The organism is Pseudomonas sp. DG56-2, assembly GCF_004803755.1.
GTDB classification, from domain to species: Bacteria; Pseudomonadota; Gammaproteobacteria; order Pseudomonadales; family Pseudomonadaceae; genus Aquipseudomonas; species Aquipseudomonas auratipiscis.
Genome location: NZ_CP032311.1, coordinates 3234194 through 3688401, shown reverse-complemented (window position 1 = coordinate 3688401; position 454208 = coordinate 3234194). Strand labels below are relative to the sequence as shown.

Sequence of the window (454208 nt, the reverse complement as noted above, 5' to 3'; positions counted from 1 at the left end):
GCATGGAGTTCGTTGCGCCCCTGGCCGAGGAGGTCAAGAATCCGGGTAAAACCATTCCGCTGGCAATGATTTTTGGCTGCGCCAGTATCTGGCTTGTTGATCTGCTTTTCGGCTTGAGCATCACGCGCTACTTGTCCCTGGAAGAGCTGGCCGCGTCGACCATTCCACATGTCGATGGCGCCGCGGCGATGCTCGGGCAACCGGGTCTGATTCTGATGGGCAGCATCTCGATTCTGGCTGCGGTTACCACCTGTGACACTTATCTGATCGCGGTGCCGCGCATGCTCTATGGCTTGTCGCGTGAAGGCATGCTGCCGAAGATTTTCTCCTGGCTGCACCCCACCGCCAGAACACCATGGTTCAGTATCTTCTTCGTGGTGGCGTTGATCCTTATCGTGCTGGTCTACGCCATGGCCAATCATGCCGATATTGCCTTGATCACCATGATGATCAGCGTGGCCTGCACCACCTGGTTGATGTCGTACCTGATTGCCCAGGTGAACGTAGTGATTCTGCGTTTCAAGTATCCCAACGCCAACCGTCCGTTCCGGACGCCGCTTTATCCGTTGCCGCAATTGATTGGTATCGCTGCGTGCTTGTACATGATCGGGACATTGGTCGCAGACGCCCAAGTACTGGGTATCGCGGTGGTGTGCTCGGCGTTGATCCTGGCGTTTGGCGTTATCTACCTGAAGAAGACCGGTCAGGACCTGTTCCAACCCGTGCCACTGGATGACGTGTTGCGACGCATTGTCCATCGTTCCGAATCTATCGATGAGTCCAACAATGGCAGCGAAGCGGTATTGCTTGCCCAGTTGAAACGCCAATAACCGTAGGTCGGAGTGAGCATGGATCTTTATTCAGTCATCGACCGGCGCGCCGAGCAAACGCTGCGCGATACGGTTTCACGTTTTGACCAATACATGGGGCACGACGTCGTCACCGATGCGCGCACAGTGTCGGGAGTCGATCATCGCCTGGCAGCGGACGAGCTGGTGCTGGAGCATCGCTTGTCGAGCAAGGTGATTGGCAGAATCTACACCTGCCGCTGGCGCTGGAAAGTCGCCGCGGACCTCGGGGCCACGGCAATGACTATCCGTCTGAATTATCGAGGCTGGAAGCCTTCAAGCCGAACCGCGAAGTTTGTCGGGCCCGCCATCAGCGCTGCCTTGCGAGACCCGCTCAACGCCAGTGACGTAGTACTTCCCCTGTGTACTGCGATGGAGCTGGGCGGCTTGAGTATTCATTACCACCCAGCGGACAAGGCCTGTGAAGTGGTGCTGACACCCAACTATGGAGACTTCGTCTGGATGCTTATTCCACCGGTGAAGTACGCACGCCAACCCACCGCTGCGGAAGTGGACAGCACGGTGCTGCTCATTCAGCAAATCTCATTGATTCTTCAAGCCAATCGTCCTGTAGCACTCGCCAGCTGATGGTCGAAACGGATCACTGACTCACGCCTGGATAACAACCTGGGCGTGTTGCTCAGAGCTAGGCAAAAACCGTTGTTTCATGAGGATGTAGCCATGTTGGACTCGAACAATAAAACCATGACCGCCGCCATTCTCCGCGAACTTGGCGGGCCACTGAAACTTGAACAGGTGCCGATCCCAAAACCGGGCATAGGGGAAATTCTCATCAAGGTAGTTGCCTGCGGTGTCTGCCACAGTGACGTGCATGCCTGCGACGGCGACTGGCCGAGCCCGCCGAATCTGCCACTGATTCCCGGTCACGAAGTCACCGGGCATATTGCCGAACTGGGGGAAGGCGTGACCGGCTATGCGCTAGGCGACACCGTTGGTGTGCCTTGGATGTACAGCGCCTGTGGCGCCTGCGAGTACTGCCGCGCCGGCATGGAGACCATCTGCAAGCAAGGCGAGGCCACCGGTTACAGCAAGCCCGGCGGCTACGCCGAGTACATGATCGCACCGGCTGCATTTGTCGCAAAAGTACCGGCCGGCGCTGATCTATATGGCTTGGCGCCAATTCTCTGCGCAGGGGTTACCACCTACCGCGGCCTGAAACGATCGGGGGCACGGCCGGGGCAATGGATGGCGGTCATCGGCATTGGTGGGTTGGGTCATGTGGCGGTGCAATATGCCAAGGCCATGGGCCTGAGGGTGGTTGCGGTCGACGTCAGTGATGAAAAGCTGGAGCTGGCCCATCGCTTGGGTGCCGAGCGGGTTTACAACGTGATGAATGACCCGGAAAGTGCCATTCACGCAGAGCTGGGTGGGGTGCACGGTGTGCTGGTGACGGCGACCTCCAACAAGGCATTCGAACTTGCAGTGAAACTGTTGCGTCCTGGTGGCACGGCAATCTATATCGGTCAGCCGGGTGGCGCCGCCGACGAGGTGCGCAGCTCCATCGACCGTATCGTCAACTGGGAACTGTCCATTCGTGGCTCCAACGTCGGTACCCGGCAAGACCTGCACGAGGCCGTGGAGTTTGCTGCCAATGGCCTGGTTGCAGTCCAGGCCAGCCTGACCACCCTGGATGAGATCAACGAGATTTTCGACCAGATTCGTAAAGGCACGGTAGTGGGTCGCAAGGTGCTGAAGATTTCTTGATCCCGAGGCGGTTGGCGCGCAAGCGTCAACCGTATTGCTCGCTTGGAGTGCAAACATGAATGCCGATACTCAGCTGTATATCAATGGCCAATGGGTGGGCCCGGTCGAGGGCGGGGCGTTCGATACCATCGACCCCAGTAGTGAGACGCTGATTGCCAGCGTTGCTGCGGCCACCGCCGCGGACGTTGATCTGGCGGTGCGGGCTGCCCGTCACGCCTTCGACGAGGGGCCGTGGCCGCAGATGAGCGGCGCGGCGCGGGCCGAAGTGCTGCGACGCATCGCCCAGGGCATCCGTGATCGACAGCAGGAACTGGCGGTACTGGAAGTGCGCGATAACGGCAAGCCGCTGCCCGAGGCGCTGTGGGACATAGGTGATACCGCAGGCTGTTTCGATTATTACGCTGACCTTGCCGAAGGTCTGGACAGCGAACGTGAACAGGCGGTCGCCCTGGCCGACGAGCGCTTCAGTTCGCTGGCGCGTAAAGAACCGGTCGGCGTCGCGGGGGCGATTATCCCGTGGAACTTCCCCATGCTCATGGCCGCCTGGAAAGTCGCTCCGGCCCTGGCTGCGGGGTGCTGCATGGTCCTCAAACCGTCCGAACTGACGCCTCTCACCGCGCTGGAGTTGGCACGTATTGCCCACGACGCAGGGCTACCTGCAGGGGTGTTGAACGTGCTTCCAGGCCTGGGCCAGGATGCCGGCGCCGCGCTGGCGCAGCACCCTGGGATCGACAAACTGGCTTTCACCGGCAGCGTGCCCACGGGCAGCCGGATCATGCAGGCGGCCGCGCACGACATCAAAAACATCAGCTTGGAGTTGGGCGGAAAGTCGCCCTTCATCATCTTCGATGACAGTGATCTGGAGGCCGCGGTCGAATGGATCATGTTCGGTATTTTCTGGAACCAGGGCCAGGTCTGCTCCGCGACGTCTCGCGTGCTTGTCCAGCGCAATCTGTATGCGCCATTGCTTGAGCGGCTAAAGCAGGAAGCGGAGAAAGTCAGCATCGGCAATGGCCTGGAGGAGGGTGTACTGCTCGGGCCGCTGGTGAGCAAAGGTCAGTACGACAAAGTGCTGGCGGCGATCGCTCGGGGTCAGGAGGAGGGCGCTCGACGGGTGTACGGGGGCGCGCGACCGGCCGGATTCGACAAGGGGTTCTACTTGCAGCCGACTATCTTTGCCGATGTCGCGCAAGACAGTTGGATCTGGCAGGAAGAGATCTTCGGTCCGGTGGTGTGTATCCGTGCATTCGATGATGAAAACGAAGCGCTGCGGTGTGCCAACAATTCGCGCTTTGGTCTGGCTGCCGCGGTGATGTCTGCAGACCTTGAACGTGCCGAGCGCGTGGCCCGCAAGCTGCGTGCCGGTATTGTCTGGATCAACTGCTCACAGCCAACTTTCACCGAAGCGCCGTGGGGTGGCTACAAACAGAGTGGTATCGGCCGCGAGCTGGGGGAATGGGGCTTGAACAACTACCTGGAAGTTAAACAGATCACTCGCTACGACAGTGAACAGAAGTGGGGCTGGTACCTCAAATAGGGCGCATGCCCGCTGCACCGGTGGCGCTTTTGAAGATAACATCAGGGCGCCACCTGCTGTCTCGTTGGCCGAACCTCATAGAGGCATCACACCATGCAAATGCACCTGACTGATTGGACGCGCAGTGTCGTCGAGGTAATGAGCCAACCTGCCGGTGGTCGGCAGTTACAGGCCCTTGCCGCCTGGTTGAGGCGTTTGAGCATTGCGGATCATTTCGTGCTGTTCATCTATGAGGGAAGTTATCGGCCGCTGTCGTTGTTCGACACGTTCACCGACGAGCAGCGGTGCATCTTCATTGATGAGTACCAGACGGGACCCTACCTACTGGATCCTTTCTACCTGGCCTCGCAACCGTCCCAGCCTGAAGGCGTGTACAGCATGCGTCAGCTGGCGCCGGATCAGTTCTACAACAGTGAATACTTTCGTACCTACTACCACCATCTTGGTTTATGTGAAGAAGTCGGCTTTTTCATCAACCTTGGCCCCGACACCCATGCTGTCCTGTCGTTGATGCGCCGGCGCGGGCGCACCCGGTTCTATGATGATGAGATCCGCCAACTGGAGAGTGCCGTTCCGGTTGTCAGTGCCGCGGTGCGGGCCGCATGGGAGGCAAGCAGGCAAGTTGCAGTCCGGCCCTTGGATGATCACGATCACCTGGTCCAGGAAGCCTTTGCCAACTTTGGCCGTGGCTTGCTCACCGAGCGCGAGTGCGAAGTGGTCAGGTTGCTGTTGCAGGGGCACTCCAGCCAGTCCATCGCGCAAAAGCTGCGGATCAGCCCGGCGACGGTCAAGGTTCATCGAAAGAACCTGTATGAGAAGTTGCGAATCGGCAGTCAGTCCGAGTTGTTGGCGCTGTTTGTCCAGGCGATCAAGGGTAAGCCTGCAATGGCAGTTGCAACAGATTGATGCGCCCTCAGGCCACCTTTGCGAAACGCACCTTCAACGCATTACAGCGCTGAGCTGCGAAGCTGAAACGCTAAACCAGGGTGTTCTGGTTCTGTTACCCGCATCCCCAGACACCTTGGCTACGCAAGGTCGTTTCTAGGCCTATTCACCGCCGATGGTTCTGGCATTCGTCAGGTATTTTTGAACTATCGCGTAATACGCAGCATCGACGACTTCAGCTTGCGCAGCATGAACATTATCGGCCGCAGCAGTTGCGTGCGGTCAAGCACCGACAGTTCATGCAGGTCTGTACGCGAGGGCCTTTGATAGCCGAGGTTCCAGGTGAAGTAGTAGGCCCGGACATCCTTACGCTGGTGGATCAAGGTATTGAGCGCCGCGTCGTAGTGCATGGGGCCGCCGTCTGGGTGGCCGGCTGGGCGCTCAAGAATCTGCAGGAGAAAGTCGCGCAGCTGTGGCAGGAACGCCCCGTTCACCGCATAGAAGTGCGACAAGTGGATCGGCCGGTCGACCACGCTCCAGGCTGGCAGGTCAGCGTTACCTTCAAACGGGTGGCCAAAGTAGGCGATGTCCCATGCCATGCCTTCCAGCGAGGCGATGGCCTGTTTTCCGTACTGACCAATGTGTTTGGAGAACTGTATGTCGTCTTCAAGGATGAGGATGTTGTTCAGCTTCAGGCGAATTGCATCTTCTATGATCCCCAGGTGGCTCATAAAGCAGCCTCTGGCACCAATGCTGGGGAAGCCATCTTCTTCGCTGGGCTTAACCGCCTCAAAAAAGCCGGCTTTCTTGTGATCGATGTGAAAGCCGTTGCGGCTGAACTCTTCCACTGTTTCTACGCGGCGGTCCTTTCTGGATGGAATATTGATGATTCTGGTCTGATCAAAGTAGTCAATCACGTTCATCCATCAGGTCCTCAGTGGAATTCAGTTCACCGCGTACTAGGGTGGCGGCAACAGGTCCAGGGTTTGCTCAAGTTCATTCAAGTCGATTTTGAAGCCATTGCCATCAGGTGTGCCCACTACGAAGGCAAAATGTTGCTTGTCGCGGTCGGTCAGGTATTTATAGAAGCAGACAAAACGATCAGGGGGCTGGAGCGTCAGCATAGTCGCGCCGGGCTCCATTATGTGAACGGCATGGACCAATTGGCTGCCCTCGACGCCAGCGATAACGCGTGCGCCGGCACAGGCTGCGATAATTGTCGCAACGTCGTTTTTCAACGGATCGATGATGCGAAAGCCCCGATTTACCCTCAGGTGTTCGGCTACCTCAAGCTCATTGCGCAACAAGCGCAGATCACCGGCTTCGCCACGGAGGATGAAAATTCCCGGATGAGGCTTGTAGTTCACGCGGGCGAGGAGTTTTTCCCCAAGCGCTCGGTGGCGCAGGTACTGGTTGCTGTTGTGGCTCGCATCGTCGAACAGCACCAGTTCGCGGATAAACGCGTTGTGCAGGCGAAGCGGGCGCATGCCTAGCAGGTCCTCATAAGGCGGGGCCTGGAGGAACAACGGAAAGCGGGCAGAGGGCGCGGTGGTGATTGGCGTACCCTCGTTGCAGGCCAATGCGTAGGTGAGGCAGTCCTCGGCCAGCCAGGTGCCAAACCAGCGGGCGCCGTAGGGCGAACAATAGGCCGCGGCGCGCTCGATCTCCTTTTCCACCACGATGGCTGGCAGCCGGCTGGAGTGATCGGACAGTCGGTGGCTGGCAGTGCCTTTGTACAGTGTGCCGTCGATCAACAGTACATCTTTGATCAGGTAGCCGCGGGTAGGCGATTGCTCCACGCTGCCCAGTCCTTCCATGGTCCGGCGCGGGTGCTCATAGGGAAAAAAACGCGCGGCCTCCCATCCGCTTACCCGTTCCAACTGGTTGGGCAAGAAAAACGCCGCGGGTGCAGGGGTAACCTCGGCAGGCGCTATTTCCCAGGTCTTGACCGCAAGCTGTTTCAGGCTTTGCGATGGCTTGCGCCACAGTCGCTCCCTGGCCAGTTGCCGATAGGCGGCAAGGCTCCAGATCTTGTGGTCCGACCCTGCCGTTTGTACATCCGAGATATCGCTTTCCATGAACAGCCTGCCCGCAATGGAGGTCTATCTTCTACGTTCAGTTAGACGGGATTTTTTCGACAATAGGCGGAGACTGGAAGTGGGCGTAACGGTCACGTAGGTTTTCCAGCAACACTTCGCCAGGATTTTTTGCGCAGTAGAGGTATATCTTGAATAAGCCGCCAAACACCATTTCGCGATAGCGATTGACAACTTCCTCGTCACTCGGCCCATTAGGCAGGCCCAGATGAAGTGTCAATTTATTATCTTCGACGGCAAACAACGGGAACTCCCAAAGGAACTTGGCGATGCCGGTCTTTGGTAAACGGACGAACATATAAGCCTGATTGCCCAATGTGTCTACATCACCACCGCGGCGGCGTTTCCATTTCAATAGACCGTCATCCGGGCGGGCCAGACACTGGCCGATATCGTAATAGTCAAAGCCCTGTTCGATGGCCCATTCCAGTGCCATGAACGTGGTAATTGAATTGACCTCGCGCAGTTGCTTCGGGTCGTTGAAAACCGACTCGGGGTAACCAAAGCGCAGGGTGCTCCAGTAGCGCTTGCCGTCCCTGGTTATCACGCAACCAAAGTGGCAAGCGACCACCTCATCACCTTTGAGGATCAGGTCAAGGCGGCCGACCGTCTTGGCGATGCGGGCCAGGTCGTTTGAGTCGAACTGCTTGGCGAGCACGCCGTGGCGCGCCTGGGCGTAGGGCTGAAGCATTTCGCGATCGGCTTTGGCGATCTCTTCGTCGGTAGACACTTGCTGCATGCGGTACAGCGGGCGGCACTTGCGGATGTTGCGCCGCAGTTCGCCGTCGTATCTGGCAATGATCTCTTCCAAAGGACGGCCCAAGGGAATCACGGCGCTCAAGTAGTGGGGCACATACAGCGCACCCGCGCTGGGCATTTCGCTGACGACGACAACATGGGGTGTGGCGCTGGGTTGCTCAGTACCGGCGTCTGCATTGGCTTCCAACTGTGGCTTGCCGCCGATGAGCAGTTTGGCCATGTCCCGGCGGGTTTTCCTGCCCACATAAAGAATCTCATAGTCACTGCTGGTCGGCAGGCGAAATCGGGCGACCTCCCAACTCCACAGGCATGCCCGCCCGAGAATATCTCGTGCCCAGGCCATGTTGGTTCTTATTTTGAAACGCACCGATGGAGTGATGAGCTTGCGCAACACGACTGCCAGCTGTTCTCTCATTTTTCTTTGATATCCTTTGAAGTTTCTAATAGTGACTTCTAAAAAAATCAAAAATGATGTTAATTGAATTCTTATAACTTTTTAGTTGTGGCGGTAATACTTGTAACTAAATGTTATTGAATATTTATGGTCAGTAAAGATGCGCTCTCGACGATTGTCAAGCACAGTCGAGAAGCAGTATTAGGCCTGTTAAATGACGTCAAATATTCGCTGCCCTGAAGCAGTGGTGACTATCGCGCGAGCGCGTGGAGGGAGGGCAGCTTAAGGTTGCTGCGGGGCAAAAACAGGTCGGCTTGGCTGATTCTCGCTTTGTTTGTTGGTGCTCGATGCCCGATCATGCAAGACGCTATCGACCCTGGCAAAAATTGCGTCCATCAGTTCGTAGCGGCGGCGGTACATGGCGCGCTTCTTGGCCGCGATGTCCTCAAGGGGCGTTCTTGACGGGTCAGTGGGCATGCTGAAAAAGTCTTCACGCTCGCACGATATTGCCCCGTGCTCTTGCCATATAACGTCGTAGTTGGCGAGTAGCTCCTGGGACTTTTCAACACCGAAGTACGGGTGGCGATGGTGGCGATAGCGGTCGGCGATGGCATAGATTTGAGTAACCCCAAGGCCACGCGCAATATGCTTGAGCACCTCGATCAACAGACTTCTGGGGCGCAGCCCTTCGAAGTCTTTGGTCAAATCCCGGTAAATGGCCAACGAGCGTTCGCTGTCCACACCCTTATGAATACCCTGCACAGCGCCGATGAACATACACGTGCCGTTGTCGGTGCGGGACAGGGTAAACGCCAACGAGGCCACTCGCAGTTCGTCCTGGAACAAGTTCAGCACCAGTTCTCCTTCACGCATGAACCAGAACGCCCGGTCAAGCACTAGGGAACAGCCGCGGGAGTATTGCGTCAGGTCAGCCAACTGCAGCGAGTCCTCGCGTCCCAACAGCATCAGGGGCTGGCAACGCTGGCTGACCACCTCATAGTGCGAGGCGAGCACGTCGAAGCGCGTGGACGGGCGCCACGATTTACTGATGTAAGGCCAGTGGATGATACCGATGCAGTCTACCCCCATGCGTTGGAGTCCATCGCGGCCAACGGTGCCGATCAAGCGCTGCAGATACCCGTGAAGGCCGGGCCAACCGCGGGCAATCAGCAGGGCCAGGCGCAACTTGTTGCGCATCGCCCGCAAGGAATAACCGGGATGCAGCACCCAGATGCTTTTCGCTACTGATCTGTAGATCATGCTGTCTCCACCTGTACTCGATTGCGGTGCACGTTGTTCGCCATCGTCAGGCTCAGGTAAACAGCCAAGTGGCGAGCTCTCCACACAGGGCACCGAGCACCATGGCTGGGAGCACGATGAGCTCGCGCTTGGTATCCCAAAGGCCAAGCTGGCGGTTCACATAGTAAATAAGGAACAGCGTTGTATAGGTATGTAGCGCTACACCCCAGATCGCATAGTGCACCCCGCCGATGGAAAGAAGCACAGGCAGCAGGACAAACAGCGATACCACCCGGATAACGTTGTCTATAGCCATGTACTTGGTCAGTCCCAGGGCCATCCACACCTGCTGCGCCAGGGCGAAGCGCAGGGTAAAGAACGATAGCGAAAGAATGGCCATCATCTGCCCGGCGCCCGCATAGCGATCGTCGTACAGCCAACCAATGAGCAACGGGCTGGCCGTCAGCAAGGCGCCGCAAGTGAACAGGGTGACCAGATCGAAGAGCAGCTTGGAGCGATAGTAAATACTGCGCACCCGCTCTTTGTCGCCGGTCCTGGCCGCCTCACTGAAGGCCGGTAGCGCAACCGCTCCGGCAAGGCGCTGCAGGACCAGTTGAATGGCCCCCAGAAGCGTTACGGCGATGGAGTAAATGCCCAACTCGTTGACCGTCATGCTGCCACCGAACCAGATCCGGTCGCCTTGCATGGCCAGCACGCCAACCGCCGATGACAACAAAATCCAGCGGCCGTAGTCGAGCATTTCGCGCAGGGCAGTACGGTCCCACTGCAGACGGTTGCGTGGTCCCTGGAAAATTATGTGACTGAGCACAGTGAACACCAGCGTGCCTACCAGGCCTGCTGCCACCAGCGACCAGATGGAGCGGGTTAGATAGCCTGCCACTAACATCACGGCCAGGCTGACGATTTGCGAGATCAGCTCGGCGAGTACCACTTTTTTCTGCTGGAACGTGCGGATGGCGACGTCGACCTTGGTCGACTGAAAGCCGTAGAAAACCGCGGAAAGTCCACTCAAGGCCAGCACCAGCGGCAGCTCCGGTGATGCGTAGGTAGAGTGTGCCGGCCATAGTTCGACTTGCTGTGCGTAATGCGCCGCAAAGGCCAGCAAAAGCATCACCAGGAACAGCACGAAACCGCGGATGATCTGCACCGTCCACACAGTGTTGAGAAACACCGGATCATCGCCGCGTTGACTCTGGATGATGTTCTGCCGCAGGCCCGCGTCAGAGAGCAGTTGCAGAATGACAGTCACGGTAGTTGCGATAGCCATGATGCCGAACATTTCCGGCACCAGCAGTCGGGTGATAACCAGGTTGCCGCCCAAGCGTATGACCTGGGACGCGAATATCGCACCGATATTTAATACGCTTGCCCATAGGGCCCGCTTGCGTAGGCTCAACGGTGTCGACAAATCAATCGAAGGCATAACGACGTCCCTGACCCGGTGGCTCGCCGATTACTATAGTCTCAATTTGCCATGCTGCTAGACGCTGTAGCCGTTTCCCTGAAACAATTTCAAGTCAGGTTACGGGGGACCTGCGCAAGCAGTTTGCATAGCCTAGACTGATCATCTGCCATCCTTCTAAGATGGCAGCCAAAGGCACCGCTTGGCGCATTCGATGCTGCCAATCTGCGGCATCATTGTGCTTCTCATACAGGGTCCAGGTTCGGCTGAGCCGATCTCACTCGATATTTTCGATGCGTCGAGAACCAGAGGTTAGCTATGCGGCTTTCACATTTTATTCTGAACAATCTCGAGCCGATCCTGCAGGAGTGGGAAAATTTTGCCAGGACCGTCGATGCACCTGCGCAAGCCCTCGATTCTCAGGGTTTGAGAAATCATGCGGAGTATGTGCTCAAGGCTGTAGCCAGAGACATGGACACGCCGCAGACCGTGCAGGAGGGTATCGACAAGTCTCAAGGTCTTGGGCCTGTGAGCGAAGCCGAAACCGCGGCTCAGACTCACGCGGTATTGCGCCTGATTGATGGCTATTCGCTGGACCAGATGGTCTCTGAGTATCGTGCCTTGAGATCCAGCGTACTCAGGCTATGGCTGGCGAAAGAGTTTGCAGGGGACGAGCATCATGTGCGCGATATCATTCGTTTCAATGAATCGATCGATCAGGCACTCGGCGAGTCGATTGCAGCGTTTGGACATGCAGCCGATACAACGCGCAAGATGTTCCTTGGCGTCCTCGGGCACGACCTGCGAACGCCACTGGCTGCGGTCATGATGGGCGCCGATTTGTTGCGCCAGGATCAGGATTTGAGCGGGCGTCCGCAAAAGCTCGCTGTACAGATTGCTGCCAGCGTTCGCCGTGCCAATCAGATCGTGAACGACTTGCTCGACCTGGCGCGTTGCAACCTGGGCTCGGGAATACCGATCAAGCCTCAAACCACTGATCTGGAAGCTGTCTGCAAGTCGGTGGTGGAGGAAGTCTCAGCCTGTCATCCGCAGGCCAAGATTGTTTTCGGTGATTCAAGCCCGGTCCCTGGAGCGTTCGATCCGCTGCGCATGGGACAAGTCATCACCAACCTGGTCAACAACGCTGTACAGCATGGTGAGAGTGGACGAGAAATTCAGATCACATTGGGGAAAAATGCCGAGCATGCCTGTGTTACCGTGCTGAATTTCGGTGAGCCTATCCCGCCCAGTGCACTCCCGTTTCTTTTCAACCCGCAGGGGCGTTTTTCACGGTTTGCCGCCAGTGAAGAGGGCGCGTCGGCAGGCCTGGGTCTGGGCCTGTTCATTGCCGCCGAAATTGTCAAAAGCCACGGTGGGAATATAGAAGTCGAGTCAACGCTTGAGCAGGGCACACGCTTTCGCGTTACCTTGCCTTTGGGGCTGGTTCCGTAGTGGCTGGGTAAATCTATGAACCTCTGCCGCCGTCGTTACCTCTACAGAAGTATGATCAGTGGAGGAACTCGTGATGGACAGCAACAGTTGCAGCAATTTGGCTTCTTGGTATCGACTGCTCGAAGTACCCGGGATCGAGATGAATTGCGTTGAACAGTACGAAGAACTGATGAAGATGGCGGACAAGCTCCAACGCCAGGGTGTGATAACCACTGAAGAAAGAAACGCTTTGATTCTCCAGGCGACAGCGCATTACGCCAGTGTTGTCGAGAGGCCGGGCGAGCAGTGTTCTCCATCGCTGTAAACCGTTAGTTGGTGAAGATCAAAAGGAGTTGAGATGGGTTTTTCAGCGGAAGAAACGCAACTGTTGTTGAGTGTCAAGGGCGTAGGCCCGACCGTGGTCAAACGCCTTGAACAACTGGGGTTCAAGACGTTATCCGAACTGGCCCAGGCAGATGCCTTGGCTATCGTTACCCAGGCCTCGGCGCTTGTTGGTTCTACCTGTTGGAAGAACAGCCCGCAGGCACGTGCCGCTATCCAGGCTGCGCTCGCCAAGGCCCGGGAATACCAGAGCTAGACAGGCGAACTCAGGGCACTCAGTGAACATGGCCGGTTTGTTCATCCGCCGGCCGGACGTCTACTTGTACCTCCACCTTGCCTGCCTTTTCGAACTCCAGCGTCAGCGGGAACTGTTCGCCGGCTTTTAGTGGTTGCTCCATCCCGGACAACATCACATGGTTGGCGCCAGGCTTGAAGATTGTCTGTGAGTGGGCGGGAATCTCCATGGTGGTCATGTGCTGCATGTTCATCATGCCATCGCTGGTCGCTTGAGCGTGCAGGCTGGTCTTTTGTGCGCGGGGACTGCTGACGCTGATCAGGCGGTCGGATTCACTACCCAGATTGTCGATGCTGAAATATGCCGAACCGCCTGGCAGGTCCACCGGCAACTCCTGCGACCAAGGGCTTTTGATCAGCAGTTCACCGACCTGATAATCATGCGCGACACTTAAGGTGCTGCTTGCAAGCAGGGCGGCAAAAACCAAGAGACGAGCGACCATGGCAGAACTCCTTGCTTAGTTGGCTGTTTGCGAAGTTTTGACGAGCGTCCGCGCTTGCATACGCTTGCTCTCTTCATCCAGGTACGTCAGCACCGCGGTGATTTCGACATCGCCCAGACGCAGGTTTGGCATCGCCAGGCGGTTGTACTGCTCGAACAGTTGCATCGCCAGCGGGTCCTTTTCTGCCAGCATCAGATTTGGCTCTTTCAGCCAGCGAGTGAGCCAGGCCGGGTCACGTTGCTGGGTTACGCCGAGAAGATCCGGGCCGATGCTGCGCATACCCGCGTGCTCGGTATCGCCGAGGGTGTGGCACGAAGAGCAGCGCGTGCGGTAGATCTGTTCACCGATGCTGGGTGGGCGCACGTTGGGGGCGTCAGCAGCTTCGTTGGTATCGGTACTGGCCAGCTTCCAGTTGTGCAGGCTTTTTCCCAGGCGGTCGGCGAGTACGTAGGGGTTCTCCATCGGCGAGGCCTTCATCCAGCGCCCGGTACTTTGATTGCCGATAATCAGGCTGAGGTTGTGGTCTTTGGTTTGGCCGTCATCGACCCCCTTGATGAACAGACCGAGCTTTTGTCGCAACAAGGTGATTTCCTCCTTGTTGCCGGTGAGAAACTGCCAGCCGGGACCGATCTTGAATTTCTCCGTGTACTGTTTGAGTACTTCTGGGGTATCGGTTTCGGGATCGATGCTGATCGAGTAGAAAAACACATCGCGACCGACCCGGTCGCCGAGCAGTTTTTGCACCTGGCGCAAGCGTGCGGTTTCCAACGGGCATGAGTCGGTGCAGGTGGTGAAGATGAAGTTGATCGCCACAACCTTGTCCTTGATCAGGTCATCAAAAAAGCGCACTGGCTGGCCATCCTGAGTAATCAGGGCGGTGTTGGGAAAATAGGCCTGCCCCCACTGCTGAGCGGAGGTGTTCTCGCTGACGCCTGCTTGCGCCACGCTGCAAGCTGACAGCAGCAGATGGCCGAGGGCTAACCAGGTTCTCCAGCCCATGACAGTTGCCTCCCGATAGGTCTGTGGCTATTGCCGTGAATGCCAGCCCCCCGATCAGATTGCACTGAGCGGGAGGCCGGAGGGGTCAGCGTATGCTCAACGGTGCGGTAACCGCTTTGCCATTGGCAGGTTTGATCGTCACCGTGGCCGGCTGTGAAGGCACTGTGCCGACGGTGTTCGCCGACAGCCGCCACATACCACCGGACAGCACCGTGGCAGTTCCCAGGTTCAACGTGCCGCTGGTGGTCGAGGTTGTAACCGCCAAGGTATCGCCGACTTTCAGCGCACTGGTTCCCGCCAGCTCCCAGGCGTAGCGGTTGTTGCTGCGCACGGTGACAGTGGCGTTGCTGACCCTTACGTTCTGATCGACTTCGACAACCGCGGGGGCCACCGAAACCCGTACGTTGGCCGCCAACTGCGAGACCGCGCCGCGAGCATCCTTGACCTTGTATTCAAAGAGCGCGGTATAGGCTTCACTCACCGTCTCAGGCGGTACAAAGGTCACCCGTGTGCCGTCGGTACTGACAGTGCCCTGGCCGGAGTCGGGCTGTCCCAGGCTGACCACTGTGAGCGGCATGTCGCCGTCAGGGTCGCTGTCGTTGCTCAGTACATTGAGCGTGACCGCGACACCGGCTTTGGTCGTGCCGCTGTCATCCCGGGCGATTGGTAGTTGATTGTCTTCGTCATCGTCGTCATCGTCGTCACCCGGTCCTTGTTCTTCCTCGTCACGGAACGAGGGCAGGGCTGCAGAGCTAATGTAGGTCACACCGTCCCAGGTGGGCATGGGCGAGGGCATCAGTTCGAGCTGACCAGGGTTCTCGAGGTCGAAGCGCAGCAACATGGAGTTGTCTTCGTGCTGGGTGTTGTGGCAATGCTCCATGAATGTGCCGGCGAACTCGCGGAAGCGAATCGCCATTTCCAACTCGCCGGAGCTGTCAACCTCCGGGCCTACCCGATACACGTCCTTGCGGGCCCATTTTTCCCATTCCGGCGGTGCCTTGCCGTCGCGGTTGAGAATGACCCCTTCTTCGAAGTGCACATGCACCGGGTGGCTCCAGCCGTTGCCGCCATTCTTGATTTTCCAGACTTCCAGGGTGCCATCTCCTGCATAGCCTGCGTCTGTCGGCCCGTTGGCCAATTGAGGCGCGGCGGTAATTCGCCGCGGGTCCATGGAGTAGCCAAAGCCACCATCGGTCTTGATCGTCCAGGGGGCGGTGTCGGTACCGTCGGAGCGTCCAAATTCAAAGCTGCGATGGCGTGCCTGCTTGAGCCTGGCTTGCATGTTCTGATCGTCGCGATCGATGGTCAGCGGGATCATTTTCTTGCCCGCGGCCTTGCCAGGCTTGGCCGGCTCGTAGGCTACCGGGTCCAGGCTCTGGTCCACACCGCTGTAGGGTTTGACGTTGAACTGCAGGAATTTGCCGACGACAGGGTCGCCGTCACGCCACCTGGGGCCCTTGCTGGTTTGATCGATGACGGCCTTGTACTTTTCCGAGAGCACGTCAGCCAGGGACACGGCATCTTTGCTTGGGCCTTTGCCGGTGTCATGTTCCATGAGGTTGACGAAGAAAATCTTGTCGCCAGGTTGAATACCATGTTTGGCGAAGTTGATGATGATGTCGTAGCGCTCGGCAATCGCCATGGTTGGCATGATGCCGTTGTCGTCCTTGAGGTCGCCATTGCCGTTCAGGTCCAGGCTACCGTCGAACGGGATGGCGTGTTCCATGATGTTGCCGTCATTGGCGATCATGTGGAACGGTACCCGACTATAGGAAACCCCGGAGCCTTGCGGGCCACGAAACTCGCCGCCATTGCCACGCACTTCACGCACCACGGCGATCTTCATGTAGCGCGAAACCGAGCCATTGAGGATGCGCAGGCGATAGCTGCGGGCACGTACGTCGAAGTAGGGCTTGTACAGCCAGTTGACCATCATCTGGTCGCCGATGAAGCCGTCGATGTTGAACGGGTTGAACCACAGTTGGCCGCTCTGATCCCAGGCCTTGTCGGCGAAGGTCAGGTTGACGTCGTAGTCGCGGTTACCCCAGGCCAGCGCCGAGCCGCTGGGCAGACGCAAGTTGACCCCATCCTCCAGGGCTTCGTTGCCGCGATCGAGGGCGCTGTAGTAATTCATCATCGCTGCATTGCCCTTGTAGACGTTGTGGGCGGTGAAATCGAGCATGTGATCGTGGAACCAGTGGGTACTCATGGTCTCGCGCCAGTCCCCGCGTACCTTGATGCTGCCGTTCTCACAGGTCTTGATGCCAGGGTTGCGGTCGTTGACCCACAGCGTTTCGCCCTGGGCGCAAGGGAAGGCGGCCCTTGGGTCCTGGGCGCTGGTGTTGATGGTGTCGTAGCCTGCCAGTTGTACCGGCCAACGGTAGTCGTAGTACTGGCCTGGGAAAAAGAACGCATTGGTGTAACCGTCGCTTTCGGCGGGGTTATGGCCGTTGTGTTCATGGGTGCTGAGGGTATGCAGGCCAAAGCCGCCATTGGCTGCCGGGTCGATCGGCAAGGCATTGTAATGACGCATCAGAATCGGTTGCCCATAACGGGCCATCAGCAATTTGGGGGGCAAGGTGCCGTCGAAGGTCCACAGTGCGTTGTGGTTCTGAATGGGCATGTTCGGGTGAAAACGAATGCTGATGCCTTTGGCCGTACCCTCGGTGGCCGGTACGCCGGCGGTATTGTGATAAAGACCGCCGGGACCGAATTCGCCCTTGGCGTAGCCGTGCATCTGGCGGTTGTCACGCAGACCCTGGTTTACCCGTGCCCCGGCTTGCGCGGTCTTGATCGCGGCCTGGGGGTAGAACTCGTTCCAACGCTGATGCGACCAACCTTTTCCTGGTGGACGTCCCTCGGCCGGCGAGCCAACCGGATGGCGGTTGAGGAATGCTTCGATTTGCGCTTTCCAGGGATTGCGGTCCAGCACATTGGAATACTGGGTCGGAAACGGCGAGAGTCCCGGTTGACGTAAAAACGCTTCGAGTGCAGCGCCTGCGGGGCCACTGCGGGCGACACTGTTGGGGTCTTGCTCCGGCGCTGGTCCGGTCGTGGGAATGGGGAAGGGGATGTTCCCGGCTTCGGCAGTGGGGTCCAGCTTTTCCGGGCCGAACTCTTCGTACAAGAGCATCTGCTGGGTAAAGGGTTGCGCGCCAAACAAAGGGCTGGCCAAACCGTTGGTTGGGTAATTGAACGATGTCTGCTTCAACGGTGGCATCACGTTTTCACTGCGTGGCGTCGTTCTGTCGCCGTAGACGCCATTGGGCAGGGCGAGCGAGCCATGGTTACCTTCGGGAAGTAACTTCAGTGCTTCCAGTGCCTGCAGCGCAGCCTGAGGGTCGGTGGGGTGATAGGTGTAGGCCGAAGGGTCGGTAGGCGATGGCGGGCTGGTATCGTCCATCGGCGCGGCATTGGTATTGGTGATGGCGATCAGCAGTGTGGACGCAATGCCTGAGTATCGGAACAGGTGAAGAGTTGCCCGGCGCTGCGTAGTGGAGTTGTACATAGCGTTTGCCTCGTGCCTATCCGTTCGGTTTCTTCGGCTTTGCCCAAATAAATATCAAATTGCCACTTTGTGATGGCATGGGGCAAAAACCGCACCAAGTCCGGTATTCGAGGACGCTTGAATAAAAAACTCCCAGTTGTTCAAAGACTTGAAGGGAAAGTAGGACGGGGTAAAGCGAGGCGCCGCTGGGGAAAGTGGGGGGAGTTCCCCATATTTGGTTATGGGTGAAATGCTCCCCCGCTTGGCGAACCAATCAGTCCAGGTCTGCTGCTTGATGCCGCTCCGGTACTTGGCTCGCTTCATCGCCCCAGGTCCGATTGACCCGCCGACCACGTTGAACCGCAGGACGTTTGGCGATTTCCTCGGCCCAGCGTTGCACGTGGGTGTATTCCTGGACATCGAGGAATTCTGCCGCCGAATACAGGTTGCCCAGTGCTAGTTGGCCGTACCACGACCAGACCGCGATGTCAGCGATGGTGTAGTGGTCACCCGCCAAGTATGGGCTTTCAGCCAGGCGACGGTTGAGTACGTCGAGTTGGCGTTTGGCTTCCATGGTGAAGCGATTGATCGGGTACTCGAATTTCTCCGGCGCATAGGCATAGAAATGCCCGAAGCCACCGCCCAGATAGGGCGCGGCACCCATTTGCCAGAACAGCCAATTCAGGGTTTCTGTGCGTGCGCCTGGTTCGGTGGGCAGGAAGTGGCCAAACTTTTCCGCCAGGTACAGCAGGATCGAGCCGGACTCGAATACCCGAATGGCAGGCTCCACGCTACGGTCCAGCAGCGCCGGAATTTTCGAGTTGGGATTGATCTCGACAAATCCGCTGGAGAACTGATCGCCGTCGTTGATGCGAATGAGCCAGGCGTCGTATTCGGCACGGGTTTCTCCGAGCGCCAGCAGTTCTTCGAGCAGGATCGTGACCTTTATGCCATTGGGTGTCGCCAACGAGTAGAGCTGTAATGGGTGCTTGCCAACCGGGAGGGCCTTGTCGTGGGTTGGCCCAGCGGTTGGCCTGTTGATATTGGCGAACTCGCCTCCCGACGGTGCGTCATGCTTCCAGACCTTGGGCGGGGTGTAGGTGGCTTTGCTCATAGGGTCAATTTCCTGGTTAGCTCAAGAAGTTGTGGGTAGATTGGCGCGCAAATAACGGAAGGGAAACAACACATGTTCAAAATGAATGCGCTGGTGCCAGAGTTGATCGTTTCCGATCTCGCACACAGCCTACGCTTTTACTGCGAGGTGCTGGGCTTCAAAATTGAATACCAGCGCGAAGAAGACAAGTTTGCCGTCCTTTCCTTTGGTGCCAGCCAGATCATGCTTGAGCAGGATTGGCACAGCGAGTCGCCGTGGCGTGTTGGACCACTGGAGCGACCTTATGGTCGCGGCATGAACCTGTCCATCGAATGCCCCGACGCCTCGGCATTGGCGGATGCTTTGCTGGAGGCGGGGTATGAACTGCGCCAAGCGGTTGAAGAACGTTGGTACCGGCAGAATGATCAACACCGCGGACAGCGAAACTTTCTCGTCCTCGATCCCGACGGTTACCTCTTGCGCTTCGCCCAGGACCTGGGCGCTAAGTGAATTGCGTAAAAAGACGTCATCTAACCCAGTAGTAGCGGACATGCCCCGCAATCTGTCGCAAATGCGGGCCGATTGCAGAGCGAGCCCGCAGCAGGTGTGCACAATCACATGAACCAGCGGTACTCCCGGGCGCTGATGTCATGCAAGAAGGCCAGATGGTCCTGGCGCTTGTTTTCACAGTAGACCATCACAAATTCGCTGCCCAGGCTCTGGTTGACCACAGGGTGCTGGCGCATGGCGCTGACAGCCGTAAGCATGTCCTTGGGGAACTCGATGCCGCTGGCGCGATCTTCGTTGAGGGGGGCGATAGGCTCTTGGCCTGCATCCAGTCCATGCTCCATGCCGCTGAGAATAGCCGCCAGCACCAGGTACGGGTTGGCGTCGGCACCGGCCAGGCGGTGTTCGATACGCAAGTTGCGCGGGTCGGACTCGGGGATGCGAATGCACGCATCTCGATCTTCGTATCCCCAACTGGCACGGCTGGCAGCGTTGACCATGGCGCCGTAGCGGCGCATGGCGTTGTGGTTGGCGGCAAAGATCGGCATGCAGTTTGGCAGCAGTTCCAGGCAGCCCGCCACCGCATGGCGCAATGGGCGCTGGTCATCAGCGGCGAGCAGGTTGTTGCCGTCCCGGTCATACAAGCTGACGTGCACGTGCATGCCGCTGCCCGGTGCTTCCAGATAAGGCTTGCTCATGAAGCTGGCGCGCATGCCATGCTTGAGCGCCACCCCACGCGTGCTACGGCAGAACAGCGCCGCCCAGTCAGCAGCGCGCAGGCCGTCATCGCAGTGGCCGAAGTTGATTTCAAACTGGCCGGGGCCAAGCTCGGCAGTGATCACGTTGGCATCCACGCCTTGCTCGTTGGCCGCTTCAACCATGTCGCGCAATACGTCGGAATAACGCGACAGACGCTCGATGTGCATGTTCGGTTGATCGTCCGGGTCATCACTGAACGGATCGCGGGGAAATTGTGGCAAGCCGTCCTTGAGATTGCGGTCGAACAGGTAGAACTCCAGCTCGAAGGCCACCACCGGACGAATGCCGCGACGCTCCAGTCGCTGCAATACCTGGGCAAGCACTTCCCGTGGTTCGAATTCGATGGGGGCGTTGGTGCCGTCCGAGCTGATCAACATTTGCCCCAATGGCTGATTCTCCCAGCGTACCGGTTTGAGCGTGCCCGGGATCAGGCGCCGAGGGGCGTCCGGGTCGCCATCGTTGAAACAATAATCGCCGATGGGAAACAGGCCGCCCTGGGTACCCAGCAGCACGCAGTTCTGCGGCAGTTTCAAAGGGCTGCCCGCGGCGACTTTTTCAAGCATGTCGATCGGGTAGCGTTTGCCATAGAAATGCCCGGGAATGTCCAGGCTGATCAAATCGACATAGCGCACTTGCGGGAATCGAGTGCGAAACTCACGAACTTCAGTGAGCAGATCGGGAAAGCTTTTTGTTGTTGTCATCGATTGCGGTCCTGCAGCGTGGTTCAACGGAATACCCAGAGCACCCGTGTTGGCTGCTCGGTGAGGTTGGCGTAGCGAAACTGGCTGTGTGGCGGTAGCTGAAAACTATCGTTGGGGCCCAGGGTCACGGGGTCTTCGCTGTCATCGAGCCACAGGCTCAATTGCCCTTCGAGCACAAAGCCGCCTTGTTCGGAGCTGTCGTTCAAGTGGCCTTCACCGCTGGTGGCGCCCGGTGCCAGATGGCTTTCGAGCATGGAGAAACTACCGGTGAGTTTGGGCGAGACCAGCACGTCGGTGATGCCGCCGGCGTAGTAGAGCGTGCGCCGCTCTCCCGGACGCGTCACCCAGTCCACTTCCCGGGGTTTGCTCAGGTTGTAGAAGTAGGTGGTGGGCACATCCAGGGTTTCACTGATAGCGGTCAGATCGGCCACGGTGGGGCGCGAGAGGCCCCGCTCGACCTGGGACAGGAAGCCCACCGAACGATCAATGCGCTGGGCAAGTTCGCCCAGGGTCAGGTTGCGGTGTTTGCGCAGATCACGGATCAGGATCGCCAGTCCTTCGATTTCGTCCTGCATGTCCATGTAGCTGTCCTCTTAAAGGTTGTCGCGCAGGCGGTACCATGCCTTCGCCGCGGCTTCCAGCGGGGCGGCGAGCCTATCGCCGCCAGGGAAGTGACCGTTGTCGATGCCCTGGTACAGCGCAAGCAATTGGTTGTCGCCGAGAATGGCGTCGCTGACGGCGCGGGCACCGGCCAGGGTGGGCAGTACGCCATGCCCGGAAAAACCTTGCAGCCAATAACGTTGGCCGGTTCGGCCAATGTCCGGGGTACGGCGCAGGCTGCAGTCAAGGTGTCCGCCCCAGGCGTAGTCGATGGCCACTCCACGCAACTGCGGGAAGGCCCGTTCAAGTACCGGCCGAGTGGCAGCTGCAACATCCTTGGGAATGCCGCCCAGGTACGTACAGCCACCGCCAAACAGCAAGCGGTGATCCGGAGTCAGGCGGAAGTAATCAGGCACGAACTGGTTGTCGATCACACAACTGTTACGTGGCAGCAATGAGTGCGCCAAGGCCGGATCCAAAGGTGCAGTGGCCACCTGATAAGAGCCTACCGGCAGCAAGCGTCGTGATAACTGGCGGTCGAGTTTGTCGATGTAGGCATTGCAAGCCAGCACCAGCACGTCGCTGCGCACTTCGCCGTGTTCGGTTCGGGCGACGAAGCCGTTGGATGTCTCGCGGTAGTCAAGCACGCGGGTTTGTTCAAACAGACGTCCGCCTGCTGCTTCAAAAGCGGCCGCCAGGCCTTGGGCCAGTTTCAGTGGATTGAGGTGAGCGCCTTGCGGATCGTAGAGCGCAGCTTGGTAGCGGGGGCTGTCGATCCACTCGGGCAAAGCATCGCGCTCGATTACCTGCAGCTCGTCGTAGCCCCATTTTTCTGCTGCCTCGCGTTGAGCTTCACGGAGCATCTCGACCCGCCGTGGCAGTACCGCCGTCCACAGGCTGCCGGGTCGGTAATCGACGTCGAAGCCGTGGCGTTCCGGCAATTCACGCATTTCGCTGGCTGCCCAGCACATGCTCTGCCAAAGGTACCGGGCGCGGTCTACACCCAGGGCCTTTTCCAGCGGTTGCATGTCGCACGACCAGCCCAGCAGGGCTTGCCCGCCGTTGCGTCCAGAGGCGGCCCAAGCAACCCGGCTAGCTTCCAGCAGCGTCACCCGCTGGCCGGCCAGGGCCAGGCGCAGGGCGGTGTGCAAGCCACTGAAGCCTGCACCAATGATCAGTACCCCGGTATCCAGCCCCTCTTGCAGGGTAGGGCGCAAAGGAATGGTCCCAGGGTAGGTCTGAGCGTAGTAGCTGGCGACATGCTGGGCGGATTGCTTGAACATGGCGAGTCTCGTGAATTTTTATTGGTATATTTTCATGAAAAACTACCAGATAAATTTCACGAGTCCAAGCCCCCGCTGAATTAACGCGGGTGAATGCAGGGCCTATTGCAATTGCAGACGGCCGCTCCGGGCTTTGATCCAGCGCTGGCGCAACAGGTCATAAACCCAGTTGTAGGCCATGGTGTAGGGCAGCATGAACGCGAAAAAGCCAATCTCCAGCATAAAGGCCTGTACCAGCGACAGGTTGAGCATCAGCGCGGCGATGGGAACCCCGATCACGACAAAGCCGATTTCGAAGCCGCTGGCGTGCAGGGCCCGCACTTTGAGGCTGCGACTAACCCGCTCAACAGGCCAGAGGCGGTCAAACACGCTGTTGTAGAGCATGTTCCAGAGCATTGCGACGGTGGACAGCACCACCGCCAAGGTACCGACTTCAAGCATCGAACGATTGAGCAGCCAGGCACCGACAGGGGCGCAGATCAGCACGGCAATGACCTCGAAGCCCACGGCGTGGACGATGCGCTCGACGATGGTTTTGTTGGAAGCAAGCATGACAGCACCTGAACAGTTGGTTTCGATGGGAGGATTGTCATCGCTTTTTTGCCTATGTTAAAAATAGGTTCCATCGATAAAAGCGATACACCTATGCGCTACTCTCCCGAAGCACTGCAAGCCTTTGTCGAAGCCGTGGCACTGGGTTCCTTTTCGGCGGCGGCGCGCAAATTGCGCAAAAGCCAGTCGACCGTCAGCGCGGCAATTGCCAATTTGGAGGCCGACCTGGGCGTCAGCCTGTTCGACCGCCAGGCACGTCACCCGGTGCTGACCGAGGCCGGTCGCAAGGTGTTGGGGCATGTCCAGGAAATTCTCGCCGCCAGTGAGCGGCTCGATGAGCTGAGTATCCGCCTGGCTGACAACGTTGAGCCGCGACTGACCATTGTTCTTTCGGACATGTATCAGCTCACGCCGGACAATCAAGTGATGCATCACTTCGAGCAGCGTTACCAGGATATCGAGCTTGAGTGCATGATCGCCGAGGCAGGCGATGTCCTGAGCCTGCTGCAGAGCGGCCGGGCTCATGTAGGTTTGCTTGCGGCGCAAGTGAGCTACCCGCCCGACATCGGCACGCGCAGGTTGCCCAAACAAGCACAGATGGGCATTTTCGTTGCCAGCGGACACCCCTTGGCGACCTTGCAGCAACCGACCCAGGCGCACTTGGCCAGCCATCGCCAGTTGTACCTCAACACCTACACCGACAGCGAAAACAAACCACAAGGTCGGGTCTGGTCGGCGCCGGACTACCTGTTGCTGCTGGAAATGACCGAGCAAGGCTTTGGCTGGGCCGAGCTGCCACATGGGTTAGTGCAGCAGTATGGCCATGGCCAGCTGGTCGAACTGGTGTTGGGCGGATGGCCACGGCCGATCGCTGTGGATGCGGCGTGGTCGCGGCTCACTCCGCCGGGGCCGGCGGGGTTGTGGCTACTGGACTGGCTGGCTCGCGAGCACTGACAGGGCGCCGGTACACGCGCACGCGATTACGGCCTGCATCCTTGGCCGCATACAGCGCATTGTCGGCCATTGATAGCAGGCGTGATAGCTCATCCTCACCGGCCTTGCTGGTAACGATGCCGATGCTCACACTCAGCAGCCCGGGCGCTGGCAGTGGTAAGGCATGGAAGCTGCTGCAGATGCGTTGCGCCACTTGCTGTGCTTGATCCTCGTCGGCATTGCCGAGCAGGCAGGCAAACTCCTCTCCGCCGATGCGAGCGAACACATCTTCTTGGCGAATATTTTGATTGGCTACCTGGCTGAAGTCGATCAATGCGCGGTCGCCGGACTGATGACCATAGGCATCGTTGAGCCGTTTGAAGTGATCCAGGTCGCACAGTAACAAGGCCACCGATTCGCCACGTCGTGCACACCCCGCCAGCAACTGCTCGCCACGTGACATGAATGCGCGGCGATTGCCGATACCGGTCAACGAGTCGGTATAGGCGGCCGCCTTGAACTTCAGTTCGGCACGCTCGCGCACCATGGCCAAGGTTACATAGGCGATAGCAATGGCGTAGAGCATCGATTCGAACAGCAGAATGGCGAAAAAGAGCGTGCCACGGCCTTCACTGGCGAGCGCGTGCTCAATGGAAATACCATGATCGGCGAAGCTGCGTAAGGCGTAGAAGCCTGTGTGTGCCAGGGTCAGCAGCAACGCAGGCAGGTAGGCCACTTCCAGACGCTTGCGGTTGCGCCACAGCTCGAATGCCGACAGTGCGCCATAGATCGCCGTGATCGACGAGTACAGACCCACGCGCAGACCAAGGTCGCGGTAGAAGTCCGGCATCAGCCCCCAACAGGACCAGAGCAGGGCGCCGGCAAAAATACCCGGCAAGTGCGGCGGTCTACCGCCAAATACGCGCATCGCGGTCCAATTCAGCGCGGCGCCCAGTAGCAGGATGTTGTTGCCCAGCACCAGCGAAGCAAATTCGGGTGCCTGGCCGCGCAGGCTGACCAGCGTTGCGCCGATCGCGGCGCATATCAACATGCTTCCCAGGTAGCCGAGTGTTTGCTCACGCGTGCCCCGGGACCAGGCGTGCAAGGTCAGCACACCCATCAGGCCGAAAATAAACACGGCCACCATCAACAGGGTCGGGATGCTCAGCAGCACCGGTTAGTTTCTCCGTATTAAGCCTTGCGGCCCACCGGCCAATGCCGGTTTTCAGCGGCATGCTAGCGGAGCAGATGGTACTTTGCCAGCAGGCCGCTGCCGTCAGGCATCGGCTTGGGCTATGCTGCCTGCCGATCCTCCATCAACGAGTTGCCGATGCGTCGACTGCCTTCGCTGACCGCCCTGCGTACATTCGAGTGCGCTGCCCGCCACGGCCATTTTGGCCGGGCCGCCGCCGAACTGTGTGTGACCGACAGTGCGGTGAGCCACCAGATCCGCCAACTGGAAGAGCAACTGGGGTGCGCGTTGTTCGTGCGCGAAGGCCGTCAGGTTCGCTTGACCAGTGAGGCAGGACGGCTGTTGCAGCATCTGCAGCAAGCCTTCGAGTTGATCGGCAAGGCCTGCGATGAATTGCGCGACCCGGCTTCGCAAGCGGTGCTGCGCTTGGCTGTGACCGCGGAGCTGGCGCAGAAGTGGCTGGTGGCACGCCTGGCGGACTTCAGCAGCCGTTATCCGCATATCACCCTGCACCTGCACGAGCAACCCATTGATGCCGGTGCCCCGGCGGCCGACATCGACATCGCTATCACCTATGGCACTAGCCCGATGGATGCCAGCACCCATTTTGTCCGGCCCTTGCCGTTGTTGCAGTTCTTCCCGGTGTGTAGCCCAGGGTTGTTCAACCTCGGTGGGCTCAAGCGCCCGCGTGACCTGGTGCGCCAGTGCCTGTTGCATGACGACCAGGATGGCAAGACCTGGACCGCCTGGCTCGCCACCCATGCCGATGACGCGCAACCTGGCCGCCAACTGTATTTTCCTCACGCAGCGCTGGCCCTGGAGGCGGCGGCGCTGGGGCAGGGCGTGGCCATGGGCGACAACCTCACGTGCCAGGCCGACCTGGTCAGCGGGCGCCTGGTACGTCCGTTCGGCGCCAGTGTGGCGGCGATGGGTCAATATGCCCTGGTGTGCGAGCGCTTGCGTCTGGAGCGCGGTGCGGTGGCCGATTTCATAGAATGGTTCACCACTCAGATCAGCGAACCCTGAATTCAATTCATCAATCGCTGAGTTTTCATCGTTGGAAGCCTCGGACCGGGCGGCGTAGCGTGCAGCTATCCCCACCCAACGCAGAGGTTGTCCATGGCTCGTTCGCTTACCACCACTCCCAAGGCTGATGGTTTCCGCCTGCCCGGCGAATTCGAGAAAAAGGCCGGCTGCTGGCTGGGCTGGCCAGAACGTCCGGATGTCTGGCGTAACGGCGCCAAGCCTGCACAGAAGGTCTGGGTCGAGATCGTTACCGCCATTGCCTCGAGTGAGCCGGTTACCGTTTGTGCGTCGGCCGCCCAGTATGCCAATGCCCGCCGCCTGCTGCCCGCTCATGTGCGGGTGGTGGAGATGACCTGTAACGACACCTGGTTTCGTGACAGTGGTGCGTGCTTTGTGGTCAACGATGCCAGCGGCGAGGTGCGCGGTGTCGACTTTGAGTTCAATGCCTATGGAGGGCTCGATGGAGGCCTTTACTACCCCTGGGACAAGGATGACCAGATTGCGCAGAAGATCCTCGAAATCGAGAACCTCGACCGCTATCGGGCGCCGCTGATTGCCGAGCTTGGCGGTATTCAAAGTGATGGTCAGGGCAGCATCCTGACCACCGAACAGTGCCTGCTCAACCGCAACCGCAACGCGCATTTGGGGAAGGACGAAGTGACTCGGCGCCTGCAGGAGTATCTGGGTGCTGAGCAGGTGATCTGGTTGCCGCGGGGCTGCAAGTTCGACGAGACCGATGGCCACGTCGATGATCTCGCCTGCTTCGTACGCCCTGGTGAAGTAGTGCTGCAATGGACTGACAACCGTGATGACCCGCAGTGGGAAATCTACCAGGAAGCCTATGACATCCTGCGCAGCACACGCGACAGCCGCGGCCGCGAGCTCACGGTGCACAAGCTGCCACAGCCCGCTGTGCTGGAGTGGACCGCCGAAGAAGCCGCCGGCCTTGATCAGGTCGATGGCACTCATCTGCGCCAGGCTGGGACGAAAATCTGCGCCTCGTACATCAACTACTATGCGGGCAACTCGGCGATCGTCCTGCCGCTGTTTGGTGACCGCAACGACACCGTTGCCCAGGCTACCCTGGCAGAACTGTTCCCCGGTCATCGCATTATTGGTATCGACAATTCCCGCGAAATTTTGCTGGGTGGGGGCAATGTCGCCTGCATCACCATGCCGCAATATGCGGGAGGAAAAATCTCATGAACCTGCGCGCCTGTGGCTTGGCCCTGGCGCTGGCGTGCGCTACGACGCAGGCGCTGGCCGCCAACGCTGAGCAGCCGACGGTAAACCTGTATATCTGGGGCGAATACCTTGCCCCAGACACCTTGGCCAACTTTGAGAAGCGCACCGGCATCCGCGTTGTCGCCGATCACTTCGACTCACTGGAAACCGCGGAAACCAAGTTGTTGACGGGTCGCAGTGGCTACGATCTGGTACTTACAGCCGGCCAGCACCTGTCACGGGCGATCAGCAGTGGCGCACTGCAACCTTTGGACAAGGCGCGGCTACCGCATTTGGCCGGAATAGGCACTGAATTCCGCCAGCACATGGCGGTATTCGATCCGGATAATCGCTATGCCGGCACCTATGCCTGGGGCACCACAGGTGTCGGTTATCAGCAGCAGGCGATTGCCGCCCGGTTGCCCACAGCGCCGGTCGATAGCTGGGCGATGCTGTTCGACCCCGAGGTAGTTTCGAAGTTTGCCAGTTGCGGCGTGAGCCTGCTCAACGATCCCAACGAAGTGTTCGCTGCCGCCATGCGTTACCTTGGCCTGGACATCAACCAGCAGCGCACCGAAGACCTGCGCCAGGCTGAAGCGTTGCTGCAGAAGGTGCGGCCGTACATTCGCTATTTTGACAACGACCGCAACATCAACGACCTGGCCAATGGCGAGACGTGTCTTGCGATGTCCTGGAATGGCAACGTGGCCATCGCACGCAATCAGGCGCAGCAGGCGGGCAAAGCCATCGATATTGCTTTCAGCATTCCGCGTGAAGGTACGTTGATCTGGCTGGATGCGCTGGTAATACCCAAGGATGCGCCGCATCCAGAGGCGGCGCTGGCGTTGATGGACTACTTGATGCGCCCGGAAGTGATCGCCCCGATCACCAACAGCATCCAGTACGCCAATGCCATTACTGCAGCCGACGCGTTGGTGGATCCGGCAATTCGCAATGATGCGGGCACTTATCCACCAACAGCGGTGCGGGCGCGGCTATACAGCAAGAATGACAATAGCAAAGCATTCAACCGAGAACTGACGCGTGCCTTCAGCCGGCTCAAGTCCGGGACCTGAGCCTTGAAACTGTGCGGGCTGGCAGCTTCAGGGTTGCAGCTCGCCACGCCGGACCATGCGCCGCTCGCCAGGGACGGCGGCGACTGCGGCGGCGGCATTGGGGGCCTTGAGCACGAGGAAGGTCGCTTCATTGCCCACCTCCAATCCATAGCCGCTTTTTTCCATCACCGCGGCGCCTGCCGTGGTAGCCATGGCCAAGGCAACGTTCAAGTCCTCGTCGCTGTAAAAGCCCGAGCGGTAGCCGATCAGCATGGCGCGCTGGAGCATGTCGGCATTGCCGTAGGGCCACCAAGCGTCGCGAATGTTGTCGTTACCGGCAAACACGTTCACCCCGGCAGCGCGCAGGCGCAGGATCGGTGGAAAGGCGTGATCGCCGGGGGCATTGGTCAGGATCGATACCTGGGCCTGGGCCAGGGTCGCGGCAATCCGCGCAAGTTCATCATCAGGCACTTGGCCCAGGGCATAGGCATGGCTGACAGTGACGCGTCCCTGCAAGCCGCCAGCGCAGGTGCGGGCAGCAATTCGCTGCAGTTGCTCGACGCCTTGCAGGCCGGGTTCGTGCAAGTGAATGTCAACCTTCACGCCATGACGCTCGGCGATCCCGAAGACCACATCCAACTGACCCTCGGCATCACCATCGAGGGTAGTAGGGTCGATGCCACCGATCACATTGGCACCGTCACAGATAGCCGCTTCGAGTACATCGGCGGTGCCTGGGCAAGACATCACACCAGCCTGGGGGAAAGCCACCAGCTCGATGTCGACGATGCCTCGCCACTTTTCCCGTGCCTGCATCACTGCATGCAGATTAGTCAAACCGGTAGTGGCATCGACATCGACATGACTACGCATTGCCACGGTGCCAAACGAAACCGCCTGGGCGATCAACGCATCTGCTCGTTCCACGATCGAGGGCGCGAGGGCCAGTTCGCGTTTTTCCACGGCCAGACGTTCGCGCAGGCTGCCGACAGCCTGGTGCGGATGCCAGCGGTCGCCGACGAAGCTTTTGTCCAGGTGGATATGGCCGTCAACAAAGCCCGGCAGCAGCAGTTGCCCACCCAGGTCGATGCACTCAACGCCTGGGATGGCAGCCACGTCGCTGCCGAAGTGGGCGATACGGCCATCGGCAACGGCCAGGGACAAGTGGCTGCCATCGGCAGCGACGGCATTGACGAACACACGATCAATCATTTCACGACCTCTTGAAGGAGGCTGCGTACCCTATAAAAAGCCAAAGGTATCGGCCAATTAAATATCGGGATCGATAGCAGTGGATTCGTGAATGCGTTGTTCAGCCACCGATCAAATGTTTAAGCGGATGGTAGTCGGCCTTGAGGTTGTGGGTGGCCTTGAGAATGGCCTCCTCAATACCGCTCAGGTGGGTGCACACCAGCTCGATCGCCGCCGACTGATCGCCAACTTCCAGGTACTCGATCAGGCGCAGGTGTTCATTGCCGCGACACGCTTCATGGCGTTCGTCGTCGAGGGTAGAGGCATACAGTGAACCGCGCTCGATCAGCTTGCGGAACCAGTCGAGGAGCACCGGATTGTCCAGCACCTCGGCAAGTCGCAGGTGGAACTCACCCAGCAGGTTGACGTAGCGAGCGTGGTCGCCAGCATCGGCAGCGGCTTCTTCTGCGGCCACATGTATGCGTAAGGGCTGCAGCAAGCTCTTATCGGCACGTCGGCAAAGCTCGGTGACAATACCGATCTCTATTAGCCGGCGGGTTTCGAACACCGAGCGGATGTCTTCGTCGCTGGGCAGCGACACCCAGGCACCTTTGTTCAGCTCGGTGGACACCAGCCCATCGCCTTCCAGTTGCTTGAGCGCTGCGCGTACCGACGTGCGACTGACCTTGAACAGTTCGGCAAGCGAGGACTCGCCCAGTTTCATGCCAGGGCGCAGCGTGCGCTTTCTGATTGCCTCGTGGACCCCCAGGTAGACGCGCTCTACGGTCGATGCGGGGAGTTTTTCCGTCATTACCAGCTCCGAAATTCCTTGATGGCTCCAGCATGCCGCAAATGAGCGATGACCAAAAGTTTGGATATAAAAATTCATCCGCGACCCAGCCCTCCATGGAACCCAACTAGGAGCGGGCTGCTCACGCGATAATGTGCACATAAGTATCATTCGATTGGATACACGTTACCGGCTATCGTTACCCAAAGCCCCATTTTCACCACAATCTCCGCTGACCAAACGGTCAACTAAATCACCTTGAAGAGGCGCTCGATCAAAAATTAAATCAGTTATAAAACAGCAGATTAGGTCGAAAAGGCAGCGTACCTTCAGCGCTGATTGCTATTCATTTGGCACACAAATTGTTCCTCGAAAATCGTAATACAAATATTGTATGCAATCTTTGTATGCAGCGCAGACCAGGCGCTGACAGCGGTCCCAACTCTCAAGTCCAACAATAATTTGCTGCAGCACCATAGGCGCTGCAGCAGGAGCCCGGGGAACATGCAATTGGATACTTCCAAACCTCTGGATACCGCGTACCTGTCACCTGACCCTGCTGTAACCGCGCAGGTCTCGGGGCACAGCAGTCTGAGCCCGAAACTGCACAACGCCGATCTTGCGCCAACCAAGGCTGCCGGCCGACGCTGGGGTGGCTACAGCATTTTCGCCTTGTGGACCAACGATGTGCACAACATCGCCAACTACTCCTTTGCCATGGGCCTGTTCGCGCTCGGTCTGTCCGGTTGGCAGATTCTCGCTGCCTTGGCGGTAGGTGCGGCGCTGGTGTACTTCTTCATGAACCTGTCCGGCTATATGGGGCAGAAGACCGGCGTGCCGTTTCCGGTCATCAGCCGCATGAGCTTCGGGATTTACGGCGCACAATTGCCGGCGATCATCCGTGCGGTGATTGCCATCGCCTGGTTCGGCATTCAGACATACCTGGCTTCAGTGGTTCTGAGGGTGTTGCTGGTGGCGGTCTGGCCGCAATTGGCAAGCTTCGATCACAACGCCATCCTTGGCCTTTCAACCCTGGGCTGGGCCAGTTTTGTCGCGATCTGGTTTGTGCAGTTGGTGATCCTCACCTTCGGCATGGAGATGGTGCGCAAATACGAGTCCTTTGCCGGCCCGGTAATTCTCTCGACCGTCCTGGTGCTGGCAGTGTGGATGTACCTGCGCGTGGATGGCAATTTGGCCTGGTCGGTGGGCGAGCCGCTGACTGGTGCGAAAATGTGGACGCAGATCTTTGCCGGCGGCGCCTTGTGGTTGGCCATCTATGGCACGCTGATTCTCAACTTCTGCGACTTTGCACGCTCCTCGCCATGCCGCAAAACCATTCGCGTGGGCAACTTCTGGGGCCTGCCGGTGAACATTCTGGTGTTTGCGGTCATCAGCTTCGTGTTGTCCGGAGCGCAGTTCAGCATCGACGGCACCGTCATCGATAGCCCCACGCAGATCATTGCGGCCATCCCCGACAAGACCTTCCTGGTGCTCGGTTGCCTGGCGTTTCTCATCGTCACCGTGGCGGTGAACATCATGGCCAACTTTGTCGCCCCGGCCTTTGTGCTTTCGAGCCTGGCACCCAGCCGCTTGAACTTTCGCAGCGCCGGTCTGATCAGTGCCACCTTGGCGGTGCTGATCCTGCCCTGGAACCTCTACAACAGCCCGCTGGTGATCGTGTACTTCCTTTCCGGCCTGGGTGCGCTGCTAGGCCCGCTGTACGGAATCATCATGGTCGACTACTGGCTGATCCGCAAAGCCCAGGTGCATGTCCCGGATCTCTACAGTGAAGCGGTAACCGGCACCTACCACTACACCCGCGGAATCAACTACAAGGCCATCGCGGCCCTGGTGCCCTCGGCAATTGCAGCGGTGCTGCTGGCCCTGGTTCCGGCATTCAGCGATCTGACGCCGTTCTCCTGGCTGTTCGGCGCGGCAATTGCCGGTGGCGTGTACTACCTGATCTCCGATCGCAAACAACATTACGTGGACTGTTCCGGCGAGCACTTCGCCGTCGACAGCGCCCAGCACTAAGCGTGTAGAACAAGGAAACGACTCATGAGAATACTGGTAGTCAACGTCAACACCACGGTGTCGATCACTGAGGCCATTGCCCGCCAGGCACGCAGCGTGGCCTCGCCAGGCACCGAGATTGTCGGCCTGACCCCACGCTTTGGCGCCGAGTCGGTGGAAGGCAATTTCGAGAGTTACCTGGCGGCTATTGCCGTCATGGAGCGGGTGCTCAGCTATGACCAGCCTTATGATGCGGTGATCCAGGCCGGCTACGGGGAGCATGGCCGAGAAGGTTTGCAAGAGCTGCTCAATGTACCGGTGGTGGACATTACCGAAGCGGCCGCCAGCGTGGCCATGCTGCTGGGGCACCGCTACTCGGTGGTCACCACCCTGGATCGCACCGTGCCGCTGATTGAAGACCGTTTGAAACTGGCCGGGCTGGACAGTCGCTGCGCCTCGGTTCGGGCCAGTGGGCTTGCGGTGCTGGAGCTGGAGGAAGATCCCGAGCGGGCCATCGAGGCTGTGGTGGGGCAGGCGGAGGCTGCGGTGCAGTTCGACAAGGCTGAAGTGATCTGCCTGGGTTGCGGCGGCATGGTCGGCCTTGATGAGCGCATTCAGGCGCGCACGGGGGTGCCGGTAGTTGATGGCGTCACGGCTGCAGTGGCGCTGGCTGAGTCGCTGGTACGCCTGAAGCTGAGCACTTCCAAGGTCCGCACCTATGCACCACCGCGGCCAAAACAGATTCTTGGCTGGCCACGGGCCTTGCTCGGCTGATCGTTAAACACCCTATGCCAATACCCCTTGCACAGGGGTATTGGCATTTCTATCAGCGCCGCAACTTGGCGCAGTGATCCTGCGCCGGCTGCGCTGCGGTGTACCACACATAGTCGGCGCTTTCGGCTGTTACCGTCTTGCCGACCTCGGCCAGGATCAACACCTGGTTTCCTTCGCCGGCACCCAGATCGCTCAAGTGCAGAGGCACACCAAGATCCTTGCGCACGTGGAAGGCACCGGCCAGCAGTAGCGCAGGGGTGGGTGCGGCCAACAGGCTCTCGGCCATGCGCCGGTCGCGCTGTTGTTGCACGGCAAGCATCGCCGGCATCTGTGTTTCGGGCAGCAAGCCGCAATGCGACTCGCGAATATCATCGAGCAACGTCGCTTGCACATTCGCGCGTGTTGACGCGCTGCCTGCCAGCACTGGGCGTTGTTTGTAGATCTGCATGATCTGGGCACGGTCCAGGTTGGCCGAGAGCAGCGGGTAGGGTTGGCGCAGGGCGTAGGTGACGAGTGCGCCGTAGACGCTCCAGTCCCAGTTGGCCTGCCAGGCAAGTGCCTGGAACGCATCGCTCGGCGGTTGACCGGCACGGGTCGAGGCTTGCGCGGCATTGACCTTGTCCTGCTGGTTGGGGTTAAGCATTTCCAGCAACAGGCTGCCTTGTGGACGTTGCTTGGCCAGTTCGCGCAGCAACCACAATTGCAGGGCATGGTGATCAGGGTTGTCGTGTTGCTCTCCAACCAGCACCCGTGGCGCCGCGGCCAGGCGCTCAACCAGTTGTTGCGGGGTCAGGCTGCGACCCGTGGCCAGCTCGCGGATAACCCCCAGTTCGGCGTGGTCACGTCCCTGTGGCGCAATAGGTGCCGGAGGTGGCGCTGTGTATGGGGACTGGCAGGCCGCCAGCAGGCTGACAAGACAAAGCAATAGCAGGCGCATCGGGATTCCTTGCGAGGTAATGAGGTTTCAGCGCGCGATGATCAAAGGATGGCCGCGTTCCGGGTGCTGATGAATCAGGACTTGCAGCCCATAGACCGCCGCCAGTGCATCTGCCGTAAGGACTTCGGCCGGAGGGCCGTAGGCGTGGGGCTGGCCGTCCTGCAGCAACAGCAGCTGATCGCAGTAGCGAGCAGCCAGGTTGAGATCGTGAAGAATCACCATTACCGCGGCACCACGCTCGGCGAAATCGCGCACCGCTTGCAAAATGGTGTGCTGATGCAGCGGGTCGAGCATCGAGGTCGGTTCGTCGAGCAGCAGCGTCTGTCCCTCGCCACCTGGCCAGAGCTGAGCCAATACGCGCGCCAGATGAACGCGCTGACGCTCGCCACCGGAGAGTGCAAGGTAGCTGCGCTCGGCCAGGTGCAGGGCATCGGCGGCACGCAGTGCTTGCGAGACGATTTCGCCATCACGCACCCGGCCGCTGGCATGCGGCAGGCGACCCATGCCAACCACCTCGTTGACGGTGAAGGCGAAGTTCAGGCTCGAACTTTGCGGCAGCACGGCCAGGCGTTTGGCTCGCTCCTGGCCCGGCCAGTCGGCCAGCTTGCGCTGATCCAGGCTGACGTGGCCGTCGCTGATCGGCAACTCGCCACACAGGGCTGCGAGCAAAGTGCTCTTGCCGGCGCCGTTGGGCCCAAGGACCCCCAGCACTTCACCGGGATGCAATTGCACAGCAATGTTGGCCAACACCGTGCGATGCCCGCGGCGTACCAGCAGGTTGTCTGCTTCAAGCATCAGGTACGCCCTCGTACGAGTAGGAAGAGGAAGAACGGCGCGCCAATCAGCGCGGTAACAATGCCAATCGGCAGTTCAGCGGGTGCCAGCAGCAGGCGGGCGATCAGGTCGGCCAATAGCAACAGGCCGGCGCCTGCCAATAGCGAGGCCGGCAGCAGCACCCGATGATCCGGACCCACCAGCAGGCGCATCAGGTGCGGAACCACCAGGCCGATAAAACCGATCAAGCCCGCCGCGGCCACAGCCGCGCCAACACCCAGGGCAGTACATAGCACCAGTTCCAGTTTGATCCGCTCGACATCGAAGCCCAGGTGACGGGCTTCAGATTCGCCCAGCAGCAGCGCATTGAGTGCTGCCGCTCGGCGCGGCAGCCAGAGGGCCACACCCACCGCGACAATCAGCAACGGCCACAAGCGCTGATAGCTGGCACCGTTTAGGCTGCCCAGGTTCCAGAAGGTCAGGGTGCGCAGGGTGGCGTCATCGGCCAGGTAGGTGAACAGCCCGACACCGGCGCCGGCCATGGCCGTCATTGCCACACCTGCCAGCAACATGGTGGCAACGTTGGTCTGGCCGTTGCTGCGACCGAAGCGATACACCACGAAGGTAACGATCAGGCCGCCGACGAAGGCGCACACCGAGAGGATGTAAGGCTCGATGGCCGCCGGCAGTCCGCCGACCATGCTGCCACCGACAATCGCAATGGCCGCTCCCAGCGCCGCACCGCCAGACACCCCAACCAGTCCGGGGTCGGCCAAGGGGTTGCGAAACAACCCCTGCATGGCCACCCCGGACAATGCCAGCACCGCACCTACGGCAATGCCGAGCAACGTGCGCGGCATGCGGATCTGCCCGAGGATCAAATCCGCCTGTTGCGTGGTATCGCCTTCCAGCGTAAGGCCAAGCAGACGCAGCCCGGCCTTGAGTGTTTCGCCCAGCGGCAGGCTGACCGGCCCGAGGGCCAGCGACAGCCAGATCACTACCAGCAACGACAAACCCAGGGCAAACAACATCGGACGCGGCCGGACAATGGCCGTCATTGGCTAGCCTCGGCACTTAGCGCCTTGTCATTGGGGTAGAAAGCTGCGGTCAACGTCTTCAGCGCATCCGGCACGCGCGGGCCCAGGCCGCCGACCAACAAGGTCGGGTCAAGCACCAGTACCCGACCGTCACGACCGGCCTGGGTGGTTGCCAGTGTCGGGTTCTGCTCAAGCAACGCGTCACGTGCGGCATCACCTTGCAGGCGGCTGCCGGCCAGAATAATCACCTGCGGGTCGAGCGCCAGCATGGCTTCGCTGGACACTGGCTTGTAGCCAATGTGTTCGCCCAGGCTTTTACCTCCCGCCTGCTCGATCATCCAGGCTGCCAGCGTGTCCTTGCCGGCCACTTGCAGGTTGCCGCCGGAATGGCTGAGCAGCATCAGCACGCGTGGGGCAGGGTTTTGCTGTTGTGCGTGCTTGACTACTGCTGCCTGTTGTTGCAGGCGTTGCTGGTAGTCAGTGAACAAATTTTGCGCCTGAGGCTGCGCTCCGAGCAGTTGGCCCAGCGTCGTCAGGTTGTGTTGCAGGGCGGGCAACTCGGCTTTGGCCGACAACAGTTCAATGCGCACACCGGCTGCCTTGAGCTGTTCCAGAACCGGTGGCGGCCCCATTTCGCTACTGCCGACGAGGATGTCCGGGCGCAGGGCCAGAATACCTTCGGCTGCAAGCTGACGCTGATAGCCGACGCCGGGCAGTGTGTGCAGCGAGCGCGGGTATTGGCTGGTGCTGTCGACCCCCACCAGCTTGCTTTCGCCGCCCAAGGAAACCACCCATTCACTAAAGGCACCACCGGCGCTGACCCAGCGCTGGGGCAAGGCTTCACTGGCGCTGACAAGCTGGCTGAAGAGCACGCCAGCGCAGGCCAGGAGGATTTTCTTACGCATCAAAGTTATTCCTCAGGCGGTCATTGGAGTCGCAAGTTCTGCCAGAGTACGCCAGTCGTCACGCTCAGGCACACCCGGTTTACGCACACCAAACAGTTGGATAACCAGTTCACCATCGGCATCGAAGCCTTCGTAGCTGGTGACGATGCCGTCCACGCTTGGCTTGCGTACACGCCACAGTTCGGTCACACCGCTGGTTTTCAGATGCAGGTTGAAAGCCGGGTCGAGGACATTGAACCAGGTGTCCATCCAGCGCAGGTTAGTGACGGGGCCTGAGTGAATCTGGATACAGTGTTTGTTGCCGACGAAAACCATGATCGGCACTTCGCGCTTACCCGCTTCTTCGATGAGCTGGGTCAGTTCGACGGGGGCCAGACGTTCGGCCCATTGCGGTCCGGCCAGGCGCAAAGCCTGGGTACGCACCACGTCATTGCGCTTGAGCAAGCCGAAGAAATCATGCGTGTCCTGAAGTTTCGACCACTCGCTGCGCAGGGTTTCGGCGTCAACCTCGGCATCCGCACGTGCGGCCTTGACGGCAGGCAGGGGTTGCAGGTCCAGCTCCGAGCTTTGCTCGTCGGCGCGATATCGCTCCACCAGCGGTGCCCAGGCGGATACTTCACTGGTGTCGGTGAGAAACACCTTGTGCACGGCGGTGCCTTGGCGGTCGAAGACCTGGATGCTGCGTTGCGGTCCGCGGGCGGTGGCTTCGTCGACCGCGAACACGCTGGCCCAGCCGCTGAGGAACAGGCGCAGGTCGATATCCGGCGACAGCACCATGCCCATCTGGCCGCTGCCCATGATGGTTACTTCGTGATAAACACCCTTGCGCTCGTGTACGCAGTGTTCATTGCGGGTCAGCGCCATGATGTAACCCAGTTCGCCCAGTGCAGGCAGCAAGGTCTTCCATTCCGGGCGCAGGCGTACGGTATCGACGCCCAGGCGGCTGGCGGTCAGTTCAGCCTCGCTGACGCCAAGCTTGTTCGCTGCATCTCGGGCACGCAGGCCCGATTGCTCGGTGCGCAACTGTTGCCATTGCTGATACAGCTCAGGGCCGGCAGCCAAGGCGAGAGTAGGGGCGGTCATGGTTAACTCCTCAGGGTCATCGATTCGCCGTCAGGGCGAATTCTATTGGTATTTCGACGCGGCTGGGCACGGTCCGGCCATCAACAACTTCTGGGCGGAAGCGCCATTTGGTTACGGCTTCAAGTGCTGCCTGATCAAGGCTTTCAATGCCTGATGAACGTACCAGGGTGAGCTTGAGCTGGTTGCCGCGCTCATCGAGGCTCACCTCGACGCGCACAATCCCTTGCTGGTTGCGGCGTCGTGCTTGCGACGGGTAGCGCGGGGGCGGTGGCGGGCTGACAAAACTGGGACGCAGGCTGACAACCGGAGCCAGCGGCGCTGGGCTCGCCACCGTGCTGGCAGGTGCAGGGGCACTCTTGCCTATGGCAGTTGGACGCGATGGCGGCGGCGCAGGTGCGCTCTCTGAACGGGCCGGGCGTGGCTCGCCAAGGGGGTTGGAGCGTGCTGGTGGCACCGATTTGACAATTGCAGGCTGTGAATGGGGCGTCACCGCCTTGGGCGGAGTGGCTTTTGCCGCAGGCTTCACTGCGGTCTCCGCTAGCGGAGACGTTGCGACTGGCTGCGATGCAGGGCGTACAGGCTCTGTTGCCAGGGGCGGGGCCGCCTGGGCGAGGCTCACCAGTTGAATTGTGATGGGTACTTGCCAGGCCAGTGCCTGGGGTTTAACCCGAAACGCATGCAGCAGCCAACCTACGCCCGCGTGCAGCGCAATGGACAACATCAGGTAGCTGGCAAGGCGCTTCATGCACGATCGTTCTTATAAGATTGAATGCACATGGTAATAATTTGCATTTACAAGTCAAGCTGGTTATCTTCGCGCCGCTGCCAAAACAACCACTCGGTGAGTAGCCATGCACAGAATGTGGTCATCGCCGGGCTCATAACAAAACATATGCCAGTCAGCTGCAGCGGCTCGTGCAGGGCGCCTTGAGGCCGCCAGCGCGTGATCGTGGCTGACGTTCAGGAGTCCAGTCAGATGTCGATCCGCCCGCCATTTCCCCAGCGTTCCTGGCTTGCCTTGCTGCTGCTATCGCCATCGCTGGCCCTGGCTGCCGAGCCGGTTACTCAATTCGATACAGTCAGCGTGACCGCCACGCGCACCGAGCAAACATTGCTGCAGGTGCCCAGTACGGTGTCGGTGCACGACGAGCGTGAAATCGATCAGCACAACGACAAGAACCTCAAGGATCTAGTGCGCTACGAGCCGGGCGTTTCGGTGAGTGGTACCGGTAGTCGCTTCGGTCTGTCGGGGGCCAATATCCGCGGTATCGATGGCAACCGTGTGCTCACCCAGGTCGATGGTGTTCGGGTACCGCAAAGCAACTTCTTCAGTCCGTTCCAGGATGTGCGCAGTAATTACGTCGACCTCGACACCATCAAGCAGGTAGAAATCATTCGTGGGCCGGCGTCTTCGTTGTACGGCAGCGACGCCATTGGCGGTGCGGTCAGCTTCCTGACCAAGGATGCCGCTGATTATCTGGAAGCGGGTGATGACACCTACGCCCGCTTCAAGACCGGCTACGACGGCAGTGATGACAGCTGGCAGCGCAGCGCCACCTTCGCCGGGCGTACCGGTCCGGTAGACGGCTTGCTGCATCTGGGGCGCCGTGACGGTCAGTCCACCGACACCTGGGGCGGCAACGGCGGTGTTGGTAGCTCGCGTGAAGAAGCCAACCCGCTTGATTACACCACCGAAAACCTGTTGGCAAAACTGGGCTGGGACTATGCCGATGGCGATCGCCTGCAGTTCACTTACGAGCGTTATCAGGACGACGCTAACAGCAACCTGCTCAGCGACATCACCTCACGGGCGACTTTTACCAGCCCGGCTATTCTCGGTTCGCAATCGAAGGACAGCATCGATCGTGACCGCTACAGCCTTGAGCACACCCTGAGCCTGAACAGCTTGCTGGCAGACCAGTTGAAATGGCAGCTCAACTATCAGGAAAGCTTCAACAAGCAGCAAACCCTGCAGCAACGCCAAACTGCTACCGGGGTTGATCGGGTACGTTCGCGTGACTCGCAATACCAAGAGCGCCTGTGGAGCCTGAACACCCAGGCAGACAAACAGTTCGCGATGGGTGATACCCGTCACCACATGATTTACGGGGCCGAGCTCAAACGTATCGAGGCCAGCAACCTGCGCAAAGGCAGCGAGGTGCGCCTCGACACCGGCGCTACGGTACCGGCCACCGAGAACTTCCCGGTCAGCGACTTCCCGGATCCGACCAGTGAGTCCTTGGGCCTGTTCGTGCAGGACAGCATCAAGATGGGACGCTGGACCTTGTTGCCAGGCCTGCGTTACGACTACTACCGCCAGACCCCACACGTTACCGACGAATTCCTCAACGGGCTGCCGGCCGAAACCGATCCATCGCGCATTACTGATGATCATATTTCGCCAAAGTTTGCGGTCACCTATCAACTGACCGAGCATGAAAGCGTCTACGGTCAGTACGCCGCCGGCTTCCGCGCGCCAAGCCCGGTGAACATGTACGGTGAGTTCAGTAACCCGCAGTTCGGTTATCAGCAGATCGGCAATCCGGACCTCAAGCCGGAAACCAGCGACAGCTATGAATTTGGCCTGCGTGGGCGTTACGACCTGGGCAGCTTCGGTGTGGCGCTGTTCTACAACAAGTACAAAGACTTCATCGCCACCGACACCGTACCGGATCCCAATGGCACCGGTCTGTTGACCTTCCAGCCACGTAACCTGGGCAAGGTCACCATTCGCGGTGCCGAAGCCAAAGGGGATATCAAGCTCGATGCATTCATGCCCGCGGGTACGCGTGCTCTGGGTTCGATTGCCTATGCCCGTGGCAAGGATGAGGAAAGCGGTCAGGCGCTCAACAGTGTCGACCCGCTCAAGGCTGTCATTGGTCTGGGCTACGATGCCCCGAGCGGTATCTACGGTGGCCAGTTGACGTGGACCCTGGTCAAGGCCAAAGACCGCGTTGACCACACTGGCGATGCCGAACTGCTGATCGATCGCCAGTTCGAAACCCCAGGCTACGGCGTACTTGACCTCAATGCCTGGTGGCAAGTGACTGAACAGGTGTCGATCAACGGCGGCCTGTTCAACGTGACCGACAAGCAGTACTGGAACTGGGGTGACGTTCAGGGCCGTGACGAAGACGCCACCAGCCTCGGCCGTTTGACCCAGCCGGGGCGTTATGCAGCAGTCAACGTGATCTGGGAAATCTGACGGCGTTAATCGTCATCATCGTCATCATCCCGGTCGCGGCGGCGGTCGTTGTCGTAGTATCGATAACGGTCGTCGTCGCGATAGCGCTTGTTGTACTTGCGATGGTCGCGATCATCGCGGTCGCCATCCCAGTCGCGAGAATAGCGGTGGTCGCGGTCGTGGCGATGATCGTCGCGGTCGTAATCGTGGTAGTAGCAGCCAGAGCTGGCCAGTACGGTGGTAATAACGGCAAATCGGGTAAAAAATTTCAGCACTGTGGTTCCTTGATCCGCACAGCGGTAGAGAGGGTACAGGCTCAGACCATCATTTCGGTTTTTAGTTTGCGCGCAAAAAAAAGGCTCACACAAGGTGAGCCAAACGTCGTTCTGAAGGGAAGAGCCTTGAAGATAAGGCCGCGCAATTAAGCCAGGGTTAACGCCTCCACCGATCAGTAAACCGGAACCCTCAGCAAATGCTGCCCTCACAGCAATAGGCCTTCCAACAACGGAGCGGCCACGAAGGAGGCATTACATGAGTAACAACACCCGCACCGGCCCTCACTCCTCCGAGCATGCATCCAACCCGCCTGATCTGGGCTTTGACCCTGATTCGCCGGATCTTGCAGATCCGCAAGTCGATCCGATTGGCCCGGCAAAAGCGCCGCACAAACCCAAGCATGACCCCGAGGCGCGTGAAAACGAGTACAGCCCCAACTTCAAGTCGGAGCCCGAAGACAAGCCCAATCGTGATGCCGACATTGATACCGATGGCGGTTAGTCGTTGATTCGCGGCAATTCGATACGCGCCATCAGGCCACCACCCGGTTGATTGCTCAGGGTCAGTTCGCCACCTTGTTCACGAACCGCAGTGCGTGCCGAGGGCAGTCCCAGCCCTACACCGCCGGTGTTGCGGTTGCGTGAGCTTTCAAGACGAAAGAACGGTACGAACACCCGTTCCAGCGCTTCCTGGGGAATTCCCGGGCCACGGTCACTGATATCGATGAACAGGCTGTGGGCGCTGCTGCTCAAGCGGATGGAAGGGGGGTGCGCATACTTGATCGCGTTTTCCAGGAGGTTGGTCACTGCACGTTTCAAGCCCAGCGGCCGGCCAACGTAAACCAGGTTGGTCGGGCCCTGGAAGTCGATGCCAATCTGTTGGTCGCGGTAATCGTCTACCAGCGTTTGCAGCAGTTCGGCCAGGTCGAAAGGCGTGGTGGTTTCCAGGTGGGTTTCGTCGCGAAAAAAGCCCAGCGCGGCATTGATCATGCTCTGCATTTCATCCACATCCCGAAACAGCTTGCGTTGCTGCTCGGCGTCTTCGATGAACTCGCCGCGCAGGCGCATGCGTGTCAGCGGGGCGCGCAGGTCATGGGAGATGGCGGCGAGCATTTGCGTGCGCTCGGCAATGAAATGCTGGATCTGTGCCTGCATGGTGTTGAAGGCGGTGATGGCCTGGCGCAATTCATGCGGACCTTCCAGGCGGATCGGCGGCGCCCGCAGGTCACTGCCAAAACGCTGCGCGGCGCGAGCGAAACGTTGCAGGGGCCCCGCCAGCTGGCGCGTGGCGACCCAGGCCACCAGCAGCGCAGCAATCAGCGCGAGGATACCGATGATGGTAAAGCGCATGCCTGAACTGAGGCCCCAGCTACGGTGGGGCGGGGTGAATGCCAGCCAACTGCCGTCAGCCAATTGCATCACCAGCTTGTAGTGGGCGTCGGGATCGTTGTCGGGCCAGTCGCCGGGTTGAAAACCTTCAACCCGGCGGGGAGGGTTGGCCAGTAATTTTTGCAGTTCCGGCACGGTTGCCAGGTCGATCAGCTCACCGTTACCCGGCAGCGCCAGGGCCGCACGCTGTCGGCTCCACTGCACCTGTAGCAGCGGATTGCTGGCGGTGCTGGCAAGCCGTTCGCGTTGCTCGGCGGGTGCGGCGTCGAGCACACGACTGGTCACGGCAATCTGTTCGATCAGCCCGGTCTGGCTCAGTGGCGGTCGTGCCCAGACCCCGGCCAGTTGCACGAACAGAATGTTCAGCGCCACCGAGATCAACATCGCGGCAATGATGGTCAAGGCGATGCGGCGGCTGATGCCGTCATGGTGCAGGCCCAGGCGGGTCATGAGCGGCTGACCTTGGCATCGAACAGATAGCCGCCATTACGTACAGTGCGAATCAATGCCGGGCGTTTGCTGTCAGGTTCAATCTTGCGTCGCAAACGGCTGACCTGCACGTCGATGCTGCGATCATAGGCCTCATGCCCCTGGCCGCGGGCCAGGTCGATCAACTGCTCGCGGGTGAGAATGCGCTGTGGGTGTTCAAGAAAGACCAGAAGCAAATCGAACTCACCGGCCGACAGCGGCACCATTACGCCTTGTGGTGTGCGCAATTCCCGGCGGGTGACATCCAATTGCCAGTCGTCGAAGCGGATCAGTGGGCGGGTTTCTTCGCTCTGGGCGCGTAGCTGTTCGCCAGCGCGACGTTGCACCGCGCGTAACCGAGCCAATAGCTCGCGTGCGTCGAATGGCTTGCCCACATAGTCGTCGGCGCCTAGTTCCAGGCCGACAATGCGGTCGCTCAGCTCATCCATGGCAGTGAGCATGATGATTGGAATGCCGGTGCTGGTGCGCAACTTCTGGCACAGGTTCAGGCCGCTTTCGCCAGGCAGCATCAGATCGAGAATGATGGTATCCGGGCGCTGCTTTTCGATCGCCGACCACATTGCCGTGCCGTTTGCGGCCAGGTCGACTTCGTAGCCATGCATGACAAAAAACTTCTTCAGCAGGGCACAAATTTCCACGTCGTCATCGACGATCAGCAGTCTGCTCACGGTAAGGTCCAGTGGGGCGTAAAAAGTGCCTATCTAAAACCATTCTGCGGTGTTGGTCATATATTTCAAACCTGCAATAAAGCTGCGGCCGCGACACAAAGCGGACATCAGCCAGCAAAGGCCCTGGGCGATTCTGACGGCAGTCTAAAACAAGGGTAATTTCCATGCCGGCACAACCTCCAATCGACGGCCTTGACTGCAGCCAATCCCTGACCCTCGACCTGCGCACCCAGGACCTGTGGCGCAATGCCTTGCTCAGCTACCAGGACTCGCGCCTTGGCCTTGGCAGTGACGGTACGCACATGATTCTGAGCCACTACTTCGAGCGTTACAGCCCAGCCAACAGCCAGTGGATGGAGTACAGCTACAAGGTGTCTCTAACCGAATTGGTGCACTGGATCATGGCCAACGGTCAACTGCACGTCGACCGCTCGGGCACGGCGCCCAAGGCCGTTCGTCATCAGGCCGGGAGCCCTCGCCATGCGTAATCATCTGTTTGCACCGGTGTTGTGCCTGTCGCTACTGGTGGTTGGGTGCAGCCAGACCCGTGTATCGCCCAAGGAGTATTCCGGCTTTCTGCGCAATTACGATCAGTTGAGCGAACACAAGACGGCATCCGGCGACTCGGTGCTGCGTTGGGTAAGCCCGAGATTGCAGATGGAGCGCTACACCGAGGTCTATATCGCGCCAAGCCAGTTCTACCCACAACCCAAGGCCAGCGAGCGGATACCCGATTCGACCTTGAAAGCGATAACCACCTATTACGATGCGGCGCTCAAGCGTGAGCTGGGCAAGGTGCTTAACCTGGTCGAACTGCCTGGACCCAACACCCTGATTGTGCGGCCGGCAATTACCTCGGTGGGCGCGCATACCCAGTCATTGCACTTCTATGAGTACCTGCCTGTCACCTTGGTCGCAGCGGGGGTCAGCAGCGCCATTGGCGTTCGCGACCTGGACAGCGTAATCGCCACCGAAGCGGCCTTCCTCGATGGCGGCAGCCGTGCTGTGGTCGCCGAGGTGGTGCGCAAGGGCACCGGCTTGCCGCTGGAAAACGACGATCAGGTCATGACCGCCGAAAACCTCAAACAGGTGCTTGATGGCTGGGCCCAGGATTGGCGCAATGCTGCTGTTACCTTGAAACAGCAAAACGCCGCTGCTTTTACAGGGCAAAAATCCACGGCACCATAAATACGCTGACCACCATCACTAGCAAAGTGAAGGGCACGCCGACTTTGACGAAGTCGGCGAATCGATACTGTCCAGGGCCCAGGACCAACGTGTTTACCGGTGACGAGACCGGCGTCATGAATGCAGCCGATGCCGCCAGGGCCACGATCATCGCGAAGGGGTAGGGCGAGGCGCCCAGCTGTTCAGCAGTACTGATAGCTACCGGGGCCATCAGTACTGCTGTTGCCGTATTTGAAATGAACAAGCCGATGATTGCAGTAATGGCGAACAGGCAGGCAAGGATCATGTAAGGCCCGGCCTCACCCAGCACGCGCACCAGCACCTCCACTGCAATGGCAATACCGCCGGTTTTCTGCAAGGCCAAGGCAAAGGGCAGCATACCGACGATCAATATCAGGCTCTGCCAGTGAATCGCACGGTAAGCGCTGTTCATGTCGATGCAGCGGCCGGCGCCCATCAGCAGGCAAGCAATCAGGGCCGCAATGACGTTAGGCACCACCCCGCTGATCATCAGGCCGACCATCACTGCCAGGCTAATCAGCGCATAAGGTGCCTGGTTCAGTGCCGGGGCGACGTTATCGACTTCGGCCGGCAAGCTCAATACCAGGAAGTCCCGAGGTTGTGCCTGCAGTTGGCGCACGGACTTCCACGGGCCGATCACCAACAGGGTGTCGCCAAGCTTGAGCTTTTCTTCCACCAGTTGTTCTTCAATCGCTGTCTGGCCGCGCCGCAAACCCACCACGTTGAGGTCCCAGCGGCTACGAAAATTCAGCTCCAGCACGCTTTTGCCAATCAGTTGCGAGCCGGGCACCACAGCCACTTCGGCCATGCCCACCGCGTGGGATTGATCGATGAAGTAGGCCGCCTTGAAGTGCAGCGGTTCCAGTTTCATGGTCTGGCACAGGCTGCGCAGATCGTCACGCGGGGCGAACAGGTCGAGCAACAACACATCGTCCTCATGCACGGTGGTGCTGGAATCGGGACTGATCACGCGGGTGGTGAATTTGTGCTGGCGCTCGATGCCGACAACGTTGGCGCCATGCACGGTGCGCAATTTCAATTCGCTCAAGCTGTGGCCGATCAGGGGCGAGTCCGGACGCACCCGCAGACGCCGCTCGCGGCCAGCCAGCTTGTAATCGATGATCAGGTCGAGCAGGGTACGCCGGGTTTGAGGGCTGCCGTCCTTGCGCACTTCACCGCTGAGCCAATGACGGGTCAGCAGCATATAGCCAATGCCCAGCACGAGGATCACCAGGCCAAATGGGGTAAAACTGAAAAAGCTGAAGCCAGTCTCACCATGGCGTACCAGTTCACTGTGCACCACGACGTTGGGCGGGGTGGCGACGAGGCTGAGCATGCCACTGATCAAACCGGCAAAACTCAGCGGCATCATCAGGCGGCTCGGCGATACCTTCATCCGCGCGGCAATGCTCAAAACCACTGGAATGAAAATGGCCACGACGCCAGTGGAACTCATCACCGAACCCAGCCCCGCCACACACACCATCAACAGCACCAGCAGACGCACTTCGCTGTTACCGGCACGATCGGCCATCCACTCGCCAATCCGGTAGGCAATGCCCGTGCGCACCAAGCCTTCACCGATAACGAACAGCGCTGCAATCAACACCACGTTGGGGTCACTGAACCCTGCCAGGGCTTCTTGAACACTGAGAATACCGGTCAGTGGAAGCGCCACGATCACCAGCAGGGCGACCACATCCATGCGTGGCCGATTGGCGATGAACAAGACCACGCTGGTAAACAGCAGGCCAAGCACCCAGAGCAATTCGTGATTCATGCAAACTTCCTGATCCGTGATGGCAAGAGTCTGGCAGAAAGTGCATGACCGTTCATTGATTTGCGTAGGATCGGTCTCTATGGCTGAGGCTGTATTAGCCCGGCACCCTGGTTGCGTACATTGCCTACCGCTTTATCGACTCGGTACCAGGCGAAAGCCTCGGCGGGCTCACCCAGGTTGACCAGCATCTGCTCTGCCTGCGCTTTGTCACACGCAGGGTTCAACCAATCCCTGGCCAACTCTGGCGCGAACACCACCGGGCGGCGGTCATGGATATCGACCATGCCGCCCACACTGTCGGCGGTCACAATGACAAAGCCATCATCCTCGGCCATGCGCCATTGGCCAATGCCAGCGCAGAACGCCGGCAGGCCATCACGGCGGTGGATGTAATAGGGCTGCTTTTTTGCCTGGCCTTCATCGACCCATTCGAACCAGCCATCGACCGGGACCAACAGCCGCTGCCCCCAGATCGCCCGAAAGAAGGGGGAGTGCGCCACTTTCTCGACCCGCGCATTGATCGGTGGCGCCCGATCATGAGCCCAATGCGGGCGCCAACCCCAACGTAGCCAGCGAACTTGCTTGGGTGTGATGACGGCGACGTTGCTACTCGGCGCGACGTTGAAGTGTGCTAATGGCTGCTCGCCTACTTCATTGACCAGGGCACCGGGCATGCTCAGTGCGTCGACGAAGTCGTGGATGCCATGGTACTGGCTGAGTCTTCCACACATGCGCGTTGCCCCTCCTGTATGGAGCTGATGGCAGTCGAGCGTTTACGGGCGGGCAGAATCCGTAGGAATTCACCCATATAGCGAAGGGTTATTGGCGATAACCTCGGGCTTCTTCAACTATAGCCCCCGTCATGTCGAGCTTTATCTGCAAGGAAGCATACAGATGGCAAAGCATATTCTTATCGTCGGGGGTGGGGTTGGCGGCACCATGCTAGCCAACCAGTTGGTCAGCAAACTGTATCCGGAGATACTTCGCGATCAGGTGCGTATCACGCTGCTGTCCAATTGTCCCGATCATTTCTATAAGCCGGCCTTCATGTACGTGGCCTTCGACTTGTTCTTCCAGGAAGAGTTGAAACGCCCGGAGCGGTCGTTGCTGCGTCCGGAAATCGACTTTCAGGTGCAGGACGCCACGCGTTTCGATTTTGCCGCTCAGGCCGTGCACACCCGTAGCGGCAAACGCTTTGGGTATGACTTTCTGGTGATTGCTACTGGCTGTATCCCGGCCCCTGAGCGTATCGAAGGGCTTGCACAGGGTGGTGATCATTTCTATCAATACCAACCGGCGCGTCAGCTTGCCAAGCGCCTGGCGAGTATCGAGAAAGGACGAATCTTCGTGACAGTGTCCTTTCCGCAAACACCCAACGTGCCGCATCAGTGCGGTATCGCGCCCATTGAAACCACGCTTATGCTCGATGACTATTTGCGTCGCCGGGGTGTACGCGACAACATCGAGATCATCTACACATACCCAACCACCGCACAGCTCCTGCGCAATTGCCTGTTTTTGCAGCGTCCGACCGGAGAGATCCTGCCCGGCATTTTTGCCCAGAAGAACATCAAGTTTCAGCGTGGTTTTACCTTGGCCAAGGTCGATCCGGATCAACGCATCGCCTATTCCGAAGAGGGGGATGCACAGCCGTACGACATCCTCATGGCCACGCCGCCGATCCGCGCGGTGGATGCGGTGCTCGAAAGCGGTGTGTCCCAGGCGGCCAACAATGAAGGCTGGCTGCCGACCAACCACGAGACCTTGCAGGTTTATGGCCTGCACGGGGTGTATGTGATTGGCGATACCGTCGATCTGCCGGTCAGCAAGGCGGGAGGTGCTTGTCACAATCAGGCGCCGGTGATTGCCAACAACATCGCCGGCGAGATTCGTCTGGGTACCACCGTGGCGGTGTATGACGGCAAGGTCCAGGCTGCCGCGCAGATGGGCCTGAACGCGGGCATGCCCCTGACCTACGATTATCGCCATGATGTGTTGCCTACGCCGCCGACCAAGCTCGGCGGCCTGCTGCGCAATGGACTCAACCGTGGCCTGTATTGGGCAGCGGCACGGGGCATGCTATGACCAAGGAGCCGACTCCCATGGAAGTAACCGAGACACTCGCCTTGCAGGCCGAAAATCCAGGGCTCGAGGCGTTGCTGAACAAACTCCAGCCCTTGCTCGATGGCGGTCGCCTGGACAACCTGGTCGACCTGGCGTCGCTGCTGTCCGACCTTGTCGATTTGCTCGATGCGCCGCTGGTAGAAAAGCTCTCGGTGCAATACGAAGAAGCTACGGCGCTGACCTGGAACCTTGGCAATGCCATTCGCCAGGCCAAAGCCCAAACCCGCGAACAACCGACACCGCCCAGCCTCTATGGCTTGCTGTCGATTCTGCGCGATCCGGATACCCGCCAGGGATGTGCCTTGGTGCTGAGAGTATTGAACGCCCTCGGCAAACAGCATTGATCCGCCGCCGGCTTCTGCCGCGCGAGCGTTGATCCGCAGGCAATGCTAAAGTCGGTCTTTTTTCCGACGAGGGTGTGTCATGCGGGTAGTAATGGTGATGGTTGCTGCAGCACTGTTGGCCGGTTGTGCCTCATCGGCCATGGAAGCAGCGCGCACCCAGGCGCCGACCAAAAGCTTTGCCTCGAGCAAGCCTGCCGATCGCGTTGCCGAGTGCATCCAGTTCGGCTGGCAGGACGAAGCGGTGTTCGACGTCGATGCCAGTGGCTACCTGGAGCCGGGCAAACAGGGCGGTTTCACGGTGTACACCCGTGAGGCTGAGTCGTTCGCGGATATCCAGCCGCAAGGCGCCCACACTGCTGTCAGTTACTACGCGAAAAACAACGACAGCGTTGCCCTGCGGCGGATGGCGGCATTGGCCACCTGCCTGTAACCGGTCAGCGGGGCATATAGCCTAGCTGCCAGCGCCGGGGGATTTTCAGCGAAATGAACCCGAGCACGGCAGCGAGCAGAGCGCTGAACAGCAGAGCGCTCAGATCGAAGGCCTGTTCCAGCAGCACGCCAATGATTGCGCCGACGAACATTCCGCTCCAGGGAATCAGTTGCACACGCCAACCTTGCCGGCGCTCTCCCATCAATGCCCGCCCCAGGCCACGGCCAAACCGCGATAGCGCTCCCGTCACGTAGGTGAGGCCGATCGGCAGGCCATTCACTTCCTCGACCACTGCATTGATCATGCCCATGGCGGTGACCGCTGCGATCAGCGCCGGCAGTTGCCAGTCCAGCGGAATCAGGCCGGCCACGGCCAACAGCGCGGCAATGATCAACAGCAGCGGCAACGGGCGGCGGCCACTGATCCGGGCGATTACCACACCCAGGGCGTTGCCCAGAACAAAGGCCAACAGTACCGCGCCGATGCGCAGCACCAGCCCCACTTCACCTTCGCCCAACGAGACGGCCAGGCGCGTGGTGTTGCCGCTCATGAACGAAACAAAATCACCCGTGGCCATGAAGCCGATTGCATCGGTCATGCCGGCCAGGACCGATAGCGCAGCGACAAAATACAAACCGACTTTGCCGCGTAACTTGGCCACTCGTACAGACCGCGCCGAAGCGTAAGTAGAACCTGGCAGCATCCATCAAGCTCCCAATCTAAGTGGAGTAACTCACGACTGAAGATTCAGGCGCGCTGCGCCAATCGCGCCTCGAGCCCGGCAATATGTGCCTGGAGCCGTTCGCGCTCGTGGCGCTCGGCACTGATGTCTTCGAACACGCTGATCAAATGTTCTGGTTCACCATCGTCGCGGCGCTGCAGCGAGGTGCGAGCGCGCACCCAGATGTACTCGCCGCTTTTGTGACGCACGCGTTTTTCCACTTCATAGCGTTCGCTTTCGCCGGTCAGCATGCCCTGTAACAATTGCAGGTTGAGCGCCAGGTCGTCGGGGTGGGTGATCTGCTGGAAGGTCATGGCATACAGCTCTTCGGCGCGGTAGCCGAGTAGCTCGCACAGGCTGTTGTTGACCCGCTGCCAACGCCCATCCGGATCGATATAGGCGAGGGCGCCCCAGGCAAGTTCGAAGATTGCTCGAAAGCGCTCTTCGCTTCTGCGCAAAGCCTGTTCGGCAACTTGGCGTTCGGTATTGTCCATACTGATACCGACCATCTTCACTGAGCGTCCGGCGCTGTCGCGGACCACGGTGGCGCGCGAGGAAATCCAGCGCAGTTCGCCATCGGGGCGGGTAATGCGGAAATCACACTCGCAACCGCTGCCGTCGGCCACTGCCTGGGCGTACATGGCTTGCATGTGCGTGACATCGTCGGGAGGGAGATGCACCCAGAAGTCTTCGTTGCGATGGACCGGCCAGCCATAGACCTGCTCGACGTTTGGCGAGTAGGTCACCTCGTCGCTGATCAGGTTCCATTCCCAGGTGACAATGCGCGCACCTTCCTGGGCCAGCTTCATGCGCGTTTCACTTTCCATGATCTCGGCGGTGTAGCGACGGCGCAGGTCGGTCATCGGCAGTTCGACAACCTGTGGTTGCTGGATGTTCTGCAGGGCTTCTTCGCCGTAGCGTAACCAGATCCAGTTGACCTTGAGGAAGTCGGCCAGCTTGCGCAGATTGTCGTAGTCGATTTCGCCGCCGCGGGTCCATTTGTGCACCGCAGTACGCGATATACCCAGGGCCGTGCCCACGGCTTGCAGGGTCAACTTGTGATGCTCGAGCAGTTCCTTGAGGCGGAAGGCGAAACTGTTTTCCAACATGGGCAGGGTGTCCTGATCTGGGGCCACGAGCCTGCCAGTATACGCAAACCGTCAACTTTGGGTTGACGGCCTCGCTTCCAGCTACACAGCGAAACTGCCCAGCCCTTCCTTGGCGCTACAAACTTGCCGCTTCACAGATCCAGCACCAGGCGCGCCGAGCGTGCGCGCGACACACACAGCATCATGCTTTGCTGCGCCGCTTTTTCAGCGTCGCTCAAGTACTGGTCGAAGTGTTCGGCTTCGCCTTCCAGAATTGCTGTCTCGCAGGTGCCACACACACCTTCTCGGCACAGGCATTCAACTTTGGCAGCTTTGGACTTTTCGATGGCTTGAAGAATGGTCATGCCTTCTTCCACCTGCAGTTCGATACCCGATTGAGCCAGCACTACAGTGAAGGCGGCGCCGGTCACCGGGGCGGCGGCGAACTGTTCCCAGTGCACGCGTTGTTCGGCTATTCCGGCCTTGGCGGCGGTAGCGATGACCGCATCGATCAGCGGTTTGGGGCCGCACACGTACAGGTGCGCCTGCTCATCCAGACCGGCGCACAAAGCAGCCAGGTCGAGCTTGCGATCAAGGCTGTCGATGTAGAAATGGGTATTGCCTGCGTGTGGGCCGCTGGCCAGTTGCGCCTGGAACGCGCCATGCTCCGGGGCGCGGAAGGCATAGTGCAATTCGTAGTTGGCGGCACCGCCTTCGAGCTCGTGCAACTGTGCCAGGAATGGCGTGATGCCAATGCCGCCGGCGATCAGTACATGACGGCCAGCACTGTGGTCCAGGGCGAAGAGGTTGTTCGGCGAAGAGATGGTCAGGCGACTACCAACTTCTACCTGCTGATGCATGAACGCCGAACCACCCTTGGACTGCTCTTCAAGGCGCACGCCGATCTGGTAGCTGCGGGTGTCACGCGGGTCACTCATCAGCGAGTAGGCATTGCTGAATTGGCTGCCGTCGGCACCTTGCATCTGCACGATGACATGGCTGCCACCGGTGAAAGCAGGCATCGGCGCACCATCTTCGCGGGCCAGGGTGAAGCGCTTGATCAGCGGCGTGGCCTGTTCTACTTCGGTTACCTGCACGCTGAACATTTCATATTTGTTGGCCATGTTTCACCTCGACTGCAAGGGCGTGCGGCAGGCCCTGCCGCACCCCGGAACCAGGCGCTCGCTCAGACGGCGAGGCACAGGTATTTGATTTCCAGATAGTCCTCGATGCCGTACTTGGAGCCCTCACGGCCGAGGCCCGATTGTTTGATGCCACCAAACGGCGCGACCTCGTTGGAGATCAGCCCGGTGTTGACCCCGACCATGCCGTACTCCAGCTGCTCGGCAACCTTGAAGACACGGGCGATATCACGGCTGTAGAAGTAGGCCGCGAGGCCGTACTGGGTCGCGTTGGCAAGGGCGACAACTTCTTCGTCAGTGCTGAAACGCACCAGTGCTGCCACAGGGCCGAAGATCTCCTCGTCGAGCAGTTCCATGCCTGGGCCGACATTGGCCAGCACGGTAGGCTCGAAGAAGTTGCCGCCCAGGGCATGAGCCTGGCCGCCAAGTACCAGTTCGGCACCCTTGGCGACGGCGTCGTCGATCAAGCTACGGACTTTAACGACGGCCTTGTCATTGATCAGCGGGCCAATCTGCGTACCCTCGGCGCTGCCATGACCCACACCCAGTTCACGCACGCGCGCGATGAAGCGTTGGCTGAACTGTGCATAGACGCTGTCGTGGATATAGAAGCGGTTGACGCAGACGCACGTTTGCCCGGCGTTGCGGTATTTGGCAATCAGCGCACCTTCAACGGCGGCGTCGATATCGGCATCGGCGAAGACAATGAACGGCGCGTTGCCGCCCAGTTCCAGGCTGACTTTCTTGATGGTTTCAGCGCACTGGCCCATAAGCAGACGGCCTACGGGGGTTGAACCGGTGAAGCTCAGTTTGCGCACTGATGGATGGCCGGTGAACTGCGCGCCAATGGCCGGCGCATCACCGGTTACTACGCTGAAAACGCCAGCCGGCACACCGGCACGTTCGGCCAACTCGACCAGGGCGAGCGCGCAGAACGGGGTTTCGTTGGCTGGCTTGACGACCATGGTGCAGCCAGCGGCCAGGGCCGGGGCGACCTTGCGGGTAATCATTGCGGCGGGGAAATTCCACGGCGTGATTGCAGTGCACACGCCAATGCCTTGCTTGATCACCAGCAGGCGCTTGTCGTTGGCAGGGCTGGGAATCACATCACCGTAAACGCGCTTGCCCTCTTCAGCGAACCACTCGACGAAGGAGGCGGCATAGCGGATCTCACCGAGGGCTTCATGCAGGGGCTTGCCCTGTTCGAAGGTCATCAGGCGAGCCAGGTCTTGCTCGTGTTCAAGCAGCAGCTCGAACCAGCGGCGCAGAATTTGCGCGCGCTCTTTGGCGGTACGTGCACGCCAATCGCCCAGCGCTGCTTCGGCGGCTTCGATGGCGCGCATGGCTTCGGCACCGCCCATCAGCGGTACGCTGCCAAGCAGCTCGCCGTTGGCCGGATCGGTTACCTGCAGGCTGCGCCCGTCATCGGCGTCGCACCAGCGTCCGGCGATGTAGGCTTGCTGGCGGAACAGCTTATTGTCATTGAGTTTCACGCAAGGCACTCCGAAGTCCGCCGCAGGCTGTAGCGCCTGCGGCGGTTGTTATCAATCGTTGAGGTGGGCGACGGCGATCAGGTTGTGGAAGTGGGCAATGCCGTGTTCGCTCATGCCGCTGCGCTCGCGGTCCGCCATGATTCGGCCTTGGCCACGGTAGCCGCGGGACTTCAGACCCTTTTGCACGCTTTCCACCAGGCGCAGGTCTTCTGGACGGAACACTTCGCGGTACCAGTCGATCAGCTTCTGCTGCTCTTCGGTGATGTCTTTGTTGAGGAAGTAAATGTCGTAGTGCTGCAGGGTGGTTTCTGCATCGACCGGGAACTCATAGATCACAGTCATGAAATTCGCTCCTGGCGGCACGTTGAACATGGTGCACGGCCAGGCCCAGAAGCCTGCGAAGGACGGGTCTTTCACACTTTCATCGAACGTGAACGATTGCTCCGACGGTTTTGCCAGACCGTACTGCAGGGTCCAGTTGCCATGCAGGTTGTGGCTGTACTGACCAACGTCCACCGAGTCGGCGAAGCCTGGGTGGGCAGGGGCGCAGTGGTAGCACTCGAGATAGTTGTCGACGATCGACTTCCAGTTGGCCGGCGTGTCGCTGACAAAGCGCGCGGCCAGGTGCAGATCATCGATCACGGCGCACGCTTCACGCATGCGCTTTTGCAGGCCTGGCAGTTGCTCTTCGACCGAGCCTGCTTCCATGTCCATATTGATGAAGATGAAGCCTGCGTACTCTTCGACGCGCAGTTGCACCAGGGTGGAGTTTTCTTTATCGAAGTTCACCACGTTGTCGCAGTTGCGGGCGTGGGCGAGTTCGCCGTCGAGCTTGAAGGTCCAGGCGTGGTAAGGGCAGGTGATGACGTTCTTGGCCTTGCCGCTACCGCTGAGCAGTTGGTGGCCGCGGTGTGGGCAGACGTTGTAGAACGCCCGCAGTACGCTGTCGCGCCCACGCACGACAATGATGCTCTCGCCGATCACTTCACGGGTGATGTAGGCATTGTTCTCGGCCACTTCACTGCGATGGCCAATGCAGATCCAGTTGCGGGCGAAGATGCTTTCTTTCTCGTGTTCGAACACCCCAGCCTGGGTGTAGAAGCTGGCGGGAATAGTGAAAGCCTCTTCGGCGTTGGCGCAGAAATCGGCGGGCAGGCGTTTGAAGTCATTCATTGTGGGGTCTCTCACAAGCTCGGTTTTTTAGTTATTGGTTAACGCGTATCTATCAGTTAACAAGTAAGGCAAAAAAATTTGGCTACTGCCTGCAGGAACGGGGCAGCCCGCTCCTGCAGGGGGCGCTTAGTGCACGGCTGCAGTGCTGCGCGGGGCCAGGTGTTGCGGTTCTTCACCGGCCAGGCGCGCCGCTTCTTCCTCGATGCGGTAGGCCGGAACCTGACCGTAGTCTTCGATCATCCACTTGAAGAAGCCGTAGATCTTCACCAGCAGGATCACCATGAACGGGATCGCGGTCAGCACCACGGCGGTTTTCATGGTTGACAGCGATGCCTTGGCAAACAGCATGGCCAACGGCACCAGGGTCAGCACTACACACCAGAACAAACGATGGGTTGGCGTCGGGTCGTCGCCTTCACGCAGGTTGCGGGTACTGGTTGCAGCTACGGCGTAGGCGGCAGCGTCCATGTGTGAGGCACAGAAAATCGCCATGATGAACAAGTACACGCCAAGGAACACCTGACCCCACGGCAAGGCAAGCAGCAGGTGTGTTACCGCTGATTCCCCGCCTTGTTCACTGAGCATTTTCGGCACATCCACTGCACCGGTAATGAACTGGTGCATGCTGTAGCTTTCCAGGGCGCCGAAGAAGAACCAGCAACCGAAGCTACCGCCAAGCAGCAAAGCCAGTACCACTTCCTTTATCTGCCGGCCACGTGATACGCGGGTCACGAACATTGCCACGCCTGGGGCGTAAGACACCCACCAGAGCCAATAAAACACCGTCCAGTTGCGGGTAAAGGCACCATCGCCGGCCGGGTCGGTGAACAGGCTCATGTGCACGTAGTTCTGGATCATCAAGCCAATCGAGTTGGCGGTGTTGTTGATGGTGAACTGGGTAGGGCCGATCAGCAGCACGACGGCGGCAAATACCAGCGCACCGATGCAGACAATCTTGCTCAAGCGCTGCAGGCCACCATCGATACCGATGTAGGAACTGAGCGAGAACATGATCGCGACAGCACCGATCACCATCAACTGCACAGTGAAGGTATCCGGGGTGCCGGTGAGGTCATGCAAGCCACGGGTCAAGGTCGAGGCGGTCAACGCCAGCGACACCGTCAATGCGCCCATCATGGTCAGCAGGAAGATCAGATCGACACTGCGGCCAACAGGGCCGGTAGCCTTGAAGCCGGTGACTGCCTCAACGATGGAGGCCAGGTTCAAGCCGCTCTTTTTGCGCACATGGAAGTGGTAGGCCATGGCCAGCGATGCCAGGGCGTAGATCGACCAGGCGCTCACACCCCAGTGGAAGAACGAGTAGCTGATGCTGTACTCGAGCGCTTTCGGGCTGGCAGCGGCGATGTTCAGGCCAGGGGTTTGATAGTAGTAGGCCCATTCCATCACACCCCAGTAGAGGGTCGACGAACCCATACCGGCGCAGATAAACATGAACACCCAAGTAGCGGTTGCATACTCGGGTTTGCCACTGCCCAGACGGATATTGCCGTACTTGCTGAAAGCCAGGTACAGCACGGCCAATGAGCTACCGAACACCAGTACCTGGACGCTGGTACCAAAGGTGCGGGTGGACAGTTCGAACAACTGGTTGGCAGCGCTTTCAGCTTCGCTAGGGAAAGCTGCAAGGCCTATTACAGTGAGCAGCACGGCTATCAGACTCACTGTAATCAGGAACACATCAATCTTTTTATTCTTGTGCGACATCATCGTCTCCTGGACGTTGGCGTACTTATCTATACCCGGCAGGCATTTCCGGGGTGTTGCGGTCTCGCTCCTTCCTTGGCTGTTAACCAAAAGTTGACATGAATCTTTTGGTTAACAGATTTTGCATTTAATCCACGCCGCTAGCAAGAGGGTGAGGGCCGGTTTGTCAGACAATTCTGATGGTCGGCCCTGCTTTCTCAGGCTTCGATCAGTGCTGTGATGGCCTGGCCGACTTCCTGGGTCGATTTCTGCCCACCCATGTCTCGCGTGGTGTCACCGGTAGCAATGACCTGTTCGATGGCCTTGAGAATGTCATCGTGGGCTGCGCGATAGCGGGCGTCGGCACCGTCGTTACCGAGGAACTCGAGCATCAGTGCACCGGACCAGATCATTGCGATCGGGTTGGCGATGTTCTGGCCGAAAATGTCCGGCGCCGAGCCGTGCACGGGTTCGAACAGGGATGGGAATTTGCGCTCTGGGTTGAGGTTGGCCGATGGCGCGATTCCAATGGTGCCAGCGCAGGCTGGACCGAGGTCGGAAAGGATGTCGCCGAACAGGTTCGAGGCTACAACGACGTCGAAGCGATCCGGTTGCAACACGAAACGGGCGCAGAGGATATCAATGTGCTGCTTGTCCCAGCTGATTTCCGGATAATTGGCAGCCATGGCGGCGGTGCGCTCATCCCAGTACGGCATGCTCACGGCCATGCCGTTGGACTTGGTCGCCGAGGTGACATGCTTGCGTTCGCGGGTCTGGGCCACATCGAAGGCGTACTTGAGGATGCGATCAACGCCGCGGCGAGTGAACACCGATTCTTGCAGGACAAATTCGTTTTCGGTGCCTTCGAACATGCGCCCGCCCAGGGACGAGTATTCGCCTTCGGTGTTTTCGCGGATAACCACGAAGTCGATATCACCTGGCTCGCGGCCGGCCAGGGGGCAAGGTACGCCCGGGAACAGGCGCACCGGGCGAATGTTTACGTACTGGTCGAAGTCGCGACGGAACTTGAGCAGCGAGCCCCACAAAGAGATGTGATCCGGAACCTTGTCTGGCCAACCCACTGCGCCGAAGTACAGAGCATCGAAATCCTTGAGCTGCTCGAACCAGTCGTCCGGCATCATTTTGCCGTGAGCCAGGTAGTAATCGCAGCTGGCCCACTCGAAGAATTCAAAGCTGATGTCCAGGCCGTGCTTGCGCGCAGCAGCCTCGACCACGCGGATACCTTCGGGGAGAACTTCGATGCCGATGCCGTCACCAGGGATTGCGGCGATTCTGAAAGTCTTGATCATGGGGCGCACTCGTTGTCTAGGGAACAGGTGCCGACCATGCTATAAGGGCTTGATTCAGAGATAATCTCGCCATTCATTGATTCTTAGAACACGAAACGTGAATAATTTTCCTAGCCTCGACGATCTCAATATCTTTCTTCAGGTGGCCAAGCGCGCCAGCTTCGCCGCGGTGGCTGATGAGCTGGGCATGTCGGCGGCCTTTGTCAGCAAGCGCATTCGCGTGCTCGAGCAAACCCTTGAAGTACGCTTGCTGCATCGCACCACTCGCCGGGTGACCATTAGCGAGGAGGGCGAGCGGGTTTACCAATGGGCGCAACAGATTTTCGATGCGGTGCAGCGCATGGGTGACGACATCAGCGCCCAGCACCGCGAGCCGGCAGGACAGTTGCGCATTGCCAGCAGCCTGGGTCTGGGGCGGCGCTTCGTGGCCCCGGCCTTGTCGGAATTGGCCGAGCGGTATCCGCGCCTGGACATAAGGCTGGATGTTCACGACCGCTTGGTGGATTTGATCGAGGAGGGCGTGGACCTGGATATCCGGGTTGGCAACATCATTGCCCCCAACCTGATCGCCAAACCCCTGGCCCGGAACCGCCGGGTGCTGTGTGCCTCACCCGCCTACCTGGCGCGCCGTGGCACGCCCAAAGTGCTGGCCGAGCTGGGCAGCCATGACTGCCTGGTGATCAAGGAACGCGACCACCCCTTTGGTATCTGGCAGTTAGAAGGACCCAATGGTGAGGAGAGCGTCCGGGTGACTGGCAGCTTGTCGAGCAACCATGGCGAAGTAGCTCATCAGTGGTGCCTGGATGGTCGCGGGATATTGCTGCGCTCGTGGTGGGATGTACACGACAGCCTGGAAAACGGGCGACTGGTCCAGGTGCTGGGCGACTATCACCAACCGGCGGATATCTGGGCGGTCTATACCTCGCCGCTGGCAAGCTCGGCAAAGGTGCGCGTGGCGGTGGAGTTCTTCCGACACTACTTTGCCGAGCGCTACAGCCTGCCTGCGCTAGGATGAAGGCGTGGTAAGAGCAGGCCTTGCATAACGCGCGGTCTAAACCAGAAGATCCCGTTCAAACGCAGCGCAGTCCTGGCATTCAACTGCCGACAAGAGCAGCCGGTGTTGCCATTTTTTATGTGCGCGCCACATCAGGCCACGTGCTTCGCCTTGTTCGATGCTGCCTTGCTTGACCACATCCCAGGTTCGATACAGATACCGGGCAAGTTCGGTGATTTCCTTCTGCGGCCAGCAGCAGCCATGCTTTTTCAGCAGTTCCACCATGTTGGCGATGTGGATCGCTTCATGTTCCTGCTCCAGGCCATGCAATGCGGGTATCACATCCATTGCCTGCCAGAGTGCGCTGTAACCCGAGTACTGCTGCTCGATGCCATCGATCATGTCATCCAGGGCGTCCCAGATTTGTACCAGGCTCAGTTCGCTTTCATACAGTGCCTTTTCCCGACTGCGGATTTCCGTCAGCCATTGCTCGGCCAGGCGATAGACGATTGCTTCCTTGTTGGGGAAAAAACGGTAGAGCGATTTGATGTCGATGCCGGAGCGTTCGGCAATGGCATTGGTGTTGAGCTGGGTGATGCCGCCCTCCTTGAGCAGCGCCAACGTTGCTTGTTCGACCTTTTCGATGATCGCCAAGGTCCGCTGTTGCCGCGGCTCGCGGCGCATTCTCAAGTCTTGCGAAGTCATCCAGCCCCCAGCCTTATCGTTCATTGGCCCGCATTTCACATTGACTCGGTCGATGGAGTCAAATCTCGACAATTGACGCTGTTGCGCAACGCTGGTAGAAGAACAAATTACAGTATTTACTGTAATTTAACGGAGAAGGTATGCGCTCAAAACAAAAACAACACCTATCGCTTTCCTCCATCGCCCTGATCGCAGGGGTTGTTGGCTGCGGACAAGCGTTGGCTGCAACCGTCGACAGCGGTAAGAACACGGTGTACCTCAATGGCGAGATCTACACCCAGAATCGCCAGCACCAAAAAGTCGAAGCCATCGCCGTGGCCGATGACAAATTTGTTTATACCGGTAACCGAGAGGGGGCAGAAAGCTTCATCAAGCAAGGCTTTCAGGTCGTCGACCTGGGCGGGAAAATGGTGCTGCCGGGGCTGCATGACAACCATATCCATGTGCTGGGTACGGTCGCGCTGGATGTCTGCGATCTGCAAGGCAAGGCGGTGAATCTCGATCAATTGGCCAGCAAGGTGAAGGAGTGCCTGCCTCGCTACGCGAGTGAGCCGGGTGCCTGGCTTAAGATCGACCAGTGGGTTCCCTATGAAGGCAACGAACCGACGGCCCAATACAAGACCATTCTTGCAGCCCTCGATGCAGTTGCCGAGGGTCATCCGATCATCTTGTCCGGGGTCGACGGCCATGCCACTGCCTATAACTCCAAAGCCTTGAGCATGGCTGAAGACGAGCAGGGCAACAGCGTCGGTTTCAACCCCAAGACGCTGGGCAAGGGCGGTGTGTTCGCCGAGTTGGCGCCTTATGTCAGCCTCGACACCGGGGTGGTACGTGATGCGGCGAAAGAAAAGATCCCGGTGGGCAACTTCGACATGTTCGCGCAAAAACCGGGCGATCCGCGCGGTGAAAAAATCTATGGCGATATCCTTCCGGACGTCGCCAAGGTCATGGCGCAAAGTGGTATCACCAGCATCCAGGATGCGTGTAGCAACGATTTCATCCGTGAACAGTTGGTGAAGATGCAAACGCAGAACCTGCTGAACATGCGGGTCACGGCTGCCACCTGTTTCATTGACGATGACTACAAGGGCAAGGTCGATATTGCCGGTCACTTGAAAAAAGCCCAGGAAGTACGCGCCGCGTTCGCTGACAACCCGCTGATCAAGGCCGATGCGGTGAAGATATTTGCCGATGGTGTGCTTGAAGGCGACTCGTTCAGTAATCCGCCGTTTTCACCCAACGCCGGGATGTTGCATACCTACCAAACCCCCCATCTAAAACTCAATGAGGACACTGGCGCGATCACTGTCAGCGCCGACAGCGAAGATTCCAAGAATAACGGTATCGTCAATTACCGCGATGAGGACTTCAAGAACTACGCCAGTGCACTCGATGCCGATGGTTTCGCCATCCATGTACATAGCATTGGCGACCGTGCCACGCGGGTGGCTCTTGATGCGCTTGAGGCTGCGCGGCAACGCAATGGCAACAGCCATATCCCGCATACCCTTGCCCACTTGCAGGTGATCCATCCGGACGATCAACGCCGCCTCGGCGAACTGGGCGTCTTTTTGACCTATACCTACGCCTGGATCAATCAGCAGCCAGAGTATGACGTGCTGATCACCCCATTTCTGGAGAAGAGTAAAAAGGGCCAGGACATCAACGACCTGCTCTACAACAAAAACAACTACACCTGGAATGCCACCTACCCGGTGCAAAGCTCCTACAAGGCCGGGGCGGTTCTGGTCGCGGGCAGTGATGCGCCAGTCGACTCGCGCGACCCGCGTCCATTCATGAATATCGCTGCCGGTATCACCCGCGCCATTCCTGGTGAGCCCGCCTACAACGCGGAGCAGTCGGCCACGTTGGAGCAGATGCTGGACGCTTACACCATCAACGGCGCTCGAGCGGTTCGCCAAGACAAAATTATCGGCTCGATTGAACCGGGTAAGTCAGCCGATTTCATTGTGTTAGATCGCAACCTGTTCAGTTTGGTCGAGCAGGGCAAACCCGAACAAATCGCCGATACCAAAGTTGTGCAGACCGTATTCCGTGGACAGACGATCTACACCAACTGACGCGTATCGAGCAGTCGTTGTCTGAAAGGGGTCATTTACGGCCCCTTTTTCTTTGACAGCGCAGCCATCGGCGAAACGCGCAACCTCCCCATTTTTCGAGAGACGGGCAGGGTAGTGCGCAGGGGATGTGAAAAATTCGTCAACAAACAGGCCGCCAAGGCTTTTTATTTGCGACACATTCTGACAAGCTAATGATAACGATTATCAAAAGTAATCGTATTTGCTGTTTCCGAGCCGGGCAACAGCCGTTTCAATCCGCAGTCTGACCTACCCGTTACGCCTGCCTCTGAGACACCCGCGCACCCCAATCGCTGAATTACACACCTGCAAATGTAAGGAGAAGTCTGCGTGCACCCTTTTTGGCCCCGCGCCCTCGCTGTTGCTGTCTCACTGGCAAGCGCCGCCCCCTTCGCTGTTGCCCAGGAACCGATCGCGGTTGCTTCGACTGACGACAAACCTGCCGCCCAGGCCGGTGATGGCGAAACGATGATCCTTGATGCCTTGAGCATCAACTCCACTGGCTTGGGTCAGACCACCGAAGGTACAGGCTCGTATACCACTGGCGCCATGCAGACCGCTACCAAGCTGCCCCTGACCATGCGTGAAACCCCGCAGGCGGTGACGGTGATTACCCGCCAGCGCATGGACGATCAGGCCATGACCAGTGTCAATGACGTGGTCAAGGCGACCCCCGGCCTGTTCCTCAGCCAGTCCAGCGGTCCGGGGCGGCAAACCTATAGCGCTCGCGGTTTCGACATCGATAACATCATGTACGACGGCCTGCCGACGTCCTATTCGGGGTGGGGGGTAGGTGTACAGCCGAACCTGGCGATGTTTGATCGGGTCGAGATTATTCGTGGGGCAACCGGCTTGATCACCGGTAGCGGTAACCCTTCGGCGGCGATCAACATGGTGCGCAAACGCCCGACTGCCGATCAGCAAGTGACCTTGACCGGGGCTACCGGCAGTTGGGATGACAACCGAGGTGAAATCGATGCCTCCAGCCCGCTGAACGAAAGCGGCACCCTGCGCGGTCGAGTTGTAGGCTCGTACCGCGATGCCGACACCTTCCGCGACAAGGAGAACAGTGATCACGGCGTGTTCTATGCCGTGGGCGAGGCAGACCTGAGTGAAGACACCACCGCAACCTTGGGCTTTTCCCGTCAGCATGACCGGACCAACTTTTTCTGGGGCGGCCTGCCAATCGGCACCAACGGTCATCATTTGGATCTGCCACGCTCCACGTATCCAGGCACCGATTGGGAAGACAAGACCCAAGACATCAATACCGTGTTTGGCGAAGTCAAACATCGCTTTGCCAACGATTGGGAACTGCACCTGGCGGCTTCCCAAGCGACGCAGAAAGCACTGTTCTCCGGCACCTATCTGTCACGCTACAGCGGCCCGCTGGCAACCACCGCCTGGCAAGCGCGCTACGATGAAGTCAAAACGGCCTATGACGTATTTGCCAGTGGCCCGGTTGAAGCATTCGGCCGCAGCCATGAAGTGGTCATCGGCACCAGCAGCCGTCAGTCCGACGTGACCACGCACAACTACAGCCCCTATGTGTTCAGCCTGCCAATCGGTGCGCCGAAGCCGAACTTTGTGCGCACCAACGACGATCATGAAGTCACCACGCAGAAGGGGGTTTACCTGACCACCCGACTGAGCCTGGCCGACCCGCTCACCTTGATTCTCGGTGGTCGCCTGGACTGGTATGACTATGACAACAGGCCAGAGGTCGTTGACCCGCAAGCCGGCGATGGCGACTACAAAGTCACCCGTAACGTTACGCGTTATGGCGGTCTGATCTACGACATCAACGACACCTACTCGGTGTATGCCAGCTACACAGATATTTTCACGCCGCAAACCGAGAAAGACCTGTCGCGCAGCGTGCTCAAGCCGATCGTCGGCGAAAACTACGAAATTGGCATCAAGGGCGAATACTTCGAGGGCGCCCTCAACGCCAGTCTGGCGGTATTCCAGGTCGATCAGTTGAACCGCGCTGTACAAGTGGATAATCCGGTCGGTTGCCCGAAGCTCGACTGCTACCAGGCCGCTGGCAAGGTGCGCAGCCAAGGGTTTGATCTGGAGTTGCAAGGTGCGTTGACCGAGCAATGGCAGGTGGGTGCCGGTTACACCTATACCCGTGCCCATTACATCAAGGACCAGGATCCGTCCAAAGAGAACCAGGCCGTTCTCCCGGAACAGCCCGAGCACCTGTTCAAAGTGTCGACTCTCTACCGTTTCAAGGGACCATTGGAAAAGCTGCGTATCGGCGGCAATGTCTACTGGCAAAGCCGTATGTATAACGATGTGGATGTCACCGGGGGAAGCTATCGGGTCGAACAAGGCAGTTACGCAGTTACCGACCTGATGGCCGGCTATGAGGTGAACAAACATCTAGACCTGCAGCTCAACGCCAACAATGTCTTCGATCGCGTCTACTACTCAGCGATTGGTTCCGACGTGACCTGGGGCTCCACCGATACCTACGGTAATCCGCGTAACTACATGCTGACTGCCAAGTACAAATTCTAAGTCGCTAAACCTGTAACCCCCAGCACCTGATAATCGCAGAAGAAAAACGGCGAGCGTGAAAGGACTCACCTTGCTCACCGTCGAGTGCAATGCTGCTTCAGCCCTTGAGTGCGGCTTCAATCCCCGCAATATCTATCTTGCCCATTTCCATCATCGCCTCGAAGGCGCGCTTGGCCGCTGCCCGATCGATATGGGTGATTGCCTGGGTCAGAATTCGCGGTGTGATCTGCCATGAAATACCCCACTTGTCCCTGCACCAACCACAGACACTTTCCTCGCCGCCATTGCTGACAATCGCATTCCAGAAACGATCGGTTTCGGCCTGGTCGTCGGTCGCTACTTGGAAGGAGAACGCTTCGCTGTGTTTGAATGTGGGGCCTCCATTCAGGCCCAGGCAGGGAATGCCCATTACCGTGAACTCTACGGTCAACACATCACCGGTCTTACCCGAAGGGTAATCGCCTGGGGCGTGGTTCACGGCGACCACGGCGCTGTCGGGGAAGGTCTGGGCGTAGAATTGCGCAGCGTCCAACGCCGTGCCGTCGAACCACAGGCATATTGTATTTTTACGGGTCATCGTCGGTCTCCGAAAACCGGGACTGGGACAATCAGTGTAGCCCTATGCGTTGGCCGGGCTTCCTTGCCCGGTTTGCGATCAATCGCTGCAACCCCTGCTCGGGGCTGATTGCGTCTCGAGGTGTTGGAGGTGTCGAGGTTTTCTCGGCTGCCGTGGCAACTTTGCCTGGCGCGGTTTCAAGCGGGAAACACCAAACAGCACCAGGGCCAGGCCGATAATCTGGTAGATCGAAACCTCTTCGCTCAGCACTGCCCAGGACGCAAACACCGTCAACACCGGCCCCAGGTTTCCGACGGCAGCAGTATGCGTAGCGCCCATGCGCTGGATCGCCAGCGCCACCCAATAGATAGGCAACACGGTGGAGACCAGGGCCATCAAGGCGGCATACACCCACACCGAACCCGGCAATTGCCAGAGCACGCTGAAATCGGCAACCAACAGGTAATGCACCAGAACCATCACCGCCGAAGCGCCGCCAGCCAATCCGGCCAGGCGCATGGAGCTCATGCGCTTGAGCATGATGCCGGTGCCCGAGTAATACAGCGCATAGGTCACCGCACTCGCAAACACCCACGCCGCGCCTAGCATCACCTGACCACCCAGGCCGGCAACGCTGACGTCATGCACGAAGGCGATGCCCAGGCCCAAATAGCACAAACCCATCGCCGCCAGCGTGCGCAGGGTAGGGCGCTCTCGCAGGGCAATGGCTTGAAAGATCAATACCAGGGTCGGGTAAATGAACAGAATCAGCCGCTCGAGGCCGGCGCTGATGTACTGCAGACCATAGAAGTCGAACAAGCTCGCCAGGTAATAGCCGAACAGCCCCAAGAGCATCACCCGCACACCATCACCGAGACCCAGCGGTGCATTGCTTGGGCCGCGGCTGGCCCATACCAGCCAGGCAAACAGTGGCAGAGACAGCCCCATGCGCATGGCCAACAGGGTGATTGCATCCACCTGGCTGTCGGCGTAGGACAGCTTGACGAAAATAGCCTTGAGGCTGAAACCCAATGCCGACAACACCGCAAACAGGCTGCCGTTCTGGACACAACGCTGGAACAACCCACGCAAACGATTCATTGGCGACCTGATAAAGAAAGGTTCATTGGGGTTATTCTAAAGTGAACGCCGGTGGCGCAGAATCGCATTTCTACGAACGTGGCCTTCGCCAAAAGAGAAACCTTGTGCACTTTGATCTTGCTGATTTGCGCCTGCTCACGGCCATTTCCACTTCCGGCAGCTTGAGCAAGGCCGCCGCCAGCATCCCGGTTGCCGTCTCAGCCGCCAGCACGCGACTGCGCCTGCTGGAAGCGCGCTGTGGCGTCATCCTGTTCACCCGCAAGGCCGACGGCATGCAGCTCACCCCGGCCGGCCGCCTGGTGCTGGAAGCGGCCGGCAGCGTGCTGGCCGAAGCGCAAAAGCTGCAAGACACACTCAAGGAACTTGCCGGACAGCGCCGTATCACTTTGCGGCTGGCCGCAACCACCGTGACCACCAGCAGTCTGTTACCTGCGGTGCTGGGAAAGTTTCTTGCCGACTATCCCGAGGTTGACTTGCAGTTGAGCGAATTCAGAAGCGCGGACGTGATGCGTGCGGTGCTTTCTGGTGAATGCGAGATAGGTGTGTTTGATGGCAGTGTCATCAGCGATGGGGTGATGTCATTGCCCTTTTGCAATGAACGCTTGGTGATGCTGGTGCCTCATGAGCACCCTCTGGCCGAGCGCGAGCAGACCCGCTTGCGCGACGCCCTGGGCTATCCCTTCATCGGCATGCCGGCCGAGCGGGCCATGCAGCGCTTTGTCGAAGAGCGGGCCATCAAGGAAGCCATGCCCCTGCATATTCGCGTGCGTGCGCCGAGCTTCGAAGCCATCGCCCAATTGGTTGCCCAACGGGCTGGTATTGCCATGCTGCCGCAGGCCATTGCGCTGCGCATGGAGCAGGAGCTGCCGGTACGCATGGTATTACTCGAAGAGGGGTGGGCCACCCTTGAACTGCGCTTGTGCATTCGGGGATGGGCGTCGCTCAGCAGTCACGGTCGTCAGTTAGTCAACTTTTTGTCTGGGCGTAGTGATTGAGTGCAAAGGTCGGTGCGGTCAGGGCTAGGTGCTGGCGCTTCTTTTACTAGGAATGCAAAGAATGCCGTACCGCTTGTCGGTGTCCGTCTGGCTGTGTCGAAACAGTGCGCTGTGAATCGACTACTGCATAGATCGAACGGATCGCTTCGATCCCTGTACAGGAGAACACGCTATGTCTTATGTCGATGGTTTTGTGATCGCCGTACCTACTGCCAATCGGGAGCAATTCAAGCAGCATGCCGAGGAAGCGGCGGTGGTGTTCAAGGAGTGCGGCGCCCAGCGCGTTATTGAGTGCTGGGGGGATGATGTACCTGACGGCAAACTGACTTCGTTTCCGATGGCGGTCAAATGCAAACCAGATGAAACCGTGGTGTTTTCCTGGATTCTATGGCCGTCTCGACAGGTGCGTGATGCCGGGATGAAGAAAATGATGGAAGACCCGCGCCTGCAGCCGGACAAGAATCCGATGCCGTTTGATGGGCAGCGGATGATCTTTGGTGGCTTCAACATTTTGGTGGATGTGTAGCAATGCCGGTGCAAGGCACTGACGGTGGGGAACAGCAGAATGAGGGTAAACAGCTACAGCAACCAGAACATTCCAGTACGGACTCTAGTGCCTAAATTGGCCTGAGTTCGACTACAGAACGGTGATTGTTTCAGCGCCCCTCATGCTGACGCCGGTAAGCGCCCGGCTGTACACCCATGGCCTTGCCAAAGGCGCGGGTAAAAGCCGCAATAGATTGATAGCCCACGCTAGCGCATACCTGTTCGACGGTGTTGTGAGCCTTGAGCAATTGGCAGGCATGGCGCATGCGCAGCGCCAGCAACACTTGTCCAGGCGATTGCCCGGCCAGTTCGCTGAAACGCTTGAAGAAGGCCGAGCGCGACAGGCCGGTGCAGGCTGCCATGCTTTCCAGCGGCCAGGGCTGCTCCGGGTGTGCGATCAGTTGCTCTACCAGCGCAGCGAACTGCGGGTGGCGCGCCAGGGTTACCAGACCGGCCATTGGCAGATCAGCTTGGACTTGCTGGCGCAGCACATAGAGAAACAGCAAATGACTCAGGCGTTCGAGTAAGGCCGAGGAGGGCGCGGGCTGGCGCTGGCATTCAGCGAGGATCAGCTCGAACAGAGCGGTTGCGGCGCTCAACGCCGGGTCCCCGGCACGCAGGATAATCCAGTCGGGCAGGCCGTCGATGATCAGCGACGAGAGCCCAGGCTGAAAGTGAAAGAATCCGCACACCAATCCCACGCCGTCGTTGGCCCCGCTGTCCAGCGGCAGCATGGCCATGCGCGGTTGCTGCAGTGCCAGTTCGCAGTCGCCAGTGCCAGAAAGCCGGTATTCAAGGTCGCGCAGCAGGAACACGGCATCACCGGCCTCAAGGGCCAAGGCCTGGGGCTGACTGGCGATATGCAGCCAGCAATGTCCCTGCACCACAAGGTGAAAGCTGGCCCGTGCCAAGCCATGGGTGCTGGCGTGCCAGCCACCGCAGTAGCGCCCGACATGGAACAGGCTGGCGTCTAGCTCAAGGCTTTCTAATAACCAATCGACAACAGGGCTGGATGAAATCATCTAATGGAAAGACTCAGGAGCAAGTAATAGCGACTCTAGAATATGGAAGGTATTTCTTATAACCAACAGACTTGTGCGACACCCTAGTATGCAGGAGACCACACCATGTCGCGCGTTACTCTACACACGCTGCAAAGCGCCCCTGAAGCTGCTCGCCCTTTTCTAGAAAATGCCCAGAAAAATTCCGGCTTCATTCCCAACCTGCTGGGCGTATTGGCCAATGCCCCGGCCGCGCTGGAAACCTACGTTACCGTTTCTGCCCTCAACGGCAAGGCTGAACTGAATCTGGCCGAGCGCGAAGTGGTGCAACTGGTGGCGGCCACCAATCACGGTTGCGACTTCTGCGTGGCCGGCCATACGGCTGTCGCCCTGAACAAGGCCAAACTGCCGCAAGAGGTGGTCGACGCCCTGCGCGCCCGTGGCGAACTGCCGCAGGAAAAACTCGAAGCCCTGGCCGCGTTCACCCGTGAAGTTATCGCTACCCGCGGCAATGTGAGTGATGCCGCGTACAGCGCTTTTCGCGACGCTGGTTATGGTGAAGGCCACGCTCTGGAGGTGATTCTCGGCGTGAGCCTCGCCACCCTGTGCAACTTTGCTAATGTGTTTGCCCAGACGCCGCTCAATGATGAGCTGAGCAAGTACCGCTGGCAGCCTTCGGCATAACGATCCCTGGGCGCCGGCGCAGGCTGGCGCTTTTTTTAAAGGAGTAAACGACATGCTCGATCCTGCATTGGTCACGTGGCTGGATGCACAGGCCGAAGCCCTCGATCTGGGGCACTGCGATCCGCAGGAAGTGCTGGGGCAACTGGCGGCAGCACAGGTGTTGCGTGTTGGCATTGATCCAGCCCAGGGCGGCAGCGCTGGCTCGGTGGCCGACGCGGTGGAAGCCGTCGCCAATGTGGCTAGCCATTCACTGGCTGCAGCCTTTGTGTTCTGGGGTCAGCGCGCCTTCATCGAATACCTGTTGCACAGTCCCAACAGCACCTTGCGCGAGCGTCTGCTGCCAGGCCTGCTCAGCGGCGAACTGGCGGGCGCTACCGGACTGTCCAACGCCATGAAGTATCTATCCGGTATTGAAGCATTACAGGTCAGGGGGCTTGCCGATGAGCAGGGCTGGACCCTTGAGGGTCGCTTGCATTGGGTGACCAACCTGCGCAAAGGTGGCTTTGTAGTGGCTGCGGCGATTGAACAAGAGGGCGCTTCCCCCTTCGTATTGGCCATCCCCGACACCGCAGCCGGGCTTTCGCGCTCGGATGACCTGCAATTGATGGGGCTGCAATCGAGCAATACCGCGGCCTTGAACTTCGAACAGGTAGCCATCAGCAGCGACTGGCTGTTGCATGAGAATGCCAGGCAGTTTCTACCGGCGGTTCGTCCTTCGTTCCTGGGCCTGCAATGTGGCATGGCCGTCGGCTTGGCACGGCGGTCGTTACGTGAAGTTGAGGCGCATCTGCAGGGCACGCGTTCGCTTCTCGGCGAGACCTTGAGTGTGCTGCAGGAGCGCCTGGAAAACACCGTTGCCGAGTTGAAAAATGGCTTGCTCGATGGGCGCTTCCAGGATCAGCCAGCGGCATTGTTCAAGGTGCGCATCACCCTGGCTGAAACAGCCGCTGATGCCGTACAGCTTGAGTTGCAGGCCAGCGGTGGCAAGGCTTACTTGAGTGCGTATGGTGCAGGTTTCGCGCGGCGTTGGCGTGAGTCGGCATTCGTGCCGATCGTTACCCCAAGCCTTGTGCAGCTGCGTGCCGAACTGCAGCGCCAGGCGTCGGCGGTATGACCCAAGTATTGCTCGAAGCCCGCGCAATCAGCCTTGGTTATCCGCGTGAGCAAGGCTGGCAAAGTGTGCTGGAGGACTTCGACCTGCAACTGGCACCGGGTGAGGTGATCACCCTTCTCGGCCCCAGTGGTGTCGGCAAGTCGAGCCTGCTGCGGGTGCTGGCTGGGCTGCAGCAGGCGCGCAGTGGCAGTGTCAGCCTGTTGGGTGAACCGCTGCACGGGCCGCACCCACGGTTGGCCGTAGCCTTTCAGGACCCCAGCCTGTTGCCTTGGCTGAGCCTGGAAAAGAATGTCGCCTTCGGCCTGGATTTCGCCCGGCAACCGAAGGTTACTGCCAGCGAGCGGCGCACGCGGATCGACCAGGCCATTGAAGCAGTGGGTTTGCAGCATGCCCGCGAACAGTATCCGGCGCAGCTTTCCGGTGGCATGGCCCAGCGCACCGCGCTGGCCCGTTGCCTGGCGCGACAACCGCAAGTACTGCTGCTCGATGAACCTTTCGGTGCCCTCGATGAAGTGACGCGCGCCGACATGCAACAACTGCTGCTGCAACTGATCGCCCAGCACAATACTGCGGCGATCCTGATTACCCACGATATCGACGAAGCCTTGCTGCTGTCCGATCGCGTGCTGCTACTGGGCAACCACCCGGCGCGCACCCTCGGCCAATGGCACATCGACCTGCCGCAACCTCGCGAGCAGCGGGTCGAGGAACTGGGCGCGTTGCGTATCGACATCCTCAAAACCCTTCGGCGGGCCAGCCGCACACCTGAACCTACTCCTGAACCTTTGCCGCTGCCGTCGGAGACTGCCCATGTGCCTGGACGACTTCACCCACACTCGTCGTGACTTCATCAAACTCAGCGCCTTGCTGACTGCTGGCGGTGCCATGCCGCTGCTGAGCAGCCTGCAGGCACGGGCGGCCAGCGATCCGGATGCGCCAGTGCGTATCGGCTACTTGCCCATCACCGATGCCACCCCTTTGCTGGTGGCGCACAACAACGGCCTGTTCGAGGCCGAGGGCATCAAGGCCGAGCGGCCGGTGCTGTTGCGCAGTTGGGCACAGGTGATCGAGGCGTTCATTTCTGGTCAGGTCAACGTGATTCACCTGCTGTCGCCGATGACCGTATGGGCGCGCTATGGCAGTAAGGTGCCGGCCAAGGTGGTGGCCTGGAACCATGTCGGTGGCTCGGGTCTGACCGTGGCCCCGAATATTACCGAGGTCAAGCAACTCGGCGGGCAAACCGTAGCGATTCCGTTCTGGTATTCGATTCACAACGTTGTGGTGCAGCAGCTGTTCCGTGATCACGGCCTGACCCCGGTGTCGAAACCGACCAGCGCCGAGCTTGCGGCCAACGAGGTGAACCTGGTGGTGCTGCCGCCGTCGGATATGCCGCCGGCATTGGCCAGCAAGCGTATTGCCGGCTACATCGTCGCCGAGCCCTTCAACGCCCTGGCCGAAGACCTCAAGGTGGGTCGGGTGCAGCGCTTTACCGGTGACATCTGGCGCAATCACGCCTGTTGCGTTGTGTTCATGCACGAGCATGACCTCAACAACCGCCCGGAGTGGTCGCAGAAGGTCGTCAACGCCATTGTCAAAGCCCAGCTGTGGACGCGGGATCATCGCGCCGAAGCAGCGGCGCTGTTGTCCAAGGCGGGTCCCAACCGCTATACCCCACACACGCCGCAGGTGCTCAGCCAGGTGTTGGCACCGTCTGCCGAAGCGCGGGCCCGCTATATCGCCAGTGGTGCAATTGAACATGCGCAGTGGGACGAAAAACGCATCGACTTCCAGCCCTATCCCTTCCCCAGTTATACCGAGGAATTGGTGCGGCGCTTGCAGAACACTTTGATTGAAGGTGACAAGGGCTTTCTCGCCGGTCTTGATCCGCAGCAGACTGCCCGCGACCTGGTGGATGACCGCTTCGTGCGCAACAGCATCGAGGCGGTCGGTGGACTGAAGGCTTTCGGTTTACCGGACAGCTTCGAGCGTAACGAGGAGTTCGCAATCTGATGGGTAAGCATCTATTGCATGGTGCGCTGGGTGCGGGCGGTTTGCTCGGGTTATTGCTGCTGTGGTGGTTGGGTGTGCACCTGTTTGGCGAAGTCGATGGCCTGTCGGCGCGGTTCTCGCCCCAGACTACACTCGCCAGCCTGGTCGAGCTGCTGGGGCAGGGCGAGGTCTACGAGCATGTGTGGGTCAGCCTCAAGCGTATTCTGGTGGGCTTGGCGTTGGCGTTGCTGATCGGTGTGCCGCTGGGTTTGTTGGTGGGCAGTTATCGCCACCTTGAGTCGGCCACTACGCCCGCGTTCCAGTTCCTGCGCATGATCTCGCCGCTGTCGTGGATGCCTGTGGTGGTGATGTTGATGGGGGTGGGCGATCAGCCGATCTACTTCCTCCTGGCCTTTGCTGCGTTATGGCCGATTCTGCTCAATACTGCCGCCGGTGTGCGCCAACTCGATCCGCGCTGGCTGCAACTGAGCCGTAGCCTCAGTGCCACCCGCTGGGAGACGTTGTGTAAGGTGATTATCCCGGGCGTTATTGGCCATGTGCTTACCGGGGTGCGCCTGGCGATCGGTATTCTGTGGATCGTGCTGGTGCCATGCGAAATGCTCGGGGTGAGTGCCGGCCTGGGCTACTTCATTCTCGATACCCGGGATCGCCTGGCGTACTCGGAGTTGATGGCCATGGTGCTGCTTATCGGGGTGCTGGGGTTCATGCTTGATGCCTTGGCCCGCGGCTTGCACCGGCGCTGGGTCCATGCCTGAGCGGTAGGCAATGTGTGATGGGTAGCGGGGCAAGTTCACCTTGGGCGCATCGGTTCGGCGCGTCAGAGGCGGGCTTGCCCCGCGTTTGGTTCGATTATTCGATTTCCAATGGCTGCTTTAGTTGTTATGTTATTACATAATTCATAAGGAGCTCCCATGAACTACTTCCCAGGAAGGCTGCCGCTCGGCCTGTCTGCCTCGTTGCTCGCGCTGCCAGCTGCTGCGGCCGAGCCTGTTTTGCTCGACATCTTGACGGTGAGTGAGCGTCAATTCCAAGAGTCCGCCAATGGTCCCGTACAGGGCTATCGCGCCAACCGCTCGAGTACGGCAACCAGAACCGATACCGATATTCGCGACACTCCCCAAAGTATTGCCGTGGTACCGAGCCAGGTGCTTGAAGACCTCAACACCACCCGCATCGACCGCGCACTGGATTTTGCCGGTGGGGTGAGCCGACAAAACAACTTTGGTGGGCTGACCTTCCTCAATTACAGCGTGCGTGGCTTTACCACCAGCGAGCTGTACAAGAACGGCTTTGCGGTTAACCGTGGCAGCTACAGCGCCCCGGACACCTCCAATATCGAACGCATCGAAGTGCTCAAGGGGCCGGCGGCCAGTTTGTACGGCCGTGGCGACCCGGGTGGCCTGGTGAACATTGTCACCAAGCGCCCCCAGGCCGATGCGTTCACTCACTTCAAGGCCAGCGCCGGAAGTTGGGACCGATACCGCAGCAGCCTGGATGTGAATACGCCATTGAGCGACGACGGCCGCGTGTTATCGCGGGTTAATCTGGCGGTGGAGGACAACGGCAGTTTTCGTGATTACGTTGGCAGTGAACGACGCATCGTCAGCCCGTCGCTGAGCTGGCAGTTGAGCCCGGACACGCTGCTGTCGATCGACAGTGAATTTTCGCGCACCGAGTCGGTGTTCGACCGTGGTGTTCCGGCAGTCAACAACGCGCTTGGCGCTGTCAGTCGCTCGGCCTTCTTTGGCGAGCCCAACGATGGGCGCATCCGCAACGACAACCAGACATTGGACCTGACGTTGGAGCACTACCTCAACGACAGTTGGAAGTTGCGTCTGGCCAATCATTACACGCAGGGTCGACTCAAGGGCAACAGTTCCGAGCCTCAGCGGCTGGTGGGTACTACGCTGAGCCGCTTCTATCGAGAGCGTGATTTTGAATGGAATGACTCCATCACCCAGGCGGAACTGCATGGCCAGTTCGATTTTGCCGGGTGGCAGCACCAGAGCCTGATTGGCCTTGAGTACGAAAACTACCGCAACAGCCAGAAGTATCCGCAGAGCGCCACGTCACTGGCGTATGGGCTGGACATCTATAACCCGGTGTATGGCAAACCCAAGCCACCTCTGACCCGAGCCAATGACTTCTTCGAGAGCACCCAGAGCTACGCGCTCAACCTGCAAGATCAGATCACCTTCACCGACCGCTTGCGCGGCCTAGTTGGAGTGCGTCTGGAACACATCGAACAGACGGCGCAAAACCGTAGCAGTCGCGTGAGCAATACCCAGGAAAAAGACGTCGCCACGCCGCGCGTAGGGTTGCTATATCAACTCACGCCTGAGGTCGGTGTGTTTGCCAATGCCTCGACTTCGTTCAAGCCCAACGGTATTGGCACCCAGGGGCAGGTGTACAAACCGGAGAAGGGACTGGGTTATGAAACCGGGCTCAAACTGGACTTGTTCGACAGCCGCTTGGGCGCAACCCTGGCACTGTTCCAGATCGATAAGGAAAACGTCATCACCACCGACGCCTTTGGCGACAGCATCGCTGCCGGCAAGGCGCGCAGCCAGGGCGTTGACGTACAGTTCAGTGGACAGCTCAGTGATGCCGTGCGACTGATCGGTGCTTACGCCTACATCGATGCCGAGGTCACCAAAGGCGATGCCAACTTGCCGAAGGGTAGCGACCTGCTGGGCATCCCCCGGCACAGCGGTAGCCTGATGGCGGTGTATGCGTTTCAGGACGGCCTGTTGCAGGGCTCCGATGTGGGTGCTGCGGCCAACTACGTAGGAGACCGTTCCGGTCAGGCAGGTAGCAGCTTTCGCTTGCCAAGCTACAGCACTCTCGATCTGCTGGCACATTACAAGGTCAACGAAAGCGCTACCGTGGGCCTGAACCTGAACAATGTGTTCGACCGCAAATACTACGAGCGTGGATACAACGCAGTCTGGAACTTGCCTGGAGAACCGCGCAATTTGATGGTCAGCTTGAGCCTGGCGCTTTGAGGGGGCTATAGTCGGGCGCTTGAACATTTTGCCAAAGGAAGGCCGGCCATGAGCGACTCGATGGACCTGAATCGCCGCAGTTGGGATGAACGAGCGTCTTTGCACGCAGCCTCTGAAGAGTATGAAGTCGGCAAGTTCATTGCCGACCCTCGGCACCTGTCGCAAGTGGTACGTTTCGACCTGCCGCGCCTTGGCGATATCAGCGGTTTGCGCGCCGTACATCTGCAGTGTCATATCGGTACCGATACCTTGTCGCTGGCGCGCTTGGGGGCGCAGATGAGTGGGCTGGATTTTTCCGCGCAATCGCTGGCACAGGCTCGTGCCCTGGCCCAGCGTTGCGACCAGCCAATCGAATACGTCGAGTCGGATGTCTACGCGGCCGATACGGTGTTGACCCCGGGTGCTTTCGACCTGGTCTACACCGGCATCGGCGCCTTGATCTGGTTACCCAGCATCGAGCGTTGGGCACAAACGGTCGCGACGTTGCTCAAGCCGGGAGGGCGCTTGTTCTTGCGTGAAGGTCATCCAATGCTGCTGGCGGTCAATGAGGATTACCAGGATCGATTGGTGATCGAGTACCCCTATTTCGAGCGACAAGCGCCGATGGTCTGGGACAGCGACCAGACCTATGTCGAAACCGACACAGCGCTTAGCGAAACGGTCACCCATGAGTGGAGTCATGGCCTGGGTGAAGTGGTTACTGCCTTGTTGCGTCAAGGCATGCAGATCACCGCGCTGGTGGAACACGACAGTATTCCCTGGGAGGCCTTGCCGGGACAGATGAGTAAGAACTCGGCCGGAGAGTGGTCGCTGGATAAAGACCCCTGGCGTCTGCCCCTGAGCTATACCCTGCAGGCGGTAAAGGCGGGCTGATCAGCGCACGGCTTTACTGCGCTTTTGCCCGCGGTTTGCGTGGCGCTTTCGCCGCAGTTTTACCTGTTGCGGTGCTGCGTTTGCGCTTTTTCTTCCAGGGTGTTTTCGGCACCGCCGGGCCACTGATGGTCAGGCTCAATCCAGCGCAACGCTCCACTTGCTTGCTCATCCAGGCGGACTGTTTGGCGACAAACTCTTCCAGGCTCATCTCTCCGCTCTGGACCATGTCCAGCGCTTGTTCCCAGATGGCCGTGGTACCAGGGTCGGCAATCGCCCGGGGTACCGCGTCGATCAGACTGAACGCAGCGGGTGTAGCACTCAGCGCCTTGCCCTGTTTGACCAGGTAACCACGGTCAAGCAGGCCCTGAATAATGCCTGCGCGGGTGGCTTCGGTACCGATGCCGGTGGTGTCCTTGAGCTTTTGCTTGAGGCGTGGGTCATCCACCAGCTTGGCCACGTTTTTCATGGCCTTGATCAAGTCGCCTTCGGTGAAGGGTTTCGGCGGTTGGGTCCACAAGTCCTTGAGGTTGACCTCGGCTACTGCGCAATCCTGACCTTGATGCAAGGCGGGCAACACCTGGGCAACCGGGGCTTCGCGACCTTTGGCCGGGGTCAAGGCTTCAGGCAGGGCGCGGCGCCAGCCCGGTTCGACAATCTGCTTGCCCACTGCGCGCAAAGCCTGGCCTGCGCAATCAAAGTCGGCCTGGGTGCGGTCGTACTCGTGATTAGGCAGGAACTGCGCCAGGTAGCGGGCGCGAATCAAGGTGTAGACCGCCTTGTACTTGGGTGGCAAGCGCGAAGGATCGCTCGCTGCTGCGGTGGGAATAATGCCGTGGTGGGCGCTGACCTTGGCATCGTTCCAGGCCCTTGAGCGGCGTTGGGCCTGCAGGTGCTGTTGCAGCGGCGCCAGGCTGGAGTCGGCGCGCAGCAAGGCACCGAGGATGCTCGAAGCTTCGGCGTGCTGGCTCAATGGCAGATAGCCGCAATCACTGCGCGGGTAGGTGATCAGCTTGTGGGTTTCGTAAAGCGCCTGGGCAATGTCGAGGGTTTCCTGGGCGCCGAGACCGAGTTTTTTTGAGCACAGCTCCTGCAAGGTGCCGAGGTCGAAGGGCAGGGGAGCCGCTTCGCGCACGCGTTCGGTAGCAACTTTGATCACCCGCGCACAGTCGGCATTGCTGAGCGCGGAGGCAGCCTGCTGCGCCAGTGACTGGTTCAGGCAGCGGCCCTGGTCATCACAGGTGTCTTCGCTGGCGCGCCATTGTGCAGTGAAGCGCGTTCCGGCACTGTCGAGCACCACATCAATGGCCCAGAATGCTACCGGCACGAAGTCGGCGATGCTGCGGTCACGGTCCACTACAAGACGTAATGTTGGCGTTTGCACCCGACCTACGGGCAGAACACCCTGGTAGCCAGATCGACGGCCGAGCAGAGTGAACAAACGGCTCATGTTCATACCGATCAGCCAGTCCGCGCGTGAGCGGCCCAATGCCGAATGGTAAAGGCTGAATGTCTCGTTACCTGGCTTGAGAGCAGCCAAGGCCTTGCGGATCGATGCATCATCGAGTGCCGACAGCCACAGGCGGCGAATCGGCCCACGGTAGCGGCAATGCTCAACCAGCTCCCGGGCAATCATTTCTCCCTCGCGGTCGGCATCGGTAGCGATCACCAGTTCTCGGGCCTCTCCCAGCAGGCGTTTGACAGCTTTGAACTGACTGGCGGTTCTGGGTTTTACCAGCATCTTCCACTGGCTTGGAATGATTGGCAGATCAGCCAGTACCCAACGTTTGTAGCGAGCGTCGTAGCTGTCGGGCGGGGCGGTTTCCAGCAGGTGGCCGATGCACCAGGTGACGGTGACATCAGTGCCAACCCAGCAGCCATCGCCGCGGCGGTTGGCGCCGAGAACCTTGGCAATGTCCTTGGCCTGGGAGGGCTTTTCGCAAAGAAACAGACGCATACCGGCGTTGAAGTCATTCTATGGCTGGAGTGAGGCATAGAATGCGCAGGATTGACTGGGCTGGCAAGCTTTATCTGTATGTATATACAGTCAAGTGTTTCTGCAAAAGATGTTCACCCACAGCGGTCGGTCTTGCGCGCCAGAACCGACCAGCTATGCCAGTGTTTGCGTTTACCAAGCAGGGTTTGTCCTGGTTGATTGTGCTCGTATACATCGAGCACCTCGAAGCCACGCATTAGTTGCTCGACCTGCTCATATTCATGAACGCTCAAATCATTAGGCTGTAGTTGCGCCCAACTGTCTTCGGGCCCCATGAAATGACCACAGAACACGCCATTGGGCCGCAAGGCGTGGACTATTTTCTGCCAGACCGCGGGGAAAACCTGAGGAGGGCAGAAGAACAGGCTGGAGCAAGCGGTGATCAGATCGGCTTGCGGGTAATCGAAGGCGTCGAAGCTGCTTTGGTGCACCTTTAGTCGAGGATGCGCATTGAGGTCCTGCAGGTGGGCCAGTGCATTGGCATCTTGATCGAAGGCATGAACAACGAAGCCTTGCTCAAGCAGGTAACGGCTATCTCGACCTGCACCGCAACCAACGTCAATTGCCCTGCTTCCGGCAGCCCAGTAGCACTGTTCAACAGTCTGCCTTAGGTGTGCATATACAGGGATTTTTTGAGCGGCGAGGTGGTAGTTGGCTTGGCTTGAGATTTCGTCGTTCATCGTTGATGGGGTTCCGGGTCATGCGCAGGCTGTTTGGCGAGAATGAAACTGCTTAATGCCTGCATAAGGCCTTTGGCCAATGGTAGTTGCGGGTTGCTATAGGCGGCAAAATTGGCCTGCCGATCATCAACAGGCACATCCTTGAGCACATGGTTAGCGTGCTCAAGGATCACCAGGTGAGCATCTTGCTTCGCTGCCTTGAGCAAATTTGCGTCGGTTTGCGTTATCTGCAAATCCTGGCCACCCTGCACAATCAGGACCGGTTGGGGGGTGCGGGCAATGAGTTGTGCCGGGTTGCGAGCCAGCTCACTGATAAGCAAGCTTTGCACCTCTCGGCGCATGATTGGCTGCAGCGCCGGTACTATGTGTTGGTCTTCCACTGGCTCGCCGGCTTTCAGACGGCGCAGTATTGAAGACGCAGGCGCGACGAGCGAGGTGTATTCAGGGTGTCTTTGCAGTTGCTCGACCATTACTTGATCGAGGCTGCGCCCCGCAGTGGCGACGAGGACCACGCCGTGGATAGTTGGGTTGTCCTGTGCCGCCAGCAGGGCGATCAAGCCACCTTGGCTATGGCCCAATATCCAGATCGGGGTGCCAGGCAAGCGCTGGCGCAACAGGTCTGCCCAGGCTCGCACGTCGCTGGCGTAATCTTCAATAATGATTTGGCTAATATCGACAATCGCTCCGGCGCTGGCACGCACCGCGCGCTTGTCGAAACGCAAACTGGCAATTCCCTGTGTAGCCAAGCCTTGAGCCAGCATCTTGTAGGTCCAGGGGGTGAGGCCAGTTTCACGACTGTTGCCGTTGCGATCGGTGGGGCCGGAGCCCGCAACAATGATCACTACCGCAGCATTGCGCTCGCTGGAGAGCAAGCTGCCCGCAAGCGGCCCTTGAGGGCCTGAAATCTGGATCGCTGTTTCTTTCATTGATGCAGCAGCGGTGAGAGGCAGCGAGAGAGCCAGCACGGCTGCGAGTTCCTTAATCCGTTGCATCTCCACCGCGACTCCTGTCAGGTGCTAGTAGCAATTCTCATTATTGATTGTGTGAGCGCACAGGACTGTAGAGGTAAAGGAAGAGAGGTGCAAGACGGTTGCCGTCACCCAGCCTTGCGCAGGGTCAGGTTGATCCGCAGGTTGCCCAACTGGGGATGTGCGCCGGCTTTGAGCGGCAATACCCCATGAAAGCGCAGCCGATCATCACCACCCCAGACCAGTACATCGCCGTGGCGTAGACCAATACGCTGAGTGGGTTCACTACGGCTATGCCCACCCAAGAGGAACACTGCGGGCAACCCCAGCGACACCGACACGATGGGTTGAGTGAAGTCGCGCTCGTCGCGGTCTTGATGCAGGCTCAAGCGATTGCCGGGGCGATAGCAGTTGACCAGACAGGCATCAGGCTGGAAGTCGCTGAACCCGGCCACCAGCGCTGCACGACTGGCCAACTCTACCAGTACACCGGGCAATTCCGGCCACGGACGATTGCTCAGCGGATCGACCGGGCTATAGCGGTAACCCTGGCGGTCACTGACCCATCCCAACGCGCCACAGTTCGTTAGCCCAACCGCCATTTTCAGGCCACCTGGTGTCAGCATGTGGCGAAACGGAGCCTGAGCGACCACGTGACGCAACAGAGGGAGCATCACCTCAACCTGGGGCAAGGCAAACCCGGGCAAAACAACAGCCTGCGCGGCAACCCACTGGGGCGGCAGCGGGCTTTCGGGGTCGAAAAGATCCAGTTCGGTTTGCATGGTCGACGACAGTTGATCAGGCAGGCAGAGGGGGAGGCACTATCATAAGACCCTTTTGCAGTGGTGCGTGACCTTGGTTTCAGGGGCATGGGCCGTGTATCCAGGCTCGTCGTACCGTGTTGAGGAAAAAAATAAACTTTTTGAATTCAAGGGCTTGCCAGCTCAAACGAATGAGTACATAATTGCGTCCATCGAAAACGAGGCAGCTGAAAAGCTCAGCGTTTTCAAGGGGATAGCAGTTGTAATCAGTTATTTCCTTAAAGAGTTGTATATGTTTGAGATCGCTTACTCAAGGGTTTCGGGCATTTGAGGCCGAGTAGCAAAGTGGTTATGCTCCGGATTGCAAATCCGTCTACGCCGGTTCGATTCCGACCTCGGCCTCCATTATTGAAAGCCCCGCAGATTAACGTCTGCGGGGTTTTTCTTTGAGCGTTCGAAAAGCTTGGAGTTCCGAAACTTTCAGGTAGGAGTTCCGAAACTTTCCTATTTCGAAGGCTTGGCAATAGCGCCGATACGACGGTAAACCCGTTCGGTAATGCCTTCTTTCGAATGGCCCAGCAGCAGGCTAGCATCGGCCAAGTCGGTGATCTCGGAAGCCGCTTTAGGCCTGATATCCCTGAACTGGAACTGAGCGATTCGGTTCGCAAGTTCTGGCTTCTTCTCGCTGATTGCCTTCACTCGAGCAGCCTCTCGCGCATCCTGCCAACGGTTGCGCAACATTTCCCAGGACAACTTCTTTCCATTGCTATTCAAGATGAAGAACGGCGACAGGTGATCGCTGGTTCTCCGTCTGATGCGCTCGAGCAGCGTACCCAGACTGTTGTTCACGCCATCCACTTCCATCACGATCCTCAGTCGTTTGCCTGTCTTGCCTTGATTGACTCGCAAGTAGACCCCCTCCACATCGTCCTTCCGCATGGAGAGCACATCCGCTGGCCGCTGGCCGGTGAGGTATGCCAAGTCCATCGCATCCTTTAACTCCTCTGATGCTTCCTCATAAACCGCCTGCCATACGGCCTCGTTGGCGTAATAGTCTCGAGGCTTTTCTTTGTTCTTGCGAACCCCCAGGCACGGATTCACTTTCGTGGTGAGCCCCCACTCCCTTGCTGTATTGAAAACGTGTGAAAGTAGAGCGATTTCTCTGTTTGCCCTGGTCTTAGCTGATCGTGTATCGCGATACTGGGCGACCATCGACGGGGTGATTGCATCAATCGGGGCTGGGTCGAATGCGGTGCGCAACTGCTTAAGCTCGTAAATGTTGTCCTTCTGGGTCCGAGGTGCTTTCTTCGGAATGATGAGTTTCTCGTACTGATCGAAGATCCCTTTCATCGTTGTCAGCTCGGCGGGTGTGGCCTTTGCTTCAAGCTCAGCCCACTTCAGCTTCGCTTTCACCAGGTCGGTACCGAGCGGAATCTCCTTTCCCAGAGAGTTACGGTAGTAGTATCCGACCCATATGTTTCCGTTCTTCCTTATGCGCTTGCGTCGATAAACGCCAGGCGGCAAATCGCGGTTCTCGGTACTTCTTGGTCGCATTTCACTTCACTCGCGAAAAATCAGGTCTCCATGCCGGAGTCGGCAGGGGCGGGGGTGTCACGGGCACTACTTCAAGAGCTACGCCCAGCTTCATGCGGGCGTACTGTCGACCAACGAGCGGCCGACCACCGCGGCTCTCAACAAAGTGCCATTGCCGCTCTTGAAGCCAGCGGCGCTGGTAGCCTCTGGCCTTGTAGCCGGTCAGCTCGGCCAGTTCTTTCTCCGAGAGAATTTCGGTTTCCATGGGATAGGCTCCACGCCGCGCATGGCGGCAGAGGTGGGGAGGGGTTAATCGACCTGGTAGTAGACGTAGCAGTCGACGCCCTGGGTCCTGAGGGATTCGTGCATAGCACGGACGCCTGCGCTGTGCCGGTTGCCAATCCCTGGCCACGGGGTATCAAGGTGAATGCTTTGCTGGTGCCATCCACTCTTTTTCTGCACGTACCCAGGCAGACCGGGCAGAGATTTAGCGCGCATACCCGGGATGGGAATCACGACACGGTCACAGTTGGCGCTTCCGCCATCGTCCTTGCAGGCTACCGCCGCAGCCTTACCCGCTTCGATGGCGATGTTCACTTTCCCGGGCAGGCTGGCCAGCTCTTCTTTCGTCATGGCAATAGCTCTCCATGCCCGCCCACCGGCAGGCTTGAGTTGTTGTAGGGGGAGGGAAAATCAGGATTTTCCTACAGACGCTGATCAAGGCGCCTGTCATGATGTTCTTGCTCGCACAGTCAGTTGTCCTGGGTCCAAGACCGACGTAAGCCTGGCTGGACGAGCACTCGTCTCGACGCGATCACCTTTCATCAGTCCAGCGGGGCGCCAGCACGGGCGTAGGTCTGACTAGATGCGTAGACTTGGCGCTAGTTGTGGACGTGCAGCCGGATGCAGGAGATGCAGTAGTGATGCCCACATCGTTCAGGATGAGGCAGGTGCACAGCAGCTAGAATTTGTTTCTCGTCTTGTTACAGTTTGAGATGGGAAAGTTTTTTATGACTCACGCTGTGATGATAAATTCGTCGCGCTATCGAGTCGTGTAGGAATGCGTTATGGAATCGCAAGTATTTGAAAATAAACGAATCGACGTGAACGAATTCACGGGCCGAATCGTAAGTGGTGTGTCTTTCTTGGATTGTGATTTTTCCAGAACGGACCTGACGGAAACGCAATTCATTGACTGCAGCTTCTATGACCGAGATCGCCAGATCGGTTGCAACTTTCGCAGCGCCAAATTGAAAGGCGCCTCTTTCAAGCGTTGCGACCTGTCAGTCTGCGTTTTCAATTTTGCCAGCGCTTTAGGGTTGGAAATCAGCGAATGCAAGGCGCAGGGGGCTGATTTCAGTAGTGCCAGCTTCATGAACGTTATCTCCAACAAGTCCTGGTTCTGCAGCGCCTACATCAATAAGAGTAATTTGGCCTATGCCAACTTCTCCAAGGTGAATCTCGAAAAGTGTGAACTGTGGGACAACCGCTGGACGGGTGCCAATGTAACTGGTGCCAATTTTTCCGGTTCGGACCTTTCTGGTGGTGAGTTCACCGCAATTGACTGGCGATCTGCAGATTTTACCGGCTGCGACTTGACGGACTCGGAACTCGGCGACTTGGATATCAGGACAGTCAATGTGGAGGGCGTGAAGGTCAGCCGTGATCAGATGAGCGATCTTGCTGCTCGATTGGGAATTAATGTGCTGGGCTAGCCCGACGTTTCAGCTCGGTGCGGGTAAGGCTGTGGATCGGTGTTTCTGCCTATCAGCCTGTTTTCCATGCTTTCCGAGCCACAGCAAAACGCTGGCACTGCAGGGGTCGAGAACCGTAGCCGGTGCATTCATGGCCTCGGCCCGTTCCAGATCATCCAGACCATGTAGAGCGGGGCGGCGATGGGTAGAAGGATCATGGCATCTGCTCTCCGCGCTGGGCGGCAACGCTGACGATGGCGCTGCGCGCAGCCTTTCGGCGATCACCCTGGGCGAAATCGCTGCGCACCCAGATCATCGTGTCGTCAGCCCAGACGGCCTCATCCTCGCCAGAGCCTTCAATGCTGATCTGCATGCCCAAGCCAATCGCCAGCTTGAATGCATCGCCGTCGTTGATGTAGGGGTTCCAATGAGCCCTGGTGCCGGACTGGCCCTTGATGCGCAGTGGCCACTTCGGATTGCTACAGGTGCACGGCTCTACCTCAATGCCGGCGGCCTTTGCTGCTAGCTGAAGTTCTTCGAGTTCAGTCACAGCTCATACCTCTCATCAATCCAGCGCCCAGGCGCCAGTGCGGGTGTAGGTTCAGATTCGGTTTCGTGCGGGGAGAGCTGGCGCTCGTTGCTGGCCAGGTCAGGCGCGTGCAGCATCCAATCAGGCAAGCACGAAAGGCCCGCGCGGGAGTCGTATGGAATCCAGCAGGTAGCTCCTCGCGCATCGTTGTGGTGGGCAGATACGTCATGGAAAGGGTGTTCCCGCTTTTGCTGAGAAGCCTGCTCCGGCGTCATCGGCTCGCAGCCAACCAAGGCGGCCAGCAGCAGGAGGCAGAGGGCGAGGCGGGTCATTTGCGCAGGCCCTCGTCTGGATCAAGGCCGAACCGCCTGCACAGTGCATGTGCGACCCCTGACCCGCAGAGGAATACATCGGTCATCAGTGCCCAGCGCGGCCTCTTCTGCCTTCCTGTGCCGCTCACCCCGCGAACTGCCCGGGCGAGCAGATCGTCTTCGGTGAACTCGCACCCGGACAACGTGATGACGCGGCTCTGGGTATTGAGCCGTTCAATCTCTGCCTGCAGTTCGGCGACCTGGCCGTGCTCGCGATCATCGCTTTGATCATCAATCAGCTTGAGCCCGACGATCTCGCTATCACGCCAGTTGCCCAGATCGTGGTCGAAGCGTTCGCAGCAGAAGCCTTCGTCGCCGTCACGGACGGGGATCGTGTAGCTATCGAATGGGCCGCCATAGGTCGGCACCATGCCGTCATCGGGATGCTCAATCCACATGAAGAACTGGCGCCCGGTGACGGGGCATTTATCCGGGCACCAGCGTGCCGCCCGATTTCCTTCTGGCATTACGATTCCTTGGCCGCCATATCGCGGCTATACAAAAATTATACGAAGGGGGTTTTGTATCGGTTCGGTATAGGTTTTGAGGCCGATTGTCAGCTCAGCCCCCAGAACAGGAGCGCGAAGTGGCAAACGCCGCCAACTTTAGTACGCTAATAAGCTCAATCCATTGTGAGCAGGAGGCGTAACCATGAGAAACAGAGGAGAGAAGTTCTGGGCATGGGCCGACCCCACTCTTCACCACAGATATCATGATGAAGTGCTCGTAGACGGTACTAAGATCAACGTAGAAGTCCGCCTTTCCCGAACCGGCGAGACACAGCTTTTTATCGGTGTTTACGCGCAAAGCGGAGCACTGATTATGGAGGAGGCCTACTACACGCGACCCCACGAATCGATGAGTCGCGCAATGGCCTGGGGAGTAGGTCGGGCGAGAATGTTCGCTAATGACGCATCACCAAACCAATCTATCCAAATTGCGTAATCAGTAGGGGTCGAAGCTCATATGCTTCGGCCTCTGCACGCATATTCAGTCGAATGGAGAGGGGTGCGGCAGCTGGAGTGCAAATGTACTCTTTGGTCATTCTGGGAGGATGCTGCTCGGAGGCGGGAACTCCACAAGTGTGGTGCTGCCTTCCTCGGGGTATTCGTCAGTCATGATGTGCAGCCCGTGGACTTGGCTGCCGTCATCGTCCGTCACATTGCCGACCCACAACCGACCATCCGTGTACTTACCAAACTGACCGCCTTCTTCTTCGGCGGAATCACCGCAGTGGAAGTTGATTACACCGATAACCTCCTTGCTCAGTAGCATTTCCTTCGGGACCAGGGCGAAGCCTTCGGGTATCGCGGCCTGCTGCCCATCCCTGAACGCCTTTGCACCCTGGTCAGCCATATCACCAGCGCTGAAGCCGTCGGAGGTTGGTGGGTGGAGGTAGACCTCGCCACTGCCTTTGTCATCGGTGACCTTGCCGTGAGCCACCAGCAGCACCTGGCCCGGGAACTCCAGCGCCGCGATGCCGCCCTCCAGCAACCATTCCAGGCGCAGGCCTTCATCATCTTCGCGAGTCACGGCCACTGCCTCGACTATGATCGGCTCGCTCTGGTGCTGGGCGACTGGCGCATCAAGAAGACCCTGCCAGAACTCAGCGTGAGGTGAGGGGTAGGGATGGGCTTGGTACTGCAGCAGTTTCACCAGGCGTTCAACTTCATCGCGCGGCACGCTGACCATCTGTTCGGTGTTGCTGGATCGGTTTTCTGTGGGCATGGGGCGTATCCAGTATCTGAAAGATTCTGTTGATGGTTGTTTGGAATTGCTTGGACTACTTTTGTCCGTACTCAATGCCGAACTAGGGAAGGAGATAGCGATGGATAGTGAGCCAACCAATGAAGAAGTTTCAGTTCAAGTCGGGATTGATGAGGTTCAAGTCGAGCGGTATCGAAAGGAGGCCTTGCGGCTGGGTGATGGCTCTTGGCTAGTTCACTTCGACTACAACATGCCGAAAGAGCTACGCCAGCGGTTCACTGGGAGTTTTACGGTAGTGATAAGAAGCGAAGCATCAAAGGCCGCCGAGCTGCGGCAGGGTTAAGTTTTTTGAGGCAACTCTCGGATCATGCGGTAGAGGATATTTCGGGGTGGTAGTCGCCCCATCCCACCTTGAGCGCCTTGGTCTTCTTGTTGATGATCGGGCGCCCCTCGGTGTCGGTGATCTCACATTTGGCCCTGATGCGCAGGTCGCGGCTCCGGCCTGTCTTCCGCGCAAGGCCAATGAACTGCTGGGCGTACTGCGGCGCGTCGAACATCTGACTCAGTTGCTTCACTTTCTCGCCAGCCATGATCTTGGCGGCGCAATCGGCAACGGCTTGCTCCCATTCAGCCGGCGTTAGCTCTAGGGGGGGCAGCCAACTTTCCCGCTTGGTTTCGTTGTCTTGGTGATCTTCCTGGCCTCAGCCAGTGCTACGTCGGCGGTCATACCGAAGACTGCGAATGTGCTCATGGTTATCTCCTCACACGGCAATGCCAATCTGCAGAGGATCCTGTCCGCCCGTTGCGAGGCCTGGGTTCAGCTCAACGCGCTGCCCTGCGAGCAAGCCCGCAATTTGTGCATTCATATCCAGCTCGACCTCGCGCACCTTTCGGGCCTTGCTAATCTCCCAGCCTGCCAGGTACTGCTCGATCAGGGCTTTGTCTTTCGCTTCGACCGCCACCAAATCACACCCACTGGAGTGGTGGACAAGAGCGGGATCTTCTTCGCCGCGCGGTACCAGATCGTGAATCTTCTCGTGCACAGCGGAAACCCACGCGAGCGCGAAGTGATCACCTGCCGTCGCCGGCGAGTAGGAGCTACGCTGCTTGCCGGCCCGAACCTGCGAAACATACTCACGTCGGGCCAGGGTCAGCTTTGTCAGCAAAGTCTCGTAGGCGTAGAGCGCGATCTGTGGTGCCGGGGTGACGCCGACGAACATTGCTCTATTCACCACGCGAGCGGACGAATTACACCAGTGCTTGCGGGAAAGCGACTTCACGCCGAAGGCCTGAGCGACAATTGAACTTAGGTGGCGATCCCAGGTAGGTCGGCGGCTCGCACGAACCTTGTCCGACTCGACTTCGCCTACATCGCTCAAGCGCACATCCATTTCGGTCAGGCGGTATTCGCGCATGAGCGACTGAGCCTGACGCATTGCTGTGGCCGCCTCGTTCTCGTTCGAGCTTTTGGAGAGAGCAAGGCAGCGCTTTATTTTGCGGATGACCCGCTCGAGCTTGCTATCGTCGCGCTGTTTATCGGGCATGGTGGTCCTTACGTGCAGGCGCCACCCTCGCCGGGGTGGCATGATTTGTTGAAGTGGGGGGCTATGCTGAGCTGACACCTGATGAGGGATTTCAGATGGCAAAGTGCAAGAAGTGCAATGAAGAGTTGAAGTTCGATCTGGACGACACAAAGGACCAGATTGAGGTGGTGTGCGCAAAGTGCGGGGCTAGACACCAGGTCAGGTGGGTAGCTTCATCGCCCTTGATTCCTGGGCCGCGGTTTGATGTGGTTCTTCTGGATGGATGATTTCAGCCAGCGTCATGCTGTTTGAGCTGAAGTAGTGATTGGGCTTCCTGATGAGCGTGAGGCTTAAGCTTGCAACGCTCCGTTGAACACGTCGAATAACTCGTACACCACCCAGCCGCCCTCGCTTTCATCGCCTTTGTTGTCGATCACATAGGCACCGGCTTTGAAGTAGAACGGGTACTTGCTCCACTTCGTGTTCACTGGTGCGCTGGCACTGAGTTCGTCCAGCGTGGCGGTCAACTGGCCGAGTTCGTCGACCTGCACGCAGTACTCGAACACCTGGCCAAGCGGGATCTGCTTCTTCAGTAGCGAGCGAGTGGCGCCGAGCGGCACATCGCGGAAATCGATGCGCACATATCCATTCCACCAGATCACCATCAAGAAGGGGTTCAGGGCGTTGATTGCATGGATCTGCCCGATGATGACCTTGCCGCTGGAGGGAGCGGTTTGAACTCGAACGCGACCTGCCATTGAGTGCCTGGCGCTTCCCGGTAGCCAGTTGAACGACACGGCGGTGCCCGGCAGCGTTTGCCGGCCCTCGGTGCGCGGGTTCTTCGAGCTACCGCTGGTGCCGCCCTGGACTGAACACCAATAGTTGGTGTGTTCGTTCTGGTCGACCCAGACGAGGTCCTGCGGTAGTTCATCGGGATAAAGATAGACCGTGCCGTGCGCAGTGATGTTGCCGAAAGCTTGCATGGTGTTCTCCGTTTTCTTGGGATGTGCTGCACGTATGCGCTGCCCACCATGGCTGGATGCGGCAGTTAGTCATTTATTGATCTTCGAATTCCCTGTCGTGCCACACTGGAAGTACCAGCAGACAGCCGGAATTACCAAAGATGTTCGTCAACGATCTGATGTGGGAGCCATTGAGCGAGCCGGAGCGCAAGCTGCTCACTTTGCTGCTTAGCCAGGCCAGGCAAAGTGTCTATTCTCGAACCCCAGCAGCCCGGCGGTGGAGATATCGTGCTCAGGTCATTGAGCTTTTACTCGATAACCCAAAAGAGAGAGGTGAGGATCTCCCGCTGGCGGACCTTGTCACCTTCATCGGTTTCGAGTTGATAAACGCTGATGAAAGGCGGTTCGGCTACAGTGGGCGTATTACTGGAAAGAGAAAAATGCAGGCTTTTCAAGGATTACCCGGAGTTGCCGCACACGCCTTTTTGCTCTTTCTGGAAAATGTTGCCACATGCCCGCGTCGCAGCCCCTTCGACGGAAGCGTCGTACGCCCTAGTGGTTCTCTGTGACTGCATGCCTAATTGAGGTGGAACGGGAATTGCTCAATCACCAGACTAGCCGCGAAGTGGGGACTTGGTTATGGTGCGGGAGGAGGTCTATTTCACGGTCATTGTGGTCGTGATCGTTGCGACCGTGGATCTTATTGCTATTTATCTGTACCTGCGCACCAAGCCTTGATGCCTGGTCAGCCATTGGCTTTACCCATTAACCACCCACCTTGGGGTGTAGTGGCAATGTGATTGCTAATAGGCTATTACGAATAAAAAGGCGGCTGACTTGAGACGGAAATGACCGATCTGGGCATCTACACCACGAGCTATCGTGAACACTACCTAATCGCTAACTTCATCCGGCACCCACAAGGGATAATGGTCGAGCTGAAGGTGGGGCCGTTGCCTTGGATGTACTTCGATGAGACGCCATACCCCACTTATGAGAAGGCAAAGTCAGCAGCAGTAGCTGAGGGGCGCCGACTTATCGATCAGTTTTCGGCACCTCGCATCCAGGGTCCTGCTAGGACATCAACAAGCTATTGCGACTGAATTCACGCGCCACGGTCGGCTTTCCCGTGATTCCGTGGCGCAGTGCTTCACTCACTTCGCGTCGAATGTGCCCAGCGACAGCGCCGCAGCTTTACTTACCTTCTCCTCAAGCACTGCCTTGAACTCCTGAGCGATCGCCTCGTGCTGAGCGTCTTCGCCGATCCAGCGCAGCTTCAGCACCGGTTGCGAGCCTCCGGTAATGACGGAGACACGCAGGCGGATCACTTGTTCGCCCAGGCCTTCGAATGGAATGACCTTGAAGTCCAGCCAGGCTGGCAGGGTCTCTTTGCTGCTGGCCTCGATCTGGTCCATGGTGCTGCGACTGGCGCGGGTCTCACCAACTGCGTGATCGCTCTCCGACGAGGCCTTCACGGTGATGGTGCGCACCGCGGCGATGGCCTTGGCAATTGTCATGACAGCGCCATTCTCATCGGTGGCAGCCAGGTGTTGGTTCCAGTCTTCGATCCAGTCGCTCATCGCCTTCTGCACCAGGCTTTGCCCGCACACCGCCTGCACTGCGGCGAAAGCGGCCGAGGCCTTCAGGCGCAGCACTGCGCGATCATCAGCGTGGCCCGGGTCCTCCGGGGTGCCGATGTTGAACAGCACGATGCAACTCATGTTGTCCTGATCGATGAAGCCGCGTGCAGCGGGAGCCGAACGCTCAACGACGTAAGCGGTGTAATCCGCCAGCGAGTGGGTGGAGTAGGTGCCACGGAAGCGGTTGCGGCCTTCTTGGTAGCGCTCCAGGTCAACGACATTGAAGTTCTGCGGGAGGATAGTTACCGGGCCCAGTGCGGGCAGCTCGCGACCGACGGCGGCGATGGTGTTTTCTTGAATCAGTTCGAGAGCTTCTTTGCTAAGAGACATGCGATTTTCCTCGCTGGGATGAGTGATCAGGTGCGCGGGTGGACCGGTGCTTCTTCGCTGGTGAAGAGCTGGTCGTGCTTTTCTTGGAAGAGGGTGATCTTGCCACCGGTCCCGACATGCATCGGGGTGTCGAGGCTGGTGTTCTCGCTGCGGGTGCCGCGCTTGGTTGGCACCTTGAAGTCAAGCTTGTGCTTGATCTTTACCTGGCTGGACTCGCCGATACGGCTGAAGTCCAGCGTGATGACCACTTTTCCGGCCTTGTCGAAATCAACGACGCCGGCAGCGACCTCGGAAAGGGCGTGGCCGATCTGGCTGGCGAAAGCGCCGCCGTTCAGCTCCTCAAGGAACTCGGCCGTGTTGGTTGGGGTTGGCATGGCTTCTTCTCCAGGGTTTTGATGCCGCTGGGCGGCAGGTTGATCCATTGCTGGCGCCGGCCATGCCGGGCGCGGTTGTTGATTCGCCTCATGCCGCGACCTTTTCCTGTCGCCAGGCGCCGACGGCTTCGAACACTGCGGCGGCCTGTGCCTCCTCCAGCGTCAGTTCCGCGGGAACTGCGATCCACCCGGAGGCCACGACATGCTGCGGATTGCACTTGGCGCGCAGGTCCGTGTAGGTGGCCTCGATCACATCGGTGAGGTGCGAGGCCAGGTAGTTGCCCTGAGGGGCGACCTCGACCGACTTGCAGTACTGTTCGCCGCCGAGACCGACGCACATGACGCTGAGGTAGATGGTCCACCTGTGGGGGATATCGCACACCGCATCGACGATCTGGCGGCTGCGGATCTGCTTGCAGCTCTTCCAGTTGACCAGGCACTGCTGGCCGCTGGGATCGATGTTCACCACGGCTACATGGTTGGTGGCGAGCAGCGCCCGGCATGACCGCTCGAGCCGGGCGCGCAGGTTGTGAGGCTTGCGCTTGCTCATTGCCGCCCGACCAGCTTGCGTGTTGCAGCCGCCTCCAACGCTTGGGCGAAGTTCACCGCTGCTCGATAACTGAAGCAAAACCCTTTGGTCTTGCCCGTTGCCAGTTCGACGATGTGGTAGGCCTTGGCCTTAGTGACGACCTGGTAGCGAATCTGTTGGGCCGGTGCCGGGCGTCCGATCTTGGCGTAGAAGTCGGCGGTGACCAGGACGGATCGTTCGCGCAGGGCGGCCAAGCCGTCCACGCGCTGCTGCATGGCTGGATGCATGTAGAGCTCCTTGAGGTAGGTGTCAGGCGTGCAGGTCGAAGGATTCGGCCTTGCGGATGATTCGAACCTGGGCAATACGCCGCTCAGGTACGCGGCGATCGCGGCGCATTGGGTCGGCATCGCCACTGACGGCGTGCATCGCCATCAGCCCGACGAGCACGAAGCACATCGGGCTGATGATCTGGCGCTTCATGGCTTCGGCCACCAAGGCAGCACGACGATGAACACCAAGCTTGAACATCGCTGCCTCCAGCCGCTTCTTCACGGTGCTGGGTGCAATGTTGATGAGTCGGGCAATCTCTTTCCCGGTCATGCCTTGGGCTGTTGCCAGAACACATTCCAGTTCTCGCGGAGCAAGGCCACACCCAAGATGGCCCTTCCATGTGCCGCTGGTAATCGTTTCCATGAGGTGTCCTCGGTGGGCTGCATTGGTCGTAACGCTCGCAAGCCATGAATCCCAGGCCAGGGGAGGGCGAACGTCACGACCGATGCAGCCTGGTGATGGGGAACCAGGTGATCGGGCAGTTTTCGTCAGGCTGACGTGGCGCTGGTTGTCTGATGGCCAGCGGCCAGCTCACCATTGCGCAGGTGACGCGCTTCCCGGGTATGCTGAGAGTTCCACCAATCAGCAAGGAAGGACTTATGCAGATTTCGGCAGTATGTGCGGCGTGTGGGAGCAAGATGCTCGTGATCCCGGATGACACCGACGTAGATCAGATGGTCCGTTGCAGTGAATGCAATGCGGATGTAGGGGATAAGGCGGCAGTTACCGCCAAGCTGAAGGAGGCAGCCAAGAAAGAGGCCGATAAGTTGGTCCAGGACATGAAGAAGCGCCTCGAGAAAGCCTTCAAGCGTCGCTGATATCCGACGCGGCGCCTTCAGCATCTCGCTCAAGGCGCCCTTTGACGCGCTGATAAACAGCGTCGGCGAGATCATCAGCCAGCTTTTCGAATTCTTCGTCTCCCGCCTTTGGTAGCCGCACTTCGACTTGTAGCGTTGACGTGGTCATGTTTCTACTCCTTGGTGATTTCCCGTCTGGCCCTGTTGCCAAGGCCAGCCAGTGAAATCGTCAGGCGGCGTCCGCTGTCTGCTTTTCATCCTGAATCCGCTGATAGATCTCTTCCCGGTGGACGGCTACCTGCTCCGGGGCATTAACCCCGATCCGTACCTGGCTGCCCTTGACGCCCAGCACGGTCACGCTGATGTCGTCACTGATGCGGATGGTTTCGCCTACGCGGCGGGTGAGTATCAACATGGTCCTTCTCCTTGGTTGTCATCCCGCTGCCCACTCAGTGAATGGGCAGAAGTGATGCTCTATTGCTCGGTGCGCAATTCGCGCTGCGGCGTCCAGCCGGTTGGCATCTTCACCATGCAGCCAACGCCAATCGCGTAGCGGGTAGTGCGATCTGTCTGGTAGCCGTACCAGGCGCAAGAGCCGCGGCTGATCAGGCCCGAAGCGATCATCAGGAAAGCCAAGAAGGCGAGCATGATCAGCAGAACGCCTTGTAACGGGTTGGCGCGCAGGTAAGCCTTCACAGATAGTCCTTGAGGCGCACATTCAGCTTCGCCGCGGCGCGCTCCAGCACCTCGATTTCCGCGGGCTCGATCTCGCCATCCGATTCGGCGATGGTCAGCATGAAGTTGATCACCGTCTCGGCGTCGCGCGGGGTGTGGGCCACGTCAGCCAGTTCGCGCTCGGCGTTCATGCGGATGATGCGTGGGCCACCTTCGTTGAAGTCAGCTTTTGCCTTGTCGATCAGGTTGCCGAGTTCGGCACCGAAGCCCTGCAGCTTGGGTTCGTTGCGCAGCAGGCGGTCGATCTTGTCCAGTTCAGCCGGCTCGATCTCGCCGTCAGCAGCTGCCACATAGAAGCAGCCATAAACGATGGCCTGGAGCAGGTCGCGGTTTTCCAGTTTGCCCAGCGCAGCGCGAGCCTCGCGGCCTTTACCGAACAGCTTTTTCAATCCGAACATGGTGAATCCTCGTCATGGGGTAGTGATGCAGGGGGCCGCATTCGCGGTGTGTGCTCGTCCGCATCCCAAAGCACCCGTCTCCAGGTGCTTCAGTGATGCTTTCCGTAAAGATCCCGGCCTCGCTACTGGCGACAGGCCGGGGTATTGCGTCAGCGTTGCTGGCCAGCTACCCGCCGCTGATTGCAGGGCTGGCCGTTCGTCTTCGGTGTGGGCTTCGAGCTTCCTCCTCATGGCGGCAATCAGCATCTGTTCGCCATGGATCACAGGTCCTTACAACATGCACGCTACAGCTCTGAATGCCCGAGTGATTGGGGCAGGGTGCATGAGGTCCGGCGCCCCTCAATGCCGAAGCTCAGGGCGCTAATTCAAATATTCGTGGTGTTACCGCTCCCGCTTACCGAGGTCGATACGGCCAATCCTAGGGAGCCGCATGGCTATGTGGATTCGCTAACGCCTTTCCCGGCAGAAGCTTGAATCGATTGAGTTGTGTAAAGAGCGGTGGTGCTTTCGTTGCTGGCCGGTGGTGACGCAGCGACGAATAAATATTGCCTCCGGATATACCTAAAGTCAACGCCGCAGGCGATATATTTTCTTTGGGCATAAAAAAGCCCGCACAAGGCGGGCAAAGAGGGATCGTTAAAATCAGTCTTCCTTTGGCACAACCCACGAGACCAGGACGCCACCATCGTCGCGATGGGCCAGGGTCACGTTGTCGGCCTCGTCGATATCCATCAGGAGTTGATCCCAGTCTTCTAGCAACTCATCCGAGGCCTTGTAGATAACAGCGCGCTTGGAGGTTTGGGCTGCGGTTGCATTAATCGTCCGCTGAATCCGCATGGCGAGGAGCTCGTACGACGTGGGTTCGGGTTTTTCCTGGGGCTTGGCTTTGGCCATGAGCACTACTCCTTAGCTGTTTATCCATACAGTATTTTACTGATGGATAAATCGCAATACTGGATAGAGTACATTTGTGCTCTTTTCGAGGTGCGAGTCTCGTCTATCGCAGTTTTGTCTGAGCCGGCTGAACCACCTGAGTACATGAAACCTCTACCGTAAAACAGTGCGGAGACGATCATGAACGATGACGACACAGAGAAGGCTCTGGAGACCTGGCATGAGTTGTATGCTTTGCCAGGCATACGGATGAGCGCAGCTGAGAAGTACGACGAGCTTGTGGCCTTGGCAGACAAGTACCAGCATCAGGGCCTTATCGACGTGGAAGAAAAGAACTTATTGATCCTAAAGGCCACTGAGTACTATGCCCGTGCGGTTGACGGTTTGGGGCAGGGTACATAGCCAGCCACTCGGACAAAGAAAAGCCCGCTGAGAGCGGCGGGCTTTGCCTGGAAGCAAGCCTCAATCGTTCATCAACCTCGCCACACCACGGGTGATGAACTCCAGGTTGTCGTCCAGCTTCGCCAGCGACTGCCGGATCTTGATTGAGCCATCGGCGGGCCCATGAATCTGCTCGATCCACTTGGACAGCTCTTCGACAGCCTCGGCGATGGCGAGCTGATTTTCGTTGAGCTTGTAGATCAGGGAAGGAATGAGGTCGTTGGTAGGCATGGCGTGGCCCTCCTGTGTCCAGGAAAGCGTAGCAGGCAAAGAAAAAGCCCGCACGGGCGGGCTTCTTCGCGGATATTACCGTCTTTCAATTTCATCACGACGATCTTTGAGTCGCCTGCTTACATCCGCTGCGGTTGCCATGAACTTCTTTACAAACGGGTCGTCCGCTTTTAATTGCTTTCTATCTGATTGCTGGAAGTCGGCACCCGTGGTCTCGATCTTAAGCCTCATGACATCCGTTCCCACCCCATGCCATAAGAAGCTCTCGTAGCGTGAAGCAGAAACGGAAAGCTCTTTGATGTGATGGACTAGCATCAGGCTATCCCTAGAGCTGCTTTCTTCGGGCTGGAGCCAGTACGCCATGGCCAAAGATCTTATTTCAGCGACACTTGATTCAAGGGCTTCAATCCGGGCAAGCCGATAATTTACCCTCTCTTTAGAGGCGCTTCGCCACTCGTTTACAAACTGCCAAGCCAAACTGATCCCCGCGAGAATGAACGCACCCCACGTCGGCCAATCTCCGGGCTCTACGCCCCCTGATTCAGGAGTTGGCATGGTCGATATAAATCCATATCTCATCGACGAGAGAGGGTTCGTCGTCTGATTTGAACTTCAGTTTTTTTCGCAATACGGATGGCTCTAGATGATGCTTCCGCACCAACCCACCAAAAGCCTCCTCTAAGAATGAGGAACCATAGCCCATCGCTCCATCAAGATCGATTTCGACTATGTCATGGCGACCCAAGTATGGCGCAAGCCAGTCATCCCTAAAGACCTCTCCGGAAAAACTCCCATCCTTCCGGTAGCGACCGGCTGGGTATTCGCTGAATTGTTTGGTTACGCAGATGGAGCCCACGTTCATTTCTCCATACCTACTTTTTGAGTGGAATTGACCACTGAATCACGGTGCCCATTATAGAGCGTTTGTACATGAAGGCGCGTGGCAGCCCACCACCTCCTCTGAAATCTTTTCTGATGCATCCTGCGTTGCTATGGATCGTTAACAATCCGCCGAGTTCCTCCGCAGCCATGGCTATATTCTTTAGCCCCTTGCCGCGATGCTCAAGCTCGGTTCGAGTCCTTCCTACCTCAAAGGCCCTACGGATCATTCTCACATCCTTTTTGGCTTTGGATAAGGCTAATGTAACGATGTCACCTGCCTCCTCTGCCCAGCTTTTCGGCAGGCTTCTAGGAATTCCTATGCCAAGGTCACAGAAATTGACATGAAGCCAGTCATCCAGAACCTCGGCGAATAGCCACCATCTTCTAGCATCTGCCTCATCATTCCGCCCGCTCATGCGGTCTCCACGCGACTCTATATAAGCATGGTGGACTGAGTTGTCCATTGCCTCTTCCACGCCCACAACGACTTTTCTATAGTTTTTTGGAATTTGAGCTTTGATCCCTTTCAGAATAGGGTCTGCTTGAATCGGAGAAACGTCGATTCCGCTTGCGTACTTCCAGTGAAAGACGTCTCTGTCCTCCTCTGTGATTTCAAGGCGATGATCCTTGCCGAGCAGCTTCAGCAGACCGACTTGCTGGAAGACTTTTTCTACTTTCTCATCCTTCGGGTATGTGCATGAGATGGTAGATGTTCCTAGGGAGCGTACGAGTCTGTCTATCTCCGCAACTAGGAGAAGCGTACCGCAGCTATGAACCCTTTCAGTATTCTTGAAGTCGAGCTGTACTCGCCCGCCTTGGCTAGCGATTTTCCTCAGGTTCCGTATGAGCCCGACAAGCTCATGATGCGACTCAGAATCGAGCAACTGGATGTGCTTTGGAGCGACCAGAGATACCGGCTTGCTAGACGACGATAAAGGCCCCCTCTTGAGGCGCTTGGGGGCTCTGCCTCTTAAGCGATGAAGCTCTCTATGTCTCCGGGTTCGCCCGAGCCTTAGCCGTTGTTCGAAGCTTGTCCTTTTCATCGATTAACTTGCCCTTCTTATTTGATATATGCCAAGCCCTCCAAGCTCGGTCACTAATAGTCTGTTCTTAAGCCCTGGAGGTCACGGTGTAGCTCTTGGTTGGGCTTGGTAATTCTCGTTACGCTATTTTCCCTGCCGGCACTTTAGTGCAACCCCGTTGATCTCGGAGTCGCCGTCGATATCATTTACTGATTCGACACCCAGGCTATCTCCACCTAGCTTCGCCGTTTCATTCAAAGCGATATTCAAGGCATCGTCAGCAGATGAACCTTGAACAGCAAACTCATGAATTATGGTGCAGCCGGATGCTTGAGGGGCAGTGACAAGCCCAACCTTCGCGCCTTCGCTTGTCAGTTGCGTTGTGCAGCCAGCGAGGAGGGCGGCGAGAAGTAGTGCGCATGCTGCCGGAGTCCGGTTGGGCTTGGTTAGGGGCATGACTAAGGTAATTCGCCTGTTTGAACCAAATGTAGAAACTGGTCAGAGTCAATGATGAACGCGCCAGCTTCTTGAGCCTTTGCAACCTTGGATGGACCGGCATTATCCCCGTAGCAGAGGAATGTTAATGATTTGCTTGGCGTCTTGACGACATTCATTCCTCGCCCTTCGGCAAGCTGCTCCAGCTCCGACCTGTAAGTAGAAGGAAAGCCCGTGAACAGGATTTTATTGAGATCGTTCGCTGCTTTGTTGGGATTGGACAAAGCAGCAGTTGCAGCTAGCTCTGAAGGTTTGAGCTTCGGGGCTGGAGGGGCCGCGCCATTCAGCAGCAGTTCTTCACCCTGCATAAATTCGATTATCCGATCCTTACGGAAGGTTTTGGGAAACGTGTCCCCTTGAGATCTGCCTTGAATGTAGCTGGAGTTCTCGGACCACTGGATCAGCTCTCGCTCCGTGACGTCGCCTTTCGCATCTCGATAGCTGAATTTAACGACTGCCATTCTCACCCCTCCCTATGATCCAGCGGCCGATTCCCCACCGCCTAAAAGCGGCCAAGCACCTTGCTTGGAGCCAGAATGTTGCCTACGTAATGGATTTTGTCGATGTCCGCCCAAGCAATCACTCGGCGCTCGCCGTAGGCCGAGTTAACTGAAGCAAGGTTCACGCCTTCTTCGTTCTCGAAAAGCAGCTCTTTGACCATACTCTGGCCGTCGGTTGTGGTGACCATGACGTACTCGCCCGGCACCAATCGGTGGTTCGGCTCGCAAACAGCGATCCAACCGCTGCGAATCGCAGGAGCCATTGAGTCACCCTTTAGGCGAAGGGCATATGCATCTTCATCTCGTGACCAGGTCTCAACCCATCCCTCGGCGATATCAAGGCCAACCCAGTAGCCATCGTTTCCAAGCTGGGCTGTGCCCACAATTTCGATCCTTCGAGTGGGGGAGATGATTGGCGGGCCTTGCTCGACGTTTGTATCCAAGCTGGAGCGCGCTAACTGCGCAATTTCTTCGGCCAGTCGAGGACTAAAAGTCTCCACTGGCTGAGATATCAGTCCGGCAATAACGCTTGCGACCTTAACGTTCAGGGCGTTGTAACCGTTGAGGTAAGCGCTCACAGAGCCTTGGTTGATCCCAAGCGCCTCGGCGATTTTTCCTTGCGTAAGGCTATCTCGGCGGGACTTCCCTTCATTGAAGGAGTCCACAGCCGCTTTCAGGGTGAGGCACTCGGCCATTTCCCAGTCTTCGAGTTCGCGTTTGCGTTTATTCATGCCTCCGATTATTCCTCACGGCAATATTTTATCAATCGCCTCCGGTGTTGATAAACAAATCGCCGGAGGCGATACTTGTTTAATACCAACGGAGGAGACCTGTGATATGGGTCGCAAACACCTTAAAGATTTTGCCGCCGAGCACGGGCAAACCAAGGCGGCCACCTTGCTGGGAATGGCGCAGGGCTCGCTAAACAAGGCGCTTCGACTGGGTCGCGACGTGTACGTCACAGAGCATGCCGACGGGACCTATACCGCCGAAGAAATTCGGCCGTTCCCGTCACAGCATCGCCCGGCCCCGAATCAAATTATCCACCCACTGGCAAGCCGCCAGTAGTGAGCCGAAGTAGCTGTGAATTTAACCAGTAGGAATGAGCAAATGGACCTCTTGAAACCCAACACTGCGTTGCTCATACAAGGCCGGAAGTCGGCATGTTCAACTGAAATCTTCATTCAAGCCGAAAGCACCCTGCCAGCTTTTTGCGTGGAATTTTGGGGGCCGGCAGGGGTGATAGGGGTGCTGCTCTTGGAGCGTCAAGAGCAAGCGGACGAAGTCAGGCTAGGGCGTTCTGTATCCACGTTTGCAGCAGTGGACCTGCTTTCGAGCCATGGTCCAGACCTGCCTCCACTAGTTTCGTTGTCAGCTGTTTTATGGCGTCGCCAGGAGCTTCTCGGAGAGCTTTCAGGAGACTGCTCTTTTGCTCCTCAGGAAGGCTCGCGGACTGGACCTTGGCCTCTATTAGCTGACGGAGGGTGTCCTCATGAAGCTTGACCGTCAACGTGCCGAGGATTGCGCCCACACCGCCATCATCCTCAAGGAAGTCGATGCCTTTGGCCGTGATGGTCGCATGGTGAATCTTCTTTGTTCCATTCACGTAGTCGCTGGCCGCTATGTCTATCAGACCCAGCTCGCGAAGGTAATAAAGATTTCCGAGGGTTTGGCTTGGGTCATCGATCTTTGTAACCGAGCTCGACTCCCGCGGGTACACCTCCCGCAGGTGCTCAAGAATTTTTTTCTGAAGAGCTCTGTCGATTTTCATATGTCGGGTCTCCGTGACCAACGTTTCGAGTGGAATCAAAACGGTATCACGGATGCACCTGGCATCAATTACCTGCACGCCTGAATCGCAGGCACAAAAAAGCCGGTGGCTAGACCGGCTTCTTCAAAACACTCAACGAGGTGGATTATGCATCCCGCACTCGATACAGACAACACCCATCCTCCCGCGTCAGTTTTTGCCGAAGCTGCATACCTGACGCGTCAGGTCATGTCGTTGAGAGGTGCTGTGTGAGCACTATCGTCATGACTGCCTGCTGGCCGCTCCAGGGCATGAGCCCTGCGCAAAAGTCCGTGCTGATTTCACTATCGGACAATGCCAACGACGACGGAGTTTGCTGGCCGTCGGTAGCGCGCATCGCTGAGCGCACCTGTCTTTCTGAACGAGCTGTCCGCAATGCATTGCGTTGGCTGGAGGAGGTGAAAATCCTTACTGCGCACATGCGTGCAGGCCGCTCAACTTGGTACACCGTAAGCCCTTACAGCTACGACCCCGGCAGCAAATGCCCCCCGGCACCAGATGCCGACCCACCCCGGCAGGAAATGCCGCCCACCCCGGCACCAGATGCCGGACACCCCGGCACCTCCTGCCCCCAGAACCGTAAGGGAACCATCAAGGAACCGTCAGGATCATCCGCGAGCACCCCCGACGATTCGAAAACGGCACCAATCGACAAGATCGTGGATCTGTTCAACGAGCTATTGCCGGAGCTGCCTCGCGTTGTCCTGATCAACAAGGATCGCAAGTTGAAAGTTCAGGCTCGATGGGCAGAGAGCCCTGTTCACCAGGATCTCGACTTCTGGCGGGATTTCTTCTCCATGGTTCAGGCCAGCGACTGGCTGATGGGTCGGGTAGGGGGACGCGATAACAAGCCTTTCCGGTGCAACTTCGACTGGCTCGTCGCACCGACCAACTTCGTCAAAGTGGTAGAGGGAAATTACCATGCGTGATCCGTACAGCATCGAGGCCGAGCACGGCCTTCTGGGTGCGATGATGATTCGCCCTGAGCTGATCGACACCCTGAGCGACGACCTCTCGCCTGAGTCGTTCTACTTCGTCGAGAACGCCGAAGTGTTCCGCGGGATCATGGCCGTCCGAGCCACCGGCAAGGCGGTGGACTTCCTGACAGTTGGCGAGCAGATCGGCAACTTGCCGAATGGTGACCGGGCCTTGGCGTACTGCGCCGAGATCGTAGACAACACGCCGAGCGTGGCCAGCGCCAAGACCTATGCCAGCATCGTCCGGGAAAGGGCGATCGAGCGGGCGCTTTACAGCCTCGGTGAGCAGGCCATGGAAATTGCCCAGGGCACGGAGGATGTCCAGGCCAAGATCGCAGCTGTCCAGGCTGCTGCCATGTCGATTGACTGCGGCGCCGGTGATGACGACATCGTCAAGGCGGGCGACGTTATGGCTGACCAGGTCGACGTCTGGCAGGAGCGCCACGACCGGCAAGCTCGAGGCGAAACTCTGATCGGCATCTCCACTGGCTTGAAAGACCTCGACGAAAAGCTGGGCGGCCTGCAGCCTGATCACCTGTACGTGGTGGCGGGAAGGCCGGCCATGGGCAAGACAACTCTGGCAATGGGGTTTGTCGGCGAAGCCTCGATCCGCCAGAACAAGTCGTCTCTGGTTGTCAGCCTGGAGATGAACAAGGGGCAACTCATTGATCGTCTGGTGGCATCCGAAGGGCGAATCCCTCTGACGCTGATCAAGAATGGCACCGCCTGCCAAGATCACGGCGCCGAGCTTGCAGCCGCCGCTGGCGTCATCCGACACGCGCCGCTATTCATTGCCGACAAGGCTGGGTCTTCGATTGGTCGCATCCGGTCCCTAGCGCGGCGTCACAAGATGCGTTACGGCCTGGACCTGCTGATGATCGACTACTTGCAACTGGTCGAGGGGGATGGCGGTAACCGAACTGAGGAGGTGAGCAGCATCAGTCGCGGTTGCAAGTTGCTGGCTGGTGAGCTGGGCATTCCTGTTGTGCTGCTGAGCCAGCTCTCTCGGAAGTGCGAAGAGCGCCCAAACAAGCGCCCAGTACCGTCCGATTTGCGCGAATCCGGCGCCATCGAGCAAGACGCCGATGTGATCCTGTTCGTGTACCGCGATGAGGTCTATCACGAAAACACCGAAGCTAAGGGTATTGCCGAGATCATCATCGGCAAGGGTCGTGACGTGGAAACCGGCACCGTGCGCACTGCATTTCTGGGGCAGTACAACCGGTTCGAGAACCTGGCCGCAGGGTGGGCCCCGGCACCAAAGGCGCAGCCTGAGAAGGTCACCAGCCTGGCCAGCCGCTACGCCGGCAAGGATCGCTTCTGATGGCTGATCCCAAGCTGCTGCCTCCCGACCTCACCGAATACCGCTGGGCCCTGTATGCCTGCGGGCACCTGCTGGATCTCACCAGTCAGCCCCATCCACCGGTTGGCCTGTATCGCGACGAACAGTCGGCGAACCTGCATGGCCTGCGCATGTGGCCAACCACCTTCACCGTTGTAGACCTGGCCGGAGAAGACCGCCCATGAAGCAATCCAAGTTGACCAAAGCCGCGCGCGGCCGGGAATGCCAGGTGCGCATCCCGGGCGCGTGCAATGGCAACCCTGAAACCACCGTTCTGGCCCACTACCGGATGTCCGGCACCTGCGGCGTCGGTATGAAGCCGAATGATCTGCAGGGCGCTTGGGCGTGCAGTGCCTGCCATGACGCCTGTGATGGCCGCAGCCAGTTGATCAATCGCGCCGAGGCCCGCCAGCACCACGCCGAGGGTGTGATGCGTACCCAGGCCAAGCTGATCAGTGAGGGGGTGATCGCCGCATGAAGACTGCGAAGCCAGCCCTGTTCGGGGCAAAGAAGCCCCGGGCCAAACCTATCGACCGCGAAGGGCAGGAGCAGGCATCGCTGATGCGTGAGTTGGCGCTGCGCTTTCCCGTAGCTGCCAAGTTGATCTACCACGTCCCGAATGGCGGGCACCGAGTGAAGGCGGTGGCCGCCAAGCTCAAGGCTCAGGGCGTGAAGGCGGGCATCCCTGACCTGGTGCTGCCGATGGCGCGCGGCGGGTACTTTGGTCTGTACATCGAATTCAAGGCCAAGCCGCCGTTCGACGCACCGGTGTCGCCCAGCCAAGACGCTTGCCTTCAGGCGCTGCTGGGGCAGGGCTACCTGGCCATCGTGTGCCGCGGCTCCATCGACGCAGTTGAGGCCATCCGCGCCTACCTGATGCTGCCACAGACCAAGGTGGCCGCATGAGTGCGACTCGGGAAGTGAAATTGAGCGAGGTCGAAGTGCGCCGGCAGGCTGCCGACGTATCGGTGCGCGACCTGCGCGACCCGCGCCATCCCGGGCTGTACCTGCGCTTCTGGAGCACCCGCGATCGCGGAACCTGGCATCTGGTGCGCGGCAAGCACTGGGTACCGATTGCTCGCTGGCCGGAGCTGAGCGTGGCAGCGGTGTTGGCTGAACTGCCTGCGCTGCGTCAGCGCCTGATGCGTAGCCCAGCAACCGCACCGGTGGCCTCGGGCATGGTCACAGTGGGTCAGTTGCTCGATTGGTACATCGACCGAATGACCCGCGATCGCTCGCTGTCCGCCAAGCGCAAGGCCGGTGCTCGCTCCGCTGTCACCCAGCACCTGAAGCCACGCTTGGATGACCTGGCCTTGGCCAAGGTGAATGCCGACTCGCTGGACAAGCGCCTGATGTGGCCATGCCAGGCCGAGGTGTCGCTGTCCTACCTGCGGCAGATGTTTGCGCTGCTGCTGACCGGCTTCCGCCAGGCGCTGCAGTTGGGCCTGATTGACAGCAACCCAATGGCCGGGATGCGCTTCAGCGACTTCACCAAGGCCAAGATTCTGCCGAAGGCGGCGCGTTTGCGTGACGTGCAATTGCCCGAGCTGATGCAGCAGTTGGCCGAGGCTTTCAAGACGAACCCAGGTGACGCCATGCTGGCCCTGATGATGCTGGCCCACGGCACCCGGATCGGTGAGACCCGCATGGCACGCTGGAGCGAGATCTCGCTGTCCGCTGCCGAGTGGTTCATCCCCGCGGCCAACACCAAGACCCGTACCGAGCACCGCCTGCCACTGACCGACCAGCTCAAGGCGCTGCTGGTCCGGTATCGGGCAATCCAACACGCCCAAGGGTACGCGGGCGCCTACCTGTTCCCGAACCGTCGCGGCTTCTCGTTGAGTGAGAGCCAGGCCAGTGCCGTGTTCACCCGGCTGGGGCAGGGCGAGTGGACCAGTCACGACCTGCGCAAGGTGTCCCGCAGCACATGGACTGATCTCGGCATCGACGGTCACATCGGCGAGATGCTGCTGAACCACACGCTCGGCAAGATTGCCAGCACCTACATCCACACCCAGGCCATGCAGCAGCGCAAGTTGGCCCTGGAGAAGTGGCATGGCTGGCTGGATCAGATCGGTTTCAAGGCCATTCACCGCCTTACAGAGGCCTTATTTGAAATTCCGCAGAATTCGCCACAGCGCGTAGCTGGCAAGGCGTTGAGCGACCTTAGCGCATTTGTAATTAGCGAGGATTCGAACTGAAGAACAGCGACCAAATCCGCGCCCAGTTCGAGGAGCGCTATCCAGTCCCGAGCGGTATGCGCTGGGAGCCAGAGGTTGGCCCGGCGGGCGATTACATTCTGGACTGTTCCGGCTGTTGCTCCGGTGATCGGGCTGCCCAATACGTTGTTCGCTGGGAAGCTTGGCGGGTCTCTCGCGAAACTCTGCGCATCACTAATCCGTTTTCTGTCCAGATGGGCGACCCGGATGGGGATTGGGCGCGAGAGGTGGCCGAAAAGTCGCTGCGGGCCCAGGGGCTGAAGGTGGTCGATTGATGAAGAGGCACGGCCCGGCCTTCAAGAAGGAATTGATCGAGCTGGCTCAGTGCCCGACCTGCAGGGGGAAAGCGGTCACCAAGAGCATGTTTTATGAGCTGGCCTGTGTCGCCTGCAATGCCTCTGGCTGGGTAGCAGCAGTGACCGGTGAGGCTCTGCCATTGGAAGAGCTGGTCACGCAACTGGGTCTTCGCTTGCAGGCTGCGCAGCGACACATCAACGAATTGAAGCACCCTCGGGCCACTGGGCCGGAGGCGCTGTATCAGGAAGGCAACCGGCTGGGCGCCGGCGGCATTAATTACACCGGGGATTGAGGCACACATGAAAAAACGAACCTATGTCGATAAGGCCTTGGGTGACACTGCATACATGCTGGAACAGTGGGGGTGGTGGCGCATGGATGGCATGGGCGTGCCTCGGTACGTCTGCCCGCTCTATGCGCTCATGAGGGAGCATGCCCCTGCGGAAGGAGGGCTCAAGCAGTACGTGATCACGGACGACCTCGCTCTGGCGGTGGACGGCGCCGTAGCAAGGCTGAACAAACGCAACCAGCAGATGGGAGGTTTCGTCTGGCTGTACTTCGGTGCCAAGTGGCCGGCGCTGCGGATCGCCCGCGAGCACAATATGGGTGAAGCCAAAGCCCGCGAGCTGATCAACACTGGCGTGGCTTGGATCGATTGCGCTCTTGAGCAATTGCGCGAAGCTGCATAAAAAGCTTTCCGCGCGGATAAACACCTGCTTTCATAGCAGCGTGTCCAGCTTGCAACGTCACGTGGTATCTGAAAGCCCCGGCGCAACCCATAGGCAAGGAAGCTTCATAATGAGATTGCACCTGTTACTCGCTACCGTTCTATCTATGGTGTTAGTTGGCTGCGAGACAGCGGCGACACCTTGTGATGCGCCAAGTGTTCGGCCAGGCATCATTCATTCGCTGGGAGAGGGCAGTGCAGCCCGCGATCTCTACACCGACATGAAACTGGTGAAACCAGCGCAAGTTCAGGTGGATGAAGCTACCAAGGTCTCTGATTGTTCTGCACGTCTAGTCATCCCAACGGAAGCGGGGCCGTTTGACTACAACCTTCGTTATCGTGTGGGGCCCTCCAAGAGCGGCGATTCTGTGTTCATGTACATAGTTGCGGATGACGAGTTGCTCAGTTTCGTGGACAGACTTGATCGTTACGCTGAGACGCTTGGCCGGTAGGACTTTCAGCAAATAGATAGCCCCAGCCCGTTCTGGGGCTTTTTTGCTTCTTCGGATGACGCGCCCGTGCAGCCCGGCTTAGTCGGTCGTGGCGTTGATCAATGCCGTGCACTCCCTGATCGGGTACGCGATGAGTTTCTGGGGGGCGCGCCCAAGTGTCGGGTTTTTTGGTGTCCGTTCATCCACTCGAATGCACGCAGCGACCCCTTTAGCTTCAAACCAATACGGCCCAGATAAGCTGGACCTCGATTGGTGAGGTGCGTATGTCTACCGATTCGAGTTTTGAAGACCAAGCGCAAGGCTCTGTTCCTTCCAGGCCCGAGCCAGGAACGGATGAGCCTACGCTGGATCCAGATGATCCTAAAAAGTACGATCCGTTGAAAAGTCCCGATAAGGAGCGCCCAGTAGACTGGGATGATCCATCTAAGCGGGTCACGCCTGAGGCAGATGAGCAAACACCGCTCTCTGACGACAGGCGTTGATGAGAAGAACCCGGCCACCGCGCCGGGTTTTTGTTGACGACCGTTCGTCCAATGCCAGGCACTCACCGCTTCCTTGGTACCTCTCAATTTTAAGCGTGGATATCCCGCGCACTAGAGCGGAGAGCCAGCATGGAAATTGACGAGAATGCACCTGGCAACAGGTCACAGCAGGGTGTAACCCGCACGACGGACAATGAAGCCGGTCAAGATCCTCGGCGTAGAGAGTCTGAGATTCCTCTGCCGCCGGATGATGCGACACCTGTCGAAGAAGAGCTTTCTGACGTGGAGGCCAATAATTCAGTGTCAAGCGAGCATCCGGAATCAGGCACTAGTCGTCGAGCCAATGGTCCTGAGGCCGATTCGCCCGCGGGTAATCAGGGGGATAACGCCAACGAACCCCGCCGCGGGCCTGCAAGCGACCCTGAATCGGGCGCCTGATCCTTTCACATATTCTGAATGCCCGCCCAGTGCGGGCTTTTTCGTTTTCGGCTCCACCATTCCCATCGCGCCTAGCTGGGAGTGCTGTGTGAGCCGGACCTATCACCAGCCCCGAGAGGGCACTGAGATGCCCAAAATGCCAGATAAGAACCCTGACCTGTGGATTACCTTCATGACAGCTTTGCGTGAGTACGGCCTTGTTATGGGGCTGACCTTTGTTCTGTCATACATCCGCATTCGTCTGTACAGCGAGCGCAAGAGCATGATCGCCACGATTCTGGAGGCGGCGTTCGGTGCTTTGCTGATCATGCTGATTGGCTTGGGCATCAACGCAATGGGGCTCAACGTTGCCTGGACGTTGTTCTCTGCAGCTTTCATCGGGCTGTTGGGAGTGGACCAGATCCGGGCTTTGGCGCAGAAGTGGGCTAGTCGCAAGGTTGAAGGTTGATGGCCAGGCTCAAGACGCTTGGCTCTCGGGTGAAGGAAGGCTCGGGCTCCCGCCTTAAGACCATCACCCCAGGAAGCTGGCGAAGCGACAAAACTAGCACTCAGCGGGGCTACGGCTACAAGTGGCAGAAGGCGCGTGAGCGCTACCTGCTCGACAACCCGTTGTGCGTGTACTGCGCGCGGGGCGGGCTGACTGCCGCGGCCAGCGTGGTTGACCACATCATCCCGCACCGTGGTGATCAGGATCTGTTCTGGAATCAGACCAATTGGCAGCCACTCTGCAGGTCCTGCCACGACTCGGTGAAGCAGGCCGAGGAAGCTGCAGGCCTGGCAGGCTGAAGGTCGGCTGAGGCGCTGAGAATGAGTCGTTGGCGGCAGTGACGTGCCACACAGGGTAGGGGGTGTTAAAGCTTAGAGTTCCTGCCTAGCTAGACCGCCCTCGACCTCACGCACACATTTTTTCCCAATTTACGGAAAAGTTAACCATGGCTTTAACCGACAAAAAGCGCCGGTTTGCTGACGCTTTGCAGTCGGGCGCCTCGAAAAGAGACGCAGCTATTTCAGCTGGCTATTCCGAGAAAACCGCGTCGCAGGCGGGCTCGAAGCTTGCGAAGGACCCCGACGTCACTGCCTACCTCGCTCGCAAGTCCAGGGTAAAGACCGCTTCCTCGACCGAGGTTAAAGCTGCAGGGAAAGTTAACTCGCCGGCTCCAGCGGAGACGCCTGACGATGCGTTGGTTTTCGCCGAGTTCGACGATCCTCGCGACTTCCTGGTTGCAGTGATGAACGAGCAGTCTGCCGAACCGAAGCTACGAGTGGATGCCGCCAAGGCGCTCATGCCCTACGTGCACGGCAAGATGGCAGATCAGGGTAAGAAGGAAGCCCGCCAGGATGCTGCCAAGGAGGTGGGCAAGGGGCGATACGCGCAAGGCAAGCCGCCACTCTCTGTCGTCAAGGGGTAACTCATGCAATGGACTACCGCCTGCCCAGACTGGTGGCGGCGGCTGGCTGCGGGCGAGTCGATCATTCCAGAGCCGCTATTTCCTGATGAGGCAGAAGCTAGCCTTGAGGTTTTCAAGGGCCTGAAGATTGTCGATGCCCCTGGCAGCCCGACAATCGAAGCCTCCTGCGCCCCCTGGGTGTTGGCCTTCGCCGGAGCTGTGTTCGGCAGCTACAACAGCGAGACCGGCGAGCGGTTGATTCGGGAGGTGATGCTCTGTATCCCGAAAAAAAACAGTAAATCCACCATCGCTGCGGGGATCATGCTAACGGCGCTGATCCGCAACTGGCGCCTGTCAGCTGAATTCATCATCTTGGCGCCGACCAAGGAGATTGCGGACAACTCATTCGTACCGGCCAAAGACATGGTCAACAACGATGAAGAGCTGAAAGCACTTCTACATGTTCAGCCGCACCTACGGCTGATCACCCATCGTGAGACGGGAGCCACGCTAAAAGTAGTGGCTGCTGACAGCGACGTGGTAGGCGGCAAGAAAGCGGTCGGTGTGTTGATCGACGAAGCCTGGCTCTTTGGTAAGAACCCGAAAGCGGCAGACATGATCCGGGAAGCTACTGGTGGTCTGCTGTCCAGGCCGGAAGGCTTCATCATCTGGCTGACAACTCAGTCAAACGAACCGCCGGCCGGCGTGTTCAGGTCGAAGCTTTCCTATGCCCGTGGCGTGCGGGATGGCCGTATCGAGGACAACCGGTTCTTACCGATCATCTATGAATTCTCGCAAGAGATGATCAAGAGCGGTGAGGCACGGAAACCCGAGAATTTCCACCTGGTTAACCCGAACATGGGTTATTCGGTTGACCGACCGACGCTAGAACGCCTTTTCATGCAGGCGGAGCTCGACGGTGAAGCAGATCTACGTGGCTTCCTGGCCAAGCATCTCAACATTGAAATCGGCCTGGCCCTGATGTCCGACAACTGGGTCGGCGCTGAATTCTGGGAACCCCAGTCGCTTGCTGGTCTGACGCTCGATGCACTGCTCTCTCGGTGCGAAGTGGTCGATATCGGCGGGGACGGCGGTGGCCTCGATGACTTGCTCGGGTTGGCTGTTCTCGGTCGTGAGATTGGAACTCGTAGGTGGTTGCACTGGGCTCACGCTTGGGCGCACCCATCGGTCCTTGAGCGGCGCAAGTCCGAAGCTCCTCGCTTGCGAGATCTTGAGGCGACGGGAGATCTGACGATCGTCAAACGCATCGGTGAAGACGTCGAACAACTTGCGGCCATTGTTGCTCGCGTCAATGCAACTGGTTTGTTGGATAAGGTCGGCCTCGATCCAGCTGGTATTGGCGCTGTTCTCGACGCCCTGGCAGATGCAGGTGTAGAGGAAGACAAGATCGTAGGTATTTCCCAAGGCTGGAAGCTGACCGGCGCAATCAAGACGACCGAACGTAAGCTCGCCGAAGGCGCATTGCTGCACTGCGGCCAGCCGCTCATGGCTTGGGCCTGCGGTAACGCGAAAGGTGTCCCGTCTGCCAACGCTTTTTTGATTACGAAGCAGGCATCAGGGACAGCAAAGATTGACCCGCTCATGGCCACATTCAACGCCGTTTCGCTGCTCAGTCTGAACCCGGAAGGGCGAGGCGGAATGGACAACTTCATGGCTGGCATCCGAGACCCATTGATCGCATGAACGCATTCCATTACTTCATCCTCGTTTCGCTCGCGGCCTTCTGTATGGCTTGTGCTGGCGTCTGGATGCTAGCCGGCACTGGCTGGGCCTTGTTGGCGGGGGCGCTGAGTTTGTTCTGCATCGCAGCCTTTATTCGCCGAGGATTGAGCAGTGATTAAATCGTTATCTCAGGCGTTGGGCGCTGCAGCGGCCAAGCCTTCGGCCAACCTGAATGGATGGCTCGGGAAATCCATTCGATTATCGGATGGCGGATTCTGGAGCAACTTCCTCGGGGCTCAGTCCAGCAGTGGGAAGTCGGTCAGCGTCGACAACGCCATGCGACTCTCCACAGTTTGGGCGTGTGTTCGGATCATCTCGACATCGGTTGCTGGTTTGCCGTTGAGCATCTACCGGCGTATGCCAGATGGCAGCCGCGAAAGTGCAAGGGACTTCGCGCTATACGACGTGGTGCATACAAGCCCCAACGAGGACATGGCAGCCTTCCACTTCTGGCAAGCTGTCGTCGCCTCGATGCTACTTTGGGGCAATGCTTACTGCGAGATACACCGTGCCGCGGGGCGGGTGATTGCCCTGGACTTTCTGATGCCCTCGCGAATCGAGCTGGAACTCGATGACGATGGCCGACTCAGGTACTTCTTCAAGCCGCGAAAGGGGGCTCGTCGAGAGATCCTGCGCGAGAATATGTTGCACATTCCGGCATTCACCCTGGATGGCAGGGTAGGTCTGTCAGCGATCCGTTACGGCGCGGACGTGTTTGGCTCGGCCATGTCGGCTGACGATGCCGCGAACAACACGTTTAAAAACGGGATGATGCCCACCGTCGCGTTCTCGGTGGACAAGACCCTAAATCCAGCGCAGCGCGTCGAGTTTCGTGATTACGTGAAGACGATCTCCGGCGCGCTCAACGCCGGTCGCAGCCCAGTGCTTGAGGCCGGCGTGAAGCCGGAAATGATCGGTATCAATCCAGCCGACGCCCAGTTGCTGGAGTCGAGAGGACACAGCATTGAGGAGATCTGCCGCTGGTTCGGCGTGCCGCCTTGGATGGTGATGAAGACCGACAAGGGCAGCAACTGGGGTACTGGCCTGGAGCAGCAGCAGATTGCCTTCCTGACCTATTGCATCATGTCCTACACGGCCCCGATTGAGCAGTGTGTGAACAAGCGCTGTATGACTGCCGTGGATCGAATCAATTTCTACGCCGAGTTCTCTCTGGAGGCATTCCTGCGAGCAGACAGCACAGGTCGTGCTGCATACCTCAGCACCATGGCTCAGAACGGCTTCATCACGCGCAATGAAGGGCGTCGCAAGGACAACATGCCCAGCAAGCCAGGCGGAGACATCCTGACTGTGCAATCGAACCTGGTGCCGCTCGACCAGCTTGGAAATCAAAGTGATGGGCAGGCGGCACGTGCAGCCCTGATGAACTGGCTCAAAGAGTCAGAAAGCAACTCTCGGGAGTAATCCATGAAACACAAAATCCAATCTCGCGGCCTACGCAGCGAGATGAGCCCACGCGCGCTCGATAAATGGAATCCCGCGATCCAGGCGGCCGTCGAGAACACCTCGGACACCATCACCGTATACGGCGTCATCGGTGAGGACTGGTATGGCGAGGGCGTAACGCTGAAGCGAATCGATGCAGCACTGCGAGCCATCGGCGAGCGTGACGTCACCGTCTATATCAACTCGCCGGGCGGCGACATGTTCGAAGGCATCGCCATCTACAACCGCCTCCAGGAGCACAGTCACGAAGTCACCACTAAGGTGCTCGGCATGGCGGCCAGCGCTGCTTCGATTGTCTTCCTCGCGGGCACTAAGCGAGAGGTAGCCAGCAGCGCCTTCCTGATGATCCACAACTGCTGGACCTGGCTCGCCGGTAATCGCAACTACCTTCGAAGCATCGCCGACGACATGGAGGAGTTCGATGCCGCGATGGCCGATCTCTATGCCGAGACAGGCGGGCAGCCAGCGGAGGATATGGCCGAACTGATGGACGACGAAACTTACATCCGCGGCAAGCGTGCCGTGGAGCTTGGCCTGGCTACCGGACTGTTGTCGTCCACTGAGATCACCGAGCGGGAAACTGAAGAAGCCGCCCAGAACAATGCGCTCAAGGCCATGGATGTAGCCCTGGCGAAGGCTGGCATGCCTCGCTCCGAGCGCCGTGAACTGTTCGCCAGTTTTAAGTCCGGCATGCCTCGCGCTACCGGCGGGGGTACGCATATCGCTGCCCCGACCGACAAGCCCAGCGCTGTCGCGCCAGACCTCTCCGCCTCTCTGAGCGCGGCAACCAACCTCCTCAATTCTTTGAAAGGAAACTGACCATGGACTTTGAATCCCAAGTCAAGGAACTCAACGCCAGCCTCAAGGGTATTGGTGACCAAATTAAAAGCCAGGCCGAGGCGGTCGAAAAACAGATCAAGGCCTCGGGTGAGATGAACACCGAAACCCGCGCCAAGGTGGATGAACTGCTGACCAAGCAGGGCGAAATCAGCGCACGCCTGGGCGAGGCGGAGCAGAAGCTCGTCAATGCAAACCGGGATCGTAGTCACCAGGAGGAGCCGCAGAAATCGGTTGGTGCTCTCGTGATCGAGAGCGAAGAAATGCAAGAAATGAACTCATCCTTCCGTGGCTCGCGTCGCGTCTCAGTACCGCGGGCTGCCATCACCACCGCTACTGGCGGTGACCTGGTGCAGACTCAGCGCTTGCCGGGGATCATTGCTCCGCCGCAACGCCGGCTGACCATCCGCGACCTGGTCGCGCCGGGTTCCACCGAATCGAACTCGATCGAGTATATCCGCGAGACCGGTTTCACCAACAGTGCGCGTCCCGTCGCGGAAAACACCGCCAAGCCGTACTCCGATCTCACTTTCGCTCTGGCAACGGCCAACGTCCGCACCATCGCCCACCTCTTCAAAGCAAGCCGCCAGATGCTCGATGACGCGAAGGCGTTGCAGAGCTACATCGACGGTCGCGCGCGTTACGGTCTGACCATGGCGGAAGAAGCGCAGTTGCTTTACGGCAGCGGCACTGGTGCAAACCTGCAGGGCCTCATGACCGTGGCTCAGCTATACGCGGCACCGGCCGGTGTTGCCGTTGTCGGCGAGCAGCGCATTGACCGGCTCCGTCTCGCGTTGCTGCAGGCCGAACTGGCCGAGTTCCCATCCGACGGCATCGTGCTCAACCCGATCGACTGGGCGGCCATCGAGCTGACCAAGGACGGGGAGGGCCGTTACATCATCGGCCAGCCTCAGGACGGCACCAACGCGAAACTTTGGAATCGCCCAGTGGTTTCTACCCAGGCCATGACACAGAACGACTTCCTGGTCGGCGCCTTCAAACTCGGCGCTCAGATCTTCGATCGCATGGAGATCGAAGTGCTGATCTCGACCGAGAACGACAAGGACTTCGAAAACAACATGGCAACGATCCGCGCTGAAGAGCGTCTGGCCTTTGCCATCTATCGCGATGAGGCGTTCGTCACTGGTCCGCTGATCACTCCTTAATCTCTTTGGCAAAGGGCGTCAGGAATGACGCCCGACTGGAGTACTTCCATGGCACGTAAACAGGAAACACCAGTATCCACAGCAAAGGTGAAAGATCATGTATCGCCTACTGAGCCCACTACTGTTCAGCCCGAGGGTGGCAGCCTGTCTCCTTCGCCTGACCCTGCGGCTTTGCCGAATTCTGGCGGGGACGGACCCCCGGCAACTGATCCAGGCCTGGCGGATAGCACCGGACAGGGCCTCCCAGTAGGCCAGGCAAGCTCGAGCTTCGAAACGGATGCGGCTGCGACCAACCAGGCTGCCGACACCAATGCCCCAGTTATTGGCGCCGACGACAGCGAAGGTGCCGGCCAGGTCGGATTGGTGGCAACTGATGGCGGCAAAGGCTCCGATCAACTTGTGGGCGGAGAGGATCTTGTGGTCAATCCCAACCCTGTAGTTGTTCAAATTTACCCGATGCGATCCTACATGGACGAGGGCGAGCTGCGTCGCCGCGGCGGTCCTGCTTATTCAGTGCCGCGCCGGCATGCCGAAGAGCTGGTGCAGCGGAAGCTGGCAGCCCTCGAGCCGCTGAAGGAGTAAGGCATGCCGGTTATCAGCTTGACCATCGCTCGGCATCACCTTCGCGATCCTGATGATGATGACGAGTATCTGGAGCTTTTGGTTGAAGCTGCGGAGGGGCAGGCAATGGATTACCTGAATCGTCGGTTCTATGTCGATGAGCAGTCAATGGCAGAGGCTGTCGCGGCAGGAGAGGCGGGTGATTCACCAATGCTAATCAATCCTTCCATTAAAGCGGCCTGCTTGCTGAACCTTGGTCATCTCTACGCGAACCGTGAGGATGTCGTAACCGGCACCATCGCAACTGAGATGCCCATGGGTTCACGCGCGCTTCTTACGCCGCATCGTGTGGGGTGGGGAATATGAGAGCAGGCCCCCTTCGACACCGTTGCCAGGTGACCTATCCGAAGCAGGTGCGTAACAGTTCGGGCGGCGCTGATGAGACGTGGCTGGCTGCTAGTCCTCCGGAGTTGTGGGCCGAAATCAGGCTGCCAAGTGGTCGTGTCTCGCCAGTTGCTGAGCAATTGGAAGCTGTTGTAACAGCTGAAATTCTCACCAGACCGCGTGAAGACGTTTGTGTCGGCTGGCGGCTAACTAGGCGTGGCGCGACCTACAAAGTCGAAGCCGTATTAACAGACAACTACGGGACGATGATGAGGCTGCTTTGCTCGTCTGTGCCAAACCCATGAGGAAAACAACATGAAAATTCGTGCACTGGGTGTGCTCTCCGGCGCTGTTGGCGACCGCGAGAAAGGTGAAGCCTTCGAGGTTTCGGCTGAGGTCGGCAAGGGGTTGATTGCTCGCGGCTACGCCGAAGAGGTGACTGAGAAGGTCGATAAGCCAGTCAAGGTCGAATCGACCAAGGAGTAATCATGGCCGTTCGCCGCTCCAGGATGTCCGGCGATTTCAAGCTTCGGCGCCTGATGCGCAATATCCACAAAAACGTGGACAACGAGCTCAAGCCAGCAATGCAGAAGGCCGCCGACCGGATCCTGCAAACGATGAAGAGCCTGGTGCCTAAGGATACGGGCGAAGCGGCTGCAGCGCTGACCGCGTTCGTCTCGTCCAGCGGCCTGAATGCCGAGGTGGGCCTGCGCGGCAAGCTGAATAACCAGCGCTACTTCTACCTGCGTTTCATCGAGTACGGGACAAAAGGCTATTCCGGCAAGGTTTACCATCGGGCCGATGCTGATGCCGTATCGGGCAGCCACACAACTAATCGGGACCGCTCCCAGCTAAAGGGCAAGAATCGGCTGGGGCGTCGGGACACGAAGAACAAGAGCGACGGCGCGAACTTTTTCGGCAAGTATCCGGACATTCCGGCCCGGCCAGCACATCCCTGGCTCAGGCCAGCGATGCAGGTCAACCGAGAGTTCGTCCTGGCAGAGATCGAAGCGGCGGTCACTCGTACGCTTCGTAAAGCGAGCCAGGGGGTGGGAAATGCCTGATCCATCGGTAGCGCTGCAGGAAGCGCTGTTTACGCGGCTCGCGACTGAAGTCAGTTGTCCCATTTTTGATGGCGCGCCGATGAATACGCCGAAGCCGTATGTCTCCATTGATCGCGAAGTCTCGGCGAACATTCGTCCGATCGCAGGCCGCAAGCGTGAGCAGCGTCTGATCTACCTCTCGGTATGGTCCGACGCCATTGGTCAGGCCGAGGTCAAACGCATCAATGGCGAGATCATCAATGCCCTGGACGAACGCAGGCTACCGCTTTCGACCGGTCGCGCTGTTTCAGTTCGTGTCGAGCAGGCCGACGCCCAGCGCGATGCCGACGGCGTGACCTATCAAGGCTCAATCACGGTTCGCGTGATCACCACTCACTAAATCCACCATCGGCCGCGCTGCGGCTTTTATCCAATGTGCCTTTGGAGGCATCTCCATGTCTGAAGACAACCTCAATACAGCTGCCGGCTGCCGTATCGCGCTCGGCGGCAAGACCGGTGCCGATACAGAAACCGAGTACAAGGCGGACACCTACGTCGACATTGGCGAGGTCGAAGACCTTGGCGAATTCGGCGATACCTTCAGCAGCGTCACCTTCACCTCGCTGCGTAATGGTCGAGTGCGCAAGTATAAGGGTACGGCGGATGCTGGCGACCTAACTCTGGCTGTTGGCCTGGACAACGGCGACCTTGGACAGAAGGCGCTTAAGGTGGCGCACAAGGACCGTGGCAAAGGCGATTACAGCATCAAAATCACCCTGAACGACGGCGATCCCGACGCCTCGCCAGTGGTCGCACCGACGACGTTCTACTTCCGCGGCAAGGTGATGAACAACACCGTAGCCCCAGGCAGTGCCGACAACGTGGTTCGTCGTAACGTCACCATCGCCATCAACTCTGACATTCTCGAGCTGCTCCCGGCGCCCGTCACCCCATAATGCCCGGGGCTTCGGCCCCGGCTTCACAGGAAGCGTTCCATGAACAAGACCTTACATGGCACCGTCACCGTAAAAGTGGGTGAGGAGTCATTCGACCTGGTGCCTACCCTGAAAGCAGTGCGAGCTATCGAGTCCCGCTTTGGTGGGCTGCGCGGTGCGTCGCAGGTGATCACCGCCCTGAGCGTGGACGGTGTTGCGATCATCATCGCCGCTGGTGCGGACCTGGAAGGCAAGACAGCCGAAGCCATCCCTGAGAAGGTCTGGCAGGCTGGCGTGCTCGAAGTGTCGACCCAGGTGAACGCCTATCTGGTGGCATTGTACAACCCTCGGGGCGCCGACAAGGGAAACGCGGAAGCCGGGAAGGCGTAAGCGTCGTCGAGGACGGCAGCTACGTTGACCGGCTGTTCGCGATTGCCACGGGCTGGCTGGGATGGTTGCCTGAATCAGCCTGGCGCACACCGCTTCCTGAGTTGTTCCTTGCTCTGGATGCCAAGATTGAGTGGGCGCAGATGACCAATCCTTTCGGCAACGGAAAGGCTGCAGGTCCAAAGGAAAAGCCAAAGGCCTCGACCGTGGCTGACAAGCTGCGGCAGGCGCTTACTGGAAGAAGGGCGTCGTAACCTCTGGTATCCTGACGCGATCTGAATGGAGGCAGGTTATGCAGAAGCTCATTCTTCTAGCTTTGATAGTGATTATTGTCCTTCTCGCGCCCTGGACGCTCGGGTTGTTTGCCGCTGCGTTTTCAGTTTGGGCTTTGATAGCCATCATAGCTGGAGCGTGTTTTGTTATCGGCATGCTATGGCTGAATTACAGCAGCGACCCAGATCGCGAGCAGAAGCGGTTGGAGAAGCGCATTCAACGCATCACCCAAGAAGCGAACAGGGCGAACGCTCGAAAGGACTAGTGCTACCGAAGTGTTACCGAAACCCGGATTACTCCGGGTTTTTTATTGTCCGGAGAAAAGCATGGCCGATACCGATATTCAGGGGATGCTCGTCAGGATCGAAGCAACTACGGCTCAGCTTCGGTCGGAGATTGCGCGAGCCGACTCCTCGGTGGCCCAGGGTGCAATCAAAATTGATCGCAGCTTGGCGCGGATTGATGAGGGGTTTGATCGTGTTGGCGAGAGCGCGCTCACCGCGGGCGGGCTTATCAAGAATGCGATGGGCCTGGCTGCCGGCGCAATTTCGGTCAAATCGGTTATTGATGCCGCTGACTCCTACTCGCAGATGTCTGACCGGATCGAGCTTGCGACCAGCAGCTTCGGCGAATACAACCTGGTGCAAGAGCGCCTGCTCGAGACAGCCAAGCGCACCTATCGTCCTCTGAGCGAAGCGCAAGAGCTTTACATCGGGACCGCTGACAGCCTGAGGTCCATGGGCAAGAGCACCAGCCAGGCGCTGGATGTAATGGATAGCTTCAGCTTTTTGCTGGTGACGAACTCGGCGAGTGCTGACAAGGCTTCGTCAGCAATCGATGCGTACTCCAAGGCTTTGCAGACCGGCAAGGTAGATGGGGATAGCTGGAAGTCGATCCTGGCTGCAATGCCGACGATGGTTGACACCCTGGCGAAGGCCACTGGCAGGAGCGCGGAAGAGATCCGCTCCCTTGGCATCGAGGGCAAGCTCAGCCTGGACTTGCTTACTGAGGGCTTGGAAAAGTCAGCTAAGGCCAACGGTGAACTCGCTGATAGCATGGGAGTCGCCGTCCGAGATGCGCTCCAGAATTTGAGCAACGCGTTTTCGGTTTACATTGGCCAGGCCAATGAGGCTACCGACTTCACTGGAAAGCTAGCCAGCGGCATTGCGCTGCTTGGCGACAACTTCTTCTACTTTGCTGATATAGCGGTTGCGGCGGCTACAGCTGCGATCGCCAAATACGGCATTGCATCTGTCGGTTCTGCCTATGCCGCGATTAAAGATGCATCTGCAAGGAAGGCGCAGGCTGCAGCTGTTCTGATAGCCGCCCAAGCTGAGCAACGCAAGGCGCAGACGACAGTCTTCTTGGCCGAAAAGGAAGCGGTGGCGGCCAGAGGCACCGCAGTTCAAACGCAGCTATCGCTGCAACTGGCCCAGGCGAGGATGGTGGAGGCTCGGGCCACCGCCGCTGTAGGGGTTGCGCAAGAAGCAGTGAAAGGGGCGAGTTTCAGCCTTCTGGGGATGCTCGGCGGCCCGGCTGGAGTCATTGCGCTTGCAGTGGGTGCTGCCACCGCATTCCTGACTTTGCGGGATAACACAGGGTATCTCGAAGAAAAGTTAGGTGATCTATCCGGGCCAATTGACAAGCTTATTGAGAAGTTCAACGAGCTTGATCGGGCCTCGCAGTCAACTGCGCTTCGTGGGCTCCGGTCAGATCTTGAGGATGCAAAGAGTGACCTTTCTGCTGTGTCAGGGGCGCTCGCATTTGAGTTCCAGAGCAACCTAACTAATGCTGGTCTCGCCGGTGCGTCAGGCTTCATGGCTGGTATCGCGCCTTTGCCTACTGAATTTCAGTCGGCGATGGACATCGTCAAGAAGGCATCTGCCGACCAGGCAGCCGGCATGGTTGTCGACTGGAAGTCTGTCGCTGATCAAGTTCGCGTGATTCCGGGCGTGACTGCGGAGATGGCGGACGCCCTGAATGACAGCGGTGGTGCTGCCGCCACTAAGGCAAAGGTGGTTCAACATCTGACCGAGGTGATTGCCCAGCTCACTGGCGAGACTGATTCCAATACCCGGTCAGAACGAGAGAATGCAGCAGCACGGGCGGTCGCGGCGCAAGACGGTCAGAAGTACCTGGACCAGCTGCTCAAACAGCTCGCGACAGCACAAGACAAAACCAGCCTCGATGCGGCGAACCGGTTCATCGCAGAGAACACGCTACTCACCGAGGGACAAATAGTCGCCATCCGTTCTGCTGCGGCAGCTCGCGATGCGCAGAAGAAAGCTGATGATGCTGCAGCCAAGGCTGGGCGTAAGAACTTGTCCGAAGGCGAGTCTGCAACCAAGAAGCAGCTCAAGGACTTCGAGTCTACCGAGGAAGGCTACAAGCGCCAGATTGAGCTGATCAATACCACCGGCGACAAGCAGAAGGACGCCACCGAAGTGGCCAAGCTCTCCTTCGAGTTACAGGAGGGCAAGCTTGGCAATCTGTCCAAGGCTCAACAGAAGCGACTTCTTGAAATGGCGGCCGAGCTGGATGGCCTGAACAAGATCAAGAAGGCCAACGAGGATGCCCTGAAGCTCAGCGCATTCAAGGCAGCTCAGGCTACCGGCACGCAGAATACCGTCAACGGCTTTTCCCAGGAGCTGGCCGGCATCGGCATGGGCGACAAAGCCCGTGATCGTATGCGGGCTGATCTGGCGATGCGGCAGAAGTATGTCGAAGATTTGAATGCGCTCACTGAGCAGCGAAACGCCGGCCAGATTGACCCGGAGCTGTACCGGAGCGAAACCCAGGTACTCACGGAGGAGTACAACAAGCGCCTGCTCGCCCAGCAGTTCTATTACGAGCAGGTCGACGAGGCCCAGTCGAACTGGGTGAATGGCGCCCGGGATGCCTGGCAGAACTTTGCCGACGATGCCCTGAATTACTCGGCTCAGGCTGCGGACTTTGTCAGTGGCTCACTGGGATCGGCCACCAGCCAACTTGGCGGTGCCTTCACCGACATCATCACTGAGTCGAAAGACGCAGGGGATGCCGTGGCTGACGCGGCGGCAGGGATGGCCAAGTCAATGGCTGGCGCTCTCATGGATATGGCGGCGCAGTGGCTGGTCTACGGCGCTGTGCAGGCCATTGTGGGCAAGAGCACTCAGTCGGTAGCTAGCTTGGGTATGGTGGCTAACGCGCAAGCGATGTCGTTTCAGGCGCAGTTGGCTGCCTATGCGTCGACTGCTGCCATCCCTCTAACTGGTCCAGCACTGGCTCCTGGTGCTGCTGCGGCAGCTGCGGCTGCCACGGCACCGATGGTCGCCGGGGTCTCGACTGCTTCTGCTATGGCTGGCGCTGGCTTTATGGATGGCGGCTACACCGGGCATGGCCGCCGCGATGAAGTGGCGGGTCCGGTGCACCGCGGCGAGTACGTATTTGATGCCGAAGCCACGGCTCGCATTGGTGTTGGGCGTCTTGAAGCGCTGAGTGATGGCCGTATCGGCATGACGGGCGGTTCAGGAGTGGCGGCCAGTGCTGGCGCTGCCCCTGCCGGTGGTCCTCCGCAGATCAACATCGACGCCCCGATCTACGTTCAGGCCCAGCCAGGCATGAGTGACGAAGCTGCACGTCGGCAGGGCGAGGTTATGGGTGAAGGGCTGCGGCAGACAATTCGCGAAGTGGTCAATGAAGAGTTCAGCCAGGGCGGCTCTATGTGGAGACGGTAATGACGGAAATCTTCAGTTTCGACGTGGAGGCCGAGGTCGATGGTGATATTCGTCAGCGCACCTGGGAAAACGATTTTGGCGATGGGTATGTTCAGTCAGGCGGCACCGGCATCAATACGAAGTCGCAGTCGTGGAGCGCATCCCACACAGGGTTGCTGGAGGTGGGCGAGGAGGCCCTGGCCATTCGCGATTTTCTCGACCGGCACGAAGGCTATAAGTCCTTCTTCTGGACTCCCCCTGGCGGCGTGCAAGGGCGGTACCGGGTCAAGGGTTACAAGCTCAGGACCAGAGGTAGCCCCAAGCTGGTAACGATCAGTTGGACCTTCGATCAGCGATTCACCCCTTACTGACCCCGCCGAGTGCGGGGTTTCTTCGTTCTGAGGCCTCATGAACTTCAACACCGACATCCAAAAGCTTGAGCCGGGCAATCAGATCCGACTGTTCGAGGTGCACGCTACGCGCCTGGGCGGCAACCTTATGCGCTTTCACGGCCACGCTCAGGAAGGCGACATCATTTGGCAGGGCAACCTGTACTCGCCGCAACAGCTCACCGCCAAGGGTTTCGATATCCGCGGTGATGGTCGTCCGGCCAGCCCGACGCTGCAGCTGGCCAACGAGATCGATGGCGTGCGCGGCGCAGTCACCGCATTGTGCTTGCACCTGAAGGACCTGGCTGGAGCCAAGGTGAAGGTTATTGAGACCTTTCGCCACTTCCTGGACGGGGCCAACTTCCCCGAGGGCAATCCCAATGCCTCCAATCAGGCCAAGGAAAATCTCTGGTACATCGAGCAGAAGACCGATGAAGACCGCGAGCAGGTGACGTTCCAGCTCTCCAGCCCGCTGGACCTGGGTGGCCAGATGCTGCCCAGTCAGCAGATCACCAAGTTGTGTCGCTGGGCCTGCCGAGGGCAGTACCGGCAGGAGGCCTGCGCTTACACCGGCTCAGCCATGTTCACCAAGAAGGACGAGCCCACCGACAATCCGGCGCTCGATCGCTGCGGCGGTCGCTGGAAAAGCTGCAAAGCACGGGGCAATACCCGGCGCTTCGGCGGCTCCATGGGCGCCAGTCTCATTGCCAGTTCGAGGTAGCCCGTGCGTATCAACCAAAAACTACAGGCCGCGATCCGCGAGCATGCTGAACGAGAGCACCCAGATGAAGCCTGCGGCGTACTGATCAAGACCGACCAGGGGCGCGAATATGTGCCTTGCCGAAACCTTGCCAGGACGCCCCGCGACCACTTCACGTTGCACCATGAAGACCTGGCTGATGCCGAAGACCGAGGAGAGCTGTTGGCGATCATCCACAGCCACCCGGACGCAGCACCAATCCCGAGCATGGCCGACCGAGTCAGTTGCGAGTTGCACGAAGTGCCTTGGGGCATCGTGGGCTGGCCAGGCGGTGACATGGAGTGGTTCAAGCCATCGGGCTACCAGGCGCCTCTGCTGGGTCGGGAGTTTGCCCACGGGCTGCTCGATTGCTGGGGTGCCTGCCGCGACTGGTACGCCCGCGAGGCCGGCCTGCAACTGCCCAACTTCGAGCGCCAGGACCTGTGGTGGGAAGACCCCGACGGGGCAAGCCTGTACGAGGACAACTTCACCGGTGCTGGTTTCTATCAGGTCGACACGCCCAAGCGCGGCGACATGCTGGTGTTTATGGTCCCGTCCCCAGGCAGGCCGTGCTACCACCCGAACCATGCTGCTATCTACCTGGGTGACGAGCCAGCGCTTACTAGCGAAGAAGCCCCGGCACTGGGTGGCGGCGGCCCGTTCATTTATCACCACATGGCAGGCCGCTCTTCCTCTCGTGATATTTACGGTTGGTCGATGGCCAACCGCTGTCGGCTGGTGCTCCGGCACAAGGACTATCGACCATGAAGCGGACCATCAAGCTCTACGGCGTGCTGCGCAAACACTTCGGGCGGGAATACATCCTTGATGTGCACAGCGTCAGGGACGCAATCGGCGCGCTATGCGAAATGGTCCCAGGCTTCGAGAAGTTCATTGCGACCGGCGATGAGCGGGGGCTGGTGTTCACCGTGTTCTCCGGCACGCGCAACTTGGACAACCAGGAGCTCGACCTGGTGGGCGACGACAGCGGTGTCATACGCATCGCACCGATCATCCAGGGTAGCAAGCAGGCCGGGCTGTTCCAGACCGTGCTCGGCGCGGTGTTGATCGTGGCTGGTGTGTTTGGCGGGTTTTCCGCGCCTGTGGGTATGGCGCTGATCGCCGGCGGCGCAGGAATGGGCCTTGGAGGCGTGGTGCAGATGCTTTCTCCGACAGCCAAGACTGGCAGCCTCGATCGCAATGAAGACGGCAACAATCCAAGCTACGGCTTCGGATCCGCCGTAACCACCATTGCTCAGGGTAACCCTTACCCGGTGCTCTACGGCGAGCGTGAGATCGGCGGCGCCGTCGAATCGGGCGGCATCTATACGCAAGACCGGCTGTGACAGCTGGCGATTCCTGACCCGCTTCGGCGGGTTTTTCGTTTCTGGAGGGGCGCATGGGCGCAGCAGTGAAGCGCAAACCGCGGCGAGCAACTGGCCGCAAGCGACGCCAGGTTGTCGGCAGCAAGGGCGGGGCAAAGAAGCAGAAGCAGCCCAGCATTGCGTCGAACAGCGTGCCGTCAATTGCAACCGCGCGGATGGTCTACCTGTGGAGCTGGGGGCCTATTGTTGGCCCGGTGAATGGTCTGCGCTCGATCAAGCTCGACGGTACGCCGGTCATGGCGGAAGACGGCACCCTGAACTACCCGGGGGTGAAGTGGCAATTCCGCTCTGGCGAGCTGAACCAGGAGCGCCTGCAGGGCGTCAGCGAATCCAGCAACGAGATTGATGTCGAGCAGGAACTGAAGAGCACCTCTCCTTGGATCTACTCAGTTGCTCGCGACATGGCCGACGCTGTGCGTGTGCGATTCAGTTGGCCCCAGCTTCAATCCCAGGACAGTGGCGGCAATATCAACGGCGTTCGCATTCAGTACGCGGTGGATGTCTCTACCGATGGAGGGCCTTATCTGCAGGTGCTGGCGTCTGAGGTCAATCGCAAGAACATCACCAAGTATGAACGCTCGCACCGCATTGAGTTGCCAGCCGGCAGCCGTTGGACCATCCGTGCGCGGCGCCTGACGCCAGAGGCCAACAGCTCGCTGGTGTCGGATGCCATGGTGGTAGAAGCCATCGCCGAGGTTGTCGACAGCGATCAGGAATATCCGCTGACGGCGGTTGGCTGCCTGGAGTACGACGCTCAGCAGTTTGGCGGCGATATCGCCAAGGTGGCCGTTTTGATGCGTGGGCGCATCGTGCGGGTGCCGATGAACTATGACCCCGATACTCGGACCTATGCCACTGGCGGGCCAGGCACTAGCAACGGTGTTTGGGACGGCACCTTTAAAGAGGCCTACACCAACAACCCGGCTTGGATCTTCTACGACTTGGCGCTGCATCCTTATTACGGCCTTGGCGAGCGCATCGATGCCAGCATGATCAACCGCTGGGCTCTGTACCGCATCGCGCAATACTGCGACCAACTGGTACCGGACGGGAAGGGCGGTCAAGAACCACGCTTCACCTGTAACCTCTACCTGCAGAAGCAGGCTGAAGGCTGGGCGGTGCTGCAGGACCTGGCGGCAATCTTCCATGGCCTGGCCTATTGGGACGGCAGTCAGATCGTCGTCAACGCTGACATGCCACAGGACTCAGCCTACACCTACAGCGCCGCGCAGATCCTCGGCGACGGCGCTATCAAGTATTCCGGAAGCAAGTGGCGTGACCGGCACAGCCTGGCCATGGTGTCCTTTGACGATCCTTATCAGGGCTTCGAGACCGACAAAGAACCCGTCTTCGATGAAGAGGCCATGGCCGACTATGGTGTGCGGGAAGTTTCGGTCGAGGCCGTAGGCTGCACATCTCGCGGCCAAGCCCAGCGTGCCGGTCAGTGGGCGCTTTTGACCGAGCAACTGCAATTGCGTGGCGCGACCATGCGCGTGGGCCTGGACGGTTACATCCCGAAGCCGGGCAAGGTGATCTCGATCGCCGATTCGATGTTGGCGGGCCGGGCCAATGGTGGGCGGATTGCCGCAGTAGCTGGCCGGGTCATCACTCTGGATCGCGATATAGATGTGCCGACCGGTGCGCGCCTGCAGGTCAACCTGCCCAGCGGCAAGGCTGAGGCGCGGCAGGTCCGCTCAATCTCCGGCCGGCAGGTCACGGTTATGGCCGATTACAGCGAACTGCCAGAGGCCGAGTGCGGTTGGGCGCTGGATTATGACGACCTGAAGCTGATGCAGTTCTACGTCCGTAACGTTACTCGGCCGGAGTGGCACCAGTTCCAGTTGGAGCTGATCCAGCATGAACCGACCAAATTCGATGCTATTGATTACGGTACCGTCATTGATGACCGCCCGATTAGCGTGTTGCCACCAGGCGTGCAGGACGCCCCGGCGCGGGTACTGATCACAAGCCACAACTCCATCGACCAAGGTATCGCGGTCACCACCATGACCATCGGTTGGGATGCCGCACCTGGTGCCGTGGCCTATGACGTGGAGTGGCGCTGGGGGGCTCGGGATTGGATCAAGCTGCCCCGTACCGGCGAGCTGACGGCGGATGTGCCGCGCGTGTATGCAGGCCAGTACCTGGCCAGGGTGCGCGCTGTCAGTGCAATGGGTGTTTCGTCGATGCCCACGAGCTCGGTTCTGACCGATGTGGCGGGCAAGACCACGCCACCACCTGCCGTTACCCATTTGGTCACTGCGCCATTGGTCTACGGAACCGGCCTGGCATGGGGCTTCCCAGTTGGCGCCGAGGACACTCAACGGACGGAGATCTGGTACAGCGCAACCACCTCGCGGGATGACGCAATCAAGCTGGGCGATTTTGCCTACCCACAGGCAGAGCATCAGCTGCACGGCCTGAGAGCTGGTGTTAGCTTTTTCTACTGGGCGCGTCTGATCGATCGCACCGGCAACGTGGGTCCTTGGTACCCCGATGGCATCGGTGTGCATGGCCAGTCCAGCGCCGACCAGGGCGAGTATGAGGAGTACTTCAAGGACAAGATCGGCAACGGAGCGCTGTACCCGGAGCTGCGCAAGGAGATCGAGAAAATCTCTGGCGATGGCCCCGGCTCTGTGACTGATCGCCTCGAGCAGGCCAAGGATGAGCTGTACGAGCGGATCGATCAGGTGACCGATGCCTTGGCCTACGACCCAACCAAGGCCTATGCCGCAGCCGACATCGTCCGTGATGGTCAGCACCTGTATCAGGCCAAGGGTGCAGTCCCTGTTGGTGCTGCGCCACCCGATGCGACCTATTGGGCAGACATCGGCACCATCCTGCAGACCGCCAATGCCTTGGCTTCACAAGTGCAGAAAAACACCACCGACATCACGAATCTGGATGGCAAGGTCACGGCTTCAGCCAGTCGGCTGGAGGCTTTGCAAGCTGGCTGGCGGGAGGATGACGGGGAGGGTGATCTGCTTGGTGCGATAGAGGCGTGTGATGCGCAGGCAAAGTTTGCCCAACAAGTTCGCGCCCAAGCGGCCGAAAACTCAGCGATGGCCGAGCGGCTCACCAGCTTGGACGCTCAGGTTGGTGCCAGCAGGGCTGGACTAAGCACGCTTGAACGGGTGGTGGTCACCAACGAGCAGGCAACGGTCAGTCGCCTGGATCAGCTCAAGGCCAATGTCGAAGGCAACACGGCTGCCATCGGAAACGAAGAGCAGGCTCGAGTCACTAGTGATGAGGTGCTTGGGCAACGAATTGGAGTCAACGAGTCCACCCTCGGTGAGCACTCCGCCCGGATCACCGATGTCGAGGAGACCCAGGTCAACACCGAGCAATCATTAGCCACCCTTCGGACAACGCTCGACTCGGTTTACACGACCGGGCGTGACGACACGGGTGAAGGCGATCTACTCAGTGCAATCGAAGCGTGCAACGCGCAAGCCAGGTTTGCATCGGAAACTCGAACCCAGGCAGATGCCACCCAAGCGCAGGCCCGGCGATCGGACACACTGGAAGCCTCGATCGGCCGAACGGGCAAGGACGTGCAGCAAGTGAGCGCGTCCGTTCAGCAGGTAAGCGAGGCCGTGGTCGGTGTCGACGGCAAAGTTAAGGCGATGACAAGCATCAAAGCGCAGACCATTGTTGGCGGCAGGAAGGTCATGGCAGGTCTGGCTCTTGGCAGTGACGGAGAGACTTCGGAGATCCTGGCGTTCGCTCAGCGCTTCGCCATCGTTGACGAGGTATCCGGCCAATTGATTTTCCCGCTCGTTGTCCAGGGCGGTCAGATATTTCTTAATACCGCAATCATCAGCAAGGCGTTTATTCAGGAAATCATCATGGGCATGGTCATTCGTTCAGAGGCGCTGGACTCGAAAGGGCGGCCACTGCTTGAGATCAACTTCAAAGCGGGTACGTTTTCCCTTCGTGGCCAGGACTCTGCGGGCTCGACGCTGCTCAACAACGGTGGTCTTTATGTTTACGACGGTAATGATGTTGAGCGTACCGCTGTGGGGAGGTTGCCCTGATGGCAGTGCAATATGGGCTGCGCACCAAGGATGAGGCGAGTGTCGTCACGCTTGATACCACCACCGTCTCAATTCGATCGATCAAGACAGTGACGGTGAAGGGGAATGGCGCTTGGGATCAATACTTCAATATTCCGGAGATTACTGCAGGCTCATTCGTGGTGATGGCAACGGCAGCGACCGGGCAGTACGCGAGCACACCGGATGCATGGTGGACGCCTGGTCAGTTGCACTTGCGGCGGGCGGGCACCGGTACTTGGCAAGTGCTGATCATGTCTTACGGCGGCAACCCGCCCGCTGGCGTGCAATACGGTGTCAGGACGCGCAACAACGATCTGGTGACGCAAATCGACAACCAGAACCGGGTGCTAACCGTGTCCAGCAGCGGCTCGTTCTTCCTGGGGCGCCGTGCCCCGGGCGACTATGTGAAGAGCCAGAACATCACTTTTCCAGCTAAGGTCACGTCGCAGGAAAAGCCACTCATCTTTTTGAATTCCGCCGATTACATGATGGTTTCCGGCTTCTATGTGATTGGTAGTCCGGGCAACTGGACGGGGTTTCACCTGGACTATTGGTCGGGACACAACAATGTCGCCGCCTTCACCGTGAAGTGGATGTGCGGCGACTTCAGTCGACTGATCAGTGCCTCGGGGTACGGCGCCAGAGTCAAGGACGAGGTGGGCCGAGTCATATTCAGCACGACAGAGAACATCATCTTGCTGAATGGCCCGCCAACCTCTAACGGTTTCACGGTCAGGGGTACGCCACTTGAGTTTGTGGGATGGTTCTATAGCAGCTTTCAAATGAACTGGACGGGCAGCAAGGATGACTATGTGCTGGCCAATTCCTTAATGAACGATGTCGGGTACCCCAGCGGGCCAACTCCTTACTACGAATCACCTGCTGGGTTCCTATCGGGCAGGCGCGATGTGCTGCAAGCCTTTTCAGGCGCAGATGGACAATCACAACCCTCTGGTGTGAACGGCCGGACAGTGTTCGCTGGCCGCCCGATGCGTCCGCTTTAATCAACTACGGAGATATTTATGCCTTGGTACAGAGCTGGCCAGGTAGCGATCACGGCTGGGCAAAATACGGTGACTGGTACCGGTACCGCCTTTTCAGCAAACGCCCGCGTGGGCGATGCGTTTCAAGGGCCTGACGGCCGTTGGTACGAAGTCACCAATATTGCGAGCACTACGGTGCTTAGCATTTTTCCTGCCTATCAGGGCGCTACGGTGGCGGGTGGTTCCTATGCTCTCGCGCCGATGCAGGGCTACGTCAAGGAGTCTGCAGATCGTCTTCGCCAGATCGTTAGCGATTGGGGAGGTACGTTGGCGTTGTTTGGGGGCGCCATTGATGCAGTAACCCTCCGTGCCAACATCGGTGCACTGGGGAAGGGCGACTTCGGTTTGGGGGGGAACATCGCGCCTGATACTGCAGTGCCAGCCTGGCTAGGAAACCGATTCACCGGATGGGCTCACGCCAACCCCAGTGGCCCCATCGCTAGCCAGCTTAGCGTTGGCTTAGATATGGGATACAGCATTGCTCGGCGGTTCCAGTTTGCCCTAGCTGGGAATGGTGATCTGTACACAAGGGTCGACGTAACCAAAGAGCCAACAGATCGTGCTGATTGGCGGCGCTATTTCTCGGATGCAAACGTTGTTGGCACTGTCTCCCAGCTGGGCGGTATTCCCAAGGGCGCACTCATCGAGCGTGGCAGCAATGCAAATGGCGAATACGTTCGGTTTGCAGATGGAACTCAAATAGCGTGGACCTTTCGGACGGATAACGCCACGTTGAATGCCGCGTTTGCTACCGGTTTTATGACAGAGCAATTGTCGTGGAATTTCCCCATTGGTTTTTCGGGTGGGGCGCCGGCTGTTAGCGTAACTGGGAGGCGGCAGTCTGGCATGTCATGGCCATTTAATAACGGCAATGCAGGAGCTAATAACTTCTCTTATTACCATTGGTGGACGGCTGCCATATCTACCGTTACACCTTTTCATGTACACCTAATTGCTATCGGAAGGTGGTACTAATGATCATCAAGCTTTCTCCTGTTCGGTCCGATGCCGAACTCACTGTCACTAAAGCTGGTGACGCTCTCACTATCAATGGGGTGGTGCTGGACTTCTCCCGCCTCGAGGACGGTTCGACGCTGCCGGCGGAGGCGATCGGTACGGAATGGATTATCCAGGTCGTGGAGCGCATCAACGGTAAGCTTAATTTTATGCTTACGCTTCCTCACGCAGCGGACGCGCCTGACTTTGCCCGGTTCCCCCTCGACATTCACAGCCCCGCTGATGGACCAGTGCCACTTCCTGGAGTCGAATTAGCCGCAGACCAACAGCCAGCTGTGAACGGCATCATCGACTGGTCGCAGGTCGTCACCCGAGAAATGAAAGCTCAGGTCGCTGCCGAACAACATCTTGTTCAGATCGTTGCCGAGACCTCCGTACTTCGCGCTGTCGCCGATTCCGCCATTGATCCGCTGCAGGATGCTGTTGACCTCGAGGAGGCAACGGAAGCTGAAGCCGCCAAGCTCAAGGCTTGGAAGAAATACCGTATCGCGTTGATCCGCGTGCCGGACCAGCCAGGCTATCCCGATACCATCGTCTGGCCAGCGTCTCCGGCCTGACATCTACCGCACCCAAAGCACCCGCCATCGAGCGGGTTTATTTTTGCCTGGAGAAAAGTAAATGCGTACATCGCAACGAGGCCTGAGCCTCATCAAGTCCTTCGAAGGCCTGCGCCTGCTGGCTTACCGCGACGCCGTCGGCATTTGGACCATCGGCTATGGCGCCACTCGAGGAGTGAAGGCCGGCATGTCAATCACCCAAAAGCAGGCCGAGCGGATGCTACTCAACGACGTGCAGCGCTTCGAGCCGGAAGTCGAGCGCCTGGTGAAGGTGCCTGTGACTGGTAATCAGTGGGATGCCTTAGTCAGTTTCACCTACAACCTCGGCGCGGCCAACCTCGAATCGTCGACGCTGCTGCGCAAGCTCAACGTCGGTGACTATGCGGGAGCTGCCGAGCAGTTTCCGCGCTGGAACAAGGCGGGGGGCAATGTGCTGCCGGGTCTTGTCCGGCGCCGGGAAGCTGAGCGCGTGCTGTTCTTGGAGGCGGCGTGATCAGCGCCCGAACCATTGGCGCCGCGGCAGGCTTGGTACTGGTGCTCGCTGCCTTCCGGGGCACCTACCAGCACGGCCGCTCGACTATGGATGCGGAATGGCAGGCTAAAAACGCAGAGCTGGCTAACGCATTTCAGCTTGAGCGAGAGGCTGCTGCCGTAGCAGCAATCGATTGGCAGTCTGCCGAGCAGGTTCGCCGTCGCGCGCTGGAGGAACGGCTACAGGCCAAAGACAAAACCCACTTCAAGGAACTGCACGATGCCCAACAAGCTCAGGCTCGCTTGCGCGATCGCCTCGCTACTTCTGATCTCCGGCTGTCAGTCCTACTCGCCACCCCAAGTGGTGACCGTGGCGTGCCAGCCACCACCAGCGCCGGCGGCTTGGTTCATGGAGCCGCGCGAGGCGAACTTGACCCAGCGGCTGCTCAGCGAATTGTCGCCATCACCGATGACGGCGATCAAGGACTGATTGCCTTGAAGGCCTGCCAGTCCTATGTAACAGAAGTGCTCGTTACAAAGTAAAAGGGCGACCAGCTCGGGTGCGTCAACATCCGTGCTGGCCACCGAACCGCAGACTATCCCTGCAAGTCCAGCCTAGGCCCCGCTCTGTGCACAAAGCCGAGCGAGCCTAGCACCTGTTTATCCATACAGTAAAGGCTTGCAAAATGACCAACCCAATCGTTCCATGGATGGGCGGCAAACGGCGCCTTGCCGATCGTCTCATCCCGCTATTTCCTCCCCATGAGTGTTATGTAGAAGTCTTTGCAGGGGGCGCTGCTCTTTTCTTCATGCGGCCGCAGCCAGCGCCAGTTGAGGTGCTCAATGACCTGAACGGTGATCTTGTGACGTTGTATCGCGTGGTACAGAACCATCTGGAAGAATTCGTGCGCCAGTTCAAGTGGGCGCTCAGCTCCCGCCAAATATTCGAGTGGCAGAAAATGACCCGCCCGGAAACGCTAACCGACATTCAGCGCGCTGCCAGGTTCTTCTATCTGCAGCAACATGCTTTCGGCGGCAAGATTTCTGGACAGACATTTGGTACCGCCACGACAGGTCCGGCTATCAATCTGCTGCGAATCGAGGAGAATCTTTCAGCCGCCTGGCAGCGGCTGGCCGGGACGTATGTCGAGAACCTTTCCTGGTTGGAGTGTGCAGAGCGTTACGACCGAGTGCACACATTCCATTATATGGACCCGCCGTACTGGAAGACCGCCGGGTACGGTGTTGATTTTTCCTTCGAGAACTATGAACGCATGGCTGAGTTTATGCGCCGCTGCAAAGGCAAGGTTATGGTCAGCATCAATGATCACCCGGACATTCGCCGTGTGTTTGAAGGGTTCCACTTCGAAACGCTGGACATACGTTACACAACGACTAACCAGCGGCAAGGCAAGGCCGAGCTCACGGGTGAGTTGGTGATTTTGAACTGGACCCCCGATGCGCTGGGGGGGCTGTTCTGAAATAAGCCCTGAGGTTTTTTGTAGAAGGCTGGGGAAGGTTGCGAGCGTACAGAAGCGGCCGCTTACGGCCAAAAGCGGTCAGTCATGACCGGCTGCTTTCGACCTAAAGCCCACCTCCAGGCTTATCCTAAGAGCAAAGGGCAAGCTTCCCCCGTTAAAATTGCAGGCCTTATGTTGTTGGCTGTCTCGGAAAACTAACTCGAAACGTCGTGCCATGCTCAGGGCTTGATATGACATCAATGCTGCCGGCGTGGCTGGCTGTGATTTCTTTGGCTATGAACAACCCAAGCCCTAGGCCTTGCCGCTGCTTACCATCAGCACAGCTTGCGCGCGTCAAACGTGCTTCAGGATCAAATAGGTAGTTTATCTGCTCGGCAGAGATAGGATTACCCCAGTTGTGTACCTCAATTACCGCCAAGTTCTCAGCGCAGCTAAGACTTATTCGAATCGGGCGCTCAACATCCCCGTGTCGTATGGCATTTACCGTGAGATTGGATATCACCTGGCTCATGCGTAGCGGGTCGATGCTCGCGTGCAGGGCATTCGTACGTTCAAAAACAACATTAATCTGAGGTTGCGAAACGCGGACTTCATTTATTACCGTGGCGCACAAGGAGGTAAGATCCGTATCTTGACGTTGCACCGGGATGCCCAAACCAAGGTTGCATCTGGCGAGATCAAGCAGTTCATTCACTAACTGATTGGCGCGCTCGGCACTGTCGCCAATTTGTACCGCCAGGGCCTGTTCTCGGGTCCTCCATTGTTTAGTCTTGGTAAGCATATCCGCTCCCATTTTTATGGCCGTGAGAGGTGAGCGAAGGTCGTGACCCAGTGCACCCAGCACCATTTTACGTGTGCTATCTACGGCTCTTCGATAGGACGCAATGGACTCGACCAATGTCTGATCCAGAACTTCGTTGAAACGGATGATTTCTCGTACTTGATCCGCTTGATCCGCTTGATCCGCTTGATCGAGTGATGTTTCCTGTGACAGCCAAAGCCTGAGTACGCTGGATCTGAGGGCTCTGTACTCATACACCATCTGATCGAGGGTAAAAACATTCAGAACGCGAAGTACGGCATAAGTCTCATTAGCGCTTTCGCCCACTAGAGTTGGGCCTAACCCCCTCCGTTTGTCGACCTCTTGCTGCAAGCTTTGCGGCGTTTCCATATCGCGAGCCACGGTTTTCAGGATGAAGGCGACATGATTTCTCAAGCCAGTGTCGCTAAGCGCTTCGCGAGGTATCTGAACGGTCCGAGCGAAATCCTCCCAAGTCTGAAGAATGCTGCCCATATGCTGAATGATGAACGTCGACAATCGCATGCAGGCTATCCTCCGCCTTAATTGCGTATTTTCTTCAATGAGGCTGACTAAGCGTAGCTCTCGGACATCAGGTTGGCGACTACCAATACAAATGTCCGCCACGCGACTGACTTGCTACTAGGCAAGCGTCCGCTATGGGTCTATTGCAGCCGTTCACGACAGACCGTTTTCGACCCATTCCGGTATAGGCTCAGATCGAGCGCTGGTTCACGCGGGCAGATAATTGCTCAGCGCTTTCCTTGCGCTCCGAATAGCGATCCACCAGGAATTCCTGACGGTCACGCAGCAGTAAGGTGAACTTCACCAGTTCCTCCATGACATCCACCACACGATCATAGTACGGCGAAGCCTTCATGCGCCCACCGTCGTCAAACTCCAGGTAGGCTTTGGGCACCGAAGACTGGTTCGGTATGGTGAACATTCGCATCCAGCGGCCAAGGACGCGTAACTGGTTGACCACGTTGAACGACTGCGAGCCGCCACACACCTGCATGACCGCCAGGGTCTTGCCTTGGGTGGGGCGAAGGGCCCCCAGTGTGAGGGGGATCCAGTCGATCTGCGCCTTGAATACCGCAGTCATCGCACCATGACGCTCTGGTGAGCACCAAACCTGGCCCTCCGACCACTGCACCAGATCACGCAGTTCCTGCACCTTGGGATGCTCGACAGGTGCATCGTCAGGCAGTGGCAGGCCCGATGGATTGAACGCCCGCGTCTCCGCACCGAAGTGCTCCAGCAGGCGGGCGGCTTCTTCCACCAGCAAGCGACTGAAGGAGCGTTCGCGGGTTGATCCGTACAGCAGCAGAATGCGCGGTTTGTGCTCGCTGGAACGGGTTGCCGCTGGCGGCGCATCGAACAGCGCGAGGTCGAGATTAGGCAGTTGCTCGGACATGTTTACTCCTGCTCAAAGCGTACCGATGCGATCCAGCTCATGCTTGAGCTGCTCGCGTTCGAGGTGGTCGAAAGACAGTGCGAAAAAGGCCTGGCAGCGTGCTTCGATGCGGTCCAGCGTAGCGTGGAATGCAGCGTCGACCGACGCTTCGTCACCCACGACATCGGACGGATCCTCCAGCCCCCAGTGCGACTTCAGTGCAGGGCCGAAATACACCGGGCAAGCTTCACCGGCAGCCTTGTCGCAAACGGTGATGACGATATCAGGAGGGCAACCCTCGAACGCGTCATTGCCCTTGCTATTCAGCCCACCAGTCGAGATGCCGGCATGCTGCAAGGTGGTCAGGCTGCGAGGCAACACTTGGCCTTTGGGAAAACTGCCAGAACTGACGGCTTCAAATCCGTGAGGCGCCAGATGATTGAACATGGCCTCGGAAAGGATGCTGCGGCAGCTGTTGGCCGTGCACATGAACAGAACTCGCATGGGGGCTCCCCCGCTTCGTGGCGGATGTCAGAGGCTCAGGCGCAATGCCAGGGCCGAAAGGGTGATCAACAGAACCGGCAGCGTCAGCAGGATGCCGACCTTGAAGTAGTAACCCCAGGTGATTCGCATGCCTTTGCGCTCCAGCACGTGCAGCCAGAGCAGCGTGGCGAGGCTGCCGATGGGGGTGATTTTCGGGCCGAGGTCGCAACCGATGACGTTGGCGTAGATCATCGCCTCGCGCACCAACCCTTGCGCCTCGCTGGCCTGAATCGACAAGGCGCCGACCAGCACGCTGGGCATGTTGTTCATGACCGAGGACAGCAGTGCTGCGATTAAACCGGTGCCGATGGCGGCACTCCAGATCCCTTGCTGCGCTAGGCGATCGAGCAAGTGGGTGAGCATATCGGTGAGGCCGGCGTTCTTCAGCCCGTAGACCACCAGGTACATGCCGAGAGAGAAAATCACCACCTGCCAAGGTGCCTCGCGCAGCACACGACGAGTCGAAATGCGGTGCCCGCGAGCGGCGACGGCAAAGAGGATCGCCGCACAGGCTGCAGCTACCGCACTGATTGGTATACCTAATGGCTCAAGGGCGAATAGGCCGATCACCAGCACCAGCAGCACCCAGCCACCGACGTTGAAGGTAGCGCGGTCATGAATTGCCTCGCTTGGCATCTTCAGGGCTGCGACCGTGTACTGCCTCGGGATATCACGGCGGAAGAACAGGAAAAGCACCAGCAAGGTAGCAGCCACGCTGACGAGATTCACCGGCACCATCACCGAGGCGTATTCGCTGAAGCCCAGCTTGAAGTAGTCGGCCGAGACAATGTTCACCAGGTTGGAGACGACCAGCGGCAGGCTCGCCGTGTCGGCAATGAAGCCGGCGGCCATGACGAAGGCCAGCGTTGTGGCGGGTGAAAAATGTAGCGCAAGCAGCATCGACATGACGATGGGCGTTAGAATCAGGGCCGCACCATCGTTGGCGAACAGCGCCGACACAGCAGCGCCGAGTAGCACGCAGAAGGCGAACAGGCGGTAGCCGCTGCCGTCTGCCCAACGCGCCACGTGCAGCGCGGCCCACTCGAAGAAACCGGCCTCGTCCAGCAGTAGGCTGATAATGATGACCGCGATGAAGGTGGCGGTGGCGTTCCAGACAATGGCCCACACGGTCGGGATGTCGTGCAGCGAAACGGCACCCATCGCAAGGGCGATGAGGGCACCGAGCGCGGCACTCCAGCCAACGCCAAGCCCCTTCGGTTGCCAGATGACCAGGATGAGAGTGGAAACGAAAACTGCAATGGCGACCAGCATGAAGATCTCGCTAGATGTTGATCAGCAGCAGGCAGCGTCACGGACGGGGCGGCCGTCCATGCTCTTCAGCCGAAGTGAATTATCTGCCAACCACTGTGAGTTTGCCTGCAGGGTAACTTGCAACATTTGATGCACCCAGGCTGGCAGCTCAGGGTTTAGACGGTAATACACCCACTGCCCCTGGCGGCGATCTAACAGCATGCCATTGCTACGCAGCTGTGCGAGGTGGCGGCTTATCTTGGGTTGGCTGTCGTTCAGCGCGCACATCAGTTCGCAGACACATAGTTCACCGAGTCTGGCGATTAGCAGGGTGGCGCGAGCACGGGTCTCATCGGATAGGCTTTTGAACACATCAGGCGGGGTAATCATGAGCGCGCCAATACATATGGAAAATCGAATATACGTATTTCCATATGTGTTATGCAAGCATATTCTGGGCTTATCGTCCGTCATGGGTCGAAAGCAGCCGGTCATCTGACCGCTTTTGGCCGTTTACTGACTTTCAGGGTTACCCGCGACGGACCGCTGGTCAGGTCACTCAAACGTTTCCAGCCCGCAACGCCCTAACTTGAGGCTATGGATCACTGAGGGCACGGATGATGGAATTTGATATGACGGCGTTTAGAGAGAGGATGGCTGCCGGTGAGCCGCTGGTGAAGCAAGCAATGGACGCTCTATGCCAGTATCACGTGGCCCGTGAAGCAATGGCCAGCCAAGAGGAGCTCAAGCGCCTACTGGTCCAAGCTGAGTATCTGTTTCAAGCCGTGAGTGATTTCCAGAATGGAGTGCTTGGCGCAGATGGGGCTACCTGTCACTGAATCGGCTGACCGGCCTGACAACATCCGCCGCTGATCGGTAATTGCCATGGCATGCCTAAGCCCATAGTATACTGTGTTTTTATACAGTGGTGGGCGGCATGCTGTTTCTTATCGTGCGCCGGCGCAATCTCGGCGTTGCCATCCCGACAGACCAACTGCGCAAGCTGCAGCCATTGTCCGGAGACATCCACATCACGGAGTGTCGCGACGATAGCCCTGGGCGCTCGACGATCAGCGCCTGGGTTTTCAAGTCGGGCCCGGGCAAGGATGAAATTCCAAGGCTTCTCGACGTGAAAATCACCGGAATGGCGCAAGGCGGAATGAACCTCTCAGGGATAGAGGAGGTTGATGGCGCCTACTATGCGCAGTCCTGGTGGTGCAGGCCGGAATGAATACTTTCTTCCCTTCGGCCTGGCTGGCAGAACTCGACGACCGATTCTCCCTGATCACCGATCCCGATGGGCGCGCCGAAGTGCTTAGCGAGATGGCCTATGCCGCCAGGCGCCGGCACGAAGTCGACGACAGCGTGCTCTGCGAAATGCTCGAGCTTGTCGATGCCGCCAAACTATGGGCGCTAACTGAGCACGAGGAGGCATCGGCATTTGGCCTTTTTGACAATAAAGAGCGGTATTAGCCTGGAGCGCCTGGGGCTCGAAGGGCTAAACAGTAGATGTGTAGTGCCGCCAAATCTAGACGTAACTCCCTTGTTTTAATTGTTGTGCCTAGATATATGAGCATTATTGAGATTGATTTAATTTTGATAGGGGTCGGCAGAACACCGTAGAGGTAGCGTGTACAGAACGTGAATCACACCAGTTAACAGCGTGTACTTCTGTACGTCTTATGAGAGCCTTTCGATGGTAAGTTCGGTCAGCAGGGCGCTGAAGGAGGGGTGAAAATCAGTTCCAAAACTCAATCAGGGCACCCTTGTAGAATGCGGCTTTCAGGGCTATGGGAAGTTGAAAGTATTGGAACTGAAAAACGGCTCAAGCCCGCAGCGGGCGGGCATCTCTCTATCGGATTGCAAATCCGTCTACGCCGGTTCGATTCCGACCTCGGCCTCCATTATTGAAAGCCCCGCAGATTAACGTCTGCGGGGTTTTTTCATGCCTGCGGATTGTTACGGCCATCTGGGTTTGGGACAAATTTGGGACACCAAAGGAAATTGCGTGTCCCACATGTCCCCGGCAAATTCCGCAGCATGGCCACTTATGAACAGCGTCCAGGCGGCGCATGGCGGGCAAAGATCCGCCGCAAAGAATACCCTCAACTTTCCGGTACCTTCGACACCAAGGCAGAGGCCCAGCGATAGGCGGCCGAGATCGGGGGTGATATGTCGCGGGCAAGATTCGTCGATATGCGCGAGGCGGAAAGCACGACCTTGACCGAAGCGTTGGATACACAACGACCAACCAGCGGCAAGGCAAGGCAGAGCTCACTGGTGAGTTGATGATTCTGAACTGGACCCCCGATGCACTAGGGGGTGTTCTGAAATAAGCCTTGAGATTTTTCAAGCGGGTTGGGGAAGGTTGCGAGCGTCTAGGAGCAGGGTCGAGATGGGTCGAAAGTAGCTCGATAGAAGCGTCCTGCTACGACCTATAGCGAATGGTCAATTGCTTACTCCAAACCATGGGGACAGGCGGGCGCTAATGCGCCAACTCTGCGTTGGTCTGAACAATTACCGTAGACCCTTTCGCGGCTGCACGGTCTGCTCCACCTGCTCCTCAAACCAATTCAACACTGCTTGGCACGCGGGATGAGCAACACCGCTGTCCCGTAGCCACAGGGCATACACACCGCCGGTCTTCAGTGCTTCGCCGAAGGGCACCACTAGATCACCGCGCACGACAGCGTCGTGGGCCAACATGCGGTCGGTCATGGCGATGCCCAGGCCACGGGCAGCGGCGTCCAGCGCCAGATCGTCGAGGTTGAAAAGCAGGTGCTGGTAGCTGTGCGCCGGCAAGTTCTTCTGCGCCTTGAGCCACAAGTTCCATTCGCCGCGTGAAGTGGAACCATGGATCAGTGAGTGCCCGCCCAGTGCCTCGGCCGAGCAGGGTGGGGCGCGTCCGTCGTTTAGCTGCGCAGCGCACACCGGGATTAAGTATTCGTCGAACAGGGGCGTCAGTCGACGATCGTCTAGGCCGCCAGGCAAGTACAAGACATAGGCATCGCAATCGCCGCCTTCATCCACCAGTTCCCCGCTGACGGTCTCGATGGACAGGGTCAGTCCGGGGTTCACCGCATAGAACGAACTCAGCCGCGGCAATAGCCAGCGTACCGCAAGGGATACAAATATCCGGATGCGGAAAGGACGGTCTAAGGGCGCTGGAGCCAGGCGCTGTTCCAGCGTGCGCAGGGACTTGAGCAGGTCCCGCGCCACCTCGTATACCTCGCGACCGTGCTCGGTCAGCGCTACCTTGCGGCTGGTGCGGTCGAACAGCACTGTCTGGTAGTGCTCCTCCAACTGCTGTATCTGTCGGCTGATCGCGCTCTGAGTCAAGTGCAGCTGGCGGGCGGCTTCAGTGAAGTTGCGGGTGTCCGCCACCTGGACCAGCGCCTGCAGCGCTTGCAGCGAGGGCGTGCGAAGGTTTCTATCCATGCAAATTCCGAATAGATGGATGATTTATTAGCGTTAGAAAGCTCGGCATTATGCCCGTAGATTAAAGGAATGCAGCGGGCTACCGAGTACCTTGTCAATCACGCCTGCGCATCGATTGTGAAGGAGTGACTGACAATGAACAACCACTGTGGCTGGATCGCTCTGGCTGGAGAGTCGCCGGTAAAGCCGCGCCTTGAAGGCACGCAACAGGTCGACTGGCTGATCATCGGCGGTGGCATCACCGGCCTCTCGGCGGCCCATACCCTGGCGCGGCGATTTCCGTCGCAACGGGTGGTGCTGCTGGACCGCCAGCGCGTCGCCCAAGGCGCGTCGGCGCGCAATTCCGGGTTTGTGGTCAGCCACGAGTTGCCTGGCGCTGGCGAACTGATCGGCACGGCCGGCTTCGCCGGATATCAGGTTGCGTCGCGCATTGGCGTCGCGGCTGGGGAGGAAGTGCGTCGACGCATCGCCGAGCTGAAGCTGGACTGCGAACTCAGTGACAACGGCTACCACTTCGCGGTGCACGAACCGGCGCACCTGCAGCAAGTCGAGAAGGCGCTGGAAACCCTGGCGTCTGTGGGCGCCCAGGTGCAGTTCTTCGAAGGCGCGCCTCTGCAGCAGCGCCTGGGCACGTCGTTTTATGCCCGCGCCATCCACTGCGCGGGTGGCAACGGGCTGATGCAGCCGGCCCGCTACGTCAAAGGTTTGGCCGACAGCCTGCCGGAACAGGTGGAAATCTTCGAGCACAGCGCCGTCACCGACCTGCGCCGTCGCCCCGACAAAGGCTGGACCGCGAAAACCGAAACTGGCGAAGTGCAGGCCCGGCAGGTGCTGCTGTGTGTGGGCGCATTCCTGCCAAGGGTTGGCCTCAAGCGCAGCGGCACCTTCCCACTAGAACTGAGCGCCAGCATCACCCGTCCGCTTACCGAAGGGCATTGGCAGCAGTTGTTCGACGCGCAGGGTTGGGGCGTGCTGTCCACCTTGCCTGGTGGCTGCACCTTGCGCCTGCTGCCGGAGCGCCGGCTGTTGATCCGCAACACCGTGGAATATCGCCACCGCGACATCGATGCCGCTGGCCTGGCCGTGCGCCAGCGCGAACACCTACTGGGCCTGCAGAAGCGCTTCCCGGGCATCACGGAGCAAGATCTCGAATACACCTGGACTGGACACCTCAGCGGCACCCGTTCCGGCGAGCCGTATTTCGCTCGGGTCGAGGACGGGCTGCATGCCGTGGCGGGGTGCAATGGCTCCGGTGTCGCCCGCGGCACCTTGTGGGGGCGCTTGCTGGTGGATATGGCCATTGGAGCTGACTCGCCCCTACTGGGTGATGTGCTGGGCCAGGCTCGCCCGGGCTACCTGCCGCCACGGCCTTTTTTCGACCTAGGTGCCAGCGTACGCATGGCCTGGGAAGTGCGCCGCGCCCAGGGCGAACGCTGATTTTCCAATTACGTTACAAACAAGAACAAGAGAGCGAATCCATGATCAAGCACACTTGCGTGGCCCTGTTGTCCTCAGCGCTGCTGGCTACAGCAACGCACGCCGAAGAACGGGTCAATATCGCCAACTGGAGCGGCTATATTGCCGATGACACCCTGGCCGAGTTCAGCCGGCGCACTGGCATCCAGACCACCTACGACCTGATCGACAGCAACGAGACCACAGAAGCCAAGCTGATGACCGGCAACAGCGGTTACGACCTGGTGAGCCCCTCGAACCACTTCCTGCCGCGCCTGATCAAGGCGGGGGCCATTGAGGAGCTGGACCGTAGCCAACTGCCCAACTGGCATAACCTTGATCCGAAGCTGATGAAGATCCTGGAGGCCAGCGACCCGGGCAACCGATACGCGATTCCGTACATGTGGGTGACCACCGGCATTGGCTACAACGTGGAGAAGATCAAGGCGATCTTCGGCAGCACCGAGGTGACCCAATCTTGGGACCTGCTGCTCAAGCCAGAAAACATCCAGAAGCTCAGCCGGTGTGGCGTGGCGTTCCTCGACAACCCAACGCAGATCGTTTCCATCACCCTTAAGGCATTGGGCCTGGATCCGCATAGCGAGAACCCTGAAGACCTGAAGAAGGCTGAGGCGACGTTGCTGGCGGTGCGGCCTTACATCAGTTACTTCCACCAATCTAAGTACGTGAGCGACCTGGCCAACGGCAATATCTGCGTGGCCATCGGTTTCAGTGGCGACGTGTTGCAGGCCATGGGCAGTGCCAAACAGGCCGGGAACGGAGTGGATGTGGGCTACAGCATTCCCCATGAAGGTTCGACCGTGGCGGTGGACATGGTAGTGATGCCGAAGGGGGCTCCGCATCGGCAGAATGGGTATGCATACTTGAACTACCTGTTGGAGCCTCAGGTGATCGCTAATATCAGCAATGCAGTGAATTACCCGAATGGAAACGCGGCGTCGCTGGAATACATCAAGCCTGAGTTGCGGGGCAATCCAGCGATCTACCCACCGGAATCGATCCTTGATTCGCTATTCCCGATAAAGACTTTGTCGCCGGCCGGTATGCGCTTGAATACCCGATTGTGGACCAGAGTGACGAGTGGAAAGTGATATCACGGCCATCCGCCGCGAGTGAATGCGGCTCTTTTGAAAAAGAGGCCACATCCCACCTCGTCTACTTCTGACATGAGTCAGCAAGATCGACCTGAAGTTTAAGGACAAGCCTGATGTGGACAGGGTCGACAACCTTATCATCAATGGCGCACTGAGCCGCTTGGGTACAGAGTCGCTGGAGCTGGGGATGGCGGTGCCACAAACCGCTGTTCAGCATTGCCCACGAACTCAATGCGCAATGGAAGCTATTGGGCAGTCTCGGCTGGCAGGACTGGAGCGAGTTCGGCAACATCGGCGTTGGAGTGAATGTCGATGCCCTAGGCGTCAGTCGTACTGCCGATCGCGAATATAAAGACACCGGGCATGCCTCTGTCGGTACGCAGTACCAGATCAATCCGCGCCTGCGCTTGAACTTAGGCCTGGGTTACGACAGTTCTGCGGTGGACGACAAACACCGCACGGTCGACAACCCCATGGGCGAAGCCTGGCGGTTGGCTACCGGGGTCAACTATCAAGTTGACCAGGGCCTTGACGTGCACGCCGAGTACACACGGTCTGGTTTGGCGACATGGACGTGGAGCAAACCAAGGCGCGCTCAGGCACCACGTTGTCTGGCACTTATCGCAATGCCGCCCTGCACATTCTCGGTGCCGCTGCCACGTGGCAGTTCTAATGCTGACGTTCCGTGCTCCGTGACGATTCAGCGCAGAAGGCCTCATGCGTTTTTGTCTACGCCTAAGTCAGAGGGGGGATACGGTGATCACGGAGGAAGCTGAGAAACCTCCAGGCGCGACAGTTCCGTTACTTTTCAATGTTGAAGTGATAGAAAGTGGGCTGAACTGGCCGCCCGAAACTTGCACATTTATTCCCGTAAACGCATCTTTGCCGTTTATGGTTAACTTCGAATATAAACTTCCGTCCTTTCTTAGCATCACGCCATTATAATTCGATCTTGATGTTGAAACGGTCACGGTTGTCACACCCTGACAATGCAAATAGAGTTGGGTTGACGCCTTCGCTCCGTCCAATGCGTTGTCTGCTAGACTTTTATGGTCGATGGTAGTATTTCCTGTAATCTTGCAGTCAACCGTCGCGGTGGCAACTGAAATGCATGGGCCGAAATAGCCAATGCCGCCTGCGATGTTGACGCCGGTACGGGCAGAACCAAATCCGACGCAAAGGTCATTGCTGGCGGATTCACTAGGAACTAGAATAGATCCGCTAAAGGGTATACTGAAACCTTGACCTTGGAGGTCTGAAAGAAGTTGGCCCAAATTAGACGAGCCTCGGCGGATGGGGAAACGCCATTCGTAATCCTTTCCTACAGAAAGCATCGATCCAGGTAGCCTCAAACCTAAGAAAATGTGACAAGTAGTCAATTGTAGATCGCTCGATACGCAAGGGCTATAGCCAGTGTCGCCAGTTGTCCAATTTCTTACTTCGAAATAATAACGTACCCCGCCTGATTCATATTTGCTATTTGTTGTGGTGATACTGTAGGCCCGTGCTAGGGGCGCTGCTCCAATCAACAGCAGCGATGCTACGATGGTGCCTAGCGCAGATACGAAAGATTTGTTCATTGAGAGTACTCGTAACTTAAAGCGAAGGTGTGAGGCGCGTCAAAATCAGCTAACCCCATCGCGTGCTCAGCAAGAGTTTCCGGCTGCACTTGCAGGTAAGCATTGAAGCTGAGCAGGTTGTCACCGCTATTCAGAACGCTCATGCGGTGGGTTTTTGTTTAAAGGTAGGGCGGTGCCGCTCGTTGTTTTCAGGGCTACAAACATGCCCTGTACTGTGGCGCTTTAGAGCACCAGAAGCCCCGATGGACCGTTGCTTTCCCACCTGGCTGGGGGTAAGTTAAAACTAGTGTATGGGCGAGTGCAGCAAATCACCCTAGGAAATCTCCTAAGGCTCGTAAGAAGTTTCCTATAAACGCCTTTCAACAGCCGGTTATCGTGCTTGAACTCTGTCGGGCCTCTTTTCGCAAGCAGTGTGATCATGCCCTCTGCTTAACAGCCATCAATCTTGTTGAAGGCATTGCAGGTAATTGGTTGGAGCCTACCGCACCAAGCTAGGGCGCACCCTACATGAATCTATTCGAAACTCAATGCCATGGTTAATGATGTATCAAGGTCACTTAGCCCGATGGAGCGATGAGCTATCGCCTGGGACCGCTTTGTAAGGCGCGCTTGTGACCTCTGGGAAAATTCCTACAGATCGTTCGGAAGGATCCTAGATATTGGTGCGGACAGGGCGACTACCATTCCTGATCATCCTTGCAGGTCTAATATTTTGAAAGATAAATTCTTCCATAAGGTTCTAGTGTTTATTGTGCTCGGGTTTATGTCGAATGTCACTTGTGCTATCTCGATTGTGTCGACTGGGAGCCAATACGAAGTTGGGGGGAGGCGATTTTTTTTTACGGTTACTGCTTGGGAAGGTGGTGATAAGATATGTAACGATTTAACATTTAGTACATGTGGCGTTAGTATAGTGGGGGCGCAATATAAGGGTTCGGGAAATTGGGAAGATGTAGTGTACAGTTCTGATTACAACTGGCAGCATCTCAAGCCAAATGCTTCGATGGCAGAGGTCCGTAAGCAGTTGGAAGCAAGGGGCGGTTTTTCAATTCCACTTCAAGGGAGCCTATTTGTTCCGAAAGATAGGAAGATCTCCAAAAGTTTCTGTATTACTTTTGCCGAGTCAAAATATCAACCGGGAGGTATATCTTTTGTAGTGCCTACGGGGCCATGCGCTCCTGTAATATTGCCAGCGTTGGTTTGCGATATACAGGGGAATCCAATAATAAATCATGGTGATATAAGTGATGCCAAGGTTGAAGGGAATGAAGCATGGACTCATATGTATATAACCTGCACTGGTCCTTCTAGTGTGAATGTCGCTATCGGTGGTAATGACAAAGCAGTGGTGAAACTTAGAGGTGATGAGGGATTGTACTCAAAAATAACAATTAATAACCAAGATGGCGCAGAAGGAGTTAATATTCCAGCGTCAGAAAATCCTGCAAAGCCGATCCTCGTCAAGTCGACGCTGTTTACCACAGCAGGGAGTGCTCGGCCTGGTGCTTTTTCCGGATTTTCTGTGCTCACGGTCTCTCCGCCCTAATCCGTTTCGGTGCAATTATTTACCAAGCTGCACGGCAGCCATTTTGCCAAACTTTCGCAGCCTACGGCAGTGGTATTAAGTTTCCTAATTGCGTTGCCAACTATTTGACAAGGTAGCAATTTTAGAAGTTAATCCCGTTTCGGCGGCTACACTTTATCTGTCTACGCCGGTTCGATTCCGACTTCGTCCTTTGTGATTGAAAGTCCCGCAGACTAACCTCTCCGGGGTTTTTAGTTTTGTGCGGATAGATATGTAGCGATTGATCAAGTTCGTAAGACGGACGTACGGCCATGTTGCATTCGCGATGCCGGTCCCGCACTTCCTTCAGGGCCACCTTGTCTTTTGGTCACGTTCATTTGCGCCGAGGCGAGTGCGCTTGCTTGTAGGTTGTCTGGAGGGCATTCCTTTACCGCGTGATCGGCCAACCCCACGAAAGCACATGGGTTCATTGCTATCAATATTGCGATATTTTCGGGTGGGTTTTCTTCCCAGAAGTGGAATACGGTTCCGGCCACTTGGCGACCTGTGTACTCACACTGCAGGATGTTATTTTCAAGCTGGGTGATTTGGTGGTCGAATCCTCTTTTCATTGGGTTTTCACCGAAGTAGGTACGTGGGATTACCACATGGCTTTCGAGTAACTTGCGCAACCCTCCATTGCGCCCAGACTCCCACTCATCCCATTCCGCCTGGTCTCTTAGGCGTCGGTACATTTCGTACTCTTACAGGCTGGAGCCATCTTGGAGGGCGGCCGCAGCCTGTATCGGATTGGGCGTCATTCCCAGACCGCCGCCGGTCTTGAATCTCAACGCGTTTACCCAGTTGTTGAAGGCCGCCCTGGCGCTTGGAGGAATGCCGCCATCGGGTGGGCGACCATTGTTTGCGAGGGCATTGAGGTTGGCCATTAAGCTCGCTGAGCCGTCATTGCCAGCCACTCGCGGCCAGGCAATCAGCATATCTTTCTGAAAGAGTATCTCTCCAAATTTGTCTCCAGCGGCCTCGCGATTGCCAGTGGAAGCATCAAAGTACGCACCTCGAGCTTCTTCGATCTGTAGCTCGAACTGCGCTATCTGCTGACCCAGCTCGGCATATTGCTCGACGGCCTTGTGCACGTTGAAGGGTATGTAATCTTCGGCCGCAGGTTTCCCGATCCAGATAACGTCTTGCCCATTGGCATTTGCAGACATCAACACAGCAGAGAGGGTCAAATAACAAGAGCGCTTGTGCCAGGTTGTGATCCCTAACCATCCATCTTTGAATACGCCGGATACGTAAGCGCATCTACAAAACCCGTGACCTGGCCAGCGCCGGGTTAAAAAGAACTGCTTATGGGTAATTACTCGTAACTGAGGGCGAAGGTCAGGGCCGCTGCGAATTCACCCTCGCCGAGCGTGCGACTGGCTAATACCTCAGGTTCGCCTTGCAGATAAGCATTGAAATTGAGCGTGGTGTTTCCACTGGTCAACTCGCCCATCGAGTGGGTCTGGTTTAACGGCAGGGCAGTGCCAGTCGTCGTCTCCAGCCCGACCATCAGGCCCTTCACCGTGGCGCTTTGCAGCACCAAAAAGCCCGGTGGTTCGCTGCTTTCATCACCGCTGAAAGTGATTTTTACGCTGTGATTGCCGACGTCAAGATCGCAATTTTTCAGACGCAGCTTGATGGGGAGACCTTTGGTTCTGCCGTTAAGGTAAAGTTCCTTATTCACCACGTTGTTAAAGTCCAGTTTGATTAAGTTGTCCTCCTCGGCCAGTACGCAAGGCTCGTTCACCAACGTGCCGGAGAAGTACAGGTTGTCTTCTGCCGCATATACTGGCGGCCACCACAAGCTGGCGGCTAACCAACCGATCAGGGTCACGGCCCACTTGCCCATAGGTCCTCCTAATAGAGTTCGGCCATCAGTAGCGCCGAAGCGGTGAAGTGGGTGCTAGGCAACGCCGCACCAGTGAGCTTTACCGGCACGGCTTCCAGCACAGGGGGTGTAGATGCGTTGACATCGATCTCGCGAGGTTGATTGGGAATCAGCGGGGTCCCGCCGAGTAGCACCTTAATGCCGAGGTCATTCTCCGAGGTTTTTAGTGCAGCAGGATCGAAATGTGCGTAGTCACCTTTGAGGGTTAAGCGCATGTGCCAGTTGACGCCAGTACCGGACGCCCCCGGGCATTCGATTTGGTATGGAATCGATTGGCGGTAGCGATCGCCGTCAATGCGATTGACAGCGATATTGCTCTGGAACCGCACATCAATTCGCCCGTTCTTGTCGCTGACGGTGCAACCGGGCGGGGCTTGCAGGTTACCAGTGAACTGTATGTTGTCCGCTTCAACGCATGACAGGGGCAGAGCGGTCATGGACAGTATTGTCAATGTGCGGTGCAGGATGTTCATCGATAGTCCACCACCAACGTCGCGCTGGCCTTGAACACGCCGGCTTCGACTTCCCTGTTTTCTCGTTTGACTAGCACCGCTTGCAGCACCGGTTTTTTGTTGGCGTCGAAGTCAGCCCAGGTATTGAGCACAAACCGGTAGCCGTTCATTTTAAGGGCGATGGCAAGGCTGTCGTAGCCCGGCACCATCAGTAGCGCGGGGTCGAAACTTCGATTACCGCGAACCTGCATCCGTAGTTCGTTGGTCACCGAGCGGGTACAGTCGAGTGTGTACTCCAGGGTGATGGTTTTGTAGTTACCATCGATGCGGGCAGTCTGCACATCGCCAAACGGTGCGCTGATCGGTGCATTTTTATTGATGACGCAAGGAATCGCTGCATAGATAACACCTTTGATCGTTAGGATCTGCTGCTCTGCAGCAGGTGCCAAGGATGCATAGCCAAGCAGCAGTCCCAGCAATGCGAGACGTGCGACAGTCATTACAGCGGGCTTAGTCATACGCCAGGTTCACATTTAGGCTGGCCCGGAAGGCGCCTGGGCGCAGAAACGCCGCGGTGCGCTCAGGTCGGATGTAATAGGTCAGCTGGCTGGCGCCGGGTGAGACGAACCATGCGGGGGCGACCCGGCCTAATCGTACGTCGTTGCCCTGAACATCGAGCAGACGTAGGCCGAAACCCTCGGCGCCGACTACTTTAATCAGTTCAGGTGTGTCGGGGTCGGATACCGCGTTGAAGATGAGTTCAACCACCGGCTCGATCGAGCTCCAAACCAGGGTGCCATGCTGGCTATCACGTCGACCGCCGTCGCTACGCACACAGCCTTGCAGCTTCAAGTGCAGGGCCATGGGTGTTCCCTGGTCGCCCAAGCGCAGCAGGCGAGTAGTGCTCAGGTCGCCGAGTGCCAAGGTTTGGTAGGCGGAGCTGGGATCCAGGTAGCAGGCGCTTTCAAGCAAAGTGCCGGTGACCTGGAATTCGGCCGAATGCGTAGGGTTGTCAGCGGCGTAAGTCGAGACACTGGCGCTACAGAGCAAGGTTACAAGGCAGCTACGGGATCCAGGGATCATGTTTTGCCCTCACTGGAATAGGTCATCGGATGTCAGCGGTTGCCAACGGGGCTGGCGGTGCAGCTATTTGCCGCACAACTGAACTGCAGTTGCGGGCGTCCGCCGTAGTCGTTGACGTAAGTCAGCACCGGCTTCTCGCCCAACGCCTTACTACTCATGCCCAGATCGAGCTGGCCGTTCGGGCCGACCATCAAAGGTTTGAACTGGCTTGAGCTGGCGGCCTTGAGGTCTGGCGCGGCATCGATCAGCGTGATGTAGTAGGGCGTTGGGTTGTTCACCAAATAGCGGTCGTTCTGCCGAGTTAGGGTCAGTTTTTCCTGCCAGGGGGCTTCGTTGACGCCGGCTCGGGGGGCGATCGCCGCGGGTCGATAAAACAGCTTCACTCGCGTTTGCAGGGCAATTTGCAAGGTATTAGGTTTATCACTGCGTGGTGGAATTTCGCGCAGGTTGAAGTAGAACAGCGATTCGCGGTCCTGTGGCAGTTGGCCCAGTTCCGGAAGGCCCTGGATTTTTACCTGGCTGCTGGCCCCGGCTTCCAAGCGCTGGATCGGCGGTACAACCACCAGCGGACTGGTGATTTTCTCGGATTGCTCGTTCTCGACCCAGGCCTGGGCGAGATAGGGCAACTGGTTGTTCTGGTTGCTCACGCTGAGGCTGACCGATTTTTCGCCACCAGTAAAAATAACGCGGGTGCGATCCAGCGATACGGCGGCCAGGCTGGGTTGCGCCGCGCAGGAGCCGAACAGGGCCAGCAAGGTCAGTGTGTTGCGGTTGAAGCGAGTTTTCATACAGGTACCTGTTGCAATAAATTAAGCGGCGGAGTTGTCTGCGGCGCTGACGGGCTGGCATAGCAGCTCCAGTTGTCGTTCAGGTGAGAGCACCTGATCTGGCAAGGTGAAATGGCAGCGTGCGCGGCCATCCCATTGCAGCGACATGGTTTCGCCCGGTTTCATACCGCTCAGGTACGTCGATCCATCTTCGCCGACAATGCCCGTTTCCTGGCCGCGGCTGTTCTGTGCGGTGGCGCCAAACGGCGGCGCGCTGCGGTTGGCCATGCGAATGATGACCATGGCCTTGTGGCCGGCAATCACATCGAAACGGCGATAGCCAATCGCACCTTCGGTTAGCGTTGCTTGGGTGATTGACTGGGTCGCTTCAACATCGTCAGCCAGGCTGTCCAGCACGATGCTCGCCTGGTTGCGGTAGTAGCTGTTGACGTCCGCTACCACTGCCTTACCGAAGCGGTTGGTTCGAGTTATCCCGCCGTTGCCGCGCACCGGAACATCGGCTACGCCCTGGGTATCGACCAGCAGCCGGGTACCGCCCATGACGCTGCTGCGGTGCAACGCTGCGCCTTGGGCCGTGAAGGTGGCGCCCCCTTGAAGGGATAGCCCGGCTGAGGTGTACTCACCAGCCTGGTAGCTTGCACTCGCCACTACCTGAGCCTGATCTCCGTCATGGGAGAGAAAGCCGCTGGCGGTTTCACCGCTTGAGGACGTGCCGGCGCTGAGCATGTAGTGGTTACGCTCATCGATACTGTCGTAATAACTCAGGCTATGAGTGGTATCACCGCTGCTAGTCGACGAGCTGAAGCTTAACGAGCCGGTGCTGTCCCAAGGAATGCTGACCGACAGGTAGGCACCATCATCGGAAGTGCCGTTTGCCTTATTTTGGTAAGCGGTCAGCGACAGGCTGAGATTTTTCAAACCACCGACATCGAAGTAGCGCGACAACGACAGGCTGTAGCGATCACTCGCCTGACTGCTCCAGTATGTCTGGTGGTTGTAGTTCAAATAGACGCTGAGCGCAGAGTCGCGAAATTGCTTGCTTAACGCTACGGTGTACAGCTCTTTGCTCTGGTTCAATGGTTGGTCGCCACGTCGGGCTTCAATGAACTCGTTCATGCTCATATAGCTCTCCTCGGAGAAACGGTAGCCGGCGAACGTGACCTGGCTGTCGTACTCGTCGAAGCGCTTGGAGTAACTGGCGCGGTAAGATTTACCGCTCAGTGTGGCGTGATCCGGTAGGGTGGCCCGCGACTGGGTGACGTCGAACGACAATGCACCGAATGCCATGAGATCGCGGCCCGCGCCCACTGCCAGGGAGCCGTAATCTTTGGCGCCCAAGCCTCCGCCATACAATGACCAGCCATTACTCACCCCCCAGGAAAATTCACCTGTGGCAAAGGCTGGTCCATCCAGTTGATGCTCCCAATCAGACGGTTTTCCAGCAGCAAGCTTGTAGCGCACTGTGCCTGGACGGGTCAGATAGGGGATGCTGGCAGTATCCATCTGGAACTGCTGCACGCTGCCGTCTTGCTCTTCCACGCGTACGTCAAGCTGACCGGAGACCGCATCGTTGAGGTCCTGGATACGGAAGGCGCCAGGCGGTACCTGGGTGTCGTAAAGCACTCGGCCCTGTTGGCGAATTACTACTCGCGCATTGGTGCGGGCTACGCCAGTGACTTCAGGGGCATAGCCCCTGAGGTTAGGGGGTAGCATATTGTCGTTACTGCTCAAGTTACCGCCGGTGTAGCGGAAACTGCCAAACAGGTTGGAGTCCAGGTAGTCCTCACCGACTATCAGGCTCGAGCGCAACGAAGGGACAGCACGCAGCGCATAAAAGCGGCTCCAGGCAAATTGCTGCTGGGATGGCTGGTTGGAATCGTGTTGCATCTGGCTCTGCCAATCACCGCGCAAGCGCCACGCGCCCAGGTTGATACCGGCCGTACCATTGCCACTGAGGCTGTCACTGCGACCTCGACCTTGTTTACGCTCGGTGGTCTGAGCGTTGAAGTTGTAGTCGAACAGTCCCCCGGCAATACCTTCGTCCCAGCGTGAAGGCGGATCCCAGTTGGGCGCGGTGTACTCCAGTTGATCCTGGGGGATGCTCAGGTATAGGCCCCCACTGCCCAGGTTGCCCCGTGCCTGCATTCCGGGAACACTACTCAGATCTAGACAGGCGCCGTCGTGCCACCAGGCCAGAGATGCCGTGACTTGTTCTTTCAAGCCCAGTTCATGGACTAATTCCGGTGAAAGACACGCGACACTGCTTTTCGGATCATCCTCGGCCGAGAAGTAATCGATCGGGAACTCCGACAGCGTATCGCGATTGATGTGGACCATTAGATTGTATTGGCCAGGCATGATGAAGTTTGCCAATGCAAACACCCCAAGATCAAGGTTGTCGCGATCCTTGAGGTCGAGTACGTCGGTGTTGAATTGGAACTCTTCGGCTGCACTTACCCACGTCGCAATACAGCACAACGCCGTGGTAGCCAGTACCTTACGGTGATCCACGTGAATAAGTCCTTGGGTAATCTGCGTGTTCAATATTTGCAGTTAGAAGTGTTGAATATAGAGTTTGATCGTGGCGGTATAATCGCCTGGTTTCAGTGCATAACCGCTACCAACAAGCGTTAGCGAGTAATTAAGGGTTAATATGTCAGTGGCTGACATGTCATGATTAAGCAACATGCCGGGCGACACTGATTTCCCAAGCTCGTCTTTTATCTGGATGGCGATACCTTGTGCGGTTCCCTGAGTGCCGAAGTATTTGCCCTCAGATTCACCTTCAAATGAAATTTTGAAACGTTGGGAGACGCGAAGACCCCTCAGTGCATCTGGAGGTATGCAATCACTAATATAAATATTCAAGGGCTGTTGCGCTGAGCTATCGCCGCTGACTAACCCGTTTAATGCTGCGGGATTAAAAACTATCGTTTGGTTGTCATTGCCTACACGAATCGTACAGGCGCTGTCAGCAATGCTGCCGGTCAGTTGTACTCGACCCTTTAATGCAGCTTTAATCGGTAGCTCCATAGCACCTACCGGCTCGATAAAAACGCACAGTAGTAGCGGTAGCAGCAGTGCGGTTGAGCGAATCATCTAAACCTCCGCATGCTCCCCGCAGCACAGTGTTGTGCTGCGGGGCACCTCAGTGCCTATTTTATTACTGATAAGCGAGGGTGAAGTTTGCGAACGTTTCGAAGTTGCCCGGCACGATTTCGGCTGCGGAAGGTGTACCACCGCCTTCCGGAGTTATCATGTCACCCTGAAGATACGCATTGAATTGCAAGTAGGTATTGCCGTTGGAGAGTGATTGAGCGGGTGCAGCATCACCGAGCTTGATAAGCGTGCCGGTGTGGTCGGCAATGGCCAAGCTAGCGCCTTGAGCCGATCCTTTTAGTGCGATCAGATCAGGGTTCGACGAAGGCGAGCCGGTGAAGGTTGCAGTTGCAGCGTTCAGGGCGCCTAGTTCACATCCTTGCAGTTGGATTTTGAACGTGGTTGGGTTGGATTTTCCGCCATTCCTCAGTGCAACGTTGGCGATTTGATCCATATCGACAGTTTGATACTGGGACTCTTGAGCAATGGAGCATGGAGCGTCAATAATCGCGCCCTTGAAGGTGATAACACCGTGCCCCTGATCTTTCGCAAAACTGGCAGCAGAGGTCGCTGCCAAGGTGATTGCCATGATAGCGCCAGCTAACGAACTAACTTTCATTACATACTCCTAGATTATGATGTCCTTGAAGGGACTAAGCGAAACACTGTTGAAGCCACAGCATCTCTGTACCGTTTGGCTGGAATAATTCTAGGGGTAAGGGGGATTGAGGGCAGTGGGATGTTTCCGGCAAGGCTGTAGGAAATTTCCCACATCCGCGTTGCCATAGGTGTAACGAGAACGATAGGGGGTTGCGTTTAGCAAGCTCAGCTAAAGCTAGCAGTGAAGTTTATGGTGGCTCAGGAGTCGCCCAGCCACAATGACTATGATGGGCTGAGCAGTAAAAGCGCGCGGGAGCGTAGCGACAGGCTACGGGAAGTTTTCGGGATATTATTCTCGCGGAGTCAAGAGGCTAAAGCGTTGCGCTTGGCAAAGTCAGCTAAGTGCACCAGGGATGGCAAGCCAAGTTTATGCAGCAGGCGTGTCTTATAGGTGCTGACTGTTTTATTGCTAAGAAATAATTTTTCACCTATCTGCTTGTTAGAATACCCCTGTGCCAGATACTGAAGAACAGTCACTTCTCTGTCGGTGAGCTGATGAATTTGCTCAAGTTCTGTAAGTTGTTCCATTGGGTGGACGCTGTCGAAGGACAGGGGAGGGAAAAAAGTGTAACCGGCATCAACTGCCTTGATGGCGGTAACCAGGCTACCGAGGTCTTCTTCTTTATTGACAAAACCGCGGGCTCCTAGCTGGATGCATCGTCGGCACACAGAGTCGGCGGGTTGCGAAGTCAATATCAGAATTTCGCTACGTACATTCAAAGCCTTGATGCGGGAGATGGTCGTAAAACCATCCAGTTTGGGAATGCCAATGTCGAGGATGACCACTTGCGGGGTCAGATCACGTACCAGGCGTACAGCGTCGAGGCCATTGTCTGCCTCGCCCACTACGTGCATGTCGTGTTTTTCCAGCAAGATCCGGACGGCAAGTCGAATGACCGGATGATCGTCAACTATCAGGACGCTGTGCATGGTAAAACCCACCCTCAATAACGCGATTACGGAACGTATGCCGTTGATGTTAACAAGGTTAACACCATCGTCGTAGTGAGAAGCATAGGGAGTAGAGAGTAGGGCCAGCCTTGGGAAATTTCCTCTGCAGCGTAGGAAATTTCCGATAGGGGGCAGGCTTGGCGCCCTGCACAATGTACATCCCTCAACTGTGCGCGTGTAGATCTGCAATGCAAAACTTGATTGTTTTGGTGCTGGAGGACGAACCTTTTCAGCGACTTGTCACCGTGACAGCACTGCAAAAAGTACTGCCGGGACCCATCTTGCAAGCAGCTGATGGTGAGGAAGCGGTCGCGGTAATGGCCAGCTGTGACTACGTGGATATCGTACTCTGTGACCTGAAAATGGCCGGTATGGATGGCTTGGCGTTTCTGCGCCATGCCAGCAGCAGCGGCAAAGTGGGCGCCATCGTGCTGTGTAGCGAACTGGATCCGTTATTGCGGCAAGCCACGGTGGCGATGATCCACTTCCTAGGCCTGACTTTTCTGGGTGATCTGGGCAAGCCATTCAAGCTTGAAGGGTTCAGTCAATTGGTCAAGCGTTACCGAAATCACTGCAGTACAGCCCCCAGACAGTTGTCGCCTGTAGAGTTGCCGTCCCTTAGCGACGTGCAGCGTGGTTTAGATAACGGTGAATTCGAGGCGTATTACCAGCCCAAAGTTACTCTTGAGGGCGAGTTGTTGGTGGGGGCAGAGGTGTTGGCGCGGTGGACGCATCCGCAGTGGGGCGTATTATCACCGGCACATTTTTTACCGGTGATGGAAGAGCACAACTTAATTGACAGGATGTTCTGGCAGTTATTCGATCAAGGTCTGGCGCTGCACGAAAAACTGACAGCTCAAGGTCGGGCAATGACACTGGCTTTTAATTTACATCCAACACAACTCGCCTGTAGCGCACTCACTGAGCGTATCGCTATCCTGCTCAAGCGCTCGCGGGTGCCGGCAGCGAGCGTGATATTCGAAGTCACTGAGACGAGTGTCGTCGGTGCGCCCGCTTGCAGTCTGGAGAACCTGGTTCGCTTGCGAATGCTCGGTTGTGGTCTTTCCATGGATGACTTCGGTGCGGGTTATTCTTCGCTGGATCGGCTGAGCGAGCTGCCCTTTAGCGAGATCAAGCTTGATCGTTCGTTTGTCAGAAAATTGCATGGCCAGCCTAAAAGCGCCGCTATCATCAGTTGCTCGGTAGCCTTGGCCGCGGCGTTGGGTGTCTCGCTGGTCATTGAAGGTGTAGAAACTACCGAGCAGCAGGTTCGTTTGATTGAGCTGGGTGGCACCATTGCCCAAGGCTTTCTATTTGCTCGCCCCATGCCGGAGAAGCACTTTATAGACTTCTATGATGAACAGAAGGGGAGCGTGGATAAATGACCAATTGACCACTGGCTGTGAACTATCATTGCATCAGCCAGGTGCCGCGCTAACTGTTTGCTTTGGCAATAGCAAGCCGTCATCAACTCATTGAATCTCCTTCTCTCAGGCACTTTCGGTCTTTTATCTCTTATGTACCTACGATGCTTTTGCCTGTCTATCGGCATGCTTTTGGGGGCCTTGTCGGCCACGGCTGCGCCTTTGCCGCAGTCGCCGAAATTGCTTTCCAGCCAACTGCGTATTGACCGTCACGAAATGGACATCGACGCAGAGGACTGGCATTGGCTGCGCCACAAGGCTGAGCTTAGGGTCGGTGTATCGGCTGCTGAGTCAGCGCCATTCTCTATCAATGCAGATCCCCAGCAGTACGAAGGCATCAGCGCCGATGTAACCGCTTTGATTGCGCAGTTATTAGGTATGCCAGTGAAGGTCGTGTTTTTTGCCAATGATCATGATGCAGAGAAGGCATTGCAGGCAGGCAGCGTCGATTTCATTGCTGTTCACGGCAACCGTGCACCTGGGCAGTCCTCGCTTCTCACCGTTCCCTATGCACGAGACCAATTGACGCTTTTCAAGCGCAGCGCAGAGCCCCGTTATTCACCTGCGGATCTTGCAGGATTGCGCGTAGCAATTACGGACGAACACAGTGCTGAGCTGAAAAAGCGCTTTCCACGAGCAGATTTTCAAGTCTTCGCTGATCATGCCAAGGCAATCGGTGCGGTAGCCTTTGGCCAGGCCGACGTGTACTTGGACGACCTGTACAGCGCTTATTACCGTATCAATCGCTCGTTTTACGGTTATCTTGGGTTTGAGCGATTCATCGATCTGCCCGGCAGTGGCTACAGCTACGCCTTACGTGCCGACAATATACGACTACAACGAATTATCAACGTGGCCATTGAGGCAATAGGCGCCGAGCAACTGCGTAACGTGGCCAAGCGCTGGGTTGGGAATAGTTTCCTTCCAAGGGAGGAGCCTATCGATCTTACTGCCGAGCAAGTACGTTGGATTGAGAGGAACCCAGTCGTCAAGCTAGTCATCAATGATGATTTGGCACCTGGCGCTTATTTTGATGCAAAGGGCGTCTTCTCAGGTGGAATCGCCGATCTACTCGAAGTCATAACCCTCAGTACTGGACTGCATTTCGAGGTCACCCCCCGTAGCGGCGGATTCCCTCAAATAATCGACGCGGTGCAAAAGGGCAATGCTGACTTGGCGTTGATGACGGCGAGTCCAGAGCGAGAAGAGTATCTGCGGTTCTCCAGACCCCTGCTCGACACTCCTTTTGTATTGCTCAGCAACATTGACCAGCAAGGGAAACTGGGAGATATGGCCGGTAAGCGTATAGCGCTTCCCACGCAGCATGTGGCAATGGAAAAGCTACGCAAGCGTTATCCCAAAGCTGTTGTGGTGGAGGCCGGGGGATCGTTAGACGCCATGAACCTGCTCTATCGGCGTGAGGTGGACGCCGCGGTCGTGTCGTTGCCCGCTGCGCGTTATTACATAGAGCGTTTGTTTCGCGACAACCTGGCCATCAATCAGGTGCTGGATGTCGGGCCTTCGACGGTGAACTTTGCCATGCGCCGCAGTGATGTCGAGTTGCAATCCATTATCGACAAGGTGTTGCAGAGCGTCCCTCCGGATGAGTTCAATGCAATTTCCAATCGCTGGCGCTCTCCGCCGGGAATGAGTGGTCAGACCTGGGTCGATTACGAGCGTCTGATTAAAGAAATCATTGCCATTGCCGGTTCCCTTCTTCTGCTGTCGCTTATTTGGGTCGTTTACCTGAGGCGCCAGATAAAGGCGCGCCTCAAGGCCGAACGCATGCTCAATGATCAACTGCAATTTGTTGAGACGTTGACTGACTGCATGCCGCCCCCTTTATATGTGCGTGATGTGCAAGGGCGGATGCTGTCGTGTAACCGAAGCTATCTGCAAAGTCTGGGTTTGAGCGCCGAACAGGTATTGAACGAAACCTTGCAGGCGTTACCCAGTGAAAGCTTTGAAAACTTTCCGGATTTTCACTCTAATTACCTACTCGCCATGCGGGAAAATCGCACTATCGAGTCGCGCCATACTATTGTGCTGCATGGTAAGGAAGCATGGATCAATCACTGGATTCAGCCATTCCAGGATTCCCAAGGCAACATCAAAGGTGTCATCTGCGGCTGGCTGGATATCACTGATCATCATAGGTTGGTGGAGCAGCTTCAGGAAGCAAAGAACCAAGCGGACGACGCCAGCCGTGCCAAGACCAGCTTCTTGGCGACCATGAGTCATGAAATCCGAACGCCGATGAACGCGGTTATTGGCATTTTGGAATTAGCGCTTAAACGCGCCGAAACTCAACCCATCGACCGAGCCAGTATCGAAATCGCCCATACTTCGGCGAAAAGTCTTTTGGAACTCATCGGCGATATACTCGACATCGCGCGCATTGAGTCTGGACGCCTAAGCTTATCACCCAAGCGCGCCAACCTGCGTGAGCTGGTTGAATCAGTGGCGAGAGTGTTTGAAGGGCTGGCGAGAAAGAAGCGGCTGAATCTTGTTCTCGATATTGACTCCAGTATTAACTGCGAAGTGTTAGTTGACGCGTTGCGCTTCAAGCAGATTTTGTCGAATTTAGTCAGTAATGCTATCAAGTTTACCGAAGAAGGCTCGGTAAAAATCTGCATCTCTGGAAACTTGGTGACTGCCAGCCTGCTCAATGTCGAACTCACGGTAGAAGACACTGGCGTTGGTATCAGTCCGAACGATCAGCAACAGCTGTTCAGGCCTTTTGCCCAGGCACAGCGTAATACAAAGCCTGCTGAAGGGACGGGGCTCGGCTTAGTAATCTGTCGGTCGCTGTGCGAAATGATGGGGGGGCACGTGACCATGAAGAGTAGTCTGGGCCGTGGAACGCTAGTCGCTGTAGAACTGCACTTGCAAGTGTTGGAACGCCTTAACATCAAACCGCTGCCAATTTTGCCACCGACCCGGCAACGCTATTGTTTGCAGGTGTTAGTGGTGGATGACCACAGGGTGAACCGTCAGGTACTGCACCAACAACTGCAGTTTCTTGGGCATGACGTCTACGAAGCTGAGGATGGAAAGCAGGCCTTCGACTGCTGGGGTGAACAGTGCTTTGACGTCGTCATCACTGATTGCCACATGCCGGTCATGAATGGTGCTGATCTCACACGCGCGATTCGCACGGTCGAACGGGAGCAAGGACTGGCACCCACCGTCATCATTGGTCTTACAGCCGATGCTCAGCCTGAGGAGTTGGAACTGTGTATTCAGGCAGGGATGAACGAGTGTCTGATCAAGCCAATCGGCCTCGACGAGTTGGATGCGAAACTGTTGGCGCTGCATCTGAATTTCGAGATAGAGACTGAGTCTCCTGAGACTACATCAACTACGGTGGCGCCCGAGCCTTCACGGCTAGTTGATCTCGGTCCCCTGGAGCTGCTCATCAGTAGCGACCCCGTGAAGTTTCGAGAGATACTCGATGAGTTGATTGCTAACAATCGCAGAGATTGCCAATTGCTGACAGTTCTCCTGCAGAGTGGAGAGACGGGCAAATTGGAGGCGCTGGCTCATAGGATAAAAGGCGCTGCTCGGGTGGTGAAAGGCGAGCAACTGGTTGAATCCTGTCGGCGTCTAGAAGTTATCTGCGCAGATCCACATGCTTCATTTGAAGCGCTCAGTCGGGCGGTTACGGAACTGGAGCACGCGATCATGGCGTTGGAGAATGAGCTCAGGGCTTTTTGAACTGCACAGTCCTGGTTAAATTTTCCGTGCTTTCCTTGTCAGCACAACGCGCCTGGTGATGCGTTCTAGATAAAGTAGATCGCGTCCTGTATGTCGCCATCATCGAAAACCCCGCAGATTAACAATCGCGGGGTTTTTCTTTGCATGCTCAAAAAATTATACAGCTCGGAATTTATCCGGTCTGTTGGGCCTGGATGTGTAGATGTAAAAAACTTGTACAAAGCCTATCGAAAAGGCGGCCAAGTCCAACATCTGTGCGACGCTTATTCTCATAATTAATACATTAATTATGTCGTCCGTCTTTCGCTGGGGACGCATCTTAACATCGCTTAGGAAGCGTCCTACATCCATCGCTTTCGACTCTTGTTAGGGTCTTTTTCCGATCTAGTTTGCACGGCCCAGTGCCGCGTATTTCGCTTTCTTGCGGAGAAAAGGAGGGATGAGCATGCAGCCAATTTGGACTGCCCAGGTTTTGTACGAAGCGTTGTCGGAAACTGAGTGGGTCAAGGCTGACCACGTTGCGCTGGAGCTTATCCAGGGGTCCGATCCCAGTCTCCATGCAACGATGCATGACCATGGTGATCTGCCGTTATACCTGGCTGTCATGGGTGAGCAGATCGTCGTCGAAGCGCTGCTTTGGCCTGTTTGCGATGTAAAAGAACCATCCGCCTTCAACGAAGAGGTGCTGCGCTCTCGCAAACTGTTCCCGCTGTCTTCGATAGGCCTCGAGAAGATGCCGAATGGGCAGGACGGTTACATCATGTTCGGCGCCTTGAGTTCGTCCGCAAACCTCTCGGATGTCGTGTTCGAAGTCGAACTCTTGGCGGGCAACGTCATCAAGGCAACTCAAGCCTACGAAGACTTCCTTAAGCCCAAGCACCAACAGGAGAGCTGAGATGAATGTCTGGAGCAAGCTGCTGACTGCCCTGCGTGGCGGGGCCAACGAAGTGGGGGAGGCGCTGGTTGATAACCAGGCCCTTCGCATCCTTGATCAGGAAATCCGCGACTGTGATGAAGACATTCGCAAGACCAGGGAGGCGCTTGCCCAAGTCCTGGCCAAACAGAAGCTGGCCAACGCGCGATTGAAAGGCAGTGTGGCAAAGATCGAGGAGTACGAGCCGTACGTTATCAAAGCGCTTGAGGGAGGCAATGAAGCGCTGGCTGGCGAGGTGGCGCACAAAATCAGCACGCTTGAAATCAGCGTGGCCGATGACCGCAAGCAAGAGCGTGAGCTATCGCAGAGCGTATCTGAACTGCGCAAGGCAGTTGCTCAGGGCGAAGGTCATCAGCACGCTTGAAATCAGCGTGGCCGATGACCGCAAGCAAGAGCGTGAGCTATCGCAGAGCGTATCTGAACTGCGCAAGGCAGTTGCTCAGGGCGAAGGTCACGTGAAGCGTTTGCAGCAACAAGTGGACACCGTCAAAGCGACGGAAAGTGTGTACAGGGCGCAGATGACAGTTGCTCGGCGCTTTGGCGGCTCGCAGGCAACGATGCAAACAGCTGTGGAATCGCTGGAGCGTATCAAGCAGAAGCAGGCAGAACGCAAGGCACGAATGGAAGCCGATGCTGAATTGGCAGCGCAAGAATCGTCTGATGAGGCGTTGGACGCCAAGTTGCGCGGTGCAGGCATCGCGCCAGCTGAAGCGAGCGCCAACAGTGTGTTGGCTCGCCTGAGAGAAAAGGCAAACGTCTAAATCAGCGGCGGGGTTGCTACCCCGCCTATTTCCAGATGACCGAGATGTAACGATGGAGCTATTCCTCAAAACCTCGCTGTCTTTTCCCGTGGTAGTGCTCAGCTTCCTGCTGTGTTTTGCAATCCTCTACTGGATTGTCGCGGCCCTTGGAATTCTTGAGGTCGACCTGCTGGATATTGAGGCAGATTCAAGCCTGGAGGGAAGCTCGCTACAACCGGAAGGATTAGCAGGCTTGCTGCTGAAGCTTGGGCTGAACGGGGTGCCGGTAACGTTGGTGCTCACACTCCTGTTTTTTGTGGCATGGGCTGCCTGTTATTTCGTGGAGCTATTGCTGCTGCGTCACATTCCGCTCGGGGCTTTTCGCTATCCACTTGGCGTCGCTCTTGCGGCCGCTGCGCTGATGTTAGCTGCGCCGCCGGTAAGCCTGGTCATACGTCCGTTACGGCCTTTGTTTCGCAAGCTTGAAACAACCGACACCCAATCGCTTCTAGGGCAGACCGCCGTTGTGCGAAGTGGAAAGGTTACACCGGTGTTTGGCGAAGCCATTTTGGAAGACGGCGGCGCTGGTTTGATTTTGAGAGTACGGGCAGAGGAGGCACAAGGATTCAAACGCGGTGACCACGTCGTGATTCTTGAGTACCTGGAAAACGAACACGCCTACAGAGTGGTTTGCCTGGAAGAGTTCAACGGCCCGTGAGCCAGGCGCGGCGAATATATGTGACACCTACAAAATAAGGTGCAGGGCAGCTTTCTGACCCGCAATTTTCAAGGAGATAGTCTCTAGTGAACCTAGCAATGGTGATGCCTTTCCTGGTCGGGGTTGGCGTATTTTTTCTTGTGGTTTTTGGTTTCTTTGTTCTGTTCAAAGCGTTCTATATCAAGGTTCCGCAGGGTACGGCGCTGATCGTCAACGACATGTCTACGATACCCAAGGTGCACTTCACCGGCGCCTTGGTCTATCCAGTGATCTACAAGAAAGAGTTCATGAAGATCTCATTGATCACTCTGGAAATTGATCGCCGAAGCAAGGATGGTTTGATTTGCCGCGATAACCTGCGTGCTGACATTACCGTCGCGTTCTACCTGCGCGTTAACGAAACGACAACTGACGTTCTCAAGGTTGCCAAGGCCATTGGCGCTGAGCGCGCATCCGACCGCGCAGCGGTAAACGAGCTGTTCAACGCCAAGTTCTCCGAGGCGCTAAAAACAGCCGGCAAGCAGTTTGATTTTGTCCAGTTGTTCGAGGAACGCCAGAATTTCCGTGATCGTATCCTCGAAGTGATCGGTGACGACCTGAACGGCTACGTTCTCGAGGACGTTGCAATCGACTACCTGGAGCAGACGCCGAAGAGCTCGCTCGATCCGAGCAACATTCTCGACGCCGAGGGTATCCGCAAGATCACTGAACTGACCGCGGCTCAGAACGTCATCACCAATGAATTCGAACGCAATGAAGAGCTTGCGATCAAGAAGAAAAACGTCGAGACCCGTGAAGCGACCTTGGCGCTGGAGCGCCAACAGGCTGATGCAGAGGCCCGCCAACAGCGGGAGGTCGAAACTATCCGCGCCCGCGAGGAAGCTGAAACCCTCAAGGTCAAGGAAGAAGAGCGCTTGAAGTTCGAGCAGGCGCGAATCAATACCCAGCAGGCGTTGGACATCAGTGCCGAGAATCATCAGCGGGAAGTGGAGGTTGCTCAGCAGAACCGTGAGCGAGCGGTGGTGATTGAAGTTGAGAAGGTGACGCGCGCCAAGGATCTGGAAGTTGTTTCTCGTCAGCGAGAAGTGGAGTTGCAACGCATTGATGCCGAGAAAGCGCTCGAAGAGAAACGCAAGGAAATCGCCAATGTGACCCGGGATCGCGTTGCGGTGGAAAAGACTGTGGCCCAGGAAGAGGAGCGCATCAAGGAGGTGCGGGTAGTTTCCGAAGCAGAGCGAGACAAACAGGTCGTTGTGCTGCAGGCCCAGGCTGAAGCAGAGCAAGACCTCGTGCGCCAGGTTAAACAAGCGGAAGCCGATGAAACCCGCTCCAAGCACAAGGCCGTCGAAATCAACACACTGGCTCAAGCCGAGTTGGAATCAGCGTCCAAACAGGCGCAAGCCAAGAAGAAGCTGGCCGAAGGCATCGAAGCCGAACGCGCCGCGCCTGGGCTGGCCGATGCGCGTGTGCGTGAAGTCACCGCTGCTGCCATGGAGAAAGAGGGCATGGCCGAGGCTCGCGTACACGCTGAACAATTGATAGCCGATGCCAAAGGTGAGCAGGAGAAGGGCTTGGCCCAGGCGCGTGTTACCGAGGCACAAGCAGCAGCCAAGGAGAAAGACGGTCTGGCTGAAGCCAAGGTGCTTGAGGAAAAACTGGGTGCTCAGGCCCGCGGTGAAGAGCAACTTGGTCTGGCCAAGGCCAAGGCGACCAAGGAACAAGGCGCGGCCGAAGCGGCGAACCTGTTGGACCGTTTGAATGCCGAGGCTGAAGGCTTGGGCAAGAAGTTCGGTGCACTCGACTCGCTTAGCGACAGCGCTCGCCAGCATGAAGAGTTCCGCATGCAGTTGGAGAAGGACTTCGACGAAGCCATTGCTACGATTGCTGCCAACAAGGATATCGCCAAAGACCAGGCCCAAGTGCTGGCTGCCGCGATGTCGAAAGCGAAGATCGAAATCGTTGGCGGTGAGGGCGACTTCTTCAACTCCTTCGCCAAGTCCCTGTCAGTGGGTAAGGCTATCGAGGGTGTTGTTGGCAAGAGCCCGGTTATGCAAGACATCCTCGCGCGCGTGTTGAGCGGTAAGAGTACTGCGTCTGTGGCCGCTGTGGAAAAAGCCGAAAGCGAAAGCTGATCAGCGTCGCCGGCTTTCTTTTTGAACGCCAGCAAGCCGCAAGAATCGCCCCTGCTAGCAGGGGCTTTCTCACTGTATGAATACCGCAGACTTGGGACATTCAGAATGTCGGACGCTCATAACACATCGCTGGAAAACGTAGTGGACAAAGCAGTCGCCGAGGGCGGTGCCTACGAGGTTCTGCATAAACGGCTTCGCCAACATGGTCAGCGCCTGCAGCAATTGACCGAGGCCCTTAATGGCCAGCGTCTGGCTGAGTTCGGCAATACTCAGATGAACGCCATTGGCAGGGTGCGCATCCGTACCGAAAACAATTGCATCGCCCGCGACATCGTCCAGGTTGGGGAGTGCCTGTTGTTCGGCTACAACGTGTTCATCGGTTTAAAACGCGAAACCAATGTCGCCGACGTGTTCTCCCTCTACCGTCTGGTGGCAGCTGAAGAAGGCTATGAAGCTCAACCGGTGCCGCTGGAGGGCAGCTTCCTCGCCCAAACCAGTTTCGTCGCCGACTTCAATGAACTGTATACCTATTACAAGAACACGCGCTTGCTGCAACTGGCCATCCGTGACGGCAGGTTGTTGGCTAGTTTCCAGATCGGTGAGCGGATCAGCGACATCCGTGTGTTCCGCTGGTCGATCTCCAGTGACGGCAACAACCTCCGTTACATCGACAACCGCGGTGAGCGTGATATCGCGCTGCCGGCGCCGTTTGATTTCGAATGGCAGAAGACTTCCCGCGAGGGGGTTGTCATGGGGCGCCATCCGCATATGAACATTCTCGACACGGTGTTCGTCGAAACCCTCGGCGGCGACCTGACCATCAAAGTCGAGAACAACACCGAGGACGGCCAGGGTATCTACCGCGAAGCGGTGGTGGACAAGACCCAGTCGCTGGACGATGCGCAAATCGAGTATGTCCGTCTTGGCAGCCTGATTCTGCTCAAGGTGTTGCCGTACCGCGAGGAGCAGTGGCGCTACCTGGTATTCAACAGCCTGAGCCGCCAGGTCGAGCGCATCGACGCCATCGGTCTTGCCTGCGTGCAGTTGCCGGAAGATCACGGCATCATCTTTCCCGGCGGTTACTACCTGCAGAGCGGCGAATACAAGACCTTTGAACAGCCCATGGACGGCATGCGCTTCAAGCGTTCGGTAAGCTCGCCTAACGGGGAAGACGTGCAGTACATCTTCTACCACCCGGAGGAAGGTCGTTCGGCGCTGTTCACCTACAACAAGATCAACCGCCAGTTGCACCATCCTATCTTCGGCCATGGCTACGCACGCCTGGAAGACGGGCGCATGGTGATCTTTAGCGCCGAGGGCAGCGAGCCGACCCGCATCCACCCGATGCAGATCTGGCAGACCCCGTTCGAAAGCGAGGAGTATGCTGACCGCCAGCCGGCGCGCAGCGGTTTCTTCGGGCGTATCGGCAATGCTGAGCTGGTGCGCGGCGTGTCCGACCTACTCAATCTCAGTCGCGAGATCGACAGCCGCGATGTGTCAGTGGCGCGCTACACCCAGCTGTGCCAGAACACCCGGCGCCTGTTCGATATCTATCATTGGTTGGGCGACACCCAGTGCGCCGAGTTGGCGCCGCTGCTGCGTGAGGTGGCTGCGACCTCCGAGCGAGTGCTCGACGAGTTCGAAAAGGTCGAAAGCATTCGCCAACAGTCCACTCGGGCCATGGCCGAGGCGCAGTCGCGACAGAAAAATCTGCTGTCCGGCTTGCTGCCCGACAGCTGGGATGAGGTGCAGCATTTCGTCGACGCGCTCAATGCCATTACCTCACAGCGCGGTCAATTGCTGACCATCCGCGATTATCGCTATATCGACGTCGCAAGCATTGATGCCATGGAAGCCGATTTGCTCCAGGCACAGGAGCGTGTGGCCAGCGCCACCTCGGCCTTTCTGGCCAGCGAAGTGGCGCTGCAGCCTTACCTGCTGCGCCTGGCAGAATTGGATGCTTGGGCCCAGAAGGCTGAGACCGTTACCGAACTGAACGAGCCGTTGGCTCAGATGCAGGACATCGCCGCAAACCTGGATATGCTGTCCAGTCTGATGGCGTCGCTGAAGATCGATGACGCCACCCAGCGCACCCACATCGTCGAATCGATTTCCGAGGTTTACGCACGCCTCAACCAAGCCAAGGCACGCGCCGAGCAACGGCGCAAGGGCTTGGGTTCGGCCGAGACGGTCGCGCAGTTCGGCGCCCAGTTCAAGCTGTTCGGCCAAGGCATCACCAACGCGCTGGCACAGGCGTCGGATCCGGAGCGCTGCGACGAACAATTGTCGCGCCTGCTGGTGCAATTGGAAGAGCTGGAAAGTCAGTTCGGTGATGAGGAACAGTTTCTCGGCGATATACTCAGTAAGCGCGAAGAATTGCTGGAAACCTTTGAGACGCACAAGCAGAGGCTGCTTGACGAGCGCCAGCGTCGCGCCCAAGGGGTGCTCGACGCTGCCCTGCGTATTCTCGACAGCCTGGGCCGGCGCACCGCGCGCCTCCCCGAGATGCAATCATTGAACGCCTTCTTTGCCGCCGACCCGCTTATCCTGAAGTTGCGCGAGATGGCTGAGCGCCTGCGCGAGCTCAAGGACAGCGTCAAGGCCGACGACGTCGAAGCGCGTCTGAAGGCTGCCCGCGATCAGGCGGTGCGGTCCCTGCGCGACAAGAGCGAGTTGTTCGAAGAGGGCGGCAATGTCATCAAGCTGGGCCCGCGCCACCGCTTCAGCGTCAATACCCAAGAGCTCGACCTGACGTTGCTGCCGCGCGCCGATGGACTGTACCTGCACCTGACCGGAACCGACTTCCTCGAACCGCTGCGCGATGAAGCCATGGAAAGCTTGCGTGACTACTGGCAAGTGTCGCTGGAGTCGGAGTCGCCGTCGCTGTACCGCGCCGAGTATCTGGCAGGGCTGGCTCTGGACGCTGCCCTTGGTGGGCGCGAAGGACTTAGTCTCGATCTGCTCAAGACGCATTTGGCGCAGCCGGATGCCCTGACCCGGTTGATCCGTGATTTCGCCGCGCCGCGTTACAAGGATGCCTACGAGAAAGGCATCCACGACCACGACGCGGCGCTGATTCTTACCCAACTGCTGGCGCTGCGCGAGAGCGCCGGCCTGCTGCGATACACACCCGCGGCGAGAGGCTTTGCCGCGTTGTTCTGGAACCGCTGTGGCGAGGGCATCGAGGCCGAGCTGTGGCCCGAACGTGCCCGCAGCAGCCTGCAGCTGCGCGAGCTGTTTGCCAGCAGCGATGGCGTGCTGCGGCTACAGGAAGAAATCGGTGCAGCGATGCTGAGCTTCCTTGGCCAGCATTCGCTGCCGATAGGCCTGGCACAGCGCCAGGCTGCGGCGGCCTACCTGGTTGAGGAACTGGCGGCCAAGTCGATCGAGTTCACGTTCAGCAAATACGCCCGACAATTGCTCGACTGTCTGCAACTGCGCCTGCAGGCCAACCATATGTGGGACGACTATCGCGAGGCGCTGGACAACTTGCGTGGCCGCACGCTGCAACGCTGGGCGCTGGTGCAGTCCTGGCTCGAGGGTCTTTGCGCCAAGGACGAGACGCTCACCGGGCTGGCCGAGTATATTCCCGAAGCCGTTGCCATCAGCCTGCTGGACGATAAATTCCCGCGTCGCTTCACCGAGGTCGATCTGCGTTTGGGCGTTGGCGGTTTGCTCGGTGAGCATCCGCGTGTGCAGGGCGGTGCGCTGGTGCTGGCTATCGATGACTACTTCGTTCGCCTGCAACAGCACCGCAACGAATTCGTGCCGCAACTGCAGCGCTATCAGGCGCTGCGCCAGGAAGTGATCAACCGCGAGCGTCAGGCCCTCCGCCTGGCCGAGTTCAAGCCGCGGCCGTTGTCGTCGTTCGTTCGCAACAAACTGATCAATGATGTGTATCTAGGCTTTATCGGCGATAACCTGAGCAAGCAGATGGGCACCGCTGGCGAGAACAAACGCACTGATCTTATGGGGCTGCTGATGCTTATCTCGCCGCCCGGCTACGGCAAGACCACGCTGATGGAATACGTTGCTCATCGCCTGGGTCTGATATTCATGAAAATCAATGGCCCGGCGCTGGGACACGAGGTGCGTTCGGTGGATCCGGCGCAGGCACCCGACGCCACATCGCGCCAGGAGTTGGAAAAACTCAACCTGGCGCTGGAAATGGGCAACAACGTGATGCTTTACGTCGACGACATCCAGCACACCCACCCGGAGTTCCTGCAGAAATTCATCTCGCTGTGTGACGGAACCCGGCGTATCGAAGGTGTGTGGAAAGGCAGGACCAAGACCTACGACATGCGCGGCAAAAAGTTTTGCGTGGTGATGTCGGGCAACCCTTACACCGAGTCTGGTGATGTGTTCAAAATTCCCGACATGCTTGCCAACCGTGCCGACATCTACAATCTCGGGGACACCTTGGGCGGAGTGCAGGAAGCCTTCGACTTAAGCTATATCGAGAACGCCCTGACCTCCAATCCTGTATTGGCACCACTGGCCACTCGCGACATGGCCGATGTCTACCGTTTAGTGGACAAGGCTGAGGGTAAACCCTTCTCAGCGAGCGAGTTATCGCACACCTACAGTGCCGCCGAGATCAACGAAATCAGCGTCACACTGCAGCGCTTGATGCAGGTGCGCAACGTGGTCGGCCGGGTCAATCAGCAGTACATCGTCAGCGCTGCGCAGGCCGATAGCTACCGCTGCGAGCCAGCGTTCAAGCTGCAGGGCAGTTACCGCAACATGAACAAGATGGCGGAGAAAATCAGCTCAGCCATGAATGACGCAGAGCTGTCGCAACTGATCGATGATCACTACCAGGGCGAATCGCAACTGCTCACCACGGGTGCTGAGGAAAACCTGCTTAAACTTGCCGAACTGCGCGGCAACCAGACCCCCGAGCAGGCTGAGCGCTGGGCACAGATCAAGCGCGACTTCATGCGCAACAAGGCCATGGCTGGCAGTGGCAGCGACGTGGGTGGCCGGGTGGTTGCGCAGCTCAATGACTTGGTCGAGAGCGTACGTGGTTTGGTGGCCGTTAAACAAAAGTCGAAAATTTGAACGCCTCGGATAACGCGCTGCCAACCCTATATCAATCCCAGGGAGAAGCAGCCATGGCAGATGTCGTTATCTATTTCTGGATATTCGTTGCAGCAATCATCGTGCTCGTCGATCTGTGGGCGATCATCAGCGTTTTCCGTAGTGATAAGTCAGATGGCGTTAAAGTCCTGTGGTTTCTAGGCATCGTTATTTTCCCCGTTCTGGGGCTGATTGCCTGGGCGCTGTTCGGCCCTCGCGGAATCAAACCCGGCACGGGGCCGAGTTCACCCGAGCACAGTAAAGGCTGACGTCGTAAAGGTTACCCCGCTATCAACAATAAGCCCGCTTACGCGGGCTTATCGAGAAAGACAGTTCAGGCCCCGACAGCAATCCCAGACATGGACTTCTTGAGCTCAGCTTTCATCGCTTCCATCTGCATTCCGATTTCATCGAGTTTTGCCTTGCCGAGTATCTTCTTGGCTTTAGGAAACATTTCTTTCTCCTCTTCTTCGATGTGATGCTCGAGGAGTTCCTTGACGACCTTCACGCGCCCGGCAAATTCGGGTGTGCCCGGATCAGTCTGCTGCAGGTCCGGCAGCACCAATGAGTCGACAGTACGGTGCTCCTCCTTGGCTTCAAAGTACATGACATCTTCTTCTCTGCTCCCGGCGGCTTTGAAAGCGGGATACAAGATTTGCTCTTCCAGCTGGGTATGGATCGCGACTTCCATTTCCAGCTTGGCAAGCAAGTCAGTGCGCTTCTTGATGCCGCGCTCGGTTGATTCACTCAACGCTTCAAGAATCGTCTTCACGCGTTTGTGGTCTTCTTTCAACAGCTCGATAGCATTCATCATCGTCTCCTCGGGATTCGATTCGCATCAACGAAGGTGCCGATGCCGGTTAAACAACCCTGAGACCCACGCAGCATTTGTGCCTACCGTTTGATAATAATTAATCCTGAAAAATCAATTGCTTGGATTAGTGTAGTGGCGACTTGCTTCGTGCAAGCTGCCCGATACGCTTTTTCCCTATTGCAAACAGCAAGGTCCGTTCGCCCTCGAAGACAGAGCCCACATCATTGCAAGGGTAAGCGATGGACCTCGAAGCCGGGGTCTGTTGCAGCTTTGGGCCTAAGTGCCTTGCGCAGCGCCTGGGACAAGAATGACCTTGCGACATTCATCTTCTTTTTTATCGAATATTTTGTAGCCTTGGGCTGCCTCTTCCAACGCCAACCGATGGGTGACTATCAGTTCAGGTTGCAAGCGGCCAGCTTCAATGTGCTCCAGTAACGTCGGCAGATATTTCTGCACATGGGTCTGGCCCATCTTGAACGTCAGACCCTTGTCGAAGGCATCGCCGAACATGAAGGCATGAATGAACCCCGCGTAGACGCCTGGCACGCTGACCACACCGCCGCGGCGAACGGCGGCGATACTCTGGCGTAGAGCTTTGCCGCTGCTGCCTTCGATCTTAAGGGCTGCGAGGACGGTTTCGGTTGTACTGCCTTTGGCTTCGAAGCCAACTGCGTCGATCACCGCGTCGACGCCGCGCATTCCCGGCGTCTGGCGAATGATGGTATCGGCGGGATCGTCGTCTTGTTCAAAGTTGATGGCAATGACGCCATAGGTGTCGCGGGCATAGGCCAGTCGATAATCGTTGTCATCGACCATGAAAATCGTCTGTGCGCCAAGCATCTTCGCGCATGCGGCGCTGAGTAGGCCAACGGGGCCGGCACCATAGATGGCAAGTGAGGAACCTTGGCCAATTTCGGCGTTGAGTACCGCCTGCCAGGCGGTCGGAAGGATATCCGAGAGAAACAACACTTTATCGTCGGTCAGTGCTGCGGGCACCTTGAACGGTCCGACATTGGCTTTTGGTACCCTTACTAATTCAGCCTGGCCGCCAGGAATGCCGCCGTACAGATGGCTGTAGCCAAACAACGCCGCACCTGGCGGGATACTCTTCTTATTGATAATCGAGCCGCGTCCCGTATTGGTGGTTTCACAGGCGGCAAACAGCTCATGTTGACAAAAAAAGCAGCTGCCGCAGGCAATGACGAAAGGAATAACCACCCGATCACCGCGGGTCAATTCGGTCACGGCACTGCCAGTGTCCTCCACTATTCCCATGAACTCATGGCCGAAGATGTCGCCATGTTCGGTAGACGGGATCTTGCCTCGATACAGGTGCAGGTCCGATCCACAGATTGCGGTAGCGGTCACTCGAAGGATGATGTCGTCAGGCTCTTGGAGCGCGGGGTCGGCAACGGTATCCACCCTGACATCGTGTGCACCGTGGTAGGTCAATGCTCGCATGGGCTGTACTCCTCAAAATGGATTTTTGGGCATCTTTAGAGAGGAAGCCGAGCTGCCTGGCAAAGTTCAAACGAATGTTCAGCTTGAGGGCGCACACAGGGCTTGGCACAAGGCAATGAGGAAGTCGGATCAAGCCTTTTCAATACAGGGGGGCGCTTGTCATTCGAGATCAGTGCTGTATAGAATGCGATAAATTCGCAAATGCACTGTTATATCAAGTAGGGATTTCTAGTGTCTTCACAGCCTGTCTCACCGTCAGCGCAGGCTGATATCCACACGCTTTACCTCGATCATCACGCTTGGTTGGTTGGCTGGTTACGCACGCGGCTGCGTCAGGGAGATAACGCTGCCGATCTGGCTCAAGACACCTTTGTGAACATATTGGGCAAACCTGAACGGCTACAGGATTTGCGCCAGCCTAGGGCGTGGCTAAGTACTGTTGCACGGGCTTTGATGATCGACCGTGCTCGTCGCCAGCGCGTTGAACGGGCCTACCTCGACGCTGTTGCCGGTTTACCTGATGCCGAAACCCCATCACCCGAGACTCAATTTATCCTGCTGGAAACCCTCACCAGGATCGATGCATTGCTCGACGGTTTGCCGCCTAAAGTGCGCTCCGCGTTTCTGCTTTCGCGACTGGAAGGGCTGGGCTACAAAGAGATCGCCATACATCTGGGGGTGAGTTTGAGATCGGTGGAAGGGTATATGGCAAAGGCCATCCGCCACTGCTACCTCGCGACGCTATGAGCGCAGATGGTCGTCCGGAGTTGCCTGACGAGGTTCTCGATCAGGCGATTGCCTGGAAGGTTCGGCTGCAGTCAGGCGACGCCGATGATCGCGTACGTCAGGGGTGCTTGCAGTGGCGACAGGCGCGGCCTGTTCATGAGGCCGCCTGGCAAGCCTTGCAAGCCAGTGAGTCCGCGTTTCATGGCCTTGCAACGCTCTCAGGTGCCAGCGGCGGTGTCGCTTTGGATACCCTGGAGCGTATGCAACGCGGACGCATTGGTCGCCGTCGGTTGCTGCAGGTCGTCGGCGGTGGTCTGGTAATGGGAGGCATGGGTTGGGAGGTGCATAGGGGAGCGCTTGCTCCCTGGAACTCGGATTACACCACTCAAGTCGGCGAGCGTCGCAGCTTTGTACTCGCTGACGGCACTCGGCTGCAGATCAATACTTCCAGTGCGGTCGATGTAGCCTTCAGTCAACACAAGCGCATGTTCACGCTTCAGCGTGGCGAGATATTTATCGACACTGGTGCGGACGATGGTGCCCCTGGGGGGCGACGTAGCTTTTGGGTTCAGACCCCTCAGGCAAGTTTAGAGGCGCTCGGCACCGCGTTTGCCGTGCGCCAGGAGCAAGACCAGACCCGCCTTAGGGTTGAGGAACATGCGGTGGTCATCCATCACGCCGTGGCGCGGCAACGCGTTGAGGCGGGCGAGGAATATGTGATTACAGCCAACGGACTGAGCAAAGTGACGGCTACCGACATGGATGCCAGCGCCTGGACCAGGGGCCAGTTGGTCGCCAGCCGTATGCGTATGCGCGACTTGGTCGCCGAGTTTGCGCGCTATCAGCGTGGCTGGATCAGCTGTGACCGGCAGATCGCCAATGTCGAGGTGTCGGGAGTCTTCCAGCTGGATGACATCGATCGGGCGCTCAATGCCCTCGGCGACTCCCTGCCGGTTCGGATCGAGCGCTTCACCTCGCTGTGGAGGAGGGTGGTTGCACGTTAAGTGTGAGCTGAAAAATGCGGTATGGCATTGCGGGTTTTTCTGAGCTCTTCGGCAAATAAGAAAAACCACTCGCCAACCGAAAGGAGCTCGCGTTTCATGTCATCTGCTTCCTCCCAACCACCCCATTTGCCTCGAACCCGTCTTGCGCTCGCGCTGCGCGGGGTGCTGTTCACCAGCACCACAGCCATGACCCTGTTCATTCCGCCAGCCTATGCCGAGCAGGCCCAAGTACATCGCTACGATCTGCCGGCCGGTACGCTTGAACAGTCGCTCAACGCCTTTGCCCAGACTGCAGGGATAAATTTGCCGTTCAATCCCGGGATGGTCCAGGGCAAGCGCGCGCCTGCGCTGCGAGGTGAGTACGCGGTTGCGCAAGGTCTTGAGATTCTGCTCAATGGTTCTGGTCTTGCCGCTAGCCGCACTGCTGCTGGCAATTGGATGCTGTATCAGTTGATGGATGCCGGCGCTGCGCTGGAACTCGATACCACCATGATCAGCGGGCAGGGGATGGGCCAGGCAACCGAGAACTCGGGTTCATACACGACGGGTTTGGTCAGCGCCGGTTCGAAGACGCCGACAAGCTTGAAAAATACGCCGCAGAGTGTGTCGGTGGTCAGCCAACAGTTAATCGAAGATTTGCGCATGGTTGATCTGAGCGATGCCCTTAAGCGCGCGCCTGGCATCACGGTGAAAAATTCGAATTACCGATTGCCGCAGTTTTTATCGCGCGGTTTCCCCATCGACAACATTCAGATCGATGGCGCCTCGCCCATGGACATCGGTTCGGGTATCGGCACGTTCTACGCCAATAAAACCTACGATATGGCCGAGTTCGACCACATAGAGATTTTGCGTGGGGCATCTGGGCTGTTTGGTGGAACCGGCGATCCCGGTGGCATCATCAACGCTGTGCGAAAGCGCCCGTTGGATTACAACCAACTGAAAATAAACACCTCCGCCGGCTCCTGGGACAACTACCGCAGCGAAATCGATGTCACCGGTCCAATCGCTTTCGATGGTCGCCTGCGTGGGCGTGTGGTGACGGCTTACACCGACCGCCAGTACTTTTATGACAACCGCAGCACCGACAAGCCATTTATTTACGCGGTACTCGAAGCTGACCTTACCGATAGCGCCCGGGTGACCGTCGGCGGGCGTTATGAGCGGATCCATGAAAACGGTACCGGAGACGGTCTGCCACGCTACAGCACCGGCAAGGATCTCAAACTAGGGCGGAGCACGTGGTACACCCCGAACTGGGCGTACAGCGATAACGCTTCGCAGGAGTGGTTCGTCAAGTACGATCAGGACTTGGGCGAGACGTGGAAGCTTAACGTCAGTTTCACCAATACCTATGACAAGACCGAGGCCAAAAGCGCGTTTCTTTGGGGGGCGCCGGATCCAGAGACGATGCAAGGCGCCACGTGGGGTGGCAGCTTCATCAAGTCGTGGAGCGAGCAGTCGCTGTTCGATGCAAACGTTTCCGGCACGTTCTCGGCCTTCGGTCGTGAGCATGAGTTGTTGGTTGGTGCCGATGCGCAAAAGGTCACAAGTCGCTGGCGTGCGACTGGGGGCATGACCGATATCATTCCCATAGATGTCTACAATCCGAATGCCACGCCGCTGGGCCCCGATGCAATTGGCGATGACTTGACCCGTGACTACAGCCCGAACACCCGCAAGCAGTACGGGTTGTACTCGACGCTGCGCCTGCAGCTGACTGACCCGCTGCAACTAATCGTTGGTGCCCGCGCTCAGCGCTACAAATATGAGCAGAAGTACCAGACGGTAAACGCCAAAACTGGCGCGTGGGAGGCCCAACCTGGAATCGACTATCGCGAGCCCACCAAGATGGTACCGTTCGGCGGGCTGGTCTACGCCCTGGATGAGCAGTGGTCGGCATATGCAAGCTACTCGGAGATATTCAAACCCCAGGCTCAGCGTCGCGAGGGGCCTGTCACGTCCGGCAAGACAGTAGAACCCATGGTGGGTAAAACCTATGAAACGGGCTTGAAAGGTGAGTTGTTCAACAGTTCTCTGAACGTATCTGCAGCGCTGTTTTACACCCAGCGCGAGCACGAGGCGGTATTGGACCCAGCTCACACAGGGCAGTCGGTACTATACGGTGGCAGTTGCTGTTATTTGCCGCAAGGGGAGGTGGTCAGCAAGGGTGTCGACCTGGAGGCCAGCGGTGAACTGCTACCCGGTCTGATGGTAATGGGCGGCTATACCTACACCAATACACGAAACCGAGAGACCAGCAAGGCGTTCAGCAGTGTGACGCCTAAACATCTGGCCAAGCTCTGGGCGGTCTATACCTTGCCTGACAGGATGTCCCAGTGGAAAGTCGGGGGAGGTGTAACAGCGCAAAGCGCCAATTTTGTCAGTGGTGAATCCTACCGCCTGGACAGCAAGGGCAATCCCTACAGTACAACCCCATTCGACTTCAGCCAGGGCGGCTACGCCGTATGGGACACGATGGTGGAATACCAGTTGGATGAACACTGGACCGTCGCGCTCAATGGCAACAACCTGTTCGATCGCAAATACTTCGAGACCGTCAACACGGCGGAGTACGGTAACTACTATGGAGCGCCGCGCAACTACATGCTGACGTTGCGTGGCCAATTTTGAAGTTGCTGGTCGGGTGCAAGCCTGTTGTTTGCGTTAACAGCGCCTCACCCAATAGGCTGACTGCTCTGTGATTCGGTTGCCAAGGATAAATATAGCTAACTTGAATATGGCGTTGTTATCAACGAACTATCATTTAGAAGCACAATGATATTTCGTTATCCAGCAGTGTCTTACAATTAGAAAGGGCTTATATCATCCGAGCTATCCATTAGTTTTTGTTGGGGGTCGGAGGTGCCGCATGAAAAGCTTAAGGACGGCCGCCCACGGAGTGATATCGTCGTTTGTTGTCATTGTTTTACTGTCCGGTTGTGCACACAACCCGGATGTCCGTATTGGACATGACCAGATTTCTGGGAGCATCGCGAAAGGCCAGCCAGATTATTTAGGATGTGTTCAAAAGGAGCTTGGAGGCAGTTCAAGCACTCACGTGCAGAAGGGAGACAATACGCTCAAGCTGTTCGTTAATAGTACCGACCCAAACCAAGCCTCAGGCCTTGTTGAGGTTTATGGTGCAGGCAACCAACATCAGTACGCTGCTTATCAGCGAGATGCCTGGTATGACCATGGAAAGCTTCTAGATGCAGCCTACGTGTGCTCAAGAACATAAAGGGTGGTTGAAAAGGCACTACCAGCATACCGCGGTGAGCTGTTGAACTCTCAATGAAAGATAACCGGGCGCCGGGGTGGAGCGCGGTGCAGCAGCTTGGAGGCCCGGCCCAGCGCTGGGCCTTTCTGTGAACGTTAAAATGATCTGCATCCTTTTATTGGCCGATTGTCTGGCTGCGCTGTGAATGCTGCTTGTTGCCCTTGAACATCGCGACACGTTGGCTATCTTGGTATTTGTCACAAGCTCAACAGACGGTTGCAGGAGGGCTGTATGAGAACACGCGGAGACGTTTTCTGGTCTTGGGCAGACCCTACGCTTCACAGTCGAACCCATGATGAAACCCTTGATGACGGTACTTACATCGAGGTGCAGGTAAGGTTGTCGCGTACCGGTACTACGCAGATGTTTATTGGTGTGTATGCAGCTTCCGGCATGGCGTTGCAGGAGGAGGCTTTTGATTCGCGCCCTGGCGAGTCGATGACCAGGGCCTTGGCCTGGGGAGTAGGTCGGGCCCGTCAGGTTGCCGCAGATGGCGCTTCTACAGACGACAGAATAACCGGCTCGATGTAAGCCTGGATGGCGTTAGAAAGCCCGCTGAAGCGGGCTTCTCCCTGGGGTGTCCAAGCGTTCAGGGTGCAGCGGCGCGCAGTCTTATGCCGTTCATTTCCACTTGTTGACCAATGGCGAATTCTTCACGCGGTGAACGCACTGTTTTTACTTCGCCAGTACTGCTTCTCACCGTGTAGCTTCGTCCTTGCTGGCCGGTGGCAGACTGCACGCCCGACCCGACCAACAGCCCGACGCCAGCCCCCACCAACGCACCTATGGGGCCACCTGCCGCTCCTCCTACCAGCAATCCTGTGCCTGCTCCAAATCCTGCGCCAACTGTTGTGTCACCTTCCTGGGAAATCAAATCTGTGACACGCCATCATCAGACGGTTGTTCTGCGTCCTGCACGTTGCTGATCGAAACGGGTGCATTGGTGAACATAACGTTGTAGGTGCTCAGGTCGTTGTCGTTACGCTGCGATTCGATAGACAGTTTCTGACCTTTCCACAGAAGCACTTCGTTATCGAACATGGTGCCAGACCGGGTTTTGACCAAGTTGGTTTTGCTGTGCGACGGTGGGCCGTAATCGGTACGGAGCATTTCGGCAACCAAGGCACTGCTATTGGAAGGGCCGGTAAAAACCAGTTTTTCGATTTTGCCGTTGGACAGCTGGGCAACAAGTTGATAACCGAGTAGCACGCGGCGGGAGTTCGCGCCCTGGATCAGGTACTGGTCGGGTGTATCGGTATTCACGCGGCATAACGTTTGCGTTGTTACCGGTGCGGTCGGGCATTCTTCCACGTCTTTCAGAAAGTCTCCCTGCAGATCTACGCCCATGAAGGAGGTAGGTTCCTGCGCCCAAGGGGAGAGCTGCACGGCATCGGCTGCCAGTGCACAGGAAGGAATGAGAATTCCTGACATCACGAGTTGGAGAGCGTTCATGAGATCGTCCTTGATGGAGCTATGCTCGATGCAAGCAGGGCGCTTAGAGGGAAAGTGAGTTTGATGGAAGTCATACGATGTTGAGTGTCATTGGCCGCATTCAAGTTGAAAACGGGTTATGTAAGAAAATTCGCGGCAATTAGGCCATAGATCGTGCAAATTTTCAGCATATTCGCGAATCTCCAATGCAACTGAATATCAGTTGCATTGGAGATAGCATTATACACATCCGTTCTTGGGCATCCCGCGAATTTTTGCCGCTGATCATCGGCATTTACGCGCCACTGGATGAGCGGCACCAGAGCGCGCCGCTTAGTGCTTTGGGTTAGGTTGGTAGCAGGTATGTCGGGCGGACAATCGGGATCGAGCTGTCCTCCGCATTTAGGCGAGCGCAATGGAGCATTGCTTCATCCTTGCCTTGATAACTGGGTTTTAGCCTGATTTTTTCCTGGTTGTCATAGATATCAAAACCACCAGGCACGGTCGTGGCGTAGAAACGGGTGCCAGCGCGGAAGGATTCCTGCTCTATCGGCACTGCCGGAACGATAACGAATCTTGATTGCATTTTTTATGCCTCCCCAGGCAGACATCTAACTATTAGCCATCCTTTTGAGTGGCTGCAACAAAGCTTCAAGCGAGGCGACCAGAGGTATGAAAGCGCTTTTGTCCTTCAGGTTTTTAGTCAACGGAGTGGGGGTGTTACCGTTGGTCTTAATGACACTAATTACGGTAATGCAAACTATTCTCAAGGCCGATGTCGTCGTGTAATCTCCCCGGCGCTTGGACGGCAACCCAGTTTTGTTGCCCTTATCAGTGCTACGTGGGGATGGAGATGGATGACAAAAAAGGGGCTGTTGCGATTCTGCAATGGCGTGCTCGTTTCCTGGGGGAGGGTGTTCTTCAGGAAGCGGCCTACGACCAGGCATTGATGGCTGCCGAGCGCCTGGAGCGGTCGGGATCGGTGAGCGCCAGTGAGTGGCTGGACATGGTTCGCCAGGCCAATGCAGCGTTGCTGCGCCACTAATAAGCGCAGCAGTGGATGAGCAAGTGGCCTGCCACTTGTCGCCGAATTGGTCGGTATTGCCGACGGCCTCAACCCTTACATTGCCAGCATTCCCAATCAACACGGAGTGTTCGAGCAATGACCAGTGATCACAATACGATAATTGTAAGAGCGGTTAACCCTGACGATTACGAACAGTGGCTAGGGGTGTGGCTGGCGTATCAGGATTTCTACGAGGTGGCCTTCGAGGACGCGGTTACGGAACGTACCTTCAATCGCTTTCTCGACCCTGACGAGCCAATGGTCTCGGCGGTGGCTGTGAGGGCGGGTGAGGTTGTCGGGCTGGTGAACGCAGTACTGCACCGTTCGACGTGGTCGTCGGCAGATTTCTGTTACCTGGAAGACTTGTATGTTCTGCCTTCAGTTCGTGGAGGGGGCGTTGGCAAGGCGTTGATCGAGTGGGTGCAGGCTTTTGCCCGTCAACAGCAGTGTGGGCGGCTGTACTGGCATACCCACCATAGCAACAAGCAGGCTCAGAAGTTATACGACTGGGTTGCACAGAATGCCGGCTCACTCGAATACCGGATGACGCTGTAACTCAAGTCATTACCCACGTTATTAATGACAAGAGCGCAGCCAGCAGCGTGCCCAGTACTGCGCAGTATTCAATCTTGGAGTGCTGCGCGTGCAGGCGCACGTCCTCCAAGTACTGGGCTTGGGAGGGAGCATAGGGATTGTGTCGCAGGTCTTCGGCAAGATGCTGAAGTCGAGAATCGATAATGGCGCCGACGGCATAGTAGGTTGCCGCGTGACTGATGATAAGAATCAGCAGGTATTTCATAGCGCCCCCCTGGCGTTGACGACTGCAAGGCCCTGGCTTATATAAGCATCCCTTTGTACCAAAAGCACAATTGCAGGAACTGATGATGCACGACGAGCTGGATATTCACGAACCTGAGCACGATCATTTGCTCGATCATGAGTTCTACGAAAGCGATCCTGAGCATCAGGATGAAGTTGATCCATTGTTTGACCCCCAGGACGACGAACCTGTCGACGTCCTGGATGAGGTTGATTGGGACGAAGGTGTCGATCCCCTGGACGATCTGTAGGTCAGGGGCGTCGCGCTAACGCCCGTCTACCGAGAATCTACCCGCGCCGGTCACCGCCAGCAGTAGCAAGCCTCCACAGATACTCAGGTTCTTGAAAAACTGCACGCTGTTTGCTGCTCGCTCCGGATCGACCATGTTCCAGAATGGATGGCCGATCAATGCGGTTCCCACCACGAACAAAGCGAATAGAAACGCCAATGGGCGAGTGAAAAAGCCCACGATCAGCACAATAGCGACGAAAAATTCCATGACCACCGCAACCGCTGCTGCGACGACGGGCATGGGCGCACCCAGGGAAGCCAGGTAATTCACCGTACCCTCGAAGCCTGTGAGTTTGCTCCAGCCAGACATGACGAACAGAATCATCAACAAGATACGTGCCAGCAAAATGATTACATCACGCTGGTTATCGAACAGGGTATAGCGCATGGCCGCCTTCCTTTGTGATAGGGCCATTTTACCTTAGCAGTTGGTTGCCGCCACTGCGTCAGTGGAGCGGTGGTGCAGATAGCAAAAAGGCGCCTTGCAGGCGCCTTTTCTCAAAAGATGGTGCGAGTGGCGGGACTCGAACCCGCAAGGCTCACGCCGGCAGATTTTAAGTCTGCTGTGTATACCAATTCCACCACACTCGCAAGTTTGACAGGGTCCGGAAACCGGGGCGTGCGCCCTGGAGAAAATGTATTTCCTCCACAATCAAGCGAGCTTTATAACTCATCGTTATATTTGCGTCAACTGCACGCAGGTGGCTGGTACGGCCTTTACAGGCGCATGGGCGACCAGTTGCCCATCCTTTGAATTCAATCTGTGTCTATCTTTTCAAGGAGAAATACCCTCCTGCTGGAATTGCGCGTAGTGTTGGCTGTCTATGCTTGAATACATCTGCAGTTTGCATGGGGTTGCTATGAGTTCTCCTGATCACTCGAATTTGCACACCATGCAGGCCAGTCTCTACGAACAACTGGTGCAGGCGGTGGTGGATTACGCCATCTATATGCTCGATCTTGAAGGTCGGGTTGTGTCGTGGAACGCAGGTGCCCAGCGGATCAAGGGCTGGGACGCGCAGGAAATTATCGGCAAGCATTTCTCGCTATTTTTTACCGAAGAAGATCGCGTCAATGGCAAGCCTGCTTTCCTGCTCGAGCGTGCCATTCGCACGGGTGTCGCCCAGGATGAGGGCTGGCGTGTGCGCAAAGATGGCACGCGTTTCTGGGCCCTGGCAGCGCTGGATGTGATTCGCTCCCCGGGGGGCGAAATCATCGGGCTGGCAAAGATTACCCGTGACATCACTGATCGGCGCGAGGCCGCCCTGCAACTTGATGCCATGCGCGCGCAGTTGTTTCAGGCACAGAAGCTTGAAGCCCTCGGCCTGTTGACCGGAGGCATGGCGCATGACTTCAACAATTTGCTGACCATCATCATCGGTTCGGCAAAACTGGCCCTGACCAGTCGCGACCCACAACGCAGCCAACGTTTACTGGAGCATATTCTCGATGCTGGCGAGCGTGGCACGCAGATGACTCAGCAATTGCTCAGCTTTGCCCGCTTTAAAGTGCTCAAGTCAGGCAAGGTGCAGGTGCCGGTTCTGATCGAGTCGATTTGCACGTTACTCGCCCATGCGTTGCCTGAAAATGTCGAGCTGCAAATACAGTTGGAGCCAGAGCTGCAGGACATCGAGGTCGACGGTGGACAACTGCAGATGGTTCTGCTCAATTTGATTCTCAACGCCCGTGATGCAGTAGAAAGCGATGGAGTGATTCGTTTGTTGGGGCGTAATTGCCAACTCGAGGGCGAGATCGAAAATCTGTATGGTGCGTTCGTGCAACTGGACGTCATTGACAATGGCAGGGGGATCTCCCCCAGCGTGTTGCCGCGGATCTTCGAGCCTTTTTTCACCACCAAGGCCTTCGGCAAGGGGACTGGGTTGGGGTTGAGCCAGGTCTACGGATTCGTTAAGCAGAGCAACGGTGCCGTGACCGTCGCCAGTGTGCCGCAAGAGGGCACATGCATGACCTTGTATCTACCGGTTTTTCAGCCAGTCATTGTTACGTCGAACTGAACAGGTACGCGTATCGTGGAACAACTCAAACGCCTCGCTAGTGGAATCGACGGGCTGGACGCACTGCTCAAGGGCGGGCTCATTGTTGGTGCTTCCTACATCATTCAAGGGGCTCCAGGTTCAGGAAAAACCATCCTGGCCAACCAACTGGCGTTCAATCATGTCGGTCAGGGGGGGCGAGTGCTCGTCGCGACATTGTTGAGCGAGTCCCACGAACGCCTGTTTCAATATCTCTCGACCTTGAGTTTTTTCGACCCCAGCCTGGTGGGCAAACAGATTCAGTTCGTCAGCGCCTTCGACACATTGGAAAGAGATGGGCTGGATCAAGTCGTCAAATTGCTGCGTGGTGAAATAAGCCGTCACCAAGCTACATTGTTGGTGGTGGATGGCTTGCTGACGGCAAGGTCTCGGGCTGAATCCTCCCTCGACACCAAGAAGTTCATTGCCGGCCTACAAGGCCACGCGGCCTTTGCCGGTTGCTCGGTGGTGTTTTTGACCAGTTCTCGGCTCGATGACGGCAGCCCGGAACATACCATGGTCGATGGCGTTATCGAGTTGGGAGAGACGTTGTTCAGCAGTCGCTCGGTGCGCCGTATTCAGGTACGCAAAACCCGTGGTAGCGGTGCATTGTCAGGGTTGCACGAGTGTGAAATCACCGCCGATGGCCTGCAGGTCTATCCGCGTCTGGAGTCGCTGTACAGCTACCCCAGCAGTATGGGCAGTGAAGAGCTGACCAGAGTCGGTAGCGGTATCAAAGTTCTCGATGAGCTTTTGGGCGGCGGCTTGCCAGGCAGTTCCATCACTCTGGTGATGGGGCCCTCGGGAATAGGCAAAACTTCCCTTGGGCTGAGTTTCCTGGCAGCGGCCACTACCGAGGAGCCGGGGCTGCATTTTGGTTTCTACGAAACGCCTGCGCGCCTGCGTTTGAAGGCCAGCGCCCTGGGGCACAATTTCGCTGCCATGGAGCAAGAGGGCGCGCTGCATATTGCGTGGCAGCCAACCACCGAGGGTATTCTCGATGATGTCGGCGCACGCCTGTTGCGTCTGGTTCGAGAGAAGAAAATCCGGCGGGTGTTGATCGACAGCCTCGGTGCCTTCACCCGTCTGGCCACCACTCCGGAACGCCTCAATGAGTTTTTCCGGGCGCTGGCTGGTGAGCTTCGCGCCCTGGATGTCAGCGTCGTCGCAACTTGGGAGATGCGAGATATATTTGGTTCGGAAATCAATGCCCCGGCGCCGGATTTGTCGAGTATTGTCGATAACCTCATGTTGATGCGATTTGTCGAATTCGATTCGCAGCTCAAGCGCTTGCTGTCGATTCTCAAGGTGCGCGACAGTGGCTATGACCCGGCACTGCTGGAGTTGACTTTCAGCAATCACGGCATCGATCTGAAAAAGACATTTACCCAGGCAATGGCAGTGTTATCCGGTACTCCCGTGCCGGCGGCGGGCAAATGAACCGTCAGGTTGCAGTATCATGAGCACGATTCTGGTCGTCGACGACGAGTATCTGATCGCCGATATTCTGGGCATGTTCCTGGAAGATGAGGGCTTTGAGGTGGTCAGGGCAGGTGACGGCGAACAAGCTCTGCAAGCGCTGGAGCGTACCCGTGTCGAGTTGGTGATCACCGACTACATGATGCCCAGGCTCAATGGCAAGGACCTGGCGATGAAAATTCGTGAGAACGAACAGCTGCGGCATTTGCCAATGATATTGATCAGTGGTGCCCAAGCTCACGAGGGGTGGGAAAGCCCTGATCTGTTTGCTGCCGTGTTCGAAAAGCCCTTCGATATCCCCAAGTTGATCGCTGCGGTAAATCAATTGCTTCGCCCACCCAAGTCGTCATAGGGCCATTGGGCCCGCCATCAAGGCTGACGTGATGAGGGTCAAGCGCATCCGTGCGGCTTGGGTCAGCGAGCATTACTCGTGGTGACTGTCTCCTTTTTCTGGCGCCGGGCTGCCGGCCTGAATGCGCTTGAAAATTTCTTCGCGGTGCACCTGAACATCTTTAGGCGCGTCGATGCCAATTCTCACTTGCATACCTTTAACGCCCAGAATGGTGACTTTGATGTCATCGTTGATGACGATGCTTTCGCCAACCTTACGGGTGAGTATCAGCATGTATATCTCCTTGGTAACGTAATTTGCTTTGCAGACTGAGCCCGCATAAGCCCGGGAATGCGCCGCGCGCGTTCCTCTTTTCCTTCATTAAAGACGCTTTCGGCGGATATTAATTCCCCCGAACACATATTCTGTAGTGAGTCATTAGTCGCATGTGCCCACTGGGGCGGATAAGTGCTTGGTGGCAACGAACGCTGCTCACACCCGCAAGCATAGGGGGCTTGAGCGAATATGGGAAATTTCTCTGCATGATAGGGAAATTGAGGCCGATTGTATTGGCTTTCAAGGGGGCGGGATGGATTTTAGAAACACCGCCAGGCGTACTTCCTCTGCATCCAGCCCCTTGCGCTTGCGGGCGCGTGGCAGGTTGGCCAGCTCGCCGCGTGCGAAATACTCCAGAAGTTGCGGGTGGATATAGCAGCGTCGGCATACCGCTGGGGTATTTCCCAGGCGCAAGGCGACCTGTTTGACGATTTCGACCACCTGTCGACGTGCTTCGGACTCCGGTTGCCATTGCAACTTGCGCAGCAAACTCAAGGCCAGCGCGCTGCCAGCCCAGGTGCGATAGTCCTTGGCGGTGAAGTCGCTGCCGGTCAGTTCTTGCAGGTACGCGTTGATATCGCTCGATCCAATGCTGTGACGATTGCCTTGCTCGTCCTGGTATTGGAACAAATCCTGGCCGGGTAGATCCATACATCGTTTGATCAGGTTGGCAAGGCGCCGGTTGCGCAAGGTGACCTGGTGCTCGATACCGCTCTTGCCGCGAAAGCGAAAACGTATGGCGATGCCTTGTACTTTTACATGGCGGTTGCGCAGGGTCGTGAGACCGAAAGAATTGTTGTCGCGGGCATATTGGCGATTGCCAACCCTTATCAGGGTCGCGTCGAGCAGACTGACAATCAGGGCCATTACTTTCTGTCGATCCAGGCCAGGCCGGGCGAGATGGCTGTCCAACTGGCTGCGAATTCTGGGCAGTGTGCTGGCAAATTCCAACATGCGCGCATACTTATGGCTGTCGCGAAAGTCACGCCACTTTGGATGATAGCGGTATTGCTTGCGCCCACGAGCGTCGCGTCCGGTAGCCTGCACATGACCTTGCGGGTCGGCGCAGATCCACACATCGGTATAGGCCGGGGGGATGGCCAAGGCTTTTATCCGGTCGAGGGTGGCCGCATCCTCGATGCGTCGGCCTTGCGCATCAACGTAGACGAATTGGCCGCGCAAGGTGCTGCGGCGCAGCCCCGGTTGGCTGTCTTCGACGTAGTGCAAACTCTCGGGTAAAGCAGCTTCGGCCATGGCACAAATCCGCTGACGGGGTCTGTGCTATGGACAACAGGCTCAGCCCAGCAGTGCCACTGACTTTATCTGTGCTATCAGGTGCTGGCCGCTGTGCAGGCCAAGCTGATCGGCAGAATACCGGGTTATACGTGCCAATAGCACGCTGCCGGCCGCGTCGAGGCTGACCAGAACGTGAGCGCTGTTATCCGCGGGTTGAAAGCCGATCACGCTCACTGGCAAGCGGTTGAGGATGCTGGAGTGCGCTTCTCGTCCCATGCTCAGGCTCACATCTCGTGCCTGAACCTTGAGGCGCAGCGCTGTGCCCAGTGCCAGGGGGTCGTGGGCCACGCGTAGCTCCAGGGTGCTGCCGGGTAGTTGCAGGCCCAGCAACTGGTAGCTTGCGTCATGGCTGCTGACACGGCCTTCGATGATTACCCCTGCATCATCGCCCTGGGCCAGCGGCAGGTCGAGACGCGAGAGGGTGGCGGTAATCGGGCCGCTGGCCAAGGCTTTACCGTGCTCTAGTAACACTAGATGATCTGCCAGGCGGGCAACCTCGTCCTGGGCATGGCTGACGTAGATCAGCGGGATTTCCAGTTCCTCGTGTAACCGTTCCAGGTACGGCAGGATTTCGCGCTTGCGCGGACCGTCGAGGGCGGCGAGGGGCTCATCCATCAACAGCAGTTGTGGGCTGCTCAATAGTGCCCGGGCTATCCCGACGCGTTGTGCTTCTCCGCCTGAGAGGGTGGAGGGTTTGCGCTCGAGCAGGTGCTCGATACCGAGAAGTGAACAGGCCTGTTGCATGCCTACCTTGCGCGCCTGCGGCGCTACGCGTCGCCAGCCAAAGGTCAGGTTGCCATGCACGGTCAGGTGCGCAAACAGGCTGGGCTCTTGAAACACGTAGCCAACAGGGCGTTGATGTGGGGCAATGAAGTGGTCGCGCCGCGAGTCCTGCCATACTTGGCCGTTGACCTCGATATAAGCCTCGGACGCCCGCTCCAGCCCGGCGAGACAGCGCAGGCAGGTGGTTTTCCCCGAGCCTGAGTGGCCAAACAGCGCGCTGATGCCGCGTCCGGGCAGTTGCAGGTCGACATCCAGGTCGAAGGTGTCGCGCGCGACCTTGAGCCGGGCATGAATCATTTTTTGCAAGGTTCAGCTCCAGGCCGATCGGCCCCGGCGACTGGAGTACAACGCCAGCAGCACGAGGAAGGAGAACACCAGCATGGCGCCGGCCAGCCAGTGCGCTTGCACGTATTCCATGGCTTCGACATGGTCGAAGATCTGTACCGACACCACGCGGGTCTTGTCGGGAATATTGCCACCGATCATCAGAACCACGCCGAACTCACCCACGGTATGGGCGAAGCCGAGGATGCTGGCGGTTATGAAACCTGGTCGGGCCAGCGGCAACACAACATGAATGAATGTATCCCAGGGGCTGGCTCTGAGTGTCGCAGCCACTTCCAAAGGTCGTTCGCCAATAGCACTGAAGGCATTTTGCAGGGGTTGCACAACGAAAGGCATCGAGTAGATGACTGAACCAATCACCAGGCCGGTGAAGCTGAACACCACGGTGCCCAGTCCCAGTGCCTCGGTGGTTTGGCCAATCCAGCCGTTGGGCCCCAAGGCCAGCAACAAATAGAAACCGATTACGGTCGGCGGTAGCACCAGGGGTAGCGCCACCACAGCACCTATGGGCCCACGCAGCCACGAGCGCGTGCGCGCCAGCCACCAGGCAACGGGTGTGCCGACCAGAAGCAGAATCAAGGTGGTGAGGCTGGCCAGTTTAAAGGTCAGCCAGATAGCACCCAGGTCGCTGGCATCGAGTGGCATCAGATTTCGTAACCGTAGGACTTGATCACGGCAGCGGCTTTCGGACCTTTGAGGTACTCGACCAGGGCTTTGGCGGCGGCGCTGTCCTTACCTTTGTTGAGGATCAGCGCATCCTGTTTGATGGGCTCATGCAGGTTGGACGGTACGATCCAGGCCGAGCCCTCGCTTACCTTGCCGTCCTTGTAGATCTGCGACAGGGCGACAAAACCCAGTTCGGCATTGCCGGTGGAGACGAACTGATAAGCCTGGGTGATGTTCTGGCCCTCGACGATCTTGCCCTTGGTGGCGTCGGTCAGTTGTAGTTTGTCCAGCACTTGCGTGGCGGCCAGGCCGTAAGGTGCAGCTTTCGGGTTGGCGATGGACAGATGCTTGTACTGGTTCTTCTTCAGTACTTCGCCCTGGTCATCGACATAGCCAGCCTTGGCTGACCACAGGGCCAGGGTGCCAACGGCGTAAGTAAAGCGCGAACCCTTGACGCCGGCGCCTTCGTTCTCGAGTTTTTCCGGGGTGCTGTCGTCGGCGGCGAGGAATACTTCAAACGGTGCGCCGTTCTTGATTTGCGCATAGAACTGCCCAGTAGCCCCGTAGGCGGCAACCAGTTTGTGGCCCGTGTCTTTCTCGAAATCCTTGGCAATGGCCTGGATTGGCGCAGTGAAGTTGGCCGCTACAGCTACTTGGACTTCATCGGCCCATGCACTGTTGAACGTCATGAACGTGGCCAGGGCGGCCAGGGCAAAGCGAGGTGCGCACTTACTCATGAAACACAGCTCCACTGATTGAGGGATATTCGCTATATACGTGAATATATAGCCAATACCCGACAAACGGAAAGTACCTCTTTAGCGCAGTAGCTGTGCCAGGGCTTTTTCTGCCAGGCTATGGGTCAGTTCGCCTGCAGGTAATGCACGGGCCAACGAGGCCGCCTGACCTGCCCATAGGCTGCTGAAGTCGCTGTTGCCTGAAGGTTCAGTGATTGCTCGCAACGGCATCAAGGCGCCGCCCGCCAACGGAAAATGCGGGGCCAGGCTACTGATCGGCCCCAGTTCGCGCATGATCCGGGTGTTGATGCCGCGGGCAGGGCGGCCGGTGAACAGGTTGGTCAGGGCTGTGTCGCTGTCTTTGGCCGTGTTCAGCGCCTGGCGGTGGGCGGCTGACACCTTGGCTTCAGGGCAAAGCAGATAGGCGGTGCCCATTTGTACGGCACAGGCACCCAGGGCCAGGGCGGCCACAATGCCGCGATGGTCGCTGATGCCACCTGCTGCAATGACAGGCACTTTTACCGCATCGACGATCTGCGGCACCAATGCCAAGGTCCCAACCTGCGTATTCAAGTCGGTGCTTAGAAACATGCCACGATGGCCGCCGGCTTCATAGCCCATGGCGATGATCGCATCGCAGCCATGCTGCTCCAGCCAGATAGCCTCATCCACGGTGGTCGCGCTCGACAGCACTTTCGCCCCGGTAGCCTTGACCCTAGCCAGCAAGCTCGCCTCCGGCAGGCCGAAGTGAAAACTGACCACTGCAGGCTTGAATTCCTCGATCAATCGGCAGCTGGCATCGTCGAACGGCGCACGGTTCGACACCGGCGTCGGTGCCTCGTAGTCGGCGCCCAGTTCTTCATAGTAGGGCTTGAGTGCCTGCTTCCAGGCAGCATCACGTTCAGGGTCGGGCTGGGGTGGCTGATGGCAGAAGAAATTGACGTTGAGCGGGCCATTGCAGGCTTGCTTGAACACCTGGAGTTCGGCGCGCAGTTGTTCCAGGCTCAAGGTGGCGCAGGGAAGAGCACCCAGGCCACCGGCGTTGCTCACGGCAATGGCCATGGCCGAGCCGGTGGAACCGGCCATAGGCGCCTGAAGGATCGGCAGTTCGATACCGAGCAGATCGAGAAGACGGGTGTCTGGCCAATGGCTCATGCCTGGAGTTCCTTGTGCGCAGTTACCGTTATAGGGCTTTGCTTACCTTGATATCGGTGATTTTCTTCGCTTCTTCGCCATGCAGTTTTTGCAGAGCGGCCTGAACTTCTTGCGGCGCATCACTGCTCATTTGCGCGAAGTCGAAGCGTTGCTCGCCGTCAAGCTTGTATTTGATGACGTACTTGGTGGTCTGGCTCATGGCTTATCTCAGTTTCGACGACGAACGACGGATGAACTTGATCTTGTGGGTGAACGTTGGCTTGGTCACCGCCGACAGCGCGCGCGGGCCAACGGTATCGATGGTGATATTCCAGAAGCCGGTGCTGGGTACAGTGATTTTTGCCGGGAAGTCGACAAAAGCACCGCCATGGTAGGTATGCCGCCCGCCATTCTTGAAGCTGCGGAAGTTGGCGTCGTTCATCAGGCGGATGTTGCAGCGCTGGGAACACTCGATGACGACAATGTCGTCTTCGTTGAGATGTTCGCGCTGGTGTACGAATTTCATGTTGCTCTCCGCAATGGATCTTGGACCAAATCAAAACGATACCATGATCAACGGTTACACTGTCGCCCTTCGTGCCTGACCCAGGATAAATCTGCCAATTAAGGGAGCAAAATGGTCTGGGCGCGGTCTGAATATTTTTCCGTGGTGGAGGTGCAGTTTGATGAAGTGGGTTGTAGCAGCGTTGGCAGTTACGCTAGGTGGTTGTGTCAGCGTGTCCGAGCTTGAAAGTACGCCGGAAACCTTGAACGTAATTTCCGGCAAAAAGCCCCAGGAGTACGCGACCTGCGTGCAGCAACAGCTGGCTGAAAGCCGTGGTCCTCTCGAGGTGGAGCCGCACCGTGACGGCCTGCGCCTGATCGTTCCGCAAAAGGTGGGTGGCGGGCCGGCAGCGCTGGTGGACATCAATGAGCGCGGCAGTGGCAGCAGCATCAAACTCTACGAGCGCCTGAACAACTTTCCCCTGCGCCTGGGTGATGTGAAAACCGCGGCGACGCGCTGCATTTCCGGGTAATCCGAGTTTAACAGGCGCAGGTGCAGCTTCTTGCCAGGTCAATCTGGCTCAAACAGTTGTCTGCATTCGCTTTATCAGTGCCCACAATCGTGGGTCATCGAAGTCTGCCACGACCAATTGCGCCCCAGCTGCGAGCAACGCCTCGGGCGTCTGGCTGGTAGAGAGGCCGACGGTGAATATTCCGGCGCGGCTGGCCGCCGTCACACCAGGGACCGAGTCCTCGAACGCCAGGGCGTGACTGGCGAGTGCGTTCAGGCACTCAAGGCCGCTGAGGTAGGGCAGAGGGTCGGGCTTTGCCCGCGGCAGTTCTTCAGCCACCAGCACATGCGCAAAACGTTCGCCCAGCCCCATGGCCGCCAGCATGTGCACGGCGTTGGCCCGTGGCGCATTGGTTACCACGGCCATGCCAATGCCCGTCTGTTCGGCATGCTCAAGCAGCCGGAGCAGGCCGGCGGTGGGTTGCAGTGTGGGCGACAGGGCACGAAATCGCGCTTCCTTGCGGTCGGCAAACATCTGGTGCTCGGCCAATGAACGGTCGGGAAACAGGTAGCGACACAGGTCGGCGTTGGCCCGTCCGCTGACATGGGCGTCGAATTCTGCCTCGGTGAACACCCGGCCTTCTTCCAGCAATAGCTGCTGCATGGCTTGCAGGTGGAGTTTGTCGGTGTCGGTCAGGGTTCCGTCGAGATCGAACAACAAGGCTTGAAGCATTCTGGGTATCCGCTGCAGTGGCCGCTCATCATAACCTGATCACCGGGGCTGGTCAGTGAACGATGAAAAGAGTACAAATGTACTCCATGAATACACTATCGCCCAAACGCAGCGCCATCCTCACGTTCATTCGTGAGCGTATAGCCGATCATGGCCAGCCACCGAGCCTGGCCGACATCGCCACGGCCTTCGGCTTTGCCTCGCGCAGCGTGGCGCGCAAGCATATCCAGGCGCTGACCGAGGCCGGCTTCATCGAGGTCACGCGCAATCAGGCCCGGTCCATCCGTCTTTGCGGGGTTGCGCGTCGGCCCGAGGTCCTGGAAATCCCGGTGCTGGGCCAGGTGGCAGCAGGGCGCCCCATTGGCCCGGATGTCGACATCCATGAGCAGCTCATGCTCGATGCACAACTATTCAGCCGATCGCCCGACTATCTGCTCAAGGTGCGGGGGGATTCCATGCTCGACGATGGCATCCTCGATGGCGACCTGGTCGGTATCAAGCAACAGGCTGAAGCCCGTGACGGGCAGATCATTGTCGCTCGCCTCGATGGCGAGGTGACCATCAAGCGCTTCGAACGGATCAACGCCCAGCACTATCGCCTGCTGCCACGCAACCCGGCATATGCCCCCATAGAGGTTGGCCCCGGCCAGGACTTTGTCATCGAGGGCGTGTTCTGTGGCCTGGTGAGGCGCGGCTGATGGGCGCGGTAGTCAGCCTTGATGGATTGCTCGACCAGCGCCGTGTCTGGAAGGGGCGCCCCCAGGCGCAGCCTCAGGGTGTGCAGCCAACCGGCCATGCCGCATTGGACACGCGACTGCCCGGTGGTGGTTGGCCGCCAGGGGCACTCACCGAGTTGCTGCTGGCGGCGCAAGGCTGTGGCGAGTTGCAGTTGCTCTGGCCCAGCCTGGCGCGGCTGACAGCCAATGCAGAACGGGTGGTTTTGATTTCACCGCCGTTCATTCCTTATGCCCCTGCCTGGCAAGCGGCGGGCGTCGATCTGCAATGGTTGACCCTGGTCGAGACACCCGTCGATGAAGTGCTCTGGGCTGCCGAACAGTGCCTGCGCTCCGGCAGTTGCGGCGCGGTGCTGTGCTGGCCGCACAAGGCCGATGACCGCGCCTTGCGTCGCTTGCAGGTCGCTGCCGAAAGTGGCCAGACCCTGGCTTTTGCCTTGCGTTCCCTGCAGGCAGCCGCCAACCCTTCTCCTGCGGCACTACGCATTGCCATCGACGCGCGCCCGGCGCAATGGCGGGTGCTCAAGTGTCGGGGTGGGCTGGCGCCCGCGATGCCCATTGCCTGCGCCGGTCGAGGCTGATGGATCATGCTCTGGGCCTGTATCCTGCTGCCACAATTGGCACTCGACGCCGTGCAGCGTGGGCGCGCCGATCCTGATACGCCACTGGTGCTGCTCAGTGGTCCGCCTCAGCGGCGGATCCTGCAGGCGGTCAACACTGCTGCAGCCAACCTGGGCCTGCGCGCCGGTCAAGCGTTGACCACCGCGCAGGCGTTGGCAGGTAATTTTACCTGTGTCGATCACGACCCTGCCGCTGTCGAGGCACTTGAGCAGCTATTGGCGGCTTGGGCCTACCGCTTCAGTTCCCAGGTCAGCCTGCATTATCCAAGAGTGTTGTTGCTGGAAATCGAATCCAGTCTCGGGCTGTTTGGCCCTTGGCCAAGCTTTGAGGCGCGTTTACGTGCTGAATTGAGCGCCTTGGGCTTTCGCCACCGTATAGTCCTGGCCAGTAACCCGGTAGCGGCGCGCATGCTCGCCAACTGTCACGATGGCTTGGCGCTCGATTGCCCGGAGCAGACGCGCGCCGCCCTTGAATCGTTGCCTATCGAGCGCGTTGGCCTGCCAGCGGAGGCTGCCAACGCTTTTGCCCGCATGGGGCTGCGTCGACTCGGCCAGGTCATGGCCTTACCCCGGGAGGCCCTGGCCCGGCGTTTTGCTGCTGCAGTGCAGTTGCATCTGGACCGCTTGCTGGGCGTGCGGCCCATGGCATTGAGTTTCTACTTGCCGCCGGATCGCTTCGATCTGCGCCTGGAGTTGAATTTCGATGTCGAGTCGCACCAGGCCTTGCTCTTTCCATTGCGGCGCCTGATCAACGATCTGGTCGCATTTCTGGCAGGGCGTGACAGCGGGGTACAGCGTTTTACTCTGCACCTGGAGCATGCCGAGGGAGCGGACACCTGTGTACCGGTTGGCCTGTTGGCTGCCGAGCGCGATGCGTTGATGCTTTTCGAACTGGCCCGGGGGCGTCTTGAACAACTGCAGTTACGGGCCCCGGTGCGCAATCTGCGCCTGCAGGCCGAAGATCTGCCAGCCTTTGTGCCGCAGCATCGCGAACTGTTTGACCCACGCCCGCAGCAGAGTCAACCCTGGGAGCAATTGCGTGAGCGCCTGCGTGCCCGCCTGGGCGACACGGCGGTGCACAGCTTGACGGCCCAGGCTGATCATCGCCCCGAATGTGCCTGGCGTCTGGATCACGCAGCCAAACTGGCACCGCTCGGCCCCGCAGCACTGCGTCCAGGCTGGTTGTTAGCCGAGCCCCAGGCCTTGTCAGGAGTGGGGATGCAATTGCTGACAGGCGCCGAGCGGATCGAATCCGGTTGGTGGGATGGCGGTGATGTACGGCGCGATTATTATCGGGTACAGACCCCGACCGGCCTGTACGCCTGGGCCTACCGCAATATCGGGGAAGAGGGGCCATTGTGGCTGCAGGGCTGGTTTGCATGAGCAAGGTCACGGCCTATGCTGAACTGCACTGCCTATCGAATTTCAGCTTCCAGCGCGGCGCCTCAAGTGCCCAGGAGCTGTTCCAGCGTGCCAAGCAGCAGGGTTATCAGGCACTGGCGATCACCGATGAATGCACCTTGGCTGGAATCGTCCGCGCCTGGCAGGCGGCCAAGGCTGCCGCGCTACCCTTGATTGTCGGCAGCGAGATACGCCTGCACGAAGGCCCCAGGTTGGTGTTGCTGGCAGAGAATCTGCGCGGTTACCAGAACCTCTGTCGACTTATCACCCAAGGGCGCCGACGCGCGCCGAAGGGGGCTTATCAGGTCGTGCGCGAGGACTTCGACGCCTCTACACAGGGATTGCTGGCCCTGTGGATTCCTGACGAAAGCGAGCAGGATCTAAGCGTCGGCAACTGGTTGCGCGAACGTTTTGCCGAGCGCTTGTGGTTGGCGGTGCAACTGCATCGCGGCGCCGACGATGGCCAGCGCCTGCAGCAGTTGCTGGCGTTGGCGGCAACCCTGCAGCTTTCTGCCGTGGCCACAGGTGATGTGCACATGCATGCCCGCGGTCGGCGCGCTTTACAAGACAGCATGACGGCGATCCGTCATCACTGCACCGTGGCCGAGGCCGGGCAGCGGCTTTTCGCCAACGGTGAGCGTCACCTGCGACCCATGGCGCAACTGACCGAACTCTACCCGTCAGCCTTGCTTGAGGAAACCTTGCGCATTGCCGCACGTTGCTCTTTCGACCTCAGCCAATTGCGCTACCAGTACCCTCGGGAGCTGGTGCCTGAAGGACAGACGGCCAGCGCCTGGTTGCGCCACTTGTGCGAACAGGGGCAGCGTTGGCGCTGGCCGGGCGGTATCGAAGAAAAAGCCCGCCAGGCGCTTGAATCCGAACTCGAGCTAGTTGCCGAGCTGAACTACGAAAGCTATTTCCTCACGGTGCATGACATCGTCAACTTTGCCCGTGGCCAAGGCATTCTCTGTCAGGGGCGCGGTTCGGCGGCCAACTCGGTGGTCTGCTTCGTGCTGGGGATCACCGAGCTGGACCCGATGCATAGCCACCTGTTGTTCGAGCGCTTCCTGTCACGCGAGCGTGACGAACCCCCGGATATCGATGTCGACTTCGAGCACGAGCGTCGAGAAGAAGTCCTGCAGTATGTGTTCAGTCGCTACGGTCGCCACCGTGCGGCCTTGACCGCCGTGGCCAGTACTTACCATGCCGCAGGCGCGGTGCGCGATATTGCCCGGGTGCTGGGCTTGCCGGTGGCGCAGATCAACAGCCTGGCTGACTGCTGCGGGCGCTGGAGCGATCGCTTACCGCCGGCCGAACAGTTGCGCGAAGCCGGCTTCGATCCTGATAGTCCCTTGCTGCGCCGGGTGTTGGCACTGACCGCCGAGCTTATTGGCTTTCCCCGGCATCTTTCCCAGCATCCCGGTGGTTTCGTAATTTCCGAACAGCCCCTGGATAGCCTGGTGCCGGTGGAGAACGCCGCGATGGAAGGACGCACAGTGATTCAGTGGGACAAGGACGACCTCGATCTGGTCGGCCTGCTCAAGGTCGATATCCTCGCCCTGGGCATGCTCAGTGCCTTGCGTCGTTGCTTTGACCTGCTCTACCGGTATCGCGGTCGCGAGCTGAGTCTGGCGACGATTCCGCCTGATTGTGCTGCCACCTATGAAATGATTGGCCGTGCCGACACGGTTGGGGTCTTCCAGATCGAGTCGCGGGCGCAGATGGCCATGTTGCCACGCCTGAAGCCGAAGAAGTTCTACGACCTGGTCATTGAGGTAGCGATCGTTCGACCTGGGCCGATTCAGGGTGACATGGTCCATCCCTACTTGCGCAGGCGCCAGGGGACGGAGCCGGTGAGCTACCCCTCTGGGGCATTGAAGGCCGTATTCGAGCGCACCCTGGGCGTGCCGCTGTTCCAGGAGCAGGTGATGGAACTGGCCATGGTCGCGGGAGGGTATTCGGCGGGCGAGGCTGATCAACTGCGCCGGGCCATGGCTGCCTGGAAACGTCATGGTGGGCTTGAACCGCACCGCGAACGCTTGATTCGCGGCATGCTTGGCAACGGCTACAGCAGTGAATTCGCCGAGCGCATCTTCGAACAGATCAAGGGCTTTGGCAGTTATGGTTTTCCCGAGTCCCATGCGGCCAGCTTTGCTTTGTTGACCTATGCCAGTTGCTGGCTCAAATGTCATGAACCGGCGATCTTCGCCTGCGCGCTGATCAATAGCTGGCCGATGGGTTTCTACAGCCCCGACCAGATTCTTCAGGATGCGCGCCGGCACCGTATCGAGATCCGTCCGGTGGATGCCTGCCATAGCGACTGGGATTGCAGCCTGGAACCTGGAGCAGGGCAGGCGCTGGCGATTCGCTTGGGGTTACGGCAGATACGCGGGTTTCGCCAGGACGATGCCCGACGCATTGAGCAGGCGCGGACCCAGGCGGGTTGGCGTGATGTCAGTGACCTTTGCCTGCGCGCTCAACTTGATACCCGGGCGCGTGAGCTGCTGGCCGATGCGGGCGCTTTGCGCGGGCTGGCCAGCGACCGTTACCGGGCGCGCTGGAGCGTAGCGGCGGTACAGGCACAACTGCCGTTGTTCGCAGGCGTCGAAGCCGCGCAGGAGGCGCCGGTTGACTTGCCCCAGCCCTCGGTTGGCGAAGACCTGTTCGCCGATTACGCCAGCGTCGGCACGACGTTGGGTCCGCACCCCTTGACCTTGCTGCGCCGTCGCCTGGACGCCCTGGGCTGTCGCAGCTCCCAGGCGCTGGAGGGCGCCGAGCATGGCGACAAAGTCAGCGTCGCCGGGCTGGTCACCGGTCGACAACGCCCAGGCACCGCCAGCGGAGTGACCTTTGTCACCCTTGAGGATGAATTCGGCAATGTCAACGTGGTGGTCTGGCGTGATTTGGCAGAGCGTCAGCGCCGCGCCTTGGTCGGCTCCAGGCTGATGCGCGTGAGTGGGCGCCTTGAGTGTGAAAGCGGGGTGCGCCACTTGATCGCCCAACGCCTGGAAGACCTCAGTCCGTTGTTGCAGGGGCTAGATGTGCGCAGTCGGGATTTTCGTTAGCCGCGCGCTCCTGCAGAGCATCGATGAACAGCGATTCAGCCCGACTCATGCGCTGTTCGCGGTTCCACAGCAAATGAATGTCTACATCGGCAATGCCTTCATGGGGCGGCAGTTGCCAGAGCAATCCGGCCTTGGCATCCGCTGCCACCACATGGGCCGGCAAGCAACCAATGCCGAACCCGGCAATGACCAGGCGCCGCACTTCCTCCAGGCTCGGAGAGGAAGCCACGATGCGCCCACTGAAGCCTTGCTGGTCGCGAAAAATGGTCAGTGGTGAGAGCATGCCGCCGATCTGATCGCTGGTGAAACTGACGAAGTTCTCACGTTGCAGATCGCCCTCAGCGACATCGTGCTTGCCGAACAGCCCATGATGCTTGCCACAGAAGAAGGCATAACGCTGACGCAGAAACAAACGCTGTTGCAGGCGCGGCTGCGGTCGGCGATTGAGGCTCAGGCCCAGTGTTGCAGTTTTTTCCTGTAGAGCACTGACGATGTCGGAGCTGCGCATCACGTCGATCTCAAGGTCCACACGTGGATGCTGGCGATGGAAGTCGGCAAGAAAGCCGTCGAACCAGTCGCAGAAAATACGGCTGATCATCAGGAGCCGCACTTTGCCAATCACTTCGTCGGCAGGTTCTTCGAGCACCCCGCCGATCTGCGACATCTGCCCATAGATTTCCCCAGCCAAATGAAATATCTGCTCGCCCACTTCGGTCAGCGCAAAGCGCGGACCGCGGCGGGCGATCAATTGCCGACCGAGCTGTTCCTCCAGGCGCTTGAGGGCCTGGCTGACTGCGGGTTGGGTCAGGTGCAAGCGCGCTGCAGCGCGGCTGATACTGAGTTCCTGGCCAATCACCCGAAAGGTGCGCAGCAGGTTCCAGTCAAGGCGGTCGTTGAGCAGGCGGTCAGGCATGGCGGGTTCCGCTGTTTGAATATAACGATGGCTAATAGTGCAAATAATAAATAGAAAATTGACTAATCATAGCCCCGAGACGAAAAATCGTTGTCATACAGGCGTCATCAGAATGCCGCGGACCTACCGTTCTCTCCTGCCAGAAAAATAATCAAAGGAGCCTGACCCATGAAGCCTTCCGCTTCTCCCCAGCCACGCCGGGCTGCAGCTGCCGCCTTTATCGGCACCATGATCGAGTGGTACGACTTCTACATCTACGCCACTGCCGCGGCATTGGTGTTCGGCGCTTTGTTCTTTCCCTCCGACGACAAGCTGTTCAGCACCATGGCCGCCTTCGGCACCTTCGCCGTGGGCTTTTTCGCACGGCCTTTGGGCGGCATTGTCTTCGGTCATATCGGCGACCGGATCGGGCGCAAGAAATCACTGGTTATTACCCTGGTAATGATGGGGGTGGTCACGGTGTGCATTGGCCTGTTACCGACATACGCCCAGATCGGAGCCACGGCACCGGTTCTGCTGATTCTGCTGCGCATTGTCCAGGGCATTGCCGTGGGTGGGGAGTGGGGTGGGGCGGTGCTGATGGCCGGGGAGCATGCGCCCAAGGGGCGACGCAATTTCTTTGCCTCATTCGCACAGCTGGGCAGCCCGGCAGGCTTGATTCTGTCGTTGCTGGCCTTTAGCGCGGTGACGCGTTTGCCTGAAGAACAGCTGATGACCTGGGGCTGGCGCTTGCCGTTCTTGGCCAGTGCCTTGTTGCTGCTGGTTGGCCTGGCCATTCGCCTGGGCGTTAACGAATCGCCGGAGTTTCTCGCCAGCCGCGAGCAGGCCAGCAAGGCCAAGCGCAAAGAGCAGGCACCGGTAATGGAAGTGCTGCGCACGGCCTGGCGCCCCCTGTTGTTGTGCATTGGCGCCAACACCCTTGGCATTGCCGGGGTGTATTTCACCAATACGTTCATGATCGCCTATAGCACCCAGCAGCTGGAACTGCCGCGTTCGTTGATTCTGGAGTGCCTGTTTGTGGTGGCGATCATCCAGTTTTGCATTCAGCCCCTGGCCGCCTGGGTGGCAGAGAAAATCGGGGCTACGCGCTTCCTGTGCCTGGTGTCTTTGCTGGCCATTGCCTCGCCTTATCCAATGTTCGTGCTGGTCAGCTCCGGCCAGGCCCCACTGATCATTGTGGGTATTGCCTTGGCGGTAGTGTGCATGGCGTCCTTTTACGCAGTGATTGCAGGGTACGTCAGTGGCATGTTCGATACCCGCGTGCGCTATACCGCCATTTCCATGGCCTATCAGGTCTGCGGGGCTATCGCCGGTGGCCTGACCCCGCTGGTAGGCACTTGGCTGGCGCATAAATTTGTAGGTCAGTGGTGGCCGATGGCGGTGTTCTACAGCTTGATCGCGACGATTTCGCTGCTCTGCGTGCTGGCCCTGGCGCGTCGCCATGCCTCGGCGCATCGCCTGGAAATGGCCTGATTTATCAATGAATACTGGAGTAGTCGCGATGTTGAAAAGTAACGGCCAACGCCTGTGGGCGAGCCTGATGGCCATGGCCGAAATCGGTGCAACGGCCCGTGGTGGCAGTTGCCGGCTGGCCCTGAGCGGCGAGGACAAAGCGGGCCGCGAACTGTTCGCCCACTGGTGTCGTGAGGCGGGAATGACCCTTAGCGTCGACCCTATCGGCAATCTTTTTGCCCGTCGCCCCGGAACCGAGGCCGAGGCCGCTGCAGTGATGATGGGCAGTCACCTCGACACCCAGCCTGAAGGGGGACGCTTTGACGGTGTCTACGGTGTATTGGCCGGGCTTGAAGTGGTGCGCCGCCTTAATGAGCTGCAGATCCACACCCGCAAACCGCTGGAAATAGCGGTGTGGACCAACGAAGAGGGCGCCCGTTTCACACCGGCAATGTTTGGTTCTGCCGTGTTTACCGGCACGATGAAACTAGAAGATGCATTGGCGGTGCGCGACGCCGAGGGCGTCAGTGTTGCCGAGGCATTGCAGCGTACAGGCTTCGCCGGACAGCGAGCGCTGGGTGGCGCCGTGGATGCCTACTTCGAGGCACATATCGAGCAAGGCCCGATTCTTGAAGACAACGCCAAGAGCATTGGCGTGGTCAGCGGCGGGCAGGCCATTCGCTGGCTCGATGTTCAAGTTCAAGGCATGGCTGCTCACGCAGGCACCACCCCCATGCCGCTGCGCAAGGATGCACTTTACGGCGCCGCACCGATGATCCAGGCGATTGAACAGTTGGCCAGTGATTTCGCGCCTCAGGGGCTGACCACCGTCGGTGAATTGAGCATCAGCAAATCTTCGCGCAATACCATTCCCGGGTTGTTGCAGTTCACCGTGGACCTGCGCCACCACCTCGACAGCGCGATTGAGGAAATGGAGTGCCAGGTTACCAAGCGCTTACAGGCCATCGCCAGTCAGCGCGGCCTGAAGGTTAGCATCAGACGGCACTGGGTCAGTCCCGCCACCCCTTTTGATGCAGATTGCGTCGCGGCAGTGCAACAGGCGGTTGATGGCTTGGGTTACGCCCAGCAATCAATCGTCAGCGGTGCCGGTCATGATGCGATTCTGCTAGCTCGCTATTGCCCGACGGCGATGATTTTTATTCCTTGCGTGGGCGGCTTGAGCCATAACGAGGCCGAAGACGTATTGCCCGAGGACGTGCGCCAAGGCGCTGACGTGTTGCTCAACGCCATACTGGCCCGCGCTGGCCGAGTTGAATAAGGAGAAGCCCATGCGTTGCTACTTTCACCCGGAACAGTTGCTGCATCATCCACGCAGTTACTATTCGCGCGGCCAGATGCGCACTCCTCAGGAAGTGCCCGAACGTGCCCAGCATTTGCTGCAGGCCGCGAAAAACCTCGACTTTGAAATACTCCAGCCAGAAGATGCGGGATTGCAACCCCTGCTGGCTGTACATGGCGCGCCGTACCTGAACTTTCTTGAAGAAGCTCATCAGCGTTGGAAGGAAATTCCAGAGGACTGGGGCGACGAAGTCATGTCAAACATCTTTGTGCGCGAACCCAATGCTTTGCGCGGCATCCTTGCCCAAGCCGCCCGCTACCTGGCCGATGGCAGCTGCCCGGTGGGTGAATTGACCTGGCGCTCGGCCTACTGGTCGGCACAAAGCGCAGTAGCTGCAGCCAAGGCGCTGCTCGAGGGTGAACCTGCTGCCTATGCCTTGTGCCGGCCGCCAGGACACCACGCCCGCGCCGAAGCAGCCGGTGGCTTCTGCTATCTCAATAACGCCGCCGTTGCGGCCCAGGTGTTGCGTGAGCGCTTCAGTCGCGTCGCCGTCCTCGACACCGATATGCATCACGGTCAAGGCATTCAGGAGATCTTCTATGAGCGCGACGATGTGCTGTATGTCTCCGTTCACGGCGACCCGACCAACTTCTACCCCGGCGTAGCCGGCTTTGCCGATGAGCGTGGAAGCGGCACAGGGGAGGGTTACAACCTCAATTTGCCAATGGCTCATGGCGCCAGCGAAGCGGACTTTCTCGCTCAGTTGGACGTTGCCCTAGCGGCAGTGAAGAATTTTGGTGCGCAAGTGCTGGTGCTGTCACTGGGCTTCGATATCTTCGAGCTGGATCCCCAGAGCAAGGTTGCCGTCAGCCGTGAAGGTTTCGCCACCTTGGGCGAGCGTATTCGTGAGCTGGGCGTGCCCTGCCTGATCGTTCAGGAAGGTGGGTATCACCTGGACAGTCTTGAAGACAATGCACGGGCATTTTTTGCCGACAAGCGTGACTGGTGCCTGCCCGCCTAACGGTCGCCGACCAGGCGTTACTGCCCGCGTCGGGCGTGCTTGACCAGCAGTTTTTCCAGCTTCTCCCACAGCTGCGGATCGGTGCTGAAGGCGACGTTGAAACGCATCCACCCGGTGGGCTGTGAGTCCACCATAAATAGCTGCCCTGGCCCCAGCATCATGCCTTGAGCCAGGGCGTCATCGAGCAGCGCAGCGCTGTTGGCGATAGCAGGGTGACGGGCCCATAAATACATGCCCTCATCGCTTTCGATAAAACGTTCAAAGCCTAGCCGCGAGAGCTGTTCGCTGACCTCCTGCTGGGCCTCGGCCAGGCGCTGTCGCAGGCGTTTGAGATGCTTGCGCCAACGCCCATCGGTAATCGCCGCATACACCACGCGCTCCATCAGTTGCGAGGTGGTCAGGCCCGAGCGCATTTTTAGCTGCAACAATTGCTGCATTAACTGTGGGTTGGAGAGCATGAAACCGACACGTACGTTGGGCGAAATGCTTTTCGAGTAGCTACCGACATACACCACCTGTTGCAGTTGATCGAGGCTGGCCAGGCACGGCAGGGGTTCGGCAATCATGTCGGCATAAAGGTTGTTCTCCACCAAGCGGAAATCGTGCTTGGCGGCCAACTGCAACAATCGATGCAACTGTGCCAGGGGTGTGCACGAACTGGTCGGGCTGTGCAGGTGTGGTTGCGTGAAGAACACGGTCGGACGATGTTGTTCGAGCAAACGTTCCAGGTGATCGAGGTCATAGCCGTTTGGGGTGCGCGGAACACCGAGCAGCGTCGCTCCCTGAAAACGCAGAATGCTCATCAGGTTGGGGTAACCGGGGTCGTCCACCAACACCACATCGCCAGGGCAAACCAACGTGCGGACAGCCAGGTCCAGAGCCTGGCTGGCGCCGTGGGTCAGCATCAGCTGTGCAGGATTGGCGACGATGCGCAGGTCTTGCTGCAAATTCTGTGCGGTCAGTGTGCGCAATTCCAGCAACCCCATTGGATCGCCATAGCCACTGAGCTCCAGCACGCTGCCAGCGACCTGCCGCATGCCCCGACGCAAGCCGTCCTCGAACATCCAGTCGTTGGGCAGCCAGCCGCAACCAGGCTTCAGTGCCAGTCGGCGGCTTTCGAAGATCTGCTGCATGTACCACTCGGAATTGAACGCCGGCTTGCCTGTGGCAGGCCCGCTCGCGTGGCTGTCGATCAGCTCCACCACCGAGCGGTTGACGAAGAATCCTGCGTTGCCTCGGCTCACCAGCATGCCTTGGGCAACCAAGCGGTCATAGGCCTCCACCACCGTGAAGGTGCTCACCGAGTAGGTCGCGGCGAACGCCCGTATGGAAGGCACTTTGGCGCCCGGTTTGAGGGTCTGGTTTTCGATCAGCTCGCGCAGCCTGTTGATGATCTGATTGACCAGGGGAGGCGATTCGTCGGGGCGTAAATCAAACATTTGCAAGCTTTGCCTTCGGGTGTGCGTAACGCCTGGCGCGTTCAGGGCGAGGGTGTACTGCAATGGCGACCTGTACAGTGCAGTGAACTTTGCATCGTGCTGTGCATGGCTCTCTGGGACATACATTTTTACATTAGCGCCCTGCAATCGCTAGCTAAAGAAGATTCAAGCAGCTGCGGTTTCATGAGTTTCCTTGCATAAAAAGAACACGAGGTAGCTACAGATGGACGCAACATCCACATCCACTTCCTCAGGGAAGGTGGAGCACGAAAGCAAGCTCAGCGCTTCGCTGAAATCACGTCACCTGACCATGATGTCGATCGCTGGAGTTATTGGCGGCGCATTGTTCGTAGGTTCTGGCAGCGTGATCCACAGCGCAGGCCCGGCGGCTATTCTGGCCTATCTGGCCGGGGGCATCCTGGTCGTGCTGATCATGCGTATGCTGGGCGAAATGGCGACCTCGTCGCCTGATACCGGTTCGTTTTCCACCTACGCTGAACGTGCAATCGGCCGTTGGGCGGGTTTCACCATCGGTTGGCTGTACTGGTGGTTCTGGGTGATTCTCATGGCCTGGGAAGCCTATGTAGCAGGCAAGATCCTGCATGGCTGGTTTCCGTCGGTCAGCGTCAATGTCTTTGTACTGGCCACCACGCTGGTGCTGATCAGTGTCAACTTCTTCAACGTCAAGCACTACGGTGAGTTCGAATTCTGGTTCGCGCTGATAAAGGTAGTGGCGATCATATGTTTCCTTGTGGTCTGCGGTATGGCAGTGGTCAACCTCTGGCCTACCGGAGAGGTCCACGGCTTGAGCAACCTGACCGCCCAGGGCTTTATGCCCAATGGCGTGGAGTCGGTTGTGGTGGCCATGCTCGGGGTGATGTTCGCGTTCCTTGGTGCTGAAATTGTGACCATCGCTGCGGCCGAATCGAAAAATCCATCCGAGCAAATCGTCAAGGCGACCAACTCGGTGGTGTGGCGGGTCTGCCTGTTTTATGTCGGTTCGATCTTCCTGATCGTGGCCCTGGTACCCTGGAACGATCCACTGATGGGCCAGTCGGGTTACGGCTCGTACCGTCGCACCCTGGAGCTGCTGGGGATCCCTGGCGCCGAGCTGGTAATGAACTTCGTGGTCCTGACGTCGGTGAGCAGTTGCTTGATCTCGGCGCACTACACCGCTTCGCGCATGTTGTTTTCCCTGTCGACCCGTGGTGATGCGCCCTCGTTCTTCAAGATCACCCGGGCAGGTACCGGTGTGCCGGTGTTCTCGATCATCGGTTCGTGCTCTGTGGCCGTTTTCGTGGCGCTGATCAATTTCAGCGAAACCCTGCGTCCGAAAGATGTACTCGATGTGCTGATGAACACCACCGGCATGATTGCGCTGTTGGTTTATCTGGTGATCGCCTTCTCGCAGTTGAAGATGCGTCGCAAGCTGGAGGCCGAAGGCAAGCAGATCCGCCTGAAGATGTGGCTGTTCCCGTGGCTGACCTATCTGGTGATTGTGTTCATCATCGGCTGTCTGGTGACCATGGCATTTGTGCCGGACTATCAGGTACTGGTGTTCTCGACCGCAGCAGCCGCTATTGTCGTGGCCTTGATGGGCGCAGTGCTGCACATACGCGCCGCGAAAGAAGCCGCTGCGTGAGGTAATGAACCGTCTGTTCTGAAAGCTTACGCTTGCTGCAAGGGCAAGCGTATGAGCAGGCTCAACCACTTCCTGCGCCAAGTAAGCTCGGCGCAGGAAGTGGTCGTAGATACTTAGCACATTGCCGCCTTATGCAGACCTAACCTGTGCATTTTCTACAGGAGGTTGAGCATATGTCGGCGAGCAATGACGACACCCCGATTAAAGGATCTTTGGAAAGCAGCCTGGAGGACTATCAGGACGGCTTTATCAGCGGCGCTTTTCCTGCATGGCTTCGTAGCGCCAGTGTTGCGCAACTGACGGCGCTTAAAGAGGCAATGGTCTTGAGCCTGTACTTCAACCAGCGCATGCGCAGTGCGCTGGCCGGGTTGCAGGATATTGAAGGTTTTACCCTTCCACTGTTGCAACAGGCTATGAGTACCCGCTTCGGACCAGGGTATGACGCCAAACGCCTGCAATTTAGAGTGGGGCGCAAGGAGCCGGTGGTCACCTCCCAGCCCATCGGTTATCCGGTAACGGCTGCGGTGTATACCAATGTCCCAGTGTTGGAAGCGGCGCTGCGCAACTTCACCGAGGCAGAAACCCAGCCCGGTGGCTACCTGGCTGGTAACCGCTTGCTCGATAAGCAAGACCCCAAGGCGGTACTGCCCACAGCCGATAAATTCGCTCAGTTGTGCCGAAATCTGGACTTGGGCAAGCGCTATCAAAGCCACCTGGGCTCGGTGCTCGAACCTGCCGATGCCGCCGACGAACAGCCAGGTGAGGGGCGCCGCCGAGTAGCCTCGCTGATTTCCCGCGCGCAGCGCTACACAATGTTGGTTGATGCCCACATCGCGTGGATCAAGGGGCAGTTGAGGGACGATGAACACCAATTGCTTGTTGAACTGTGTGCCCTGCGAAGTCCGATCAGCCTCAACGACGATCACGTCATACCCAAGCAGTTGAGCCTGCTGGAATGCCGATTGGAGGAGATAGTCGTCCTCGATGTGCGCGATGACAGCCTCAGTCCGTGGTACAGCTCCAGCAATCGGGTACTGGTGTACATACCTGGCGATCCTCAATCACCTTGGCTTGCCTACCGTTCGTTGCGGTATTTCGCCAACGATTTGGGCAAGCGACTGCGCACGCACACCTATCAACACTTTTTCAGTCGTTTCGTGCGGCGCCGAGACAGCCAACGCTTCTTCAACAGCGTGATCAGCGGCTACTCGCAGGTGTCCGACCTGGCCAACATCGATCTGCAAGAACGCATGCACGCCTTTGACGGCTATGTGTTCGAAAGCCTGGCCCAGGCCTGGATCAAGCGAATCAAGGACGACGCGGCAATGATCGCAATGCCGACAGCAGCGGTTGATCGCGAAGTCCAGCGTGCGCACGACGAGCGCCTGGCAGCCGAAGGCTGGACCCTGCTCAACCTGGCAGGGTTGTTCGTGCCGGTGCTCGGTGCGATGTTACTTGCCGTGGCGGTCTGGGATTTGTTGCGAGGATGCTTCTATGGGATTCAGGCCTGGCGAGAGGGCGATACTCACGAAGCCCTGGATCACTTGCTCAATGTCGGCATCGATCTGGCGACGTTGGCGGCAACAGCTGCAGGCGTGCATGCTGCGCGCGGTGCCTGGCAGCGCTCGGTGGTGGTCGATAGTCTGGTCCCTGCACACTTGGAAAACGGCAGCCAGCGCCTATGGAACCAAGACATCACCCCCTACCGTAGTGAGGCACCGCCCGTTGCGCTGGTCCAGCGCCAGGACGGGCTGTTTCGTGTGAACAGTCGGAACTGGGTCGAGATGGAGGGTAGCTACTACGCAGTCAGTCAACGTCAGCGCGCAAGGACCTGGCGTTTGAATTCACGCCAGGGGCATGCGCCAGTACTGGTAAGCAACGGTGCCGGCGCATGGCGCTTGGGGAGCGAACAACCTACCCAGTGGGAGGCTCGTTATCATATGTTTCGTCGGCTTGGCAGTTTCTACCGGAACTTCGCCGATCAACAGATCGAAGAAATCCTCACTACTACCGCTATGACGGACGAGCAACTACGCGCCCTGCATGTATATGCCCACGTCCCTGATGCCTGTTTCGTCGATACCTGCGAACGCTTTGCCATCGATCAGCGCATCCGCAGCGCACTTACTCAGGTGAACCAAGGGCAAACGGTCGATGATCCAACGGTGCGCGCCGCGATCAGCGTACTGCCCGAGGCCGCGCAATTGTCAGGGCCGGCGCTGGGCCGGGTGGTCGTGGCGCAGCGGCGATTGTTGTTTCAGCAACTCTACGACGCCAGCCTGAGTCGTGAGCCGCAGGGGGCTATGCTGTTGCGCCGGGCTTTCCCCAGTTTGCACTCCCCGGCGGCAGTCGCTGTACTCGAAGCTGCAAGCGTCAGCCAAAGGGCTCGTTTGCTTGAGAGCGGGCGTGTGCCGCTGGCGATGGCCGAAGCCGCACGCACTGCAGTGCGGCAAATCCGCGTAACACGCGTGTATGAATCGCTGTATCTGTACACACCGCAATCGCTGGATCTTGCTCGGGTGTGCCTGACATTGTGCGGCAGGTTGCCGGGTGCGCCCGCAACGATGGGGTGGCGCTTGTTCGACGGTCAATTGCAAAGGCCTGCATTGTTGATGACGGGTGCTGTGGACACAGGCCGGTGCCTCGACCTGTTGCACGATGCCGGGGACTTTCAACTATTCGATGCACAAGGCCAGCTACTGGCCGGACCGGGTGATTTCTTCAGTGTAATGGCTGCAGGCTTTGAGGATGCCCACCGCGACGGCATGCGTTTAAGTGAACCCTTCGATCACAACCTGCGCGTACTCCTGGCAGCGCAGGCCAAAATGCAGCGCCAGGAAGTCGAGCAACTGATTGGGCAGCCAGCGCGTATCGGCTGGTTTCGTCCACCCCAGCGATTGGCCGGCGGTCGCCTGGGGTATCCTTTGTCCGGTCGCCGCCTTGGCCAGCCACGTCGGCCTGCTGCTTTGTATAACCAGCTACGTTTGCTATATCCGGCGTTTCATGACGCGCAAATCGAAAGTTGGCTTGAGGCAGTTAGGCGGTCGGGACAAGATCCACAGCGTGAAGTGCTGCGTTTGCAGCGAGAGTTTTCAAGGCTGCAGGATGAGCTGCATCGCTGGAGTGAAAGCCTTCCCATGCAGTCGTCGCAGCGGGTGCCGCGGGGTAGCTTGAGCCGCGCTTTAATCAGTTGCTGGCAGCACACGCTGGGCACTGAAATCCACTCGGCGACCGGTGAGCTGGAAGGCTACCGCCTGCTGATCTGGGGATTGAACGTGGATACCCTGCCGACGCTACCTGAGTCGGTCAGCTTCGAGCATGTCCGCCAGCTTGCCTTTCGGGACATGGGTCTAGAGGAAATTCCTCAAGGTTTTCTTCGGGCATTTCCCAGGTTGACTCATCTTGAGGTACCCAACAATCGTTTAACCCGGTTGCCGCAAGACTTGGCGCAACTTCGCTTGCTGCGCGAACTGGACTGCGCCAATAACAATATCGCGCTCGATCAAGCGCAGGCACAGATGCTTGAAACCTGTGAAAGCCTGGAAGTCATAAACCTGTCCTCCAACCCGTTGGGCCGTGTGTTTTCACTCGCCAGGATGCTGCGACTGCAACGCGTACACCTGCAGCGCACCCACATCACCGAGTTCCCGCCAGATCTGCTCACTCGTCAGGAATTGAGCATCGTGGACCTGCGCAACAATCAAATTACCCAGGTGCCTGAGCAGTATTACCGCCTGCCTCAGTGGCTCAGTAGCACTATTTTGCTGGAGTGGAATCCATTGCAGGACGATGCCGCACACCGATTGCGCGCGTTCATGCAATCCAACGGCTGGCATGTGGCGGCGGGCTGGTTGGAGGGTACCCGGTCCAATCTGGCTACTGTCCGTGAGCGCTGGCTGCAGGTGATCGGTATTGACGAGCGCACGGCGCGCGCCGACACATGGGACCAGATGCATGCTTGCAGCGGTTCCACAGCGCTTTTCGAATTACTCGAACGCTTGCTTGAAACCGCCGATTTTGTGCATCACCGAGTGAGCCTGGCCGAGCGTGTCTTTACCCTCCTTGAGGCCATGCGTCAGTACAGTGGGTTACGTGAAGCACTGTTCGAGTTGATGGCAAACCTGGAATTGACCTGTCAGGACAGTGCAGCGCTGCACCTGAGCGCGCTGGAACTGCGCATGCTGGTATGGCGCGCGTGCAGCGAGGTCGGGCCAGGTCAAGAGCAGGCTGCCCTGATTGGTCTGGGACGGCAACTGTGGCGTCTGGAACAGGTGGATCAACTCGCTTTGCAGGATATCCAGGCACGGCAGGCGGCAGGTCATAATCCCGATGAAATCGAGGTAGGGCTTGCCTACCGTCTGGAACTGCGCAACTTGCTAGATTTGCCAGCACAGCCAGGCGACATGAACTTTCGTGTGGTCGCGGGGCTGGATATCAAGCGGGTGCGATTGGGCGGGGAGCAAATACTTGCGCGAGAAAGTGCAGAGCAACTGGCGGGGTCCCTGGTAACGCGGGACTTCTGGGTAGAACACCTGAGGCGGGCGTATGCCTCGCGCTTCGAAACGGTCAATACACCTGCCCAGGTGCGGTCGACCGAACTGATGGACGCTGCGGCGAGCGGCGGCATGCCTGATGGGCAGTACAAGGCGGCGCAGGACAAGCTCAAGGCCGAGTGGGATCTGGCTGTAGCTGCGCTTATCAAGACCTTGACCCGGGACGCCTTGGGATTGCCGGGCGAGCCCCCAGAAACGGTCACTCAAGCACCGACCCCCGGCCCCTCAAGTCGTACATGATCGGGGCTATGTAGCCTATGGGGAAACCCCGCCAGGCACTTCTGGCGGGGCAGGACTCAAAATGGGTTGTTCAAGTCGATTCCCGATTTGCCGGGTGCCAGGATGTTGTTCGGATCAAGCGCACGCTTGATCGCATGTTCGACCTTGCGCTTGACCGGGCCATAGCTTTGCGCAACGCGTTCCTGGAACGCGGTATTGACCCTGTACACGGCGTAACCCTGTTGCTCGAACACATCCAGAAGCTCGGCAAAGCACGCGTTGGCGCGCTGGGTTTCCTCGGTATTGGTGCGGTCGTACAACACGTCGATGACGTGGTGCATGTCACGCCAACCAACGATGAATTCGCCGACATAATCCAGGCCATATTTGTTGAGGATCTTCTTCGCCAGCGCCTGCTGTTTGTCACACTCGCTGCCCCGTGCCTGACTGACTGGCGCGAACCACATCGAACCACCACCACCACGCCAGTTGTACAGGCCGAACTCCTGAAGATTAGGTACTCCGGACATCAACTGTGCACGGTATTTGAACGGCTGGGTTTCACCTGCCTGCTCTTCAGTGACAATACGCCCCTTGCCCAATTGCTTAAGCGCGCCATTGACAATTTTCCAGTTCACATCGACCTGTTCCTGGGTGCCATAGAGCGCGGCATAGACGTTCCAGGCACCGAGGTTCTTGTCCTTCTGGATCTGCTTGAGGATGGCATCGGAGGTCGCACCGGGCTCGCTGGTGTAGTCACTGCGGCGAGTGTTGCAGGTGGATGCTTCCCACAGCACACCGGCGATCACCACCGAGTTCGGGATGATCTGGGCTATGCGCAGCGGGCGGATGAATTCAACGATTTCGGCAATGTCCGACTCATTCTCGAACTTGATTTCAAACGGTTTGAACACTGGTGGCTTGGGCATCAGCCAGAAGCCCATCTTGGTGCAGATACCATAGTTGGCCTGGGTAAACATTCCGTCGAGGGTAGGGCCGTAGCCCCACTTGAAGACTTGCCAGGCATTGTCACCTTTTACGCCCCCCATGCCGGTGCGATAGACATCGCCACTGGCCAGAACCACTTCCATCCCGCATTGCATCAGAAAGTGTTCGCCGTAAGGCGTGTAGCCCACACCACGGTCCATGGTATTGCCCAATGGTCCGGCAATCGCCGAAGGCGCGGAAAACGACAGCATCAGCGGCAGCTTGTGTTCCTGGATGTAGTCGTAGAGTTGTTGGTAGGTTACCCCGGGCTCGACCAGTGCCGTGCACAGGTCGGGATCGACGTGGAGGATTTTGTTCATCTTCTTCAGGTCCAGGATCACCTGCCCGCGCTGGCCGGGTGCGGCGGAGCCATAACCGAAGTTGCGACCGGTGGAAATGGTCCAGATCGGGATCTTGAACTGGTTGCAAATCTTCACCACCCCCTGCACCTGTTCCACTGTCGTGGCGGTGAGCGCCGCTGTAGGCGCGTGCTCGGCGTTGTCCACGGCCATCATGATCTTGTTATAGGGGATCAGTTGCTCGTCCTTGAGCAACACGTTTTCATCACCCAGCAGGGCGCGGAACTGGGTGACGGCTTGCTGGAAATGGTCGCTATCGACGCCACGAGGCAGCAGGGATTTGGCAGTTGCTTGAGTCATGTTGGAATCCTTCAGACGTGGATCGAGAACGACACGTAAGTGCCGGTCAGTGCACCGGGATGCTTGGCGCTCAACGGTGCCTGGCCGGTGTCGGTGCTGCCCAGGGTTGCCAGGGCGTAACCGAGCGTGGCCGCCCATTGATCATTGCCGCTGCCTTGGCCGGCGCAAGTCGCCAGTTGCAGGGTGGGAGCAGGGCTGTGCAGGCGCTGTTCATGCAGGTCGAAGCCGAGGCCGCAACGATGGAGTTGTTGCCCCAGTTGCAAGGCGCAGCCGTGTGCAGCCTCGGTGCTGAGCAGGCGGTGGCGCGAGTGGCTGGCATTGGCGCTGTGCTGGCCAAGCCACTGCACACGTGCCCCGGCACTGCGTGCCAGGTCGATGATCAGCGTGGCGCTGGCATCATCGAGCAGCCCAATCAGCCGTTGGGGCTGGGCACTGGAGAGGCGCTGTTGCACATCCAGCAGTGCTTTCAGATCTGCGCTCAGGATTTGAATGTGCGGCGTGGAGGGGCTGGCTTGCAGGCCCTGGACGAAAGCTGAGCCTGCCACTGCAGGGCAGACAAGTGCCAGGCTGGCGGCCTGTGCAGGGCCGGCGCGACCCAGCAGATTGTTGGCCAGGCTCAGGCTTGAGCTACCCATGGCCACGCCGGCCAGGCCTCCTAGCGCCATGCCCTTGAGTAGTGAGCGACGTTCGACGTTCATCATCACAGTGTCCTCAGGGTTTGGCCGGCGTGACTGGCGCCTGGGAAATGTAGTCCGCCACCTGTTGCAGGGCATGGTCGTCAATGAACGAGGCGGGGAAGGCGGGCATGGCGCGAAAGCCGTTGCGCACCACAGCCGTGATATAGGCTGCTGGTAATTGGCGACCCTTGATCTGCGGGCCGACCTGACCTTCATGGCAATGGCCACAGGTTTTGGCGTAGACATTTTCGCCGCCTTTCCATACGCCGTCGCCATCGGCGACGGCCGCAGTGGCCAGGAGGATCACAGGCAAGGCAAGGCAGGTGGTGACGCTTCGTCGCACAGCCTGACGGTTGGGCAAGAGTGACATGGCAGACTCCTTATTTTTATGGGGCAGAACGCACAATCAGAACGGGTAATGGCGTGGCTGGTGTTGCACGGTGATCCAGTGGTCGGTGGTGAACTCCTCGATTGCCCAGTCGCCGTTGAAACGGCCCAGCCCCGAGTTTTTCTCGCCGCCGAAGGGCGCGTTGGGTTCGTCGTTGACCGGAATGTCGTTGATGTGGGTCATGCCCACCTGCAGGCGTTGAGCGAACTGCACGCCGCGTTCCAGGCTGGCGCTGAACACCGCGCTGGACAGGCCGTACTCGCTGCGATTGGCCAATTCCAGCGCATGCTCGGCATCGCGCGCAGCCTGGATACCTACCAACGGGCCAAAGATCTCTTCATGGGCGATGTCCATGTCGGCACTGACGTTGGCAAACACGTGAGGTGGCAGCACGTTGCCCTGGGCCTGACCTCCGACCAGCAATTGCGCGCCTTCTGCCAGGGCCGTGCTGATCTTTTGCTCAAGGCCGGCCAACTGCCGGGCGTTGATGACCGGGCCGATCACCGTCGTCGGCAAGTTTGGGTCGCCGTAGGGCAAGGCTTTGACTCGCTCGACAAAACGTTGGGTAAAGGATTCGAGCAGCGGTTGTTCGACGATGATGCGGTTGACCGCCATGCAGATCTGACCCTGGTGCAGAAACTTGCCGACCACGGCGGCATTGACTGCCTGTTCCAGGTCGGCATCGGCCAGGACCACGAAGGGGCTGTTGCCGCCCAACTCCAAGGCCAGGTGCTTGAGGTGCTCGCCGCCGCTGGCAATGCGGCCGATGTTGCGGCCCACTTGGGTCGAGCCGGTAAAGGAAATGAAGGCAGGCACCGGGTGCTCTACAAAGGCATCACCGATGTCGGCACCAGCGCCCACCACCACACTCAGCGCACCGGCTGGAAGGCCGGCTTCCTCGAAGATGCGTGCCAACAGCAGGCCACCGCTGACAGGGGTATCACTGGCCGGTTTGACCACCACGGTATTGCCCAAGGCCAGGGCTGGGGCGAGAGAGCGGGCTGTCAGGTGCAGGGGAAAGTTCCACGGGCTGATCACACCGATTACGCCCAAGGGCTTGCGGTACACACGGCTTTCCTTGCCGGGAATATTGGAGCTGACAATGCGGCCGTGTACGCGGCTGGGCAGGCTGGCCGCTTCTTGGGTAATGGCGCGGGCAGCGCCCCACTCGATCTGGGCCTTGATCCGGGTGCTGCCGGATTCGCGGATTATCCAGTCGATGATTTCTTCACGGCGCTCATCGAAAATGCGCACGGCTTCAAGCATCACCTTGCTGCGTGAGGCCGGCGATTGTCCGGCCCAGTCCGACTGAACCTGGCGAGCGCAGCAGTAGGCGGCATCGAGGTCTGCGCGGGTGGCCATGGGAATCTGCAGCAGTGATTGCTGAGTGAAGGGGTCGGACACTGTCAGCGAGCGCTCAGCGCTGCCAGCACGCCATTCTCCGGCCAACGGCTGTAGGTGAAGATTCTGGTAGGCAGGGCGGGTAAGGGTCATCGGTTTCTCTCTTGTTGTGTCGAAATGATTTCGATGAACAGCCCATAACAACTATCGTGCCATGTTGTTTTTTAGAGAGAAAACATAGATAAAACAGAGGGTTGCTTATTGTTTGGGTGTTTTCGGCAGAGTTGGTAAGAGGGGACAGTGCGAAAATTTATGCAGAGAAGTCGGCGACTGCAGAAAGCTCGACACACTCGGTCTGACGCAAAATTTGGGCGGTTATCGGACATTTTCGCCCTCTAGCACCGGCCTTGGCCGAGCGGCCAATTGACCCGGCCGAAGCGGGGGGCATACTGCAAGACTCACCTTAATGCCTTTGGTATTGCCTATGACTCCTACAACACCTGGCAAGCCTGGCCGCACCGTCGATGAAGATTTTTTCCGACAGGTACTGGGCCGCCATAAACGCCTGATCGTCGACCGCACCAACCAGTTCGGCAGCAGTGGTCTGCCATCAGCCGAGCAATTGGCGCAGTCTGTGGCCTTCGCCCCTCAGGACGGCAGTATCTGGTTGTGCGGCCAGCGCATGATGCTGCTGCAAGGCTCGGCCTTTGGTGCTATTCGCCGCGAGCTGATCGACGCCCTGGGCCTGGACAAGGCCCGTGGCTTGTTAACGCGCATTGGCTGGCAGGCTGGCGCTCGCGACGCTGCGCAAGTCAGCGAGCAATGGCCTGAAGGTGATCATGCCAGCCTCTACAGCGCCGGTCCTCGTCTGCACATGCTCGAAGGCATGGTCAATGTCGAAGTCGTGCGTTTTGAGATCGATTCCAGTGTCGGGCATTTCTACTCCGAGTTTCTCTGGCACAACTCCCTGGAGGTGGACGAGCACATTGCCGCCTATGGTCTTGGCGGGGAACCGGCGTGTTGGATGGAAATCGGCTATGCCAGCGGCTACGCCTCATCGCTGCTGGGGCGCCTGGTAGTGTTTCGCGAACTGCAATGCCGTGCCATGGGCCATCCGGCTTGTCGTATCGTGGGTAAGCCTGCCGAACAGTGGGAAGACATTGATGTTGATCTGGCTTATCTGGATCCGGGTGATTTTCTCAGCCGCAGCGCTTATACCTCGGGGGTCGACACACGCCTGGCCGAGTTGGAGGTGCCCAGCGATGGCAAGCAACTGGTAGGCATTTCTGCCAGCTTCGTGGCTGCCAGCCAGTTGCTTCAGCGCGTGGCGCCTACCCAGGCAACCGTCTTGCTGACCGGTGAATCCGGGGTGGGCAAGGAGTTGTTCGCCCACACCTTGCACCAGGCCAGCCGCCGTCACCACACGCCCATGGTGGCGTTGAACTGCGCAACGCTGCCGGAAAACCTGATTGAAGCCGAGCTGTTTGGCGTCGAGCGTGGCGCGTTTACCGGTGCCGAGCGTTCCCGCCCAGGGCGATTCGAGCGGGCCAACGGCGGCACCTTGTTCCTCGATGAAATCGGTACCTTGAGCTTGCATGCCCAAAGCAAGATTTTGCGTGCCTTGCAGGAAGGTGAGATCGAACGTGTGGGCGGCACCTCGCCGATCCAGGTGGATGTACGCGTGATTGCCGCGACCAACCTCGATCTGCGCCAGGAGGTAGAGGCGGGGCGCTTTCGTGAGGACCTGTTCTACCGTTTGAACGTCTTTCCCATCCATTTACCGCCGCTTCGTGAGCGGCGCGAAGATATTCCGTTGTTGATGAGCTATTTCCTGCGCCGCTTCAGCCAGCGCCATGGTCGCCAATTGGCAGGCTTCAGTATGCGTCTGGTCAACGCGCTGCTGACCTATCGCTTTCCCGGCAACATTCGCGAGCTGCAGAACCTGGTGGAGCGCGGCGTGATCGCTGCCAGCGATGGTGAAGCGATCGATGTAGTGCACCTGGCAGAAGCAGGCGCGCCGTTGATTGATTCGGCAATTGGCTTGACCGCCGAGGGACGCCTGGCTTTGCGAGAAGCAGCGCCTCGGCCCGCTGCCAGCGAGGAGCAAGAACGCCCCGGCGAAGCTGCAGCCGATGCCCCGGAACTGGCGCGTCTGCAGGCGTTCTTTGCCGGTCAGGAGCGGGTGCTGGGCACCTCGCTGGAAGAAATCGAGCGACTGTTGGTGAGTCTGGCGCTGGAGCGCTCCGGCGGTAACGTTACGGCGGCAGCGCAAATGCTCGGCATGAGCCGTGCCCAGGTCAGCTACCGACTCAAAGGCAGCTGACCCGGGCACGCGGGCGTTACAGCGGCGTGGTGAACTTCAACCAGTACGTCTGGCCTTCGGCACGGTTGCGCACACCGGATTCGTCCTGCCATTTGGCGCTGAACATCCAGCCTTGCTTGCTGCTGTACTGTACGGCAGGGCCGATGGAGAAGGAGCGACCACGGTTGCCGTCGCTGGCCTCGACCAGGGCGGCGGCGGAGCAGTCTCCGGCACTGCACTTGTCGTCGCTGACTTGCTGATAGGCGTGCCCGCCGACGCCCAGCACCCAGCCGTTGCCAAGGCCCCAGCCCAAGGTGTAGTCGGCATGCAGTTCACGGCCCGACTGATAGTGCGTCGCCTTGTTTTCAAAGTTGTAGTCGTACATCAGGCGCACATCGGCGTTCAGGCCGGCGGGGTCCAGGTAGGTCATCGCCAGCACACCTTGCACGGTGTAGTAATTGTTGCCGAGATTGATCAAGTCATCCTCGTCGTACTCGCTGGCAGTGGGCAGGACGAAGTCGACACCGGTGGCGATGTGCAACTTCTCGCTTGGATGAAAACCGATCACCGGGCCCAAGTGGGCATCGCCGATGCCGCGCTTGTGATCATGCGGTCCACCCTTGATGTTCAGGCGCATGTCATTGAGGGGCAGCAGCGCGTGAAAACCCAGGTCGCCGCCGAGTACTTTCTGTTCTGTGACCCAGACAAAGCGCGGCACCAACGTGGTAACGCGCAAGTCGATGTCAGCGGCCTTGGCACCGCTGTTGTCGCGCAAGCTGTCAGCCAGGTAATTACCTACGAACAATTGGCCGTAGGTTCCAGGGGGCGGCAGGATACCCATGCCGTAAATTTCGATACCCATGGGCCAGGAAGAAATGCCGCCTTCGGTAGCCTGAGCGTGCCAGGCGGAGGTAGCCAGCAACAGGCTGGTGGCAAGGTGCAGTGGGGCGTGTTTGAGCATGAGAGGGTCAACCTTATTGTTATGGGCAGCGCCATGCAGTAGCGCCTGGTCCGACCCTTTCAAGTTTCATGCCATCTATTATTTCTATATTTATCAGTAGCTTGCGATTTTATCGCGTCGTTTCTCCAGAACTGTTGTCGGGAATTATTAAGAAAATTCAGCGGCGTGTGAAAAACTCACGATGCCGTCACTGTTTGATGCCCAACGGCTGATCCGCGTGCGTTATTCGGATTTGCCCAGATAAAAGCGCACGACAAGACGTTGCACCCAGCGTCCATAGGGCGGGTAAAACAGCTGGACAGGGAACCAGCGTTGGCGCTTGAGCACGGCTTTGCCATGCGACAAGGTGCGAAAGCCTTCCTGGCCATGGTAGGAACCCATGCCGGAATTGCCCACCCCACCGAATGGCAGGTCGTGCTGGAACGCGTGCCAGGCCCAATCGCCCAGGGTCACCCCACCACTGTGGGTTTCCTTGAGCAGGCGCTCGGTTTGTCGTGCATCCAGGCCAAACGGGTAGAGCGCCAGCGGGCGTGGACGGGCCTGGATGTAAGCGATCGCCCGGCTGAGATCGGCGTACTCGATGATTGGCAGCAAGGGACCAAAAATTTCTTCCCGGGCCACGCGCATGTCTTCGTTCACCCCGGTAATCACCTGCAGAGGCAAACGTCGTGACGATGCCGAGGCGCTTCGACAAGCCAGGACCACCGCACCTTTGTCCCGGGCATCGGCCAGGAGCGCTTGCATTCGTTGTGCCTGCCGGTCATTGATAAGGCTGGTGTAGTCGGCACTGTCGGCCGGGTCTGGGTACAGCCGCTCGAACGCCCGCTTCAGCGCTTGGGCAAACGCCTCGGCCTTGCCTTGCGGTACCAGCACATAGTCTGGAGCAATGCACACCTGGCCGGCGTTGAATCCCTTGCCGTGAGCAATGCGCAACGCTGCCTCTTCAAGATCGGCAGCCTCGCCAACCAGCGCCGGAGACTTGCCACCCAGCTCCAGCGTCACCGGCACTAGATGCTCGGCAGCGGCGCGCATTACCTGACGGCCAACCTGCGGCGCGCCGGTAAACACCAAGTGATCGAATGGCAGTGCCGTAAAAGCCTGAGCGCTGGCGAGCTCACCGGTAAACACCGCCACCTCGTCTTCGTCGAACACCTCACCGAGCATTTCCTTGAGAATCTGATAGCTGTGCGGTGCGTACTCGGACACTTTGATCATCGCCCGGTTGCCGGCTGCCAGTGCTGCAATCAGTGGTCCTAACGTCAGGTACAGGGGGAAGTTCCAGGTGCCGACGATGCCGACCACGCCTTTGGGTTGGTACTGCACCCAGGCGCGGTTGCCGAGGAACAACAGCTCGGTCTTGCGTGGCTCAGCTTTCATCCAGCGGCGCAGATGGGCGATTGCATGGCGTGCCTGCAACACGGGCCCGAGGACTTCGATCTGCAGGGTCTCGAACGCTGCGCGGCCGCCGAAGTCCGCATCGAGGGCCCTGATGATTGGCTGCTGGTAGCGGCGCAACACGGCGATCAGACGTTTGAGGTTGTTGATTCGAACATTCAACGGCGCAAAAGGTTGCTGGTTGAATGCCTGGCGCTGACGCTGCAGCAAGCGTTGCATGCGTTCGACTTCCTGGATGTCGATTGCCTGGACAAGATCATTCATGGTTCAGCCCTCCTGGCGGCTGTGCAGCAACATAGCGGCGGCTTTCTCGCCGATCATGATGCTCGGCGCGTTGGTGTTGCCGCCGATCAGCGTTGGCATGATCGAGGCATCGGCGACGCGCAGGCCGGCGATACCGTGAACGCGGAGTTGGTCATCCACCACTGCCAAGGGGTCGTTACCCATTTTGCAGGTGCCGACCGGGTGGTACTGGGTGTCGGCGCGGTTGCGAATATCCTGCTCCACCGCCTGGCGGTTCTGCGCGTCCAGGGGGTAGAGCGGCTTGCCGCGAAACGGCGCTAATGGCGCGTCCTCAAGGAGGCTGCGAAGGAAATCGGCACCGCGCATCAGTACTTCCATATCCTGTGCTCGGCTGAAAAAGCACGGGTCAATCAACGGTGCGGCGCTCGGGTCCTTGCTGGCCAACTTCACCGTGCCGCGGCTCTCGGGCCGCAGCAGCGTCAGGTGACAGCTGAATCCGTGGCCTGGGCGCATCTTGCGCGCGTGATCATCGACAATCGCCGGCACGAAGATCAATTGCAGGTCGGGCATTGGCAGGTCGGGGTGACTTTTGAAAAATGCCCCCGATTCGGCGAAGGGCGACGTCACCAGGCCCTTGCGCTCACGCTTCCACTGCACCATGGCCTTGAGCATCTTCCAACTGAAGGTCGGCGAGAATCCGAAGGTGTCGGTTTTATTGCGGCTGCGGTAGGTGATGACATAGTCGATATGGTCCTGCAGGTTTTCCCCCACCCCCGCAAGTTCATGAACCACACTGATGCCATGCTTGAGCAATTCCTGCCGAGGACCGATACCCGAAAGCAAAAGCACTTGCGGTGAGCCGAAACTGCCGGCACTCAAGATCACCTCCTGACGTGCCTTGAGAACCACACGCTGGCCACCCTGTAGCAGTTGCACGCCGGTGGCCCGGGCTGACTCAATCAAGACCCGCTCGACAGTGGCACCCGTCAACACCGTGAGGTTGGGGCGCTCGACGTTGGGCGTAAGGAAAGCCTTGGCTGCACTGCAACGTTCGCCATTGCGCTGAGTGACCTGGTACATGAACGCGCCTTCCTGCTCGGCACCGTTGTAGTCTTTGACAGGACCGATGCCGTTGCGCTGGGCGGCCTGGAGAAACGCTGCATTCAAGGCGCTGGGACAGCTCACTTCACTCACATTCAAGGGCCCGTGTTGACCGTGATAGTCATCGTTGAGGCTGTGGTTCTGCTCAGACTTGATGAAGTAGGGCAGCACCTCTGCATATGACCAACCTCGATTACCAAGCGCAGCCCAGTGGTCGTAGTCCTGGCGATGCCCGCGCACATAGAGCATGGCGTTGATCGAACTGGAACCACCGAGCGTCTTGCCCCGCGGTTGATAGCCTCGACGCCCGTTAAGTCCGGGCTGTGGTACGGTCTGGAACGCCCAGTTGTTGATCTTCGTCGGCAGCATGGCAACCATGCCGACCGGTGCATGGATCAGCACACTGCGATCGGCACCACCGGCTTCGACCAGGCAGACGCTGATGTTCGGGTCTTCGCTTAGGCGGCTGGCGATCACACAGCCTGCCGAGCCGCCGCCGACGACGACGTAGTCGAAACTGTTGTTGTGTTCAGTAGTCACGTTCAGTGCTCCGTGAAGTGCGCGTGCAGAAGAAGAGTCAGAAGCGGTAGCCGACGGTGAAGGAATAGACATCTGGGTCAGCCTCGACATCGATCTTGCGTTTGACCTGGCCTAGCCCTGGGGTTTGGGTCTTGATGGTGGCGGTGGTGTCGAGCCAGTAGCGGGCGTAGGAAAATCCGGCGCTCCAGTGACCGGTCAAGGGGATCTCGACACCCACTTTGGCGACCGCACCCCAGGAATCGTCCATCTTTGAGGTGCTGGAAGTACCGCCAAAGGCGGTGTTGTAGGCGGCAGTCATTTTTTCTTCGCTGAACCAGGTGTAATTGACACCCAGGGCGACATACGGCTCGACGCCCAGCACATTGAAGTTATAGGCCAGCAGTACTGCGGGGAACCAGGCCCGGGCACTGCCGACCTTACCGAGCGGAGCCGCGGAGCCGGCACCATCAAAATCAATCACTGGCGGTGCGCCGGTCTGTATCACCAAGGACCAAGGCCCGCCGAGCCTGCGCTCATAAATCAGTGCTAGCGTGCTGCTGTCTCGTACGGTGGCCTGGACATTGGCCGGGGTGGTGCCGGGCATCCCGGTCATATCGCTGGAATGGGTGTTGAACTGGATGTCGGCGTAGCCGATTCGCACACTATTCAGGGGTTCATCGCTGGCCAGTGACGGTAATGAAATCAGCAGCGTGCCCGCGGCGAGGGTGGGAGCAAGCATTCGTCTCATGGGAGCCTCAGATCTTATTTTTTTGGTGCTTCTGATCTAATGCTGCAACGCTTAGTGGTGGGACGGGAGGTTGTATTCCGCCAGTGTGGGGGTTAATTTCTGCCAACCTTGAATGGAGATCCGCTGATGACCCAACTGATCGTGGGTGCATATGGCACCTCTCAAGATGTGCCACAGAACAACATGCTCGGCCTCCCGGCGTTGCTGGCCGAGCTGCGCAGCCAGGAGGTGGGCGTCGAGGGATTGCTGGAGGGCACCGCGCTTTCGCTGGCACAGATGCAGGACGCCAACACGCGCATCTCTCATCGGCAAAAAGTGACAATTTTCGCCAACATGCAGCGGCTGATGCGCCACCCCGACAGCGGTTTGCGCGCCGGTGAGCGCCAACGTATCAGTGACTTCGGTATCTTCGGCTACGCCTTGCTGAGCAGCGAACACTTCGGTCAGGCCGTGGATTTCGGCATCAGGCACATCCGCTTGCTGGGGCCGGTGTTCGAAAAAACTTTTCGAGTGGAGGGAAATGAGGGCATTTTCGTTGGCCAGGGGTTCTTTGCCCTGGGCGAACTGATGCCATTGGCTACGGAGTTCTGGTTCGCCTCCATCCAGTCGTTGATCCAATGTGTGCTGGAAAGGCCTTTTCCGTCCGTGCGAATGGCGTTCCCATACCCTGCGCCGGCCTATTGGCAACGCTATGAAGAAGTTTTTCGTTGCCCGGTGGAATTCAACAGCCCGGTTATGGAATGGCGCTTTGATGCTTCGGTGCTGCAGCAGCCTTGCCCGAATGCCAACCCAATTACCTCGGCGATGTCGATGGGGTTCTGTCAGCAACTCGTCGCCAGCCTGCCAGACGAAGCCGACCTGATTGAATCCGTGCGCCTGGCCTGCCTGAGTCGCACCGGACGCTTCCCGGGCATCGACGTAGTTGCACAAACTCTTGGCCTATCGACCCGCACACTGCATCGGCGCCTGGCAGAACACCAACGCACCTACCAGAGCGTACTCGATGAAGTACGCTGCGCCTTGGCCATCGAGTTTTTACAGCAGAGCGATATGCCGATGGACGACCTGGCGGTTCAAGTGGGGTTTTCCGAAGCGGCCAACTTTCGCAAAGCGTTCAGGAAATGGACAGGGCGAGCGCCAGGTGACTACCGCAGGTCGCTGCGCAGTGGTTCTTGACGGTGTGGTGATGACCAGAGAGATAAGGACAAATCAGACTGATGTTCCTCAATCAGTGCCTAGCGGGACGTTTACTTTTGCTCTGATGAAAGGTACGCCAGGCAAGAGGTAGGGTCTGATGAAATTCGCGACGCGCTCTTTGTCTTTCTTTTGGCAATGAATGTTGAAGTTCCAGCACGTCTTGACGGTATCGCCTTTGCGAAAGAACTTGTATTTCACATCGACAACTTCTCTGTTAGTGGCAATGGCGAGCTGGACAATATCCTTCCACTCGAACTCGTGGTGATGGTATTGGGTATGCAGCTCTCTATAGCTTTTTGAGTGTGCTATTGAAAGATAGGTCAAGCCTAGTCCGCCTGGGCCTACCAGGGCGCCGATCAAGAAAGAAGGATCAATGGTCGCCATGAAAATAAAGATAACAGCTGTAATGCCAGCCAACCATTTTAGGCAGGGCAGCGCCCACTGCGGAAAGTCTTTCCATTTACAATATTCCACACCTGATTTGCTGAAGCGATAGGCGAAATTCATTCTTTGATGGGTCATGCTGGATATTGTCAAGGTGATAAATATATAAAAACCTGCACTGATCGCCAGTTGAGTCAAGTGCTCAACTCCTGGTGCAGGGTGTAAATACACCGTATAGGCGCCGCCAATGGTTGCTACAGCCATGAATGCAAACATGAAATTTGCTACGAATGTATTGTAGTTACGCGCTCGGATCGTCCAGCCAAGTAGTTCTGGCTCATGCGAAAATTTCCACAAAAGTTGTGGTGGGAGGTCAGGTGCTCTATAAATATTAAATAGCATGGTCGTCACGGCGTTTTCTGGTTAGATGCGGTTTAATTTTAAAGTTTGTATTATTTTTCAATGGTACAATGTCTTGCCTTCCTCTGAATTCGCTCCTAAAGTTGTCATTGCGTTACTCGCCTCTTGCTCTAGGCATTTCAAGTGCTAATCACTGGTGTCCGCGACCGTCCGCGCGACTCAGTAAATTGGTCAGAAATAATCTGCCATTTCGGTGGTTGGATGATTTGTCGATCTTTTGATCTGAGCGTTTCTAACGGTCGAATTTGATGAGTTAATCAGTTCCAAGCGGAACGTTCACTTTTGCCCTTATGAGAGGTACGCCAGGCAAAAGGTAGGGTCTAATGAAATTCGCAACGCGCTCTTTGTCTTTCTGTTGGCAATGAATGTTGAAGTTCCAGCACGTCTTGACGGTATCACCTTTGCGGAAGAATTTGTATTTCACATCGACCACTTCTCTGTTAGTGGCAATGGCGAGCTGGACAATATCCTTCCACTCGAATTCGTGGTGATGGTATTGGGTATGCAGCTCTCTATAGCTTTTTGAGTGTGCCATTGAGAGATAGGTCAAGCCTAGACCGCCTGGGCCTACCAGGGCGCCGATCAAGAAAGAAGGGTCAATGGTTGCCATGAAAATGAAGATGACAGCTGTGATACCAGCCATCCATTTTAGGCAGGGCAGCGCCCATTTCGGAAAATCTTTCCATTTACAATACTCCACGCCAGACTTACTGATGCGATAGGCGAAATTCATTCGTTGGTGGGTCATGGAGGAAATGGTCAAGATTATAAGTATATAGAAGCCTATGCTGATGGATATTCGAGCAAAGAATCCCTCTCCTGGGGAGGGATTTAAGTATACGGAATATGCGACACCTAATGTTATTAGGTTCATGAATGCAAACATGCAATTTGCTATGAATGTGTTGTAGTTCCGTGCTTGAATTGTCCAGGTTAATAGTTCGGGCTCATGCAAAAATTTCCACTTGAGTTGGCTTGGTAGATCGGGTGGTTTGTTGAGGCTGATTAGCATAATGATGCTCTTGAATTTAGTGGGGTATTGCTAGCTTTAATAGTTGGGTGCTTTTATTCATCAGCACTACGCCATCTTCTTCCTTCAGTTCTCCGCTAAAGGCATTATTGGAACGGTCCGCTTCTTCTGCAAACCCTGCAAGAGACAAGCGAAATAGGTAGCCGCGACCGTCAGCGCGCCGCAGTACATCGGCTGGATATAAAACTTCCATTTCAAAAGTAGGCTCGGCAGTTGATGTTTCGATCCAGGCTTGCCAAAGTCTATGCTCATCGGTATCGGTATAGATGTAATCTTTGTTGTTTGTGGCTCCACGAGGGTCGTCAGGTAGATGACCAAGTAATCTGGGGTTTACCCAATTACCGTTAAGAAATTGGACGTAATAATTATCCGGTGTGAGTTGCAATCCGGCCTTGCAAAAGTAGGTTTTGTCGACCATTGCAGGTTGTAAGGTCAGCTCCTTTCCCGCCAATGTCGCAGGTACTAGAACCTGTATCCAAAAGCCCTTCCACCTTCTCATGGTGTGGCCACCGCCGTAATACAATCCCCTGCCCACGACAGTGGGGCGTTGCAGCGTCTCCAGCAGCGCGCGCATTTGTTGGGGGTGGCCGTCGTTGCCCATCCATTCAGGTTTTATACCGCGTCCCCAACTGCACCGGTGGAGCCATAGACGTAGACCCTCGCGCTTGTAGTTGTTGGCGGCCATAGTGATCAATAAGTAGGCAATGCCAAGAATTGCTAGAGCAACTGTCACGGGTGTGGACATGACCCAGGCAAAGTTGAACCAGTAGCCTAGGCCAACGCCAACCAACTGCCCTGTGGAAATGACTGCCATCCCTTTGACGATACGTTCCTTCCCAGTGAGGAGCGCATGCTCTTCTTCACTGGTTGCACGGGCGGCCTCATTTGCGATTTGCCAAGCTTCTAGCCCGGCTGCAACAGCCCCCAGCGTTGCCCATGTCACCGTGCGCAGAATCAGACCTTTCGAAACCGCCGCAAACTCTTGTGCTACTGCTGCCTGGCTACTACCGCTGGCAACGGTTTGCGCCTCTCGCAGCCATTGGGAATAGCCAGCTTGAGCGACCTTCAACGTTTCCGTACCAAGTTCGGTAATCATCGCTCCCGCCCGATTCCACGCCGGCCCCACCCACAGCGCTGCTATCGCATTCCCCGCATACGCCGCATTGGCACTCAGTACTCGCCATTCCTCCGGCGTGAACTGTCCGTCATTGCTGGCTTGTTTGGCGGTGTTCCACAGGTTCCACGCGTTCAAGCCGACCAGCACCGCGGGGAGGGCGGTGCCCAGGTTTTGTCCCATCCAGGCTTTGGTGCGGGCCAGGTACTGGCCTCGATCGTTGGTTTGCATGTTTGCCATGACTTCGGCCCGGCCCAGGTCGGTGAGCCAGTGGTTGATTTGCGTCACGCCGATCTTCAGGCGGGTGGCGCCACTGGCGCTGGCGATGATTTGGTTGGGGCGCATCAGGACCTGCGTTTTCATTCGCCCATCCAGCGCCTGCAGGGCATAGCGGGCGGCGCGTTGATCGTGTGCGTTGCGGGCCGTTCGCAAGGTAAATCGGTTGCCTTCGATGTCTTTGTTCAGGGCGGCAACCTTGAGCATCCAGATCTGGTAATCGCGCTGGTAGTTGGGGTTGATCAGCAGGCGGATGGAGCTGGCGATTTCGTAGGAGATCAACACTTGGGTCACTGCCAGGGTCAAGCCGATCTGCTGTTTCATCGCCGGCAGGAACATGCTGCTCAGGCCGTGCCAGGCTTCATTGGCTTGGCTGTTCGCCACCTTGATCAAGGTGCGCAGGGCATGTTTGGCTTCCGTGCTCATGGCTTGGTAGAGCGTGCTGTCACGCACCGCTTCCAGGTCGAGCACGCCTTTCAGTTCGCTGAGGCGGCTGCCGAGGTTGGTGGCGTCGGCGGCGGAGCCGGGGGTAAGCGCCGGGGAGCTGCCATCCCCTTCGCGACCCTGATCATCCAGGGTGCCGTAGGTGCTGAAGTTGTGCGTCACGGTGTTGATCAAGCTGGCGATTTCAGGGTTGAAGTTGAACAGGGCCAGGCCGAACAGGGTGCTGGGTTGTTCAGCCTGCTCGATCAGCCACTGCTGGCCCTGCTTGCCATTGCCCAGCAGGGTGTAGACGGCGTGGGCGGTTTCCAGCAGTTGGCTGGCCTGCTGCTCATCAATGGTGTCGTGGTAGACACTTTCGCCGCCAGGCTGCAGTTGGTTGAGCCAGGTGAGCAGGTCGGCTTCGCTGCGTTGGCAGTGCGCTTGCAACTGCTGCGCCTCGACCGTGGTCTGCCTCAGGTACTGCAGCACGTCATCGAAGCGCACGTCTTCGCGCCAACTGCGCTTGTCGTGCCATTGCTCAAGGGCTTGCTGCCATTTCTGCTGATCAGGCAGATGTCCCCACTGGCCTTTGAAAGCCGATTGGGCGGCAGCGACGGTGCGGGCCGAGGCCAGGTCCACCATGCCTTCCTGGCCGAAAGACACCAGCGCCTTGCCTCGCTCGACCTGATCAAAGGTTTTCAGCAGGGTGTACAGGTCGTCGGTATAGGCCTGGCGCTGGAGCGGATCTTTGATCCGTTCTGGTATGAAGGCTTCGGTATCGAAGCCGCACAGGTGCTGTACGGCGAGAGCACTCTCCAGGTTGGCTTGGTGCAGGCGGGAAAACTGGTCTTGCTCCATGAGCCGACCCGCCAGGTTCATGCTCAGGTCATCGACCAGCGCCAGAGGATCATCCAGGGCGATGAACAGCGAGGTGTCCTGTTCCGGAACTAGCCCGCGGACCAGCGCCTCTTCGAACGCAGGCTTGTAGGGCGCGCCTGTTTCGCTCTGTTGGGTCGGTAACAGGGTGCTGGTGAAGCTTGGTGCTTGTTCACCCTCGACGAGAATGTCGGCGACGCTGTCGCCCAGTTCGGTAATCCAGCCGCCATGTTCGGCTTTGCCGCTGTAGCAAAAGGCGGGCAGATCGAGCTTGCGCATCCATTGCTGCTGGGCGCTGGCACTGCTGCGCAAGTGCTCGCACAGGCGCCAGGTGATCTGCACGGGTGAATAGGCGATGCGCAACTGGCTGTTGCGCGAGTAGAGCAGGTACGGATGGGTTTCGCCGGGGTTGTTGCGGATGTCCTGATTCAGCTGGGCTTGGGTCCAGATGTGGCGAGTGAAGTGCTCGCCAGTGACCTGATACTCATGAAAGGTTTGCTCGACGCTGTCCCATACATACAACCAGCCGTCACGCAGTTGGCGCAGGGTGTAGCTGCGGGTTTTCAGCGTGGGCAGTTGCCCCTGCCAGTTCGGTGGCAGCGGGTTCGGTCCTTGGTTGCTGGCTTTGCTGTGCGGGGACTCATCCAGTGCATAGCGCACCGGAAAGATGCTCACTTGCGGGTGCCTGAATGCGCATTGGGCTACATCGAAGGGTGTGTTGGTGAATTCCTGGTTGCGCCTGGCACGGTGCAGTTCGGCTTCAGAGGCGGGCTTGTGCATCACACGTCCTTGTTCAAATTGAGGTTCCAGCAATCGTTATCCATCTGCTGGATACGCATCTCGGGGGCGAGCTTTGCAAAGGCGGATGTTTGGCTCAGCCACTGTTGGTAGGGGGTGCTTGGGGCCACGGCAAACTCCGTACCCCAACGCAGGCTGTATTCAATCCAGATCGCCAGGCTGCGCTCGCTGATTAGTCCCCATGCCTGTGCGTCGTTCAGGCGCTCTTCGTACCACTGGCTAAGTTGGTTCTTGTTAATGCGCGCCAGATGCTCAGCTTGGCTCTGTGCAACCCTGCGATGCACACGCTCCACAAATCGCCAGCGTGCCGCCTGTGTAAGCGCAGCCAACTGCGCTTCACCCAGTCCGGCGTATGACTCATGCCATTCAAGCGCCGGCGCTGTTCGGGAAAAGCTGCGCCATTCGAGCGGCCCGGTGCGCTCCCAGGTATGGGCAAACTCAGGTGTGGACCACGTTTCTATAGGGCCAAGCACGCCATCCAACTGCTTGTCCGAGTAGCTGCCCAACCAGTAGCGCGTGACCAGCGGATCGGCGAAACGCAGCAGCCCTTTACCGCCATGTACATCGGTTGGCGCTATGAAGCGTCGCAAGTGATCGGCTACGGTACTTATCGGTGCCGGGCTATAGAAAAGGCTCGCGTCAGCGAGCCCCACCTGACGCTGCAACGTGCTGTCGATCAACGTCGATGAGCGTGGAAGCGACACCAGCAGCGGACCCAACTGATTCAGTTCCGCCCAGCGTGTGCTCAGATACAGCGGATGGATCTCAAGCGGCTCGCCGAGTTGGTGCAAGTCAGCAATAGCATTGGCACGCAGCACACCGTCGATTAACAGGTAGTTGGCATGTGAAAGGGGGCTCACTGGGCGTTCTCCTGTGCAGCGCGATCACAGGATTCACAGCGCGGCATGTTTCGCAGCAACGAGCGCTGCTGGGCCAGGGCATCGAGTGGCAGCAGCGCTGGTGTGGACAAACCGTCCAGCTCTCCAGGCAGCAGGGGCGCGGCGGCAGTCCCCACAGCAGGGGCACCACCGAGCTGAATCGGGCTGCTGCTGAAGACTCCGCCGGGCGATATGACCAGATGCTGGCCACCCACTTTCAAGGTGATGCCGACGCCTGCGTCGAGGATCAGTTGCGCACCTGCCTTGAGGTGGGCTTGTTGCCCGGCTTCAATCGCCAACGTCTGGCCGATACGGGCATGGCTGCTGTGGGCAACCTGCAGGTAGTCATTGGCCTTGAGCTCGACCTTGCGGTCGGCACCCACGGTTCGCTGGTCTTGCGCTTCGAGCACCGTAATGCTGTTGCCCTTGATGGTTTCCCGACGTTCGTTGCCCACCTCCAGGCGGCTGTCGTGTTCGATTCGTTGTTCCATATCGCGCTGGGCGCGCAGATAGATCTGCTCCTGACCGCTGCGGTCTTCGATCGACAGCTCATTGAAGCCACCACTGTTCGGTGAGCTGCGGCTGCGCAGCACGGTCCGGGTCTTGTTGGCAGGCAAGGGATAGGGCAGCGCCGTGACCTTGTTGGCCACACAGCCGGTAATCAGCGGGTGGTCGGGATTGCCCTCCAGAAAGGTCACCACCACTTCCATGCCGACACGCGGAATCGCCATTGCGCCAAAACCTTTACCGGCCCAGGCGGATGACACCCGCAGCCAGCAACTGCTCTTGTCGCTGTTGAGTTCGGCGCGGTCCCAATGGAATTCGACCTTCACCCGTCCATACTCATCGCAATGGATTTCCTCACCCTCCGGTCCGGTGACACGGGCGGTTTGACTGACCAGTACGGACGGACGTTGAACCCGCGCAGGTCGGTAGATGGCGTCCCAGGGAATGGCGCAGAAGCTGTTGCGGTAGCCTTGGGTGAAGCCGTCCGCGGCCTGGCTGTTACTGCTGATCGACTCTTCAAGCACCTGCGGTTGCTTGCCTTCATGCGTCACGCTGAGCAACAGCCACAGGTCGTTGTGCTGTTTGCGCGGGTGGTCGCTGAGGGTGAAAAAATGGCCGCTGCGTAACGTTGGCTGATCGCTTTTGCCCTCGGCCAAGTTGTAGTCATGACGATGGCGTTCAAGGGCCTGACGGGCGAGTTGCTGGCCGCGCTTTTGCGTTTCGAGCAGCAGTGGATAGCGATAGTCTTCCAGCGCTGGGCGGAACTCGGCGCTAGCGCGGCTTTGCAGCACGCGACTGGGACGCTGCAGGTCGTAGTCGCGGCGCGTCACCGCGCTGGTGCGGGTTCTGACACGGTGGCAAAACTGGCTGACCACCGGCTCGTCCGCGACCAGGCCGCTGCCCTGCTGATAAGGCGTGCTACCGAGCCTGGGAAAGTAGGTCTGGTCTTCGCTGAAGACCAATCGGTGGCCATCGACACTGTGCTGGTGATGCCAGGCGATGCCGTCTTCGCTGCATAGCCGCTGGATGAACGCGAAGTCGCTTTCGTCGTATTGCGTGCAATAGGCGCGCTTGGGGCTCTGAGTGATATTGAAGGTAAAAGCGTCGGCCTGGATGCCATGGTCCTTGAAGACCTGGGTAACAATCTGCGGCACATCCATGTCCTGGAAAATGCGTGCGTTGTAGCTGAACTGCAAGTAATGCAGCGCCGGCACCAGGGTCAGTTGATAGTGCGTCAGGCGCTTTCCCGATTCGCCCACCGCCACATCGTCGATGAACCCGTGAAGCCCTTCACCGCGCAAGCCGACGCGCAGGAAGGCTGGCTGGTTGAGCAAACTTTCCAGTCCGATGTTCGGGTACTCGCTGACCAGTTCGATGCGCAGGGCGTAGAGGGTGCTGATGGCTTCGCTGCCCTTGAACGCCAGTACTTTAAAGTCGTTGCGCACCGAGGGGATGAGTAGTTCGAACTGCGCGGTAATGGCCGACGCGAACATGGGCTCGTCCTTAAGCTGGAGTTGGAGAAATGCGCTGCCCGGGCGTGCATCGATGGGCGGGCGCAAACATCCTCGAAAGCTAGCAAGAACGAAAAAAAAATTATGTAGTACGCTTCCCAAAGTGAATTCGGGTTTTCTCGATATCCGCTATCTGCTAGCGAACCACTTAGGGCGCAATCCTGACTCAGCCCGAGGCTTTTTAGCGCGCCATGGGTTCGCCTTGAGAGGCGGCCACGGCGGCCTGACGAAATGCATTGGGTGTCTGCCCACACAGTCGTCGAAAAAAACGTGAGAAGTAGGTCGGGTCACTAAAGCCCAGGCTGTCGGACAGCTGGCTGATGCTCATATTGGTGTAGATCAGGTTGCGCCGCGCTTCGAGCAACAGCCGTTGATGGATGATTTGCAACGCCGTCTGACCGGCCAATTCACGGCACAGGGTGTTCAGATGGACGCTGGAAACACCCAGTCGATGTGCGAACAGTTCTACGGACAAATGTTCCTTGTAGTGCAGCTCTACCTGCTTGATAAACCCTGCGAGCAATTGTTGGTTACGCTCGTCCCTGTTGCTCGGCAATGTGCGTTGCTGGCTACGGCGACTGATCCACACCATCAGCGAGGTGACCAATGAATGCAGCAGCAGTTCGCGGGCTGGGGCGCTGCCTTCGTATTCCTGATGCAGCACGCTGATCAGGGTGTGCAACGCACTGCGGTCAGCCCCCAGTCGATAACAACCTGCCGACGCCAACACCGTGAGGGGCACACCCAGTTGCCCTTCCAACTGGGCCACCAGTGGCGCGCCGAGCGTCAGCACGTAGCCATCGATATCCGCGGAGAACTGAAAGCCGTGCACGGTCATTGGTGGTATCACCTGGATCGCAGCTTCACGCACGGTGCTGCGTCGACCTTCCACTTCAATCAGCGCTTGCCCTCGCCGCACGTACAGCAACTGAAACAGGTCGGCATGCCGATGCGCCTTGATTTCCCAGTGGTGCAGGCTGCTGCGTTTCGGGATGGACTCGCAATGCAGCAGGTCGGGTGTAGGCCAGGCTTTGCTTTCGCCGTAAAGCTTGAACACGGGAATCCGCGGAAGGGTAGCGCTTTTCATTGGGCAACCTGGCTGCTGAGACGGTGGGTTTCGTCGCGTGTCCGATAATCGAACTGTATTTGTAAAAGTGCAATTTGTTGAAGAAATATCACCTTTTTTTCCGGTTTCTGTCAGCAAAAATGCAGGGGCATACAACAACAATAGCTTCCAGGATGCTTATGTCCAAGCGCCTGGAGCCCTCAAGCGAGACAAAAACAATGAGAACTCAGGTAGCCATTATTGGTGCCGGCCCTTCTGGCCTCCTGCTGGGCCAGCTGTTACACAAAGCTGGTATCGACACTGTGATTGTCGAACGCCAGACGCCCGACTATGTACTCGGCCGTATTCGTGCCGGGGTGCTTGAGCAGGGCACTGTCGATCTGTTGCGTGAAGCCGGTGTGTCCGAGCGCATGGACGCTGAAGGCCTGGTACATGACGGGGTTGAATTGTTGGTAGGCGGCCAGCGTATTCGCGTCGACCTCAAGGCGTTGACTGGCGGCAAGACGGTGATGGTCTACGGCCAGACCGAAGTTACCCGCGACCTGATGCACGCCCGCGCCGCCAGCGATGCGCCGATCGTTTACGCAGCCGAAAATGTACAGCCGCATGAAATGAAGGGTGAGCAGCCCTACATCACCTATGAAAAAGACGGCCAGACCCATCGTATCGACTGCGACTACATCGCAGGTTGCGATGGCTTTCATGGCATCGCGCGCAAGAGCATTCCCGAATCGGTACTGAGCCACTATGAGCGGGTCTATCCGTTCGGCTGGCTAGGACTGTTGTCCGATACACCACCGGTGAATCACGAGCTTATCTACGCCCATCATGATCGTGGCTTTGTCCTGTGCAGCCAGCGTTCGTTGACGCGCAGCCGCTACTACTTGCAAGTGCCATTGACCGACGACGTCGACGATTGGTCCGATGACCGTTTCTGGACCGAACTGAAGGCGCGTCTACCCAAGGAAGTCGGTGATCGGTTGGTGACCGGGCCGGCACTGGAGAAGAGCATTGCGCCGCTGCGCAGCTATGTGGTCGAGCCAATGCAGTACGGCAAAATGTTCCTGGTGGGTGACGCTGCGCACATCGTCCCGCCAACCGGTGCCAAGGGCTTGAACCTGGCTGCTTCGGATGTTTGCTACCTGTACCGGATCCTGGTCAAGGTCTACCGTGAAGGCCGTACCGATCTACTCGAAAAATACTCCGAAATAGCCTTGCGCCGGGTATGGAAGGGAGAACGTTTCAGTTGGTTCATGACCAACCTGCTGCATGACTTTGGCGACCACAAGGACGCCTGGGATCACAAGATGCAACAGGCCGACCGTGAATACTTTTTCAATTCTCACGCCGGCCTTGTCAACATTGCCGAGAACTACGTGGGCCTGCCATTCGAAAGCATCGAATAAGAAGGAGAGGGCGTGATGGGGGTGTTCGACTGGAAACACTGGGCAGTACTGTTGGTTGTGGTGGTGTTGGTATTTGGTAGCAAGCGTCTCAAGTCGCTGGGTAGCGACCTGGGCGAGTCGATCAAGGGCTTTCGCAACTCGGTGAACACCGAGGATGAAGCGACGCCCGCGGCGAAAATTGACAAGGTGTGAAACTTGCTGCGGCTTGGCAGGAGCGGGGCTCACTCGGTCCTACCGAGCCGCTTCCAGAATATTCACCATGGCGGTATAGCCGCGCTCGCGCGCGTGGGCCAAGGGTGTTACGCCAGCCTTGTCGGTGATGTTCACGTCGGCTCCGGCGGCTACCAACAGCTTGACGATCTCGACATGCCTGGGGCCGCCGTCGCTTAGCACGATGGCTTCCATCAACGCCGTCCAGTGCAGGCGATTCACATGGTTTACGTCAACGCCAGCGGCTATCAAGGTGCGCACATTTTCGACGTGACCACGTTCGGCAGCCGGAATCAGTGCCGTGCCGCCATAGCGGTTGGTGCTCTTGAGGTCGGCACCGTGATTCAAGGTCAGGCGCAAGATCTGGTTGAATCCGCGCGCACCGGCATACAGGTATGGACTGTCGTCAATGTTGTCCTTGGCATTGACGTCGGCACCAGCCTCGATCAGCACCCGGGCTGCCTCGATCCGGTTGCCGTGGGTAGCCAGCAGCAGCGGCGTGCGCCCCTGCTTATCGCGCGCTTCACGGTTTGCGCCTTGGTTGAGCAGGTTGCGTACTTGATCGACATGGCCGCTCGCTGCGGCGTCGCGCAACTGGCTTTCAAGCACACCGCCTTCGGCACTGGCGGTCAGTGAGACCATCATGGCCAATAGAAATGCGAAAAAGACATTCAAGTGTTCCATGCACATTCGCTCGTCTGCGTGAGTTGTCCTGGGAAGGGGCTCATGATAGAAATGAGCCTTACTATTTAGAAGTTAAATGTTTTCATGAGTATCAGTGTAAAACCGAATAGGTCTTTGTTCGATCTTGATCTGCTTCGGGCCATCGTCGTGGTGGCCGACTGCGGCAGTTTTACAACCGCTGCTGCAAGGCTGCACTCCACCCAGTCGACCGTCAGCCAGAAAGTGCGACGCCTGGAAGACATGGTTGGCCATCGCCTCCTGATGCGTGGCAATCGCGATGTGCTGCCTACGGATGCGGGCCAGACCTTGCTGGGTTACGCCCGGCATATGCTGGCCTTGAATGACCAGATGCTCGAGGCCCTGGCTGGCGCCACAGTCGGTGTGACGGTGCGCCTGGGGGTGCCCGAGGACTTCGTGGGCGGGCGCACCACCAATGCCTTGTCGGCCTTCAATCGCAAATACCAGCAGGTCAAGCTGGAAGTCACCAGCGGCTTGTGCCGCGACCTGAGCCAGAGCTACGACAATGGCGAACTCGATCTGGTCCTGCTCAAGCAACGGCGCAACAGCCGCGAAGGGGTGGCTTGTTGGCCAGAAGAATTGCAGTGGATCGACAGTGCCGGAACACCTTCGATTGACCTTGACCCGATACCGCTGGTGACCTTTCCGCCACGCGGCCTGTACCGTGATGACATGATCAACGCTATCGAGAGCATGGGCCGACGCTGGCGTATCAGCTTCACCAGTTCGAGTTTGAGCGGTATCCAGGCTGCCGTGGCCGATGGCATGGGCATCAGCCTGCTACCGCCTCGCGCCGCAACCGCTGACCACGCCGTGCTGGGTGAGCAGAACGGGCTGCCGGTGATCGACAGCTACGAAATTGTCATTGTCCATCGTCCCACGGCGGATCCGATGGTCAAGGAACTGGCAGGGGTGCTGGCAAGTTTGCTTCAGGCCCATGAGGTGTAGTTATTCACCCGGTGCCTCTTGCGTCGCAGCTGCGCCTTGGCGTTCTGCCACTGCGCGCAACGTTCTCAGCGACACCATGGGCGCATCAATGACGAATTGGTTGGCCAGCCATGAGGGTATGTCTCCGGCAGGCTCGGCCTCCAACTGGTAGGTCACCTCGGTGAGTTGCTCCCCCTTGGGCACCATGGTCCACAGGCCTTTTAGCTGGCTGACGCGGATCAGCTGTGGTTGGCGTTCGACCTTGCCGGCTACGGCGCTCAGGTGCCGCAGCAAACTGCCATCGTCGCGGCGTTCGGTTTGCACACGAATCACCATGTCGCGCGGACTGGCCGGCCAGGGCAGTTCGGTGGTCAGGTAAACCCAGGTGCTGTCGCCTTCGACTTCGAGCAAACGCATGCTGGCGCAGCCATACAGCCATTTGCACGCGACCCGCAGGTTTTCTTGCAGGTCGCCGAGGGTGCGCACACTGGCCTTGATCAGGGTTACTCCGCGAAAGCGCTGGTACTTCGACTCGGGCACCTCATCCAGGTAGACCTGAATGCCATCCTCGTCTTTGGCCAAGTGCCAGGCCTCGGCCTGTGCGACGCCGGCGAACAGGATGATCAACAGTAGGTACCTGGGACTCATCGGGCAGGCTCCATCGCTAACGTCAAGTCACCCAAGCATAGGCCGTGGAAGCGGGCTTGCCTGGCGATAGTAGGGTGTAAGAAGGTTCGGGGGAGGATGATCTTTGGGCTGGGCTGGGCTGGGCTGGGCTGGACTTGACTGGGTTTGAGGCTGCGGGCTTATCCATTTTATCCAGTGCCGCTGTTGGCCCCTTCCGCCCTTACGGCGGGTCCCTTTTGTCTTGGCAAAAGGAACCAAAACCGCTCGCTCCTACATACGGCCCTACGCTGCGCTTCGGGTCCCCTCGATACGGCACCTTCCGGGGCCACGCGGCCTACGACTTGCTTCGCCAAGTCTACGTCTCGCGTCTTCGGCTAACGCCAAAGGTGCTGCGCACTGACCCCTACAGGCACCTCCTCTCGGCCTTCTGAAGTCGCACTCTGCGGCGCCTGTGCTGACGTGCATGAAGATCAAGATCAAGATCAAGATCAAGATCAAGACATTGATTTTGAAGATGTGCCAGTGCAGGCGCCCCCCGGACTCGGTGAAAAATCATAAAAAAACCCGCCTTGGCGGCGGGTTTTGTACCGGGAGTCTGGACTCAGCGCTGAGGGTTCAGTACCAGGTTCATGTGACGGTTTACATCTTTGTACAGCAGGTAGCGGAATGGACCAGGGCCGCCGGAGTAGCAAGCTTGCGGGCAGAAGGCGCGCAGCCACATGAAGTCGCCGGCTTCTACTTCGACCCAGTCCTGGTTCAGGCGGTACACCGCTTTACCTTCAAGGACGTACAGGCCGTGTTCCATGACGTGGGTTTCGGCAAACGGAATCACACCGCCAGGCTGGAAGGTCACGATGTTCACGTGCATGTCGTGGCGCATGTCGGCCATGTCGACGAAGCGGGTGGTAACCCAGGCGCCGTCGGTGCCCGGCATCGGGATCGGCTCGATGTCTTTCTCGTTGGTGACGAAGGCTTCCGGCAGGGCCAGGCCTTCTACAACCTGGTAGTGCTTGCGGATCCAGTGGAACGTGACGTTCTTGCCGCTGTTGTTGCGCAGGCTCCAGTCGGCAGCCGGCGGAATGAAGGCATAGCCGCCTTCTTTCAGGGTGTACGGCTTGCCTTGCAGGGTGATGTCCATTTCGCCTTCGACGACGAACAGCACTGCTTCGGCATTCTTGTCCAGTTCAGGACGCTCGCTGCCGCCTTCTGGCGCCAGTTCCACGATGTACTGCGAGAAGGTTTCCGAGAAGCCGGTCAGCGGGCGGGCGATGACCCACATGCGCATTTTGTCCCAGAACGGCAGGTGGCTGGTGACGATGTCACGCATTACGCCCTTGGGGATGACGGCATAGGCTTCGGTGAACATGGCACGGTCTGTGAGCAGCTCGGTTTGAGCTGGGTGCCCACCGTGAGGGGCGTAGTAAGAAGATTTAGACATGGACAGTCTCTACTTTGTTGTTGTGTCCCCGTGCCTGGCAGCACCGGCCGGCGCTGCGTGGGGATGCATTGACACGATATAGACAAGCTCCTCTCATGCACAAATTAAATGTTGAAATACCCGGTATTTGATTAGTGAATGTCGATCCCGCGGTCTCATTTGCCCAGGCGCCGCCGTGTCTGAGGTGGGTTATTTCAACGCGTTGGCCAGCCGAAGCATGGCCGTTTCGATCTCGTGGGCCGTCAACGAGGCATAGCCCAGAAGCCAACCCTGTTGCTTTTGCGCACCGGCATACAGGCGGCTCAGCCCTGGCAAGTGCAGGCCAGCCGAAGCTGCCTTGGCGATGGTCTGCGCCTCGCTCCAGCGATCGTTCAACAGGCAGGGTATCTGCAGCCCTCCGGGAGGATGCAGGGCACTGACGATGCCGGACAGATGGCTATCGATGGCCGTGAGCATGCTTGTCCTGCGCGCTGCGTAGAGTTTGCGCATGGCGCGCACATGGGCATTGTAATGTCCGTCTTCCATGAAGCGCGCCAGGGTCAGTTGCAGGATTTGCGGGGTATGCCCATCGATAATGCTCCGCGCATGGCTGAAGGGTTGGACCAATTCGCGTGGCAGTACCATGTAGCCCAGGCGCAGCCCTGGGTACAGGGTTTTGCTGAAAGTACCGATGTAGAGGGTGCGCTGGTAGCTGTCCAGGCCCTGGACGCAGGCTGTTGGCAGGCCGTCGTAGTGAAATTCGCTGTCGTAGTCATCCTCGATGATCCACTTGCCTTGGCTGGCGGCCCAGTTGATCAGCTCCAGCCTGCGCTCCAAAGACAGGGTTGCCCCCGTGGGGTACTGATGTGACGGGGTGACATAGACACAGTTCGCACCACTGCGATCGGCCAGCAGCAGTTCGGTACGGATGCCCTGGGCATCGACGTCAATCGGCACCACGCGAGCCTCGGCGGCTTCAAAGGCTTTGCGCGCACCAAAGTAACCTGGGTTTTCCATCAAGATCGGTCGACCGGCATCTACCAGCAGTTGTGCACACAGGTAAAGTGCCTGGCGGGTACTGCTCAGCACCAGGATCTGCTCGGGCGTCACTTTGGCGCCACGTTCCAGGTTCAAGTACACCGAAATCGCCTTGCGCAGCGGCTCGGCGCCTTGCGGGTCACCATGCAGCAATATGCGCGGGCGATAATCCTTCATCGCCTGACGCTGCAAGCGCTCCCAGACATCTACCGGGAAGGAGCGGGTTTCGGGCAGTCCGGTGGCGAACGCCTTGATCGCTTGCTGATCGCTGACGCCTCCGCTGGCGTGGATCATACGGCCGCGCAGGCTCAGCCCCTCAGCGGCAGCGGTCGCCTGTTGCGGGTGTTTTTGTTGCCGGATGCGTCTATGGGCAATGCCGCGCAACTCCATACCCAGGGTCTGTGATACATAGCTGCCAGAGCCTTTGCGTCGTTCGAGAAAACCGTCGCGCTGCAACTGGATGTAGGCGTTTTCCACGGTGTCCCGGGCAAAGCCCAACGCCTGCGCCAACGCCCGTGTTGCCGGGAGTTTCAGCCCCGGTTCCAGCACACCCTGAAGAATCAGCTCGCGCAGGGCGCGCTGAATGCGCTGATGCAGGTCCAGCGCTTGAAGTTCGACATCGTTAAGGCGAATTTTGAGCGTGTCGAGTTCGAATGCTTTTGCCATGTGGTCTGCCGTTTGTCCTTAAACTGGCCCGAGTTGGCAGGCCAGTCTATGCGTGGACCCAGGCGCTCGCAACGGCCTTGTATGAAGGCTCTATCAACCGTGAACACATCTATCGAGGTAACTTGTGAAATACGCCATCGCACTACTGCTGAGTTTGTCCCCGCTCCTGGTCCAGGCGGTCGAAGTTGGTGAGCAGCTCACACCCTGGACGCTGCTCGACCAATACGACCAGGCCTATAGCCTCAACGATCAGACCCGTACCTTGTTGGTGGCGAGCAACATGGACGGCGCCAAGTTGGTCAAGGCTGCTTTGGAAGACCGTCCCAAGGGTTATCTGGAAGCGCGTAATACCGTGTTCGTTGCCGATATCCAGCGTATGCCGGCGTTGATTTCCAAGCTTTTCGCCATTCCGGCCATGCGTGACTACAGCTACCGGGTGTTGCTGGACCGTGACGGCAGCGTAGCAACGCGCTATGCCCCTGCCGAAGACAAAGTACTGTGGCTGCAGTTGGACAAGGGGCAGGTGGTCAGCCAGCGTGAGTACACCAGCGCAGACGAATTGCGCCAGGCACTGGAAAAGCAGTGAGGGGCTCCCGGATCAGCGCTGCGATCTATCAATAGGCACCTGCAACGTCGACTTCACCCGTTCCAGCACGACAATGGTCCGAAACCACTTCACGTTCGGGTTGTCATGGAATAACCGCTGGGTCAGCGCCTGGTACTCGCTCATGCTTGCCACGGTGAGCACCAGCATGAAGTCGGCGTCGCCGGTCACGTAGTAGCACTGCTGGATCTCGGGTCCGGAGAAGGTCTGCTTCATCAGTTCCAGATCCGGCGACTGGGTACGTTCGGCATGCACCTCGACCATCAAGGTAATGACCTGGCCGATTCTTTCCGGGTCGATCACCGCCGCATTGGCCTGGATAACGCCACTGGCGTTCAATCGCTGAATCCGCCGTTGCACCGATGCGGTGGAAAGGTGAACTTGCTCAGCAAGTTGGCGCAGGGCCAGGCTGTTGTCTTGCTGCAGGGCGTCGAGCAAGGCCAGGTCGAAGTCATCCAATGCAGGTTTCATGTGCAAAAATTTCTCATCGGAGGGGCGAAATAAGAGGGCACTTTTCAGTGCTTACGCAATAAATTATCACCGACTCAACGCCCCGAGAAGGACATCGCAATGCACCGGCCCGCCACCCCCAACGCCTCGCTTGGCGTACTGCTCAACGTACTCGCGTCGGTACTGTTTGCGCTGATGTACGCCTACACCCACCTGCTTGATCCCCTCGACGGTGAAGAAATCTATGGCTGGCGCATTCTGCTGACCGTGCCGTGCCTGACGCTGATGGTGCTTGCCAGTGGTCACTGGCACGAAGTCCGTCGGCTTTTCCAGCGGTTGTTCGAAGAACGCTGGTTCTGGGCTGTGCGCCTGATCTCGGCGGCGCTGCTTGGCGTTCAGTTGTGGTTGTTCATGTGGGCACCGATCAATGGCTATGGCCTCGATGTCTCGCTGGGCTACTTCCTCATGCCACTGACCATGGTGATCGTCGGCCGCCTGGCTTTCAATGACAGCATCAGCCGCCTGCAACTGCTGGCGTGCGGGTTGGCGGCGTTGGGCATCATTAACCAGATCGCAATTGCCAAGGCCATCAGTTGGCCGGTGTTGGCGGTGGCGCTGGGGTATCCGTTGTACTTCTGGCTGCGCCGGGTCAGTGACAGCAACAATATGGGCGGGCTGTGGTTCGACATGAGCCTGAGCTTGCCGGTCAGCCTGGGGCTGGTGCTCAAGGGCGGGGTAGTGCTGGCAGCTGCAGGCAGCGGCTCCTCGCTGCCATGGCTGGTGGTCGGGCTGGGCGCCATCAGTGCATCAGCCCTGGCCCTGCAAGCGCTGTCGGGGCCGCGGCTGAACTTGACGCTGTTTGGCCTGCTGATCTACGTTGAACCCATCCTTCTGGTGCTGGCGGCGATTATGCTCGGTGAAAGCATCGCTGCGGCGCAATGGCCCACCTACATTGCCATTTGGCTAGCCGTGCTGGTCCTTGTGATGGAAGGCGGCCTGAGCCTGAGCAACAACCGTCGCGCTACTCGCCAAGCCGCTGTTCTCGCGAAGGTGGATAGCTGAAGTAGGCGCTGTAGCATTTGCTGAAATGCGAGACTGAAACAAAGCCGCAGGCAATCGCTACGTCCATCAGCGGCAGGTCGGAATACTGCAGCAAACGACGGCTCTTGGTAATGCGCAGTTCCATGTAGTAGCGGCTCGGGGAGGTGCCCAGCTGTGCCTGGAACAAACGATCGATCTGCCGTCGCGAGCGGCCGCTGTAACTGGCGAGTTGGTCGAGGCTAAGGGTTTCCTCGAGATTGTTCTCCATAAGCTCGACGATGGTACGCAGCGGCGCGCTCATGGATTTTTTCGAGCTGCTGTCGACACGGCGAAATCGTGCCCCGGAGAACGCCAGGATTTCCTCCACTCCCGCGGCCAGTGCATCGCCCTGTTGCAGCCGCAACAGGGCCAGCATCATCTCCAACGCGCCATTGGGGCTGGCCGCCGTCAGCCGATCACGATCCAGGACAAAGCTTGCCGGGGTAATCGTGCTTTGCGCGCTGCGCTCGGCTAGGCTTGCCCGCTGTTCGGGATGGATGGTGCAACTGTAGTCCGCCAGCACCCCGGCACGGCCGAGAAAATAGGCGCCGTTCCACAGGCCGCCCAACGCCAGGCCGTGGCTTGCCGCTTCGGCCAGCAGTCGATCCAGCAGCGGATACTTGAGGGGGGTGCGCAGCCCTCCGCAGACAATCAACATGTCCAGTTCATCCAGGGTGGCCCGTTCCAGGCCTGCGGCATAGATCTCCAACCCCAGGTCGCTGATGACGCGCTCACCGCCCAGAGACAATGGCGTGATCACAAAAAGGTTGTTCTGCAACAGGTTGGCGGTAACCAGCACATCCATGGCCACGGTAAAGCTGGCCATGGAGAAGTTTTCCAGTAACACAAAGCCGACGCGGTAAGCGGGCGAGGAGGCTGCTTGCGGGTGCTTGAGGTTCAGCATATTCGTTGTGCTGGTTTTACTGCTGAACTGGCGTGGGGTGGGCATTGAAGCTCCGCAGGCAAAAGAGGATGTCGAGGTTTGTCGAGTTTACTCAGAAGTTCATTGCCCGTGGCGAACGTGCGGGGGTATCCGAAAACAGAATGAACCCTGGCGGCTGCCGCAAACCTAACCTGCGTACCCTACTGGAGGCAACGCATGGAAAACGGTCATATCTGGATCACACTTGCAGTATTGCTCACCCTTGTCGAACTTTGGGCTATCAAGCGCATTATCGGGAGTAAAAGTCGGGCAGATCGGAAGATGCTATGGATAGTGTTTATCGTTTTTGTGCCCGTGCTCGGTTTGATCGCCTGGGCCGTGGCCGGTCCAAAATCGAGTGCCGGCGTTCCTATTTCGCGGGAAGGGTAGTGCCCTGCGTAGCAAAAGAACCTGCCTGTGTGTAGGGTGCCGATATGGCCTCCGACCCACAGCGCAGAGTTGTGACATGTCTTCATCCCACCTTGACCCGCTGCGACGGGAGATCGAACAACGTCAGATCGCCCCGGCACCGGCGCCGTGGCAACTCAAGGCCAGGCTGAGCATCGCGGGCCTGCTGGAGATCGGCTTCGATGCTGACAGCGAACTGCTTCTGGTCGCGTCCAGCTCCGGGCGTAGCGTGATCGATTGTCAGAGCGGGGAAAAAGTCGCGCGTGATCGCACCGATAACCTTGGCAGTGACCGCCACCTGCAGACCCGTGGCATCGGGCCGCTGCAGGATCGTGTAATACGCATGGCCGGGATCAATGGGGGTGGCCTACCGGTAGCCACCGCCGATGGCTGGATGGTCGAGGACATCACCCTGGCCTGGCCAGAACAGCACCTATTGCTGGTCGAGCCTGGCTCGTGGTTGCACGGTGCGCGTTACCACCGCCCGGCGCTGTTTCACAAGCTTGGGGTAGAGCTTGAGGTGAGGGCGTTCGGTTTTTCCTATACCGGCTTGAGCCTGGTGATTGCCACTGCCGGGGAAGTGCTGGTGTACGGGCGCTGCGCGAAAACCTTGGCGTTCTGATATTGCCTGCCTTCTGTGACCGTCCAGGTCCTGTCTACACACCCATCGTCGCTTTTAAGTGAGAAATTTCCCACTCAATGGGAATCTTGTTTCACCCTTTGAGAAAACCCTGTGCACCATGTTCGCAAGGAGCACATATGAACTACAACAGCCCCACCGATCGTTTGCTGCAGATTCTTGTCGCCCTTGGCCAGGCTAGCGAAGCCGTGTCGGCCAAGGAACTGAGCCTGCAGCTGGAACAGCCCTTGAGCAGCACGTATCGGCATTTGAAAACCCTGCTGCGCTGGGGCTTGGCCGAAGACAATGGTCACGGCCGTTATCTGCCGGGGCCTGCCTGCCTGCAATTGGCAAACAAATTCGACCGCGAGGCGCTGCTGGTATCGCAGGCCATGCCCGAGCTCAAACGCTTGGCCGAACTGAGCCGCGAAAGTGTTGCGTTGATGGTGCCCAGCAACGGCCAGGCCATTTGTATCGAATTGATCGATAGCCCCCAGCCGCTGCGTTGCTGTTATCAGAAGGGGCTCGCGCAGCCGCTGCTGGTCGGCGCTTCGGCGCGGGTGCTGCTGGCCCATATGGCGCCAGAGCGAAGCGAGGCGATCCTTCATGAACACGGTGTTGATGCCGAAGGCTTCGAGCTCTATCGGCAAAGCTTTATCCCCATTCGCGACCAGGGCTTTGCCATAAGCCTTGGCGAAATCGACGACGGCATCTGGGGCGTCAGCGCGCCGGTGCTCGACAGCCGCAACCGCTTGTACGGCGCAATCAGCCTGATGGCCCCGGCCTTTCGTGCCCAGCACAACAGTGAGCGCCTGACCCGCTGGACCCGCGAAGTCGCCCTGCGAGTGGGTGCACGGCTGGACTGAATCAACCTGGAGTTTTTAAGCATGACCGCACATCTGCCCATGCCTGACTGGCAAGGCCGTATTGACGCAGGCGAAGGTTCGTCTGCATTGCGCTGGCACCAGTGGGTGCGGCCTTACAGCAGCGCCCAAGCCCCTGGCACCGCATTGATAGGTCTGGCCTGCGATGAAGGTGTCACCCGCAACCAGGGTCGCAGCGGTGCCCGCCAAGGGCCACCGGCATTGCGCAAGGCGTTGGCCAACCTGGCTTGGCGCGGCCAGCGAGTGGTGTATGACAGCGGCGACATTGCCTGCACCGGTAGCGATCTGGAAGGCGCGCAGCAGGCCTATGCCCAGCGCGTCAATGAACTTCTCGACCACGGTCATTTGCCGTTGGGGTTAGGTGGTGGGCATGAAATCGCTTATGCCAGCTTTCTCGGCTTGGCCGAGCACCTGCGTAAGCACGAAGCCAGTCCACGGGTGGGTGTTCTCAATTTTGACGCCCACTTCGATTTGCGTCATGCCGAAAAAAGCAGCTCCGGCACGCCGTTCCGGCAGATCGCCGAGTACTGCGAGCAGGCGGGCATGGTGTTTGACTACTGCTGCCTGGGCGTGAGTGAGCTGAACAACACGCAAGCCCTGTTTGATCAGGCCGATCGCCTGAACGTGCGCTATCGCCTCGACCGGCAGATGCAACCTTGGAATGTCGCGGCGATCGAGGCGTTTGTCGACGCGTTCCTCGGCGGTATCGACCACCTCTATATGACCATTTGCCTGGATGTGCTGCCCGCCAGTCAGGCACCCGGCGTCAGTGCACCGTCGGCCCATGGTGTCGACCTGATGGTGGTCGAGCACCTGGTCAGGCATGCCAAGGCCAGCGGCAAGCTGCGCATGGCCGACATCGCTGAACTTAACCCCGGTCTTGACCAGGACCAGCGCACCGCGCGCATTGGCGCGAGGTTGTTGGCAAGCCTGGTCGACTAAGCCGTTCCCCATTCAACCCAGTATAAAAACAAGAGTATTACTTCATGCTGACCCTGCAACTCGATGCATTGACCACCGTTGCCCTGGCACTTGTGCTGCTGGCACTGGGGGCACAACTTAAAAAACACAGTTACTGGCTGCGCCAGCTCTGCGTACCCGCGCCGGTAATCGGTGGTTTTGGTTTTGCTCTGGTGGTATGGCTGCTGCGTAACCAGCAGTGGTTGGACATCAAGCTGGATACGGCCATGCAAACCCCGTTGATGGTGGCGTTCTTCACCACCGTCGGCCTGGGTGGCAGCCTTGGCCTGCTACGCCAGGGCGGCAAGATCCTGTTCATTTATCTGGGTGCCTGCTGGGGCCTGGCGCTGCTGCAGAACCTGGTGGGTGTCGGCATGGCCAAGGCGCTGGGTATCGATCCGCTGCTGGGGATCATGGCCGGAGCAGTGTCACTGGAAGGCGGTTTCGGTGCGGCGGCAGCCTTTGGCCCGATTGCCGAGAGCCTTGGCACCACGGGTGCCACAACGGCAGCACTGGCTTCGGCGACCTTTGGCATGGTTGCTGGCGGTTTGCTTGGCAGCCCGGTGGCGCGTTATCTGATCGATCGCAAGAAGCTGGCGGTCAAAGCCGACCGGGTCGATACGCTGCAGGCGCTGGAAAAAGCCAACGAAACCCCGAGCGTAACCCTGGATGCGGCGGTACTGCTGCGCTTGCTGACCTGCATGCTGGTCATCATGGTACTGGGCTTCTGGATCGGCGATGCCTTGAAAGCGCACCTGGGCATTGTTTTGCCGGTGTACGTCGGCGCGATGTTTGTCGCCATCATCCTGCGTAATCTCAATGATCGCGCACGGATTATCGAGTTGCCGGACAACGCGGTCAGCACCGTAGGCGATATCAGCCTGGGCATGTTCTTGACCATGGCGATGATGAGCCTGAAGTTCTGGGAGTTGGAGCAGTTGGGCCTGCCGCTGCTGGTGATTCTGGTAGTGCAGGTGGTGATCATGGTGCTGCTGTGCATCTTCGTGTTGTTTCGCCTGTTCGGCGGCAACTACGATGCTGCCGTGCTGTGCGCGGGCTACATGGGGCATGGCCTGGGCGCCACGCCCAATGCGGTGGCCAACATGGGTGCCATTTGTGATCACTACAAGGTGTTCTCCTACAAGGCGTTTATCATCGTGCCCCTGTGTGGCGCGGTGTTGATCGATATCGTTGCCTTGCCGTTGATTACCTGGTTCATCAACGCGTTCAGTTGACATCCAATGACCCGTCAGGGGGCGGGCGGTGGTGCTCAAACCCATCCGCTCGACCACTGACGTGGCGAAAAACGCTTTTCTCCCTTTCGAGTTCCGTCAAGGGAGGGCACAATGCGTGTCCTTTTTTTGGCCGGCCTTGCCGGGGGCCTCGAAATGATCAAAACGCCGTATTACCTCATCGACAAAACCAAGCTGCTGCGCAACATGGAGAAGATCGCCTACGTGCGTGAAAACTCCGGTGCCAAGGCGCTGCTGGCCCTCAAGTGCTTCGCCACCTGGTCGGTATTCGACCTGATGCAGCAGTACATGGACGGTACCACCTCGTCTTCGCTCTACGAACTCAAGCTGGGTCGCCAGAAGTTCGCCGGTGAGACGCACGCCTACAGCGTAGCCTGGGCCGACGACGAAATCGGCGAGATGGTCGAGAACTGCGACAAGATCATTTTCAACTCCATCGGTCAGTTGCAACGCTTCGCCGAGCAAACCGAAGGCACCGTGCGCGGCCTGCGCGTCAACCCGCAGGTAAGCAGCTCCGACTACTTGCTGGCTGACCCTGCGCGCCCATTCAGCCGCCTGGGTGAGTGGGATCCGGTAAAAGTCGAAGCAGTCATCGAACAGATCTCCGGCTTCATGTTCCACAACAACTGCGAGAACGGCGATTTCGGCCTGTTCGACCAGATGCTGTGCACCATCGAAGAGCGCTTCGGTCATCTGCTGCACAAGGTCGAGTGGGTCAGCCTGGGTGGCGGTATCCACTTCACGGGCGAAGACTACGCGCTGGACGCCTTCTGTGCGCGCCTGAAGTCCTTCTCCGAAAAGTACGGCGTGCAGGTTTACCTGGAGCCGGGTGAGGCAGCCATCACCCAGAGCGCCTCGCTGGAAGTCACCGTGCTCGATACCCTCTACAACGGCAAGCACCTGGCCGTCGTCGACAGCTCCATCGAGGCGCACATGCTCGACCTGCTGATCTATCGCCTCAACGCCAAGCTGGCGCCCAGCGAAGGCGAACATACCTACATGGTGTGCGGCAAGTCCTGCCTGGCCGGGGATATCTTTGGCGAATACCAATTTGATCGTCCGCTGGCCATCGGCGATCGGCTGTCGTTTGTTGACGCAGCGGGTTACACCATGGTCAAGAAAAACTGGTTCAACGGCTTGAAAATGCCGTCCATCGTAGTGAAACAACTCGACGGTACTGTTGAGGTTGTTCGCGAATTCGGGTTCGAAGACTACTTGTCCAGCCTGTCGTAAGCTGGCAGTAAAGGAGAGAAAGAGAAATTGAAGAAGAACGTCCTTATCATTGGTGCAGGAGGTGTCGCCAAGGTGGTGGCCCACAAGTGCGCACAGCACAACGACGAACTCGGTCGTATTGCTATCGCGTCGCGCAACATCTCCAAATGCCAGGCCATCATCGACAGCGTCAACGCCAAGGGCAGCCTGAAACAGCCTGCTGAAATCAAGGCTTTCGCGCTGAACGCCCTGGATGTCGAAGCGACCAAGGCGCTGATCCGCGAAACCGAATCGCAGATCGTCATCAACGTCGGCTCTGCGTTCCTCAACATGTCGGTGCTGCGTGCCTGCATCGATACCGGCGTGGCCTACCTGGACACCGCCATCCACGAAGAACCGGGCAAAATCTGCGAAACCCCGCCCTGGTACGGCAACTACGAGTGGAAACACCTCGAGGAATGCCAGCAGAAGAACATCACCGCCATTCTTGGCGTAGGTTTCGACCCAGGTGTGGTCAACGCCTATGCAGCACTGGCGCAGCAACAGTATTTCGACCGTATTGATTCTATCGATATTCTCGACGTCAATGCCGGTTCCCATGGCAAGTACTTCGCCACCAACTTCGACCCGGAAATCAACTTCCGTGAGTTCACAGGACAGGTGTGGAGCTGGCAGAACAGCCAGTGGACCAGCAACACCATGTTCGAAGTCAAGCGTACCGATGATCTGCCGGTAGTGGGTTCGCAGAACCTGTACCTGACTGGCCACGATGAAGTGCACTCGCTGTCGAAAAACCTCGACGTGCCCAACGTGCGTTTCTGGATGAGCTTTGGCGAGCACTACATCAATGTGTTCACCGTGCTCAAGAACCTGGGCCTGCTCTCCGAGCAACCGGTCAAGACTGCAGAAGGCCTGGAAGTGGTACCACTGAAAGTGGTCAAGGCCGTGCTGCCTGATCCGTCTTCGCTGGCACCGGGTTACACCGGCAAAACCTGCATTGGTGACCTGGTCAAGGGCACCAAGGACGGCCAGCCACGTGAGATCTTCATCTACAACGTGGCAGACCACGAAGAAGCCTACGTCGAGACCGACAGCCAGGGTATTTCCTATACCGCAGGTGTGCCACCCGTGGCTGCAGCCTTGCTGGTCGCCCGTGGAGAGTGGGACGTGCAGCGCATGGCCAACGTCGAGGAACTGCCGGCTGAGCCGTTCCTCAAGGCGCTGGACGAGATGGGCCTGCCAACTCGCATCAAAGACGAGAATGGCGACCGCCCCTGGAACTGAGTGATCAGTTCGCCGCTGTAACTGAACGGGATTGGCCCATTGAGGGTGCCAATCCCGTTTTTCGTTGTGCTCGACCTGTGGCTACAGGTGGCGGATTGCACCCATTGTCACCAGCGCGGCGAGCCCCAACAGACAAACCATTGCAATGGCGTAGGCAACGGTTCGCCAAGGCTGCCAGCGTGCCAGATAGGTCACGGTATGCATCACCCGGGCACCGGTGAACAGGACCATTAATCCGCTGGTGAGCAAAGCCGGTGGATTGAACACCAGGCACAGCCCTCCCAGGACGAAAAACAGTGGGATATTCTCCAGGTCGTTGGCCCAGGCCTGCGCCGCTCGCCTGACCTGCGGCAACTCCTCCGGGCTTGGCTGGCGCCCAACCAAGCCTGCATCCTCACCGTTCTTGAAGGTCATGCGGCTAATGCGGTAGAAGCCCTGGTAGCAGGAAATCGCCAGCATTTTCATAAAGAGTACGACTACACACAACGCAAAGACGGCCAAAATATCGTGCATGCTCATTCCATTGAAAGCGGGGGAGCGTGATCATCGCCCAATCCGCAATCGTGCGTATAGCCTGCGCCTGAGCTTCAGTCGTGATGAATATCCCGGTCCTTGGTTTCCGGTAGAAAGAAAATACCCAGGATGGCGGTCATCACCGCGATCACGATCGGGTACCACAGCCCGTAATAGATATCACCCGTGGCCGCGACCATGGCGAACGCTACCGTGGGCAGGAAGCCGCCGAACCAGCCGTTGCCAATGTGATAAGGCAGTGACATCGAGGTGTAGCGGATGCGCGTCGGGAACAGCTCCACCAGCCAGGCGGCAATCGGTCCGTAAACCATGGTCACGTAGATCACCAGGATGGTCAGCAGCAACAACACCATCGGGTAGTTGGTTTTGGCGGGGTCGGCTTTTTCCGGGTAGCCCGCGTCCTTGAGTGCAGTCCCGAGGCTGGCGACGAACGCGTCGTTCTGGACCTTGAAGTCGGCGGCCGGCATGCCGGTTCCTTCAAAGCTCTGCAGCACGTTCTCGCCGATGCGAATTTGCGCGACAGTGCCGGGTTCAGCCTTGACGTTGTCGTAGGGAATGGCGCGCTTGGCTAACACACTCTTGGCCAGGTCGCAGGAGCTGGTGAATTTTGCCTTGCCCACCGGATCGAACTGGAACGAACACTGGTTGGGGTCGGCAATCACCGTTACCGGGTTTCGCTCCTGGGCGAGGAACACGTCTGGATTACCGTATTCGGTCAATGCCTTGAAGATCGGAAAGTACGTTAGCGCGGCAATGATGCAGCCCGCCATGATGATGCCCTTGCGTCCGATGCGGTCAGACAGGCTGCCGAACAGAATGAAGAACGGTGTACCGATCAGCAGTGAGCCTGCAATCAGCAGGTTGGCGGTTTGTGGGTCGATCTTCAGCGTCTGCAACAGAAAAAACAGTGCGTAGAACTGCCCGGTGTACCAGACCACGGCCTGGCCGGCGGTGCCGCCAAGCAGCGCCATGATCACCACCTTGAGATTGTCCCAGCGCGCAAAAGACTCGGTCAGCGGCGCCTTGGAGGCTTTGCCCTCGGCTTTCATCTTCAGAAATACGGGTGACTCGCTCAGTTGCAGGCGGATGTACACCGAAACGATCAGCAGCAGAATCGACAGCAAGAACGGAATTCGCCAGCCCCAGGCCTCGAAGGCTTCAGTGCCAAGAACGGTACGGCAGGCGAGGATAACCAACAGCGACAGAAACAGCCCCAGGGTCGCAGTGGTTTGAATCCAGGAGGTGAAGTAGCCACGTTTACCTTGTGGGGCATGCTCGGCTACATAGGTTGCCGCGCCACCGTATTCGCCGCCCAGGGCCAAGCCTTGCAGGAGGCGCAGGGTAATCAGAATGATCGGTGCTGCTACACCGATGGTGGCATAGCTGGGTAGCAAGCCCACGATTGCGGTCGACACGCCCATGATCACGATGGTGATCAGGAACGTGTACTTGCGCCCGATCATGTCGCCCAGCCGCCCGAACACGATGGCGCCAAAGGGGCGCACGGCAAAACCTGCGGCAAAAGCGAGAAGGGCGAAGATGAATGAGGTGGTCTCGTTGACCCCGGCAAAGAAGTGCTTGGCGATAATTGCTGCGAGGGAGCCGTAGAGGTAAAAGTCGTACCATTCGAACACTGTGCCCAAGGACGAAGCGAAAATGACTTTTCGCTCCTCCTTGGAGATTGCACGGTGAGGTGTGCTGCCTGTGGAGCCTTCGACTGATGCCATGAGTGTTCTCCGCCTTGTTTTTATAGGCCGGAGCACCCACTGACATTTACCGCACCCTGGCCTGGGGGTTTGCGGTCTTGCATCGCTGCAAGGTTTCTTCAAGCATAATCATCTTTTTTCGGATATCCAGCGTGGCCGCGATGCGCCGTGGCGCTTAGAAGCTGTAGTCCACGGTGGCGAAGTACGACCGAGGCTCGCCCATGATCCATTGTTCGCCACTGTGCGCCGTGGCGGCATAGCGACGGTCCAGCAGGTTGTTCAACTGCAGTCCCAGGCGCACATCGGCAAGCACCTGCCAGCCAAGGTTGGCATCAACCACGGTGAAGCCAGGAACGGTCTGGGTATTGGCGGTGTTGGCGTAGCGTTGGTCGACATAACGCAGGCCCATGCCGAGGTCGACGCCGTGCTCCAGGCCTTTGCTGACCCATAGATTGGCGGTGCGCCGTGGCACATTGCTTGGTCGATTTCCCGCGCGCGAAACCGTTTGACCGTTGACCACCTGATCGAAGTCGTCGTACTTGGCCCGCACGACCGAGGCGTTGGCAGAAACCTGCCATTGGTTGGCCAGGGCCAGTTCCAGGGTCGCTTCCAGGCCATCGGAGGTTTGCTGTCCGGCTTGTTCCTTGAGGTGGGTGATGGGGTTGCTGACCAACAGCTTCTTTTTGACGATGTGATACGCCGCTAGGGTCCATTCGCCGCGACCGTCCCAGAACAATTGCTTGAGACCAAACTCGGTCTGTTTGGCTTCGGTGAGGTCGAAGTTCTGCTGGCTTGGGCTGAGCGTAACCAGGTCACTGACGCCGTCTTCACTGGTGGAGTACTGGCCGTACAACGACAGATCATCGGTGACCGCAAAGACCAACCCTGCACGCCAGTTTCCACCGCCAAGGCTACGGTCGGTGCGGCTGCCATCAACCAGGTTGTCGCGGTCGATGTGGTTCTGGTCACGGCGGATACCGGTTACCAGCGACCAGCGATCAGTCAGCTGGGTACGGTTTTCGGCGAACAGGGCAAAGGTGCGGGTAGTGCTCTGACTTTGAGGGCGGGTGGGGTCCTTGCTGTGGAAGTAGCCTGGGGCCGGGTTCCATGGGTCGACCAAGTCGCCGCCAATGTCGTTGTAAGGTGAGTTGCTGTCGATGCCGAAGCGAATGCGGTTGTACTCGGCACCGACCACGGTCTTGCTGGCCAGTCCGAACAGCGAGTGATCAAAGGAGAAGCTCTGGCGATCACCGATTTGCTCCTGGTCGTGCTTGATCTCCAGGTAGCTGCCGCGCTCCAGTTGTCCTGCGCCGCTGTTCCAGGTGTAGTCTTCGGCGTTGCGCCAGTGTCGGCGACTCTTGATGTAATAGAGCTGGTTGCTGGCGCTGATCGAATCGCTGATAGTCCAGTCAGTGTTCAGGCGCGTCCACTCGTCGTGGTAGCGCTGCACATCGTTTTGCACGTTGTAGTTCTTTTTGCCCAGGCTGTCGCGGTAGTGGCCGTCAATCAGCGGCGTACCGAAGTAGTTCATCGGCTCGGCATCGCCGCGCTCGTGGGCCAGGGTAAAACTCAAGTCGTCACTGGCGTCGAAACGCAGGGCGGCGCTCATCGCCAGGTTTTTCGAGTCGCCACGATCGACCCAGCCGTTGCTCTGCTGATTGTTCAAGGTCACTCGGTAGCTCAGGCGCTCGCTCAGCGAACCGCCGCTGTCCAGGCCCAGTTGCTGACGGTCGTAGGCGCCGTAGCCCAGCCGCAGATGGTTGCGGATGTCACCGGCAAAAGGCTTTTTGGCAATCACGTTGATGACCGCACCGGTGGCGCCTTCACCATAGAGCACCGAGGCCGGACCGCGGATCACGTCGATGCGTTCGACCATCCACGGATCAACCGGGAATGTCTGGGTGCCGGCACCGGTATACATCCGCGAGCCATCGAACAACGTCATCACCGAGCCATGACCTTCGAAGCCACGGGCCGAGAGGGCGGTGCCGCCATTGCCAGGCGTCGCCACCGAAGTGATGCCCGGCGAACGTGTGACGGCGTCCTGGACGGTGAGGTTGTTGCGCTTGTCGATGGCGTCGGCACTGATGCTGCTGGTGCTGGCCGGGGTATCCATGGCGCTGAGATTCAGCCGCGAACCGGCCGGCAACGGGGTAGCCAGGCTGATCACCTCGTTGTCGCTGCTGCTGGTGATGGCCGTGGAAGGAAGCGCAAGGGCGGTGCTGCCAGATTCAGCGGCAAAGGTCGGCACGCAGAATGCCAGGCAGGGGGCCAGGGTATTGGCCGCCAGAGTGTGAAGCTTGGAATTACGGGACATATCGTTCCACTGTCTACTGGAAGAAATGGATCCCGGAGGGAATAACGCATGAAGGAATTGCGCGCGCAGGCGAGCGCAAACCGGCCTGCGCCCGCCCACCGCGGGGTTGCCAAACGAAGCTTCAGGCCGGTCTCCGGGCTTGCGAGGGTCGTGAAGGCCTTCACCTTCCCATGCCTGAGCACAGTGGTGTTTCGAAGGCTTCGCTCGCTTACCGTTGCGGGGGCAGCGCCGGACTAGTCACCTGAAGTGATGCACCGGCTTCCCGTTTCACCCTGCGCACGACGGCGCAGGACACCTGAAACTGGCGCGCATCTGAACATTGAAAGTCTTTGCAGTCAATGAGTTGGACAAACCCCTGGCTTATCGCCCGCGCTTGCGCGATACCACCGCTTCAATGTTCTTGCGCCCGATCAGCATGGGTTGCTGGGGCTGCTCCAGCCATTTGTACATCACCAGGCAATCGACCAGCCCTAGCTGAGCGTGCCGATAGGCGCGAGGCAAGCGCCCGACAATGGCAAAGCCAAGTTTCTGCCACAGTGCCACGGCTGCTGCGTTGCTCGACACCACCGAATTGAACTGCATGGCCAAGAAACCCTGCTCGCGCGCCAGGTGTTGCGAGTGCTCGCACAGGGCCCGAGCAACGCCACGTCCACGCGCAGTTTCGGTGACCATGTATCCACAGTTACTGACATGACTACCGGGTCCTGCGGCATTGGCTTTGAGGTAATAGGAGCCAAGCAACTGGCCATCCTCTTCCGCCACCAGGGTCTGCAGGGGGGATTCAAGCCACAGTTGGCGGGCTTGATCCTGGCTCAGGGCCGGATCGAAGGCATAGGTTTCGCGCGCTGCGACAATGGCCTGGAAGGTTGGCCAGAAGCGGTCGAAGTCGGCAGCGGTCATGGGGCGGATGTGAATCATGGCGGTTCCTAGCAACGTGAGCCGCGAGTCTGAAAGCGTTGGTGCCGGCATGCAACTGTTTGTGCCTGCCGGCACCGTTGTCGCTAGCTGTCGACCTTGCCCAATGCATCCATGGCGCGTGCCGAATACACCAGGGCAGCCCCGGCATTCATTGCGACAGCAACGCCGAGGGCTTCGGCAATTTCCTCACGGCTGGCCCCTTGCTTGAGCGCCTGGGCCGAGTGCACGGCAATGCACCCGTCGCATCGCGTGGTTACCGCCACGGCCAGCGAAATCAGTTCGCGGGTCTTGGCGTCGAGGTGGTTGGTCTTAGCCCCGGCGCCGCTGGCGGTCATGTAACCGTTGACTGTGTCGGGGGACAGTTGCTTGAGGTCGCCGATACCTGCCATCAACTGCTTACGGTAGGCGTCCCAGTCCATCATGCTCATCGTCTTCACCTTGTGCTGTTGGCAACATCAACAGTGAAGCTAGTTTTTCCGTGGGTGGGGCGCCGTTGGTCGAAGGCAGCACGGCTCGTTGGCCGGGTAAACGGGTCAGATATAAATAAACACCAGCAGCAATACCGCGACCACTGCCCATTTTTCCAGGTAGTAACGGGTGCGGTTACGTTTCTTCAGGGCCTTGCCTCGCTCACGGATCTTGTAGATGCGCGTGAACAGACGGTTGATGCCGCCGGTCTTGTCACCGGCATCGTTCGGCGCGGCGGCGGCCGCCATCACACTACGGCTGAACCAGCGGTTGAAAGCGGTGGCCCAGCGATACTTCAATGGACGCTCGACATCGCAGAACAGAATGATGCGGTTGTGCTCGGTCTGGTTGGAGGCGTAGTGAATGTAGGTCTCGTCGAAGACCACACCTTCGCCGTCTCGCCACGAGTAGTTTTCGCCGTCCACGCAGATGTAGCAGGCATCATCGTTTGGCGTGTCCAGGCCCAGGTGGTAGCGGTAGGAGCCCGCATAAGGGTCGCGGTGGCGAACCAGTTTGGAGCCTGGCGGCAAGGTAGCGAACATGGCGGCCTTGACCGTGCCGATACTTTGCAGCAGCTCGGTGGTGCGTGGGCACAGTTTCATCGCCGAAGGGTGGCTCTCGCCGTACCATTTCAGGTAGAAACGCTTCCAGCCGCTCTTGAAGAAAGAGTTGAAGCCTACGTCGTCGTAGTTCTGCGAGCTTTTGATTTCGCCTACATGCAGAAGCTGTTGCGCTTCAGCGCGAATCTCCTGCCAGTTGTCCTGCAACGGCTTGAGCTCGGGAAATGACTGGACCGGCAGGTAGGGTTTGGCCTCAAGCTTGGAGAACAGGTAGAGGAAAACGTTTACCGGGGCCAGGAAGCTTGAGTGATCGCCCAGTTGGCGGGTGATCTTGTGCCTGACGCGTCCGCGAAAATGGACAAAAGCAATTGAGAAGACAAACAGTAGAACCAGGAAAATTTTCATGGGCGGGTACTTATCGATGTGGCGATGCGCCATGGCATAAGCTCGCCAGCATAAACAATCGCGACCGCGGTTTGTACAAAATGTTACTGCTTTGACGCCAGACATTAGTCCCAGGCGCAAAGGTTTGCGCTGCCAACGTCCACCGTTAGACTGAGCGCAAAGACAACAGGAAAGGGGGGAGGGTATGGAGCAAGACACTCGCGAAAGCGGCCAGCCATTCAAACGATTATTCTTTGCCTTCGATTGCACGCCAGCGCAACGTCGGGACATTGCCCAGTGGCGCAGTGACCTCGGTTTGAGCAGCGGACGGCCGGTGCCGTCGTCGAACTTCCACTTGACCCTGATGTTCCTCGGGGCAGTGGACACCGCACAATTGCCCGCCGTTCTGGCGGCTGCTGCTGCAGTGAAGGTGCCAAGTCAGCCCATCAGCGTCGCGCTTGATCGACTGGAAGTCTGGCGTCCGGCCAAGACCTTGGTGCTAGCACCCAGCCAAACGCCTGCAACCTTGCGTCATTTGGTCTACAACCTGCAGCAGGCATTGCTACCGCTTGGCTTCACCGAGGCCTCAAGGGAGTTTCGTCCGCACCTGACCCTGGCTCGGGATTACCAGGGACAAGTACCGGAAGCACGGGTAGCGGCTGAATTCACCCTGCGCGCGCAGAACTTTATCCTGTTCGAGTCGCGCAAGGGCCGTTACTGGCCATTGGCGCAATGGCCGTTGTAGCAGGTTCTGCCATCAAGCGATCGGAATCAGCGGATCGGCGGCGGCCAGGGCACTGGTACGGTCAGCTGCGGGCGGATAGATCCAGGTGGTGTTGATCTGGGTCTTGAGGTCTTTGGCTTCTTTGCGCAGCAACTTGACCTGACGATCCCAGCCCTCGGTGTAAACCGCGCCCCAGGCTCCCAGGTCCAGACAGGTTACGTACTTGGGTTGGCGATAAGGCGTGGGCTCGACACCGAGCAGGTCTGCAGCCACGTTGTTGCCGCTATGACGGCCCAGCACGATGGCATGCTGGCAAGACATGACGGCAAAGTTGCCTTCATCGTCGGTAGCCGCGTAGGCCACATCGCCGGTGGCATAGACATGCTCCTGGCCCTTCACCTTAAGGTTGCGGTCGACGTGCAGGCGACCTTGTCCATCGCGTTCGCCCGGCACTTGCGCCGTCAGTGAGCTGGCACGTACGCCAACGGTCCAGACCACGGTATTTGCTTCAATCCGCTCACCGTCCGCGAGGGTGACACCGCCGGCATCCACGCCGGCTACCGAAGCATTGACTCGCCATTGCACGCCCAGCGCTTCGGACGCCTCGATGATGGTTGGGCTGATGCCTTCACCCAAGGCCGCACCGATCCTGGCGCCGCGGTCGACAATGATCACCCGGACATTGGCATCGGCACCCAGAATAGCGCGCAGGCGACCGGGCATTTCCGTGGCAGTTTCGATGCCTGTGAACCCACCACCAGCGACCACTACGGTGTTACGTGCAGTTGATTCCGGCTGGCTGGCCAGCGACTTGAGGTGTTGCTCCAGGCGCGCCGCCGATTCGATCTGATCGACATCGAAGGCGTGTGTGTTCAGACCGTCGATATCCGGACGCCACACGCCGCTACCGGCAGCCATCACCAGGCGGTCATAGCTGATATCGCTGCGGTTGCCCTGGGCATCGACGTAACTGACGCGCTTGCCGTTCACGTCGATCTGTTCGGCCGCGCCCTGGATAAAGGCAACGCCTACTGCGTTGAAGAGCTCGGCCAAGGGTGCTTGCATCTGGTGCACATCAGGTTCGTAGAAGCGCGGGCGAATACGCAATTGGGCCTGTGGTGCGAGAACGCTGATGGCAACGTCGTCGCGGCCATGTTGGTCCAGCAGGCGAGCCGCGCTCAGCGCGCTCCAGACACCACCAAAACCTGCGCCGACAATCAGAATGTGCTGTTTCATTTGGCTGCTCCACAGAGAGGAAATCGTTTTTGACCGGTTGCTCATGGGGGGCTGCAGGTCAACCCATGGCGGCGTACAACTACGACTGTATTGGTCGTAGTTAGTTTGGGCAAGCACTATTTTTAAGCGATGTTTGCCATCGATAGGCTGATTTATCTCTGGGAAGCTCTATTTGAAGGGCTGCAAGTCGTTCGTCATGAATGAAAAATCTGATAACATTGGCGACAAAGCTAGTCGGAGATTGTCATGTCGTTGTATAGCGCTGGCGTGGAGTACGGCATCCATTGCCTTACCTTCCTGGTCGATGAGCTGGGTGATAGCCGTGAAGCCAGTGTGCGTGACCTTGCCGACCTGCAGGGTGTGCCTCAGGAGTACCTGGCCAAGGTCTTTACCAAGCTCGCCAAGGCCGGCCTTGTGGCGGCCACCGAAGGCGTGCGCGGAGGGTTCAAGCTGGCGCGTCCGGCGGACGAAATCAGTGTGCTGGATATCGTTACCGCCATAGACGGGCGCAAAATGATCTTCGAGTGCCGTGATGTGCGCGATCGCTGTGCGCTGTTTGAAGGTTCGCCGCCAAGCTGGGCCCAGGAGGGCACCTGCTCTATTCATGCGGTAATGCTTACGGCGCAAAAACGCATGGAAGAGGCGTTGGCGCAGCAGACCATCCTGGATATCGCCCGGCGCGTTGGTCGCAAGGCGCCGCCTGAGTTTTCAACTCAGTTGGTCAATTGGATGAGTGACCGTCGCGCGGGCAAGACCACCGGCGAGATACCTGTCGTCGATGTTTCCTGAACCGGTTGGCTTGCACCCGGACGGGGTAATGACAGCCCCTATCAAACACCGGCCGAACCAGCATTCTGATTAGCGCGCCGTGCCATTTCGCGGCTTATAGAACAGAAAGTCGCTGGTCTCGGTGGTCTTCACATAGCCGCGCGCCCAATCCGGCGATACGTGGCGGTCATGAAAATACAGCGCGCCCCGAGTGCGGTCATCCAGTTGCCGGTTGAGTGCCTTGCGTGCGATTTCCTTGGCAATGGCATAACGGGCTTCTTCCTGGACTGAATCAGAACGCCCGTCGCACCACCAGGAAAACTGGCAGTTGCCGGTCTCGGAACCTTGTTTGACGACGCCGCACACGGTGTCCGGAAAGCCTTCATGACCCAGGCGGTTCATTACCACGTTGGCCACCGCTTCCATGTCCGGCGCCTTGCCACCCTTCGATTCCCAATAGATGCTGCGCGCCATGCAGGTGATGGCGTCATCCAGCGCTGCCTGACCCGCCGGGTCGACTGCCTGGACTTCGGGTTGGGTAATAGCTTTGCTTCTGCTGGCAGGCGGTGCATTCGGTTGTACGGCTGCTTTTTGCTCCAGCGCCTGGGCTTTTTCTTCCGCCACCTCGGCTTTGGCTTCACTCGCTGCAAGGAGCGGACTGCAGAGGCTTAGCGCCAGGCAGGTTACAATCGTTATAAGGCGCATGATCTGGCTCTTGAGTAGCGAGAGAAAGATGAAGCTTCCCGTTACAGGGTCGACCGCGCGACGCTCAAAACATTCCAACTGTTCGACGACGAGCGCATCGCGCATCATGGGTGCGGTCTGTTCAAGGGAGATTTACATGCGTGTCCTGTCATCCGTTCTGCGTCTTGCCTGCCTGCCTATGGCGCTGCTGGCAGCCACGGCAGCCCAGGCCAGTGAGCCGTCCCAGTTGATCGATGCAATCAATGGTTATCGCAGTCAGGCCCAACGCTGCGGCGGGCAGGCATCGCTGGAGCTGCCGCCACTGGCCAGTGATCCTCGCCTGGTGTTGCCGGCCACCGGTAGCGTGGATTTGCGCAGCGCCCTGGCTCAGTCCAGCTACCCGATGGTCAATGTTCAGGCTATTACCCTCAATGGCCCTCGTGATGCTCAAGCGGCCATGCAAGCTGTGCGGGAAAGCTTCTGTCAGGTGGTGCTTGATCCGCAGTTCGTCGATATTGGTGTCAGTCAGCAAGCTCGCGATTGGCGCATTGTTCTGGCGCGGCCGTTGCTTGCCGGAAAGCTGGGGGACTGGCAGGCCGAAGGCCAGAAGTTGTTGAGCATGATCAACAGTGCGCGCAGCCAGCAGCGCCAATGTGGCAGCCAGACGTTCGCGGCCAGCGCACCGTTGGCCTGGAACGCAGTGCTGGCTGGCGTCGCTGAAACCCATACACGAGCAATGGCCAATCAGAACTTTCTCGATCACATCGATCGCGATGGTCGTACACCAGGCGACAGAGCTGAGCTGGCCGGGTACGCAGGACAGTTGACGGGCGAAAACATCGCCGCCGGGCAGGACACCCCGCGCAAAGTGGTCGATGGTTGGTTGGCCAGCCCTGGCCATTGCGCCAACCTGATGAACCCGCAGTTCACCGAGTTGGGCGCCGCCTATGCCGTCGATCCCAAGAGCGATGCCGGGATCTACTGGACGGCAATGTTCGGTGCGCCCTGAGGGCTGCGTTTAGCCGTAATGCAAATCCGTGCGCTTGAGCAGTTGCTTGCAGCGCTCGGACAGGTGCACCACGCGCAGGTGTTTGCCGTTATTGCTGTAGCGCTCGCGCAAAGTCTTGAGCGCCGCAATTGCCGAGTAATCGACAAAGTTCAAGTGCTGGCAATCGAGAGTCACCTGGGCTGGGTCGTTGACGGGGTCGAACTGATTGAGGAAGGGCGTCGTCGAGGCGAAGAATAACGTGCCGTGGACCCGGTAGAGCTTGCTGCCATCACTTTCAAGGTGGCTGTCAGCATACAGTTCGCGAGCTTGCTGCCAGGCGAAGTTTATAGCGGCGATCACGATACCAATCAGCACCGCCGTGGCCAGATCAGTGAGTACGGTAACCACGGTCACTGCAATAATTGCCAGCATGTCGTTCACCGGCACCTTGTGCAGCACGCGTAGCGATGCCCACGAGAATGTCTGCTGCGACACCACGAACATCACGCCAACCAGGGCTGCCAGCGGGATTCGTTCGATCAGCGGTGAGAGAAACAGCACGAACAGTAGAATCATCACACCTGCCACCACGCCGGACAGCCGTCCGCGTCCACCAGAGCTCAGGTTGATGGCGGTCTGGCCGATCATGGCGCAACCGCCCATGCCGCCGAACATGCCGGACGTCATGTTGGCCACACCCAGGGCCACGCACTCGCGGTTGGGGTAGCCGCGGCTTTCGGTGATTTCATCGGTCAGGTTGAGGGTCAGCAACGTTTCCAGCAAACCCACCAGCGCCATCAGGATCGCGTAAGGCGCGATGATCTGTAGTGTTTCCACGGTCCAGGGAATGTCCGGCCAGCTCAGTGCAGGCAGGCCGCCAGCGATATGGGCCAGATCGCCCAGGGTATGGGTGGGCAGATCGAGCAGGTAGACGCCGGCGCCGACGCCAAGGATCGCGACCAAAGCTGGCGGCACACTGCGGGTCAGGCGCGGCAGCACATAGACAATGGCCATGGTCAGCGCGACCAGGCCGATCATCAGGTACAAGGTCGAGCCCGACAGCCAGACACCGTCGTGTTTGAAGTGCTCAAGCTGGGCGAGGGCGATGATGATCGCCAGGCCGTTGACGAAACCGAGCATCACCGAATAAGGCACCATGCGCACCAGTTTGCCCAGGCGCAGCACGCCGAAGACAATCATGATCAACCCGCCAAGCAGCACGGTTGCCAGCAGGTACTGGACGCCGTGCTGAACCACTAAGGCGACGATGACCACCGCCATGGACCCAGCCGCCCCGGAGATCATCCCCGGACGACCACCGAGCAAGGCGGTGAGCGTACAGATGATGAACGCGCCATAGAGACCCATCAGCGGGTTCAGATGCGCCACCAAAGCAAAGGCAATGCATTCGGGCACCAGCGCAAAGGACGTGGTGAGCCCAGCCAGGACATCGGCGCGTAGGGAGGTTGTTTTCATGGTCGGGGAAGCTGCCGGCGAAAAGGGGGAGGATGCTACGGAAATTCGCCGGCCTGGGCCAGTGTTCAAATAGAGGTCAGCATCAACTCCAGGTTTTGCACCGCAGCACCCGAGGCACCCTTGCCCAGGTTATCGAACACCGCAGTCAATACTATTTGACCATGGGCAGGATTGGCGAACACCGCTAGCTGCAGCTCGTTGCTGTCGTTCGCTGCTTGCGGATCCAACATCGGCGCGGCTTCATCCTGTTTCAGCGCTGCCACCTGTACATAGCGCGAACCATGGTAGTGCTGGCGCAGGCGCTCATGCAGATGGGCGGCGTTGACACCCGCCGGCAACAGGCGCGTCTGCAGGGCAATGGTCAGGGCGATGCCCTGGCGGTAGCTACCATAGCTTGGGATGAACACCGGCCGATGCGACAGGCCGGCATGCGCCTGGATTTCCGGCACATGTTTGTGATCCAGGTTCAGTCCATAAACCAGAACGCCCTGGGCTGCTTTATCTGCTGCGCTTTCGTGACGCTCGACGGCGGCACGCCCGCCTCCGGAGTAACCCGATACCGCGTTGACTGTCAGCGGATAGTCAGCGGGCACCAGGCCTGCGCTGACCAATGGTCGCAACAGGGCAATGGCGCCCGTGGGGTAACAGCCTGGATTGCTGACACGCTTGGCCTGGGCGATCCGTTCGGCCTGTTGTTCGTCAAGTTCGGGCAGGCCGTAGACCCAGCCAGGCGCCGTGCGATGAGCGGAGCTGGCGTCAATCACGCGTACGGTTGTGTTGTTGATCGTTGCCACCGCCTGGCGCGCGGCATCATCAGGCAGGCACAGAATCGCCACATCGGCACTGTTGATGGCCTCGGCGCGACGCTTTGGGTCCTTGCGTTCGCTGTCGGGCAAGGTCAGCAGGAGCAGGTTATCGCGCCCCTGCAAACGGGAGTGGATCAACAGGCCGGTGGTGCCTTGATCGCCATCGATAAACACAAGTGGCTGGTGCATGTTGCTCTCAATGAATAAGTTCAGGGAGTGCCTATGCTGGCGTTGAACTGGACGAAAGAAAATTTGAATATCATGATGCTGTCATTCATTAATTCTGAATGACTGGACGCTATGCGTGAAATCAGCCTGGACCGCCTCAGAACCCTGGTGGTGATTGCCGACCTCGGCTCCTTTGCCCAGGCCGCGCGGGCGCTCAACCTGGCGCCACCGACTGTCAGCCTGCACATAGCCGATCTGGAAGCGCGCATTGGTGCGCCGCTGCTGTCGCGCAAGCGCGGGCAGGTTCACCCGACCAGCATTGGTGAAACTCTGCTGCAGCGTGCGCGTCGGCTGCTGGCCGACGCCGAACAGGCGCTGGATGAGGTTCAACGTCAGGTGCAGGGCCAGAGTGGCCGGGTTCGCCTCGGGGCTTCCACCGGTGCCATCGCCCACTTGCTCCCGCAAGCATTGGATATCCTGCGGGTGCGTCATCCCGGTATCGATGTGCAGGTGCAAGTGCTGACCTCGCGAGAGTCGCTGCTGCGTTTGCAAGCCGGAACGCTTGATCTGGGATTGGTGGCGTTGCCGCAAGCGGCGCTCAAAGGGGTGCAGATTCAGCCGTGGCGCCGTGACCCGATCATGGCCTTCGTGCCTGCGAGCTGGGCGCCACCTGCGCACATCACACCCACCTGGCTGGCCGGTAGGGCGCTGATCCTCAATGACAACACCACGCAATTGTCGCGTGTGACCAGTGACTGGTTTGCCAGCGCAGGGTTGCAAGCGGATGCGCGAATCCAGCTCAATTACAACGACGCGGTGAAAAGTCTGGTCGCTGCCGGTTATGGCGCTACCTTATTGCCCCACGAGTCCAGCGTGCCAGAGCCGGACCCTCGCTTGTGCATGCGCCCATTGCGCCCGGGGTTGTGGCGTCATCTGGGTATCGCCAGTCGCCAAGGGCAGGTGGAGCAGAGCACTCAATTCGTTCTGCAAGTGCTGGCCCAGCTTGCGTTGCAGCGCCCGGCTTAAACCAGGCGTACAGCGGTACCACGGTTTTGCCAGGCACGCTCGCCCAAGCGCTCCTGGACAAAAGCCTGCGCTTTGCGCTGCAACTGATCCAGATGCCGGTCACGTTGCTTCTCGGCATCGATCATCGCCCGTTTGCCATGTTGCTGAAGCAAGTAGGTATGAATCTGCTGCACTTCGAGTGTGCGGTAGATTGGCGCCACATCCAGCATCGCTACCTGACCTTCACTGGCGTGGTCACGGGTGTTCATCAGCACTTGCGGGCCACGCGTAGCAATGACTGCAAACCCCATCGTTTCAAAATACGCAACTTTGCCCACCGTGCAGGCCAGTTCCGCATGGGGATAACGCTCGGTCATCTGCCCCAGCATCGCGCGGGCAGCGCCCTGTCGGCGATAGTGGTTGTGAACGGCAAGGTAAGCGACAGCGCATGCCTGGGGATCATCTTGCACGGGCAGGTAGAGAAGAAAACCGGTGACGGTCTGCGGGTCTCGCGTATCGGTGGCCACGATCAACTCAACGGAAAGCTCGCCAGGTTCGCCCATCGCTTGCAGGTAGCGGTGGACTTCAAGGCCGGTGCTGTATTGGTAGAGATTGAATAGCGGGTTGCTCGGCGCAATGCCGACAGGGCTGATGTCGGTCAGGTAATCGACCACCATTTGCAGGATCTGGCTCTTGATCGACTCCTCGGGCGGGGCGACAAAATGGGTGAGGGCGAACATGGGGCAAACTCCGCAGGCTTGGGCTTTGCGGCAAGTCTACAGGTCTGGCATCGATGCTGCTTGTATCGCGAGGCAAGCCCGTCCCCACTGAGGGGCGCGGGCTTGCGTTGCGCTGAGCGATCAGCCTTGTCTTTTGATGATCGCATCGGCAATGCTTGCCGGCGCTTCGGCGTACTTGGTGAACTCCATGGTGTAACTGGCGCGGCCTTGGGTCATGGAGCGCATTTGCGTGGAGTAGCCGAACATTTCGCCCAACGGCACTTCGGCACGGACGACCTTACCTGCGGGTGTTTCGCCGCCTTCCTGAATCAGCCCGCGACGACGGCTCAGGTCACCCATGATATCGCCCTGATATTCCTCAGGCGTTACCACCTCGACTTTCATTACCGGCTCGAGCAGCACCGCACCGCCTTTTTGCGCCAGTTGCTTGGTGGCCATGGAGGCAGCGACCTTGAACGCCATCTCATTGGAATCGACGTCGTGGTAGGAACCATCGAACACGGTGGCTTTCAGACCGATCAGCGGATAACCGGCTAGAACCCCGTTCTTCATCTGCTCCTCGATACCTTTTTGAATCGCTGGGATGTATTCGCGCGGGATGACGCCACCAACGACCTCGTTGACGAACTCCAAACCTTCCTTGCCTTCCTCACCGGGTGCGAAGCGAATCCAGCAATGTCCGTATTGGCCGCGACCACCGGACTGGCGGACGAATTTGCCCTCGATCTCACAGGTATTGCGTATTTTTTCGCGGTAGGCCACCTGCGGTTTACCGATATTGGCCTCGACGCCGAACTCGCGCCGCATGCGGTCAACGATGATATCCAGGTGTAGTTCGCCCATGCCGGAGATGATGGTCTGCGCCGTTTCTTCATCGGTGCGTACCCGGAACGAGGGGTCTTCCTGGGCCAATTTGCTCAAGGCGATGCCCATTTTTTCCTGGTCGGCCTTGGTTTTCGGCTCGACCGCCACCGAAATCACCGGATCAGGAAAGTCCATGCGCTCCAGCACAATCGGTTTGTTGATATCACATAGGGTATCGCCGGTGGTCACATCCTTCATGCCGATCAACGCCGCGATATCACCGGCGCAAACCGCTTTGATTTCTGCACGCTGGTTGGCGTGCATTTGCACCATGCGGCCCACACGCTCTTTTTTGCCTTTGACCGAGTTGAGTACAGCATCGCCGGAGCTGAGCACGCCTGAATAGACCCGGGCAAAGGTCAAGGTGCCGACGAAAGGGTCGGTGGCGATCTTGAACGCCAGGGCCGAAAAGGGTTCATTGTCGTCGGCGTGACGCTCCAGATGCTTGTCGTCGTGATCAGGGTCGGTGCCATTGATTGCCGGGATTTCCGACGGTGCTGGTAGGTAGTCGATTACCGCGTCGAGCATCAACGGTACGCCTTTGTTCTTGAACGAGGAGCCACAGATGGCCGGAACGATTTCATTGGCCAGGGTGCGCTTGCGCAGGCCGGCCTTTATTTGTTCGTTGCTCAACTCTTCGCCGTTCAGGTAAAGCTCCATGAACTCGTCATTGGCTTCGGCAGCCGCTTCGATCATGTGCGCGCGCCAGGTATTAGCCAGCTCCAACATGTCTGCCGGAATGTCCTCTTCGCGATAGCTGGTGCCCTGATCTGCCTCATTCCAGTAGATGGCTTTCATTTTCACCAGATCGATCTGGCCGATGAAGTGTTCCTCGGCGCCAATGGCTAGTTGAATCGGTACCGGATGGTGTCCCAGGCGTTGGTCGATCTGGTTGACCACCCGCAGAAAATCGGCGCCTTGGCGGTCCATTTTGTTGACATAAGCCATGCGCGGTACATGGTATTTGTTGGCCTGGCGCCAGACCGTTTCCGACTGGGGTTCCACGCCATCTGCGCCACTGAACACCACCACTGCGCCGTCCAGCACCCGCAGCGAGCGTTCTACTTCAATGGTGAAGTCGACGTGGCCGGGGGTGTCGATGATGTTGAAGCGGAATTTTTCCGGGAATTGTTTGATAGAACCCTGCCAGAACGCAGTGGTCGCGGCCGAGGTGATGGTGATGCCGCGCTCTTGTTCCTGCGCCATCCAGTCCATGGTCGCCGCACCGTCGTGCACCTCGCCCATTTTGTGATTGACCCCGGTGTAGAACAGGATGCGTTCGGTGGTGGTGGTCTTGCCTGCGTCAACATGAGCGACGATGCCGATGTTGCGGTACAGCTCGATGGGGGTGGTGCGCGCCATGATGGGTCACCTGCGCAAGGATACGTTAGACGAAGAGGAGGGTACTCCCAAGGTAGCAGAAGTGAGCCGCTCTGCACGCTGGCGCATGCTTGAACCACGATCATCCATGGCCTGAGTAACCATCGGTTGTAATGCACCCGCTGCTGACGCTTAATCGTTCTATCCGCTTGCCTATGGAGCATGACAATGCCGCTGGAACACTCCGTGAACACCTGGTGCCAGACACACCCACTGATTGCCGATCTGGTGGCCTTGCGTTCTACCAGTTGGTTCAATCCCAAGCTGGCACCCAGTGCGCAGGCGTTGGCTGATGTGCCTCTGAGCCAGGAGGATGTGCGTGAGGCCAGTGATCGGCTTCAGCGTTTTGCACCGTTCATCCAATCGGCCTTCGCGCAAACGGCAACCAGCGCGGGCATTATCGAATCGCCCTTGTTGCCACTGCCGGCGCTGCAGGCCGTGCTGCGCGCCGAGCATCAGCTACCCGAAGGCGGCGCGCTGTGGCTCAAGGCTGACAATTTGCTGCCTATTTCAGGTTCGATCAAGGCCCGCGGTGGCATCTACGAGGTGCTCAAGCATGCCGAGGACCTGGCACTGGCGGGTGGTTTGCTGCAGCCTGGCGATGACTACGCGAGCCTGGACAGTGAAGCGGCGCGGTCATTCTTTGGCCAGTACAGCATTGCGGTTGGTTCTACCGGTAACCTTGGGCTGTCGATCGGCATTATCAGTGCACGCCTGGGGTTCAAGGCCACCGTGCACATGTCGGCTGACGCCCGGCAGTGGAAGAAGGATCGACTGCGTGCCCATGGTGTCGAGGTTCGCGAATACAGTGCCGACTACAGTGTGGCGGTGGAGCAAGGCCGGCGCGAAGCCGAGGCAGACCCGCAGTGCCATTTCGTCGACGACGAAAACTCGCTCAACTTGTTCCTCGGTTACGCTGTCGCGGCCGAACGCCTGCAGCGCCAGTTTGCCGAGCAAGGCATCCCGGTCGATGCTGAGCACCCGTTGTTTGTCTATCTGCCTTGCGGCGTAGGCGGCGGGCCTGGTGGCGTTGCCTATGGCTTGAAATTGGTGTTTGGCGATGCGGTGCATTGCGTGTTCGCCGAGCCCACCCATTCACCTTGCATGTTCCTCGGCGTTTATACCGGCCTGCACGATGAGGTTTCGGTGTACGACTTTGGCATTGACAACCAGACGGCTGCCGATGGCCTGGCGGTGGGTCGCCCATCCGGTTTCGTCGGGCGGGCGATGCAGCGGTTGATCGATGGCTATTACACCGTCGATGATGACACCTTGTACCGTCTGCTGGCGCAGATGCACGCGTGCGAGGGCCATGAACTGGAGCCGTCGGCGCTTGCCGGGGTGCCCGGTATGGTACGTGTACTCCAGGAGCAGCAAGGCTACCGCCACCGCCTGGGTCTGGATGAAGCACGCATGAGTCGGGCTACTCACCTGATATGGGGCACGGGTGGCAGCATGGTACCCCGCGCCGAAATGGACGCTTACCTGGCCAAAGGCCGTGTCGTGCTGGCTGGGCAGTAATCATGCTCAATTTGCCGCCGCGCCTGGGCGCCCGCCTGACCGGCGCGCAGTTTGCCAATCTGCATACCTTCGCGGTGGCTGCTCGGCATTTGAGTTTTACCCTGGCGGCAGAGGAGTTGTGCCTGACGCCGAGCGCCGTCAGCCATCGCATTGCCCGCCTCGAACAGGCCCTTGAGCAGCGTCTGTTCGAACGGCTGACACGACGCATACGCCTTACAGATGAAGGTGAGCGCTTGTACCGCCTGGTGCAAGGGCTGGTCGAAGATCTGCAAGAGGCCCTGCAACCTGACTCGACATCCACGGTGAGTGGCGCGCTGACGCTCTATGCGCGACCGTCGATTACCCAATGTTGGCTGGTGCCGCGGCTGGCGGATTTCCAGCAGCGCTACCCGCAGATCAGCCTCGATGTGCGCAGCGGCAACGATCCGCTGGATTTTCGTGCCCGTCATATCGATCTGGCGCTGTTGTATGGGGACGGCGAGTTTCCCGGCCTGGCCAGTGAGCTACTGATGGCCGAGCAGGTCGCGCCTGTGTGCAGTCCGCAGTATGCCGAGCGCCATGGCCTGATCGATGCGCCGCAGCATTTGCAGCAATGCACGCTCTTGCATGATGCCCTGGCTTGGGAGCATGCGGCGTTCGACGCCGAATGGCAGCGCTGGGCGCGTCAACACAATGCTCAAGGCTATCTGCCAAATAGCGCAATGACCTTCGACCGTGCGGATTTGTGTGCGCTGGCTGCGAGTCATCATGCGGGCGTGGCCATGGGACGTCGACAGTTGGTGCAGCCATTGATTGATCAAGGCCAGTTGATCTTGCCGTTTGGCGATTTCGAGTCGATAGGAGGGCAGGGCTACTACCTTGTGCATCCACGGCGCGAAACTGTACCGGTGCGAGTTCGGGTGATGATGGAGTGGCTACGCGGGATCGCCGGGCAAGCCCGCGGCTGACATTTTCCACCGTTTGTATTGCACAGGCATGCATACCGCGCAGGGTCGATAGCCCGCTGCCTGGGCGGCCTGGGCATCGAGAAAAAACACCCGATGCTTTACATAACCACCGCGTGCAATCGCTCGCAGTGCGCCCGGGCAATCCAGGCGCCCGTAGATTTTGCTGCGTCGGTGCCCACCGAACTGCCCCGGCTGGTCGCTCAGGTGCTCAAGACCGTCAGCACCTATCAGCCGCCAGGGCCCGTTCAACGTCAAAACCAGCGGTCGTTGCGTTTGCGCCCACGGCTCAAGGCAGGCAGGATCAGGCCGGCAAGCAAGCCTGCACCGGCAATTGCACCGCCATAGACCATGTAGCGCATCAGTACTTGTTTGTTCTCATCGCCCAGGCGCGCCTGGGTGCTGCGCAGTTCCGACTGGGTGTCACTCAGTTCGGCATTAAGCGCCTTGCTGCGCGCTTCCAGTTCATCGATCAGAGCCTTGCGTGAGTCCAGGGTCTCTTGCATGCCTTGCACGCGAGTTTTCCAGCTGTCATCGATGGTCTTGAGTTGCTCACTGAGTTGGCTGACTTGCTCGGTGAGTTGCGGTACGCGCTCGGCCTGGCCGGGAGCAGATTGCAGGTCGCTGCTGGTAATCCAAACGATATCGCCGGACTCGCCGCGCACTTGGCTGTAGTTGCCCTGGGTGTCGATCAAGGTGACTTTCTGCCCAGACTTGAGGTTGCCGACGATGCGGTGACCGTTGGTAGGGCCGCTGCGTACGAAGGTGGTCAGGCTGTCACTGACCCAGCGCTCGTTGCTGGTGGTTTCTTCGGCATGCACAGGGCTGCCAAGGGCTGTCAGTGCAGCGATCAGGCCGAGGGCAAGTCTGTTGCGCGGGCGCAGGGAAAAGGTCGAAACAGAGGCAAGCGCCGCAGGAACAGGACGAGAGATAGGCATTGTGGTCTTCGCGTGAAATAAAAAAAAAGCCCGATGACTGGGCCGGTGAACACGGGCGTGCACGCAAGCCGCCAGCAGAAAGACCATTTTTCTGTAGGCTGGTTCACTGAAGTAAGAGGGAAAATAACAGCAAATATTGCGGGCACAGACGGTGCCCGCAATTCAGCGGAGGGCAGAGATCAGGTTACAACGCGATAGCAGGGAACATACTCGGCACCGCCAGGCAACTTCATGCGGTGCTGTGCGACGAAGGCTTCGAGCAATTTGCCCAATGGCTGCAACACGGCAGTATCGCCATGGATTTCATACGGGCCTTTTTCTTCAATCAGACGGATACCGTTGTCCTTGACGTTGCCGGCGACGATTCCGGAGAACGCTCGGCGCAGGTTCGCAGCCAGTTCATGGGCGGGTAATTCACGGCGCAATTGCAGGCTTGCCATGTTCTCGTGCGTCGGGTCGAAGGGGCGCTGGAAGCTTTCCTCGATCTTCAACAGCCAGTTGAAATGGAACGCATCGTTGCGCTCGCGGCGGAACTGCTTGACCTCCTTGAGGCCATCGACCATTTGTCGGGCCACTTCGGCCGGGTTGTCGATGATGATCTGATAGTGGTTCTGTGCTTCATCACCCAAGGTCGCATGCACAAAGGCGTGCAGCTGCTGCAGATACGGCTCGGCACTTTTCGGACCCGTGAGAATCACCGGGAACGGTAAGTCGCGGTTGTCCGGGTGCATAAGGATGCCGAGCAGGTAGAGGAACTCTTCGGCAGTTCCGGCGCCACCGGGGAAGATGATGATGCCATGACCGACGCGCACGAAGGCCTCAAGGCGCTTTTCAATGTCCGGGAGGATCACCAGCTCGTTGACGATAGGGTTGGGCGCCTCGGCGGCGATGATGCCAGGCTCGGTCAGACCCAGGTAGCGGCTGCCGCTCATGCGCTGTTTGGCATGGGCAATAGTGGCGCCCTTCATCGGCCCTTTCATTACCCCTGGGCCGCAGCCAGTGCAGACGTCCAGTTTGCGCAGGCCCAGTTCATGGCCGACCTTCTTGGTGTATTGGTATTCCTCGGTGCTGATCGAGTGGCCACCCCAGCACACGACCATTTTCGGCTCTACACCCGGGCGTAGTGTGCGGGCGTTGCGCAGCAGGTGGAAGACATAGTCGGTGATGCCCTGGGAGCTTTCCAGGTCGATGCGCTGGCTGGCCAGTTCGCTTTCGGTGTAGACGATGTCGCGCAGGGCGCTGAAGAGCATTTCGCGGGTACTGGCGATCATTTCGCCATCAACGAAGGCGTCGGCAGGAGCGTTCAACAGTTCCAGGCGTACGCCGCGATCCTGCTGGTGAATACGTACCTCGAAATCTTTGTAGGCTTCAAGGATGGTCTTGGCATTATCGACATGCGCGCCAGTGTTGAGGATTGCCAGGGCGCACTGGCGGAACAGGGTGTACAGGCTGCCGGAACCGGCTTCACTCAATTGCTGTACTTCACGTTGAGACAGTGTTTCCAGGCTGCCTTTTGGGCTTACAGATGCATTGATTACTTCACGTTGGGGCATTCTGGTTTTCCTGTGAGCGGGTAAACGTCCATCTTCTGCACACCACCATACCGACAATTTGCCGCAGCAACGAGTGCCTTTATGCGTAAGGCTTTTCCAGCGCCCTTGGCGGCCATTTGCCTGTAGGTCGGTCACGGCAAGTATTGCAGTGAGAATAGCGTCTTCCACGCCAGCAACTCGGTTGAAAACTACTTTCGGTCGGTGATCGGTGAAGACGAGCTACAGTTGACCCGGAACCTGTATCGTCGAAACCTGTACGCCAAGCTCGGTGTTTCATCACCGTCGCAATCGTTCAGTCTGTTTTTGCGACAATTGAATCAACGGCAAGCACAGGAGTGAAAGGATGCTGCGAATATTGGGTAAGGCTTCATCGATCAATGTGCGCAAGGTGCTGTGGACCTGCGCCGAACTGAACCTGGCATTCGAGCGCGAAGACTGGGGCTCAGGGTACCAGTCGACACACAGCGAGGCTTTCCTGGCGCTCAATCCCAACGCCATGGTACCGGTGGTCGTGGATGGCGACTTTGTTTTGTGGGAGTCCAACAGCATCATCCGCTACCTCGCCAACCAGTATGGCGGCGAACACCTATACCCGGCCACGGCGCCATTGCGCGCCCGCGTCGATCAGTGGCTGGACTGGCAGGCTACCGACCTCAATGGGGCTTGGAGTTATGTCTTCTTGTCGTTAGTGCGCCAGTCGCCCAAACACCAGGACCCCGCGGCCCTGGCGGCAGCGTGCGACAACTGGGCGCGGAACATGACGATCCTCGATCGTCAGTTGCAGCGCACTGATGCCTACGTCAGCGGCGATGCGTTCTCGCTGGCTGACATCGCCATTGGCCTGTCGGTCAACCGCTGGTTTCAGACGCCGCTGGAGCATCCGCCGCTGCCTGCCGTCCAGGCGTACTACGAGCGTTTGACTGAACGCCAGGGCTACCGTTTGCATGGTCGCAACGGCGCGCCGTGAAGTTATTGCGGGTCCAGTGCGCTAAGTATGGCGTGGGCCACTTTCACCCGCTCGGCGTTCGGGTAGTTCTTGTTCGCCAGCAAGACAATACCGATACGCTTTGAGGGTACGAAAACCACGTAGGCGCCGAAACCGTTGGTTGAGCCGGTCTTGTTCAGCAGCGTGTCCTCCTGCAACGGCTGCGGCGGCTTGAGCCAGGCCACTTTATGAGGATCAAGCGTCATGGAGGCAGAGTTGCCGGCCAGCAATTGGTCCAGCGTCAGCGGATAGCGATACAGCTCCCAGCCCAGGCCTTGAGTCATCTCGCCGACGCGATAGTAGCCGGTCTGGGTGGTGGCGATGGCCTGCTGTAACAAAGGCTCAAGGCCCTTTGGCTGCATGTTGGCTTCGACGTATCGGAGCAAATCTGCCGAAGTGGTTTTCAGCCCGTAAGCCTCGGCATCCAGCGCCCCGGGCCCGACCCGTACCGGTTGATCGTTCTTGTCGTAACCCCAGGCATAGTTGCCGGCTTGAGCCTCGGGGACCTGCACGAAGGTATGCTGCAAACCCAGCTGTGGCAGCAGTTGCTTGTGCATCAGCTCGCTAAACGATGCACCCATGCTCCTGGCTGCAAGGTAGCCGAATAGCCCCAGGCTGGGGTTGGAGTACAGCCGGTAAGTGCCCGGGGCATAGTCGGCTTTCCAGTGGCGATAGTAATCGCGCAGGCCTGCCTGGTCCTTGACCTGCTCGGGAAATTGCAACGGCAAACCGCCAGCGCTGTAGGTGCCAAGGTTGAGCAACGTGACACCCTCGAACGAGGTGCCTTTGAGATCCGCCCAGTGCTTGCTGGCGGCGTCGCCCAGTGACAGGTTGCCGTTGGCCTGGGCATAGGCTGCGAGGGTCGCGGTGAAGGTTTTGCTCACCGAGCCAATTTCAAACAAGGTGTCGGTATTCACTGGCTGGCCAGTCTGCCTGGAGGCTACGCCGTAGTTGAAATAATGCTGCTTGCCGTTGAAGGATACCGCCACTGCCATACCGGGTATGGCTTGGAGCTTCATCAGCGGCGTGATAACAGCATTCACGCTTGATTCGATCTGCCCCTCTTCAAGCGCCGCAGCGGTGGTTGGGCTGGCGCCAAAGGCGAACGCGAAAATAGACAGGAGTGCTGCTACGGATGGGGTTCTGATCATGTAAACGGTGCTCGAGAGATGGCGGCCGCTCGGCGCCAGCGAGAGAAGAGGTAAGGCACAAGGGTAGCAGGCTGGCCCGCGGTTTCTGAAGCGCGCCTGGCTATTGCGGCTGATCGGCTCGGACACGAAAGTATTCGCCCGGGGGCAGGCCGAATAGCTTGCCGAACGCGGCGATAAAGGCCGACAGAGAATCGTAGCCACAGGCCAGGGCCACGTCGGTAACGCGCTCGCCACGCTCCAGGGCCGGCAATGCGCTGAGCAGGCGCATGCGTTGGCGCCAAAGGCGAAAGCTAAGGCCTGTCTCGCGTTGAAACAGGCGGCTCAAGGTTTTTTCCGATACGCCCGCTTGCTGCGCCCAGTCATTGAGCCCTGTTTGCGCATCCGGTTGCTCCTGCAAATGCAGGCACAACTCGCGCAAGCGCTTGTCGCGTGGAAGTGGCAGCATCAGGTGCTGCTCGCTGGCCAGGCTCAGTTGGTCGAGTAGCACCTGCACCAGGCGCCCGTCGGCACCCTTGAGGTCGTAGTGCACAGGCAACTCACTGAAAGTTCGGATCAGCTCGCGCAGCAGCGCACTGACCGCAATCACCCGGCATTGCGTGGACGACCAACGGTCGGGGGCATGCTCCAGGTACAGGCTGCGCAGGCAGGTATTGCCGGTGCAACTGACCCGGTGTGCAACGTGTGCCGGAACCCACACCGCACGTTGTGGCGGCACCATGTAGAAGCCGTTGTCGGTATGCACCTGCACGACGCCCCCAATGGCATAGGACAATTGCCCCCAGGGATGGCTATGACGGTAGCCCAGAATGATATTTGGCAAGGTCTGGACATGACCATAGACCGGGCGTGGGAGCTGGGGCAGATGCTCGAGCGCTTGTGGCTCCTGCGAGGTGGTTTGTCCGTTTGGCGACACTGGCAGCGTTCTGGCGTTAGTGGAGGAATCGAAAAGACCTTATCGTCTGGCGCCACACAATAACAAGTCAGGATCGATGATGAAGTACCTGCGGATGCTATTCGACAATTTCACCCTGGCGCTGTTGGGGGTGATTCTTGTGGCTACCTTGTTGCCCTGCGAAGGCGACGGTGCTGTGCTGTTCGGTTGGTTGACCAACCTTGCCATCGGCCTGTTGTTCTTTTTGCATGGGGCCAAGTTGTCTCGTGAAGCCGTGGCGGCCGGGGCAGGGCATTGGCGCCTGCACCTGTTGGTATTCGCCTGCACCTTCGTGATGTTCCCGTTGCTTGGCATGGCGCTCAAACCATTGGTGCTGCCACTGGTGGGTGATGAGCTGTACCTGGGGGTGCTGTACTTGTGCGCACTGCCAGCGACGGTACAGTCGGCCATTGCCTTTACTTCGCTGGCGCGAGGCAACGTTCCGGCGGCTATCTGCAGTGCTGCGGCGTCGAGCTTGCTGGGCATTGCCCTCACGCCATTGCTGGTGGTGTTGTTGATGGGCGTGGAAGGTGACAGCGGCTCGGGCCTGGATGCAGTGTTGAAGATCGTTTTGCAGTTGCTGGTGCCGTTTGTTGCAGGGCAACTTGCACGACGCTGGATCGGGCAGTGGGTGAGGCGCAATGCACGTTGGTTGAAAGTGGTCGATCAGGGTTCGATTCTGCTTGTGGTTTACACCGCCTTCAGTGATGCGGTAGTCAGTGGCTTGTGGCAGTCGGTACCGCCCTCGCGCCTGGCCGGGTTGGTGTTGGTCTGTTGCCTGCTGCTGGCAGTGGTGCTCTGGTGCACCTCCACGCTTGCGCGCAGGCTGGGCTTCACCCTGGAAGACCGCATTACGATTTTGTTTGCAGGCTCGAAAAAAAGCATGGCCACCGGAGTACCGATGGCTCAGGTGCTGTTTGTCGGTGGTGGTATTGGCGCGATGATCTTGCCGTTGATGATCTTCCATCAGATTCAACTGATGGTCTGTGCGGTATTGGCCCAGCGCTACGCGGCGCGCAGTGAAGCGCCCGCGCTCAGAGCAGAATGCCCTTGACCGGTTGCAACTGAGTCGGCGCGGTCTCGCCCGAAAGCTCGCGCACGGCAATCTCCAGATTGCGGCACATGGCATCCAGGGCCAGGTCGTTTGGCTGGGTGTCGAAGGGATCGGCGATCTGATCGCCGAGGGCATCCAGGCCAAAAAAGGTATAGGCCAGCACGCAAACGGCAAACGGGGTGAACCAGCCGATGCTGTCGACCAGGCAAAACGGCAACAGGAAGCAGTAGACATGAACGATACGGTGCAGCATCAGGATGTAGGGGTAGGGAATGGGCGTGTTCTTGATGCGCTCGCAGCCACCCAGTACGTAGGAGAGACGGCTTAGTTGTTGGTCCAGGTTGGCCTGCAGCACTTCGCCGCCACCAGCATCGCGGGCCTGGGCCATGAAGCGCTGGCCGATTTTGCCCAGCAGAAGACTCGCCGGAGCATCGCTGGTAGCGAGCTGGGCGCGGGTCGGGTCATCGAGCAGGCGCTGCAAGTCGGCGCTTGGTCGGTTACCGCGCAACTGGTCGCGCAATACATAGGCGAATGCCACCAACGAATCGAGCAGGTTGTTGCGCTGATTGGCGGATAGGTCAGGCAACAGGCTCAGCGTCTGGCGGGTCAGGTTGCGGCTGACGATGAGCAACTCGCCCCACAGCGTGCGCGCTTCCCAGAAGCGCTGATAGGCCACGGTGTTCCTGAAACCGAGGAAGATGGCCAGGGTCAGGCCCCACAGGGTGAATGGCGTTGGGGTGAGGATAACCTTGTACTCGAACAACGTACCGTGCGTGGCGACCACTACAGAACTGATCAGCACGATGTACAGCACCTTCAGCCATATCGCCGGAATGATCGAGCCCTTGAGGGAGAACAGCAAAACGCGGATGGAGGGTTTTTGCGGCTGGATGATCATCACGGCAAACCTTGTACTGTGGTGCGAAAAATTCGCGCAATACTTTAGGACAAAGCGTAGAGAGGATACAGCTCTGCAACGAGATGATGTTACATTATATCGTAATAGCCTTTCGCGAGTTGCTCATGTCTTCCCCTCACGCCCGCCTGCAATCGATTGACGCCCTCCGTGGTTTGGTCATGCTTTTGATGCTGCTCGACCATGTTCGTGAAACCTTTTTTCTGCATCGCCAGGTCAGTGACCCTATCGATGCCTTGAATGTGGCTCCCGAGTTGTTCTTTACGCGTCTGCTCAGTGCCTTGTGCGCACCCGTGTTCATTTTCCTCACCGGACTTTCTGCCTGGCTCTACAGCCAGAAGCACAACCGCACAGAGACCTCAGTATTCCTGCTCAAGCGCGGACTGTTTCTAGTGCTGTTGGAACTGACCCTGGTCAACCTGGCCTGGAACGGCACCTTACTGCCGCAAACCGTGTGGCTGCAGGTGATCTGGTGCATCGGCATTTGCATGATTGTCCTGGCGGCGGCCTTGCATCTGCCAAGTCCGGTGGTGCTCGCCCTTGGCATTCTGATCGTGGCGGGTCACAACGTGCTCGACCCACTGGTGCTCGACAATGAATCAAGTTGGTTTGCCCCTTGGGCAATCCTCCACCAGCGAGCGTTCATCGAGTTGGGCGGCATCACCCAGGTCCGCACCACCTACCCGGTATTGGCGTGGATGGGGGTGATCTTTCTGGGGTGGTGCGCAGGCCCCTGGTTTGCTCACGGTGTAGCGTCGACAAGGCGCTTGGTATCGTTGCTGGGTTGGGGGGTGGTGTTGCTGCTGGCATTTGTGGGCATCCGCTACCTGAATGTCTATGGCGATCAACCTTGGGTCGCCACAGGTGATGCACTGCGTACTACCATGAGCTTTCTCGCGGCACGCAAATATCCGCCATCACTGATGTTCCTGATGCCTACGCTGGGCCTTTGCTTGATCCTGCTCGCTGCGCTGGAGCGTTATCAGGCGCGCCGCTGGGTGTCACTATTGGCGCTGTTCGGCGCTGCACCGATGTTTTTCTATCTGCTGCACCTTTACGTGCTCAAGGCAATGTACCTGGTAGCAGTGGCCTGGTGGGGGTTGAACCAGGGTGCGCATTTCGGTTTTGATCAAATTGCCAGCGTCTGGCTGTGCAGCCTGGGATTGGCAGTGGTGCTGTATTACCCGACGCGCTGGTTCGCTGCCTTGAAACAGCAACGTCGGGATGTGGCTTGGCTCAAGTACTTCTGATCCTGCTCAGTCGTGGCAGCAGTGGGGCTTGTCGGTATCGACCCCCTGGTAACGGTCGTGATGGCGTACCCAATCCATGGTGCCTTGTTCATTACGGCCCTTGGGCATCAGGTCGAGGAAGTTGTAGGCACCGACCAGGATGTCCAGGCCTCTGGCATAGCTTGAGTAGGTGTGGAAGATCGTTCCGTCGGCATCGCGATAGAACACGCTCAAGCCCGGCAGCTCGGTTTCGTCCCCCACGTAGGGTTCGTAGTTGTATTGGCTGCTGCCATCAGTGGTGACGCTGACGCCGAATTCTTGATTGAAGTGGCTGCCGTGGGACGACACCCAAGGAAACTTCCAGCCCATGCGTTGCTTGAATGCCTGGAACTGCGCGAAGGGCGCGTGCGACACGGCGACCAGCGCCACATCGTGATGCGCCAGGTGCAGGTTGGCGCCATCGAAGTGGTCGGCCAGGAAAGAGCATCCACTACACCCCTCGCTCCAGCCATCGGCGAACATGAAGTGATAAACCAATAGCTGGCTGCGTCCGCCGAACAGATCGGCCAGGCTCAGTTGCCCTGCGGGGCCTTCAAAACTGAAATTTTGCTCGACGCGCACCCATGGCAGGGCACGGCGGGCCCTGGCCAGTTCGTCGCGTTGATGGGTGACGGCTTTTTCATGCAAGAGCAGTTGCCGGCGGGCACTGAGCCATTCACTGCGAGAAACCACCTGCGGGTTGTTGTAGTTGTCCATGGTTACGCTCCAGCGGAGGAATGTACCTATGGTCGTCCGGGGCAGATGCGTTTCGACCGTTTACCACGCGTTGGTCGGAATTGGCTGATGAGCGGTGCTCAGTTTGAGTCCACGATAGAGGCTAAAACGATTCATCTGGCGATTAGCCACTTTCTCGTGACTTCAACGTTGTTGCTGCGGGTGGATAGGCCTACTATTCATAGGCTTATGAATAATAAGCCTAAGCTTATAACAAAAAAATGGAGTCTGTGATGATCCCACTGGATCGAATCCTGATGAGTAGCCTGCTGCTGTTTTCCGTGACTGCAGCCCAGGCCGCCGACGGCCAAAAAGTTTTCAGCCAAGGTGGGCAGAACCCCGCCGCCATGGCCTGCCTGGGGTGCCATGGGGTAGATGGCAAGGGTATGGCGGCCGCTGGTTTCCCACGATTGGCAGGTTTGCCAGCCACCTACCTGAGCAAACAGCTGCACGATTTTCGTGATGGCAGTCGCAAGAACCCGATCATGGAGCCTCTGGCCAAAGCCCTCAGCGATGAGGAAATCCAGGCGGTGACCACAACCTTGGCGGCCATGCCCAGCGATGTCGTGGCAGGTCCTGGCAGGCAGCAGATGGCGATCGATGCCACCCAGAAGCTCGCCTTGTATGGTGATTGGAGCCGCAAGATTCCAGGCTGCGTGCAATGTCACGGGCCAGGGGGTGTCGGCGTGGGCGAGCATTTTCCGCCCTTGGCGCAGCAACCTGCTGCCTATCTGGTGGCGCAGCTTAATGCCTGGCGCGATGGCAGCCGCAGCAACGACCCGAACCAACTGATGGTTGGCGTAGCCAAGGCTATGAGCGAAGAAGAGGTGAAGGCGGTAGCCGAGTATTTTGCCAATCCGGCCAGCCAGGAGGTGAAACCATGAAGCCGTTGATGTTTTGCGCCCTGGCGCTGGCAGTGGGCAGCGCTCACGCCGCACCGTTTGCCATGGACGACCAGTCGCAGATCAAGGTGCCTGCGGCGAGTGCTGCCCCAGGCTTTACCCCGCCTGCCGAAAGCGAACTGCCAGACAACGCGTTCGGCACCATGGTCCGCCAAGGGCATGCCCTGTTCGTCGATACCAAGCGGCTGCTGCCGGATAAAGTTGGCAACGGCCTCAACTGCAGCAACTGTCACCTCGATCAAGGCCGTCTTGGTAATTCGGCCCCGCTCTGGGGCGCGTACCCGATGTACCCGGCTTATCGCAAGAAAAACGACAAGGTCAACACCTTCGCCGAACGCATTCAGGGCTGCTTCCAGTTCAGCATGAACGGCACGCCACCTGCAGCTGACAGCGCGGAAATGACAGCGTTGTCGGTGTATGCCTACTGGTTGGCGAGCAAAGCGCCGATTGCGGTGGAAACCCCGGGGCGCGGCTATCCAGAGGTGGCGCAGCCGGCGCAGGGGTATGACTTCAAGCGCGGAGAGCAGGTCTATCAACAGCAGTGTGCTATTTGTCATGGCCCTGACGGCCAGGGGCAAAAGGTTGCCTCGGACTACGTGATGCCACCACTTTGGGGAAAAGATTCCTACAATTGGGGCGCAGGCATGCATAGGATCAATACTGCGGCCTCGTTTATCAAGTACAACATGCCCCTGGGCAAGCCCGGCAGCCTGAGTGACCAGCAGGCCTGGGATGTTGCAGCCTATATCAACCGCCACGAACGCCCTCAGGATCCACGTCTGGTGGACGGCTCGATCGAGAAAACCCGCGTCAAGTATCACGCCAACGACGGGGTCAATCTCTACGGGCAAAAGGTTGAAGGGGTGCTGATCGGTAAGGGCGTCCTCTAGGAAAACTCGCTTTCGCAGGCTGTATTGCAGCCTGCGAGCAGCGCAATATTTACCTTCGATGGGAACTATCTACACTAGGATTTCTCTATCATGGCATCGGCCAGTAGTGGCGGGGCATTGTAAGGTGACTGCCGCCTGATTAGACTGCGCCGAATTTCGTACGCAAAGCCCCTGTTAAGGACGTATATGATCAAGAAATGCTTGTTCCCGGCAGCCGGTTACGGCACTCGCTTCCTGCCTGCTACCAAAGCCATGCCCAAGGAAATGCTGCCGGTGGTAAACAAGCCACTGATCCAGTACGGCGTTGAAGAAGCGCTAGAAGCGGGTCTGACCGAGATCTCCATCGTTACAGGTCGTGGCAAGCGGGCGCTGGAAGACCACTTCGACATCAGTTACGAGCTGGAAAACCAGATCAAAGGCACCGACAAGGAAAAATACCTGGTCGGCATCCGTCGTCTGCTCGACGAGTGTTCGTTCTCCTACACCCGTCAGACCGAAATGAAAGGCTTGGGCCACGCAATCCTGACCGGCCGCCCTCTGATCGGCGACGAGCCCTTCGCCGTCGTGCTGGCGGACGACCTGTGCGTCAACCTTGAAGGTGATGGCGTGCTGCAACAGATGGTCAAGCTGTACAACCAATTCCGTTGCTCGATCGTCGCCATTCAGGAAGTCGATCCTCAAGAGACCAACAAGTACGGTGTGATCTCTGGTGAAATGATCCGTGACGACATTTACCGGGTGAACAGCATGGTCGAGAAGCCTGCGCCGGAAGATGCGCCATCGAACTTGGCAATCATCGGTCGCTACATCCTGACCCCGGACATCTTCAAGCTGATCGAAGAAACCGAGCCAGGCAAAGGCGGTGAGATCCAGATCACCGACGCCTTGATGAAGCAGGCGCAGAACGGCTGCGTCATTGCCTACAAATTTAAAGGCAAGCGTTTTGACTGTGGCGGCGCCGAAGGCTACATCGATGCCACCAACTTCTGCTTCGAAAACTTCTACAAGACCGGTAAGGCCTACTAAATAGCTTCAAGCGGCAAGCTACACGTTGCAAGTGGATCGCATACGGCTTTTTCTTGTAGCTGGTAGCTTGAAACTTGCAACTTGAGAGCGTCGATATGTCCTACGATTTTGATCTGTTTGTGATTGGTGCCGGGTCCGGTGGTGTGCGTGCTGCGCGATTCGCTGCCGGTTTCGGTAAAAAGGTGGCGGTTGCCGAAAGCCGTTACCTGGGCGGCACCTGTGTCAACGTCGGCTGTGTGCCGAAAAAGCTGCTGGTCTACGGTGCACACTTTTCCGATGACTTCGAGCAGGCCGCAGGTTTTGGCTGGTCACTTGAGGACGCTCAGTTCGACTGGGGCCAGTTGATCGCCAACAAAAACCGTGAAATCGAACGACTCAACGGTATCTACCGCAACTTGTTGGTCAACAGTGGCGTTACCTTGCTCGAAGGCCACGCCAAGCTTGCCGACGCCCACACAGTGGAAGTCGACGGTCAGCGCTACACCGCCGAACACATCCTCGTTGCTACTGGCGGCTGGCCACAGATTCCGGATATCCCCGGCAAAGAGCTGGCGATCAGTTCCAACGAAGCCTTCTTCCTCAAAGAGTTGCCCAAGCGTGTTCTGGTCGTTGGCGGTGGCTATATCGCTGTGGAATTTGCCGGAATCTTCCAGGGGTTGGGCGCGAAAACCACCCTGCTTTATCGTGGTGACATGTTCTTGCGCGGCTTCGATGGCGCCGTGCGCACGCACCTGAAAGAAGAGCTGGAAAAACGCGGCATGGAGCTGCAGTTCAACAGCGATATCCAGCGCATCGAACGCCAGGATGACGGTAGCCTCAAGGCCACACTCAAAGACGGTAGCGAGCACGTTGCAGACTGCGTTTTCTACGCCACGGGTCGACGCCCGATGCTCGATAACCTGGGCCTGGAAAACACCGGCGTGGAGCTGGATTCTCGTGGTTTCATTCGCGTGGATGATTTGTACCAGACCACCGAACCGTCGATTCTGGCCATTGGTGATGTGATTGGTCGGGTGCAACTGACGCCCGTGGCGCTGGCCGAAGGCATGGCGGTGGTCCGACGTTTGTTCAAGCCCGAGCAATACCGTCCGGTGGACTACCAGAACATTCCGACCGCCGTGTTCAGCCAGCCGCCTATCGGTACCGTCGGCCTGACTGAAGAGCAGGCGTTGGAGCAAGGGCACAACGTGCAGGTATTTGAGAGCCGCTTCCGGCCGATGAAGCTGACCTTGACCGATATTCAGGAGAAGACCCTGATGAAGCTCGTGGTCGATGCCGATACCGACCGTGTATTGGGGTGCCATATGGTCGGTCCGGAGGCTGGCGAGATCATTCAAGGTCTGGGCATTGCGCTCAAGGCGGGGGCAACCAAGCAGCAGTTCGACGAAACCATCGGGGTGCATCCGACGGCTGCCGAAGAGTTCGTGACACTGCGTACACCCGTATCGCGTTAAGGCGAGACTGCGTGTTTACGCGCGAAGTGAACGTGCGGTTTCCTACTTTTAGCGTGACGAAAGCGGTTGGCTCGGTTGACCGCAGCTGACATTCGCCGATAGGGACATTCCAGATACTGGCCGGGCGCTGCAATCCAGCGTCCAGTCAGGTGAGGCCTGATTGTCCCAATCATTTCTCAAGTGAATGTCACTATGAAACCTTCAAAAAAATCCCTTCTCGCCGCGAGCTGCTGCCTTCTCTTTGGGGCTGGGCTGGCTCAAGCCAATGGTCAGATGAGTTTCAGCGGTAGCGTTCTGGCCGGCACCTGTCTGGTCAATGGCGGGAGCAGTGATGTCGCCGTGACCTTGCCGCCTGTGGCTGCCAGTCTGCTGATCAATCCTGGTCAGGTTGCCGGCGAAACGCCGTTCAACTTGAGGCTGACCAACTGCTCTCCTGGCCTGAATCGCGTCTCTACCTATTTTGAACCCGGTCCAACCATCAGCCCGCAAGGGCGGTTGATTGTTGATGCCAGTGGCAGCACCAATGTCGAGGTTCAATTGCGCAATGGCAATAAAGCAGTGATGGATCTGGCAGGCGCCCAAGGCAACCAGAACTCCCAGGTCGTCGATATTGTCAGCGGCCGGGCGGTGCTCAACTATTACGCCGAGTACTACTCCTTGGGTGGCACGACTCCAGGGCCGGTAAACACTCGCGTGCAATACACCCTGGTGTACCCGTAATTGCGCCGAGGCAGCCCTCAATCGGGCTGCCTTCTTCTGCCTTTGTTGCTTCAGGAAACCTCTATGAAAGGATTTTGCCTGCCAATGTGGCGCGGGTGGCTGCTGGCTGCCTGCGTGTTCAGCGGGGCGGTCAATGCAAACGTGGTGATTGCCACCACCCGGGTGATTTATCCGGCCGATGCTGGGGAGGTTACCGTCAGCCTCAGCAACAAAGGCCAGCATCCCTCGTTAGTGCAAGCGTGGGTCGATGACGGACAAGCAGATGTGCCGGTGGAGCAACTGAACGTGCCATTCAGTCTGACGCCAGGGTTGTTCCGGCTCGATCCCGGCAAGGGGCAGACGCTACGGCTGTTCCAGAGCGAACATGAATTTGCCTCTGACCGCGAGAGCCTTTACTGGCTTAACGTGTTGGACATTCCCCCTAAGGGCCAGGGTAACGCGTTGCAACTGGCCGTGCGTTCTCGTATCAAGCTGCTCTATCGCCCCCAAGGGCTTGCAGGCAATGCTCAACTAGCGGCGCAATCGGTGAGCTGGCGTTTGCTGCGCAGCGCTGAGGGCTGGATGCTCGAAGCCCATAACCCGAGCCACTTTTACGTCAACCTCAGTGAGTTGTCAGTGCATGTCGACGGTCGTCAGTATCCGGTAATCAGCAGCCATATCGCGCCGTTGTCGGCCCAGCTATTCGCAGTGAAAGGCCTGATGAGTGTCCAGGCTGCGATGGCGGCGGTGCACTTCGCCAGTGTCAACGATTACGGCACGGTGCTGCCTGCCCGCACGCCAGCCGAAGTGGTGCCCAGGCACTGAGTGCACTGGGGGCAATAACCATGAACAGATCTTGCACCGGTCGCCCATGGCGACGGGTCCAGGCGCTATGTTGCCTGGGCATGGGGCTGGCGGTCAGTGCGGCGCAGGCGCTGGCACTGGAGTTCGATCCCCGCTTCCTGCAAGGCGAGGGTGGTCCGGTGGCCGATGTGAGCCGTTTCCAACAGGCTGACGCCGTACCCGAGGGTGAGCAACTACTGGATGTCGTGATCAATGAGAACTGGAGCGGGCGCTGGCCGGTTTCATTGCGCCTTCAGGGCGACGGTCACCAAGCCCAACCTTGTTACAGTGCTACCTTGCTCGAAGCGTTGGCAATCGATCAATCCCGGCTGGCGCCATCTGCACAAGCGCAACTGCGTGCAAACGCCAGTTGCGTACCCTTGTCTGCGCTGGGGTTACAGGCCAGCGAGCATCTGGACTACTCCGCGTTACGACTTAACCTGCAGATCGCCCAACTGGCATTGTTGTCCGATGCGCGTGACTACTTGCCTGCGCAGCAGTGGAGCAGCGGTACGCAAGCAGCGTTCGTCGATTACCGCTTGAACCAGTTCAGCCAGCAGAGCAGGGCAGATAGTCAGCATTGGAACCAGTCCTTTCTGGGCCTGCGCAGCGGTGTTAATACCGGCGCCTGGTATTGGCGCCATGAAGGTAACGTGCAGGCGGGCGAGGGTGTGGAACAGCGCTACCAACCGGTTGCCACCTATGTGCAACGTGATGTGCCGATGTGGAAGGCGCAGTTGACACTGGGTGAGGCTTTCAGCCGAGGTGAAGTCTTCGACAGCATTGCCTACCTGGGACTTGGGCTGGGTAGCGACGAACGCATGCTACCAGCTTCGCAACGTGGCTTTGCACCGACGGTCAGTGGCATTGCCTACACTACGGCGCTGCTGACCATACGTCAGCGAGGTGTTGTTGTGCATGAGTCGACAGTTCAGCCAGGACCGTTCGAAATCAACGATCTGTATGCCAATGGCTACAGTGATGACCTGGAAGTGACAATCAGGGAAGCCGATGGTAACCAGCGTATCTATACCGTCCCTTATCAGGCTGCGCCGTTGGCCCTGCGCCCAGGCGCCAGTCGTTTTGACTTCAGCCTCGGGCGTTGGCGCGATGGCCTGGGCAACGTCGGGCCCGAGCATTTGCAAGGCAGTTGGCAACAGGGCCTGAGCAATCACATGAGCGTCCATGGTGGTGTGCTGGGTGCCGATGGCTACCATTCGGCCGCCATGGGGGCGACATTCAACAGTCAGATCGGCGCACTGGCACTAACCCTGTTGGGTTCGCGAGCAAAGCAGACTGGGCAGCCGGCCGCCCGTGGCGAAGCACTTCGCCTCCATTGGCGACACGTAATCGCGACGTCGATGACTGATCTGAGCATCAGTCTGAGCAGCAATCGCCCGGGTTATTACGGTTTTAACGACTTTGCCCGTGGACAGAGTGATGGGGTGGGCAATTTACCTAATCAACAGGCAAGCGTGCGCGCAAGTGTTGCTGTCAGCCAGGGCTTGGGTGATCAACGTGGTCGGTTCAGCTTGCAGGCCACGCGTATGCAGTATTCGGGGCAAGCAGGTAGTTATTTGAGCTATTCAGTGGGCTATTTCAATCGTTACAGATCACTGGGCTACGGCATTACCGCCTCCCGAGAGCAGTCCGCTTCGACCGGGCATCTCAATCAGTTTGGCTTGTCCCTGAGTATGCCGCTTGGCCGCCAAAGGCGAAGCTCGTTGAACAGCAGTTGGAACGGTGTCGGCAAGGGACAGAGCAGCAGCACCACGCGGTTCACGACAACGGCGGGTGAGCATAGCGAGTGGAGCTATGGTCTAGGCCTGTCAACGGCACATGACCAGCAACGCAACACCGCGGGTGTGGATGCAAGCCTGCGATACAGCGGCGCGGCCTCCGAAATCAGTGCTTCGTTGCTTCAGCACAACGACTATCGGCAGGTCTCCATGGGTGTTCGCGGTGCAGTCATCGCTCACGCAGGTGGGTTGACCGGGGCGCAGTCGTTAGGCGAAAGCTTTGCTATCGTGCACGCCCCCGGAGCGGAGCACGCACGGCTCAAGCAAGCGCCGCAGGTGCGCCTCGACCGGCGCGGATATGGCGTACTGCCACAGTTGTCACCCTACAGCCTCAACACCGTGGAACTTGATCCCAAGGGCACTTCGCAGGATGTGGAACTGCAGATCAGTAGTCAGCAGGTTGTGCCGCGTGCTGGCGCCGCCCCTTTGCTTTACTTCCCAACGCGCAGCGGACGCAGTGCTTTGATCGATGCACGGCTGGCGGATGGCAGTGCGTTGCCATTCGGCGCCAGCGTGGTCAATGAGGCCGGGGATGAACTGGGGATGGTCGGGCAGGGCAGCCGCTTGCATGTACGCGGTATCGAGACGCAGGGCAGCCTGCAAGTGCGTTGGGGGCGGGGTAATCAGCAACGCTGTTCGGTGAATTACCAGTTGCCTGAGTCTCAAACCAAGATCCATGGTCCCTCAGTTTTGACCGCCAGGTGTGTTCCTGACGATCGTGTCTTACTCTAGTGTGGTAAGACGCCTTTCACCTATAGGGACGCACGCTTATAGCCAAAACCAATCACCAACATGAGGTTTACCAATGAGCATTGAGTGAGTGTATTGGCTACGATTCTTCCATCAGTTTTTTCAACCCCCTGAAGGAGAGTCACTTATGCCTATTATCAATAGCCAGGTAAAACCGTTCAAAGCCACTGCTTACCACCAGGGCAAGTTCGTCGAAGTGTCTGAAGCCGACCTCAAGGGCAAATGGTCCGTGGTGTTCTTCTACCCGGCTGACTTCACTTTCGTCTGCCCTACCGAGCTGGGCGACCTGGCCGATAACTACGCCGAATTCAAAGACCTGGGCGTGGAAATCTACGGTGTGTCCACCGACACCCACTTCACCCACAAAGCCTGGCACGACACCTCGGAAACCATTGGCAAGATCCAGTACCCGCTGATCGGTGACCCTACCCACGTCATCTCGCGCAACTTTGACGTGCTGATCGAAGAAGCCGGTATCGCTGACCGTGGCACCTTCGTGATCAACCCGGAAGGTCAGATCAAAATCGTTGAACTGAACGATGGCGGTGTAGGCCGTGATGCCAGCGAACTGCTGCGCAAGATCAAGGCTGCCCAGTACGTCGCTGCCCACCCAGGCGAAGTCTGCCCGGCCAAGTGGAAAGAAGGCGAAGCTACCCTGGCGCCATCGCTGGACCTGGTCGGCAAGATCTAAGACCGTGAGCCAGCCGAGGGCGGTGAGCCACCGCACCTGACGTTGTCACCGCCCCGCAAAACGCCCGGGCGCTTTCGCTCGGGCGTTTTTATTTCTACCGTTTGAAAAAGGAATCGCCCGTATGTTGGACGCCACGCTTAAAACTCAGTTGAAAACCTACCTGGAGCGGGTCACTCAGCCGATCGAGATCGTTGCCTCCCTCGATGACGGCGCGAAGTCCCGCGAAATGCGCGACTTGCTGGTTGAAATTGCCAGCCTGTCCACTCTGATTACCTTGCGTGAGGACGGCAGCGACGCCCGCCGCCCATCGTTCTCGCTCAATCGCCCAGGGGCTGCAAAAGACATCAGTCTGCGCTTTGCCGGCATTCCCATGGGGCACGAATTCACCTCGCTGGTGCTGGCGCTGTTGCAGGTTGGCGGTCACCCGTCCAAGGCCAGCGCCGAATTGATCGAACAGATCAGCAGCCTTGAAGGTGAGTTCAACTTCGAAACCTACTTCTCGCTGTCGTGCCAGAACTGCCCGGACGTTGTCCAGGCGCTGAACCTGATGGCGGTGCTCAATCCCAATGTGCGTCACGTCGCCATTGACGGTGCGTTGTTCCAGGAAGAAGTCGAATCGCGCAAAGTCATGGCTGTACCAAGTGTGTACCTCAATGGTGAAGTATTTGGCCAGGGGCGCATGGGGCTGGAAGAGATCGTCGCCAAGCTGGACACCAGTACGGGTGAGCGCCAGGCTGAGAAAATCAACGCCAAGGACGCTTTTGATGTGCTGGTAGTGGGCGGTGGTCCAGCCGGTGCTGCGGCGGCCATCTACGCTGCGCGTAAAGGCATCCGTACCGGTGTTGCCGCTGAGCGTTTCGGTGGTCAGGTGCTCGACACCATGGCGATCGAAAATTTCATTTCGGTTCAGGAAACTGAAGGCCCGAAACTGGCCATGGCCCTGGAAGAACACGTCAAACAGTACGACGTGGATATAATGAACCTACAGCGTGGCGAAGCGCTGATTCCAGCCACCGACGGCGGCCTGCACGAAGTGCGCCTGGCCAGTGGCGCCTCGCTCAAGGCCAAGACCGTGATTCTGGCTACCGGTGCGCGCTGGCGTGAAATGAACGTGCCGGGCGAGAAAGAGTACCGCAGCCGTGGCGTGGCCTACTGTCCGCACTGCGATGGCCCGCTGTTCAAAGGCAAGCGCGTGGCGGTGATCGGTGGCGGCAACTCGGGTGTCGAGGCAGCTATCGACCTGGCCGGCATCGTTGCCCATGTCACCCTGATCGAGTTCGACAGCCAGTTGCGTGCCGATGCTGTCCTGCAACGCAAGTTGCACAGTTTGCCGAACGTGAAGGTCATTACCAGTGCGCTCACTACCGAAGTGCTGGGTGATGGCGAGAAGGTCAATGGCCTGCGCTACAAAGACCGTAACAGCGACGAGCAGCATGACATTGCACTGGAAGGGATCTTTGTTCAGATCGGCCTGTTGCCCAACACCGATTGGCTCAAAGGCACTGTCGAGTTGACGCCGCGAGGCGAGATCATCGTCGATGCCCGTGGCCAGACCAACCTGCCGGGTGTATTTGCGGCGGGCGATGTGACCACTGTGCCGTACAAGCAGATCGTGATTGCCGTGGGTGAGGGGGCCAAGGCGTCGCTGGCGGCTTTTGATCACTTGATCCGGACGTCTGCGCCGGCCTGATGGACAGCGTGCCGGGCAAGCGTGCGCCTATCTGAAACCGGTAGACGCAGGCTTGCCCGGCGACTTACTTATTGTTCAAGCCAGACGCTCGCCCACACACGCACGCCGGTATTCACCAGGCGTCACCCCATAGGCTTGCTTGAACTGTCGGTTCAAGTGGCTCTGATCGGAAAACCCCAAGGCAAACGCGACATTGAACGGCAGACAGTCGTTTTTCAGCAATTCTCGCGCCCGGCTCAGGCGCCGCTGCTTGAGCCAGGCATGCGGCGGCAGACCGGTGGCCTGACGGAAAACGCGGGCGAAATGGAAGGGCGAAAGGTTCACTGACTGAGCCAGCTCTTGCAGTGAAGGCGGGTAGGCCAGGCGACTGTCCATCAACTCCTTGGCCCGGGCCACGGCGCAGGGCTCGTTACCTGGCTGGCGGACGCTGCCCACTCGGGCATGGCGTTGCACCAGCAACAATACGGCCTCGCGCCAGGCGGTCTGTTGTTCCAGGGCACTGGCCCCCTGTTCCGCCGAGCGGTGCAGCCAGCTGAAAGCCTTGGCCAGTTGCCGGTCATGCAGCACGCTGGCTTCGAAGCTGGGCAAGCCATCGCGCTTGAGTTCCAGTTCGTCCAGCACGCCGGTGATGCGCTCACTTTCCGGATAAAAACCCCGGTAGCGCCAGCCCTGTTCGTGGGCCTTCGCTCCTGTATGCAGCTCATCGGGATTGATCAGCACCATGCTGCCCACCGGCGCCAGGTGTTCGCTGCCACGGTGCCAGAAGCGTTGGGCGCCCGACTCGATGATGGTGATCACATAGCCTTCATGCACATGCGGAGCAAAGCGCTGCTGGAAATATCGAGCGTGCAGCAGCTCGATATCGCCAAGTGCGGGGGCTTGCCAGAAGCGGGTCTGTTCCTGCGGCGCAAGGTTCATGGGCTGCCGTTCAACCACCAGCGAATGACGAAGAAAAAGGCCATGCTCACCAGCATGCTGATCAAGGTGCTGCGGGTCAACAGCACCAGCACCACCGCGACCACCGAGCCAAGCAGGTAGGGGTTGCTCAGGCTCAGGTCCAGTTCATGGCCTGGCAAGAAAATGATCGGACCACAAATCGCAGTCAGCATGCCCGGTACGGCAAATCCTAGAAATTGCCGTGCGTTGGAACTCAGGCGCAGGGGCAAGCGCGGTTCGAGAAAGGCATAGCGATTGAGAAACACCAGCAGGCCCATGCCGATAATCAATGCAAAGATCATGAGCGTGCTCCACTGAATTTCTGGCAGATGAAACCCGCGCTCATGCCCAGTAGTCCGGCCGCCACCAGGCCGGTTTCCCAGTACCAGAAGCTGAACAGTACCGAACTGAACAAGGACACGGCGACGCAGACCACGGTTGCCAGGTTGCGTACCAATGGCGCGATCAGGGCGACAAACGTCGCGACGATAGAGAAGTCCAGGCCCAACTGATCCAGGTGCGGAATGTTCTGCCCGAGAATGATGCCGACCAGTGTGAACAGGTTCCAGGCAATGTAGAACGTCAGGCCCACACCCAGGGCATACCAGCGATTGAACTGCTGCTGGTCGTACTGGCTGGTCAGGGCGAAGAACTCATCGGTGAGCAAAAAGCCCAGGCCCAACCGCCAGCGTGTCGGCAGCCCTGACAGCACCGGGCGCATCGACAGGCCATACAGCAAGTGCTGAGAGGTCAGCAACAGGGTAGTCAGCAGGATTGAGAACAGGTTGGCGCCACCTTTGATCATGCCGATCGCCACCAACTGCGCGGCGCCGGCAAACACGATAGCCGAAAGCCCCTGGCCTTCCCACGGCGTGAGGTCGGCTTCGATTGCCATTGATCCAGCCAGCAGGCCCCAAGGGGCAACGGCCAGGGACAACGGCACAATGGCAATGGCGTCCTGGATAAAGGCTTGGCGGGCGAAAGGTGGATTGGGCATGGGCGTCTGCGACAACTGAACAAGGTTGCACAGCATGCCAGAGCCGCGCGCGGGTGACTTGTACGATCTTGCTATGGCGCAGGTCGGGGCGTGAAAGCAAGCCTCAATGTTTGCTGCTGAGCAATCGTTGCTGCACCGCAAAACAACCGTTCAGGTCTACCGCCTTGCGCCAGTAAAACTGCCGTTGGGCAGGATTGCCATTGCCTTGCAAGCGGTAGATTTCAGCCTGGTAGTCGCGTTGGCGACCCCACTGCATGGCCAGCCCTTGGGGCTGGGTGCGGTTGCACAGCAAGCGTTCTGCCGGTTGCGGATAGTAAGAAGCGTAGCGGTTGGCGACAGCGCTGACGTTTTCCAGGTCGCGGTCAAACGCTGCGCTTTGGTTGTAGTTCGGGCACCAGGACTCAATGCCCAGCGCTGCTGGTGCAAATCCTTGGGCAACACTGGCTTCAAGCAGCGGGCAGGCGGCGTCGGGAATCTGGTCGGCGGGCAGGTAGGTCATGTAGTACAACGCCAGACGGTAGCGGGCTACCGGGTGGTCGAGCTCCACGGCTTTCTTCAACAGGCCTACCGCAGGGGCCAAGGTGCGGCCCATGTTCTGGCCCTGTTGCGCCAGATCCTGGTTGGTGGTGCTGGTTTTCAGGCTGAAGCTGGTGTTCTGGCTCTCGGCCTGCTCCAGCAAGGTCAGGGCTTGGCGATACAACAGATCGGCGTGCGGATCGATCTGCAGGCCCTCTGCCTGAACGCAGACGGGTGCCAGCACGACCAGCACGGCGGCTAATAGCGAGGCGCCCGGCAGGGCAAAGCGCTTGCAAGGCGGTGTCTGACGGCTGTGCATCAACGAACGAGAAACGCGGTGATCTACAGGGTTCAATCCAACTGTCCGTAGTGGGGCTCGAAGGGGCCTGGGGCAAAGGTGAGCATTTTAACCATTTCAGGACCCTTGTCCAAAGCAGCAGAATATTAGTGCCAAAGCGAGCTCAGATTGTAAAACAGCCCTGTCACGGCGATCACTAGGAGCATGCCACCGCTGGTCAGACTGATCAGGCGCTGATGCCGCGGGGTTGCCAGCGTCCGGGTCACCAGGATGTACGCCCCCAATATGGCCATATCCAGCACTACCCAGACCAGTGAAAGTAGTAACAGGCTGTTACCGGTGTGGTGAGTGATATGGATGAACTGCGGAAACAGGGCCACGAAAAAAAGAATGTCCTTCGGATTCGACAGGCCGGTGGCGAATCCACGCCACAGGCCGCCTTGGGCGGAGGGCGGCGCAGGTGCATCGCCGGCCGATTGCCCGAGTGTCTGGCGCAGGCTGGAAATGGCCAGGTAGCCAATAAAAAGGCAGCCTGCCAGGCTCAAGGCCGTGAGCAAAGGAGGGGCGATGGTGGCGCTGGTAAGAATCAGGCAGGCCGCCAGGGCGATCAGTACCAATGAGGCGCCATTGGTCCCCAAGGCCGTCATCAACGCCTGGCGGCGGCCAGCATTGGCGGCAGTGTCGACGACAAGCGCCACCACCGGGCCAGGCGTGGCGATCAGTAGAAGTACAGTCAGTGCATAGGTCAGCAGTAGCGCGGTGTTCATCGTTGTGCTCGGTAGCTGGAATCGTGTTGGCTATTCTCGACAGCGACGAGCATCTTGAAAAACGCATGTTATTGTGGCTTTGTATTAGTCTTACTAATGCTTGAGGTCGGCCGTGTCCGAACGAATTCCTGCCTTGCAGGCGCTGCGAGCTTTTGAGGTAGCGGCGCGCCATGGCTCCTTTACTCGGGCAGCTCATGAACTGGCGTTGACCCAGGGGGCGGTCAGCCATCACATCAAGACCCTGGAAAGCCTGTTCGACTGCGCATTGTTTGAACGCCGCGGACCGAAACTGTCGTTGACCGAGCCCGGCCGCCTGCTGGCCCAAGAGCTTAAAGTCGGCTTCAAAATCATCGAAAATGCCTGCGGCCTGCTCAAGCAAGACCGTAAAGGCATTCGTTTGAAAGCGCCTTCCACCCTGACCGTGCGGTGGTTGCTCAAGGCGCTGGAACAATATCGCCAGCAGGAGCACCACAGCCGTGTGCAGCTCTCGAGTGTGTGGATGGATGTTGATAACGTCGACTTCTACAGCGAGCCTTTCGAAGCCGCCATCCTCCTGGCTGACGGGCGCTTTTGCGCCGATGTCGACAGTCTCAAGCTGTTTGACGAATGGTTGGTGCCGGTATGCAGCCCTGACCACCCGGTGAAGGCGGCTGCGCACCTGGATGCATTGAATTTCATCGAACTTTTGCACCCTTCGGCAGATCGCCGCGATTGGCGCCGCTGGCTGACCAGAATGGGGGCTGCGCAGGTGACAATCGACCGTGGCCAATTGTTCGATACCCTCGATCAAGGTATTAGCGCCGCGCAGCAAGGCGCCGGCGTTGCCGTGGTCGATTTGCTGCTGGCTCAGGGCGAGCTCGACAGCGGCCGGCTGGTCATGCCATTTCCCCAGGCCGTGGCCACTGCCGAGAGCTATTATCTGACCTGGCCGCGAACGAGTCCGCAGGCGCGGGACGTACGAGCGTTGGGCGAATTTTTGCTGGCGCTGGTGCCGCAACTACCGCTCCACGGTGTCGATTATTTGTATGACTAATGGTTGTGTGCGACGTCGTGCCGATGTTCGGCAAATACCCGCTCAGCCATGAAGTCGATGAACACGCGCAAGCGTGACGGCATTGCGCGCTTTATGACCGGTGTGCTGGTGTTGATCGGTCAGGCCTTGTTGATTGCCGGGGGCGCTCATCGCCACGGCTTTGCACCGGGCGCGTGAGCCGTCGGCTAGGGTAGAATCGTCCTACAGACAGTTGTTCAGAGGTTGCAGCGGTGGAGTTACAGCAGGGCTTTGTCCTGACCCGGCATTGGCGTGATACCCCGGCAGGCACCTGCGTCGAATTCTGGTTGGCCACCGATCAAGGTCCGCGACGCTTGAGCATACCGTTGCAGACCTCTGTCGCCTTTATTCCCGAGGTACATCGCCAACAGGTCCAGGCATTAGTGCGTGGTGAGCGTGGCGTCGAGTTACGGCCACTGGCGCTGCGGGACTTTGAACAACGGCCGGTGCTTGGTTTGTACTGCCGCCAGCATCGCCAATTGATGCAATTGGAAAAGCGCTTGCGTGCGGTCGGGGTGCAGATCTACGAGGCCGATATCAAGCCGCCTGAACGCTATCTGATGGAGCGTTTCATTACCGCTGGGGTCAGCTTCAGCGGCATCCCGGACGAGCGGGGAGTGTTGCAGGATGCGCATCTAAAACCGGCCCCCGACTATCGACCGGCGCTAAAACTGGTGTCGCTGGACATCGAAACCACCGAGCGTGGCGAGCTTTATTCCATCGCCCTGGAAGGCTGCGGCCAGCGCCAGGTGTATATGCTCGGTCCTGAGAATGGTGACGCCCAAGGCATTGATTTCGACCTTGAGTATTGCGCCAGTCGCGCGCAATTGCTTGAACGTTTGAATCGCTGGATGGCGGTGCACGATCCCGATGCGATCATTGGCTGGAACCTGGTGCAATTCGACTTGCGCGTACTGCAGGCCCACGCTGAACAGCTCAAGGTTCCCCTGAGCCTTGGGCGGGGCGGCGAGGCAATGGAATGGCGTGCACATGGCAGCCGTTCGCACTTTTTTGCCGGCGCCAGTGGGCGGTTGATCATCGATGGTATCGAAGCGCTGCGCTCGGCCACCTGGAGCTTCCCCTCGTTCAGTCTGGAGAATGTGGCGCAAACTCTGCTCGGTGAGGGCAAGGCCATCGATACGCCGTACCAGCGCATGGATGAAATCAACCGCATGTTCGCCGAGGACAAGCCAGCGCTTGCACGCTACAACCTCAAGGATTGCGAGTTGGTCACGCGAATTTTCGCCAAGACCGAGCTCCTGACCTTCCTGCTTGAGCGGGCCACGGTAACCGGTTTACCGGTCGATCGCAGTGGCGGCTCGGTGGCGGCGTTCTGTCATCTCTACATTCCCTTGATGCACCGCCAAGGCTTTGTCGCGCCGAACCAGGGCGAGCGCCCGGACGAAGCCAGTCCCGGCGGCTTTGTCATGGACTCCCGGCCCGGTCTGTACGAGTCGGTGCTGGTGCTCGATTACAAAAGCCTGTATCCCTCGATCATCCGCACGTTTCTAATCGATCCACTGGGTTTGGTCGAGGGTCTGCGCGAGCCGGGTGATGACACCTCGGTACCCGGCTTTCGCGGGGCGCGGTTTTCTCGAACGCGCCATTGTTTGCCGGCTATTGTCGAGCGGGTCTGGCAGGGCCGCGAGAGCGCCAAGCGCGAGCACAACGCGCCGCTGTCCCAGGCCTTGAAGATCATCATGAACGCGTTCTACGGTGTACTCGGTTCCAGTGGCTGCCGCTTCTTCGATCCGCGCCTGGCTTCGTCGATCACCCTGCGCGGTCACGAAATCATGCGTCGCACTCGCGAGTTGATCGAGGCTCAGGGCTACACGGTGATCTATGGCGATACCGACTCCACCTTCGTTTGGCTCAAGGGTGCTCACAACGAGGCCGACGCTGACGTCATTGGCCGTCGCTTGGTGGCGCAGGTCAATCAGTGGTGGTGCGAGCATTTGCGTGATGCCTATCAGCTCGACAGCGCCTTGGAGCTGCAATATGAAACGCACTACAAGCGCTTTTTGATGCCGACCATCCGTGGCACTGAAGAAGGCAGTAAGAAGCGCTATGCCGGGTTGGTCGAGCGCGGGGACGGGCATGAAGAGATGATTTTCAAGGGCCTGGAAAGCGTGCGTACGGACTGGTCGCCGCTGGCTCGCCAGTTTCAGCAGGTGCTCTACGAGCGCATTTTTCGCAGGCAACCTTACCAGGCCTACATACGCGAGTACGTGCGCCAAACCCTCGCAGGTGAACTGGACGAGTTGCTGATCTATCGCAAGCGCCTGCGCCGGCCGCTGGCGGACTACCAGCGCAATGTACCGCCGCATGTGCGGGCAGCGCGCATGGCCGATGAATTCAACCAGCGTCAGGGTCGACCTCGGCAGTACCAGAACGGCGGCTGGATCAGCTATGTGATGACGGTAGCTGGGCCCGAACCCCTGGAAACCCGGAACAGCGCCATCGATTACGACCACTACCTGACTCGGCAACTGCAACCGGTGGCGGATGCCATCCTGCCATTTGTGCAGGACGACTTCACCGCCCTGATCGATCGGCAGATGGGCTTGTTCTAGCGCAGTCGTTACTCGCCCCGAATCAGCCCCAGCGCCAGCATCAGCCAGGCTGCCGCTGCCAGGGCAGTTGCCGTGCGAACGTGGTTCCAGCGATTCCAGCTCGGCACATAGCGATGCCATGCTGCTGCGGCTTCGCTGCTGGTGGGATCGAGGCGGGCGAGGGTCTGGTTTTTCGGCACGTTGAACAGCAGGGTCACCAGCACATTGCCTGCCAGATACAGCGCGCTGCCAATGGCCATACACAGGCTGCCTGGTAAAGGCCAACGCTGATAGGCCCAGACCAGTAGCGCGATGCTGGTTAGCGCGGTGCCGAAGAACAAGGCCAGGAACAGTCGGTTGATCACCACCTGGTTGATCGACTGCATCGCCGCCACCGCGCTCTGCTCGGGGATGCGCTCCAGTGCTTTCATGACAAAGTTGGAAAAGGCGAAGAACAGCCCACCCATCAGGCCACAGCCGAGGGCGGTGGCAAGGATCAGCAACAACAGCAAGGTCTCGATAACGCTCATGGTCCAGTCCTTCGGCAGTGGCAGGGGCAAGCGTGGCTGACAGCCATCAGCTATCCTCAGACTCAGATGTCAGCCTGTTCTGGACATGCCCAAGGATTTACATGGAAACCGCAAGTTACCTTTGAGCTGTCCACGGATTTCGTCCTGTAGTTTAGGCTCGCACCTCAGATCTTTCGTCGCGATCTGTAGTCTTTGATGCATGGAACTTGAAGGAGATGCGCATGCTCGTACGGTCACTGACCCTCGCCACTTTGATGGCCATTGCTGGCCCGGTCTTCGCCGCCAACAGTGATCCCAGCCCGTTGGAACAGGATCTGAACAAGGCCCGTCCACTGATAGTCATTGCACCCAGTACCGCAGATCCGACCCTTCGCGGGCTGAACGAGGCCCTGAATGACCCGGCCACCAAGGCGGCGTTCCAGGAGCGCAACTTGGTGCTGTACAGCATTGCCGGCATGATCGGTAAGCGCGAAGACAAGTACCTCGATCAGCAGGCAACCATGGCGCTGATACGTGAGTTCAAGTTCAGCGCTGCCGACACCGTGATTACCCAGGTGGTGCTGGTCGGCAAGGATGGCGAAAAGCATCGAATCGAGCACACCGGCACCGTAGAGCCAAAGACAATCTTTGATGCAGTCGATGCCTTGCCTGCCGAAGAAAAAGCCATCGTTGCCCCGACAGTGGCGGAGCAGAAACAGGCCGCTTCTGCAACGAACAAGGACGGCAAGCCCGCCAAGCCAGGCAAACCGGCCAAACCCTTGCCGCCGCCCAAGCCACTTGAGGATTGAGCACCCTCAACTACAACCGCTAGGTACGGGGTTGTCCCCTCAGTCGCCGGTCTGAACCTGCAGCATCAGCTTTCCATCGATGTCCCGAATCAGGCCGCTGGCCAGCAGCAGTGGCAGCAGGCGCTTGTGCAATTGCGCTTCGACCAAGGCGCGTAATGTCTGCAGGTCGAGCTCGCCCGGCACTACCAGGTCGGCTTTGGTGTACGACAGCCAGGCTTTTTTGAGCACCATCAGCACATCACTGCCCGAGGTGGTGGCAAAGCGTCGATGCAGCGTTTGCCCCGCCAGCTCGAAGGTGTGGGCATGTTCGTACCCGGCTTCGTCGCCAGCGCTAGCCTGGCAGCGGCTGCAGCGGCATGGGCCGTCGCCGAAGGCTTTTTGCAGGTAGGTGTTGAAGTCCACGACGGGCTTGAGGCTCAGGCGCTTGTCGACTTCGAAAAGATCCGAGGTCAGGTGTTGTTCAGCAGTCAATGTGTTTTCCCTGATTAGTCTTGGCGGGGGGCGCACAATACCAGTCTTTGGCCGTGCCGGATGTCGAAGCGAAGGGGATTTTTCTATGAGAGTCCATTACCCTAGGCGCCCGCGTGCGTCAGCAGACGCCGATCTATCCGCCGTTGGAGTTCAAGCATGTACAAACACACAGCCACCGTGACCGTTAGCGCCGAGCAGCGCGATGATGTCGAGGCGGTCGAGAACCCGGGGATCAAGATCGGCCTGGAAGCCGTCACCGAGTCCCTGAAGAAGGTCCACTTCACCGGCGCCCTGGCAGCCCCCGACAACCCGACGCACATCTGTGTAACCCTGGACAACGGCCTCACTTACTATGGCCCAATCGTCAATGGCCATGCGGAGCTGGAGTTCGGCTGGATCGCTTTTGAATGCGACATGCTCACCCCGGAAGAGTTGGGCCTGTAAGTATCAATGGGCGGCGGATAGCCCTTCATCCCCTCGCTGAACGGCAATCGTTGCGGGGCGTATCCTGTAGGTTGCAGGCAAAGTCCGGTTGCTGTGCGGGGAGTGCATGAAATGAACGGCCACCCTGAAAACGACTCCCAGGATGAATTCGATATGCTGGCTTTGGAGTACGAACTTGGCTCGCTGGGGGCAGGTCCGCGCCCCGAGGTTGAACACCATCTGAGTCATGATGCCGAGTTGCAGGCGGCGATCGATTCCTGGGAGCAGCGCTTGCCGGTGCCGGCAGAACCGGCACTTGTTCAGTTTTCTCGCCTAGGCGTATGGCCGCGGATCAAGCGCTGGTGGCATCCTTCAGGCTGAATCAGTCAAGATTCGCCAGGCAGCGTTCGAGAATATCCAGGCCTTCGTTCAGTACTTCAGGTTCAATGGTCAGTGGCGCCAGCAGGCGAATGATGTGCCGCGCCTTGCCGCTCGGCATCAGCAGCAACCCAGCATCCCGCGCAGTGGCAAGCAATTGGTTGAGTTGCGCCGAGCCCGGCGCGCCCTTGGCGTCGATCAGTTCGATCCCGCGCATCGCGCCGGTACCGGTCAGGCGACCCAAATAGGGCGAGAGTTGCTGTGCTTTCCAACGCTGGTAGCGGCTGACAATCGCACTTTCCTGCAGTTCGCCCCAATCGGCCAGGTTGCTGTCGGTCATCGCATCCAGGGTTGCCAGGGCCGCGGCGCACGCCATCGGGTTGCCTGAATAGGTTCCTCCCAGGCCACCTTTGGCCAGGCAGTCTAGCAGGTCCTTGCGCCCGACCACGGCGCCCAGCGGCATGCCGCCAGCGATACTCTTGGCCAACAGGAGCAGGTCGGGCTCGATGCCCAGGCGTGAGAAGGCGAAGCGCTGGCCGGTTCGACCAAAGCCTGACTGGATCTCGTCAATGATGATCAAGATCCCGTGGGCATCGCAAAAAGCGCGCAAAGCCTGGGCAAATGCGGGTTCCATGGCCAGGAAGCCAGCTTCGCCCTGGACCGGTTCGAAAATCACTGCAGCCACTTCATTGACATCGATTTCGACACTGAACAGGCGTTCCAGTGCTTGCAGAGCCTGATCGCTGCTGACACCCGTATCGACGCTGGGGAAGGGCAGGTGATAGACCGGTCCTGGAAGCACGCCAACCCGTTGCTTGTAAGGGGCGACCTTGCCGTTGAGGTTCAAGGTGGCCAGGGTGCGCCCATGAAAGCCGCCATCGAAGGCGATGATCGCTGTTTTGCCGGTGGCGCCCCGGGCGATTTTCAGGGCGTTCTCCGCCGCTTCAGCACCGCTGTTGGTGAGCATGCCGCTTACGCGGTAGGAGACCGGTACAAAGTCCGTTAGGCGCGCCATCAAGTCAATGTACGGCTGGTGCCCGGCAGCATTGAACGCATAGTGAGTGAGTCGCGTAGCTTGATCCTGGATGGCTGCGACAATGCTTGGGTTGCAATGGCCCAGGTTCAACACGCCTATACCTGCGACAAAATCAATATAGCGTTTGCCGTTGCTGTCCCACACTTCCGCATTTTTGCCGTGCGACACGGTGATCGGGTGAACTACGGAAATGGACTGGCTGATATATTCGTGACTCATGTGCGCGCGGGCTCCGGCAAGTTAAGTTGATATATAAGCGACACCGCAGCACTGAGCGCAAACGAATTAAACGATTGCGGTTATTCCTGAAATTCTGAAAGTATTGCTTGTTGCCTTACGCGCTCGCGGATCCACTGCACAAACGCTCGCACCTTGGGGACTTCGGCAGCGTGTTCGGCGTGCGCGAGAAAGTGGGATCCCTCGCTAGGCTTGGCGTGTTGCCAGGCGAGTACCAATTTGCCCTCGGTCAGTTCCTCGGCCACCAGATAATGCGGAATCAGAGCAATGCCGCAGCCTGCCTGGGCGGCACGTATACACATGGAAAAAGTGTCGAAGCGCGGGCCATGGTAGCTGTTTTCGCTGTGCAGACCCTGGTCGTTGAACCATTCGTGCCAGGCTTCCGGCCGCGAGGTGCATTGCAGCAGACGCTGCGCGGTGAGCGTGCTGGCACTGGCAAAAGCATGCCGCGCGAGCAGTTGTGGTGAGCATACGGGCACCACGTTCTCGTTGAACAACTCAATGCAGGTTGCCCCTGGCCAGGTGCCCTGACCGAAGAAAAAGGCGATGTCAGCCTTGGCCTGGACCAGGTCAAAGGGTTCCAGCGCATTGCGAACATCCAGGTGAATTCGCGGGTGGCGCTCGCCGAAACCTTTGAGGTTGGGGACCAGCCAGCGTTCGCCGAAGGTCGGTTGGGTTGCGATGCGCAGCACTTCGGTCTCGCCGCCGTAGCTGAGGATGTAGCGGCTGGAGATATCCAGTTGGACGAGAATTTTGTTCACCTGCGCCAGGTACAGGGCGCCGGCCGGTGTCAGGTGTAGGCGCCGGCGAATGCGTTGGAACAATGGGTGGCTGAGCATCTCCTCCAGTTGCGCAACTTGTTTGCTCACTGCGCTCTGGGTCAGGTGCAGCTCTTGCGCTGCCCGTGTGAAGCTCAGGTGCCGGGCGGCAGCTTCAAAGCACTGCAGGGCGGTGGTCGAGGGCATCAGGCGTTTGGACATGGTCAAGTGATCCGGCGAAAAAAGCGTGAGGTCATTCCTTCGAGGAATTATGTTTTTCTAAAAGGTCGTTTGTGAGTGTCGGTCGTATAGATTAATACTGATCCGGGTCAAGGATTTCAACTGAAATTAACAGTAAGCGAAACAGTCTAGCCGCGGAAACTAACGGGCCGCGTTTGTGTGCTTGAAAGTTAATGTTTAACTGAATGAATTCTTGCGGTTTTTGAACTTTCTACGGCGTGGGACGAGCCTTCGATAATTAAAATCGCCACCTTTAAAATAATAATTTCTGCTCTAACCCTGTCGACTGCTCCTGCTAGGCAGCGACATACCCAGTTGAGGGTTGAACATGGCATCGCTACAACAAAAGAAACAGCGTTCGCTGCAGCACGGATTGACATCCCGTCAGGTGTCGATGATTTCCATCGCCGGCATTATCGGTGCCGGGTTGTTCATTGGTTCCTCCACCGCCATCGCAACGGCGGGCCCCGCCATTCTCATTTCCTACGCCATGACCGGCGTGCTGGTGTTGCTGGTCATGCGCATGCTCGGTGAAATGGCCATTGCCAACCCGAACAGTGGCTCCTTCTCCACTTACGCAAGCCAGGCCATCGGTCCTTGGGCGGGCTTTACCATTGGCTGGCTGTACTGGTGGTTCTGGGTGCTGATCATCCCGGTGGAAGCGATTGCTGGCGCCGACATCCTGCATGCTTATTTTCCCGGCGTGCCTTCCTGGTTGTTCGCCTTCCTGGTCATGATCGTGCTGTCATGCACCAACCTGATCAGCGTGAAGAACTTTGGTGAGTTCGAATACTGGTTCGCGCTGATCAAAGTGATAGCCATCCTGGCATTCATTGTTGTCTGCACCCTGGCCGTGTTCGGTGTCTGGCCGATGGCGCAAAACACCTCCGGTGTCGGCCAGCTTTGGGCCAACGGCGGTTTCATGCCCAATGGTTTCGGTGCCGTGCTGGGAGGGGTGTTGATCACTATTTTCTCGTTCTTCGGCGCTGAAATCGTCACCATTGCCGCGGACGAAACCGAGAACCCCAAGGAGAAAATCCGCAAGGCTACAAACCTGGTGGTCTACCGCATCGCCATCTTCTATATCGTCTCGATCTTCTTCATCGTCTCGCTGGTGGCCTGGAACGATCCGCAGCTCAAGGCCGTGGGTTCCTTCCAGCGTGTACTAGAGGTGCTCAACGTGCCGGGGGCCAAAATGTTGGTCGACCTGGTGGTGCTGGTCGCCGTGACCAGTTGCATGAACTCGGGCCTCTATACGGCTTCGCGGATGCTTTACTCGCTTGGCGCTCGGGGTGAAGCACTGCCCATGACCAAGCGCATTTCTGGTAATGGCGTGCCCACCGTAGCAGTAATACTCTCGACCTTTGCCGGGTTTGCCGGTTGCCTGGTCAACTATGTGTTCCCCGGCAAAGTCTTCGGTTTCTTGCTCTCGACCACAGGCGCCATTGCGCTGCTGGTGTACCTGGTTATCGCCGTATCGCAACTGCGCATGCGCGCCATCACTGATCGTCAAGGCACCGAGCTTGCGTTCAAGATGTGGCTGTTCCCATGGTTGACCTGGCTGGTGATCGGCTTGAACGTGACCGTGCTGGGCTACATGTTGATCAGCCCAGCCTACCGCTACGAAACCTTGATGACCGCGGGTGTGACCCTGGCGATCTTGTTGATTTCCCTGAGCCGTCGCAAAGCCGTTGCCAATGACCTTTCAGATCGGTCACTGACACCAGGCGGCAGCGTCTAGTGCGCACCTGTGCAGTGTGCAAAAGCCCATGACCTGTTCATGGGCTTTTGCGTTGCACAGCGGTACTATCAGCCTGGCTTTCCCTCCAATACAGACAACCAGGAAGCTTATGAACAACGCTCTGCTATCCGTTCAGGAACTGGCCGCCCCCGAGGGCGTCTGCTATGGCTGCGGCTGCTCCCATCCCAGTGGCCTGCACCTGCAAAGCCATTGGCATGAGGACGGTATTCACCTGATCTGTCGGCATTCGCCCGACAGCACCTTTCTCGGCTGGCCGGGGCTGGTCTACGGTGGACTACTGGCCATGCTGGTCGATTGCCATTCCAACTGGACTGCCATGGCCTATCACTACCGCGCTGAAGGGCGCGAGCCGGGGAGCTTGCCTCGTATCGATTGTGTGACCGGGCAATTGAACCTGACCTACCTCAAGCCCACGCCCATGGGCGTCGAGCTGCTGCTCAAAGCCCGGGTCGAAGGCGAGGTAGGGCGCAAGAGTCGGGTTGTCTGTGAGGTCTGGGCCGATGATGTACTGACCGTGAGTGCCGACTCGGTGTTCGTGCGGGTCGACACCGAGAGGCTTAAGCACAAGGCCCATGGTCACGTCTGAAGCAGTGGTTGCCGCGCCTTAACGCAGGCGTTCGACCATTTGCCCAAGCACATCCAGCACGGCGCTGGCCAGTTCTCGCGAACGCAGGCCGTTCCAGCCGGTTTCCGGGTTGGGGGCGTCGTCGTGATCCTTGAATGGCATCTCCAGGGTCAGCGACAGGCAATCAAAGCTCTGGCCGACACTGTTGGCGCCCAGGGTCAGATTAGCCTGGCCTGGCGCAGAGCGCGGATACCCTTGTACCTGTTGGAAGTCGACGGTGCGTTTGCACAAGTTGTCGCGGAAGGTTTTTTCCAGTTCGGCAAGGCGCGGGGTGAAACCTGGGTTGCCTTCGCAGCCTGCGGTGAATACATGGGGGATTTCCTCGTCGCCGTGCACATCGAGGAACATATCGACGCCCTGTTGTTTCATCTGCATCTGGGCGAAAAGTACCTCGGGGCTCTTGTCGGTGTTGGCGGATTGCCAGGCGCGGTTGAGGTCCTGGCCTGCGGCATTGGTGCGCAAGTGGCCGCGGAAGGCGCCGTCCGGGTTCATATTGGGAATCAGATACACGTCGGCGTGTTCGAGCAGGGCTTGCACGGTTGGATCGTTATGCTGCAGCCGGTCGATTACGCCTTCCATGAACCATTGCGCCATATGCTCGCCCGGATGTTGCTGGGCGATGATCCAGATCTTGCGTTTGCCCGTGGCCCCGTCGCCGGCACGCAGCAGGGGAATGTCGCGGCCATCGAGGCTGCGGCCTGTTGCCAGCAACTCCACGCCAGGCAGACTGATTGCGCGTTCGATCAGTTGGTTGTGACGGGCGCGGGTGTAGGGTTCGAAATAGGCGAACCAGGCCTGGGGCTGTTCGGCCTGCAGATCAAAGCTCAGTGCCTTGCCGTCGAACTGGGTTGGGACGCGAAACCAGTGTTGTTGATCATAGGAGGCAACGGCCTGATAGCCCGCCCAGGCATTCTTGTAGGAGGACTGGCCAGCGTTCTCCAGGATGAACGTATGTTGCTGGCCTGGAGTCAGGCCGCTGACCTTGAAGTGGAACCACTGGAAATGTTCGCTGCAGGTGTCAGGGCGAATCGCCAGGCGCGTGCGTCGCGGGTCACTGGCATCGTTGATGAGAATGTTACCGGAATCGAAGTCGCAATCGATGTGCAGGGTAGACAGCGTCACGGTCATCACCAGGCTCCTGTAGAGTTGTTGTGAGCCTAACTCTACACGCCTGGCTCACGACCAGAAACCAATCGCTGCCATGGCTGCCAGGGCCAGGCCGATGGCGACCGAGCAGCCACCTACCGTTAACGCCGCCCGAGGCTGGCGATACCAGCCGTCGTGGCCCAGTTGCCTGGCTGGGGCCAGCAGTGATCGCCAACGCAGTTCAGTGGCGTGGAACGCTTCACGGTGTGCGGCGTCAGAGTCGAGCCAGCGGCGAAAGTCGATGCGTTCACTGGCGGTCACTTGTGGGCTCTGCAGGCGTACGTACCATTGGCCAGCGGTGCTCGCTACGGCGTCATGCTCGTGGCGAACGCTCTGCAGGGCCTGGTTCATGTGGCGCTCCACGGTAAGCGCAGGCAGTTCCAGGCGCTCGGCGATGGCGGCAAAACTCAACTGATCGAGGCGACTGAGGAGCAAGACCTGCTGGACGCGGCGTGGCAGCCTTTTCAATTGCTCCAGCACCGAACTGTCAGCGATGTTCTGGGCCTGCGGATGATGCTCAAGGGGCAGCAGCAGACGGGTCATGTATAAGCTCCTTGCGAGATGGGGGAGGGGGCGTCCTCCTTGACGCGACAACAGCTTAATCTTAACGAGATTGATTCTCAAGTGCTAATTCTGCAAAGCGCTGTTACACGCTTCACCCTGCGACATTCATTTGCTATCATCGCGGCCATTCAAGCAACACCCGCCTTCATTAGCCTGAAGAGCCAAAAAAAAAGACCCGGCAAAAAGCCGGGTCAAAAACCGTGATTAGCCTGATGAGGAGATAATCTGAGAGTCCGACCTAAGGGCTTTCAGTTTATCCAACCAGTCTCGCGACCAGTTGTGAGCAATAATAATCGTTATCATTTGCAAGTCAAATGAATTTTCTGTAATCCGGTAAAAAAATTTTACCGAACCTGCTCCCTCATTCAATGAACGACGCCAGCATCGTCATTGAAGCGACTCTCCACGTTGTTTCCTCGTTCGATCAACAATGTTGAGATGCATTTCTCAGGTGCTCAAGCACGGTCCTGGCTGTGTTGATCATGTGCACCACCGCCAGCGTCATATCCCGTTGTGTGCCCTGCAAGCCATTTGCCGACTCGTTCGCAGTGGCGGCTGCCCAGCGTAGCAATTGCGCGACATGTTCGTTTGCCTGGGTTTCGTTCATGCCCTCGCGCGGCACCAGCCAGGATGTATGTGCTGAATGGGCGGGCGGGGTTGGGTTCAGGTAGAAATCCAAGGCGCGCCGTGCAGCGTCACTGTTACTCAACGATTCGTTATCCAGAACGATATCCTTGTCAGAAGCGGTCTGTTTCATTCGGCTGGCTACCTTGTGAGTGAGCTAATTAACGTCGCACTTGATAATAATACGATTTGTATTTGCTTCTAATCTTTAAATACTACAATTTGTGTATTGAGAGCTGAAGGGCAGTCCGTATCGTGCCAGCGATGGATAATTGGACTGATCTGGTCAAGGCCAGAATGCGTGAGATAAAGCTCACGCAGGAAAAACTCGCTGAGCGCATCGGCGTCACACAAGGGGCTGTGGGTCACTGGTTGCGCGGTGAGCGCCACCCCAAACTCAGGGTGTTGAACCAGATTCTGGTCGAGGTCGGTTTTGCGCCGCTGCGGATTGTGGATGCCCATGAGTTGCGCGAAATCAACGGTACCTATGGCGCATCAGCATTTCCCGCAGCGATAACCGGTGCTGATGGTAAGCGCCACGAATTTTATTTTCGTTATCCGATCTTGAACTGGAACAGCCTGGACGAGGTTGAGAGTGCGCCGGGCTGCGAGCTTCAGGCGAGTGATTATGCGGCGCAGGGCCGAGGGTACTGGCTGAAAGTCGAAAGCGACGCCATGACTGCGCCGGTGGGCCTGAGCGTACCGCAAGGCATGTTGATTCTGGTGGATACCGATGTGGCGGCCGACACCGGCAAATTGCTGATCGCGCGTTCGCCCGACAGCCCCGTCGCGGTATTTCGTCAGTTGATCGAGGAGGGTGGCCAGCGCTACCTGAAGCCACTCAACCCGACCTATCCAAAGGCCTTGTTCACCGAGCAGACACAGGTGCTTGGCGTTGTGGTGCAGGCGTTGGCAAAATTTTGATGGGCTTGGCTTTATCGCCGGGCGGGCCCGCTCCTGCAAGTTGCTAGGAGCGGGCTTGTCTGGCGATTAAGTCGCAGGCTGTCAGCCTTCTTCCAACTCCACCAATACCGCTCCCTCACTGACCATATCGCCTTCCTGGCAAAACAGCGCTTTGACGATCCCGGCCTGGGACGCTCGAATGCTGTGCTCCATTTTCATCGCTTCAAGTACCACCAGTTGAGCACCCGCTTCGACTACCTGACCGACTTCGACCAAGACCCGTACGATGCTGCCATTCATGGGCGCACTCAGGCCTCCTTGATGGCTGTGACTGGCGTCGGCTTCGGCAATCGGGTCGTAGCGGGTAACGGCGTGCAGCTCGCCATCCCATTGCAGGTACAGCGTGTCATCACGACGCACCGCCAGGTGCCGCAGGCGCAGGCCGTTATCTTCTACCTGCAAGTACTCGCCTGCAAGCTTGAGGGTTGACGGGGCCGCGTGGGACAGGCTCAGTGCCTCGGTCTGACCGTTGCAGTTCAGGTGCAGGTTGATTTGTGCGGGCATGCCGGCACGAAAACCGCTATTGGCAGCCCACGGTGAAAAACGGTCGTCCAGGCGCGGCGCGACAGGCTGACTCTGGATATACGCTTCAGCCGCCGCTTGCCAGAACTGGGCAGGTAGAGGTTGTGGCGCCGGGAGCAGTTGCTCCTGATAGCGGGGGATGAACCCGGTATCGAGTTCGGCATCGGCAAACGCAGGGTGAGCGAGAATGCGCCGCAAAAAGGCAATGTTGGTTTTCAAACCGCCAATGGCAAATTCGTCGAGCATAGCCAGCAAGCGCAGGCGCGCCTGTTCGCGGGTCTGACCCCAGGCGATCAGCTTGCCCAGCATCGGATCATAGAACGGCGAGACGCTGTCGCCTTCGCTGACCCCACTGTCGACCCGACGGCCTTCTCCCGGTACGGATTCGCGATACAGCACAAGGTTGCCCGTGGCCGGCAAAAAGTCATTGGCCGGGTCTTCGGCGTATAGCCGTACTTCAATGGCGTGGCCGTTGAGCGGAACTTGCTCCTGCGTGATCGGCAACGCTTCGCCGCAAGCGACACGGATCTGCCAGGCCACCAGATCAAGGCCGGTAATGGCCTCGGTGACCGGGTGTTCTACTTGCAGGCGCGTGTTCATCTCCATGAAAAAGAACTCGCCGCGTGCGTCGAGGAGAAACTCCACGGTGCCTGCCCCGACATAGCCGATGGCTTGTGCGGCCTTGACCGCAGCCTCGCCCATGGCCTGGCGCTGGGCGCTGCTCAAGCCAGGGGCCGGGGCTTCCTCGACAACTTTCTGGTGGCGGCGCTGGATCGAGCAGTCGCGCTCGTTGAGATACAGGCAATTGCCGTGCTGGTCGGCAAACACCTGTATTTCCACGTGGCGCGGCTTGAGTACATATTTTTCCACCAGCATGCGCGCATCGCCGAACGAGGACTGCGCCTCGCGCTGGGCCGACGCCAGGGCCTCGGCTAATTGGCTTTCGCTCTCGACGACTTTCATGCCCTTGCCGCCGCCGCCAGCGGTTGCCTTGAGCAGAACCGGGTAACCGATCTTTTCAGCCGCGGCGCGGAAGGTTTCCAGGTCCTGGGCTTCGCCGTGGTAGCCAGGCACCAGTGGCACGCCGGCTTTCTCCATCAGCGCCTTGGCTGCCGATTTGCTACCCATGGCGTCGATGGCACTGGCCGGTGGGCCGAGGAAGATCAGCCCGGCCTGTTCGATGGCGCGGGCAAAACCTGCGTTTTCCGAAAGAAAACCGTAGCCTGGGTGAATCGCCTGGGCACCGCTGGCTTTTGCCGCTGCCAGCAGTTTGTCGATGTCCAGGTAACTGTCGGCGGCTTTGGCTCCCCCCAGGTCGACGCGAATATCGGCTTCGCGACTGTGGCGGGCATCACGGTCGATGGCACTGTGGACCGCGACGGTGGTCAGGCCCAGCGCCTTGGCAGTGCGCATGACGCGGCAGGCGATTTCGCCGCGATTGGCGACCAACAATGTGGTCAAGGCTGTGCGGGTCATGGGCGCGGCTCCTTGTTCGACGATTCGGCCTGCCAGGCCGGGCTGCGTTTTTCCAGAAAGGCGCGCAAACCTTCCTGGCCCTCGGGGCTGACGCGGATGCGGGCGATGGCATTCTCGCAATAGCGGCGCAGTGCCGGGGTCAGCTCGCCGTGACCGACTTCGCGCAGCAGTTCTTTGCTGGCGCGCATGGCTTGCGGGCTATTGAGCAACAGATTGTCGATCCACTGGGCAACGGCCTGTTCCAGTTCAGCGGCAGGGTAGGCCTCGGCGAGCAGGCCCAGTTCGCGCGCACGCTCACCACTGAAGCGTTCGGCGGTCAGCGCATAGCGCCGCGCAGCACGCTCGCCCATGGCCTGAACCACGAACGGGCTGATTACCGCCGGCGCCAGGCCGATGCGTACTTCAGACAGACACAGCTGTGCATCGCTAGCGCCGATGGCCATGTCGCAGCAGCTGATCAGGCCCAGCGCGCCACCAAAGGCTGCGCCCTGCACCACCGCCAGGGTCGGAACCTTGAGCTTGGCCAGGTTGTACATCAACTCTGCCAGCTCGCGGGCATCATCAAGATTGGTGTTGTAGTCCAGCGCTGCCGACTGCTGCATCCAGGCCAGGTCGGCACCGGCGCTGAAGTGTCGACCACGACCGCGCAACAGTACAAAGCGCAACTCGGCATCGCCGGCGATGTCGTCAATGGCCAGGATCAGCTCGCGGATCATCTGCGCATTGAACGCATTGTTCTTGTCTTCCCGGCTCAGCCACAAGGTGGCGAAACCACGGGGGTCCTTGATCAATTCAAGGGTAGTGAAGTCGCTCATGGTCACATCCGGAAAATGCCGAAACGGCTTTGCTCGATCGGGGCGTTCAGTGCTGCGGACAGCGCCAGGCCAAGGATGTCGCGGGTTTGCGCCGGGTCAATGACGCCGTCATCCCACAAGCGGGCGCTGGAGTAGTACGGGTGACCCTGATGTTCGTATTGGTCGAGGATCGGTTGCTTGAGGCGCGCTTCGTCCTCGGCACTGAACGGATGCCCACTGCGCTCGCTCTGCTCACGCTTGACCTGAGCCAGCACGCCAGCAGCCTGCTCGGCACCCATCACGCCGATGCGTGCATTGGGCCACATCCATAGAAAACGCGGGTCGTAGGCGCGGCCACACATGCCGTAATTGCCCGCTCCGAAACTGCCACCGATGATTACGGTGAACTTCGGTACTTGCGCGCAGGCCACTGCTGTCACCAGCTTGGCGCCGTGTTTGGCGATACCACCGGCCTCGTACTTCTGCCCGACCATGAAGCCGGTAATGTTCTGCAGGAACAGCAGCGGGATTCCCCGTTGGCAAGCAAGCTCGATAAAGTGCGCGCCTTTTTGCGCCGCTTCTGCGAACAGGATGCCGTTGTTGGCCAGGATCGCAATCGGGTAGCCGTGCAGGTGGGCGAAGCCACACACCAGGGTCGTGCCGAACAGTGCCTTGAACTCGTCGAACACCGAGCCATCCACCAGGCGGGCGATCACTTCACGCACATCGAACGGTTGCTTGGCGTCGGCTGGAACGACGCCGTACAGCTCCTGCGCTTCATACAGGGGTGCAATCGGCGTCTGTTGCGCAAGGTTGCCGAGCTTGTGCCAGTTGAGGTTGGCGATGCAGCGCCGGGCGATGGCCAGGGCATGGTCATCATTGTCGGCATAGTGGTCGGCGACGCCACTGGTCTTGCAGTGCACATCGGCGCCACCGAGGTCTTCGGCGCTGACCACTTCGCCAGTGGCGGCTTTGACCAGCGGTGGACCGGCAAGGAAAATGGTCGCTTGCTGGCGAACCATGATCGCTTCGTCAGCCATGGCCGGTACATAGGCGCCACCCGCTGTACAGGAGCCCATGACCACGGCGATCTGAGGAATACCCAAGGCGCTCATGTTGGCTTGGTTGAAGAAGATCCGCCCGAAGTGTTCACGGTCGGGAAACACTTCGTCCTGGCGGGGCAGGTTGGCGCCGCCGGAGTCCACCAGGTACAGGCATGGCAAGCGGTTCTGCAGGGCGATGGCCTGCGCGCGCAGGTGTTTCTTGACTGTCAGCGGGTAGTACGAGCCGCCTTTGACCGTGGCGTCGTTGGCCACAATCATGCACTCGACACCTTCGACCCGACCGATACCGGCAATGACACCTGCAGCCGGAACGTCTTCGCCATACACTTCGTGGGCCGCCAGTTGGCCGATTTCCAGGAACGGCGAGCCGGCGTCAAGCAGGCGGTCGATGCGTTCGCGTGGCAGCAGTTTGCCCCGCGAGGTGTGGCGCTCCTGGGCCTTGAGGCCGCCGCCTTGCTGAACTTGCGCCAGCAAGCTCCGTAGCGCATTGACCTGCTCGAGCATGGCCGTGCTGTTGTCGGCGAACTCCGCCGAGCGCGGATTGATCTGGGTATGGAGGGTAGCCATGGACGTTATCCTTATGCTCAGCGGGTTTCGTTGAACAGTTCGCGCCCGATCAGCATCCGACGGATTTCACTGGTGCCGGCACCGATCTCGTACAACTTGGCATCGCGCAGCAGACGTCCGGCCGGGAACTCGTTGATGTAGCCATTGCCGCCGAGAATCTGGATCGCTTCCAGGGCCATCTGTGTCGCCCGCTCGGCGGTGTAGAGGATTACGCCGGCAGCATCCTTGCGGGTGGTCTCGGCGCGGTCGCAGGCCTGGGCCACGGCGTACAGGTAGGCACGGCTGGCATTGAGCTGGGTGTACATGTCGGCCATCTTGCCCTGGATCAGTTGGAACTCACCGATGCTCTGGCCAAACTGCTTGCGGTCGTGGATATACGGAACCACTAGGTCCATGCACGCCTGCATGATCCCGGTGGGGCCGCCGGAAAGAACCACGCGCTCATAATCCAGGCCGCTCATCAGCACCTTCACACCGCCATTGAGCGCGCCGAGGATGTTTTCGGCGGGTACTTCGACGTTGTCGAAAAACAGCTCGCAGGTGTTCGAACCGCGCATACCCAGCTTGTCGAACTTGTTGCTGCGGCTGAAGCCTTTCCAGTCACGTTCAACGATAAACGCGGTAATGCCGTGGGGGCCTTTGTCCAGATCGGTCTTGGCGTAGATCACATAAGTGTTGGCGTCAGGTCCGTTGGTGATCCAGGTCTTGCTGCCGTTGAGGACATAGTGATCACCGCGCTGTTCGGCGCGCAGCTTCATCGAGACCACATCGGAGCCGGCGTTGGGTTCGCTCATGGCCAGGGCGCCGATGTGCTCGCCGCTGATCAGCTTGGGCAGATATTTGGCTTTTTGCGCGGCACTGCCGTTGCGGTTGATCTGGTTGACGCACAGGTTGGAGTGGGCGCCGTAAGAGAGGGCGACCGAGGCCGAACCGCGACTGATTTCTTCCATGGCAACCACGTGGGCCAGATAACCCAGGCCGGCACCGCCGTACTCTTCACTGACGGTGATGCCCAGCAAACCCATGTCGCCGAACTTGCGCCACATATCGGCGGGGAACAGGTTGTCCTGGTCAATTTGGGCGGCACGAGGTGCCAGCTCGGCAGCAACGAAGGACTGTACCTGGTCGCGAAGCATGTCGATGGTTTCGCCCAGGGCGAAGTTCAGGGATGGGTAATGCATGGAGGGCACCTTGTTGTTCTTGAAATTGGGTTACACCGTAGCCCATGCGCTTGCCGTCATCCTCGTCGGAGCGGCGCAGCGCCAAAGGCTCGATTTCTGTTTCACCTTTACGTTAACGTAAACCTCGTATTGATGATTGTCCAGTCCCTTTTACGCAAACGTAAAGGTGCACCAGGGATTAATTTGTCGGCTTGGCTATTCTCAAGCTTTGACCGGCGGTTCGTCACTGGGTGGGTCGCCGACGGTGGGAGGTACGGTCGGCTTGATCGGCAGTTCGTCGGGATCTTCTTTCGGCACCGGCGGTGGCAGGGTGGGGTCGTCTATGTTTGGATCCGGGGTTTCTGCCGGGATGGGGATGTTCATGGCCTGACCTCGCTGGTGGGATCTGGATGAATGGACTCAATGATTTTCGACTGCACGCACCGCCATTCGCTCATTATTTTTTGAACCCCGCGCCGCCCGCCCGCTCTGAACTCTTACTGCCACTTCGTAATGGAGCTAGGATCGATGACCCGCGATGAGCCCTTCGAAACCGACCGCACAACCACGGCAAACGATCATCCAGACCAGGCGATCAGCCTGTCCCAGGCGCTGTTGGAACCGCGGATCGTGATCGAGAATACGCTGCCGGTTCTGGACGGCGGCCTGTTTGCGGTCAAGGCAGTGGTCGGTGAAAGGGTCGAGGTCAGCAGTAAGGTTTATGCCGATGGCCATGATAGCTTGGCAGTGATGCTCAATTGGCGTCAGGCCCACAGTCGGCGCTGGCATTGCGTGCCCATGACGTTTCTCGGCAATGATCTGTGGCAGGCTTGGCTACCGGTCACCGAGCAGGGCGGGCACCTGTTCAGCATCGAGGCGTGGATCGACCCGTTTGCCACGTTTTGCCATGACCTGGAAAAAAAGTTTAACGCAGGCGTGCCTGTCCTGCTTGAGTTGCAGGAAGCGTTGCTGCTGCTCGACCATAATATTCAACGCAGTCAGGGCCTGCTTCGAGAGCAGTTGCTGGGGTTGCGCCTGGCGCTGCCGACCCAGACGCCAGAAGAACAGGTTGAGCGGCTGCTGCATGCCGACACGGCCTTGCTGATGCGTGAGGCCGATCATCGAACCTTCTTGAGCCGCAGCCCGGAATACCCGTTGGACGTGGAGCGCCAACAAGCGTTGTTCGCCAGTTGGTATGAATTGTTTCCACGCTCGGTGACCGATAGCCCAGAACGCCATGGCACCTTCAATGATGTCCATGAACGCTTGCCGATGATCCGCGATATGGGCTTTGACGTCCTCTACTTTCCGCCCATTCACCCCATTGGCAAGCGCCATCGCAAGGGTCGCAACAATGCCTTGCAGGCTGCACCGGATGATCCTGGCAGCCCTTACGCAATTGGCAGCGAGGAGGGCGGGCACGAGGCGATTCATCCGCAGTTGGGCAGCCGAGAGGATTTCCGTCGCCTGGTCGCTGCAGCTCAGGAGCATGGGCTGGAAATAGCCCTGGACTTTGCCATTCAGTGCTCGCAAGACCATCCCTGGCTCAAGGAACACCCCGGTTGGTTCTCGTGGCGCCCGGACGGCAGTATCCGCTACGCAGAGAACCCGCCGAAAAAATACCAGGACATCGTCAATGTCGACTTTTATGCCGCAGAGGCCGTGCCTTCTCTGTGGTTGGCGTTGCGCGATGTGGTATTGGGCTGGGTGAAGGAAGGCGTGAAGATGTTTCGGGTCGACAACCCGCATACCAAGCCGCTGCCTTTCTGGCACTGGTTGATCGCCAATATACGCAGTCAGTATCCGGAGGTGATTTTCCTCGCCGAAGCCTTTACTAAGCCTGCGATGATGGCGCGCCTGGGCAAGGTCGGGTATTCGCAGAGCTATACCTATTTCACCTGGCGCAACACCAAGCAGGAGTTGCGCGAATATTTCGAGGAACTCAACCAGCCGCCTTGGCGCTATTGCTACCGGCCGAACTTTTTCGTCAACACCCCGGACATCAACCCGTTTTTCCTCCACGAGTCCGGGCGCGCAGGCTTTCTGATTCGCGCTGCACTGGCCACCATGGGGTCGGGGCTATGGGGCATGTATTCGGGCTTCGAGCTCTGTGAGTCGACGCCGATACCGGGCAAGGAGGAGTACATGGACTCGGAGAAGTATGAGATCCGCCCACGTGACTTCAGCCAGCCTGGCAACATCATTGCCGAGATAGCCCAACTCAATCGCATCCGACGGCAGAATCCTGCGTTGCAGACCCACCTTGGCGTTGCCTTCTACCATGCCTGGAACGACAACATCCTGTATTTCGGCAAGCGCACTGCCGAGCGCGACAACTTCATTCTGATTGCCATCAGCCTTGACCCGCATAACGCCCAGGAGGCGAACTTCGAACTGCCGCTCTGGGAGTTGGGCCTGGACGATAACGCCGACACGCGCGGTGAAGACCTGATGACTGGCCACCGCTGGACCTGGCACGGCAAGACCCAATGGATGCGCATCGAGCCCTGGCACCTGCCGTTTGGTATCTGGCGTATAGAAAAAGCCCAATAGAAAGGAGTCGAACATGGCCAAGCGTACTCGCCCGGCAGCCTTTATCGACGATCCCCTGTGGTACAAAGACGCGATTATCTATCAAGTTCATGTCAAATCGTTCTTCGACTCGAACAACGACGGCATCGGTGACTTTCCAGGTCTGATCGCCAAACTCGACTACATTGCCGAGCTTGGCGTCAACACCTTGTGGTTGCTGCCGTTTTACCCCTCGCCACGACGTGATGACGGCTATGACATCGCTGCCTACAAAGCCGTGCACAGCGACTACGGCACCCTGGCGGATGTGAAGCGCTTTATCGCCGAGGCGCACAAGCGTGGCTTGCGGGTGATCACCGAGCTTGTCATCAACCATACCTCCGACCAGCACCCCTGGTTTCAGAAAGCCCGTCGCGCCAAGCCGGGCAGCAAGGCGAGGGATTTCTACGTGTGGTCCGACAGCGACCAGAAGTACGACGGCACGCGGATCATCTTTCTGGACACCGAGAAGTCCAACTGGACCTGGGACCCGGTTGCCGGCCAATACTTCTGGCACCGCTTCTATTCACACCAGCCGGATCTCAACTTCGACAATCCACAGGTGCTCAAGGCCGTTATCGACGTGATGCGCTACTGGCTCGATCTGGGCGTCGATGGCTTGCGCCTGGATGCCATTCCGTACCTGATCGAGCGCGATGGCACCAACAATGAGAACCTGCCTGAAACCCATCAGGTACTGAAAAAGATCCGCGCCGAAATCGATGCCAACTATCCCGATCGGATGTTGCTCGCCGAAGCCAACCAATGGCCGGAAGACACTCAATTGTATTTTGGTGAAGGACAGGGCGACGAATGCCACATGGCCTTCCACTTCCCATTGATGCCGCGCATGTACATGGCCGTGGCTCAGGAGGATCGCTTTCCGATCACCGATATCTTGCGCCAGACCCCTGAAATTCCCGCCAATTGCCAGTGGGCGATTTTTTTGCGCAACCACGATGAACTGACCCTGGAGATGGTCACTGATCGGGAGCGGGATTATCTGTGGAACTACTATGCCGAAGACCGCAGGGCCAGGATCAACCTGGGCATTCGGCGGCGCCTGGCGCCGCTGTTGCAGCGTGACCGACGCCGGGTCGAGTTGCTCAGTAGCCTGTTGCTGTCGATGCCAGGGACCCCGACCCTGTATTACGGTGATGAAATCGGCATGGGTGACAACATCTACCTGGGCGACCGCGATGGCGTGCGCACCCCCATGCAGTGGTCCATCGATCGTAACGGTGGTTTCTCCGGTGCCGACCCTGCGCGCCTGGTGCTTCCGCCGATCATGGACCCGCTATACGGCTTCGCCTCGGTCAACGTCGAGGCTCAGTGCCATGATCCGCATTCATTGTTGAACTGGAACCGACGCTTGCTGGCGGTGCGCAAGCAGCAGAAAGCCTTTGGTCGCGGTACGCTGACCATGCTCTCGCCGAGCAATCGACGAATCCTGGCCTACATCCGTGAGTACACCGGTACCGATGGCAAGCGTGAGGTCATCCTCTGCGTGGCGAACGTATCGCGCGCAGCCCAGGCCGCTGAGCTGGAATTGTCCCAGTACGCCGACAGCGTGCCGGTGGAAATGCTTGGCGGCAGCGCGTTCCCGCCCATCGGCCAACTGCCGTTTTTGCTGACCCTGGCGCCCTACGGCTTCTACTGGTTTCTTCTGGCGCCGAAGGACCAAATGCCCAGTTGGCACATGGAGCCGGCCCAGAGCCTGCCGGAGTTCACCACGCTGGTGCTGAAAAAACGCATGGAAGAGCTGCTCGAGGCGCCTGCGCGCAGTACTTTGCAGGACAGTATCCTCCCGCAATATCTGCCCAAGCGGCGTTGGTTTGCCGGTAAAGAGGCGCCCATCGATCAAGTGCAGATTGCTTACGGCGTGCGCTTTGGTACCCCCACGACGCCCGTGCTGCTCACCGAGATCGAGGTCAGCAGTGGCGGCAACAGCAGTCGTTACCAATTGCCTTTCGGCTTCATTGGCGAAGAGCAAATCAACAGCGCTGCGCCACAGCAGCTGGCGCTGTCGCGGGTTCGCCGTGGGCGCCAGGTCGGGCTGATCACCGATGCCTTCGTGTTGGAGAGTTTTGTTCATGCGGTGCTCGGTGCCTGTCAGCAAGACGCTCGCTTGCCCTGTGAAGACGGCGAAGTACGCTTTCACGCCACCGAGCAGATGAGCGCCTTGCAGTTGGCAGATGATGCGCAAGTGCGCTACCTATCGGCCGAGCAATCCAACAGTTCGGTGGTCGTCGGCGGCAGCCTGGTGCTCAAGTTGATTCGACGCGTTAATCCCGGGGTGCACCCGGAACTGGAGATGAGCGCCTACCTGACCGCCGCCGGCTTTACCAATATCTCGCCCTTGCTCGGCTGGGTCAGTCGTGTGGACGGTAACGGCCAGGACCACTTGCTGATGATTGCCCAAGGTTATTTGAGCAATCAGGGCGATGCCTGGGAGTGGACCCAGAACAACCTGGAACGGGCCATTCGCGACGAGCTGGAGCCTGGCGACGCTGCGCTTGAGGGGCATGCCGATGCCCTGCAGGATCTGGCCGACTTCGCCGCCATGCTTGGCCAACGCCTGGGTGAAATGCACCTGTTGCTGGCGGCGCCGAGCAAAGACTCGGCGTTTCGGCCGCGGCCTGCCACGGCGCGCGATTGCCAGGCCTGGGGCAAGCACATCGGTGCACAATTGACTCGGGCGCTGGATGTGCTGCAAGCCCACTGTGATGATTTGGACAGTGAGAGTCAGGCCCTGGTCGCTGATCTGCAGCAGCAACGTCAGGAACTGTTGAACACGGTCACCACCTTGAGTGCGCAGGCCCAGGGAGGGCTGTTGATGCGTGTGCACGGCGACCTGCATTTGGGCCAGGTGCTGGTGGTGCAGGGCGATGCCTACCTGATTGATTTCGAGGGCGAGCCTGCCCGGCCGCTGGACGAACGCCGGGCCCGACACAGCCCTTACAAGGATGTCAGCGGCGTGTTGCGATCCTTCGACTATGCTGCTGCCATGGTGCTGCGCAGTGCCTCTAGTGTCGACCTCTCGGACAGCGCCCGCCAGGCCCGTCAGCGAGTCGCCAGGCGTTATCTGCACCAGGCCCGACATGCTTTTGTCGAGGCCTATGGGTTGGCCACTGCGGCCATGCCCCATGCCTGGGAACATGCCGACGGCGAGCGTGCGGCACTGGAACTGTTCAGCCTGGAGAAGGCTGCCTACGAAATCCTGTATGAAGCCGAGAACCGCCCGAGTTGGTTGGCCGTGCCTTTGCATGGTCTACATGGCCTGACAAGTACCTGGGGAGAGAGTTGAATGAAACACCTTAAGCGCGAGGAAGGCGGGCTGAGTCAGCGTGATATCGATGCCCTGGTCAGGGCCGAGCACACTGACCCGTTCGCTGTGCTTGGCCCGCACCCCGATGGTGCAGGCGGCCAGTTTGTCCGCGCCTATTTGCCCAATGCCTTGAGTGTTCAAGTGCTGGCGCGTGATGGTCAGCGCCTGCTGGCCGAGATGCAACAATCGGTACCTGGGCTGTTTCTCGTGCACCTCAATGAGCAGCACGCCTATGTGCTGAAAGTCCAATGGGCAGGTGGGGAGCAAATCACCGAGGACCCTTACAGCTTTGGGCCATTGCTCGGTGACATGGATCTCTACCTGTTCGGCGAGGGCAACCACCGCGACCTTTCCTCCAGCATGGGCGCGCAGCCGATGCAGGTTGAAGGTGTCGATGGTGTGCGCTTCTCGGTGTGGGCACCGAATGCCCGCCGGGTGTCGGTGGTTGGCGACTTCAACAACTGGGATGGGCGTCGCCACCCCATGCGTTTGCGTCACGCCTCCGGGGTTTGGGAACTGTTTGTCCCGCGCCTTGAGGCGGGTGAGGCTTACAAGTACGAAGTGCTGGGGCGTGACGGCATTTTGCCGCTCAAGGCGGACCCTCTGGCCCGGGCCACCGAGCTGCCGCCCAGCACCGCCTCCAAGGTAGCGGGGCCACTGGCGCACGACTGGCAGGATGAGCGCTGGATGCAGGCGCGTGGTGAGCGTCAGACTATCACCGCACCGCTGTCGATCTATGAATTACATGCCGGCTCCTGGCAGTGCGAGTGTGATGACAGCGGCGACGTTGCGCGCTTCTACAACTGGCGTGAGCTGGCCGAGCGCCTGGTTCCGTATGTACAGCAGTTGGGCTTTACTCATATCGAGCTGATGCCGATCATGGAGCACCCCTTCGGTGGATCATGGGGCTACCAACCCCTGTCACTGTTCGCGCCCACCGCGCGCTACGGCTCGGCAGAAGATTTCGCCGCCTTCATCGATGCCTGCCACCAGGCCTACATCGGCGTGATTCTGGATTGGGTCCCGGCACATTTCCCCACCGACAGTCATGGCCTGGCACGTTTTGACGGTACCGCACTGTATGAATATGAAAACCCGCTAGAAGGCTTTCATCAGGACTGGGACACGCTGATTTACAACCTTGGCCGTACCGAAGTGCATGGCTTCATGCTGGCGTCGGCGTTGCACTGGATAAAGCATTTTCACATCGATGGGCTACGCGTCGATGCCGTCGCCTCGATGCTGTATCGCGATTATTCGCGCAAAGCCGGCGAGTGGGTGCCCAACCGTCATGGTGGTCGGGAAAACCTCGAAGCCATCGATTTTTTGCGTCACCTCACCGATGTAGTCGCCATTGAAGCGCCTGGGGCGCTGGTCATTGCCGAGGAATCCACGGCCTGGCCTGGCGTCAGCCAGCCCACTCAACAGGGTGGTCTGGGGTTCGCCTATAAGTGGAATATGGGCTGGATGCACGACACGCTGCACTACATCCAGAATGATCCTATCCACCGCACTCACCACCATCACGAGATGAGTTTCGGTCTGCTCTATGCGTACTCGGAGCATTTCATCCTGCCGATTTCCCACGATGAAGTGGTGCATGGCAAGCATTCCTTGATCGACAAGATGCCGGGTGATCGCTGGCAGAAATTCGCTAACTTGCGTGCTTACTTGACGTTCATGTGGGCTCATCCCGGCAAGAAGTTGCTGTTCATGGGCTGCGAATTCGGTCAGTGGCGTGAGTGGAACCATGACAGTGAATTGGACTGGTACTTGCTCAAGTATCCGGAGCATCTGGGTGTGCAGCGTCTGGTGGGTGACTTGAACCGTTTGTATCGCGAAGAGCGCGCCCTGCATGAGCAGGACTGCCAGGCGCAGGGCTTTCAGTGGTTGATCGGTGATGATGCGCACAACAGTGTCTATGCCTGGTTGCGATGGAGTGCGAGTGGCGAGCCGTTGCTGGTTGTGGCTAACTTTACGCCAGTGCCGCGGGAGGGGTATCGCATTGGGGTGCCGTTTGGCGAGCGCTGGACTGAGGTGCTCAACAGTGATGCGCAGAGTTATGCAGGTTCCAATTTTGGCAATCTTGGTGAGGTGGTGAGTGAAGCGTTGCCCAGCCATGGGCAGCCTTTGTCGTTGCGTTTGAATTTGCCGCCGTTGGGGGTGTTGATTCTGCGTCCGCGTTAGTTGGGCCCTCCGGTGGGAGCGGGCTTGCCCCGTGCTTCGGGAGCATCCCGCGAAGGCCTTTCTTGATCGCTATCAACCGCATTCAGCACTCCGGGATGTAGGCTCGGAGCCATTGATGGGACGCGAGCCGAGGGTCTGATGATTTATCCAGTGTTGTTGACGCTGCATTTGTTCGCGGCCCTGATTTTTATCGGTACGGTGTTTTTCGAGGTGCTGTTTCTGGAGAGTATCCGCAAGCAGTTGCCTGCCAAGTTGATGTTGCTGCTCGAGCAGGCTGTCGGAAAACGCGCCCGGCAGTTGATGCCCTGGGTGTTGCTGGTGTTGTTCGGTGCGGGTATCGGTATGGTCTGGTTGCGTTATCTGCCGGTACTCGTTACACCGCTGAGCTCGTCGTTCGGGACGTTGCTGTTGGCCAAGATTGTCGTCGCCGCCAGTGTGCTGGTGCATTTTCTCGGGGCCATGGTGTTGTTCAAGACCGATCGTATGAATGCGCGCTGGGTGAAGTTCATTCACAACAGTGTGTTCGCCCATATGATTGTGATCGTTGTGTTGGCCAAAGGCATGTTCTACCTGACCTGGTAAATCCTCTGCGCTTGATACAAATCAAGGCCTCCAAGGCGGTATAGGCAGACACTGAAACTCCGTAGCCCGTCTCGGAGCCTTTGTTATGCTCGATGTCCTTCACTCCCGCAACGAGCAGATCGTTAGACACGATCAAGGCGTGCTCGACCCCAATTACTACGTCGATATCCGCAAGTTTCATGGTGGTGTCGGTTCGCTGGACGTATTGCGCGGTTTGCGCAGCAGTCGTCAGCATCAGCGCCCCTTATCGTTGAACGTGCAGATACCGGCCGATTTCAGGCAGGCCGGTCAAGTCACGGAAAATTATCTTCAGTGCCTGGCGCGGGAGATCGATCTGGTCGGTTGTCACCTGAGCCCGCAACAACGGATCGAGCAGTTTCATTTAAGCGGCATTCCTGCAGAGCCAGCGCAGTTGCAACAACTGATGGCGCAATTGCACAGACGCTTCAATTTTCTCACCCATGAGAGCGGCGACTACAGCGTCGATATCGAACTGCAGCACACCAACTGGGCAACCATGGGGCTGCTGCGTGATCAAGGCTTCAACCATGTAAGCATCGGCGTGCCGGATATAGGCAGCGGTGGTGAGCAGTCGGTGGCGCGTTACCAGAATCCTGCGCCGATTCATTCGCTGATCGATGCCGCGCGTACGTTTGACTATCGCTCGGTGAGTGTCGACCTGGGCTACGGCCATGCCTGGCAAACCCCGCAGACATTCGCCCTGAAGCTGTCCAGCCTGATTGAGTTGGAGCCCGATCGCCTGCGGGTATTCGACTACGCGCAACCACCGAAGCGCTACGCACAGAGCATCAAGCTCCAAGCCAGTAGCGAGCAAGACAAGGCACTGATGCGGCGTATCTGCTTTGAGCAACTGCTCGCAGCGGGCTACCAGCATATTGGCCTGGGACAGTTTGTGCGGCCTGATGACGATCTTGCCATCGCGCAGGAGCGTGGACATTTGCGCCGCAATTGCCAGGGTTTCACGCGCCATGGCTACTGCGATCATGTCGGTTTCGGCCTGGGCGCGATAAGCCAGTTCGATACCTTGTATGGGCAAAATACCGAGGTATTCGAGCACTATATGACGCAGTTGCAGCAGGGACAATTGGCAACGGTTCGGGGTTGGCGCTGCGAGGACAGCGACCAGGTCCGACAAAGGGTTACGGAGCGTCTGAGCTGTGATCTAGAATTAGATATCCTGGCCATCGAAACCCGCTACGGTATTGATTTTCAGCGCTACTTCGCCAATGCCTGGCGGCAACTTGAGGCCATGGCCCGCACCGGGCTGGTGGAGTTGGGCGAGCAGTACATCAGCATATTGCCTGCCGGGCGTCTGGAAGTGGATGCTATCTGCCAACTGTTCGAACAGGACGTGAACAACTCGGCGCCTTCGTCCCAACACGACTGGATCGACCATGACGCCAGCATTTGAGTTCAATCGTACCCTGGTGAAGAAATACGACCGGCCAGGGCCGCGCTACACCTCCTACCCGACGGCGCCGCAGTTCCATGAGGCATTCGCCGTCGATGACTACCTGCAGGCGGTGACGGCCAGCAATCAGGCGGCAATCGCCAAGCCACTGTCGGCCTATATTCACATCCCGTTTTGCCAGAGCCTCTGTTACTACTGCGCCTGCAACAAGATCATCACCCGTAAGACTCATCGTGCCACCGAATATCTTGATTACCTCAAGCGTGAAATAGCCATGCAGGGGCAATTGTTCGACCGCACCCGCAGGCTGACCCAACTGCATCTGGGCGGTGGTACGCCGACTTACCTGACCGGTGAGCAATTGGCCGAACTGATGGAATGCTTGCGTCAGGCCTTCAACATGGACGACAGCGATAGCCACGAGTTTTCCATCGAGGTCGACCCGCGCACCATCAGCACTGAGCAGATTCAGGTGCTGCGCGGCCTGGGCTTCAACCGTTTGAGTTTTGGCGTGCAGGATTTCGACGCCGATGTGCAGGCTGCGGTCAATCGCCAGCAAAGCGAGCAGCAGATCTACGAATTGGTCGCGGCCGCACGCCAGGCGCAGTTCAAGTCGGTCAGTGTCGACCTTATCTACGGCTTGCCTCTGCAAACGGTTCACAGCTTCGACGTTACCCTGAGCAAGATCATTGCCCTGCGTCCGGATCGGATCGCCGCCTACAGTTACGCGCATCTTCCGCAGCAGGTCCGTGCGCAGCGCATGATTCGTCCGCAGGACATGCCGCCGCCAGAGCGCAAGCTGGAATTGCTGGAGTTGACCATCCGCCGTCTCACCGAAGCCGGCTATGTGTACATCGGCATGGACCATTTTGCCTTGCCGGATGATGAGCTGAGCCTGGCCCGCGCCAATGGCACGTTGCAGCGTAATTTTCAGGGTTACTCAACTCATGCTGACTGTGACCTCATCGGTCTGGGCGTGTCGTCGATCGGCAAGGTGGGCGACAGTTACAGCCAGAGCGTCAAGCTGCTCTCGCAGTACTATGCGCGGCTTGACCAGGGCATGCTGCCGGTCCAGCGTGGCTATCGCCTGAACGCCGATGACGTGTTGCGCCGTGAAGTGATCAACGAGTTGATGTGTCACGGACGCATCGACTTTGCCAGGTTCGAAGCCGTGCACGGTGTTCGTTTCAGTGACTATTTTGCCGAGGCGCTGCAGCAACTGGCCGAACAGGTCGATGACCATTTGCTGGCAATTGACCAGGATACCCTGCAGCTGCTGCCCCAGGGACAACTGATGATGCGCAACACCGCCATGGCCTTTGACGCCTATCTCGGTGGAGGCCGTAAAGGCCAGTTTTCACGCACGGTCTGAGGGTGCTTGACGGCGATCAAGTTTGCCCGGCGCAGTGCTTGTCAGTGAGTCGCTTGCACCTTTAGCGTGGTGCTTGAATCCGCTGCCAAGCCAGGTGTCGCATGACCCTCACCGTTGTTTCCGAAACTCGAAGCAAACCCTTCTATCAACCACAGCACAACGAACAGGCGCTCTTCGAGCAGGCCTGGCGCCACGGCCTGCCCGTGCTGATCAAAGGCCCGACCGGCTGCGGCAAGACCCGCTTCGTCCAGCATATGGCGCAGCGCCTGAACCTGCCGCTACACACTGTTGCCTGTCACGATGACTTGAGTGCAGCTGACCTGGTCGGCCGCCACCTGATCGGCGCGCAGGGCACCTGGTGGCAGGATGGACCATTGACCCGCGCGGTGCGCGAAGGTGGCATCTGCTACCTCGACGAGGTGGTCGAAGCGCGTCAGGACACCGTCGTGGTTCTGCATCCGCTGGCTGATGACCGCCGCGAGCTGTTTCTGGAGCGTACCGGTGAAGTGTTGCAGGCACCCCCGTCGTTCATGTTAGTGGTGTCTTACAACCCTGGTTACCAGAACCTGCTCAAGGGCATGAAACCCAGTACCCGCCAACGCTTCGTGGCGATGCGTTTCGACTATCCGGCAGCCGCCGATGAAGCGCATATCGTGCGCCATGAAGCCGGGGTGGATGCTGCATTGGCCAACCAGGTAGTGCGCCTGGGACAGGCGCTGCGGCGCCTGGAGAACCATGATCTGGAGGAGGTTGCCTCGACCCGCCTGCTGATTTTTACCGCGCGCATGATCGGCGCCGGGATGAATCCGCGTGAAGCCTGTCTGGCCTGCCTGGCCGAGCCTCTGAGTGATGATCCGGTGACGGTCGCGGCGTTGATGGACGTGGTCGATGTCCACTTCGGCTAACGTAGTGGTTGCTCCCCGGCGCTTGCCGGGGGATCTGGCGATGTGGTTTTTCATCCTCGCCGAGCTGTCGGTGTTCGCTTTGCTGATTCTGGCGTTCGCGACCACTCAGGCGCTCAAGCCACAACTGTTCGCTGACAGCCGACAGTTGCTCGACACCTCTACGGGCCTGGCGATGACCTTGAGTCTTCTCAGTGCCGGGTTTCTGGCTGCACTGGCGCAAGAGCGGGTGCGGCAGGCACGACCGCGACAGGCGGGCGGGCTTCTGCTGCTGGCATTGTTGGTCGCCTGCGGCTACCTGGGCCTGAAGCTAGGTGAATACCAGCATCTACTCAGCCTGGGGCTGGACCTTGAGCACAACACGTTCTTTACCCTGTACTGGCTGCTCACCGGCTTTCACTTCCTGCATGTGCTACTCGGCATGCTGATTCTGGCCTGGTTGGCCAAGGGCTGCTGGCGCGGTGTGTATAGTCCGGGCAGGTGCAGTGGATTCGAGTCCGGGGTGTTGTATTGGCATATGGTCGACCTGATCTGGGTCGTGCTGTTTCCCCTGGTCTACGTTCTGGATTGAGGAACTCGCATGCTCGCATCGAAGTTTTTGCTGCGCTGCTGGCTGGCCCTGGCATGCCTGAGCCTGGTCACCGTGGCACTGGCGCAGGGCAGGGCAAGCGTCTGGCTGGTCCTGCTGCTGGCGGTGCTCAAAGCCTGGTTGATCACGGACGGCTTCATGGAACTGCGCCACGGACCATGGCGCTGGCGCGCCTTGATGTTGGCCTGGGCGCTGCTGCTGGCATTGCTGGTGGGCGTGAGCTTGAGCCTTCGCAGCTAATACCCGACTAAAACCATCGGCGTTTCTTGATCGCCATCAAGCAGGTTTTCAGCCCTCGCTTTCTATCATGGCCAGGCCAAGCAATGAGGAAGCGACCATGTCAGAGACCTTCACCAAGGGCATGGCCAGGAACATCTATTTTGGGGGAAGCATTTTTTTCTTCCTGATATTCCTGGCCTTGACCTACCACACCGAGCAAACCTTTCCCGAACGGAGCAATGCCGCGCAACTAACCGACGCCGTGATTCGCGGCAAGACAGTCTGGGAGCAAAACAACTGTATTGGCTGCCACACCCTGCTGGGCGAGGGTGCGTATTTCGCGCCTGAGTTGGGCAACGTTGTCCAGCGCCGTGGTGGCGATGACGGCTTCAAGCCTTTTCTGCATGCGTGGATGAAGATGCAGCCGTTGAACGTCCCGGGCCGTCGAGCCATGCCGCAGTTCAACTTGAGCGACCAGGAGGTCGACGACATCGCCGAATTCCTCAAATGGACGTCGAAAATAAATACCAATGGCTGGCCGCCAAACAAGGAGGGCTGAGTGATGAGTACTGCCAATCCCCATCTTAAATTCGCTTCGCAGGCCGTCGCCAAGCCTTACTTTGTATTTGCCCTGATCCTGTTTCTCGGTCAGGTGCTGTTCGGTTTGATCATGGGCCTGCAATACGTGATCGGTGACTTCCTGTTCCCGGCCATTCCCTTCAACGTGGCGCGCATGGTGCACACCAACCTGCTGATTGTCTGGTTGCTGTTCGGTTTCATGGGCGCGGCCTATTACCTGATTCCGGAAGAGGCCGATCGCGAGCTGCATAGCCCGAAACTGGCAATCGTATTGTTCTGGGTGTTCGCCGCCGCAGGTGTGCTGACGATCCTCGGCTACCTGCTGGTACCCTACGCCGGCCTTGCCAGACTGACCCACAACGAATTGCTGCCGACCATGGGGCGCGAGTTCCTCGAGCAACCAACCATCACCAAAATGGGTATCGTGGTGGTGTGCCTGGGTTTTCTCTACAACATCGGCATGACCTTGCTCAAAGGCCGCAAGACCACCGTCAGCATGGTCATGATGACCGGGTTGATCGGTTTGGCGGTGTTCTTCCTGTTCTCCTTTTACAACCCCGGTAACCTGGCGCGTGACAAGTTCTACTGGTGGTGGGTTGTGCACCTGTGGGTGGAAGGGGTGTGGGAACTGATCATGGGCTCGATGCTGGCGTTCGTGCTGATCAAGATCACCGGTGTCGATCGCGAGGTCGTGGAGAAGTGGCTGTACGTGATCATCGCCATGGCCCTGATCACCGGCATCATCGGTACCGGCCACCACTTCTTCTGGATCGGTGCGCCTGAAGTCTGGTTGTGGGTTGGCTCGATCTTCTCGGCAATGGAGCCGCTGCCGTTCCTGGCGATGGTGCTGTTTGCCTTCACCATGGTTCGTAACCGCCGTCGGCAACACCCTAATCGTGCCGCCACGCTGTGGGCCAAGGGCACGACGGTAACAGCGTTCTTTGGCGCGGGTGTCTGGGGTTTTCTGCATACCCTGGCGCCAGTGAACTTCTATACCCACGGCACGCAGCTGACCGCAGCTCACGGTCACCTGGCGTTCTACGGTGCTTACGCAATGATCGTCATGACCCTCATCAGCTACGCCATGCCGCGCCTGCGTGGCTTGGGTGAGGCCGCCGATGAGCGTTCGCAGACCCTGGAGGTGTGGGGTTTCTGGCTGATGACCTTGTCGATGGTAATGATCACTCTGTTGCTCACCGCTGCCGGCGTGGTGCAGGTGATGTTGCAACGCTGGGCCGAGGACGGCAGCGCCATGCCATTCATGTCCACCACCGAACACCTGCGCGGGCTGTTCTGGGCACGCCTGGTCAGTGGCGTGGGCTTTATGGCCGGGCTGTTGTGCTACCTGCTGAGTTTCCGCCAGCGTGGGCGGGCGGCATTGCGCGCACCGGCACGGGTGGTGCCGTCATGATCGGTAGCTGCAAGTAACAAGCAACGGCCCGGCTACTGCAGCGGGCCGTTTTCTGCGTTGAAAACACAGGAGGCAACATGGCGTTCACCCTTGAGCTGGAGGAGTGGGTCGGCAGTGTCTGGCATCGCTTCATCACCCGCCGCGCCAACCCGGACTTCCCTGAAGCGAGTGTCGATCTGGCCTCTCGACAGCGCGCCTTGACCCTGTTGTTTCGCGCCATGGGCGGGCCCGCGAACCAAGGTGTGGAAGCAGCCAGTGAGCGTGACCTGCTGCTACGCCGCACACTGTTGCAACAGATCGCTGGCACCTGCAAACAGGTACCGCTGGCCTGGTGTGATGGCCAAAACCTATGCCTGCCCGGCCACCTGGCGGTGTTCCCCGAGGCCAGCTTGAACGAGGCGCTTTATCGCTGGCTGGCGCTGCTGGCGGCGCACTCGGAACCGATGCGGCACTGGGGGCGTGACAACCAGCGCTGGACCCAAACCCTGCTGCAGCGCTACCCGGCGCTGCTGCCGCGTTATCAGCGTCTGGTCGAGGCTCACCTGCAGTTACGCCCGGACCCTGACTCCCTGAGTCCGGCTGAAGCGGCCCTGGAGCGTGTCCTGTGCCAGGCCCTGCGCGAGCCGGGCAGCGTCAGTGAGTTTCCGCGCAGCGAGCGCGCAGCGTGGCCGGTGCCGCTGTGGTTGTACCCGCCGCTGCACATGCCCGGCGCCCAGGCCGGGGAGCTGGAAGACACCGACGAACATCTGGCGACTCCACCGGGTGAGCAGCGTAGCGGGCGCAAGCGCGCTACGCGAATCGATGAAACCCGGCGCGAGGGCGGGCTGTTGATCGTGCGTCTGGAGAACCTGTTCAGTTGGACCGAGCACGTCGACCTCGATCGCTGGTCGGACGACAGCGAAGACCCTGATGCCGCCCGGGTTGCCGACGACCTTGACCAACTGACCCTTTCTCGCACCCGCTTGCGCAAGGGCGGGGGCCTCAAGTTGCACCTGGATTTGCCGCCTGCCGATGTCGACGATATTCCGCTGGGCGAGGGCATAAAGCTGCCGGAATGGGACTATCGCACGGGGCGACTGCAACCGAATTTCGTCAATCTGCAGATGTTCGAACCCAGGGATTCCCAGGCGCAACCCTTGCCGCCCCGGTTACAGCCCGCAGCACGGCGTCTGCAACGTCAATTCGAGCTGTTGCGCAACGACCGTCAATGGTTGCGCCAGCAGCCGCAGGGCTCTGAGTTGGATCTGCAGGCCTGGATGGACTTCTACGTCGAGCGCAGTCACGGTCAATGTGCCGAGCGCGGCTTGTTCCTGGCGCAACGGCAGACGCGCCGCGATCTGGCCTGTCTGCTATTGGCGGACGTGTCGATGTCCACCGACGCGCACATCAACGATGAAAGCCGAGTAATCGAAGTTATTCGCGACAGCTTGTTGTTGTTCGGCGAAACCCTCTCGACGCTGGGCGATGACTTTGCCTTGTACGGGTTTTCCTCGCTACGTCGCCAACAGGTTCGCCTGCAGGCGCTCAAGACGTTCGAACAGCGCTATGACGACAGTACACGCGGGAAAATCCAAGGGCTAACGCCAGGCTACTACACGCGCATGGGTGCTGCTATTCGCCAGGCGACCCGCCTGCTTGGCGCTAGCAAGCGCAGACGCAAACTGCTACTGCTGGTCACCGATGGCAAGCCCAATGATCTGGATTTGTACGAGGGGCGCTATGGTGTCGAGGACACCCGCGAGGCAGTACGCGAGGCGCGGCGTCAGGGCCTGATCCCGTTCTGCATCACCATCGACCGAAAAGCGCAGGAGTATCTGCCGTACATGTTCGGCAGCAATGGCTATAGCCTGATTCGTCAGCCTGAACAGTTGCCGCTGCGATTGCCGCAACTGTATCGGCAGTTAACCCAGCCTTGAGCAGTATCTAGCGTGGCAACCACAACACCATTGCCACGCAGAACAGGGTCAGGCCGATGCAGAACCACAAAAAGCGCAACTGCTGTTTTGCCGCTGCATGGGCCGGGGAGGTTGGCAGCGGCATGCCGCATTGTTCACATTCAACGCCATGGATGGGGTTGCTGTGTTGGCAATACAGGCAGACGGGCAGAGCCTTCATTCGAACTGCTCCAGCCGTGAACGATCGAGAATGACGATATGCCGGCCTTCCTGGGTGATGACCTTTTCATCGATCAAACGACGGATAATGCGCGAGAACGTTTCCGGCTGAATCGACAGATGGCCTGCGATCAGTTGCTTGGCCATTGGCAGTTCGAACTGCGTTTCGACCGGTTGAACCTGCATCATTTGCGTGAGCAGATAACGCACTACGCGGTGGGTCGCGTTCTTGAGTGACAAGGTTTCTATTTCATTGACCCGTTGGTGCAAGCGCACGCACAGCTTGCCCAGCAGCGCGAAGGTCAGCCGGCTGTTGCTCTGCAGCAGGCGCAGGTAGGTGCTGTTGGACAACCGATACAATTGCGACGGCGCGATGGCTTCGGCCGAGGCCACATAGTTGGGTGTGTCCATCAACATCATGGCTTCGGCAAAGGTCTGCCGAGGACCGATGACCTCGAACACTTTCTCCTGGCCGTCCGGCGTCAGGCGGTAGATTTTTACCGCGCCGGCAATCACAAAATAAAACCCTTCAGCCGGCTCGCCTTGCCGAAACAGCGGTTCCCCCTTGTCGACGCTGAGTAATTGGCTGGAAGCCATCAGCTCGTCGAGTTGCTCGTCATTGAGCGGCTCGAACAAGTGGTGACTGCGCAGAATCTGGTGATGGACACGGTGAAGGACCATGAGCGTTCATCCTGAGGCGAGTTAAAAGAGGACTCAGATAAGACCGAGGGCAACGTTGCTGGCGATCGCGATGAACGATCCCAGGGCGGCGAACCATGCCAATGGCTGGATGATGTTTCTCATGTGAACTCCAAACGAATGACTGATGGGGCTTATCAGCAAGAGTCGGACCAGGCTCAAGCCCGCAGACTGTCAGCTTTTGCCGAACTGTAGGGTAAAAATAACCCTGTTATGAAGGGTTAAAACAACCATCTAAGGGTAATTTATACCCGGTTTGTTGGCTGCATCGCGAGATCGAGCCAGCAAATGCGCAGGGGCACGGCTCTTGCACAATCGAGCATGAAGCAGCGATGGGCAGCTTACGCAGTTGTAGCCAGCACGCGTTGACGTGCGACAAGGGCTAGGCTCACTAAATCGTAGACGATAACGCCGGGATAGGTTTCGCCCTGGGGCACCCCGGCAACAGGGTTAAGGAGTGGTGTCAATGCAAGTACTTGATCGCCGTAAAGCAATGGCCATCGTGCCCTTGTTGCGTCTGGCGTTCCGGCCATTCTTCCTCGGTGGCTGTGGCTTGGCTTTGCTGGCAATTCCGCTGTGGCTGGCAGCCTTGCACGGCTCGCTGGGCGATTGGCAGCCCGCCGGTGGCTGGCTGGCCTGGCACCGTCATGAACTGTTGTTCGGTTTTGGCCTGGCGATCATTGCTGGCTTCTTGCTCACCGCCGTGCAGACCTGGACCGGCCAACCGGGTATCAGTGGCAAGCCTTTGGCGGCCCTGGCTGCACTGTGGCTGGGGGCACGGGTTGCCTGGTTGGTGAATGCGCCCTGGCCCGTGCTGGTGGTGCTGGAGCTGGCATTCCCGCTGGTAGTGGCGGTGCTGATGGCGGTCACGCTGTGGCGGGTACGGCAGAAGCGCAACTACCCCATCGTGCTGCTGTTGCTGCTGCTCACCGTGGTCGATGCGGTGGCGGTGTACGGCTTGGTCCAAGGCAACGACGGCTGGCAGCGCCAGGGTGTGCTGGGCGGTATCTGGCTGGTGGCGGCGATGATGGTGATGATTGGCGGGCGGGTGATTCCGTTCTTCACCCAGCGTGGCCTGGGACGGGTCGATGCGGTGGCGCCGTGGCCGTGGCTGGATTGGCTGCTGTTGGCAGGTTCTGCGCTGATAGCACTGTTGTATATCACTGGCCCGGCGCTACTGCCCAATGTCGGGGTGGGGGTGTTGTTCGCGGTACTGACCCTTGGCCACGCGGTGCGTCTGTGGCGCTGGCATGATCGCGGGCTGTGGAAGGTCCCGCTGTTGTGGTCGTTGCATGTGGCCTATGCCTGGATGGCGCTGGCGTGCCTGGGCATGGCCTTGTGGCACCTTGGCGTTGCGATCAACCCCAGCCTTGCGGTGCATAGCCTGACAGTGGGCGCCATCGGTGGGTTGATCCTGGCAATGGTTACCCGCGTCAGCCTTGGGCATACCGGCAGGCCACTGCAGCCACCGGCAGGGATGACTCTGGCATTCGCGCTGCTCAATCTTGGCGGCCTTAGCCGGGTGCTCGTGGTGCAGTGGTTCCCTTTGCAGGGCCTGTGGCTGGCCGGGTTGTGCTGGACACTGGCGTTTGCCTTGTATGCGTGGCGTTACGCGCCAATGCTTATGCGTGCGCGGGTTGACGGTCATCCAGGATAACGACGCCAGAGCAGGAGGCTGACAATGTACTACCCCTATATTTTGGTTATTCACTTGCTGGCGGCGATCGCCTTTATCGGCACACTGTTTTTTGAAGTGTTCATCTGGCATACCGCGCGTCAGCAAGTTTCCGAGACTGCTCAGGGCGCAGCTGACCAGGCGATCTCCAGCCGTTCGCGTAAAGTGCTGCATGCTGTCGTGCTGGTGCTGTATGGCGCCGGTATCGGTCTTGCCTGGCATCATCGCGGCGCTCTCAGCCAGCCGCTGGCGAGCAGCTTTGCCACGCTGCTCAGCCTGAAGATCATCCTCGCCTTGAGCATCATTGGCCACTACCTGCTGCTGGCGTATCTGCTCAAGCGCCAGCGCCTGACTCAGGCTCGCGCCCGTTGGATTCGTTGCAGTATTCTCGGTCACATGCTGTTGATCGTGATATTGGCCAAGGCCATGTTCTACTGGCATTGATCACAGGCTAACGCTTGCGCTCACCTGTTCGGGTTATCGACGGGCAGGTTGAGGCCACGCTCGGCAAAATAGGTTTCCAGCACTGCTGCGTCGGCATTGCCCCAGGCAAGCGCGATGTAGGTGTCTGGCCGTATCAGGTACACCGCGTCGCGTACCAGCCCAGCAGCTTCGTGGGCCGGGCTCCAGACAAATACATCCACGGGTATGCCGCGACCGCTGCACCATTGCACCAGACTTGCGCTGACAGCGCCGTAAACCTGCACTTGCCAACAGATACGGCTCAGGCCGCTGAAATTATCGCGCCCGTCTTCGGCGACCCAGGGCAGGCGGTCGCCGCCCTGGAGTGAGCCTGCATCGCCGTAGCTCAACGGCATGTAGCGATAGTTCAGGGTGATTTGCGAGACGGTGCGGAACAGAAACGCCTGGGCTGACCTGAAGGCCAACACCCGCGGCAGCATGCGCGGGGCCAGACGGGTGCGTAACAGGGCTGCCAGGCGACCATCGGCGGTGACAAAGTTGAACACCTGGTCGGTGGTGGCCACCAGGCGCTGGGCGAAGGCACTGCGCTCGATCTGGTAAGTGTCCAGCAGGCTTTGCCGGGCTTCGCCGCGCAGGACGCTGGCCAGCTTCCAGGCAAGATTGATGGCATCGCCAATACCGGTGTTCATGCCCTGGCCGCCGGCCGGGCTGTGTATATGGGCGGCATCGCCGAGCAGGAACGTACGCTGTTGACTGAAGTGTTCCGCCACCCGATGGTGTACCCGATAGGTAGAGAACCAGTTGACCTGCTGGACCTGGACATTCATGTGCTCGATGGCACGATGGCTGACATCGTCGAAGCGCAATTGCTCGGGGTGCTCGGCGCGTGCGTCGCGCACGGTACCGATCAGCCGGGCTCGGCCATCTCCGGCCAAAGGGAAAACCGCGAGAAAGTCCGCTTCGTCGAGGTCGACGTGCAGCTCGCCGTTCAGCGCCGGGCCCGAGGCCTGCACGTCGGCAACATAGAACACTTGCTGGTAGGTTCCACCGGGAAAACCAATGCCAAGAGCCTTGCGCACTGTCGAGCCAGCGCCGTCGCATCCGGCCAGATAACTGGCCTGGCAGTGCTCCTGCGTGCCGTCAGCATGGCGCAAGCGGGCCTTGATACCCTGGTTATCTTGGCTGAAGTCGCTCAGTTCGGTGTTGCGTTCCACGTCGACTGCGAAGCCCTGAAGGCGGTCGATCAGCAGCTGTTCATGTTCATCCTGCGGGTAAATGTGCAGGAAGGGGTAGGGCGTGAAACCAGCGCCGATGCTGTTCAGGGGCAGGCGGGCCGCGGCATGGCCCTTGACCCAGAGGTTGGCCGCGGGCACCTGGCGGCCGCGCTCGACGATAGTCGTGGTCAAATCCAGCTGGCGGTACAGCTCCAGGGTTCGTGCCTGCACCGCTAATGCCCGGGACGTGGTGCCGGGGCCGCTGGCCTTGTCGATGATGCGCACGCTCACGCCTTGTTTGCTCAACCACAAGGCCAGCACCAGGCCGGTGGGCCCGGCGCCGATGATCAGTACTTCACAGCGCTTCATTGCATGTGCTCCATTCAAGAAGAACTGGAACTCATCCAAGTGTAAGTCTACTGTCGGGATTTGTCCGTCGCCTGCAGCGCCGGGTTATTCGGCCTTGGCGCGTACGATGCGCCCGCTCTTGATCTCGTCGGCGTAGGCATGAAGCTTGTCCGAGTCCTTGTACAGGCGATTCATCAGGTGCAGTACGGCAACAACATCGACACCCTCGATTCGTTCGGCCAGTTTGCTGATTTCGCCGGCAGTGCGCTCAAGGTTGGAGGCGACGCTTTTCAGGTCGCGCTTGAGTTCGGCGGAAGATTTTTTCAAGGCCATGAGGGTCTCCGGGGGGATTGAGTGTGGATTACCGCGGGGCAACTCGACGTGCCCCGCGATGCTTGCTTCAACCAGGAAACAAAAACGGACTGACGCCACTGCGGCCGAATCCCTCACGCTCAACCTCGGCATCGAGGGCGAGGGAGGCGAGGTCATCGGCCAGCAGTTCCTGGTCACGGTCCTTTTCCGGGTAGAAGACTTTCAGGTAGCTGTGACAATCGTTGCAGCTTTCCGCTTTGACCGCGGCATCCTGACGTTCCAGCGACCAGTAGTCCAGTGCGCCGGTGGCTTCACAGTTGCTGCATTTTACCCTGACCATGTGCCAGCGGCATTCGCACAGGCTGCATTGCAGGTAGCGCAGCCCGGCCTGGCTGCCGGTCATCACCACGCTGGCGACCGGGGCGCTTGTGCATACCGGGCAGTGCTGGCGTTGCTCGCCAATAACAGCACTGGCCGAAGCAGGCAGGGCGCTGGCCAACTGGGTGAAGTACAGCGACAGCGCCGCCCAAAGGAACAGTGCTTGGCCGCTGCCAACCTGCTCGTAGCCGCCGGCCAGCAAGGCGCTGGCCAGTTCCTCCAGTTGCGCTGGGCTATGGGCGCCGAGGCTGTCCAGGGTACTGCGCACGTTCGGGTTGGCGTCGTTGTACAGCCGTTCGATCACACCCTGCAGCAGTTGCTGCCAATACGGGTCGCGTGGGTAGTTGGCCGTGGCCAATGGCGCCTGGCCGCTACCCAAACGGTGCGCAAGGCCTTCAGCCAGTGCCTGTGGCAATGGCAGGCGTTCAAGCAAGTGCTGCTGGGCGTCTACCAGTTGTGCGCAAAAACCGAGGTATTCGCCCATGGCATGGGTGTCGGCAAGCTCACGTAGACGGACAGCACGCTTGGCGTAGCGGTCCGTGAGCGATGGCAACAGAACGGGCGCAATCTGGGCGATGCCGCCGCTGGGTGTTTGCACCGGGGTCATGTGGATACTGCTCATGGCTTGCTCCCGGTTTTGTTCTGTTTGTTGATCTGCCGGTACCAGCGGTCATGGTGGGTCTTGGCCCAGGTGCGGCTGACGTAGCCGGTGACCATGCCGCGAATCGAGCCCTTGACCCAGAACGCCAGGTAGGCATGACCGATGATCAGCAGAATCAAGGAAATACCTGCTACTGCGTGTACCAGAAGGCCGATACGAATGCTGGGGATCGAGAACAGCGGCGCGAAATACGGCCGCCAGATCACCACACCGCTGAGCAGCAACACCGTGATCAAGGTCATGATGCCCCAGAACAACACCTTCTGCCCGGCGTTGTATTTGCCGATGTTCAACGCCGGATCATGCTTGCCGGCCAGCACTTGCTTGACGTTCCTGAACCATTGCGCGTCTTCGCGCTCCGGCAGGTTGTAGCGCACGAAGCGCGCGAACAGGAACATCAGCAGAACGAACACCACCACGCCGAAAAAGGGGTGAAGAATACGTGCCAACTGCGGGGTGCCGAACACGGCGTTGAGGCCGTTGAACGAGGGGAAGAACCACGACAGGCCCGACAACGCCACGGCGAAAAAGCAGATCACCATGAACCAGTGGCAGGCGCGGTCGATAAAGCGGGTGCGCAGGATCAATTTGTCGGTGTTCATGCGTGGGTGTCCTCCTCGTGCTTCTCGTCCTGTTCGTCGACCTCGTTGGGGCCCACGCCGATGTAATGGAACAGGGTGCCGGCGAGGGTGGCGAAAAACGCCGCGGCGGCCACCGGCTTCATCCAGCCTTTCCAACCCTGGATCGCAGTGCTGATGCGCGGGTCGGTTGGCAGCTTGTGATACAGCTGGGGTTTGTCCGCATGCTGCAGCACGTAGACCACGTGAGTGCCGCCTACGCCTTGCGGGTCATAGATTCCGGCACCGGCAAAACCGCGTCCCTGAAGCTCGGTGACCCGCTCGCCAGCCTGGTGCAGCATGTCCTGCTTGCTGCCGAAGTTGATCGCGCCGGTAGGACAGGTTTTGACGCAGGCCGGTTCCTGGCCGACCGATACGCGGTCCACGCACAGCGTGCATTTGTAGGCCTTGTTGTCCTTCTGGCTGATGCGTGGTACATCGAAAGGGCAGCCGGCAATGCAGTAGCCGCAGCCGATGCAATGCTCGGACTGAAAATCGACGATGCCGTTGGCGTACTGAATGATCGCACCGGGCTGCGGACAAGCCTTCAGGCAGCCAGGGTCGGCGCAATGCATGCAGCCGTCCTTGCGGATCAGCCATTCAAGCTTACCGCTTTCATCTTCGACTTCATCGAAGCGCATCAGCGTCCAGGTTTCGGCAGACAGGTCCGCCGGGTTGTCGTACACCCCCACGTTGTGACCGACTTCGTCACGCAGGTCGTTCCACTCGTTGCACGCTACCTGGCAGGCCTTGCAGCCGATGCAGATACTCACGTCGATGAGCTTGGCCACTTCGGCCTGGTGGTCGCGGGTGTGTGGCGCCGGGGTCAACACGCTGGTGGCTGAACGGCGGACAATGTCTTGGGATTGCATGGACATGGTTTCGCCCTCAGACCTTTTCAATATTCACGAGAAACGCCTTGTACTCGGGCGTATGGGTGTTCGAGTCGCCGATGCCTGGGGTCAGGGTGTTGGCCAGGAAGCCCTTGCGGGTCGCGCCCTCGTAACCCCAATGACAAGGAATGCCGATGGTGTCGACATCCTGACCATCAATGGCCAAGCGACGGATGCGCTTGGTCACCACGGCCTTGGCCTTGATGTAGCCGCGCTGGGTGCTGACCTTGACCATGTCGCCCTGGACAATGCCTTTGTCGGTGGCGAGCTTTTCGCCGATCTCGATGAACTGCTCCGGCTGGACGATGGCGTTCAGGCGGGCGTGCTTGGTCCAATGGCGGAACAACTCGGTAATTGAGTAGGTGGTTGCCACATAGGGGAAATCTTCACGTTTGCCCATGCGTTTGCGGTCGCTTTCATACACCCGCGCTGTGGGGCTGTAAGTGACGTTCGGGTGCAGTGGGTTGTGTGCCAGTGGGCTTTCGGTCGGTTCGTAGTGCTCGGGGAACGGGCCATCATTCATGGCGCCGACCGAGAACAGACGCCCCAGGCCTTCGGGCAGCATGATGAACGGGTTGGCCTTGCTGCCTGGTGCGGCAGTGACGGCGAAGTCAGGCACATCGACGCCGCTCCAGCGTTCGCCATCCCAACCGATCAGCTTGCGTTTCGGGTCCCACGGGTTGCCCTGCGGGTCGGCCGATGCGCGGTTGTAGAGGATGCGGCGATTCTGCGGCCAGGCCCAGGCCCATGCCGGGGTGCAGCCCAGGCCGCTGTCGGCGTTGTCGCGACGGGCCATCTGGTTGCCTTGTTCGGTCCAGGAGCCGGCGAAAATCCAGTTGAAACACTGGGTGCTGCCGTCATCGCGCAATTGCGAGAAGTCGTCGAGCAACTGGCCCTTGCGCAGGATCAACTTGCCTTGCTCATCGTGCAGGTCGGCCAGCGCACGGCCATTGGATTCCTTGGCCACTTCTTCGGGCTTGGGATCGTAGGGGTCGGCATAGTCCCAGGCCATGTTGAGAATCGGGGCGGGGTTGGCGCCGCCTTCCTTTTCGTACAGTTCACGGATCTTCATGAACAGATGGCCGAGGATCTTGCCGTCGTGCCAGGCTTCGCCGGGCGGCGCAGCACCTGCCCAGTGCCATTGCAACCAGCGCCCGGAGTTGACGATCGAGCCGTCTTCCTCGGCAAAGCAGGAAGAGGGCAGGCGGAACACTTCGGTCTGGATCGCCGCAGTGTCAACATCGTGCTGCTCACCGTGGTTCTGCCAGAAGCTGGACGTCTCGGTAGCCAGCGGGTCGATGATCACCAGGAACTTGAGCTTGGCCAGAGCGGCCTGGGCCTTGTTCTTGTCCGGGAAGGCGGCCACCGGGTTGAAACCCTGGGCGATGTAGCCGTTGACCTTGCCCTCGTGCATGAGGTTGCTGTAGTTGAGCACGTCGTAGCTGTCATCCCACTTGGGCAGCCAGTCGAAACCCCAGTCGTTGGCGGCTGTGGCCTTGTCGCCCCAGAAGCTCTTCATCATGCTGATGAAGAACTTGGGCGTGTGCTTGTAGTAGTTGACCTGATCTTCGAGCAGCGCGGTCGGCGTGGTCTGCTTGAGGTAGGTGGCAAGGCTGGTTTGCTGATCGGACGGCAGGTTCATGTAGCCCGGTAAACGGAGCGACAGCAGACCGAGGTCGGTGTAGCCCTGAATGTTGGAGTGCCCGCGCAGGGCGTTGACGCCACCGCCGGCCATGCCGATGTTGCCCAGCAGCAACTGGATCATGCCCGATCCGCGAATCATCTGTGCGCCGTTGGTGTGGTGGGTCCAGCCCAGGGCGTAGAGGAAGGTCGCGGTGCGGTCGGGTACGCAGGTACTGGCGAGAATATCGCAGATCTGCAGGAAATCTTCCTTGGGCGTACCGCAGATATTACTGACTACATCCGCGGTGTAGCGGCTGACGTGGGACTTGAGCAGGTTCCATACGCAGCGCGGATGGCTTAGCGTCAGGTCGCGCTTGGCGTAGCCCTTGTCGTCGAGTTCGTAAGTCCAGGAACTGCGGTCGTAGCTGCGCTTTTCTTCGTCGTAGCCGCTGAACAGTCCGTCGTCGAAGTGGTAGTCCTCGCGTACGATAAGACTGGCGTTGGTGTAGTGGCGCACATACTCGTGCTGGACCTTGTCCTGACTGATCAGGTAATTGACCACGCCCATCAGGAAGGTGACGTCGGAGCCTGCGCGGATTGGCGAGTAAATATCGGCGACCGCGGCGCTGCGGTTGAAGCGCGGGTCGACAACGATGACCTTGGCGCCATTGCGGATCTTCGCCTCGATCACCCACTTGAAGCCCACCGGGTGCGCTTCGGCCGGGTTGCCACCCATGATCAACACCACGTTGGCATTCTTGATGTCTACCCAGTTGTTGGTCATGGCGCCGCGCCCAAAGGTCGGCGCCAGGGCCGCTACGGTGGGCGCGTGACACACGCGGGCCTGGCTGTCGGTACCGAGAATGCCCAGGGCGCGCGTGAAGCGCTGGTCCAGCGAGCCGGTTTCGCTGCTGGCGGCCGAGGAGCAGAGCATGCCGGTACTTAGCCAACGGTTGACCGTGATGCCCTTGGCGTTCTTTTCGATGAAGTTGGCGTCGCGGTCATCCTTCATCAGCCGGGCGATACGCTCGATGGCGTGATCCCAGCTGATGCGCTGCCATTTGTCTGACCCGGGAGCGCGGTATTCAGGGAATAGCAGGCGCTGTTCACTGTGCACGTAATCGACCAGGCCCGCGCCTTTGGGGCACAGCGAACCGCGACTTACCGGGTGATCCGGGTCGCCTTCGATATGAAAGATGCGTGCCTTGGCATTCTTTGCACCGTCCCCCAGGCTGTACATGAGAATCCCGCAACCCACCGAGCAATAAGTGCAGTTGTTTCGGGTTTCCTTGGCGCGCAGCAGTTTGTATTGGCGCGACTGGGTAGCCTGGGCCATACCGGGGGCAAAACCCAGGGTCGCGCACGTGGCGGTGGCGACACCAGCGGTACAGAGCTTGAAGAACTGACGTCTGCCGAGTCCCATGGTTATCTCCTTATTCTTTCGGCTGCACAAAACAGCGGGCATAGGTATGCCCGGCAACAAGGCGTCGCAAGCGCAGTTGGCTGAGGATGAGGTCACGATTGATGCAGGCCCTGTCTGGCGCAGGGCTCGGGTTACGCGGATGGCGGCTAGTGTATTCCCGTATGGAATGTAGGACTAATCAAGGGTGTTGATGGTCCTATCGAGCGCCTCTATCGCGCCTTGTCCGAGCGTCGGCAAAGCCTTGTCCTGTCTATCTCGGGCATTGGCAGACCGCGTACAGGCCTAGACCAAAGTAGCATTCGCCGCTCCAGGCAGGACGGTGATGTTTTCCTCTTATATTCATTACTGATCTAACAAAATGATTAATTATTCTTTTTTGTTTTTTCGGTAAGCGTGCACTCTGCACCTCAAGCACTGCGCCGCAGTGCACCCCGGAACGAGGAAGCAGGCATGACCATCAAGGCGATCAACGTACGCAATCAGTTCAAGGGCACGGTCAAGGAGATCATTGAAGGGCCGGTGGTGTCGGAAATCGACGTGCAGACACCCGCTGGCATTGTCACCTCAGTGATTACCACGCGTTCGGTACACGAACTGGAACTGCGCGTGGGCAGCGAAGTGATTGCCTTCGTGAAATCCACCGAGGTGTCGATCGCCAAGTTATGAGGCGTCGCGTATCAGCTGAAATCGACAGACCTGGCCACCGCGCAGCATGCACTCCAGGTGCTGCACCTGCCCACCCCCCAGGCTGCCAATCAATGCCAGGTCGAGCTCACAGATTTGCGGGTGAGCTTCGGCCAACTGATGGAATACGCAGTTGTGAGCGACTATCTGCGTCGCTTCTCCCGAACGAAAAAACACTTCGGACTCATAGCCGACATCGTTCATGTGGTTGGCAATCTGTTGCTCATCGAGGCGAGTAGCACTCAGGTCTGCGGCCATCTTTCTACCCAGGCTGCGCATCAAGGCCACCAGGGCTTCATGGCCGATCAGGCTGGCGATTTCATCGATCAGCAAATTGGCCAGCAGGTGGTAGTGGCGCGGAAAAAGTTCTTTGCCACTGACGCTCAGGCGGTATAGCTGCTCGGGGCGCCGGCCAGTGGCACGCAGATCGCCGCGTACCACCAGACCGTCACGCTCCAGTGCGGCCAGGTGCTGGCGCACCGCTGTGCGGGTGACTGCAAGCTGGCTGGCCAGCTCTTCGATGCTCATGCCCGCGACCTTGTACAGCAGTGCCGAAAGCAGATCCTGTTGAGTGCGTCCGAGACCTTCGAACATCGACAGACCTCGCTCAGAACTTGTCCGGGAATTGTTTGACCAGCGCCGCCGTCAAGGCGTCGGCCAACCCGAGAATGTGCTCGCGCATGTGTTTCCATGTGCCAGCTTCTGCCTTGTAGTCCTTTTTCGCCAACTCGTCGATCTGGGCGATATGGTGCCCTCCGTGTGCAACGAGCAGGGTCGTCAGCGTTACTTCAGGCAAATAGGGATTGGCGCTGGAGAGGAATTTGGCCAAGGCCTTGGCGTTGCGGGTTAAATCGTCCACGGCTGCCTGCTTGCCGGAAGCGGATTGACTGACAGTGGCGTCACTGTAGTGCTTGACCGCACCCCAGTGTCCACCGAGCAATTGAAGTAACTGGTCAGCGGCAGGTTGGCCATACAGCGGTGCGATACTGTTGGCTATCGCGGTGGCGTTATTGACCACTTCCTGGCTGGCAGTATCCGCCTGTTGGCGATTACCGGCTTGGTTGGCGATGGCATAGTTGCGAATCCAGAAAACATGCTCCACCCACAGGTCACGCAGGGCCAAGCGGGTAGTCAAGGCAACGGAATCGGCTTGCGGGGGCGCGGTTTGAGCCGCTGGGCTCAAGGCGGGAAACGCGCACAAGGCAGCGAGAAGCAACACGACCGACAGTCTGATCTTCATGGCAGTACCCTCGAGGGGTGAAGTGGCCTACAAGATCAATTACAGCATAAAAATATGTCGTTATTCTGTCGTGCGCCGAACGGTCGTTGCCCACCGTGGGAACGGTGGGCAACGCGCAATGTCAGCTTAGGATGCAGCCGGTTTCGGCAGAATCATGTGCGCCGGTGCCTGGGCTGCCTTGCCGCGAGCGACCAGGTAATACAGCACGCTCGGGACGATCAGGCCAATGATCCACGACACGTCGACACCGCCCAGGTGGGCAACCATTGGGCCGGTGTAGAGCTTGGTTGAAATGAACGGCATCTGGATCAGTACACCAATGGTGTAGACGATAATGCCAGGCATGTTCCAGCGCCCGTAGCGGCCCTTGGGATCGGCCAGCGCCGGTACGTCATAGCGTTCCTTGGTGATGAAATAGTAATCCACCAGGTTGACCGCGCTCCAGGGCACGAAGAATGTCAGCAGGAACAAAATGAACGACTTGAACGCGGCGAGGAACGAGTGCTGCCCAAGCAGGGCGATGATCGTCGCAGCACCGACAATGCACAGCACGAAGATCAGGCGCTGACGGCGGCTGACTTCGATATGCCCGCGAAAGCCACTGATGATGGTGGCGATACACATGAAGCTGCCGTAGGAGTTGAGGGTAGAGATGGTCACCTTGCCAAAGGCAATGCTGAAGTACAGCAGCGCCGCGGTGGCACCCGTGCCACCCAGGCCGACGATGTAGGCGACTTCACGGCCGGAGAACTGCCCATTGGCAATTGCTGCGGCAAATACCCCAAGCATCATCGAAGCTTGTGAGCCCACCACTGAGCCAAGGCCTGCGGCCAGGAAGGTCTTGAACGAGGAGGTATTGCTTGGCAGGTAGCGCGAGTAGTCTGCTACATAAGGTCCAAAGGAAATCTGCCAGGAAGCCGACAGTGATACCGCCAACAGAAACGACGCCCAGGTGAAGTGGCGGTTTTGCAGAAGCTGGCTGATGTCGGTAATGGTCAGGATGCGGCTAAACAGGTAGACGAAGGCAATGATCCCCAGCACGCTGGCGATGCGCCCGATCCAATGGATCATGCGGTAGCCGAACACCGTCGCCAGTACGATCACGCCGGCAAAGATGAGGATCCCTGTGCTGTCACTGACGCTCAGCAACTGGCCAATGGCCTGGCCCGACAACACAGTGCCGGTAGCCGTGAAGCCCAAGTACATCAGGCACACCAGGGTGATCGGGATGGCTGCGCCATAAACACCGAATTGCACCCGGCTGGATATCATCTGCGGCAGCCCCAGCTTCGGCCCTTGGGCGGCATGCAGTGCCATGACTGCGCCCCCCACCAGTTGGCCGATCAGCAAGCCGATCAGTGACCAGAACACATCGCCACCGAGCACCACGGCCAAGGCCCCGGTCACAATTGCGGTGATCTGCAGGTTGGCGCCCAGCCATAAGGTGAATTGGCTGTACAGGCGTCCGTGTCGCTCATTTTCCGGGATGTAGTCGATCGAGCGCCGCTCGATCAATGGCTTGCTGCGCGAAGCGCTGGCCTGGGTCATTGCTGTGGATCTCCGCATTTTGTTGTTGTCGAGCGGTTGATCGCCGACCGGACACAGGGTCGGTGACGTTTGCAGATATCATCATGTATATACAAGCGCAGTCAAGTGAGGGCGTTGTAGCGAAAACTCATGAAGACAGGCGCAGTTATGCCCGAAAGGTAGTGCAGAGGATCGATAGAGGAGGGTAAACCGCGCAGCGTCTAGCCGCCGGTCATGTTCATGAAGCGCAGTATCTGCACATCACCATTGACGTCGAAGTGATGACTGTAGGGTTTCAGACCCATGGCATCGCGAATGGCTTTGTCCAGGCGTGCGTTGTCGCCGGGGTGGGCGCGCAGTACCTGTTTCAAGTCGCTGGCGTGATCATTGCCCAGGCACAGCAACAAGCGGCCTTCGACTGTGAGTCGTACCCGGTTGCAGGTGGCGCAGAAATTGTGGCTGTGGGGGGAAATGAAACCAATGCGAATGTGCGCGGCTTCGGCCAGGCGCCAATAGCGTGAGGGGCCCTGGGTGGACTCGGCGGATTCGATCAGGGTGAACTGCTCGGCAATGCGTGCGCGAACTTCATCGCTGGAGCAATACGACTCGCTTCGCTCATGTTCGCTGATGACGCCGAGCGGCATTTCTTCAATAAAGGAAATATCCAGCTCACGATCAATGGCAAAACGCACCAGATCATTGATCTCGCCGTCGTTACGGCCCTTGAGTACCACGCAGTTGAGCTTGGTGCGGCGAAACCCCGCTGCTCGTGCCGCGTCGATCCCGGCGATTACCTGATCAAGATCACCCGTACGGGTAAGCGCCTTGAAACGCTGGTGATCGAGGCTGTCCAGACTGATGTTGAGGCGCGACAGGCCCGCATCGAACAGCGGTTTGGCCAGGCGCCCAAGCTGCGAGCCATTGCTGGTCATGCACAGCTCGCGCAAGCCTGGCAGCGCGGCAATGCGGGCGCACAAATCGACGATGCCCTTGCGTACCAGCGGTTCGCCCCCGGTGAGGCGAATTTTGCGTGTGCCCATGGCGACGAAACGCTCGGCGACCTGATACAGCTCTTCAAGGGTAAGAATGCGTTGGCGAGGCAGGAACTGCATGTCTTCGGCCATGCAATAGACGCAACGGAAGTCGCAGCGATCGGTGACCGACATTCTGAGATAGTCGATCTTGCGATCGAAACCATCGACCAATGTGTTGTCGCTTGCGTTCACAGATGCCATTGCCTCTTTTGATCAGGCTCCCGTCGCGGCGGGGAATGCATGGGTGCAAATGCATTGAACAGGAGTGCGCCTTATCGAGCATAGGGAGGCACTGGGGTGGCGTCAAATTGCTTTTAGTGACTGATCGATAAGCCTCGTCTATCAGTGCCAAGGCCGCGAACACGCTGGGCTGCGGCGGACTCAAGGGCAGGTGCAGGTCGCATCCGGGATGCCAGCAACGCGAGCATAAGGTTATGCTGTTGCGAAATATTACAAAGCCGGATCGGGATATGCCGTTAAAGGACTTACTGTTGGCCCTGGTGGTAATTATTGCCTGGGGTGTCAATTTCGTCGTGATCAAGGTTGGCCTGGATGGCTTGCCACCGATGTTACTGGGGGCGCTGCGCTTTGCCTTGGTGGCATTTCCGGCGGTGTTGCTAGTCAAGCGCCCACAGTTGCCCTGGCGTTGGCTGATCGCTTATGGCGCTACCATTTCACTGGGTCAGTTCGCTTTTCTCTTCGAGGCGATGGGCAATGGCATGCCACCGGGTCTGGCCTCGCTGGTGTTGCAATCACAAGCCTTTTTCACCCTGTTCTTTGCCGCGATCTTTCTTGGCGAGCGGCTGCGTGCAGCAAGTGTGCTGGGGCTTCTGGTCGCAGCGGGAGGGCTGACTCTGATTGGCAGCGAGAACGGCGCCAGCGTGCCGTTTTTCGCGCTGTTGCTGACCTTGTGTGCGGCGGCGATGTGGGCCATGGGCAATATTATTACCCGGCGCTTCGGCAATATAGATCTGGTCGCCCTGGTGATCTGGGGCGGATTAATCCCGCCGTTGCCGTTCCTGGCGCTGTCCTGGTGGCTGGAAGGACCGACCCTGATTGAAAGCTCGTTGCGCGGGATCGGGTGGAGTTCAATCCTGTCGCTGGCGTACCTGGCCTTTATTGCCACCATGCTTGGCTACAGCCTGTGGAGTTACCTGCTGTCACGCTACCCCGCAGGCAAGGTGGCGCCGTTCTCGTTGTTGGTGCCGGTGGTGGGTTTGAGCTCCTCGGCGCTGTTGCTGGGCGAGCGGCTGACACCGCTGCAAGGCTGGGGGGCGGGGCTGGTAATGGTCGGGTTGCTGATCAATGTGTTTGGGTCGCGACTGTTGGCGGGTCGAGTTACGGCGCAAGGCCGGGCTTGATTGAACTGCGCATCAGGCCAGGGCAAGTGCGCGGGTGCCGGTAATGCGTCGAACCAGCAGGAGCGTCAGCAGCGGAGCAAGCGTGAACACACCAAACAGCCACGCGGCGGCGTGCTGGGCCCCGACTACGCCGCCAGGTTCAACCAGGCCTGCACTGTTACTTACGACGCCAGCGAGTGCCGCAGCCAGGGCTGTGGCGTACAGTTGCACGGTGGTGATCGAGGCCGATGCCAGGTTTTCCTCGCCAGGACGCGCCGAGCTCAGCACGCGCGTCAGCAGGTGTGGCCAGCCTACGCCGATACCCAGTCCAACCCCGGCCAGGGCAAGGCAGTAGCTGACCACGCCGACTGTGGTGCGCAGCCATCCAAGCTGCGCTGTCATCAATGCCAGAGCCAACATTGCCAACACGATGATCACCGGGCCAACGCGCATCATCCGCTCGGCCGCATCCCCTGTACGGCTGGCGCTCAGTAATGCAGCGACTGTCCAGCCAGCTGCCATGGCTGCGGTCATATAGCCCGCGGCGAGAGGCCCGAGGCCGTGGATCTGCTGAAGAAAATAGGGCACGAAAATCTCGGTGGTCACCGCTGCGATCAACAGGCACATCATTGCGTACAGCACACCGAGCCGGCTGCCAAGCGAATAGGCCCCCGTGGGCAGCAAGCGGCTTTGCGGGTTTCGATCCAGGCGGGCAATCAGCACGCCGATGGCAAGGCCGGCGCCAATGCCGAGCAAATTCCACAGCAAGTGACTGCTGAGGCTGGCTGCCGAAATAGCCAGCACCGAAGCGACCAGGCAGACAATCAAAGCGTAGGGTGGGCGTGTGCTACTGGAGGTGGCGGCGAGGCTGTTGTTCAGTTGAGTGACCACAATGACCGCCAGCAGGCCGATTACCGGCAGTAGGGCCCAGAATGCCCAGCGCCAATGTCCGCCCTCGGCGAACACGCCACCAATGGCTGGCCCACACAGCGTCGCCAGGCCCCACATGCCCGAGACCATGGCCATCGCGCGAGGCCATAAGCGCTCGTCGAACACCAGACGGATCAGGGCATAGCTCAGGGCAAACAAAACCCCACCGCCCAGGCCCTGGACGCTGCGACCGGTAAGCAGCACCGGCATGCTCGGCGCCGCTGCGCAGAGGATTGAACCTACGGCGAAGATCGTCAGTGCCAGCAGGAACGCGCGCCGCGCGCCAAGCCCTTCGAGCAGGCGTGCCGAAAGGGTAGAGCCAATGATCGACGTGACCACGAACAGCGTCGTACTCCAGGCATAGAACGCCAGCCCGCCAATATCGGCGATGACCGTCGGCAGAATGGTGGTCACGATGTAAACGTTGATCGCGTGCAGTGCCACGCCGCCAGCCAATGCGATCGAGCGCAGGGCGTTGCGACCGTGCAGCAGTTCGGCCCAGGAAGCACTCGCAGGCGTAGCGGGGGAGGACATTTGCGCATCCTTCGCAAGGGTGAGTCGTGGCTGCAGTCTAAGAGCGCCTGGGGGTTAACACAAACTACTGGCTGGGCTCATCGCCGCTGGCATTTGTTACCATCGCGCTTTAGCCGAGCCGCTAGGGCTGGGCGTACAACCTGCAAGACCGAAGGAGAGCAGTATGATCATCACCACCACAGGCACTATCGAGGGGCGCCAGATCGCCGCCTACCTGGACGTGGTCAGCGCCGAATCGGTCCAGGGTATCAACGTGGTTCGTGACGTTTTCACCAGCTTTCGGGACTTTTTCGGCGGTCGTTCGCAAACCCTGGAAAGCGCATTGAAGGAAGCCCGCGAGCAAGCGACGGATGAAATCAAAGCCCGCGCGCGCAGCCTGCAGGCTGATGCGGTCGTGGGCCTGGATTATGAAATCAGCATGCCATCTGCGCGCGGCGGCATGGTCGTGGTGTTTGTCACTGGGACAGCGGTCAAGCTCCGGTAGACACTTGGGTGCGACAAAATGGCTCGGCCACTGGTCGGGCTTTTTGCTTTTTGTCTCCATGGTCGATAAATGACCGGCTAGTCTCTGAATCACTTGGGACGGTAATTTCCGGGCAACCAACTATTTGCCCATACCGACCCACTGTCAGAGGGAGACAGGGCATGAGTGAATCGTATTTCGAGGACAACGGCGACGAATTTCCCATCAACAGTCAGGTACGTTGTGGCCAATCTGCATTTCGCCTGGGGTTTGCCCATATGACCCAGGATGAGGCTGATCACGCCAAACCGTGCCACCTGCAACGTGCGAAGAAGGGTCGTTTCATGCCCAGGATCCCGTTGAAAAAGTGAACTCCTTCACACCACCCCGCACAATGTCGCGGGGTTTTTTATGCATTGTTTGACCTTGCTCAAAGGTTGCGGCATAGATGCTCGCGTGATTGGCGCATGTATGCCTTACTTGTCCGGCTGCTTTCAATACAGGGGATGACCGATGCGTATCAGGGAAGAAACATACTGGCAATGGGCGGACGCCCAGTTGCATAGCCGCAGTCACGATGAGCTGCTCAGTGACGGTACCAACATTGATGTTCAAGTCAGGCTGTCGCGTACGGGCGCCACGCAACTGTTTATCGGCATTTACGCCAGCCATGGCAAGGCGATGGTGGAGGAGTATTATCCCAGCCGCCCCGGCGAAACCATGACCCGGGCCATGGTCTGGGGGGTAAATCGGGCCAGGGCCTTGCTCACCGGTGAGTTCCCGATAGAGCAGATACCCCTGCGGCGTCAGGCTTGAGAATGGCGATTGTGGCTGGCCTGGACAATACGCTGGGCCGGCACACGCAGTTGCAGCAGCAGGTAATGGGCAAACGCGGCTGAGTAGCCTTGCTTGGCGATGGCTTGCTCCATGCAGCTCAACCAGATGTCGCTGTGGGATTGATCGATCGGCCATTGGGCATGGAATGCCGGAATGGCGATCGATCCATAGCGCTCCTTGAACAGTGACGGGCCACCGAGCCACCCGCTCAGAAAACAGGCCAGTTTGTCTCGCGCGTTGTCGAGGTTGTCCGGGTGCATCTGTCGCACCGGGCGGGCATCCGGGCTCTCATCCATCAATCGATAGAAATCATCGACCAGGCGCCGCAGGCCCTCGATGCCGCCTGCGGCCTGGTAGGAGGCGTCGCCGGTTCCGAATGCGGGATTGTTCATGGCAACTCTCTGCAGGAAAAGCGCCATTGTAGCCAGATATCGACAGCATGAAAAAAGCCCAGTGCAGGCACTGGGCTTTGGTATTGCAATAAGTGCTGTTATCAGCAGAGGCGATCGATTACCGCAACGCCTGGCTGGTTTTGCAGTGTCGACCACTCGTGCTGCAGGGTCTGCAGAACACGGCCTACGTACTGGGTGTCGGCGGCGGCTTTCTTGCCGACATAGCCTTGACCACGACGGTACATCTTCAACCGGGCACGCATGTTCGGCGTGCGTTGCTCGAACTGTGCTTCATCGGTGAGGGTCCCCAGGCCGTCCAGGCGAACTTCGCCCTCTTCGCAAACCCAGAGAATGTGGCTGTCGAGCGTGTCTTTACGCGCTGCGAACAGTTGAGCCAATTCGTCGATAGTCGGTTGATTGTTCAGATTCATCATAAAGCCCCCTAGGCCATTTTTAGTTGAGTTCAAACACGTCATGTAGCGTTGAAAGAAAGCTGCTACAGCAGCGTCACAACTGGGGGCTTTTACACGCTGCCTTTTGGGCAGTACCCATCCGCATACAGCTCATGGATCCTTCGAGCTGCCTGGAACACCCTTGCCAGTGTCCCCGATCGGGGAGACGGCCTCATCATGCAAGGGCCGACGAACGGCGTCAATAGGTTTTGTAGTGATTTTTTTTGCGCACTACATTTTGTCTGACAATGCTCGCTCTGCTGGTGTTGATGCGCATCAGTTCGTTCACAGGTGAAGTGGCTGATGATGGTCACTCATGTATTACAGGGAGATGCTCATGAGTTCGTCGGCAAGTGCACCGAGTGCACAACCTGCCCGGGTCAAGATTCCAATTGGCTTGTTGTTGGCAATAGCAGCATTGGTCGGGGTGTTGATGCTGCCGCTGCCCGCCGACTTGCCGGTGGCCGGTCACCGCGTGCTGGCGATCCTGGCCTTTGCCGTGGTGGTATGGATCAGCGAGGCCGTGTCGTACGAAGCCAGCGCAATCATGATCACCTCGTTGATGGCATTTCTGCTCGGCACAGCGCCGACCGTGGCCGATCCATCGGTGACCTATGGCTCCTCGGCGGCCATCAGCCTGGCCCTTACCGGCTTCTCTAACAGCGCACTGGCCTTGGTGGTGGGCGCCTTGTTCATTGCTGCAGCCATGACCCATACGGGGCTGGACCGGCGCATTGCCCTGGTGACGCTTTCCAGCGTTGGCGTCAGTACCCGACGTATTCTGCTCGGCGCCGTGGCGGTGACTATCCTGCTCAGCCTGGTAGTGCCCAGCGCCACGGCGCGCAGCGCGTGTGTGGTGCCGATCATGATGGGGGTGATCGCCGCCTTCGGCGTCGACAAGCGCTCCAACATTGCTGCTGGCATCATGATCATCGTCGCCCAAGGCACCAGTATCTGGAACATCGGTATCCAGACCGCTGCAGCGCAAAACCTGCTGACAGTGGGTTTCATGGACAAGATGCTCGGCGCGCGGGTGTCATGGATCGACTGGTTGATCGCCGGTGCGCCATGGGCGGTGATCATGTCGGCGGTGCTGATTTACATCGTGCTCAAATTGTTGCCGCCCGAAAGCGACAGTATTCCCGGCGGCAAGGCGGCGGTCAGCAAGACCCTGGCTGAACTGGGACCGATGAGCGGAGCGCAGAAGCGCCTGCTTGGGGTGTCGGTGCTACTGCTGTTGGCCTGGGCGACCGAGGGCAAGCTGCACAGCTTCGATACCACTTCGACAACCTATGCAGGGTTGGTCATCCTCTTACTGCCTCGCGTTGGGGTAATGACCTGGAAAGATGTGCAGGCGCGGATTCCCTGGGGCACGGTGATTGTCTTCGGGGTTGGTATCAGCCTGGGCACCACCTTGCTCACCACGCAGGCCGGACAATGGTTGGGCGCGCAGGTAGTGGCCAATACCGGGCTGGATCAATTGGGAACTCTGGGGGTGTTTTCGATTCTGGCGGCGTTTCTGATTTTGATTCACCTGGGCTTTGCCAGCGCCACCGCGTTGACCTCGGCGCTGTTGCCGATTCTGATTGCGGTTCTGCAGACCTTGCCGGGTGATTTCAGCCGCTTGGGCATGACCATGGCATTGGGCTTTGTCGTCAGCTATGGCTTTATCCTGCCGATCAACGCACCGCAGAACATGGTGTGCCTGGGGACCGAAACATTCAGCGCCAAGCAATTTGCCCGTGTCGGGATTCTGGTAACGGTGATTGGCTATCTGCTGATGCTGGTGTTTGCGGCGACTTGGTGGCACTGGTTGGGATGGATGTAGCGGTCGCTATGGGCGCAACCGGTAGGCGCGGGCTTGCCCGCGATCGGCCGCAACCCGGCCGACACCCTACCTACAGGCTGCACTGACCCCAGCGCAGGGCAGCCTACGATCAGAAGTTCGCCGGTGTGTTGGCGCTGATGATTTCTGCTTCGTCCTGGCCGATGTTCTTGAAACTGTGGGGCAGGGTGGTCGGAAAGTAGTAGCCGTCACCGGAGTTGAGGATGCTGACCTGACCGCCGACACGCAGCTCAATGGTGCCGCGGGTTACCAGGCCACACTCTTCACCTTCGGAGTGAACGATGGGCTCGTCACCGGAATCGGCACCTGGCGCATACAGTTCGCGCAGCATGCGCATTTGCCGGCCTTCGACACTGGCACCGACCAATAGCATGCGTAGGCCGCTGTTGCCCAGGTCCGGCTGCTCGGTTGAGCGGAATACAAAACGCTCTTCACGTGGCGGCTCGTCAAAACTGAAGAACTCTGCCAGCGACATGGGAATGCCCTCAAGCAGTTTTTTCAGGGAACTGACCGAGGGGCTGACGCGATTCTGCTCGATCTGCGAGATCGTCGAGTTGGTCAGCCCGCTACGACGGGCCAGCTCCCGCTGGGAGAGTTTGTTGCGTTCACGCACCAGTTTGAGTCGTGTCCCCGTGTCCATAGCCGCCTTATGTGTTAAAAATTTTTGGCGGAGCATTAAAGCACATTCCGCGAAGCTTTAGCGGCCCGCCTGTATGGACACGGAATTGGGGTGGGGCCACAGTCCGACCAATAGCAGCAGCCCGGCCACAATCAGGTACGGCAGGCGCGGATCTACCGCGTAGATCAGCGTTCCGGCCAGGGGGCCGATAACCACGCCCAGGCCTTGTGCAGCGCTCATGGAACCGGCCGTGGCGCCTTGCTCGGAGGCGTCCATGGCATTGGCCGCCAATGCCGAGAAGGCCGGAAACACGAAGCCCATCCCGCAGGCCGAAACAAAGAAGCTGGCCCAGAGCAATGGCGCGCTGGGAGCAAAAGCGGCGGCGGCAAAGCCCAAGGCTGAAACGCTCGCGCCTGCGCGAATCATGCGCAGCGGTGGCCACTGCAACCTGCGCACCAGCAGTTGCGCGAAGATCAGCGCTACACCCACCATGGTCAGCGCAATGCCTGCGGTCTGCGCGGCGTCTGCCGGGTTCATGCGCAAGCGGTCGAGGGCGAAAAAGCCGACGGTGATCTGCGCTACCGAAACACCGAGCATGGCCACGAACGCCACCAGCAAAGGCCGGCGCAAGCGCGGATCGCTAAGGCGGACCGGGCGTGGCGGTTGCTTTAGGTGCAGCTCCTGACGCTTGAGCTTGAGCAACAGCACGACAAAAGCCAGCATCGGTAGCAACGCCATCACGTAAAAAGGCAGGCTCAAACTGTGACGAGCCAGCAGCGCCGCCAAGGCCGGACCCAGTACCAGGCCGACAGCGTTGGCCGCACCGAGTGATGCCAAGGTGCGGGCACGGTGCTGTGGCTCAACGTTGTCAGCGATCAGCGCCGTGCCACCGACCGGCAGCGCGGCGTAAAAAGCGCCGATCAAGCCGCGCCCGATCACCAGCCCGGCAAAGGCCAGGGTAGCGCTGGGTAGAAGGTGCAATGCGGAATCGATGAACAGACACAAGGCCCAGTAAGCCACGGTGAAACCGGCCGTGCCGAGCAATAGAATCCGGCGCCGGCCAAGACGATCACTGAGCTGGCCCCAGGGCCTGGCCAGCAACATCCAGATCACTCCGGCCACCGTCACCGCAGCCCCGGCCTGCCAAGTGGCAAGGCTGAGGGTGCGAGCAATAGGGCCAATCAAGGAGACGAACGCCATCATCGCCATGGTGCAGGCCATGTTGGCAACCAGCAGCGGGCGCAGGTCGAAACTGGACTCGGTGCTGATCGATGAAGTGGGTTGGGCAGGATCCTGTGCGCTGTTCATGGCTATCCAAAGCTCAAAAGGCAAGCGTTGTATTGTGCCGGAAAAACTATCTGGGCAAAATCCCTTGATAATAAGAATCGTTATTGTTTGTCACTTTCTCCGGTATTACCCAACGGCGCTGGCCACATACTGCGCAACACGCCGTCGCGCCGCACCAGTGCATGTACCAGCGCTGCGCCCAGATGCACCAGCACCGTTGCGAACAGTAAATAGGCCAGCCAGCCATGGGCCTGGCGCAGCAAGGCATACAGGGTCAGGTCATGGGGCAGCAGTGCCGGCAGGTGCAGTGGCAGCGGATAGCCTCCCGCCGAGAGCATGCCCCAACCAATCAATGGCATGGCCAGCATCAAGCCGTACAGCAGCAGATGAGAAGCCCCGGCAGCCAGACGCTGCATCGCTGGAAGATCGGCAGGCAAGGGTGGGTGGGGCAGGGTCAGACGCAGGACCATGCGCGCCAACACCAGCAGCAACAAGGCTAGACCAATCGCCTTGTGCAGGCTAAGCAGCCAGGTGTGACGCGGGGTCAGGTCGGCGATCATGCTGACGCCAATGAACAGCATCGCCATGATCAGCACGGCCATCAGCCAGTGCAACAGGCGCGCCAAAGGATGAAAGGCAACAGGTTTCATGGGCGTGCTCCCAAGTCTGCCGATTCGTAGCTGCGGCGGTTGAAGGACTCGGCGTACGCTGCCGAGCGTGCTGCCAGGATCGGGTCAGCCGATGGCTCGATGCCAGTGGGCAAGATCAGCGGGTCAAAGTTGAGGTCGCGGCAGGCACCTTGCTCGGGGCCGTCGACATGCTCGATGACCAGGGTGCCGGCATCGACGGAACGGCGCTCTGCCGGCCAGGGCTTGGCCGGGTCATCGACCGGATCGCCTGCTTGCGCAAGGGTCAGGCGCAGGGTCCAGCGTAACGGGCCTTGGGCCAGGCGCTGGTGTAAGTCGTGTTGCAGGTAGTCGCGGTCGTCGACTTGACCTTCCAGGGCGGCGAACGGCGTTTGTGGCAACAAGCTCCAACGTACAAAACGGCTGTTGCCGTCGCGGTCGATCAGGGCAAAGGCGTTGATGCTGTTGAAGCTGGAGTTGGCAAAGCTGTTCGGGGCTTGGTAGTCCTTGGCCCATTGGCGGAACGGTGCGCTTTCGGGATGGTCGGCGAAAAACGCTTGCACGCGCGCCGGGTCGGGTTTGCCGGTTGCCGGGTCCGGGGTCATCGCCAGAACCTGCTGGTAGAAGGCTTGTGGCGTGCTCACCGCCAGCACCGGTGGGGTATTCATGCCGGTACGCCAGATTTCGCCGTCGTCACTGCTCAGTTGCAGTGCCAGACTGCGGGTCGGCACACTGGTGTCGGCACTGTAGGGATTGCTGCCGCCTATCGCGAAACGACCGATTACCGGGACCCGGGGCTGGCTGAATACCCGGGCACGGGACAGCGGTTCAGCCTGCTGGCTGCTCTGGAAGTAGCCACTCACGCACAAACCCTTGGCGTGGTTCTTTCGATAGCCGGGGTAGTGACCGGCCTGGGACTCAAATGTGTCGATAATGCGCTTGGGGGTGAGGCGGTCGCTGCCGATCCAACCGGCGGCATAGGCAAAACCGGCGGCCAGGGCAGTCAGGCCAAGACCAATGGCAGCCAGGCGCAGGGTGCGGGGACGACCGTGTAACGGAGTGCTCATGGCGACGATCCGGGTCAGTGAATGAGCCGGTACGACGCCTGGGTATTGAATTTATTCCCATGGCAGGGAATATTTTTTCCTCTGCAGCGTCTGCCTCGTACACTTAACGCTTGAAGGCCAAGGCCCCGGCAATGCATGAATTAAATGACCAGCAACTGCGCCAGATGCTCGAGCGACTGCGGCGCTTCGCCGTGTGGTTGACCCGCGACGCAAACAGCGCCGACGACCTGGTGCAGGCCACCGTCGAGCGCGCCCTGAGCCGCCGCGGCCAGCAGCGCGAGCAGGAGAGTTTGCGCGCCTGGCTGTTCTCCATCCTTTACCGGCAGTTTATCGATGGCAAACGCCGCGAGCGTCGGCATGCCCGCTGGCTGTCCTGGTTCGGACGTGCCGAAGAGCAGGGCAATGCCACGGAGGACATTGTCCTGGCCCAGTCTGGCCTGGCAGCTTTTGCGCTGTTGCCCACCGAACAGCGGGCCTTGTTGCTGCTGGTCAGTGTCGAGGGCTTGAGTTACAAGGAGGCCGCCCAGGCCCTGGATGTACCGATCGGCACAGTGATGTCGCGATTGTCGCGGGCGCGGGCAGCGCTGCGTGAATTGGCCGAGGGCACTACAGCATCCCCGGTGTTGCGGAGGTTGAAATGAGTCAGTTGATTCCATCGGAAGACGAGCTGCACGCCTACGTGGATGAATGCCTGGAAACGGAGCGTCGACGCGCGGTAGAGCGTTATCTGGCCGCCAACCCCGAGCAGGCCATGCGCGTCGAAGGTTGGCGCCGTGATGCCCGACAACTGCGTGCGGCGATGTCCGGGTTCGCCGGGCAGGTGCCTAATCCACGGCTTGATCCGGCTCATCTGCGCCGCGAGCTACGCCGGCGCTGGCAGCGCCGCTGGGCCAGTGCAGCGGTGCTACTGGTGACGCTGGGGATCGGCGGCCTGGGCGGCTGGCAAGTGCGCGAGTCGAGCCTGATGGCTGGCAACCTGCCGATGGCTGATGCCGTGCAGGCGCACCGGCTGTTTGCCGACGCCAGCGCCCTGGACTTGAGCGCCCGTGATCCCGCGCGGCTGCAAGCATGGCTGGGGCAATATTTTCGCCACGTCGGTAACCTGCCGGACTTGTCCTCCTACGGCTTCACCCCACTGGGTGCACGGCTGCTGAGCAACGAACAGGGGCCGGCCGCCCTGGTGGTGTTCGAAGACGCCCAGGGACAACGAATCAGTCTGTTTCTGCGCTCGCCTGGCGAGCACTTTGCTCGCATGCCCAGTGGTGAACGCACTGATGGGCAACTGCAAGCGCGCTATTGGTCCCACGGTGACTACAACTACGCATTAGTCAGCGCGGCATCCGACAGCCGTGGTGCACAACTGCGCAAGGCACTGGACATTGCCTTGTAGTGGGGCGCCGCTGTCAGGCGTAAGCTTCTCAGTACTGCCGTTTCATCACATGCGAGGTAAGAGCAAATGAAGCGCATGCAAGGTTTGGCTGGGGCAGCGTTAGTACTGCTGGCAGGTGCAGGCGCGCAGGGTTGGGCAGCAGAGGTGAAGGACACGCGTCTGTTTGCCCATGAGCAGGCTGTGCAGGCCTACGCAGCGCAAACCGGCAGAACCCTTCCTACGGTGCAGGACTACGCCTACGGCACATCGGTCGATGTCGCCCGGCTCATCGCACAGACCCCCATGCCCAGAGGTTGCGCAGCCGCGCCGATGTTGATGACCTATGAAAACACCGCTGGTCAACTGCTGACGTTGCGCTATCAAGTTGAAGGGCAATGCCCGCGGTTTCAGGCTGCGCGTTGATGCATCTACGGCATAGGCTGCAGAGAAAAATCCGCAAGGGCTGGCTGAACGACTAGTGGCAATTTAGTATTGCTGGCTTTTGCCAGAGAGATCAGTCATGCACGCAACAGACAGGACGCTTAGCGATTTCTCCCCATTGTCAGCGGCTGAAGGGAAATTGATCGCTGATCGCCCATCAGGTGATGTTGTGTATCTGGGGCACGAACGCCCTGACAAGGCAACGGCCGACAATCGGGTACGTGCTAGTTTTCTGCGGTTTGTGATGTTGGACGCGGATAAGACTCGGTCTGTTCATGAGTCAGGTGTGCGTCTGCATGGCGCTTATATCGTCGGCATTCTCGATTTGAGCGGAACGGTTTTGACCCATTCGCTGGGCTTTTGGGATTGCACGTTCGAGTTCGCGCCTGACCTGACTGACGCTCAACTCAACGGCTCACTGTGGCTCATCGACTGTGCCAGCCCTGGGGTTATCGCTTCGCGCGTGAGTGTCCGTGGAGCAGTGGCTCTTAACGGTTTGCGCTGTACTGGCAGGATCGATATTGCTGGTGCGCATATCGGTGGAGAATTGAACCTTGACGGCGCGGCTATCGATGGAGACGGTGGAGGTGCACTTTTTGCTGATCAATTGCATGTTGAAGGGAGTTTTTTTCTCGGCGATCAATTTACTGCAAAGGGTGACGTTAGGCTGATCGGCGCACGTATCGAGGGTCGGTTTTTTTGTAGTGGGACATTCAAGGCATCGCAAAAGGCAGCCTTGATGGCTGATCGGCTAATAGTCGGCGGCGGTGTATTCCTTGTCGATGGGTTCTGTGCCGAGGGCTCTGTAAGATTTGTTGGTGCCAATATCGCTGGGCAAGTCATCTGTCGCGACGCCTGCTTTGATGGCATGAGTGACGTAGCTTTCAGTGCAACGGGTTTGGTGATGACCGGCAGCATCCTGCTGCACGGAGGTTTTCATGCAAAGGGGCTTGTTCAATTTACCGGCGCTCGGATCGAAGGCGATTTAATCTGTGAGAAGGATGCTGTTTTCGAAGGTGACGAGCACAATTCGCTGATTGCGGTTCGCTGTGTATTGACCGGTAAGGTGCGCCTTGGAAAAGGCTTTCACGCGCATAAATCGGTCAATTTCACCGACGCGAGGATTGCAGCCGGCTTCGATGGTTGCGGCGCATGGTTTGAAGGAAAAACCGGTGCTTCGCTGGTTCTCGACCGTGCGCAGGTGTCGGGCCCGTTGCTGCTTCGAGCACTGCAGAACAAGTTGGCCAATGCCTCATTTGTCGGCGCGAAAGTGACCGAGCTCGACGACGACGAGCATACCTGGGGTGAGAACCTTGCCCTCAACGGTTTTGTTTATGGCGCACTCTCAGCCCGCGCTCCAGTCAACCCCAAGTTCCGTTCAGCGTGGTTGCGTCAGCAGATCCCCAGCCTTGAAAAGGACCGGCCTGCTACCGAACTTGCCAAGGACTTTCGCCCTCAGCCCTGGCGGCAGTTGCAACGCGTGCTGGTTGAAATGGGACATACTGCCGAAGCACGTGAACTGGGGATCATCTATGAGCAGCAGTTGCGCGCTATTGGCCACGTAGGCCAGCCACCCAAGGGTTGGCCGACCTGGATCGCAGCCATCTACTCGCGTATTGCTCTTGGCCTGCATGCGCTCTACGGGCTGCTCACCGGTTACGGTTACCGTCCAATGCAGTTGTTGTTCTGGTTCGTGGGTATCTGGCTCAGTTGTGCTTCGGTGTTCTGGTATGCAGCCGCTCAGCACGGGGTGTTTGCGCCGAGCAATCCGATGGTGTTCCAGAACCTGGCCTATCTCGACTGTCGACCTGATCGGGGCGAAGCCTGGCGCCTGCTAAATCCCGGGCAGGAAACCGATCCGAATTTTTATGGCCAGGGCAATTGGTACCTTTGCGACAGCCTGCGCGAGGAATACACCGGGTTCAGCCCCTTGGCGTATTCGCTGGACGTGCTGATGCCGTTGGTCGACTTGCAGCAGGAGGCGGATTGGGCGCCTTTGGTGCCGACACCCAAGCAAGGCTTCTGGGACGAATTCACGGCTTTCGGCTGGAAGCACTTTGTGCGTCTGTTGATCTGGTTTGAGATTCTTGTGGGCTGGGGGATCAGTCTGCTGATGGTGGCCATCGTTTCCGGCCTGGCCCGTCGTAGTGAATAAAATCAACCGATGCGTTAACAGCACTTGGCTTGTGCCAGGGGATTTAATTAGAATCAATCTCATTTGATTCCTTTGCCTTGCAGGTGCTTTCTAGATGAGCGAAGCGGTGGTCCTTTCCGAGCAGACGCTGCACGGTCTTTATCGAGATCACCGTAGTTGGCTGGAGAACTGGTTGCACCAGCGCCTGGGCAATCGCTGGGATGCGGCCGACTTGAGCCAGGACACCTTCCTGCGGTTGCTGGCCAGCCCGCAGGTGCTCGAAGAGCTGCGCGAACCGAGGGCCTACCTGCTGACGGTGGGCAAGCGTCTGCTGGTCAACTTCTACAAACGCCGCAGTCTTGAGCACGCCTACCGTGAAGCCCTGGCCAACCTGCCCGAAGCGCTGATGCCCTCACCAGAGCAGCGTTGGTTGTTGCTGGAAACCTTGCAGGCACTGGACGAAGTACTCGACGGCTTGGCCTTGCCGGTGCGTCGGGCATTTCTCTGGTCGCAACTCGAAGGGTTGGGCTATGCGCAGATTGCCGAGCGCCTGCAGGTCAGCGAACGTACGGTCAAGCGCTACATGGCTCGAGCCTATGAACACTGCCTGTTGGTTGAACTATGAACCGCACCAGTAGCCCCGAGGCGCGGCAACTGGCTCGGGTCGCGGCCGGTTGGCTGGCATTGCTCGATTCAGGAAGGGCAAGTGCCGATGATCTGCAGCGGCTTGATCATTGGCGTGCAGCCGATCCCCGTCATGAGCAGGTGTGGCAGCGCGCCGAGGGCTTGCGCCAGCGTTTTCAGGCCGTGCCGCAAGCGTTGGCAATGGCCAGCCTGGATCGCCCGCAAAGCAATCGTCGCACCTTGCTCAAGCGTGGCCTGGCCTTGGCTGTGTTGCTGCCAGGCGGTTGGGTGCTCAGCCAACAATTGCCCTTTGCAGCGTGGCGAGCGGATTTGCGTACTGCCGTCGGCGAGCGTCGGGGTGTGCGCCTGGTTGATGGCAGCATGCTGCAGTTGAATACGGACACTGCTGTGGATCTGGACATGGCGCAGCATCGACTGAGTTTGATCGAAGGTGAGATTGCCTTGAGCGTCAGTCGCGCGCAGGCGATCAACGTGGATTTTGGTCTTGGGCGCGTCGCGACGGGCCAGGCACAGGTCTGTCTACGCCGCGATGCTGACAGTTGTCGTATTTCCGTTGTGCAAGGTGCAGTGCGGGTACGTCCGGAACAGGGTATGGCGCTGACCCTGCAATACGGTGATCAATTGACGTTGTACGCCGATGGCAGTGGTGCCATGGGCCGTTTCGATCCGCATCTGCCTGATTGGCGCGATGGTGTGTTGAGTGTCGAGAATCAGCCGCTGGGGCAGTTTTTGCGTGAAGTTGCCCGTTATCGTCCGGGAGTTTTGCGCTGGGAGCCGGCGCTGGAGTCATTCAGTGTCACTGGTACTTTTCAGCTCAATGATACCGATCGGATTCTTGATTTGTTGGCGGCGAGTTTGCCGTTGACTGTGCAAACGCGCAGTCGCTACTGGGTGACTTTGGTGGCTCGGCAAGCCTCGGCTTGAGCTGGGGTCGGGCCTTTGATTGTGTGCTGATCCGTTTGCTTTGGTGGCGCTGAGTCACCTTTGCGCCCTTACGGCGCCTTACTTTGGCAGTCGCCCCAAAGTAAGCAAAGGGCTTGCCCCACCAGGGGCCCTACGCTGCGCTTCGGGTACCCTCGCTACGATGTCGCTACAGGGCATTGCGATCTACGTGTTGCAAGCAACACTACGATTCGCAACTTCGGCCTTCGCCGAAGGCGCTACGCGCTAGCCCTTTCGCAACACCTTCACTCGGCCCTTCTGGTTAACGGGGCGGATAGATCAAGATCAAGATCAAGAGCAGATCAACAGCAGATCAACAGCAGATCAACAGCAGATCAACAGCAGATCAACAGCAGATCAAGAGCAGATCAAGAGCAGATCAAGAGCAGATCAACAGCAGGTCGGAAGCAGGCAGGGTGGCAGCCGGTTATGGGCGCCATACTGGCCATAATTCTTTGTCCAGCGCCCAATGTCCTTGTCCGGCCAGCAGTCGCACGCCGCCTACCCAACGCTCGGGGGCTTGTTGTTGCAGCCAGTTGGCGTCACCTGCCAGCACTCGTTCACCCAGGGCAGTCAAGCGCAGCGTTCGTCGCGTCCACTCCAAATCTGTCTGTGTTTCGCTGATTAACGGTGTCGGTGAATCTATCAGGGGCCGTAACATCGCATGGAACATCATGTCGCCCAGGTACGGCAATGGTTCTCGTTTGCCCATCAGTTCGGCAAACACGCGGGCAAACGCCACTTCACCCTGTTCGCTGATGAACTGCAATGACAACCGTTCAGTCAGCGACAAGCCATCGTGCAATCCCGGTAATTCCTGCAGTTGTCGTAGTAGTGCCGGTGCAAGCAGGGGCAGGCACAAGTCGCGGCGGTGTGCCAATTGCGCCCATGTTTCTGGCGAGGGTGCGCAGTAGGCCACCCAGGCTTGTCGGGCCAGTTGCAGCATGGGTTGGGTGACGGGTTGACGTTGTGGCCACAACCAGGCAAGTACATCCGGCGCCAGTTGGCCGATGCCGATGAATCGTTGCACACCGGGCATATGGTCGATCTGGATCAGTTCCAGACGCTGGGGCATGCGTTCCAGGCTGGCAAGCAGGCGTATCAGAAACAGTTGGTCGTAGGCATCCGCTTCGCACCAGAGCACCGCCCGTGGGCAATCCTCAAGTAACGGCAGTTGGCCGTACTCATCGAGCATCTTGCGCTGCACAAACGTGCGCTCGAGGGCGTAGGCCTTGCTGATGTAGTCAATGCGCATGGCCTGGTATTGCTCAAGGGGCAGATCGCGAACCGGGCCCATGCACAAAGGGTCGGTGAACATGTGAAACGAGCCGGTAAAACCAGCCAGATTCAAGCTGTGCTGGATGTCGTTGCCGCAGCGCCAGTGCTGTGTGCGGGCCTCATCATCGGCGATGAACTGTGGGTTGCGTGCGGCGAAATCGATGGCGTCGATGTGGGCCTTGAGCTTGGGCCAACTGCTGAACCCCAGGTCACGGGCAATCAACCACTGTGCATCGGCCAGGCGGGGTGCCGATGAACGTGAACCCAGTTGCGCCAGATGCTCAGGCGCCGTGCCTGTACGCAGGCGTTGGAGCAGTTCTTTGGCGCGCTTGCGCTGTTGTTCAAGATTGATGCGTCCATCGTGGGACGGTGAAGACAGTCGAGCAGGCATACGAGCTCCTTGTGCAAGCCTTGTCCGCTATCAGGCCGGGAGTCGTAAGAAGAATTTCTGGCGTACTGTCCTGGGCGCTGCCCTTTCCGCGGACGGTGGCGTGGAAGACGCCGACCGCGACTATAAGGCCCGGGCTTGCGCAAAGGCAAATTGCAGTGAAGCAGGCTGGAGGCTAAGGGTGGCTGGGCGCAGTTTTCCTACAGCGCCCGGCACACACCTGCAAAGCCTTGGGTCAAGTGTTGTCCTTGATGGTCTTGCTGCTGCCGTTGGTTTTCACCGAAGCAATGCCGGCATCGCGTGATTGCGCACTGGCATACATCTGGCTGCTGCCGATGATCTGGTGGTTGGCTGCTTTGAGGTTGAAGTGAAATTTGCCATTACTGGCCTCTTTCTTCTCGTAGCGTTCATCCGTTCCACTGTTGGCCTGGACCGAGGCGATGCCGCTTTCGGCAGAAGCCTTGGCCTTGTACAACTCGCTGGTAAGAATCGTCTCGCCATTACCTGCCTTGAGCACAAAGCGGTACTGACCGTCGCTGCTGGTGCCCAACTCAAACCATCCTGCCATGGGAACTCCTTATTGCGCTGAAGTGCGCTGATGAATCCAGGGTGCTGCCTGCAAGCTGGCTTGCAGTGAAAAAACAGTATGGTGGGCTTTGTGCACTTGTCCAATGTGAGGGCACGCGGGCCTATCTGCGCATCAGCGATTGTTGCGGGGTCAGGAAGGCTTCGTGAAAGTAGTCTCGCACTGCCTGCATGGCTGGCGTGAATGTGCGCTCACGGTGCCAGGCCAGGCCGACACTCATCGGTGTGACCGGATCGCTCAGGCCCACGGTCTCGATGCGTTTACCCTCGAGCGACCAGGGTCGATGTACCAGGTCCGAGAGAATCGCGACGCCACTGCCATTGGCGACCATGCTGCGTACGGCCTCCACCGAGCTTGTACGCACCCTGACCGACGGCTGCTGGCGGGCATGTTCCCAGTAGCGCATGGCGCTTTGCTCGGCCTCGTCGACAGTCAGCAGGATGTACGGCTCACGGGCGACATCAGCCAGGCTCACGGCAGTGCGCTGGCACAATGGATGGTGGGCAGGGAGCCACAGGCGGCGTTCCGAGTTGAACAGCGTTTCGGAGACAATGTCTGGGTGGGTGAGGTTGGCAGTCAGCACCACGGCCATGTCATAGCGATGTTCGAGCAAGCCCAGTTCGATGGCCTGGCGCTCCTGTTCATGTACCTCGATGGTCACGTCCGGATGCCAATGCCCAAGTCGCTGCAGGTGATGGGGGAGAAAGTAGCCAATCACTGTGTAGCTGGCAGCGACACGCAGAAGGCCACTGGCGCGGTAGTCGGGCAGGGGGCTGTTGAGGGCATCCTCGACGCTGCGCTGAATCACGTAGGCACGATTGAGAAAGTGCCGGCCTGCGTCGGTCAGGCTCATGCCTTGCGCCGAGCGCAGGAACAAGGTCACCCCAAGCAGGGCTTCGAGCTCTTTGATTGCGGTGGTCACCGCCGACTGGGAGATGTTCAGGTGAAGCGCCGCCTGTGAAATCTGACCGATCTCGGCGGTGGCGACGAAATAGCGAACCTGTCGCAATGTGAGGGACATGCAGCACCTTGAGGTATCTGTTTTTCAGAATACCCACCATCTGATAATAGATCTTCCCAAGGGGCAAGCGGAATTCTACTGTTCGAACATCAAGCGAATGAACGGGAGCACCCCTTGATGCACGCAGTCGATTTCAATTCGGACATGGGCGAAAGCTTTGGCCCCTGGACCATCGGTGATGGCGTGGACAGCGAGCTGATGGCTTTTATCAGCTCTGCCAACATCGCTACCGGTTTTCATGCCGGCGATCCCGGCACCATGCGTCGTACGCTGGAGCAGGCCAAGCAACTCCAGGTGGCGGTCGGTGCCCATCCAGGTTTCCGTGACCTGGTCGGTTTTGGCCGTCGGCATATCAATGCCCCGGCGCAGGAACTGGTTGACGATATCTTTTATCAACTTGGCGCCCTGCGCGAACTGGCGCGCATTCAGGGCATGAACTTGCAGCACATCAAGCCTCACGGCGCGCTGTACATGCACCTGGCCCGTGATGAGGAGGCCGCGCGGCTTTTTGTGCAGACCCTGCATCAGTTGGACCCGGCGCTGATGTTGTATTGCATGCCCAATTCGGCTACCTGGCGCGTGGCCCAGGAACTGGGTCAGCCAACCGTGCGTGAGTTCTACGCCGACCGTGACTACGACCTGAGCGGTTCGATTGTTTTCACCCGCAAGGTTCGGGCACTCGATCCCGAGGAGGTTGCAGCCCGCGTGGTGCGCGCCTGCCAGCAGGGCAAAGTGATGACGGTGGAGGGCCAGGACCTGGCCATTGAATTCGACTCCATTTGCCTGCACAGCGATACCCCCGGAGCCCTGGCGTTGGTCCAGGCCACGCGGGCGGCGCTCGACGCTGCGGGAATTCGCGTGGCAACCCCCTGAGTCGTTGATACCTGGGCGCTGCGCTCCAGCGCATGCCCCTGCTGATTTTTTCCAGCCTGCCTTTCTACAACTATTTCAAAAGGAACAGTCATGGCCGAGCAATCCGTAGTCACCCCCCTCCCAGGGACGTTTTATCGTAAAGCCACCCCCGAGTCGCCTTGCTTCGTCGAGCCCGGTGCCCATGTCGATGCCGATACCGTCATTGGCTTGATCGAGGTGATGAAGCAGTTTTCCGAACTGACGGCTGGCGTCAGCGGCAGGCTTGTCGACTTCCAGGTAGAAGACGGCGATCCGGTCGAGCCCGGCCAGGTCATTGCCACCCTTCAGGTTGAGTAAGGGGGCCTTATGACTCAGGCAATTACCAAACTGCTGGTGGCCAACCGTGGCGAGATCGCCGTGCGTATCATCCGCGCCGCCAAGGCACTGGGAATACCGACCGTGGCAGCCTGCAGCGAAGCCGATGTCGACTCGATGGCAGCGCAACTGGCCGATGAGGTTCAGGTACTGGGCCCGGCACGCGCTGACCGTAGCTATTTGAACACCGAGGCGGTGCTCTCGGCCCTCAAGGCCAGCGGCGCGAATGCCGTACACCCAGGCTATGGCTTCCTGTCGGAGAACGCCGACTTTGCCCAAGCTGTGCAAGCGTGTGGTGCAATATTCGTCGGCCCCGATGCGCAAACGATTCGCCAGATGGGCGACAAGGCGGTTGCGCGCCGAACGGCAATGCTGGCTGGGGTACCGGTAGTGCCCGGATCAGAAGGCGAGCTGCATGATCTGCCAAGCGCACGAGAGGCTGCCGCTCAGGTTGGCTTCCCGCTGTTGATCAAGGCCAGTGCCGGTGGTGGCGGACGCGGTATTCGCCTGGCCCGCGACCTGGCCGAGTTCGAGCACGAGTTTGCCAAGGCACGAGGTGAAGCGCAGGCTGCATTCGGCAATGGCGGTGTTTACCTGGAGCGATTCATTCGCCAGGCCCGGCATATAGAAGTGCAAGTGTTGGGCGATGGCCAACACGCCGTGCACCTGTTCGAGCGTGAGTGTTCATTGCAGCGGCGCCGACAGAAAATCTTCGAAGAAGCGCCGTCACCCGTCCTCAGCACCGTGCAGCGTGAGGCTCTGTGCGCCAGCGCGGTAAAACTGGCCCAGGCCCTGAACTATCGAGGGGCGGGCACCCTTGAATACCTGTATGACGATGTCAGCGGCGAGTTTTTCTTCATTGAGATGAACACCCGCATTCAGGTCGAGCATCCGATCAGCGAAATGATCACTGGCATCGATCTGGTTCAGGCCATGTTGCGCATTGCCTCGGGTGAACCATTGGGCCTGCAGCAAAGCGATATTGTTCTGCGTGGCGCGGCCATAGAAATGCGTGTCAATGCCGAAGACCCCACGCGCGATTTCTTCCCCAGCCCTGGTCAGGTAGAGACGTTGCACTGGCCCCAAGGGGAGGGCATTCGCGTCGACAGTCACCTGTTCAGCGGCTACAAAGTGCCGGCGTACTACGATTCGCTACTGGCGAAAGTCATTGTCCATGGCAATGATCGTACCCAGGCGCTGCAGCGGGCACGCACGGCCTTGGCGCAAACCACGTTGACCGGCATGGCCAACACCCTGGCACTGCATAGGCAACTGCTGGAGCAGCCCTGGCTGATCACCGCCCAATTCAATACCGGCACCCTGGAAACCTGGCTGGCCGATCCGGCCCGGCATCGCTGTGGAGATGCGTCATGAACCGTCCGATTCGCTACAGTTTTGGTGCCGACGAACATCTGTTCGCCGAGGTCAGCGAAAGCATGTCGCTGGAAGCATTCTTTGTCGGCATGGCCATTACCCGTGCGCTGGAGAAACTCGACCTTGAGGGTGTGCTGGATATTTGCCTGGCCAACGCTTCTTTCCAGATCCGCTTCGACCCGGACCTGATCGACCCACAGACACTGTTGGACGTGGTTAAAACCGTTGAGGTCAAGGCGGTTGCCGAGCGTACCCTGCAAACCCGGATTATCGAGATTCCGGTGCTGTACAACGACCCCTGGACCCATGAAACCCTGATGCGTTTTCGCGATCGCCATCAAGACCCGAGCGCCACCGATCTTGAGTACGCCGCTCGCATCAACGGCCTGGCCGATGTTGATGCCTTTGTCGCCGCGCACAGTGGCGCGCCGTGGTTCGTGTCGATGGTGGGTTTCGTTGCAGGCCTGCCGTTCATGTTCCAGATGGTCGAACGCGAGCGTCAACTCCAGGTGCCCAAATACCTGCGCCCACGCACCGACACGCCAAAGCTGACCCTGGGGCATGGCGGTTGCTTCGGTTGTATCTATTCGGTACGCGGTGCCGGTGGGTACCAGATGTTTGGTGTCACCCCGGCGCCGATCTATGACCCGCAGCAAACCCTGGAATATCTCAAGGAGCACATGGTGTTCTTCCGTCCGGGTGACATCGTCCAGTTCAAACCGATTGATCGCCAGGCCTATGACCAGGCCGTGGCGGAGGTGGACGCAGGTACTTTCGATCTACGGATCCGGCCGGTCGAGTTTTCCCTGGATGCGTTTCTCGCTGACCCGGTCAACTATCCCAAGTCGTTGCAGGAGGTGCTGGCATGATCAAGGTACTCAAACCTGGCCTGGCCACCTCTGTCCAGGATCTAGGCCGTGAAGGCTACTACCACCTGGGCATTCCGCCTTCCGGCGCGCTCGATCAATATGCCCTGCGGGCTGCCAACCTGCTGGTAGGCAACGAGCCTGGCGCCGCGGCGCTGGAGTGCACCTTGCTCGGCCCGGAACTGCAATTTAGCGAAGATGCCCTGGTGGCCTTCAGCGGCGCGTACATGGCTGCGCTTTTGGACGAGGTACAGGTGCCACCGGACACCGCCTTTGAGGTGCGTGCCGGTCAAGTGTTGCGCTTGAGCTACCCCAAGGTCGGTGCGCGACTGTATCTGGCGGTGGCAGGCGGTATCGATGTACCTGTAGTGCTGGGCAGCCGTTCCACCTATACCCTCGGCGGCCTGGGTGGTTTCAACGGCCGACGCCTGGTAGCGGGAGACGAACTGCCGGTAGGCGCTCCAAGCGGCAAGGGCAAGGTTGGCGCCAGCCTGCCTATGGCCTTGCGCCAGTCATTGGGCGGTGAGGTTGAACTGCGGGTGGTGCCGGGGCTGTACTACGACCGCCTGCAACCTGCTGCCGCGGCGAGCTTCTTCGCCGAGCCGTGGACGGTTGGCTCGGAAGCTGACCGTATCGGCTATCGCTTCAAGGGTGGCAGCGCCCTGAGTTTTCAGGCCCGCGAACAACCTTTCGGGGCAGGGTCGGACCCTTCCAACATCGTCGACAGCTGTTACCCCATCGGCTCGATCCAGGTGCCGGCGGGGCTCGAACCGATCATCCTGCACCGTGACGCGGTGTCTGGTGGCGGTTACGCCATGATCGGCACGGTGATCAGCGCGGACCTGGACCTGGTCGGGCAGATGCAACCCAATCAGAAGGCGCGCTTTCGTGAAGTTTCACTGGACGATGCCTTGGCAGCCCGTCAGCAGTACAAGAAAAAGCTCAAGCGCATGGCCGAGTTGTTTGCTGGCTAACTGACGTGCCTGGCGCAAGCCAAGCCTGCCTGCCGTTGAAGGAGGGCAGGCTCACGCATTGGTCACTGCATCGATGCTGCCGCTCACGCCCGGCGATGATTTGAACACACGCAGCGCAGCGGCACGATCAATTTTCGGGGTGCCCTGAAGCGCTATTGATGCGCCGATGGGCCAAAACCGATGGGCCCGGCACCCTACCTGGGCCCAGCGTTCAGCGCTGTGCCACCGCGTGGTGAACACACTGTTCATAGTAGGTCTGCTTGATGGCGGCGGGCTTGAGCCGTGACTGGCTGTTGTAGGTCTGTTCGGTGATACCCATGGCGGTCATGCGCATCCACGGCTTGGGAAATTTGCGCACCTGAAGCCGCTTGCGCGCCGAGTACAAGGTTACGCCTGATAGCTTCGATTGCTGCGCGCCCGCGGCTATATCCGATCCCCAACTACACACATAACGATCATTCTTGGCCAGCGCCTTGGCCTGGGCACCCAGGGAGAACGTGGCAAGGAAAAGCGCTGCAAGGGTTAATCCATAAGCCCGCATAGTGGCAACCTAAGCTATTGAAAGGAAAGCAAGTTTGCCAATGAACGCAGCAGCAAGGGGCCAGCAGTTTGCCTTATTTATTGGCCGACATTTGCTCTGCGTGCTTGTGTTAGAGAATTGCGCCTACCGATTGGCTGGGGGCGGTTGCGGCGGGCAGCAAGCGCGCCTATGGTCGAAACGAGGTATTGAAAGGGCGAGTGAGCCGGCCTGCACAGGTTACGGTTCAGCCGCTGCCCATTCCAGCTGTGAGGTGACCCATGGCCAATGACTCCCGTCCGGCGGTACTCGAACTGATCGGTAATACACCGATGGTACGGGTCAGTCGATTCGATACCGGTCCGTGTACCTTGTTCCTCAAGCTCGAATCACAGAACCCGGGCGGATCGATCAAGGACCGCATCGGCTTGGCCATGATCGATGCGGCCGAGCGCGATGGCCGATTGCGTCCCGGTGGCACCATTGTCGAAGCGACTGCTGGCAACACCGGCCTTGGCCTGGCCCTGGTCGGCCGGGCCAAGGGTTATCGGGTAGTGCTGGTGGTACCCGACAAGATGTCTACCGAGAAGGTTCTGCACCTCAAGGCCATGGGCGCCGAGGTGCATATTACCCGTTCCGATGTCGGCAAGGGCCACCCAGAGTACTACCAGGATGTTGCCGCGCGCCTGACCACGGAGATTCCCGATGCGTTCTTCGCCGATCAATTCAACAACCCGGCCAACCCGTTGGCCCATGAGTGCAGCACCGCCCCGGAGATCTGGGCGCAGATGCACCATGACCTCGATGCCATTGTGGTCGGCGTCGGTTCGGCCGGTACCCTCACAGGCTTGACCCGCTTCTTTCGCCGGGTGCAGCCGGACTTGAGCATGGTGCTGGCCGATCCAGTGGGCTCGGTGATGGCCGAGTACAGCCGTAGCGGTAAGCTCGGGACTCCCGGAGCATGGGCAGTGGAGGGCATAGGTGAAGACTTCGTGCCGTCGATAGCCGACCTCTCCAGCGTGCGCCAGGCCTATTCGATCAGCGATGAAGAAAGCTTCGAGCATGCCCGTCAGTTGCTGCGCGCCGAAGGCATCCTCGGTGGGTCCTCGACCGGAACATTGCTTGCCGCCGCGCTACGCTACTGCCGTGAACAGACCGAACCCAAGCGGGTGGTGAGTTTTGTCTGCGACACCGGTACCCGTTATTTGTCCAAGGTCTACAACGACCAGTGGATGACCGACCAGGGCCTGCTGCAGTTCAAGCATTACGGCGACTTGCGCGACCTCATTGCCCGACGCTTCGAAGATGGCCGGGTGATCAGCGTAGGTCCCGGCGATACCTTGCTGACCGCTTTCCAGCGTATGCGTCTGGCCGATGTCTCGCAACTGCCGGTGCTTGAAAATGGCCAGCGCCTGGTCGGGGTGATCGACGAGTCGGATATTTTGCTGGGTATGCATGCCGACCCTACGCACTTCAGTCTGCCGGTGGCCAGCGCCATGACCGACACACTGCAAACCCTGCCACCCAGTGCCAGTCTGGCTACACTGCAAGCGGAACTCGACCGTGGGCTGGTAGCGATTATCGCCGATGCTTCGGGCTTTCATGGCCTGATTACCCGTGTCGACATGCTCAACCACTTGCGCAGGTCCTTGCCATGAGTCACCACGATGAAAGCAACGCTTCACTCGGCTTCGCTACCCGCGTGATCCATGCCGGGCAATCTCCAGACCCCTCCACCGGCGCCTTGATGCCGCCGATCTACGCCAACTCCACCTATGCCCAGCAGAGCCCCGGGGTGCATAAAGGCCTGGACTACGGGCGTTCGCACAACCCCACGCGCTGGGCGCTGGAGCGCTGCGTGGCGGACCTTGAGGGCGGCACCCAGGCCTTCGCATTTGCCTCTGGGCTGGCAACCATCGCCAATGTGTTGGAACTGCTCGATGCCGGGGCTCACGTGGTCTCCGGCAATGACCTTTATGGCGGTACCTTTCGCCTGTTCGAGCGGGTGCGTCGGCGCAGCGCCGGGCACCGTTTCAGTTTTGTCGATCTGACCGACCTGGAGGCTTTCGAGGCGGCCCTGGAAGAAGACACGCAAATGGTCTGGGTCGAGACGCCGAGCAATCCTCTGCTCGGCCTCACCGATCTGGTGGCCGTGGCCGACATCTGCCGCCAGCGCGGGATTCTCTGTGTCGCCGATAATACCTTTGCCAGCCCTTGGGTCCAGCGACCCCTGGAACTGGGCTTCGACATTGTCGTGCACTCGACCACCAAATACCTCAACGGCCACTCTGACGTGATCGGCGGGATCGCCGTGGCGGGGAACTCAGAGCTGGCCGAACGCCTGGGCTTTTTGCAGAACGCGGTGGGCGCCATTGCCGGGCCGTTCGATGCCTTTCTCACCTTGCGCGGGGTGAAGACCCTGGCCTTGCGCATGGAGCGCCACTGCAGCAATGCCCTGGAACTGGCGCACTGGCTGGAGCGCCAGCCGCAAGTGGCACGGGTTTATTATCCGGGGTTGGTCTCGCACCCCCAGCATGGCCTGGCGCGGCGGCAGATGCATGGCTTTGGCGGGATGATCTCGCTGGACCTCAACAGTGATCTGGCTGGCGCCAGGCGCTTTCTAGAGAATGTGAATATCTTCGCTTTGGCGGAAAGCCTCGGCGGAGTTGAAAGCCTGATCGAGCACCCGGCAATCATGACCCATGCCAGCATCCCGGCGCAGACCCGGGCGCAGATCGGTATTGGTGATGCACTGATTCGTCTGTCGGTGGGGGTGGAGGATGTTGAAGATCTGCGCGCGGACCTGGCTCAGGCGTTGGCGCGGATATAGATAGTTGTCGGCCTGGCGCGGGGCAGGCTCGCGCCTACCGATGCTGGCTTTGCCCGGCGGTTTTGTAAACAATAGCGCCCGCTGAAAACGCGCTATTTGTTTACTGACCGAGATATCCATGCCTTCGAATCCTTTTACCGTCGAGCTGCTGCAAACCGGCCCGGAACAAGCCGAGCTGATCCGCAACTTGTATCAGTTCTATGCCTACGAGTCCTCGGATTGGGAACAGGAGGACGTGGAGGTGGACGGCCGTTTCTATATTCACGAGGAGCACCTTGCACGCTACTGGCAAGACCCGCAGTGGAGTGCCAACCTGATCCTGGTCGATGGCTTCATCGCCGGCTTTCTGTTGGTAGAACGCAGCGAATTTGCCGCGCTCAATGCCCTGGAACTGGCCGATCTGTTCATCCTCAAACGCTACCGGCGCAAGGGCATCGGCCGCGCGATTGCCAGCCAGGTGCTGATGAGCGGGGAGTGTGACTGGCTGGTGCGTTTCTATGACCAGGATGAAGCCGCCCAGGCCTTCTGGCGCGCGGTTCTGGATAACCTGCCACGGCCGGTGCGGACAATCGAACTGGATGACGAACCCGAACTGCTCAGTTACCTGGTGACCCGCGCCGTGCACTGATCGCTCGGCAGCGCACTTGCCAACGGCAATGGGCTCATGTTCCAGTGGCAGACCGGTCATTCTGTTGGCGTTGCCTGTCCGTTCGGCTTGTGCCGCCCGCTGCAGGTGTATTGCGATGTATCGCTCAAGGATTTTTCCATGGTCTACCCAGCCGGTGGTGCACCGAACGCTGCGGTGCGCATCGAGCCTGAGCGGTTGGCCGCATTGGTGAATGCGCAGTGGGTAGATGTTGCCGCGCAAAGCGTTGGCGTGGATGTAGGCGTACCGGGCTGAAAAAAATTGCGCTACGCCTGTCCCTTTTTCGGCACTCGCTTGTCATCAAAGGCAAGTGAACCGATTAGAGAGCGCAACAATGCCCGTACCGACACGCCGATGCCTCCCTCTGGCGCCTTCGTTTTCTTGTTCCACCCTGTGTTTGAGCCTGATGCTTGGTTTTGGCGCGCTGGCACCGCAACTGGCCATGGCCGAGGGAGAACAACGCGCCTACCGGGTGCCCGCTGGTGAGCTAGGCTCGGCGCTGGTGCGCTTTGCCACGCAAGCTGGTGTGAGCGTTTCGGTAGACCCAGCCCTGGTGAGTGGTCGCCGCAGTGCCGGCTTGAGCGGTACCTACAGTGTCGATCAAGGTTTTGCCCGCTTGCTGCAGGGCAGCGGCCTGCAACTGCTGCCGGTGAGTGCCGGTGCCTACACCCTGGTACCCGAATCCCAGGCTTCCGAGTCTCTGGAAATCGCACCGACGAGCGTTCTCGGCAGCCACGCAGGTGCCGATCTGGGCGGCGAACGCTATGCCGGTGGTCAGGTCACCCGGCGGGGCTCGCAAGGCTTGCTGGGTTCGCGGGATTTCATGGAAACGCCCTTCAGCATGACCACCTACACCAGTGAGGCGGTGCAGAACCAACAAGCCCGTACGCTGGGCGATCTGATTGCCAGCGACCCCTCGGTTCGCGCTACCAATCCGGCCGGAGGGCGCTTCGAGCAGTTCACCATTCGCGGCTTCAGCCTATTCAACAGTGATGTTTCCTACAACGGCTTGTACGGCGTGCTGCCGACCTATTCGATCGACATGGAAATGGCCGACCGGGTAGACATCATCAAAGGGCCAAGCCAGCTGATCAACGGGATCTCGCCGCGAGGCAGTGTCGGCGGTGGTATCAACGTCGTGGCCAAGCGTGCTACCGACACGCCGATCACCGAGTTCACCGGCAACTACGCTTCGGACAGCCAGGTTGGTGGGGCGGTGGATATCGGCCGGCGCTTCGGTGACCAGAAGCAGTTTGGCTTGCGCTTCAACGGCGTGACACAGTCGGGCGATACCGAATGGGATCACCAGCGCGTCAAGCGCGAAATGGCCGTGCTGGGCCTGGACTTTCGCGGCGAGCGCTTGCGCCTGTCGACAGACTTCGGCCACACCGAGCGTGACACCGACGCCCCCCAGGAACGCGTGTTGGTCGGCGCCAAGGCCAAGGTGCCTGACGCTGATGATGTGCGTCGCAACTACGCTCAGGCCTGGAGCAAGGCGCGCACCAACGATACCTTCGCCACCCTCAATGGTGAATACGATATCAGCGACTCGCTGCTGGCCTACGCCGCGCTTGGCGCACGTAAAAGCGATCATGATTTCCTCCGCCACAACGTACCGGTCTCCAACGATGCCGGTGACTTCACCGTGCAGCCTCGCGACTTCACCCGCGACGAGAGCGTCAAGACTGGCACCGCTGGATTGCGCAACTGGTTCAATACCGGTCCGGTAAGCCATGAGGTAAACCTGGCCGCCAGCTACTTCTACATGGACTTTGAAAACGGCGGTGCGCGTTATGCCTCCGGCTCCAGCAATATCTACGATCCGGTGCCAACCCCTGAACCGGGTACGCCGACGCGCCAGGATGCCAAGGTCTACACCGAGAACCGTTTTACCGGTGTGGCGCTGGCTGACACCCTGGGCTTTTTTGAAGATCGCTTGCTGTTGACCCTGGGCGCCCGTTGGCAGCGGGTCCAGGTGGATGACTGGAGCAACGGCATCAAAGGCACCACCGCCTATGACGAAGAAAAGCTCTCGCCCTCGGCCGGGATTCTGTTCAAGGCCACCGATGAGTTGTCGCTGTATGCCAACTACATGGAAGGCATGAGTCAAGGCAAAATCGCGCCGTCGACCTCACTCAACGAAGACCAGATATTTCCACCCTTCATCAGTCGTCAGGTTGAAGTCGGCGCCAAGTACGACCTCGGCGCGTTTGCACTGACGGCCAGCGCCTTTCGAATCAGACAGCCGGCCTACGAGACCAATGCCGACACCCGGATGTTCGGCGCCAATGGCAAGCGCGAGAACAAGGGTGTTGAGTTGAGCGTGTTCGGCGAGCCCCTCAAAGGCTTTCGCCTGCTCGGCGGGGTGATGTACATCGACAGCGAATTGACCGGCACCGCAGGTGGCACCTTCGATGGCAACCGCGCCCCGGCAACGCCCGAGTACAACGTCAACCTCGGGGCCGAGTGGGACGTGCCGGCGGTGTCTGGGTTGACGTTGACCGCCCGTGGCATCCACTCCAGCTCGCAATACCTCGATCAGGCCAACAGCAAGCAGATCGACGGTTGGGAACGCTACGATGCCGGCGCCCGCTATGCCTTCAGGGTCGATGGCAAGGACGTCACCCTGCGCGCCACCGTCGAGAACCTGCTGGATGAGCGCTACTGGGCGTCTGCTGGCGCTTCCGATGACAGCGAGGCGGGGCTGACCCTGTCTACGCCAAGGACTTACCTATTGTCGGCAACCCTGGGTTTTTGACCTTCTGCCGCTCGGGCAGGGAAGCCCGGCTACGCACCTTGACCTGACCCCACTGTTAGCTATCGTTTTCGTACGGTTGCCGGGCCTTGTGGCGCGGTACCCACGAGGGGGCCTGTTCCTGCGCAAGCAAAAGGGGTGCCTGTATGCCATACAAAGACGATTTCACGAACGCCCAAGGTTGGTCGGCGGTGGATGTCAGCACCCGACTCAATACCACCGCAGCCAAGACGTTCCTGACGTTTTTGCGCAGCAAGGGCGTCGATACCCTGATCCGCTATTACGCAAGCTCGGAGCGGGCGAAAACCATCACTGCCGCCGAAGCGAAGTACCTCTCCAAAGAGGGGTTCGCTATTTTGCCGGTGTTCCAGGACAGCAGCCGCAAAATCGAGCACTTTTCCAGTGCACAGGGCGTGGCTAATGCCAAGAGCGCCATGGATTTCGCCAAGCGGGTAGGTCAGCCCAAGGGCAAGGGCAGCACCATTCTTTTCGCTGTTGATGCTGACTATGAGGCCGATCAGATCGATGGCCCGATACTCGACTATTTCAGGGCTGTCAAAGCCGAGATAGGCGGTGCCTTCTCGATGGGGGCCTACGGCAGTGGCGCGGTCCTCGCCAAGTTGCTCGCCGAGGGCCTGATCAGTGTCCCGTGGCTGTCGATGTCGCGGTTGTTTCTAGGTACCGAGCAGTTCTTTTATTCATCGCGCTGGTCGATGCGCCAAGTGCCTCCCGACCTTACCCATGGGCCCTCTGGAGTGGGGTACGACCGTAATATCATCAGGGTCGCCAAGCAGGAACTGGGCGCCTTTGTGGTTGATGATACCGGGCATGGATCACTGTTCTGGAACGAAGACCTCGATGCCACCCTGGGCGGCAATCCCCATGTCCAGGTCGATGAAGCGCTGGTGGCGGGGGACCGCTTTGTGACCACCGAGGGCTTGCGCCTGCGCCAGTCTCCCAATGGCGTGATAGTGCGGGGCATGACGCTCGGAGAGAAGGTGACTGACCTTGGCGCCTCGGTGGAGCCCGGCTGGCGTAAAGTCAGGGTCGGCCTGGAGGAGGGCGTGGTGTTCGGCAAGTACCTGCGCGAACCGCTACGAGCAGAAGTCGAGGCGCTGTTGCGCGCTGCGCTGGATGAGTGGTTACGTTTCGACAAGGGCCAAGCCGACGAGAGAGGCGACCCGTACTACAAGTACGTTCGGCAGATGTGGGCGGCGATCGGCGAGCCTTACGATGGTCGCAGCCGTTATGCCAACGGCGAAGAGGTGCCGTGGTCTGCTGCATTTATCTCCTGGGTGGTGCGCAAGGCCGGGCCGGCCTACGCCAACTTCAAGTTCGCTGCCGGCCACTCGGTGTTTGTCAATAATGCGATCAAGGCGCGCTTGACCGAACGGTTGGATAAGCCGTTCTGGGGCTATCGCATCAACGAACAAAAACCGGAGATCGGCGACATCATCCAGCGCAATCGCGCATCCGGCACATTTACTTACTCCTATGCCGAAAACCACGCCGAGTACATCAGCCATTCCGATATTGTCGTTGAGGTGACCGCGGATGTGGCACGTGTATTGGGCGGCAATGTCGATGATACGGTGACCATGAGCAGCGATCTGCAGGAGTACCGGCTCGATAGCGATGGCTACCTTGAACCTGGCCAACGTGTCATCGCATTGCTGAAGAATCGTGCGGGACTCTCTGGCTGACAGCGCAAGGCTCGGGCACTCTATTGCAAGGAAGCAAACAACAACGGCAGGGTTCATGAACAACAGGCATTTTGTGTCTATCGGCTTACGTGGCCTGATTTTGATTTTGGTCTTCATGGCGGTCATTGCCACCCTGTGCAATAGCGCTTGGGTGGCGTATGGCGTGCAGCGCGATGCGCTTGTGCATTCTGCGCTGGAGGCCAATCAAGCCTATACCGCCAAGGTGGCCTCGAGCATTGGCCAGTTTCTGGATTCTGCGCACAACCGCTTGAGTTACAGCAGCAAGCTGCTGGGGCGTGACTTCAACAACCCCAAGCTGCTCAGGGAAGAGGTCGTTCGTCTGCAGTCCGACGACAAGGCATTCAATGCCGTGTTGATCGTTGATGCCAACGGCAAGGCCCTGCAACTGTATCCCGACAATGCGCAATTGCTGGGCACCACACTGCAATCGGAAGAAATCCTGCAAGCGCTGAAGGAGCGTCGGCCTCTGGTAAGCCATGCCTACGAGAGCGCCGCAGGCAACCTGATTGTGTTCATCTCGCAACCGGTGTTCAGCCCCGCGGGTGAATTTCTCGGCACCCTCGGTGCATCGATCTACATCCGCAAGCAGGGCATCCTGCACACCTTGATCAGCAACCACTTCCACAGGGATGGCACCTTTGCCTTTATCGCCGACGCAAACCGGCGCCTGTTGTATCACTCCGACCATCAACGAATTGGCGAAGTACTGACCACTAGCGCCACGGTCGACGCGGCACTGCGTGGGGAGCACGGCTCGATGGAAGCCATCAACTACAAGGGCATTGAAATGCTCGCCGGGTATGCGCAGATCGCTGATGCCAATTGGGCGGTGGTCGCGCAACAACCTCGCGAAATGGCCTTGGCGCCGCTGCGGCAGTTAATGCGCGACATTCTTTTCAAGATCATTCCTGCGGGGGTCGCGGGATTGCTGCTGATTCTGCTTGCCACCACCCTGATTACCCGTCCTTTGCGGCAGTTGGCCGGTCACGCAGAGCTTCTTGCGGCGCCGCAGGCTGAGGAGAAACTGAAAACGATCAATGCCTGGTACGCAGAAGCAGCGGCTATTCGTCGAGCACTGCTGACCGTTGTGCAACTGTTGCAGAAGAAGCTCGGCAGCCTCAGTCAGGAGGCGCAGAGCGATCCGTTGACGGGGCTGGCCAACCGCCGCGCCCTGAATGCGGCGTTGCAGACCCTGACCGAGGCGCAGCGAAATTATTCAGTGCTGGCGCTGGATATCGACCACTTCAAGCTGGTTAACGATACCTTTGGCCATGATGTGGGCGATGAGGCCCTCAAGCAGGTCGCGTCAATCATTGCACGCTGTTCCAGGGAGCAGGACCTGGCTTGCCGGGCGGGTGGCGAGGAGTTCGTGCTGATCCTGCCCGAGGCTGAGCAACATACCGCCAGGGCCATTGCCGAGCGGATTCGCCAGACCATTGAAACCACCCAGATCGTGCCGACGGGCGCGCTGACCATCTCCATTGGTGTGGCTGGCAGAAGCGCAGAAACACCGACGCCGGAGGCCATACTCAAGCGGGCCGATGAACACCTTTATCAAGCCAAGCACAGCGGGCGCAACCGGGTGGTGAGTTGATCAACCGGTGAGGCAGGCATCGGCCGGGCGACAGCGGCGACTGTCGAGGCTGCTCAACGGGTTGGCCTGGCGCGTTGGCGTCTCGCCGGTGAGCGTGCTCAGCAAGTTACTGATCTCGTCGCCATTGACCGTACCCTGGGCATGCAGGTGCTGCGCCACCGCGTTGAGCGCCGGCCAGTAGCGGCGCACCAGGCAGATCGAGCGGGCAATTGCCTTGGGTTCGGCGTCGAGAACCTTGCGCGCCGGCAGCAAACTGATCAATTCCATTGCCCGCTGACGATCTCCAGCGCCACTACGGGTTAGAAACCGGGTGGACGGGCAGTGACCATAGATGGCCTCGGCCACGGGACCGGAAAAACAATGCAGCAGGTCGCGCTCGATGGCATCGATCATCGAGGGCAGGTATTCGGCAATGCCGGAAGGTTCGAAGGCGGGAAGGGCAACAAAATATTCAGCTTCTACCAGCCCTTTGACCTGCAGCAGATTGCCGCGCAGATCGGCCATAGGGCCAATTAGCGCTTCTGCTCGGGTTCGCACCGTCACTCGCCTGATACGTTGCGCATTCCACCAGAAGGCCAGGACATGACCTGCTTCGTGGAAGGCTGTGCAACGCGGGCGAGTGTTCATGATCCGGGCCTCCGTTGTGCAGGTGCTGTCTACACCATCTGCTGTTCGCCCCGGGTTCGTACAAAAGATTTTCACTATCAGCCAAGAAGAGTGCGGCTATCGGCGTTCGCCCTTGCTTTTCGATAAGTTTAGCGCTGATTCGAGCGGGCATTACGGGTGGTCTGCGCCAGCGCCGTGGCAAAAATGCGTTGCTGATCGTCGTCAAATTCAACCAGGAAAAGCTCCTCCACTGCTGCCTCGTAGACCTCCCACATGCGCTTGCGCAAGTCTCGTCCCCTATCGGTGATGCGGGCAATTGCGCCGCGGCCATCGTCCTTGGCCTTTTCACGCACCACGAGCGCTTCTTTTTCCAGGCGGTCCACCAGGCGCGTGAGGTTGTAGCGCTCGATCGCCATCACTTGCGCCAGTTCGTGCATCCGGCGGGTGCCATCCTGGCCGCTTTCGATGCCCCAAAGCGCGTCGTACCACGCGTAGGGCGGCAGCTTGGCTTCAGCCAACCGGTGTTCGATCTCACGAATCAGGCAGCGATGCGCACGAACAAAATTGAACCAGAGATCCGGCGACGATGAGGGCATGCAGTGCTCCAGTAACGGGATTGTAATTGCAGTTGCAATTATAAGGCGCTTGGCGCTAGATTCAATTGCAAGTGCAACGATCGTCCGGTCGAGGCGTTGACCGGCTATCCCATCTCAAGGAGCTTCACCCATGGCACAGCGCAATCCACTTCTCGACCCGGACCCGCAGGAAACCCGTGAATGGATCGACTCGATCGCCTCAGTGGTCGAGGAGGTAGGGCGACCCCGGGCGCACTTTCTGATTGATCAGTTGCTGGACTTCGACGTATCGCTGCACGGTGATTTCCACGGTCGGGTCACCACCCCTTATGTGAACACCATCGCCCCAGAACGGGAGGTGCCTTACCCGGGCGATCTGGTCCTGGAGAAGCGGCTCAACGCCTACATTCGCTGGAACGCGCTGGCGATGGTATTGCGTGCCGGCAAGCATTCCGGTGTCGGCGGCCATATCGCTTCATATGCGTCGGCGGCGGTGCTGTACGACGTTGGTTTTGACCACTTTTTCCGTGGTCGTACCGACAGCTTCGCAGGTGACCTGGTCTACATTCAGGGGCATTCGGCCCCCGGTATCTACGGCCGGGCATTCACCGAAGGGCGTTTGACCGAGCAGCAACTGGACAACTTTCGGCGCGAAACTGACCGCGATGGGGTTTCCTCGTACCCACATCCACGGCTGATGCCCGACTTCTGGCAGTTTCCTACCGTTTCGATGGGGCTGGGCCCGATTACCGCGGCGTACCAGGCGCGATTCATGCGCTACCTGGAAAACCGTAATCTCAAGGAATACCAGGGCCGTAAAGTCTGGGCGTTTCTGGGTGACGGCGAAATGGATCAACCTGAGTCTCAGGCCGCGATAGCCTTGGCAGGGCGGGAAAAGCTCGACAACATTATCTTCGTGGTGAACTGCAACCTGCAGCGCCTCGATGGTCCGGTGCGCGGCAACAGCAAAGTCATTCAGGAATTTGAAAGCCTGTACCGTGCAGCGGGTTGGAATGTCATCAAGGTTGTCTGGGGCTCAGGCTGGGACGCGCTGCTGGACAAGGACAAGAGTGGCTTGTTGCGCCAGCGCATGATGGAATGCGTCGATGGCGAATACCAGAATTACAAATCGCAGAATGGCGCGTATGTGCGCGAGCATTTCTTCGGCAAGTATTCGCAGTTGCTCGAGCTCGTAAGCGACCTGAGCGACGAGCAGATCTGGAAGCTGTCGCGCGGGGGACATGATCCGCTCAAGGTCTACAACGCCTACGCCGCTGCAGTCCGTCACAGTGGGCGGCCGACAGTTATCCTGGCCAAAACCGTCAAGGGGTTCGGTCTGGGTGAGGCGGGCGAAGGGCAGAACATCAATCATCAGCTCAAGAAGATAGGCGCCGACGCGGTGAAAGCGTTTCGCGACCGGTTCGGCCTTGAGCTCAGCGATGAGCAATTGGCAGACATGCCGTACCTGCGACCCGACCCGGACAGCGCCGAAGCGCGTTATCTGAGATTGCGCCGCGACAGCCTGGGAGGCCATGTGCCTGCCCGCCACGCCAAGGTCGAACCGTTGCCGATTCCGCCGCTGTCAATACTGGAGGCGCAGCTCAAGAGCACCGGCGACCGAGCGATCTCCACGACCATGGCGTTTGTGCGGATCCTCGCCACCTTGCTCAAGGATGCCAACATCGGCCGGCAGATTGTCCCTATCGTGCCAGACGAATCCCGCACGTTCGGTATGGAAGGCCTGTTTCGCCAGGTGGGTATCCACTCCCATGTCGGCCAGCTCTATACCCCGCAGGACGCCGGTACGCTGTCGTACTACAAAGAGAGTGTCGACGGCCAGATCATGCAGGAAGGCCTGAACGAATCCGGGGCTACATCGTCCTGGATAGCTGCCAGCACGTCGTACGCCAATCATGGCGTGATGACTATCCCGTTCTATATTTTTTACTCGATGTTCGGCTTCCAGCGTGTTGGCGATCTACTCTGGGCTGCCGGTGACGCGCGGGCGCGAGGCTTTCTTCTGGGCGCTACTTCAGGTCGCACGACGCTGATGGGAGAGGGGCTGCAGCACGATGATGGGCATAGCCACGTGATGTCGGCGACTGTTCCGTGCTGCGTTTCCTATGATCCTACCTACGCCTACGAATTGGCGGTGATCGTGCATCGTGGGATGCAGCGCATGTACGTCGAGCAAGAGGATGTGTACTACTACATCACCGTGCTTAACGAGAACTATCCGCACCCGGATCTTCCCGAGGGCGCGCAGGCGGGCATTCTTAAAGGCCTGTATCGCTTGCCCGTGGAGCGTGAGGTACGCGGTGACTGCCATGTCCAGCTCATGGGTAGTGGCGCAATCCTGCCTGAGGTGCTGGCCGCCGCCGAAATACTTGAGCGGGATTACGCGGTCAGCAGCGAAGTCTGGAGCGCCACCAGCCTCACTGAAGTGCGGCGTGAGGCGCAGGCGGTCGAGCGCTGGAATCTTCTCAATCCGCTCGCAGAGGCAAAGGTGCCGTACCTTCGACAGGTGCTCGACGGCCACCCAGGCCCTGTGGTGGTGGCAACTGACTACATGAAAATCCACGCCGACCAGATCCGTCCCTGGCTGGCAGATCGCCGCTTCGTGGCGTTGGGCACCGATGGCTTCGGTCAGTCCGACACCCGCGAAGCCTTGCGTCGGCATTTCGAGGTCGACCGGCAATTCATTGTGCTGGCGGCGCTCAAGGCCTTGGCAGATGACGGCGTGATTGAGCGCGAACGAGTGGCCAGGGCACTGCACGAGCTGCAGATAGACCCCGCCAAGGTTGACCCGGCCGGTGTTTGAACGCTGCCGTTGTAACGGGCCCTGTGCAAGTACCACAGGGCCCACGCTTGGGACCTGGCACTATTCGTGGCGCCGAGCGGGATCACGGTCGTGCGTGTAGTGACGACTGAGGTTAAACGCTGGCAGCCAGGATTCACGACGTACCACCCAGCTTTCATACGTGGGCGTGAACTGGTCCGGGGCGTCCAGTGCGCCCAGGTGCACTTCCACTTCGTCGGCGCTGCGGGCGAAAACCGAGGAGCCGCAACGGGGGCAGAAAAAGCGTCCTGCGTAGTCGCGAGTTTCACCCTCGATGTGCACGGCGTCCTGGGGAAACACTGCCGACGCATAAAACAGCGCGCCGTGGTGCTTGCGACAGTCCAGGCAATGACACAGGCCAACCCGGTTAGGGCGGCCCGAAGCAACGATACGTACGGTGCCGCACAGGCAACCACCGGTAAATCTGTCCATGGCGCGCTCCTCTGGAGGGTGGCGGAAAGAAATCGTTAGCGAGCTATCGTAGTACCCTGTTTACGGCTGTTACTCTGACTTTTTGCGAATTGAATGGTCCACCGAGGTCTTGCATGTCTTCGTCTATCAGTACCGAATCGCTCTGGATCGATACCCCACAAGGGCGGCTGTTCTGCTGTCGCTGGTTTCCAGCAGGTGAAGTACAGCGCCCGCCGGAGCCACCTGTCGTGCTTTTCCATGACTCGTTGGGTTGCATCGCCCTGTGGCGCGACTTTCCCCAACTGCTGAGCCAGGCAACCGGCCGTGAGGTGATTGCCTATGACCGACTCGGTTTTGGGCAGTCCGATATGTATCCAGGCACGCTACCTCTTGAGTTTATCCGCGATGAGGCCGAGCGCTTCTTTGCCTGCGTTAAAGCGGCGTTGCAGCTCGACCGATTTGTGGCGCTTGGGCACAGCGTCGGCGGCGGCATGGCGGCAGCCTGTGCCTCGATGTATCCGCAACAGTGCATGGCGTTGATTACCATCGCGGCGCAGGCGTTTGTTGAAGATCGCACGCTGCAGGGCATACGTGAGGCTGAAGCACAGTTCGAAAACCCGGCGCATATGGCACGCTTGGAAAAATACCACGCCGACAAAGCGCCCTGGGTGTTGGGCGCCTGGACCAAAACCTGGTTGGCACCGGCATTCAGCGAGTGGAAGATCGAGAGCGCAATCGACGAAATACACTGCCCAACCCTGGTACTTCACGGTGAGCATGATGAGTACGGTTCTGCGAAGCATCCAGAGCATATCGCCACGCTGTCCAAAGGGCCGAGTGAAAGTTTGATTCTCGATGGTTGCCATCATGTTCCGCATCGGGAGGCGCCTGAGGTGGTAGTGGCTGTGGTCGGCAAGTTTCTGGCTGAGCGGGGCCAGTAAGCCCTACGGTGCTCGCAGGCCATCCATGGCCTGCACCCGACTACGCAATACCTACACTCAGCCTACTGAAGGGACGATCCAAGGTGTCTGGGCTGACGATGTACGAAGCGCCAGATCAACATCAAAATCTGAACACCAGCGCAGCGCTGTTGCTGTTGCTGTGCTTCTCCCTACCCAAATCGTGCAGACGCCACAAATCGTCCCTTCAGTAGGCCGAATGGAACCCTTGCGTAGTGGGGCGACGGCCATGGATGGCCGGCGAGCGCCGCAGGGCCAGGACGGCCCTTCGGCGCGGTCCCCACGGGAGCAAGGGTGGAATGAGGGAACCCGAAGCGCAGCGTAGGGCCGGATGCAGGGACAGGGGGTTTTGCCCACTTTTGCCCCGACAAAAGTGGGTCGCCGTAAAGGCGAAACCAGCCAGTGGTGCCACTGCATCAAACGGATATGCCCATCGCCACTCGAGCCACATTTTCGGTGCTCACCCGCTAACAGGCCCGATGCGTAGTCAGTGACGCATACAGCCAGACGCTGATCCATTGGCATGGGCGGTTTGGAGTCACCTTTGCGCCCTTACGGCGCATCCCTTTTGTCTTGGCAAAAGGAATCAAAACCGTGTGTCCCTGCATCCGGCCCTACGCTGCGCTCCGGGTCCCTTCGCTCCGGCATTGCTCCCGTCGGGACCGCACCGAAGGGCCGTCCTGGCCCTACGGTGCTCGCAGGCCATCCATGGCCTGCACCCGACTACGCAATGCCTACACTCAGCCTACTGAAGGGACGATCCAGGGTGTCTGGGCTGACGATGTACGAAGAGCCAGATCAACATCAAAAGCTGAACACCAGCACCTCGCTGTTGCTGTCGCTGTTGCTGTGCTTCTCCTTACACAAATCGTACAGACACCACCAATCGTCCCTTCAGCAGGCCGAATGTAACCCTTGCGTAGTGGGGCGACGGCCATGGATGGCCGGCGAGCGCCGCAGGGCCAGGACGGCCCTTCGGCGCGGTCCCCGCGGGAGCAAGGGTGGAATGAGGGAACCCGGAGCGCAGCGCAGGGCCGGATGCAGGGACAGGGGGTTTTGCCCACTTTTGCCCCGACAAAAGCGGGTCGCCGTAAGGGCGAAACCAGCCAGTGGTGCCACCACATCAAACGGATATGCTCACAGCAATTCGGGCCCCCCTCGACAAAGCGTCGCAGATATGTGCCCCGAATTGCCCAGCGATCTCCAACCATCAACTCCGTAAAAACGCGAGCAAATCAGCATTGATGGTTTCGGCATGGGTGGTCGGCATGCCGTGGGGATAGCCCTTGTAAGTTTTCAATGTGCTGTTGCCAAGCAGCTTGGCCGACAGCACCGCCGAGTTTTCGTAAGGCACAATCTGATCGTCATCGCCATGCATCACCAGCACCGGCAGACTGAGACTTCTCAGATCTTCACTGAAGTCGGTCTGCGAAAACGCCACGATGCCGTCATAGTGGGCCTTGGCGCAGCCCATCATGCCCTGGCGCCACCAGTTCCAGATCACGCCTTGCGACGGCGCCGCGCCCGGTCGGTTGTAGCCATAAAAAGGGCCGGCAGGAATGTGGTAGTAAAACTGCGCACGGTTGGCGGCAAGTTGTGCCTGCAGGTCATCGAACACCGATTTGGGCAAGCCACCCGGGTTGCTCGCGGTCTGTACCATCAATGGCGGTACCGCACCGAGAATCGCCGCCTTGCTGGCGCGGTCCTGGCCGTGGCGGGCGAGGTAGTGCACCACTTCGCCACCGCCGGTGGAATGCCCGACGTGCGCCGCGCCGCGTACGCCCAAGTGATCGACCACCGCAGCAACGTCGTCGGCATAATGATCCATGTCATGGCCGTCCCAGACCTGGCTGGAGCGCCCATGACCGCGCCGGTCGTGGGCGATGACGCGATAGCCCTGTGCCAGGAAGAACAGCATCTGGGTGTCCCAGTCATCGCTACTCAGGGGCCAGCCGTGATGGAAGAAAATTACCTGGGCGTCGCGGGGGCCCCAGTCTTTATAAAATATCTCAACGCCATCTTGGGTGGTGACGAATGCCATGTTCGTTGCTCCTCATTGATGTGGTGGATGCATACCGCGCTGAAGGTGAACTATGAGCATAGGAGAGCCAGCCTGTGGTGCTGACCCAGGTGATCAAGTGGCCGTAAGCTTTAGCCACCGTTGGTCAGGGTTTTACGCGGTGGAGTGAATCCCGGGTTTTTGCCGTACTCCGACCTTATGTACGGTCCCGCGCCGTACATTTCCGAAATCATCAGGAGCACAGCTCATGCGTATCACCCCATTGCTATGTCTGTTCGCCAGCCTGACCCTGCTCGGTGGCTGTTTCGACCGCGATCCCGACCATCCGGCCAAGGATGCCGACCAGAGCAAGCCATCCCTGCAGATGCAAAAGCCCGACGAGCCGAGCAGCCCACCGGCGCCCGACAGCCCGGCTATGCCACCCAAGCCCGAGAGCCAATGAGCAAAGCGCAAAACCCAACGCTATGACAGTGCCTTAACCAACTCGCCCTTGCGCATGGTCGAGCGCCCCGCGATGTTCTGCTTACGGGCCCGGTCCATCAGCTCGGCCTTGGTCATGTCTTCCAGGTGTTGCTCCGGCCGGGGCACGCCGTGCTTGGTGGCGACGGCACGCTGCGCTGAGGACTTTCGCGACTTGGCCTTGGCTTTGGCACTTTTGGTTTGTCCAGAGCCGCCCTTACGTTCACCGCCGCCCGACTGCTTGTTGACCGTGGCCCACGCGCGGGCCTCGGCCTCATCCTTGGACACACCTTTGTTTTCGTAGCTTTCCTCGATGTGCTCGGCCTTGCGCTTCTGTTTGTCGGTATATTTGTCTTTATCACCGCGTGGCATGGTAGCTCTCCTTTGGATTGTGCCGGTGCCCCGGTGCCGCCATCTCCGGCAGGACCCCTGGTTCGGTAGTCAGTTCGCCATCCAGGCCGAGTTTGTCCAGCAAGCGCCGGGCGTCGTACGGGGCATGAACTTTTTGGTCGTTGTCGAAATAGCAATAGATGTCGCGTTTTGCGCGCTTGGGTGCGGCCAGGGCAGTGGCCAGCCGGGCGTCGTCGGGTTGCGTGCCGTGACTCCAGGCCTGGATCCGCAAGCGCCAGCGGCGCAGGGCGCTGGCGGTATAGCCGCTGCTGTAGAGCTCGACGTCACCGTGCAGGCGCAGGTAGACGAAGTCGGCGGTCAGATCCTCCACATATGGCCATTTTCCGGCGCTGTCAGAGACCACCAATGCCACTTTGTGCTTGCGCAGGAGCTTGATGAATGTGTCGCAGAGAAAGCTCTCGTGGCGAATTTCCACGGCATAGCGCAACGCTGCATTGCCAGTGATGTCGGTGCCGCCACTGTCCCTGAGTCGCTGTGCGCAGTGTTGGGCGCAGGCTTTGGCGGCCTTACGATCACGGGGTAGCAGGTCGAGAAAGTGGGCGAAGCGTTGTTCGTCAAACTTCATGTTCGGTGGAAACTGCCAGAGGATGGGGCCGAGTTTATCGCCCAACAACAGGGGACCTGAGGCGAAGAAATTGGCCAGCGGCTCTTCGACCTCTTTCAAGCGACGCATATGGGTAATGTAACGGGGTGCCTTGAGCGAGAACACGAAGTCGTCAGGGGTCTGTTCACGCCACTGGCGATAGCGCTCCGGCGTTTGCAGGGCGTAGAACGAGCCGTTGATTTCGATACTGTTGACCGCCCGTGAGGCGAATGCCAGTTCATCGGCTTGGCGTAGCCCTTTGGGATAGAAGTCCTTGCGCCAAGGGCTGTAGCGCCAACCGGATATGCCGATGCGGATCTCGCTCACGCTGCCTTCCTTACTATTCAAGCGGCCTGGAAACAGGCCATTGTTGAATAGCGACCGACAGCGGCTAGGCGGGTTCAGGAAGACTGACGAGTGGGCAGGGGCAGCGGCTCGGAACTCACAATGGTGCGATCGACCAGGCGAATGCTGTCACGTCCGCCGCGCTTGGATTCGTAAAGCGCGGCGTCGCCTTGCTCGATCAGGGCCGCAAGGCTTGCTGGCGGTTGGTTGAAGAAGGTCGCGCCAATGCTCAGGGTCACTGCAGAGGGGGTTACAAAGGCGTGCGATGCGGTGCTGTGGAACTGCTCTCGCAAGGTGCTGCCCAGCTCTTCGATGCGCTGCTTTGAGGTATTGCTCAGCAGAATCACGAATTCGTCACCGCCTAGTCTTGCCGCCAGCGCACCTTCAGGCAGGTGCGAACGAATCATCTCGCTCAGGGCCACCAGCAGCCGGTCTCCGGCGGAATGACCGTGCAGATCGTTGACGCCTTTGAAGTTGTCGATATCGATCAACAGCAGCGCCGCCGGCCGGGTTGGCGACACGCCTTGCAGCAGGCGAGACGCACGCACCTCCAGGGCCCGGCGGTTGTACAGGGCGGTCAATGGGTCGCGCGCAGCCAACCGTGCTATGCGTGCTTCTCGGCGATGACGCTCGGTGCCGGTCATTGACAGTGCTATCAACATGATCGCCATTGCACCTTCGACCAGCGAGATCTGGATGATTTCTCCCTGGAAGGCCGCCAGATTTATCAGCGTGCCCGGCACCACCGGAGTAAAGGCCTTGACCAGATAGAACAGGCCGTGGACCAGCAGCACGTAGCGCAGTTGCACCGCGCCGACGCTCAGTGATTTGCCGTGTGGGCGCAGCAGCGAACTGGCCCTGAGCGCCAGCAGCGCCACCAATAGCGAGTTGGCCATCAGCATCACCTTTGACCACCACGGCTCGCTGGGCAACAGCAGTAGGGCCAACCAGGCAACGAAGACCAGGTACCAGCCTCGTGACAGGCGCGTCTCGGTAAAACGTGCGACGCCCATCAGAAACAGCCAATGCGCGGTAACCAGCAGGCCGTTGGCGAACCAGATACCGATCAACAGCAGCCCGCTCATGCGCAGCAATGCAAGGGTCGAACCGACGGTGATCGTGGCAAACCCCGCGCTCCAGAACAGCAGCGAGGGTTCACGTACGCTGAGCCATTCGACCGCCAGATACAGGGCGGCGGCAGCGGCGAGTGCGATGGAGAGAACTAAAAGCGTGGGAGGGTCGAGTGCCATAGCCGGACTGGCCTGTCTGATGTGCAGGAAATGGCTCAATTGTAAGCGTACGAGCCGATTTTTTCCGCGTTCCGACGTATAACGCTTTCACCGCGGAGCGCCCCGTTGTAGAGGGCGCCCCGATTATTCACGACTTTGACGCAAACGTGTGCTTGTTGTTGCCTCCATCCGTCGTAGCGCCTGGGTTACTACAGTTCGGTGCGACGGTTACCTGACCCCTCGATAGGGTCGTCATCGAGGTGAAAGCCGTCCACTCCGATCTCTGCCTCCAGCGCCAGCAGGTACTGACGAAGGGCTTGGCGAGTCGCCTCTTCGCGCAGACTGTGGCGCACCCGCTCGGCTACCTGGGCAAAGGGCAGGGGCTTGCGCTCCTGGCGCTCGTCGAGGCTCACCAGGTGCCAGCCGTAGCGCGACGCCAGCGGGCGATCGTGCAAGCCGGCTGGCAGGCGCTGCAGGGCCTGGTCCAATTCGGCAACGGTCTGGCCCGAGGTCAGCCAGCCCAGATCGCCGCCTTCGTCCTTCGAGGGGCAGGCAGAATGGCGCTGGGCCATTTCGGTGAAACGCTCGGGGTGCTCGCGCAACTCCTCCAGCAGCGTTTCGCCAAGCCGGTAGTGGGCGTCGCGGGCACGGGCATCCTCGGGGGCCGCTGGCAACAGAATATGGCGTACGCGCAGCCGGGTCGGCTCGCAGAAGCGTTCGCGGTGGGTGGCGAAGTAGCGACGACACGCCGCTTCGTCCGGTTCCGGCACCGCCAGTTCACGCTCCAGCAGAGCGCTCACGGCCTGGTCACTCTCATCATCAGCACCGATTTTCAGGCCGAGCATCGCGGCGCGCTGGCCGAGCAGCTCACGCACTACCAGAGCGCGGGCGGCCTTGAGTTGCGCTTCGGCCAGTGACGAGGAGGGGTGAAACGGTGTCTCGCGGGCGATATCGGCCTCGCTGAGCAGGGTGTCACCAACCCGAATCACCGCTGCCGGACTGTGCGGCAGGTTTTCGACGGCAATCATGTCCATGTCAGTCTCCTGTTAGCCGCGGCGGCGGACAATCTGGTAATTACGCCCAAGGTAACCCAGCGGAATACTCCACACGTGAACCAGACGGGTGAAAGGAAACAGCAAGATAATGGTCAGGCCGAGGAAGATGTGCAGTTTGAAGATCAGCGGTGTGCCGATCAGGTGACTGGCCGCATCGCCGTGGAAGAACACGATTGACTGTGCCCAGTTGGCCAGCCTCAACATCATGCCTCCATCGAGGTGGTCCAGTGAAAAGAACACGGTGATAAGCCCGAGCGTGGCTTGCAGCAGGAGCAGGGCGATAATCAGGTTGTCCATCACGCTGGATGATGCACGAACCCGCGGGTTGAACAGTCGCCGCCAGAGCAGCATGGCACCACCGATGACGCACAGCACTCCGGCAACGCCGCCAAAAATGATCGCCATGAGTTGCTTGTGCCCAGCCGACAGAAACGGGGCGTAAACCCAGTGCGGGGTCAATAGACCGATCAGATGGCCGAAGAAGATCGCCAGGATGCCAATGTGGAACAGGTTGCTGGCCAGGCGCATATGCTTGGTGGAAAGCATCTGGCTGGAGCCGGTTTTCCAACTGTACTGGCCGTGGTCGTAGCGCAGCAGGCTGCCGAGCAAAAACACGGTGCCGACCAGGTAGGGATAAAAGCCGTATAGCAAATGAAGCAAGTAGTCTTCGTACATGATAAGCCTCCGTTCAACCACGGTCCGACATTGCTGATGGCATGACCTGAATGACTTGGGGAATAGCTTCGTACTTGCGCTCGGCCAAGCGTCGGCCTTCGCTGGATTGCAGGCTGCAGTCCTGGTCGGACTGGGCCTCGAAGCGCACTGCCTCTTCCTCCCAGACCGCGTCCAGCGCCTGCGGGGTATTGTCCAGAGGCTCGGCGCTGGCAACCGGGCGCTGCTCGTCGATCGTGTCGCTGGCACCGATCAGTGTCAGCAGTGCACGGGGCACCAGGGCGTAGCGGCTGTTGCGCTCCTCCAGGCGTGCACCGAGAAGCGCCAGGATCGGCTGTATCTCGCCAAGCCACTGACCAATCTGTCCATGGTCACGGGTAGACAAATACTCCAGCAGCAGCGGCAGGTGATCGGGCAGTTCGCGGGCATCGAGCTGAAAACCTGCCGCTTCGTACTCTGCCAGCAGGTTGACCATCGCCTGGCCGCGATCGCGCGACTCACCATGCACGTGCTCGAACAGCAGCAGCGAGGTGGCTCGGCCACGATCGAACAACTCGACGTAGGCTTCCTCGATATCCAGCAGCTCACTGGCCGCCAATTCCCGGCACCACTGCACCAATTGCGTGCGCAAGGATGCCGGCCAGCGCGATTCAGCCTCGATCAGGCCGGTCATCTCGGCGCTGGCAGCTTGCAGTTCGGCGCTGGGGTAGTCGAGCAGACGGGCCAGCACGCGCAAGCTCAGCAAACCCTGGGCCTGACTGTTGAACACCGGGGCCTCATTCATGGCGGCTGTCCTCCAGCGGGTCGAAGGTTTGCACAGGTTTGACCAGGGTGGTGGTCTGCCGGCGTCCGCCAAACAGGCTGACTTCACTTTTGCCGCCGTTGCAGCCGTCGCCAAAAGTGAAGCCGCAGCCGCTGCGCTCGGCAAATACGTCGGGGATCTGCTCGCGGTGGCCGGTGGGGATGACAAAGCGGTCTTCGTAGTTGGCGATGGCCAGGTAGCGGTACATTTCCTCGACCTGGTGCTGGCTCAGGCCAACCTCGTCGAGCACGGCGGTGTTGACGGTGTTGTCGACATGCTTGGCGCGCATGTACACACGCATTGCCATCAAACGCTTGAGCGCCAGCACCACTGGCGCCTCTTCTCCAGCGGTGAGCATGTTGGCCAGGTAGCGCACGGGAATGCGCAAGGACTCAATCTTGGGCAAGACACCGTCGAACTCGATATGGCCCGCTTCAGCGGCGGACTGGATGGGGGACAGCGGTGGTACGTACCAGACCATTGGCAGGGTGCGGTATTCAGGGTGCAACGGTAGGGCCAGTTGCCAGTCGATAGCCAGTTTATAGACGGGTGACGCTTGCGCTGCAGCGATGACATTGTCGGGCACGCCATCCTTTCTCGCCTGTGCGATCACTTGCGGATCGTTCGGGTCGAGGAAGATTTCGCATTGGCGGTGGTACAGATCACGGTCGTCGGTCGAGGCCGCCACTTCTTCGATGCGATCGGCGTCGTAGAGCAGCACGCCAAGGTAGCGAATGCGCCCCACACAGGTTTCCGAGCATACCGTCGGTTGGCCGCTTTCAATCCGTGGATAGCAGAAGATGCACTTCTCGGACTTGCCGCTTTTCCAGTTGTAGTAGATTTTCTTGTAGGGACAGCCGCTGACGCACATCCGCCAGCCACGGCACTTGTCCTGGTCGATGAGGACAATGCCGTCCTCTTCGCGCTTGTAGATTGCGCCACTGGGGCAGGCGGCTACGCACGCAGGGTTCAGGCAGTGTTCGCACAGGCGCGGCAGGTACATCATGAAGGTGTTTTCGAACTGGCCGTAGATGTCGGCCTGGATCTGATCGAAGTTGACGTCCTTGCGCCGCTTGGCGAATTCGGTGCCCAGCAGTTCTTCCCAGTTGGGCCCCCACTCAATCTTCTTCATGCGCTGGCCGGAGATCAGCGAGCGTGGCCGTGCCACCGGCTGGTGGTCGCTCTGCTTGGCGTTGTGCAAGTGTTGGTAATCAAAGGTGAAGGGTTCGTAGTAGTCGTCGATTTCCGGCAGGTCGGGGTTGGCGAAGATGTTCGCCAGCACCCGCCATTTGCCACCGATGCGCGGGTTGATCGAGCCGTCGGCGTTGCGTACCCAGCCACCGTTCCATTTTTTCTGGTTCTCCCATTCCTTGGGATAGCCGATTCCTGGCTTGGTCTCGACGTTGTTGAACCAGGCGTATTCAACACCTTCACGGCTGGTCCAGACGTTTTTGCAGGTGACCGAGCAGGTATGACAACCAATGCACTTGTCGAGGTTCAGGACCATGCCGACCTGGGAGCGAATCTTCATTTCACGGACTCCTGCTGGTAATCGTTGCCTTCACCGTCCAGCCAGTCGACATTGCGCATCTTGCGCACGATGACGAACTCGTCGCGGTTTGAACCTACCGTCCCGTAGTAATTGAAACCGTAGGACAGCTGCGCATAACCCCCAATCATGTGGGTAGGTTTGGGGCAGACCCGGGTGACCGAGTTGTGAATACCGCCGCGCGTGCCGGAGACCTCGGAGCCAGGAATATTGAGAATGCGTTCCTGGGCGTGGTACATCATTGCCATGCCCGGTCGTACCCGTTGGCTGACCACGGCACGAGCAGCGATAGCACCGTTGGCGTTGTAAAGCTCGATCCAGTCGTTGTCGACAACACCAATGGCCTGCGCATCAGTCTCGGACACCCAGACAATCGGGCCGCCGCGAGAGAGCGACTGCATCAGCAGGTTGTCGCTGTAGGTGGAGTGGATGCCCCACTTCTGGTGCGGGGTCAGCCAGTTCAAGGCGATCTCCGGGTTGCCGTTGTCGTTTGGCACGGCAACACTGGCAATGGCCTTTGTGTCGATGGGCGGGCGATAGACCATCAGGCTCTCACCGAAGGCGCGCATCCACGGGTGATCCTGGTAGAACTGCTGGCGCCCGGTAACGGTGCGCCAGGGGATCAGCTCGTGAACGTTGGTGTAACAGGCGTTGTAACTCACATGCTCGTCTTCAAGGCCCGACCAGGTGGGGCTCGAGATGATCTTGCGTGGCTGCGCGACCAGGTCGCGAAAGCGAATCTTCTCTTCTTCCTTAGGGCGCGCCAGGTGCGAGTGGTCGCGGCCGGTGATCTTCGACAGCGCCTCCCAGGCTTTGACTGCTACCTGGCCATTGGTTTCGGGTGCCAGGGCAAGGATCATCTCTGCGGCATCCAGCGCCGAGGCGAGTTTCGGCCGGCCTTGGGCAGAGCCTTCATGCTTGCGGTAGTTGAGTTTGCCGAGCAGGTCGACTTCTTCCTGGGTTTTCCAGGCAATCCCCTTGCCGCCGTTGCCGATTTCATCGAGCAGGGGACCTATGGAGCTGAAACGCTCGTAGGTCTCGGGGTAGTTGCGCTTGACCTCGATGAGTGACGGCATGGTCTTGCCGGGGATCGGCTCGCACTCGCCTTTTTTCCAGTCGCGTACTTGGGGTTGCGCCAGTTCGCCGGGGCTGTCGTGCTGCAAGGGCAGGGTCACCAGGTCGGTTTCCTCGCCCAGGTGACCGACACAGACACGGGCGAAGGCCTGGGCGATGCCGTCGTAGATCTGCCAGTCGCTGCGCGCTTCCCAGGCAGGGTCGGTGGCGGCCGTCAGGGGGTGAATGAAGGGGTGCATGTCCGAGGTGTTGAGGTCGTCCTTCTCGTACCAGGTGGCAGTAGGCAGGACCACATCCGAATACAGGCAGGTGGTGGACATGCGAAAGTCCAGGGTCACCACCAGGTCGAGCTTGCCTTCGATCGGCGTGTCAGTCCATTGCACTTCTTCAGGCTTCTGGCCGCCAGCGACGCCCAGGTCTTTGCCCAGTACACCGTGACGGGTGCCGAGCAAGTACTTGAGCATGTACTCATGTCCCTTGCCGGAGGAGCCGAGCAGGTTGGAGCGCCAGACAAACAGGTTGCGCGGGTGATTCTGCGGGTTGTCCGGGTCTTCGCTGGCAAAGCGCAGTTTGCCGCTCTTGAGTTGCTCGACGGTGTAGTCGGTCGTGCTCTGCCCGGCGGCCTGGGCGGCGGCGGCCAGGTGCAATGGGTTGGTGTTCAGTTGCGGCGCCGATGGCAACCAACCCATTCGCTCGGCGCGTACGTTGAAGTCCACCAGGCTGCCGCTGAAGTCCTGCGGGCGGGCCAAGGGGGAGAGCAGCTCGCTGACCTCCAGCTTTTCGTAGCGCCACTGGCTGGAGTGGTTGTAGAAGAAAGAGGTGCTGTTCATGTGGCGTGGTGGTCGCTGCCAGTCGAGCGCGAAGGCCAACGGTGTCCAGCCCGTTTGCGGACGGAGTTTTTCCTGGCCGACATAGTGCGACCAACCGCCACCGCTCTTACCCACGCAGCCACAGAGAATGAGCATGTTGATCAGCCCCCTGTAGTTCATGTCCATGTGGTACCAGTGGTTCATCCCGGCACCGACGATGATCATCGAGCGGCCATGGGTCTTGTCGGCGTTCTCGGCGAACTCGCGGGCGATGCGGATCATCTGTGCAGCAGGTACCCCGGTAATCGCTTCCTGCCAGGCTGGGGTATAAGGGCGCATCTGGTCATAGGTCGTGGCACCGTCGTCTTCGCCACTGCCGCCGACCGTGGCGCTCAGACCCCGGTCGATGCCGTAGTTGGCCGCGGTCAGGTCAAACACCGTGATCGCCAGGATTTCGCGGCCGTCAGCCAGGCGCAGGCGTTTGGCCGGCACGTTGTGATGGATCACATCGCGCAGCGGTACGTTGGGAAAGTGCTTGTGCTCGATACCGCCAAAGTACGGGAAAGCCACCCGTGCCACTTCGTCATGGCGCCCCAGCAGCGACAGGCACAGGTTGATCTCGGTGCCCTCGGCATCTACCTGCTCCAGGTTCCAGTGTCCCGACTCCCCCCAGCGAAAGCCGATGGAGCCGCGCGGCACGACCAGGCGCTCGCTGCTTTCGTCCCAGGCGATGGTCTTCCACTCGGGGTTGTTGGCCTGGACCATGTTGTCGGCAAAATCACTGGCGCGCAGCTGTTTGCCCGGTACCAGGCTGCCGTCCTCGCGAGGCTCGAGCTCGACCAGAATCGGCATATCGGTGTAGCGGCGGATGTAATCGGTGAAGTAGGCGCTGGGTTTGTCGAGGTGGAACTCCTTGAAAATCACATGGCCCATGGCAATCGCCAGGGCAGCATCGGTGCCTTGTTTGGCGCTCATCCACTCATCGCAGAGCTTGGAAATTTCCGCGTAGTCGGGGGTGATGGCGATGGTTTTGGTGCCCTTGTAGCGCACCTCGGTGAAAAAGTGTGCATCCGGGGTACGGGTCTGCGGAACGTTGGAACCCCAGGCGATGATGTAGCCGGAGTTGTACCAATCGGCAGATTCGGGAACGTCGGTCTGCTCGCCCCAGACTTGCGGTGAGGCGGGCGGCAGGTCGCAATACCAGTCGTAGAACGACAGGCACACGCCACCGATAAGTGACAGGTAACGGGTGCCGGCCGCATAGGACACCATCGACATCGCCGGGATCGGCGAGAAACCGGCAACGCGGTCAGGGCCATATTGCTTGACGGTGTAGACGTTGGCTGCGCCGATCAGGGTCTGCAGCTCATCCCAGTCACTGCGCACGAAGCCGCCGCGACCGCGGATCGACTTGTACTGCCGGGCCTTCTCGGGGTTTTCGACGATGCTCGCCCAGGCCAGCACCGGGTCGCTGTTGGCTGCGAGCGCTTCACGCCAGAGCTGAATCAGTGCCTTACGTACCATCGGGTACTTGAGGCGGTTGGCGCTGTACAGGTACCAGGAGTAACTCGCGCCGCGGGGGCAACCACGTGGTTCGTGGTTCGGCAGGTCGGGGCGGGTACGCGGGTAGTCGGTCTGCTGGGTTTCCCAGGTCACCAGGCCATTCTTCACATAGACCTTCCAACTGCACGAGCCGGTACAGTTCACGCCGTGGGTCGAACGCGCAATTTTGTCGAACTGCCAGCGCTGGCGGTAACCATCCTCCCAGTCTCGGCTTTCGTCGCGGGTTTCACCGTGGCCACTGGCAAATTCCGGGGGGCGATTGACCAGATAACGCAGGCGGTCGATGAAGTAACTCATGTCTATCCTCCTTGGCGTATATGCCAATTCGCTAGCAGCGAACCTCGGCATTGCGACGGGTGTAGTAGAGCCAGGTCAGCACGATGCACAGCACGTAGAACACGATGAACCCATAGAGCGCTGCTTGTGCGCCGCCGGTAAGGTCGAAGGAAGTACCGAACGACTTCGGAATGAAAAACCCGCCGTAGGCAGCCACCGCAGAGATGAACCCCACGGCTGCGGCGGACTCTTTCTCGCTTTGCAGCGCCTGCTCCTCGGCCGGCAAATCGGGGAACAGCCTGGGCGTCTGGATGCGGAAAATCGTCGGGATCATCTGGGTGGTGCTGGCGTTGCCGACCCCGGAGAAGAAGAACAGCAGCAGGAACATGGTCAGGAAACCCCAGAAGGCCCCTGGCTGATCCTTGCCGGCAATGAAGAACAGCACCCCGGCGACACAGGCGACCATTGCCACGTAGACCCAAAGACTGATGCGCGCACCGCCGAAGCGATCCGCCAGGCCACCCGAGAAAGCGCGACTCAGGGCACCGATCAGCGGGCCGAGGAAGGCGAACTTGAGCACGTCGATATGCGGGAACAAGTGCCCGGCCAGCAGCGGAAAGCCTGCAGAAAAACCGATGAAGCTGCCGAAGGTGCCGGTGTACAGCACGCTCATCAGCCAGGTGTGCTTGCGTTTGAAAATGGCCATCTGGTCTTTGAGCGACGACTTGGCGCTGGCAATGTCGTTCATGCCAAACCAGGCGGCCAGCGCTGCCGCAATTATGAACGGCACCCAGATGAAGCCGGCGTTCTGCAGCCAGATTGGCGGCCCTTCGGCAGGCTGCTGTGGCTCACCGCCGAGGCTGCCGAACACCGCCACAGTGATTACCAGCGGCACCACGAACTGCATGACGCTGACCCCCAGGTTGCCGAGCCCGGCATTCAGACCCATGGCGCCACCCTTGGCCTGCTTGGGGTAGAAAAACGAGATGTTGGCCATGCTCGACGAGAAGTTGCCGCCACCCAGGCCGCACAGCAGCGCAAGGATCAGCATTACCAGGTAAGGCGTCTGCGGATTCTGCACGGCGAAACCGATCCACAGTGCCGGCAGCAGTAACGAGGCGGTGGACATTGCGGTCCAACGACGACCGCCGAAAATCGGCACCATGAAACTGTAGAAAATGCGTAAGGTGGCGCCGGAAAGGCCGGGCAGGGCAGCCAGCCAGAACAACTGGTTGGCGCTGTAGTTGAAGCCGGCCAGCGGCAGTTTGGCGACCACCACCGACCAGACCATCCAGATGGCAAAGCCCAGCAGCAGGTTGGGAATGGAAATCCACAGGTTGCGTGTGGCGATGCGCTTGCCCTTGGTCGCCCAGAACGTCGGGTCTTCCGGATGCCATTCGTAGAGCACGAAGCCACTGGGGGTGGAGAGTTCCGGTAGGTCGCTGGAGGGGCGCTGGTTGGCCCATTCCACGCGCTCGGCCATGCGGATGGTGAAGTGCATCCAGGCCAAAGCACCGGCAGCGATCAGGAACAGCAGCATGAAACAACTCTGCCAGACGCCGACCACATCATTGAGCATGCCGAAGGTCAGGGGCAGCAGAAAACCGCCCAGGCCGCCAATCATGCCGACCAGGCCACCGACCACGCCGACGTGCTGCGGGTAGTAGGTGGGAATGTGCTTGAACACCGCCGCCTTGCCCAGGGACATGAACACGCCGAGCACAATGATTACCAGGACAAAGCCGGTCAGGCCCATGTGCATGGAGAACTCCAGCTCACCGCGCACCCCAGTGACGATATAGCGCGTGGGCGGGTAGCTGAGCAGGAAGGTGCACAGCACCGACACGCCCAGTGTCCAGTACATGACCTTCCTTGCGCCGTGACGGTCCGACAGCCAACCGCCGAGAATGCGGAACAGTGCCGCTGGCACTGTATACAGCGCGGCGACAACACCCGCCGCGACCATTCCCAGGCCATACACCTCCATCAGGTAGTGCGGCAGCCAGAGGGCGAGGGCGACGAAGGCGCCAAAAACGAAGAAGTAGTAGAGCGAGAAGCGCCAGACGCGCAAATCCGCCAGTGGCGCCAGTTGCTCGGCCAACGCAACGGGCTGCGCGCGACGGCTGCTGCTCTGCGGGTCGTCCTTGGCCAGCAGCACGAAGAGGATGCCCATGATCGCCAGCACCGAGGCATACACCAGGGCCGCACCGCGCCAGCCGAACGCCAGTAGTAACAGCGGTGCGCCGAAGTTGGTCAGGCCGGCGCCGACGTTACCGGCGCCAAAGATCCCCAAGGCAGTGCCCTGACGGCTCGGCTCGAACCAGGTCGCGGTATAGGCGGTGCCGACGATGAACGAGCCTCCGGCCAATCCCACACCGAGTGCGGCCAGCAACAGCATCGCAAAGCTGTTGGCGAAGGTCAGCAGGTAAACACATACGGCCGAGACAAGCATCAGCAGGCCGAAGACCCAGCGTCCCCCGTAGCGGTCGGTCCACAGGCCGAGAAAAATGCGCGAGATCGAACCGGTCAGTACCGGTGTCGCCATCAGCAGACCAAGTTGGGTATCGGTGAGGCCGAACTCATCCTTGATCTGCAAACCGAGAATCGAGAATAGGGTCCAAACGGCAAAGCACAGGGTAAATGCTAAAGTCGAGAGACCAAGCGCGCGGTGTTGATCGCGAGTTGAATGGTTTTCGGCCATGGCTACGCTGCCCCTTCTGGGTACTCAACGCGTCACTTTTGTATCAGCCGGAGGTGTTTCTGGGCACACGACGCCCTACTGCATTGAAAACAACGTTACCGATGGCTGACTCACGGTTAGTGCTTGAGGATCTAGTTATGGATGCATCTAAAGCGTACGGGCAGAGGCTAGACGCCAATCGAGCAGTTCGCCAATACAGATGGATCCAGAATTCCAATACAAGAGGCAGGAAGGTGATTTTCACCCTGATGGGGTGATTTAAACCCTGAATGGTTATGGTTCTTTTTACTGTTTAGAGTGGCGGGCCGCTGTTTCACAAAGGCTTTTTCATGGCACGGCGTTTGCGCAGTGATAGGTATCCACAATCCAATGAGAGAGGGTGCGTGCCATGGCAATTGTAAATAAATATGAGTCAACACTTCGGGCATTCGGTCGTGGCGTTGCCAAGGTGCCGCGGGCGTTGCTCACCGTGCTAGGCGCAGTGTTTCCTGCGCATCGCGACGGCACGATTGGCCTGGAACTGCTCATGGGCGAGAGAATTTTCCTCTGTGGTGAAGAGCACGCTATCGACTTCATCGAGCGCGATTCACACCGGTAAGTGGCGGGGAGGAGGGTCGCTATTTCAGCCCCAGGCGTTTCGCCATACGGTGCAGGTTGGCCACATCGATATTCAACAGGCGGGCGCACGCAGACCAATTGCTTGCGCAACGTTCAAGTGTGCTCTCGATCAGTTGCCGCTGAAAATTGTCGGTTGCATCGCGCAGCCCTTGATCAAGGTTGGGCACAGGCGCCTGCTGGGCAGCCGTCGGGGTATCGAGCGGTTCCCCTAGCAGATTGAAATGCTGGGCTTCGAGCTGCAGCGCTTCACTTTGCTGGGTCGCCCGGGCCAGTATGGTTGCCCGGTACACCGCATGCTCCAGTTCGCGTACGTTGCCTGGCCACGTGTATTGCATCAGCTGCGACAGGCAGTTTGTCGCCAGCGCCACCCGCTTCAAGCCCATGCGTACTCGGCTCTGTTCGCAGAAAAAGCCCGCTAGCAAGGTGATGTCCTGACCGCGTTCGCGCAGCGGCGGTACATGTACCGGGAATACGCTCAGGCGGTGATACAAGTCGGCGCGAAAGCGGTTGTTCATTACCTCCTGCTTCAAGTCGCGATTGGTCGCGGCAAGTACCCGCACGTTGACCCGCAAGACGGTGTCGTCGCCGACCCGTTGTAGGTCGCCGTATTGCAAAACCCGCAACAGCTTGGCCTGCAGGCTGAGCGACAGCTCGCCAATTTCGTCAAGGAACAGCGTGCCGTTATCGGCCATTTCGAACTTGCCGGTGCGGTGATGAATCGCACCGGTAAAGGCACCTTTGACATGGCCAAACAACTCACTTTCGGCCACCGATTCGGGCAGTGCCGCGCAGTTCAGGTAAACCACAGGCTGGCTGGCGCGTGATGAACTTTCATGGATGGCCTTGGCCACCAGTTCCTTGCCGACCCCGGTTTCGCCCGTGATCAAAACGTTCAGGTCCGAGCCTGCAACCATTTCGATCTCGCGTTTGAGCTGCTGCATGACCCCGCTGAGTCCGACGATTTCGGTGCCCGGTTTGCTCGCCGGTACATTGCTGATGGACAGCGGGGTAATGGCCTGGTTTTCCAGTTGCTCCACCAGCAGGGCGTTGTTCAGCGCTGCGGAGGCGAGGGCGCCGACCAGGCGCAATTCTTCGTCGCTGAAGTGATCGAACTGCGCCGGGTCCATGCCATCGATGGTCAGTGCGCCAATCAGCGTCTGGTCGGCGAACAACGGCAAGCCGATGCAGGCATGCACTTTCAATGCTTGCTGGCTGGGGATCAGTCCGTCATAGGGATCTGGCAAATGGCTATCTGCCGGAAAGCGCACCACATCGCCCGCGCGGGCGATGGCTTCGAGTCGCGGGTGCGCATCAAGGCTGAATCGTCGCCCGAGCACATCCGGGGCCAGGCCATCGATGGCCAAAGGACGGAAGTGTTGATGGTCGTAGCGCAACAGGGCAGAGGCGTCGCACCCCAGCAACTGGCGCAGGGTGTTGATCAGGCGTTGGAATCGGTCTTGATGAGAAATGCCGCTTTGCAACTCAATGGCAATGCGCGCCAGGGATTCTACCGAGAGACTCATGTTGGTCACTTCGACAATGATTAGTCATAAAGACAGTAAGCTTGAATAGTCATATCGACAATAGCTATTTTTATTTTCAATAAAAATCAATGACATACGATCTGGCACGGACCTTGCCATCTCCGGTGTAGAACTTTCAATTCGACATCCGAGGCGGCTACATGTCCATTCACGTCAAAAGCAATATTCACTGGGTTGGTCAGCGCGATTGGGAAGTGCGGGATTTTCACGGCACCGAATACAAAACCCTCAAAGGCAGCAGCTATAACAGCTACCTGATTCGTGAAGAGAAGACTGTGTTGATTGATACGGTCGATCACAAGTTCAGCCGCGAATTCATCAAGAACCTGGCAGCCGAAATCGACCTCGACACCCTCGACTATATCGTTATCAACCATGCCGAAGAGGACCATGCCGGGGCGTTGACTGAGCTGATGGCGCAAATCCCCAACACGCCGATCTACTGCACCGCCAATGGCGTGGAGTCGATCAATGGCCATCACCATCACCCCGAGTGGAACTTCCACGTCGTCCATACCGGTGACACGCTGGATATCGGCAACGGCAAACAACTGATTTTTGTCGAAACGCCGATGCTCCACTGGCCAGACAGCATGATGACCTACATCACCGGCGATGCCGTGCTGTTCAGCAACGATGCCTTTGGCCAGCACTACTGCGATGAACATCTGTTCAACGATGAAGTGGACCAGATCGAACTGTTCGAGCAATGCCAACGCTATTACGCCAACATCCTCACGCCTTTCAGTCGCCTGGTGACACCGAAGATTACCGAGATTCTCGGTTTCAACCTGCCGGTTGACATGATTGCCACCGCCCACGGCGTGGTGTGGCGCGATAACCCGACGCAGATTGTCCACCGTTACCTGGAATGGGCAGCGGACTACCAGGAGGACCGCATCACGCTGTTCTACGACACTATGTCCAACAACACGCGGATGATGGCCGACGCCATTGCCCAGGGCATTCACGAAGTCGATCCCGGTGTGGCAGTGAAAATCTACAACGTCGCGCGCCACGACAAGAATGAGATTCTGACCAACGTGTTTCGCTCAAAAGGTGTTCTGGTCGGTTCCTCGACCATGAACAACGTGATGATGCCGAAAGTTGCCGCCATGCTCGAAGAGATCACTGGCTTGCGCTTTCGCAACAAAAAGGCTTCCGCGTTTGGCAGTTTCGGCTGGAACGGCGGCGCGGTCGATCGTATTCAGACCCGCTTGATGGATGCCGGCTTTGAAACCACGCTGGCGCTCAAGGCCAAGTGGCGGCCCGACAGCGACGCTCTGGAAGTTTGCCGTGCGCACGGCCGTGAGGTAGCGCGCCAATGGGCGCTGCAGCCCTTGACCAACGCACAACAAGCACCGCTTGCGGATGCTGAAGTGTGCGAGGTGCAAGCGCAGGTCGATAACGGTCCGCGCATGCAATGCAGTGTCTGCCAGTGGATCTACGACCCGGCAATTGGCGAGCCCATGCAGGATGTGCAACCGGGTACTGCCTGGTGCGATGTACCTGACAGCTTCCTCTGCCCGGAATGTTCGCTAGGGAAATCGGTGTTTGACGAACTGCCGTCGGAGGCAAAATGAACAAGGATATTGTCATCGTCGGTTCCGGTTTTGCGGCGCGCCAGGTGGTCAAGAACCTGCGCAAGCTCGACAGCGATGTACCGATTCGATTGATCGCCGCAGACACCTGCGATGAGTACAACAAGCCCGACCTCAGTCACGTCATCAGCCTCAAGCAGAGCGCCGACGACATGACGCGCCAGTCTGCCGGAGATTTTGCCGAAATGTATCGGCTGACATTGAATTCGCACTGTCAGCTCACAGCAATCGATCGTGAAAACAAGCGTATCGTTGCCGGCAACGAAAGCTTTGCCTATGACAAGCTCATTCTTGCTACCGGGGCGCAGGCCATCGTGCCGCCGATCCCCGGACGCGAGTGGATGGTGACGCTCAACAGCCAGCAGGAGTACCGGCGCGCACAGGAGGCCCTGAGAGAGGCGCAGCGTGTATTGATTCTCGGCGCCGGCCTGATTGGTACCGAGCTGGCCATGGATGCCAATCGCGCCGGCAAGCAGGTCATTCTGCTGGACAAGTGCCACAGCCTGCTGGCGTCGTTGCTGCCTGTCGAAGTCAGCAGCCGCCTGCAGCACCGGCTGTGTCAGATGGGTGTGGAAATGCTGTTCAACCAGGGGCTGGAGTCCATCGAAAAAACCAACGACGGCCTGCTGGCGACCTTGTCCAACGGTCGGCGAATCACCACCGATGTGATTATTGCCTCGATTGGCCTGAAACCCGACACCACGATCGCCGCACAGGCGGGTTTATGGGTAGACCGTGGCATTGAAGTGGATGAGCGGATGTGTACCTCGGACCCGCACATCTTTGCCGTTGGTGATTGCGCGCAGATCCAGGGCAAGCTGCTGCCGTTCCTGCAGCCCATCCAGTTGAGCGCGATGGCCCTGGCGCGCAACGTACTGGGCGGCAATGAAAACGTGAAGTTTCCGGCAATGCTGGTCAAGGTCAAGACTCCGGAAATGCCCCTGCACCTGGCCGGAGAAACCAGTCGCAAGGACCTGCAATGGCAGATCAGCCTGGAGTCGCAGGGGCTGGTTGCCCGGGGGCTGGACATGGACGGGCAACTGCGGGCGTTCGTGGTCAGTGAGGACCAGATGAAGCAAGCCTTTGCATTGCTGCGTCAGCTGGCGCTGTAGTGCCTGTCGACTCAAGAGGGCCAAGGCCGCGGTGTGTCTGGTTTCAGTTTGATGACTGGCGCCAATCAGCGGCCGTTGCGCAAAAGCGCAAGACTTCCAAGTGAAAAGCCGGATAATGGCGGCCAAATTGTTTTGCTGCTTATGATGGTAATCCCGCATGGAAATCAAGGTTAACTTTCTCGACAACCTTCGACTGGAGGCCAAGTTCGATGACTTCACGGTGGTGGCCGATCAACCGATCCGCTACAAGGGCGATGGCTCGGCACCGGGGCCGTTCGACTACTTCCTGGCTTCGTCGGCTCTGTGCGCGGCGTACTTTGTAAAGCTGTACTGCCAGACGCGTGATATCCCCACCGAGAATATCCGCCTGTCGCAGAACAACATTGTCGATCCGGAAAACCGCTACAAGCAGATCTTCAAGATCCAGGTGGAATTGCCGGCAGATATCTCGGCCAAGGATCGCCAGGGCATTTTGCGTTCCATCGAGCGCTGTACGGTAAAGAAGGTGGTGCAAACCGGCCCAGAGTTCGTCATCGAGGAAGTCGACAACCTTGATGCCAATGCCCAGGCCTTGTTGATGCTCGACGCCTCTTCCGACGCGAGCACCTATATTGTCGGCAAGGATCTGCCCCTGGAGCAGACCATTGCCAACATGTCGGGCATTCTCGCCGACCTGGGCATGAAGATCGAAATTGCCTCGTGGCGCAATATCGTTCCCAACGTCTGGTCGCTGCACATTCGCGACGCGCAATCGCCGATGTGCTTTACCAACGGCAAGGGCGCGACCAAGGAAAGTGCTCTGGCCTCGGCGTTGGGTGAGTTCATTGAACGCTTGAACTGCAACTTCTTCTACAACGACCAGTTCTGGGGTGAAGACATCGCCAATGCGGCGTTTGTGCACTATCCGGAAGAGCGCTGGTTCAAGCCAGGTCGCAAGGATGCACTGCCTGAGGAAATCCTCGACGCCTACTGCCTGGACATCTACAACCCCGATGGCGAGTTGCGTGGTTCGCACCTGTACGACACCAACTCAGGCAACGAACAGCGCGGTATCTGCTCGCTGCCCTATGTGCGCCAGTCGGACGGCGAGGTGGTGTATTTCCCCTCCAACCTGATCGAAAACCTCTACCTGAGCAACGGCATGAGTGCCGGTAATACTCTGGCTGAAGCGCAGGTGCAGTGCTTGTCGGAAATTTTCGAGCGTGCGGTCAAGCGTGAGATTCTGGAGCGTGAATTCTGCCTGCCCGACGTGCCGCAAGAGGTGCTGGCCAAGTACCCGGCCATTCTCGCCGGCATTCAGGGCCTGGAAGAGCAGGGCTTCCCGGTACTGGTCAAGGACGCCTCGCTGGACGGCGAATTCCCGGTGATGTGCGTGACCTTGATGAACCCGCGTACCGGCGGTGTGTTTGCTTCCTTTGGAGCCCACCCAAGCATGGAAGTGGCACTGGAGCGTAGCCTGACCGAGCTGTTGCAGGGTCGCAGCTTCGAAGGCCTCAACGACTTGCCGCAGCCGACCTTTGCCGGCTATGCAGTGACCGAACCGAACAACTTCGTCGAGCACTTCATTGACTCCAGCGGCGTGGTGTCGTGGCGTTTCTTCAGCGCCAAGCCCGACTTCGAATTTGTCGAGTGGGATTTCTCCGGTCAGGGCGAAAACTCCAACAGCGAAGAAGCAGCAACCTTGTTCGGCATCCTTGAGAACATGGGCAAGGAAGCGTACATGGCGGTGTACGAGCATCTGGGTGCCACCGCCTGCCGTATTCTGGTGCCCGGGTACTCGGAAATTTACCCAATCGAAGACCTGATCTGGGACAACACCAACAAGGCGCTGTTCTTCCGCGAAGACATCCTCAACCTGCATCGTCTCGAGGAAACCGACCTGCGTGCCCTGGTTGAGCGCCTGGAAGAAAGTGAGTTGGATGATTACACCGACATCACCACCTTGATCGGTATCGAGTTCGACGACAACACCGCCTGGGGGCAGCTGACCATTCTGGAGTTGAAGCTGCTTATCTATGTGGCCTTGCAGCAGTTCGAAGAGGCCAAAGAGCGGGTTGAAACCTTCTTGCAGTTCAACGACAACACCGTTGAGCGCGGGTTGTTCTATCAAGCCCTGAACGTGGTGCTCGAAGTGGTTATCGACGAAGACCTGGAACTTGCGGACTACGAGGCCAACTTCCGCCGCATGTTTGGCAACGAGCGGATGGACGCGGCAATCGGTTCTGTGCAAGGAACGGTGCGCTTCCATGGACTGACCCCCACCAGCATGAAGCTGGAAGGCCTCGATCGCCACCTGCGCTTGATCGAGAGCTACAAGAAGTTGCACAAGGCACGGGCCAGTGCGGTGGCCTTAACTCGCTGACAGCGTTGACAAAAAAGCACCCCAGGGTGCTTTTTTGTTGCCTGGTGATTACTTGGCTGCCTGTCACGTTAAATCCGTTTCTGCACAATAGACTTGTAAGTTGATGCGTACGCGCTACGTTTGTTCCTACACATACCTTGCAGGGCTGTTCGTCATCCGACTCATATGACAAGTGTCGCTGCTTACGCTCGTCTGGGTAATGCTGCTTTGGCAGCGGTCGGGCGCGTGTAATGGATTTTCAACTGATGTATGCCGTTGCGGTTTCGCCAAAAGGAGCGACAACATGAAGTCGAAGTACCTGATGATTACGCTGTGCGTTACCTCTCTTGCGCTTTCCGGCTGCGCCAGCAAGTACGTGGAGTCCGATCAATATTCCGGCTTTCTCAAGGATTACAGTTCCCTGAAGGAAGAGACGTCACCCTCAGGTGCGGCGGTCATGCGCTGGATTGACCCGAAAGTGAACGTGAACAAATTCAGCAGCGTCTACATCGAGCCAAGCCAGCTCTATCCCAAGCCGCAAGCCACGGAAAAAATCCCGGATACCACCTTGCAAGGTATCACTCGCTACTACAACCAGGCGCTGCAGACCCAGTTCGCCAAGGTCCTGCCGCTGGCCAAGGGCCCCGGCCCGGGGGTGCTTGTCGTGCGTCCGGCGATTACCGCCGTGAGTGCCAAGACCAAGGGCCTGCGCCCTTATGAAGTCATTCCGATTGCATTGGTCGCCGCTGGCGTCAGTGCTGCAACCGGCATTCGTGACCAGGACACCAGCCTGTCGACCGAGGCACAATTCATCGATGCCAGCAACAACAAAGTGGTTGCCCAGGTTGTGCGCAAGGGCGCAGGCACCGAGCTGGAAAACTCCGATCAGGTCATGACTGCCAACGATGCAAAAGCGGTGCTCGATGGCTGGGCCAACGACATGGTCAAATCCTACGAGCAACTCAAGGCCAAGCGCTAGGAAGTGACGAGCTCAACCTGCCGCAAGCGTCGGCAGGTCGAGCTTGATCGTCAGTCGCTCGCTATGCTCTGACGTTCTATCTATGTATCCAACTCTTCTTGCACCAGCACCGGCAGCGCTTGCCGGCGTGTTGGCATAGGTTTTAGCTTGTTTGACCGCCACGCGCACAAACAAGGTGAAGACCATGAGTACCCCCCTTGATATGAATGCGTTGAAAGCACGCCAGCAAGCTGCGTGGGCCAGCGGAGACTACGCTGTGATCGGCACCACCTTGCAGTTGGTGGGCGAGCGATTGGCCGAAGCCTGCGACTTGCGTTGGGATGAAAAGGTGCTGGACGTCGCTGCCGGCAACGGCAATGCCACCCTGGCGGCCGCCAGGCGCGGCTGTCAGGTTACTTCTACCGATTACGTGCCCGAGCTGTTGAAACGAGGCGAGGAACGGGCGCGGGCCGAGCATCTGAACGTTGTGTTTCAAGTTGCTGATGTCGAAGCCTTACCCTTTGCCGACGATAGCTTTGACGCAGTTGTCTCGACCTTTGGCGTGATGTTCGCGCCGGATCAGGCGCAGTCGGCGCGAGAGCTTGGCCGGGTATGCCGGCCGGGCGGGCGCATCGGCCTGGCCAACTGGACGCCCCAAGGTTTTGTCGGGCAGATGTTCAAGACCCTGGGCCGGCATGTGCCGCCACCGGCTGGGGCGCAACCACCGTCGCGCTGGGGAGACGAGGAGCAGTTGCAGCAGTTGTTCAATGACAGCGTCGGTTCAATCAATATCAGCCACCAACATTTCAATTTTCGCTATCGCTCGGCGGCGCACTTCATTGACGTGTTCAAGACCTGGTACGGCCCGGTCCACAAAGCCTTTGCTTCGCTCGATGGCGAGGCGGCTGCAGCACTTGAGCGCGACCTTGCGCAATTGTTGAACGACAGCAACGTGGGCGGTGCGTCTTCACTGGTGGTGCCCAGCGAATACCTCGAGGTCGTGATCACCCGACGCTAAGTGCACATCAGGCGGGATGCGATATTGACAGCACAAATACCGTAGACTCGATCGCATCGCCAAGTCGCTCTCGGGAACCTCGAATAATGCTTTTCGAAAATCTTGCGTTGTTTCTATTGATTGTCGAGAAGGGTGGGTTGTCTGCTGCCGGCAGGGAAGCCGGCTTGTCGCCCACCTCTGTTTCAGAGCGCTTGGGGGCATTGGAGCGCTACTACGGGGCGACCTTGCTGGTGCGTACCACCCGTTCGATCAGCCTGACCGACGAGGGGCGGGTGTTGGTGGAGCGGGTTCGCCCGTTGCTGGCTGAAGCTGAAGATATCGCAAGCACCATCAAACTGGGGACCGAGCAGGTTTCGGGCGTGGTGCGGCTCAGTGCGCCTGTCGACCTGGGGCGCAATCGCATTGTGCCGATACTGGATGAGTTTCTGGAACACCACCCGGATATCAGCGTTGACCTGAACCTGACGGATGGCTTTGTCGACTTGGCCGGGCAAGGCTTGGACTTTGCCATTCGGTACGGCGCATTGAGTGACAGCACGCTAAGGGTCAAGAAACTCAGTGAAGGGCGCAGGGTGGTGTGCGCAGCGCCTGCCTACCTCAGCAAGCACGGAACGCCGCAGCATCCCAGGGAGTTGATCGCGCATCAGTGTCTGCTGATGCGTTTCGGTAACAATATCCACCGGGAGTGGCAGTTCTGGGTCGACGGGGGGGCGTTCAAGGTGTCGCTCAGCGGTCGGCGAGTGGCCAACGATGGTGAGCAGGTACGACGCTGGTGCCTGGCGGGTCTTGGCATTTGTATCAAGTCGCAGCTCGATGTCCGTGAAGACCTGGACGAAGGGCGGTTGATCGAGTTGCTGCCCGACTACGCCTTGCAGGGGGTGGACCTGCAGATTGTCTACCCTTCCAGCCATGCGGTGCCTCGTCGCGTCCAACGCTTGATGGACATGATTGCCCTGAGGCTGGCGGCTTGACCTGCCTCAGAGCGCCGGGGGCTACCTCAACCGCGGGCCGACCACGCCGGGTAGTCGGTGTACCCGCGTTCGGTACCGCCAAACAACGCTGAGCCATCAAAATCGGCCAAGGGATAACCCTTTTCCAGGCGCAGCGGCAGGTCAGGGTTTGCAACAAATTTGCGCCCGTACGCTACATAGTCGGCGTAACCCTTGGTCAATACCCACTCGGTCAACTCTTCGTCATATTTGCCGGCGACAACAATCGGGTGATGAAAGCGTGCTCTTACCGCCTGACGGAAGCTCTCCGGGAACTGCGGCGCATCGTCCCAATCAGCCTCGACCAGGTGCAGATAGGCAATGCCTTTGCCCTGCAAATACTCGGCAGCCTCAAGAAGGGTTGGCAGGATGTCCGGGCAAGCCATGCCTCTGGCGGTCAGGAACGGCGCGATGCGGATGGCTGTGCGCGCTGCGCCGATTTCATCGCTGACGGCATCCATGACTTCCTTGAGAAAGCGCAGGCGGTTTTCTCGCGAACCGCCGTATTCATCGGTCCGCACGTTGGACGTGGTGCGCAGGAACTGGTCGATCAAGTAACCGTTGGCCGCGTGCACTTCAACGCCATCGAAGCCTGCGGCAATCGCGTTGGCTGCGGCGTTGCGGTAGTCCTCGACGATAGCGAATATCTCATCCCGGCCCAGTGCACGCGGTGTAGGGCAGGGCACCATGCTGCCGATGCCGGTTTGCGGGTCGACTTTCCAGATACTGCCTTCAAACGGGATTGCCGATGGCGCCACGGGCAACGCTCCATCATGAAAGTCAGGGTGGGACATACGCCCCACATGCCACAGCTGCAGATAAATGTGTCCGCCCGCCTTGTGCACGGCCTCGGTGACCAGGCGCCAGCCTGCGACTTGTTCTGGCGTGTAGATGCCGGGAGTAAACGAATAGCCTTTGCCCTGGGCGGAAATCTGCGTTGCTTCGGTGACGATAAAGGCGGCCGAAGCACGTTGCGCGTAGTAAGCGGCATTCAATGCATTGGGAATGTCGCCGGGTTGGCTGCTGCGCGAGCGCGTCATCGGCGCCATTACCACACGGTTGCGGGTGAAGTGGCTGCCAACAGTGGCGGGGGTAAACAATTGGGATGGACTAGGCATCGGCGCTTCCTCGTAAACTCGGGTGGGAGTTGATGAAGGCGAGCTTAGAAGTAGCGGGCTGGTTTGATAATCACCGCCAGCGGGAAATCATATTTTGCTTTTTCCGGATAATGCGCCGTGGGTGTCGCGGACTGGCGGTGAAACGCCTCAAACACGCTTGAGGGTCACCAGTTGTTGGCTGAGCCAGCTATGCAGTTGGCTCACCGCTGGTGAGACCTGTTTGCGATGGGGGCAGACCAGGCTCAACGGCAACGGCTCGCCGGGGTGATCTTGCAAAAGCACCACCAGGCGACCGGCTTTAACGTCGGCACTGACATCCAGCCAGGACTTGAAGGCAATGCCTTCGCCCTCGACCGCCCAGCGCCGTGCCACATCAGCGTCATCGCTGAACAGCGGGCCGGATACCTGGACCGTCTGCGCGCCCACCCGCCACTTGTCATAGACCCGGCCGCTTTGCAGGTAGAGCAAGCAGTCGTGGTCGAGTAGGTCGGTGGCGACCGTCGGGCTGCCCTTGCGCAACAGATAGTCTGGGGAGGCGACCAATACACGCCGGTTCCAGGGCGCCAGCGGCAGGGCAACGTAGTTGGCATCGTGGTTCAGACCGTAGCGAATGGCGACATCCACGGGCTCGCGAAACAGGTCGGCGATCTGGTCGGACAGAAAAAAGCGCAAGTTGAGCTGAGGATGCTCGCGTCGAAACGCCGAGAGCCACGGCAACAAAATATTGCGTCCCAGGTCTGAAGGTGCGGCGACCTGGAGCACGCCGCGCAACGGGGCATTCTCGCTGCGCAGGGTTTCTCGCCCGTGCTTGAGGGTTTCCAGTACCGACACTGCGGTCGGCAGGTACTGCTCGCCCTCGGCAGTCAGGCGCAGGCTGCGGGTTGTGCGGGCAAACAAACGCACGTCGAGTTCGCGCTCAAGGCGCTTGATCGCTGCTGCCACCTGGCCCGGCAGCAAGTCCGCCTCCAGTGCGGCGGCAGTAAAGCTGCCGAGGGCGGCGCTGCGCACAAACATGCCCAGATCATCAATACGGATCATTTTCACTCCTGCAGTGAAAGTGTTGGCGCATTCTGCCGGTTTTTCTTTGTTCTGGGGAAGGCAAAACTACGCCCATGTTGTGCATCAGCCCATCCCTGACAGCGAGTTGCCATGAAAGTCATCACATTTACCCAGAACGGTTTACCGATCGAAGATCCAGAGTCGTTGCAGGACGCGCAAGCCGCCCGACCAGCACCGGGCCCCAACGATTTGCTGGTAGAAGTACGCGCCGTCTCGGTCAACCCGGTGGATACCAAGGTGCGCGCCGGCACCTTCGCCAAAGAGCCAAAAATTCTTGGTTGGGATGCGGCGGGGATTGTCCGCGAAGTGGGTTCGGCGGTGAGCCTGTTCCGCCCCGGCGATGAGGTGTACTACGCCGGTTCCATCGCCCGCGACGGCAGTTATAGCGAGTTTCAACGGGTGGACCAGCGCATCGTCGGGCGCAAGCCGCACACCTTGAGCGCCGCTCAGGCTGCGGCCTTGCCGTTGACCTCTATTACTGCCTGGGAATTGTTGTTCGACCGCCTTGGCGTTGCCGAAGGCGCGGGCGAGGGCGATTCCCTGCTGATTGTCGGTGCGGCGGGCGGCGTGGGTTCGATGCTGGTGCAGTTGGCGCGCAAGCTGACCAAATTGACGGTGATCGGCACGGCTTCACGCCCGGAAACTGCCGATTGGGTACGCGACCTCGGCGCCCATTTTGTTGTCGACCATACCCAGCCACTGTTGGCTCAGTTGCAGGAACTTGGTGTGGGCGAGGTCAGTCATGTTGCCAGCCTCAACGGCACCGAGCAGCACTTTCTGCAATTGGTCGAGGTACTGCGACCGCAAGGGCGCCTTGGTGTGATCGACGACCCGCAAAGTCTCGATGTGATGCCGCTCAAGCGCAAGTCGCTGTCGTTGCACTGGGAACTGATGTTCACCCGCTCGCTTTATGAGACGCCGGACATGATTGCCCAGCATGTGTTGCTCAATCGTATTTCCAGCCTGATTGATGAAGGCGTGCTGCGCACCACGCTGGGCGAGCACTTCGGCCCGATCAACGCCGCCAATATGCGCCGCGCCCATGCGTTGGTCGAGAGCGGCAAGGCAAAAGGCAAGATCGTTCTCGAAGGTTTCTGAACATTACCCCTCGCAAACTGATGGGCAGCCAGGCTGCACCCCAAGGAGCGCACCATGCGCAATAAAACACTGCCTGCAGCACTTGCACTGGCCTCGGCAGCCACACTCACGGTTTCGTTGGCGTATGGCATCACCGCGGTCGAGGTACCGGCCCAGGCACCTGCAGACCGAGCCTTTGGCCGCCTCGAACAGGTGCACGCGTTCTACGACGCGATGCCCACCGGAGTCACGGTCACCGAGCATGGACGCATCTTCGTCAACTTCCCGCGCTGGGGCGACAAGGTGCCGTTTACCGTTGGCGAGATTCGCGATGGGCAGGTGGTGGCCTATCCTAATTTGGCGTTCAATCAGGAACACCCCAGTGATCCGGGCAAGGGTTTGATCAGCGTCCAGAGCGTTGTCGCCGATGGGCGCGGGCGGGTCTGGCTGCTGGATACCGCGGCACCTGGTTTCGCCGAGCCGAAGCCGGGCGGCGCCAAGCTGGTGGCCGTGGACCTGGCCACCAATCGTGTGGTCAAGACCCTGGTGTTTCCCGACAACGTCATGTTGCCCACCACCTATGTCAACGACATGCGCTTTGACTTTCGCAAGGGGGCGCAGGGAACCCTCTACGTCACCGACTCATCGCTGCGCGGCCCGGGGGCGATCATTGTCATGGATATCGCCAGCGGTAAAGCCATCCGACGCTTGAGCGGTGCCAGATCGACCTCGGTCGACCCCGATTTCGTTCCAGTCGTCGAGGGTTTGCCGGTAACCGTCGAGGGTCCTGACGGCACTCGTAAACCCTTGGGAGTAGCCTCCGATGGCATTGCCTTGTCGGCCGACGGCAAGACGCTCTACTTCACCCCGCTGTCCAGTCGGCACCTGTACGCGGTGGCCACTGACCTGCTCATGAACCCGCAGGTCAGCGAGCAGCAACTGGACGCTGCGGTGCAGGACTTGGGCGAGAAGGGCGCATCGGACGGTATGGAAGCCGATGCCGACGGTGCGATCTACGCCGGCGACTACGAGCACAACTCGATTCGCAAGCGCCTGCCCGACGGCACCTGGCAGACGCTGGTGCATGATCCGCGGCTGCTTTGGCCCGACACGTTGTCTATCGGCCCCGACGGCTACTTGTACTTCACGGCCAATCAGTTGCACCGCCAAGCCGGCTTTCGTTCCGGGCAGGACCAACGCCAAAAGCCCTACAGCTTGATGCGCCTGAAAATCGACGCAGCGCCTGCACCCACCCATTGAAGCGTGAAGCACCCCCCCTCAGCCATCTTTACGAGAAGGAATCCAGCCATGGATATCGTCAGCTTGTCGCAACGCCGTTACACCACCAAAGCCTTTGATGCTAGCCGCAAAGTGCCCGCCGCTACCTTGCTGGCGCTGTTCGAGCAACTGCGCAACAGCCCATCCTCGGTGAACTCCCAGCCGTGGCATTTCGTTGTCGCCGAGCAGGATGAGGACCGCGCACGAATTGCCCGCAGCACCGAGGTGGGTTTTGCCTACAACCAGGCAAAAATCCTCAATGCCTCCCACGTCATTGTCTTTTGCACCCGTACCCACATGCCGGATGAGCACCTGCAGGCGGTGCTGAGCCAGGAAGCGGCAGATGGACGCTTCCACAACGCTGAAGCAAAAGTGGGCCAGGACCGTGGCCGACGCGGTTACGTCGACCTGCATCGCTATGACCAGAAGGACGTCCAGCACTGGATGGAAAAGCAGACCTACCTGGCGCTGGGCACGCTGCTGCTTGGTGCGGCGTCCTTGGGTGTCGATGCCACGCCCATGGAAGGCTTTGACAGCAAGGTGCTCGATGCTGAGTTGGGCCTGCGGGAAAAGGGTTTCACCAGCCTGGTAGTGGTCAGCCTCGGTTATCACAGCAGCGAAGATTTCAATGCCGGCCTGCCTAAATCCAGGTTGCCAGCCAAGTCACTGTTCACCTTTCTGTGAACACCCAGTCACCTACCTTTGAATGTTCAAGCGTGAATGTTGGAGCGTGAATGATGAGCGACGATAAAAAACCCTTGGTCTCCATCGCGGTACTCATCGCCCGAGAGGGGCAACAGCAGGCGTTGAAGCAGGCCTTGTTGGCCCTTGTCGAGCCAACCCGGGCCGAGCCGGGCAATCTTGACTATGTGCTGTTCGAAAACCGTGATGAGCCAGGCACTTTCTACATGCGTGAAGCCTTCCGCGATCAAGCGGCCCTCGATGCGCACTTTTCCATGCCGTATTTTCAGCGCTTTGCAGCCGCCAGCGACGCGCTGCTTGCCGAGCCCCTGAAGCTTTTGTTCCTGGAGCAGGTTTCAACCTGAGCGCCTGTTTCAATCCCCCAGACCGCCAGGCGCGCAAGGCGCGTGGTGGTTACTCCAGCCTGTCGAGAGCTGTGCCATGAACGATTTCGCACAAAAAGCAACGCTTGCAGCACCTGCCCACGAAGACGTGGATGTGGTCGAGACCAACGAATGGCTCGAGGCCCTGGCCGGTGTGGCCAAGGTCGGCGGCGCGGCGCGGGTCAGGTTTCTACTGCAGCGCCTGGCAGAGCAGGCCAATAGGCTGGGCCTGCAGTCGACCGCAAGTGCCTATTCGCTGTACCAGAACAGCATCGCGCTGGAGCAGCAACCGGCGTATCCGGGCGATCTGGTGATGGAGGAGCGGATTACCTCGATTATTCGCTGGAATGCGCTGGCGATGGTGGCCAGCGCCAACAAGGCCTATGGCGAATTGGGCGGTCACATCGCCAGCTACGCCTCGGCAGCAGAGATCTTCGAGGTGGGTTTCAACCATTTCTTTCGCGCCAGCAACGAGCACGGCCATGGTGATCTGGTGTACTTCCAGGCGCACTCTGCGCCGGGCGTGTATGCACGCGCCTTTCTCGAAGGTCGCTTGCAGGAGGAGCAACTGCAGCGCTACCGGCAAGAGGTCGACGGGGGCGGCTTGTGCTCTTACCCGCACCCCTGGTTGATGCCTGACTTCTGGCAATTTCCAACCGGCTCGATGGGCATCGGCCCGATCAATGCCATTTACCAGGCACGCTTTCTGCGCTACTTGCAGCATCGCGGTATCGCCTCGACCGAGGGGCGCAATGTCTGGGGTGTGTTTGGCGACGGTGAAATGGACGAGCCCGAGTCGGTCGCGGCGTTGTCGTTGGCTGCGCGGGAAAACCTCGACAACATCACCTTTGTCATCAACTGCAACCTGCAGCGTCTGGACGGCCCGGTAAGGGGCAATGGCCAGATCATTCAAGAGCTGGAATCGCTGTTCAGCGGTGCTGGCTGGAATGTGATCAAAGTCCTGTGGGGCTCGGATTGGGACGCCTTGTTCGCCCGCGATCACAACCATGCGTTGCTGCGTCACTTCGCCCAAATGGTCGACGGCCAGTACCAGACCCTGGGCGCCAATGACGGTGCCTACAACCTTGCGCACTTCTTCAATCAGGACCCGCAGCTGCAGGCACTGGTTGCAGACATGAGCGCGGAACAGATCGAAGGATTGCGCCGTGGTGGCCACGACTTTCGCAAGCTGCATGCCGCCTTTGAAGCCGCCAGGCGCCACCAGGGCAGGCCTACGGTTATTTTGGCGAAAACCAAGAAAGGCTACGGGATGGGCCAGATTGGCGAGTCGCGCAACACCGCGCATCAACAGAAAAAGCTCGACCTCAAAGCCTTGAAGGCGTTTCGGGATCGTTTCAACTTGCCGCTCGATGACCAGGCCGTCGAACAGATGCGTTTCTACCGTCCGGCACCGGACAGCGCGGAAATGCGCTACCTGCACCAGCAGCGTCAGGTCTTGGGCGGCTATCTGCCCAAACGTAGGCGTAAGGCCGAAGCCATTGCGGTTCCCCCACTCGACAGTTACGCGCACTTTGCCTTGAGCGCGGATGAGCGTGAGATTTCCACCACCATGGCGGTGGTGCGCCTGTTTACCAACCTGCTCAAGGACAAACAGCTGGGCCCGCGCATTGTGCCCATTGTTGCCGACGAGGCACGCACCTTTGGCATGGCCACGCTGTTTCGCCAGATCGGGATCTACTCCGCTGTTGGCCAGCTGTATCAACCAGAAGACGCCAGCGCCTTGCTCTACTACAAGGAGTCAGCCGACGGGCAGTTGCTGGAGGAGGGCATCACCGAGGCCGGGGCGATTTCTTCCTGGGTCGCCGCTGCGACGTCATATAGCGTCAACGGTGAAGCCATGCTGCCGTTCTACATCTACTACTCGATGTTCGGTTTCCAGCGCATCGGCGATTTGATCTGGGCCGCAGCAGACCAGCGTGCCCGAGGGTTTCTGATCGGCGCGACATCGGGGCGCACGACCCTTGCCGGTGAGGGCTTGCAGCACCAGGACGGCAGCAGCCAGTTGATGGCCGCGACGATGCCCAATTGCCGTGCCTACGATCCGGCGTTTGCCAGCGAAGCGGCGGTGATCATCGACTACGGCAGTCGGCGCATGCTCGAGCAACAACAGGATGAGTTCTATTACCTCACGGTTACCAACGAAAACTACGCCCAGGCCGCTATCGAGGCGAGCCAGCATGAGGATGTGATTCGGGGCATGCGCCTGTATCAGCGGTTCGGCACGCAAGCGCCGGCCGTGCGCTTGCTGGGCTCGGGGGCAATGTTGCGCGAGGTGATCGAGGCGGCGCGAATCCTTGAGGAGCAATGGCAGGTAAGCAGCGAAGTGTGGAGCGTAACCAGCTTCTCGGAGTTGGCTCGGGAGGCGAGGGAAGTGCAACGTCAGCGCGAGTTCTCCGGTGACCTGGACGCGCGCAGCCATGTTCAGCAGTGCCTGCCTGGCAGCACGCCGGTGGTCGCGGTCAGCGACTATGTCCGCGGCTATGTGCAGTTGATTGCACCGTATCTGCAAGCCCCGCTGAGCACCTTGGGTACCGATGGCTTCGGCCGCAGCGATACCCGCTCGGCCTTGCGCCGCTTCTTTGAGTTGGACCGCCATCACATCGTCGTCTCGGCGCTGGCCATGGTCGATGCTTCGGCACATGCCAAGGCACGCGCGCAATACCGCATCGATGCCAACAACGATGCGCCGTGGAACTGCTGAGTTCGACTTGGCAGGGCAATTTTACAAGGAGAAGATTCATGTCGTTTTTGCGTGTTAGCTGTTGTGCCATGGCTGCAGCAGTGGTGTTGTCGGGGTGCGTTCACCAGCCGGCGCCGGAAAAAAAGCTTGAGGTTGCCCTGCAGAGCCACGAGCAGGTGTGGAATGCGGTGGCGCATGTTGGCGGCAACAGCTACGTTGCCGGGCCGCGCTGGACCGGCTCCACCGGCCCGCAACTGAGCATTATCGATGCCCAGGGCCGACGTACGGCGTTTCCCGATCGACCCTGGAATGACTGGGTGCCCGGTCGCGATGCACGCCAGGCATTCGTCAACATCAACGCCTTGCGCCTCGAAGGCAATGTGCTGTGGGTGGTCGACACCGGCGCGCCCGAGTTCGGTGGCGATCCAATACCGGGCGGCGCCAAGCTTGTTGCCATCAATCTGGTGGAAAAGCGCGTGGTACGTACTTACCCCTTCAGCGCGCAGGTTGCGCTACCGGGTAGCTACATCGACGATGTGCGCTTTCAGGGCGGGCATGCGTTTTTGACCGATGCCGGCAAGCCGGGGCTCATCGTTGTCGACCTGGACAGCGGCAGCGCCAGGCGCGTGCTGGATGGTCATGCCTCCGTAACCGCAGGTAGCCTGCGCAACATCGTTCTCAGTGGGCAGACGCTGAACGCGCCCGACGGCCGTCCGCTGCGGGTCAACGCCGACCCGCTGGAGGTCAGTGCCGATGGTCAGTGGCTGTACTACGGACCACTGCAAGGCCCCTGGTCGAAGGCGCGCATCAGCGACCTGACGGATGCGCAATTGACCGCCCACCAGCAGGCAAGTCGTGTGCAGCCGTTTGCCGACTTGCCGCCCACGGGAGGAACGGTGATGGATGAAAAGGGCAATCTGTACTTCTCCGACCTGGCCCATGACGCGATCCGGGTACGGCGACCCGATGGACGCATCGATACCTTGATCGAAGATCGGCGTCTGCATTGGGTGGACGCGCCGTTTCTGGATAAGGAGGGAGTTTTGTGGCTGCCCGCCGCACAAATGGATCGGGTCAGCCTGTTCAACGGCGGTCAATCACGGGTGCAGTGGCCGATGACGGTGTATCGCCTGCCCACCCGCTGAGGCAGTAAAAACCTCGAGCTGTCGCCAGGCCCCAGGGTTTGTTCCATTCCCGGGGCTTGAGTGCTGATCTGTATCAAGCACTGTTGCCTGGCTGCGCGCAAAAATAGCGAATCGCTGCTTGACTCATTCACCTCAGGACGAACGCCAGGAGGACGGCATGGGATCACTGCAACCGCAAACGCGCAGCACAACCGATACCCACTCACAGCCTTGGTACCGTAAAAGCGCCGAGCAGGTCATGATCGAGCTGCAGACCAGCGTGACCGGTCTTGCCCCTGAAGAAGCCGAGGCACGCCTGCAACGCCTGGGTCCGAATGCGCTGCCGGCTAAAGCCTGCGATCCCATCTGGCTGCGCTTCTTGCGCCAATTCAACAACGTGCTCATCTATATCTTGCTTGCGGCCGCCGTGGCCACGGCATTGATGGGGCATTGGACCGATACCCTGGTGATCATCACCGTGGCGGTGATCAACGCGGCCATCGGTTTCTTTCAGGAGAACAAGGCCGAGAAATCCCTGGCGGCCTTGCGCGGCATGCTCAGCAGCACCGCCCGTGTGGTGCGTGGCGGGTAGAAGCTGGAGATCGATGCCAGCCAACTGGTCCCCGGCGATATAGTGGTGTTGCGTCCCGGCGACAAGGTGCCCGCCGATGTGCGCCTGTATGAGGTGCACAATTTACAGCTCGAAGAGTCGATGCTTACCGGCGAGTCGCTAACCGTTGGCAAACAGAGCGAAGCGCTGGACCACGACGCGCAGTTGGCCGACCGCAGCAACCTGGCGTTCTCGGGCACCAGCGTCAGCGCCGGCAACGCCAAAGGGGTGGTGATCGAAACCGGTACGGCTACCGAGTTGGGCAAGATCAATCGCATGATCGCCGCGGTGGATGAAATCGAAACCCCCTTGTTGCGCCAGATCGCGCAACTGGGCAGGCGCATCTTTCAGCTGATTGCCGGGATGATGGCGGTGTTGTTCATTGTCGGCTTCTTCTGGCACGACTTTGCCCTGGGTGAGCTGTCGCTGTCGCTGATCAGCCTGGCGGTTGCATCGGTGCCTGAGGGGCTGCCAGCGATTGTGTCGATCATTCTCTCGCTGGGCGTGCAACGCATGGCGAACAACAAAGCAATCATCCGCAAGCTGCCGACGGTGGAAACCCTCGGGGCAATGACGGTTATTTGCTCGGACAAGACCGGCACGCTGACCATGAACGAAATGACGGTCAAGCATGTGCTGATCGCCAACACCTTCTATGGCGTAGGCGGGGAAAGCTACGAGCCCCGCGGTCGCATTACCCTGGCCGGTGCCACCGAAGCAGTGGATTTCGCCGTGCACGCAAATTTGCAGGCATTTATTCGCGCCGTCGATATTTGCAACGACAGCAGCCTGCAATGTGATGAGCAGGGGCGCTGGACGGTGGTTGGCGCGCCTACCGAAGGTGCGCTCAAGGTGCTGGCGCGCAAGGCAGACCTGGCCCCGGTGCAGGTGCAGCGTTTTGGCAAGATACCCTTCGACTCGGCCTATAAATACATGGCGCGGCGCTGCGACGTGGATGGCCAACGCCTGATCTACCTCAAAGGCGCTCCTGACGTACTGTTGAGCATGTGCGAGCAACAATTGGGCAGCAATGGCCCGCAGCCGCTGGATCGTGCCTACTGGGAACGGGAGATGAGCCACATCGCCGAGCACGGCCTGCGCATGCTGGCTGCCGCCTACCGGCCAGTCAGTGACGCAGGCACCGAGATCAGTCACGCCGACGTGCGTCAGGGCATGATATTTCTTGGTGTCGCCGGGCTGATGGACCCACCACGGCCCGAGGCGATTGAAGCGATCGCGATGTGCAAACAGGCCGGTATCCAGGTCAAGATGATCACGGGAGACCACCCGGACACCGCCGTCGCCATCGCCCGTATGCTGGGCATGGGCAGTGACTTGCGGGCCATGACCGGCCAGGAACTGGAACAGGCCGACGACGTTGCCCTCAAGTCGCTGGCCATGCAGCACTCGGTTTTTGCGCGTACCAGCCCGGAACACAAGCTGCGCTTGGTGCGTGCGCTACAGGCCAATGGGCAGGTGGTGGGCATGACCGGTGACGGCGTCAACGATGCCCCGGCGCTGAAGCAGGCCGATGTCGGTATCGCCATGGGCATCAAGGGCACCGAGGTCACCAAGGAAGCAGCCGACATGGTGTTGACCGACGACAACTTTTCGACCATCACCAATGCCGTGCGTGAAGGGCGCAGGGTTTACGACAACCTGAAGAAAACCGTGTTGTTCATCCTGCCCTCGAACATGGCCCAGGGGCTGCTGATCGTCATGGCCATTCTGGTCGGGGCGGTGGTGCCCTTGTCACCGTTGCAGATTCTCTGGATGAACATGGCCACCTCGACCACCCTGTCGTTCGCCCTGGCCTTCGAGCCGGGTGAGCCGGGCATGATGCGACGCTTGCCGAGAAAGGCGGGCGAATCGATTCTGAACTTCTATGCCGTGTGGCGAGTGCTGTTCGTGGGCGGCCTGCTCACCGCCGCAGCGTTTCTGTTGGAGTCGTGGATGGTTGCCGACGGCCAGGATACCGACCACATCCGCTCGATGATTCTGCACACGCTGGTAACTGCGCAATGGGCCTATCTGTTCAACTGCCGCTTGCAGGATCAGTTCTCGCTGAACATGGCGTTGCTGCGCAATGGGGCGCTGCTGACGGTGACCCTTGGTTTGATACTGCTGCAATGCCTGATCTTCTACGTGCCATTCATGCAGACGGCATTTCACACCGTGCCGTTGTCCTTCGGTAACTGGATGGTGGCGTTGGGCATTGGCGTATTGGTGTTCTTCGCCGTAGAGCTGGAGAAACTGGTGGTGCGCCGTTGGAAGGCGCGCCATAGCGCCTAGGCACCTGCTGCCCACCCTGATGTTGCAGGGTGGGCAGTTGGCGGGTTTAGGGCGTAACGATGTTGAACCAGAAATTGAAGTTGTCCAGCAAGCCGGTAAAGTCGCTGAACGCTTGCGGCTGGCCTTGCAGTTTTACCTCGCCTGCCTTGATTTTCTGCTCAAGGGTTCCCTGGCCCATCTGGATACCGAGCAGGGTACTCATCTTCAGGGTCAGGCTGGCATCGGCGTTGTCGGCTGCCTGATCGCGGTAGTTGAGGACACCGTTCTCGACCCGCAGGTTGTAGTGCTTGTCGAGGTCGGTGAAATTGAGGTTGAGGGATATTTTCTTGCCTGCCGCTGCCGGGCCGTTCAGACGTACGGCCAGGTAGTCGAAGAGCATTTCCGGGGTCATGGCGCGGATCATGTCGGCGCTGGCTGTTTTCATTCCCGCACCTTGCGGCACACCATTGCGCAGTTCATAGGCACCTTGCAGGTACACCGAGCGCCAAGGACCGGCTTCGGCCTGATAGCCCAGTTGCTCGTAGGTATCAGCCAGGAGTTCCTTGGCCTGCTGGTTGTGCGGGTCGGCAAATACCGCATGTTTGAGCGCTTCGGCGACCCAGCGGTATTCGCCTTTGTCAAAGTCGAGGCGAGCCTTGTGCAGCAGCTCAGCCGAACCGCCCATGTACTCGACGTACTTCTTCGCGGCGGGCACCGGCGGCAGGTTGTCCAGGTTTGAAGGGTTGGCGTCGTACCAGCCCATGTAACGTTGATACACCGCTCGCGCATTGTGTTTCAGCGTGCCGTAGTAACCACGGTTGAACCACTCTTGATCCAGCTCCGGTGGCAAGGTGATCGCATCGGCAATCTCTTCGCCGTTGTAGCCTTCGTTCATCAGGCGAACGGTCTGGTCGTGAATGTACTTGTAAAGGTCACGTTGTTTACCGAGAAAGCGTTCAATGCGCTCCTTGCCCCAGGTCGGCCAGTGATGGCTCTGGAACTCTACATCGACCTTGTCACCGTACAATTCCAGGCTTTGTTCGATGAAGTGTGACCACTGCAGTGCGTCGCGCACTTCGGCACCGCGCAAGGTGTACACGTTGTGCATCTGCCGGGTGACGTTCTCGGCCATCCACAAGGCCTTGAACTGCGGGAAGTAGGTGTTCATTTCCGTCGGTGCTTCGGATCCAGGGGTCAGCTGGAACACCATTTTTACCCCGTCAACCGTAAGCTCCTGGCCGGTCCTGGTAACTTCCTCGGTGGGATGGATCAACGAAATCTGGCCCGTGGAAATGGTCTGGCCGAGCCCGGCAGACACGCCACCCTGGGCGTTGCGTGGCAGCATCGCACCGTACATGTACACCGCGCGTCGCGACATGGCGTTGCCGGCGATGATGTTCTCACTGACGGCATGTTCGGCGAAGTCAGGCGGTGCAATTATCCGCACCTTGCCGTCCTTGACGTCCTGTTCATTGATGATGCCGCGAACACCGCCGAAGTGGTCGGCATGCGAGTGACTGTAGACGACCGCGACAATCGGTTTTTTCCCCAGGTGCTCCTCTACCAGGGCCAATGCCGCCTTGGCGGCTTCGACCGAAAGCAGGGGGTCGAACACGATCCAACCGCTCTGGCCTTCAATGAAGGTGATGTTGGAGAGGTCATAGCCGCGCACCTGGTAGATCTTGTCGGTGACCTTGAACAAGCCGTACTGCATGTTCAGTTGCGCGATGCGCCACAGGCTCGGGTTGACGCTGTCGGGCGCGGCCTTGTCCAAGCCGATGAAGCGCTGGTACGACGCCATGTCCCAGACCACTTTGCCATTGGCATCACGGATGCTCAGTTCCTTGGGCTGGGCGATAAGGCCACGCTGGGCATCTTCGAAGTCCTGGCGATCGTTGAACGGCAGCGCCTTGAGTACTGCAGCGTTGGCCTGGCGAGTGGCCTCGGTGGCAGGCTTTGGTGCCTGGGACTCGGCATGGGCTGCCACTGCAAACCAGGGTAATGCCGCTGCCATCGCAAGGGCCCTGGACGATCGGGTAGAGAACATGAATCACCTGTGATTGAGGGGACAAATATGTCTACCCCGCACCTTAGGTACTCGGTCTACATCTTCCAATACTGATAAAGAGTGACTCAGGGGATGATTCTCTTGTGCCATTGCCCGGCGCGCGAGGGATCTCTGAACGGTGTCCGTACGCTGCGAAAACCCTCACTCTTTGGGATGAATTCCAATATCACTCCTTCGCCTGTTACCTCGGCATCCTTGAATCATTAGCGTTGGCCACCGATTCACGCCGATTGGAAAACAGCAGGGATTAGTCGCATGACTACAACAATAAAACGCGCACGGTTCCAACTCAGTGCCTTGGCCAGCACTATCGCTTTAAGCGTCGCCGGACAAGCCCAGGCCGTCAGTTTCACCCTCGGAGAAATCGACGGGCAGCTTGATTCGTCGCTGTCGGTGGGGGCCAGTTGGTCTACGCAAAGCCCGCACCAAGGCTACATTGGCGGTCACAACGGCGGCACCGGGCTTTCGCAGACCGGTGACGATGGGCACCTTAACTTCAAACAGGGTGAAACCTTCTCGAAGATCTTCAAGGGGATCCACGACCTTGAACTCAAGTACGGCGATAGCGGCGTGTTCGTGCGCGGCAAGTACTGGTACGACTTCGAACTCAAGGACGAAGAGCGCCCATTCAAGAACATCGACGACCATGGTCGCAAGGAAGGCGCCAAGTCTTCCGGGGCGCAACTGCTCGATGCCTTCGTGTACCACAACTACATCATTGGCGAGCAACCCGGTTCGGTGCGCCTGGGCAAGCAGGTAGTGAGCTGGGGCGAGAGTACGTTTATCCAGAACAGCATCAACTCGGTGAACCCTGTCGATGTCTCGGCGTTCCGCCGTCCGGGGGCGGAGATCAAAGAGGGATTAATCCCGGTCAACATGTTCTATGTGTCCCAGAGCCTGACCGACAGCCTGTCTGCTGAAGCCTTTTATCAGCTGGAGTGGGACCAGACCGTGGTTGATAACTGCGGCACCTTTTTTTCGCAGACTGACGTGGTCGCTGACGGTTGCACCGGCAACCTCAATGTTCTGACGCCGCAGCTTGGGGCGTTTGGCGGACTGCTGGGTTACCAGACTACAAGCGAGGGCGTGGTGATTCCGCGGGGCGGCGACCATGATGCGCGCGACAGCGGCCAGTGGGGGGCGGCGCTGCGCTATATGTTCGAACCGCTGGACACCGAGTTTGGCGCCTACTTCATGAACTACCACAGCCGCGCCCCGTTTTTCAGTACCCAGGCTGCCAGTCAGGCCGACTACCAGCAATCAGCGGGAGTGCTGGCCGGTGCGGTCCCCGGAATTCCGGCTGCGGCCCGCCCGGGTGCCGCCATTGCCAACGTGGCCGGGGGCAGCCAGTACTTTATTGAGTACCCAGAAGATATCCGCCTGTACGGACTGAGCTTTGCCACTACCTTACCAACCGGCACGGCCTGGTCCGGTGAGATCAGCTACCGCCCCAATGCGCCGCTGCAACTGAATACAACCGATGTGCTGTACGCCGGTGTGCGTGGCATTGCCGGGATGAATCCGGCGTTTGCCCCGTTTGGCCAGTACTCGCTGCTGGGCGGGGACCCGGCATCGATTCCCGGCAGTACCCTGCACGGCTACAACCGCAAGGAAATCACTCAACTGCAAACCACTTTCACGCACTTTTTCGATCAGATCATGGGGGCGGATCGCCTGACTCTGATCGGGGAAATCGGCGTGGCCCACATCGGCGGATTGGAGAAAACCTCCGAGGCACGGTACGGCCGTGATCCGGTGTATGGCCCAGGTGCGCTGCCGGGGGTACTCACCGGTGGCCAACCCTCTTGCCAGGCGATCAATACCGGCACCTATAGCGGTACTCCGGCAGCGGTGAATACGGGCAAATACTGCAATGACAAGGGCTTTGCCACCACCACCTCATGGGGTTACCGCGCAAGAGCCATCTGGGATTACTCCAACGTGTTTGCCGGGGTCAATCTCAAGCCGAGCGTAGCCTGGTCACATGACGTTGACGGTTATGGCCCCAACGGCTTGTTCAACGAAGGTGCCAAGGCAGTCAGCCTCGGCCTGGACGCCGAATACCGGAATGCCTACAGCGCAGGTATTTCCTACACCAACTTCTTTGGGGGTGATTTCAACACCACCACTGACCGCGATTTCCTGGCGCTCAGCCTGGGCATGAGCTTCTAAGCATCAACACCGAATGAGGATTACAGTCATGTCGAACAACCCATACCTGATACATACCGGTGCCTTGCTGCTCAGTCTGTTGGCCGGCAGTGCCATGGCCAGCGTCACGCCTCAAGAAGCTGAGAAACTCGGCACCAGCCTGACCCCCCTGGGCGCCGAGAAAGCCGGGAACGCCGATGGCACGATCCCGGCCTGGACCGGTGGCCTGCCCACCAACGCCGGCGCAGTGGACAGCAAGGGCTTTCTGGCTGACCCGTTTGCAGACGAAAAGCCACTGTTTACCATCACTGCGCAAAACGCCGCGCAATATAAGGACAAGCTCTCCGCCGGACAGTTGGCGATGCTGGCGCGCTACCCGCAGACCTATAAGATCCCGGTGTACAAAACCCATCGTACCGCCGCAGTACCCGATGAAATTTATGCCGCTGCCAAGCTCAGTGCGCTGAATACCGAAGGGATCGATGGCGGCAACGGCCTCAAGGGATTCAACGAAAGCCGTTACTACGCATTCCCACAACCCAAGTCCGGGGTGGAAGTGGTGTGGAACCACACCACCCGTTATCGCGGCGGCAACATCAAGCGCCTGATGACGCGGGTTCAACCACAGGCTAACGGCGCCTTCAGCATGGTTGAGTTCGAGGACGAAATTTCGTACCCAGCAGAGCTGAAGGATCAGGACAAGAGCAAGGCCGGCAATATTCTCTTCTACTTCATCCAGCGGGTAACAGCACCTTCACGCCTGGCCGGCAGCGTACTGTTGGTGCACGAGACCATCGACCAGGTCAAGGAGCCTCGCCTGGCCTGGCTCTACAATGCCGGGCAACGCCGGGTACGACGCGCCCCGCAAGTGGCATACGACGGTCCGGCGACGGCCGCTGATGGCCTGGCGACCTCCGATAACTACGACATGTTCAACGGTGCGCCGGATCGCTACGACTGGGAACTGGTCGGCAAGAAAGAGATGTACATCCCATACAACAGCTACAAGCTGGACTCGCCGACACTCAAATACGCCGACATTCTCAAGGCGGGGCACATCAACCAGGACCTGACGCGTTATGAGCTGCACCGAGTGTGGGACGTGGTCGCCAAACTCAAACCTAGCGAGCGTCACGTCTATGCCAAACGCCACATGTACTTCGATGAAGACAGCTGGGAACTGGCCGAGGTTGATCATTATGACGGTCGTGGCCAACTATGGCGTGTAGGGGAAGGGCATATCCAGCAGTACTACCACAAGCAGGTACCCGGCTATACCGCTGAAACTCTCTACGACCTGGTGGCTGGCCGTTATTCGGTGGTGGGCCTGAAGAACGAAGCCAAGCGCAGTATTGAGTTCGGCTTCCAGAGTGTTGCAGCCAACTACACCCCTGCAGCATTGCGTCAGGCTGGGGTTCGCTAAGGCCTTGAGCAAGGCGACCGCGAATGCCTCCTGGAGCGGTTAAAGGTTCGACGCTGGTATTTAAGGCAACTCTGGGTTGCCTTTTTTTTGGTTCTTCACGGAATCACGGGAACTGCGGAATGTGGCTCCAGTGGCGATGGGCATATCCGTTTGATGGGGTGGCACTACTGGCTGGTTTCGCCCTTACGGCGACCCACTTTTGTCGGGGCAAAAGTAGGCAAAACCCCTTGTCCCTGCATCCGGCCCTACGCTGCGCTCCGGGTTCCCTCATTCCACCCTTGCTCCCGTGGGGACCGCGCCGAAGGGCCGTCCCTGGCCCTGCGGCGCTCGCCGGCCATCCATGGCCGTCGCCCCACTACGCAAGGGTTCCATTCGGCCTACTGAAGGGACGATTTGTGGCGTCTGCACGATTTGTGTAGGTAGAAGCACAGCAACGGCAACGGCAACAGCGAGGTGCTGGTGTGCAGCTTTTGCTTTTGATCTGGCGTTTCGTACATCGCCAGTTCAGACACCTGGATCGTCCCTTCAGTAGGCTGAGTGTAGGTATTGCGTAGTCGGGTGCAGGCCATGGATGGCCTGCGAGCACCGTAGGGCCAGGACGGCCCTTCGGTGCGGTCCCGACGGGAGCAATGCCGGAGCGAAGGGACCCGGAGCGCAGCGTAGGGCCGAATGCAGGGACACACGGTTTTGATTCCTTTTGCCAAGACAAAAGGGATGCGCCGTAAGGGCGCAAAGGTGACTGCAAACCGCCCATGCCAATGGATCAGCACCTGGTTGTATGTGTCACCGACTACGCAATTGGCCAACAGCGGCGCCACATTGAATGGATAAGCTCGCAAACTCAAATCCCAGCCCAGTCCAAAGTTCATACCCCGGGATTCCGTGAAGAACTTTTTTTTGTATCAAAATTTGCGTTGGCGCGCGGTGGTCTGCACCATGTTTGTATACAGAACAAGAAATTGAACGTGCCAATGTCCCAGCCCAACCCTCATTTTTCTTCCCTCGCCGGTCTTGCCCGACTCGCGCCGGGCCACGTTTCGCGTCCGCGCCTGAGCGAGGCACTGCTCAGCGCCCAGTGCCGCTTGCGCTTGCTCTGTGCCCCGGCGGGCAGCGGCAAAAGTGCACTGTTGAGTGAATGTGCCCAGCACTGCCCGGCAGATACTCGAGTGGTCTATCTGAATCTCCGCGGCAAGGCCATTGGTGCTGAGGCCTTCAGGCAACAATTGGCGCAGGCCCTGGGCGTGTCCGCCAGCGACCCCCAGCAGCTCAAACGTCAACTCGACAACGCCGGCCCCGGCTTGTGGTTGGTGATCGACGACTACCCGCGGCTGCCCGATAGTGACCTGGATGCGCTGCTCAACGAGTTGATCCTGGGCGCGGGCGCACACGTCAACTGGTGGTTGGCCTGCCGCCGCCGGCCGGCCTTGCAACTGACGCGGTTGCTGCTCGATGGTGATCTGTTCGAGTTAGGCAGTGCCGAGCTTGGTTTCAATGAGCACGAACTTCACGAGCTGTTGCAGCAACGCATGCTGCACTGGTCGTGGCCGGTTATCAGTGATGTGCATAAGGACTCGCAGGGTTGGTGCGCCGGTATACGCTTGTACGTGCTGGCGTTGAAAACCCAGACTGAACCGCCGCCTTTCGATTCACTCAATGCAGTGCTGTTCGAATATCTGCGCCGCGAGCTGCTCGACGACCTACCCGAGCAGTGGCGTCAGGCCCTGTTTACCCTTGCGCAACTTCCGTACTTCGACGCAGGCTTGTGCGAGCATCTACTCGGCGTCGGCGAAGGTGCCGGTTTGCTTGAGCAGCTGAGCGCTTGCGGGTTGTTCATCGAGTCGGTGCGCAGCGATGCCCAGGTCTATCAAGTGCATCCCGCGGTCAAGGGGCCACTGGCCGGACAATTGCCAGAGACCCTGGCCAAGGCTGTGTTTCGCCGGGCCTGCCAGTGGTACGTGAACCAGGATAACGTCCGTCTGGCGCTGGAGTACGCGGTGCGTGCCGAACAACCCGAGATGGCGGCCAGCCTGATGCAACGTTTTACCGGCGACTCCTTGTTGCAGGGCCGCAGTCTGGCGCAACTGATGCAATGGCGCCGTGAATTGCCGATTGAGTTGTTAACCGGCAACCCGCGCTTGTTGATACTCAATGCCTGGGCGTTGCTGCTCAGCGGCCGACTCGACGAAGCCCAGAGTTACACCGAGCAACTGGCGCGCTTTGTGCCGCAACCTGATGCTGGCCGTCAGTTCGAACTCATCGCCCAGTGGAAGGCCCTGCGCGGCAATATTGCCTTTCACCGAGGACAGGGCGAACAGGCTCAACGTTGGCTGAGCGAGGCGGTTGACGAATTGCCCGAACGGTCGTGGAGCCAGCGCCTATTCAGCATGGCATTGCTGGTGGAGTTGGCGCTGATTGCGGGGCATCTGGATCAGGCCCTGGAACTCAACCGCCAGGCCACCAAGCAGGCGCGCCAGCATGCCAGTCTGGCAATGGAAAGCGTAATGGCGCTGGGGCATGTCAAACTATTGGAAATTCGCGGTGAACTGCTGCGTGCCGAGACCTTGCTCAAGCGTCTGTACACCGAGTTGTCAAATGCCTGGGGTGCTGAAGCGAGCCCCATGCGCGGGCGGGTACAACTGCGCATGGCGTCTATCCTGGTGCAGTTGGGACGTTATCCGGAGGCAGAACAGGCGTTTCACGCGGGGATGCAGGAGTGCCAGTTGTGCGAAGACCCTGCAGCATTCTGGGGGTACTTGGGCCTGGCCGAACTCGATGCTGTGCAGGGCGATCTGTCTCGTGCGTTTTCGCGGATTTCCGATGCCGAGCGCGCTATGCAGTACAACCTGATCAACGAAACGCTGTACCAGGGCTTGGTGCTGCGGGCCAAGGCACGCCTCTGGTTGCGCCAAGGCCGCGCGGCGCAAGTGGAGAAAGCACTGGCCGCGTTACCCAAGGCCGCTTTGAGCTATTCACCCTACGGCGCACCTGATCTGCACCTGCGCTTGTACCTGGTGCAACTGCAATCGAGCATTGCCACCAACGTGATCGAGCCGGCCCTGGACCCGCTTGTGCAGTTGCACGCGCTGGCGCAGCAGCAAGGTCGCCGCGCCCTGGCCTGCGAAGTGGGATTCAGCCTCGCCGAGGCATTGCACGCCGCCAACAAGCCCGCACAGGCCAAGCAAACGCTGCTGGATGCGCTTGCTCAAGCCAGGCACATGGGCTTGGCGAGTGTCGAGCGTGCATTTGCCTTGCGCAACCCGGCGCTGGCGCGCTGGGCCGGCGAAGCCAACAGCAATGAAAGTGAACCCGCTGCATTGTTGAGTCGGCGGGAAATGGACGTCCTCAAGCTTATCGCCCAGGGGTTCTCCAACCAGCAAATTGCCGAAAGCCTGTTTATCTCCTTGCACACGGTGAAAACCCACGCCCAGCGGATTAACTTCAAACTTGGTGTGGAGCGCCGCACCCAGGCGGTGGCCAGGGCCAAGCAACTGGGCCTGAACTGATCAGCCGGGCAGGGCTGCGGGCGACTGCAGGAACGCGGCAATCTGCCGGGCACCGCGCAAGTGAATCACCGGCACCTGTGGTCCTACGGTTAGGCGCACCGCTTCGATAGAAGGGCGATAGTCGCGGTCGAAGCGCCACACGTACTTGAGAAAGTTGAGGAACTCCCTGTCGAGTTTCTCGTTGCAGCCTACCGGCATATCGGCGCGTGGCCGATTCAGGGCACTGCGCATCCCTACCCTGACAAGGCAGGTGAGGCGGGGCGTGTCCAGCCAGATGACCAGCTGCGCGCGAGGAAGACGCAGGTCAAAGGTGCGCCGGGCATAGTTGCCCTCGCAGATCCAGGCGTCCGCCGCCACTGCCGTGGTAACCCGGGCGCGGAAGGCCTGGGCGTCGGGCTCTGTCCAGCCAGGTTCCCAGAACAACCTGTCCAGATGTACCACCGGTACGCCCAGGCGCTTGGCCAAGGCTCGCGCCAGAGTCGACTTGCCACTGCCGGAGTTGCCTAGAATGACGATACGCGGCATGGGGGAGTCCGTTCCGAAAAAAGTCGGCGATTGTGCCGCTTTTACCGGTGCAGGAGAAGAGCGTCAGGCCTTGCTGCTGGCACGCGCGAGGCGCGATGGTTGCAGACCCAGGGCGCGATATTGACCTGGGCCGAAGCTGGTCGGCGTCGATAATCTGTTCTACTGGCATCAGCAATCGGTCAACCATCCGGCCCGTGATGCGTTTGTCGCGCTGCTGCGCACGAACTGAGCATCGGCGACTGTCGGTGCAGCCTGCGCATGGCTCGCACCTCCTGGTTGATCGCCTCGGCAAGCTAGTGTGAGTCGGCGATTTCCTGCGGGGCTTTGCTCATGCTCATGGCAAGCGCCAGTAGCAAGGCAATCGTGGCAGAGCCACCCAGTAGGTAGAGGTTTTCCCTCAAGCCCAAGCTGTCGACGATTTGTCCGCCTGTCCATGATCCCGCCGCAATGGCGATATTGAATACGCTCACATACAGCGCGGTCGCGATTTCCAGCCCCCGGGGTGCGGCTTTCATTATCCAGGTCATCAAGCTGACCGAGACGCCGCCGTAGGCCAGGCCCCAGGCCAGCAGCACCAGACCACCGCCCAAGTGCGAGCCGCCGATGCTCAGGAACAGGGCAGGGGTCAGCAGCAGGCCCAGGGCAATTGCCATCAGGGTTTGCGCTGTGCGCCGTGCTGCGATGATCCCGGCCAGGAAGTTACCGGCGATACCGGCAATGCCGTAACCGAACAACAACGCGCCAATCCATTGTGCCTCGAAGCCCGATACGGACATCAGCAGCGGACGCACGTAGGTAAAGGTGGCGAAGTGGCCGGCGACCAGCATCAGGGTCAGGCCCAGGCCATATTGCAAGCGACGATTGCCAAACTGCTGAAGGAACAGGCGCACGCTGGCAGAACGCTCGACGGTAAGTGCGGGGATGAAAGCGAGGTGCAGCACCAGCACCACTGCATTGAGTGCGGCCATGGCGCCGAAAGCCCAGCGCCATCCTGCGAAGTCACCAATCAGTGCCCCAAGCGGCACGCCGAGAACCGAAGCGGCTGCTACCCCACCGAAAATGATCGATGTTGCCAGTCCGATGGCGTCGCGCCGAACGAGCCGCGGTGCCAAGCCGCCAGCGATGGCCCAGATACCGCCCATGCACAGGCCGACGACAATCCGCGCCGCGAGCATCCAGACAATGTCTGGCGCGAGTGCCGAGGCGATGTTGGCCAGCATCAGCAGTCCCAGCAATGCGCATAGAATGGTGCGTCTCTCGATACCGCCAGCGGCGATGATTACCACCGGCGCGAACAAGGCCGCGAGCAGTGCCGGCAGCGATATCATCAGCCCGGCAGTGCCGGTGGAGGTGTCCAGGCTAGCGGCAATGGTTGTCAGCAGGCCCACAGGCAGCATCTCGGTTGTCACCACAGAGAAGGTGGCAAAACCGACAGCAATCACTGCCAGCCAGGAATGTGCTGTAGAGGAGGTGTTCGTGGTTGCAGATGTACTCATGATTCAAATCCTTGAAATGCATTAACGTCTATCCCGCAACCGCCGGTGATAGCTGATCATTGGCGCGCAAGCGCTGATAGGCACACAGTGCCACCAGCAACAACAAGGCTGCGGCGCAGAGTGCGACGTTGAATCCTGCCGGGGCGCTCCAGCTGTCGACGACCTGACCGGACGCCGCCGCTCCCAGGGCTACACCAACATTCAGTCCGGCCAACAACCAGGTCATGCCCTCAGTCAGTTGATGCTCGGGAACCAGACGTTCCACCAGCGACATGGCCACGATCATGGTGGGGGCAAAGAACAACCCGGCTACCAGTACGGTGCCTGCCAAGGTCGCAATACTGCCGGCCAGCAGCAGGGGTAGTGTCGTTGCCGCCGTGGCCAAACTGCCCAGCAACAACAGACGGTGCAAGGGCATCTGTAGCTTGAGGGTGCCGAACAGCAGCCCGGCCAGGCATGAGCCGCCCGCATAGGCGGACAGCACCAGACTGGCCGCAGCCGGTTTACCCAGTTGTTCGGCGAAAGCCACGCTGACGATGTCCACGGTGCCGACGATGATGCCCATCGCTACCATCAGCAGCGCCAGCAACCCTACATTGGCGATGCCGATCACCGATTTTCTGTTTGGAATTGCCGTACTCTGATTCAGGACCGGTGGTTCGCTGCCGCGCTGGGCGAGCAGGGCGAATACGCCGAGTATCAGCAGCACTGCCGCTGCCAGCAGGCCGGCCTGCGCGAACATCGTCACCGATAGCCCCACGGCCAACGGCGGGCCGGCAATAAAGGTAGCTTCATCGAATACAGTTTCCAGCGAGTAGGCCGTCTGCAAGCGTGGCTGGCCACGGTAGATCGCCGTCCAACGGGCACGCACCATTGCCGACATGCTGGGCATGAAACCGGTCAGCAGCGCGCCCAGGAACAATGTCCAGTCGGCGGCTTGCCACCAGGCGCTGGCAAGCACGATCAACATACCCATGACACTGATGGCCGTTGCTGCAGGCAACACACGGCGTTGCCCATGGCGATCTACCAGGCGGGAGACCTGCGGTGACAGCAGCGCATAGGTCAACACAAAGGTGGCCGATACGGCCCCAGCAAGCGCGTAGCTTCCGCGCAATTGCGCGAGCATGGTAATGATGCCGATGCCCGTCATGGGCAGAGGAATACGTGCAAGCAGACCCGCCAAGGCAAAGCCTCGTGTGCCGGGTGCAGCGAAAAGCTGTCGATAAGGGTTGGCCATCTGGTTCTCCGCGGAGCGATTGCTTGCCTTGGCGTGGCAGTATGATGACAATACATACGTGACGTATGAATAACAGCGTATATACATACGCGGTGAATGTAAACAAACATGCATGGCGTATGTAAGGAGAAACGCAATGGCCCGCCGTACCCGCGCCGATATGGAAGAAACCCGCGCCACCTTGCTGGCGACCGCTCGCAAGGTATTCAGTGAATGCGGCTATGCCGACACTTCGATGGATGACCTTACCGCACAGGCAGGCCTAACTCGAGGAGCGCTCTATCATCATTTTGGTGACAAGAAGGGGCTGCTGGCGGCAGTAGTAACACAGATCGACACCGAGATGGATGCGCGCCTGCAGGCCATCTCTGACAGCGCCGAGAACCCTTGGGATGGTTTTCGCCACCGTTGCCGTGGCTATCTGCAAATGGCCCTGGAACCGGAAATCCAGCGCATCGTGTTGCGCGATGCGAGGGCAGTACTGGGTGGCGCATCGCCGGATTCGCAGCGCCATTGCCTTGAATCGATGCAGCATCTGATCGCTGATCTCATCGAGCAGGGCATGCTGGCCAAGGCCGAGCCTCAGGCATTGGCCGCATTGATCTACGGCAGTCTGGCGGAAGCGGCGTTCTGGATCGCGGACGGTGAAGACGGTACTGCTCGATTGGCGCAAAGCGTTGCAGCGTTGGAGTTACTGTTACGTGGCTTGCTGCTCAAACGTTAGATGTGTGCGACGCTGCCGGCCCAGGCTTGGCGCGGCCACAACATAGTCACGCTGCAAAAATATTGCACTCACCCCTCATTTTTTTGAATTACCACCCCCTGCGTCATCCCCGGCAGAATCCCTCTCCACGTATGACCTGCAAGTCCAAAAAATTCCATCTCCATGGACGGAGCCCATTAGGTATTGCCCTCGCGATACTCAGCCCGGCCCTATTGGCCGGGCTTTTTTTACTGCCAGGTAACTTTTTATCCCATGTCTTCGCGCAGTCTGAACAACTGGATTACCCGGCTGTTGCCGGCCCCGCTGAACATCCCCCCAAAAGAATGGTTACGCGCAGGCGTGGGGGCATTGCTTGGTCTGTTTCTGGCTGGTGCTGCCAGCAGTTACGCCTTTGGTAGCGAAGTAGCCTTGCACTTGCTCGGGCCGCTGGCGGCCTCGGCTGTGTTGCTGTTTGCCGTGCATTCCGGGGCGTTGGCGCAGCCTTGGCCCTTTGTCGGCAGCTATGCCTGTGCGACCGTAGTCGGCCTGGTGCTGCACCATTGGCTGGGTTCGACGCTGTGGGTGGCAGCGTTGGCACTTGGCTTGTCGTTGTTGGTGATGTGCCTGTTGCGCTGCCTGCATCCCCCGGGCGGCGGCGTCGCCGTCAGCGTGGTTCTGCTCGATCCTTCGCTCACTGCGCTGGGCGACAAGGTGTTCGAGCCGATCATGCTCAACGCTTTGGTATTGGTTGGCGTGGCGGTGATTTACAACCGTCTTACCGGGGTTCGCTATCCGAAGATGGCGGCGCTACGAAAGGATCTGCATCACACCGCCGATGTGTCACCGGGTGAGCGGGTCGGCGTCAGTGGCGCAGACCTGGATCAGGCGCTGGAAGAGTTGGGCGAGTTTGTCGACATCACCCGCGATGAGCTTGAGCGGATCATCGCCGCCACTGAACAGCATGCGTTGCAGCGTAGCCTCGGTGGCATCACCGCCGCTTCGGTCATGTCGCGGGACGTGCAGGAAGCCACGCCGGGAATGACCTTGCAGCAGGCCTGGAAAGCGCTCTCGCGCCATCACTTGAAAGCTTTGCCAGTGCTGGATGAGGCGCGGCAACTGGTGGGCATCGTCACCCTCAGCGATCTGGTCGGTGCAGTCATGGCGCAACAGGGGTTCAGTTGGCGCGGCCTGGTGCGTCGTCGCCAGGTGCGGGTCGAGCAGATCATGAGTCGACCGGTCATCACCGTGCGCAGCAAAGAACCGGCTGTCGCGTTGATTCCTCTACTCAGCGAACAAGGGCTGCACTGCCTGCCTGTGCTCGAGGGGCAGCAGTTGGTGGGGATGATTACGCAGACTGACTTGATTGCCGGGCTCAAGCGGCACTTGCTCAGCACCGCAGCACATTCAGATGATCGGGTCCCAGCGTTGTGACCAGTCGCTGTCACCGTCAGCCACCACCTGGCGCAATATTCTGAAGGCTTGTTGCAGGGCTTCAGTATCGCGCTCGCGGGCGTGTACCAGGTAGGTGGGGTAGGTGAACTCCGGCGCCTGCGGCACGCGCTCGAAGATACCGCTGTCCAGGTAGCTCTGTACCACCCGGGTGCGGAAATAGCCGCTGCCACCGTTTTCGAGGATGAACTGCAGCGCCAGGGGGCCGAGGTTGAAACTCAGCGCCGGGCGCGCGCACTCGGGCAAGGCAGCGTCATGCTGACGGCGGAAGGCCTGGCCCCAGTCGATGTAGATGTAAGGCTCGGGTTTGTCCTTGCGGCGGATACGGATGAGCTTTTCTTCCATCAGTTGCTCTACCTGCAAGCCGGGGCCATAGGTAGGCTGATATACCAGTACCGCGTCGAGTACACCCATTTCCAGCTTGCGCAGCAATGATTCGCCGTCGCTGACTTCGTTGCGAATGGCATGGCTGGGCATGCTTTGGTGCAAGGCGCTGACCCAGTCGAGCACCATTGGATTGCCCAGACTCACTTCGCCGCCGATGTGTAGTACCTGATGACACCCTTCGGGTAATGGCAGGTCGCGGCGGGCGGCTTCCCAGGTTTGCACCAACTGATTGGCGTAGACCACGAAAGCTTCGCCATCGGCAGTCAGACTGGCACCGCTGCGGCTGCGAATGAACAGTTGGCAGGACAGTTGCTGTTCGAGCTTCTGCACGCGGGCGGTGATGGCGGTCTGGGTGACATGCAGGCGTTCGGCAGCGGAAACCAGGCTGCCACTGCGGACAACTTCAAGAAAGGTGCGGGCGAGCTCGATATCCATGGGGTTGCCGGATGGTAAAGGTTGCCCATTCTAGAGTGTTTGCACTGAAATGGGGCGGCTCCGGCAGTAATATTGCTTCGCGATCATCCGGCCCTGCGCTGCGCTTCGGGTTCCCTCATTCCACCTTTGCTTCGTACATCGCCAGCTCAGACACCCTGAATCGTCCCTTCGGTGAGGTCCCGGCGGGAGCGCCCATGCCAATGGATCAGCAGCTGGCTGTATGTGTCACCGACTACACAATTAGCCTATCGTAGGTGAGAACCAGAAGGTGGCGCAGGTGTAGATGAGCATATCCATTTGATGCAGTGGCACCACTGGCTGGTTTCGCCTTTACGGCGACCCACTTTTGTCGGGGCAAAAGTAGGCAAAACCCCTTGTCCCTGCATCAGGCCCTACGCTGCGCTCCGGGTTCCCTCATTCCACCCTTGCTCCCGTGGGGATCGCGCCGAAGGGCCGTCCCTGGCCCTGCGGCGCTCGCCGGCCATCCATGGCCGTCGCCCCACTACGCAAGGGTTCCATTCGGCCTGCTGAAGGGACGATTTGTGGCGTCTGCACGATTTTTGTAGGTGGAAGCACAGCAACAGCAACAGCAACAGCGAGGCGTTGGTCATGCGCAGTAAGGGCGCAACGGTGACTCGAGACCACCCACGCCCATCGATGGTGGCGTGTATGTATCAGTGCGCTCCAGCTGCTTTGTTCAGGTCGCTTGGCGCCCATTGGGTGTACACACAAGCATCGGATACCGCCCAGCGTACACTCACCTGATCACCAGGCTGCATCGGCATACCCGCCGCAGACAGCGCCTTGACAGTCATTGCAGTGCCGCCCGGTGTGACGACGCTGCACGTCTGACTTTCACCTAGAAAAAGCACTTCACTGACCCGCGCCGTAACCTGATTCCAACCGGCTGGCAGTGGTTCACGCGCCGCTTGCTCAGCTGTCAGGGCCACAGCTTTTTCTGGCCGCACCATCAGCAACACCTCCTGGCCTTCAGTCAACCCCGGTGTCAGGCGCATAGCCAGCGGCTGCCCTTCAAAGCTGGCCGCACCATTGCCATGAGCGCTTACCCGAAGGAAGTTGGAGTTACCCAAAAACGAGGCAACAAAGGCATTCGGTGGGTTCTGGTAAAGATCGTAGCCAGTACCCAGGCCGACGATCTTGCCATGGCTGAAAATGGCGATGCGCTGGGACAGGCGCATAGCTTCTTCCTGGTCGTGAGTGACGTAGACGATGGTGATCCCCAGGCGACGATGCAGTTGGCGCAGTTCATCCTGCAGGTCTTCGCGCAGTTTTTTGTCCAGCGCACCGAGCGGTTCGTCCATCAACAGAATGCGTGGCTCGTAGACCAGCGCCCGGGCAATCGCCACGCGCTGCTGCTGGCCACCGGACAGTTGCGCCGGACGCCGATGGGCGAAGCTGTCCAATTGCACCAGCTTGAGCATGGCATCGACCTGTTTGTCGCGCTCGGCGGCACTGCGTTTGCGAATGGCCAGGGGAAAGGCGATGTTGTCGCGCACAGACAGATGCGGAAACAGTGAATAGCGCTGGAACACCATGCCGATGTCGCGCTTGTGCGGCGGTACGTTGACCAGCGACTGGCCGCTGACCAGAATTTCGCCGCTGCTCGGCGTTTCGAAGCCGGCAAGCATCGACAAGGTTGTGCTCTTGCCCGAGCCGCTGGAACCCAGGAAGGTAAGGAACTCGCCGTCCTGGATGTCGAGGTTGATGTCGTCCACCGCGGCGAAGTCGCCATAGTGCTTGTTCAGGCTACGCAGGCTGACCAGCGTCTTGTCGTGCTGGGATTCGTTGAGGACTGCACTCATTTTATTATTCTCCAGGCGCTCAAGCGCTGACTTCGTTGCGCCGACGCAGGGCGGCGGCGATCACCATGACCAGCAGCGACAGACCGATCAGCAACGTCGAGGCGACGGCGATAACCGGGGTCAGGTCCTGGCGCAGGGTGGTCCACATTTTTACCGGCAAGGTTTGCAGGGTAGGGCTGGCCATCATTACGCTCAGCACCACTTCGTCCCACGACACCAGAAAGGCGAACAAACCACCGGCGATCATGCCCGGACGGATCGCCGGGAAGGTCACCTTGACGATCGCCTGCAGGCGCGAGGCGCCGCAAATCACGGCGGCATCTTCAATGGACTGGTCGAATAGCTTGAGCGAATTGATGATCGAGATGATGGTGAACGGCAGGGCGACGATGACGTGGCTGACCACGAAGGAAAACAGCGTGCCGGTGTAGCCCAGCTTGAGGAACAGGGCATAGACCGCCACGGCAATGATCACCAGCGGCACAATCATCGGCAGGGTGAACAGGCCGTAGAGCATCTCGCGCCCGGGAAAGCGCCCACGTACCAGGGCAAAGGCGGTCGGCAGGCCCAGGGCAACAGCGCAGACGGTCGTCAGCAGCGCCACTTTCAAGCTGGCCAGGGCAGCGTCCATCCACTCGGCGTTGGAGAAAAACTGGCCGTACCATTTCAGCGTCCAGCCCGGTGGCGGGAATACCAGCCATTGTGATGAGCCGAACGACAGCAGCACGATGAACACGATCGGCAGCAGCAGGAACAATGCAATCAGCCCGGTGGTGGTGTATAGGCCGTAGCGCAAGCGCCGGCTCATGGCGTTGGGTGTCAGGAGCATCTTGGCTCACCTCCCGTTGCTGTTGCCGACCGGGGATTCCGGTTGCAACTTCAGGTAGAAGTAGAACAGCACCAGGGTGATGGCGATCAGCAACGCAGCAGCAGCGCTGGCCAGGCCCCAATTGAGGAACGATTGCACCTGCTGGACAATGAACTCAGGCAGCATCATGTTCTGCGCACCGCCCAGCAACGCTGGCGTCACGTAGTACCCCAGCGACATCACGAAGACCATCAAGGCGCCGGAAAACAGCCCGGAACGGCACAGTGGCAAGAACACCTTGAAGAAGTTGGTCCAGGGGCTGGCGCCGCAGATCGAGCCTGCCTGCAAGACCATCGGATCGATGGCCTGCATGGTGGCCTGCAGGGGCAGGACGATAAAGGGGATCATGATGTAGCTCATGCCGATGACCACGCCGGTGAGGTTATGGACCATCTCCAGCGGCGCATCGATGATGCCCAGTGCCATCAGCATTTTGTTGATCACACCCGACGCTTGCAGCAGCACCAGCCAGGAGTAGGTGCGCGCCAGCAGGCTGGTCCACATCGACAGCAGCACTATGTTCAGCAGCCAGCGTCCCCAGCCGCGGGGCACCAGGGTAATCGCCCAGGCCAGGGGAAAGCCCAACAGTACGCTGATCAGGGTTACCAGGCCGGCTACCGAAAAGGTGTTGAACAACACGCGCGCGTAGGCTGAGTTGGCGAACAGTTGCTCGTAGTTACCAAGGCCCGGTTCGGGCTCCAACACGCCGCGCAGCAGCAGGCCGATCAGCGGCGCGAAAAAGAACAGGCCGAGGAACAGCAAGGCCGGGAGCAGGTTACGGCTACCGCGCCAGCGCTGACGAAATGGGGTCGTGTGCGTCACTGCCGCTCCCTGGGTGCCGTTGCCGGGAGCACCGGATGCAGCGTGCAAGGCATTGATCGCGACTTTCATTTGACCAGCCACTCATTCCAGCGGGTGGCGATGGCCGGCCCGTTCTTGGCCCAATAGGCAAAGTCCAGAGTGACTTGATCCTGTGCGTAAGCGGTTGGCAGGTTAGAGGCCAGTTCGGGTTTGAGCAGGCCGATGCTGTCGAGGTTTACCGGGGCGTAGGCAGTCAGATTGGCAAACTCGGCCTGGCCTTTGGCGCTGCTGGCCTCGGCAAGAAACTTCATCGCCGCTTCCTTGTTTTTCGCGCCCTTGGGAACAACTAGAAAGTCGGCCATGACCAGGTTCTGTTTCCAGCTCACACCGACCGGCGCACCGTCTTGCTGCAGGGCATAGACGCGACCGTTCCAGAACTGGCCCATGCTCACTTCACCAGAGGCCAGCAGTTGCTGGGATTGAGCGCCGCCGCCCCACCAGACGATGTCTTTCTTGATGGTGTCGAGTTTCTTGAAGGCGCGGTCCAGGTCCAGCGGATAGAGCTTGTCGGCAGCCACGCCGTCTGCCAGCAGGGCCAGTTCCAGCACGCCGGGGCTTGGCCACTTGTACAGGGCACGTTTGCCGGGGTAGGTGCTGGTGTCGAACAGTGCGCTCCAGTCCAGCGGCTTGTTGGCGCCGAGCTTGCCTTCGTTGTAGCCCAGAACGAAGGAGAAGAAGAATGAACCGACGCCATGATCGGAAACGAAGCGCGGGTCGATGCGGTCACGCTTGATGGTGTTGAAATCGAGCGGCTCAAGCAGGCCTTCGGCTGCGGCGCGCAAGGCGAAGTCGGCTTCGACATCGACCACATCCCATTGCACGTTGCCGCTTTCGACCATGGCTTTGAGTTTGCCATAGTCCGTAGGACCGTCCTGGACCACGCGGACCTTGCTGGCATCACTGAAGGGTTCGGCCCAGGCCTGCTTCTGCGCATCCTGGGTGCTGCCGCCCCAGCTGACGAAATTCAGGCTGTCGGCGGCCAGGGCAACCTGGCAGGTCAATGTCAGCAGGCTGGCAGCCAGCACTGCACTTGCGCGTTTGGTGAACAGCATAGGTACGCCCTCGTTTCTTGTGTTTATCAGCGGGCTTTGCGTTGCCCGCCTTGTAGTGGGGAGCATCAATTTCAAGCGTGGTAGCGGCTGGCGGGCCTGTCAGGTACCGGTCAGCAGATTATTCGGTCTACGGGATATCATATTATGGTATTCCAAACTTTTCGCAAGAGCCTGGAAGCTACCGGCTATCACTGCAGCTTGATGGGTGGGCGTATAGCCACGGGCCAGAGCCTTCGTGTGCCACTGTCTATAGTGAAAGAATGTTTTCAGCCGGAGTCGTGTCCATGGAACTGATCAGCCGAGAACCGTGGTGGCGCAGGCCGCCACAGCCCGGGCAGCGCGAACAAGACCTGGAGTGGGGGTACCTGGAAATCTACAAGGATGGGCACGCGGTGTTCGTCGACCAGCGTCCCACCGACAAGGAGCTGGCCGAGCGCAAGAGTTGCCGCAATTTCCCCGAGGCGGAGCAATAGCCAAAAGTTTGCCGCAAGGCGCCAATCAGGCAGTGAAGGGGATGTTTTGCACCACTTCCAGGTCGTAGCCGGTCAACCCGGCATATTTGAGCGGCGGCCCCAAGTGACGCAGCTTGCCCACGCCAAGGTCCTGGAGAATCTGTGCGCCCGTTCCAACCTCTGAATACGTGCGCGCCTGCGCGCGCTGGTAGGGGCGCGGCGGTTGGGTCAAGTGTGGTACCCGTTCCAGCAGGGCCTGGGAGGATTCGTGGTTGGCCAGAATGACCACCACGCCATTGCCTTGTGCGGCAACTTTCTCCAGTGCCGCCCATAAGGTCCAGTTGGCAGGGCCTGCGTACTCGGCACCGACCAGGTCGCGCAGTGGGTCAATCACATGCACACGCACCAACGTTGGCTGCTCACGGTGAATGTTGCCCATGACCATAGCCATATGCACGCCGCCTTCGACACAGTCCTCGTAGGTCACCAGACGAAAGACGCCATGCACGGTAAGCAGTTCGCGTTCACCGATGCGCTTGACTGTTTGTTCGTTGCTCAGCCGGTAATGGATCAGGTCGGCGATGGTGCCGATCTTGATTCCGTGTCGGGCAGCGAACACTTCCAGATCCGGGCGACGGGCCATGGTGCCGTCGTCGTTGAGCACTTCGACAATAACTGAGGCGGGGCTGAACCCGGCCAGGCGGGCCAGGTCGCAGCCGGCTTCGGTGTGCCCGGCACGGGTCAATACACCGCCTTCCCGGGCGCGCAGCGGAAAGATGTGTCCCGGCTGTACCAGGTCTTCGGCGCGAGCATTCGCTGCGACCGCGGCGGCGACGGTGCAGGCGCGATCAGCGGCGGAAATACCGGTGGTAACGCCCTGGGCTGCCTCGATCGAGACAGTGAATGCGGTGCTGAACGCGCTGCCATTGGCGGGCACCATTTGCTCAAGGCCAAGCCGCTGACAGTGGTCATCGGTAAGGGTCAGGCAGATCAGCCCACGTGCCTCGCGCGCCATGAAGCTGATGGCCTGGGCGTCGCAGCGCTCGGCGGCGATCAACAGGTCGCCTTCGTTTTCGCGGTCTTCGTCGTCCACCAACAGGACCATCTTGCCTTGGCGGTAGTCCTCCAGGATTTCTTCGATGCTGTTGAAGGGCATTGCTGCGTACTCACTGTCAGGTTGGAAGATTTATGGTATACCATAATACATAATAACTTGAAGTGAGAGCATGCAATGAAGGCTTACTGGATTGCCCATGTCGACGTCAGCGACCCAGCGCACTATCAGCAATACACCCAGAGGGCGCCGGCTGCCTTTGCGGCCTTTGGTGGTCGTTTGCTTGCCCGGGGCGGGCGCAGCGAAGCGATGGAAGGGCGGCCAACGCCGCAACGTAGTGTGGTTATCGAATTCGATTCCTACGAGCAGGCCGTGGCCTGTTATCGCTCGGAGCAGTACCAGCAGGCGTGCAGTTATCGTCAGGGGGTAGCCCGGGCCGAGGTAATCATCGTCGAGGGTGTCGAACCCTAGACTGTGCCGAGTTCGTCATCGCTATGGGCTAAAGCGATCAAGCTTCGGCGTCAGCGCTCGGGCAGGCTGGGGTGTCTGCTCAAGGAGATGAACATGATCCGATTGACCCTGTCCGACGCCCATTCGTTGGCGAACTCGATTCTCTTGCACAACGGCTTTTCGCCAGACCATGCCAAGGCGGTCAGCGATACCATCGTCGCTGGCGAGCGCGACGGTTGTGCATCCCATGGCCTGTACCGGGTGCTGGGGTGTGTCAGCTCGTTGAAGGCTGGCAAGGTGGTGCCTGACGCACTGCCGGAAGTGATCGACCAGGCGCCATCGATCGTACGCGTCGATGCTGGCGGCGGTTTTTCGCAACTGGCGTTCCAGGCCGCCTTGCCATTGTTGCAAGCCAAGGCGAGGCGCAACGGCATCGCGGCCCTGGCGATCAATCATTGCGTGCACTTTTCAGCCCTGTGGGTCGAGATCGAGCAGTTGGCCGAGGCCGGTCTGGTTGCCTTGGCGTTTACCCCAAGCCATGCCTGGGTGGCGCCTGCCGGTGGTCATCAGCCGGTGTTCGGCACCAACCCGATTGCTTTTGGCTGGCCGCGTGCAGGCAAACATCCTTATGTATTCGACTTCGCTACCAGTGCGATTGCCCGTGGCGACATCGAACTGCATCGGCGTGCAGGCAAGGCAATTCCCGAAGGATGGGGCGTGGACGAGCAGGGCAAGCCGAGCACCGATCCCAACGTGGTACTCGACCGTGGCGCGATGCTGACGTTTGGCGGGCACAAGGGGTCGGCACTGGCGGCGATGGTCGAGCTGATTGCTGGGCCATTGATCGGTGACCTGACCAGTGCTGAATCACTGGCCCATGCCGATGGCAGCAAGTCGTCGCCGTACCATGGCGAATTGCTGATCGTTCTGGACCCACAGCGCTTTCTGGGAGATGCCACCGATCAACACCTGGCCCGGGCCGAAGCGGTGTTCGAGAACATCGAAGGACAGGGCGCGCGGTTGCCATCGCAGCGTCGCTATGCCGCGCGGGCACGTAGCCTGGAGGAGGGGGTAGAAATCCCGGAAGCCTTGTACAACGACCTCAAGGCCCTATTGAATTAACCCCGCCAGTGGGCTTGGCCTAAGGTCAGGCCAGGTCAACCGAGGAGCGGGATTTCCCGCCCCTCGGGACACATAGCCTGTGTCGCTACAGTGCGGCCCGGCTACTTTGGCCATCAACCAACCGGGCAATACCCAGCGGATTGGCATTCTGCAACGCTGCTGGCAACAGCGCATCCGGACAGTTCTGATAGCACAGCGGACGCAGGAAACGATCGATGGCCAGGCTGCCGACGGAGGTGCCCCGTGCATCCGATGTCGCGGGGTAGGGGCCGCCGTGTACCATCGCATCGCAGACCTCGACGCCGGTGGGGTAGCCATTGAACAGCACGCGCCCGACTTTTTGTTCCAGTATCGGCAGCAGGTGGGCGTAGGTGTGCAAATCCTCGGGCTGCGCAATCAACGTTGCCGTAAGCTGGCCATGCAGGCTGTTCAAGACTTGCTGTAGTTGTTGGGCATCGGCCACTTCCACCACTACGGTGGCCGGACCAAACACCTCTTCCTGCAACAGCGGCTCGCCCTCAATCAATAGTCGTACATCGGCCTTGAACAACTGTGGGTGAGCTTGATTACCCACTTGCGCTTGCCCGGCAAGATGGCTGATGCCTGGATGGGCGAGCAGCGCTTGCACGCCGTTGTTGTAGCTGGCGAGGGTGCCGGCATTGAGCATGGTTTGCGCAGGCTGTTCGGCCAGTTGTGCAGCCAACTGCTCGGTGAAGACACTGAACGCCGCGCAACGAATGCCGATGACCAGCCCTGGGTTGGTACAGAATTGCCCGCAGCCGAGCACCACCGAGGCGGCCAGCTCGCGGGCGATGTGTTCGCCACGTACAGCCAGCGCCTCAGGTAGCACCAATACCGGGTTGATGCTGCTCATTTCCGCAAATACCGGAATCGGCTGCGGGCGCGCCGCAGCCATGTCGCACAGCGCCCGACCGCCTTTGAGTGAGCCGGTAAAACCAACCGCCTGGATAGCCGGGTGTTTGACCAATGCCTCGCCGACGCCAGCGCCGTAGATCATGTTGAACACACCTTTAGGCATGTCGGTCTGTTCGGCGGCGCGAATAATCGCATCGGCGACGGCCTCGGCGGTGGCCATATGACCGCTGTGCGCCTTGAACACCACCGGGCAACCGGCAGCCAGCGCCGCCGCGGTGTCGCCGCCTGCGGTGGAGAACGCCAGGGGGAAGTTGCTGGCGCCAAACACCGCCACCGGCCCTACGCCAAGACGGTACTGGCGCAGATCGGCGCGTGGCAGCGGTTGGCGATCGGGCTGTGCGCGGTCGATCCGCGCACCGAGGAAATCACCGCGGCGCAGTACCTGGGCAAACAGGCGCATCTGCCCGCTGGTGCGTGCGCGCTCGCCGAGGATACGGGCGTTGGGCAGTGCCGTTTCGCGGGTGACCAACTGGATGAAGTCATCTCCCAGCGCGTCGAGTTGCGTGGCAATGGCGTCGAGAAACTCCGCCCGGCGTAGTGGCGCCAGACTGCGCAATGCAGGGTATGCATGGGCTGCGGCGTTGGCCGCGGCATCTACCTCTTCGCCGGTAGCCTGGTAAAAGTGGTAGGGCAAGGCTGCGCCGCTGCTGGCTTCGTGGCTGCGCAGCGTTGGATTGCCGGCGGCGCTGCGCGCACCGCCGATGTAGTTGTGGCCGATGATATCCGGCATGGAACACTCCTGTTGTAGGGTGGATTCAAGCTAATGAATTGCCTTGGCGAACAGCGCTGGTTTGCCCGGCTGCAATACGCGCATCGGCCTCAGCGTCGACTTCGTGCAGCGACTTGCCCCGGGTCTCACGCGTGAGCCCGACGGCAATGATCGAGATCAGCGAAGCACCCACCAGGTACCAGGCAATGGGGGTCGAGCTGTGGAACTCGTTCAGCAGGCTGATGGCGATCAGTGGTGCCAGTGAGCCGGCGAAAATCGGCGCGACCTGGTAGCACAGTGACAGGGCGGTGTAGCGCACATGAGTGGGGAACATCTCGGCCATCAGCGCCGAGTAGGGTGCGTAGGTCATCGACTCGATGGTCAGTCCCAGGGTGATGGCGGCCATGATCATCCAGTTGTTGCCGGTGTCCATCATCGGAAAGCCGATAAAACCCCAGAAGGCGGTGAGCACCGCACCGGTCAGGTACACAGGCTTGCGCCCAACCAGGTCGGACAGATACCCCATCAACGGAATCAAGAAGAAGTGCAGAAGGTGCGCGCCAAACATCAGCAAGAGAATCTGCGAGGTGTCCTTTTGCACTACCAGCTTGAGATAAGTGATCGAGAAGGTCACTACCGTGTAGTAGAGAATGTTCTCGGCAAAGCGTGCGCCGATCCCGACCAGCACCGCACGCCAGTGATGGCGCAGCACTTCGACCACGCCTAGTTGCTGCACGGCTTTCTTCGCCTGGCGCGCCTGGGCTTCCTTGAAGATCGGTGCGTCGTCGACGCTGGTGCGAATCCAGTAGCCGATCAGTACCACCACGGCGGAGAACCAGAACGCGACTCGCCAGCCCCAGGCGAGAAACTGCTCTTCGGAAAGGGTACTCGACAGCAACAGCAGAGCTACAGTGGCGAGCAGGTTGCCTGCCGGCACCCCGGCTTGTGGCCAACTGGCCCAGAAACCGCGACGGTTGGCCGGGCAGTGCTCGGACACCAACAAGATAGCGCCGCCCCATTCGCCACCAAAGGCAAAGCCCTGAATCAGCCGCAACAGTACCAGCAGTGCCGGCGCAGCGTAGCCAATGCTGTCGAAGCCGGGTAGGCAACCCATCAGGAAGGTAGTGACGCCGACCACCACCAGGCTCAGTTGCAGCAAGCGTTTACGGCCGAATTTATCGCCGTAGTGACCGAACACCAGGCCACCCAGTGGGCGCGCCAGGAAGCCAACGGCGTAGAGGGCAAAGGCGGCAATGATGCCGTCGATAGGACTGTCGGTTTGACGGAAGAACAACTGGCCGAAGACCAGTGCCGAGGCGGTGCCGTAGAGGAAGAATTCATACCATTCGGCGACGGTGCCGGCCATGGCTGCGGCGACGACACGCTTCAATCCCGAAGGGGTGGTTGCGCTGGACGAGTGACTGGACATGTTGAGGATTCCTGTATGGGCGCAAAACAGGCGGGCCGGCTCCTGGGGGAGCCGGCCCGGTTGTCACTCAGAGGCCGACGTCTGGCAGATGCGGACGCTTGGCCAGGGCTTTGGCCATGATCTGCTCAACGTAGACCCGATCAGCGTCTGGCAGCGCCAGACGCGGAGGACGAGTCAGCGCGCTACCACGACCGGCGATCGCTTCACAGAGCTTGATGCACTGCACAAGGTCGGCGCGGGCATCAAGGTGCAGGATTGGCATCAGCCACTCGTAGATCGGCATGGCTTCGGCGAAGCGTCCGGCCTTGGCCAGGCGGAAGATGGTTTCGCCTTCTTTGGGGAACACGTTGGACATGCCCGACACCCAGCCCTGGGCGCCCACGGCAATGCTTTCCAGAACCACGTCGTCCAGGCCGGCAAACAGTACGAACCGGTCGCCTACCTCGTTGCGCACATCGATGAAGCGGCGGGTGTCGCCCGAGGAGTCCTTGAAGCACACCACGTTCTCGCAGTCGGCCAGGGAAATCAGGATGTCCGGGGTGACGTCGTTCTTGTAGATCGGTGGGTTGTTGTAAACCATCAGCGGCACGTCAGTGTGCTTGGCCACGTAGCGGTAGTGCTCGGCGGTCTCGAACGGTTTCGAGCCGTAGACCAGTGCCGGCATCAACATCACACCGTCAACGCCGACCTGACGCACTGCGTTGGCGACTTTGGCAGCTTGCACGCTGGTGAACTCAGCCACGCCGCAAATCACCGGAACCCGGCCACGCGAGGCATCGACGGCGACTTCGGTCACGGCGATTTTTTCTTCGGCGGTCAGCGAGGTGTTCTCACCGACAGAACCACACACCACCAGGCCAGAGACGCCGTCACGGATCACGTTGGAAATGACCTCGTGGGTCTTTTCCAGGTTGATCGAGAAGTCGTCGTTGAATTGGGTGGTGACCGCAGGGAAGACGCCGCTCCAGTTTACGTACTTGCTCATGATGTTCTCCGGTTGTTTATTGTATTTCGTATACGATATTTGAAGTGCCTATATTCGACCAGGGTTTTTTTCGCGTATTACTGACCGATTTACAGGGGTGGTTTTTAAATCAAGGGGTTAGCGATCATGCGCCGGGCCATGTGTCCGACAGTCGGTAGCCTTGCGGCCAAGGGTCGCTTGGGTCGAGCATCAATTGATGGGTACCGGTGATCCAGGCTCGCCCGGAAATACACGGATAGATGGCCGGGCGACCGTCTATTTGTGTTTGCGACTCGATGCGGCAATCGAATTGCGAACCGATGATCGAACGGCCGATAAAACGGTCACCCACCTTCAGCAAGCCTTTGGCCTGCATCACTGCCATGCGCGCCGAACAGCCGGTGCCGCAGGGCGAGCGGTCGATCTTGCCGGGACGGATAACCACTGCGTTGGCGCCGGTGGCAATGCCGTTCTCGTACTCAATGGGGGCGGCGATCTGACAGAAGGATAAGTGCGACCAATCCGGGTTCGTCGGGTGACGAAAGCCCAACTGTTCATTGGCGGCGCGGGTGATCTTCAGCCCGATCTCGACGATGTCCTTCGCTTCGTCGGGGCGTATGGCAAAGCCCAATTGGCGGGCATCGGCAATGGCGAAACTGTCGCCGCCATAAGCGGTGTCGACCTGCAGTGAGCCATGGCCTTCGACTTCGATCCAGGCATCCAGGCGATCAGCGAAGGAGGGCACGTTTTTCACCTCGACCCGCTGCACCTTGCCGTCGCGACATTGCGCGACGGCTTCGATCAGACCGCCGGGTGCTTCCAGGACCAGGCGGGTTTCAGGTTCGGTCATCGGCAGGATGCCGCTGTCGAGCAACACCGTGGACACGCACAGCGAGTTCGAGCCGGACATGGGTGGGGTGTCCGCCGGTTCCATGATGATCCAGGCCATCTGCGCGCGTGGATCCTTGGGCGGCACCAGCAGGTTGACGTGGCGGAACACGCCGCCGCGGGGTTCGTTGAGGACGAAGTTGCGCAGGGTCTCGTCGCGGGCGATCCAGCGCGACTGTTCCCAGACCGTAGCGCCAGGAGGTGGGGCGACGCCGCCGACGATGACGTCGCCGACTTCTCCTTCGGCGTGGCAACTGACGATGTGGATGATCTTCGAAGAGCGCATTCGGGGAAGGTCCTTATGTTGAGTACCGCCTTCGTGACGGTGGGGTTGATCCCACCGTTGTGGATGCTGCTATTTCACCGACTTCAGGAAAGCCGCGGTCTCAGGCTGCGTCGGGTTGCCGATCACTTGCTCCGGCGAGCCGATCTCATGCACCAGGCCGTTACGGAAAAACGCCACCCGGTCCGAGACATCCCGGGCAAAACGTATCTCGTGGGTGACCAGCACCATGGTCATGCCGTCTTCGGCCAACATGCGCATGGTGTCCAGTACCTCACCCACCAGTTGCGGGTCGAGCGCCGAGGTGGCTTCGTCGAAGAGCATGTAGTCCGGCGACATGGCCAGCGCCCGGGCAATCGCCATGCGCTGCTGCTGGCCCCCGGACAATTTGCCGGGGAAGGTCTTGAGCTTGTCGCCCAGTCCCACGTGGGTCAGTTGCTTGACGGCCAGCTCTTCAGCTTGCTCCTTGCTTTTGCCCAGCACCTTGCGCGGCGCGAGCATCACGTTCTCCAGAACGGTCAGGTGCGGAAAGGCGTTCCATTGCTGGAAGACGATGCCGATCTTCTGCCGCAGGCGGTTCAGGTCCGTGGCGCGGTTGTGCACCTCGATGCCATCGACGCGAATGCTGCCTTTCTGGATTGGCTCCAGGCCGTTGATGCACATCAGCAAGGTCGATTTACCCGAGCCGGAGCCGCCGATGATCGACACCACTTCGCCTTTGTCCACGGTCAGGCTCACACCCTTGACCACTTCAAGGTTGCCGAAGGATTTATGTACGTTCTGGATCTCAATCATTTTCTTGCCACCTTGTTTCCAGGCGGGCGCCCAAACGGGCAACCACCAGGCTCATGACGTAGTAGATGAGGCCCGCGATGCACAGCACCAGCAGGGGTTCCTGAATCCGTGTAACGATGGTTTGCGAGGCGCGCAGCAGTTCGACGATGCCGATCCACATCACCAGTGCAGTGTCTTTCATCACCCCCAGTACCAGGTTCAGCCAGCCGGGAAACGCCACCCGGGTTGCCATTGGCAGAACGATCCAGCGCAGGTCCTGCAGGTAGCTCATGCCCAGCGAACGGCTGGCGCGGCGCACGCTCAACGCTACCGAGAGCACGCCACCCCGAACGATTTCGGTGAAGTAAGCGGCGGTGTACACGCCCAGCACGATGCAGCCGACACTGAAGGCACTGATGTCCAGTCCGACGATGCTCTTGAACGAGTTGAACAGCACGAACTGGATCAACAGCGGTACGCTGCGAAACACATCCAGTACCCAAGCGAGCGGCAGGCTCAGGCGCGGCCACAAGGCACGCGCCAGGCCGAACAGCAAGCCCGCGATGGTGCCGATCAGAATGGCCCAGAAGGTCAGTTGCAAGGTGATCCACGCCCCTTCGAGGAGGAACATGAAGTCGTTCCAGGTAAAACCGGTGGAAAACATGTCGAGCTCCTCAGTAGCGGAACAGCCGCCAGGCCATCAGCCGCGCGACTGCGACAATCGCCTTGGCGATCACGTAGTAGAGCGCCGCCGCCAGGGCGAAATATTCGAAGGTGCGGAAGGTCTTGACGTTGTAATCCTGGGTCACGCCGGTCAGGTCGTTGTTCAGGCCCACGATCACCCCCAGTGAGGTCATCAGCACCGCCCAGACCATTTGGTTGGTCAACGGGTAGAACACCACGCGCAACAGCTGCGGAATGATGATCATCCGGTAAGCCTGGAAGGCGCTCATGCCCAGCGAGCGCGCTGCGCGCATTTGCGTGGTCGGCACCGCCTTGAGACCGCCGCGAAAGTTCTCTGCCAGGTAGCCTGCGTTGTTGAAGGTGATCCCGGCCAACAGGGCGATCCAGGAGCTGACGTGCATGCCCATCGAACCGAGGCCGAAGTACAGGATGTAGATCTGGAACAACGACGGCGTGTTACGGGCGATGGATACCCAGGTGTTGGCAAAGCCGCGCAGCAGCGGTTGCTTACCTTGGCGCATCACAGTCAGGGCCAGGGCGATGAGCACACCGAGGATCATCGACAGGGCCGCGGTCTCGAAGGTCACCCAGGCGCCGGCAAGCATGTCCGGAAGGGCGCGCAGGGCTGCGCGCCATTGGAAGGTATAATCAAACATGCGCGGGACTCTCCTTGAATGCAGCGGGTTGCAGCCAGGTCGGTAGCCGTCCGCTGGCCACGCCGCTGCAGGCCGACTCCACGCATTCGCCAAGGCTGGCAAAATGCACCGGGCGGCCGGCCAGGCCTGGCCCGTAGTGGGCGTATTTGCCGGAGTTGGTCATCAGCGTGCGTGCGCTGGGCGGGATTACCGGCTCTCCCAGCATGCACCAGCAGGTATCGGTAACCAGGGTTACGCCGAAGCGTTCGAGCCCGTCGATATGCCCGGCAGCACGCGCCTGTTCCAGCACCGCACGGCCACAGGTGATCGCCAGCACCACTTGCGGATGTTTGCTGCGGCCCTGGCACAAACGATCCAGCGCCGCGAACTCGCTGAAGGAAAAGTGCGGATTGCCCAGCGACACCACATCGACTCGGGGCTCGCGGGCGCTGTTGAGCTCGCGCCAGCTGTGCAGCAGGTCGCTCAGTTGCAGGCGCTCGCAAGGTAAGTGGGCGCCGGGCTCGAGTACTTGCGTGGGGTCCAGTGCCTCGGGTGTAACCCCGGCAATGTGGAACAAGGGGGCCGCGGAGGTGGTGGCGAAGGCTGCCCCAAAGGCCTTGAGATCGTCGAGGCTGGGGTGGGCCTGTTCCAACCCACGCACCAGCGGAATCCGAGAGCCCGATAGCGCACCGATGTGGTAGCCGAGCAGCGGGTAGAAACTGTCATCCAGGGTGCCCAGTGCCGGCAGCTCGACAATCAGCTGCGCCTTGCGTTGCTCGTCCAGGTGACAACCAATGCTCGGTGCGCGACCGGTCAAGGCGATGCAGATATCGAGGTAGTCGGGGTACTTCAGTGTGCGCGCGCCCAGAACGCTGTTGGCATAGACCACTGCGTTGGACTCGGCCCAGACGATCTGTTCGCCCAGCGTCGGTGCACTGTCCAGCAGGTAGGGCGCGCAGGTGAAGCTTAACTGCGCGCCCATGGCCATATACGCCTCGCCCAGGGCACTGGCGGGCTCGCCGAGTGCTGGGTCGATGCCCAATTCGCGCCAGCGGCGCTGGTCTACCGAAATGGAATTGAGTGTGGTCGGCACGCGCACCTTCGCGCCCCATTGCACCAGCTGTTGGGCAAAGCGCAGGCTCGCCGGACCGGTGTAAATACAGCCGTCTATGTGTGCCTGGGTCACGTCCAGCAGTTGCTCGGCGCCTTGCAGCTCGGCCATGCGCAGGACAATCTGCATCGCAATCTGCGCGGCCTTGCCGTGAGTGCCGTCGAGCAATGCGCGGTCGCTCGGTGCCAGGTTCAGGTTGCTGCTGAAGGTATTGAAAGCCTCGGCGCCAGGGCAGAACGCCGGGGCCTGCCAGTGATCGGCAGGCGCCAGGGTAAAGAGCTCAAGGTGTCGTCCTTCGAGCCGGGCAAAACCTGCCCCGGACAATTCGGCGAACGCCTCCCTGCCGATGCACAGCACCGGCAGGGAGCGCTCGAACAGGGTCTGGGCGACCAGCACCCCGAGGGTCAGGATCTCGTCGGCTTCGGCCAGCACCAATGCTGCCGGTGCGTGGCCGTTGCTGATCAGTTCCATCATCACACTGCTGCCGGTGCAGGAGCCACGTCCGCTGGGAATCGCCAGCACGCGTCCGGCAATGCACTGGCCGCTGAGCGGATGATGACGATCGATCACTTCGCCGCTGAACGGGTCGACCCCGCCCCAGAAGCTCAGCCCGGTATCGGCGAACAACAGTTCACCCTGGGCCGCGCCCTCGACCAGGCAGCGCCCGGTCAGGGGTTTGGGTGTGCTGATCATACCGCCCACCTCAGTAGTAGACCTGCGGTACGGTCAGGTCGGTCGGGGCGATCTCGGTCCCCACCCACTTGGTGAACAGCTCCTTGTAGCGCCCGGTGCGCACTTGTTGGTTGACGAACAGGTCGAGGTAGCGCAACAGACCGTACTCATTGCGTTTGGCACCCAGCGATACGTAGTCGATCACGTAGGGCGCGTTACCGGCGACCTTGAGGTTTTTGTATTTGCCAGACTTGAGGGTGGCGGCGGCGACAGTGTTGGTCACCACGGTGGCGTCGATATGACCTTGGGCGACCGCCAGCAGCGTGTCGTTCTGCGACTGGTAGGCACGGAAGCTGCCACTACCCCAGCTCTTCACGTCCTTTTCCAGTGCAATGGCTTCATAGGTGCCACTGGTATTGCCCAAGGCTTTGCCTTTGAGGTCGTCGAAGCTATTGATGCCGGTATTGTCGCGGGTCAGCACCACCATTTGGAAGGCGAAGTACGGCACGGTCAAACCAACGGTCTTGGCCCGTTCCAGGGTGTCGGAGGTGGACGCCACGATAACGTCCGCGCGGCCGGAGATCAGTGCAGGGATGCGGTCGGGGAAGGGGGTCTCGACCACTT

Annotated in this window: 437 protein-coding genes, 2 tRNA genes, 4 pseudogenes and 1 riboswitch (2 of these 444 running past the window's edge); of the genes and pseudogenes, 223 read left to right on the top strand and 220 right to left on the bottom strand. The window is 59.0% G+C overall.

Going from position 1 to position 454208, the window contains the following annotated elements; all coding sequences use genetic code 11:
- The 5 genes from D3Z90_RS16680 to D3Z90_RS16660 form a co-directional block, all read left to right on the top strand.
- On the top strand, positions 1-830 hold the 3' portion of the coding sequence (locus D3Z90_RS16680; RefSeq protein WP_136477114.1) for an APC family permease. The gene continues 607 nt to the left of window position 1, outside the view; the window shows 830 of its 1437 coding nt (coding positions 608-1437); its start codon lies off the left edge, out of view; its stop codon occupies positions 828-830.
- Positions 831-848: 18 nt separating this feature from the next.
- Entirely contained in the window at positions 849-1436 is a 588-nt protein-coding gene (locus tag D3Z90_RS16675; protein ID WP_136477113.1) for a hypothetical protein, read from the top strand.
- 93 nt (positions 1437-1529) lie between these two features.
- On the top strand, positions 1530-2573 hold the full coding sequence (locus D3Z90_RS16670) for a zinc-dependent alcohol dehydrogenase (RefSeq protein ID WP_218571404.1): 1044 nt from the start codon (positions 1530-1532) through the stop codon (positions 2571-2573).
- 55 nt (positions 2574-2628) lie between these two features.
- A complete protein-coding gene (locus D3Z90_RS16665) occupies positions 2629-4110 on the top strand; it encodes an aldehyde dehydrogenase family protein (RefSeq protein WP_136477112.1) in 1482 nt (493 codons plus the stop codon).
- A gap of 93 nt (positions 4111-4203) precedes the next feature.
- Positions 4204-5016, top strand: coding sequence for a LuxR C-terminal-related transcriptional regulator (locus D3Z90_RS16660; RefSeq protein ID WP_136477111.1), 813 nt, complete (start codon positions 4204-4206; stop codon positions 5014-5016).
- Positions 5017-5201: 185 nt separating this feature from the next.
- On the opposite strand, the gene D3Z90_RS16655 is transcribed toward D3Z90_RS16660, so the two are convergent.
- From D3Z90_RS16655 to D3Z90_RS16635, 5 genes are all read right to left on the bottom strand, one after another.
- Positions 5202-5918 carry a glycosyltransferase family 25 protein gene (locus D3Z90_RS16655; protein WP_136477110.1) on the bottom strand — a complete coding sequence of 239 codons (717 nt, stop codon included), beginning with the start codon at positions 5916-5918 and terminating at the stop codon, positions 5202-5204.
- A 36-nt stretch (positions 5919-5954) separates the two neighbouring features.
- A complete protein-coding gene (locus D3Z90_RS16650; protein WP_136477109.1) occupies positions 5955-7073 on the bottom strand; it encodes a glycosyltransferase family 61 protein in 1119 nt (372 codons plus the stop codon).
- A gap of 37 nt (positions 7074-7110) precedes the next feature.
- Positions 7111-8265, bottom strand: a complete 1155-nt coding sequence (locus D3Z90_RS16645) for a hypothetical protein (RefSeq protein ID WP_136478982.1) — start codon at positions 8263-8265, stop codon at positions 7111-7113.
- 261 nt (positions 8266-8526) lie between these two features.
- The gene (locus D3Z90_RS16640) at positions 8527-9504 is read right to left on the bottom strand and encodes a DUF535 family protein (protein ID WP_136477108.1); all 978 of its coding nucleotides are present in this window, start codon (positions 9502-9504) and stop codon (positions 8527-8529) included.
- Positions 9505-9556: 52 nt separating this feature from the next.
- The gene (locus tag D3Z90_RS16635) at positions 9557-10927 is read right to left on the bottom strand and encodes an oligosaccharide flippase family protein (RefSeq protein WP_136477107.1); all 1371 of its coding nucleotides are present in this window, start codon (positions 10925-10927) and stop codon (positions 9557-9559) included.
- Between the two features lie 297 nt (positions 10928-11224).
- On the opposite strand from D3Z90_RS16635, the gene D3Z90_RS16630 reads away from it, so the two are divergent.
- The 3 genes from D3Z90_RS16630 to D3Z90_RS16620 all read left to right on the top strand — a co-directional run bounded on the left by D3Z90_RS16630 (position 11225) and on the right by D3Z90_RS16620 (position 12935).
- The gene (locus D3Z90_RS16630) at positions 11225-12358 is read left to right on the top strand and encodes a sensor histidine kinase KdpD (RefSeq protein ID WP_136477106.1); all 1134 of its coding nucleotides are present in this window, start codon (positions 11225-11227) and stop codon (positions 12356-12358) included.
- 73 nt (positions 12359-12431) lie between these two features.
- The gene (locus tag D3Z90_RS16625; protein WP_136477105.1) at positions 12432-12662 is read left to right on the top strand and encodes a hypothetical protein; all 231 of its coding nucleotides are present in this window, start codon (positions 12432-12434) and stop codon (positions 12660-12662) included.
- A 33-nt stretch (positions 12663-12695) separates the two neighbouring features.
- Complete coding sequence (locus D3Z90_RS16620) at positions 12696-12935, top strand: helix-hairpin-helix domain-containing protein (protein ID WP_136477104.1); 240 nt, start codon at positions 12696-12698, stop codon at positions 12933-12935.
- 19 nt (positions 12936-12954) lie between these two features.
- On the opposite strand, the gene D3Z90_RS16615 is transcribed toward D3Z90_RS16620, so the two are convergent.
- From D3Z90_RS16615 to yghU, 4 genes are all read right to left on the bottom strand, one after another.
- A complete protein-coding gene (locus D3Z90_RS16615; RefSeq protein WP_136477103.1) occupies positions 12955-13416 on the bottom strand; it encodes a copper chaperone PCu(A)C in 462 nt (153 codons plus the stop codon).
- A gap of 15 nt (positions 13417-13431) precedes the next feature.
- Entirely contained in the window at positions 13432-14415 is a 984-nt protein-coding gene (locus D3Z90_RS16610) for an SCO family protein (RefSeq protein ID WP_136477102.1), read from the bottom strand.
- A gap of 85 nt (positions 14416-14500) precedes the next feature.
- A complete protein-coding gene (locus D3Z90_RS16605) occupies positions 14501-17923 on the bottom strand; it encodes an Ig-like domain-containing protein (protein WP_136477101.1) in 3423 nt (1140 codons plus the stop codon).
- A gap of 253 nt (positions 17924-18176) precedes the next feature.
- Positions 18177-19016 (bottom strand): glutathione-dependent disulfide-bond oxidoreductase, encoded by an 840-nt coding sequence (gene yghU, locus D3Z90_RS16600; protein WP_136477100.1) that lies wholly within the window; start codon positions 19014-19016, stop codon positions 18177-18179.
- 72 nt (positions 19017-19088) lie between these two features.
- On the opposite strand from yghU, the gene D3Z90_RS16595 reads away from it, so the two are divergent.
- Positions 19089-19505, top strand: coding sequence for a VOC family protein (locus tag D3Z90_RS16595; protein ID WP_136477099.1), 417 nt, complete (start codon positions 19089-19091; stop codon positions 19503-19505).
- Positions 19506-19609: 104 nt separating this feature from the next.
- Here the strand turns inward: D3Z90_RS16595 and D3Z90_RS16590 are convergent, their stop codons facing one another.
- The 4 genes from D3Z90_RS16590 to D3Z90_RS16575 all read right to left on the bottom strand — a co-directional run bounded on the left by D3Z90_RS16590 (position 19610) and on the right by D3Z90_RS16575 (position 23397).
- Positions 19610-20962: a glutamine synthetase family protein gene (locus D3Z90_RS16590; protein WP_136477098.1), complete on the bottom strand. Its 1353-nt coding sequence runs from the start codon at positions 20960-20962 to the stop codon at positions 19610-19612.
- Positions 20963-20985: 23 nt separating this feature from the next.
- A complete protein-coding gene (locus tag D3Z90_RS16585; protein WP_136477097.1) occupies positions 20986-21543 on the bottom strand; it encodes a helix-turn-helix domain-containing protein in 558 nt (185 codons plus the stop codon).
- A gap of 12 nt (positions 21544-21555) precedes the next feature.
- A complete protein-coding gene (locus tag D3Z90_RS16580; RefSeq protein WP_136477096.1) occupies positions 21556-22845 on the bottom strand; it encodes an FAD-binding oxidoreductase in 1290 nt (429 codons plus the stop codon).
- 102 nt (positions 22846-22947) lie between these two features.
- On the bottom strand, positions 22948-23397 hold the full coding sequence (locus D3Z90_RS16575; protein ID WP_136477095.1) for a multidrug/biocide efflux PACE transporter: 450 nt from the start codon (positions 23395-23397) through the stop codon (positions 22948-22950).
- A 93-nt stretch (positions 23398-23490) separates the two neighbouring features.
- On the opposite strand from D3Z90_RS16575, the gene D3Z90_RS16570 reads away from it, so the two are divergent.
- On the top strand, positions 23491-24351 hold the full coding sequence (locus tag D3Z90_RS16570) for a LysR family transcriptional regulator (protein ID WP_136477094.1): 861 nt from the start codon (positions 23491-23493) through the stop codon (positions 24349-24351).
- Here the strand turns inward: D3Z90_RS16570 and D3Z90_RS16565 are convergent.
- A complete protein-coding gene (locus tag D3Z90_RS16565) occupies positions 24293-25504 on the bottom strand; it encodes a GGDEF domain-containing protein (protein ID WP_136477093.1) in 1212 nt (403 codons plus the stop codon). The two genes, D3Z90_RS16570 and D3Z90_RS16565, sit on opposite strands and share 59 nt — an antisense overlap.
- A 156-nt stretch (positions 25505-25660) precedes the next feature.
- On the opposite strand from D3Z90_RS16565, the gene D3Z90_RS16560 reads away from it, so the two are divergent.
- The 3 genes from D3Z90_RS16560 (at position 25661) to D3Z90_RS16550 (ending at position 28848) form a co-directional block, all read left to right on the top strand.
- Positions 25661-26548 (top strand): LysR substrate-binding domain-containing protein, encoded by an 888-nt coding sequence (locus D3Z90_RS16560; protein ID WP_136477092.1) that lies wholly within the window; start codon positions 25661-25663, stop codon positions 26546-26548.
- 93 nt (positions 26549-26641) lie between these two features.
- The gene (gene aguA, locus D3Z90_RS16555; RefSeq protein WP_136477091.1) at positions 26642-27754 is read left to right on the top strand and encodes an agmatine deiminase; all 1113 of its coding nucleotides are present in this window, start codon (positions 26642-26644) and stop codon (positions 27752-27754) included.
- Positions 27751-28848, top strand: a complete 1098-nt coding sequence (locus D3Z90_RS16550) for an extracellular solute-binding protein (RefSeq protein ID WP_136477090.1) — start codon at positions 27751-27753, stop codon at positions 28846-28848. The genes aguA and D3Z90_RS16550 overlap by 4 nt, the downstream gene beginning before the upstream one ends.
- A 27-nt stretch (positions 28849-28875) precedes the next feature.
- Here D3Z90_RS16550 and D3Z90_RS16545 read toward each other — a convergent pair whose 3' ends face one another.
- Together D3Z90_RS16545 and D3Z90_RS16540 are read right to left on the bottom strand one after the other, a co-directional pair.
- Positions 28876-30039: an amidohydrolase family protein gene (locus D3Z90_RS16545; RefSeq protein WP_136477089.1), complete on the bottom strand. Its 1164-nt coding sequence runs from the start codon at positions 30037-30039 to the stop codon at positions 28876-28878.
- A gap of 100 nt (positions 30040-30139) precedes the next feature.
- A complete protein-coding gene (locus D3Z90_RS16540; RefSeq protein ID WP_136477088.1) occupies positions 30140-30829 on the bottom strand; it encodes a GntR family transcriptional regulator in 690 nt (229 codons plus the stop codon).
- A 483-nt stretch (positions 30830-31312) separates the two neighbouring features.
- On the opposite strand from D3Z90_RS16540, the gene D3Z90_RS16535 reads away from it, so the two are divergent.
- Together D3Z90_RS16535 and D3Z90_RS16530 are read left to right on the top strand one after the other, a co-directional pair.
- Positions 31313-32842: an NCS1 family nucleobase:cation symporter-1 gene (locus tag D3Z90_RS16535; RefSeq protein ID WP_136477087.1), complete on the top strand. Its 1530-nt coding sequence runs from the start codon at positions 31313-31315 to the stop codon at positions 32840-32842.
- A 24-nt stretch (positions 32843-32866) separates the two neighbouring features.
- Positions 32867-33595 (top strand): aspartate/glutamate racemase family protein, encoded by a 729-nt coding sequence (locus D3Z90_RS16530; RefSeq protein WP_136477086.1) that lies wholly within the window; start codon positions 32867-32869, stop codon positions 33593-33595.
- A 52-nt stretch (positions 33596-33647) separates the two neighbouring features.
- Here D3Z90_RS16530 and D3Z90_RS16525 read toward each other — a convergent pair whose 3' ends face one another.
- From D3Z90_RS16525 to D3Z90_RS16500, 6 genes are read right to left on the bottom strand one after another with little or no spacing between them, the layout of a single operon-like run.
- Positions 33648-34532: a ChaN family lipoprotein gene (locus tag D3Z90_RS16525; RefSeq protein ID WP_136477085.1), complete on the bottom strand. Its 885-nt coding sequence runs from the start codon at positions 34530-34532 to the stop codon at positions 33648-33650.
- A 27-nt stretch (positions 34533-34559) separates the two neighbouring features.
- On the bottom strand, positions 34560-35327 hold the full coding sequence (locus tag D3Z90_RS16520) for a heme ABC transporter ATP-binding protein (RefSeq protein WP_136477084.1): 768 nt from the start codon (positions 35325-35327) through the stop codon (positions 34560-34562).
- Positions 35327-36310 (bottom strand): iron ABC transporter permease, encoded by a 984-nt coding sequence (locus D3Z90_RS16515; protein WP_168198520.1) that lies wholly within the window; start codon positions 36308-36310, stop codon positions 35327-35329. Before D3Z90_RS16515 ends, D3Z90_RS16520 begins: the two co-directional genes overlap by 1 nt.
- A gap of 50 nt (positions 36311-36360) precedes the next feature.
- Positions 36361-37248, bottom strand: coding sequence for a hemin ABC transporter substrate-binding protein (locus tag D3Z90_RS16510; RefSeq protein ID WP_136477082.1), 888 nt, complete (start codon positions 37246-37248; stop codon positions 36361-36363).
- A gap of 12 nt (positions 37249-37260) precedes the next feature.
- Entirely contained in the window at positions 37261-38331 is a 1071-nt protein-coding gene (locus D3Z90_RS16505; protein WP_136477081.1) for a hemin-degrading factor, read from the bottom strand.
- A gap of 16 nt (positions 38332-38347) precedes the next feature.
- Positions 38348-39076, bottom strand: coding sequence for an energy transducer TonB (locus D3Z90_RS16500; protein WP_136477080.1), 729 nt, complete (start codon positions 39074-39076; stop codon positions 38348-38350).
- A 231-nt stretch (positions 39077-39307) separates the two neighbouring features.
- Between D3Z90_RS16500 and D3Z90_RS16495 the strand changes: the two genes are divergently transcribed.
- The gene (locus D3Z90_RS16495) at positions 39308-41536 is read left to right on the top strand and encodes a TonB-dependent hemoglobin/transferrin/lactoferrin family receptor (RefSeq protein WP_136477079.1); all 2229 of its coding nucleotides are present in this window, start codon (positions 39308-39310) and stop codon (positions 41534-41536) included.
- Between the two features lie 5 nt (positions 41537-41541).
- Here D3Z90_RS16495 and D3Z90_RS16490 read toward each other — a convergent pair whose 3' ends face one another.
- Positions 41542-41790, bottom strand: coding sequence for a hypothetical protein (locus tag D3Z90_RS16490; protein WP_136477078.1), 249 nt, complete (start codon positions 41788-41790; stop codon positions 41542-41544).
- A 256-nt stretch (positions 41791-42046) separates the two neighbouring features.
- Here D3Z90_RS16490 and D3Z90_RS16485 point away from each other — a divergent pair, with 256 nt between their 5' ends.
- Positions 42047-42292, top strand: a complete 246-nt coding sequence (locus tag D3Z90_RS16485; protein WP_136477077.1) for a DUF6021 family protein — start codon at positions 42047-42049, stop codon at positions 42290-42292.
- Here the strand turns inward: D3Z90_RS16485 and D3Z90_RS16480 are convergent.
- Together D3Z90_RS16480 and D3Z90_RS16475 are read right to left on the bottom strand one after the other, a co-directional pair.
- A complete protein-coding gene (locus D3Z90_RS16480; protein WP_136477076.1) occupies positions 42289-43629 on the bottom strand; it encodes a HAMP domain-containing sensor histidine kinase in 1341 nt (446 codons plus the stop codon). The genes D3Z90_RS16485 and D3Z90_RS16480 overlap by 4 nt on opposite strands.
- The gene (locus D3Z90_RS16475) at positions 43626-44336 is read right to left on the bottom strand and encodes a response regulator (RefSeq protein ID WP_178084190.1); all 711 of its coding nucleotides are present in this window, start codon (positions 44334-44336) and stop codon (positions 43626-43628) included. The genes D3Z90_RS16480 and D3Z90_RS16475 overlap by 4 nt, the downstream gene beginning before the upstream one ends.
- 164 nt (positions 44337-44500) lie before the next feature.
- Here D3Z90_RS16475 and D3Z90_RS16470 point away from each other — a divergent pair, with 164 nt between their 5' ends.
- Together D3Z90_RS16470 and D3Z90_RS16465 are read left to right on the top strand one after the other, a co-directional pair.
- Positions 44501-44824, top strand: a complete 324-nt coding sequence (locus D3Z90_RS16470; RefSeq protein ID WP_136477074.1) for a hypothetical protein — start codon at positions 44501-44503, stop codon at positions 44822-44824.
- Positions 44817-45524: a DUF3313 domain-containing protein gene (locus D3Z90_RS16465; RefSeq protein ID WP_136477073.1), complete on the top strand. Its 708-nt coding sequence runs from the start codon at positions 44817-44819 to the stop codon at positions 45522-45524. The genes D3Z90_RS16470 and D3Z90_RS16465 overlap by 8 nt, the downstream gene beginning before the upstream one ends.
- On the opposite strand, the gene D3Z90_RS16460 is transcribed toward D3Z90_RS16465, so the two are convergent.
- Together D3Z90_RS16460 and D3Z90_RS16455 are read right to left on the bottom strand one after the other, a co-directional pair.
- Complete coding sequence (locus tag D3Z90_RS16460) at positions 45496-47325, bottom strand: SLC13 family permease (RefSeq protein ID WP_136477072.1); 1830 nt, start codon at positions 47323-47325, stop codon at positions 45496-45498. The genes D3Z90_RS16465 and D3Z90_RS16460 overlap by 29 nt on opposite strands.
- A 77-nt stretch (positions 47326-47402) precedes the next feature.
- Positions 47403-48056 (bottom strand): SOS response-associated peptidase, encoded by a 654-nt coding sequence (locus D3Z90_RS16455; RefSeq protein WP_136477071.1) that lies wholly within the window; start codon positions 48054-48056, stop codon positions 47403-47405.
- 163 nt (positions 48057-48219) lie between these two features.
- Between D3Z90_RS16455 and D3Z90_RS16450 the strand changes: the two genes are divergently transcribed.
- From D3Z90_RS16450 to D3Z90_RS16440, 3 genes are all read left to right on the top strand, one after another.
- Positions 48220-49410 carry an FAD/NAD(P)-binding oxidoreductase gene (locus D3Z90_RS16450; protein ID WP_136477070.1) on the top strand — a complete coding sequence of 397 codons (1191 nt, stop codon included), beginning with the start codon at positions 48220-48222 and terminating at the stop codon, positions 49408-49410.
- Between the two features lie 17 nt (positions 49411-49427).
- A complete protein-coding gene (locus D3Z90_RS16445; protein WP_256658239.1) occupies positions 49428-49793 on the top strand; it encodes a DUF1641 domain-containing protein in 366 nt (121 codons plus the stop codon).
- Between the two features lie 79 nt (positions 49794-49872).
- Complete coding sequence (locus D3Z90_RS16440; RefSeq protein WP_136477068.1) at positions 49873-50223, top strand: hypothetical protein; 351 nt, start codon at positions 49873-49875, stop codon at positions 50221-50223.
- Between the two features lie 4 nt (positions 50224-50227).
- Here the strand turns inward: D3Z90_RS16440 and D3Z90_RS16435 are convergent, their stop codons facing one another.
- The 7 genes from D3Z90_RS16435 to D3Z90_RS16405 all read right to left on the bottom strand — a co-directional run bounded on the left by D3Z90_RS16435 (position 50228) and on the right by D3Z90_RS16405 (position 58854).
- On the bottom strand, positions 50228-50926 hold the full coding sequence (locus D3Z90_RS16435; protein ID WP_136477067.1) for a YoaK family protein: 699 nt from the start codon (positions 50924-50926) through the stop codon (positions 50228-50230).
- Between the two features lie 44 nt (positions 50927-50970).
- Positions 50971-52053, bottom strand: coding sequence for a PAS domain-containing protein (locus D3Z90_RS16430; protein ID WP_136477066.1), 1083 nt, complete (start codon positions 52051-52053; stop codon positions 50971-50973).
- A gap of 131 nt (positions 52054-52184) precedes the next feature.
- The gene (locus D3Z90_RS16425; RefSeq protein ID WP_136477065.1) at positions 52185-53156 is read right to left on the bottom strand and encodes a PDR/VanB family oxidoreductase; all 972 of its coding nucleotides are present in this window, start codon (positions 53154-53156) and stop codon (positions 52185-52187) included.
- A 62-nt stretch (positions 53157-53218) separates the two neighbouring features.
- Positions 53219-54667, bottom strand: a complete 1449-nt coding sequence (locus tag D3Z90_RS16420; RefSeq protein ID WP_136477064.1) for an NAD-dependent succinate-semialdehyde dehydrogenase — start codon at positions 54665-54667, stop codon at positions 53219-53221.
- A 51-nt stretch (positions 54668-54718) separates the two neighbouring features.
- Complete coding sequence (locus D3Z90_RS16415) at positions 54719-55840, bottom strand: aromatic ring-hydroxylating dioxygenase subunit alpha (RefSeq protein WP_136477063.1); 1122 nt, start codon at positions 55838-55840, stop codon at positions 54719-54721.
- Between the two features lie 126 nt (positions 55841-55966).
- Entirely contained in the window at positions 55967-57565 is a 1599-nt protein-coding gene (locus D3Z90_RS16410) for a BCCT family transporter (protein WP_136477062.1), read from the bottom strand.
- A gap of 197 nt (positions 57566-57762) precedes the next feature.
- Positions 57763-58854, bottom strand: a complete 1092-nt coding sequence (locus tag D3Z90_RS16405; protein WP_136477061.1) for a tartrate dehydrogenase — start codon at positions 58852-58854, stop codon at positions 57763-57765.
- 97 nt (positions 58855-58951) lie between these two features.
- Between D3Z90_RS16405 and D3Z90_RS16400 the strand changes: the two genes are divergently transcribed.
- Positions 58952-59869, top strand: coding sequence for a LysR substrate-binding domain-containing protein (locus tag D3Z90_RS16400; protein ID WP_136477060.1), 918 nt, complete (start codon positions 58952-58954; stop codon positions 59867-59869).
- A gap of 36 nt (positions 59870-59905) precedes the next feature.
- Here the strand turns inward: D3Z90_RS16400 and D3Z90_RS16395 are convergent, their stop codons facing one another.
- The gene (locus D3Z90_RS16395; protein ID WP_168198479.1) at positions 59906-60553 is read right to left on the bottom strand and encodes a TetR/AcrR family transcriptional regulator; all 648 of its coding nucleotides are present in this window, start codon (positions 60551-60553) and stop codon (positions 59906-59908) included.
- A 140-nt stretch (positions 60554-60693) separates the two neighbouring features.
- On the opposite strand from D3Z90_RS16395, the gene D3Z90_RS16390 reads away from it, so the two are divergent.
- Both D3Z90_RS16390 and D3Z90_RS16385 read left to right on the top strand, forming a co-directional pair.
- Positions 60694-62634 (top strand): amidohydrolase, encoded by a 1941-nt coding sequence (locus D3Z90_RS16390; RefSeq protein ID WP_136477058.1) that lies wholly within the window; start codon positions 60694-60696, stop codon positions 62632-62634.
- Positions 62635-63063: 429 nt separating this feature from the next.
- Positions 63064-65178 (top strand): TonB-dependent siderophore receptor, encoded by a 2115-nt coding sequence (locus D3Z90_RS16385; RefSeq protein WP_256658389.1) that lies wholly within the window; start codon positions 63064-63066, stop codon positions 65176-65178.
- A gap of 97 nt (positions 65179-65275) precedes the next feature.
- Here D3Z90_RS16385 and D3Z90_RS16380 read toward each other — a convergent pair whose 3' ends face one another.
- Both D3Z90_RS16380 and D3Z90_RS16375 read right to left on the bottom strand, forming a co-directional pair.
- Positions 65276-65755, bottom strand: coding sequence for a VOC family protein (locus tag D3Z90_RS16380; RefSeq protein WP_136477057.1), 480 nt, complete (start codon positions 65753-65755; stop codon positions 65276-65278).
- Positions 65756-65833: 78 nt separating this feature from the next.
- Positions 65834-66835: a DMT family transporter gene (locus D3Z90_RS16375; protein ID WP_136477056.1), complete on the bottom strand. Its 1002-nt coding sequence runs from the start codon at positions 66833-66835 to the stop codon at positions 65834-65836.
- 104 nt (positions 66836-66939) lie between these two features.
- Between D3Z90_RS16375 and D3Z90_RS16370 the strand changes: the two genes are divergently transcribed.
- Together D3Z90_RS16370 and D3Z90_RS16365 are read left to right on the top strand one after the other, a co-directional pair.
- On the top strand, positions 66940-67830 hold the full coding sequence (locus D3Z90_RS16370) for a LysR substrate-binding domain-containing protein (RefSeq protein ID WP_136477055.1): 891 nt from the start codon (positions 66940-66942) through the stop codon (positions 67828-67830).
- A 172-nt stretch (positions 67831-68002) separates the two neighbouring features.
- Entirely contained in the window at positions 68003-68356 is a 354-nt protein-coding gene (locus D3Z90_RS16365) for a DUF1428 domain-containing protein (protein WP_136477054.1), read from the top strand.
- A 130-nt stretch (positions 68357-68486) separates the two neighbouring features.
- Here the strand turns inward: D3Z90_RS16365 and D3Z90_RS16360 are convergent, their stop codons facing one another.
- Entirely contained in the window at positions 68487-69398 is a 912-nt protein-coding gene (locus D3Z90_RS16360; RefSeq protein ID WP_136477053.1) for an AraC family transcriptional regulator, read from the bottom strand.
- 105 nt (positions 69399-69503) lie between these two features.
- On the opposite strand from D3Z90_RS16360, the gene D3Z90_RS16355 reads away from it, so the two are divergent.
- From D3Z90_RS16355 to D3Z90_RS16325, 7 genes are all read left to right on the top strand, one after another.
- Complete coding sequence (locus D3Z90_RS16355; protein WP_136477052.1) at positions 69504-70061, top strand: carboxymuconolactone decarboxylase family protein; 558 nt, start codon at positions 69504-69506, stop codon at positions 70059-70061.
- A 52-nt stretch (positions 70062-70113) separates the two neighbouring features.
- A complete protein-coding gene (locus D3Z90_RS16350) occupies positions 70114-71175 on the top strand; it encodes an acyl-CoA dehydrogenase family protein (RefSeq protein WP_136477051.1) in 1062 nt (353 codons plus the stop codon).
- Positions 71172-72020, top strand: a complete 849-nt coding sequence (locus D3Z90_RS16345; RefSeq protein WP_136477050.1) for an ABC transporter ATP-binding protein — start codon at positions 71172-71174, stop codon at positions 72018-72020. Before D3Z90_RS16350 ends, D3Z90_RS16345 begins: the two co-directional genes overlap by 4 nt.
- Positions 71986-73185 (top strand): ABC transporter substrate-binding protein, encoded by a 1200-nt coding sequence (locus tag D3Z90_RS16340; protein WP_136477049.1) that lies wholly within the window; start codon positions 71986-71988, stop codon positions 73183-73185. The genes D3Z90_RS16345 and D3Z90_RS16340 overlap by 35 nt, the downstream gene beginning before the upstream one ends.
- Positions 73185-73940 carry an ABC transporter permease gene (locus D3Z90_RS16335; RefSeq protein WP_136477048.1) on the top strand — a complete coding sequence of 252 codons (756 nt, stop codon included), beginning with the start codon at positions 73185-73187 and terminating at the stop codon, positions 73938-73940. The genes D3Z90_RS16340 and D3Z90_RS16335 overlap by 1 nt, the downstream gene beginning before the upstream one ends.
- A 156-nt stretch (positions 73941-74096) precedes the next feature.
- Positions 74097-76190, top strand: coding sequence for a TonB-dependent siderophore receptor (locus D3Z90_RS16330; protein ID WP_136477047.1), 2094 nt, complete (start codon positions 74097-74099; stop codon positions 76188-76190).
- Between the two features lie 48 nt (positions 76191-76238).
- Positions 76239-77063 carry a bifunctional 2-polyprenyl-6-hydroxyphenol methylase/3-demethylubiquinol 3-O-methyltransferase UbiG gene (locus D3Z90_RS16325; protein WP_136477046.1) on the top strand — a complete coding sequence of 275 codons (825 nt, stop codon included), beginning with the start codon at positions 76239-76241 and terminating at the stop codon, positions 77061-77063.
- 13 nt (positions 77064-77076) lie between these two features.
- On the opposite strand, the gene D3Z90_RS16320 is transcribed toward D3Z90_RS16325, so the two are convergent.
- The 4 genes from D3Z90_RS16320 to alkB form a co-directional block, all read right to left on the bottom strand.
- Positions 77077-79017, bottom strand: coding sequence for a DNA topoisomerase III (locus D3Z90_RS16320; protein WP_136477045.1), 1941 nt, complete (start codon positions 79015-79017; stop codon positions 77077-77079).
- A gap of 113 nt (positions 79018-79130) precedes the next feature.
- Entirely contained in the window at positions 79131-79736 is a 606-nt protein-coding gene (locus D3Z90_RS16315; protein ID WP_136477044.1) for a trans-aconitate 2-methyltransferase, read from the bottom strand.
- A complete protein-coding gene (locus tag D3Z90_RS16310) occupies positions 79733-80728 on the bottom strand; it encodes an alpha/beta hydrolase (protein ID WP_218571403.1) in 996 nt (331 codons plus the stop codon). The genes D3Z90_RS16315 and D3Z90_RS16310 overlap by 4 nt, the downstream gene beginning before the upstream one ends.
- A 104-nt stretch (positions 80729-80832) precedes the next feature.
- A complete protein-coding gene (gene alkB / locus D3Z90_RS16305) occupies positions 80833-81486 on the bottom strand; it encodes a DNA oxidative demethylase AlkB (protein WP_136477043.1) in 654 nt (217 codons plus the stop codon).
- 310 nt (positions 81487-81796) lie between these two features.
- On the opposite strand from alkB, the gene D3Z90_RS16300 reads away from it, so the two are divergent.
- Positions 81797-81870, top strand: a tRNA-Cys gene (locus D3Z90_RS16300).
- A 99-nt stretch (positions 81871-81969) separates the two neighbouring features.
- Here the strand turns inward: D3Z90_RS16300 and D3Z90_RS16295 are convergent.
- The 3 genes from D3Z90_RS16295 to D3Z90_RS16285 are packed head-to-tail and all read right to left on the bottom strand — an operon-like array spanning position 81970 to position 83631.
- Positions 81970-83019 (bottom strand): tyrosine-type recombinase/integrase, encoded by a 1050-nt coding sequence (locus tag D3Z90_RS16295; RefSeq protein WP_136477042.1) that lies wholly within the window; start codon positions 83017-83019, stop codon positions 81970-81972.
- Between the two features lies 1 nt (position 83020).
- Complete coding sequence (locus tag D3Z90_RS16290) at positions 83021-83263, bottom strand: DUF4224 domain-containing protein (RefSeq protein ID WP_136477041.1); 243 nt, start codon at positions 83261-83263, stop codon at positions 83021-83023.
- A 44-nt stretch (positions 83264-83307) separates the two neighbouring features.
- Positions 83308-83631: a hypothetical protein gene (locus D3Z90_RS16285; protein WP_136477040.1), complete on the bottom strand. Its 324-nt coding sequence runs from the start codon at positions 83629-83631 to the stop codon at positions 83308-83310.
- 434 nt (positions 83632-84065) lie between these two features.
- Between D3Z90_RS16285 and D3Z90_RS16280 the strand changes: the two genes are divergently transcribed.
- Together D3Z90_RS16280 and D3Z90_RS27125 are read left to right on the top strand one after the other, a co-directional pair.
- The gene (locus D3Z90_RS16280; RefSeq protein ID WP_136477039.1) at positions 84066-84713 is read left to right on the top strand and encodes a Qnr family pentapeptide repeat protein; all 648 of its coding nucleotides are present in this window, start codon (positions 84066-84068) and stop codon (positions 84711-84713) included.
- A gap of 39 nt (positions 84714-84752) precedes the next feature.
- Positions 84753-84881 carry a hypothetical protein gene (locus D3Z90_RS27125; RefSeq protein WP_256658234.1) on the top strand — a complete coding sequence of 43 codons (129 nt, stop codon included), beginning with the start codon at positions 84753-84755 and terminating at the stop codon, positions 84879-84881.
- Positions 84882-84906: 25 nt separating this feature from the next.
- On the opposite strand, the gene D3Z90_RS16275 is transcribed toward D3Z90_RS27125, so the two are convergent.
- The 3 genes from D3Z90_RS16275 to D3Z90_RS27115 are packed head-to-tail and all read right to left on the bottom strand — an operon-like array spanning position 84907 to position 86059.
- Complete coding sequence (locus tag D3Z90_RS16275) at positions 84907-85242, bottom strand: hypothetical protein (protein WP_136477038.1); 336 nt, start codon at positions 85240-85242, stop codon at positions 84907-84909.
- On the bottom strand, positions 85239-85553 hold the full coding sequence (locus tag D3Z90_RS27120) for a hypothetical protein (RefSeq protein WP_136477037.1): 315 nt from the start codon (positions 85551-85553) through the stop codon (positions 85239-85241). The genes D3Z90_RS16275 and D3Z90_RS27120 overlap by 4 nt, the downstream gene beginning before the upstream one ends.
- Positions 85550-86059 carry a hypothetical protein gene (locus tag D3Z90_RS27115; protein ID WP_256658233.1) on the bottom strand — a complete coding sequence of 170 codons (510 nt, stop codon included), beginning with the start codon at positions 86057-86059 and terminating at the stop codon, positions 85550-85552. Before D3Z90_RS27115 ends, D3Z90_RS27120 begins: the two co-directional genes overlap by 4 nt.
- Before the next feature lie 184 nt (positions 86060-86243).
- On the opposite strand from D3Z90_RS27115, the gene D3Z90_RS27110 reads away from it, so the two are divergent.
- Entirely contained in the window at positions 86244-86537 is a 294-nt protein-coding gene (locus tag D3Z90_RS27110) for a hypothetical protein (protein ID WP_136477036.1), read from the top strand.
- A 96-nt stretch (positions 86538-86633) separates the two neighbouring features.
- Here D3Z90_RS27110 and D3Z90_RS27105 read toward each other — a convergent pair whose 3' ends face one another.
- Positions 86634-87320, bottom strand: coding sequence for a hypothetical protein (locus tag D3Z90_RS27105; protein WP_256658232.1), 687 nt, complete (start codon positions 87318-87320; stop codon positions 86634-86636).
- Here D3Z90_RS27105 and D3Z90_RS16250 point away from each other — a divergent pair.
- Positions 87319-87642 (top strand): hypothetical protein, encoded by a 324-nt coding sequence (locus D3Z90_RS16250; protein ID WP_256658388.1) that lies wholly within the window; start codon positions 87319-87321, stop codon positions 87640-87642. The genes D3Z90_RS27105 and D3Z90_RS16250 overlap by 2 nt on opposite strands.
- Before the next feature lie 22 nt (positions 87643-87664).
- Here D3Z90_RS16250 and D3Z90_RS27100 read toward each other — a convergent pair whose 3' ends face one another.
- The 3 genes from D3Z90_RS27100 to D3Z90_RS16235 form a co-directional block, all read right to left on the bottom strand.
- Positions 87665-87874, bottom strand: a complete 210-nt coding sequence (locus D3Z90_RS27100; protein WP_256658231.1) for a hypothetical protein — start codon at positions 87872-87874, stop codon at positions 87665-87667.
- Positions 87875-88060: 186 nt separating this feature from the next.
- Positions 88061-88843: a DUF2786 domain-containing protein gene (locus tag D3Z90_RS16240; RefSeq protein ID WP_136477035.1), complete on the bottom strand. Its 783-nt coding sequence runs from the start codon at positions 88841-88843 to the stop codon at positions 88061-88063.
- A 329-nt stretch (positions 88844-89172) separates the two neighbouring features.
- Positions 89173-89805 (bottom strand): polysaccharide lyase family 7 protein, encoded by a 633-nt coding sequence (locus D3Z90_RS16235; RefSeq protein WP_136477034.1) that lies wholly within the window; start codon positions 89803-89805, stop codon positions 89173-89175.
- Between the two features lie 140 nt (positions 89806-89945).
- Here D3Z90_RS16235 and D3Z90_RS16230 point away from each other — a divergent pair, with 140 nt between their 5' ends.
- A complete protein-coding gene (locus tag D3Z90_RS16230; protein ID WP_136477033.1) occupies positions 89946-90353 on the top strand; it encodes a hypothetical protein in 408 nt (135 codons plus the stop codon).
- Between the two features lie 585 nt (positions 90354-90938).
- Here D3Z90_RS16230 and D3Z90_RS16225 read toward each other — a convergent pair.
- The 5 genes from D3Z90_RS16225 to D3Z90_RS16205 all read right to left on the bottom strand — a co-directional run bounded on the left by D3Z90_RS16225 (position 90939) and on the right by D3Z90_RS16205 (position 93350).
- A complete protein-coding gene (locus D3Z90_RS16225) occupies positions 90939-91754 on the bottom strand; it encodes a DUF2303 family protein (protein WP_136477032.1) in 816 nt (271 codons plus the stop codon).
- Positions 91755-91780: 26 nt separating this feature from the next.
- Entirely contained in the window at positions 91781-92128 is a 348-nt protein-coding gene (locus D3Z90_RS16220; RefSeq protein ID WP_136478977.1) for a hypothetical protein, read from the bottom strand.
- An 88-nt stretch (positions 92129-92216) separates the two neighbouring features.
- A complete protein-coding gene (locus D3Z90_RS16215) occupies positions 92217-92678 on the bottom strand; it encodes a hypothetical protein (RefSeq protein WP_136477031.1) in 462 nt (153 codons plus the stop codon).
- Positions 92675-92944 carry a hypothetical protein gene (locus D3Z90_RS16210; RefSeq protein WP_136477030.1) on the bottom strand — a complete coding sequence of 90 codons (270 nt, stop codon included), beginning with the start codon at positions 92942-92944 and terminating at the stop codon, positions 92675-92677. Before D3Z90_RS16210 ends, D3Z90_RS16215 begins: the two co-directional genes overlap by 4 nt.
- 22 nt (positions 92945-92966) lie before the next feature.
- Entirely contained in the window at positions 92967-93350 is a 384-nt protein-coding gene (locus tag D3Z90_RS16205; protein WP_136477029.1) for a response regulator transcription factor, read from the bottom strand.
- 152 nt (positions 93351-93502) lie between these two features.
- Here D3Z90_RS16205 and D3Z90_RS16200 point away from each other — a divergent pair, with 152 nt between their 5' ends.
- Positions 93503-93805, top strand: a complete 303-nt coding sequence (locus D3Z90_RS16200; protein WP_136477028.1) for a hypothetical protein — start codon at positions 93503-93505, stop codon at positions 93803-93805.
- Here the strand turns inward: D3Z90_RS16200 and D3Z90_RS26845 are convergent.
- The 5 genes from D3Z90_RS26845 to D3Z90_RS16180 form a co-directional block, all read right to left on the bottom strand.
- A complete protein-coding gene (locus D3Z90_RS26845; RefSeq protein ID WP_168198477.1) occupies positions 93792-93953 on the bottom strand; it encodes a hypothetical protein in 162 nt (53 codons plus the stop codon). The two genes, D3Z90_RS16200 and D3Z90_RS26845, sit on opposite strands and share 14 nt — an antisense overlap.
- Positions 93954-94013: 60 nt before the next feature.
- Positions 94014-94199, bottom strand: coding sequence for a carbon storage regulator CsrA (csrA, locus tag D3Z90_RS16195; RefSeq protein ID WP_136477027.1), 186 nt, complete (start codon positions 94197-94199; stop codon positions 94014-94016).
- A gap of 59 nt (positions 94200-94258) precedes the next feature.
- On the bottom strand, positions 94259-94480 hold the full coding sequence (locus D3Z90_RS16190) for a hypothetical protein (protein ID WP_136477026.1): 222 nt from the start codon (positions 94478-94480) through the stop codon (positions 94259-94261).
- Entirely contained in the window at positions 94477-94917 is a 441-nt protein-coding gene (locus D3Z90_RS16185; protein WP_136477025.1) for a tellurite resistance TerB family protein, read from the bottom strand. Before D3Z90_RS16185 ends, D3Z90_RS16190 begins: the two co-directional genes overlap by 4 nt.
- A gap of 642 nt (positions 94918-95559) precedes the next feature.
- On the bottom strand, positions 95560-95811 hold the full coding sequence (locus D3Z90_RS16180) for a DUF1654 domain-containing protein (RefSeq protein WP_136477024.1): 252 nt from the start codon (positions 95809-95811) through the stop codon (positions 95560-95562).
- A gap of 180 nt (positions 95812-95991) precedes the next feature.
- On the opposite strand from D3Z90_RS16180, the gene D3Z90_RS16175 reads away from it, so the two are divergent.
- Positions 95992-96213: a hypothetical protein gene (locus tag D3Z90_RS16175; RefSeq protein ID WP_136477023.1), complete on the top strand. Its 222-nt coding sequence runs from the start codon at positions 95992-95994 to the stop codon at positions 96211-96213.
- A gap of 60 nt (positions 96214-96273) precedes the next feature.
- Here the strand turns inward: D3Z90_RS16175 and D3Z90_RS16170 are convergent, their stop codons facing one another.
- The 6 genes from D3Z90_RS16170 to D3Z90_RS16140 form a co-directional block, all read right to left on the bottom strand.
- Entirely contained in the window at positions 96274-96483 is a 210-nt protein-coding gene (locus D3Z90_RS16170; RefSeq protein ID WP_136477022.1) for a hypothetical protein, read from the bottom strand.
- A 75-nt stretch (positions 96484-96558) separates the two neighbouring features.
- A complete protein-coding gene (locus D3Z90_RS16165; protein ID WP_136477021.1) occupies positions 96559-97038 on the bottom strand; it encodes a hypothetical protein in 480 nt (159 codons plus the stop codon).
- Positions 97025-97345 carry an STAS-like domain-containing protein gene (locus tag D3Z90_RS16160; RefSeq protein ID WP_136477020.1) on the bottom strand — a complete coding sequence of 107 codons (321 nt, stop codon included), beginning with the start codon at positions 97343-97345 and terminating at the stop codon, positions 97025-97027. The genes D3Z90_RS16165 and D3Z90_RS16160 overlap by 14 nt, the downstream gene beginning before the upstream one ends.
- A gap of 10 nt (positions 97346-97355) precedes the next feature.
- Complete coding sequence (locus D3Z90_RS16155) at positions 97356-98249, bottom strand: ATP-binding protein (RefSeq protein ID WP_136477019.1); 894 nt, start codon at positions 98247-98249, stop codon at positions 97356-97358.
- Between the two features lie 596 nt (positions 98250-98845).
- A complete protein-coding gene (locus tag D3Z90_RS16145; RefSeq protein ID WP_136477017.1) occupies positions 98846-99343 on the bottom strand; it encodes a BRCT domain-containing protein in 498 nt (165 codons plus the stop codon).
- A 41-nt stretch (positions 99344-99384) separates the two neighbouring features.
- Complete coding sequence (locus D3Z90_RS16140; protein WP_136477016.1) at positions 99385-100113, bottom strand: S24 family peptidase; 729 nt, start codon at positions 100111-100113, stop codon at positions 99385-99387.
- Between the two features lie 106 nt (positions 100114-100219).
- On the opposite strand from D3Z90_RS16140, the gene D3Z90_RS16135 reads away from it, so the two are divergent.
- On the top strand, positions 100220-100450 hold the full coding sequence (locus tag D3Z90_RS16135) for a Cro/CI family transcriptional regulator (protein WP_136477015.1): 231 nt from the start codon (positions 100220-100222) through the stop codon (positions 100448-100450).
- A gap of 217 nt (positions 100451-100667) precedes the next feature.
- Here D3Z90_RS16135 and D3Z90_RS16130 read toward each other — a convergent pair whose 3' ends face one another.
- On the bottom strand, positions 100668-101153 hold the full coding sequence (locus D3Z90_RS16130) for a hypothetical protein (protein ID WP_136477014.1): 486 nt from the start codon (positions 101151-101153) through the stop codon (positions 100668-100670).
- A 248-nt stretch (positions 101154-101401) separates the two neighbouring features.
- Between D3Z90_RS16130 and D3Z90_RS16125 the strand changes: the two genes are divergently transcribed.
- The 38 genes from D3Z90_RS16125 to D3Z90_RS15935 all read left to right on the top strand — a co-directional run bounded on the left by D3Z90_RS16125 (position 101402) and on the right by D3Z90_RS15935 (position 133142).
- Positions 101402-102121 (top strand): helix-turn-helix domain-containing protein, encoded by a 720-nt coding sequence (locus tag D3Z90_RS16125; RefSeq protein ID WP_256658228.1) that lies wholly within the window; start codon positions 101402-101404, stop codon positions 102119-102121.
- On the top strand, positions 102114-103493 hold the full coding sequence (gene dnaB / locus D3Z90_RS16120) for a replicative DNA helicase (protein ID WP_136477013.1): 1380 nt from the start codon (positions 102114-102116) through the stop codon (positions 103491-103493). The genes D3Z90_RS16125 and dnaB overlap by 8 nt, the downstream gene beginning before the upstream one ends.
- Complete coding sequence (locus D3Z90_RS16115; protein WP_136477012.1) at positions 103493-103696, top strand: hypothetical protein; 204 nt, start codon at positions 103493-103495, stop codon at positions 103694-103696. The genes dnaB and D3Z90_RS16115 overlap by 1 nt, the downstream gene beginning before the upstream one ends.
- Positions 103693-103989, top strand: a complete 297-nt coding sequence (locus D3Z90_RS16110) for a DUF1364 domain-containing protein (protein WP_136477011.1) — start codon at positions 103693-103695, stop codon at positions 103987-103989. Before D3Z90_RS16115 ends, D3Z90_RS16110 begins: the two co-directional genes overlap by 4 nt.
- Positions 103986-104417 carry a VRR-NUC domain-containing protein gene (locus D3Z90_RS16105; RefSeq protein ID WP_136477010.1) on the top strand — a complete coding sequence of 144 codons (432 nt, stop codon included), beginning with the start codon at positions 103986-103988 and terminating at the stop codon, positions 104415-104417. Before D3Z90_RS16110 ends, D3Z90_RS16105 begins: the two co-directional genes overlap by 4 nt.
- Complete coding sequence (locus D3Z90_RS16100) at positions 104414-105712, top strand: site-specific integrase (RefSeq protein ID WP_136477009.1); 1299 nt, start codon at positions 104414-104416, stop codon at positions 105710-105712. The genes D3Z90_RS16105 and D3Z90_RS16100 overlap by 4 nt, the downstream gene beginning before the upstream one ends.
- A 56-nt stretch (positions 105713-105768) precedes the next feature.
- Positions 105769-106005 carry a hypothetical protein gene (locus tag D3Z90_RS26950; RefSeq protein WP_218571402.1) on the top strand — a complete coding sequence of 79 codons (237 nt, stop codon included), beginning with the start codon at positions 105769-105771 and terminating at the stop codon, positions 106003-106005.
- On the top strand, positions 106002-106319 hold the full coding sequence (locus tag D3Z90_RS16095) for a hypothetical protein (protein ID WP_136477008.1): 318 nt from the start codon (positions 106002-106004) through the stop codon (positions 106317-106319). Before D3Z90_RS26950 ends, D3Z90_RS16095 begins: the two co-directional genes overlap by 4 nt.
- 7 nt (positions 106320-106326) lie before the next feature.
- On the top strand, positions 106327-106716 hold the full coding sequence (locus D3Z90_RS16090) for an antiterminator Q family protein (RefSeq protein WP_136477007.1): 390 nt from the start codon (positions 106327-106329) through the stop codon (positions 106714-106716).
- A 109-nt stretch (positions 106717-106825) separates the two neighbouring features.
- Positions 106826-107206 carry a hypothetical protein gene (locus D3Z90_RS16085; protein WP_136477006.1) on the top strand — a complete coding sequence of 127 codons (381 nt, stop codon included), beginning with the start codon at positions 106826-106828 and terminating at the stop codon, positions 107204-107206.
- Between the two features lie 675 nt (positions 107207-107881).
- A complete protein-coding gene (locus D3Z90_RS27240) occupies positions 107882-108574 on the top strand; it encodes a phage holin family protein (protein WP_371922208.1) in 693 nt (230 codons plus the stop codon).
- A complete protein-coding gene (locus D3Z90_RS16065) occupies positions 108574-108912 on the top strand; it encodes an HNH endonuclease (protein ID WP_136477002.1) in 339 nt (112 codons plus the stop codon). Before D3Z90_RS27240 ends, D3Z90_RS16065 begins: the two co-directional genes overlap by 1 nt.
- A gap of 146 nt (positions 108913-109058) precedes the next feature.
- Complete coding sequence (locus tag D3Z90_RS16060; RefSeq protein ID WP_136477001.1) at positions 109059-109535, top strand: terminase small subunit; 477 nt, start codon at positions 109059-109061, stop codon at positions 109533-109535.
- Between the two features lie 3 nt (positions 109536-109538).
- Positions 109539-111218, top strand: coding sequence for a terminase large subunit (locus D3Z90_RS16055; RefSeq protein WP_136477000.1), 1680 nt, complete (start codon positions 109539-109541; stop codon positions 111216-111218).
- A gap of 150 nt (positions 111219-111368) precedes the next feature.
- Positions 111369-112679, top strand: coding sequence for a phage portal protein (locus tag D3Z90_RS16050; RefSeq protein ID WP_136476999.1), 1311 nt, complete (start codon positions 111369-111371; stop codon positions 112677-112679).
- Between the two features lie 3 nt (positions 112680-112682).
- Entirely contained in the window at positions 112683-113540 is an 858-nt protein-coding gene (locus tag D3Z90_RS16045) for a head maturation protease, ClpP-related (RefSeq protein ID WP_136476998.1), read from the top strand.
- A 2-nt stretch (positions 113541-113542) separates the two neighbouring features.
- Positions 113543-114724: a phage major capsid protein gene (locus D3Z90_RS16040; RefSeq protein WP_136476997.1), complete on the top strand. Its 1182-nt coding sequence runs from the start codon at positions 113543-113545 to the stop codon at positions 114722-114724.
- Positions 114725-114772: 48 nt separating this feature from the next.
- Complete coding sequence (locus D3Z90_RS26835; RefSeq protein ID WP_168198475.1) at positions 114773-115306, top strand: hypothetical protein; 534 nt, start codon at positions 114773-114775, stop codon at positions 115304-115306.
- A 3-nt stretch (positions 115307-115309) separates the two neighbouring features.
- Positions 115310-115651 (top strand): head-tail connector protein, encoded by a 342-nt coding sequence (locus tag D3Z90_RS16030; RefSeq protein WP_136476996.1) that lies wholly within the window; start codon positions 115310-115312, stop codon positions 115649-115651.
- Entirely contained in the window at positions 115648-115974 is a 327-nt protein-coding gene (locus D3Z90_RS16025; protein WP_136476995.1) for a phage head closure protein, read from the top strand. Before D3Z90_RS16030 ends, D3Z90_RS16025 begins: the two co-directional genes overlap by 4 nt.
- Positions 115975-115984: 10 nt before the next feature.
- The gene (locus D3Z90_RS26830) at positions 115985-116155 is read left to right on the top strand and encodes a hypothetical protein (RefSeq protein ID WP_168198474.1); all 171 of its coding nucleotides are present in this window, start codon (positions 115985-115987) and stop codon (positions 116153-116155) included.
- A 2-nt stretch (positions 116156-116157) separates the two neighbouring features.
- Positions 116158-116733: an HK97-gp10 family putative phage morphogenesis protein gene (locus tag D3Z90_RS16020; RefSeq protein ID WP_136476994.1), complete on the top strand. Its 576-nt coding sequence runs from the start codon at positions 116158-116160 to the stop codon at positions 116731-116733.
- Positions 116726-117112 carry a DUF3168 domain-containing protein gene (locus D3Z90_RS16015; RefSeq protein ID WP_136476993.1) on the top strand — a complete coding sequence of 129 codons (387 nt, stop codon included), beginning with the start codon at positions 116726-116728 and terminating at the stop codon, positions 117110-117112. Before D3Z90_RS16020 ends, D3Z90_RS16015 begins: the two co-directional genes overlap by 8 nt.
- Before the next feature lie 55 nt (positions 117113-117167).
- On the top strand, positions 117168-117668 hold the full coding sequence (locus D3Z90_RS16010) for a hypothetical protein (protein WP_136476992.1): 501 nt from the start codon (positions 117168-117170) through the stop codon (positions 117666-117668).
- A 39-nt stretch (positions 117669-117707) separates the two neighbouring features.
- Positions 117708-118037 carry a hypothetical protein gene (locus tag D3Z90_RS16005; RefSeq protein ID WP_136476991.1) on the top strand — a complete coding sequence of 110 codons (330 nt, stop codon included), beginning with the start codon at positions 117708-117710 and terminating at the stop codon, positions 118035-118037.
- Between the two features lie 289 nt (positions 118038-118326).
- A complete protein-coding gene (locus D3Z90_RS15995; protein WP_136476990.1) occupies positions 118327-118572 on the top strand; it encodes a hypothetical protein in 246 nt (81 codons plus the stop codon).
- 61 nt (positions 118573-118633) lie between these two features.
- A complete protein-coding gene (locus D3Z90_RS15990; protein WP_136476989.1) occupies positions 118634-122023 on the top strand; it encodes a tape measure protein in 3390 nt (1129 codons plus the stop codon).
- Positions 122023-122373: a phage tail protein gene (locus D3Z90_RS15985; RefSeq protein ID WP_136476988.1), complete on the top strand. Its 351-nt coding sequence runs from the start codon at positions 122023-122025 to the stop codon at positions 122371-122373. Before D3Z90_RS15990 ends, D3Z90_RS15985 begins: the two co-directional genes overlap by 1 nt.
- Positions 122374-122410: 37 nt before the next feature.
- Entirely contained in the window at positions 122411-123112 is a 702-nt protein-coding gene (locus tag D3Z90_RS15980) for a phage minor tail protein L (RefSeq protein WP_136476987.1), read from the top strand.
- A gap of 3 nt (positions 123113-123115) precedes the next feature.
- Positions 123116-123898, top strand: coding sequence for a C40 family peptidase (locus D3Z90_RS15975; protein ID WP_136476986.1), 783 nt, complete (start codon positions 123116-123118; stop codon positions 123896-123898).
- A complete protein-coding gene (locus D3Z90_RS15970) occupies positions 123895-124476 on the top strand; it encodes a tail assembly protein (RefSeq protein ID WP_136476985.1) in 582 nt (193 codons plus the stop codon). Before D3Z90_RS15975 ends, D3Z90_RS15970 begins: the two co-directional genes overlap by 4 nt.
- A 53-nt stretch (positions 124477-124529) precedes the next feature.
- Entirely contained in the window at positions 124530-128552 is a 4023-nt protein-coding gene (locus tag D3Z90_RS15965; protein ID WP_136476984.1) for a phage tail protein, read from the top strand.
- The gene (locus D3Z90_RS15960; protein WP_136476983.1) at positions 128552-129577 is read left to right on the top strand and encodes a hypothetical protein; all 1026 of its coding nucleotides are present in this window, start codon (positions 128552-128554) and stop codon (positions 129575-129577) included. Before D3Z90_RS15965 ends, D3Z90_RS15960 begins: the two co-directional genes overlap by 1 nt.
- A gap of 18 nt (positions 129578-129595) precedes the next feature.
- The gene (locus tag D3Z90_RS15955; RefSeq protein ID WP_136476982.1) at positions 129596-130591 is read left to right on the top strand and encodes a hypothetical protein; all 996 of its coding nucleotides are present in this window, start codon (positions 129596-129598) and stop codon (positions 130589-130591) included.
- Entirely contained in the window at positions 130591-131190 is a 600-nt protein-coding gene (locus D3Z90_RS27235; RefSeq protein ID WP_305956097.1) for a tail fiber assembly protein, read from the top strand. The genes D3Z90_RS15955 and D3Z90_RS27235 overlap by 1 nt, the downstream gene beginning before the upstream one ends.
- Positions 131191-131251: 61 nt before the next feature.
- A complete protein-coding gene (locus tag D3Z90_RS15945) occupies positions 131252-131683 on the top strand; it encodes a lysozyme (protein ID WP_136476981.1) in 432 nt (143 codons plus the stop codon).
- Positions 131684-131769: 86 nt separating this feature from the next.
- Positions 131770-132204, top strand: a complete 435-nt coding sequence (locus tag D3Z90_RS15940) for a lysis system i-spanin subunit Rz (RefSeq protein ID WP_136478973.1) — start codon at positions 131770-131772, stop codon at positions 132202-132204.
- Positions 132205-132347: 143 nt separating this feature from the next.
- Positions 132348-133142 (top strand): DNA adenine methylase, encoded by a 795-nt coding sequence (locus D3Z90_RS15935; RefSeq protein WP_136476980.1) that lies wholly within the window; start codon positions 132348-132350, stop codon positions 133140-133142.
- A gap of 169 nt (positions 133143-133311) precedes the next feature.
- On the opposite strand, the gene D3Z90_RS15930 is transcribed toward D3Z90_RS15935, so the two are convergent.
- The 5 genes from D3Z90_RS15930 to D3Z90_RS15910 form a co-directional block, all read right to left on the bottom strand.
- Positions 133312-134466, bottom strand: coding sequence for a sensor histidine kinase KdpD (locus tag D3Z90_RS15930; RefSeq protein WP_136476979.1), 1155 nt, complete (start codon positions 134464-134466; stop codon positions 133312-133314).
- A 190-nt stretch (positions 134467-134656) separates the two neighbouring features.
- Positions 134657-135358 carry an arsenical resistance protein ArsH gene (arsH, locus tag D3Z90_RS15925; RefSeq protein ID WP_136476978.1) on the bottom strand — a complete coding sequence of 234 codons (702 nt, stop codon included), beginning with the start codon at positions 135356-135358 and terminating at the stop codon, positions 134657-134659.
- Between the two features lie 12 nt (positions 135359-135370).
- Positions 135371-135841, bottom strand: coding sequence for an arsenate reductase ArsC (locus tag D3Z90_RS15920; protein ID WP_136476977.1), 471 nt, complete (start codon positions 135839-135841; stop codon positions 135371-135373).
- A gap of 27 nt (positions 135842-135868) precedes the next feature.
- Positions 135869-137152 (bottom strand): arsenic transporter, encoded by a 1284-nt coding sequence (locus tag D3Z90_RS15915; protein ID WP_136476976.1) that lies wholly within the window; start codon positions 137150-137152, stop codon positions 135869-135871.
- 21 nt (positions 137153-137173) lie between these two features.
- Complete coding sequence (locus D3Z90_RS15910; protein WP_136476975.1) at positions 137174-137521, bottom strand: metalloregulator ArsR/SmtB family transcription factor; 348 nt, start codon at positions 137519-137521, stop codon at positions 137174-137176.
- Positions 137522-137748: 227 nt separating this feature from the next.
- On the opposite strand from D3Z90_RS15910, the gene D3Z90_RS15905 reads away from it, so the two are divergent.
- The 4 genes and pseudogenes from D3Z90_RS15905 to D3Z90_RS27230 all read left to right on the top strand — a co-directional run.
- Positions 137749-137970 carry a hypothetical protein gene (locus D3Z90_RS15905; protein WP_256658226.1) on the top strand — a complete coding sequence of 74 codons (222 nt, stop codon included), beginning with the start codon at positions 137749-137751 and terminating at the stop codon, positions 137968-137970.
- Between the two features lie 98 nt (positions 137971-138068).
- Positions 138069-138362, top strand: a complete 294-nt coding sequence (locus D3Z90_RS15900) for a hypothetical protein (protein ID WP_136476974.1) — start codon at positions 138069-138071, stop codon at positions 138360-138362.
- Positions 138359-138604 (top strand): hypothetical protein, encoded by a 246-nt coding sequence (locus D3Z90_RS15895; RefSeq protein ID WP_136476973.1) that lies wholly within the window; start codon positions 138359-138361, stop codon positions 138602-138604. The genes D3Z90_RS15900 and D3Z90_RS15895 overlap by 4 nt, the downstream gene beginning before the upstream one ends.
- Before the next feature lie 567 nt (positions 138605-139171).
- A pseudogene (locus D3Z90_RS27230) lies at positions 139172-139369 on the top strand (site-specific integrase); the annotation flags it as partial.
- Positions 139370-139648: 279 nt separating this feature from the next.
- Here D3Z90_RS27230 and D3Z90_RS15880 read toward each other — a convergent pair.
- Positions 139649-140569 (bottom strand): LysR family transcriptional regulator, encoded by a 921-nt coding sequence (locus D3Z90_RS15880; RefSeq protein WP_136476972.1) that lies wholly within the window; start codon positions 140567-140569, stop codon positions 139649-139651.
- A gap of 135 nt (positions 140570-140704) precedes the next feature.
- On the opposite strand from D3Z90_RS15880, the gene D3Z90_RS15875 reads away from it, so the two are divergent.
- From D3Z90_RS15875 to D3Z90_RS15865, 3 genes and pseudogenes are all read left to right on the top strand, one after another.
- Positions 140705-142006 (top strand): FAD-binding oxidoreductase, encoded by a 1302-nt coding sequence (locus D3Z90_RS15875; RefSeq protein WP_136476971.1) that lies wholly within the window; start codon positions 140705-140707, stop codon positions 142004-142006.
- A gap of 41 nt (positions 142007-142047) precedes the next feature.
- A complete protein-coding gene (locus tag D3Z90_RS15870) occupies positions 142048-143136 on the top strand; it encodes a polyamine ABC transporter substrate-binding protein (RefSeq protein ID WP_136476970.1) in 1089 nt (362 codons plus the stop codon).
- 82 nt (positions 143137-143218) lie between these two features.
- A pseudogene (locus D3Z90_RS15865) lies at positions 143219-143812 on the top strand (OmpP1/FadL family transporter); the annotation flags it as partial.
- Positions 143813-143879: 67 nt separating this feature from the next.
- On the opposite strand, the gene D3Z90_RS15860 reads toward D3Z90_RS15865, so the two are convergent.
- On the bottom strand, positions 143880-144719 hold the full coding sequence (locus D3Z90_RS15860; RefSeq protein ID WP_136476969.1) for a hypothetical protein: 840 nt from the start codon (positions 144717-144719) through the stop codon (positions 143880-143882).
- Entirely contained in the window at positions 144716-144862 is a 147-nt protein-coding gene (locus tag D3Z90_RS26945; RefSeq protein WP_218571401.1) for a hypothetical protein, read from the bottom strand. The genes D3Z90_RS15860 and D3Z90_RS26945 overlap by 4 nt, the downstream gene beginning before the upstream one ends.
- Positions 144863-145431: 569 nt before the next feature.
- On the opposite strand from D3Z90_RS26945, the gene D3Z90_RS15855 reads away from it, so the two are divergent.
- Entirely contained in the window at positions 145432-146265 is an 834-nt protein-coding gene (locus D3Z90_RS15855) for a hypothetical protein (RefSeq protein ID WP_136476968.1), read from the top strand.
- Between the two features lie 722 nt (positions 146266-146987).
- On the opposite strand, the gene D3Z90_RS15850 is transcribed toward D3Z90_RS15855, so the two are convergent.
- The 10 genes from D3Z90_RS15850 to D3Z90_RS15805 all read right to left on the bottom strand — a co-directional run bounded on the left by D3Z90_RS15850 (position 146988) and on the right by D3Z90_RS15805 (position 155186).
- Complete coding sequence (locus tag D3Z90_RS15850) at positions 146988-147452, bottom strand: hypothetical protein (protein ID WP_136476967.1); 465 nt, start codon at positions 147450-147452, stop codon at positions 146988-146990.
- 149 nt (positions 147453-147601) lie between these two features.
- Positions 147602-148135 (bottom strand): fimbrial protein, encoded by a 534-nt coding sequence (locus D3Z90_RS15845; RefSeq protein WP_136476966.1) that lies wholly within the window; start codon positions 148133-148135, stop codon positions 147602-147604.
- An 8-nt stretch (positions 148136-148143) separates the two neighbouring features.
- Positions 148144-148647, bottom strand: a complete 504-nt coding sequence (locus tag D3Z90_RS15840; RefSeq protein WP_136476965.1) for a fimbrial protein — start codon at positions 148645-148647, stop codon at positions 148144-148146.
- Positions 148644-149144, bottom strand: coding sequence for a fimbrial protein (locus D3Z90_RS15835; RefSeq protein WP_136476964.1), 501 nt, complete (start codon positions 149142-149144; stop codon positions 148644-148646). Before D3Z90_RS15835 ends, D3Z90_RS15840 begins: the two co-directional genes overlap by 4 nt.
- On the bottom strand, positions 149137-149709 hold the full coding sequence (locus D3Z90_RS15830) for a fimbrial protein (RefSeq protein ID WP_136476963.1): 573 nt from the start codon (positions 149707-149709) through the stop codon (positions 149137-149139). The genes D3Z90_RS15835 and D3Z90_RS15830 overlap by 8 nt, the downstream gene beginning before the upstream one ends.
- Before the next feature lie 32 nt (positions 149710-149741).
- Entirely contained in the window at positions 149742-150497 is a 756-nt protein-coding gene (locus D3Z90_RS15825; RefSeq protein WP_136476962.1) for a fimbria/pilus periplasmic chaperone, read from the bottom strand.
- 21 nt (positions 150498-150518) lie between these two features.
- The gene (locus D3Z90_RS15820) at positions 150519-153008 is read right to left on the bottom strand and encodes an outer membrane usher protein (protein WP_218571400.1); all 2490 of its coding nucleotides are present in this window, start codon (positions 153006-153008) and stop codon (positions 150519-150521) included.
- A gap of 42 nt (positions 153009-153050) precedes the next feature.
- Positions 153051-153596 (bottom strand): fimbrial protein, encoded by a 546-nt coding sequence (locus D3Z90_RS15815; RefSeq protein WP_136476961.1) that lies wholly within the window; start codon positions 153594-153596, stop codon positions 153051-153053.
- Between the two features lie 64 nt (positions 153597-153660).
- On the bottom strand, positions 153661-154215 hold the full coding sequence (locus D3Z90_RS15810) for a fimbrial protein (protein ID WP_136476960.1): 555 nt from the start codon (positions 154213-154215) through the stop codon (positions 153661-153663).
- A 344-nt stretch (positions 154216-154559) separates the two neighbouring features.
- Positions 154560-155186, bottom strand: coding sequence for a response regulator transcription factor (locus D3Z90_RS15805; RefSeq protein WP_136476959.1), 627 nt, complete (start codon positions 155184-155186; stop codon positions 154560-154562).
- Positions 155187-155395: 209 nt separating this feature from the next.
- Here D3Z90_RS15805 and D3Z90_RS15800 point away from each other — a divergent pair, with 209 nt between their 5' ends.
- The 9 genes and pseudogenes from D3Z90_RS15800 (at position 155396) to D3Z90_RS15765 (ending at position 170223) form a co-directional block, all read left to right on the top strand.
- Positions 155396-156592: an EAL domain-containing protein gene (locus D3Z90_RS15800; protein ID WP_136476958.1), complete on the top strand. Its 1197-nt coding sequence runs from the start codon at positions 155396-155398 to the stop codon at positions 156590-156592.
- A 165-nt stretch (positions 156593-156757) separates the two neighbouring features.
- A complete protein-coding gene (locus D3Z90_RS15795) occupies positions 156758-160348 on the top strand; it encodes an ATP-binding protein (protein WP_136476957.1) in 3591 nt (1196 codons plus the stop codon).
- A 445-nt stretch (positions 160349-160793) separates the two neighbouring features.
- Positions 160794-161243 carry a YjfI family protein gene (locus tag D3Z90_RS15790; RefSeq protein WP_256658225.1) on the top strand — a complete coding sequence of 150 codons (450 nt, stop codon included), beginning with the start codon at positions 160794-160796 and terminating at the stop codon, positions 161241-161243.
- A gap of 1 nt (position 161244) precedes the next feature.
- Positions 161245-161646: a PspA/IM30 family protein gene (locus tag D3Z90_RS27070; RefSeq protein ID WP_256658224.1), complete on the top strand. Its 402-nt coding sequence runs from the start codon at positions 161245-161247 to the stop codon at positions 161644-161646.
- A 91-nt stretch (positions 161647-161737) separates the two neighbouring features.
- Positions 161738-162043: a PspA/IM30 family protein gene (locus D3Z90_RS27380; RefSeq protein ID WP_371922207.1), complete on the top strand. Its 306-nt coding sequence runs from the start codon at positions 161738-161740 to the stop codon at positions 162041-162043.
- A 52-nt stretch (positions 162044-162095) separates the two neighbouring features.
- The gene (locus D3Z90_RS15780; RefSeq protein WP_136476955.1) at positions 162096-162740 is read left to right on the top strand and encodes an OB-fold-containig protein; all 645 of its coding nucleotides are present in this window, start codon (positions 162096-162098) and stop codon (positions 162738-162740) included.
- A gap of 98 nt (positions 162741-162838) precedes the next feature.
- Entirely contained in the window at positions 162839-164872 is a 2034-nt protein-coding gene (locus tag D3Z90_RS15775; protein ID WP_371922324.1) for a hypothetical protein, read from the top strand.
- A gap of 105 nt (positions 164873-164977) precedes the next feature.
- Positions 164978-169921 (top strand): annotated as a pseudogene (locus tag D3Z90_RS15770) (DNA repair ATPase); the annotation flags it as partial.
- Positions 169922-169989: 68 nt separating this feature from the next.
- Entirely contained in the window at positions 169990-170223 is a 234-nt protein-coding gene (locus D3Z90_RS15765; RefSeq protein WP_136476953.1) for a PLD nuclease N-terminal domain-containing protein, read from the top strand.
- Between the two features lie 65 nt (positions 170224-170288).
- On the opposite strand, the gene D3Z90_RS15760 is transcribed toward D3Z90_RS15765, so the two are convergent.
- A complete protein-coding gene (locus tag D3Z90_RS15760; RefSeq protein ID WP_136476952.1) occupies positions 170289-170765 on the bottom strand; it encodes a hemerythrin domain-containing protein in 477 nt (158 codons plus the stop codon).
- A 279-nt stretch (positions 170766-171044) separates the two neighbouring features.
- Positions 171045-172229, bottom strand: a complete 1185-nt coding sequence (locus tag D3Z90_RS15755) for a zinc-dependent alcohol dehydrogenase (RefSeq protein WP_136476951.1) — start codon at positions 172227-172229, stop codon at positions 171045-171047.
- A gap of 231 nt (positions 172230-172460) precedes the next feature.
- Between D3Z90_RS15755 and D3Z90_RS15750 the strand changes: the two genes are divergently transcribed.
- The 4 genes from D3Z90_RS15750 to D3Z90_RS15730 all read left to right on the top strand — a co-directional run bounded on the left by D3Z90_RS15750 (position 172461) and on the right by D3Z90_RS15730 (position 177770).
- The gene (locus D3Z90_RS15750; protein WP_136476950.1) at positions 172461-172976 is read left to right on the top strand and encodes a sigma-70 family RNA polymerase sigma factor; all 516 of its coding nucleotides are present in this window, start codon (positions 172461-172463) and stop codon (positions 172974-172976) included.
- Entirely contained in the window at positions 172973-173959 is a 987-nt protein-coding gene (locus D3Z90_RS15745) for a FecR domain-containing protein (protein WP_136476949.1), read from the top strand. The genes D3Z90_RS15750 and D3Z90_RS15745 overlap by 4 nt, the downstream gene beginning before the upstream one ends.
- Before the next feature lie 96 nt (positions 173960-174055).
- Positions 174056-176593, top strand: coding sequence for a TonB-dependent siderophore receptor (locus D3Z90_RS15740; RefSeq protein ID WP_136476948.1), 2538 nt, complete (start codon positions 174056-174058; stop codon positions 176591-176593).
- An 877-nt stretch (positions 176594-177470) separates the two neighbouring features.
- Complete coding sequence (locus D3Z90_RS15730) at positions 177471-177770, top strand: hypothetical protein (protein WP_136476946.1); 300 nt, start codon at positions 177471-177473, stop codon at positions 177768-177770.
- Positions 177771-178109: 339 nt separating this feature from the next.
- Here D3Z90_RS15730 and D3Z90_RS15720 read toward each other — a convergent pair whose 3' ends face one another.
- Positions 178110-178691, bottom strand: a complete 582-nt coding sequence (locus tag D3Z90_RS15720) for a hypothetical protein (protein ID WP_136476944.1) — start codon at positions 178689-178691, stop codon at positions 178110-178112.
- A 325-nt stretch (positions 178692-179016) separates the two neighbouring features.
- Complete coding sequence (locus D3Z90_RS15715; RefSeq protein WP_136476943.1) at positions 179017-179256, bottom strand: hypothetical protein; 240 nt, start codon at positions 179254-179256, stop codon at positions 179017-179019.
- 267 nt (positions 179257-179523) lie between these two features.
- On the opposite strand from D3Z90_RS15715, the gene D3Z90_RS15710 reads away from it, so the two are divergent.
- Both D3Z90_RS15710 and D3Z90_RS15705 read left to right on the top strand, forming a co-directional pair.
- Complete coding sequence (locus D3Z90_RS15710; RefSeq protein WP_136476942.1) at positions 179524-179715, top strand: hypothetical protein; 192 nt, start codon at positions 179524-179526, stop codon at positions 179713-179715.
- Between the two features lie 117 nt (positions 179716-179832).
- Entirely contained in the window at positions 179833-180291 is a 459-nt protein-coding gene (locus D3Z90_RS15705; RefSeq protein WP_136476941.1) for a GNAT family N-acetyltransferase, read from the top strand.
- 1 nt (position 180292) lies between these two features.
- On the opposite strand, the gene D3Z90_RS15700 is transcribed toward D3Z90_RS15705, so the two are convergent.
- Positions 180293-180535: a hypothetical protein gene (locus tag D3Z90_RS15700; RefSeq protein WP_136476940.1), complete on the bottom strand. Its 243-nt coding sequence runs from the start codon at positions 180533-180535 to the stop codon at positions 180293-180295.
- A gap of 82 nt (positions 180536-180617) precedes the next feature.
- Between D3Z90_RS15700 and D3Z90_RS15695 the strand changes: the two genes are divergently transcribed.
- Positions 180618-180806, top strand: a complete 189-nt coding sequence (locus D3Z90_RS15695) for a hypothetical protein (protein ID WP_256658223.1) — start codon at positions 180618-180620, stop codon at positions 180804-180806.
- A 15-nt stretch (positions 180807-180821) separates the two neighbouring features.
- Here D3Z90_RS15695 and D3Z90_RS15690 read toward each other — a convergent pair whose 3' ends face one another.
- Together D3Z90_RS15690 and D3Z90_RS15685 are read right to left on the bottom strand one after the other, a co-directional pair.
- Positions 180822-181235 (bottom strand): DoxX family protein, encoded by a 414-nt coding sequence (locus tag D3Z90_RS15690; RefSeq protein WP_136476938.1) that lies wholly within the window; start codon positions 181233-181235, stop codon positions 180822-180824.
- A gap of 118 nt (positions 181236-181353) precedes the next feature.
- Positions 181354-181438, bottom strand: a tRNA-Leu gene (locus tag D3Z90_RS15685).
- Positions 181439-181707: 269 nt separating this feature from the next.
- Here D3Z90_RS15685 and D3Z90_RS15680 point away from each other — a divergent pair.
- Genes D3Z90_RS15680 through D3Z90_RS15670 form a run of 3 tightly spaced genes read left to right on the top strand, consistent with a single transcriptional unit; the run spans position 181708 to position 184711 of the window.
- Positions 181708-182862 carry a nitrogen regulation protein NR(II) gene (locus D3Z90_RS15680; RefSeq protein WP_256658222.1) on the top strand — a complete coding sequence of 385 codons (1155 nt, stop codon included), beginning with the start codon at positions 181708-181710 and terminating at the stop codon, positions 182860-182862.
- Between the two features lie 12 nt (positions 182863-182874).
- The gene (locus tag D3Z90_RS15675; protein WP_136476937.1) at positions 182875-184320 is read left to right on the top strand and encodes an ATPase domain-containing protein; all 1446 of its coding nucleotides are present in this window, start codon (positions 182875-182877) and stop codon (positions 184318-184320) included.
- A 19-nt stretch (positions 184321-184339) separates the two neighbouring features.
- Positions 184340-184711 (top strand): response regulator, encoded by a 372-nt coding sequence (locus D3Z90_RS15670; RefSeq protein ID WP_136476936.1) that lies wholly within the window; start codon positions 184340-184342, stop codon positions 184709-184711.
- A 72-nt stretch (positions 184712-184783) separates the two neighbouring features.
- On the opposite strand, the gene csrA (D3Z90_RS15665) is transcribed toward D3Z90_RS15670, so the two are convergent.
- From csrA (D3Z90_RS15665) to D3Z90_RS15635, 8 genes are all read right to left on the bottom strand, one after another.
- Positions 184784-184984 (bottom strand): carbon storage regulator CsrA, encoded by a 201-nt coding sequence (csrA, locus tag D3Z90_RS15665; RefSeq protein WP_136476935.1) that lies wholly within the window; start codon positions 184982-184984, stop codon positions 184784-184786.
- Positions 184985-185266: 282 nt separating this feature from the next.
- Positions 185267-186280, bottom strand: a complete 1014-nt coding sequence (locus D3Z90_RS15660) for a DNA topoisomerase IB (protein ID WP_136476934.1) — start codon at positions 186278-186280, stop codon at positions 185267-185269.
- 42 nt (positions 186281-186322) lie between these two features.
- Positions 186323-187411 (bottom strand): molybdenum ABC transporter ATP-binding protein, encoded by a 1089-nt coding sequence (gene modC / locus D3Z90_RS15655; protein WP_371922206.1) that lies wholly within the window; start codon positions 187409-187411, stop codon positions 186323-186325.
- A gap of 3 nt (positions 187412-187414) precedes the next feature.
- The gene (gene modB / locus D3Z90_RS15650; protein ID WP_136476933.1) at positions 187415-188095 is read right to left on the bottom strand and encodes a molybdate ABC transporter permease subunit; all 681 of its coding nucleotides are present in this window, start codon (positions 188093-188095) and stop codon (positions 187415-187417) included.
- On the bottom strand, positions 188095-188853 hold the full coding sequence (modA, locus tag D3Z90_RS15645; RefSeq protein WP_136476932.1) for a molybdate ABC transporter substrate-binding protein: 759 nt from the start codon (positions 188851-188853) through the stop codon (positions 188095-188097). Before modA ends, modB begins: the two co-directional genes overlap by 1 nt.
- An 81-nt stretch (positions 188854-188934) precedes the next feature.
- Positions 188935-190008 carry a nitronate monooxygenase family protein gene (locus D3Z90_RS15640; protein ID WP_136476931.1) on the bottom strand — a complete coding sequence of 358 codons (1074 nt, stop codon included), beginning with the start codon at positions 190006-190008 and terminating at the stop codon, positions 188935-188937.
- A gap of 28 nt (positions 190009-190036) precedes the next feature.
- Positions 190037-190207, bottom strand: coding sequence for a hypothetical protein (locus D3Z90_RS26825; RefSeq protein ID WP_168198473.1), 171 nt, complete (start codon positions 190205-190207; stop codon positions 190037-190039).
- 3 nt (positions 190208-190210) lie between these two features.
- Complete coding sequence (locus tag D3Z90_RS15635; protein ID WP_038612501.1) at positions 190211-190513, bottom strand: DUF1883 domain-containing protein; 303 nt, start codon at positions 190511-190513, stop codon at positions 190211-190213.
- Between the two features lie 160 nt (positions 190514-190673).
- Here D3Z90_RS15635 and D3Z90_RS15630 point away from each other — a divergent pair, with 160 nt between their 5' ends.
- Positions 190674-191024, top strand: a complete 351-nt coding sequence (locus D3Z90_RS15630; protein WP_136476930.1) for a hypothetical protein — start codon at positions 190674-190676, stop codon at positions 191022-191024.
- Between the two features lie 48 nt (positions 191025-191072).
- Here the strand turns inward: D3Z90_RS15630 and D3Z90_RS15625 are convergent, their stop codons facing one another.
- The gene (locus D3Z90_RS15625; protein ID WP_136476929.1) at positions 191073-191735 is read right to left on the bottom strand and encodes an HAD family phosphatase; all 663 of its coding nucleotides are present in this window, start codon (positions 191733-191735) and stop codon (positions 191073-191075) included.
- A 77-nt stretch (positions 191736-191812) separates the two neighbouring features.
- Here D3Z90_RS15625 and lexA point away from each other — a divergent pair, with 77 nt between their 5' ends.
- From lexA to D3Z90_RS15605, 4 genes are read left to right on the top strand one after another with little or no spacing between them, the layout of a single operon-like run.
- Positions 191813-192433, top strand: a complete 621-nt coding sequence (gene lexA, locus D3Z90_RS15620) for a transcriptional repressor LexA (protein WP_136476928.1) — start codon at positions 191813-191815, stop codon at positions 192431-192433.
- Positions 192433-193050 carry a translesion DNA synthesis-associated protein ImuA gene (gene imuA, locus D3Z90_RS15615; RefSeq protein WP_136476927.1) on the top strand — a complete coding sequence of 206 codons (618 nt, stop codon included), beginning with the start codon at positions 192433-192435 and terminating at the stop codon, positions 193048-193050. Before lexA ends, imuA begins: the two co-directional genes overlap by 1 nt.
- A 6-nt stretch (positions 193051-193056) precedes the next feature.
- Positions 193057-194472, top strand: coding sequence for a DNA polymerase Y family protein (locus D3Z90_RS15610; protein WP_136476926.1), 1416 nt, complete (start codon positions 193057-193059; stop codon positions 194470-194472).
- Complete coding sequence (locus tag D3Z90_RS15605) at positions 194448-197555, top strand: error-prone DNA polymerase (RefSeq protein ID WP_218571399.1); 3108 nt, start codon at positions 194448-194450, stop codon at positions 197553-197555. The genes D3Z90_RS15610 and D3Z90_RS15605 overlap by 25 nt, the downstream gene beginning before the upstream one ends.
- Here the strand turns inward: D3Z90_RS15605 and D3Z90_RS15600 are convergent.
- Complete coding sequence (locus D3Z90_RS15600) at positions 197506-198468, bottom strand: LysR family transcriptional regulator (protein ID WP_136476924.1); 963 nt, start codon at positions 198466-198468, stop codon at positions 197506-197508. The two genes, D3Z90_RS15605 and D3Z90_RS15600, sit on opposite strands and share 50 nt — an antisense overlap.
- Positions 198469-198636: 168 nt before the next feature.
- Between D3Z90_RS15600 and D3Z90_RS15595 the strand changes: the two genes are divergently transcribed.
- The 3 genes from D3Z90_RS15595 to D3Z90_RS15585 are packed head-to-tail and all read left to right on the top strand — an operon-like array spanning position 198637 to position 202241.
- Positions 198637-199941, top strand: coding sequence for an MFS transporter (locus tag D3Z90_RS15595; protein ID WP_136476923.1), 1305 nt, complete (start codon positions 198637-198639; stop codon positions 199939-199941).
- Positions 199942-199969: 28 nt separating this feature from the next.
- Positions 199970-201199 (top strand): Zn-dependent hydrolase, encoded by a 1230-nt coding sequence (locus D3Z90_RS15590; protein ID WP_136476922.1) that lies wholly within the window; start codon positions 199970-199972, stop codon positions 201197-201199.
- Positions 201200-201209: 10 nt separating this feature from the next.
- Positions 201210-202241 carry a histone deacetylase family protein gene (locus D3Z90_RS15585; RefSeq protein WP_136476921.1) on the top strand — a complete coding sequence of 344 codons (1032 nt, stop codon included), beginning with the start codon at positions 201210-201212 and terminating at the stop codon, positions 202239-202241.
- Positions 202242-202258: 17 nt separating this feature from the next.
- Here the strand turns inward: D3Z90_RS15585 and D3Z90_RS15580 are convergent, their stop codons facing one another.
- Positions 202259-203680 (bottom strand): PLP-dependent aminotransferase family protein, encoded by a 1422-nt coding sequence (locus D3Z90_RS15580; RefSeq protein ID WP_136476920.1) that lies wholly within the window; start codon positions 203678-203680, stop codon positions 202259-202261.
- A gap of 223 nt (positions 203681-203903) precedes the next feature.
- On the opposite strand from D3Z90_RS15580, the gene D3Z90_RS15575 reads away from it, so the two are divergent.
- Complete coding sequence (locus tag D3Z90_RS15575; protein WP_136476919.1) at positions 203904-205322, top strand: amino acid permease; 1419 nt, start codon at positions 203904-203906, stop codon at positions 205320-205322.
- A gap of 173 nt (positions 205323-205495) precedes the next feature.
- Positions 205496-210115, top strand: coding sequence for an NEL-type E3 ubiquitin ligase domain-containing protein (locus D3Z90_RS15570; RefSeq protein WP_136476918.1), 4620 nt, complete (start codon positions 205496-205498; stop codon positions 210113-210115).
- A gap of 56 nt (positions 210116-210171) precedes the next feature.
- Here the strand turns inward: D3Z90_RS15570 and D3Z90_RS15565 are convergent, their stop codons facing one another.
- Genes D3Z90_RS15565 through D3Z90_RS15550 form a run of 4 tightly spaced genes read right to left on the bottom strand, consistent with a single transcriptional unit; the run spans position 210172 to position 214299 of the window.
- The gene (locus D3Z90_RS15565) at positions 210172-211740 is read right to left on the bottom strand and encodes an FAD-binding oxidoreductase (protein WP_136476917.1); all 1569 of its coding nucleotides are present in this window, start codon (positions 211738-211740) and stop codon (positions 210172-210174) included.
- Between the two features lie 11 nt (positions 211741-211751).
- Positions 211752-212441: a hypothetical protein gene (locus D3Z90_RS15560; RefSeq protein ID WP_305956096.1), complete on the bottom strand. Its 690-nt coding sequence runs from the start codon at positions 212439-212441 to the stop codon at positions 211752-211754.
- 10 nt (positions 212442-212451) lie between these two features.
- Positions 212452-212787, bottom strand: a complete 336-nt coding sequence (locus tag D3Z90_RS15555; protein WP_136476916.1) for a cytochrome c — start codon at positions 212785-212787, stop codon at positions 212452-212454.
- Between the two features lie 36 nt (positions 212788-212823).
- Positions 212824-214299, bottom strand: coding sequence for an aldehyde dehydrogenase family protein (locus D3Z90_RS15550; RefSeq protein ID WP_136476915.1), 1476 nt, complete (start codon positions 214297-214299; stop codon positions 212824-212826).
- Positions 214300-214630: 331 nt separating this feature from the next.
- Here D3Z90_RS15550 and D3Z90_RS15545 point away from each other — a divergent pair, with 331 nt between their 5' ends.
- The gene (locus tag D3Z90_RS15545) at positions 214631-216469 is read left to right on the top strand and encodes a sigma-54-dependent Fis family transcriptional regulator (protein WP_136476914.1); all 1839 of its coding nucleotides are present in this window, start codon (positions 214631-214633) and stop codon (positions 216467-216469) included.
- A 16-nt stretch (positions 216470-216485) separates the two neighbouring features.
- Here D3Z90_RS15545 and D3Z90_RS15540 read toward each other — a convergent pair whose 3' ends face one another.
- The 4 genes from D3Z90_RS15540 to D3Z90_RS15525 form a co-directional block, all read right to left on the bottom strand.
- Positions 216486-217409, bottom strand: coding sequence for a transporter (locus D3Z90_RS15540; RefSeq protein ID WP_136476913.1), 924 nt, complete (start codon positions 217407-217409; stop codon positions 216486-216488).
- 222 nt (positions 217410-217631) lie between these two features.
- Positions 217632-219068 (bottom strand): coniferyl aldehyde dehydrogenase, encoded by a 1437-nt coding sequence (locus D3Z90_RS15535; protein WP_136476912.1) that lies wholly within the window; start codon positions 219066-219068, stop codon positions 217632-217634.
- A 3-nt stretch (positions 219069-219071) separates the two neighbouring features.
- Positions 219072-220688: a GMC family oxidoreductase gene (locus D3Z90_RS15530; protein WP_256658221.1), complete on the bottom strand. Its 1617-nt coding sequence runs from the start codon at positions 220686-220688 to the stop codon at positions 219072-219074.
- Between the two features lie 37 nt (positions 220689-220725).
- A complete protein-coding gene (locus tag D3Z90_RS15525; protein WP_256658220.1) occupies positions 220726-221406 on the bottom strand; it encodes an OmpW family protein in 681 nt (226 codons plus the stop codon).
- 135 nt (positions 221407-221541) lie between these two features.
- Here D3Z90_RS15525 and D3Z90_RS15520 point away from each other — a divergent pair, with 135 nt between their 5' ends.
- Positions 221542-222591 (top strand): AraC family transcriptional regulator, encoded by a 1050-nt coding sequence (locus tag D3Z90_RS15520; protein WP_136476909.1) that lies wholly within the window; start codon positions 221542-221544, stop codon positions 222589-222591.
- Between the two features lie 48 nt (positions 222592-222639).
- Here D3Z90_RS15520 and D3Z90_RS15515 read toward each other — a convergent pair whose 3' ends face one another.
- The 6 genes from D3Z90_RS15515 to D3Z90_RS15490 all read right to left on the bottom strand — a co-directional run bounded on the left by D3Z90_RS15515 (position 222640) and on the right by D3Z90_RS15490 (position 231916).
- A complete protein-coding gene (locus D3Z90_RS15515; RefSeq protein WP_136478967.1) occupies positions 222640-223398 on the bottom strand; it encodes a hypothetical protein in 759 nt (252 codons plus the stop codon).
- A gap of 271 nt (positions 223399-223669) precedes the next feature.
- Positions 223670-224164: a hypothetical protein gene (locus D3Z90_RS15510; RefSeq protein ID WP_305956095.1), complete on the bottom strand. Its 495-nt coding sequence runs from the start codon at positions 224162-224164 to the stop codon at positions 223670-223672.
- A gap of 280 nt (positions 224165-224444) precedes the next feature.
- Positions 224445-227915: a T6SS effector BTH_I2691 family protein gene (locus D3Z90_RS15505; protein WP_136476907.1), complete on the bottom strand. Its 3471-nt coding sequence runs from the start codon at positions 227913-227915 to the stop codon at positions 224445-224447.
- Positions 227915-228793: a DUF4123 domain-containing protein gene (locus tag D3Z90_RS15500; protein ID WP_136476906.1), complete on the bottom strand. Its 879-nt coding sequence runs from the start codon at positions 228791-228793 to the stop codon at positions 227915-227917. The genes D3Z90_RS15505 and D3Z90_RS15500 overlap by 1 nt, the downstream gene beginning before the upstream one ends.
- Positions 228790-230811, bottom strand: a complete 2022-nt coding sequence (locus tag D3Z90_RS15495; protein WP_136476905.1) for a type VI secretion system tip protein VgrG — start codon at positions 230809-230811, stop codon at positions 228790-228792. The genes D3Z90_RS15500 and D3Z90_RS15495 overlap by 4 nt, the downstream gene beginning before the upstream one ends.
- A 199-nt stretch (positions 230812-231010) precedes the next feature.
- Entirely contained in the window at positions 231011-231916 is a 906-nt protein-coding gene (locus D3Z90_RS15490; RefSeq protein WP_136476904.1) for a helix-turn-helix domain-containing protein, read from the bottom strand.
- Between the two features lie 197 nt (positions 231917-232113).
- On the opposite strand from D3Z90_RS15490, the gene pobA reads away from it, so the two are divergent.
- Together pobA and tatA are read left to right on the top strand one after the other, a co-directional pair.
- On the top strand, positions 232114-233301 hold the full coding sequence (gene pobA, locus D3Z90_RS15485; protein ID WP_136476903.1) for a 4-hydroxybenzoate 3-monooxygenase: 1188 nt from the start codon (positions 232114-232116) through the stop codon (positions 233299-233301).
- A 15-nt stretch (positions 233302-233316) separates the two neighbouring features.
- Positions 233317-233460 (top strand): annotated as a pseudogene (gene tatA, locus D3Z90_RS15480) (twin-arginine translocase TatA/TatE family subunit); the annotation flags it as partial.
- Positions 233461-233532: 72 nt separating this feature from the next.
- On the opposite strand, the gene D3Z90_RS15475 reads toward tatA, so the two are convergent.
- Entirely contained in the window at positions 233533-234201 is a 669-nt protein-coding gene (locus D3Z90_RS15475; RefSeq protein WP_136476901.1) for an ankyrin repeat domain-containing protein, read from the bottom strand.
- Positions 234202-234279: 78 nt separating this feature from the next.
- On the opposite strand from D3Z90_RS15475, the gene D3Z90_RS15470 reads away from it, so the two are divergent.
- Positions 234280-235161 carry a LysR substrate-binding domain-containing protein gene (locus D3Z90_RS15470; protein ID WP_136476900.1) on the top strand — a complete coding sequence of 294 codons (882 nt, stop codon included), beginning with the start codon at positions 234280-234282 and terminating at the stop codon, positions 235159-235161.
- On the opposite strand, the gene D3Z90_RS15465 is transcribed toward D3Z90_RS15470, so the two are convergent.
- The 3 genes from D3Z90_RS15465 to D3Z90_RS15455 form a co-directional block, all read right to left on the bottom strand.
- Entirely contained in the window at positions 235162-235788 is a 627-nt protein-coding gene (locus tag D3Z90_RS15465) for an START domain-containing protein (RefSeq protein WP_136476899.1), read from the bottom strand.
- Between the two features lie 580 nt (positions 235789-236368).
- A complete protein-coding gene (locus tag D3Z90_RS15460) occupies positions 236369-237205 on the bottom strand; it encodes a bifunctional allantoicase/(S)-ureidoglycine aminohydrolase (RefSeq protein ID WP_136476898.1) in 837 nt (278 codons plus the stop codon).
- Positions 237206-237394: 189 nt separating this feature from the next.
- Positions 237395-238888 (bottom strand): PLP-dependent aminotransferase family protein, encoded by a 1494-nt coding sequence (locus tag D3Z90_RS15455; RefSeq protein WP_136476897.1) that lies wholly within the window; start codon positions 238886-238888, stop codon positions 237395-237397.
- A 124-nt stretch (positions 238889-239012) separates the two neighbouring features.
- On the opposite strand from D3Z90_RS15455, the gene D3Z90_RS15450 reads away from it, so the two are divergent.
- On the top strand, positions 239013-239474 hold the full coding sequence (locus D3Z90_RS15450) for an FAD/FMN-containing dehydrogenase (RefSeq protein WP_136476896.1): 462 nt from the start codon (positions 239013-239015) through the stop codon (positions 239472-239474).
- A 12-nt stretch (positions 239475-239486) separates the two neighbouring features.
- On the opposite strand, the gene D3Z90_RS15445 is transcribed toward D3Z90_RS15450, so the two are convergent.
- Positions 239487-239963 carry an Lrp/AsnC family transcriptional regulator gene (locus D3Z90_RS15445; RefSeq protein ID WP_136476895.1) on the bottom strand — a complete coding sequence of 159 codons (477 nt, stop codon included), beginning with the start codon at positions 239961-239963 and terminating at the stop codon, positions 239487-239489.
- Positions 239964-240062: 99 nt separating this feature from the next.
- Between D3Z90_RS15445 and rarD the strand changes: the two genes are divergently transcribed.
- Positions 240063-241004, top strand: coding sequence for an EamA family transporter RarD (gene rarD, locus D3Z90_RS15440; RefSeq protein ID WP_136476894.1), 942 nt, complete (start codon positions 240063-240065; stop codon positions 241002-241004).
- Here the strand turns inward: rarD and D3Z90_RS15435 are convergent.
- Positions 240964-241971, bottom strand: coding sequence for a GlxA family transcriptional regulator (locus D3Z90_RS15435; RefSeq protein ID WP_136476893.1), 1008 nt, complete (start codon positions 241969-241971; stop codon positions 240964-240966). The genes rarD and D3Z90_RS15435 overlap by 41 nt on opposite strands.
- Positions 241972-242121: 150 nt before the next feature.
- Here D3Z90_RS15435 and D3Z90_RS15430 point away from each other — a divergent pair, with 150 nt between their 5' ends.
- From D3Z90_RS15430 to D3Z90_RS15400, 7 genes are all read left to right on the top strand, one after another.
- Complete coding sequence (locus tag D3Z90_RS15430) at positions 242122-242334, top strand: PLD nuclease N-terminal domain-containing protein (RefSeq protein WP_136476892.1); 213 nt, start codon at positions 242122-242124, stop codon at positions 242332-242334.
- Between the two features lie 76 nt (positions 242335-242410).
- Positions 242411-242974 carry a hypothetical protein gene (locus D3Z90_RS15425; RefSeq protein WP_136476891.1) on the top strand — a complete coding sequence of 188 codons (564 nt, stop codon included), beginning with the start codon at positions 242411-242413 and terminating at the stop codon, positions 242972-242974.
- 137 nt (positions 242975-243111) lie between these two features.
- Positions 243112-243837 carry an IclR family transcriptional regulator gene (locus D3Z90_RS15420; RefSeq protein ID WP_136476890.1) on the top strand — a complete coding sequence of 242 codons (726 nt, stop codon included), beginning with the start codon at positions 243112-243114 and terminating at the stop codon, positions 243835-243837.
- A gap of 21 nt (positions 243838-243858) precedes the next feature.
- Positions 243859-244797, top strand: a complete 939-nt coding sequence (gene hutG / locus D3Z90_RS15415; RefSeq protein ID WP_136476889.1) for a formimidoylglutamase — start codon at positions 243859-243861, stop codon at positions 244795-244797.
- A gap of 44 nt (positions 244798-244841) precedes the next feature.
- Entirely contained in the window at positions 244842-246050 is a 1209-nt protein-coding gene (gene gltS / locus D3Z90_RS15410; RefSeq protein WP_136476888.1) for a sodium/glutamate symporter, read from the top strand.
- A gap of 153 nt (positions 246051-246203) precedes the next feature.
- On the top strand, positions 246204-247301 hold the full coding sequence (locus D3Z90_RS15405; RefSeq protein ID WP_136478966.1) for a carboxynorspermidine decarboxylase: 1098 nt from the start codon (positions 246204-246206) through the stop codon (positions 247299-247301).
- Positions 247302-247328: 27 nt separating this feature from the next.
- Entirely contained in the window at positions 247329-248564 is a 1236-nt protein-coding gene (locus tag D3Z90_RS15400; protein WP_136476887.1) for a saccharopine dehydrogenase family protein, read from the top strand.
- Between the two features lie 81 nt (positions 248565-248645).
- On the opposite strand, the gene D3Z90_RS15395 is transcribed toward D3Z90_RS15400, so the two are convergent.
- The 6 genes from D3Z90_RS15395 to lpxO all read right to left on the bottom strand — a co-directional run bounded on the left by D3Z90_RS15395 (position 248646) and on the right by lpxO (position 255472).
- Complete coding sequence (locus tag D3Z90_RS15395) at positions 248646-249077, bottom strand: MAPEG family protein (protein WP_136476886.1); 432 nt, start codon at positions 249075-249077, stop codon at positions 248646-248648.
- Positions 249078-249151: 74 nt separating this feature from the next.
- Positions 249152-250825 (bottom strand): MFS transporter, encoded by a 1674-nt coding sequence (locus D3Z90_RS15390; RefSeq protein ID WP_136476885.1) that lies wholly within the window; start codon positions 250823-250825, stop codon positions 249152-249154.
- A 154-nt stretch (positions 250826-250979) separates the two neighbouring features.
- Complete coding sequence (locus D3Z90_RS15385; RefSeq protein ID WP_136476884.1) at positions 250980-253121, bottom strand: TonB-dependent siderophore receptor; 2142 nt, start codon at positions 253119-253121, stop codon at positions 250980-250982.
- A gap of 106 nt (positions 253122-253227) precedes the next feature.
- Positions 253228-253435, bottom strand: a riboswitch (cobalamin riboswitch).
- A 46-nt stretch (positions 253436-253481) separates the two neighbouring features.
- A complete protein-coding gene (locus D3Z90_RS15380) occupies positions 253482-254039 on the bottom strand; it encodes a GNAT family N-acetyltransferase (protein ID WP_136476883.1) in 558 nt (185 codons plus the stop codon).
- An 83-nt stretch (positions 254040-254122) separates the two neighbouring features.
- The gene (locus D3Z90_RS15375; RefSeq protein WP_136476882.1) at positions 254123-254467 is read right to left on the bottom strand and encodes a carboxymuconolactone decarboxylase family protein; all 345 of its coding nucleotides are present in this window, start codon (positions 254465-254467) and stop codon (positions 254123-254125) included.
- A gap of 105 nt (positions 254468-254572) precedes the next feature.
- Positions 254573-255472: a lipid A hydroxylase LpxO gene (lpxO, locus tag D3Z90_RS15370; protein WP_136476881.1), complete on the bottom strand. Its 900-nt coding sequence runs from the start codon at positions 255470-255472 to the stop codon at positions 254573-254575.
- A gap of 184 nt (positions 255473-255656) precedes the next feature.
- Here lpxO and thpR point away from each other — a divergent pair, with 184 nt between their 5' ends.
- The gene (gene thpR / locus D3Z90_RS15365) at positions 255657-256196 is read left to right on the top strand and encodes an RNA 2',3'-cyclic phosphodiesterase (protein ID WP_136476880.1); all 540 of its coding nucleotides are present in this window, start codon (positions 255657-255659) and stop codon (positions 256194-256196) included.
- 12 nt (positions 256197-256208) lie between these two features.
- Here thpR and D3Z90_RS15360 read toward each other — a convergent pair whose 3' ends face one another.
- Positions 256209-257411 (bottom strand): NAD(P)/FAD-dependent oxidoreductase, encoded by a 1203-nt coding sequence (locus D3Z90_RS15360; protein WP_136476879.1) that lies wholly within the window; start codon positions 257409-257411, stop codon positions 256209-256211.
- 246 nt (positions 257412-257657) lie between these two features.
- Between D3Z90_RS15360 and D3Z90_RS15355 the strand changes: the two genes are divergently transcribed.
- Positions 257658-258200, top strand: coding sequence for an Rrf2 family transcriptional regulator (locus tag D3Z90_RS15355; protein ID WP_136476878.1), 543 nt, complete (start codon positions 257658-257660; stop codon positions 258198-258200).
- A 69-nt stretch (positions 258201-258269) separates the two neighbouring features.
- Here the strand turns inward: D3Z90_RS15355 and D3Z90_RS15350 are convergent, their stop codons facing one another.
- Complete coding sequence (locus tag D3Z90_RS15350; RefSeq protein WP_136478965.1) at positions 258270-258884, bottom strand: cell wall hydrolase; 615 nt, start codon at positions 258882-258884, stop codon at positions 258270-258272.
- Between the two features lie 136 nt (positions 258885-259020).
- Here D3Z90_RS15350 and D3Z90_RS15345 point away from each other — a divergent pair, with 136 nt between their 5' ends.
- Entirely contained in the window at positions 259021-259872 is an 852-nt protein-coding gene (locus D3Z90_RS15345) for a CAP domain-containing protein (protein ID WP_136476877.1), read from the top strand.
- Positions 259873-259881: 9 nt separating this feature from the next.
- Here the strand turns inward: D3Z90_RS15345 and D3Z90_RS15340 are convergent, their stop codons facing one another.
- Together D3Z90_RS15340 and argC are read right to left on the bottom strand one after the other, a co-directional pair.
- The gene (locus D3Z90_RS15340) at positions 259882-261327 is read right to left on the bottom strand and encodes a SulP family inorganic anion transporter (RefSeq protein ID WP_136476876.1); all 1446 of its coding nucleotides are present in this window, start codon (positions 261325-261327) and stop codon (positions 259882-259884) included.
- 65 nt (positions 261328-261392) lie between these two features.
- On the bottom strand, positions 261393-262322 hold the full coding sequence (gene argC / locus D3Z90_RS15335) for an N-acetyl-gamma-glutamyl-phosphate reductase (RefSeq protein WP_136476875.1): 930 nt from the start codon (positions 262320-262322) through the stop codon (positions 261393-261395).
- Positions 262323-262433: 111 nt separating this feature from the next.
- Here argC and D3Z90_RS15330 point away from each other — a divergent pair, with 111 nt between their 5' ends.
- Entirely contained in the window at positions 262434-263327 is an 894-nt protein-coding gene (locus tag D3Z90_RS15330) for a LysR family transcriptional regulator (RefSeq protein WP_136476874.1), read from the top strand.
- Here D3Z90_RS15330 and D3Z90_RS15325 read toward each other — a convergent pair.
- Together D3Z90_RS15325 and fusA are read right to left on the bottom strand one after the other, a co-directional pair.
- Complete coding sequence (locus D3Z90_RS15325) at positions 263324-264046, bottom strand: GNAT family N-acetyltransferase (RefSeq protein WP_136476873.1); 723 nt, start codon at positions 264044-264046, stop codon at positions 263324-263326. The two genes, D3Z90_RS15330 and D3Z90_RS15325, sit on opposite strands and share 4 nt — an antisense overlap.
- A 120-nt stretch (positions 264047-264166) precedes the next feature.
- Complete coding sequence (gene fusA, locus D3Z90_RS15320; protein WP_136476872.1) at positions 264167-266272, bottom strand: elongation factor G; 2106 nt, start codon at positions 266270-266272, stop codon at positions 264167-264169.
- A gap of 186 nt (positions 266273-266458) precedes the next feature.
- Here fusA and dsdA point away from each other — a divergent pair, with 186 nt between their 5' ends.
- Both dsdA and dsdC read left to right on the top strand, forming a co-directional pair.
- Positions 266459-267811 carry a D-serine ammonia-lyase gene (gene dsdA / locus D3Z90_RS15315; RefSeq protein WP_136476871.1) on the top strand — a complete coding sequence of 451 codons (1353 nt, stop codon included), beginning with the start codon at positions 266459-266461 and terminating at the stop codon, positions 267809-267811.
- Positions 267812-267813: 2 nt separating this feature from the next.
- Positions 267814-268758: a DNA-binding transcriptional regulator DsdC gene (dsdC, locus tag D3Z90_RS15310; protein ID WP_136476870.1), complete on the top strand. Its 945-nt coding sequence runs from the start codon at positions 267814-267816 to the stop codon at positions 268756-268758.
- On the opposite strand, the gene D3Z90_RS15305 is transcribed toward dsdC, so the two are convergent.
- The 3 genes from D3Z90_RS15305 to ppnN form a co-directional block, all read right to left on the bottom strand.
- Positions 268726-269013, bottom strand: coding sequence for an Ada metal-binding domain-containing protein (locus tag D3Z90_RS15305; protein ID WP_371922204.1), 288 nt, complete (start codon positions 269011-269013; stop codon positions 268726-268728). The two genes, dsdC and D3Z90_RS15305, sit on opposite strands and share 33 nt — an antisense overlap.
- The gene (locus tag D3Z90_RS15300; RefSeq protein WP_136476868.1) at positions 269010-269693 is read right to left on the bottom strand and encodes a TIGR04211 family SH3 domain-containing protein; all 684 of its coding nucleotides are present in this window, start codon (positions 269691-269693) and stop codon (positions 269010-269012) included. Before D3Z90_RS15300 ends, D3Z90_RS15305 begins: the two co-directional genes overlap by 4 nt.
- 179 nt (positions 269694-269872) lie before the next feature.
- Entirely contained in the window at positions 269873-271246 is a 1374-nt protein-coding gene (gene ppnN, locus D3Z90_RS15295) for a nucleotide 5'-monophosphate nucleosidase PpnN (protein WP_136476867.1), read from the bottom strand.
- A 343-nt stretch (positions 271247-271589) separates the two neighbouring features.
- On the opposite strand from ppnN, the gene D3Z90_RS15290 reads away from it, so the two are divergent.
- Positions 271590-272213, top strand: coding sequence for a glutathione S-transferase family protein (locus D3Z90_RS15290; RefSeq protein WP_136476866.1), 624 nt, complete (start codon positions 271590-271592; stop codon positions 272211-272213).
- A gap of 2 nt (positions 272214-272215) precedes the next feature.
- On the opposite strand, the gene ampC is transcribed toward D3Z90_RS15290, so the two are convergent.
- Complete coding sequence (gene ampC / locus D3Z90_RS15285; protein ID WP_136476865.1) at positions 272216-273382, bottom strand: class C beta-lactamase; 1167 nt, start codon at positions 273380-273382, stop codon at positions 272216-272218.
- A gap of 100 nt (positions 273383-273482) precedes the next feature.
- Positions 273483-274295 (bottom strand): helix-turn-helix domain-containing protein, encoded by an 813-nt coding sequence (locus D3Z90_RS15280; RefSeq protein ID WP_136476864.1) that lies wholly within the window; start codon positions 274293-274295, stop codon positions 273483-273485.
- Positions 274296-274374: 79 nt separating this feature from the next.
- On the opposite strand from D3Z90_RS15280, the gene D3Z90_RS15275 reads away from it, so the two are divergent.
- Entirely contained in the window at positions 274375-275367 is a 993-nt protein-coding gene (locus tag D3Z90_RS15275; RefSeq protein ID WP_136476863.1) for a bile acid:sodium symporter family protein, read from the top strand.
- Here D3Z90_RS15275 and D3Z90_RS15270 read toward each other — a convergent pair.
- Entirely contained in the window at positions 275348-276265 is a 918-nt protein-coding gene (locus D3Z90_RS15270) for a bestrophin family protein (protein WP_136476862.1), read from the bottom strand. The genes D3Z90_RS15275 and D3Z90_RS15270 overlap by 20 nt on opposite strands.
- Before the next feature lie 125 nt (positions 276266-276390).
- Here D3Z90_RS15270 and D3Z90_RS15265 point away from each other — a divergent pair, with 125 nt between their 5' ends.
- Positions 276391-277533, top strand: coding sequence for a DUF1624 domain-containing protein (locus tag D3Z90_RS15265; RefSeq protein WP_256658219.1), 1143 nt, complete (start codon positions 276391-276393; stop codon positions 277531-277533).
- Positions 277534-277539: 6 nt separating this feature from the next.
- Here D3Z90_RS15265 and D3Z90_RS15260 read toward each other — a convergent pair whose 3' ends face one another.
- Positions 277540-278268, bottom strand: a complete 729-nt coding sequence (locus D3Z90_RS15260; RefSeq protein ID WP_136476860.1) for a thioredoxin family protein — start codon at positions 278266-278268, stop codon at positions 277540-277542.
- Positions 278269-278519: 251 nt separating this feature from the next.
- Between D3Z90_RS15260 and D3Z90_RS15255 the strand changes: the two genes are divergently transcribed.
- The 9 genes from D3Z90_RS15255 (at position 278520) to ahpF (ending at position 289030) form a co-directional block, all read left to right on the top strand.
- On the top strand, positions 278520-279170 hold the full coding sequence (locus tag D3Z90_RS15255) for a cytochrome c (RefSeq protein ID WP_136476859.1): 651 nt from the start codon (positions 278520-278522) through the stop codon (positions 279168-279170).
- Positions 279167-280078 carry a c-type cytochrome gene (locus D3Z90_RS15250; RefSeq protein WP_136476858.1) on the top strand — a complete coding sequence of 304 codons (912 nt, stop codon included), beginning with the start codon at positions 279167-279169 and terminating at the stop codon, positions 280076-280078. Before D3Z90_RS15255 ends, D3Z90_RS15250 begins: the two co-directional genes overlap by 4 nt.
- A gap of 186 nt (positions 280079-280264) precedes the next feature.
- The gene (galU, locus tag D3Z90_RS15245; protein WP_136476857.1) at positions 280265-281104 is read left to right on the top strand and encodes a UTP--glucose-1-phosphate uridylyltransferase GalU; all 840 of its coding nucleotides are present in this window, start codon (positions 280265-280267) and stop codon (positions 281102-281104) included.
- A gap of 95 nt (positions 281105-281199) precedes the next feature.
- Positions 281200-282558, top strand: a complete 1359-nt coding sequence (gene gorA / locus D3Z90_RS15240; RefSeq protein WP_136476856.1) for a glutathione-disulfide reductase — start codon at positions 281200-281202, stop codon at positions 282556-282558.
- Between the two features lie 273 nt (positions 282559-282831).
- Positions 282832-283278 (top strand): fimbrial protein, encoded by a 447-nt coding sequence (locus D3Z90_RS15235; protein ID WP_236042901.1) that lies wholly within the window; start codon positions 282832-282834, stop codon positions 283276-283278.
- Between the two features lie 63 nt (positions 283279-283341).
- On the top strand, positions 283342-284082 hold the full coding sequence (locus D3Z90_RS15230; protein WP_136476854.1) for a molecular chaperone: 741 nt from the start codon (positions 283342-283344) through the stop codon (positions 284080-284082).
- 20 nt (positions 284083-284102) lie between these two features.
- Positions 284103-286631: a fimbria/pilus outer membrane usher protein gene (locus D3Z90_RS15225; protein WP_136476853.1), complete on the top strand. Its 2529-nt coding sequence runs from the start codon at positions 284103-284105 to the stop codon at positions 286629-286631.
- A gap of 145 nt (positions 286632-286776) precedes the next feature.
- The gene (ahpC, locus tag D3Z90_RS15220; RefSeq protein ID WP_136476852.1) at positions 286777-287340 is read left to right on the top strand and encodes an alkyl hydroperoxide reductase subunit C; all 564 of its coding nucleotides are present in this window, start codon (positions 286777-286779) and stop codon (positions 287338-287340) included.
- 121 nt (positions 287341-287461) lie between these two features.
- A complete protein-coding gene (gene ahpF, locus D3Z90_RS15215) occupies positions 287462-289030 on the top strand; it encodes an alkyl hydroperoxide reductase subunit F (protein WP_136476851.1) in 1569 nt (522 codons plus the stop codon).
- 75 nt (positions 289031-289105) lie between these two features.
- On the opposite strand, the gene D3Z90_RS15210 is transcribed toward ahpF, so the two are convergent.
- The 5 genes from D3Z90_RS15210 to D3Z90_RS15190 form a co-directional block, all read right to left on the bottom strand.
- Positions 289106-289948, bottom strand: coding sequence for an AraC family transcriptional regulator (locus D3Z90_RS15210; RefSeq protein WP_136476850.1), 843 nt, complete (start codon positions 289946-289948; stop codon positions 289106-289108).
- A complete protein-coding gene (locus D3Z90_RS15205) occupies positions 289945-290268 on the bottom strand; it encodes an AzlD domain-containing protein (RefSeq protein WP_136476849.1) in 324 nt (107 codons plus the stop codon). The genes D3Z90_RS15210 and D3Z90_RS15205 overlap by 4 nt, the downstream gene beginning before the upstream one ends.
- On the bottom strand, positions 290265-290963 hold the full coding sequence (locus D3Z90_RS15200; RefSeq protein WP_136476848.1) for an AzlC family ABC transporter permease: 699 nt from the start codon (positions 290961-290963) through the stop codon (positions 290265-290267). The genes D3Z90_RS15205 and D3Z90_RS15200 overlap by 4 nt, the downstream gene beginning before the upstream one ends.
- A 103-nt stretch (positions 290964-291066) precedes the next feature.
- Positions 291067-291798 carry a sel1 repeat family protein gene (locus D3Z90_RS15195; RefSeq protein ID WP_371922323.1) on the bottom strand — a complete coding sequence of 244 codons (732 nt, stop codon included), beginning with the start codon at positions 291796-291798 and terminating at the stop codon, positions 291067-291069.
- 125 nt (positions 291799-291923) lie between these two features.
- Positions 291924-292544 carry a LysE family translocator gene (locus D3Z90_RS15190; protein ID WP_136476847.1) on the bottom strand — a complete coding sequence of 207 codons (621 nt, stop codon included), beginning with the start codon at positions 292542-292544 and terminating at the stop codon, positions 291924-291926.
- 112 nt (positions 292545-292656) lie between these two features.
- Between D3Z90_RS15190 and D3Z90_RS15185 the strand changes: the two genes are divergently transcribed.
- Genes D3Z90_RS15185 through D3Z90_RS15180 form a run of 3 tightly spaced genes read left to right on the top strand, consistent with a single transcriptional unit; the run spans position 292657 to position 296168 of the window.
- Positions 292657-293577, top strand: a complete 921-nt coding sequence (locus D3Z90_RS15185) for a LysR substrate-binding domain-containing protein (protein ID WP_136476846.1) — start codon at positions 292657-292659, stop codon at positions 293575-293577.
- A 48-nt stretch (positions 293578-293625) separates the two neighbouring features.
- Positions 293626-293754, top strand: a complete 129-nt coding sequence (locus tag D3Z90_RS27055; RefSeq protein WP_256658213.1) for a hypothetical protein — start codon at positions 293626-293628, stop codon at positions 293752-293754.
- Positions 293755-293807: 53 nt separating this feature from the next.
- On the top strand, positions 293808-296168 hold the full coding sequence (locus D3Z90_RS15180; RefSeq protein ID WP_136476845.1) for a DNA polymerase II: 2361 nt from the start codon (positions 293808-293810) through the stop codon (positions 296166-296168).
- A gap of 8 nt (positions 296169-296176) precedes the next feature.
- Here D3Z90_RS15180 and D3Z90_RS15175 read toward each other — a convergent pair whose 3' ends face one another.
- The gene (locus D3Z90_RS15175; RefSeq protein WP_136476844.1) at positions 296177-296677 is read right to left on the bottom strand and encodes a DUF1772 domain-containing protein; all 501 of its coding nucleotides are present in this window, start codon (positions 296675-296677) and stop codon (positions 296177-296179) included.
- A gap of 221 nt (positions 296678-296898) precedes the next feature.
- On the opposite strand from D3Z90_RS15175, the gene D3Z90_RS15170 reads away from it, so the two are divergent.
- On the top strand, positions 296899-297465 hold the full coding sequence (locus D3Z90_RS15170) for a DUF4174 domain-containing protein (protein WP_136476843.1): 567 nt from the start codon (positions 296899-296901) through the stop codon (positions 297463-297465).
- A gap of 39 nt (positions 297466-297504) precedes the next feature.
- Here D3Z90_RS15170 and D3Z90_RS15165 read toward each other — a convergent pair whose 3' ends face one another.
- A complete protein-coding gene (locus D3Z90_RS15165) occupies positions 297505-297936 on the bottom strand; it encodes a hypothetical protein (protein ID WP_136476842.1) in 432 nt (143 codons plus the stop codon).
- 156 nt (positions 297937-298092) lie between these two features.
- Here D3Z90_RS15165 and D3Z90_RS15160 point away from each other — a divergent pair, with 156 nt between their 5' ends.
- Together D3Z90_RS15160 and D3Z90_RS15155 are read left to right on the top strand one after the other, a co-directional pair.
- The gene (locus D3Z90_RS15160; protein WP_136476841.1) at positions 298093-298380 is read left to right on the top strand and encodes a hypothetical protein; all 288 of its coding nucleotides are present in this window, start codon (positions 298093-298095) and stop codon (positions 298378-298380) included.
- A 111-nt stretch (positions 298381-298491) separates the two neighbouring features.
- Positions 298492-298740 carry a hypothetical protein gene (locus tag D3Z90_RS15155; RefSeq protein WP_136476840.1) on the top strand — a complete coding sequence of 83 codons (249 nt, stop codon included), beginning with the start codon at positions 298492-298494 and terminating at the stop codon, positions 298738-298740.
- A 1-nt stretch (position 298741) separates the two neighbouring features.
- On the opposite strand, the gene D3Z90_RS15150 is transcribed toward D3Z90_RS15155, so the two are convergent.
- Both D3Z90_RS15150 and D3Z90_RS15145 read right to left on the bottom strand, forming a co-directional pair.
- Positions 298742-299992: an aspartate aminotransferase family protein gene (locus D3Z90_RS15150; protein ID WP_136476839.1), complete on the bottom strand. Its 1251-nt coding sequence runs from the start codon at positions 299990-299992 to the stop codon at positions 298742-298744.
- An 80-nt stretch (positions 299993-300072) separates the two neighbouring features.
- Positions 300073-300990 carry a LysR substrate-binding domain-containing protein gene (locus tag D3Z90_RS15145; RefSeq protein ID WP_136476838.1) on the bottom strand — a complete coding sequence of 306 codons (918 nt, stop codon included), beginning with the start codon at positions 300988-300990 and terminating at the stop codon, positions 300073-300075.
- A gap of 346 nt (positions 300991-301336) precedes the next feature.
- Between D3Z90_RS15145 and D3Z90_RS15140 the strand changes: the two genes are divergently transcribed.
- Both D3Z90_RS15140 and D3Z90_RS15135 read left to right on the top strand, forming a co-directional pair.
- The gene (locus tag D3Z90_RS15140) at positions 301337-302749 is read left to right on the top strand and encodes an amino acid permease (protein ID WP_136476837.1); all 1413 of its coding nucleotides are present in this window, start codon (positions 301337-301339) and stop codon (positions 302747-302749) included.
- Between the two features lie 109 nt (positions 302750-302858).
- A complete protein-coding gene (locus D3Z90_RS15135) occupies positions 302859-303356 on the top strand; it encodes a PaaI family thioesterase (protein ID WP_136476836.1) in 498 nt (165 codons plus the stop codon).
- A gap of 18 nt (positions 303357-303374) precedes the next feature.
- Here the strand turns inward: D3Z90_RS15135 and D3Z90_RS15130 are convergent, their stop codons facing one another.
- The 3 genes from D3Z90_RS15130 to D3Z90_RS15120 form a co-directional block, all read right to left on the bottom strand.
- On the bottom strand, positions 303375-304523 hold the full coding sequence (locus D3Z90_RS15130) for a M14-type cytosolic carboxypeptidase (RefSeq protein WP_136476835.1): 1149 nt from the start codon (positions 304521-304523) through the stop codon (positions 303375-303377).
- A gap of 48 nt (positions 304524-304571) precedes the next feature.
- Positions 304572-305084, bottom strand: a complete 513-nt coding sequence (locus D3Z90_RS15125) for a DUF4880 domain-containing protein (RefSeq protein ID WP_136476834.1) — start codon at positions 305082-305084, stop codon at positions 304572-304574.
- Positions 305085-305529: 445 nt separating this feature from the next.
- Positions 305530-305862, bottom strand: coding sequence for a DUF6124 family protein (locus D3Z90_RS15120; protein ID WP_136476833.1), 333 nt, complete (start codon positions 305860-305862; stop codon positions 305530-305532).
- Between the two features lie 131 nt (positions 305863-305993).
- On the opposite strand from D3Z90_RS15120, the gene D3Z90_RS15115 reads away from it, so the two are divergent.
- The gene (locus D3Z90_RS15115) at positions 305994-306653 is read left to right on the top strand and encodes a LexA family transcriptional regulator (protein WP_136476832.1); all 660 of its coding nucleotides are present in this window, start codon (positions 305994-305996) and stop codon (positions 306651-306653) included.
- Between the two features lie 81 nt (positions 306654-306734).
- Here the strand turns inward: D3Z90_RS15115 and D3Z90_RS15110 are convergent, their stop codons facing one another.
- The 5 genes from D3Z90_RS15110 to D3Z90_RS26820 all read right to left on the bottom strand — a co-directional run bounded on the left by D3Z90_RS15110 (position 306735) and on the right by D3Z90_RS26820 (position 312659).
- Positions 306735-308690: an acetyl/propionyl/methylcrotonyl-CoA carboxylase subunit alpha gene (locus D3Z90_RS15110; RefSeq protein WP_136476831.1), complete on the bottom strand. Its 1956-nt coding sequence runs from the start codon at positions 308688-308690 to the stop codon at positions 306735-306737.
- A complete protein-coding gene (locus D3Z90_RS15105) occupies positions 308687-309505 on the bottom strand; it encodes a gamma-carboxygeranoyl-CoA hydratase (RefSeq protein ID WP_136476830.1) in 819 nt (272 codons plus the stop codon). Before D3Z90_RS15105 ends, D3Z90_RS15110 begins: the two co-directional genes overlap by 4 nt.
- Positions 309506-309507: 2 nt before the next feature.
- The gene (locus D3Z90_RS15100; RefSeq protein WP_136476829.1) at positions 309508-311115 is read right to left on the bottom strand and encodes a carboxyl transferase domain-containing protein; all 1608 of its coding nucleotides are present in this window, start codon (positions 311113-311115) and stop codon (positions 309508-309510) included.
- Between the two features lie 17 nt (positions 311116-311132).
- Positions 311133-312296 (bottom strand): isovaleryl-CoA dehydrogenase, encoded by a 1164-nt coding sequence (locus D3Z90_RS15095; protein ID WP_136476828.1) that lies wholly within the window; start codon positions 312294-312296, stop codon positions 311133-311135.
- A gap of 201 nt (positions 312297-312497) precedes the next feature.
- Complete coding sequence (locus D3Z90_RS26820) at positions 312498-312659, bottom strand: hypothetical protein (protein ID WP_168198472.1); 162 nt, start codon at positions 312657-312659, stop codon at positions 312498-312500.
- Between the two features lie 144 nt (positions 312660-312803).
- Here D3Z90_RS26820 and D3Z90_RS15090 point away from each other — a divergent pair, with 144 nt between their 5' ends.
- The 12 genes from D3Z90_RS15090 (at position 312804) to D3Z90_RS15035 (ending at position 329363) form a co-directional block, all read left to right on the top strand.
- The gene (locus D3Z90_RS15090) at positions 312804-314828 is read left to right on the top strand and encodes an alpha-1,4-glucan--maltose-1-phosphate maltosyltransferase (RefSeq protein WP_136476827.1); all 2025 of its coding nucleotides are present in this window, start codon (positions 312804-312806) and stop codon (positions 314826-314828) included.
- A 13-nt stretch (positions 314829-314841) separates the two neighbouring features.
- Entirely contained in the window at positions 314842-318153 is a 3312-nt protein-coding gene (treS, locus tag D3Z90_RS15085) for a maltose alpha-D-glucosyltransferase (RefSeq protein WP_136476826.1), read from the top strand.
- Positions 318154-320361 carry a 1,4-alpha-glucan branching protein GlgB gene (gene glgB, locus D3Z90_RS15080; protein WP_136476825.1) on the top strand — a complete coding sequence of 736 codons (2208 nt, stop codon included), beginning with the start codon at positions 318154-318156 and terminating at the stop codon, positions 320359-320361.
- 138 nt (positions 320362-320499) lie between these two features.
- Positions 320500-320943 (top strand): CopD family copper resistance protein, encoded by a 444-nt coding sequence (locus tag D3Z90_RS15075; RefSeq protein WP_136476824.1) that lies wholly within the window; start codon positions 320500-320502, stop codon positions 320941-320943.
- A gap of 85 nt (positions 320944-321028) precedes the next feature.
- Positions 321029-322375, top strand: a complete 1347-nt coding sequence (locus D3Z90_RS15070; RefSeq protein ID WP_136476823.1) for a coproporphyrinogen III oxidase — start codon at positions 321029-321031, stop codon at positions 322373-322375.
- Positions 322359-323747: an oxygen-independent coproporphyrinogen III oxidase gene (gene hemN, locus D3Z90_RS15065; RefSeq protein WP_136476822.1), complete on the top strand. Its 1389-nt coding sequence runs from the start codon at positions 322359-322361 to the stop codon at positions 323745-323747. The genes D3Z90_RS15070 and hemN overlap by 17 nt, the downstream gene beginning before the upstream one ends.
- A gap of 101 nt (positions 323748-323848) precedes the next feature.
- Entirely contained in the window at positions 323849-324652 is an 804-nt protein-coding gene (locus D3Z90_RS15060) for a CbbQ/NirQ/NorQ/GpvN family protein (RefSeq protein WP_136476821.1), read from the top strand.
- A complete protein-coding gene (locus D3Z90_RS15055; RefSeq protein ID WP_136476820.1) occupies positions 324636-325220 on the top strand; it encodes a cytochrome c oxidase subunit 3 family protein in 585 nt (194 codons plus the stop codon). Before D3Z90_RS15060 ends, D3Z90_RS15055 begins: the two co-directional genes overlap by 17 nt.
- Before the next feature lie 9 nt (positions 325221-325229).
- Positions 325230-325478, top strand: coding sequence for a cytochrome C oxidase subunit IV family protein (locus tag D3Z90_RS15050; protein WP_136476819.1), 249 nt, complete (start codon positions 325230-325232; stop codon positions 325476-325478).
- 97 nt (positions 325479-325575) lie between these two features.
- Positions 325576-326016 (top strand): cytochrome c, encoded by a 441-nt coding sequence (locus D3Z90_RS15045; protein WP_136476818.1) that lies wholly within the window; start codon positions 325576-325578, stop codon positions 326014-326016.
- 3 nt (positions 326017-326019) lie between these two features.
- Complete coding sequence (locus D3Z90_RS15040) at positions 326020-327447, top strand: cbb3-type cytochrome c oxidase subunit I (protein ID WP_136476817.1); 1428 nt, start codon at positions 326020-326022, stop codon at positions 327445-327447.
- Positions 327448-327524: 77 nt separating this feature from the next.
- Positions 327525-329363, top strand: coding sequence for a nitric oxide reductase activation protein NorD (locus D3Z90_RS15035; protein ID WP_136476816.1), 1839 nt, complete (start codon positions 327525-327527; stop codon positions 329361-329363).
- A gap of 7 nt (positions 329364-329370) precedes the next feature.
- Here the strand turns inward: D3Z90_RS15035 and D3Z90_RS15030 are convergent, their stop codons facing one another.
- Entirely contained in the window at positions 329371-329562 is a 192-nt protein-coding gene (locus D3Z90_RS15030; RefSeq protein WP_136476815.1) for a protein DnrP, read from the bottom strand.
- A complete protein-coding gene (locus D3Z90_RS15025; protein WP_136476814.1) occupies positions 329559-330242 on the bottom strand; it encodes a Crp/Fnr family transcriptional regulator in 684 nt (227 codons plus the stop codon). Before D3Z90_RS15025 ends, D3Z90_RS15030 begins: the two co-directional genes overlap by 4 nt.
- Positions 330243-330726: 484 nt before the next feature.
- Here D3Z90_RS15025 and D3Z90_RS15020 point away from each other — a divergent pair, with 484 nt between their 5' ends.
- Both D3Z90_RS15020 and D3Z90_RS15015 read left to right on the top strand, forming a co-directional pair.
- Complete coding sequence (locus D3Z90_RS15020) at positions 330727-331917, top strand: NnrS family protein (protein WP_136476813.1); 1191 nt, start codon at positions 330727-330729, stop codon at positions 331915-331917.
- Positions 331918-331941: 24 nt separating this feature from the next.
- Positions 331942-332379: a CopD family copper resistance protein gene (locus tag D3Z90_RS15015; protein WP_136476812.1), complete on the top strand. Its 438-nt coding sequence runs from the start codon at positions 331942-331944 to the stop codon at positions 332377-332379.
- A gap of 20 nt (positions 332380-332399) precedes the next feature.
- On the opposite strand, the gene D3Z90_RS15010 is transcribed toward D3Z90_RS15015, so the two are convergent.
- From D3Z90_RS15010 to fdnG, 6 genes are all read right to left on the bottom strand, one after another.
- Positions 332400-333941, bottom strand: coding sequence for an FAD-dependent oxidoreductase (locus D3Z90_RS15010; RefSeq protein WP_136476811.1), 1542 nt, complete (start codon positions 333939-333941; stop codon positions 332400-332402).
- 84 nt (positions 333942-334025) lie between these two features.
- Positions 334026-334253, bottom strand: coding sequence for a hypothetical protein (locus D3Z90_RS15005; protein ID WP_136476810.1), 228 nt, complete (start codon positions 334251-334253; stop codon positions 334026-334028).
- A gap of 67 nt (positions 334254-334320) precedes the next feature.
- A complete protein-coding gene (gene fdhE, locus D3Z90_RS15000; RefSeq protein ID WP_136476809.1) occupies positions 334321-335232 on the bottom strand; it encodes a formate dehydrogenase accessory protein FdhE in 912 nt (303 codons plus the stop codon).
- Positions 335229-335873 (bottom strand): formate dehydrogenase subunit gamma, encoded by a 645-nt coding sequence (locus tag D3Z90_RS14995; protein ID WP_136476808.1) that lies wholly within the window; start codon positions 335871-335873, stop codon positions 335229-335231. Before D3Z90_RS14995 ends, fdhE begins: the two co-directional genes overlap by 4 nt.
- Positions 335870-336766: a formate dehydrogenase subunit beta gene (fdxH, locus tag D3Z90_RS14990; protein WP_136476807.1), complete on the bottom strand. Its 897-nt coding sequence runs from the start codon at positions 336764-336766 to the stop codon at positions 335870-335872. Before fdxH ends, D3Z90_RS14995 begins: the two co-directional genes overlap by 4 nt.
- A gap of 10 nt (positions 336767-336776) precedes the next feature.
- On the bottom strand, positions 336777-339827 hold the full coding sequence (gene fdnG, locus D3Z90_RS14985) for a formate dehydrogenase-N subunit alpha (protein WP_136476806.1): 3051 nt from the start codon (positions 339825-339827) through the stop codon (positions 336777-336779).
- 450 nt (positions 339828-340277) lie between these two features.
- On the opposite strand from fdnG, the gene D3Z90_RS14980 reads away from it, so the two are divergent.
- Positions 340278-340493 (top strand): molybdopterin-binding protein, encoded by a 216-nt coding sequence (locus D3Z90_RS14980; RefSeq protein WP_136476805.1) that lies wholly within the window; start codon positions 340278-340280, stop codon positions 340491-340493.
- Here D3Z90_RS14980 and D3Z90_RS14975 read toward each other — a convergent pair.
- From D3Z90_RS14975 to moaA, 4 genes are all read right to left on the bottom strand, one after another.
- Positions 340488-341105: a metalloregulator ArsR/SmtB family transcription factor gene (locus D3Z90_RS14975; protein WP_136476804.1), complete on the bottom strand. Its 618-nt coding sequence runs from the start codon at positions 341103-341105 to the stop codon at positions 340488-340490. The two genes, D3Z90_RS14980 and D3Z90_RS14975, sit on opposite strands and share 6 nt — an antisense overlap.
- Positions 341106-341118: 13 nt before the next feature.
- Positions 341119-341751 (bottom strand): hypothetical protein, encoded by a 633-nt coding sequence (locus D3Z90_RS14970; protein ID WP_136476803.1) that lies wholly within the window; start codon positions 341749-341751, stop codon positions 341119-341121.
- 126 nt (positions 341752-341877) lie between these two features.
- Positions 341878-343299 carry a cytosine permease gene (locus D3Z90_RS14965; protein WP_136476802.1) on the bottom strand — a complete coding sequence of 474 codons (1422 nt, stop codon included), beginning with the start codon at positions 343297-343299 and terminating at the stop codon, positions 341878-341880.
- Between the two features lie 200 nt (positions 343300-343499).
- Entirely contained in the window at positions 343500-344513 is a 1014-nt protein-coding gene (moaA, locus tag D3Z90_RS14960; protein ID WP_136476801.1) for a GTP 3',8-cyclase MoaA, read from the bottom strand.
- A gap of 269 nt (positions 344514-344782) precedes the next feature.
- Here moaA and D3Z90_RS14955 point away from each other — a divergent pair, with 269 nt between their 5' ends.
- On the top strand, positions 344783-345673 hold the full coding sequence (locus D3Z90_RS14955) for an EamA family transporter (RefSeq protein ID WP_136476800.1): 891 nt from the start codon (positions 344783-344785) through the stop codon (positions 345671-345673).
- A gap of 12 nt (positions 345674-345685) precedes the next feature.
- Here D3Z90_RS14955 and D3Z90_RS14950 read toward each other — a convergent pair whose 3' ends face one another.
- Positions 345686-347116, bottom strand: coding sequence for an MFS transporter (locus tag D3Z90_RS14950; RefSeq protein ID WP_136476799.1), 1431 nt, complete (start codon positions 347114-347116; stop codon positions 345686-345688).
- A 163-nt stretch (positions 347117-347279) separates the two neighbouring features.
- Here D3Z90_RS14950 and D3Z90_RS14945 point away from each other — a divergent pair, with 163 nt between their 5' ends.
- The 3 genes from D3Z90_RS14945 to D3Z90_RS14935 all read left to right on the top strand — a co-directional run bounded on the left by D3Z90_RS14945 (position 347280) and on the right by D3Z90_RS14935 (position 348395).
- Positions 347280-347600, top strand: coding sequence for a YbjQ family protein (locus D3Z90_RS14945; RefSeq protein ID WP_136476798.1), 321 nt, complete (start codon positions 347280-347282; stop codon positions 347598-347600).
- A gap of 161 nt (positions 347601-347761) precedes the next feature.
- Positions 347762-347950, top strand: coding sequence for a hypothetical protein (locus D3Z90_RS14940; RefSeq protein ID WP_136476797.1), 189 nt, complete (start codon positions 347762-347764; stop codon positions 347948-347950).
- Between the two features lie 142 nt (positions 347951-348092).
- Positions 348093-348395 (top strand): hypothetical protein, encoded by a 303-nt coding sequence (locus tag D3Z90_RS14935; protein ID WP_136476796.1) that lies wholly within the window; start codon positions 348093-348095, stop codon positions 348393-348395.
- Here D3Z90_RS14935 and D3Z90_RS14930 read toward each other — a convergent pair.
- The gene (locus D3Z90_RS14930) at positions 348386-348808 is read right to left on the bottom strand and encodes a group II truncated hemoglobin (RefSeq protein ID WP_178084189.1); all 423 of its coding nucleotides are present in this window, start codon (positions 348806-348808) and stop codon (positions 348386-348388) included. The genes D3Z90_RS14935 and D3Z90_RS14930 overlap by 10 nt on opposite strands.
- A 101-nt stretch (positions 348809-348909) precedes the next feature.
- On the bottom strand, positions 348910-349242 hold the full coding sequence (locus tag D3Z90_RS14925) for a hypothetical protein (protein ID WP_136476794.1): 333 nt from the start codon (positions 349240-349242) through the stop codon (positions 348910-348912).
- A 355-nt stretch (positions 349243-349597) separates the two neighbouring features.
- On the opposite strand from D3Z90_RS14925, the gene D3Z90_RS14920 reads away from it, so the two are divergent.
- Positions 349598-351088 carry a DASS family sodium-coupled anion symporter gene (locus D3Z90_RS14920; RefSeq protein ID WP_136476793.1) on the top strand — a complete coding sequence of 497 codons (1491 nt, stop codon included), beginning with the start codon at positions 349598-349600 and terminating at the stop codon, positions 351086-351088.
- Between the two features lie 109 nt (positions 351089-351197).
- Here D3Z90_RS14920 and D3Z90_RS14915 read toward each other — a convergent pair whose 3' ends face one another.
- The 4 genes from D3Z90_RS14915 to D3Z90_RS14900 all read right to left on the bottom strand — a co-directional run bounded on the left by D3Z90_RS14915 (position 351198) and on the right by D3Z90_RS14900 (position 354705).
- Positions 351198-351746 (bottom strand): cupin domain-containing protein, encoded by a 549-nt coding sequence (locus D3Z90_RS14915; RefSeq protein WP_136476792.1) that lies wholly within the window; start codon positions 351744-351746, stop codon positions 351198-351200.
- 57 nt (positions 351747-351803) lie between these two features.
- A complete protein-coding gene (locus D3Z90_RS14910) occupies positions 351804-353033 on the bottom strand; it encodes an MFS transporter (RefSeq protein ID WP_136476791.1) in 1230 nt (409 codons plus the stop codon).
- Positions 353034-353113: 80 nt separating this feature from the next.
- The gene (locus D3Z90_RS14905; RefSeq protein WP_136476790.1) at positions 353114-353662 is read right to left on the bottom strand and encodes a cytochrome b; all 549 of its coding nucleotides are present in this window, start codon (positions 353660-353662) and stop codon (positions 353114-353116) included.
- A complete protein-coding gene (locus tag D3Z90_RS14900; RefSeq protein ID WP_136476789.1) occupies positions 353659-354705 on the bottom strand; it encodes a catalase family peroxidase in 1047 nt (348 codons plus the stop codon). The genes D3Z90_RS14905 and D3Z90_RS14900 overlap by 4 nt, the downstream gene beginning before the upstream one ends.
- A 131-nt stretch (positions 354706-354836) precedes the next feature.
- On the opposite strand from D3Z90_RS14900, the gene D3Z90_RS14895 reads away from it, so the two are divergent.
- From D3Z90_RS14895 to D3Z90_RS14870, 6 genes are all read left to right on the top strand, one after another.
- Positions 354837-355346, top strand: coding sequence for a sigma-70 family RNA polymerase sigma factor (locus tag D3Z90_RS14895; protein WP_136476788.1), 510 nt, complete (start codon positions 354837-354839; stop codon positions 355344-355346).
- Positions 355343-356095, top strand: coding sequence for an anti-sigma factor (locus tag D3Z90_RS14890; protein ID WP_136476787.1), 753 nt, complete (start codon positions 355343-355345; stop codon positions 356093-356095). The genes D3Z90_RS14895 and D3Z90_RS14890 overlap by 4 nt, the downstream gene beginning before the upstream one ends.
- Before the next feature lie 66 nt (positions 356096-356161).
- Entirely contained in the window at positions 356162-356497 is a 336-nt protein-coding gene (locus D3Z90_RS14885) for a DUF2790 domain-containing protein (RefSeq protein ID WP_136476786.1), read from the top strand.
- Between the two features lie 97 nt (positions 356498-356594).
- The gene (locus D3Z90_RS27050; RefSeq protein WP_256658212.1) at positions 356595-358670 is read left to right on the top strand and encodes a membrane-associated oxidoreductase; all 2076 of its coding nucleotides are present in this window, start codon (positions 356595-356597) and stop codon (positions 358668-358670) included.
- A gap of 94 nt (positions 358671-358764) precedes the next feature.
- Positions 358765-359274, top strand: coding sequence for a sigma-70 family RNA polymerase sigma factor (locus D3Z90_RS14875; protein WP_136476785.1), 510 nt, complete (start codon positions 358765-358767; stop codon positions 359272-359274).
- Positions 359271-360218, top strand: a complete 948-nt coding sequence (locus tag D3Z90_RS14870; RefSeq protein WP_136476784.1) for a FecR domain-containing protein — start codon at positions 359271-359273, stop codon at positions 360216-360218. The genes D3Z90_RS14875 and D3Z90_RS14870 overlap by 4 nt, the downstream gene beginning before the upstream one ends.
- A 445-nt stretch (positions 360219-360663) precedes the next feature.
- Here D3Z90_RS14870 and D3Z90_RS14865 read toward each other — a convergent pair whose 3' ends face one another.
- From D3Z90_RS14865 to D3Z90_RS14855, 3 genes are all read right to left on the bottom strand, one after another.
- A complete protein-coding gene (locus tag D3Z90_RS14865; RefSeq protein WP_136476783.1) occupies positions 360664-361905 on the bottom strand; it encodes a DUF1835 domain-containing protein in 1242 nt (413 codons plus the stop codon).
- A gap of 232 nt (positions 361906-362137) precedes the next feature.
- Positions 362138-362470, bottom strand: a complete 333-nt coding sequence (locus tag D3Z90_RS14860; RefSeq protein ID WP_136476782.1) for a YegP family protein — start codon at positions 362468-362470, stop codon at positions 362138-362140.
- Between the two features lie 121 nt (positions 362471-362591).
- Positions 362592-363509 carry a LysR family transcriptional regulator gene (locus D3Z90_RS14855; protein WP_136476781.1) on the bottom strand — a complete coding sequence of 306 codons (918 nt, stop codon included), beginning with the start codon at positions 363507-363509 and terminating at the stop codon, positions 362592-362594.
- A 117-nt stretch (positions 363510-363626) separates the two neighbouring features.
- Here D3Z90_RS14855 and D3Z90_RS14850 point away from each other — a divergent pair, with 117 nt between their 5' ends.
- The 5 genes from D3Z90_RS14850 to D3Z90_RS14830 all read left to right on the top strand — a co-directional run bounded on the left by D3Z90_RS14850 (position 363627) and on the right by D3Z90_RS14830 (position 367950).
- Positions 363627-364382 carry a 5-oxoprolinase subunit PxpA gene (locus D3Z90_RS14850; RefSeq protein ID WP_136476780.1) on the top strand — a complete coding sequence of 252 codons (756 nt, stop codon included), beginning with the start codon at positions 363627-363629 and terminating at the stop codon, positions 364380-364382.
- A 90-nt stretch (positions 364383-364472) separates the two neighbouring features.
- Positions 364473-364718, top strand: a complete 246-nt coding sequence (locus tag D3Z90_RS14845; protein ID WP_136476779.1) for an acetyl-CoA carboxylase — start codon at positions 364473-364475, stop codon at positions 364716-364718.
- Positions 364719-364727: 9 nt separating this feature from the next.
- Complete coding sequence (locus D3Z90_RS14840; protein ID WP_136476778.1) at positions 364728-366110, top strand: acetyl-CoA carboxylase biotin carboxylase subunit; 1383 nt, start codon at positions 364728-364730, stop codon at positions 366108-366110.
- Entirely contained in the window at positions 366107-366979 is an 873-nt protein-coding gene (locus D3Z90_RS14835) for an allophanate hydrolase subunit 1 (RefSeq protein ID WP_136476777.1), read from the top strand. The genes D3Z90_RS14840 and D3Z90_RS14835 overlap by 4 nt, the downstream gene beginning before the upstream one ends.
- The gene (locus D3Z90_RS14830; protein WP_136476776.1) at positions 366976-367950 is read left to right on the top strand and encodes a biotin-dependent carboxyltransferase family protein; all 975 of its coding nucleotides are present in this window, start codon (positions 366976-366978) and stop codon (positions 367948-367950) included. The genes D3Z90_RS14835 and D3Z90_RS14830 overlap by 4 nt, the downstream gene beginning before the upstream one ends.
- A 211-nt stretch (positions 367951-368161) precedes the next feature.
- Here the strand turns inward: D3Z90_RS14830 and D3Z90_RS14825 are convergent, their stop codons facing one another.
- A complete protein-coding gene (locus tag D3Z90_RS14825; RefSeq protein ID WP_136476775.1) occupies positions 368162-368491 on the bottom strand; it encodes a hypothetical protein in 330 nt (109 codons plus the stop codon).
- Positions 368492-368748: 257 nt separating this feature from the next.
- On the opposite strand from D3Z90_RS14825, the gene D3Z90_RS14820 reads away from it, so the two are divergent.
- The 7 genes from D3Z90_RS14820 to D3Z90_RS14790 all read left to right on the top strand — a co-directional run bounded on the left by D3Z90_RS14820 (position 368749) and on the right by D3Z90_RS14790 (position 378016).
- Positions 368749-370125, top strand: a complete 1377-nt coding sequence (locus D3Z90_RS14820; RefSeq protein WP_136476774.1) for a pyridoxal-phosphate dependent enzyme — start codon at positions 368749-368751, stop codon at positions 370123-370125.
- Positions 370122-371297, top strand: coding sequence for a PLP-dependent aspartate aminotransferase family protein (locus D3Z90_RS14815; protein ID WP_136476773.1), 1176 nt, complete (start codon positions 370122-370124; stop codon positions 371295-371297). The genes D3Z90_RS14820 and D3Z90_RS14815 overlap by 4 nt, the downstream gene beginning before the upstream one ends.
- A gap of 118 nt (positions 371298-371415) precedes the next feature.
- Entirely contained in the window at positions 371416-371925 is a 510-nt protein-coding gene (locus tag D3Z90_RS14810) for a GNAT family N-acetyltransferase (RefSeq protein WP_136476772.1), read from the top strand.
- A gap of 105 nt (positions 371926-372030) precedes the next feature.
- A complete protein-coding gene (locus D3Z90_RS14805; protein WP_371922322.1) occupies positions 372031-372198 on the top strand; it encodes a hypothetical protein in 168 nt (55 codons plus the stop codon).
- Between the two features lie 187 nt (positions 372199-372385).
- A complete protein-coding gene (locus tag D3Z90_RS14800) occupies positions 372386-374701 on the top strand; it encodes a TonB-dependent siderophore receptor (protein WP_371922321.1) in 2316 nt (771 codons plus the stop codon).
- Positions 374702-374844: 143 nt separating this feature from the next.
- Positions 374845-376401 (top strand): DUF2272 domain-containing protein, encoded by a 1557-nt coding sequence (locus D3Z90_RS14795; RefSeq protein ID WP_136476769.1) that lies wholly within the window; start codon positions 374845-374847, stop codon positions 376399-376401.
- A 55-nt stretch (positions 376402-376456) separates the two neighbouring features.
- A complete protein-coding gene (locus tag D3Z90_RS14790) occupies positions 376457-378016 on the top strand; it encodes a diguanylate cyclase (RefSeq protein WP_136476768.1) in 1560 nt (519 codons plus the stop codon).
- Here the strand turns inward: D3Z90_RS14790 and D3Z90_RS14785 are convergent, their stop codons facing one another.
- Positions 378017-378643: a hypothetical protein gene (locus D3Z90_RS14785; protein WP_136476767.1), complete on the bottom strand. Its 627-nt coding sequence runs from the start codon at positions 378641-378643 to the stop codon at positions 378017-378019.
- A 128-nt stretch (positions 378644-378771) separates the two neighbouring features.
- Positions 378772-379218, bottom strand: a complete 447-nt coding sequence (locus D3Z90_RS14780) for a MarR family winged helix-turn-helix transcriptional regulator (RefSeq protein ID WP_136476766.1) — start codon at positions 379216-379218, stop codon at positions 378772-378774.
- Between the two features lie 130 nt (positions 379219-379348).
- Between D3Z90_RS14780 and aceE the strand changes: the two genes are divergently transcribed.
- Positions 379349-382018, top strand: coding sequence for a pyruvate dehydrogenase (acetyl-transferring), homodimeric type (gene aceE / locus D3Z90_RS14775; protein WP_136476765.1), 2670 nt, complete (start codon positions 379349-379351; stop codon positions 382016-382018).
- A gap of 60 nt (positions 382019-382078) precedes the next feature.
- On the opposite strand, the gene D3Z90_RS14770 is transcribed toward aceE, so the two are convergent.
- Positions 382079-382468 (bottom strand): GFA family protein, encoded by a 390-nt coding sequence (locus D3Z90_RS14770; protein WP_136476764.1) that lies wholly within the window; start codon positions 382466-382468, stop codon positions 382079-382081.
- Positions 382469-382581: 113 nt separating this feature from the next.
- On the opposite strand from D3Z90_RS14770, the gene D3Z90_RS14765 reads away from it, so the two are divergent.
- Positions 382582-383388 (top strand): alpha/beta fold hydrolase, encoded by an 807-nt coding sequence (locus D3Z90_RS14765; RefSeq protein ID WP_136476763.1) that lies wholly within the window; start codon positions 382582-382584, stop codon positions 383386-383388.
- 1228 nt (positions 383389-384616) lie between these two features.
- Here D3Z90_RS14765 and D3Z90_RS14760 read toward each other — a convergent pair.
- Positions 384617-385447 (bottom strand): alpha/beta fold hydrolase, encoded by an 831-nt coding sequence (locus tag D3Z90_RS14760; RefSeq protein WP_136476762.1) that lies wholly within the window; start codon positions 385445-385447, stop codon positions 384617-384619.
- 226 nt (positions 385448-385673) lie between these two features.
- Between D3Z90_RS14760 and D3Z90_RS14755 the strand changes: the two genes are divergently transcribed.
- Positions 385674-385868 (top strand): hypothetical protein, encoded by a 195-nt coding sequence (locus D3Z90_RS14755; protein WP_136476761.1) that lies wholly within the window; start codon positions 385674-385676, stop codon positions 385866-385868.
- 20 nt (positions 385869-385888) lie between these two features.
- Here the strand turns inward: D3Z90_RS14755 and D3Z90_RS14750 are convergent, their stop codons facing one another.
- The 9 genes from D3Z90_RS14750 to D3Z90_RS14710 form a co-directional block, all read right to left on the bottom strand.
- Entirely contained in the window at positions 385889-386257 is a 369-nt protein-coding gene (locus D3Z90_RS14750) for a Rho termination factor N-terminal domain-containing protein (protein ID WP_136476760.1), read from the bottom strand.
- Positions 386244-387206, bottom strand: a complete 963-nt coding sequence (locus D3Z90_RS14745; protein ID WP_136476759.1) for a DUF72 domain-containing protein — start codon at positions 387204-387206, stop codon at positions 386244-386246. The genes D3Z90_RS14750 and D3Z90_RS14745 overlap by 14 nt, the downstream gene beginning before the upstream one ends.
- A gap of 74 nt (positions 387207-387280) precedes the next feature.
- Positions 387281-388474, bottom strand: coding sequence for a GGDEF domain-containing protein (locus tag D3Z90_RS14740; RefSeq protein WP_136476758.1), 1194 nt, complete (start codon positions 388472-388474; stop codon positions 387281-387283).
- Between the two features lie 188 nt (positions 388475-388662).
- Complete coding sequence (locus tag D3Z90_RS14735) at positions 388663-389487, bottom strand: peptidylprolyl isomerase (protein ID WP_136476757.1); 825 nt, start codon at positions 389485-389487, stop codon at positions 388663-388665.
- Positions 389488-389499: 12 nt separating this feature from the next.
- Complete coding sequence (gene narI / locus D3Z90_RS14730; RefSeq protein ID WP_136476756.1) at positions 389500-390183, bottom strand: respiratory nitrate reductase subunit gamma; 684 nt, start codon at positions 390181-390183, stop codon at positions 389500-389502.
- A 13-nt stretch (positions 390184-390196) separates the two neighbouring features.
- A complete protein-coding gene (narJ, locus tag D3Z90_RS14725) occupies positions 390197-390964 on the bottom strand; it encodes a nitrate reductase molybdenum cofactor assembly chaperone (RefSeq protein WP_136476755.1) in 768 nt (255 codons plus the stop codon).
- Positions 390957-392513, bottom strand: coding sequence for a nitrate reductase subunit beta (gene narH, locus D3Z90_RS14720; RefSeq protein ID WP_136476754.1), 1557 nt, complete (start codon positions 392511-392513; stop codon positions 390957-390959). Before narH ends, narJ begins: the two co-directional genes overlap by 8 nt.
- On the bottom strand, positions 392510-396274 hold the full coding sequence (locus D3Z90_RS14715; protein ID WP_136476753.1) for a nitrate reductase subunit alpha: 3765 nt from the start codon (positions 396272-396274) through the stop codon (positions 392510-392512). Before D3Z90_RS14715 ends, narH begins: the two co-directional genes overlap by 4 nt.
- Before the next feature lie 31 nt (positions 396275-396305).
- The gene (locus D3Z90_RS14710; RefSeq protein ID WP_136476752.1) at positions 396306-398954 is read right to left on the bottom strand and encodes an MFS transporter; all 2649 of its coding nucleotides are present in this window, start codon (positions 398952-398954) and stop codon (positions 396306-396308) included.
- A 388-nt stretch (positions 398955-399342) separates the two neighbouring features.
- Between D3Z90_RS14710 and D3Z90_RS14705 the strand changes: the two genes are divergently transcribed.
- Positions 399343-399552 carry a hypothetical protein gene (locus D3Z90_RS14705; protein WP_136476751.1) on the top strand — a complete coding sequence of 70 codons (210 nt, stop codon included), beginning with the start codon at positions 399343-399345 and terminating at the stop codon, positions 399550-399552.
- 19 nt (positions 399553-399571) lie between these two features.
- On the opposite strand, the gene norR is transcribed toward D3Z90_RS14705, so the two are convergent.
- A complete protein-coding gene (gene norR, locus D3Z90_RS14700; RefSeq protein ID WP_136476750.1) occupies positions 399572-401095 on the bottom strand; it encodes a nitric oxide reductase transcriptional regulator NorR in 1524 nt (507 codons plus the stop codon).
- Between the two features lie 161 nt (positions 401096-401256).
- Here norR and norV point away from each other — a divergent pair, with 161 nt between their 5' ends.
- The 4 genes from norV to D3Z90_RS14680 all read left to right on the top strand — a co-directional run bounded on the left by norV (position 401257) and on the right by D3Z90_RS14680 (position 407149).
- Positions 401257-402699, top strand: coding sequence for an anaerobic nitric oxide reductase flavorubredoxin (gene norV / locus D3Z90_RS14695; protein ID WP_136476749.1), 1443 nt, complete (start codon positions 401257-401259; stop codon positions 402697-402699).
- Positions 402696-403829, top strand: coding sequence for an NADH:flavorubredoxin reductase NorW (gene norW, locus D3Z90_RS14690; protein ID WP_136476748.1), 1134 nt, complete (start codon positions 402696-402698; stop codon positions 403827-403829). The genes norV and norW overlap by 4 nt, the downstream gene beginning before the upstream one ends.
- Before the next feature lie 157 nt (positions 403830-403986).
- Positions 403987-406191, top strand: a complete 2205-nt coding sequence (locus D3Z90_RS14685) for an OsmC domain/YcaO domain-containing protein (RefSeq protein WP_136476747.1) — start codon at positions 403987-403989, stop codon at positions 406189-406191.
- A gap of 283 nt (positions 406192-406474) precedes the next feature.
- Positions 406475-407149: a DUF3313 domain-containing protein gene (locus tag D3Z90_RS14680; RefSeq protein WP_136476746.1), complete on the top strand. Its 675-nt coding sequence runs from the start codon at positions 406475-406477 to the stop codon at positions 407147-407149.
- 12 nt (positions 407150-407161) lie between these two features.
- Here D3Z90_RS14680 and D3Z90_RS26815 read toward each other — a convergent pair whose 3' ends face one another.
- Positions 407162-407335 carry a hypothetical protein gene (locus D3Z90_RS26815; protein WP_168198471.1) on the bottom strand — a complete coding sequence of 58 codons (174 nt, stop codon included), beginning with the start codon at positions 407333-407335 and terminating at the stop codon, positions 407162-407164.
- On the opposite strand from D3Z90_RS26815, the gene D3Z90_RS14675 reads away from it, so the two are divergent.
- Both D3Z90_RS14675 and D3Z90_RS14670 read left to right on the top strand, forming a co-directional pair.
- A complete protein-coding gene (locus D3Z90_RS14675) occupies positions 407334-408146 on the top strand; it encodes a class I SAM-dependent methyltransferase (protein ID WP_136476745.1) in 813 nt (270 codons plus the stop codon). The two genes, D3Z90_RS26815 and D3Z90_RS14675, sit on opposite strands and share 2 nt — an antisense overlap.
- Positions 408147-408232: 86 nt before the next feature.
- Complete coding sequence (locus tag D3Z90_RS14670; RefSeq protein WP_136476744.1) at positions 408233-409117, top strand: LysR family transcriptional regulator; 885 nt, start codon at positions 408233-408235, stop codon at positions 409115-409117.
- Positions 409118-409143: 26 nt separating this feature from the next.
- Here the strand turns inward: D3Z90_RS14670 and D3Z90_RS14665 are convergent, their stop codons facing one another.
- Both D3Z90_RS14665 and D3Z90_RS14660 read right to left on the bottom strand, forming a co-directional pair.
- Positions 409144-410253, bottom strand: a complete 1110-nt coding sequence (locus D3Z90_RS14665) for an alkene reductase (RefSeq protein WP_136476743.1) — start codon at positions 410251-410253, stop codon at positions 409144-409146.
- 147 nt (positions 410254-410400) lie between these two features.
- The gene (locus tag D3Z90_RS14660; protein WP_136476742.1) at positions 410401-411291 is read right to left on the bottom strand and encodes a LysR family transcriptional regulator; all 891 of its coding nucleotides are present in this window, start codon (positions 411289-411291) and stop codon (positions 410401-410403) included.
- A 111-nt stretch (positions 411292-411402) separates the two neighbouring features.
- Here D3Z90_RS14660 and D3Z90_RS14655 point away from each other — a divergent pair, with 111 nt between their 5' ends.
- From D3Z90_RS14655 to D3Z90_RS14625, 8 genes are all read left to right on the top strand, one after another.
- Positions 411403-412410, top strand: a complete 1008-nt coding sequence (locus tag D3Z90_RS14655; protein ID WP_136476741.1) for a zinc-binding alcohol dehydrogenase family protein — start codon at positions 411403-411405, stop codon at positions 412408-412410.
- A gap of 54 nt (positions 412411-412464) precedes the next feature.
- Positions 412465-413649, top strand: coding sequence for an L-dopachrome tautomerase-related protein (locus D3Z90_RS14650; RefSeq protein WP_136476740.1), 1185 nt, complete (start codon positions 412465-412467; stop codon positions 413647-413649).
- Positions 413650-413697: 48 nt separating this feature from the next.
- Positions 413698-414351: an oxygen-insensitive NAD(P)H nitroreductase gene (gene nfsB / locus D3Z90_RS14645; protein WP_136476739.1), complete on the top strand. Its 654-nt coding sequence runs from the start codon at positions 413698-413700 to the stop codon at positions 414349-414351.
- A gap of 53 nt (positions 414352-414404) precedes the next feature.
- Positions 414405-414713: a putative quinol monooxygenase gene (locus D3Z90_RS14640; RefSeq protein WP_136476738.1), complete on the top strand. Its 309-nt coding sequence runs from the start codon at positions 414405-414407 to the stop codon at positions 414711-414713.
- A gap of 76 nt (positions 414714-414789) precedes the next feature.
- Positions 414790-417453, top strand: coding sequence for an alpha-ketoglutarate dehydrogenase (gene mdeB / locus D3Z90_RS14635; RefSeq protein ID WP_136476737.1), 2664 nt, complete (start codon positions 414790-414792; stop codon positions 417451-417453).
- A gap of 38 nt (positions 417454-417491) precedes the next feature.
- Complete coding sequence (locus D3Z90_RS14630) at positions 417492-418577, top strand: L-dopachrome tautomerase-related protein (RefSeq protein WP_136476736.1); 1086 nt, start codon at positions 417492-417494, stop codon at positions 418575-418577.
- A 157-nt stretch (positions 418578-418734) separates the two neighbouring features.
- On the top strand, positions 418735-419148 hold the full coding sequence (locus D3Z90_RS27045; protein ID WP_256658209.1) for a cation-transporting P-type ATPase: 414 nt from the start codon (positions 418735-418737) through the stop codon (positions 419146-419148).
- Between the two features lie 3 nt (positions 419149-419151).
- A complete protein-coding gene (locus tag D3Z90_RS14625; protein WP_305956114.1) occupies positions 419152-421458 on the top strand; it encodes an HAD-IC family P-type ATPase in 2307 nt (768 codons plus the stop codon).
- A gap of 46 nt (positions 421459-421504) precedes the next feature.
- Here D3Z90_RS14625 and D3Z90_RS14620 read toward each other — a convergent pair whose 3' ends face one another.
- On the bottom strand, positions 421505-423451 hold the full coding sequence (locus D3Z90_RS14620; RefSeq protein ID WP_136476735.1) for an alkyl/aryl-sulfatase: 1947 nt from the start codon (positions 423449-423451) through the stop codon (positions 421505-421507).
- A gap of 309 nt (positions 423452-423760) precedes the next feature.
- Here D3Z90_RS14620 and D3Z90_RS14615 point away from each other — a divergent pair, with 309 nt between their 5' ends.
- From D3Z90_RS14615 to D3Z90_RS14605, 3 genes are all read left to right on the top strand, one after another.
- Positions 423761-425677, top strand: coding sequence for a DUF1302 domain-containing protein (locus D3Z90_RS14615; protein WP_136476734.1), 1917 nt, complete (start codon positions 423761-423763; stop codon positions 425675-425677).
- Between the two features lie 28 nt (positions 425678-425705).
- Positions 425706-427079: a DUF1329 domain-containing protein gene (locus D3Z90_RS14610; protein WP_136476733.1), complete on the top strand. Its 1374-nt coding sequence runs from the start codon at positions 425706-425708 to the stop codon at positions 427077-427079.
- 971 nt (positions 427080-428050) lie between these two features.
- Complete coding sequence (locus tag D3Z90_RS14605; protein WP_168198470.1) at positions 428051-430582, top strand: LuxR C-terminal-related transcriptional regulator; 2532 nt, start codon at positions 428051-428053, stop codon at positions 430580-430582.
- On the opposite strand, the gene D3Z90_RS14600 is transcribed toward D3Z90_RS14605, so the two are convergent.
- The 3 genes from D3Z90_RS14600 to D3Z90_RS14590 all read right to left on the bottom strand — a co-directional run bounded on the left by D3Z90_RS14600 (position 430583) and on the right by D3Z90_RS14590 (position 433843).
- A complete protein-coding gene (locus tag D3Z90_RS14600) occupies positions 430583-431107 on the bottom strand; it encodes an AAA family ATPase (protein WP_136476731.1) in 525 nt (174 codons plus the stop codon).
- Positions 431108-431400: 293 nt separating this feature from the next.
- The gene (locus tag D3Z90_RS14595; protein ID WP_136476730.1) at positions 431401-432603 is read right to left on the bottom strand and encodes an MFS transporter; all 1203 of its coding nucleotides are present in this window, start codon (positions 432601-432603) and stop codon (positions 431401-431403) included.
- A 28-nt stretch (positions 432604-432631) separates the two neighbouring features.
- Positions 432632-433843 (bottom strand): MFS transporter, encoded by a 1212-nt coding sequence (locus D3Z90_RS14590; protein ID WP_136476729.1) that lies wholly within the window; start codon positions 433841-433843, stop codon positions 432632-432634.
- Between the two features lie 136 nt (positions 433844-433979).
- Between D3Z90_RS14590 and D3Z90_RS14585 the strand changes: the two genes are divergently transcribed.
- Positions 433980-434567: a TetR/AcrR family transcriptional regulator gene (locus tag D3Z90_RS14585; RefSeq protein WP_136476728.1), complete on the top strand. Its 588-nt coding sequence runs from the start codon at positions 433980-433982 to the stop codon at positions 434565-434567.
- A gap of 252 nt (positions 434568-434819) precedes the next feature.
- On the top strand, positions 434820-435977 hold the full coding sequence (locus D3Z90_RS14580; protein WP_136476726.1) for an HPP family protein: 1158 nt from the start codon (positions 434820-434822) through the stop codon (positions 435975-435977).
- Here the strand turns inward: D3Z90_RS14580 and D3Z90_RS14575 are convergent.
- The 5 genes from D3Z90_RS14575 to D3Z90_RS14555 all read right to left on the bottom strand — a co-directional run bounded on the left by D3Z90_RS14575 (position 435951) and on the right by D3Z90_RS14555 (position 441421).
- Entirely contained in the window at positions 435951-436817 is an 867-nt protein-coding gene (locus D3Z90_RS14575) for a LysR family transcriptional regulator (protein WP_136476724.1), read from the bottom strand. The two genes, D3Z90_RS14580 and D3Z90_RS14575, sit on opposite strands and share 27 nt — an antisense overlap.
- A gap of 674 nt (positions 436818-437491) precedes the next feature.
- The gene (locus D3Z90_RS14570; protein WP_136476722.1) at positions 437492-438640 is read right to left on the bottom strand and encodes an ABC transporter ATP-binding protein; all 1149 of its coding nucleotides are present in this window, start codon (positions 438638-438640) and stop codon (positions 437492-437494) included.
- A gap of 19 nt (positions 438641-438659) precedes the next feature.
- Entirely contained in the window at positions 438660-439469 is an 810-nt protein-coding gene (locus D3Z90_RS14565) for an ABC transporter permease (protein WP_136476720.1), read from the bottom strand.
- Between the two features lie 6 nt (positions 439470-439475).
- Positions 439476-440399, bottom strand: a complete 924-nt coding sequence (locus D3Z90_RS14560) for an ABC transporter permease (RefSeq protein WP_136476718.1) — start codon at positions 440397-440399, stop codon at positions 439476-439478.
- Positions 440396-441421: an ABC transporter substrate-binding protein gene (locus D3Z90_RS14555; protein WP_136476715.1), complete on the bottom strand. Its 1026-nt coding sequence runs from the start codon at positions 441419-441421 to the stop codon at positions 440396-440398. The genes D3Z90_RS14560 and D3Z90_RS14555 overlap by 4 nt, the downstream gene beginning before the upstream one ends.
- A 284-nt stretch (positions 441422-441705) precedes the next feature.
- On the opposite strand from D3Z90_RS14555, the gene D3Z90_RS14550 reads away from it, so the two are divergent.
- Positions 441706-441894 carry a hypothetical protein gene (locus tag D3Z90_RS14550; protein WP_136476713.1) on the top strand — a complete coding sequence of 63 codons (189 nt, stop codon included), beginning with the start codon at positions 441706-441708 and terminating at the stop codon, positions 441892-441894.
- Positions 441895-441919: 25 nt separating this feature from the next.
- Here D3Z90_RS14550 and ribBA read toward each other — a convergent pair whose 3' ends face one another.
- Entirely contained in the window at positions 441920-443029 is a 1110-nt protein-coding gene (ribBA, locus tag D3Z90_RS14545) for a bifunctional 3,4-dihydroxy-2-butanone-4-phosphate synthase/GTP cyclohydrolase II (RefSeq protein WP_136476711.1), read from the bottom strand.
- Positions 443030-443104: 75 nt separating this feature from the next.
- On the opposite strand from ribBA, the gene D3Z90_RS14540 reads away from it, so the two are divergent.
- On the top strand, positions 443105-443398 hold the full coding sequence (locus D3Z90_RS14540; RefSeq protein WP_136476709.1) for a DUF1330 domain-containing protein: 294 nt from the start codon (positions 443105-443107) through the stop codon (positions 443396-443398).
- Between the two features lie 93 nt (positions 443399-443491).
- Entirely contained in the window at positions 443492-444499 is a 1008-nt protein-coding gene (locus D3Z90_RS14535) for an Ldh family oxidoreductase (protein WP_136476707.1), read from the top strand.
- Between the two features lie 85 nt (positions 444500-444584).
- Here the strand turns inward: D3Z90_RS14535 and D3Z90_RS14530 are convergent, their stop codons facing one another.
- From D3Z90_RS14530 to D3Z90_RS14490, 9 genes are all read right to left on the bottom strand, one after another.
- A complete protein-coding gene (locus tag D3Z90_RS14530; RefSeq protein WP_136476705.1) occupies positions 444585-446165 on the bottom strand; it encodes an aldehyde dehydrogenase (NADP(+)) in 1581 nt (526 codons plus the stop codon).
- A 25-nt stretch (positions 446166-446190) separates the two neighbouring features.
- Positions 446191-447573, bottom strand: coding sequence for a fosfomycin efflux MFS transporter AbaF (abaF, locus tag D3Z90_RS14525; protein ID WP_136476702.1), 1383 nt, complete (start codon positions 447571-447573; stop codon positions 446191-446193).
- Positions 447574-447640: 67 nt separating this feature from the next.
- Positions 447641-448558 (bottom strand): dihydrodipicolinate synthase family protein, encoded by a 918-nt coding sequence (locus D3Z90_RS14520; protein ID WP_136476700.1) that lies wholly within the window; start codon positions 448556-448558, stop codon positions 447641-447643.
- Positions 448559-448682: 124 nt separating this feature from the next.
- Positions 448683-449711, bottom strand: coding sequence for a proline racemase family protein (locus tag D3Z90_RS14515; protein ID WP_136476698.1), 1029 nt, complete (start codon positions 449709-449711; stop codon positions 448683-448685).
- A 69-nt stretch (positions 449712-449780) separates the two neighbouring features.
- A complete protein-coding gene (locus D3Z90_RS14510) occupies positions 449781-450503 on the bottom strand; it encodes an amino acid ABC transporter ATP-binding protein (RefSeq protein ID WP_136476696.1) in 723 nt (240 codons plus the stop codon).
- Positions 450496-451146 (bottom strand): amino acid ABC transporter permease, encoded by a 651-nt coding sequence (locus D3Z90_RS14505; RefSeq protein WP_136476694.1) that lies wholly within the window; start codon positions 451144-451146, stop codon positions 450496-450498. The genes D3Z90_RS14510 and D3Z90_RS14505 overlap by 8 nt, the downstream gene beginning before the upstream one ends.
- Before the next feature lie 10 nt (positions 451147-451156).
- The gene (locus tag D3Z90_RS14500) at positions 451157-451822 is read right to left on the bottom strand and encodes an amino acid ABC transporter permease (protein WP_136476692.1); all 666 of its coding nucleotides are present in this window, start codon (positions 451820-451822) and stop codon (positions 451157-451159) included.
- Entirely contained in the window at positions 451815-453605 is a 1791-nt protein-coding gene (locus D3Z90_RS14495; protein WP_136476690.1) for an aconitase X, read from the bottom strand. The genes D3Z90_RS14500 and D3Z90_RS14495 overlap by 8 nt, the downstream gene beginning before the upstream one ends.
- A 10-nt stretch (positions 453606-453615) precedes the next feature.
- On the bottom strand, positions 453616-454208 hold the 3' portion of the coding sequence (locus tag D3Z90_RS14490) for a transporter substrate-binding domain-containing protein (protein WP_136476688.1). Its footprint extends 226 nt past the window's final position; the window shows 593 of its 819 coding nt (coding positions 227-819); its start codon lies off the right edge, out of view; its stop codon occupies positions 453616-453618.

Coding starts and splice junctions, on each gene's coding strand:
- fdxH (WP_136476807.1), bottom strand. CDS start 336,766: ATGTCCATGCAATCCCAAGACATTGTCCGCCGTTCAGCCACCAGCGTG.
- D3Z90_RS15470 (WP_136476900.1), top strand. CDS start 234,280: ATGAGTATCAGTGTAAAACCGAATAGGTCTTTGTTCGATCTTGATCTG.
- D3Z90_RS15705 (WP_136476941.1), top strand. CDS start 179,833: ATGACCAGTGATCACAATACGATAATTGTAAGAGCGGTTAACCCTGAC.
- D3Z90_RS15070 (WP_136476823.1), top strand. CDS start 321,029: ATGCTCGATGTCCTTCACTCCCGCAACGAGCAGATCGTTAGACACGAT.
- D3Z90_RS14795 (WP_136476769.1), top strand. CDS start 374,845: ATGCCATACAAAGACGATTTCACGAACGCCCAAGGTTGGTCGGCGGTG.
- D3Z90_RS16065 (WP_136477002.1), top strand. CDS start 108,574: ATGGCCAGGCTCAAGACGCTTGGCTCTCGGGTGAAGGAAGGCTCGGGC.
- D3Z90_RS16250 (WP_256658388.1), top strand. CDS start 87,319: ATGGGGCGTATCCAGTATCTGAAAGATTCTGTTGATGGTTGTTTGGAA.
- D3Z90_RS15250 (WP_136476858.1), top strand. CDS start 279,167: ATGAAGCCGTTGATGTTTTGCGCCCTGGCGCTGGCAGTGGGCAGCGCT.
- D3Z90_RS14735 (WP_136476757.1), bottom strand. CDS start 389,487: ATGGACATGATTGCCGTCGAAAACCTGCCGCACAGTCCGGCAGCGGTG.
- D3Z90_RS14505 (WP_136476694.1), bottom strand. CDS start 451,146: ATGTTTTCCACCGGTTTTACCTGGAACGACTTCATGTTCCTCCTCGAA.
- D3Z90_RS15100 (WP_136476829.1), bottom strand. CDS start 311,115: ATGGCTACCCTCCATACCCAGATCAATCCGCGCTCGGCGGAGTTCGCC.
- D3Z90_RS14995 (WP_136476808.1), bottom strand. CDS start 335,873: ATGAACACCGACAAATTGATCCTGCGCACCCGCTTTATCGACCGCGCC.
- D3Z90_RS15935 (WP_136476980.1), top strand. CDS start 132,348: ATGACCAACCCAATCGTTCCATGGATGGGCGGCAAACGGCGCCTTGCC.
- D3Z90_RS14780 (WP_136476766.1), bottom strand. CDS start 379,218: ATGCCCTCATCGTCGCCGGATCTCTGGTTCAATTTTGTTCGTGCGCAT.
- D3Z90_RS14860 (WP_136476782.1), bottom strand. CDS start 362,470: ATGGCAGGATGGTTTGAGTTGGGCACCAGCAGCGACGGTCAGTACCGC.
- D3Z90_RS14495 (WP_136476690.1), bottom strand. CDS start 453,605: ATGATCAGCACACCCAAACCCCTGACCGGGCGCTGCCTGGTCGAGGGC.
- D3Z90_RS16200 (WP_136477028.1), top strand. CDS start 93,503: ATGGCCAGCGGCCAGCTCACCATTGCGCAGGTGACGCGCTTCCCGGGT.
- csrA (WP_136476935.1), bottom strand. CDS start 184,984: ATGCTGATACTCACCCGTAAGGTTGGCGAAAGCATCGTCATCAACGAT.
- D3Z90_RS15830 (WP_136476963.1), bottom strand. CDS start 149,709: ATGATCCCTGGATCCCGTAGCTGCCTTGTAACCTTGCTCTGTAGCGCC.
- D3Z90_RS16395 (WP_168198479.1), bottom strand. CDS start 60,553: ATGACTTCGCAAGACTTGAGAATGCGCCGCGAGCCGCGGCAACAGCGG.
- D3Z90_RS15875 (WP_136476971.1), top strand. CDS start 140,705: ATGAACAACCACTGTGGCTGGATCGCTCTGGCTGGAGAGTCGCCGGTA.
- aceE (WP_136476765.1), top strand. CDS start 379,349: ATGGCACAGCGCAATCCACTTCTCGACCCGGACCCGCAGGAAACCCGT.
- D3Z90_RS15700 (WP_136476940.1), bottom strand. CDS start 180,535: ATGAAATACCTGCTGATTCTTATCATCAGTCACGCGGCAACCTACTAT.
- D3Z90_RS15955 (WP_136476982.1), top strand. CDS start 129,596: ATGCCTTGGTACAGAGCTGGCCAGGTAGCGATCACGGCTGGGCAAAAT.
- norW (WP_136476748.1), top strand. CDS start 402,696: ATGAACAAGGATATTGTCATCGTCGGTTCCGGTTTTGCGGCGCGCCAG.
- D3Z90_RS16640 (WP_136477108.1), bottom strand. CDS start 9,504: ATGATCTACAGATCAGTAGCGAAAAGCATCTGGGTGCTGCATCCCGGT.
- D3Z90_RS15920 (WP_136476977.1), bottom strand. CDS start 135,841: ATGCGAGTTCTGTTCATGTGCACGGCCAACAGCTGCCGCAGCATCCTT.
- D3Z90_RS15970 (WP_136476985.1), top strand. CDS start 123,895: ATGAAGCGGACCATCAAGCTCTACGGCGTGCTGCGCAAACACTTCGGG.
- yghU (WP_136477100.1), bottom strand. CDS start 19,016: ATGAGCAAAGCCACCTACACCCCGCCCAAGGTCTGGAAGCATGACGCA.
- D3Z90_RS15210 (WP_136476850.1), bottom strand. CDS start 289,948: ATGAACCTTGCGCCGCAGGAACAGACCCGCTTCTGGCAAGCCCCCGCA.
- D3Z90_RS14680 (WP_136476746.1), top strand. CDS start 406,475: ATGAAGTCGAAGTACCTGATGATTACGCTGTGCGTTACCTCTCTTGCG.
- D3Z90_RS15600 (WP_136476924.1), bottom strand. CDS start 198,468: ATGCCTGACCGCCTGCTCAACGACCGCCTTGACTGGAACCTGCTGCGC.
- rarD (WP_136476894.1), top strand. CDS start 240,063: ATGCACCGGCCCGCCACCCCCAACGCCTCGCTTGGCGTACTGCTCAAC.
- D3Z90_RS16430 (WP_136477066.1), bottom strand. CDS start 52,053: ATGTTGGAAAACAGTTTCGCCTTCCGCCTCAAGGAACTGCTCGAGCAT.
- D3Z90_RS14955 (WP_136476800.1), top strand. CDS start 344,783: ATGCCGTTAAAGGACTTACTGTTGGCCCTGGTGGTAATTATTGCCTGG.
- D3Z90_RS14665 (WP_136476743.1), bottom strand. CDS start 410,253: ATGCCTAGTCCATCCCAATTGTTTACCCCCGCCACTGTTGGCAGCCAC.
- D3Z90_RS16580 (WP_136477096.1), bottom strand. CDS start 22,845: ATGTTCAAGCAATCCGCCCAGCATGTCGCCAGCTACTACGCTCAGACC.
- D3Z90_RS15555 (WP_136476916.1), bottom strand. CDS start 212,787: ATGTCACTCTTGCCCAACCGTCAGGCTGTGCGACGAAGCGTCACCACC.
- D3Z90_RS16520 (WP_136477084.1), bottom strand. CDS start 35,327: ATGCTTGAAGCAGACAACCTGCTGGTACGCCGCGGGCATCGCACGGTG.
- D3Z90_RS16630 (WP_136477106.1), top strand. CDS start 11,225: ATGCGGCTTTCACATTTTATTCTGAACAATCTCGAGCCGATCCTGCAG.
- D3Z90_RS15055 (WP_136476820.1), top strand. CDS start 324,636: ATGTCCACTTCGGCTAACGTAGTGGTTGCTCCCCGGCGCTTGCCGGGG.
- D3Z90_RS14785 (WP_136476767.1), bottom strand. CDS start 378,643: ATGAACACTCGCCCGCGTTGCACAGCCTTCCACGAAGCAGGTCATGTC.
- D3Z90_RS15430 (WP_136476892.1), top strand. CDS start 242,122: ATGGAAAACGGTCATATCTGGATCACACTTGCAGTATTGCTCACCCTT.
- modA (WP_136476932.1), bottom strand. CDS start 188,853: ATGAGTAAGTGCGCACCTCGCTTTGCCCTGGCCGCCCTGGCCACGTTC.
- D3Z90_RS15795 (WP_136476957.1), top strand. CDS start 156,758: ATGCTTTTGGGGGCCTTGTCGGCCACGGCTGCGCCTTTGCCGCAGTCG.
- D3Z90_RS26825 (WP_168198473.1), bottom strand. CDS start 190,207: ATGAGCCAGACCACCAAGTACGTCATCAAATACAAGCTTGACGGCGAG.
- D3Z90_RS16170 (WP_136477022.1), bottom strand. CDS start 96,483: ATGCCTACCAACGACCTCATTCCTTCCCTGATCTACAAGCTCAACGAA.
- ppnN (WP_136476867.1), bottom strand. CDS start 271,246: ATGCCCCAACGTGAAGTAATCAATGCATCTGTAAGCCCAAAAGGCAGC.
- D3Z90_RS15880 (WP_136476972.1), bottom strand. CDS start 140,569: ATGGATAGAAACCTTCGCACGCCCTCGCTGCAAGCGCTGCAGGCGCTG.
- D3Z90_RS15435 (WP_136476893.1), bottom strand. CDS start 241,971: ATGCCCACCCCACGCCAGTTCAGCAGTAAAACCAGCACAACGAATATG.
- D3Z90_RS15140 (WP_136476837.1), top strand. CDS start 301,337: ATGGCATCGCTACAACAAAAGAAACAGCGTTCGCTGCAGCACGGATTG.
- D3Z90_RS16505 (WP_136477081.1), bottom strand. CDS start 38,331: ATGACCGCCCCTACTCTCGCCTTGGCTGCCGGCCCTGAGCTGTATCAG.
- D3Z90_RS16055 (WP_136477000.1), top strand. CDS start 109,539: ATGCAATGGACTACCGCCTGCCCAGACTGGTGGCGGCGGCTGGCTGCG.
- D3Z90_RS16560 (WP_136477092.1), top strand. CDS start 25,661: ATGCGTCGACTGCCTTCGCTGACCGCCCTGCGTACATTCGAGTGCGCT.
- D3Z90_RS15045 (WP_136476818.1), top strand. CDS start 325,576: ATGTCAGAGACCTTCACCAAGGGCATGGCCAGGAACATCTATTTTGGG.
- ampC (WP_136476865.1), bottom strand. CDS start 273,382: ATGATCAGAACCCCATCCGTAGCAGCACTCCTGTCTATTTTCGCGTTC.
- D3Z90_RS15575 (WP_136476919.1), top strand. CDS start 203,904: ATGGACGCAACATCCACATCCACTTCCTCAGGGAAGGTGGAGCACGAA.
- D3Z90_RS15660 (WP_136476934.1), bottom strand. CDS start 186,280: ATGGCCGAAGCTGCTTTACCCGAGAGTTTGCACTACGTCGAAGACAGC.
- D3Z90_RS14590 (WP_136476729.1), bottom strand. CDS start 433,843: ATGGCCAACCCTTATCGACAGCTTTTCGCTGCACCCGGCACACGAGGC.
- D3Z90_RS15745 (WP_136476949.1), top strand. CDS start 172,973: ATGAGCGCAGATGGTCGTCCGGAGTTGCCTGACGAGGTTCTCGATCAG.
- D3Z90_RS16105 (WP_136477010.1), top strand. CDS start 103,986: ATGAAGACTGCGAAGCCAGCCCTGTTCGGGGCAAAGAAGCCCCGGGCC.
- D3Z90_RS15020 (WP_136476813.1), top strand. CDS start 330,727: ATGCAAGTACTTGATCGCCGTAAAGCAATGGCCATCGTGCCCTTGTTG.
- D3Z90_RS14595 (WP_136476730.1), bottom strand. CDS start 432,603: ATGAGTACATCTGCAACCACGAACACCTCCTCTACAGCACATTCCTGG.
- gorA (WP_136476856.1), top strand. CDS start 281,200: ATGTCCTACGATTTTGATCTGTTTGTGATTGGTGCCGGGTCCGGTGGT.
- D3Z90_RS16360 (WP_136477053.1), bottom strand. CDS start 69,398: ATGATTTCATCCAGCCCTGTTGTCGATTGGTTATTAGAAAGCCTTGAG.
- D3Z90_RS15680 (WP_256658222.1), top strand. CDS start 181,708: ATGAGTTCTCCTGATCACTCGAATTTGCACACCATGCAGGCCAGTCTC.
- D3Z90_RS15995 (WP_136476990.1), top strand. CDS start 118,327: ATGCAGAAGCTCATTCTTCTAGCTTTGATAGTGATTATTGTCCTTCTC.
- D3Z90_RS16410 (WP_136477062.1), bottom strand. CDS start 57,565: ATGTCGCACAAGAATAAAAAGATTGATGTGTTCCTGATTACAGTGAGT.
- D3Z90_RS16390 (WP_136477058.1), top strand. CDS start 60,694: ATGCGCTCAAAACAAAAACAACACCTATCGCTTTCCTCCATCGCCCTG.
- D3Z90_RS14605 (WP_168198470.1), top strand. CDS start 428,051: ATGTCCCAGCCCAACCCTCATTTTTCTTCCCTCGCCGGTCTTGCCCGA.
- D3Z90_RS16235 (WP_136477034.1), bottom strand. CDS start 89,805: ATGCAAGCTTTCGGCAACATCACTGCGCACGGCACGGTCTATCTTTAT.
- D3Z90_RS15355 (WP_136476878.1), top strand. CDS start 257,658: ATGTCGTTGTATAGCGCTGGCGTGGAGTACGGCATCCATTGCCTTACC.
- D3Z90_RS16020 (WP_136476994.1), top strand. CDS start 116,158: ATGGCCGTTCGCCGCTCCAGGATGTCCGGCGATTTCAAGCTTCGGCGC.
- D3Z90_RS14900 (WP_136476789.1), bottom strand. CDS start 354,705: ATGAGCACTCCGTTACACGGTCGTCCCCGCACCCTGCGCCTGGCTGCC.
- D3Z90_RS16540 (WP_136477088.1), bottom strand. CDS start 30,829: ATGACGGAAAAACTCCCCGCATCGACCGTAGAGCGCGTCTACCTGGGG.
- D3Z90_RS16605 (WP_136477101.1), bottom strand. CDS start 17,923: ATGTACAACTCCACTACGCAGCGCCGGGCAACTCTTCACCTGTTCCGA.
- D3Z90_RS15130 (WP_136476835.1), bottom strand. CDS start 304,523: ATGACCGTGACGCTGTCTACCCTGCACATCGATTGCGACTTCGATTCC.
- D3Z90_RS16375 (WP_136477056.1), bottom strand. CDS start 66,835: ATGAATCGTTTGCGTGGGTTGTTCCAGCGTTGTGTCCAGAACGGCAGC.
- D3Z90_RS16090 (WP_136477007.1), top strand. CDS start 106,327: ATGAAAAAACGAACCTATGTCGATAAGGCCTTGGGTGACACTGCATAC.
- D3Z90_RS14715 (WP_136476753.1), bottom strand. CDS start 396,274: ATGAGTTACTTCATCGACCGCCTGCGTTATCTGGTCAATCGCCCCCCG.
- D3Z90_RS15455 (WP_136476897.1), bottom strand. CDS start 238,888: ATGGCAAAAGCATTCGAACTCGACACGCTCAAAATTCGCCTTAACGAT.
- D3Z90_RS15510 (WP_305956095.1), bottom strand. CDS start 224,164: ATGACCCACCAACGAATGAATTTCGCCTATCGCATCAGTAAGTCTGGC.
- D3Z90_RS15225 (WP_136476853.1), top strand. CDS start 284,103: ATGAACAGATCTTGCACCGGTCGCCCATGGCGACGGGTCCAGGCGCTA.
- D3Z90_RS15900 (WP_136476974.1), top strand. CDS start 138,069: ATGCTGTTTCTTATCGTGCGCCGGCGCAATCTCGGCGTTGCCATCCCG.
- D3Z90_RS15945 (WP_136476981.1), top strand. CDS start 131,252: ATGCGTACATCGCAACGAGGCCTGAGCCTCATCAAGTCCTTCGAAGGC.
- D3Z90_RS15520 (WP_136476909.1), top strand. CDS start 221,542: ATGACCCAACTGATCGTGGGTGCATATGGCACCTCTCAAGATGTGCCA.
- D3Z90_RS16320 (WP_136477045.1), bottom strand. CDS start 79,017: ATGCGTCTGTTTCTTTGCGAAAAGCCCTCCCAGGCCAAGGACATTGCC.
- D3Z90_RS15105 (WP_136476830.1), bottom strand. CDS start 309,505: ATGAGCGACTTCACTACCCTTGAATTGATCAAGGACCCCCGTGGTTTC.
- D3Z90_RS16145 (WP_136477017.1), bottom strand. CDS start 99,343: ATGGCAGTCGTTAAATTCAGCTATCGAGATGCGAAAGGCGACGTCACG.
- D3Z90_RS16335 (WP_136477048.1), top strand. CDS start 73,185: ATGGGTAAGCATCTATTGCATGGTGCGCTGGGTGCGGGCGGTTTGCTC.
- D3Z90_RS16165 (WP_136477021.1), bottom strand. CDS start 97,038: ATGCCAACTCCTGAATCAGGGGGCGTAGAGCCCGGAGATTGGCCGACG.
- D3Z90_RS16365 (WP_136477054.1), top strand. CDS start 68,003: ATGTCTTATGTCGATGGTTTTGTGATCGCCGTACCTACTGCCAATCGG.
- D3Z90_RS14835 (WP_136476777.1), top strand. CDS start 366,107: ATGAACCGTCCGATTCGCTACAGTTTTGGTGCCGACGAACATCTGTTC.
- D3Z90_RS15860 (WP_136476969.1), bottom strand. CDS start 144,719: ATGAACAAATCTTTCGTATCTGCGCTAGGCACCATCGTAGCATCGCTG.
- D3Z90_RS15495 (WP_136476905.1), bottom strand. CDS start 230,811: ATGTTCGCGTCGGCCATTACCGCGCAGTTCGAACTACTCATCCCCTCG.
- D3Z90_RS16220 (WP_136478977.1), bottom strand. CDS start 92,128: ATGCCAACCCCAACCAACACGGCCGAGTTCCTTGAGGAGCTGAACGGC.
- D3Z90_RS15300 (WP_136476868.1), bottom strand. CDS start 269,693: ATGCCTATCTCTCGTCCTGTTCCTGCGGCGCTTGCCTCTGTTTCGACC.
- D3Z90_RS14660 (WP_136476742.1), bottom strand. CDS start 411,291: ATGATCCGTATTGATGATCTGGGCATGTTTGTGCGCAGCGCCGCCCTC.
- D3Z90_RS15990 (WP_136476989.1), top strand. CDS start 118,634: ATGGCCGATACCGATATTCAGGGGATGCTCGTCAGGATCGAAGCAACT.
- D3Z90_RS14825 (WP_136476775.1), bottom strand. CDS start 368,491: ATGCGGGCTTATGGATTAACCCTTGCAGCGCTTTTCCTTGCCACGTTC.
- D3Z90_RS14875 (WP_136476785.1), top strand. CDS start 358,765: ATGAGCGAAGCGGTGGTCCTTTCCGAGCAGACGCTGCACGGTCTTTAT.
- D3Z90_RS15005 (WP_136476810.1), bottom strand. CDS start 334,253: ATGGCCTTGAAAAAATCTTCCGCCGAACTCAAGCGCGACCTGAAAAGC.
- D3Z90_RS14650 (WP_136476740.1), top strand. CDS start 412,465: ATGCGCAATAAAACACTGCCTGCAGCACTTGCACTGGCCTCGGCAGCC.
- D3Z90_RS15030 (WP_136476815.1), bottom strand. CDS start 329,562: ATGAAGGCTCTGCCCGTCTGCCTGTATTGCCAACACAGCAACCCCATC.
- imuA (WP_136476927.1), top strand. CDS start 192,433: ATGGGCGCGGTAGTCAGCCTTGATGGATTGCTCGACCAGCGCCGTGTC.
- D3Z90_RS14850 (WP_136476780.1), top strand. CDS start 363,627: ATGCACGCAGTCGATTTCAATTCGGACATGGGCGAAAGCTTTGGCCCC.
- D3Z90_RS14620 (WP_136476735.1), bottom strand. CDS start 423,451: ATGGCAGCGGCATTACCCTGGTTTGCAGTGGCAGCCCATGCCGAGTCC.
- D3Z90_RS15765 (WP_136476953.1), top strand. CDS start 169,990: ATGGCAGATGTCGTTATCTATTTCTGGATATTCGTTGCAGCAATCATC.
- D3Z90_RS14540 (WP_136476709.1), top strand. CDS start 443,105: ATGAAGGCTTACTGGATTGCCCATGTCGACGTCAGCGACCCAGCGCAC.
- D3Z90_RS26835 (WP_168198475.1), top strand. CDS start 114,773: ATGGCACGTAAACAGGAAACACCAGTATCCACAGCAAAGGTGAAAGAT.
- D3Z90_RS16005 (WP_136476991.1), top strand. CDS start 117,708: ATGAACAAGACCTTACATGGCACCGTCACCGTAAAAGTGGGTGAGGAG.
- D3Z90_RS16210 (WP_136477030.1), bottom strand. CDS start 92,944: ATGCATCCAGCCATGCAGCAGCGCGTGGACGGCTTGGCCGCCCTGCGC.
- D3Z90_RS14840 (WP_136476778.1), top strand. CDS start 364,728: ATGACTCAGGCAATTACCAAACTGCTGGTGGCCAACCGTGGCGAGATC.
- D3Z90_RS15895 (WP_136476973.1), top strand. CDS start 138,359: ATGAATACTTTCTTCCCTTCGGCCTGGCTGGCAGAACTCGACGACCGA.
- hutG (WP_136476889.1), top strand. CDS start 243,859: ATGACCGCACATCTGCCCATGCCTGACTGGCAAGGCCGTATTGACGCA.
- D3Z90_RS14630 (WP_136476736.1), top strand. CDS start 417,492: ATGTCGTTTTTGCGTGTTAGCTGTTGTGCCATGGCTGCAGCAGTGGTG.
- D3Z90_RS15910 (WP_136476975.1), bottom strand. CDS start 137,521: ATGATTACCCCGCCTGATGTGTTCAAAAGCCTATCCGATGAGACCCGT.
- D3Z90_RS15050 (WP_136476819.1), top strand. CDS start 325,230: ATGCTCGCATCGAAGTTTTTGCTGCGCTGCTGGCTGGCCCTGGCATGC.
- D3Z90_RS16615 (WP_136477103.1), bottom strand. CDS start 13,416: ATGGTCGCTCGTCTCTTGGTTTTTGCCGCCCTGCTTGCAAGCAGCACC.
- D3Z90_RS16225 (WP_136477032.1), bottom strand. CDS start 91,754: ATGTCTCTTAGCAAAGAAGCTCTCGAACTGATTCAAGAAAACACCATC.
- D3Z90_RS15360 (WP_136476879.1), bottom strand. CDS start 257,411: ATGAAACAGCACATTCTGATTGTCGGCGCAGGTTTTGGTGGTGTCTGG.
- D3Z90_RS16625 (WP_136477105.1), top strand. CDS start 12,432: ATGGACAGCAACAGTTGCAGCAATTTGGCTTCTTGGTATCGACTGCTC.
- D3Z90_RS16285 (WP_136477040.1), bottom strand. CDS start 83,631: ATGACGAAAGAAGAGCTGGCCAGCCTGCCCGGGAAAGTGAACATCGCC.
- D3Z90_RS15755 (WP_136476951.1), bottom strand. CDS start 172,229: ATGCGAGCATTGACCTACCACGGTGCACACGATGTCAGGGTGGATACC.
- D3Z90_RS16205 (WP_136477029.1), bottom strand. CDS start 93,350: ATGGAAACGATTACCAGCGGCACATGGAAGGGCCATCTTGGGTGTGGC.
- D3Z90_RS15690 (WP_136476938.1), bottom strand. CDS start 181,235: ATGCGCTATACCCTGTTCGATAACCAGCGTGATGTAATCATTTTGCTG.
- D3Z90_RS16510 (WP_136477082.1), bottom strand. CDS start 37,248: ATGCGTAAGAAAATCCTCCTGGCCTGCGCTGGCGTGCTCTTCAGCCAG.
- D3Z90_RS14910 (WP_136476791.1), bottom strand. CDS start 353,033: ATGAACAGCGCACAGGATCCTGCCCAACCCACTTCATCGATCAGCACC.
- D3Z90_RS26950 (WP_218571402.1), top strand. CDS start 105,769: ATGCGCTGGGAGCCAGAGGTTGGCCCGGCGGGCGATTACATTCTGGAC.
- D3Z90_RS14810 (WP_136476772.1), top strand. CDS start 371,416: ATGCCTTCGAATCCTTTTACCGTCGAGCTGCTGCAAACCGGCCCGGAA.
- D3Z90_RS15580 (WP_136476920.1), bottom strand. CDS start 203,680: ATGTTTGATTTACGCCCCGACGAATCGCCTCCCCTGGTCAATCAGATC.
- D3Z90_RS26845 (WP_168198477.1), bottom strand. CDS start 93,953: ATGACCACGTCAACGCTACAAGTCGAAGTGCGGCTACCAAAGGCGGGA.
- D3Z90_RS15025 (WP_136476814.1), bottom strand. CDS start 330,242: ATGGTCCTTCACCGTGTCCATCACCAGATTCTGCGCAGTCACCACTTG.
- ahpC (WP_136476852.1), top strand. CDS start 286,777: ATGCCTATTATCAATAGCCAGGTAAAACCGTTCAAAGCCACTGCTTAC.
- D3Z90_RS16340 (WP_136477049.1), top strand. CDS start 71,986: ATGTGCCTGGACGACTTCACCCACACTCGTCGTGACTTCATCAAACTC.
- D3Z90_RS16500 (WP_136477080.1), bottom strand. CDS start 39,076: ATGAAGCGCCTTGCCAGCTACCTGATGTTGTCCATTGCGCTGCACGCG.
- D3Z90_RS16015 (WP_136476993.1), top strand. CDS start 116,726: ATGCCTGATCCATCGGTAGCGCTGCAGGAAGCGCTGTTTACGCGGCTC.
- D3Z90_RS14800 (WP_371922321.1), top strand. CDS start 372,386: ATGGCCGAGGGAGAACAACGCGCCTACCGGGTGCCCGCTGGTGAGCTA.
- D3Z90_RS14710 (WP_136476752.1), bottom strand. CDS start 398,954: ATGGCCGAAAACCATTCAACTCGCGATCAACACCGCGCGCTTGGTCTC.
- D3Z90_RS16175 (WP_136477023.1), top strand. CDS start 95,992: ATGAACGATGACGACACAGAGAAGGCTCTGGAGACCTGGCATGAGTTG.
- csrA (WP_136477027.1), bottom strand. CDS start 94,199: ATGTTGATACTCACCCGCCGCGTAGGCGAAACCATCCGCATCAGTGAC.
- D3Z90_RS15145 (WP_136476838.1), bottom strand. CDS start 300,990: ATGTCCAAACGCCTGATGCCCTCGACCACCGCCCTGCAGTGCTTTGAA.
- D3Z90_RS14530 (WP_136476705.1), bottom strand. CDS start 446,165: ATGCCGGATATCATCGGCCACAACTACATCGGCGGTGCGCGCAGCGCC.
- fdnG (WP_136476806.1), bottom strand. CDS start 339,827: ATGGGACTCGGCAGACGTCAGTTCTTCAAGCTCTGTACCGCTGGTGTC.
- D3Z90_RS26820 (WP_168198472.1), bottom strand. CDS start 312,659: ATGAACATCCCCATCCCGGCAGAAACCCCGGATCCAAACATAGACGAC.
- narH (WP_136476754.1), bottom strand. CDS start 392,513: ATGAAGATTCGCTCCCAGGTCGGCATGGTCCTGAACCTCGACAAGTGC.
- D3Z90_RS15625 (WP_136476929.1), bottom strand. CDS start 191,735: ATGCTTCAAGCCTTGTTGTTCGATCTCGACGGAACCCTGACCGACACC.
- D3Z90_RS14670 (WP_136476744.1), top strand. CDS start 408,233: ATGCTTTTCGAAAATCTTGCGTTGTTTCTATTGATTGTCGAGAAGGGT.
- D3Z90_RS15345 (WP_136476877.1), top strand. CDS start 259,021: ATGCGTGTCCTGTCATCCGTTCTGCGTCTTGCCTGCCTGCCTATGGCG.
- D3Z90_RS15870 (WP_136476970.1), top strand. CDS start 142,048: ATGATCAAGCACACTTGCGTGGCCCTGTTGTCCTCAGCGCTGCTGGCT.
- dsdC (WP_136476870.1), top strand. CDS start 267,814: ATGCTCAATTTGCCGCCGCGCCTGGGCGCCCGCCTGACCGGCGCGCAG.
- D3Z90_RS14615 (WP_136476734.1), top strand. CDS start 423,761: ATGACTACAACAATAAAACGCGCACGGTTCCAACTCAGTGCCTTGGCC.
- D3Z90_RS16180 (WP_136477024.1), bottom strand. CDS start 95,811: ATGGCCAAAGCCAAGCCCCAGGAAAAACCCGAACCCACGTCGTACGAG.
- D3Z90_RS27115 (WP_256658233.1), bottom strand. CDS start 86,059: ATGCCAGAAGGAAATCGGGCGGCACGCTGGTGCCCGGATAAATGCCCC.
- D3Z90_RS15810 (WP_136476960.1), bottom strand. CDS start 154,215: ATGAAAGTTAGTTCGTTAGCTGGCGCTATCATGGCAATCACCTTGGCA.
- D3Z90_RS16040 (WP_136476997.1), top strand. CDS start 113,543: ATGGACTTTGAATCCCAAGTCAAGGAACTCAACGCCAGCCTCAAGGGT.
- D3Z90_RS14980 (WP_136476805.1), top strand. CDS start 340,278: ATGACCATCAAGGCGATCAACGTACGCAATCAGTTCAAGGGCACGGTC.
- D3Z90_RS15405 (WP_136478966.1), top strand. CDS start 246,204: ATGATCAAAACGCCGTATTACCTCATCGACAAAACCAAGCTGCTGCGC.
- D3Z90_RS15805 (WP_136476959.1), bottom strand. CDS start 155,186: ATGCACAGCGTCCTGATAGTTGACGATCATCCGGTCATTCGACTTGCC.
- D3Z90_RS15640 (WP_136476931.1), bottom strand. CDS start 190,008: ATGAGCCATTGGCCAGACACCCGTCTTCTCGATCTGCTCGGTATCGAA.
- D3Z90_RS27050 (WP_256658212.1), top strand. CDS start 356,595: ATGCACGCAACAGACAGGACGCTTAGCGATTTCTCCCCATTGTCAGCG.
- D3Z90_RS15035 (WP_136476816.1), top strand. CDS start 327,525: ATGGCGTTCACCCTTGAGCTGGAGGAGTGGGTCGGCAGTGTCTGGCAT.
- D3Z90_RS14515 (WP_136476698.1), bottom strand. CDS start 449,711: ATGCGCTCTTCGAAGATCATCCACATCGTCAGTTGCCACGCCGAAGGA.
- D3Z90_RS14765 (WP_136476763.1), top strand. CDS start 382,582: ATGTCTTCGTCTATCAGTACCGAATCGCTCTGGATCGATACCCCACAA.
- D3Z90_RS14870 (WP_136476784.1), top strand. CDS start 359,271: ATGAACCGCACCAGTAGCCCCGAGGCGCGGCAACTGGCTCGGGTCGCG.
- D3Z90_RS15720 (WP_136476944.1), bottom strand. CDS start 178,691: ATGAACGCTCTCCAACTCGTGATGTCAGGAATTCTCATTCCTTCCTGT.
- D3Z90_RS15075 (WP_136476824.1), top strand. CDS start 320,500: ATGATTTATCCAGTGTTGTTGACGCTGCATTTGTTCGCGGCCCTGATT.
- D3Z90_RS16440 (WP_136477068.1), top strand. CDS start 49,873: ATGCGGGTAGTAATGGTGATGGTTGCTGCAGCACTGTTGGCCGGTTGT.
- D3Z90_RS15170 (WP_136476843.1), top strand. CDS start 296,899: ATGCTCGTACGGTCACTGACCCTCGCCACTTTGATGGCCATTGCTGGC.
- D3Z90_RS16525 (WP_136477085.1), bottom strand. CDS start 34,532: ATGCGCCTGCTATTGCTTTGTCTTGTCAGCCTGCTGGCGGCCTGCCAG.
- D3Z90_RS16240 (WP_136477035.1), bottom strand. CDS start 88,843: ATGCCCGATAAACAGCGCGACGATAGCAAGCTCGAGCGGGTCATCCGC.
- D3Z90_RS14905 (WP_136476790.1), bottom strand. CDS start 353,662: ATGAAACCTGTTGCCTTTCATCCTTTGGCGCGCCTGTTGCACTGGCTG.
- D3Z90_RS15775 (WP_371922324.1), top strand. CDS start 162,839: ATGGTGATGCCTTTCCTGGTCGGGGTTGGCGTATTTTTTCTTGTGGTT.
- D3Z90_RS15835 (WP_136476964.1), bottom strand. CDS start 149,144: ATGACTAAGCCCGCTGTAATGACTGTCGCACGTCTCGCATTGCTGGGA.
- D3Z90_RS14555 (WP_136476715.1), bottom strand. CDS start 441,421: ATGCTGTTCACCAAACGCGCAAGTGCAGTGCTGGCTGCCAGCCTGCTG.
- D3Z90_RS16610 (WP_136477102.1), bottom strand. CDS start 14,415: ATGGGCTGGAGAACCTGGTTAGCCCTCGGCCATCTGCTGCTGTCAGCT.
- D3Z90_RS16575 (WP_136477095.1), bottom strand. CDS start 23,397: ATGCTTGCTTCCAACAAAACCATCGTCGAGCGCATCGTCCACGCCGTG.
- D3Z90_RS14740 (WP_136476758.1), bottom strand. CDS start 388,474: ATGGCACTCGACCCTCCCACGCTTTTAGTTCTCTCCATCGCACTCGCC.
- D3Z90_RS15670 (WP_136476936.1), top strand. CDS start 184,340: ATGAGCACGATTCTGGTCGTCGACGACGAGTATCTGATCGCCGATATT.
- D3Z90_RS14600 (WP_136476731.1), bottom strand. CDS start 431,107: ATGCCGCGTATCGTCATTCTAGGCAACTCCGGCAGTGGCAAGTCGACT.
- D3Z90_RS15790 (WP_256658225.1), top strand. CDS start 160,794: ATGCAGCCAATTTGGACTGCCCAGGTTTTGTACGAAGCGTTGTCGGAA.
- D3Z90_RS15425 (WP_136476891.1), top strand. CDS start 242,411: ATGTCTTCATCCCACCTTGACCCGCTGCGACGGGAGATCGAACAACGT.
- D3Z90_RS14890 (WP_136476787.1), top strand. CDS start 355,343: ATGAGTCAGTTGATTCCATCGGAAGACGAGCTGCACGCCTACGTGGAT.
- D3Z90_RS16290 (WP_136477041.1), bottom strand. CDS start 83,263: ATGGAAACCGAAATTCTCTCGGAGAAAGAACTGGCCGAGCTGACCGGC.
- D3Z90_RS16675 (WP_136477113.1), top strand. CDS start 849: ATGGATCTTTATTCAGTCATCGACCGGCGCGCCGAGCAAACGCTGCGC.
- D3Z90_RS15610 (WP_136476926.1), top strand. CDS start 193,057: ATGCTCTGGGCCTGTATCCTGCTGCCACAATTGGCACTCGACGCCGTG.
- D3Z90_RS16115 (WP_136477012.1), top strand. CDS start 103,493: ATGGCTGATCCCAAGCTGCTGCCTCCCGACCTCACCGAATACCGCTGG.
- D3Z90_RS14580 (WP_136476726.1), top strand. CDS start 434,820: ATGTCTTCGCGCAGTCTGAACAACTGGATTACCCGGCTGTTGCCGGCC.
- abaF (WP_136476702.1), bottom strand. CDS start 447,573: ATGTCCAGTCACTCGTCCAGCGCAACCACCCCTTCGGGATTGAAGCGT.
- D3Z90_RS26945 (WP_218571401.1), bottom strand. CDS start 144,862: ATGAGCGTTCTGAATAGCGGTGACAACCTGCTCAGCTTCAATGCTTAC.
- D3Z90_RS16530 (WP_136477086.1), top strand. CDS start 32,867: ATGAGAATACTGGTAGTCAACGTCAACACCACGGTGTCGATCACTGAG.
- D3Z90_RS14885 (WP_136476786.1), top strand. CDS start 356,162: ATGAAGCGCATGCAAGGTTTGGCTGGGGCAGCGTTAGTACTGCTGGCA.
- D3Z90_RS14500 (WP_136476692.1), bottom strand. CDS start 451,822: ATGTTTGATTATACCTTCCAATGGCGCGCAGCCCTGCGCGCCCTTCCG.
- D3Z90_RS15490 (WP_136476904.1), bottom strand. CDS start 231,916: ATGAAAAGCGCTACCCTTCCGCGGATTCCCGTGTTCAAGCTTTACGGC.
- D3Z90_RS15930 (WP_136476979.1), bottom strand. CDS start 134,466: ATGCGATTGTCGACGTTCATCATTCAGCATATGGGCAGCATTCTTCAG.
- D3Z90_RS16670 (WP_218571404.1), top strand. CDS start 1,530: ATGTTGGACTCGAACAATAAAACCATGACCGCCGCCATTCTCCGCGAA.
- D3Z90_RS16085 (WP_136477006.1), top strand. CDS start 106,826: ATGAGATTGCACCTGTTACTCGCTACCGTTCTATCTATGGTGTTAGTT.
- D3Z90_RS16460 (WP_136477072.1), bottom strand. CDS start 47,325: ATGAATCACGAATTGCTCTGGGTGCTTGGCCTGCTGTTTACCAGCGTG.
- D3Z90_RS16655 (WP_136477110.1), bottom strand. CDS start 5,918: ATGAACGTGATTGACTACTTTGATCAGACCAGAATCATCAATATTCCA.
- D3Z90_RS15265 (WP_256658219.1), top strand. CDS start 276,391: ATGTCTTCCCCTCACGCCCGCCTGCAATCGATTGACGCCCTCCGTGGT.
- modB (WP_136476933.1), bottom strand. CDS start 188,095: ATGCCACTCGATGCCAGCGACCTGGGTGCTATCTGGCTGACCTTTAAA.
- D3Z90_RS14565 (WP_136476720.1), bottom strand. CDS start 439,469: ATGCTCCTGACACCCAACGCCATGAGCCGGCGCTTGCGCTACGGCCTA.
- D3Z90_RS15330 (WP_136476874.1), top strand. CDS start 262,434: ATGCGTGAAATCAGCCTGGACCGCCTCAGAACCCTGGTGGTGATTGCC.
- D3Z90_RS16545 (WP_136477089.1), bottom strand. CDS start 30,039: ATGATTGATCGTGTGTTCGTCAATGCCGTCGCTGCCGATGGCAGCCAC.
- pobA (WP_136476903.1), top strand. CDS start 232,114: ATGAGAACTCAGGTAGCCATTATTGGTGCCGGCCCTTCTGGCCTCCTG.
- D3Z90_RS15175 (WP_136476844.1), bottom strand. CDS start 296,677: ATGAGCGTTATCGAGACCTTGCTGTTGTTGCTGATCCTTGCCACCGCC.
- D3Z90_RS16425 (WP_136477065.1), bottom strand. CDS start 53,156: ATGGCCAACAAATATGAAATGTTCAGCGTGCAGGTAACCGAAGTAGAA.
- D3Z90_RS16635 (WP_136477107.1), bottom strand. CDS start 10,927: ATGCCTTCGATTGATTTGTCGACACCGTTGAGCCTACGCAAGCGGGCC.
- D3Z90_RS15730 (WP_136476946.1), top strand. CDS start 177,471: ATGAGAACACGCGGAGACGTTTTCTGGTCTTGGGCAGACCCTACGCTT.
- D3Z90_RS15120 (WP_136476833.1), bottom strand. CDS start 305,862: ATGAAACAGACCGCTTCTGACAAGGATATCGTTCTGGATAACGAATCG.
- D3Z90_RS15780 (WP_136476955.1), top strand. CDS start 162,096: ATGGAGCTATTCCTCAAAACCTCGCTGTCTTTTCCCGTGGTAGTGCTC.
- D3Z90_RS15380 (WP_136476883.1), bottom strand. CDS start 254,039: ATGATTCACATCCGCCCCATGACCGCTGCCGACTTCGACCGCTTCTGG.
- norV (WP_136476749.1), top strand. CDS start 401,257: ATGTCCATTCACGTCAAAAGCAATATTCACTGGGTTGGTCAGCGCGAT.
- lexA (WP_136476928.1), top strand. CDS start 191,813: ATGTACTCCATGAATACACTATCGCCCAAACGCAGCGCCATCCTCACG.
- D3Z90_RS16665 (WP_136477112.1), top strand. CDS start 2,629: ATGAATGCCGATACTCAGCTGTATATCAATGGCCAATGGGTGGGCCCG.
- D3Z90_RS16310 (WP_218571403.1), bottom strand. CDS start 80,728: ATGCAACGGATTAAGGAACTCGCAGCCGTGCTGGCTCTCTCGCTGCCT.
- D3Z90_RS27110 (WP_136477036.1), top strand. CDS start 86,244: ATGAGAAACAGAGGAGAGAAGTTCTGGGCATGGGCCGACCCCACTCTT.
- D3Z90_RS14830 (WP_136476776.1), top strand. CDS start 366,976: ATGATCAAGGTACTCAAACCTGGCCTGGCCACCTCTGTCCAGGATCTA.
- D3Z90_RS15325 (WP_136476873.1), bottom strand. CDS start 264,046: ATGTTCGCCCTCACCCATTTTGTCGCCCCGCCCGAGGAGTCGATCAAG.
- D3Z90_RS16485 (WP_136477077.1), top strand. CDS start 42,047: ATGAGTAACAACACCCGCACCGGCCCTCACTCCTCCGAGCATGCATCC.
- D3Z90_RS15715 (WP_136476943.1), bottom strand. CDS start 179,256: ATGCAATCAAGATTCGTTATCGTTCCGGCAGTGCCGATAGAGCAGGAA.
- D3Z90_RS16345 (WP_136477050.1), top strand. CDS start 71,172: ATGACCCAAGTATTGCTCGAAGCCCGCGCAATCAGCCTTGGTTATCCG.
- D3Z90_RS15230 (WP_136476854.1), top strand. CDS start 283,342: ATGAAAGGATTTTGCCTGCCAATGTGGCGCGGGTGGCTGCTGGCTGCC.
- galU (WP_136476857.1), top strand. CDS start 280,265: ATGATCAAGAAATGCTTGTTCCCGGCAGCCGGTTACGGCACTCGCTTC.
- D3Z90_RS14560 (WP_136476718.1), bottom strand. CDS start 440,399: ATGAAAGTCGCGATCAATGCCTTGCACGCTGCATCCGGTGCTCCCGGC.
- narJ (WP_136476755.1), bottom strand. CDS start 390,964: ATGAATGAGGCCCCGGTGTTCAACAGTCAGGCCCAGGGTTTGCTGAGC.
- thpR (WP_136476880.1), top strand. CDS start 255,657: ATGGAGCAAGACACTCGCGAAAGCGGCCAGCCATTCAAACGATTATTC.
- D3Z90_RS15270 (WP_136476862.1), bottom strand. CDS start 276,265: ATGATCATCCAGCCGCAAAAACCCTCCATCCGCGTTTTGCTGTTCTCC.
- D3Z90_RS15420 (WP_136476890.1), top strand. CDS start 243,112: ATGAACTACAACAGCCCCACCGATCGTTTGCTGCAGATTCTTGTCGCC.
- D3Z90_RS15940 (WP_136478973.1), top strand. CDS start 131,770: ATGGATGCGGAATGGCAGGCTAAAAACGCAGAGCTGGCTAACGCATTT.
- D3Z90_RS15350 (WP_136478965.1), bottom strand. CDS start 258,884: ATGCGCCTTATAACGATTGTAACCTGCCTGGCGCTAAGCCTCTGCAGT.
- D3Z90_RS16650 (WP_136477109.1), bottom strand. CDS start 7,073: ATGGAAAGCGATATCTCGGATGTACAAACGGCAGGGTCGGACCACAAG.
- D3Z90_RS16030 (WP_136476996.1), top strand. CDS start 115,310: ATGCCGGTTATCAGCTTGACCATCGCTCGGCATCACCTTCGCGATCCT.
- D3Z90_RS15110 (WP_136476831.1), bottom strand. CDS start 308,690: ATGACCCGCACAGCCTTGACCACATTGTTGGTCGCCAATCGCGGCGAA.
- lpxO (WP_136476881.1), bottom strand. CDS start 255,472: ATGAAAATTTTCCTGGTTCTACTGTTTGTCTTCTCAATTGCTTTTGTC.
- D3Z90_RS14520 (WP_136476700.1), bottom strand. CDS start 448,558: ATGAGCAAGTACGTAAACTGGAGCGGCGTCTTCCCTGCGGTCACCACC.
- D3Z90_RS14940 (WP_136476797.1), top strand. CDS start 347,762: ATGAGTGAATCGTATTTCGAGGACAACGGCGACGAATTTCCCATCAAC.
- D3Z90_RS15595 (WP_136476923.1), top strand. CDS start 198,637: ATGAAGCCTTCCGCTTCTCCCCAGCCACGCCGGGCTGCAGCTGCCGCC.
- D3Z90_RS15825 (WP_136476962.1), bottom strand. CDS start 150,497: ATGAAAACTCGCTTCAACCGCAACACACTGACCTTGCTGGCCCTGTTC.
- D3Z90_RS26830 (WP_168198474.1), top strand. CDS start 115,985: ATGAAAATTCGTGCACTGGGTGTGCTCTCCGGCGCTGTTGGCGACCGC.
- D3Z90_RS15465 (WP_136476899.1), bottom strand. CDS start 235,788: ATGAGTCCCAGGTACCTACTGTTGATCATCCTGTTCGCCGGCGTCGCA.
- D3Z90_RS16660 (WP_136477111.1), top strand. CDS start 4,204: ATGCAAATGCACCTGACTGATTGGACGCGCAGTGTCGTCGAGGTAATG.
- D3Z90_RS15840 (WP_136476965.1), bottom strand. CDS start 148,647: ATGAACATCCTGCACCGCACATTGACAATACTGTCCATGACCGCTCTG.
- D3Z90_RS14610 (WP_136476733.1), top strand. CDS start 425,706: ATGTCGAACAACCCATACCTGATACATACCGGTGCCTTGCTGCTCAGT.
- D3Z90_RS15395 (WP_136476886.1), bottom strand. CDS start 249,077: ATGCACGATATTTTGGCCGTCTTTGCGTTGTGTGTAGTCGTACTCTTT.
- D3Z90_RS15275 (WP_136476863.1), top strand. CDS start 274,375: ATGAAGTACCTGCGGATGCTATTCGACAATTTCACCCTGGCGCTGTTG.
- D3Z90_RS15150 (WP_136476839.1), bottom strand. CDS start 299,992: ATGAGTCACGAATATATCAGCCAGTCCATTTCCGTAGTTCACCCGATC.
- D3Z90_RS15515 (WP_136478967.1), bottom strand. CDS start 223,398: ATGCTATTTAATATTTATAGAGCACCTGACCTCCCACCACAACTTTTG.
- D3Z90_RS27120 (WP_136477037.1), bottom strand. CDS start 85,553: ATGACCCGCCTCGCCCTCTGCCTCCTGCTGCTGGCCGCCTTGGTTGGC.
- D3Z90_RS15190 (WP_136476847.1), bottom strand. CDS start 292,544: ATGAACACCGCGCTACTGCTGACCTATGCACTGACTGTACTTCTACTG.
- D3Z90_RS16535 (WP_136477087.1), top strand. CDS start 31,313: ATGCAATTGGATACTTCCAAACCTCTGGATACCGCGTACCTGTCACCT.
- D3Z90_RS15565 (WP_136476917.1), bottom strand. CDS start 211,740: ATGACTCAAGCAACTGCCAAATCCCTGCTGCCTCGTGGCGTCGATAGC.
- D3Z90_RS27045 (WP_256658209.1), top strand. CDS start 418,735: ATGGGATCACTGCAACCGCAAACGCGCAGCACAACCGATACCCACTCA.
- D3Z90_RS16295 (WP_136477042.1), bottom strand. CDS start 83,019: ATGCGACCAAGAAGTACCGAGAACCGCGATTTGCCGCCTGGCGTTTAT.
- D3Z90_RS26815 (WP_168198471.1), bottom strand. CDS start 407,335: ATGGTCTTCACCTTGTTTGTGCGCGTGGCGGTCAAACAAGCTAAAACC.
- D3Z90_RS14570 (WP_136476722.1), bottom strand. CDS start 438,640: ATGAGTGCAGTCCTCAACGAATCCCAGCACGACAAGACGCTGGTCAGC.
- D3Z90_RS15570 (WP_136476918.1), top strand. CDS start 205,496: ATGTCGGCGAGCAATGACGACACCCCGATTAAAGGATCTTTGGAAAGC.
- D3Z90_RS15505 (WP_136476907.1), bottom strand. CDS start 227,915: ATGCACAAGCCCGCCTCTGAAGCCGAACTGCACCGTGCCAGGCGCAAC.
- D3Z90_RS16435 (WP_136477067.1), bottom strand. CDS start 50,926: ATGCTGCCAGGTTCTACTTACGCTTCGGCGCGGTCTGTACGAGTGGCC.
- D3Z90_RS15340 (WP_136476876.1), bottom strand. CDS start 261,327: ATGAAAACAACCTCCCTACGCGCCGATGTCCTGGCTGGGCTCACCACG.
- fusA (WP_136476872.1), bottom strand. CDS start 266,272: ATGGCGCGCACCACCCCCATCGAGCTGTACCGCAACATCGGCATCGTC.
- D3Z90_RS16620 (WP_136477104.1), top strand. CDS start 12,696: ATGGGTTTTTCAGCGGAAGAAACGCAACTGTTGTTGAGTGTCAAGGGC.
- D3Z90_RS15195 (WP_371922323.1), bottom strand. CDS start 291,798: ATGCACAGCCGTCAGACACCGCCTTGCAAGCGCTTTGCCCTGCCGGGC.
- D3Z90_RS14930 (WP_178084189.1), bottom strand. CDS start 348,808: ATGAACAATCCCGCATTCGGAACCGGCGACGCCTCCTACCAGGCCGCA.
- D3Z90_RS16480 (WP_136477076.1), bottom strand. CDS start 43,629: ATGACCCGCCTGGGCCTGCACCATGACGGCATCAGCCGCCGCATCGCC.
- D3Z90_RS15290 (WP_136476866.1), top strand. CDS start 271,590: ATGCTGCGAATATTGGGTAAGGCTTCATCGATCAATGTGCGCAAGGTG.
- dsdA (WP_136476871.1), top strand. CDS start 266,459: ATGCCGCTGGAACACTCCGTGAACACCTGGTGCCAGACACACCCACTG.
- D3Z90_RS15375 (WP_136476882.1), bottom strand. CDS start 254,467: ATGAGCATGATGGACTGGGACGCCTACCGTAAGCAGTTGATGGCAGGT.
- D3Z90_RS14865 (WP_136476783.1), bottom strand. CDS start 361,905: ATGCCTGCTCGACTGTCTTCACCGTCCCACGATGGACGCATCAATCTT.
- D3Z90_RS14705 (WP_136476751.1), top strand. CDS start 399,343: ATGGCAATTGTAAATAAATATGAGTCAACACTTCGGGCATTCGGTCGT.
- D3Z90_RS16330 (WP_136477047.1), top strand. CDS start 74,097: ATGAACTACTTCCCAGGAAGGCTGCCGCTCGGCCTGTCTGCCTCGTTG.
- D3Z90_RS16315 (WP_136477044.1), bottom strand. CDS start 79,736: ATGAACGACGAAATCTCAAGCCAAGCCAACTACCACCTCGCCGCTCAA.
- D3Z90_RS14965 (WP_136476802.1), bottom strand. CDS start 343,299: ATGACCCAGGCCAGCGCTTCGCGCAGCAAGCCATTGATCGAGCGGCGC.
- D3Z90_RS16570 (WP_136477094.1), top strand. CDS start 23,491: ATGCGCTACTCTCCCGAAGCACTGCAAGCCTTTGTCGAAGCCGTGGCA.
- D3Z90_RS16550 (WP_136477090.1), top strand. CDS start 27,751: ATGAACCTGCGCGCCTGTGGCTTGGCCCTGGCGCTGGCGTGCGCTACG.
- D3Z90_RS15845 (WP_136476966.1), bottom strand. CDS start 148,135: ATGGGCAAGTGGGCCGTGACCCTGATCGGTTGGTTAGCCGCCAGCTTG.
- D3Z90_RS15980 (WP_136476987.1), top strand. CDS start 122,411: ATGAACTTCAACACCGACATCCAAAAGCTTGAGCCGGGCAATCAGATC.
- D3Z90_RS14895 (WP_136476788.1), top strand. CDS start 354,837: ATGCATGAATTAAATGACCAGCAACTGCGCCAGATGCTCGAGCGACTG.
- D3Z90_RS16140 (WP_136477016.1), bottom strand. CDS start 100,113: ATGAATAAACGCAAACGCGAACTCGAAGACTGGGAAATGGCCGAGTGC.
- D3Z90_RS14760 (WP_136476762.1), bottom strand. CDS start 385,447: ATGGCATTCGTCACCACCCAAGATGGCGTTGAGATATTTTATAAAGAC.
- D3Z90_RS15850 (WP_136476967.1), bottom strand. CDS start 147,452: ATGTCTGCAAATGCCAATGGGCAAGACGTTATCTGGATCGGGAAACCT.
- D3Z90_RS15015 (WP_136476812.1), top strand. CDS start 331,942: ATGTACTACCCCTATATTTTGGTTATTCACTTGCTGGCGGCGATCGCC.
- D3Z90_RS16325 (WP_136477046.1), top strand. CDS start 76,239: ATGAGCGACTCGATGGACCTGAATCGCCGCAGTTGGGATGAACGAGCG.
- D3Z90_RS15385 (WP_136476884.1), bottom strand. CDS start 253,121: ATGTCCCGTAATTCCAAGCTTCACACTCTGGCGGCCAATACCCTGGCC.
- narI (WP_136476756.1), bottom strand. CDS start 390,183: ATGTACGAAGACTACTTGCTTCATTTGCTATACGGCTTTTATCCCTAC.
- D3Z90_RS14640 (WP_136476738.1), top strand. CDS start 414,405: ATGAGCGACGATAAAAAACCCTTGGTCTCCATCGCGGTACTCATCGCC.
- D3Z90_RS15125 (WP_136476834.1), bottom strand. CDS start 305,084: ATGACCCGTCTGCTGCTGCCCCTTGAGCATCATCCGCAGGCCCAGAAC.
- D3Z90_RS15010 (WP_136476811.1), bottom strand. CDS start 333,941: ATGAAGCGCTGTGAAGTACTGATCATCGGCGCCGGGCCCACCGGCCTG.
- D3Z90_RS15155 (WP_136476840.1), top strand. CDS start 298,492: ATGAACGGCCACCCTGAAAACGACTCCCAGGATGAATTCGATATGCTG.
- D3Z90_RS27070 (WP_256658224.1), top strand. CDS start 161,245: ATGAATGTCTGGAGCAAGCTGCTGACTGCCCTGCGTGGCGGGGCCAAC.
- fdhE (WP_136476809.1), bottom strand. CDS start 335,232: ATGAGCAGTATCCACATGACCCCGGTGCAAACACCCAGCGGCGGCATC.
- D3Z90_RS15095 (WP_136476828.1), bottom strand. CDS start 312,296: ATGCATTACCCATCCCTGAACTTCGCCCTGGGCGAAACCATCGACATG.
- D3Z90_RS15590 (WP_136476922.1), top strand. CDS start 199,970: ATGTTGAAAAGTAACGGCCAACGCCTGTGGGCGAGCCTGATGGCCATG.
- D3Z90_RS16495 (WP_136477079.1), top strand. CDS start 39,308: ATGTCGATCCGCCCGCCATTTCCCCAGCGTTCCTGGCTTGCCTTGCTG.
- D3Z90_RS15390 (WP_136476885.1), bottom strand. CDS start 250,825: ATGGCATCAGTCGAAGGCTCCACAGGCAGCACACCTCACCGTGCAATC.
- D3Z90_RS16100 (WP_136477009.1), top strand. CDS start 104,414: ATGAGTGCGACTCGGGAAGTGAAATTGAGCGAGGTCGAAGTGCGCCGG.
- D3Z90_RS15060 (WP_136476821.1), top strand. CDS start 323,849: ATGACCCTCACCGTTGTTTCCGAAACTCGAAGCAAACCCTTCTATCAA.
- D3Z90_RS14915 (WP_136476792.1), bottom strand. CDS start 351,746: ATGGACACGGGGACACGACTCAAACTGGTGCGTGAACGCAACAAACTC.
- D3Z90_RS15550 (WP_136476915.1), bottom strand. CDS start 214,299: ATGACCCTTACCCGCCCTGCCTACCAGAATCTTCACCTACAGCCGTTG.
- D3Z90_RS16405 (WP_136477061.1), bottom strand. CDS start 58,854: ATGATCAAGACTTTCAGAATCGCCGCAATCCCTGGTGACGGCATCGGC.
- D3Z90_RS15235 (WP_236042901.1), top strand. CDS start 282,832: ATGAGTTTCAGCGGTAGCGTTCTGGCCGGCACCTGTCTGGTCAATGGC.
- D3Z90_RS14820 (WP_136476774.1), top strand. CDS start 368,749: ATGGCCAATGACTCCCGTCCGGCGGTACTCGAACTGATCGGTAATACA.
- D3Z90_RS15205 (WP_136476849.1), bottom strand. CDS start 290,268: ATGATCTTTGCATTGATTATCGGCATGGGCCTGCTGGTGTTTCTCAAT.
- D3Z90_RS14685 (WP_136476747.1), top strand. CDS start 403,987: ATGGAAATCAAGGTTAACTTTCTCGACAACCTTCGACTGGAGGCCAAG.
- D3Z90_RS16025 (WP_136476995.1), top strand. CDS start 115,648: ATGAGAGCAGGCCCCCTTCGACACCGTTGCCAGGTGACCTATCCGAAG.
- ribBA (WP_136476711.1), bottom strand. CDS start 443,029: ATGCCCTTCAACAGCATCGAAGAAATCCTGGAGGACTACCGCCAAGGC.
- D3Z90_RS16045 (WP_136476998.1), top strand. CDS start 112,683: ATGAAACACAAAATCCAATCTCGCGGCCTACGCAGCGAGATGAGCCCA.
- D3Z90_RS15115 (WP_136476832.1), top strand. CDS start 305,994: ATGGATAATTGGACTGATCTGGTCAAGGCCAGAATGCGTGAGATAAAG.
- D3Z90_RS15525 (WP_256658220.1), bottom strand. CDS start 221,406: ATGCTTGCTCCCACCCTCGCCGCGGGCACGCTGCTGATTTCATTACCG.
- dnaB (WP_136477013.1), top strand. CDS start 102,114: ATGCGTGATCCGTACAGCATCGAGGCCGAGCACGGCCTTCTGGGTGCG.
- D3Z90_RS14550 (WP_136476713.1), top strand. CDS start 441,706: ATGGAACTGATCAGCCGAGAACCGTGGTGGCGCAGGCCGCCACAGCCC.
- D3Z90_RS14755 (WP_136476761.1), top strand. CDS start 385,674: ATGCGTATCACCCCATTGCTATGTCTGTTCGCCAGCCTGACCCTGCTC.
- D3Z90_RS14950 (WP_136476799.1), bottom strand. CDS start 347,116: ATGTCCTCCCCCGCTACGCCTGCGAGTGCTTCCTGGGCCGAACTGCTG.
- D3Z90_RS16470 (WP_136477074.1), top strand. CDS start 44,501: ATGCCGGCACAACCTCCAATCGACGGCCTTGACTGCAGCCAATCCCTG.
- D3Z90_RS15445 (WP_136476895.1), bottom strand. CDS start 239,963: ATGAAACCTGCATTGGATGACTTCGACCTGGCCTTGCTCGACGCCCTG.
- D3Z90_RS16280 (WP_136477039.1), top strand. CDS start 84,066: ATGGAATCGCAAGTATTTGAAAATAAACGAATCGACGTGAACGAATTC.
- D3Z90_RS15040 (WP_136476817.1), top strand. CDS start 326,020: ATGAGTACTGCCAATCCCCATCTTAAATTCGCTTCGCAGGCCGTCGCC.
- D3Z90_RS15815 (WP_136476961.1), bottom strand. CDS start 153,596: ATGATTCGCTCAACCGCACTGCTGCTACCGCTACTACTGTGCGTTTTT.
- D3Z90_RS14655 (WP_136476741.1), top strand. CDS start 411,403: ATGAAAGTCATCACATTTACCCAGAACGGTTTACCGATCGAAGATCCA.
- D3Z90_RS14975 (WP_136476804.1), bottom strand. CDS start 341,105: ATGTTCGAAGGTCTCGGACGCACTCAACAGGATCTGCTTTCGGCACTG.
- D3Z90_RS16160 (WP_136477020.1), bottom strand. CDS start 97,345: ATGAACGTGGGCTCCATCTGCGTAACCAAACAATTCAGCGAATACCCA.
- D3Z90_RS14510 (WP_136476696.1), bottom strand. CDS start 450,503: ATGATTGAGATCCAGAACGTACATAAATCCTTCGGCAACCTTGAAGTG.
- nfsB (WP_136476739.1), top strand. CDS start 413,698: ATGGATATCGTCAGCTTGTCGCAACGCCGTTACACCACCAAAGCCTTT.
- D3Z90_RS15460 (WP_136476898.1), bottom strand. CDS start 237,205: ATGTCTAAATCTTCTTACTACGCCCCTCACGGTGGGCACCCAGCTCAA.
- D3Z90_RS14535 (WP_136476707.1), top strand. CDS start 443,492: ATGATCCGATTGACCCTGTCCGACGCCCATTCGTTGGCGAACTCGATT.
- D3Z90_RS16350 (WP_136477051.1), top strand. CDS start 70,114: ATGCTCGATCCTGCATTGGTCACGTGGCTGGATGCACAGGCCGAAGCC.
- D3Z90_RS27105 (WP_256658232.1), bottom strand. CDS start 87,320: ATGCCCACAGAAAACCGATCCAGCAACACCGAACAGATGGTCAGCGTG.
- D3Z90_RS27240 (WP_371922208.1), top strand. CDS start 107,882: ATGAAGCCGGTCAAGATCCTCGGCGTAGAGAGTCTGAGATTCCTCTGC.
- D3Z90_RS15695 (WP_256658223.1), top strand. CDS start 180,618: ATGATGCACGACGAGCTGGATATTCACGAACCTGAGCACGATCATTTG.
- D3Z90_RS15630 (WP_136476930.1), top strand. CDS start 190,674: ATGAAGTGGGTTGTAGCAGCGTTGGCAGTTACGCTAGGTGGTTGTGTC.
- D3Z90_RS14675 (WP_136476745.1), top strand. CDS start 407,334: ATGAGTACCCCCCTTGATATGAATGCGTTGAAAGCACGCCAGCAAGCT.
- D3Z90_RS16465 (WP_136477073.1), top strand. CDS start 44,817: ATGCGTAATCATCTGTTTGCACCGGTGTTGTGCCTGTCGCTACTGGTG.
- D3Z90_RS16215 (WP_136477031.1), bottom strand. CDS start 92,678: ATGAGCAAGCGCAAGCCTCACAACCTGCGCGCCCGGCTCGAGCGGTCA.
- D3Z90_RS15915 (WP_136476976.1), bottom strand. CDS start 137,152: ATGCTGGTCGCCATTGCAGTTTTCGTTTCCACTCTCATCCTGGTCATC.
- D3Z90_RS15985 (WP_136476988.1), top strand. CDS start 122,023: ATGACGGAAATCTTCAGTTTCGACGTGGAGGCCGAGGTCGATGGTGAT.
- D3Z90_RS15200 (WP_136476848.1), bottom strand. CDS start 290,963: ATGCCCAATCCACCTTTCGCCCGCCAAGCCTTTATCCAGGACGCCATT.
- D3Z90_RS15535 (WP_136476912.1), bottom strand. CDS start 219,068: ATGAATGATCTTGTCCAGGCAATCGACATCCAGGAAGTCGAACGCATG.
- D3Z90_RS16135 (WP_136477015.1), top strand. CDS start 100,220: ATGGGTCGCAAACACCTTAAAGATTTTGCCGCCGAGCACGGGCAAACC.
- D3Z90_RS15540 (WP_136476913.1), bottom strand. CDS start 217,409: ATGCTCAAACACGCCCCACTGCACCTTGCCACCAGCCTGTTGCTGGCT.
- D3Z90_RS14935 (WP_136476796.1), top strand. CDS start 348,093: ATGCGTATCAGGGAAGAAACATACTGGCAATGGGCGGACGCCCAGTTG.
- D3Z90_RS16445 (WP_256658239.1), top strand. CDS start 49,428: ATGGAAGTAACCGAGACACTCGCCTTGCAGGCCGAAAATCCAGGGCTC.
- mdeB (WP_136476737.1), top strand. CDS start 414,790: ATGAACGATTTCGCACAAAAAGCAACGCTTGCAGCACCTGCCCACGAA.
- D3Z90_RS14815 (WP_136476773.1), top strand. CDS start 370,122: ATGAGTCACCACGATGAAAGCAACGCTTCACTCGGCTTCGCTACCCGC.
- aguA (WP_136477091.1), top strand. CDS start 26,642: ATGGCTCGTTCGCTTACCACCACTCCCAAGGCTGATGGTTTCCGCCTG.
- D3Z90_RS16185 (WP_136477025.1), bottom strand. CDS start 94,917: ATGTTCGGATTGAAAAAGCTGTTCGGTAAAGGCCGCGAGGCTCGCGCT.
- D3Z90_RS27055 (WP_256658213.1), top strand. CDS start 293,626: ATGAAGTCGATGAACACGCGCAAGCGTGACGGCATTGCGCGCTTTATG.
- D3Z90_RS14575 (WP_136476724.1), bottom strand. CDS start 436,817: ATGGATATCGAGCTCGCCCGCACCTTTCTTGAAGTTGTCCGCAGTGGC.
- D3Z90_RS16595 (WP_136477099.1), top strand. CDS start 19,089: ATGTTCAAAATGAATGCGCTGGTGCCAGAGTTGATCGTTTCCGATCTC.
- D3Z90_RS14970 (WP_136476803.1), bottom strand. CDS start 341,751: ATGAAGATCAGACTGTCGGTCGTGTTGCTTCTCGCTGCCTTGTGCGCG.
- D3Z90_RS14925 (WP_136476794.1), bottom strand. CDS start 349,242: ATGATGAATCTGAACAATCAACCGACTATCGACGAATTGGCTCAACTG.
- gltS (WP_136476888.1), top strand. CDS start 244,842: ATGCTGACCCTGCAACTCGATGCATTGACCACCGTTGCCCTGGCACTT.
- D3Z90_RS14790 (WP_136476768.1), top strand. CDS start 376,457: ATGAACAACAGGCATTTTGTGTCTATCGGCTTACGTGGCCTGATTTTG.
- D3Z90_RS15740 (WP_136476948.1), top strand. CDS start 174,056: ATGTCATCTGCTTCCTCCCAACCACCCCATTTGCCTCGAACCCGTCTT.
- D3Z90_RS15710 (WP_136476942.1), top strand. CDS start 179,524: ATGGATGACAAAAAAGGGGCTGTTGCGATTCTGCAATGGCGTGCTCGT.
- D3Z90_RS16585 (WP_136477097.1), bottom strand. CDS start 21,543: ATGGACATGCAGGACGAAATCGAAGGACTGGCGATCCTGATCCGTGAT.
- D3Z90_RS16380 (WP_136477057.1), bottom strand. CDS start 65,755: ATGACCCGTAAAAATACAATATGCCTGTGGTTCGACGGCACGGCGTTG.
- D3Z90_RS16355 (WP_136477052.1), top strand. CDS start 69,504: ATGTCGCGCGTTACTCTACACACGCTGCAAAGCGCCCCTGAAGCTGCT.
- ahpF (WP_136476851.1), top strand. CDS start 287,462: ATGTTGGACGCCACGCTTAAAACTCAGTTGAAAACCTACCTGGAGCGG.
- D3Z90_RS15260 (WP_136476860.1), bottom strand. CDS start 278,268: ATGGACAACTACAACAACCCGCAGGTGGTTTCTCGCAGTGAATGGCTC.
- D3Z90_RS15960 (WP_136476983.1), top strand. CDS start 128,552: ATGGCAGTGCAATATGGGCTGCGCACCAAGGATGAGGCGAGTGTCGTC.
- D3Z90_RS27235 (WP_305956097.1), top strand. CDS start 130,591: ATGATCATCAAGCTTTCTCCTGTTCGGTCCGATGCCGAACTCACTGTC.
- D3Z90_RS16455 (WP_136477071.1), bottom strand. CDS start 48,056: ATGTGTGGAAGACTCAGCCAGTACCATGGCATCCACGACTTCGTCGAC.
- D3Z90_RS15545 (WP_136476914.1), top strand. CDS start 214,631: ATGACTCCTACAACACCTGGCAAGCCTGGCCGCACCGTCGATGAAGAT.
- D3Z90_RS16590 (WP_136477098.1), bottom strand. CDS start 20,962: ATGACAACAACAAAAAGCTTTCCCGATCTGCTCACTGAAGTTCGTGAG.
- moaA (WP_136476801.1), bottom strand. CDS start 344,513: ATGGCATCTGTGAACGCAAGCGACAACACATTGGTCGATGGTTTCGAT.
- D3Z90_RS15090 (WP_136476827.1), top strand. CDS start 312,804: ATGACCCGCGATGAGCCCTTCGAAACCGACCGCACAACCACGGCAAAC.
- D3Z90_RS15585 (WP_136476921.1), top strand. CDS start 201,210: ATGCGTTGCTACTTTCACCCGGAACAGTTGCTGCATCATCCACGCAGT.
- treS (WP_136476826.1), top strand. CDS start 314,842: ATGGCCAAGCGTACTCGCCCGGCAGCCTTTATCGACGATCCCCTGTGG.
- argC (WP_136476875.1), bottom strand. CDS start 262,322: ATGCACCAGCCACTTGTGTTTATCGATGGCGATCAAGGCACCACCGGC.
- D3Z90_RS14750 (WP_136476760.1), bottom strand. CDS start 386,257: ATGCCACGCGGTGATAAAGACAAATATACCGACAAACAGAAGCGCAAG.
- D3Z90_RS15800 (WP_136476958.1), top strand. CDS start 155,396: ATGCAAAACTTGATTGTTTTGGTGCTGGAGGACGAACCTTTTCAGCGA.
- D3Z90_RS15905 (WP_256658226.1), top strand. CDS start 137,749: ATGATGGAATTTGATATGACGGCGTTTAGAGAGAGGATGGCTGCCGGT.
- D3Z90_RS16450 (WP_136477070.1), top strand. CDS start 48,220: ATGGCAAAGCATATTCTTATCGTCGGGGGTGGGGTTGGCGGCACCATG.
- D3Z90_RS15160 (WP_136476841.1), top strand. CDS start 298,093: ATGTACAAACACACAGCCACCGTGACCGTTAGCGCCGAGCAGCGCGAT.
- D3Z90_RS14945 (WP_136476798.1), top strand. CDS start 347,280: ATGATCATCACCACCACAGGCACTATCGAGGGGCGCCAGATCGCCGCC.
- D3Z90_RS15475 (WP_136476901.1), bottom strand. CDS start 234,201: ATGTGCATGGAACACTTGAATGTCTTTTTCGCATTTCTATTGGCCATG.
- D3Z90_RS15965 (WP_136476984.1), top strand. CDS start 124,530: ATGGGCGCAGCAGTGAAGCGCAAACCGCGGCGAGCAACTGGCCGCAAG.
- alkB (WP_136477043.1), bottom strand. CDS start 81,486: ATGCAAACCGAACTGGATCTTTTCGACCCCGAAAGCCCGCTGCCGCCC.
- D3Z90_RS14845 (WP_136476779.1), top strand. CDS start 364,473: ATGGCCGAGCAATCCGTAGTCACCCCCCTCCCAGGGACGTTTTATCGT.
- D3Z90_RS16645 (WP_136478982.1), bottom strand. CDS start 8,265: ATGAGAGAACAGCTGGCAGTCGTGTTGCGCAAGCTCATCACTCCATCG.
- D3Z90_RS15560 (WP_305956096.1), bottom strand. CDS start 212,441: ATGATGAACGTCGAACGTCGCTCACTACTCAAGGGCATGGCGCTAGGA.
- arsH (WP_136476978.1), bottom strand. CDS start 135,358: ATGTCCGAGCAACTGCCTAATCTCGACCTCGCGCTGTTCGATGCGCCG.
- D3Z90_RS16230 (WP_136477033.1), top strand. CDS start 89,946: ATGTTCGTCAACGATCTGATGTGGGAGCCATTGAGCGAGCCGGAGCGC.
- D3Z90_RS14770 (WP_136476764.1), bottom strand. CDS start 382,468: ATGGACAGATTTACCGGTGGTTGCCTGTGCGGCACCGTACGTATCGTT.
- D3Z90_RS15635 (WP_038612501.1), bottom strand. CDS start 190,513: ATGAAATTCGTACACCAGCGCGAACATCTCAACGAAGACGACATTGTC.
- D3Z90_RS15255 (WP_136476859.1), top strand. CDS start 278,520: ATGATCCCACTGGATCGAATCCTGATGAGTAGCCTGCTGCTGTTTTCC.
- hemN (WP_136476822.1), top strand. CDS start 322,359: ATGACGCCAGCATTTGAGTTCAATCGTACCCTGGTGAAGAAATACGAC.
- glgB (WP_136476825.1), top strand. CDS start 318,154: ATGAAACACCTTAAGCGCGAGGAAGGCGGGCTGAGTCAGCGTGATATC.
- D3Z90_RS16010 (WP_136476992.1), top strand. CDS start 117,168: ATGTCTGAAGACAACCTCAATACAGCTGCCGGCTGCCGTATCGCGCTC.
- D3Z90_RS16415 (WP_136477063.1), bottom strand. CDS start 55,840: ATGAATGACTTCAAACGCCTGCCCGCCGATTTCTGCGCCAACGCCGAA.
- D3Z90_RS15760 (WP_136476952.1), bottom strand. CDS start 170,765: ATGAATGCTATCGAGCTGTTGAAAGAAGACCACAAACGCGTGAAGACG.
- D3Z90_RS16110 (WP_136477011.1), top strand. CDS start 103,693: ATGAAGCAATCCAAGTTGACCAAAGCCGCGCGCGGCCGGGAATGCCAG.
- D3Z90_RS15135 (WP_136476836.1), top strand. CDS start 302,859: ATGAACAACGCTCTGCTATCCGTTCAGGAACTGGCCGCCCCCGAGGGC.
- norR (WP_136476750.1), bottom strand. CDS start 401,095: ATGAGTCTCTCGGTAGAATCCCTGGCGCGCATTGCCATTGAGTTGCAA.
- D3Z90_RS14855 (WP_136476781.1), bottom strand. CDS start 363,509: ATGTCCCTCACATTGCGACAGGTTCGCTATTTCGTCGCCACCGCCGAG.
- D3Z90_RS16130 (WP_136477014.1), bottom strand. CDS start 101,153: ATGAAAATCGACAGAGCTCTTCAGAAAAAAATTCTTGAGCACCTGCGG.
- D3Z90_RS16060 (WP_136477001.1), top strand. CDS start 109,059: ATGGCTTTAACCGACAAAAAGCGCCGGTTTGCTGACGCTTTGCAGTCG.
- D3Z90_RS14920 (WP_136476793.1), top strand. CDS start 349,598: ATGAGTTCGTCGGCAAGTGCACCGAGTGCACAACCTGCCCGGGTCAAG.
- D3Z90_RS14585 (WP_136476728.1), top strand. CDS start 433,980: ATGGCCCGCCGTACCCGCGCCGATATGGAAGAAACCCGCGCCACCTTG.